Annotated in this window: 406 protein-coding genes, 41 pseudogenes, 1 CRISPR repeat array and 3 riboswitches (2 of these 451 running past the window's edge); of the genes and pseudogenes, 181 read left to right on the forward strand and 266 right to left on the reverse strand. The window is 28.8% G+C overall.

Annotation, left to right across the window (positions count from 1 at the left end):
• The 3 genes from DIC82_13010 to DIC82_13020 form a co-directional block, all read left to right on the forward strand.
• Positions 1 to 611, forward strand: partial view of a cobalamin biosynthesis protein gene (locus DIC82_13010; GenBank protein ID AWK51880.1) — the 3' portion only. The gene continues 28 nt to the left of window position 1, outside the view; 611 of the gene's 639 nt are visible here — the last part of the coding sequence; the start codon falls outside the window, past its left edge; its stop codon occupies positions 609 to 611.
• Complete coding sequence (locus tag DIC82_13015; GenBank protein ID AWK51881.1) at positions 608 to 1,606, forward strand: permease; 999 nt, start codon at positions 608 to 610, stop codon at positions 1,604 to 1,606. Before DIC82_13010 ends, DIC82_13015 begins: the two co-directional genes overlap by 4 nt.
• 76 nt (positions 1,607 to 1,682) lie before the next feature.
• The gene (locus tag DIC82_13020) at positions 1,683 to 2,420 is read left to right on the forward strand and encodes a TIGR03943 family protein (GenBank protein ID AWK51882.1); all 738 of its coding nucleotides are present in this window, start codon (positions 1,683 to 1,685) and stop codon (positions 2,418 to 2,420) included.
• Between the two features lie 265 nt (positions 2,421 to 2,685).
• Here the strand turns inward: DIC82_13020 and DIC82_13025 are convergent, their stop codons facing one another.
• From DIC82_13025 to DIC82_13035, 3 genes are all read right to left on the reverse strand, one after another.
• Positions 2,686 to 4,455, reverse strand: a complete 1,770-nt coding sequence (locus DIC82_13025) for a multidrug ABC transporter ATP-binding protein (GenBank protein AWK51883.1) — start codon at positions 4,453 to 4,455, stop codon at positions 2,686 to 2,688.
• Position 4,456: 1 nt separating this feature from the next.
• The gene (locus DIC82_13030; protein AWK51884.1) at positions 4,457 to 6,190 is read right to left on the reverse strand and encodes an ABC transporter; all 1,734 of its coding nucleotides are present in this window, start codon (positions 6,188 to 6,190) and stop codon (positions 4,457 to 4,459) included.
• 695 nt (positions 6,191 to 6,885) lie between these two features.
• Positions 6,886 to 7,821, reverse strand: coding sequence for an EamA family transporter (locus tag DIC82_13035; GenBank protein AWK51885.1), 936 nt, complete (start codon positions 7,819 to 7,821; stop codon positions 6,886 to 6,888).
• A gap of 184 nt (positions 7,822 to 8,005) precedes the next feature.
• On the opposite strand from DIC82_13035, the gene DIC82_13040 reads away from it, so the two are divergent.
• The gene (locus DIC82_13040) at positions 8,006 to 8,821 is read left to right on the forward strand and encodes a Cof-type HAD-IIB family hydrolase (protein ID AWK51886.1); all 816 of its coding nucleotides are present in this window, start codon (positions 8,006 to 8,008) and stop codon (positions 8,819 to 8,821) included.
• A gap of 307 nt (positions 8,822 to 9,128) precedes the next feature.
• Here the strand turns inward: DIC82_13040 and DIC82_13045 are convergent, their stop codons facing one another.
• Positions 9,129 to 10,352, reverse strand: a complete 1,224-nt coding sequence (locus tag DIC82_13045) for an ATP-dependent helicase (protein ID AWK51887.1) — start codon at positions 10,350 to 10,352, stop codon at positions 9,129 to 9,131.
• Between the two features lie 324 nt (positions 10,353 to 10,676).
• Between DIC82_13045 and DIC82_13050 the strand changes: the two genes are divergently transcribed.
• The 4 genes from DIC82_13050 to DIC82_13065 all read left to right on the forward strand — a co-directional run bounded on the left by DIC82_13050 (position 10,677) and on the right by DIC82_13065 (position 14,044).
• A complete protein-coding gene (locus DIC82_13050) occupies positions 10,677 to 11,000 on the forward strand; it encodes a hypothetical protein (GenBank protein ID AWK51888.1) in 324 nt (107 codons plus the stop codon).
• Positions 10,993 to 11,343: an IS66 family insertion sequence hypothetical protein gene (locus DIC82_13055; GenBank protein ID AWK51889.1), complete on the forward strand. Its 351-nt coding sequence runs from the start codon at positions 10,993 to 10,995 to the stop codon at positions 11,341 to 11,343. Before DIC82_13050 ends, DIC82_13055 begins: the two co-directional genes overlap by 8 nt.
• Positions 11,344 to 11,442: 99 nt before the next feature.
• Positions 11,443 to 13,053, forward strand: a complete 1,611-nt coding sequence (locus DIC82_13060; GenBank protein ID AWK51890.1) for an IS66 family transposase — start codon at positions 11,443 to 11,445, stop codon at positions 13,051 to 13,053.
• Between the two features lie 271 nt (positions 13,054 to 13,324).
• Positions 13,325 to 14,044 carry a hypothetical protein gene (locus DIC82_13065; protein AWK51891.1) on the forward strand — a complete coding sequence of 240 codons (720 nt, stop codon included), beginning with the start codon at positions 13,325 to 13,327 and terminating at the stop codon, positions 14,042 to 14,044.
• 55 nt (positions 14,045 to 14,099) lie between these two features.
• Here the strand turns inward: DIC82_13065 and nrdJ are convergent, their stop codons facing one another.
• On the reverse strand, positions 14,100 to 16,193 hold the full coding sequence (nrdJ, locus tag DIC82_13070; protein ID AWK51892.1) for a ribonucleoside-triphosphate reductase, adenosylcobalamin-dependent: 2,094 nt from the start codon (positions 16,191 to 16,193) through the stop codon (positions 14,100 to 14,102).
• Between the two features lie 527 nt (positions 16,194 to 16,720).
• Between nrdJ and DIC82_13075 the strand changes: the two genes are divergently transcribed.
• From DIC82_13075 to DIC82_13245, 35 genes and pseudogenes are all read left to right on the forward strand, one after another.
• Positions 16,721 to 18,163: an RNA helicase gene (locus DIC82_13075; protein ID AWK51893.1), complete on the forward strand. Its 1,443-nt coding sequence runs from the start codon at positions 16,721 to 16,723 to the stop codon at positions 18,161 to 18,163.
• A 198-nt stretch (positions 18,164 to 18,361) separates the two neighbouring features.
• Complete coding sequence (locus tag DIC82_13080; protein AWK51894.1) at positions 18,362 to 19,231, forward strand: methionine aminopeptidase; 870 nt, start codon at positions 18,362 to 18,364, stop codon at positions 19,229 to 19,231.
• A 466-nt stretch (positions 19,232 to 19,697) separates the two neighbouring features.
• Complete coding sequence (locus DIC82_13085; protein ID AWK51895.1) at positions 19,698 to 20,735, forward strand: ABC transporter substrate-binding protein; 1,038 nt, start codon at positions 19,698 to 19,700, stop codon at positions 20,733 to 20,735.
• Positions 20,736 to 21,028: 293 nt separating this feature from the next.
• Complete coding sequence (locus tag DIC82_13090) at positions 21,029 to 22,120, forward strand: polyamine ABC transporter ATP-binding protein (protein ID AWK51896.1); 1,092 nt, start codon at positions 21,029 to 21,031, stop codon at positions 22,118 to 22,120.
• Positions 22,121 to 22,123: 3 nt separating this feature from the next.
• Positions 22,124 to 23,788 (forward strand): iron ABC transporter permease, encoded by a 1,665-nt coding sequence (locus DIC82_13095; protein ID AWK51897.1) that lies wholly within the window; start codon positions 22,124 to 22,126, stop codon positions 23,786 to 23,788.
• Positions 23,789 to 23,941: 153 nt separating this feature from the next.
• On the forward strand, positions 23,942 to 25,615 hold the full coding sequence (locus DIC82_13100) for a two-component sensor histidine kinase (protein AWK51898.1): 1,674 nt from the start codon (positions 23,942 to 23,944) through the stop codon (positions 25,613 to 25,615).
• Between the two features lie 11 nt (positions 25,616 to 25,626).
• Complete coding sequence (locus tag DIC82_13105) at positions 25,627 to 26,418, forward strand: DNA-binding response regulator (protein ID AWK51899.1); 792 nt, start codon at positions 25,627 to 25,629, stop codon at positions 26,416 to 26,418.
• A gap of 421 nt (positions 26,419 to 26,839) precedes the next feature.
• Entirely contained in the window at positions 26,840 to 29,290 is a 2,451-nt protein-coding gene (gene recQ / locus DIC82_13110) for a DNA helicase RecQ (protein AWK51900.1), read from the forward strand.
• Between the two features lie 128 nt (positions 29,291 to 29,418).
• On the forward strand, positions 29,419 to 29,922 hold the full coding sequence (locus DIC82_13115; GenBank protein AWK51901.1) for a molecular chaperone DnaJ: 504 nt from the start codon (positions 29,419 to 29,421) through the stop codon (positions 29,920 to 29,922).
• A 216-nt stretch (positions 29,923 to 30,138) separates the two neighbouring features.
• Positions 30,139 to 33,360 (forward strand): ATP-dependent helicase, encoded by a 3,222-nt coding sequence (locus tag DIC82_13120; GenBank protein ID AWK51902.1) that lies wholly within the window; start codon positions 30,139 to 30,141, stop codon positions 33,358 to 33,360.
• 323 nt (positions 33,361 to 33,683) lie between these two features.
• Entirely contained in the window at positions 33,684 to 34,349 is a 666-nt protein-coding gene (locus DIC82_13125; protein ID AWK51903.1) for an RNA polymerase subunit sigma, read from the forward strand.
• Between the two features lie 9 nt (positions 34,350 to 34,358).
• Positions 34,359 to 35,507 carry an anti-sigma factor gene (locus DIC82_13130; GenBank protein AWK51904.1) on the forward strand — a complete coding sequence of 383 codons (1,149 nt, stop codon included), beginning with the start codon at positions 34,359 to 34,361 and terminating at the stop codon, positions 35,505 to 35,507.
• 358 nt (positions 35,508 to 35,865) lie between these two features.
• Positions 35,866 to 37,647, forward strand: a complete 1,782-nt coding sequence (locus tag DIC82_13135) for a bifunctional homocysteine S-methyltransferase/methylenetetrahydrofolate reductase (GenBank protein AWK51905.1) — start codon at positions 35,866 to 35,868, stop codon at positions 37,645 to 37,647.
• A gap of 31 nt (positions 37,648 to 37,678) precedes the next feature.
• Positions 37,679 to 38,227, forward strand: a complete 549-nt coding sequence (locus DIC82_13140) for a phosphoglycerate mutase (protein AWK51906.1) — start codon at positions 37,679 to 37,681, stop codon at positions 38,225 to 38,227.
• 195 nt (positions 38,228 to 38,422) lie between these two features.
• Complete coding sequence (locus tag DIC82_13145; protein AWK51907.1) at positions 38,423 to 39,658, forward strand: dihydropyrimidine dehydrogenase; 1,236 nt, start codon at positions 38,423 to 38,425, stop codon at positions 39,656 to 39,658.
• A gap of 204 nt (positions 39,659 to 39,862) precedes the next feature.
• Positions 39,863 to 40,864: a LacI family transcriptional regulator gene (locus tag DIC82_13150; protein AWK51908.1), complete on the forward strand. Its 1,002-nt coding sequence runs from the start codon at positions 39,863 to 39,865 to the stop codon at positions 40,862 to 40,864.
• 285 nt (positions 40,865 to 41,149) lie between these two features.
• A complete protein-coding gene (locus DIC82_13155; protein ID AWK51909.1) occupies positions 41,150 to 42,550 on the forward strand; it encodes a glucuronate isomerase in 1,401 nt (466 codons plus the stop codon).
• A 93-nt stretch (positions 42,551 to 42,643) separates the two neighbouring features.
• Positions 42,644 to 44,092, forward strand: a complete 1,449-nt coding sequence (locus tag DIC82_13160; GenBank protein AWK51910.1) for a tagaturonate reductase — start codon at positions 42,644 to 42,646, stop codon at positions 44,090 to 44,092.
• Between the two features lie 161 nt (positions 44,093 to 44,253).
• Positions 44,254 to 44,676 carry an HIT family protein gene (locus DIC82_13165; protein AWK51911.1) on the forward strand — a complete coding sequence of 141 codons (423 nt, stop codon included), beginning with the start codon at positions 44,254 to 44,256 and terminating at the stop codon, positions 44,674 to 44,676.
• A 117-nt stretch (positions 44,677 to 44,793) separates the two neighbouring features.
• Positions 44,794 to 46,215: an MFS transporter gene (locus DIC82_13170; GenBank protein ID AWK51912.1), complete on the forward strand. Its 1,422-nt coding sequence runs from the start codon at positions 44,794 to 44,796 to the stop codon at positions 46,213 to 46,215.
• 143 nt (positions 46,216 to 46,358) lie between these two features.
• Positions 46,359 to 46,451, forward strand: a pseudogene (locus DIC82_13175) (HIT family protein).
• 375 nt (positions 46,452 to 46,826) lie between these two features.
• The gene (locus DIC82_13180; GenBank protein AWK51913.1) at positions 46,827 to 47,474 is read left to right on the forward strand and encodes a bifunctional 2-keto-4-hydroxyglutarate aldolase/2-keto-3-deoxy-6-phosphogluconate aldolase; all 648 of its coding nucleotides are present in this window, start codon (positions 46,827 to 46,829) and stop codon (positions 47,472 to 47,474) included.
• Between the two features lie 46 nt (positions 47,475 to 47,520).
• A pseudogene (locus tag DIC82_13185) lies at positions 47,521 to 47,628 on the forward strand (sugar kinase).
• A gap of 359 nt (positions 47,629 to 47,987) precedes the next feature.
• Positions 47,988 to 48,203 (forward strand): annotated as a pseudogene (locus DIC82_13190) (tagaturonate reductase).
• Positions 48,172 to 48,420: a hypothetical protein gene (locus DIC82_13195; protein ID AWK51914.1), complete on the forward strand. Its 249-nt coding sequence runs from the start codon at positions 48,172 to 48,174 to the stop codon at positions 48,418 to 48,420. The pseudogene DIC82_13190 and the gene DIC82_13195 overlap by 32 nt, the downstream one beginning before the upstream one ends.
• Before the next feature lie 146 nt (positions 48,421 to 48,566).
• Positions 48,567 to 50,054 carry an altronate hydrolase gene (locus tag DIC82_13200; GenBank protein AWK51915.1) on the forward strand — a complete coding sequence of 496 codons (1,488 nt, stop codon included), beginning with the start codon at positions 48,567 to 48,569 and terminating at the stop codon, positions 50,052 to 50,054.
• A 503-nt stretch (positions 50,055 to 50,557) separates the two neighbouring features.
• A complete protein-coding gene (locus DIC82_13205) occupies positions 50,558 to 51,397 on the forward strand; it encodes a pyridoxamine kinase (protein ID AWK51916.1) in 840 nt (279 codons plus the stop codon).
• A gap of 137 nt (positions 51,398 to 51,534) precedes the next feature.
• Positions 51,535 to 52,290: a DeoR family transcriptional regulator gene (locus DIC82_13210; protein AWK51917.1), complete on the forward strand. Its 756-nt coding sequence runs from the start codon at positions 51,535 to 51,537 to the stop codon at positions 52,288 to 52,290.
• On the forward strand, positions 52,283 to 53,185 hold the full coding sequence (gene pfkB / locus DIC82_13215) for a 1-phosphofructokinase (protein AWK51918.1): 903 nt from the start codon (positions 52,283 to 52,285) through the stop codon (positions 53,183 to 53,185). The genes DIC82_13210 and pfkB overlap by 8 nt, the downstream gene beginning before the upstream one ends.
• A gap of 239 nt (positions 53,186 to 53,424) precedes the next feature.
• Positions 53,425 to 55,356 (forward strand): PTS fructose transporter subunit IIC, encoded by a 1,932-nt coding sequence (locus tag DIC82_13220; GenBank protein AWK51919.1) that lies wholly within the window; start codon positions 53,425 to 53,427, stop codon positions 55,354 to 55,356.
• 412 nt (positions 55,357 to 55,768) lie between these two features.
• Positions 55,769 to 56,029 carry a hypothetical protein gene (locus DIC82_13225; GenBank protein AWK51920.1) on the forward strand — a complete coding sequence of 87 codons (261 nt, stop codon included), beginning with the start codon at positions 55,769 to 55,771 and terminating at the stop codon, positions 56,027 to 56,029.
• A gap of 1,113 nt (positions 56,030 to 57,142) precedes the next feature.
• Positions 57,143 to 57,781 (forward strand): hypothetical protein, encoded by a 639-nt coding sequence (locus DIC82_13230; GenBank protein AWK51921.1) that lies wholly within the window; start codon positions 57,143 to 57,145, stop codon positions 57,779 to 57,781.
• A 106-nt stretch (positions 57,782 to 57,887) separates the two neighbouring features.
• The gene (locus DIC82_13235) at positions 57,888 to 58,436 is read left to right on the forward strand and encodes a hemerythrin (protein AWK51922.1); all 549 of its coding nucleotides are present in this window, start codon (positions 57,888 to 57,890) and stop codon (positions 58,434 to 58,436) included.
• A 321-nt stretch (positions 58,437 to 58,757) separates the two neighbouring features.
• Positions 58,758 to 62,273 (forward strand): pyruvate:ferredoxin (flavodoxin) oxidoreductase, encoded by a 3,516-nt coding sequence (gene nifJ / locus DIC82_13240; GenBank protein AWK53089.1) that lies wholly within the window; start codon positions 58,758 to 58,760, stop codon positions 62,271 to 62,273.
• Between the two features lie 235 nt (positions 62,274 to 62,508).
• A complete protein-coding gene (locus DIC82_13245; protein AWK51923.1) occupies positions 62,509 to 62,811 on the forward strand; it encodes a hypothetical protein in 303 nt (100 codons plus the stop codon).
• 191 nt (positions 62,812 to 63,002) lie between these two features.
• Here the strand turns inward: DIC82_13245 and DIC82_13250 are convergent, their stop codons facing one another.
• Positions 63,003 to 63,752: a hypothetical protein gene (locus DIC82_13250; protein ID AWK51924.1), complete on the reverse strand. Its 750-nt coding sequence runs from the start codon at positions 63,750 to 63,752 to the stop codon at positions 63,003 to 63,005.
• A gap of 90 nt (positions 63,753 to 63,842) precedes the next feature.
• Between DIC82_13250 and DIC82_13255 the strand changes: the two genes are divergently transcribed.
• Entirely contained in the window at positions 63,843 to 64,277 is a 435-nt protein-coding gene (locus DIC82_13255) for a hypothetical protein (protein ID AWK51925.1), read from the forward strand.
• Positions 64,278 to 64,423: 146 nt separating this feature from the next.
• Here DIC82_13255 and DIC82_13260 read toward each other — a convergent pair whose 3' ends face one another.
• Together DIC82_13260 and DIC82_13265 are read right to left on the reverse strand one after the other, a co-directional pair.
• Positions 64,424 to 64,930, reverse strand: a complete 507-nt coding sequence (locus DIC82_13260; GenBank protein AWK51926.1) for a flavin reductase — start codon at positions 64,928 to 64,930, stop codon at positions 64,424 to 64,426.
• A 178-nt stretch (positions 64,931 to 65,108) separates the two neighbouring features.
• A pseudogene (locus DIC82_13265) lies at positions 65,109 to 65,270 on the reverse strand (LysR family transcriptional regulator).
• On the opposite strand from DIC82_13265, the pseudogene DIC82_13270 reads away from it, so the two are divergent.
• The 6 genes and pseudogenes from DIC82_13270 (at position 65,267) to DIC82_13295 (ending at position 71,027) form a co-directional block, all read left to right on the forward strand.
• Positions 65,267 to 65,470: pseudogene (locus DIC82_13270) on the forward strand (2-dehydropantoate 2-reductase). The pseudogenes DIC82_13265 and DIC82_13270 overlap by 4 nt on opposite strands.
• A 313-nt stretch (positions 65,471 to 65,783) precedes the next feature.
• Positions 65,784 to 66,578: a short-chain dehydrogenase gene (locus DIC82_13275; protein AWK51927.1), complete on the forward strand. Its 795-nt coding sequence runs from the start codon at positions 65,784 to 65,786 to the stop codon at positions 66,576 to 66,578.
• A 158-nt stretch (positions 66,579 to 66,736) separates the two neighbouring features.
• Complete coding sequence (locus DIC82_13280; GenBank protein ID AWK51928.1) at positions 66,737 to 67,510, forward strand: hypothetical protein; 774 nt, start codon at positions 66,737 to 66,739, stop codon at positions 67,508 to 67,510.
• Between the two features lie 248 nt (positions 67,511 to 67,758).
• On the forward strand, positions 67,759 to 68,133 hold the full coding sequence (locus DIC82_13285; GenBank protein ID AWK51929.1) for a CopY/TcrY family copper transport repressor: 375 nt from the start codon (positions 67,759 to 67,761) through the stop codon (positions 68,131 to 68,133).
• 67 nt (positions 68,134 to 68,200) lie between these two features.
• Positions 68,201 to 69,691, forward strand: coding sequence for a hypothetical protein (locus tag DIC82_13290; GenBank protein AWK51930.1), 1,491 nt, complete (start codon positions 68,201 to 68,203; stop codon positions 69,689 to 69,691).
• Positions 69,692 to 69,927: 236 nt separating this feature from the next.
• Positions 69,928 to 71,027: pseudogene (locus DIC82_13295) on the forward strand (glucose sorbosone dehydrogenase).
• A gap of 160 nt (positions 71,028 to 71,187) precedes the next feature.
• Here DIC82_13295 and DIC82_13300 read toward each other — a convergent pair.
• On the reverse strand, positions 71,188 to 71,466 hold the full coding sequence (locus tag DIC82_13300; GenBank protein AWK51931.1) for a hypothetical protein: 279 nt from the start codon (positions 71,464 to 71,466) through the stop codon (positions 71,188 to 71,190).
• Positions 71,467 to 71,794: 328 nt separating this feature from the next.
• On the opposite strand from DIC82_13300, the gene DIC82_13305 reads away from it, so the two are divergent.
• From DIC82_13305 to DIC82_13315, 3 genes are all read left to right on the forward strand, one after another.
• On the forward strand, positions 71,795 to 72,478 hold the full coding sequence (locus DIC82_13305; protein AWK51932.1) for a hypothetical protein: 684 nt from the start codon (positions 71,795 to 71,797) through the stop codon (positions 72,476 to 72,478).
• Between the two features lie 88 nt (positions 72,479 to 72,566).
• Positions 72,567 to 72,956: a hypothetical protein gene (locus DIC82_13310; GenBank protein ID AWK51933.1), complete on the forward strand. Its 390-nt coding sequence runs from the start codon at positions 72,567 to 72,569 to the stop codon at positions 72,954 to 72,956.
• Between the two features lie 89 nt (positions 72,957 to 73,045).
• Positions 73,046 to 73,831 carry an rRNA pseudouridine synthase gene (locus DIC82_13315; protein ID AWK51934.1) on the forward strand — a complete coding sequence of 262 codons (786 nt, stop codon included), beginning with the start codon at positions 73,046 to 73,048 and terminating at the stop codon, positions 73,829 to 73,831.
• Between the two features lie 200 nt (positions 73,832 to 74,031).
• Here DIC82_13315 and DIC82_13320 read toward each other — a convergent pair whose 3' ends face one another.
• Positions 74,032 to 74,460 carry a CBS domain-containing protein gene (locus tag DIC82_13320; GenBank protein AWK51935.1) on the reverse strand — a complete coding sequence of 143 codons (429 nt, stop codon included), beginning with the start codon at positions 74,458 to 74,460 and terminating at the stop codon, positions 74,032 to 74,034.
• Between the two features lie 181 nt (positions 74,461 to 74,641).
• Here DIC82_13320 and DIC82_13325 point away from each other — a divergent pair, with 181 nt between their 5' ends.
• The 3 genes from DIC82_13325 (at position 74,642) to DIC82_13335 (ending at position 79,869) form a co-directional block, all read left to right on the forward strand.
• The gene (locus DIC82_13325) at positions 74,642 to 76,915 is read left to right on the forward strand and encodes an AAA family ATPase (protein AWK51936.1); all 2,274 of its coding nucleotides are present in this window, start codon (positions 74,642 to 74,644) and stop codon (positions 76,913 to 76,915) included.
• A 272-nt stretch (positions 76,916 to 77,187) separates the two neighbouring features.
• The gene (locus DIC82_13330; protein ID AWK53090.1) at positions 77,188 to 78,660 is read left to right on the forward strand and encodes a chemotaxis protein; all 1,473 of its coding nucleotides are present in this window, start codon (positions 77,188 to 77,190) and stop codon (positions 78,658 to 78,660) included.
• Positions 78,661 to 78,948: 288 nt separating this feature from the next.
• Positions 78,949 to 79,869, forward strand: coding sequence for a magnesium transporter (locus tag DIC82_13335; protein AWK51937.1), 921 nt, complete (start codon positions 78,949 to 78,951; stop codon positions 79,867 to 79,869).
• Positions 79,870 to 80,100: 231 nt separating this feature from the next.
• On the opposite strand, the gene cax is transcribed toward DIC82_13335, so the two are convergent.
• Positions 80,101 to 81,147, reverse strand: coding sequence for a calcium/proton exchanger (cax, locus tag DIC82_13340; protein ID AWK51938.1), 1,047 nt, complete (start codon positions 81,145 to 81,147; stop codon positions 80,101 to 80,103).
• A gap of 344 nt (positions 81,148 to 81,491) precedes the next feature.
• Between cax and DIC82_13345 the strand changes: the two genes are divergently transcribed.
• Both DIC82_13345 and DIC82_13350 read left to right on the forward strand, forming a co-directional pair.
• Positions 81,492 to 81,872 (forward strand): lactoylglutathione lyase, encoded by a 381-nt coding sequence (locus DIC82_13345; GenBank protein AWK51939.1) that lies wholly within the window; start codon positions 81,492 to 81,494, stop codon positions 81,870 to 81,872.
• 254 nt (positions 81,873 to 82,126) lie between these two features.
• Positions 82,127 to 84,160 (forward strand): hypothetical protein, encoded by a 2,034-nt coding sequence (locus DIC82_13350; GenBank protein ID AWK51940.1) that lies wholly within the window; start codon positions 82,127 to 82,129, stop codon positions 84,158 to 84,160.
• Positions 84,161 to 84,508: 348 nt separating this feature from the next.
• Here the strand turns inward: DIC82_13350 and DIC82_13355 are convergent, their stop codons facing one another.
• Positions 84,509 to 85,858 carry an iron hydrogenase gene (locus tag DIC82_13355; protein ID AWK51941.1) on the reverse strand — a complete coding sequence of 450 codons (1,350 nt, stop codon included), beginning with the start codon at positions 85,856 to 85,858 and terminating at the stop codon, positions 84,509 to 84,511.
• Positions 85,859 to 86,231: 373 nt separating this feature from the next.
• Positions 86,232 to 87,098: a fructose-1,6-bisphosphate aldolase, class II gene (gene fba, locus DIC82_13360; protein AWK51942.1), complete on the reverse strand. Its 867-nt coding sequence runs from the start codon at positions 87,096 to 87,098 to the stop codon at positions 86,232 to 86,234.
• 330 nt (positions 87,099 to 87,428) lie between these two features.
• Here fba and DIC82_13365 point away from each other — a divergent pair, with 330 nt between their 5' ends.
• Both DIC82_13365 and DIC82_13370 read left to right on the forward strand, forming a co-directional pair.
• Positions 87,429 to 87,926 (forward strand): CarD family transcriptional regulator, encoded by a 498-nt coding sequence (locus tag DIC82_13365; GenBank protein ID AWK51943.1) that lies wholly within the window; start codon positions 87,429 to 87,431, stop codon positions 87,924 to 87,926.
• A gap of 161 nt (positions 87,927 to 88,087) precedes the next feature.
• Entirely contained in the window at positions 88,088 to 88,243 is a 156-nt protein-coding gene (locus DIC82_13370) for a cytochrome C551 (protein AWK51944.1), read from the forward strand.
• Between the two features lie 175 nt (positions 88,244 to 88,418).
• On the opposite strand, the gene DIC82_13375 is transcribed toward DIC82_13370, so the two are convergent.
• On the reverse strand, positions 88,419 to 89,909 hold the full coding sequence (locus DIC82_13375; protein AWK51945.1) for a phytoene desaturase: 1,491 nt from the start codon (positions 89,907 to 89,909) through the stop codon (positions 88,419 to 88,421).
• 260 nt (positions 89,910 to 90,169) lie between these two features.
• Here DIC82_13375 and DIC82_13380 point away from each other — a divergent pair, with 260 nt between their 5' ends.
• Positions 90,170 to 91,678 (forward strand): hypothetical protein, encoded by a 1,509-nt coding sequence (locus DIC82_13380; GenBank protein AWK51946.1) that lies wholly within the window; start codon positions 90,170 to 90,172, stop codon positions 91,676 to 91,678.
• A gap of 253 nt (positions 91,679 to 91,931) precedes the next feature.
• A complete protein-coding gene (locus DIC82_13385) occupies positions 91,932 to 92,390 on the forward strand; it encodes a YhcH/YjgK/YiaL family protein (protein AWK51947.1) in 459 nt (152 codons plus the stop codon).
• A gap of 172 nt (positions 92,391 to 92,562) precedes the next feature.
• On the opposite strand, the gene DIC82_13390 is transcribed toward DIC82_13385, so the two are convergent.
• Both DIC82_13390 and DIC82_13395 read right to left on the reverse strand, forming a co-directional pair.
• The gene (locus DIC82_13390) at positions 92,563 to 94,176 is read right to left on the reverse strand and encodes an IS1182 family transposase (GenBank protein ID AWK51948.1); all 1,614 of its coding nucleotides are present in this window, start codon (positions 94,174 to 94,176) and stop codon (positions 92,563 to 92,565) included.
• Positions 94,177 to 94,290: 114 nt separating this feature from the next.
• Positions 94,291 to 94,500 carry a cold-shock protein gene (locus tag DIC82_13395; GenBank protein AWK51949.1) on the reverse strand — a complete coding sequence of 70 codons (210 nt, stop codon included), beginning with the start codon at positions 94,498 to 94,500 and terminating at the stop codon, positions 94,291 to 94,293.
• A 683-nt stretch (positions 94,501 to 95,183) separates the two neighbouring features.
• Between DIC82_13395 and DIC82_13400 the strand changes: the two genes are divergently transcribed.
• The 24 genes and pseudogenes from DIC82_13400 to DIC82_13515 all read left to right on the forward strand — a co-directional run bounded on the left by DIC82_13400 (position 95,184) and on the right by DIC82_13515 (position 120,115).
• On the forward strand, positions 95,184 to 97,664 hold the full coding sequence (locus DIC82_13400; GenBank protein ID AWK51950.1) for a CoA-disulfide reductase: 2,481 nt from the start codon (positions 95,184 to 95,186) through the stop codon (positions 97,662 to 97,664).
• A 293-nt stretch (positions 97,665 to 97,957) separates the two neighbouring features.
• Complete coding sequence (gene gldA / locus DIC82_13405) at positions 97,958 to 99,046, forward strand: glycerol dehydrogenase (protein AWK51951.1); 1,089 nt, start codon at positions 97,958 to 97,960, stop codon at positions 99,044 to 99,046.
• Positions 99,047 to 99,258: 212 nt separating this feature from the next.
• The gene (locus DIC82_13410) at positions 99,259 to 100,338 is read left to right on the forward strand and encodes a dipeptide epimerase (protein AWK51952.1); all 1,080 of its coding nucleotides are present in this window, start codon (positions 99,259 to 99,261) and stop codon (positions 100,336 to 100,338) included.
• Positions 100,339 to 101,009: 671 nt separating this feature from the next.
• Complete coding sequence (locus DIC82_13415) at positions 101,010 to 101,924, forward strand: LD-carboxypeptidase (protein AWK51953.1); 915 nt, start codon at positions 101,010 to 101,012, stop codon at positions 101,922 to 101,924.
• A gap of 27 nt (positions 101,925 to 101,951) precedes the next feature.
• Positions 101,952 to 102,773: a glycoside hydrolase gene (locus DIC82_13420; protein ID AWK51954.1), complete on the forward strand. Its 822-nt coding sequence runs from the start codon at positions 101,952 to 101,954 to the stop codon at positions 102,771 to 102,773.
• A pseudogene (locus DIC82_13425) lies at positions 102,769 to 102,888 on the forward strand (hydrolase). The gene DIC82_13420 and the pseudogene DIC82_13425 overlap by 5 nt, the downstream one beginning before the upstream one ends.
• Positions 102,875 to 103,411 (forward strand): annotated as a pseudogene (locus DIC82_13430) (hypothetical protein). Before DIC82_13425 ends, DIC82_13430 begins: the two co-directional pseudogenes overlap by 14 nt.
• Before the next feature lie 209 nt (positions 103,412 to 103,620).
• Entirely contained in the window at positions 103,621 to 104,823 is a 1,203-nt protein-coding gene (gene nhaA / locus DIC82_13435; GenBank protein AWK51955.1) for a Na+/H+ antiporter NhaA, read from the forward strand.
• Between the two features lie 152 nt (positions 104,824 to 104,975).
• Positions 104,976 to 106,439, forward strand: a complete 1,464-nt coding sequence (locus tag DIC82_13440) for a sodium-independent anion transporter (GenBank protein AWK51956.1) — start codon at positions 104,976 to 104,978, stop codon at positions 106,437 to 106,439.
• A gap of 441 nt (positions 106,440 to 106,880) precedes the next feature.
• A complete protein-coding gene (locus DIC82_13445; protein ID AWK51957.1) occupies positions 106,881 to 108,575 on the forward strand; it encodes a DDE transposase in 1,695 nt (564 codons plus the stop codon).
• Positions 108,576 to 108,886: 311 nt separating this feature from the next.
• Positions 108,887 to 109,207, forward strand: a complete 321-nt coding sequence (locus DIC82_13450) for a hypothetical protein (GenBank protein AWK53091.1) — start codon at positions 108,887 to 108,889, stop codon at positions 109,205 to 109,207.
• A 566-nt stretch (positions 109,208 to 109,773) separates the two neighbouring features.
• Positions 109,774 to 110,010 (forward strand): annotated as a pseudogene (locus DIC82_13455) (hypothetical protein).
• 80 nt (positions 110,011 to 110,090) lie between these two features.
• On the forward strand, positions 110,091 to 110,972 hold the full coding sequence (locus DIC82_13460; GenBank protein ID AWK51958.1) for a Ni/Fe hydrogenase: 882 nt from the start codon (positions 110,091 to 110,093) through the stop codon (positions 110,970 to 110,972).
• A complete protein-coding gene (locus tag DIC82_13465) occupies positions 110,969 to 112,360 on the forward strand; it encodes a Ni/Fe hydrogenase (protein ID AWK51959.1) in 1,392 nt (463 codons plus the stop codon). The genes DIC82_13460 and DIC82_13465 overlap by 4 nt, the downstream gene beginning before the upstream one ends.
• 107 nt (positions 112,361 to 112,467) lie before the next feature.
• A complete protein-coding gene (locus DIC82_13470; protein ID AWK51960.1) occupies positions 112,468 to 112,959 on the forward strand; it encodes a hydrogenase maturation protease in 492 nt (163 codons plus the stop codon).
• 138 nt (positions 112,960 to 113,097) lie between these two features.
• A complete protein-coding gene (locus DIC82_13475) occupies positions 113,098 to 113,358 on the forward strand; it encodes a hypothetical protein (protein AWK51961.1) in 261 nt (86 codons plus the stop codon).
• 27 nt (positions 113,359 to 113,385) lie between these two features.
• Complete coding sequence (gene hypF, locus DIC82_13480; protein ID AWK51962.1) at positions 113,386 to 115,671, forward strand: carbamoyltransferase HypF; 2,286 nt, start codon at positions 113,386 to 113,388, stop codon at positions 115,669 to 115,671.
• Positions 115,672 to 115,731: 60 nt separating this feature from the next.
• Positions 115,732 to 115,962: a HypC/HybG/HupF family hydrogenase formation chaperone gene (locus tag DIC82_13485; protein AWK51963.1), complete on the forward strand. Its 231-nt coding sequence runs from the start codon at positions 115,732 to 115,734 to the stop codon at positions 115,960 to 115,962.
• Positions 115,955 to 117,034: a hydrogenase formation protein HypD gene (locus tag DIC82_13490; GenBank protein AWK51964.1), complete on the forward strand. Its 1,080-nt coding sequence runs from the start codon at positions 115,955 to 115,957 to the stop codon at positions 117,032 to 117,034. Before DIC82_13485 ends, DIC82_13490 begins: the two co-directional genes overlap by 8 nt.
• Positions 117,035 to 118,036 (forward strand): hydrogenase expression/formation protein HypE, encoded by a 1,002-nt coding sequence (hypE, locus tag DIC82_13495; protein AWK51965.1) that lies wholly within the window; start codon positions 117,035 to 117,037, stop codon positions 118,034 to 118,036.
• A 256-nt stretch (positions 118,037 to 118,292) separates the two neighbouring features.
• Positions 118,293 to 118,688 (forward strand): annotated as a pseudogene (locus DIC82_13500) (sugar kinase).
• Between the two features lie 87 nt (positions 118,689 to 118,775).
• Positions 118,776 to 119,224, forward strand: a pseudogene (locus tag DIC82_13505) (hypothetical protein).
• Between the two features lie 5 nt (positions 119,225 to 119,229).
• Entirely contained in the window at positions 119,230 to 119,592 is a 363-nt protein-coding gene (locus tag DIC82_13510; GenBank protein AWK51966.1) for a permease, read from the forward strand.
• A gap of 214 nt (positions 119,593 to 119,806) precedes the next feature.
• Positions 119,807 to 120,115 (forward strand): annotated as a pseudogene (locus DIC82_13515) (4Fe-4S binding protein).
• Between the two features lie 75 nt (positions 120,116 to 120,190).
• On the opposite strand, the gene DIC82_13520 reads toward DIC82_13515, so the two are convergent.
• On the reverse strand, positions 120,191 to 120,553 hold the full coding sequence (locus DIC82_13520) for a dinitrogenase iron-molybdenum cofactor biosynthesis protein (GenBank protein AWK51967.1): 363 nt from the start codon (positions 120,551 to 120,553) through the stop codon (positions 120,191 to 120,193).
• Positions 120,554 to 120,686: 133 nt separating this feature from the next.
• Between DIC82_13520 and DIC82_13525 the strand changes: the two genes are divergently transcribed.
• The 6 genes and pseudogenes from DIC82_13525 to DIC82_13550 all read left to right on the forward strand — a co-directional run bounded on the left by DIC82_13525 (position 120,687) and on the right by DIC82_13550 (position 123,682).
• Complete coding sequence (locus tag DIC82_13525; GenBank protein ID AWK51968.1) at positions 120,687 to 121,055, forward strand: hypothetical protein; 369 nt, start codon at positions 120,687 to 120,689, stop codon at positions 121,053 to 121,055.
• A 164-nt stretch (positions 121,056 to 121,219) separates the two neighbouring features.
• Positions 121,220 to 121,402 (forward strand): annotated as a pseudogene (locus DIC82_13530) (pyridine nucleotide-disulfide oxidoreductase).
• Between the two features lie 135 nt (positions 121,403 to 121,537).
• Positions 121,538 to 121,855, forward strand: a complete 318-nt coding sequence (gene trxA, locus DIC82_13535; GenBank protein ID AWK51969.1) for a thioredoxin — start codon at positions 121,538 to 121,540, stop codon at positions 121,853 to 121,855.
• 150 nt (positions 121,856 to 122,005) lie between these two features.
• Entirely contained in the window at positions 122,006 to 122,275 is a 270-nt protein-coding gene (locus DIC82_13540; GenBank protein AWK51970.1) for a hypothetical protein, read from the forward strand.
• 99 nt (positions 122,276 to 122,374) lie between these two features.
• Positions 122,375 to 123,052 carry a cytochrome C biogenesis protein ResB gene (locus DIC82_13545; protein AWK51971.1) on the forward strand — a complete coding sequence of 226 codons (678 nt, stop codon included), beginning with the start codon at positions 122,375 to 122,377 and terminating at the stop codon, positions 123,050 to 123,052.
• Positions 123,053 to 123,061: 9 nt separating this feature from the next.
• The gene (locus DIC82_13550; GenBank protein ID AWK51972.1) at positions 123,062 to 123,682 is read left to right on the forward strand and encodes a TlpA family protein disulfide reductase; all 621 of its coding nucleotides are present in this window, start codon (positions 123,062 to 123,064) and stop codon (positions 123,680 to 123,682) included.
• 358 nt (positions 123,683 to 124,040) lie between these two features.
• Here the strand turns inward: DIC82_13550 and DIC82_13555 are convergent, their stop codons facing one another.
• From DIC82_13555 to DIC82_13565, 3 genes and pseudogenes are all read right to left on the reverse strand, one after another.
• On the reverse strand, positions 124,041 to 124,676 hold the full coding sequence (locus DIC82_13555; protein AWK51973.1) for a DUF3793 domain-containing protein: 636 nt from the start codon (positions 124,674 to 124,676) through the stop codon (positions 124,041 to 124,043).
• A 23-nt stretch (positions 124,677 to 124,699) separates the two neighbouring features.
• Entirely contained in the window at positions 124,700 to 125,116 is a 417-nt protein-coding gene (locus DIC82_13560; protein AWK51974.1) for a flavodoxin, read from the reverse strand.
• Between the two features lie 205 nt (positions 125,117 to 125,321).
• Positions 125,322 to 125,405: pseudogene (locus DIC82_13565) on the reverse strand (phosphohydrolase).
• Between the two features lie 135 nt (positions 125,406 to 125,540).
• Positions 125,541 to 125,721, forward strand: a riboswitch (cobalamin riboswitch).
• A 200-nt stretch (positions 125,722 to 125,921) separates the two neighbouring features.
• Between DIC82_13565 and DIC82_13570 the strand changes: the two are divergent.
• From DIC82_13570 to DIC82_13580, 3 genes are all read left to right on the forward strand, one after another.
• On the forward strand, positions 125,922 to 126,833 hold the full coding sequence (locus DIC82_13570) for an ABC transporter substrate-binding protein (protein ID AWK51975.1): 912 nt from the start codon (positions 125,922 to 125,924) through the stop codon (positions 126,831 to 126,833).
• A gap of 72 nt (positions 126,834 to 126,905) precedes the next feature.
• The gene (gene btuC / locus DIC82_13575) at positions 126,906 to 127,982 is read left to right on the forward strand and encodes an ABC transporter permease (protein AWK51976.1); all 1,077 of its coding nucleotides are present in this window, start codon (positions 126,906 to 126,908) and stop codon (positions 127,980 to 127,982) included.
• An 8-nt stretch (positions 127,983 to 127,990) separates the two neighbouring features.
• Positions 127,991 to 128,746 carry an ABC transporter ATP-binding protein gene (locus tag DIC82_13580; protein AWK51977.1) on the forward strand — a complete coding sequence of 252 codons (756 nt, stop codon included), beginning with the start codon at positions 127,991 to 127,993 and terminating at the stop codon, positions 128,744 to 128,746.
• A gap of 61 nt (positions 128,747 to 128,807) precedes the next feature.
• On the opposite strand, the gene DIC82_13585 is transcribed toward DIC82_13580, so the two are convergent.
• Positions 128,808 to 129,014 (reverse strand): acid-soluble spore protein, encoded by a 207-nt coding sequence (locus DIC82_13585; GenBank protein AWK51978.1) that lies wholly within the window; start codon positions 129,012 to 129,014, stop codon positions 128,808 to 128,810.
• A 150-nt stretch (positions 129,015 to 129,164) separates the two neighbouring features.
• On the opposite strand from DIC82_13585, the gene DIC82_13590 reads away from it, so the two are divergent.
• The 10 genes and pseudogenes from DIC82_13590 (at position 129,165) to DIC82_13635 (ending at position 139,541) form a co-directional block, all read left to right on the forward strand.
• Complete coding sequence (locus DIC82_13590) at positions 129,165 to 129,620, forward strand: hypothetical protein (protein AWK51979.1); 456 nt, start codon at positions 129,165 to 129,167, stop codon at positions 129,618 to 129,620.
• Between the two features lie 313 nt (positions 129,621 to 129,933).
• Positions 129,934 to 131,031 (forward strand): PrsW family intramembrane metalloprotease, encoded by a 1,098-nt coding sequence (locus DIC82_13595; protein ID AWK51980.1) that lies wholly within the window; start codon positions 129,934 to 129,936, stop codon positions 131,029 to 131,031.
• Between the two features lie 183 nt (positions 131,032 to 131,214).
• The gene (locus DIC82_13600) at positions 131,215 to 131,514 is read left to right on the forward strand and encodes a rhodanese-like domain-containing protein (GenBank protein AWK51981.1); all 300 of its coding nucleotides are present in this window, start codon (positions 131,215 to 131,217) and stop codon (positions 131,512 to 131,514) included.
• Between the two features lie 270 nt (positions 131,515 to 131,784).
• Positions 131,785 to 132,193, forward strand: a pseudogene (locus DIC82_13605) (pyridine nucleotide-disulfide oxidoreductase).
• 504 nt (positions 132,194 to 132,697) lie between these two features.
• Positions 132,698 to 134,533: a glutamate synthase gene (locus tag DIC82_13610; GenBank protein ID AWK51982.1), complete on the forward strand. Its 1,836-nt coding sequence runs from the start codon at positions 132,698 to 132,700 to the stop codon at positions 134,531 to 134,533.
• Positions 134,527 to 136,287, forward strand: a complete 1,761-nt coding sequence (locus DIC82_13615; protein AWK51983.1) for a hydrogenase — start codon at positions 134,527 to 134,529, stop codon at positions 136,285 to 136,287. The genes DIC82_13610 and DIC82_13615 overlap by 7 nt, the downstream gene beginning before the upstream one ends.
• A 164-nt stretch (positions 136,288 to 136,451) precedes the next feature.
• A complete protein-coding gene (locus tag DIC82_13620) occupies positions 136,452 to 136,673 on the forward strand; it encodes a ferrous iron transport protein A (GenBank protein ID AWK51984.1) in 222 nt (73 codons plus the stop codon).
• Positions 136,674 to 136,767: 94 nt separating this feature from the next.
• Entirely contained in the window at positions 136,768 to 138,534 is a 1,767-nt protein-coding gene (gene feoB, locus DIC82_13625; protein ID AWK51985.1) for a ferrous iron transport protein B, read from the forward strand.
• 80 nt (positions 138,535 to 138,614) lie between these two features.
• Entirely contained in the window at positions 138,615 to 138,770 is a 156-nt protein-coding gene (locus DIC82_13630; GenBank protein AWK53092.1) for a FeoB-associated Cys-rich membrane protein, read from the forward strand.
• Positions 138,771 to 139,019: 249 nt separating this feature from the next.
• A complete protein-coding gene (locus tag DIC82_13635) occupies positions 139,020 to 139,541 on the forward strand; it encodes a metal-dependent hydrolase (GenBank protein ID AWK51986.1) in 522 nt (173 codons plus the stop codon).
• A 111-nt stretch (positions 139,542 to 139,652) separates the two neighbouring features.
• On the opposite strand, the gene DIC82_13640 is transcribed toward DIC82_13635, so the two are convergent.
• Entirely contained in the window at positions 139,653 to 140,450 is a 798-nt protein-coding gene (locus DIC82_13640; GenBank protein AWK51987.1) for a DUF1189 domain-containing protein, read from the reverse strand.
• A 549-nt stretch (positions 140,451 to 140,999) separates the two neighbouring features.
• Here DIC82_13640 and DIC82_13645 point away from each other — a divergent pair.
• From DIC82_13645 to DIC82_13690, 10 genes are all read left to right on the forward strand, one after another.
• Positions 141,000 to 141,428, forward strand: a complete 429-nt coding sequence (locus DIC82_13645; protein ID AWK51988.1) for a 6-carboxytetrahydropterin synthase QueD — start codon at positions 141,000 to 141,002, stop codon at positions 141,426 to 141,428.
• 14 nt (positions 141,429 to 141,442) lie between these two features.
• Positions 141,443 to 142,111: a putative 7-carboxy-7-deazaguanine synthase QueE gene (locus DIC82_13650; protein ID AWK51989.1), complete on the forward strand. Its 669-nt coding sequence runs from the start codon at positions 141,443 to 141,445 to the stop codon at positions 142,109 to 142,111.
• A 57-nt stretch (positions 142,112 to 142,168) separates the two neighbouring features.
• A complete protein-coding gene (gene folE / locus DIC82_13655) occupies positions 142,169 to 142,762 on the forward strand; it encodes a GTP cyclohydrolase I FolE (protein ID AWK51990.1) in 594 nt (197 codons plus the stop codon).
• A 43-nt stretch (positions 142,763 to 142,805) separates the two neighbouring features.
• Positions 142,806 to 143,465, forward strand: coding sequence for a 7-cyano-7-deazaguanine synthase QueC (queC, locus tag DIC82_13660; protein AWK51991.1), 660 nt, complete (start codon positions 142,806 to 142,808; stop codon positions 143,463 to 143,465).
• A 163-nt stretch (positions 143,466 to 143,628) separates the two neighbouring features.
• Entirely contained in the window at positions 143,629 to 144,132 is a 504-nt protein-coding gene (locus tag DIC82_13665) for an NADPH-dependent 7-cyano-7-deazaguanine reductase QueF (GenBank protein AWK51992.1), read from the forward strand.
• Positions 144,133 to 144,270: 138 nt separating this feature from the next.
• Positions 144,271 to 145,488, forward strand: a complete 1,218-nt coding sequence (locus DIC82_13670) for an aminoacetone oxidase family FAD-binding enzyme (protein AWK51993.1) — start codon at positions 144,271 to 144,273, stop codon at positions 145,486 to 145,488.
• A gap of 117 nt (positions 145,489 to 145,605) precedes the next feature.
• Complete coding sequence (locus DIC82_13675; GenBank protein AWK51994.1) at positions 145,606 to 146,259, forward strand: (d)CMP kinase; 654 nt, start codon at positions 145,606 to 145,608, stop codon at positions 146,257 to 146,259.
• 48 nt (positions 146,260 to 146,307) lie between these two features.
• A complete protein-coding gene (locus tag DIC82_13680; GenBank protein ID AWK51995.1) occupies positions 146,308 to 148,212 on the forward strand; it encodes a bifunctional 4-hydroxy-3-methylbut-2-enyl diphosphate reductase/30S ribosomal protein S1 in 1,905 nt (634 codons plus the stop codon).
• 340 nt (positions 148,213 to 148,552) lie between these two features.
• Complete coding sequence (locus tag DIC82_13685) at positions 148,553 to 149,164, forward strand: DNA mismatch repair protein MutT (GenBank protein AWK51996.1); 612 nt, start codon at positions 148,553 to 148,555, stop codon at positions 149,162 to 149,164.
• Between the two features lie 312 nt (positions 149,165 to 149,476).
• Positions 149,477 to 150,802, forward strand: coding sequence for an ATP/GTP-binding protein (locus DIC82_13690; protein AWK51997.1), 1,326 nt, complete (start codon positions 149,477 to 149,479; stop codon positions 150,800 to 150,802).
• Positions 150,803 to 150,900: 98 nt separating this feature from the next.
• Here DIC82_13690 and DIC82_13695 read toward each other — a convergent pair whose 3' ends face one another.
• Positions 150,901 to 151,416: a ferritin gene (locus tag DIC82_13695; GenBank protein ID AWK51998.1), complete on the reverse strand. Its 516-nt coding sequence runs from the start codon at positions 151,414 to 151,416 to the stop codon at positions 150,901 to 150,903.
• A gap of 693 nt (positions 151,417 to 152,109) precedes the next feature.
• On the opposite strand from DIC82_13695, the gene DIC82_13700 reads away from it, so the two are divergent.
• The 7 genes from DIC82_13700 to DIC82_13730 all read left to right on the forward strand — a co-directional run bounded on the left by DIC82_13700 (position 152,110) and on the right by DIC82_13730 (position 158,693).
• Complete coding sequence (locus DIC82_13700) at positions 152,110 to 152,757, forward strand: hypothetical protein (protein AWK51999.1); 648 nt, start codon at positions 152,110 to 152,112, stop codon at positions 152,755 to 152,757.
• A gap of 328 nt (positions 152,758 to 153,085) precedes the next feature.
• The gene (locus DIC82_13705; protein AWK52000.1) at positions 153,086 to 153,316 is read left to right on the forward strand and encodes a hypothetical protein; all 231 of its coding nucleotides are present in this window, start codon (positions 153,086 to 153,088) and stop codon (positions 153,314 to 153,316) included.
• A 502-nt stretch (positions 153,317 to 153,818) separates the two neighbouring features.
• Positions 153,819 to 154,688: a GNAT family N-acetyltransferase gene (locus tag DIC82_13710; GenBank protein AWK52001.1), complete on the forward strand. Its 870-nt coding sequence runs from the start codon at positions 153,819 to 153,821 to the stop codon at positions 154,686 to 154,688.
• Positions 154,689 to 154,761: 73 nt separating this feature from the next.
• Positions 154,762 to 156,129: a tRNA (N6-isopentenyl adenosine(37)-C2)-methylthiotransferase MiaB gene (gene miaB / locus DIC82_13715; protein ID AWK52002.1), complete on the forward strand. Its 1,368-nt coding sequence runs from the start codon at positions 154,762 to 154,764 to the stop codon at positions 156,127 to 156,129.
• 187 nt (positions 156,130 to 156,316) lie between these two features.
• Positions 156,317 to 156,640, forward strand: a complete 324-nt coding sequence (locus DIC82_13720) for a hypothetical protein (GenBank protein AWK52003.1) — start codon at positions 156,317 to 156,319, stop codon at positions 156,638 to 156,640.
• A complete protein-coding gene (locus tag DIC82_13725) occupies positions 156,633 to 156,983 on the forward strand; it encodes an IS66 family insertion sequence hypothetical protein (protein ID AWK52004.1) in 351 nt (116 codons plus the stop codon). Before DIC82_13720 ends, DIC82_13725 begins: the two co-directional genes overlap by 8 nt.
• 99 nt (positions 156,984 to 157,082) lie before the next feature.
• The gene (locus tag DIC82_13730) at positions 157,083 to 158,693 is read left to right on the forward strand and encodes an IS66 family transposase (GenBank protein AWK52005.1); all 1,611 of its coding nucleotides are present in this window, start codon (positions 157,083 to 157,085) and stop codon (positions 158,691 to 158,693) included.
• 108 nt (positions 158,694 to 158,801) lie between these two features.
• Here DIC82_13730 and DIC82_13735 read toward each other — a convergent pair whose 3' ends face one another.
• The 3 genes from DIC82_13735 to ybaK form a co-directional block, all read right to left on the reverse strand.
• A complete protein-coding gene (locus DIC82_13735; GenBank protein ID AWK52006.1) occupies positions 158,802 to 162,284 on the reverse strand; it encodes a hypothetical protein in 3,483 nt (1,160 codons plus the stop codon).
• 46 nt (positions 162,285 to 162,330) lie between these two features.
• The gene (locus DIC82_13740) at positions 162,331 to 163,608 is read right to left on the reverse strand and encodes a hypothetical protein (GenBank protein AWK52007.1); all 1,278 of its coding nucleotides are present in this window, start codon (positions 163,606 to 163,608) and stop codon (positions 162,331 to 162,333) included.
• Between the two features lie 156 nt (positions 163,609 to 163,764).
• A complete protein-coding gene (gene ybaK / locus DIC82_13745) occupies positions 163,765 to 164,247 on the reverse strand; it encodes a Cys-tRNA(Pro) deacylase (GenBank protein ID AWK52008.1) in 483 nt (160 codons plus the stop codon).
• Between the two features lie 786 nt (positions 164,248 to 165,033).
• On the opposite strand from ybaK, the gene DIC82_13750 reads away from it, so the two are divergent.
• A complete protein-coding gene (locus tag DIC82_13750) occupies positions 165,034 to 166,023 on the forward strand; it encodes a recombinase XerC (GenBank protein AWK52009.1) in 990 nt (329 codons plus the stop codon).
• A gap of 108 nt (positions 166,024 to 166,131) precedes the next feature.
• Here the strand turns inward: DIC82_13750 and DIC82_13755 are convergent, their stop codons facing one another.
• The gene (locus tag DIC82_13755; protein AWK52010.1) at positions 166,132 to 166,677 is read right to left on the reverse strand and encodes a hypothetical protein; all 546 of its coding nucleotides are present in this window, start codon (positions 166,675 to 166,677) and stop codon (positions 166,132 to 166,134) included.
• A gap of 85 nt (positions 166,678 to 166,762) precedes the next feature.
• The gene (locus DIC82_13760; protein AWK52011.1) at positions 166,763 to 167,176 is read right to left on the reverse strand and encodes a hypothetical protein; all 414 of its coding nucleotides are present in this window, start codon (positions 167,174 to 167,176) and stop codon (positions 166,763 to 166,765) included.
• Positions 167,177 to 167,398: 222 nt separating this feature from the next.
• Here DIC82_13760 and DIC82_13765 point away from each other — a divergent pair, with 222 nt between their 5' ends.
• On the forward strand, positions 167,399 to 168,007 hold the full coding sequence (locus DIC82_13765) for a repressor LexA (protein ID AWK52012.1): 609 nt from the start codon (positions 167,399 to 167,401) through the stop codon (positions 168,005 to 168,007).
• Between the two features lie 283 nt (positions 168,008 to 168,290).
• Here DIC82_13765 and DIC82_13770 read toward each other — a convergent pair whose 3' ends face one another.
• The 8 genes from DIC82_13770 to DIC82_13805 form a co-directional block, all read right to left on the reverse strand.
• Positions 168,291 to 169,580, reverse strand: a complete 1,290-nt coding sequence (locus tag DIC82_13770; protein ID AWK52013.1) for a hypothetical protein — start codon at positions 169,578 to 169,580, stop codon at positions 168,291 to 168,293.
• A gap of 267 nt (positions 169,581 to 169,847) precedes the next feature.
• The gene (gene hfq / locus DIC82_13775; GenBank protein ID AWK52014.1) at positions 169,848 to 170,093 is read right to left on the reverse strand and encodes an RNA chaperone Hfq; all 246 of its coding nucleotides are present in this window, start codon (positions 170,091 to 170,093) and stop codon (positions 169,848 to 169,850) included.
• A 208-nt stretch (positions 170,094 to 170,301) separates the two neighbouring features.
• Positions 170,302 to 171,231 carry a tRNA (adenosine(37)-N6)-dimethylallyltransferase MiaA gene (locus tag DIC82_13780; GenBank protein ID AWK52015.1) on the reverse strand — a complete coding sequence of 310 codons (930 nt, stop codon included), beginning with the start codon at positions 171,229 to 171,231 and terminating at the stop codon, positions 170,302 to 170,304.
• Between the two features lie 34 nt (positions 171,232 to 171,265).
• Positions 171,266 to 173,371: a DNA mismatch repair endonuclease MutL gene (mutL, locus tag DIC82_13785; protein AWK52016.1), complete on the reverse strand. Its 2,106-nt coding sequence runs from the start codon at positions 173,369 to 173,371 to the stop codon at positions 171,266 to 171,268.
• 675 nt (positions 173,372 to 174,046) lie between these two features.
• Positions 174,047 to 174,529 carry a MarR family transcriptional regulator gene (locus DIC82_13790; GenBank protein ID AWK52017.1) on the reverse strand — a complete coding sequence of 161 codons (483 nt, stop codon included), beginning with the start codon at positions 174,527 to 174,529 and terminating at the stop codon, positions 174,047 to 174,049.
• 31 nt (positions 174,530 to 174,560) lie between these two features.
• Positions 174,561 to 176,087, reverse strand: coding sequence for an MFS transporter (locus tag DIC82_13795; protein ID AWK52018.1), 1,527 nt, complete (start codon positions 176,085 to 176,087; stop codon positions 174,561 to 174,563).
• Between the two features lie 11 nt (positions 176,088 to 176,098).
• Entirely contained in the window at positions 176,099 to 176,755 is a 657-nt protein-coding gene (locus tag DIC82_13800; protein ID AWK52019.1) for a hemolysin D, read from the reverse strand.
• Between the two features lie 19 nt (positions 176,756 to 176,774).
• Positions 176,775 to 177,800, reverse strand: a complete 1,026-nt coding sequence (locus DIC82_13805; protein AWK52020.1) for an efflux transporter periplasmic adaptor subunit — start codon at positions 177,798 to 177,800, stop codon at positions 176,775 to 176,777.
• A gap of 284 nt (positions 177,801 to 178,084) precedes the next feature.
• Between DIC82_13805 and DIC82_13810 the strand changes: the two genes are divergently transcribed.
• On the forward strand, positions 178,085 to 179,857 hold the full coding sequence (locus tag DIC82_13810; protein ID AWK52021.1) for a hypothetical protein: 1,773 nt from the start codon (positions 178,085 to 178,087) through the stop codon (positions 179,855 to 179,857).
• A 100-nt stretch (positions 179,858 to 179,957) separates the two neighbouring features.
• On the opposite strand, the gene DIC82_13815 is transcribed toward DIC82_13810, so the two are convergent.
• The 14 genes from DIC82_13815 to lexA all read right to left on the reverse strand — a co-directional run bounded on the left by DIC82_13815 (position 179,958) and on the right by lexA (position 197,982).
• Positions 179,958 to 180,509 carry a hypothetical protein gene (locus DIC82_13815; GenBank protein ID AWK52022.1) on the reverse strand — a complete coding sequence of 184 codons (552 nt, stop codon included), beginning with the start codon at positions 180,507 to 180,509 and terminating at the stop codon, positions 179,958 to 179,960.
• 76 nt (positions 180,510 to 180,585) lie between these two features.
• Positions 180,586 to 181,182: a hypothetical protein gene (locus DIC82_13820; protein ID AWK52023.1), complete on the reverse strand. Its 597-nt coding sequence runs from the start codon at positions 181,180 to 181,182 to the stop codon at positions 180,586 to 180,588.
• Between the two features lie 26 nt (positions 181,183 to 181,208).
• Complete coding sequence (locus DIC82_13825) at positions 181,209 to 181,784, reverse strand: hypothetical protein (protein AWK52024.1); 576 nt, start codon at positions 181,782 to 181,784, stop codon at positions 181,209 to 181,211.
• A gap of 63 nt (positions 181,785 to 181,847) precedes the next feature.
• Positions 181,848 to 182,654 carry a hypothetical protein gene (locus tag DIC82_13830; GenBank protein AWK52025.1) on the reverse strand — a complete coding sequence of 269 codons (807 nt, stop codon included), beginning with the start codon at positions 182,652 to 182,654 and terminating at the stop codon, positions 181,848 to 181,850.
• 172 nt (positions 182,655 to 182,826) lie between these two features.
• Complete coding sequence (locus tag DIC82_13835) at positions 182,827 to 183,990, reverse strand: SAM-dependent methyltransferase (GenBank protein AWK52026.1); 1,164 nt, start codon at positions 183,988 to 183,990, stop codon at positions 182,827 to 182,829.
• A gap of 89 nt (positions 183,991 to 184,079) precedes the next feature.
• Positions 184,080 to 184,763 carry a leucyl/phenylalanyl-tRNA--protein transferase gene (locus DIC82_13840; GenBank protein ID AWK52027.1) on the reverse strand — a complete coding sequence of 228 codons (684 nt, stop codon included), beginning with the start codon at positions 184,761 to 184,763 and terminating at the stop codon, positions 184,080 to 184,082.
• Positions 184,764 to 184,985: 222 nt separating this feature from the next.
• The gene (locus tag DIC82_13845; GenBank protein AWK52028.1) at positions 184,986 to 186,395 is read right to left on the reverse strand and encodes a glycosyl transferase; all 1,410 of its coding nucleotides are present in this window, start codon (positions 186,393 to 186,395) and stop codon (positions 184,986 to 184,988) included.
• Positions 186,392 to 187,552, reverse strand: coding sequence for a hypothetical protein (locus DIC82_13850; GenBank protein ID AWK52029.1), 1,161 nt, complete (start codon positions 187,550 to 187,552; stop codon positions 186,392 to 186,394). The genes DIC82_13845 and DIC82_13850 overlap by 4 nt, the downstream gene beginning before the upstream one ends.
• Positions 187,553 to 187,622: 70 nt before the next feature.
• Positions 187,623 to 189,758, reverse strand: a complete 2,136-nt coding sequence (locus DIC82_13855) for a family 2 glycosyl transferase (protein AWK52030.1) — start codon at positions 189,756 to 189,758, stop codon at positions 187,623 to 187,625.
• A 269-nt stretch (positions 189,759 to 190,027) separates the two neighbouring features.
• Positions 190,028 to 192,793 carry a DNA mismatch repair protein MutS gene (locus DIC82_13860; protein ID AWK52031.1) on the reverse strand — a complete coding sequence of 922 codons (2,766 nt, stop codon included), beginning with the start codon at positions 192,791 to 192,793 and terminating at the stop codon, positions 190,028 to 190,030.
• A 331-nt stretch (positions 192,794 to 193,124) separates the two neighbouring features.
• Positions 193,125 to 194,588: an NADP-dependent glyceraldehyde-3-phosphate dehydrogenase gene (locus DIC82_13865; GenBank protein ID AWK52032.1), complete on the reverse strand. Its 1,464-nt coding sequence runs from the start codon at positions 194,586 to 194,588 to the stop codon at positions 193,125 to 193,127.
• A 203-nt stretch (positions 194,589 to 194,791) separates the two neighbouring features.
• Positions 194,792 to 195,571: an iron export ABC transporter permease subunit FetB gene (locus tag DIC82_13870; GenBank protein AWK52033.1), complete on the reverse strand. Its 780-nt coding sequence runs from the start codon at positions 195,569 to 195,571 to the stop codon at positions 194,792 to 194,794.
• Positions 195,564 to 196,199 (reverse strand): ABC transporter ATP-binding protein, encoded by a 636-nt coding sequence (locus DIC82_13875; protein ID AWK52034.1) that lies wholly within the window; start codon positions 196,197 to 196,199, stop codon positions 195,564 to 195,566. Before DIC82_13875 ends, DIC82_13870 begins: the two co-directional genes overlap by 8 nt.
• 148 nt (positions 196,200 to 196,347) lie before the next feature.
• Positions 196,348 to 197,982, reverse strand: coding sequence for a repressor LexA (gene lexA / locus DIC82_13880; GenBank protein AWK52035.1), 1,635 nt, complete (start codon positions 197,980 to 197,982; stop codon positions 196,348 to 196,350).
• Positions 197,983 to 198,243: 261 nt separating this feature from the next.
• Between lexA and DIC82_13885 the strand changes: the two genes are divergently transcribed.
• Positions 198,244 to 199,032 (forward strand): Cof-type HAD-IIB family hydrolase, encoded by a 789-nt coding sequence (locus tag DIC82_13885; protein ID AWK52036.1) that lies wholly within the window; start codon positions 198,244 to 198,246, stop codon positions 199,030 to 199,032.
• Between the two features lie 292 nt (positions 199,033 to 199,324).
• The gene (locus DIC82_13890; protein ID AWK52037.1) at positions 199,325 to 201,508 is read left to right on the forward strand and encodes a collagen-like protein; all 2,184 of its coding nucleotides are present in this window, start codon (positions 199,325 to 199,327) and stop codon (positions 201,506 to 201,508) included.
• Between the two features lie 346 nt (positions 201,509 to 201,854).
• Here the strand turns inward: DIC82_13890 and DIC82_13895 are convergent, their stop codons facing one another.
• The 4 genes and pseudogenes from DIC82_13895 to DIC82_13910 all read right to left on the reverse strand — a co-directional run bounded on the left by DIC82_13895 (position 201,855) and on the right by DIC82_13910 (position 208,318).
• Positions 201,855 to 203,387, reverse strand: coding sequence for a glycosyl transferase family 2 (locus DIC82_13895; protein AWK52038.1), 1,533 nt, complete (start codon positions 203,385 to 203,387; stop codon positions 201,855 to 201,857).
• Between the two features lie 136 nt (positions 203,388 to 203,523).
• Positions 203,524 to 203,859: pseudogene (locus DIC82_13900) on the reverse strand (glucose-1-phosphate thymidylyltransferase).
• Between the two features lie 874 nt (positions 203,860 to 204,733).
• Positions 204,734 to 205,269 (reverse strand): annotated as a pseudogene (locus DIC82_13905) (glucose-1-phosphate thymidylyltransferase).
• Positions 205,270 to 205,684: 415 nt separating this feature from the next.
• Positions 205,685 to 208,318: a hypothetical protein gene (locus tag DIC82_13910; protein AWK52039.1), complete on the reverse strand. Its 2,634-nt coding sequence runs from the start codon at positions 208,316 to 208,318 to the stop codon at positions 205,685 to 205,687.
• A gap of 426 nt (positions 208,319 to 208,744) precedes the next feature.
• Here DIC82_13910 and DIC82_13915 point away from each other — a divergent pair, with 426 nt between their 5' ends.
• Positions 208,745 to 210,343: a glycosyl transferase gene (locus DIC82_13915; protein ID AWK52040.1), complete on the forward strand. Its 1,599-nt coding sequence runs from the start codon at positions 208,745 to 208,747 to the stop codon at positions 210,341 to 210,343.
• A gap of 111 nt (positions 210,344 to 210,454) precedes the next feature.
• On the opposite strand, the gene DIC82_13920 is transcribed toward DIC82_13915, so the two are convergent.
• From DIC82_13920 to DIC82_14010, 19 genes and pseudogenes are all read right to left on the reverse strand, one after another.
• Positions 210,455 to 211,105: a transferase gene (locus tag DIC82_13920; GenBank protein ID AWK52041.1), complete on the reverse strand. Its 651-nt coding sequence runs from the start codon at positions 211,103 to 211,105 to the stop codon at positions 210,455 to 210,457.
• 22 nt (positions 211,106 to 211,127) lie between these two features.
• On the reverse strand, positions 211,128 to 212,201 hold the full coding sequence (locus tag DIC82_13925; protein ID AWK52042.1) for an aminotransferase DegT: 1,074 nt from the start codon (positions 212,199 to 212,201) through the stop codon (positions 211,128 to 211,130).
• 277 nt (positions 212,202 to 212,478) lie between these two features.
• Complete coding sequence (rfbB, locus tag DIC82_13930) at positions 212,479 to 213,552, reverse strand: dTDP-glucose 4,6-dehydratase (protein ID AWK52043.1); 1,074 nt, start codon at positions 213,550 to 213,552, stop codon at positions 212,479 to 212,481.
• A 20-nt stretch (positions 213,553 to 213,572) separates the two neighbouring features.
• Positions 213,573 to 214,454 carry a dTDP-4-dehydrorhamnose reductase gene (rfbD, locus tag DIC82_13935; GenBank protein ID AWK52044.1) on the reverse strand — a complete coding sequence of 294 codons (882 nt, stop codon included), beginning with the start codon at positions 214,452 to 214,454 and terminating at the stop codon, positions 213,573 to 213,575.
• A gap of 52 nt (positions 214,455 to 214,506) precedes the next feature.
• Complete coding sequence (gene rfbC / locus DIC82_13940; GenBank protein ID AWK52045.1) at positions 214,507 to 215,085, reverse strand: dTDP-4-dehydrorhamnose 3,5-epimerase; 579 nt, start codon at positions 215,083 to 215,085, stop codon at positions 214,507 to 214,509.
• A 292-nt stretch (positions 215,086 to 215,377) separates the two neighbouring features.
• Positions 215,378 to 215,752: an aspartate 1-decarboxylase gene (locus DIC82_13945; protein AWK52046.1), complete on the reverse strand. Its 375-nt coding sequence runs from the start codon at positions 215,750 to 215,752 to the stop codon at positions 215,378 to 215,380.
• Between the two features lie 179 nt (positions 215,753 to 215,931).
• A complete protein-coding gene (locus tag DIC82_13950; GenBank protein AWK52047.1) occupies positions 215,932 to 216,783 on the reverse strand; it encodes a pantoate--beta-alanine ligase in 852 nt (283 codons plus the stop codon).
• Positions 216,784 to 216,893: 110 nt separating this feature from the next.
• The gene (panB, locus tag DIC82_13955; GenBank protein ID AWK52048.1) at positions 216,894 to 217,721 is read right to left on the reverse strand and encodes a 3-methyl-2-oxobutanoate hydroxymethyltransferase; all 828 of its coding nucleotides are present in this window, start codon (positions 217,719 to 217,721) and stop codon (positions 216,894 to 216,896) included.
• A pseudogene (locus DIC82_13960) lies at positions 217,721 to 218,709 on the reverse strand (DUF2520 domain-containing protein). Before DIC82_13960 ends, panB begins: the two are co-directional and overlap by 1 nt.
• Positions 218,710 to 218,978: 269 nt before the next feature.
• Entirely contained in the window at positions 218,979 to 219,851 is an 873-nt protein-coding gene (locus DIC82_13965) for an amino acid ABC transporter substrate-binding protein (GenBank protein AWK52049.1), read from the reverse strand.
• A 24-nt stretch (positions 219,852 to 219,875) separates the two neighbouring features.
• Positions 219,876 to 220,625 (reverse strand): glutamine ABC transporter ATP-binding protein, encoded by a 750-nt coding sequence (locus tag DIC82_13970; GenBank protein AWK52050.1) that lies wholly within the window; start codon positions 220,623 to 220,625, stop codon positions 219,876 to 219,878.
• Between the two features lie 10 nt (positions 220,626 to 220,635).
• Positions 220,636 to 221,313, reverse strand: coding sequence for an amino acid ABC transporter permease (locus DIC82_13975; GenBank protein ID AWK52051.1), 678 nt, complete (start codon positions 221,311 to 221,313; stop codon positions 220,636 to 220,638).
• The gene (locus tag DIC82_13980) at positions 221,294 to 221,959 is read right to left on the reverse strand and encodes a polar amino acid ABC transporter permease (protein AWK52052.1); all 666 of its coding nucleotides are present in this window, start codon (positions 221,957 to 221,959) and stop codon (positions 221,294 to 221,296) included. Before DIC82_13980 ends, DIC82_13975 begins: the two co-directional genes overlap by 20 nt.
• Positions 221,960 to 222,231: 272 nt before the next feature.
• Positions 222,232 to 222,555 carry a cobalt ABC transporter gene (locus DIC82_13985; GenBank protein ID AWK52053.1) on the reverse strand — a complete coding sequence of 108 codons (324 nt, stop codon included), beginning with the start codon at positions 222,553 to 222,555 and terminating at the stop codon, positions 222,232 to 222,234.
• Positions 222,555 to 223,307 (reverse strand): cobalamin biosynthesis protein CbiM, encoded by a 753-nt coding sequence (locus tag DIC82_13990; GenBank protein AWK52054.1) that lies wholly within the window; start codon positions 223,305 to 223,307, stop codon positions 222,555 to 222,557. Before DIC82_13990 ends, DIC82_13985 begins: the two co-directional genes overlap by 1 nt.
• 153 nt (positions 223,308 to 223,460) lie before the next feature.
• Positions 223,461 to 223,602: riboswitch (cobalamin riboswitch) on the reverse strand.
• A 43-nt stretch (positions 223,603 to 223,645) separates the two neighbouring features.
• A complete protein-coding gene (locus DIC82_13995) occupies positions 223,646 to 224,473 on the reverse strand; it encodes an ATP-binding protein (GenBank protein ID AWK52055.1) in 828 nt (275 codons plus the stop codon).
• A 12-nt stretch (positions 224,474 to 224,485) separates the two neighbouring features.
• Entirely contained in the window at positions 224,486 to 225,388 is a 903-nt protein-coding gene (gene cbiQ, locus DIC82_14000; GenBank protein ID AWK52056.1) for a cobalt ECF transporter T component CbiQ, read from the reverse strand.
• 154 nt (positions 225,389 to 225,542) lie between these two features.
• Positions 225,543 to 225,737, reverse strand: a riboswitch (cobalamin riboswitch).
• 134 nt (positions 225,738 to 225,871) lie between these two features.
• Positions 225,872 to 226,084: a hypothetical protein gene (locus tag DIC82_14005; GenBank protein AWK52057.1), complete on the reverse strand. Its 213-nt coding sequence runs from the start codon at positions 226,082 to 226,084 to the stop codon at positions 225,872 to 225,874.
• A 354-nt stretch (positions 226,085 to 226,438) separates the two neighbouring features.
• Entirely contained in the window at positions 226,439 to 227,005 is a 567-nt protein-coding gene (locus DIC82_14010) for a cytochrome b5 (GenBank protein AWK52058.1), read from the reverse strand.
• 168 nt (positions 227,006 to 227,173) lie between these two features.
• On the opposite strand from DIC82_14010, the gene DIC82_14015 reads away from it, so the two are divergent.
• On the forward strand, positions 227,174 to 228,868 hold the full coding sequence (locus tag DIC82_14015; GenBank protein AWK52059.1) for a DDE transposase: 1,695 nt from the start codon (positions 227,174 to 227,176) through the stop codon (positions 228,866 to 228,868).
• A gap of 166 nt (positions 228,869 to 229,034) precedes the next feature.
• Here DIC82_14015 and DIC82_14020 read toward each other — a convergent pair whose 3' ends face one another.
• The 5 genes and pseudogenes from DIC82_14020 to DIC82_14040 form a co-directional block, all read right to left on the reverse strand.
• Positions 229,035 to 232,289: a helicase gene (locus DIC82_14020; GenBank protein AWK52060.1), complete on the reverse strand. Its 3,255-nt coding sequence runs from the start codon at positions 232,287 to 232,289 to the stop codon at positions 229,035 to 229,037.
• Between the two features lie 53 nt (positions 232,290 to 232,342).
• Entirely contained in the window at positions 232,343 to 232,528 is a 186-nt protein-coding gene (locus tag DIC82_14025) for a hypothetical protein (GenBank protein AWK52061.1), read from the reverse strand.
• A 76-nt stretch (positions 232,529 to 232,604) separates the two neighbouring features.
• Positions 232,605 to 234,539 (reverse strand): ABC transporter, encoded by a 1,935-nt coding sequence (locus DIC82_14030; GenBank protein AWK52062.1) that lies wholly within the window; start codon positions 234,537 to 234,539, stop codon positions 232,605 to 232,607.
• Between the two features lie 491 nt (positions 234,540 to 235,030).
• Entirely contained in the window at positions 235,031 to 235,837 is an 807-nt protein-coding gene (locus tag DIC82_14035; protein AWK52063.1) for a hypothetical protein, read from the reverse strand.
• Between the two features lie 47 nt (positions 235,838 to 235,884).
• A pseudogene (locus DIC82_14040) lies at positions 235,885 to 236,043 on the reverse strand (N-acetyltransferase).
• Positions 236,044 to 236,759: 716 nt separating this feature from the next.
• On the opposite strand from DIC82_14040, the gene ilvB reads away from it, so the two are divergent.
• The gene (gene ilvB / locus DIC82_14045) at positions 236,760 to 238,442 is read left to right on the forward strand and encodes a biosynthetic-type acetolactate synthase large subunit (GenBank protein AWK52064.1); all 1,683 of its coding nucleotides are present in this window, start codon (positions 236,760 to 236,762) and stop codon (positions 238,440 to 238,442) included.
• Complete coding sequence (gene ilvN, locus DIC82_14050; protein AWK52065.1) at positions 238,435 to 238,728, forward strand: acetolactate synthase small subunit; 294 nt, start codon at positions 238,435 to 238,437, stop codon at positions 238,726 to 238,728. The genes ilvB and ilvN overlap by 8 nt, the downstream gene beginning before the upstream one ends.
• A 117-nt stretch (positions 238,729 to 238,845) precedes the next feature.
• Here the strand turns inward: ilvN and DIC82_14055 are convergent, their stop codons facing one another.
• The 23 genes and pseudogenes from DIC82_14055 to DIC82_14165 all read right to left on the reverse strand — a co-directional run bounded on the left by DIC82_14055 (position 238,846) and on the right by DIC82_14165 (position 264,045).
• The gene (locus DIC82_14055; GenBank protein AWK52066.1) at positions 238,846 to 239,136 is read right to left on the reverse strand and encodes a hypothetical protein; all 291 of its coding nucleotides are present in this window, start codon (positions 239,134 to 239,136) and stop codon (positions 238,846 to 238,848) included.
• 322 nt (positions 239,137 to 239,458) lie between these two features.
• On the reverse strand, positions 239,459 to 240,571 hold the full coding sequence (locus tag DIC82_14060; GenBank protein AWK52067.1) for an amidase domain-containing protein: 1,113 nt from the start codon (positions 240,569 to 240,571) through the stop codon (positions 239,459 to 239,461).
• A 31-nt stretch (positions 240,572 to 240,602) separates the two neighbouring features.
• Positions 240,603 to 241,511, reverse strand: a complete 909-nt coding sequence (locus DIC82_14065) for a glycoside hydrolase (protein ID AWK52068.1) — start codon at positions 241,509 to 241,511, stop codon at positions 240,603 to 240,605.
• Positions 241,512 to 241,700: 189 nt separating this feature from the next.
• A complete protein-coding gene (locus DIC82_14070) occupies positions 241,701 to 242,042 on the reverse strand; it encodes a hypothetical protein (GenBank protein ID AWK52069.1) in 342 nt (113 codons plus the stop codon).
• Positions 242,043 to 242,065: 23 nt separating this feature from the next.
• On the reverse strand, positions 242,066 to 242,245 hold the full coding sequence (locus DIC82_14075) for a hypothetical protein (protein ID AWK52070.1): 180 nt from the start codon (positions 242,243 to 242,245) through the stop codon (positions 242,066 to 242,068).
• 265 nt (positions 242,246 to 242,510) lie between these two features.
• The gene (locus DIC82_14080; GenBank protein AWK53093.1) at positions 242,511 to 244,661 is read right to left on the reverse strand and encodes a sensor histidine kinase; all 2,151 of its coding nucleotides are present in this window, start codon (positions 244,659 to 244,661) and stop codon (positions 242,511 to 242,513) included.
• On the reverse strand, positions 244,648 to 245,352 hold the full coding sequence (locus DIC82_14085) for a DNA-binding response regulator (protein ID AWK52071.1): 705 nt from the start codon (positions 245,350 to 245,352) through the stop codon (positions 244,648 to 244,650). The genes DIC82_14080 and DIC82_14085 overlap by 14 nt, the downstream gene beginning before the upstream one ends.
• Before the next feature lie 296 nt (positions 245,353 to 245,648).
• On the reverse strand, positions 245,649 to 246,902 hold the full coding sequence (locus DIC82_14090) for a phosphohydrolase (protein ID AWK53094.1): 1,254 nt from the start codon (positions 246,900 to 246,902) through the stop codon (positions 245,649 to 245,651).
• A 158-nt stretch (positions 246,903 to 247,060) separates the two neighbouring features.
• A complete protein-coding gene (locus DIC82_14095; protein AWK52072.1) occupies positions 247,061 to 248,947 on the reverse strand; it encodes a mannonate oxidoreductase in 1,887 nt (628 codons plus the stop codon).
• 493 nt (positions 248,948 to 249,440) lie between these two features.
• Positions 249,441 to 250,949 carry an IMP dehydrogenase gene (locus DIC82_14100; protein AWK52073.1) on the reverse strand — a complete coding sequence of 503 codons (1,509 nt, stop codon included), beginning with the start codon at positions 250,947 to 250,949 and terminating at the stop codon, positions 249,441 to 249,443.
• Between the two features lie 89 nt (positions 250,950 to 251,038).
• Entirely contained in the window at positions 251,039 to 251,533 is a 495-nt protein-coding gene (locus tag DIC82_14105) for an N-acetyltransferase (GenBank protein ID AWK52074.1), read from the reverse strand.
• A 101-nt stretch (positions 251,534 to 251,634) separates the two neighbouring features.
• The gene (locus tag DIC82_14110) at positions 251,635 to 252,435 is read right to left on the reverse strand and encodes a histidinol-phosphatase (GenBank protein ID AWK52075.1); all 801 of its coding nucleotides are present in this window, start codon (positions 252,433 to 252,435) and stop codon (positions 251,635 to 251,637) included.
• Positions 252,436 to 252,520: 85 nt separating this feature from the next.
• Positions 252,521 to 252,658: pseudogene (locus tag DIC82_14115) on the reverse strand (glyoxalase).
• Positions 252,649 to 253,134 carry an N-acetyltransferase gene (locus DIC82_14120; protein ID AWK52076.1) on the reverse strand — a complete coding sequence of 162 codons (486 nt, stop codon included), beginning with the start codon at positions 253,132 to 253,134 and terminating at the stop codon, positions 252,649 to 252,651. The pseudogene DIC82_14115 and the gene DIC82_14120 overlap by 10 nt, the downstream one beginning before the upstream one ends.
• 270 nt (positions 253,135 to 253,404) lie before the next feature.
• On the reverse strand, positions 253,405 to 255,336 hold the full coding sequence (locus DIC82_14125) for an ABC transporter (GenBank protein ID AWK52077.1): 1,932 nt from the start codon (positions 255,334 to 255,336) through the stop codon (positions 253,405 to 253,407).
• On the reverse strand, positions 255,333 to 257,108 hold the full coding sequence (locus DIC82_14130; GenBank protein AWK52078.1) for a multidrug ABC transporter ATP-binding protein: 1,776 nt from the start codon (positions 257,106 to 257,108) through the stop codon (positions 255,333 to 255,335). Before DIC82_14130 ends, DIC82_14125 begins: the two co-directional genes overlap by 4 nt.
• A 21-nt stretch (positions 257,109 to 257,129) precedes the next feature.
• A complete protein-coding gene (locus DIC82_14135) occupies positions 257,130 to 257,573 on the reverse strand; it encodes a MarR family transcriptional regulator (GenBank protein ID AWK52079.1) in 444 nt (147 codons plus the stop codon).
• 298 nt (positions 257,574 to 257,871) lie between these two features.
• A complete protein-coding gene (locus DIC82_14140; protein ID AWK52080.1) occupies positions 257,872 to 258,228 on the reverse strand; it encodes a hypothetical protein in 357 nt (118 codons plus the stop codon).
• A gap of 115 nt (positions 258,229 to 258,343) precedes the next feature.
• Positions 258,344 to 260,185 carry a multidrug ABC transporter ATP-binding protein gene (locus DIC82_14145; protein AWK52081.1) on the reverse strand — a complete coding sequence of 614 codons (1,842 nt, stop codon included), beginning with the start codon at positions 260,183 to 260,185 and terminating at the stop codon, positions 258,344 to 258,346.
• Positions 260,186 to 260,188: 3 nt separating this feature from the next.
• Positions 260,189 to 261,907, reverse strand: coding sequence for an ABC transporter (locus tag DIC82_14150; protein AWK52082.1), 1,719 nt, complete (start codon positions 261,905 to 261,907; stop codon positions 260,189 to 260,191).
• Between the two features lie 208 nt (positions 261,908 to 262,115).
• A complete protein-coding gene (locus DIC82_14155) occupies positions 262,116 to 262,709 on the reverse strand; it encodes a hydrolase (protein AWK52083.1) in 594 nt (197 codons plus the stop codon).
• Positions 262,710 to 262,781: 72 nt separating this feature from the next.
• Positions 262,782 to 262,850, reverse strand: a pseudogene (locus tag DIC82_14160) (MBL fold metallo-hydrolase).
• Positions 262,849 to 264,045, reverse strand: a complete 1,197-nt coding sequence (locus tag DIC82_14165; protein ID AWK52084.1) for an MFS transporter — start codon at positions 264,043 to 264,045, stop codon at positions 262,849 to 262,851. Before DIC82_14165 ends, DIC82_14160 begins: the two are co-directional and overlap by 2 nt.
• 274 nt (positions 264,046 to 264,319) lie before the next feature.
• On the opposite strand from DIC82_14165, the gene DIC82_14170 reads away from it, so the two are divergent.
• On the forward strand, positions 264,320 to 264,880 hold the full coding sequence (locus DIC82_14170) for a TetR/AcrR family transcriptional regulator (protein ID AWK52085.1): 561 nt from the start codon (positions 264,320 to 264,322) through the stop codon (positions 264,878 to 264,880).
• Between the two features lie 165 nt (positions 264,881 to 265,045).
• On the opposite strand, the gene DIC82_14175 is transcribed toward DIC82_14170, so the two are convergent.
• The 5 genes and pseudogenes from DIC82_14175 to DIC82_14195 all read right to left on the reverse strand — a co-directional run bounded on the left by DIC82_14175 (position 265,046) and on the right by DIC82_14195 (position 270,697).
• Positions 265,046 to 265,486: a MarR family transcriptional regulator gene (locus DIC82_14175; protein AWK52086.1), complete on the reverse strand. Its 441-nt coding sequence runs from the start codon at positions 265,484 to 265,486 to the stop codon at positions 265,046 to 265,048.
• Between the two features lie 159 nt (positions 265,487 to 265,645).
• Positions 265,646 to 265,750: pseudogene (locus DIC82_14180) on the reverse strand (4Fe-4S ferredoxin).
• A 333-nt stretch (positions 265,751 to 266,083) separates the two neighbouring features.
• Positions 266,084 to 266,419, reverse strand: coding sequence for a cupin (locus DIC82_14185; GenBank protein AWK52087.1), 336 nt, complete (start codon positions 266,417 to 266,419; stop codon positions 266,084 to 266,086).
• Positions 266,420 to 266,423: 4 nt separating this feature from the next.
• The gene (locus DIC82_14190) at positions 266,424 to 266,762 is read right to left on the reverse strand and encodes a cupin domain-containing protein (GenBank protein ID AWK52088.1); all 339 of its coding nucleotides are present in this window, start codon (positions 266,760 to 266,762) and stop codon (positions 266,424 to 266,426) included.
• A gap of 20 nt (positions 266,763 to 266,782) precedes the next feature.
• Positions 266,783 to 270,697 (reverse strand): CoA activase, encoded by a 3,915-nt coding sequence (locus tag DIC82_14195; GenBank protein AWK52089.1) that lies wholly within the window; start codon positions 270,695 to 270,697, stop codon positions 266,783 to 266,785.
• A 262-nt stretch (positions 270,698 to 270,959) separates the two neighbouring features.
• Here DIC82_14195 and DIC82_14200 point away from each other — a divergent pair, with 262 nt between their 5' ends.
• On the forward strand, positions 270,960 to 272,015 hold the full coding sequence (locus tag DIC82_14200; protein ID AWK52090.1) for a galactose ABC transporter substrate-binding protein: 1,056 nt from the start codon (positions 270,960 to 270,962) through the stop codon (positions 272,013 to 272,015).
• A 245-nt stretch (positions 272,016 to 272,260) separates the two neighbouring features.
• Here the strand turns inward: DIC82_14200 and DIC82_14205 are convergent, their stop codons facing one another.
• Positions 272,261 to 273,148: a DUF1002 domain-containing protein gene (locus DIC82_14205; protein ID AWK52091.1), complete on the reverse strand. Its 888-nt coding sequence runs from the start codon at positions 273,146 to 273,148 to the stop codon at positions 272,261 to 272,263.
• A 370-nt stretch (positions 273,149 to 273,518) separates the two neighbouring features.
• Between DIC82_14205 and DIC82_14210 the strand changes: the two genes are divergently transcribed.
• Positions 273,519 to 274,115: a hypothetical protein gene (locus DIC82_14210; protein ID AWK52092.1), complete on the forward strand. Its 597-nt coding sequence runs from the start codon at positions 273,519 to 273,521 to the stop codon at positions 274,113 to 274,115.
• Positions 274,116 to 274,464: 349 nt separating this feature from the next.
• A complete protein-coding gene (locus DIC82_14215; protein ID AWK52093.1) occupies positions 274,465 to 275,190 on the forward strand; it encodes a hypothetical protein in 726 nt (241 codons plus the stop codon).
• Positions 275,191 to 275,351: 161 nt separating this feature from the next.
• Here the strand turns inward: DIC82_14215 and DIC82_14220 are convergent, their stop codons facing one another.
• The 3 genes from DIC82_14220 to DIC82_14230 form a co-directional block, all read right to left on the reverse strand.
• On the reverse strand, positions 275,352 to 275,876 hold the full coding sequence (locus tag DIC82_14220) for a diguanylate cyclase (protein AWK52094.1): 525 nt from the start codon (positions 275,874 to 275,876) through the stop codon (positions 275,352 to 275,354).
• A 192-nt stretch (positions 275,877 to 276,068) separates the two neighbouring features.
• Positions 276,069 to 276,497 carry a transcriptional regulator gene (locus DIC82_14225; GenBank protein AWK52095.1) on the reverse strand — a complete coding sequence of 143 codons (429 nt, stop codon included), beginning with the start codon at positions 276,495 to 276,497 and terminating at the stop codon, positions 276,069 to 276,071.
• A gap of 59 nt (positions 276,498 to 276,556) precedes the next feature.
• The gene (locus DIC82_14230; GenBank protein AWK52096.1) at positions 276,557 to 277,300 is read right to left on the reverse strand and encodes a 4Fe-4S ferredoxin; all 744 of its coding nucleotides are present in this window, start codon (positions 277,298 to 277,300) and stop codon (positions 276,557 to 276,559) included.
• A 315-nt stretch (positions 277,301 to 277,615) separates the two neighbouring features.
• On the opposite strand from DIC82_14230, the gene sspH reads away from it, so the two are divergent.
• On the forward strand, positions 277,616 to 277,795 hold the full coding sequence (gene sspH / locus DIC82_14235; GenBank protein ID AWK52097.1) for an H-type small acid-soluble spore protein: 180 nt from the start codon (positions 277,616 to 277,618) through the stop codon (positions 277,793 to 277,795).
• Between the two features lie 52 nt (positions 277,796 to 277,847).
• Here the strand turns inward: sspH and DIC82_14240 are convergent, their stop codons facing one another.
• Together DIC82_14240 and DIC82_14245 are read right to left on the reverse strand one after the other, a co-directional pair.
• Complete coding sequence (locus DIC82_14240; GenBank protein AWK52098.1) at positions 277,848 to 278,378, reverse strand: CDP-alcohol phosphatidyltransferase; 531 nt, start codon at positions 278,376 to 278,378, stop codon at positions 277,848 to 277,850.
• 33 nt (positions 278,379 to 278,411) lie between these two features.
• Positions 278,412 to 279,380, reverse strand: coding sequence for a LuxR family transcriptional regulator (locus DIC82_14245; protein AWK52099.1), 969 nt, complete (start codon positions 279,378 to 279,380; stop codon positions 278,412 to 278,414).
• A 456-nt stretch (positions 279,381 to 279,836) separates the two neighbouring features.
• Here DIC82_14245 and DIC82_14250 point away from each other — a divergent pair, with 456 nt between their 5' ends.
• The 3 genes from DIC82_14250 to DIC82_14260 are packed head-to-tail and all read left to right on the forward strand — an operon-like array spanning position 279,837 to position 280,733.
• Positions 279,837 to 280,028 (forward strand): hypothetical protein, encoded by a 192-nt coding sequence (locus tag DIC82_14250; protein AWK53095.1) that lies wholly within the window; start codon positions 279,837 to 279,839, stop codon positions 280,026 to 280,028.
• 15 nt (positions 280,029 to 280,043) lie between these two features.
• Entirely contained in the window at positions 280,044 to 280,286 is a 243-nt protein-coding gene (locus DIC82_14255; protein ID AWK53096.1) for a spore coat protein CotJB, read from the forward strand.
• An 18-nt stretch (positions 280,287 to 280,304) separates the two neighbouring features.
• Positions 280,305 to 280,733, forward strand: coding sequence for a spore coat protein CotJC (locus DIC82_14260; protein AWK52100.1), 429 nt, complete (start codon positions 280,305 to 280,307; stop codon positions 280,731 to 280,733).
• 193 nt (positions 280,734 to 280,926) lie between these two features.
• Here DIC82_14260 and DIC82_14265 read toward each other — a convergent pair whose 3' ends face one another.
• Positions 280,927 to 281,106 carry a (2Fe-2S)-binding protein gene (locus tag DIC82_14265; GenBank protein AWK52101.1) on the reverse strand — a complete coding sequence of 60 codons (180 nt, stop codon included), beginning with the start codon at positions 281,104 to 281,106 and terminating at the stop codon, positions 280,927 to 280,929.
• A gap of 333 nt (positions 281,107 to 281,439) precedes the next feature.
• On the opposite strand from DIC82_14265, the gene DIC82_14270 reads away from it, so the two are divergent.
• On the forward strand, positions 281,440 to 282,834 hold the full coding sequence (locus DIC82_14270; protein ID AWK52102.1) for a hypothetical protein: 1,395 nt from the start codon (positions 281,440 to 281,442) through the stop codon (positions 282,832 to 282,834).
• Between the two features lie 72 nt (positions 282,835 to 282,906).
• Here the strand turns inward: DIC82_14270 and DIC82_14275 are convergent, their stop codons facing one another.
• The 4 genes from DIC82_14275 to DIC82_14290 form a co-directional block, all read right to left on the reverse strand.
• On the reverse strand, positions 282,907 to 283,707 hold the full coding sequence (locus DIC82_14275; protein ID AWK52103.1) for a protein-L-IsoD: 801 nt from the start codon (positions 283,705 to 283,707) through the stop codon (positions 282,907 to 282,909).
• Positions 283,708 to 284,029: 322 nt separating this feature from the next.
• Positions 284,030 to 285,604, reverse strand: a complete 1,575-nt coding sequence (locus DIC82_14280; protein ID AWK52104.1) for an ABC transporter permease — start codon at positions 285,602 to 285,604, stop codon at positions 284,030 to 284,032.
• 1 nt (position 285,605) lies between these two features.
• A complete protein-coding gene (locus DIC82_14285; protein AWK52105.1) occupies positions 285,606 to 286,733 on the reverse strand; it encodes a proline/glycine betaine ABC transporter ATP-binding protein in 1,128 nt (375 codons plus the stop codon).
• A 243-nt stretch (positions 286,734 to 286,976) separates the two neighbouring features.
• The gene (locus tag DIC82_14290; GenBank protein ID AWK52106.1) at positions 286,977 to 287,603 is read right to left on the reverse strand and encodes a GntR family transcriptional regulator; all 627 of its coding nucleotides are present in this window, start codon (positions 287,601 to 287,603) and stop codon (positions 286,977 to 286,979) included.
• A gap of 542 nt (positions 287,604 to 288,145) precedes the next feature.
• Between DIC82_14290 and DIC82_14295 the strand changes: the two genes are divergently transcribed.
• On the forward strand, positions 288,146 to 288,325 hold the full coding sequence (locus DIC82_14295; GenBank protein AWK52107.1) for a hypothetical protein: 180 nt from the start codon (positions 288,146 to 288,148) through the stop codon (positions 288,323 to 288,325).
• A gap of 164 nt (positions 288,326 to 288,489) precedes the next feature.
• Here the strand turns inward: DIC82_14295 and DIC82_14300 are convergent, their stop codons facing one another.
• From DIC82_14300 to DIC82_14310, 3 genes and pseudogenes are all read right to left on the reverse strand, one after another.
• The gene (locus DIC82_14300; protein AWK52108.1) at positions 288,490 to 288,900 is read right to left on the reverse strand and encodes a universal stress protein; all 411 of its coding nucleotides are present in this window, start codon (positions 288,898 to 288,900) and stop codon (positions 288,490 to 288,492) included.
• A 126-nt stretch (positions 288,901 to 289,026) separates the two neighbouring features.
• Positions 289,027 to 289,395, reverse strand: a pseudogene (locus tag DIC82_14305) (DUF523 domain-containing protein).
• A gap of 108 nt (positions 289,396 to 289,503) precedes the next feature.
• Entirely contained in the window at positions 289,504 to 291,078 is a 1,575-nt protein-coding gene (locus tag DIC82_14310) for a hypothetical protein (GenBank protein ID AWK52109.1), read from the reverse strand.
• Between the two features lie 324 nt (positions 291,079 to 291,402).
• Between DIC82_14310 and DIC82_14315 the strand changes: the two genes are divergently transcribed.
• The 3 genes from DIC82_14315 (at position 291,403) to DIC82_14325 (ending at position 294,233) form a co-directional block, all read left to right on the forward strand.
• Complete coding sequence (locus DIC82_14315; protein ID AWK52110.1) at positions 291,403 to 292,143, forward strand: peroxide stress protein YaaA; 741 nt, start codon at positions 291,403 to 291,405, stop codon at positions 292,141 to 292,143.
• 224 nt (positions 292,144 to 292,367) lie between these two features.
• Positions 292,368 to 293,444 carry a DNA helicase UvrC gene (locus tag DIC82_14320; GenBank protein AWK52111.1) on the forward strand — a complete coding sequence of 359 codons (1,077 nt, stop codon included), beginning with the start codon at positions 292,368 to 292,370 and terminating at the stop codon, positions 293,442 to 293,444.
• Positions 293,445 to 293,810: 366 nt separating this feature from the next.
• The gene (locus DIC82_14325) at positions 293,811 to 294,233 is read left to right on the forward strand and encodes a hypothetical protein (GenBank protein ID AWK52112.1); all 423 of its coding nucleotides are present in this window, start codon (positions 293,811 to 293,813) and stop codon (positions 294,231 to 294,233) included.
• Positions 294,234 to 294,367: 134 nt separating this feature from the next.
• On the opposite strand, the gene DIC82_14330 is transcribed toward DIC82_14325, so the two are convergent.
• Both DIC82_14330 and DIC82_14335 read right to left on the reverse strand, forming a co-directional pair.
• On the reverse strand, positions 294,368 to 294,634 hold the full coding sequence (locus DIC82_14330) for a hypothetical protein (GenBank protein AWK52113.1): 267 nt from the start codon (positions 294,632 to 294,634) through the stop codon (positions 294,368 to 294,370).
• 30 nt (positions 294,635 to 294,664) lie between these two features.
• Positions 294,665 to 296,362, reverse strand: a complete 1,698-nt coding sequence (locus DIC82_14335; GenBank protein ID AWK52114.1) for a methyl-accepting chemotaxis protein — start codon at positions 296,360 to 296,362, stop codon at positions 294,665 to 294,667.
• Between the two features lie 410 nt (positions 296,363 to 296,772).
• Between DIC82_14335 and DIC82_14340 the strand changes: the two are divergent.
• Positions 296,773 to 297,630 (forward strand): annotated as a pseudogene (locus tag DIC82_14340) (DNA helicase UvrC).
• Positions 297,631 to 297,643: 13 nt separating this feature from the next.
• Here the strand turns inward: DIC82_14340 and DIC82_14345 are convergent.
• Positions 297,644 to 299,338 (reverse strand): DDE transposase, encoded by a 1,695-nt coding sequence (locus DIC82_14345; GenBank protein AWK52115.1) that lies wholly within the window; start codon positions 299,336 to 299,338, stop codon positions 297,644 to 297,646.
• Positions 299,339 to 299,412: 74 nt separating this feature from the next.
• On the opposite strand from DIC82_14345, the pseudogene DIC82_14350 reads away from it, so the two are divergent.
• Positions 299,413 to 299,658, forward strand: a pseudogene (locus tag DIC82_14350) (DNA helicase UvrC).
• A gap of 666 nt (positions 299,659 to 300,324) precedes the next feature.
• The gene (locus DIC82_14355; GenBank protein ID AWK52116.1) at positions 300,325 to 301,845 is read left to right on the forward strand and encodes an IS1182 family transposase; all 1,521 of its coding nucleotides are present in this window, start codon (positions 300,325 to 300,327) and stop codon (positions 301,843 to 301,845) included.
• 64 nt (positions 301,846 to 301,909) lie between these two features.
• Positions 301,910 to 304,749: a CRISPR direct-repeat array (repeat unit 32 nt; unit sequence ATTTCAATCCACGCACCCGTGAAGGATGCGAC).
• Between the two features lie 177 nt (positions 304,750 to 304,926).
• On the opposite strand, the gene cas2 is transcribed toward DIC82_14355, so the two are convergent.
• Genes cas2 through cas5c form a run of 6 tightly spaced genes read right to left on the reverse strand, consistent with a single transcriptional unit; the run spans position 304,927 to position 310,172 of the window.
• A complete protein-coding gene (gene cas2, locus DIC82_14360; GenBank protein AWK52117.1) occupies positions 304,927 to 305,220 on the reverse strand; it encodes a CRISPR-associated endonuclease Cas2 in 294 nt (97 codons plus the stop codon).
• A gap of 15 nt (positions 305,221 to 305,235) precedes the next feature.
• Positions 305,236 to 306,267 (reverse strand): subtype I-C CRISPR-associated endonuclease Cas1, encoded by a 1,032-nt coding sequence (locus DIC82_14365; GenBank protein ID AWK52118.1) that lies wholly within the window; start codon positions 306,265 to 306,267, stop codon positions 305,236 to 305,238.
• The gene (cas4, locus tag DIC82_14370) at positions 306,264 to 306,938 is read right to left on the reverse strand and encodes a CRISPR-associated protein Cas4 (protein AWK52119.1); all 675 of its coding nucleotides are present in this window, start codon (positions 306,936 to 306,938) and stop codon (positions 306,264 to 306,266) included. The genes DIC82_14365 and cas4 overlap by 4 nt, the downstream gene beginning before the upstream one ends.
• The gene (gene cas7c / locus DIC82_14375; protein ID AWK52120.1) at positions 306,935 to 307,804 is read right to left on the reverse strand and encodes a type I-C CRISPR-associated protein Cas7/Csd2; all 870 of its coding nucleotides are present in this window, start codon (positions 307,802 to 307,804) and stop codon (positions 306,935 to 306,937) included. Before cas7c ends, cas4 begins: the two co-directional genes overlap by 4 nt.
• A 2-nt stretch (positions 307,805 to 307,806) precedes the next feature.
• Positions 307,807 to 309,519: a type I-C CRISPR-associated protein Cas8c/Csd1 gene (gene cas8c / locus DIC82_14380; protein ID AWK52121.1), complete on the reverse strand. Its 1,713-nt coding sequence runs from the start codon at positions 309,517 to 309,519 to the stop codon at positions 307,807 to 307,809.
• Complete coding sequence (gene cas5c / locus DIC82_14385; protein AWK52122.1) at positions 309,516 to 310,172, reverse strand: type I-C CRISPR-associated protein Cas5; 657 nt, start codon at positions 310,170 to 310,172, stop codon at positions 309,516 to 309,518. Before cas5c ends, cas8c begins: the two co-directional genes overlap by 4 nt.
• 156 nt (positions 310,173 to 310,328) lie before the next feature.
• Between cas5c and DIC82_14390 the strand changes: the two genes are divergently transcribed.
• Positions 310,329 to 311,807, forward strand: coding sequence for an ISNCY family transposase (locus DIC82_14390; GenBank protein ID AWK52123.1), 1,479 nt, complete (start codon positions 310,329 to 310,331; stop codon positions 311,805 to 311,807).
• Between the two features lie 212 nt (positions 311,808 to 312,019).
• On the opposite strand, the gene DIC82_14395 is transcribed toward DIC82_14390, so the two are convergent.
• Entirely contained in the window at positions 312,020 to 314,194 is a 2,175-nt protein-coding gene (locus DIC82_14395; protein ID AWK52124.1) for a CRISPR-associated helicase/endonuclease Cas3, read from the reverse strand.
• A gap of 577 nt (positions 314,195 to 314,771) precedes the next feature.
• Positions 314,772 to 315,632, reverse strand: a pseudogene (locus tag DIC82_14400) (IS5/IS1182 family transposase).
• Between the two features lie 572 nt (positions 315,633 to 316,204).
• On the opposite strand from DIC82_14400, the gene DIC82_14405 reads away from it, so the two are divergent.
• Entirely contained in the window at positions 316,205 to 316,405 is a 201-nt protein-coding gene (locus DIC82_14405; GenBank protein AWK52125.1) for a hypothetical protein, read from the forward strand.
• A 121-nt stretch (positions 316,406 to 316,526) separates the two neighbouring features.
• Here DIC82_14405 and DIC82_14410 read toward each other — a convergent pair whose 3' ends face one another.
• From DIC82_14410 to DIC82_14420, 3 genes are all read right to left on the reverse strand, one after another.
• Positions 316,527 to 317,225: a hypothetical protein gene (locus tag DIC82_14410; protein ID AWK52126.1), complete on the reverse strand. Its 699-nt coding sequence runs from the start codon at positions 317,223 to 317,225 to the stop codon at positions 316,527 to 316,529.
• A gap of 168 nt (positions 317,226 to 317,393) precedes the next feature.
• Entirely contained in the window at positions 317,394 to 319,706 is a 2,313-nt protein-coding gene (locus DIC82_14415) for a histidine kinase (GenBank protein ID AWK52127.1), read from the reverse strand.
• 349 nt (positions 319,707 to 320,055) lie between these two features.
• On the reverse strand, positions 320,056 to 321,780 hold the full coding sequence (locus DIC82_14420) for a methyl-accepting chemotaxis protein (GenBank protein ID AWK52128.1): 1,725 nt from the start codon (positions 321,778 to 321,780) through the stop codon (positions 320,056 to 320,058).
• 395 nt (positions 321,781 to 322,175) lie between these two features.
• Here DIC82_14420 and DIC82_14425 point away from each other — a divergent pair, with 395 nt between their 5' ends.
• On the forward strand, positions 322,176 to 322,493 hold the full coding sequence (locus tag DIC82_14425) for a hypothetical protein (protein ID AWK52129.1): 318 nt from the start codon (positions 322,176 to 322,178) through the stop codon (positions 322,491 to 322,493).
• 111 nt (positions 322,494 to 322,604) lie between these two features.
• On the opposite strand, the gene DIC82_14430 is transcribed toward DIC82_14425, so the two are convergent.
• Positions 322,605 to 322,787 (reverse strand): hypothetical protein, encoded by a 183-nt coding sequence (locus DIC82_14430; protein AWK52130.1) that lies wholly within the window; start codon positions 322,785 to 322,787, stop codon positions 322,605 to 322,607.
• Positions 322,788 to 323,181: 394 nt separating this feature from the next.
• On the opposite strand from DIC82_14430, the gene DIC82_14435 reads away from it, so the two are divergent.
• Both DIC82_14435 and DIC82_14440 read left to right on the forward strand, forming a co-directional pair.
• A complete protein-coding gene (locus tag DIC82_14435) occupies positions 323,182 to 323,400 on the forward strand; it encodes a DUF2922 domain-containing protein (GenBank protein AWK52131.1) in 219 nt (72 codons plus the stop codon).
• 177 nt (positions 323,401 to 323,577) lie between these two features.
• A complete protein-coding gene (locus DIC82_14440) occupies positions 323,578 to 324,171 on the forward strand; it encodes a hypothetical protein (GenBank protein ID AWK52132.1) in 594 nt (197 codons plus the stop codon).
• 226 nt (positions 324,172 to 324,397) lie between these two features.
• Here the strand turns inward: DIC82_14440 and DIC82_14445 are convergent, their stop codons facing one another.
• Positions 324,398 to 325,693, reverse strand: a complete 1,296-nt coding sequence (locus DIC82_14445) for a hypothetical protein (protein ID AWK52133.1) — start codon at positions 325,691 to 325,693, stop codon at positions 324,398 to 324,400.
• Positions 325,694 to 326,616: 923 nt separating this feature from the next.
• On the opposite strand from DIC82_14445, the gene DIC82_14450 reads away from it, so the two are divergent.
• Positions 326,617 to 327,039 (forward strand): hypothetical protein, encoded by a 423-nt coding sequence (locus tag DIC82_14450; protein AWK52134.1) that lies wholly within the window; start codon positions 326,617 to 326,619, stop codon positions 327,037 to 327,039.
• Between the two features lie 182 nt (positions 327,040 to 327,221).
• Here DIC82_14450 and DIC82_14455 read toward each other — a convergent pair whose 3' ends face one another.
• The 4 genes from DIC82_14455 to DIC82_14470 form a co-directional block, all read right to left on the reverse strand.
• Complete coding sequence (locus DIC82_14455) at positions 327,222 to 327,809, reverse strand: sugar O-acetyltransferase (GenBank protein ID AWK52135.1); 588 nt, start codon at positions 327,807 to 327,809, stop codon at positions 327,222 to 327,224.
• 295 nt (positions 327,810 to 328,104) lie between these two features.
• Positions 328,105 to 328,662, reverse strand: coding sequence for a cupin domain-containing protein (locus tag DIC82_14460; protein AWK52136.1), 558 nt, complete (start codon positions 328,660 to 328,662; stop codon positions 328,105 to 328,107).
• 941 nt (positions 328,663 to 329,603) lie between these two features.
• Positions 329,604 to 330,692, reverse strand: coding sequence for a hypothetical protein (locus DIC82_14465; GenBank protein AWK52137.1), 1,089 nt, complete (start codon positions 330,690 to 330,692; stop codon positions 329,604 to 329,606).
• Between the two features lie 95 nt (positions 330,693 to 330,787).
• Positions 330,788 to 331,165, reverse strand: a complete 378-nt coding sequence (locus DIC82_14470) for a hypothetical protein (protein AWK52138.1) — start codon at positions 331,163 to 331,165, stop codon at positions 330,788 to 330,790.
• A gap of 310 nt (positions 331,166 to 331,475) precedes the next feature.
• On the opposite strand from DIC82_14470, the gene DIC82_14475 reads away from it, so the two are divergent.
• Together DIC82_14475 and DIC82_14480 are read left to right on the forward strand one after the other, a co-directional pair.
• Positions 331,476 to 331,793, forward strand: a complete 318-nt coding sequence (locus DIC82_14475) for a hypothetical protein (protein ID AWK53097.1) — start codon at positions 331,476 to 331,478, stop codon at positions 331,791 to 331,793.
• Positions 331,794 to 331,829: 36 nt separating this feature from the next.
• Positions 331,830 to 332,150: pseudogene (locus DIC82_14480) on the forward strand (hypothetical protein).
• 114 nt (positions 332,151 to 332,264) lie between these two features.
• Here the strand turns inward: DIC82_14480 and DIC82_14485 are convergent.
• Positions 332,265 to 332,582: a hypothetical protein gene (locus DIC82_14485; protein ID AWK52139.1), complete on the reverse strand. Its 318-nt coding sequence runs from the start codon at positions 332,580 to 332,582 to the stop codon at positions 332,265 to 332,267.
• Positions 332,583 to 332,794: 212 nt separating this feature from the next.
• Between DIC82_14485 and DIC82_14490 the strand changes: the two genes are divergently transcribed.
• Positions 332,795 to 333,403, forward strand: coding sequence for a DUF421 domain-containing protein (locus DIC82_14490; GenBank protein AWK52140.1), 609 nt, complete (start codon positions 332,795 to 332,797; stop codon positions 333,401 to 333,403).
• A 155-nt stretch (positions 333,404 to 333,558) separates the two neighbouring features.
• Here the strand turns inward: DIC82_14490 and DIC82_14495 are convergent, their stop codons facing one another.
• The 5 genes from DIC82_14495 to DIC82_14515 all read right to left on the reverse strand — a co-directional run bounded on the left by DIC82_14495 (position 333,559) and on the right by DIC82_14515 (position 338,923).
• Positions 333,559 to 335,145, reverse strand: a complete 1,587-nt coding sequence (locus DIC82_14495; protein AWK52141.1) for a H(+)/Cl(-) exchange transporter ClcA — start codon at positions 335,143 to 335,145, stop codon at positions 333,559 to 333,561.
• 279 nt (positions 335,146 to 335,424) lie between these two features.
• Positions 335,425 to 336,288, reverse strand: a complete 864-nt coding sequence (ablB, locus tag DIC82_14500; protein ID AWK52142.1) for a putative beta-lysine N-acetyltransferase — start codon at positions 336,286 to 336,288, stop codon at positions 335,425 to 335,427.
• Complete coding sequence (gene ablA / locus DIC82_14505; protein ID AWK52143.1) at positions 336,275 to 337,546, reverse strand: lysine 2,3-aminomutase; 1,272 nt, start codon at positions 337,544 to 337,546, stop codon at positions 336,275 to 336,277. The genes ablB and ablA overlap by 14 nt, the downstream gene beginning before the upstream one ends.
• A gap of 29 nt (positions 337,547 to 337,575) precedes the next feature.
• Positions 337,576 to 338,424, reverse strand: a complete 849-nt coding sequence (dapB, locus tag DIC82_14510; GenBank protein ID AWK52144.1) for a 4-hydroxy-tetrahydrodipicolinate reductase — start codon at positions 338,422 to 338,424, stop codon at positions 337,576 to 337,578.
• A gap of 256 nt (positions 338,425 to 338,680) precedes the next feature.
• Entirely contained in the window at positions 338,681 to 338,923 is a 243-nt protein-coding gene (locus DIC82_14515) for a hypothetical protein (GenBank protein AWK52145.1), read from the reverse strand.
• Positions 338,924 to 340,031: 1,108 nt separating this feature from the next.
• Between DIC82_14515 and DIC82_14520 the strand changes: the two genes are divergently transcribed.
• A complete protein-coding gene (locus DIC82_14520; protein ID AWK52146.1) occupies positions 340,032 to 340,649 on the forward strand; it encodes a GGDEF domain-containing protein in 618 nt (205 codons plus the stop codon).
• A 54-nt stretch (positions 340,650 to 340,703) separates the two neighbouring features.
• Here DIC82_14520 and nhaA (DIC82_14525) read toward each other — a convergent pair whose 3' ends face one another.
• The 5 genes and pseudogenes from nhaA (DIC82_14525) to DIC82_14545 form a co-directional block, all read right to left on the reverse strand.
• Positions 340,704 to 341,900 (reverse strand): Na+/H+ antiporter NhaA, encoded by a 1,197-nt coding sequence (gene nhaA / locus DIC82_14525; protein ID AWK52147.1) that lies wholly within the window; start codon positions 341,898 to 341,900, stop codon positions 340,704 to 340,706.
• 908 nt (positions 341,901 to 342,808) lie between these two features.
• The gene (locus DIC82_14530; protein ID AWK52148.1) at positions 342,809 to 343,981 is read right to left on the reverse strand and encodes a serine/threonine protein phosphatase; all 1,173 of its coding nucleotides are present in this window, start codon (positions 343,979 to 343,981) and stop codon (positions 342,809 to 342,811) included.
• 7 nt (positions 343,982 to 343,988) lie between these two features.
• A complete protein-coding gene (locus DIC82_14535; protein AWK52149.1) occupies positions 343,989 to 345,677 on the reverse strand; it encodes a histidine kinase in 1,689 nt (562 codons plus the stop codon).
• A gap of 307 nt (positions 345,678 to 345,984) precedes the next feature.
• Positions 345,985 to 346,932, reverse strand: coding sequence for a serine protease (locus DIC82_14540; GenBank protein ID AWK52150.1), 948 nt, complete (start codon positions 346,930 to 346,932; stop codon positions 345,985 to 345,987).
• Positions 346,933 to 347,249: 317 nt separating this feature from the next.
• Positions 347,250 to 347,345: pseudogene (locus tag DIC82_14545) on the reverse strand (SAM-dependent methyltransferase).
• Between the two features lie 449 nt (positions 347,346 to 347,794).
• Between DIC82_14545 and DIC82_14550 the strand changes: the two are divergent.
• A complete protein-coding gene (locus DIC82_14550; protein ID AWK52151.1) occupies positions 347,795 to 348,604 on the forward strand; it encodes an alpha/beta hydrolase in 810 nt (269 codons plus the stop codon).
• 142 nt (positions 348,605 to 348,746) lie between these two features.
• Here the strand turns inward: DIC82_14550 and DIC82_14555 are convergent.
• From DIC82_14555 to DIC82_14570, 4 genes and pseudogenes are all read right to left on the reverse strand, one after another.
• A pseudogene (locus DIC82_14555) lies at positions 348,747 to 348,881 on the reverse strand (AAA family ATPase).
• An 8-nt stretch (positions 348,882 to 348,889) separates the two neighbouring features.
• Positions 348,890 to 349,045: pseudogene (locus tag DIC82_14560) on the reverse strand (phage replisome organizer).
• A gap of 10 nt (positions 349,046 to 349,055) precedes the next feature.
• Positions 349,056 to 349,253 (reverse strand): excisionase, encoded by a 198-nt coding sequence (locus DIC82_14565; GenBank protein AWK52152.1) that lies wholly within the window; start codon positions 349,251 to 349,253, stop codon positions 349,056 to 349,058.
• Positions 349,228 to 349,449 (reverse strand): XRE family transcriptional regulator, encoded by a 222-nt coding sequence (locus DIC82_14570; protein ID AWK52153.1) that lies wholly within the window; start codon positions 349,447 to 349,449, stop codon positions 349,228 to 349,230. Before DIC82_14570 ends, DIC82_14565 begins: the two co-directional genes overlap by 26 nt.
• 491 nt (positions 349,450 to 349,940) lie before the next feature.
• Here DIC82_14570 and DIC82_14575 point away from each other — a divergent pair, with 491 nt between their 5' ends.
• Both DIC82_14575 and DIC82_14580 read left to right on the forward strand, forming a co-directional pair.
• Positions 349,941 to 350,333, forward strand: a complete 393-nt coding sequence (locus DIC82_14575) for an XRE family transcriptional regulator (GenBank protein ID AWK52154.1) — start codon at positions 349,941 to 349,943, stop codon at positions 350,331 to 350,333.
• Positions 350,334 to 350,813: 480 nt separating this feature from the next.
• Positions 350,814 to 351,023 (forward strand): KTSC domain-containing protein, encoded by a 210-nt coding sequence (locus tag DIC82_14580; GenBank protein ID AWK52155.1) that lies wholly within the window; start codon positions 350,814 to 350,816, stop codon positions 351,021 to 351,023.
• 78 nt (positions 351,024 to 351,101) lie between these two features.
• Here DIC82_14580 and DIC82_14585 read toward each other — a convergent pair.
• The 4 genes and pseudogenes from DIC82_14585 to DIC82_14600 form a co-directional block, all read right to left on the reverse strand.
• A pseudogene (locus DIC82_14585) lies at positions 351,102 to 351,272 on the reverse strand (DNA cytosine methyltransferase).
• 212 nt (positions 351,273 to 351,484) lie between these two features.
• Positions 351,485 to 351,826 carry a hypothetical protein gene (locus DIC82_14590; GenBank protein ID AWK52156.1) on the reverse strand — a complete coding sequence of 114 codons (342 nt, stop codon included), beginning with the start codon at positions 351,824 to 351,826 and terminating at the stop codon, positions 351,485 to 351,487.
• Positions 351,827 to 352,071: 245 nt separating this feature from the next.
• Positions 352,072 to 353,607 (reverse strand): caspase, encoded by a 1,536-nt coding sequence (locus DIC82_14595; GenBank protein AWK52157.1) that lies wholly within the window; start codon positions 353,605 to 353,607, stop codon positions 352,072 to 352,074.
• A gap of 154 nt (positions 353,608 to 353,761) precedes the next feature.
• A complete protein-coding gene (locus DIC82_14600) occupies positions 353,762 to 354,589 on the reverse strand; it encodes a serine protease (protein ID AWK52158.1) in 828 nt (275 codons plus the stop codon).
• A gap of 249 nt (positions 354,590 to 354,838) precedes the next feature.
• Between DIC82_14600 and DIC82_14605 the strand changes: the two genes are divergently transcribed.
• Positions 354,839 to 355,774 (forward strand): integrase, encoded by a 936-nt coding sequence (locus tag DIC82_14605; GenBank protein ID AWK52159.1) that lies wholly within the window; start codon positions 354,839 to 354,841, stop codon positions 355,772 to 355,774.
• Between the two features lie 122 nt (positions 355,775 to 355,896).
• On the opposite strand, the gene DIC82_14610 is transcribed toward DIC82_14605, so the two are convergent.
• Positions 355,897 to 358,620 carry a hypothetical protein gene (locus DIC82_14610; protein AWK52160.1) on the reverse strand — a complete coding sequence of 908 codons (2,724 nt, stop codon included), beginning with the start codon at positions 358,618 to 358,620 and terminating at the stop codon, positions 355,897 to 355,899.
• Positions 358,621 to 358,625: 5 nt separating this feature from the next.
• Positions 358,626 to 358,937, reverse strand: a complete 312-nt coding sequence (locus DIC82_14615) for a hypothetical protein (protein ID AWK52161.1) — start codon at positions 358,935 to 358,937, stop codon at positions 358,626 to 358,628.
• Between the two features lie 946 nt (positions 358,938 to 359,883).
• Here DIC82_14615 and DIC82_14620 point away from each other — a divergent pair.
• Positions 359,884 to 360,447 carry a sigma-70 family RNA polymerase sigma factor gene (locus tag DIC82_14620; GenBank protein AWK52162.1) on the forward strand — a complete coding sequence of 188 codons (564 nt, stop codon included), beginning with the start codon at positions 359,884 to 359,886 and terminating at the stop codon, positions 360,445 to 360,447.
• Positions 360,448 to 360,588: 141 nt separating this feature from the next.
• Here the strand turns inward: DIC82_14620 and DIC82_14625 are convergent, their stop codons facing one another.
• Positions 360,589 to 360,771, reverse strand: a complete 183-nt coding sequence (locus DIC82_14625; GenBank protein ID AWK53098.1) for a hypothetical protein — start codon at positions 360,769 to 360,771, stop codon at positions 360,589 to 360,591.
• A 229-nt stretch (positions 360,772 to 361,000) separates the two neighbouring features.
• On the opposite strand from DIC82_14625, the gene DIC82_14630 reads away from it, so the two are divergent.
• The 5 genes from DIC82_14630 to DIC82_14650 all read left to right on the forward strand — a co-directional run bounded on the left by DIC82_14630 (position 361,001) and on the right by DIC82_14650 (position 365,234).
• The gene (locus tag DIC82_14630; protein AWK53099.1) at positions 361,001 to 361,489 is read left to right on the forward strand and encodes a hypothetical protein; all 489 of its coding nucleotides are present in this window, start codon (positions 361,001 to 361,003) and stop codon (positions 361,487 to 361,489) included.
• Positions 361,490 to 362,513: 1,024 nt separating this feature from the next.
• Positions 362,514 to 364,268: a group II intron reverse transcriptase/maturase gene (ltrA, locus tag DIC82_14635; protein AWK53100.1), complete on the forward strand. Its 1,755-nt coding sequence runs from the start codon at positions 362,514 to 362,516 to the stop codon at positions 364,266 to 364,268.
• Between the two features lie 78 nt (positions 364,269 to 364,346).
• Positions 364,347 to 364,526, forward strand: coding sequence for a hypothetical protein (locus DIC82_14640; GenBank protein ID AWK53101.1), 180 nt, complete (start codon positions 364,347 to 364,349; stop codon positions 364,524 to 364,526).
• A 30-nt stretch (positions 364,527 to 364,556) separates the two neighbouring features.
• The gene (locus DIC82_14645; GenBank protein AWK52163.1) at positions 364,557 to 364,775 is read left to right on the forward strand and encodes a DUF2922 domain-containing protein; all 219 of its coding nucleotides are present in this window, start codon (positions 364,557 to 364,559) and stop codon (positions 364,773 to 364,775) included.
• 147 nt (positions 364,776 to 364,922) lie between these two features.
• Complete coding sequence (locus tag DIC82_14650; GenBank protein ID AWK52164.1) at positions 364,923 to 365,234, forward strand: hypothetical protein; 312 nt, start codon at positions 364,923 to 364,925, stop codon at positions 365,232 to 365,234.
• Positions 365,235 to 365,248: 14 nt separating this feature from the next.
• Here the strand turns inward: DIC82_14650 and DIC82_14655 are convergent.
• The 3 genes and pseudogenes from DIC82_14655 to DIC82_14665 form a co-directional block, all read right to left on the reverse strand.
• Positions 365,249 to 365,470: pseudogene (locus DIC82_14655) on the reverse strand (nitroreductase).
• A gap of 42 nt (positions 365,471 to 365,512) precedes the next feature.
• A complete protein-coding gene (locus DIC82_14660; GenBank protein ID AWK52165.1) occupies positions 365,513 to 365,734 on the reverse strand; it encodes a hypothetical protein in 222 nt (73 codons plus the stop codon).
• A gap of 203 nt (positions 365,735 to 365,937) precedes the next feature.
• Entirely contained in the window at positions 365,938 to 366,162 is a 225-nt protein-coding gene (locus DIC82_14665; protein AWK52166.1) for a hypothetical protein, read from the reverse strand.
• Positions 366,163 to 366,662: 500 nt separating this feature from the next.
• On the opposite strand from DIC82_14665, the gene DIC82_14670 reads away from it, so the two are divergent.
• Positions 366,663 to 367,001: a hypothetical protein gene (locus DIC82_14670; GenBank protein ID AWK52167.1), complete on the forward strand. Its 339-nt coding sequence runs from the start codon at positions 366,663 to 366,665 to the stop codon at positions 366,999 to 367,001.
• A 26-nt stretch (positions 367,002 to 367,027) separates the two neighbouring features.
• Here DIC82_14670 and DIC82_14675 read toward each other — a convergent pair.
• The 11 genes and pseudogenes from DIC82_14675 to DIC82_14725 all read right to left on the reverse strand — a co-directional run bounded on the left by DIC82_14675 (position 367,028) and on the right by DIC82_14725 (position 376,891).
• A pseudogene (locus DIC82_14675) lies at positions 367,028 to 367,250 on the reverse strand (hypothetical protein).
• A gap of 45 nt (positions 367,251 to 367,295) precedes the next feature.
• Positions 367,296 to 367,508: pseudogene (locus tag DIC82_14680) on the reverse strand (nitroreductase).
• 60 nt (positions 367,509 to 367,568) lie between these two features.
• Positions 367,569 to 367,673 (reverse strand): annotated as a pseudogene (locus DIC82_14685) (amidohydrolase).
• 122 nt (positions 367,674 to 367,795) lie between these two features.
• Positions 367,796 to 368,182: a hypothetical protein gene (locus DIC82_14690; GenBank protein ID AWK52168.1), complete on the reverse strand. Its 387-nt coding sequence runs from the start codon at positions 368,180 to 368,182 to the stop codon at positions 367,796 to 367,798.
• A gap of 102 nt (positions 368,183 to 368,284) precedes the next feature.
• Complete coding sequence (locus DIC82_14695; protein AWK52169.1) at positions 368,285 to 370,348, reverse strand: DNA helicase UvrD; 2,064 nt, start codon at positions 370,346 to 370,348, stop codon at positions 368,285 to 368,287.
• 9 nt (positions 370,349 to 370,357) lie between these two features.
• On the reverse strand, positions 370,358 to 373,027 hold the full coding sequence (locus tag DIC82_14700; protein AWK52170.1) for a DEAD/DEAH box helicase: 2,670 nt from the start codon (positions 373,025 to 373,027) through the stop codon (positions 370,358 to 370,360).
• A gap of 154 nt (positions 373,028 to 373,181) precedes the next feature.
• Positions 373,182 to 373,531 (reverse strand): annotated as a pseudogene (locus tag DIC82_14705) (hypothetical protein).
• A gap of 75 nt (positions 373,532 to 373,606) precedes the next feature.
• Complete coding sequence (locus DIC82_14710) at positions 373,607 to 374,575, reverse strand: hypothetical protein (GenBank protein ID AWK52171.1); 969 nt, start codon at positions 374,573 to 374,575, stop codon at positions 373,607 to 373,609.
• 205 nt (positions 374,576 to 374,780) lie between these two features.
• A complete protein-coding gene (locus DIC82_14715; GenBank protein AWK52172.1) occupies positions 374,781 to 376,127 on the reverse strand; it encodes a B12-binding domain-containing radical SAM protein in 1,347 nt (448 codons plus the stop codon).
• A gap of 45 nt (positions 376,128 to 376,172) precedes the next feature.
• A complete protein-coding gene (locus DIC82_14720) occupies positions 376,173 to 376,382 on the reverse strand; it encodes a transcriptional regulator (GenBank protein AWK52173.1) in 210 nt (69 codons plus the stop codon).
• 56 nt (positions 376,383 to 376,438) lie between these two features.
• Positions 376,439 to 376,891: a DUF2975 domain-containing protein gene (locus DIC82_14725; protein ID AWK52174.1), complete on the reverse strand. Its 453-nt coding sequence runs from the start codon at positions 376,889 to 376,891 to the stop codon at positions 376,439 to 376,441.
• A 252-nt stretch (positions 376,892 to 377,143) separates the two neighbouring features.
• Between DIC82_14725 and DIC82_14730 the strand changes: the two genes are divergently transcribed.
• Positions 377,144 to 377,791 carry a flavodoxin gene (locus DIC82_14730; GenBank protein ID AWK52175.1) on the forward strand — a complete coding sequence of 216 codons (648 nt, stop codon included), beginning with the start codon at positions 377,144 to 377,146 and terminating at the stop codon, positions 377,789 to 377,791.
• Positions 377,792 to 378,073: 282 nt separating this feature from the next.
• Positions 378,074 to 378,340 carry a hypothetical protein gene (locus tag DIC82_14735; GenBank protein ID AWK52176.1) on the forward strand — a complete coding sequence of 89 codons (267 nt, stop codon included), beginning with the start codon at positions 378,074 to 378,076 and terminating at the stop codon, positions 378,338 to 378,340.
• Positions 378,341 to 378,536: 196 nt separating this feature from the next.
• On the opposite strand, the gene DIC82_14740 is transcribed toward DIC82_14735, so the two are convergent.
• The 5 genes from DIC82_14740 to DIC82_14760 all read right to left on the reverse strand — a co-directional run bounded on the left by DIC82_14740 (position 378,537) and on the right by DIC82_14760 (position 382,852).
• Positions 378,537 to 379,799 carry a two-component sensor histidine kinase gene (locus DIC82_14740; protein AWK52177.1) on the reverse strand — a complete coding sequence of 421 codons (1,263 nt, stop codon included), beginning with the start codon at positions 379,797 to 379,799 and terminating at the stop codon, positions 378,537 to 378,539.
• Positions 379,792 to 380,472 (reverse strand): DNA-binding response regulator, encoded by a 681-nt coding sequence (locus tag DIC82_14745; protein ID AWK52178.1) that lies wholly within the window; start codon positions 380,470 to 380,472, stop codon positions 379,792 to 379,794. The genes DIC82_14740 and DIC82_14745 overlap by 8 nt, the downstream gene beginning before the upstream one ends.
• Positions 380,465 to 381,019 carry a ubiquitin gene (locus DIC82_14750; protein ID AWK52179.1) on the reverse strand — a complete coding sequence of 185 codons (555 nt, stop codon included), beginning with the start codon at positions 381,017 to 381,019 and terminating at the stop codon, positions 380,465 to 380,467. Before DIC82_14750 ends, DIC82_14745 begins: the two co-directional genes overlap by 8 nt.
• A 126-nt stretch (positions 381,020 to 381,145) precedes the next feature.
• Positions 381,146 to 381,691, reverse strand: coding sequence for a DUF4342 domain-containing protein (locus DIC82_14755; protein ID AWK52180.1), 546 nt, complete (start codon positions 381,689 to 381,691; stop codon positions 381,146 to 381,148).
• Positions 381,692 to 381,976: 285 nt separating this feature from the next.
• Complete coding sequence (locus tag DIC82_14760; GenBank protein ID AWK52181.1) at positions 381,977 to 382,852, reverse strand: AraC family transcriptional regulator; 876 nt, start codon at positions 382,850 to 382,852, stop codon at positions 381,977 to 381,979.
• Between the two features lie 462 nt (positions 382,853 to 383,314).
• On the opposite strand from DIC82_14760, the gene DIC82_14765 reads away from it, so the two are divergent.
• A complete protein-coding gene (locus DIC82_14765; GenBank protein ID AWK52182.1) occupies positions 383,315 to 383,806 on the forward strand; it encodes a hypothetical protein in 492 nt (163 codons plus the stop codon).
• A gap of 47 nt (positions 383,807 to 383,853) precedes the next feature.
• On the opposite strand, the gene DIC82_14770 is transcribed toward DIC82_14765, so the two are convergent.
• From DIC82_14770 to DIC82_14780, 3 genes are all read right to left on the reverse strand, one after another.
• Positions 383,854 to 384,114, reverse strand: a complete 261-nt coding sequence (locus DIC82_14770; GenBank protein AWK52183.1) for a competence protein TfoX — start codon at positions 384,112 to 384,114, stop codon at positions 383,854 to 383,856.
• A gap of 19 nt (positions 384,115 to 384,133) precedes the next feature.
• A complete protein-coding gene (locus tag DIC82_14775) occupies positions 384,134 to 384,343 on the reverse strand; it encodes a hypothetical protein (protein ID AWK52184.1) in 210 nt (69 codons plus the stop codon).
• Between the two features lie 168 nt (positions 384,344 to 384,511).
• Complete coding sequence (locus DIC82_14780; GenBank protein ID AWK52185.1) at positions 384,512 to 385,660, reverse strand: hypothetical protein; 1,149 nt, start codon at positions 385,658 to 385,660, stop codon at positions 384,512 to 384,514.
• Between the two features lie 252 nt (positions 385,661 to 385,912).
• Here DIC82_14780 and DIC82_14785 point away from each other — a divergent pair, with 252 nt between their 5' ends.
• Both DIC82_14785 and DIC82_14790 read left to right on the forward strand, forming a co-directional pair.
• The gene (locus tag DIC82_14785; protein AWK52186.1) at positions 385,913 to 387,541 is read left to right on the forward strand and encodes a recombinase family protein; all 1,629 of its coding nucleotides are present in this window, start codon (positions 385,913 to 385,915) and stop codon (positions 387,539 to 387,541) included.
• A 36-nt stretch (positions 387,542 to 387,577) separates the two neighbouring features.
• Positions 387,578 to 387,826 (forward strand): hypothetical protein, encoded by a 249-nt coding sequence (locus tag DIC82_14790; protein ID AWK52187.1) that lies wholly within the window; start codon positions 387,578 to 387,580, stop codon positions 387,824 to 387,826.
• Positions 387,827 to 388,359: 533 nt separating this feature from the next.
• Here DIC82_14790 and DIC82_14795 read toward each other — a convergent pair.
• The 56 genes and pseudogenes from DIC82_14795 to DIC82_15070 all read right to left on the reverse strand — a co-directional run bounded on the left by DIC82_14795 (position 388,360) and on the right by DIC82_15070 (position 431,418).
• A complete protein-coding gene (locus tag DIC82_14795) occupies positions 388,360 to 391,290 on the reverse strand; it encodes an exonuclease (protein AWK52188.1) in 2,931 nt (976 codons plus the stop codon).
• Positions 391,291 to 391,363: 73 nt separating this feature from the next.
• Positions 391,364 to 391,792 carry a hypothetical protein gene (locus DIC82_14800; protein ID AWK52189.1) on the reverse strand — a complete coding sequence of 143 codons (429 nt, stop codon included), beginning with the start codon at positions 391,790 to 391,792 and terminating at the stop codon, positions 391,364 to 391,366.
• Complete coding sequence (locus DIC82_14805; GenBank protein AWK52190.1) at positions 391,789 to 392,208, reverse strand: hypothetical protein; 420 nt, start codon at positions 392,206 to 392,208, stop codon at positions 391,789 to 391,791. The genes DIC82_14800 and DIC82_14805 overlap by 4 nt, the downstream gene beginning before the upstream one ends.
• Positions 392,209 to 392,996: 788 nt before the next feature.
• On the reverse strand, positions 392,997 to 393,605 hold the full coding sequence (locus DIC82_14810; GenBank protein AWK52191.1) for a repressor LexA: 609 nt from the start codon (positions 393,603 to 393,605) through the stop codon (positions 392,997 to 392,999).
• A 34-nt stretch (positions 393,606 to 393,639) separates the two neighbouring features.
• Positions 393,640 to 393,900 carry a hypothetical protein gene (locus tag DIC82_14815; GenBank protein ID AWK52192.1) on the reverse strand — a complete coding sequence of 87 codons (261 nt, stop codon included), beginning with the start codon at positions 393,898 to 393,900 and terminating at the stop codon, positions 393,640 to 393,642.
• Positions 393,901 to 393,914: 14 nt separating this feature from the next.
• Positions 393,915 to 395,171 (reverse strand): DNA polymerase IV, encoded by a 1,257-nt coding sequence (locus tag DIC82_14820; GenBank protein ID AWK52193.1) that lies wholly within the window; start codon positions 395,169 to 395,171, stop codon positions 393,915 to 393,917.
• 1,044 nt (positions 395,172 to 396,215) lie between these two features.
• Positions 396,216 to 396,983, reverse strand: a complete 768-nt coding sequence (locus DIC82_14825; GenBank protein ID AWK52194.1) for a hypothetical protein — start codon at positions 396,981 to 396,983, stop codon at positions 396,216 to 396,218.
• A gap of 26 nt (positions 396,984 to 397,009) precedes the next feature.
• Positions 397,010 to 398,062, reverse strand: coding sequence for a hypothetical protein (locus DIC82_14830; GenBank protein AWK52195.1), 1,053 nt, complete (start codon positions 398,060 to 398,062; stop codon positions 397,010 to 397,012).
• 531 nt (positions 398,063 to 398,593) lie between these two features.
• A complete protein-coding gene (locus tag DIC82_14835) occupies positions 398,594 to 398,734 on the reverse strand; it encodes a sporulation protein Spo0E (protein AWK52196.1) in 141 nt (46 codons plus the stop codon).
• 668 nt (positions 398,735 to 399,402) lie between these two features.
• Positions 399,403 to 400,191 (reverse strand): cell wall-binding protein, encoded by a 789-nt coding sequence (locus DIC82_14840; GenBank protein ID AWK52197.1) that lies wholly within the window; start codon positions 400,189 to 400,191, stop codon positions 399,403 to 399,405.
• Between the two features lie 81 nt (positions 400,192 to 400,272).
• Positions 400,273 to 400,608: a hypothetical protein gene (locus DIC82_14845; GenBank protein AWK52198.1), complete on the reverse strand. Its 336-nt coding sequence runs from the start codon at positions 400,606 to 400,608 to the stop codon at positions 400,273 to 400,275.
• A 16-nt stretch (positions 400,609 to 400,624) separates the two neighbouring features.
• On the reverse strand, positions 400,625 to 400,855 hold the full coding sequence (locus DIC82_14850; GenBank protein AWK52199.1) for a hypothetical protein: 231 nt from the start codon (positions 400,853 to 400,855) through the stop codon (positions 400,625 to 400,627).
• Positions 400,856 to 401,113: 258 nt separating this feature from the next.
• Positions 401,114 to 401,926, reverse strand: a complete 813-nt coding sequence (locus DIC82_14855) for a hypothetical protein (GenBank protein ID AWK52200.1) — start codon at positions 401,924 to 401,926, stop codon at positions 401,114 to 401,116.
• Positions 401,927 to 402,174: 248 nt separating this feature from the next.
• On the reverse strand, positions 402,175 to 402,441 hold the full coding sequence (locus DIC82_14860; protein AWK52201.1) for a hypothetical protein: 267 nt from the start codon (positions 402,439 to 402,441) through the stop codon (positions 402,175 to 402,177).
• A gap of 550 nt (positions 402,442 to 402,991) precedes the next feature.
• Positions 402,992 to 403,420 (reverse strand): annotated as a pseudogene (locus DIC82_14865) (hypothetical protein).
• A 66-nt stretch (positions 403,421 to 403,486) separates the two neighbouring features.
• A pseudogene (locus DIC82_14870) lies at positions 403,487 to 403,972 on the reverse strand (phage tail protein).
• On the reverse strand, positions 403,972 to 404,631 hold the full coding sequence (locus tag DIC82_14875; GenBank protein AWK52202.1) for a phage tail protein I: 660 nt from the start codon (positions 404,629 to 404,631) through the stop codon (positions 403,972 to 403,974). The pseudogene DIC82_14870 and the gene DIC82_14875 overlap by 1 nt, the downstream one beginning before the upstream one ends.
• On the reverse strand, positions 404,631 to 405,782 hold the full coding sequence (locus DIC82_14880) for a hypothetical protein (GenBank protein AWK52203.1): 1,152 nt from the start codon (positions 405,780 to 405,782) through the stop codon (positions 404,631 to 404,633). The genes DIC82_14875 and DIC82_14880 overlap by 1 nt, the downstream gene beginning before the upstream one ends.
• Positions 405,775 to 406,098, reverse strand: coding sequence for a hypothetical protein (locus tag DIC82_14885; protein AWK52204.1), 324 nt, complete (start codon positions 406,096 to 406,098; stop codon positions 405,775 to 405,777). The genes DIC82_14880 and DIC82_14885 overlap by 8 nt, the downstream gene beginning before the upstream one ends.
• A 2-nt stretch (positions 406,099 to 406,100) precedes the next feature.
• Complete coding sequence (locus DIC82_14890; protein AWK52205.1) at positions 406,101 to 406,640, reverse strand: hypothetical protein; 540 nt, start codon at positions 406,638 to 406,640, stop codon at positions 406,101 to 406,103.
• A 4-nt stretch (positions 406,641 to 406,644) separates the two neighbouring features.
• Entirely contained in the window at positions 406,645 to 406,845 is a 201-nt protein-coding gene (locus DIC82_14895; GenBank protein AWK52206.1) for a hypothetical protein, read from the reverse strand.
• Entirely contained in the window at positions 406,845 to 407,693 is an 849-nt protein-coding gene (locus DIC82_14900) for a hypothetical protein (protein AWK53102.1), read from the reverse strand. The genes DIC82_14895 and DIC82_14900 overlap by 1 nt, the downstream gene beginning before the upstream one ends.
• Positions 407,694 to 407,768: 75 nt before the next feature.
• The gene (locus DIC82_14905; protein ID AWK52207.1) at positions 407,769 to 407,999 is read right to left on the reverse strand and encodes a hypothetical protein; all 231 of its coding nucleotides are present in this window, start codon (positions 407,997 to 407,999) and stop codon (positions 407,769 to 407,771) included.
• Positions 407,974 to 410,046 carry a hypothetical protein gene (locus DIC82_14910; protein AWK52208.1) on the reverse strand — a complete coding sequence of 691 codons (2,073 nt, stop codon included), beginning with the start codon at positions 410,044 to 410,046 and terminating at the stop codon, positions 407,974 to 407,976. Before DIC82_14910 ends, DIC82_14905 begins: the two co-directional genes overlap by 26 nt.
• A 165-nt stretch (positions 410,047 to 410,211) precedes the next feature.
• A complete protein-coding gene (locus DIC82_14915) occupies positions 410,212 to 410,529 on the reverse strand; it encodes a hypothetical protein (protein ID AWK53103.1) in 318 nt (105 codons plus the stop codon).
• A 103-nt stretch (positions 410,530 to 410,632) separates the two neighbouring features.
• Positions 410,633 to 411,145, reverse strand: coding sequence for a phage tail protein (locus DIC82_14920; GenBank protein ID AWK52209.1), 513 nt, complete (start codon positions 411,143 to 411,145; stop codon positions 410,633 to 410,635).
• The gene (locus DIC82_14925) at positions 411,145 to 412,569 is read right to left on the reverse strand and encodes a hypothetical protein (GenBank protein AWK52210.1); all 1,425 of its coding nucleotides are present in this window, start codon (positions 412,567 to 412,569) and stop codon (positions 411,145 to 411,147) included. Before DIC82_14925 ends, DIC82_14920 begins: the two co-directional genes overlap by 1 nt.
• 15 nt (positions 412,570 to 412,584) lie before the next feature.
• Positions 412,585 to 413,109, reverse strand: coding sequence for a hypothetical protein (locus tag DIC82_14930; protein ID AWK52211.1), 525 nt, complete (start codon positions 413,107 to 413,109; stop codon positions 412,585 to 412,587).
• Between the two features lies 1 nt (position 413,110).
• A complete protein-coding gene (locus DIC82_14935; protein AWK52212.1) occupies positions 413,111 to 413,734 on the reverse strand; it encodes a hypothetical protein in 624 nt (207 codons plus the stop codon).
• Position 413,735: 1 nt separating this feature from the next.
• Entirely contained in the window at positions 413,736 to 414,047 is a 312-nt protein-coding gene (locus DIC82_14940) for a hypothetical protein (GenBank protein ID AWK52213.1), read from the reverse strand.
• On the reverse strand, positions 414,037 to 414,315 hold the full coding sequence (locus DIC82_14945; protein ID AWK52214.1) for a hypothetical protein: 279 nt from the start codon (positions 414,313 to 414,315) through the stop codon (positions 414,037 to 414,039). Before DIC82_14945 ends, DIC82_14940 begins: the two co-directional genes overlap by 11 nt.
• The gene (locus DIC82_14950) at positions 414,291 to 415,313 is read right to left on the reverse strand and encodes a major capsid protein (protein ID AWK52215.1); all 1,023 of its coding nucleotides are present in this window, start codon (positions 415,311 to 415,313) and stop codon (positions 414,291 to 414,293) included. Before DIC82_14950 ends, DIC82_14945 begins: the two co-directional genes overlap by 25 nt.
• Positions 415,314 to 415,328: 15 nt before the next feature.
• The gene (locus DIC82_14955) at positions 415,329 to 415,691 is read right to left on the reverse strand and encodes a head decoration protein (GenBank protein AWK52216.1); all 363 of its coding nucleotides are present in this window, start codon (positions 415,689 to 415,691) and stop codon (positions 415,329 to 415,331) included.
• Complete coding sequence (locus tag DIC82_14960) at positions 415,691 to 416,767, reverse strand: hypothetical protein (GenBank protein ID AWK52217.1); 1,077 nt, start codon at positions 416,765 to 416,767, stop codon at positions 415,691 to 415,693. The genes DIC82_14955 and DIC82_14960 overlap by 1 nt, the downstream gene beginning before the upstream one ends.
• Positions 416,754 to 418,301: a phage portal protein gene (locus DIC82_14965; GenBank protein AWK52218.1), complete on the reverse strand. Its 1,548-nt coding sequence runs from the start codon at positions 418,299 to 418,301 to the stop codon at positions 416,754 to 416,756. The genes DIC82_14960 and DIC82_14965 overlap by 14 nt, the downstream gene beginning before the upstream one ends.
• Before the next feature lie 27 nt (positions 418,302 to 418,328).
• Positions 418,329 to 418,565 carry a hypothetical protein gene (locus tag DIC82_14970; GenBank protein AWK52219.1) on the reverse strand — a complete coding sequence of 79 codons (237 nt, stop codon included), beginning with the start codon at positions 418,563 to 418,565 and terminating at the stop codon, positions 418,329 to 418,331.
• A gap of 10 nt (positions 418,566 to 418,575) precedes the next feature.
• Positions 418,576 to 420,399, reverse strand: a complete 1,824-nt coding sequence (locus tag DIC82_14975) for a terminase (protein ID AWK52220.1) — start codon at positions 420,397 to 420,399, stop codon at positions 418,576 to 418,578.
• Positions 420,374 to 420,970, reverse strand: coding sequence for a hypothetical protein (locus DIC82_14980; protein AWK52221.1), 597 nt, complete (start codon positions 420,968 to 420,970; stop codon positions 420,374 to 420,376). The genes DIC82_14975 and DIC82_14980 overlap by 26 nt, the downstream gene beginning before the upstream one ends.
• Before the next feature lie 335 nt (positions 420,971 to 421,305).
• The gene (locus DIC82_14985) at positions 421,306 to 421,668 is read right to left on the reverse strand and encodes a hypothetical protein (GenBank protein ID AWK52222.1); all 363 of its coding nucleotides are present in this window, start codon (positions 421,666 to 421,668) and stop codon (positions 421,306 to 421,308) included.
• Between the two features lie 151 nt (positions 421,669 to 421,819).
• On the reverse strand, positions 421,820 to 422,434 hold the full coding sequence (locus tag DIC82_14990; protein AWK52223.1) for a site-specific integrase: 615 nt from the start codon (positions 422,432 to 422,434) through the stop codon (positions 421,820 to 421,822).
• Positions 422,431 to 422,658 carry a hypothetical protein gene (locus tag DIC82_14995; protein ID AWK52224.1) on the reverse strand — a complete coding sequence of 76 codons (228 nt, stop codon included), beginning with the start codon at positions 422,656 to 422,658 and terminating at the stop codon, positions 422,431 to 422,433. The genes DIC82_14990 and DIC82_14995 overlap by 4 nt, the downstream gene beginning before the upstream one ends.
• 196 nt (positions 422,659 to 422,854) lie before the next feature.
• Complete coding sequence (locus DIC82_15000; GenBank protein ID AWK52225.1) at positions 422,855 to 423,247, reverse strand: nitroreductase; 393 nt, start codon at positions 423,245 to 423,247, stop codon at positions 422,855 to 422,857.
• A 114-nt stretch (positions 423,248 to 423,361) separates the two neighbouring features.
• Complete coding sequence (locus DIC82_15005) at positions 423,362 to 423,562, reverse strand: hypothetical protein (GenBank protein AWK52226.1); 201 nt, start codon at positions 423,560 to 423,562, stop codon at positions 423,362 to 423,364.
• A gap of 38 nt (positions 423,563 to 423,600) precedes the next feature.
• A complete protein-coding gene (locus DIC82_15010; GenBank protein AWK52227.1) occupies positions 423,601 to 423,831 on the reverse strand; it encodes a hypothetical protein in 231 nt (76 codons plus the stop codon).
• Positions 423,832 to 423,862: 31 nt separating this feature from the next.
• Positions 423,863 to 424,072, reverse strand: a complete 210-nt coding sequence (locus tag DIC82_15015) for a hypothetical protein (GenBank protein AWK52228.1) — start codon at positions 424,070 to 424,072, stop codon at positions 423,863 to 423,865.
• 196 nt (positions 424,073 to 424,268) lie between these two features.
• Positions 424,269 to 424,916, reverse strand: coding sequence for a hypothetical protein (locus DIC82_15020; GenBank protein AWK53104.1), 648 nt, complete (start codon positions 424,914 to 424,916; stop codon positions 424,269 to 424,271).
• A 327-nt stretch (positions 424,917 to 425,243) separates the two neighbouring features.
• Positions 425,244 to 425,474, reverse strand: coding sequence for a hypothetical protein (locus DIC82_15025; GenBank protein ID AWK52229.1), 231 nt, complete (start codon positions 425,472 to 425,474; stop codon positions 425,244 to 425,246).
• Positions 425,475 to 425,490: 16 nt separating this feature from the next.
• Complete coding sequence (locus tag DIC82_15030) at positions 425,491 to 425,646, reverse strand: MarR family transcriptional regulator (protein AWK53105.1); 156 nt, start codon at positions 425,644 to 425,646, stop codon at positions 425,491 to 425,493.
• Between the two features lie 165 nt (positions 425,647 to 425,811).
• Positions 425,812 to 427,131, reverse strand: coding sequence for a replicative DNA helicase (gene dnaB / locus DIC82_15035; GenBank protein AWK52230.1), 1,320 nt, complete (start codon positions 427,129 to 427,131; stop codon positions 425,812 to 425,814).
• 1 nt (position 427,132) lies between these two features.
• Positions 427,133 to 427,981 carry a hypothetical protein gene (locus DIC82_15040; GenBank protein AWK52231.1) on the reverse strand — a complete coding sequence of 283 codons (849 nt, stop codon included), beginning with the start codon at positions 427,979 to 427,981 and terminating at the stop codon, positions 427,133 to 427,135.
• Between the two features lie 17 nt (positions 427,982 to 427,998).
• Positions 427,999 to 428,886 (reverse strand): chromosome partitioning protein ParB, encoded by an 888-nt coding sequence (locus DIC82_15045; protein AWK52232.1) that lies wholly within the window; start codon positions 428,884 to 428,886, stop codon positions 427,999 to 428,001.
• Complete coding sequence (locus tag DIC82_15050) at positions 428,871 to 429,623, reverse strand: ParA family protein (protein AWK52233.1); 753 nt, start codon at positions 429,621 to 429,623, stop codon at positions 428,871 to 428,873. The genes DIC82_15045 and DIC82_15050 overlap by 16 nt, the downstream gene beginning before the upstream one ends.
• 204 nt (positions 429,624 to 429,827) lie before the next feature.
• On the reverse strand, positions 429,828 to 430,322 hold the full coding sequence (locus tag DIC82_15055) for a hypothetical protein (protein AWK52234.1): 495 nt from the start codon (positions 430,320 to 430,322) through the stop codon (positions 429,828 to 429,830).
• A gap of 134 nt (positions 430,323 to 430,456) precedes the next feature.
• Entirely contained in the window at positions 430,457 to 430,705 is a 249-nt protein-coding gene (locus DIC82_15060; protein ID AWK52235.1) for a transcriptional regulator, read from the reverse strand.
• 15 nt (positions 430,706 to 430,720) lie between these two features.
• Positions 430,721 to 431,155: a transcriptional regulator gene (locus DIC82_15065; protein AWK52236.1), complete on the reverse strand. Its 435-nt coding sequence runs from the start codon at positions 431,153 to 431,155 to the stop codon at positions 430,721 to 430,723.
• Positions 431,156 to 431,211: 56 nt separating this feature from the next.
• On the reverse strand, positions 431,212 to 431,418 hold the full coding sequence (locus DIC82_15070) for an XRE family transcriptional regulator (protein ID AWK52237.1): 207 nt from the start codon (positions 431,416 to 431,418) through the stop codon (positions 431,212 to 431,214).
• A gap of 194 nt (positions 431,419 to 431,612) precedes the next feature.
• Between DIC82_15070 and DIC82_15075 the strand changes: the two genes are divergently transcribed.
• Positions 431,613 to 431,957, forward strand: coding sequence for an XRE family transcriptional regulator (locus DIC82_15075; GenBank protein ID AWK52238.1), 345 nt, complete (start codon positions 431,613 to 431,615; stop codon positions 431,955 to 431,957).
• Positions 431,958 to 431,993: 36 nt separating this feature from the next.
• Here the strand turns inward: DIC82_15075 and DIC82_15080 are convergent, their stop codons facing one another.
• Positions 431,994 to 434,342, reverse strand: coding sequence for a hypothetical protein (locus tag DIC82_15080; GenBank protein ID AWK52239.1), 2,349 nt, complete (start codon positions 434,340 to 434,342; stop codon positions 431,994 to 431,996).
• Between the two features lie 16 nt (positions 434,343 to 434,358).
• Positions 434,359 to 435,450 carry an ATPase gene (locus DIC82_15085; protein ID AWK52240.1) on the reverse strand — a complete coding sequence of 364 codons (1,092 nt, stop codon included), beginning with the start codon at positions 435,448 to 435,450 and terminating at the stop codon, positions 434,359 to 434,361.
• 216 nt (positions 435,451 to 435,666) lie between these two features.
• On the opposite strand from DIC82_15085, the gene DIC82_15090 reads away from it, so the two are divergent.
• Entirely contained in the window at positions 435,667 to 436,164 is a 498-nt protein-coding gene (locus DIC82_15090) for a Zn peptidase (protein AWK52241.1), read from the forward strand.
• Positions 436,165 to 436,271: 107 nt separating this feature from the next.
• Complete coding sequence (locus DIC82_15095) at positions 436,272 to 437,423, forward strand: site-specific integrase (protein AWK52242.1); 1,152 nt, start codon at positions 436,272 to 436,274, stop codon at positions 437,421 to 437,423.
• A gap of 71 nt (positions 437,424 to 437,494) precedes the next feature.
• On the opposite strand, the gene DIC82_15100 is transcribed toward DIC82_15095, so the two are convergent.
• From DIC82_15100 to DIC82_15125, 6 genes are all read right to left on the reverse strand, one after another.
• Positions 437,495 to 438,373 (reverse strand): recombinase XerD, encoded by an 879-nt coding sequence (locus tag DIC82_15100; GenBank protein AWK52243.1) that lies wholly within the window; start codon positions 438,371 to 438,373, stop codon positions 437,495 to 437,497.
• Between the two features lie 93 nt (positions 438,374 to 438,466).
• Positions 438,467 to 439,099, reverse strand: a complete 633-nt coding sequence (spoIIM, locus tag DIC82_15105) for a stage II sporulation protein M (protein ID AWK52244.1) — start codon at positions 439,097 to 439,099, stop codon at positions 438,467 to 438,469.
• Between the two features lie 276 nt (positions 439,100 to 439,375).
• Positions 439,376 to 440,146 (reverse strand): polysaccharide deacetylase, encoded by a 771-nt coding sequence (locus DIC82_15110; GenBank protein ID AWK52245.1) that lies wholly within the window; start codon positions 440,144 to 440,146, stop codon positions 439,376 to 439,378.
• A 144-nt stretch (positions 440,147 to 440,290) separates the two neighbouring features.
• Entirely contained in the window at positions 440,291 to 441,130 is an 840-nt protein-coding gene (locus tag DIC82_15115) for an amino acid ABC transporter substrate-binding protein (protein ID AWK52246.1), read from the reverse strand.
• A gap of 262 nt (positions 441,131 to 441,392) precedes the next feature.
• On the reverse strand, positions 441,393 to 442,295 hold the full coding sequence (locus tag DIC82_15120; GenBank protein ID AWK52247.1) for a cation transporter: 903 nt from the start codon (positions 442,293 to 442,295) through the stop codon (positions 441,393 to 441,395).
• Positions 442,296 to 442,591: 296 nt separating this feature from the next.
• The gene (locus tag DIC82_15125; GenBank protein ID AWK52248.1) at positions 442,592 to 442,777 is read right to left on the reverse strand and encodes a hypothetical protein; all 186 of its coding nucleotides are present in this window, start codon (positions 442,775 to 442,777) and stop codon (positions 442,592 to 442,594) included.
• A 390-nt stretch (positions 442,778 to 443,167) separates the two neighbouring features.
• On the opposite strand from DIC82_15125, the gene DIC82_15130 reads away from it, so the two are divergent.
• Positions 443,168 to 443,365, forward strand: coding sequence for a DUF378 domain-containing protein (locus DIC82_15130; GenBank protein ID AWK52249.1), 198 nt, complete (start codon positions 443,168 to 443,170; stop codon positions 443,363 to 443,365).
• Positions 443,366 to 443,610: 245 nt separating this feature from the next.
• On the opposite strand, the gene DIC82_15135 is transcribed toward DIC82_15130, so the two are convergent.
• The 3 genes from DIC82_15135 to DIC82_15145 form a co-directional block, all read right to left on the reverse strand.
• Positions 443,611 to 444,540 carry a hypothetical protein gene (locus DIC82_15135; protein AWK52250.1) on the reverse strand — a complete coding sequence of 310 codons (930 nt, stop codon included), beginning with the start codon at positions 444,538 to 444,540 and terminating at the stop codon, positions 443,611 to 443,613.
• A gap of 293 nt (positions 444,541 to 444,833) precedes the next feature.
• Positions 444,834 to 445,184, reverse strand: coding sequence for a hypothetical protein (locus DIC82_15140; protein AWK52251.1), 351 nt, complete (start codon positions 445,182 to 445,184; stop codon positions 444,834 to 444,836).
• A 752-nt stretch (positions 445,185 to 445,936) separates the two neighbouring features.
• The gene (locus tag DIC82_15145) at positions 445,937 to 446,398 is read right to left on the reverse strand and encodes a hypothetical protein (GenBank protein AWK52252.1); all 462 of its coding nucleotides are present in this window, start codon (positions 446,396 to 446,398) and stop codon (positions 445,937 to 445,939) included.
• A 46-nt stretch (positions 446,399 to 446,444) separates the two neighbouring features.
• Here DIC82_15145 and DIC82_15150 point away from each other — a divergent pair.
• A pseudogene (locus DIC82_15150) lies at positions 446,445 to 446,837 on the forward strand (cytochrome b5).
• A gap of 371 nt (positions 446,838 to 447,208) precedes the next feature.
• Here DIC82_15150 and DIC82_15155 read toward each other — a convergent pair.
• Positions 447,209 to 447,457, reverse strand: a complete 249-nt coding sequence (locus tag DIC82_15155) for a hypothetical protein (GenBank protein AWK52253.1) — start codon at positions 447,455 to 447,457, stop codon at positions 447,209 to 447,211.
• Positions 447,458 to 447,672: 215 nt separating this feature from the next.
• On the opposite strand from DIC82_15155, the gene DIC82_15160 reads away from it, so the two are divergent.
• A complete protein-coding gene (locus DIC82_15160) occupies positions 447,673 to 448,512 on the forward strand; it encodes a murein L,D-transpeptidase (protein AWK52254.1) in 840 nt (279 codons plus the stop codon).
• Between the two features lie 320 nt (positions 448,513 to 448,832).
• Here DIC82_15160 and DIC82_15165 read toward each other — a convergent pair whose 3' ends face one another.
• The 4 genes and pseudogenes from DIC82_15165 to DIC82_15180 form a co-directional block, all read right to left on the reverse strand.
• Positions 448,833 to 450,080, reverse strand: a complete 1,248-nt coding sequence (locus DIC82_15165; protein AWK52255.1) for a hypothetical protein — start codon at positions 450,078 to 450,080, stop codon at positions 448,833 to 448,835.
• A pseudogene (locus tag DIC82_15170) lies at positions 450,081 to 450,762 on the reverse strand (glycosyl transferase family 2).
• A 441-nt stretch (positions 450,763 to 451,203) separates the two neighbouring features.
• Positions 451,204 to 451,623, reverse strand: a complete 420-nt coding sequence (locus DIC82_15175; GenBank protein AWK52256.1) for a hypothetical protein — start codon at positions 451,621 to 451,623, stop codon at positions 451,204 to 451,206.
• Between the two features lie 470 nt (positions 451,624 to 452,093).
• Positions 452,094 to 452,180, reverse strand: a pseudogene (locus DIC82_15180) (nitroreductase family protein).
• A gap of 199 nt (positions 452,181 to 452,379) precedes the next feature.
• Between DIC82_15180 and DIC82_15185 the strand changes: the two are divergent.
• On the forward strand, positions 452,380 to 452,946 hold the full coding sequence (locus DIC82_15185) for a LemA family protein (protein ID AWK52257.1): 567 nt from the start codon (positions 452,380 to 452,382) through the stop codon (positions 452,944 to 452,946).
• Positions 452,943 to 453,731 carry a beta-propeller domain-containing protein, methanol dehydrogenase gene (locus DIC82_15190; protein ID AWK52258.1) on the forward strand — a complete coding sequence of 263 codons (789 nt, stop codon included), beginning with the start codon at positions 452,943 to 452,945 and terminating at the stop codon, positions 453,729 to 453,731. The genes DIC82_15185 and DIC82_15190 overlap by 4 nt, the downstream gene beginning before the upstream one ends.
• 79 nt (positions 453,732 to 453,810) lie before the next feature.
• Here DIC82_15190 and DIC82_15195 read toward each other — a convergent pair whose 3' ends face one another.
• The 10 genes from DIC82_15195 to DIC82_15240 all read right to left on the reverse strand — a co-directional run.
• A complete protein-coding gene (locus DIC82_15195) occupies positions 453,811 to 454,080 on the reverse strand; it encodes a competence protein (GenBank protein ID AWK52259.1) in 270 nt (89 codons plus the stop codon).
• A 123-nt stretch (positions 454,081 to 454,203) separates the two neighbouring features.
• The gene (locus DIC82_15200; protein ID AWK52260.1) at positions 454,204 to 455,541 is read right to left on the reverse strand and encodes a CCA tRNA nucleotidyltransferase; all 1,338 of its coding nucleotides are present in this window, start codon (positions 455,539 to 455,541) and stop codon (positions 454,204 to 454,206) included.
• Between the two features lie 177 nt (positions 455,542 to 455,718).
• Positions 455,719 to 456,615, reverse strand: a complete 897-nt coding sequence (locus tag DIC82_15205; GenBank protein ID AWK52261.1) for an N-acetylmannosamine kinase — start codon at positions 456,613 to 456,615, stop codon at positions 455,719 to 455,721.
• Between the two features lie 174 nt (positions 456,616 to 456,789).
• Complete coding sequence (locus DIC82_15210) at positions 456,790 to 457,500, reverse strand: rRNA pseudouridine synthase (protein ID AWK52262.1); 711 nt, start codon at positions 457,498 to 457,500, stop codon at positions 456,790 to 456,792.
• 290 nt (positions 457,501 to 457,790) lie between these two features.
• Positions 457,791 to 458,030, reverse strand: a complete 240-nt coding sequence (locus DIC82_15215; protein AWK52263.1) for a ground-like protein — start codon at positions 458,028 to 458,030, stop codon at positions 457,791 to 457,793.
• 162 nt (positions 458,031 to 458,192) lie between these two features.
• Positions 458,193 to 459,260: a hypothetical protein gene (locus tag DIC82_15220; GenBank protein ID AWK52264.1), complete on the reverse strand. Its 1,068-nt coding sequence runs from the start codon at positions 459,258 to 459,260 to the stop codon at positions 458,193 to 458,195.
• Complete coding sequence (locus tag DIC82_15225; protein ID AWK52265.1) at positions 459,241 to 460,137, reverse strand: ABC transporter; 897 nt, start codon at positions 460,135 to 460,137, stop codon at positions 459,241 to 459,243. Before DIC82_15225 ends, DIC82_15220 begins: the two co-directional genes overlap by 20 nt.
• Complete coding sequence (locus DIC82_15230; GenBank protein ID AWK52266.1) at positions 460,121 to 460,519, reverse strand: GntR family transcriptional regulator; 399 nt, start codon at positions 460,517 to 460,519, stop codon at positions 460,121 to 460,123. Before DIC82_15230 ends, DIC82_15225 begins: the two co-directional genes overlap by 17 nt.
• Positions 460,512 to 461,057 carry a hypothetical protein gene (locus tag DIC82_15235; GenBank protein AWK52267.1) on the reverse strand — a complete coding sequence of 182 codons (546 nt, stop codon included), beginning with the start codon at positions 461,055 to 461,057 and terminating at the stop codon, positions 460,512 to 460,514. The genes DIC82_15230 and DIC82_15235 overlap by 8 nt, the downstream gene beginning before the upstream one ends.
• Positions 461,058 to 461,289: 232 nt before the next feature.
• Positions 461,290 to 461,373, reverse strand: the 3' portion of a protein-coding gene (locus tag DIC82_15240) for a glutamate/gamma-aminobutyrate family transporter YjeM (protein ID AWK52268.1). 1,404 nt of this gene lie beyond the right edge of the window; the window shows 84 of its 1,488 coding nt (coding positions 1,405-1,488); the start codon falls outside the window, past its right edge; its stop codon occupies positions 461,290 to 461,292.

The following is a 461,373-nucleotide window of genomic DNA, read 5'->3' on the forward strand; positions in this document are numbered from 1 at the left end:
GTTTTTTAGGGGCTGGAAAAACTTCTTTTATTAACTCTTTATTAAGTGAAACCCAGGTTAAAGGGGAAAAAGTTATAATTTTTCAATTGGAACATGGAGAAAAGAATGTTCTACAATCAACTAATGTAAATTATTTTGTTAAAGTCAAAAAATTAAATGAAGTTAAAGAACTTAAAGAAGAAATAATATATTCAATAAAAAAATACAATCCTAATAGGATAATTATTGAATATAATGGAACTTCTGATTTAAGGGAATTAATTGATATATTAAATGAAAAAGTTTATAGAGAATATAGTAAAATCACTACAATATTTTTCGTAGCAGATGGAAAGAGCTTAAAAAAGTATATTGATAATGTAGGAAGTTTCATAATTCCATTTATACAACATTCAAATATGATAGTTGTAAATAACATTGATTATTGTAATAAAGAAATTTTAGATGAAGGGTTTAAAAAAGTAAGAAATATTAATCCTAAAGCCTATATTCTAAAAGTTAATAATAAGTATATTTTGAAGTCAGCTCTTAGAGAATCTAAAGTTCTAGACAACGGATACTTTAAGAAATTGAAAATCAAATTTGCAAATAAAAATGGGGATGGAATATGAAAAATTATAATAGCAGAATTTTAGCTTTTTTTACGCTGAGTGTAATAATATTACTACTTTTTATTTATAAAAAATATGGAATAATTATAAATATAGAAGAAGTAGGGGATTTTGCAAGTATATTTACGAGTATAGTTCTTGAGGCAATTCCATTTATTATTCTAGGTTCTTTTATATCGGCAATAATTCAAATTTGCATATCAGAAGAATTTTTAACTAAGTTAATACCGCGTGCAAGTATATTAGGGTACATTGGAGCGGCTTTAATAGGACTTATTTTTCCAGTTTGTGAATGTGCTATTGTTCCTATAACAAGAAGACTTATGAAAAAGGGGTTACCAGTTGGAGTTGGGGTAACTTTTATGCTTGCAGTACCAATAATTAATCCAGTGGTAATAATGTCTACTTATTATGCATTTTATGATAAACAAGCTATGGTAGTTCTAAGGACAGTTGGTGGATTTGTAGCAGCAATTTTAATAGGTATAATAGTAAATGCTCTTGAAGAAAACAAACATAGTATAATCTTGGACACTATAGAAAATGATAATTATTGTAATTGTGGTTGTAATGCTTCTTTTGAAAATCAAAGCAAATTTAAAGCAATATTTGAGCATACTAATAGAGAATTTTTAGATATTATTGGATATTTAGTATTTGGTGCTTTTATATCAAGTGGATTCCAAGTTGTAGCATCCCATGGAGGGTTTGATTTTATTTCTGATAATAAAGTATTGGTTATAATTTTTATGATGTTTCTTGGCTTTTTTCTATCCCTTTGCTCAGAAGCAGATGCCTTTGTTGGTAAGAGTTTCTTAGATAATTACTCATTTAGTGGAGTAGCAGCCTTCTTAATTTTAGGTCCTATGCTTGATATAAAGAACCTAATGATGCTATCTGGAGCTTTCAAAAAGAGTTTTGTATTTAAATTAGTTATAACTACAATAAGTGTTGTATTTGTAATTGCTTGTTTATTCATGTTATGTGGAATATAAGCGTATTTGACTTATTATTTTCTTCCATATGATTAGAATAAGAATGTTATTTGAATACAATAAGGGGGAAGAATAATTGAAAAGATTTAATTTTGATGAATTTCTATGGTTTACAGTTCTAATTTTATTAGATTTATATATAATTTATTTGGTTTTTACAGGTAAAATGGAGTTCTATATAGGCGCTAAAATGATTAAATATAGCTATATTACTATAATAATGATAAGTATAATTTCAATTTTTCAATTTAAAAATGTATTTACATCAAGAGGGAATAGTAATATTAAAATAAAATTACTCCCAATTGTACTAACTTTATTACTAGGAGTAATTTCAATTAATAAACAAGAAATGTTTAAACATATTGAATTAAATAATGAACTTAAAGATAGTAAGGTAAGCAATATAGATATGAAATATTTATATGAGCATGAACTAGATTATAGCTCAATTCAAAATGAAAACAATAAACAGGAACTTCTAACAGTTAATGAAGATAATCCAATGTTACTAGAAGATATAAGAGTAAATCCTGAAAAATATATAGGCAGAAACATAGAAATTCATGGTTTCGTATGTAGAGAAAGTTATTTAAATAAAAATCAATTTATTGTAGGGAGAATTGTAATAACTTGCTGTGCGGCTGATTCTAAAATTGTAGGAATAATAGGGGAATATAATAAAAGTAATGACTTACATGAAAATGAAAAGATCATCGCTAGAGGGACTATTGTCAGGTCAACAATAAAAGATGATAATAATGTAAGTCATAGGGTACCGATAATAAAAATAGAAAAATTAGAACTTGAATAAAGCTAATACTTATAGATACAGAATGTAAAAAATAAACTTATAATTTTATTTTTCATAATAATATTCCTCCAAGTTATATTTTACAGTATCATTTTATTAACTATAGATAAAATGATACTATATTTAATAATTATCAATTATAGAATTATTTATACTAGCAATTATTTTCCAAATAAAATCGTAACAAAGAAATAGTAGAATAAAAATGAGATAACTGAAAATGTGCTATAAGAGTTAATTTCTTATAGCACATTACTATTTATTTTTATGCATCTTGTTTAAGAAAACTATATTGTGCTGAATATAAATTATAGTAATATCCATGATTTAAAAGTAATTCATCATGAGTGCCATCTTCAACTATTTTACCATGAGAAAGAACAAAGATTCTGTCACAATCTCTAATAGTTGAAAGCCTATGAGCTATTACTATAGAAGTTCTTCCTTTCATGAGTTTTTTTATTCCGTCCTGAACTAATAGTTCAGTTTCTGTATCAATATTAGCAGTTGCTTCATCTAATATTAATATTCTAGGATTTGCAATTAATGCTCTTGCAAAGGCTATTAATTGCCTTTGTCCAAGAGAAAGTCTTGAACCCCTCTCATTTACATTTGTATCATATCCATCTTCTAGCTTTTCAATAAATTCATGCGCATTAACAGCCTTTGCAGCTTGAATTACTTCATCGTCAGTTGCATTTAATTTACCATAACGTATATTTTCTTTAATTGAAGTTGAAAATAAAAATGAATCTTGAAGCATTATTCCCATTTGGTTTCTTAGTGTTTCAATATTAACTTCTTTAATATCAGTCCCATCAATTCTTATAGAACCAAAAGTAGGGTCATAAAATCTGCTAATTAAATTAGTTATTGTGGTTTTTCCTGCACCAGTTTCTCCAACTAAAGCAATTTTTTCTCCAGCATTTAATTTAAAACACGTGTCTTTAAGGACTGCACCTTCTCCTTTAGAATAGGAAAAGGTAACATGATCAAATTCAATATCCCCTTTAATAGGTGGAAGAGCTTTACTAGAATTTTCATCTAGCATATCACTTTTAGTATCTAGAATATCAAATATTCTTTCTCCTGCAGACATACTAGTAACAAATGCATTATAGAAGGAAGATAGATTTATTATAGGTCTCCAAAGCATGTCAATATACATGAAAAAAGCCATTAAAGTACCTAAAGTTAAATTTCCTTGCTTAATTAATGCATATCCAGAAATAAGTAATATAACCATGCTTAAGCCACGAAATAAATCCAAAAATGGCCAAAAGAAATCTTGAGTATAAACAGCGGTCATAAAACCATTAGCATGTTTTCCTATATGATTATCAAATTTATCTTTAGCATAATATTTTTTACTAAAACCTTGAATTACTTTCATACCTGACAATGATTCATGAGTATATCCGATTAAGGAAGAACGATGTTCTCTAAAGACTTTCCATTTTTTATTTGATTTAATTTCAATAAAGAACATAGCAAATATCAAAAATGGTATTGTAATAAGGCAGACTAACCCCAAAACAGGATTTAATATAAGCATCATACATACAACCAATATAATAGTAAAGATATTTGGAATTAAATTCACAATACTATTATTTAATAAATTTTGTAGCGCATTTACATCTCCAACAACTCTAGAAATAATTTTTCCAACAGGTCTATTATCAAAGAAATTAAAACTTAAAGTTTGAATATGAGTATATAAACTGTGTCTAATGTCCACTAATATTTGGTTTGTGATTTTAGACATAGCTATAGTTCTAATTCCAGATAAAATCATAGAAACTACATTAACAAGTATTAAGGCACCACCAAGAAATAATAGGGATTTAACATTTTTTTCTTCAACAAAAGTATCAATTGATAATTTCATTAAATAAGGAGTTAAAGTACTACAAGCCATTACAATAAGTAAAAGAAATATTACAAATATTACTTTCATTTTATAAGGTTTAACATATTCCAATAATCTTTTGACTATTGAAACTTTAGAAGATTCATTTATTATATCGTTCAAATTAATTCGCCTCCAATGCAAGTGATTCAAAATCTTGGAATTGATGAGAATAAACATTATAATAGAAGCCCTTAGACTTAACTAAGCTTTGATGATTACCTTTTTCTACAATCCTACCATCTTTCATGAATAGAATAATATCTGCATCTTTTACCCCAGATATTCTATGTGCAATTATAAAGGTCGTAGTTTTTCTCTTATTATTTTTTAGATTTTGAAGTACGTTAAATTCAGTTTCCATATCTAGAGCAGAAGTTGAATCATCAAGAATTAATATAGGGGATTTTCTAATTATTGCTCTTGAAATAGCAAGTCTTTGTTTTTGCCCACCAGACAATCCAAGTCCTCTTTCACCAATAATTGTATCAAAACCATCAGGCATTTCTTTAATAAAGACGTACGCAGCACTATCTTTAACTGCTTTTATTAAGGTGCCTTCAGATCTATTACTACCAAAATCAATATTATTTTTTATTGTATCTGAGAATAGGAAGGTATCTTGAAAAACAATAGACATATTAGCTCTTAAAGTTTCTAAGTTCCAATCCTTAACATTAATATTATCAACTAAAATTTCGCCTTTAGTTACATCGTAGTATCTTCCGATTAATGAAAGTAAAGTACTTTTACCACACCCAGTAGTTCCCATTATAGCAACACTACTACCTGATGGAATATTTAAATTTATATCATGTAATACTTCTACATTATTATAAGAGAAACTTACATTTTTAAATACAATATCGCCTTTAACAATAGTTGGATTGTAACTATTTTCTTTAGAAGAAATTTCAGGTTTTCGATCTAGTATATTTTTTATTTTACACATAGAAGCTTTATTTTGAGAAAGTAAGTTAATAAGTGATCCTAAATTTCTAACACACCAAGAAAGATTAAAGATATAGCTAGTAAAAGCAACTAAACTACCTAAACTCAAATTTCCTTGAATACATAAATATCCACCGTATACTATCATTATAATTGGTGCACTATTTGTTAAAAATTCAATTAAGGGTCCAAAAGTACCAACTATTTTTGCTTGTTCAACATTTAGATCAAAAAATTTTTGATTTACTTTTAAAAATTTTGATATTTCATGTTTTTCACGAGCAAAGGCTTTTACAAGTCTAATTCCAGAAACATCTTGTTGAACTATAGAATTAATTTCGGCAGTTTGATCGCTGATTTGTGAGTATACAGTCCAAAACTTCTTGTCCATAATTGTGCCAATGTAAGCTACAGGGAGCAGTACAACTAAACATATAATTGTGAGTGATGGATTTAAGCTAAACATTATAATAGCAGATACTGAAAAAAGTATTATTGCTTCAATGAATACTCTCATTCCAAATGCTAAAGTATCCCAAACAATATCGACATCTTCAATAATTCTTGATAATAGTTCTCCGGTATTATTATTATCAAAGAATGAAAATTCAAATGATTGGAATTTAGAATATAAATCTTGTCTTAATTCTTTGCAAACAATGACAGCAAATTTATCAAATAAATATTCCTTTAAATATCCTAGTATGCCTTGGATTAAAGCAAATGAGACGATAGCTATTAAGAAAATGAATAAATAACTTTCCATATCACCTATAATGCTATTATCTATAAATATTTTTTGAAAATATGGATAAGCACTGTCAATGCAAATACATCCTATCATAGAAGCAATAGGGATAATTAAGAATTTCCATTGTTTTGCAATGTAAGTTTTAAATAAAGTCATAAAAAGTCCTCCTTTTAGGATAGTTGATGTTTAAAATGAATTGATGCTAAAACATGTATAAAATTAATATCCATTAGGCGCCTAATAGAAGAATAATCAAATATAAATAATTTTTAACACAAAAAAAACACAGCTATTCAGAGCTGTGTTAAACACAAAATGCAATGTGATTAGTTAAAGGCTGTAAGCCAAGCTAATAAATCACATAGTTTCTCTATTTTGAGGTTTCACAGATGAAGAAATATCAATGTTAAATTGTATTGAAACAGTAAATATTTTATTAGTATTCATAGTTAAACCTCCTTTAAATTTATTTTTTAAACATCATCTATATAATATACCACAAATTTACATAAAAAGCAATAGCAATATGAAAGAGCAAAATATAACTATAAAAGCAGATAACTTCTTAATTAATTAAGAAGTTATCTATAACAGAAATATAGAATATTAATCTTTTTTATGTGTCTTTTTATTATGTTTAATTGCACAATTATTTTCTTTCTTTTCTTTTTCTTGTTGGCTTGCACAAGAAGAATCTTTTTTTTCACTCATATCATTTATCCCTCCTACCTCAAGAATTTAGTTCTAATATTACAATACTATTTTCTTCAATATACAAATTATAATACTATGAAATTAATAGTAAAAATATAGACTTTAGCGACATCTAAAGAGATGAGAGATAAAAACCGTTAGATATCAGATAAAGTTTCTTCTTGAGTAGAATTTGTAGTGTTTGAAACAATATTAAATTTAAGTCCATTTTCTGAAACATAAACTCCAAGAAATATTAATAATGCTCCTAGACTTGAAAATAATGTGATTTTCTCATGTAATACTAATACAGAGAGTATAAGAGTAATTGCTGGGATAAGATAGATATAGTTGTTAGTTTTTACTACTCCTAATTTATCTACAGTAAAATTCCAAACAACATAACAAAGACTAGAAGCTACAATTCCTAAAAATAATAGGTTAGATATTACGCTAAAGGTTAAGAGCTTGGAGATATCAAAATTAAATTCTGATGTAAATAAAAATGGAATCATAGTAAGTAAAGCATAGAAAAATATTTTTCTTGTTAGATATAGATAATTATATTTGCTGCCAAATTTCTTTGTTGTTATTGAATAAATAGACCAAGATAAAGCAGCACATAAAGCAAGAATATCACCTGTTGGATTTAACTTTAACATAAAATTACCATTAAACATAACTAAAAAGACCCCTGAAATTGCAATTAAAAATCCAAAAAAGAGATTTTTATTAAGTTTTTCACCTTTAGTAAAAAAATGAGCAAGTAGTGCTGTAATAATTGGCGCTGTTGCAACTATTAATCCTACATTTGAAACTTGTGAAATTTTCACTGCAGAATTTTCAGCTAAAAAGTAAAGTGATCCACCGGTTATTCCTGAGAGCAAAAACATGGCTTCTTCTTTCAATGAATCAATTTTATGAAATTTCGGATGTATTATAAGTAATAAAAAATAGGCTATTACAAACCTATAAAACATAACTTCAAGTGGAGTAAATGTATTTAATAGTATCTTGCTAGAAATAAAGGTAGTTGCCCAAATAACTACAGTTATTAAAGCCAATAAATTTAATAAAATTTTTTTGTCTTTCATGAATTTTGTCTCCTTTGTGATTTGATATGCCTAATATAGTATACAATAACTTATATTTTTAATAAATACTATATTCATCAAATTTAAAAAAGTACCATTCAACTATGTCTAAAATAGTTGAATAGTGTTAAAATTAATTATAATAATGAATTTAAAAATGTTATAAATGAGATGAGGGCAAGTTATGAAAAAGAAATTTGATGGATATGTTATAGTATCAGATTTAGATGGAACTTTATTAGATGACAATAAAAATGTTTCAAATGAAAATATGGATGCTATAAATTATTTCACTGAAAATGGAGGGAAATTTTCAGTTGCTACAGGAAGAGTTGTAGAAGCTACTGAAGAATATATTTCAAAAATTAAAATTAATATTCCTATAATAGTTTATAATGGTGGAGTTATATATGATTATAATAATAAAAAAATTATTAGTGAAAAATTTGTGGATGAAAATCAAAAGCAAATTACAAATAGGATTAAAGAAGATTATGAGGGCATAGGAATGGAGATATATGCAAACCGAAAACTTTATGTTCTTAAAGATTCAGGTAACTCTATTAGATCTGCTACACAAATGTTAGATATAATATATGAGATCACTGAAGAAGTATTTTCCATGGATTGGCATAAGATATTAATCGTTGGAAAGAGTGAAGTTATAGATTATGTAGAGAAAACATTTGAAGATAAATATAAGATGAAGGGTACTAGAAGTGGAAAAACATCCTATGAATTATTGCCAGCAAATGAATCTAAAGGGCAAGCATTAAAAAACATAATACAAATGTATAATTTAGATAAGAGTAAAGTTATATGTGTTGGGGATAATATGAATGATTTAGAGTTATTACAAGAAGCAGCTTTTTCTTTTTGCCCTGAAAATGGGTCAGAACAATTAAAGAAATATAGTGATTTTATAGCTCCAAGTAATGAAGAACATGTAATAAAACATATAGTTAAATGGCTTGAAAATAAATTGATAAGAGCAGAATAATCTCAGCTAATTATGAAAAAATTAAAAGCAGTAAGTATCAGGAATGTGATACTTACTGCTTTTTACTATACTTCTATAAATTATTTATATTTTACAAATCAATGTTTCAAACATTATTTTACATTATTTAACAATTTATGTGGTAGCAACTTTAATAGCTTTTATTATTACAAAAGTTAAATTTAGAAAGAAAGTTTTTAATAAAAAGTAGTCCTTTGCATTAAATCAATCTTGAAAATAATGAAAAAAGACTGTAGTAGATTTGCTTTTACATAAATCTATATACAGTCTACTTTTGTCATTGCCTTTATTTAATGAATTTTGAATTATTTGTTTTGTTATCATAAGATTTACTTTTAGCTCTATCTTGTTTTGCTTCAGAAGCATAGTGACTATCTTCTAAAACACCACCAAATACTTTCTTTTCAATGAATTTTACATTAAAGGCCCTTTCATATTGCTTTATTATATTAAGTTGTTTAATTGTAGCTATACATATTGATGTGCCGTGTGCATCCCCTCTAGCAGTTCTTCCAGATCTATGTAAATATTCATTTAATTTCAGTGGTAAATCTAGATGGAATACATGAGTTATACCTTCAACATCAAGGCCTCTAGCAGTAATGTCTGATGAAACTAATATTTTAATTTTTCCATTTCTAAAGCTTTCAATAGCTAGTTTTCTATCTTCTTTAGAAATTTTTCCGTTCATAGCAAAACAATCTTTACTATGATAATTAAGCTTTACTGTAGTTAACTCAATATCCTCATTATCATTAACAAAAATAATTGCCTTTTCTGGTTTTACAGCTACAAGAATTTTTCTTAGAGTTTCAAATTTATCACGTCTATCACACACTACAAACATATGCTCAATGTTAGGATTTATAACTGGTTTATCTTCAGATTTTATAACGACAGGATCTTTCATTAAATCCGTAGCAGCCGCAAGGGTGTCAATTTTTATAGAAGCTGAAAACAACATAAGCTGTCTATCTCTCATAGTAGTTTTTATAATATCTTTAACTACATCGGCTCTCTTAGGATCTAATAAGTTATCACCTTCATCTATAACAATTGTTTTTATAGTATGAGCAGCTATCTTTTTCTTTTTGATAAGATCAAGAATTCTACCTGTTGTTCCTACAATTATATGTGGCTTATTATCCTTAAGCTTTTTAATTTGATTATTTATATTTACTTCTCCAATAATTGACATAGAGGTTACAGGAACTTTAGAATTTTCAGCAAGAAGCTTAATTTGATCTTCTATTTGTATAGCAAGCTCATGAGTTGGTGCTAAAATTATTCCTTGCATTTCTCTTTTTGAGGTATCTATTTTATGAAACATAGGGATAAGATAAGCCAAGGTTTTACCGCTTCCAGTAAAGGCTTCTCCAATTATATCTTTGTTTTCAAGAGCTGGTAAAATAGATGAAGCTTGAATTGCAGTTGGAACAGTAATGCCTTGCATTTTTAGCCCCTCTATTATATTTGAATTTACGTTTAAGTCAGTAAAAGAATTATTCATTAATTTCTCCTTCATAGTTTAATTTTTTGGACATAATACATAGCTCGTAATAATTATAAGATTATTTATATATTAAAATTTAATCATTTAAAACTGTTTTAAGATGATGTCCTTACACATTGTTAATTAATTATATCCTTATTATGTTCATTTTTCTAGCTAAAGTTACAGGATTCTTCAAGAATAAGTAGTTATTAATTATATTTTTTAAATATAACATATATTGAATGGAGAAATTGTAAGCGTAAAAAAATTAACGGATAGATAAATATAAACCTTCATTGTTAAAATTAACATAGATTTTAACAATGGAGGTTTATTTACATGAATAATAATGAAAAGATAAATTGGAGAGAAATTGTTGCTACCTTTTCTTCTTACGAAGGAACGTTAGGAACTTTCTGCAATGCAAATCACATTACTAAAAGTCAATTTCATTACTATAAAAAGAAATTTAAGAATGAAGATAATAATTTACAGTTTCATGCAATTTCAATGAGAGAAGAAAAAGTAACAACTGAAATCACCGTAGTTCCAGCTGATAGACCTAATATAATAATAGAAATAGGAGCCACTAAAATATACGTACCGGCTAATGAAATAGCTGTTTTGAGCACTTTACTTAAGGATTTGATTACAAATGTTTAATCTTAATAAAGTTAATACAGTTTATCTTGCGTGTGGAATAACTGATTTGAGAAAAAGTATTGATGGACTAATCGTGATTGTGCAAACGCAGCTAAAACTGGATCCGTTTGAAAAATCCTTGTTTGTTTTTTGCAATAGGCAAATGAATAGAATTAAGATACTTCACTTTGATGAAGGATTCTGGCTGTACTATTTTCGACTTGAAAATAATAAATTGAAATGGCCGATGACTCCAGACGAAGCTCTTAAAATTAACAAAGAAGAATTGAAATGGCTGCTTATGGGATATGAAGTTAGAACTAAGTCTAAATTTAAGCCAATTGAAGTAAGAAATAGCTTTTAAAACAAATATCGCTGTAAACCCTTAATTTTGAACTTTTACAAGTTTCGGAATTGAGGGTTTTGTGGTAATATATGCCTATATTTGTTGTGAGGTATAGGGATGGATATTTTAGATTTAGAAAATCAACTTGATGAAAAAACAAAATTATTGATTTCTAAAATGGAAAAAGACATTGAATCAAAAGATAAAGAAATTGATGATTTAAAAAAGGAATTGGCTTTTCTTAAAGGACAGATCCTTAATAAAAACAGAAAAATTTTTGGACAATCTAGTGAACAAGTTGATTCGAGACAGCTCTCACTTTTTAATGATGCTGAAAAAAACAGTGATATTAAAATAGATGAGCCTTCCGTTGAAGAAATTACATATACAAGAAAAAAATCATCTTCTCATTTAGGAAAGAAAGATAATTTATCCGGCCTAGATAGAGTTACAATTGAGCATAAACTTACTGACTCTGAAACATTTTGCGATAAATGCGGGAATGTTCTAGTTATAATAGGTAAAAAATCAAAAGAAATTTTAAAATATAAGCCAGCAGAACTTTACATAGAAGAACATGTTTCATATACATATGCTTGCAAAAATTGCGAAGCGGATGCTGATAAAGCCAATATAATTTCTGCAAAAATGCCAAATACTTTCTTATATAAAAGTATGGCTTCAAATGAATTATTAGCTCATGTTGTTAGCATGAAATATCAATATGCAATGCCATTATATAGAATGGAATCATATTTTAAGATGATGAATGTTAATCTTTCAAGACAGACATTATCCAACTGGATAATAAGTTGTGCAAATGAACTTCAGCCTGTTTTTGATTATATGAAAGTGGAACTCTTAAGAAGAAATTATATCCATGCCGATGAAACCTATGTGAAGGTTATTGAAGAAAACGGAAAAGACTCCAACTCAAAAAGGTTCATGTGGCTATATCGCTCCGGAGGCATAGAGAACCACATAATTTTATATGATTATCAGAAAACAAGATCTGGCTCTTGTGCTGAAGAATTTCTTGAAGGTTTTTCTGGATATCTTCAAACAGATGGATATGATGGCTATAATAAAGTTAAGAATATAAAAAGACTATATTGTATGGCCCATATTCGAAGAAAATTCTTTGATATAATATCAACCTTAAACCCTGAAGCTCTAAAGCAGTCTCACGCATTAGAAGGGTTTAATTATTGTGAGCAACTTTATGAAGTTGAAAAGGATCTAAGGGAACAATATATATGTAGTGATGATTATTATGGTGATCGACATGCAATAAGGCTCAAGAGATCTTCACCCATTCTTAGTAAATTTCAAGAATATGCAGATAATGAAATTGTTAATGCGCTTCCTAAAAGTCCTTTAGGTAAAGCTCTTGCATATGCTCAAAAGTTGTTGCCATATATGAGAACTTTCTTGACAAATGGATGTCTTGAAATTGATAATAATGCAGCTGAAAGAGCTATAAAACCATTTGTAATTGGCAGAAAAAACTGGATGTTTTCCAAGACAGTAAAAGGCGCAAAATCAAGTGCAGTACTTTATAGTATTACCGAAACGGCTAAAGCCAATGGCTTAGCAGTGGAAAAGTATTTAGTATATTTATTCGAAATGTTTGCAAATTCAGAAGTTAAGGAAAAGGACATACTAGAAAAATGTATGCCATGGTCTGAAAGCATTCCAGATGAACTGCGCGTTAAGACTACCAAATAATTATTTCTATATAAAATTGTACCCAACAGAGAATATAAGTTTTTCTGTTGGGTTTATTTTATCACTTAAATTATGCTACCGCTACGCGTCGATTCATTGACGCTTACGAGAAATTGATGATAAACTAACATTGAAAAAACTAGAAAAAGTAGTTATCTCCATTAGTTATAATGAAGCTAACTACTAATAAATTAAAAACTTGCAATAGTATAAAAATAGATTAATGGGGATAATTATAATTAGGAAAATGAACTAAAATGAGGAGATTTAAATGAATAATACACAAAGAATTTTATTGGTTATTTATATTCCTATTACCGTTTTAATACTTATTCTCGATAATATTTATCCTAAAGAAGATATAGTTTTTTATCTTAAATATACAATTATGATTACACTCTTTTTATCAGCTATCACAATGCAAAAGAAATTTTATGAGCAAAAAACTATGGACTTATCCTTATTTTTTCTTGTAGTTGCAGACTTCTTTTTGGTATTCATAAATACTATAGATAATTTGAAACTGAATTTTTCGGAATTTGGAGTTATTGGTTTTCTTTTTGCATACATTTGTTTGATTGTTGCTTATCAGAAAAATTTTAAAGTAGGGAAAGAGGAAATTATAATCGCCATACTTATAGGGATTATTTTTCTATATGTAGTTATTTCTTTACAGCCATATGTGAAGGGGTTAATGCTCATAGGAACACTAATATTTTGGAGTGTGCTATGCTATATGACTTGGACGTCAATTTGCACGATTTTTAGAAGGTATTTTAACCTAAAATCAGCGTGGTTAATTGCCATTTCTAGCAGCCTTATGTTTATCTGTGATATAGGAGTCGCATTTTCTAGGTTTCATCCTCTTTATTCAAAAATTTATGTGCCTTGGCTTTCTAATGTGATTTGGGCTACATATATTCCAGGATGGACTCTTTTGGTTGTAATTATAAGTGAAAAAAACTTAATTTCAATAACCAATGCTCAATGATTAATAATTGAGCATTGGCCATTAGTATTTTGAAATTGTTAATTTAATAGATGTTTTATCGTATAGGGCAAACTCCATTTGCACACTCTTTATCAATGATTTCGTGTTCTTCGTCGTCATCAAGTTCTGCCAATAAATCATAGTCTATTGGTTTAAGATTTTTCATACGTTCTTCATAATCTTCTTTTGTTGTAGATTCATAAGGAAGAAGGGGATAAGTTTCATCCATTAATGGTAAAAACGTTATTCCAACCACATATTCAAAATTTGCATATAACCACTCAGCAACATCATTCCATTCTTCATCTTTTACATGTACAGTAATTGAAGTATTATGATCTGTCCAGTTTAGCATAGACATTTTATAAAGTTCAAGTTGTTCAATAGCGCTAACATCATATTTTGTTTTTCCCTCAGGTGCTTTTACAGGAAACTCTATGACTTTTGTTGTACAATTTTCATCTGTTTGACCATTTTCGTTATATATAGGATAACATTTAAGTTTTTCTATCATTTTATATAATGGATCAGATGTAGAAATTCTAACTCTTCTAATGTAATAATTAGAATGTGAGTAATGTATTCCTGAACTTACACATGGCAGAGTTGAAAGTGATCCTTCTGGTTTAATGGTAGTCATAAGTTCAGGCACTGAAATTCCAAGTTCGTTGCAATATTTTGTACCTTCATTTCTAACAACTTTCCTTAAATGACTTAATAATTTAGCTAAATCTTCATAACTCATATTTGTTTTATTTATCATATCCATCATGCCAGTCAAAGAAATTCCAATTATTCTATCTTCTTTCATAACCTCATCCCAGTCTGGAAGTTCAACATTTACTAAGGTCATTCTAATTGCTACTCTTGTAGATAATTTTAAAACTTCATCTAAACGTTCAATATCTAATTTGTTATTTTCATTTACAAAAGCTACTAAATTATTTGTAGATAAATTACAACATTCATGAGATTTAAGTAAAATTTCTCCGCATGGATTACAACCCTTAAAAGAATCTTTCCTTTTTGTTGCTTCAGTTCCATTAATAAATCCTGGTTCACCATTTATTTTTATGGAATTTAATATTCCCTTTATTTTATCCAAAGATGGTCTTTCTTTATATAATACAGAATTATTACTCATTTTTCGATGGGAAACATCTAGATTTTCTATCCAATTTCCATCCACTATCTTATAGAGATTACTTTTTGAATTAATAACATCTTTATCGTCCTCATCACAAAGCACCATCATAGCACTACGTCTTACTCCACCAGATACAACATTTTCACTTATTATAGTTGCAATATCAAGAACATCTATTGATCTTAAGTTACCATCTATAAGATTATTACAAACATTATTAATCTTTTCAAACATTCTCTTTAATGATTTGTGTCCAGAGGCTCTTCCACCAAATCTTTGTAGTCTTTCACCTTCTGGTCTAACATAACTATAATCAATTATTACTCTTTTTATATTAATATGCTCAGGATGTGTAATTAATTTGAAGTAAGTTTCGAGTGCTTCGCACCAACCTTCTTTACTATCGCCAACTTTGATTGTAGCTATAGATAAATCTTTTTTATCTATAGTAAGTTTTGTATTTTCCATATATTCTTTTGGCATATATTTATGAACACCTTCAATATATTCTCCATTTAAAGATATTTTTCTAACTTTAGGCATATTGGATATTAATTCTTTATCAATTCTAACTCCAACACCAGAACCAACCATAAGAAGATAAAATACATCTACAAAATCATGAAATTTCTCAATCATAGTAAAACAACAATTAAAGTTTGAAAGAGGGTATTCCTTTACTATATTTGTCCCACCCATATAAAGAGTTCTTCCAGATGTAAAAGTTCTTAAATTAAATAAGTTGTCAAATAAGCATTCAGCTTCTTTTATCTCATCCTTCATGTTTATGAATAATCCATGTTTCCTTTTAAAATCTATACCGAGTTCAATATTATATTCGGTTGTTCTAAGAACAGTTTCAAACCAATTTTCCCTTCTTTTTTTATCATTCAAATACCTTGAATAAGTTCTTAAATAAACAAATTCACCAATATTGCTTAAGGGCGTATTCTTAACCCCTATATATTCATTTAAAAATTTTTCTGATAATATTTTATTCATTTTATATTCCTCCAAGCTTGCTTTCAAGTAATTTAATAATCAATACATTTCTTTTATTATTTTCTAACATTATAGAACTTTTAATTAAAATTATAAATATTATTTTAAACTATTCCATAGAAATATACAATATATTGTGCATAATAAAAAATACAAAACACTATATATAGATTTTATTCAAATGTTAGATTTTCATTTTTATATGTAATTGGTTAGCAAATTTATTTAATTATACCTAAGGAAAGCATAAAAGTTATTCAAGAAGAATTTTTAGGAGAGTTCTTAAAAGAATCATTAGCTTTAGTCCTAGAAGAATATCCATATATGTGGTAAACCACATTAGATGCAGTATTTAAACATATATCTTAATCAATCATTACTTACACTTAGTATAAGTGTATTAAAAAAACTAGCACAAGGTGGTAAATTATTATGTTTTAAAAATAAATAAGAATGGTATAATAAGAAGGATTGATATAATTACTAATGAAGACGTTAGTAATTTGAGTGAGGAGATAAGTTAACATATGAATAGTGAATTTAGTAAATTTAAAATAGGGGAAGAACTTTTAAAATCCATAGAAGGTCTTGGATATAGTTCGCCTTCAGAAGTTCAAGAAAAAGTAATACCAGAGATTCTGAAAGATAACGATGTTATAGTTAAATCACAAACAGGAAGTGGAAAGACAGCAGCTTTTGGTATTCCTTTATGTGAAAAAATAGATTGGGATGAAAATAGCCCACAAGTATTAGTTTTAACGCCAACAAGAGAGCTTGCAGTTCAAGTAAGTGAAGATATATCTAATATAGGAAGATTTAAAAGAATTAAAGCTGTTGCAGTCTTTGGTAAAGAGCCTATATCAGATCAAATAAGAAAATTGAAACAAAAGACTCATATAGTAGTTGGAACTCCGGGAAGAGTTTTTGATCATATTGATAAAGGAAGCCTTGACTTATCAAAAATAAAATATTTTGTTATAGATGAAGCTGATGAAATGCTCAATATGGGATTTATAGAGCAAGTTGAATCGATAATTAAAAGACTTCCAAGGAAAAAAGTTACTATGCTATTTTCAGCAACAATGCCAGATGAAATAAAAGGTTTATCTCAGAAGCATATGAATAAACCAGTAGATATTAGTATTGAAAGTCAAAAGCTAATTACAGATAACATAGAGCACAGTTTATATTATGTGAATTATGAAAAAAAATTAGAAAACTTAAATAGCATATTAATACATGAGAAACCTGAAACAGCTATTATATTTGCTAGAACTCAAGAAAATGTAGATAAAATATTTGACAATTTAAAGAACAGACATTATTCAGTAAATAAAATTCATGGTGGAATGCTTCAAAAGGAAAGGCTTAGTACTATGGAAAGCTATAAACGTGGAGATTTTAGATTGCTAGTTGCAACAGATGTAGCAGCAAGAGGAATTGATATTGATGGTATAACTCATGTAATAAATTTTGAGCTTCCAGTAGAAAAAGAAGCTTATGTACATAGAATAGGAAGAACTGGTAGAGCTGGAGCAAAAGGGAAAGCTATAAGTTTTTGTGTTAAGGAAAAAGATAATCTTTTAAGCCAAATTGAAGAGCTTATAGGTTTTAAAATTCCAATCTGCTATATTCCAGGTAAAGAGCAAATAGAAAAGGAAAGTATAGAAAGCATAGAAATACTTCAAAGTAAACCGAAAATAAAAAAAGAAAAAGCTAAAATTATAAATACGAATATAACTAAAATTTACTTAAATGGTGGAAAGAAAAAGAAACTTCGTGCAGGAGATATTGTTGGTGCTATTTGTAAAATAGATGGAGTCAGCGCAGATGATATTGGAATAATTGATGTACAAGATTCAGTTTCTTATGTAGATATACTAAATGGAAAAGGCAAAAAAGTTATAGAAGAATTAAAAAATATGACTATAAAAGGTAAGAAAATTAACATAGAAAAAGCATATAAATAAAATATCTATATAGATGAACTGTACTTATACATACAAACTTAATTATAAAAGTTTAATGATTAATACTAAATCGATGAAAATTGAGCATTGATAATCGACAATTAAGTACATTTAGATTAATTTAGGTGTATAATAATTAATAAGAGTAATAAGAATATGATGCTCTATAATATAATTTTAAAGAGGTGTTATTGAAAAATGTTTTCAGATAGAAATGCAAAATGTTGGTGTGGCAGTGGATTAAAGTATAAAAAATGTCACTTGGAATTTGATGAAAAAATAGAAAGTTACAAACGTAAGGGACATATAGTTCCATCAAGGGAACTTATAAAAAGTCCACAAGATATAGAAGGAATTAAAAAAAGTGGAATAATAAATAATGGAGTATTAGATTTAGTTGCAAGTAAAATTAAAGCTGGTATGACTACATTAGAAATAGATAAATTAGTATATGATTATACTACAGAACATGGAGCAATTCCGGCTCCGTTAAATTTTGAAGGATTCCCAAAGAGTGTATGTACATCAATTAATAATCAAGTTTGTCATGGAATACCTGAGGAAGGTGTGATTCTAGAAGATGGAGACATTGTAAATGTAGATGTTTCTACAATTTTAGATGGATATTATTCGGATGCATCTAGAATGTTTATGATAGGACAGGTTAGTGAAGATGCCGAAAAGCTTGTAAAAGTAGCTAGAGAATGTATGGTAAAGGGAATTGAAGCTATAAAGCCATGGGGGTTCTTGGGAGATATAGGAGCAGCCTGCGAAGAACATGCTCATAAAAATGGATATACAATAGTTAGAGTACTTGGAGGTCATGGTGTCGGTAATGAATTTCATGAAGATCCATTTGTACCACATATAGGTGAAAAAGGAACGGGAATGCTATTGGTTCCAGGAATGGTCATTACTGTAGAGCCTATGGTAAATGAAGGTGTTTATGATGTGTTTGTTGATGAAGAAAATGAATGGACGATTTATACAGAAGATGATAAATTATCAGCTCAATGGGAGCATACAATATTAATAACTGAAACTGGAGTTGAAATCTTAGCTAAATAAAAATTAGATAGCTGATTTAAAATGATGCAACTAGAAGGTATTTTTAGTTGCATCATTTTGTGTACTCAAATATGTCTATAGCATGTCGAAAAAATGTAATTAAGGATAAAGTTTTAAAATATAAATAGTAGCAAAGCATACGATAGAAAATAATGAGGTGAAGATGTCTAATTGTATTCTGAAACTGTAAGGATATATCTTCAAAGAGGAACTATGAAGAGAAATGGAAATAAGTATCCTAACTCAGAATAGTGATATGTAATGTTAAACTACCAAGGCTTAATTTTAAATTACTAAAAATAGAAAATTGAGTCTTAGTATTAAAAATGAGTTCATTTTTAAGGATATTTTTGCACGTTTTTCGGATTTTTTTTAAAACGTTTTCATTGTATTATATAAATAACAAATGAAACAAAACATATTTAACTTTAAAAAGTTAAAAAATTATTTTAAGGGGGAACTAAAAATGAAAAAGAAAATAATAGCTTTAATGTTGTCAGTAATGACAATGACAACCTTTGTTGGTTGCGGTGGAACATCAACATCAGGAAGTGGTGAACAAACTACTAAGGAAGCTTCTAAGGAATTAGTTGTATATTCTCCACATCCAGTAGATTTTATTGATCCAATTGTAAAGGAATACGAAACTAAAACAGGTATAAAGGTGGATGTAGTTACTGCTGGTGCTGGTGAACTGATAAAACGTATTGAATCAGAAGGTGAGAATCCTCTTGGAGATGTTATGTGGGGAGGTTCACTTTCAACAATGCAACCTAAGGCAGACCTATTTGAAGATTATAAATCAGAAAATGAAAAAGATATCATAAAAGATTATCAAAATACAGATGGAAAGTTTACAAGATTTTCTGTAATACCAAGTGTAATAATGGTAAATACAAATTTAATTGGAAACATAAAAGTTGAAGGGTTTGAAGATTTATTAAATCCAGAATTAAAAGGTAAAATAGCTAATGCAGATCCAACAAAATCATCATCAGCATTTGAACATTTAATAAATCAATTATATGCAATGGGCAATGGAAAGCCAGATGATGGATGGGATTATGTAACAAAACTTGCTAAAAATCTTGATGGAAAATTATTAAGTGGTTCTTCAGCAGTTTATAAAGGAGTTGCTGATGGTGAATATACTATAGGATTAACATTTGAAGAAGCAGCTGCAAAGTATGTTAAAGATGGAGCTCCAGTTAAAGTTGTATATCCAAAAGAAGGAACAATTGCAAAACCTGATACTGTTTCAATAATTAAAGGTGCGAAAAACATGGATAATGCAAAAGATTTTATCAATTTTGTAACTGGCAAAGATGCACAAACTTTAGTAACTACACAACTTAATAGACGTTCAGTTAGAACTGATATTAAAGGTGCAGCTGGGCTTGAAGAATATGATAAATTAAAACTAATTACTGATGATGAAATTTGGGTAAATACTAATAAACAAAATATGTTAGATAAATACAAAGAAATAATTACAGCTAATTAGTTTACTATAGAAGCTCTAGTATTAGAGTTAACAATTAATTTCAAGCTAGAGCTTCTAATAACCATATTGAAAATCATATATACACATGAAAATTTAATTATCAATGTTCAATTATTAAGGCTCATAATTAATAATTGAGCATAGATAATTGAAAATTAAGCATAGATATAAGTACAGAAGATTAACGTTACATAATATTAATAAAATTTTTTACGGATGAGAATTCTACTAATATTATATAAAATTTTTGTAGACGAGAAGTCTACGTTTTAAAATACTTGGAGGTGGATGTTTTGAGTAAAGCAATATTTATAAAAGACGTTATAAAAAAATATGGAGAAAACACAGTAATACCGGACTTATCTGTAAACATAGAAAATGGAGAATTATTTACATTACTTGGTCCTTCAGGATGTGGTAAAACTACTTTATTAAGAATGATAGCAGGATTTAACTCAATTGAAGGTGGAAAGATTTCCTTTGATGAAAAAGTTATAAATGATATTCCGCCACATAAGAGAAATATAGGTATGGTTTTTCAAAATTATGCTATATTCCCACACATGACCGTTGAGGAAAATGTAAAATATGGATTAAAACTTAGAAAACTTACAAAACAGGAAATGGATGAAAGACTAAAAGATATATTAGATGTTGTTAAAATAACAGAATATAAGGATAGACTTCCAGCGAACCTTTCTGGAGGGCAACAACAAAGAGTTGCATTAGCTAGATCAATAGTAATTCATCCAGATGTACTTTTAATGGACGAACCATTATCAAATCTTGATGCTAAACTTAGAATTGAAATGAGAAGTGCTATTCGTAGCATTCAAAAGCAAGTTGGAATAACAACAGTTTATGTAACACATGACCAAGAAGAAGCTTTAGCTATTTCTGATAGAATAGCTATTATGAACGGGGGAGTTATACAACAAGTTGCATCGCCTCATGAAATTTATACAAGACCAAGCAACGTTTTTGTTGCAACCTTTATAGGAAGATCAAATATATTTGATGCATCATTAATTAACGTAGAAGGCAAAAATTTTGTGGAATTTAAAAATGGGTATAAAGAAGAAATCAATTTAAAGCATAAAGTAGCTTATTCATCTATAAAAGTAACTGTAAGACCAGAAGAATTTATTATAAGTAATGACAATGCAGGATTAGAAGGAGTTGTTGAATCTTCAACATTCTTAGGAAAATATATGGATTATGTTGTAAAATTAAATGAAGGAAATACTGTAGAATTATCACAAGATTTATGTACTAATGATTTAATTTTTAAAGAAGGTGATAAGATATACTTGAAAGTAAATTCTAAAAAGATTAATATTTTTGATCAAGAAGGTTCAAAAAATCTTATAACAAAAGAGGTGTAAGATATGGAAATGACAAAAAAGAAAAAAATTAACTTGGATTTTTGGAATATTGTTACCATAGGTATATTTGCTGTTTTCCTTGTAGTTTTAATATATCCCTTATTTTCACTATTTTTAAGTAGTTTAAAAGATTCAGCTACAGGATCATATACTTTAAGCAACTTTTCGAAGTTCTTTACAAAAAAATATTATTATGGAAGTTTGGTAAATAGTTTTTCAGTTACAATTTGTACAACAATACTTACAATTATAATTGGAGTACCTTTAGCTTACATTATGACAACATTTAAAATTAAATTTAAAGGGATAATTGAAGTATTAATTATAATATCAGTATTATCACCACCATTTATAGGTGCATATTCTTGGATACTTTTACTTGGAAGAAACGGAGTAATTACAAAGTTTTTATCAAGTACATTTGGAATAACTACACCTAGCATATATGGGTTTGCCGGAATACTTTTGGTATTTACTCTTAAATTGTTTCCATTCATATATATGTATACATCAGGAGCATTAAAAAAATTAGATGTTTCATTATTAGAAGCTGCTGAGAACTTAGGATGCACTGGTCTTAAAAAAGTGTTTACAATAGTTATACCTTTAATAATGCCAACAGTTTTAGCAGGTAGCTTATTAGTATTTATGAATGCCTTTGCTGATTTTGGTACACCAATGCTTATTGGTGAAGGATTTCAAGTAATGCCAGTACTAGTTTATTCAGAGTTTATCAGTGAAGTTGGAGGACAAGCCAATTTTGCAGCGGCATTAAGTGCAATAATGGTAGTTTTAACAACAGCAATATTTTTAGCACAAAAACATGTAGTTAATAAAAAGTCATTTGTAATGAGTTCACTAAAACCAGTAGAAGCTAAAAAAGCAACTGGAATTAAAAATATAGGAGCACATGCTTTTGTATATATAGTAGTTGGACTTGCAATAATACCTCAAGTTACTGTAATTTTCACATCATTCTTAAAAACAAAGGGATCTATGTTTGTACGAGAATTTTCATTAGATTCTTATACTAGTGTTATAGACAAATTAGGATCATCAATAGGTAATACTTTCAAGTATGGAATTATAGCTATAGTTTGTATAGTTATACTTGGTATGTTTGTATCTTATGTATCAGTTAGACGTAAAAATGTATTAACTTCAACTTTAGATACAATAACAATGTTCCCTTACATTATTCCAGGCTCAGTTCTAGGTATAACTTTATTGCTTGCATATAATAAGAAACCATTATTATTAAGTGGAACATTTATGATAATTGTTATAGCCTATATAATTAGAAGATTACCATATACTATAAGATCAAGTGCAGCAATTTTGTATCAACTTAGTCCTAGTATGGAAGAAGCGTCAATTAGTTTAGGATATTCACAATTTAAAACATTCCTACATGTAACTTCAAAAATGATGATGCCAGGAGTAATTTCAGGAGCAATCTTAAGCTGGATTACAGTTATTAATGAATTAAGTGCATCAATAATATTATATACAGGAAAAACTAAAACAATGTCAGTTGCAATATATTGCGAAGTAATTAGAGCAAGCTACGGTACAGCAGCAGCACTTTCAGCAATATTGACATTAACCACTGTAATTTCCTTATTAATATTCTTTAAATTATCAGGAAGTAAAGAAATAAGTTTATAGATTTAAAGATAAAGGAAAAGTTTATTCATTAAGGTGGAGTCCAATAAAAGGACTGCACCTTCTTTATTTTACATTAATCGCTTTTATTATTGTAAAAATTAATACTTTGAATTGTTTATAAAAAATAGTAAAATGAATAAAAGGAGAGATTATATGAAAGAAGTAAAAAGAAAATCCTTTAAGAATGAAATTAAAAAAGCTTTCATTTTATATTCATTAACTCCGATTATGATTATTTCTTTGATATTTTATAATGGACTTTTTATATATTTTATAAAGTTTGTAGATTATGAGAATGAAAAAATAAATAATAACATTGGAGCTGTTATCGAAGAAGAATTTAAATCTTATGAAGATGCTTGTATTAAAATAGCAAATGATAAAAAAATACATGATATTCTATTGCAAAAGGCTACAATAGATACTAATATTTATGAGAATTTTTATAATATTGTAAATGCGCGAAGAATAAAAAGTATATTCCATATATACAATACTAAAGGCGAAAACATATTATCGAATGTAATAAATAAAACAAATAATGACTCAGATGAATATTTGTATACGTGGGGTCTATTTAAAAAAATGAATACAAATCCGAGTGATACAGTTATGTTATTAAATAGAGTACAATTGAATGTTAACACAAGAACTGTGTTTTCAATTGGGAAACCTATAATGGAGAATAATAAAATAATTGGATTTGTAGTATTTGATATATTGGAAAATGAATTAAATGATATTATACATTCAAATTCAAATGACAACGTTGTAATAACAGATAAATATAATAATAATATTGTAAGTACAAACAATGCGCTATTAGATAGAATAGGAAAACTTCGAAAAATTGAAGATAATGAGAATTTAAAGGTTATCAAGACAGAAAGATTAAATGGAAATGTATACATACATACGTTTAAATCAGTTGCATTTATAAATAATACATATTTTCTTGGTGAAATATTTTTAATATCTCTATTTATTTTACTTTTTTCAGTGTTGATTTATTTTGCAAATAAAATAGCTATTAATAAAACTAAATCAGTAGATAAGCTATTAAAAGCAATTACTAGTGTTCAAAAAGGGGATTTAAGTAATAAGGTTTCTATTAATTCCGACGATGAATTCCAGCTTATTGGAGAATATTATAATGAAATGGTTATAAAAATAGAAGAACTTATTGAAAAAAATAAAGAGGAAACAATGCAAGCGACATTATCTCAAATTAAATTATTAGAATCACAATTTAATCCCCATTTTATATTTAATACATTAGAAATGTTAAAATATATGATAAAAGCAAATGATAGTTCTGCTGAAAAGGTTATATTATCAATGTCTAGAATACTTAGATATAGTATTGACAATGCTATAAGAACAACAATGCTTGGAGAAGATATTAAGTATATTCAGGATTATTTAATGATACAAAAATTTAGATTTGGAAGTAAATTTGATTATAGTATTAATATGAATGATGAATGCAAAATGCATATAATACCTAAATTGATAATTCAACCTATAGTTGAAAACAGCATTAAATATGGATTTGAAAGCAAAGATTATTTGATTATTAATGTAGATGTAAAAATAGAAGAAGAAGATTTTATGATTTATATAACTGATAATGGTGATGGTATAAGTCCAGAAAGATTATTAGAAATAAATGAAATATTAAATGGAAAAGATAATTCAAGTTCACATATTGGACTTTATAACGTGAAAAAAAGGATAAGTTTGTTATATGGAGAAGACTATGGTTTAAAAATAGAAAGTGATAATGGAAAAGGAACCAAGGTTACTATCAAGTTACCATTAAATTAGGGGGGCAACTAATGATAAAAGTTTTAATAGTGGAAGATGAGGACTTTATAAGAAAAGGACTTATTGGCACTTTTGATTGGGTTTCTTCAGATTGTGTTGTTGTTGGAGAAGCAGAAAATGGATTAGAAGGACTAAAAAAAATAGAAGAAGTCAAACCTAATGTTGTAATTACAGATATTAAAATGCCTAAAATGAATGGCATTGAAATGGTTAGGAAAGCTAAGGAAATTTGTGATTTCGAAACTTTAATTTTATCAAGTTACAATGATTTTGACTATGCAAAACAAGCAATAGACTTAAGAGTATTTGATTATATTGTAAAACCAATTGATGATGAATATTTAAAGAACTCATTATTAAAGGTTAAAAAGTTAGTAGATGAAAAACAATTATTCTATAAACTAAGAGAAAACATAAAAGACGTTAAATCTATTTCACTAATTAATTTGGAAAATTATACAAGCGGTGCATTAAGTGATAAATATACAGAAAAAATTATTGAATATATATTGCAGAATTACAGTAAAAAAATTAGTATCGAAGAATTTGCAGAAAAATATAATATAAGCACAAGCTATTTAAGTAGACAATTTAAATTACAAACTTCACATACATTTCATGATTTCTTAAATAAATATAGGATTCAAAAATCCATAGAAATTTTAGATACTGGAGAATATAAAGTTTATGAAGTATCTTATATGGTTGGATTTAGCGAATATAAACATTTTAGTTCTGTATTTAAAAAGTATATGAAGTATTCACCAAGTGAGTTCTTGAAAAAATGTACAAATAGGACATAGAAATTGCAATTAAGTCTTAGTTTAGTTTGATCCGTTATAGACGCTAACTCTAATATAAAAAAGTTCTTTGATATTAGCTCCAATATGAGGATTGTTTCTATCACCAATAGGGATACACCATTAGGACCCAAATTTATGCAAGTCTTATATAAGTAAGTGGGACATGTACATAAGTACAATTTTTATTAGATGTACATATAGATTAATAGCTATCAATTTTGTTTCATATGATTTTTTTAGTATAATTAAGTCAACAATGAAAAGGTGGTATAATAAGATATACGTCACAATTAATATGGATGTTGTAATTGAAAATTGAAGAACGTATTCGTAAATGGTTTGATAAGATTTACATTTTAAAAATATGAATAAATAGGTTATCTATTTATTCTAAATGAATTGACTTAAGGAGCAGGATTTAATGGAGAACACAGCGTTAAATATTTTAGAAAAATATTATGGATATAGGGCTTTTAGAAGAGGTCAAGAAGATATAATTGATAAAATTATAAAAGGTCAAGATGTACTTGCTATAATGCCAACTGGGGGCGGTAAATCTATTTGTTATCAGATTCCAGCACTTATGCTTGAAGGAATCACAATAGTAATTTCCCCACTTATATCACTTATGAAGGATCAAGTAGATACTTTAAAGGATATGGGAATTAAAGGTGCATTAATTAATAGTACATTAAGTGCTATAGAAGAAAATGAAGTTATAAATAATCTTATAAATGGTGAAATTAAAATTCTTTATATAGCCCCCGAAAGGCTCGAATCTTTTGATTTTATAAATGTAATTTCAAGATGTAATATATCTCAAATAGCAGTAGATGAAGCTCATTGTATATCTCAATGGGGACATGATTTTAGAGTAAGTTATAGAAAGGTATCACATTTTATAAATTTACTTCAAAACAAACCTATAATAACAGCATTTACAGCAACTGCTTCAGAAGAAGTAAGAGAAGATATAATAAAGCAACTTAATTTAAATAATCCTAAGGTTTTTGTAACAGGATTTGATAGAGAAAATTTACTTATAAATGTAATTAAAGGTGGCAGCAAGAAAGAATATTTAAATAGTTACATAGAAAATAATAAAGAAGTTTCTGGAATTATATATGCTGCAACCAGAAAAGAAGTTGATAATATATATGAGCACTTGGAATCCAAAGGATATAATGTAACTCATTATCATGCAGGATTGTCTGAACAGGTTAGAAAAGAAAATCAGGAAAATTTTATATATGATAGAGCAAGCATAATGGTTGCAACTAATGCCTTTGGCATGGGTATAGATAAGCCTAATATAAGATATGTAGTACATTATAATATGCCAAGGAATATAGAAAGTTATTATCAAGAGATTGGTAGAGCAGGAAGAGACGGAGAGAAAAGTGAGTGTATACTGCTCTTTGCACCTCAGGATGTTCAAGTTCAAAAGTATTTGATAGAAAATTCAATAGAAAATATTGAAAGAAAAAACAATCAATATAGAAAACTTCAACAAATGATGGATTTTGTATATAGTAATGATTGTTATAGAAAATATATTTTGGAGTATTTTGGAGAAGAATATGATAAACAATGTGATAACTGTAGTAATTGTTTAAGTGAAGGTGAATTTGTAGATAAAACTATAGAAGCACAAAAAGTACTTTCATGCATATATAGAATGAACCAAAAATTTGGAACTGGAATGATTGTAGATGTACTTAGAGGATCTAAAAATAAAAAAGTTCTTCAATTTCATTTTGATGAACTTTCAACTTATGGATTGATGAAAGAATATTCAACAGAAGATCTTAAAAACTTTATTAATACATTGATTTCTCAGGGATATATAGGTGTAGTTGAAGGTACTTATCCAATTTTAAATTTAAATGAAAGATCTAGAAGAATATTAAAATCAATGGAAAAAGTACAATTAAAAGAATTTAAGGTAGAAAAGAAAGTACATGAAGATAATGAATTATTTGAAATTCTAAGAGCTATACGCCAAGACTTAGCAAGAGAAAATAATGTTCCACCGTATGTTATATTTGGTGATGTTACATTAAAAGAAATGACTGCAAATTATCCAACATGTAAAGAAGCGATGCTTAAAATTTCTGGAGTTGGAGAAGTTAAATATAGCAAATATGGGGAAGCATTTGAAGATGCAATAAAAATGTTTGCAGAAGAACATAATATTCAAGTGCCTAATTATGTAGAGGCCGAACAAGAAGCTAAAAGTAATGAGACTAAAGATAATGATTTGAAGTTAGAAGTAACTACTGATTTAGAATTATATAATAGACTACAAACAGCAAGAAGCGAATTCGCTAAAAAAGAAAAGGCGGCACCACAAGCAATTATAACTATGAATAGTTTAAAAGAGATAAGTGGACGATATCCAATTACTTTAGATAAATTAAAAGATATAAGTGGTATGGGACCTAAAAAAATAAGTTCATATGGAGATACAATAATAAAAATAGTAAATGATTATTTATCAGAAACTAATAAAGAGATAAGTTGGACTGATAGGAAAAGAAAAAAAGTTGTAATTGATGGAGAAACTAGAGAGAATAATCAAATTGCAATAGATATGCTTAAAGAAAATATTGATATTCATGAGATATCAGAAAAGATAGAACTATCAATTTCAACCGTTTTAGGTTATGTAACAGATTATATTAAAGAATTTGGCGAGAATATATTTGATATAAATTTGGAGGAATTTTATAATGAAGAAGAAGAAAAATTAATTGTAAATGCTTGCGAGAAAAATGGATATAATCAAATAAACGTACTAAAAAAGGAGCTTCCATCTTATATCAAATATGAGAGTATAAGATCTGTAATTTTAAAAAAATATTTTATATAGATTGCTAAAATAGATTAGCATACTGACGTGCTATTTTTTTGATAGTGTCTTAAGCCTAAGAATATTAATAACTTTTATAAATATACTTGATAGTAGAAATAAAAGTTATTAAAGAGGTGTTATTAAAATTGAATCCATATGAGGTTTTAGATATTGACCAAACTACTTCTGAAGAAGAAATTAAGAATAAATTTAAAGCGATGATTGAAGAATACACACAAAACCAAGATGAAACTACAAAACAAAAAGTTCTAACTCTTAGTGCAGCATATGATTTGGTAATTAATGGTGAATTGTATAAAGAAATCAGAGAATTAATTGATAATTATAATTTTTTAGAAGCTGAAGCAAAGCTTAACTTAATCAATAATAATAATTCTGCAGAATATAATTATCTTCAAGGTTTTATATCTGTTCAAAAAGGATGGTTTGATAGTGGTCTTAATTATTTAAAAAAATCTGTTGAACTTGCACCTAATAATATTGAGTATTTAGATAGTTTAAACAAATTACAAGCAAAAGTAATTGATTATGTTACAAAGTATGCAAGTAAAAATGTAAAACCTAATTCAAATAATGTTAATGCTTGTGGTGGAGGTAGTAATAGTAGTAATAACGGAGGAATGTGTTAAAATAGCTATAAATAAGATAAATATTAAAAAATTATTATTTTAGTTGATATTATATAATAATTATGTTATTATAAATGAGCAGTTGGTACGTAAAGTGCTAGCGTGGAGCTTAGAGTGTCCTTCGCCGGTCTCTAAGCTCCTTTTTGTTCGTTAAAAAATAATTACTTGTTTTTGGAAGATGCTTAGAAACTATATAATTAGGTGGGTGAAAAGTAATTGAAAATATCTGAATTAGAAAAAATTATATTAGATAATTCATCTAAACTCAATTTAAATAGAGGAAAAGAAATATTAAAAAGCGGAAATCTAACTAAAGTTAGCATAAATAAGATAGATGACAATTATAATATATATGGTAACTTTAAAGGTGAAAATAAAATACAAAATTGCAATTCTCATTTAAAAATAAATATTATAAATAAAAGACTCACATTTGTTAAATGTGAGTGTAATATGTTTGTAGAATTTAATTCTACAAGTAATATTTATTTATGTGAACATTTAGTTGCAATCGGATTAGGTTTTGTAGAGCAAATAAAAAAGAAACTTAATAAAACAAGTGAAAACAAAGTAGTTATAAGGAAAGATAAAGATTTGTTGTTTAAATTATCTAATATGAATAACTTTAGGTTAAGCGATGAAATAAATTCGGATAAAGTTAATTTAAACAACACAAAAGAGAGGTTAGAATTAAGTATTTCTTTAAAAGAAGTGTTCGAGGGGAATGGTAATTATTTTGATGTTAGTTTATTTGTAGGTACTAATAATAAGTATCCAATTGTTAATATTAATGAATTCATTATAAGTTTGAATAAATCAAAAGAATATTATATTGGAAAAGGATTAATATACGATGCAGATAAATATTGTTTTTCAAAAGAAGACAAAGAGATTTTAGAATATATATATGAATATATATTAATTTCTAACCATAGCAACAATGGTAATAATATTAGAATTAATAAAGAAATTTTAAGAAGATTACTTGAAATTCTTTTATCTAAGAAAATAAAATTCAATTATAATTATCAAACTTATATTTGTGAAATAAAAGACGAAGATGTACCTATTTCTTTTACATTAAAAACAGTAAAAGAAGATTATGTTTTAACCACTAAGAAAGTCTTTCCAATACCATTAAATGATAAAATGGATGTTTTCTTTTTTGATAGAAAAATATATCTTCCATCTTTGGATCAAATTAAAGTGTATAAGATATTTTATAATACTCTTAAAGAAGATAATAAAATTACATTTTATAAAGACATAAGTGTTGATGAGCTTAGCAACTTAATTTCACATATAAATGTAATGTCTAAAAACTTATCAGTAGATGATATTATTATTGACAAATTAGGTGATAATATAAAAGTTGATTTTCAGTTTGAAAAAAAAGAAGAATATTTTTATTGTAATGTAACTCTAATCAATAATGAAAATAAACTTTCATATAATGAACTTTTAAGTGCCAGCAATTCAATTATAAAAAACTCTAAAAAGATAAGGCTTATAGAAAGTGTACTGAATAAAAATAGATTTTTTTATAAAAACGGTACTTTTATATTTTATGGAAATGATGATGATTACTATCTTTTCTTAAAAGAGAAGTTTAAATACCTTAAGGCACTAGGGGAAATACGAGTTTTAAAAGACAGTAATAAATATTTTAAACTTTACAAAGGTGACATATCAGAAATAAATATAAATGAACATGAAGATAATGATTTTAATTTTTCATTTAAATTAGATGGAATTGATAATAAGGAATTAAATTCTGTTATTAATGCCTATAAAAACAAAAAAAGTTATATTAAACTTAAAGATGATACTTTTGTTGATTTAGAAGATGAGGAGTTAAGAGAATTTATAAGAATTATAGAAACTTTAAATATAGATGTGACAGAAGGTAAGGATGAATATAAACTTGAACTAAATAAAATTTATTATTTAAATAGTAAATTAGATAATAAATCAATAAATTTAATTAATGGAAAAGAAAAATTAGAGGAATCATTAAAGAGATTGGATAAATTAAATGAAAATAATTTTGAGATTCCTAAAAATCTTAAAGGTTATCTTAGAGAATACCAAGTTAGAGGATATAATTGGCTTAAAAGCCTAAGTTATTTAGGCCTTGGTGGGATATTAGCAGATGAAATGGGTCTTGGAAAAACAATTCAGACGATAGCATTTTTATTATCTGAAGAAAATAAACATTCTTTAGTAGTTACACCAACATCTCTTATATACAATTGGAAACAGGAATTTGATAAATTTGCTCCAATTCTAAGAATTGGAATTATTCATGGTAATAAAAAAGAGAGAACAACAGTCTTAAATAATATTTATGATTATGATATTATATTGACTACATATGGAACGTTGAAAAATGATATTCTAGAATATGAAAATATAAAATTTGATTATTTAATATTAGATGAGGGACAAAATATAAATAACCCAGAATCACAAAATGCAAAATTAATGAAAAATATTAATGCTAAGAGTAGATTTGTTTTAACAGGGACACCAATGGAAAATAATTTAATAGAGCTTTGGGCTTTATTTGATTTTATAATGCCAGGATATCTTTATACTAAACAAGAATTTACTTATAAATTTATTAAGCAAGAAGAAAAGTATCTTGAAGAACTTAAAATACTTATTAGCCCTTATATTTTAAGAAGAATTAAAAAAGATGTAATTAAGGAAATGCCAGAAAAAATTGAAACTAAATTTTTAGTTGAAATGACAACATCTCAAAAGAAAATATATAAAGCATTTCTTAAGGAGATTCAAGATAACATTAAAAATCCTAAGATAAATAAAAATAATATAACTATATTCTCTTATTTAACCAAATTACGACAAATTTGTTTGGATCCATCTGTTATAATTGATGGATATTCTGGTGGAAGTGGTAAAATAAATATTGCTAAAGAACTGATATTAGAAAATATAAAAGAACATAAGATTTTATTATTTTCTCAATTTACATCTGTTTTATCTAGAATTTCATATGAACTGAAATTGCAAAATATAAAATATAGTTATTTGGATGGAAATATTTCTTCAAAAAATAGAGTTAAGCTTGTAGATGAATTCAACGAAAATAAAGATATAAGAATATTTTTAATATCATTAAAGGCAGGGGGAACAGGACTTAATTTAACAAGTGCAGACATTGTGATTCATTTTGATCCTTGGTGGAATTTATCAGTAGAAGATCAAGCCACAGATAGAGCTCATAGAATAGGTCAAAAGAATATTGTAGAGGTAATTAAATTAATAGCAAAAGATACAATTGAAGAAAAGATATTGCTTCTTCAAAATGATAAGAAAGAACTTATAAATGATGTTATAACTGGAGAGCTGAAAGATGGAAATATAGTAAATAAACTAAAAAGCAATGAAATATTATCTTTGTTTTTAGACTAATTAGTTTAAAAACAAAGATAATATATGATATAATGAATATACGTAACTACTAAGTTATACTTTAAAATAAACAATTGTAAATATTCGATTTCTAATTATGAACTATTAAAAATTAAACAGTGATAATTAAATTTCCGAATATAAATAGAATGTGATAATTTATATATATATGATATAAAAATGAAAAAATAGGTATATACAGATATATTTATGTGATGTTAAATTAAAACTTTAAATAAAAAAATTTCATTTATGCCATAAAAAGTACCAAAATTAATAAATTATTTTGTATATAATAATGACCGGAGAAGGGAGCGTATGGTATGCTCGAATGTGTTTTAATAGATTTAGATGTTAATGAGAACACAAATGTAAATGAACTTATTGATAAACATATGCCTTTTATAATAAAAAGTATTTCAGATGTTACAGGAAGATATGTGTCATGTGAAAATGATGAGGAACTAAGTGTTGGATTACTCGGTTTTCATGAGGCTATTGAAAGATATGATAATGAAAAAGGTCATTTCTTGTCTTTTGCAAAGCTTGTTATAGGAAGTAGAATCAAAAATTATTTAAAAGGTGAAAATAAACATCAACATTCATCCCTTGAAGAATTATTGGACAAGGGGTTAGAAATTAAAGATGAATATTTAGAGCAAAAAGAAGATAATAGTATATTGGTTGAAGAAATAAATATGCTAAAAACCGAGATAAGTTCTTTTGGGTTTACTTTAGAAGACTTAGTAAATGAAGCTCCTAAACAGCAAGCAACGAGAATAAATGCAATTAATTTATCAGAAGAAATAAGTAAAGATGAAGAGTTTACCTCTTTTATGTATGTAAAGAAAAGATTACCTATTAAAAGAATTGTTTTAAAATATTCTGTTACAGAAAAGGTGATTAAAAGAAGTAAGAAATTTATAATTTCTGTGGTAATAATAATTGATAAAAATTTCAGCGTTTTAAAGAATTGGATCAGAAAGTAGGTGATAAAAATGAATAAAGGAATGATAATGGAAGTAAAAAAGAATTATGCTATAGCTTTAAATGATGAAGGAATAATGGATAAAATACTATTTAAACAAAATATGGAAGTTGGTCAAAAAATATTTTATTTTGAAGATGATGTTGTAAAAGCAACTACCAATAAAGCTCATAGATATAATAATTTTATAAAATCATTTGGATCTATTGCTGCATTATTTTTACTTGTATTCACCTTCTTTAATACGATGAGGTACGAGCAGGCATATGCCATTGTTAGTTTGGATATTAATCCGAGTATACAAATAGAAGCAGATAGTAATCAGCAGATTATTAAAGTTGAAGGCGTAAATATTGATGGCAAGAATATAGATTTTAGTGATATTAAAGATATTTCGCTTAATGATGGAATAGATAAAATAAAAGAAAAACTAATAGCGAAAAATTATTTAGATACTAATAGGGAAGTATTAGTTGGTTATGCATTTATAGAAAATGGAGATAATAGTGCTTATTTAGATGATTTAAAAGATGCTATCCAATCAACTTTTAAAACAGAAAAGGTTACTTATGTTAAAGGGGATAAAGAAGATGTTAATGAGGCAAAGACCAAAGGCATAAGTTTAGGTAGATATGAAGCATCCCTTGTAGCTGATGAAGAAACAAAGAGTAAAATAGATAAAGCACCAGTTAAGGATATTACTTCAAGTATAAAAGACAAAGAGAATGTTGTTCAATGGCAAGCAGAGGATGAAAAAATAGCTGATGAAAAAGCAAAACTTAACGATGCGCCAGTGACAAATATAAATCCTGAAGTAAAGACTGAGACTCCATTAAACGAGAAACCAGAATTTAGTGTTCCAAATCAAAATGCAGAATCTGATATTAATAATCCTGTTATTGAAAATGGTAAAGATAATAATGTTAAGCCTGAAAATAATGAAGTATTAGAATTAGAGCCAGAAGTTCCACCGACACAAAATGGAAAAGATGAGACTTCAACTTCAAATCCATCAAAGGATACCAGTATTATCATAGAGCCTAATGGATCTATTGAGAATAATACAACTTCAGGAAAGATTGAAGAAGATCCTAATAAAACATCAGGAATGCCAGCAAAAACTGATGAGACCCTGGTGAATAGGAATACTAAAAATTAAAGAGATTTTTAAAAGTTACAAAGTAGGTTTATCTATTAAAAAGATGAACCTACTTTTTTTAGAAAAATTTATAGATATGCAAGGTACAATTTTTGAATATAAAAATAAGGACTATAAGAATAATTTATAGTATACTTACTAATAAGGCATATTTAAAAGATAATTAGTCAATATTCTAGTCTATTTTATATTAAGACGAGGTACCCACGTTGAGGGTACATTGACCCTTGTGGTTACTAGGTGCCTCTGAGGGGATAAGTTCAATTAAATTTAGCTGAAGTATTAAAATTCCAGCTGAAAAATTTCACTTTATGTCATATGCTTTAGTATTAATAATAAGAATTTGGGGAGATTGAAAATGATAAAAGAATATTTGAAAAATAACGTATTAATAAGCGATGGGGCAATGGGTACATATTATTCACAGTTAACAGAAAGTGATGTATCATACTGTGAATTTGGTAATTTAAATGATAAAGATACGATAAAAAAAATACATAATGAGTATATTGAAGCCGGTGCTAAGTTAATTAGGACTAATACTTTTTCAGCTAATACATATAATCTTGGAGTTTCTTTAGAAATATTAAGTGATATAATTAAATCAGGAATAGATATAGCAAAGGAAGCTACCCAAAACACATCTGTTTTCATAGGAGCAAGTATTGGGCCTATAAAAGAAGATAATATAGATGAATCTCATAATGAAATTTTAAAAGAATATAAATTTATAGTAGATTGTTTTTTAGTGAGTGGAATTGATATTTTTGTATTTGAAACTTTTAGTAATTACAACTATTTAGAAGAAATATGTGAGTACATAAAAATTAAAAATCCAGATAGCTTTATATTAACTCAGTTTGCAGTTAAACCTGATGGATTTACAAGAGATGGATTAAGTGTAACTAAATTAGTTAAAGAAGTTAAAGATATAAAATACATAGATGCATATGGATTTAATTGTGGATCAGGACCAACTCATGTATCTGAAATAATAAAAAAGATTAATATAGGTAATGATATTGTTTCAGCACTTCCTAATGCAGGATATCCAGAAATAATTCATGAAAGAACAATTTACCCTAATAATCCAATATATTTTGCAAAGAAAGTTAATGAAATCAAAAACCTTGGCGTTTCAATTGTTGGAGGATGTTGTGGAACAAATCCTAATTATATTAAACAATTAGCTTCTTTAATTCATGAAAATTCTAAAGTAGCTAATACTGTTATTAGACATGAAGAAAAAGTCAAAGAATATGAAAACAAGACAAAAAATACTTTTAAAGATAAATTAGATAATAATGAATTTGTAGTTGCAATAGAATTATCTGCACCTATAGATACAGATATATCAAAGCTTATTAATGGAGCTAAAGTATGCAAAGAAAATAATATTGATTTGGTGACCATACCTGATTCACCAATGTCAAAAGTGAGAGCTGACTCAACAATTATAGCGTCTAAAATCAAAAGAGAAATAGGTATTGATGCCATGCCGCATATATGTTGTAGAGATAAAAATACAAATGCAATAAGATCAAGTTTGATAGGATCTCATATTGAAGATATTAGAAATGTACTTGCAATTACAGGAGATCCTATATCAGATGCTAGTAAGATTGAAACAAAGAGTGTATTTAATTTAAATTCATTTAGATTGATGGAACTTATAGAAGATATGAATTCAGAGTTTTTTAAACAAGATAACATTTTTATAGGCGGAGCGTTAAATTTAAATGTTTTAAACAAGGAAGTAGAATTTAATCGTATGCTAAAAAAGATTGAAAAAGGTGCACAATTCTTTCTAACTCAACCTATATATGATGATGATGCCATAGAATTTTTAAAGAAGATTAAGGAAAGAACAAATGTGAAGATTTTAGCCGGATTACTTCCGGTTGTTAGCTATAGAAATGCAGTATTTTTAAATAATGAGCTTCCTGGAGTTACAATACCTGAGAAATACGTAAAAATGTTTTCGAAAAATATGAGTAAAGAAGAAGCACAAGAAGTTGGAATAAAGATTAGTGTAGAGATTGGAAAAAAAATAAAAGGAATTTGTGATGGATTATATTTTATAACTCCGTTTAATAGAGTTAATATGCTGATTGAAATAATAAAACAAATTAAAGCTTAATCTTAATTCTTAAAATACTGGAGGAATTCTAATGAGAGTAGGTATTATAAGACATTTTAAAGTTAATTGCCATAAAAGTCTTTTTATGACATCTAAAGAATTTAAAGAATGGGAAGCGAATTATAACAAAAGTGATGTTATTAGAAATAATGTAGAACTTATGGGGATAAAATGGGATAAATGTTATTCTAGCACACTCATAAGAGCAATAGTAACAGCGCAACATGTATATAAAGGAAATATAGTTAAGAATGATTTAATTAGAGAAACTATAATCGATCCTATATTTAAAAGCAATTTTAAATTTCCATATTGGTTTTGGGCAGTTAGTGGAAGATTTGCTTGGTATTTTAATCATAAATCCCAAGAAGAAAATAAAATTTTAACTAAAGATAAAGCTAAAAAATTTATTGAAACACTTCTATATGAAGCAAAAATAGAAGGTACAGAAAATATATTAATAGTTACACATGGATTTTTTATGTATAGTCTTCAAAAAGAGCTTAAGAAAAGAGGATTTATAGGTAAACTGATAACTAGTCCTAAAAATGGAGTTTTATATTTATATAAAAAAGAATAAAAAATATAGCAATTTAATATGCAAGTTATTAACAAATTAAAAATAATTTACAAGAATAATATAAATTTAAGATAAAGGACTATGTCAAAATTGATAAATTTAATTTTGAGACAGTCCTTTTTCTATGAAAATGTTGAAATGTAAATTTAAATAAGTTACTATACTAAGTATACAAAAAAAAGGAGGAATTTTATCATGAATAATATATTATTAGATGAAGCAAATAGATGTTTAGTATGTAAAAATCCTAGATGCAAAGTAAACTGTCCTATTGATACACCGATACCTGATATAATAACTCTTTATAAAGAAGGTAAACTTAAGGAAGCTGGAGAAATCTTATTTAATAATAATCCGCTTTCAGCGGTGTGTTCATTAGTTTGCATTCATGAAGATCAATGCAAAGGAAATTGTGTGAAAGGAATAAAGGGAGAACCAATAAATTTTCATGATATAGAACAAGAAATATCAGAAAAATATATAGAAGATGTTAAATTTGAAAATATACCAAAAGATAAGGATAGGATTGCAATAATTGGCGGAGGACCTGCAGGAATTACAATTGCATTTATATTAGCACGAAAAGGATATAATATAACTATCTTTGATGCACACGTGAAAATAGGTGGAGTATTAAGATATGGTATACCAGAATATAGATTACCTAAAAAGTTAATAGATACAATTGAAGATAAACTTATTGAGCTTGGAGTAAAAATTAGACCTAATACTCTTATAGGTCCAGTCATAACTTTAGATAGATTATTTGAAGATGGATACAAGGCTGCATTCATTGGAACTGGAGTATGGAACCCTAAGACATTAAATATTAAGGGCGAAACTCTTGGAAATGCACATTTTGCTATAGATTACTTAAAATCACCAGAGTATTATAAACTAGGTGAAAAGGTGGCTGTTATAGGAGCAGGAAATGTAGCAATGGATGCAGCAAGAAGTGCTAAAAGAAATGGAGCTAAAGAGGTAACTATACTTTATAGAAAAGGCTTTGAAGATATGAGTGCTACTAAACAAGAAATAAGAGAAGCTAAAGAAGATGGAATTATATTTAATTTATTTAAATCTCCAATTGAAATTACAGAAGACGGTATTAAATTGGCTCTTACAGAAAATGTAACTGATGAAGACGGAAAAGTGATAACTAAAATCATAGAAGGAAAAACTGAATTCTTTGAATGTGAGTCTACAATTATAGCTGTAAGTCAAACACCTAGAACAAATATAGTATCTAATACAACAGAGCTTAATACAAATAGATGGGGACTATTAATCACCGATGAAAAAGGTAACACAACTAAAAAAGGAACATTTGCATCAGGAGATGTAGTTACAGGTGCAAAAACTGTAGTTGAAGCAGTATTCCGGGCTAAAGTAGTTGCAGAAACTATAGAAGAATATTGTAAAAACAATTAAAGTTAGAATAAGATGGAGAATATGTTAAGGAGTAGAGGTAAAAATTATTTAGTCTATATTATTTTTATGTAATAAACTTTTAACTATAAATATATAGCAAATTATATGTTTATAGTTAAAAGATTTATAAATATAAATTTTAGGCTTATTTAAATTAATATGTTAAAATGTATGTATATAATTAATGGGGAGTGTATATAAAAAATGGGTATTACAATAAAAGATATTGCAAAAATTGCCAATGTTTCTCATACAACAGTATCGAGAGCACTTAATAATAGTCCTTATATAAATGAAGAAACAAAGGTGAAAATTAAAGCTTTAGCAAAAGAATTAAAATATGTACCAAATTACAATGCGAAAAGTTTAGTTTTATTAAAATCATATGTTATTGGAGTTTTCTTTACGTCTATTAGTGAAGGTACATCTGACACGTTCTTTCATGAGATTATAAAGGGAATAAATAAAGTAATAGATAAAGAATATAATTTAGTTATTAGAGGAATAGATAAATATGAATATTCTCACCCAATAGATAAAAAGAATTTTGATGGAATAATAGTAGTTAGTCAAAGTAAAAATGATGATGAATTCATAAATGACATAATAGAAAAGGGAATACCAATTGTAGTAATCAATAGACATATAGAAACTGAGGGGATTGTAAATATCATGTCTAATGACACTAAGGGTTCTTATGATGCAGTTAATTATTTAATAAAAAATAATCATAAGAAGATAGCGTTGATAGAAGGAAATAAAGAATTTGAATCAAGTTTATATAGAAAAAAGGGATATCTTAAAGCGTTAGAAGACAATAATATCCCATTAAATCAAGAATATATTATAAGTGGAAAATATAATTTAGAAAGTGGATATGAAAATATGAACAAATTAATAGAATTAAAAAACAGACCAACAGCAGTTTTTTGTTTAAATGATGATATAGCTGTTGGAGCTATGAAAGCAACTATTGAATCAGGATTAAATGTTCCAAATGATATTTCCATTATAGGATTTGATGATAGTAATTTCTGTAATTATGTAACTCCACCTTTAACAAGTGTAAAAAAAGACTCACTAACTATGAGTGAATATGGTGGAATAAATTTATTGAATATAATAAAAAATGATGAGGTAAATAAAGACAAATTTTATATCGAATCAAAACTTGTAGTAAGAAGCTCTGTAAAAAAGTTAGAATAGAATTATTAATCTAAAAATAATAATATATTTATAAATTTATGTAGTATAAAAAATAATTCATATAAAAGGAGTAATATACTTGATTTTATATGAATTTTTAGTTCTCATATAAGTAAATTATTTTAAAAAAATTGTTAACGTTAACAAAAAAGTGTTGCATTATTTTATAAGAGGTATTATAATAATGTTAAGCAATTGATATTTATTTATCAAACTATGTTCACGTTAACAATTAAATTTAACTTAAATTGTTAACGTGAACAAACTAAGAAAGAAGGATTTAGTATGAAAAAATTTATGGATGAAAATTTTTTATTAAGTAATGAGACAGCAGAAAAGTTATATCATGAGTATTCTGAAAAAATGCCAATTATAGATTATCACTGTCACATTAATCAAAAAGAGATTTTAGAAAATAAACAATTTGCTAATATAACTCAAGTATGGCTTTATGGTGACCATTACAAATGGAGACAAATGAGAACTTATGGAATAGATGAAAAGTATATTACTGGAGATGGAAGTGATTATGAAAAGTTTTTAGCTTGGGCAAAAACAATTTCAGTTGCTATAGGAAATCCTTTATATCACTGGACACATTTAGAACTAAAAAGATTTTTTGGTGTAAATGAAGTCTTAAATGAAAAGACTGCTCCAGCTATATGGGAAAAAGTAAATAAAATGCTTAACACTGACGGATTTAAAGTAAGAGAACTTATTAAAAAGTCTAATGTTAAAGTTATTTGTACAACTGATGATCCAGTTGATTCTCTTGAAGATCACATAGCAATTAAAGAAGATAAGAGTTTTGATGTAAAAGTTTTACCAACTTTTAGACCTGATAAAGCTTTAGGAGTAAATAAAGAAACTTATAAAGAATGGTTCAATAAATTAGAAAAAACTGTTGATGGAAAAATAAATACTTATGATGAGTATTTAGATGCATTAAAGAAAAGAGTTGAGTTCTTCCATGAAGTCGGGTGCAGAGTTTCAGACAATGCATTAGATTTTGTACCAGTTGGAAATACTACAATTGAAGAAGTTAGAAAAATATTTAATAAAGTATTAATAGATGGACAAGTATCATTTGAAGATGAGAACAAATTCAGAGTATTTACATTAAAATATTTAGGTAAATTATATAATGATTTAAATTGGACAATGCAATTACACATGAATTGTGTAAGAGATAACAATAGTAAAAGGTTTGAAACTTTAGGACCTGATACTGGATTTGATTCTCTTAATGATACAGAAGTCGCGATTCCACTTTCAAGATTACTAGATGCCTTAAATGTAGAAGACGCTCTTCCAAAAACTATTATTTATAGCTTAAATGCAAATGATAATGCAACTATTGGAACATTAATAGGATGTTTCCAAGGAGATAATATAAAAGGTAAAATTCAATTTGGATCAGCTTGGTGGTTTAATGATCATAAGCTTGGAATGGAAGAACAAATTAAATCATTAGCTAACTTAGGTCTTTTAAGTGCATTTGTAGGAATGCTTACAGATTCAAGAAGTTTCTTATCTTATACAAGACATGAATATTTTAGAAGAATTCTATGTAATGTAATTGGAGAATGGGTTGAAAATGGTGAATTACCTAATGATACTGAAGCACTAGGACAAATTGTATCAGATATAAGCTATAACAATGCAGAAAAATATTTTCAATTTTAATAAATATTTTATGAAATAGCGGCATTGTTAATAGTATATTGGGAAATAAAACAAAATAATTTTAAAGAAATATAAAATTTGGAGGAATAATTAATGAAACTAACTAAAGAATTATACAAAGAATTTAAGACTTATCCTGAAAAAGTTATTCAATTTGGAGAAGGAAATTTTTTAAGAGCATTTGTGGATTGGCAAATAGATAAGATGAATGATGAAGCAGATTTTAATGGAAGTGTTGTTATTGTTCAACCATTAGAAAATGGACTAGTTGACATGTTAAATGAACAAGATGGACTTTATACTCTTTATCTTCAAGGAATACAAAACGGAGAAGCTGTAAAAACTCACAAAATTATTAATAGCGTAAGCAGAGGAGTTAATCCTTATAGAGATTATAGTGAATATTTAAAACTTGGAGAAAATCCTGAAATAAGATTTATAGTTTCAAATACTACTGAAGCTGGAATTGCTTTTGATGAAAATGATAAATTAAACGAAGGATGCCAAAAGAGTTATCCAGGAAAATTAACAGCTCTTTTATATCACAGATTCGTAACGTTTAGTGGAGCTAGTGATAAAGGAGTAATAATAATACCTTGTGAACTTATAGATAGAAATGGTGAAAAACTTAAAGAAATAGTATTGAAGTATGCAGAAATATGGAATTTAGGACAAGACTTTGTCAATTGGCTTAATAAAGATAATATATTCTGTTGTAGTTTAGTAGATAGAATAGTTCCAGGATATCCAAGAGACACAATTGATGAAGTTAGAGCCGAACTTGGTTACGATGATAACTTAGTAGACGTAGGCGAAGTATTCCACTTATGGGTAATTGAAGGACCACAATCAATAAAGAATGAATTACCAATAGAAAAAGCAGGTCTTAATGTAAAAGTTGTTAATGATATGACACCTTACAGAACAAATAAAGTTAGAATATTAAATGGACCTCATACAGCAATGGTACCAGTAGCATATCTTTATGGATTAGAAACTGTAGGAGAATCTGTAGACCATGAAGTTATAGGAAAATATGTTCATGATGTAATCTATGATGAAATTATAGAAACACTAGACCTTCCTCATAAAGAATTAGTTGAATTTGCTGATGCAATTATTGAAAGATTTCAAAATCCATATGTTACTCATTACTTAATGAGTATTGCATTAAACTCAATGTCTAAGTATAAGACAAGAGATTTACCAAGTTTAACAGAATATTTAAAGAGAAAAGGAGAACTTCCTAAGAAATTAGTATTCTCACTTGCAGCTTTAATTGAATTTTATAAAGGTAAACGAGGAACTGAGAATATAGAATTATCTGATGATGAAGATATATTAGAGTTATATAAAAGTCTATGGTCTAATTTTGATGGAACTAAAGACGGATTAAATAAGATTGTAATTTCAGTTCTTGGATACGAAAAAAATTGGGGTATGAATTTAAATGATATTCCAAACTTAACAAATGAAGTAACTAAGTATTTACAAGAAATTGAAAGCTTGGGAATGAAAGAAGCTGTTAAAATAGTTCTTTAGTAACATAAAGTGAAGCCTAGATTTCAGAGGGAGTTTTTAGCTCCCGCTGAAGCTAGACATCAGATAGAACACATACTAATGAATTACTTAATATATATACGCAAACTATAAAATATAACTTAAATGTATGAGTTTAAGTTAATAATTAGGAGGAAAAGCAAATGAATTTTGATGAAAATTGTTTTTATTGTGCAAAGAGTGAAAATCTTGATTCTCAAATGATTAAAATTTGTGATTTGAACGTATCAACAGTATATTTATTTAAAGAACAAACTTATAAAGGTAGATGTAATGTAGTTTTTAAGGAACATAAAAGTCAAATTACAGATTTAACAGAAGGGGAAGCATCAGCCTTTATAAATGATATTAGAAAAGTAGCAAAAGCAATACAAAAAGCTTTTAATCCAGGTAAGATAAATTATGGAGCATATGCAGATACAATGAAACATCTTCATTTTCATGTAGTACCTAAATATGAAGGTGGTCCATCTTGGGGAACAACTTTTGAAATGAATCCAGGTAAAGTTTTATTAAATGACGAAGAATACAGTGAATTAATAGCTAAGATAAACAACAATTTATAATGCTTAAGTTTTCTCTAGTAAATAGTTAACTTAAATATTAAGAAAATTTTATATTAGAGAAATTTTAATATACAAAACAGATAAAAGATGTAAATTATATAAACAGGAGGAATAAAAATGAAAGATTCAATCAAAAAGGTTGAAAGTAATGAGGCGTCAACGACTGATACTTCTAAAAATGTTAAATTAACCCTAAAAGAAAAGGTATCATATGGTTTTGGTGATTTTGGTAATGGATTTATGTTTGACTTAGGGCAAGCATATCTCACAAAATTCTTTATTGATGTATGTGGAATAGGTGCAGCGGCAGTTGGAGGTATTTTTGCATTCACAAAAATATTTGACGCTTTTATGGACCCAATTGCTGGATCAACAATAGATGGTAGAAAGAACATTGGTAAAGCTGGTAAGTTTAGACCAGTCATGATGATTGCAAGTATAATTCTTGCTATACTTACAGTTGTTACATTTACCATGACTGATGTGGCAATGTCAACTAAGATTATATATGCATATGCTACATATATGTGTTGGGGCCTTGTATATTCATTCACTAATATTCCTTATGGATCATTAGCATCTGTTATGACAAGAGATGTTGAAGATAGAAGTCAATTAGCAACATTTAGACAAGCCGGTTCTTTAGGTGCACAATTAATTACAGGTGTAGCTTTTGTTCCATTACTTATGTGTTTTTCAAACCCTAGAGTAGGTTATCCAATAGCTGCTGGAGTTATGGCTATTATTGGAGTTATTTCATTCTACATATGTTTTAGAAATACTAAAGAACATGTAAAAGTTAACAGAACAGGAAAATCAGAAAAAGCAAGTTTTAAAGATTATGGAAAAGTTGTATTCACAAACAGACCGCTATTATGTTTAATTCTTATGACTGTATTTACAATATCTGCAATGAATACAAATAATCAAATGATGATATTCTTTTGCCAATATAACTTAGGAAGTATTGGATTCCAACCTATTATAAATTTCATAATGATTGGTTGTTCTGTTGTAGGAATTTCTTTAATACCAAAGCTTGTTAAAAAGTTTGGTAAAAAGAGAACTGCAATGGGTGGATTCATAGTAGGTGCTATTGCTAATGGATTGAACTTTATAATACCAACAAACTTTTATTCATTTGTAGTACTTGTTACTATTGGATATGTAGCTTTAGCTATTCCAAATGGAGTTACTTGGGCATTCGTTTCAGATGCTATAGATTATGGTGAATGGCATACTGGAATAAGAAAAGAAGGAATTACTTATGCTGCATTTAATTTTTCAAGAAAGATTGCTCAATCTCTAGCTGCTATTGTTAGTGCAGGAGTATTGGGATTAACAGGATATGTAGCAAATTCACAACAAAGTGCAACAACTCTACTTGGAATAAAAGGTGCGATGACAATATACCCAGCATTCGCATTAGCTGTTGCAGCTATCGTAGTTGGCTTATTATATAACTTACCAGATGATAAGTACAGAAAGATAGCAAAAGATCTAGAAGAAGGAAAATGGGAAAAAGGTATAATAGAATAGAAAATAATATGAGATAGAAGATTGTTTTCATATTAAAATGGAAATAAAGCACTATTAGCTTATCAGATAAGTTAATAATGCTTTATTTCTATTTATGGATATATATATATTCATAGTACAAGGTACAACTTCTATAGATATTCATGGTACCTAAATATGAAGGCGGTTAATCTTGGGGAACACCCTTTGAAATGAATTCAGGTAAGATTTTATTAAATGATGAAGAGTACAATTAATTAATAGCTAAGATAAGTAGTAATTTATAATATTTAAAATTTTCACTAATAAAAGTTAATTTATAAAATAAAAAATTCTTAGTAAAAAATGTAGAATAGAAAAATAATGTTACATAAATATTTATATAGCATTATCAGTTTATAAAAGAAGTTAAAACGGCTATAATTTTAAATTAACTTTGAAAATAAAAATGAAATTTATAGAAAAGAGTCTGACAACGTTAACAAAAGGTATTGCAATATTTAAAAAAGGGTATTATAATAAAAACTAATAAAGAATAACTAAAATTTTTACGGAAAGATATAATTATCTCCTATTGTTAACGTGAACAATAGTTAACTATTAACTTATTAAATTAAAAATGAGGTGCAAACATGAGAAGAGAAGAAGTATTGAAAAGTATAAAAGAAGCTGGAGTTGTTGCAGTAATTAGAGGAGAATCTAAAGAAGAAGCTATAAAAACAGTAGAAGCTGTTAAAAATGGTGGAATAAAAATAATGGAACTTACAATGACAGTTCCAAATCCAGTAGAAGTAATAAGAGAAGTTTCTGAAAAATATAAAGGAACTGATATAGTAGTTGGAGCTGGAACAGTTTTAGATCCAGAAACAGCTAGAGCATGTATATTAGCAGGAGCTCAATTTATAGTAAGTCCATACTTAGATATCGAAACAATAAAACTTTGTAATAGATATAAAGTTGCAGTTATGCCAGGAATAATGTCAGTTAAAGATGCGGTAACAGCATTTGAATATGGTGTTGATATTGCTAAAATATTCCCAGCTAATCTTTATGGACCATCAGTAATTAAATCATTTATGGGACCTCTTCCACAAGGAGAATTTATGCCAACAGGCGGAGTTACAATTGCAAACTTACATGAATGGATCGAAGCTGGAGCTGTTGCTGTTGGAACAGGTGGTGATTTAACTAAGGGCGTTGCAACTGGAGACTATGCGTTAGTAGAAAAAACTGCTAAAGAATTTGTTGAAGCATTTAGAAAAGTGAAGGAGAAGAAGTAGGATAGATGTTGTAACATATTAAAATTGCTAAGAAAAATGGAATCTTAGTGTCTTTTTATCTGGATATTTAGAAAGTTTACCATTAAAAGAAATTGGAGAATATGCAAATGGTGTTGGAGTCATGGCGACATTAGTTAAAGGTGATATGGAATAATATCTATATTATGATTAATTAATGGAATTTATAGAAAAGCAAGGAACAAAAAGATAGTTAAAGGCATTTGTTTGAAAAATTAAAATTAAGTTGAGTATATTCTATCTCTAAATTGAATGCAAAACAAAATATAAATATTTTAAATCAATGTACTAACTATCTTATTATTCCAAAGTTTATTATAAATCAAATAACTAAAAACTAAGGTTTAATTGTTTTAAAAATTGTTCACGTGTGCAGAGGTCGATAAACACTTGACGATGTAAGATAAATAGTTATGAAATATGGTGCATCGCGAATTGTATATTGAAATAACACAAAATAATTTTAAAGAAATATAAAATTTGGAGGAATAATTAATGAAACTAACTAAAGAATTTAAGACTTATCCTGAAAAAGTTATTCAATTTGGAGAAGGAAATTTTTTGAGAGCATTTGTTGATTGGCAAATAGATAAGATGAATGATGAAGCAGATTTTAATGGAAGTGTTGTTATTGTTCAACCATTAGAAAATGGACTAGTTCATATGTTAAATGAACAAGATGGACTTTATACTCTTTATCTTCAAGGAATATGATGATGAAGATATATTAGAGTTATATAAAAGTCTATGGTCTAATTTTGGTGGAACTAAAGACGGATTAAATAAGATTGTAATTTCAATTCTTGGATACGAAAAAAATTGGGATATGAACTTAAATGATATTCCAAACTTAACAGATGAAGTAACTAAATATTTAGAACAAATTGAAAGCTTAGGAATGAAAGAAGCTATTAAAATAGTTCTTTAATATAAAAAAATAATGCTCATAATTAAAATCCATATAAAATTTCTATGTGATTTTTCGAAGATTCTAATGTTAAAAAATCACATAGAAACTCTAAATTAAGTAGTTAACAAAAAAACAATAATTTAATGGAAGTAGGGAAGAACTCAATGAAAGAGATTCTAAAAATAAATGAAAAAGATAATGTGGTAGTAGCACTTAAGGATTTGTCAAAAAATGAAATAATAGAAATAGATAATAAAAAAATAGAAATCACAGAAGATGTAAAAAGAGGACATAAAATTGCTATAAATAGCATCGCAATTAACGAAAATATAATTAAATATGGATATCCAATAGGTCATGCTACAAAGGACATTAAATTAGGTGAGTGGGTTCATACTCATAATATTAAAACTAATTTAGATGGAATAAAAGACTATACATTTAGTCAAGAACTACTAGAGTGTCCTTCAGAGAATAAGAATATAACATTTCAAGGATATGAAAGAGAAAATGGTAATGTAGGTATAAGAAATGAACTATGGATAGTTCCAACTGTAGGCTGTGTTAATGGAATTGGTGACAACATTATAGAGAAATTTAAAGAAGAAGTTAAACCAGTAGGTTTAGATGGAATTGAAGTGTTTAAACATAATTATGGTTGCTCACAACTTGGAGACGATCACGCTAACACAAGAACAATACTTGGAAATTTAGTAAAGCATCCTAATGCTGGAGGCGTATTAGTACTTGGACTTGGATGTGAAAATAATACAATGGTTGATTTTATAAAATCATTAGGAGATTATGATAAAACAAGAATTAAATTCTTAGTTTCACAAGAAGTTTCAGATGAAGTACAAGAAGGCGTTAACATCTTGAAAGAGCTTTATGAGAATATGAAAGATGATAAAAGAGTAGCTGTTCCTTTATCAAAATTAAAAGTTGGATTAAAATGTGGTGGTTCTGACGGGCTTTCAGGAATAACTGCAAATCCACTTGTAGGTAGTTTTTCTGATTTTCTAGTAGCTCAAGGGGGTACTACAATTCTTACTGAAGTGCCAGAAATGTTTGGAGCAGAAACAATACTTATGAATAGAGCACAAGATAAAGAGACTTTTGATAAAACTGTACATTTGATTAATGATTTTAAAGAATATTTTATGGCATATGATCAACCAATATATGAAAATCCATCACCAGGAAATAAAGCTGGTGGGATAACAACTCTTGAAGATAAGTCACTAGGATGTACACAGAAATCAGGAAATGCAACTGTTATAGATGTACTTGAGTATGGAGAAACTTTAAAGACTAGTGGATTAAATTTATTAAGTGGACCAGGTAATGACTTGGTAGCGGCATCTGCACTTGCAGCAGCAGGATGCCATATGGTATTATTCACAACAGGAAGAGGAACTCCATTTGGTACTTTTGTTCCTACAATTAAAATATCAACGAATACAGCACTTTATAAATTAAAACCTCATTGGATGGATTTTAATGCAGGATGCTTAGTTGAAGATAAAAGTTTAGAAAAAGTAACAGAAAACTTGTTAGAATATATACTTGAAGTTTCAAATGGGAAGTTTGTAAACAATGAAATTAATAAATTTAAAGAACTTGCAATTCTTAAAAAAGGTGTTACATTATAAAAATTATACTTATTGATATGTCCAGCTGAAATGAAGGTATATTTTCATAATATAAGTATAACTTAGATAGTGTACATTTATATAATAAAACACTCACAAGATACTACTAAAATCAATAAAAGTTGATTTTAGTAGTATTTTTCTGAATAAGGCTAAAATAATACCTTTAGTGTCTATATTTTTTAACAATTATAAATAGTGATATTACAAGTCACTGTTATATTATACCTTGTATATATATCCCACAATAGAAATAAGGAGGCTTGCTTTGTGAAGTGTTACATCAAAATCTTCAGTAACGGTCACAAATGCATGCTTCCTTATTTCGGCAGGTTATACCAATAAGTACGGTATTTATATGTAAAATTAATTTGCTTGATAGGGTTGTTAATATTATAATCTTTATGTACATGACATATATTAACTAAAAAATCAAAATAAATCAATAATTGAATGGAAATGAGTTAATTGCCAGAGAATATGACATGAGAGAGGAAAAAGTTATGAAAAAACCTATAAAGAGAGTAGCAACTATACACGATTTATGTGGGGTTGGAAAAGCAGCTTTAACAAATGTGATTCCAGTTTTATCTACATTAGGAATAGAAGTGTGCCCTATACCAACTATGATTTTAACTACACATACTGGAGGATTTAAGCCAAATGTAATCAAACTAGATGGATATATAGGCAATGCGTTTAACCATTATAGAGATATAGAAATAAATTTCGAAGGAATATTTATTGGATATTTAGGAAGTAGTACGAATATAGAAGAAACTTTAAATTTATTACAATCTGCAAAAAAAAATTGTTCACTAGTTGTGTTGGACCCGATTTTTGCGGATCATGGCAAGTACTACAGTAATTTTGATAAGAATTACTCAGATAGTTTAAAGGAATTAATAAGATATTCTCATATAATAACACCAAATTTTACAGAAGCATGCATTTTAGCAGAAGAAAAAATTATAAGTGAAGCAAGTGAAGAAGAATTATTGATAATTTCTAGAAAGCTATATAATTTAGGCTGTAAAGATGTTGTTATTACAAGTGTTCCACTTACAGATAAAAATAGAATTGGAACAACTATATATGATGGAGAAAAAGATTCTATTGAAATTATTATTTGTGATAGACTTGAAAAATCTTACCCGGGAACAGGAGACATATTTACATCTGTATTAATTGGAATGATGCTCAATGAAAATTCATTGAGTGAAAGTGTAAAAAAATCATGCGAGTTTGCAGAAATATGTATGCTAGAAAGTAATAAATATGATTACCCAACAAAGGAGGGCGTTCTTCTTGAAAGGGTATTGAAACATTTAAATAAGTTATAAACAACCAAAAGAAATGAAAAACAAGCATATATAATCTAAAAAAAATTAAAATAAATTAAAATAATGAATTATTTTGAATGAAAATGGTTGATTTTTTTTGGAAGATAAGTTATTATAATATCATAGGAGTGGTGATAATGTTTACAGAAGAAAGATTTAATATCATTCTTCAAGAATTGAAGAAAAAAGGAATAGTATCAGTTACTGACTTAGTTAAAATGTTAGATTCTTCAGAATCTACAATTAGAAGAGATTTAAATTCACTAGATAAGAAAGGTCTTTTAAAGAAAATTCATGGAGGTGCAATTTCAATTGACGAAAGTTCATCTAAACATGACTATATGGTTGATGTTAGACAATCTCTAAATGTAGATGAAAAGTATGAGACAGCAAAACACGCAGCTTCATTAATTGAAGATGGAGATGTAATCTACATAGATGCAGGTACAACTACTGAAGTGTTAATAGAGTTTATAAAAGCTGAAGATATAATAGCTGTTACAAATGGAATAGTTCATGCTAAAAAACTATTAGAAAAAGGTTTTAGAACTTTTATCTTAGGTGGAGAAGTGAAAGTTTCTACTGAAGCAATTATTGGAAGTAATACAGTTGAAGAACTTAAAAAATACAATTTTTCAAAAGGTTTTTTTGGGGTTAATGGAGTAAGCAACAAAAATGGTTACACGACTCCAGATGTAAATGAAGCTATGGTAAAATCTCAAGCAATGAAAATGTGCAAGCAATCATTTGTATTAGCAGATACGTCAAAATTAGAAAAGGTTAGTTTTGCAACTTTTGGAGCAATAGCAGATGCAACGCTCATAACAACTAAAATAGATGATAAAAATATTAGTTATGATACTAATGTAATAGAGGTGGTAAAAAATGATTAATACGATAACCCTTAATCCTTCTTTAGATTATATTGTTAAGGTTGATTCTTTTAAAGTTGATTCTTTAAATAGAACTGAAGAAGAACGAATTTATGCAGGTGGAAAAGGCATAAATGTATCTATAGTTCTTAAAAACTTGGGTGTACATAACACCGCACTTGGTTATGTTGCTGGATTCACTGGAGATGAAATATTAAGACAAATTGAAAATCATGGAGTAAATTGTGATTTTGTAAAATTAGAAAATGGATTTTCTAGGATAAACGTAAAACTTAAAAGTGATGGGGAAACAGAAATTAATGGCTCTGGTCCTGAAATTACAGAAGAAGATTTGAAAATATTATATAAAAAGCTTTCTCGTTTGACGAAAGGCGATTACTTAATATTATCAGGAAGTATACCAGGAAGCGTTCCAGATGATATCTATGAAAGTATTATGAATAGTTTATTAGATATGGGCGTGGAATTTATAGTTGATGCAACTAAAGAATTGTTAATGAAGGTACTAAAATACAAACCATTTTTAATAAAACCAAATCATCATGAACTTGCAGAGATGTTCGATGTTGAATTAAAAGATGATGAAGACATAATTAAATATGGTAAAAAGCTTCAGGAAATGGGAGCAAAAAATGTTCTTATTTCAATGGCTGGGGATGGAGCTATTCTCTTACCACAAAATGGTGAGGCTATAAAAAGAGAAGTTCCAAAAGGGATTCTTAAAAATTCTGTCGGTGCTGGAGATTCAATGGTAGCAGGTTTCTTATGTGGATATCTTAAAAATAAAGATATAGATGAAGCATTTAAGATGGGAATTGCGACTGGTAGTGCAAGTGCATTTTCAGACGAACTAGCAACAAAACAAGAGGTATATGAGTTATTAAAACAAATTTAAATATAGTTTTGCATAGAATTTAAATTATGAATTAATATTTAGTATATTCAAATTATATTTAACATTAAATAAAATGAAAATTAACTTCAGAGGGAGTTTTTATCTTCCTTTGAAGATTAGAATAAATTTATTATATATATCTTAACATCTAATGTAAACGTTAATAATGAAAAGACAATAAAATCTTTTCAATTAAATTATAATGAAATTATATTTTTAAATTTTGAGGAGGGCCAAAAATGAAAATTGTAGATTTATTACAAAAACAGGGTATCAATTTAAATTTTAATCCTAGTACAAAAGAACAATGCATTAATGAATTAGTGGACTTGATGGATAAGACAGGAAACTTAAATGATAAAGAACAATATAAAAAGGCAATATTAGCTAGAGAAGAATTAAGTACAACAGGTATTGGTGATGGTATAGCAATTCCTCATGGAAAAACTAGTGCAGTTAAAAAACCAGCGCTTGCAGCAGCAATTTGCAAGGATGGTGTTGATTATGACTCATTAGATGGTGCACCTGCAAAGCTTTTCTTTATGATTGCAGTACCAGATAATAACGATAATTTACATTTAGAGGTTTTAGCAAGATTATCTACTATATTAATGGATGAAAAATTTAGGACAAGTTTAATTAATTGTTCCGATAAAGATCAATTTTTAAAATTAATAGATAAGAAGGAAATTGAAAAATTTCCAGAAGAAGTTAAGGAGGGTATTGAAATGAGTAATAATGGGTACAAAGTATTAGCAGTAACTGCCTGTCCTACAGGAATCGCACATACTTATATGGCAGCAGAGAGCCTTGAAATTAAGGGCAAGGAACTGGGTGTTTCAATAAAGGTTGAAACTAATGGTTCTGGAGGAGCTAAAAATGTTTTAACTAGAGAAGAAATTGCAAATGCTGAATGTATAATTATAGCAGCAGATAAAAATGTTGAAATGGCTAGATTTGATGGGAAAAGAGTTATTAAGACTAAGGTTGCAGATGGAATTCATAAGGCTACTGAACTAATAGAGAAGGCAACAAGTGGAAATGTTCCTATTTATAATCATGAAGGTAGTCGTGATAATTCAAGTTCAGATATGGAAGGTGAAGGAATAGGTCGTCAAATTTATAAACATCTTATGAATGGTGTATCTCATATGTTACCATTCGTTATAGGTGGAGGTATACTTATAGCTTTAGCATTCTTATTTGATGATTATAGCATTAAGCCATCAAACTTTGGTATGAATACACCATTTGCAGCATTCTTAAAAACAATTGGAGGCGCTGCTTTTGGATTTATGTTACCTATATTAGCAGGTTATATTGCTATGAGTATAGCTGATAGACCAGGACTCGCAGTTGGTTTTGTTGGTGGAGCTATTGCAAGCGCAGGTACAACTTATGCAAGTTGTTTTGATTCTAAGATAGCAGTAGTTAGTGGCGGTTTCTTAGGTGCTTTATTTGCTGGTTTTCTTGCAGGTTATATAGTTTTAGGGTTAAAGAAACTTTGTAATGCACTGCCAGATAGTTTAGAAGGAATAAAACCAACATTAATCTATCCGTTATTCGGAATATTAATAATCGGTGGCGTAATGGTAATTGTTAATCCATTCTTTGGAGCAATAAACAATGGACTTACAGGTGCTCTTAATTCAATGGGTGGAACTAGTAAGGTTCTTCTTGGAATAGTTGTTGCAGGTATGATGGCAATAGATATGGGTGGTCCATTCAACAAGGCTGCTTATGTATTTGGTACAGCATCACTTGCTACTGGAAATGAAAGTGGTTTTGCAATAATGGCAGCAGTAATGGCTGGTGGTATGGTTCCACCACTTGCAATTGCATTATGTACAACATTCTTTGGTAATAGATTTACTGAAAATGAAAGAAAATCAGGTATAACAAATTATATAATGGGATTATCATTCATAACTGAAGGTGCAATACCTTTCGCAGCAGCAGATCCAATAAGAGTAATACCTTCATGCATAGTTGGTTCAGCTACAGCAGGAGCTCTTTCAATGTTATTTAATTCTACATTAATGGCACCACATGGTGGAATATTTGTTGTTCCAGTTATAGGAAATCCATTTGGTTATCTTGTTGCATTAGCTGTAGGTTCTGTAGTTGGTATGTTGCTTATGGCTATATTAAAGAAACCATTAAAAAAATAATATTTTTTAAAGTTGAACAAGCTAAGGTATGATTAAATACTTTAGGAGAAGTCATTACAGAAGTAACTAATTAAGAATATTAACATTATTCCATGTGGACTAAATGAGTTAAAAACAAATATACTATAAATAAAGATGTACAAGTTTCCTCCACCAAAGGCATCATTTACTGGTGCAAAACAAATATACTATAAATAAAGATGTACCCTAAGATGATTTTAAGTCATTTAGAGGTGCATCTTTATTATATGTGGCTGAATTGCATATTAATTAAATAGTTTAGAGGGGATGGAATTAACTTCCTGTACACGTTATTTTTTTTATGATAATATATTAAGTAAAGGTTATCATAATTGACATACAAATGACAAAACTCAATGATAGTATATTAATTAAAGAGGTGTTTAATATCATGGTAAAAGAAAATGAAGAATTAGAAGTTGTAAAAAAAATTACAAAAAAAGATAAAAAAATATTAAACAGAGCCGTAGATGGTATAAAAGGATGGAAATTTAATGCTATAGAAGTATTTACTAATGGCATGGGAGATTATTATTTTATATGTAAAGTAAAAACAATAATAGAAAATCTGCAAATGAAAATGGCTAGAGTATACATTAAAATTCAAGAAGATAACAAACCAAGATTATTAAGTATAGAAGAGATAGCATAAGAAAAATTATATAGATATACTAGAATTTATGTTTAATTTTATTTTATTTTAGATTAGAAATGATAATTAATGTCCATAATATTGATTAAGAAATAAATTTAGTAAACACAAAAATGATAAGGTTTACTATAGTCATAAAATTGTAATTTTTTTAGTACTAAAATCACAAGAACTCAATTGTATTATATTAAAGTAAAAGGAAGTGAGAATAATGGGAAATATAATTAAAATTAACATGTATGTAGAAATGAAAAGAAAAAACAACAATAAATTAAAATTAGAAACTGTAGAAGAAGCTATTTTAAAATACAATGATTGGATAAAAAAGACCAACAGAGAGGATAAAATAGAGAACTATGAGAGATTTTTGCAGGCTCAATAATTATTTTTAGAGGTAGGTTACACTTTAATGTATAATCTACCTCATTTTTTATTTCTTTTAAAATCATTAGATAATTATAATAATGATTATCTTTTTTACAATTTAAAATTCTGATACATAGTTATAAATAGGTAGTCCACTAGTATAGATATCTTTATTTATGATGATAATAATGTCAAATAAAAAAAGAGGATGAAAATTTATAATGAAGATATTAAGAAAAATATTAATAATAATAATTACTATTATATAAATACTTAGAAATGAAAAGGTTGATCGTTTGTTATTAAATATAGTGGATGTAAGACATGCACAAGAAGTCATTAATTTATATAAATAATTATAGGTAGTAATTTAATACTACCTATTTTCTTAAATATTGGGAATAAGGGGAACTTATTCATTAAATATTATTGACGAGAACTTAATATATTATACAAATAAATAAAAAAAGATTTATTTGTATAAAAAAGTATTTAAAAAGCGAGAATTAATTTTAATTACATCTTATATTTATGTAACATATGATACATAAATATAAGAATAAGTATAGTATGATTTTAGTATAGAAATAAGATACTAAGAAGAAAGCTTAAATATTCTATTCGCCAGAAAAACGTCAAAAAGATTTAGAATATTTTAAAGTATTTTATATAACATAAATAATAGTTATTTTTAATAAATGGTTTAACAACAATATTTTAATAGATTTTAAATTAGGAGGAGATACAATGAGTTTATATTTAGGAAAAGTACATTATTGGTTATTTAATAAAATTTTATGGTTTGAAGGATTAGAAAATGAAATAATTGCTCTAGGAAAAAATGAAGGATTAGATATAGATAATTTGTCAAAGGAGATTAATGATAAATATGGAGAACAAACTCCAAAACTTCCATTAGAGGAAATGATTGATACAACTAATATTCATGGATGGCTACAAGAAAAAATAAATTCTGCTGAAGGAAGAATGGCTGCATGGACAACTAAAGTTCTTAACAACAATAGTAAAGCTACTTTAAAAATGGAGAATGTTTACACTAATCAAGGAATAAAAGCAGCTCAAGAAGTAAAACAAAATGGTAATGAAATTACAACAGCTGTAGATATATTTAATAGTATAAATGATTATATATTAGATGGAATGCCATGCGATAGAGTTAATGAAGTCATTACATCAGAAGAAAATATAGTAGAGTGGAAGAGACGAGTTTGTGTTCATGAACATATATGGAATAAGGAACAAGGAGATGTTGGTTACTTTTATAAATTAAGAGACTTATGGATAAAATCTTTTGTAAGTGAAATTAATTCAAATTTCGAATACATTGAAAGAGAAGACAGTATAAAAGCAATAATAAGAAAATGAAAAAATATAAATATAAAAATTGAATAAATAATAAGAAAAGTGCATAAAAATATGTTGGTTTAATGGAATTTATTTATAAAATACTTTTATAAGTAGGAGGAAAAATATGAATACTATAGATTTAATGATGGAAGAACATAAGTATATTAAGCGTATGTTAGTTGTTGTAAGAAAAGCATGTTTTAAAGTAGTTGAAGGTGAAGATATAAATTATGAAGATTTTAATTCAATGATAGGTTTTATTAGAAACTTTGCAGATTCACATCATCATAAAAAGGAAGAAGTAATGCTTTTTAATAAAATGGTAGATGAAATAGGAGAAACAGCAGAAAAAGTTATAAAACATGGGATGCTCGTAGAACATGACCTTGGAAGATTTTATATAAAGAGCCTTGAAGAAGCCTTGGAAAATTATCAAAGTGGCAACAAAGAAGCTATATTAGATGTAATTTCAAATGCTATTTCTTATACACATTTATTAGAAAGGCATATTGACAAAGAGGATAAAGTTATATATAAATTCGCACAGAGGGAATTAAATGAAGATAGTTTAAAAAATATAGACAATGAATGTTTTGAATTTGAAAATACCAATTCTAATGTAAAAGAAGAAAACATATATATATTAGAGAGATTAGAAACAAAATATAATTAAATAAAATGTTAGAAAGATGAACGTAATGTTTGTTCTATTTATTTAGAATAAATATTACGTTCATTTTTATTCTCTAAATTAGTTAAATAGATAATATTAGAAATAAAATTGTAAATAAACTAGTAGAAAGACATTACTTTAAAAATATAGAAAGTTGATTAAATTAAAAAAGTGAAAAAATACATATGAATGATATTTTAAGATAATATATCTTAGTTATTTAGGAAGAGATGAATAACTAAGATACATATAGTGAATAATATTAATGCAAAAATAATAAGCCAAAATATTTTAGATAAGAAAGATAATGAGGTAAATATGATGAGAAAAATGAAAACTATGGATGGTAATACGGCTGCTGCATATATATCTTATGCATTCACAGAAGTAGCAGTGATTTTCCCAATAACCCCTTCATCTCCAATGGCAGAACACGTTGATGAATGGGTTTCACAAGGTAAGAAAAACATTTTTGGTCAACCAGTAAAAGTTGTTGAAATGCAATCAGAAGCTGGAGCTGCAGGTGCACTTCATGGATCCCTTCAAGCAGGTGCACTTACAAGTACTTATACGGCATCACAAGGATTATTACTTATGATACCTAACATGTATAAGATAGCAGGAGAACTACTTCCATGTGTTATACATGTGGCAGCTCGTGCACTTACAACGTCATCATTAAATATATTTGGAGACCATCAAGATGTTATGGCTGCAAGGCAAACTGGATTTGCAATACTTGCAGAAGCATCTGTTCAAGAAGTCATGGATTTAAGTGGAGTTGCACATTTAGCAACATTAAAATCAAGAATGCCATTTATGAATTTCTTCGATGGATTTAGAACTTCACATGAAATACAAAAAATAGAAGTAATTGAACAAGAAGAACTTGCTAAACTAGTAGATTACAAAGCTATTGATGATTTTAGAAAAAGAGCATTAAATCCAGATCATCCTGTTACAAGGGGAACTGCACAAAACCCAGATATTTATTTCCAAACAAGGGAAGCTGTAAATAAATATTATGATGATATTCCAGAAATTGTTGAAGAATATATGAGTAAAATCACAAAGCTAACAGGTAGAGAATATCATTGTTTTGATTATTATGGAGCACCTGATGCAGATAGAATTATTATTTCTATGGGTTCTGTAAATGATGTTGTAGAAGAAACTGTTGACTACTTAAATGGAAATAAGCAAAAAGTAGGCCTAGTTAAAGTAAGACTGTATAGACCTTTTTCTATGGAAAAATTATTAAAGGTTATTCCTAAAACTGTACAAAAAATTGCTGTTTTAGATAAAACAAAAGAACCAGGCTCCATTGGAGAACCATTATACTTAGACATAGTAAGATCTTTCTTTGGAAAACAAAATGCACCTGTTATTGTGGGAGGAAGATTTGGCCTTGGTTCAAAAGACCCAACTCCAGTTCATATAGCTGCTGTTTTTGATAATTTAATATTAGCTGAGCCAAAGAATAATTTCACAATAGGAATAATTGATGATGTCACAAATACTTCACTTAGACCACTTGATGATATTGATGCAACACCAAAAGGAATTACATCATGTAAGTTCTGGGGACTTGGATCAGATGGTACTGTTGGAGCAAATAAAAGTGCCATTAAGATTATTGGAGATCACACAGATATGTATGCTCAAGGATACTTTGATTATGATTCAAAAAAATCTGGTGGTATAACAGTTTCACATTTAAGATTTGGTACTACATTAATAAAATCACGTTATTTAATTGACAGAGCAGATTTTATTGCATGTCATAATCAATCATATGTTTACAAGTATCATGTACTTAGAGGCTTAAAAAAGAATTCTAAGTTCTTATTAAATACAATTTGGACACCGGAAGAGTTAACTGAAAGGTTGCCAGCATCAATGAAGAGATATATTGCAGTAAATGATATAGAATTTTATACAATAAATGCTGTTAAAATAGCTCAAGATGTTGGACTTGGTGGAAGAATAAATATGATAATGCAAGCTGCATTCTTTAAGATAGCCAATATAATTCCAGTAGAAGATGCTGTTAAGTATTTAAAAGAAGCAGTTGTTTCATCATATGGTAAAAAAGGTGAAAAGATTGTTAATATGAATCATCAAGCCATAGATTCAGGCACACAAGGAATAGTTAAAATTAAAGTTCCAGTTGATTGGAGTACTGCTGAAGATGATAAGCTTGAACACAACGAAGATTATCCAGAGTTTGTAAAAGAAATTGTAAAACCAATGAATAGGCTAGAAGGAGATTCTATGCCAGTTTCAACATTTATTAATGCAGGAATGCAAGACGGTACATTTATGCATGGAACTACAGCATATGAAAAGAGAGGAATAGCTGTAAATGTTCCAGAATGGATACCAGAAAATTGTATACAATGTAATCAATGTGCATTTGTATGTCCACATGCTACAATTAGAGCATTTTTATTAAACGATGAAGAAAAAGCTAAAGCTCCAGAAAGTGTAAAGACACTTGCGCCTAAAGGTCTTAAGAGTGATGAAAATTTATATTTTTCAATTGGAGTTACTCCACTTGATTGTACTGGATGTGGAAATTGTGCACAAATATGTCCAGCACCAGGTAAAGCGTTAGTTATGAAATCACAAGATAGTCAACACGAACAAATAGAAGCTTGGAATTATACAATTGAAAAGGTAATGGCTAAAAATCCATTAAATAAAAATACTCTTAAAGGAAGTCAATTTGAAAGACCATTACTTGAATATAATGGTGCTTGTGCAGGGTGTGGTGAAACACCATATGCAAGACTTGTAACTCAGTTATTTGGAGATAGAATGATGATTGCAAATGCTACAGGATGTTCTTCAATTTGGGCTGCGAGTACACCAGCAAGTGCATACACAATTAATCAACAAGGTCATGGACCAGCATGGGCTAATTCATTATTTGAAGATAATGCTGAATTTGGATATGGAATGTATTTAGGCGTAAAAACTATAAGAGAAAGAGTAGCTCATAATATTTCACTTGCCATTGAAAACGATATTCCGGAAAATACCAAGGAGGTTCTAAAAGATTGGTTAGATCATAAAGATAGTGGAGATGGTACTAGAGATAGAGCAAAGAGATTAATAGAAGTTCTTGAAAATGATAATAGTGAATGGGCTAAAGAGATTTTAAAAGATAAAGAATTCTTTGTTAAGAGATCACAATGGATATTTGGTGGTGATGGTTGGGCTTATGATATTGGATATGGCGGTCTTGATCATGTACTTGCAAGTAATGAAAATGTAAATATATTAGTATTTGATACAGAAATTTATTCCAATACAGGTGGTCAATCTTCAAAATCTACTCCAACAGCTGCAATAGCAAAATTTGCTGCATCTGGTAAGAGAACTAAGAAAAAGGATCTAGGGAGAATGGCAATGACTTATGGATATGTGTATGTTGCTCAAATTTCCATGGGAGCAGATAAAAATCAAACTCTTAAGGCTATAGCAGAAGCAGAAGCATATGATGGACCATCACTAATAATAGCTTACTCTACATGTATCAGCCATGGAATTAAAGTAGGGATGTCTAATTCTCAAGAAGAAGAGAAAAAGGCTGTTGAATGTGGATATTGGCAACTTTATAGATATAATCCTGCACTAAAAGGACAAAAAAATCCATTTACATTGGATTCTAAAGAACCAAAGAGCAATTTCAAAGACTTCTTAATGGGAGAAGTACGATATGCATCACTTGCTAAAGCATTCCCAGAAGAAGCAGATGCATTATTTGAAAAAACTGAAAAAGATGCAATGGAGAGATTAGATATTTATAAAGGATTAGCTAGTCAAGAATAAAATATATAAATTATTTATAAATAGTATATCAACTATATGTTACATAATTGATATACTATTTCTTATTTCTTTTAATAAAAAGTATCTCTTTTAAATCTGTGGATTAGGCTTAGAGGTACAGCATCTATGTTGTACAACTTTTGTGAGGTTTATTAATAAACGCTTCATAAATTAGGCTTTTAAAACATATAATTTTTGTGATATAATCGTCTTTGAAATGAGGTGTTTAAAACTTATGGCAAAGAAAACCAGTAGAAATACAGATATACTAAAAGAAACTAAGAACACAACTCATCCTAAAGTATATTATTTATTAGTAAAACTAGTAAATGAAAATAGGGGAGATTTAGCAGAAGATGTTTTGAAAATAGATTATTTATTGACGTATGCAAATACCTGCATTAAAGATAAGGATTTTAGACAGGCAAAAGATACAATGGAAATGATAAAGAGTAGAATGGATAAGTTAATAGATAATGATGTTAATGTTGAATATTTAATGTGTCTTTATGATGGACTTAAATTTAAGATGAAGTAAAAAACAAAATGTTATATTAAATTATAAAAATACTTAAAATAATTGATTATTTTAAGTATTTTTATAATTTCAAGGAGTATATGTAGGATAAAATATGCTAAATGAAATTTAAAAATTTAGATTATATATATGAAAGTGAAGGACTAATAATTTAATATCATAATATATTTTACCATCAATAATAGCTTGAGCTATATTAATGGTAAAAATATTGATTCTCCTAAAGATAAATCATTGTTTGGTAAGTCATTAATATATACTAAAATTTTAGTTATAGAATTTACATCATATGTATTATAATATTTTTGACATATACTATACCAAGTATCACCAGTTGTTACAAGGTGCATAGTTCCAGTTGTAATAATAGATTCAGGAATGAAAAGCGTAAAGCCACTATTTATATTATCTACATCATTTATTTTATTAATAGATTTTATAAGTTTAAGGCTAGTATTCAAATTACATGTATTTTCATATTTTCTAGCAACTTGAGTTAACGTTTCGCCTGATTTTAATATATAATTAGTACATTTCAAATTATTTAAAAAAATTGATATAGTGATAGTTTTCTTCTCTGTATTTATAGCATTAGAAATATTATTAGATATAGCATAGGTATCACTATTTTTAGTATTATTGTCTATGACATTAGATGAATTTTCTTTAATTATATAGGGCTTCTGCCTAGTTTGCGTGTTATCTAAAAAAATACTACCATTTTTAGATGAATTATCATTTATTTCTGGTATGTTGAAAAATAGAGAGTATGTTAAATATGATGTGATTATAATAAGTAATGATATTAGCAATTTATTTTTCATTTTTCCTTTCCTTTCAATTACATTTTTGTTATTTATGATTGTCATAAAACACGAATAATATTCAAAAAATAGGATTTTTAAACAGCATATAAATTTTACGTGATGATTTTCATACATTTATAGCAGTATAGTCAAAATAGTGCTATAATAAATTAATATTCATTAAGTAATTAATGACTAAATAAATATGTAAAGTGAGAACCATAAATGAGATTTGAAGGTTTAGAAAAAACAATAAATAAGTTAGATAATGATATTGAAGCTTTAAGAAGAGTTAAACAATACTTATCCAATAAAGATGAAATTAACGAAGTTAGTGATTTATTAAATAAGGAAAGACAAGTATATGCAGATGAGCTATATCTAGGTGATGCAGCAGTTTATCCAGAATGTATAGAACTTATAACTGGATTATTAGATAAGGAATTAGGTAAAGAAGATCAATTAGACTTATTAGAAAAGATAAAAGAAATACACGGAAGAAAATCACCAAATGTATCTAAAAAAAGTCATGGACTTAATGCATGGCTTAAATTTCTTGATGTTCAATGTGATTGGGTAGAAAATTCAAACACTGATTGGTCAACATTGATTATAAAAGGATACACACCAAGAATTAACAATCAAAACAAAAATATATAGTATTACAGATGAGTTTTTGTGTTATGCAAACACTCATTTTTTTATGTCTAGGAAAGTGTGGAATTTTATAAAACAACAAAATAGGTTAAATAAAAGCTTATCTTAAATAAATTACTATTAAGATAAGCATTAAAAAATTATTATAATTATTCTTTTACTAATACTTTTAATATTTCACTGATATAAATTGTATGATAATCTTTATCAGGATACATCGTTGCATCATACTCAGGGGTATCAAAATTTTCCGATTTAACATCGGTATGGTACATCTTTTTGCATACAAAAACCATTTTTGCTTCATCAAAATAAGTATTCTCTTCATTGAAAATAGGAGTTAGGTTTGCTTTCTCCACTTTATTTACATCTCTTCCGGAAACACTTCCACAAATACCTAAAGATTTTTTATAATCTTCTTTAAAAAATGATAATGTAAATGTGTCATTTGAATCTATAAATTGTTTTGTATAGCGACTTGGTCTAATGTATATTGTAGCTGAGTTTTTGCCCCAAAAGACTCCCAACCCACCCCAACTTGCAGTCATAGTATTAAATTTCCCTTCAGTACCAGCAGTGATTAACAACCATTCATCACCAATAAGTGTGAATGGATTCATATTCAAATTTTTAATTTCAATCTCTTTAAATGACATGTATATACCTCCTTGTAGTAATTTATATTTATTTTAAGTTTATTACAATAAACGTGCAATTATACAGTATTTTTAAAAGACACAAAGAATAACATATTAATAGATATCACGTCTTTGACTCAATATTTTTGGCAAATCTAAATTTAGGAATATTCAAAAAATAATAAGTTAGTATACATTATTCCCTTAAAAAATCTATAAGGGTTTTTGTTGCTATAGATAGATTGGATGAGTTTTTATAAATAACACCAATATATCTAGGAGGAATAGGAAATTCTAAAGGAATCTCTATAAGAGTTTTATTTTCTAAATCAGTATGTAAAAAATCTTTTATGATGGAATAAGTATGTGTTTAATTGTGCATTTAATGTAACAGACTCCTATTATGATGTTAAAGTAAAGGGAATTCTGGAAGATAAAATGAAATTTGAGCTTGAGTTATTCTGTGGAGATCTATGCCGCATGGGAATAGATGTTGGAGTACCAATACCTTATACTCAAAAAGCTTATGAAAAGCTTAAAATTTTGCAACCTATGTAAGAAACTTATAATGCAATAATAACTTAACCTCCACTATGTAATATTAATGAATAGAAGCTTCGAATTTTTTATGTTTAAAAATTCTTAATTCTGATTAATAAGTTTTTGATTGCGCTTCGTGCCTTTTTCATAGGTGCGTACTTTTTTTAGTGCATATTCTGAAGAATATATATGGAGAAGAATATATATGGTAAAATTCTATAGAATAAATATGATTTAGAATTTTACCATATTAGAATATAGAGAGGCAGGTGAACTTTAGTGTGAGTTTGATACTTGTGATTTATAATATACTCTTACACTAAAGATAAGTATGAATTTTAATAATAAAGTTTGTGTAATTACAGGTGGGGCATTAGGTATTGGCAGATGCTTGACACGTGAATATGCAAAAAGTGGTGCAAAAGTTATTTTTATTGATAATGATAAAAAAGCAGGAGAGGAAAATTTAGAATATATTAAAGAAACCGGTGGAGAAGCTTTATTTTTCTTGGGAGATATTTCTGAAGAAAAGACTTTATATGATTTTTCAAACATGGTAATAAGGGAATATGGAAAAATCGATTATCTTATTAATAATGCGTGCATAAGTAAAAAAGGAATTCTTTCCAAATGTTCTTATGAAGATTTTAATTACGTTCTCAAAGTTGGAGTCACTGCACCGTATATGTTAACTCAATTATTTATTAGTAATTTTAATGATAATGGTTCTATTGTAAACATTTCATCTACTAGAGCTCATATGTCTCAAGCTGATACGGAAAGTTATACAGCAGCCAAAGGTGGAATCTTAGCTCTCACACATGGTCTTTCAGTAAGTCTTTCTAATAAGGTGAGGGTAAATTCAATAAGCCCAGGATGGATTGATACAGGTGCCTATTATGATGAAAAGTATGTACCCATTTATAGCAAAGGTGATATATTTCAACATTCATCAGGAAGAGTAGGAGATCCAAGAGATATCGCAAGAGTGGCTATGTTTTTATGTGATGAGGAGAATAGTTTTATGAATGGAGAAAACATTAATGTTGATGGTGGTATGACAAAGCTCATGATTTATCATGATGATAATGGGTGGAAGTATGATGGTAAGGATGAGGACTGTTAAATAATTTTAAACTTAAATAAGCTTACTGATAAAAATGACAGTAATTTCTTATTTGAAATTTTAGGATTTTAGTGGAGATAAACTACAGACATATGATACACATATTAAAAATGCCTACATATACTAATTTCAGAATAAAAATAAAGAGAGGCTATAATATGTGGTCTGACAATGATTTATTGGATACAATAAAAATGTTTTTACCACCTACATCTAAAATTGTCTTATTTGGGACAGAATTAAAAAAAACAGCAGTAGAGCTTATAGACCTTGATGGAGATAACATATTAGAATTAGTTGGTGCTTATTACTGGCAAGGTGAAATTTATATTATTATGTTAAAATACTATGGCAATGCTTGGCATGTGCTAGATACAGTCAAAGGAAAGGGTTATAATATAACCGACTTTGAAGTTGCTCCAATTACTAGTAAATACAAAAATAACTTAGTAGTAGGTTGGCAAGTTGGAGCAATATGGTCAGATCTTAGTGTTTACGAATTAATAGATTCAAAATTAATAGATTTAATTAATGGAAATAAGTACTTTAGCGTGATAGATGTTGATGATATTGAAAGTACACAAGAGAAAAATGGAACATATGAATTAGCTCTTTGGATTCATAATACAGGAGAAGCTTATAGGCTAGAAATATATAGATGGTCAGATAACAAGCTTGAGTTATCATTAGATGTATATCCTTATTATTTTGAAAAAGTAGCCGATTATTATAAAAAGGTATTAGAAGAAAAGGATTCAACTATTTATTGGTATTATCTAGCAGATGCACAAATAAAAACATGTAATATTAAGGAAGCATGCGAGTCTATTGACAAAGCTTTATCCTTTGAATATCCATATCCATCAATAGAAAAACTAATTCAGTTAAAAAACAAATATGTAAATATAGACCATTCTCTAATAAGTATGTAATAGATTTTTCATCAATAGAGTACATTCCTTCTAAAACAGAAAAGGATATTCACAATAAAAGATAGATTATTTGTATTAGTGCAGTTGAATGAAACAAGTTATTCTTAATTAGCTAGTATATCAGAAAACTATAGAATAATATATGTTCAAATTCTGGATTATATTTTTATGAATAAACTCCTTGACAACTCCTTCCTACAAATGTAGTCTATATATATAGACTACATTTGTAGGAAGGAGTTGTAATTTTGAAAAGAAACAATTGTAAAATATCAGATGCTGAGTGGATTGTAATGAGGGTACTGTGGGCACAATCTCCATTAACTACTACTAAGATAATTGAAGCTTTAAATACTGACATTAATTGGAGCCCTAAAACTATTCATTCCCTTATTAGCAGATTAGTTAAAAAGGAGGTACTTGGCGTTGATAAAAGTTTTGGTCAGCATCAGTTTTATCCATTAGTGGTAAAGGAGGAATGTGTGAAGGAAGAGACAGTGTCCTTTATCCAAAAAATATATGAAGGATCTTTTTACAATATGGTTGTGAATTTTATAAATGACGATAAAATCTCACAAAAAGAAATCGAAGAATTAAAAAAGATGTTAGATGAAAAAAGTTAAAAAAAGAGGCAGGTGACTATATATTAATATATTAAAACTATTTGAACACATTATATTAGTATCTATAATGGGTAGTATATTAGCTATAGGGATATTGTTAGTAAAAAGCATTTTAAGGCAAAAGCTCAGCGCAAAGTTTCATTATTATATCTGGTTTTTACTTGTACTTAGACTTTTAATTCCCTTAAGTGTGGAAAGTCCATTAAGCTTGCTTAATTTTATCCCAAAATATCAACAGAGTAATATACTTTATATAGCAGAGCAAAACTTATCAAGCATTCAAATATCAAATACAAATAGCACTAATACCAATTTAAATTTAGAAGATAGTAATAATAATTCAGCATATAAAATTAAAGAATTCGGATTTAATTTTGAAACATTGACTTTGGTGTGGCTAATAGGCACTTCTGGAATTCTGTTATATATTATTTCCATCAATATATTATTGTTGTTGAGATTAAAAAAGTATCCTAAATGTGATGAACAGGATATTATTAGAATTCTCGAACAATGTAAATCAAGACTTAAAATCAATTTTAAAGTATCAATTGTGTATTATGGACTTCTTAAATCACCTATGTTGTACGGAGTAATACAACCGAAAATATTGATTTCTCCAGAAATTATAAAGAGCCTGTCAGAAGAAGAAATTAAGTATGTATTTATGCATGAATTAGCGCATATCAAGAGAAGGGACTTGATAGTAAATGTTGTTTGTATGCTAATACAAGCGGTTTATTGGTTTAATCCTATAATATGGTATTCAATTTATAAAATGAAACAGGATTGTGAAATTTCTTGTGATGCAACTGTGTTAACTGTATTAAGTTCTGAAGAGAACAAAAAATATGGACATACTATTATCAACATGATGAAAGTGATTTCAGAACGACATTGGATTTCTGGAACTGTTGGTTTTGCAAGTAAGTATAATAAAAGGAGAATAATTATGATAACTATATTTAAAAAAACATCAATTAAATGGATGAGTGTAGCAGCCTTATTTATAGCTATTTTGGCAGTAGGATGTTTAAGCCTAAATGTTACTAGTACTAGAAAAGATGAAATTATTGAAAAACAGCTTATAAGTAGTAATACCTCAAATATATCAGAACAAGATACTACAAAAATATCAGGCACAGAAAACAACGAAAATTTAAATGAATCAAAAGATAATAATAAGAAGAACAGTTATTTGCAATATATAAGTTTATTAGGGTTAAGTAAAGAAAAACTTCTAAGCAACTTGAATGAGGAACCAACTTCTGTGGACGAAGGTGGATTAGAGTTTAAAAAAGCTGGTATAAGAGTTTGGTTTGATCAAGAACAAAATGCATCGGTAAGTCAGATATTTACTCAAAGAACAGATATTGATTTGAATGGTGTAAAAATTGGAGATAACGTTGATAAATTCAAAAAAGTGTTTGGAAATCCTGTAAGCGATGAAAATGGGGATATACATTTTAAATATAAAGAAGATGCATTCATATCTGTAATTTATGACTCAAAGACAGAAGAAACAAAGGCTGTGTATTTTTTAAAAGAGAATTTTTAAAGACGGAGGATAATTTATATATACTATTGTATTTAAAGTGGGGGCTTAGAGCGAGTAATGAAAGATAAATAAGAATGAGGCCTTGGGTTTATGCAACTGAAATTCCAAGGTTCTTTCATTGATAGTAAAGCTGAATAATTAAACTCTTATACGAATAATATTGTAATTAGATAAATAATAAGATAAAAAGTGAAAAAATTTATAAGTGTATTCAATTAAGTTTGGAGGATAACAGTATGAAAAAAATAACTTTCAATATTTTATCTAATATGATATTTCGTGGCCGTGATTTAGGAAAGAACAAAGTAAAAGCAATAACATCAAGGCAATTTCCTTACGAAATTAAAGTTATCGCTGAAAATCTATATGTACCTTGGGCCATAGATATGAGTGATGAAGGTAAACTGTATTTTACAGAACGATCTGGAGTAATTAGAATTATTGAAGATGGTAAACTTAATCCACAGCCATTAATCACATTATCTGCACCCTTTGTAAGTCAGGGGAAGGAGGACTTATGGGTATTGCTCTAGATCAAAATTATTTACAAAACCATTATATATATGTTATGAATTCATATGGAGAAGGTAATCAAATTTATAACCGTGTTGTAAGATTAGTTGAAAACAATAATAAGGCATCCATTGATCGAATTATTTTGGATAAAATCCCTGGTGGACGAATTCATAATGGTGGAAGGTTAAAGATAGGCCCGGATCAGAAATTATATATAACAACGGGAGATGCAGGTAATTCTGTATTAGCACAAGACCCAACAAGTACTGCTGGAAAAATACTCCGAATAGAATTAGATGGAAAGGTTCCTAAAGACAATCCAATTACTAATTCACTTGTTTATAGCTTAGGTCACAGAAATCCTCAAGGCTTAACGTGGAATTCAAAAAACGTATTGTATGAATCAGAGCATGGACAATCAGCACATGATGAGATAAACATAATTAAGCCTGGAGGCAATTATGGCTGGCCTTTAGTTCAAGGAAATGAAGAATCTACGGAAGTTATGGTACAAAAGCCATTGATACACAGTAGAGAAGAAACATGGGCGCCCTCTGGTATAACCTTCGCAAAACAAGGACCATGGCAAGGAAAATTACTCGTTACTAATTTACGTGGACAGCAATTACTTGTTATCTCGCTTAATGGAAATGGAACGGTAGTTAAGAATGTAGAATCATATCTTAAGAATGAGTATGGACGTTTGCGTGAGGTTATTCAGGGGAAAGATGGATCACTCTATCTGACAACAAGTAATAGGGATGGCAGAGGGAACCCTGATATAACTGATGATAAAATTATCAGTCTCATTCCGAAATAAAGTACTAGAGCACTTCTTCTCATTGGCTGTTTTAACATTCACCTTAAATATTACAGAGAGAACTAATCGTAGACTATTTAAAACTAAAGATTTCACTGCGGTAAAGTCTTTGTTTTAAATAGCCTTTTATTTTAATTATTACATTTAAAATTTTCTGATTTTATATTTCCCCTTTCTTTTCAAATTCATCATCTTCTTTATTCATATCAGAATATTTTATTAGTGTAGGTATTCTTTCAGTAGTATCTGAACTATTTTCATTTTTAATGCTTATGTCACTTAAATTATAACTATCTTTTGAAGTTGAAACATTACTAGTAGCCTGACTTATATTTCTAGCATAAGAAGAAGGGTCTGATTTTGATGAATGGATATCAGTTAATTTATCTGTGTCATAATCTCCTGGAGTTGAATTATAAGGCATTTTTTCTTTATTCATAGCAATCACTCCTAACATAATAATTTTAATTTTTAAATTTATTCATAGTATTTAATATCCTAAGTAAGAACATAATTAAATTAAAAGAAATAAAATTTAATTACAGAAGTATTATTTGAAAAAATAGGTTTATTAATGCGTGAAATATTTAGATAATTATTAATTTTAATGGATTATGCTATCTGAGAATTAAATAATACGGTACTCACTAAATATCATGATATAATAAGACTATATTTATGGAGTCAAGTCACAAGGAAAAATAGTAAAGAAAGGAAGTAAGTATTTGGAGTGAGGTATGTAGATATGCTCTCTCTAAAGAAAGAATATGAGTTTATTAACTAATAAGAAATCAATTATAATCATTTTTATAGCTTTATTTCTAACTGTAATAGTAGGATGTTCAAGTACAACTAAACCTTCAAGTGATACATCAAATAACAGTGAAAGTAAGAATGAAGTCAATGATGAGCAAGATTCATCTACTAATAACTCTTCACCAACTAAAGATAATGGAATAACAAGTTCTGAAAATAATTCACAAAAAATAATTATTGATAATATTAAGCATTTAGCAGGAGAAGGGAAAATTATTAATTGCGATTTTCCAGTTAAGTCTACAAACTTACAAGATATAGAGAAAAAGTGGGGGAAAGCAGATAAATCAGATTGGATATCAAATGCTAAGGGGAATTATGTCACTTATTCAAAGTATAATGTAGTTTTTGGCTCTAACAAAGGTGATCAAATTTTCGAAGTTAGATCATTTGATAGTCAATTAAAACAAATTTCTCTTTCTATGATAAAAGATTATTTTGGAACTCCTGCTCATGATGTAAAATACAACGGTGAAGAAATCATAGGCTATGCATCAGGAAATGAATATAAACTTTTATTTGTATTTAAAGAACCTACAAAAAGTAATAGCAATCCTCAATTAGATCACTATTCTGTTTTATACCCTAAAGGCACTATTAATAATATGGCTGACGATCCAGGTAGAGAATGGTGAATAATCAATGTCCCACGGCAAAACTATTTACTTAATTTCCGAATATTGGTTATTAAGGTTGCTAAAAGGGCTTATGAAAGGAGAAATTATGGAAGAAAACAAAGTTACTTCAAAGTCAATTGATGAATATATTTTTAAATTTTCTCTCGACGTTCAAGAAATACTTGAAATGTTAAGAAAAGTTATAAAAGAGTCTGCACCAGATGCAGAAGAAAAAATAAGTTATCAAATGCCTACTTTTGTGTTGCATGGGAATTTGGTTCATTTTGCTGCTTATAAAAATCATATAGGATTTTATCCAACTCCTAGTGGAATTGATGCATTTAAAGATGAATTGTCGGAATTTAAAGGAGCAAAAGGATCAGTACAATTTCCTATAGAAAAACCAATCCCTTATGAATTAATTAGTAAGATAGTTAAATTTAGAGTTGATGAAAATATAAAAAAAGCGGAATATAAATTGAAAAATAAGAAATAACTCCAATTTATTTAAATGTTTCAGTTTTTAATTATTAGATATTAAATCTTAAAGAAATCTGTTTACCAAAGAAAGAGAAGTGATAAGATATGAGATTAGATAAATTTTTAGCAGAATCATCTGTTGGAACAAGAAAAAAGGTTAGGACTTATATTGAAGAAGGTATGGTAAAGGTAAATGGAGACATGATAACAGAACCGGCAATAGAAATTAATGAAAGTTCTGATGTTATTGAGTATCTTGGTAAACCAGTTGTTTATACTGGAAAAGTATATTATATGTTTAATAAACCTGCTGGTTACATTACTGCAAGAAAAGATAAAGCTCATAAAACAGTATTTGATTTTTTTGATGATATTAAAATGAATGGAGTATTTCATGTTGGAAGACTAGACAAGGATACAGAAGGATTATTGCTTTTTACCAACGATGGTGAATTTGAACACCAATTAATGTACCCACAAAAGCATGTTGAAAAAACTTACTTTTTTTGGGCTTTGGGTTCTTTGGACGAAGATGATAGGAAGCAATTAGAGCAAGGAATTTACATTGGAAAAGGTGAAATACTAACGAAACCTGCAAAAATAGAAGTGCAAAGATGTGGGATGTATAAAGAGTTTAAACATGAAATTGATATTGAGAATTTGAACAATATAGATTCAAATCATTATAACCAGCCCGTTGTATCTGGATATCTTACTATTTCAGAGGGACGTAAGCACCAAGTGAAGCGTATGTTAAAGGCAGTAGGCTGTTATGTTGTATATTTAAAGAGGATTTCCATTGGAGGATTAATGTTAGATGAATCACTTAAAAAAGGTCAGTATAGATTCTTGACAGAAGTGGAAATTCAAAAGTTATTGGGAAAAGTATAAGTATTTTTTAGATATGATTTTATAATGCAATATCACATAGGGATTACTAAAATACATTATAGATTAAGTCTTATAATACTTATAATTTAGGAATTTAATATTAGAGAATAGGCGTAACCACATAACTTAAAAGGAGCTGTTGCAAAATAGAAATTTAATCTCTATTTTGAACAGCTCACTTTTTTATATTGATATGATAACTATATGTGGCTTTTTCCAGGTTCTGAAATGTTTTTAAGAGCTTCTTCTGCATTATCTTGAAGGTTAGGTTCTAATGAAATATCTCCAAGAGAAACTATTCCAACAAGATTATTATTTTGAATAATAGGCAGTCTTCTTATTTGTTGTTCGCTCATTATTTTTGCTGCATCATGAATATCCATATCAGGGCTTCCAGTAACAGGATTTGAAGTCATGATATCCCTTATTTTTTGTTGATTTGTATTCACACCTGCTGCTACGGATTTTAATGTAATATCTCTGTCTGTAACTATTCCAACTAATTTTTCCTGATTGCATACAGGTATTGAACCTATATCAAACTGATTCATCAACTGAGCTGCCCTCTCAATAGAATCCTCTGAGTTTAGACTTACTATATCTTTTGACATTATATCTTTTACTATCATAGCATTCACCTCCTTAAATATATTTCCCAATGAATATGTTTTTTATTATAAAAGAAATGAAAATGTTTTAAATGTCTATATTGTGGTATAATAAGGGCTTTAAGTAAGTAAAATTGTAAGTGATTTTTAGGAGAGGAGCGTATAATGAAATTTTCTAAATGTTCATTATATAAATATTAATATGGATGAGAATTTGAAACAAGAAAGAAAAATATTAGCAGAAAAGAAAAAAGTAATAGAAACAGAATTATATGAAAAAAAGAAAAGCATTGAGGAAATAGAAAAAAAGGTTAGACTTTTAAGCAAAGAAGCAAAAGGAAGTTATAGCGAAGAAAAGCAAACCATTGAAAATATATTTAAGTATGTATCTCAAGATATTGAGAAATATGAGGAGTCATTAAATGAGCCTTATTTTGGTAGAGTAGATTTTAGAGAGCGCACAAGATTTACTGAGAGTATATACATTGGTAAAAAAGGCATAAGTAATAGTAAGGATGGAGAGGAAATAGTTGTTGATTGGAGAGCACCTGTTGCTGATCTTTACTATAGCGGAACAGGCGGAGATTCATATTACACGGCACCAGCTGGAATAATTGAAGGAAAACTAGAATTAAAAAGAAAATTTCTATATAAGGATGGAGATATAGAACGGTTATTTGATGAAGGAATAAACGATATTATTATAAATCAAGAAGAGGGAAATAATTTAGTTGATGAATTTCTAAAAATAAACCTTGAAGAAAATAGAGGGAAAAAATTAAAAGAAGTTGTTGCCACAATTCAAAAGGAACAAAATGAGATAATAAGATGGCCTAAAAATTTACCTATAATAGTGCAAGGCTCAGCAGGTTCGGGAAAAACTACAATAGCATTACATAGATTGGCATATCTCATATATGTATATAAGGAAACAATGAGTGGAGATGAAATTTTAGTTTTGGCTCCTAATAAATTATTTTTAAATTATATTTCAGATATTTTACCTAGTCTTGGAGCTGAAGAAGTTAATCAAAGTACTTTTGAAGAAATGGTATTGTCAAAGCTAAAATTAAAAGGGAAAATATATAATAAAGATGAAAAATTATTAAAAATAATAGAAGAGAAAGATGAACATAAGAAAAAATTAATAGTAAATTCTAGTAAGGTTAAAGGAACAATATTATTTAAAATAATGATTGATAGGTATATTTCATTAGTTGAAATGAAAAACCTTGATATAAAAGATATTAAAGTTTGTAATCAAATATTATTTGGTAAAAATGAAATAAAGAGATTATATCTTAAAGACTTAAAATCTTATCCTATTAATAAGAGAAAAAATGAGATAAAGAAGTATTTCAATTTAAAAATAAAAGGAAGCATTGAAACTTTATTATTACAAATAGATAAAGAATGGGAAAAGCAAATAAGTGAAATTAGAAATAAATATGAAGATTGTGAGGAAAGAAGAAAATCTCTTATAAAGCTATATGAGGAAAGAGACAAAATAAAGGATGAGGTAAAGAAGAATAGTAAAAAAGAATTTAATGCTTATTTCAAAGACTGGAAAGAAGTAAACTCAAGAGATATTTATTATAATTTCTATAATGATGAGGATTTATTTGATTTAGCTACTAACAACAAAATACCGAAAGTTTTAGCACAATATATGAAGGAAGAATTTAATAGTAACTATGAAAGTAATATAATTGATGAGGATGATTTAGCAGCTCTTGCATACATAAGAATTTTACTTGATGGAGTAGATGAAAAAGAAGAGTTTAAATATATTATAGTAGATGAGGCTCAAGATTACAGCCCATTTCAAGTTTATTTGGTTAATAGATTTGCTAAAGGTAATGCATTAACATTAGTAGGAGATTTAGCTCAGGGAATTTATTATTATAAAGGACTAAAAACGTGGGAAGATATAACAGAACAAGTTTTTGGAGGTAATGCAACTTATATTCAATTGACCCAAAGTTATAGATCTACTGTTGAAATAATAGATTTTGCTAAAAAGACATTAAATTCTCAAAATTTAGGACTTAAGGATGCTAAACCAGTTCTAAGACATGGCACAAAACCTCAAATAATGAAAATCAAAGATGATGAAGAATATTGTGCTACAATAGAAGAAATCATAAGTAATGTAAAAGAAGATGGAAAACGTACTATAGCCGTAATAACAAAGGATAGCTCAGAAGCATCAAAAATACATAAAATTCTAAAGAAGAAAAGCATGTATGCTTTTGAATTAATAGAAGGTAAAGAGAACAAATTAGATGAAGAGTTAATAGTAATCCCTTCATATTTAACAAAAGGATTAGAATTTGATTGCACTATAATACTAAATCCAAGTGAAGAAAATTATAAAGAGAATACATTAGATCAAAGATTATTATATGTTTCATTAACTAGAGCTCTACATTTAGAATATATAATTGAAAAAGATAAGATTACAAAGTTGATTTGATGATGTTTATATGCAAAGAAGCTATATAAGTAAAAATCGTATCTATAATTAAGGTAACTAAATTTATATTTAACTAAAGGTTTCTTTCTTAAATTGTCAGTAGGATATCCAATAGTAGGTAATGCAAAAGTTGTAGCCTACATATCCAATTAGTATTTATAAATATTGAATTATAATGCTAATATTTATATACTTAAATAGAAATAGTATAAATTTTAAAATTGAATATTTCTAAATATATTTATCGTATTAAAACAGGAGGAATAGTTATGATGAAATTTTTTAAAAAAGCCCCTTGTCATGAAGCAGTTTGTATAATTAAAAATGTTGAAGATAGACTTAATGGGAAAATAGTTGAAAACCCTAAGGTAGATTATCCTATTCATAAAACATTGTTTAAACACTTTGATAGACTTTTAGAAAGTGAAAAGAAAATGTCAATGGATTCTAAAAGAATGTTGAATACTACTGCTTCATTAAGTGACTTTGATGTTAAAACAACATATTCGGCTAATAAACTAATTGATTTTGCAAAGGATATGTCAATGGTAAGTGAATCTAATCTTGCCATAGTAGAAGAAATTACTGCAAGTATGGATCAAGTAAATAATTCGATAAGTCATACTTCAGAAACAATGAATCAGCTAGCTCTAGACTCAAAGGCTTTAGTTGAAAAAAATGATGAAAGTATATTTCAATTAAATGAGGTTAAGATATTAAAAGGAAATGTTATAGAAGATATAACTACAATGAATGTACAAATAAAACAGCTAGTTGATATGGCTGTTAAAGTAAATGAAATAGTAAATGGAGTTGAAGAAATAGCAGAGCAAACAAATTTGTTAGCTTTAAATGCATCTATTGAAGCTGCACGGGCAGGTGAGTTCGGTAAGGGTTTTGCGGTTGTGGCTGATGAAATTAGAAAATTAGCAGATAGTACTAAAACAAACTTAGATGATATGAGAGTTTTTGTGAACAATATACATAAAGCGGCCACCGGTGGGAGAGAAAGTATGGAGAATACAATTAAATCCACTAACAATATGAATTCAAAGTTGGATTCAATAAATGATACAATCGAAGAAAATGTATCACTTTTGAAAGAGACAATTAAAGACGTTGATGAAATGTCAGAGTCAATGGGAGATATAAAAGAAGCAACAAAACAAATAAATTTAGCTATGGAGTCATCTGCTAAAGATGCAGAAAAGTTAAACTATATGACACAAGAAATTCATGCTGATGCTACTCAAAGTGCTAAAAATGCAAAACAAATATCCCAAATTGATGATGAGCTTAGTGATATTGTAAGAGAGATGATATCATCTCTAAATGGTGGAATTAATGCCATAACTAATGAGGAGTTGTTAAGCAATCTCTCAAAGGCTAAAGAAAGCCATAACAATTGGATGATAAATTTAAAGCGAATTGTAGATGAAATGAAAACTTATCCTATTCAAACCAATTCAAAAAAATGTGTTTTTGGGCATTTTTATCATTCTATTAATATAACTCATCCTGATGTAGTTAAGGAGTGGACAACCATTGATAAAGTGCATCATGAATTACATAGTATTGGTATAAAGATGATTGATGCAGTTAATGTAAATAATCAAGCAAAAGCAAAAGACTTATATTTACAAGCTGAGAAATTATCAAAAGAGATATTTATCCATATAGATAACACTATTAAAGCTATTGAAACAAACTCTAAGCTGGGAGTAGAAGTATTACAAGTTATTTAATTAAGATTGTAGTTAGAACTAAAAGTTTAGAAAAATTTAAAGAAAAAATAATATTAATCACATAGATATAAGACAGCAAAATCTAAATAAAAATTTATCCTTAAGAAGTATTAGTTGGAATTTTATACTATGTGAACAGGAGATTTAAATTAACATGTGAATTTAGCAGAGAGTTAAAAACTCTCTGTTTTTGCTTTTTTAGATAATAATAAGAATTAGAACTACATTGTTAATAATCAATCATTTATGATAAAATATAGTAAAATAATGAAAAACAGGTGAGCATTAATGATATATTCTTTAAATAATGATACTTTAATGGAAGACTCTATTGATAATATAAATTTAAATAATAGTAAACAATTTGTTTGTGTTATTACATTTGAACAATTGGAATCATTAGCTGAAAAGCTTAATATAAATGAAAAGATATTTTATGAATGCTTGAATGGAAGATCATCTAAGTTTGAAAGTTATGAGGGATTTGACTATATATCTCTAAAAATCCCAATGATTAATGATGTATTAAAACATTCAAAGAAAGTATGTATATTTTTCACAAAAAATCTTCTCGTGTTTATATGTGACAAAGAACCGGTTTTAGATGATATAATCTCAAAAACTAAGTCTGGAGAGATTAAATTCACAAATCTTGGTAAGATGCTTTATATATTCTTTGATAGACTTACATCGGAGGATACATATTTCATTGAAAATATTGAACAAGAAATTGCAGAGCTTGAAGAAGGATTGATAACATCAAAAAAAGACAATTATTTAAACAAAATAATTATTCTTAGAAAAAAATTGTTAAAGTTAAAACGTTACTATGAACGATTCTTAAATATTGCAGAATGTATTGAAGAAAATGATAATAATCTTATAGATAAAAAAACAATTAAATATTTTAGAATGTTTACTAATCGAATTAATAGATTGTATCAAGGCGTAAATAATTTAAGAGATTATGTTACACAAGTTAGGGAAGCATATCAAGCTCAGGTAGATATAAATCAAAATACTTTAATGAAGCTTTTTACAGTTGTTACAACAATATTTTTACCACTTACTCTTATAGTAGGATGGTATGGAATGAATTTTAATATGCCAGAATATAACTTAAACTATGGTTATCCAATTGTTATAGCAATATGTATTACCGTAGTTATTATATGTGTTGTTTGGTTTAAGAAAAATGAATGGTTTTAATAATAAATGAAATTCAATATACGATTTCAATCAGTTTCATAATTTAAATATTGTTCATCTTTTTTATTAGTGAAATTTCCATTAGATAATAAAGTTAAAGAAGTAAATTGAAATTTAGATATCTATATTGGAATTTATTTTATAAAGAGGGTATATACTAAACAAATTTTAATATATACCCTCAATTAAATTATATTTAAATACTATTTTTAGTTGTGAACCATATAATACCTATAAAATAAAGAAGGAAGCTGCAATTATCAAATATACAGCAAGGAGTTGAACGCCTTCTAACCAGTTAGATTCTGCATCATTTGATACTCTATTAGCTATTAGAACTGCAACTATAAGTGCTATTAATTCAAATTCATTAAATTTAATACTCATAGGAGTAAATAATAAACTTATAAATATTAATACAGGAGTAACAAATAATATTATTTGTAAACTAGAGCCTAGAGCAATTTCTAAAGCTACATCCATTTTATTTTTCATTGCCATAACAATAGCTGTACTATGCTCAGCAGCATTTCCTATTATAGGAATTAATATTATACCTACAAAAAATTCACTAAGGCCTAAACTTTCAGTTATAGGTTCTATACCACTAACTAAAAATTCACTTTCTATAGCTATTAATACAGTAGCAACAACTAATACTGTTATTGCTTTATTTAAAGTCCACTTAGCTGTGCTACCTTCTTCTTCAGAACTAACTGTATATATATGTTTATGTGTGAAGAATGAAAAAATTAAGCTTAATATGTATATGATAATCATTATTACTGCAACAAATATACTTAAGCCCTCATATCTTGTATTTAATAGAGTTGGGTCTACAGTATGGGTAAATAATGCAGGGATGCACAAACCAACAACTGCAAATAATAACATACTTGAAGAAACTTCAACAACTTTTTTGTTAAAAGTTTGAGTTTTAAATTTTAATCCTCCAGCAAGCATACTGGCGCCAAGAACCAATAAAACATTTCCTATTACAGAACCAGCTATGGAAGATTTAACTACTTCAAAAAGTCCTTCCTTAAGAGCAAAAAATGATATTATAAGTTCTGTAGCATTTCCAAATGTACCATTTAAAAATCCACCTATTTTAGGACCAGAATAAAATGAAATTTCCTCAGTTCCTTCCCCCATAAGTCCCGCCAAAGGGATTATGGATAACGCTGCGAGTATAAACATTATTGATGGGGATGCATGCATAAATTCAGCTATAAAACTTATTGGAACAAATACAAGCATATACTTTAATATCTTCATGAATTGTACCTCCTTGTTTAATTATTATAAACTAGAATATTAACTATATTCAAATTTTATAAAAAGAAATATTAATTAATAAATTATAAGTGTGCATACATATAGTATTATAATGCATTAATTCATATTATACTATATTTTACTATTTACCAGAGTAATTTAAGCACTTAAAAACACATATTTGTAATTTAAAAGTATTTTTAGATTGCAATTTATATGTTATATTAAGATAGTTAATATATTGTATTTATGAAAAAACAATATTAAAGCTGAAAAAACTAACATTTTTTTAAAATGAAATGTTATAACTTGCATAACATTATTATAATCAAGGAGGTACTGATATGTCAGTAAAAATGTTACATACGTGTATAAGAGTTAAAAATTTAGAGGAATCTTTAAAATTTTATAGAGATGGATTAGGTCTTATAGAAACTAGGAAAAAAGATTTTCCAGAATATAAGTTTACTCTTGTTTATTTATCAAATGAAATTGGTGGATATGAAATTGAACTTACATATAATTATGATGTAGAAAAGCCTTATGAAGTTGGAAATGGATTTAGCCATACTGCTATTGGAGTGGAAAATTTAGAAGAATTCAGGGAAAACCATATAGCACTAGGATATGAAGTTACTGATTTAAAAGGATTACCAGGTGAAAAACCGGGTTATTATTTCGTAACTGATCCAGATGGATATAAAGTTGAAGTTATAAGAATATAAGGCATATTAAAGTGACAAATCAGCATACTAATCTATTTTTAGCATGAATTTGTTATTTTCTTTTATAATAGTAAATAAAAGAGCTGTTTCAAAAATTAGTTAGTTTAAATTAAATTTTGTATTTTAATTTTATGACTTAAACTTGTGAAACAGCTCTTTTTCTTATTGACATAATGTGGAATATAAATGTGTTTTTATATAAACTCATATGATATAATTCATTTAGAAACTAAAGTAGAGGAGGGTATAGTTATATGGATAAAAAGAAAAATATTTATTTATTTATTGGTGTGGGAATTGTAATTATTCCACTTATAGCATGTGGAATTGCATTATTTATGTATAATAAATCACATAAACCTGAATATAAATTGACCGAATATATGAATTTAATAAATGCAAAAGAATACGATAAAATGTATGAATTAACTGATAGTGAGACAAAGCAAAAACTTTCTAAAGATGACTTTATTGCAAGAAATAAAAATATATATGAAGGTATTCAAGCAAGTGATATTAAGGTCGAAATTAAAAATGTTGAAAATAAGAGCAATGTAGCAATGATTAATTACGAAACAACTATGAATACTTTATGTGGAGAATTGGAATTTTTAAATACTGTAACTATGACAAGGGATATAGGCAAAGATTATACAGTTAAGTGGAATTCAAAAGTTATATTTCCAGAGTTAACAGATAACGACAAGCTTAGAGTAAAATCTATAAAATCTAAAAGAGGAGATATTATAGATAGAAATGGAGCAATGATTGCAACAGATTCAGTTTCTTCTAACGTAGGCATTGTCCCAGGAAACTTAGGTGATAATAAAGAGAACTCTATTAATGAAATTGCTAAATTATTAGAAACCTCTGTTGAATATATAAATAGTCAATTAGGTGCAGCATATGTAAAGCCAGATATGTTCATTCCTATAAAGGCAATACCATATGGTGATGAAAGAATTCCAAGTTTACTTAAGATTTCAGGGGTTCAGATTAATGACAAGGATGCAAGAATATATCCATTAGGTGCTCAAGCTGCTCATTTGACAGGATATGTCCAATCTATAAATGCTGATGAATTAGAAAAACACAAGGATGAAGAATATACTGAAAATTCTTTGATTGGTAAATCTGGACTTGAAAAAGCATATGAAGAAAGTCTTAGAGGAATAGATGGAGCAGAAATATATATTCAAAATAAAGAAGGAGAGAAAAAAATATCTCTTATAACTAAAGAAGTTAAAAATGGTTCTGATTTAAAATTAACTATTGATAATAATATGCAAAGTTTGTTATATAATCAACTAGAGAAAGATAAGGGATCTTCAGTTGCTATGAATCCTAATAATGGTGAAATTTTAGCACTTGTAAGTACTCCATCATATGATCCTAATGATTTTATTTTGGGTATGTCTAATGATAAGTGGAATAACTTAAATAATGATCCGAGTAAGCCTTTATATAATAGATTCCAAGCAACAGCAGCGCCTGGTTCATCTTTTAAACCAATTACTGCAGTTATTGGAGTTGATACTAAAAAACTTGATCCAAATGTTAATAAAAATATAAGTGGTCTTAGTTGGCAAAAAGATAAGAGTTGGGGAAATTATTCTGTTACAAGAGTAAGTAATTACGGTGGGAATTCTAATCTTTTAAATGCTCTTGTTTATTCAGATAACATTTATTTTGCACAGGCAGCATTAGACATAGGAAAGGACACGTTTAAAGACAAGCTAAATAGTTTTGGATTTTCAGAAAAAATTCCATTTGAATATCCATTATATAATTCACAATTTTCAAGTGATAAAAATTTTAAAACAGAAGTTCAATTAGCTGATAGCGGATATGGACAAGGCGAAGTATTAGTAAATCCAGTTCATTTAGCGTCCCTATATACAATGTTCCAAAACGAAGGTAACATATTGACTCCGTATCTTGTATACAATAAAAATGCAGAAAATAAAACTTGGAAATCAAATGCTGTATCTAAGGATTCTGCAAATATAGTTCTACAAGATTTAATACAAGTAGTAGAAAATCCAAGTGGTACAGGTCATGCTGCATTTACTAGCGGATTAACTATAGCGGGAAAAACAGGAACAGCAGAAAAAAAGGCTACACAAGATGATACTACTGGAACAGAGCTTGGATGGTTTGTAGGTATGACTACAAATAAAGCGCCAAATAATTTATTAGTGGTTATGATGGCTGAAGATGTTAAAGACAAAGGAGGTAGTCACTATGTAGTTCCTAAGGTAAAAAAAGCATTAGAGACAGTAAAATAATATATTTTCTCTAAGTACATTTCTGCTGAAATAATGAGTAAAGTATTTTTCCAGTTACTGAAGATTTCCACAAAAGCATGCCCCTTATTTCTAGTTGGGTATATATTTATAGTGTAAGTATAGTAAATATTGAATATAGTACTAATTATAAAGTTATTTTAAAGTGTCAATGTTTAATTCTCATATAATCACTAAAGCTAAAAGGTCCCATTCTAGTATCCTAATATAATTGGATACTAGAACGGGACCTCTTAGTTTTCTAATTTGCATATTTTTCAAAATACCCAGGGATTGTTTGTTAATTGACAATTAAATATTGTTAATTCTCAATAGAATTCCAGGGCATAATTAAAATTTACGTTCAAAAATCCTGATTTTTTCACTATCATGAAAATCATCTATGGAATTTATATCAAGTTTTTCTAAGACGTTATCAATGATGTTACTATGAACAGGTACTTTAATAGGAGAGGCGTAAGCAAAATCCTCAGCAGCTATTTTACCTTGTTCAGGAGGTATAATAGCTTTTGGACCACCTACGCATCCACCAACACAACCCATACCTTCAATAAAGTTTGCATCGATATTACCTTTTAGAGCATCTCCAAGAAGTTCTTTACATTCTTTAACACCAGAGGCTTTAATTGCTTTAAAAAATTTGTATTTATCAGGATAAAGTTCTTCTATGGTTTCAGAAACAGCAATTGAAACACCTCCACTACGAGCATATAATCTTCCACCTCTTGAAGCATACTCAAGAGAAGGAATACCTTCTAATTTTCCTGGATCAATATTTAAAGTTTTAAATATTTCATAGAGTTCTTGAAATGTAAGTACAAAATCAACATCACCAATTAAATCTCTATCCTTAGCTTCTGCTTTTTTTGCAATACATGGTCCAATAAAAACTACTTTTGCATCTTTATTAAGTTTTTTTATAATACGTGCAGCAGCAATCATAGGGGAGACAGAAGGTGATAAATCAGGAATAAGCTCATTATAAACTTTTTTTAACATTCCAATCCAGATTGGGCAACAACATGAAGTTATCATTAAGTCATTAGGACCATGTACATGTTTATCAAATTCAACTGATTCTTTTATGGTTAATATATCAGCAGCAAATGCAACTTCTATCATATCAGTAAAACCAATTTTCATAAACGCTGCTCTCAATTTATCCATAGTTACATTGTCACCAAATTGACCACTAATAGCAGGAGCAACAGCAGCAATAACTGTTTTATTATTCTTTATTAAATCTACAATAGGAAGAAACTCAACTTTATCTAAAAAAAGTCCATTTTTACAAGAATCTACGCATAGTCCACAACTAAGACAACGATCAGTATCTATGTAAGTAGATTTTTCTTGTTCATTATAAAGGATTGCATCAAAGGGACAAGACGCTTGGCAATCAAATTTACCATTTTTATCTTTAGTACATGATGCAGAGCAATCTTTAAGTTTTTCAATTAATCTTTTATTAATGGTATATTCTGTTATTGCTTTTTTCAAATTATATACATAATTATTGTCAAATTTAATATTAACTCCACATAAAGATGAAATAATAGCGAAAGTTTCTTGTGGAGATTTTTCGTGACATACCATAATACGTGTAAGAGCTTCATCAAAATTACCTTCATAATAGGATTTAACTAATTCATCAAATAAATCATTATACTTGTTATTCATTAAGACACCTCCAAATTACAAGAGAAGAATACTATATATAGTATGCATTTATTTTCTAATAAAAATACATAATTTAAAAGAAGTCAAAACATGTAGAGTATTTTAAAATATAAATAGATAATAAGAAAATATTTAATAATAGAAGGAAAAGGTTATATACATGTAGAAGTAAATTTGATAAAAATAAGATTACCTTATTTATTAAAGAAGGAATGTTTATTTAATAATATGATTTTAATAAGGAGATGTTGAGTGTTTATATATATTTAAAAACAGGTCATTTGAAATAATTCAAAATGTTGGATAGGAGAATGACATAAAAGGTAAATACAAAAAGGAGCATCTAACAGATGCTCCTTTTATATAAATACAATTATGCTTGGTTTATTGAACCAAATAATTGCATTTTTTCCTTAACACAAGTTTTGATAGCTTCGAATCCAGGATTTAATAATTTTCTTGGGTCAAATCCTTTTCCTTCTAAGTCTTTTCCAGCTTCGATATATTTTCTAGTAGCTTCTTGGAATACTAATTGACATTCAGTGTTAACGTTGATCTTAGCAACTCCTAAAGATATAGCCTTTTTAATCATATCTTCTGGAATTCCAGTACCACCATGTAATACTAATGGCATAGAAGTTCCAACTGCTGCTTCGATTTTAGCTAATGCTTCAAAATCTAATCCAGCCCAATTAGAAGGATATTTTCCATGGATGTTTCCGATTCCAGCAGCTAACATAGTAACTCCTAAATCAGCGATTTGCTTACATTCATTTTCATCAGCAACTTCACCTTTTCCTACAACTCCATCTTCTTCTCCACCGATTGAACCAACTTCTGCTTCTAAAGAAAGTCCTTTAGCATTAGTTATAGCAACTAATTCTTTAGTTTTTTCTATATTTTCAGCTATTGGATAGTGTGATCCATCAAACATGATTGATGAGAATCCAGCTTCTATACAAGCTTTAGCTCCTTCATAGCTACCGTGATCTAAGTGTAATGCAACTGGTACAGTGATTTTTAATTCTTCAATCATAGCTGAAACCATAGCAGATACAGTCTTGTATCCAGTCATATACTTTCCAGCACCTTCAGATACACCTAAGATAACTGGTGAATTATTTTCTTGTGCAGTTAGAAGTACAGCTTTAGTCCATTCTAAGTTGTTTATGTTGAATTGACCAACTGCATATTTTCCTTCTCTAGCTTTGTTTAACATTTCTTTAGCTGATGTTAACATTTTACGACCTCCGTATAATTTGTATTTATTATAATAATTATAATATCTTAAGGAAACTTATTATTAAATTTATATATCAAATTTCCTTTTTCAAACTCATTATACTCTAAAATTCATCATATGAAAACACAAAAAAAGAAAATTCTTCTATTGTACTATTGATGTTTGTTATGTAGTATGGTTTTTAAAAAATATAATTAAATATGCTAAGTGGTAAATTTTTCATGAAGCATATTGACATGCTATTATATTAATGATAAAATAAAATTTTGCAAAAATTAGTTAGTATGTTATACTTTATATAAGAATACTAATACAGGAGGTAATTATTTGTTTAATATAGGAGATAAAATTGTCTATCCAAATCAAGGTATTGGGGTAATTGACATAATAGAAGAAAAAGAATTTAAAGGTGAAAAAGAAAAGTATTATACTATACATTTATTTAATAATACTATGAAATTAACGCTACCATTTAGTAGAGTGGAACCATCAAATATGAGATTAATAAGTGATTCTAAAACCTTAGATAATAGTTTGAATAATATTGATCAGTTTTTAGATGATACAGGAGAATTTTCTAAAGTGAATTTTAAAGAAAGAAAAGCCATTAATGAAGTAAAAATAAAATCAGGAACTTTAGAGGATTATCTTGAAGTAATATGTAATCTTACTCAACTTAAGATGGAACATACTTTAAATTCAAGTGAAAAACAAATGTTAAATAGTACAAAAAAAATAGTGATAGAAGAAATATCTCAATCAAAAAACTTATCAAATGATGAAGCAACAAGTTTATTGGATTTTTCTATGGTATTTGAAAATTAACAAGGAGTCCTAAAACAAAAAAAGTCTTGCTATTTCATTGAAACCTGTTATAATTAAGAATGTAAGTCAAAAAAAAAGGTTTTTTATAGATATGTAAACTTCTCCTTTTGAGAATTATATAAATCAATATATTAATCTTTACTAAAAAGGAGGAACTTTATATGAACGATAAAACTTTAGTATGCAGAGATTGTGGAAATGAATTTGTTTTCACAACAGGAGAACAAGAATTCTACCAAGAAAAAGGATTCACTAATGAACCTACAAGATGTATAGATTGTAGAAGAATTAAAAAAGAACAAAATAACAGAAGATAATTCTGTTTTATTTTAAGAGTCATAAGATTTTCTTATGACTCTTTTTGATGTATAAAAATATAAAATTTTCGTAAAATTAAAAAAACAATACAAAACTAAATTTATGATGAAATAATATGTTTACTCGTAAATATTTTTTTACTTGGAGACGCCTAATAAATATGTATTAATAATTTCAAAGAACTTTCAGAATATTATCCATGCAAATTTTTGAAGATTTGATTACCATAGAAACACCATTTCCAGGATGAATTGAAGCACCAGTAAAAAATAGATTTTTAATATGTGGAATTTCACACTGAGGTCTAAAGATATTCGTCTGTTTTAATGTGTGGCTTAGAGCAAATGCAGAACCACCATAAGTATTAAAGTTATCTTTTAGGACTACTGGGGTTAAATAATCTTGAAATAATATATGTTCTCTAATATCTTCAACACCTTTTATAGATGATAAAATATTTAAAAGTTTTTCACTCATGTTTTTAATCGTTTCTACATTCCAAATAATATTACCTTCTAATAAATTTGGAACTCTAACAATTACATTAATAGTTTCACATCCACTAGGGCAAACAGTAGAGTCTATGGCACTAGGACAATAAATGTAAAGGGAAGGATCTATTGATAGTTCACCTTTAAAACACGAATTAATATTATTTTTAAAGTTTTTATTTATATAAATATTATTGACTTCGAGAGTGGGATACTTTTTATTTAGAGCTAAGTATAAAATAAAAGTTGAGCAAGAATAGTCCATATCTTTTACGGGTTTAATGAATTTTTTTATTTCTTTATCTTTAATAAGATTATCTATAGTATAAGAATAATCACTACTACAAATAACTATATCGCAATCAATTTTTTTACCATTAACTACAACACCAACTGCTTTATTATTATCAAATAGTATTTCATCAACAGGAGATGAAGTATAAATTGTTCCATCTTGTTCTAAGATGAGTTTCTCTAAAGCTTTTATATATGAGTACATTCCACCTTCTATATGATATAATCCTTCTATTTGAGATACAGCCGGTATTGCATTATATATATTTGATGATTCATAAGGTGATACTCCAATATACATAGTTTGAAACATAAGGTAATGTAGTAATTTTTTGTTATAAATATATTTCCTACAACATTTATAAGCAGAAGGGAGTGGGTGTAATTCAAGTCCTTTACATAATGTTAATGGATTAAAGAAATTAATTTGTTTTATAAAGCTTTTATTTAAAAAATACTTGTTAGAAAGATTGTATTTCTCATAGCTATAAGATAAAAAATTAAAATAACCAGAGATTTGTTTAACATCATTATTTGTAATTTCACTTAGAGTTAATGATAAAGAGGATAAATCATTTGGAAATTTATATACGCTTTGATCATTAAAGAATACTTTATATAACGGATTGAGTGGAATAAGAGAAAAGTAGTTTTTATAATTTTTATTACAATAATCAAAAATTTCAATATAATCTTTATAAAACATTAAAAGTGAAGCAGTTAAATCAAATTTAAAATCATCATGACTTAGTAAATTAGTTTTTCCACCAATAATCAAATTCTTCTCAAAAATTTTAACTTTAAAACCTTTAGATAAGAGACGCGCAGATATAGAAAGCCCTCCAAGTCCAGAACCTATTACAATTGCTTTTTTATTCATATTGTACTCACTCCTATGTTTATATAAAATATTTTTTTATAATAGATGTATACGAATGAAATGCCAATCTATCTTAAGTATAATCAAAATTAGAAAATTAATACTACAAATTTATTGAAGAAAAGTCATAGATTACGTTAATGGTTTTTCTGAAAATAAATATTTTAGTATTTATCATAAATCTAAATTTACAATGTAAAATATTTATGTAATAATATAATAATGAATTTTTATAATATAAGAGTGAAGTGAGGAAGCATATGAACATAGGATTTGATCATGTAAAATATTTAGAAGAACAATCAAAGTATATTTTAGAAAGAGTTAATAATTATGATAAGCTTTATTTAGAGTTTGGAGGAAAGCTTTTTAATGACAGACATGCCATGAGAGTACTCCCAGGATTTGATGAAAATGCAAAAGTTAAATTATTACATAAATTAAGAGATAAAGTAGAAGTTATAATATGTGTTTATGCAGGAGACATAGAAAGAAATAAAATAAGAGGAGACTTTGGAATTACATATGACATGGATGTCTTAAGACTTATTGATGATTTAAGACAATATGACCTTCAAGTAAATAGTGTAGTTATTACTAGATATACTGGACAACCAGCAACAACAGTATTTATAAATAAGCTTGAAAGACGTGGTATAAAGGTATATACTCATGAACCAACTGAGGGATACCCAACAGAAGTAGACACTATAGTTAGTGAAAATGGATATGGTAAGAATCCATATATAGAAACAACTAAGCCAATAGTTGTAGTTACAGCACCAGGTCCTGGTAGTGGAAAACTTGCTACATGTTTAAGTCAGTTATATCATGAGCATAAAAGAGGAAATGCTGCAGGATATTCAAAATTTGAAACTTTTCCTGTTTGGAATGTTCCATTAAAGCATCCCTTAAACATTGCTTATGAAGCTGCAACTGTGGATTTAAAGGATATTAATTTAATAGATTCTTTCCATATGGATGCATACAACAAAGTTACTGTTAATTATAATAGAGATATAGAAACATTCCCTGTCTTAAAGAGAATGATAGAAAAGATAACTCAAAAAGAATCAATTTATAAATCACCAACAGATATGGGTGTTAATAGAGTTGGCTTCGGAATAATTAATGATAATGTTGTAAAAGAAGCATCTAAGCAAGAAATAATAAGAAGATATTTTAAAACTGGATGTGAATATAAAAAAGGCTATGCAGATAAAGAAACATTTAATAGAGCAAAGCTTATAATGGAAGAAGTAGATCTTAAGGAAACAGATAGAAAAGTAGTCACTCCTGCTAGAGAAAAGAGTGCAAAGCTTAGGGAAAATACAAATGATAATGATGTATGCCCAGTAGTTGCATTGGAACTAGAAGATGGAACAATACTGACTGGAAAAAATTCAGAATTAATGAATGGAACAGCAGCTGTAGTTATAAATGCAATAAAACATTTAGCTAATATTAATGATGAGATATTTTTAATATCACCGGCAATACTTGAACCAATAATAAATCTAAAATCTAAAACCTTTAAGGAAAGAAATTTATCACTTAGCTTAGAAGAAGTGCTTATAGCATTAAGTATTTCAGGTGCAACCAATCCCGTAGCAGCAGTGGCTATGGAAAAATTAAGCTTATTAAAGGGTTGTCAAGCACATTCAACAACTATTCTTTCAAGAACAGATGAACTAACATTCGGAAAAATGGGGATAGAAGTGACTTCTGATCCAAATTATCCAACAGAAAGTTTATATTATAACAATTAGTAATTTTATTTTCAGTATTAAAAAAGGTTGTTTAAACCAACAACTTTTTTTGTTTTGTAAAAGTAAAATAATATTTTTGTTTTATAGATAAAATGTAAGAATTTAAAAGATTTATAATAGAAGACATAAATATATTTGATTTTTGTCATAATTTAAGTAATTACATTATTGAATTATTAGATTATCATAACAATGAAATATTTTTAGTTAACAGAAATAGCAATAGTACTAAATTATTTGGAGGAATTAAATTATGATTTGTGAAAACATGAGAAGTAGAAATAACTATTCAAGTATTAACAATAATTTTGAGAAGGCTTTTGAATTTTTAAAAAGCAATGATTTAAAAGCGTTAGCAGTAGGGAAATATGAAATACAAGGAGAAGAAATATTTGCACTTGTACAAGAATATACTACACAAAATCAAGAAGAAAAAAAATGGGAGTCTCATGAAAAATATATAGACATTCAATTAATAGTTGAAGGACAAGAAATTATGGGATATACGTCAGTAGAAGGATTAGAAGTTGAAGAAGACTTAAGACCAGAAAGTGATATGATATTTTATAAGGAAACTTTAAATGGTTCTAATATTAAATTTACTAATGGTGATTACGCAATTTTCTTTCCAGAAGATGCACATAAACCAGGTTGTGCAGTAGGAGAATGTTCTAAAATAAGAAAAGTAGTAGTAAAAGTTGCATGTAAATAAAAATTGTAATATGAAAAGGGCGTGTCGCAAAATGATTAATTTTTAATCAGAAGCGACACTTCTTTTCGTTTTAAATTAAAAAATCTCTTAATAATTAAAATTGAATAATAATTATTGAGAGATTTTTATGTTTTAAGCGCACTTTAATAAGCCTACTTAAATTATTCCATAATTAGGCAGATTGTTTTAATTCATGAAGATGTTTTTGAGTTCTTCCGTTTTGGATTTTTGAATGCAATTTGTTAATGTTATAACCAAAACAAAGCAAAATAAATTCAGTTTTTACACTATTTTTTCCACGTGTTAAAAATCTATTGAATTCATAGTCACTTTTTAGAACTCCAAATGCTCCTTCGACCTGAATAGATCTGTTCATTCTTAATTTAGCTCCAATTTCAGTTGTAATATTTCTATAAGATATTTCACGCTTTTCTACAAAAGTTTTCGAAACCTGCATCTTTCTATTTCCTTTTGCTTTTGTACATTTTTCTTTATGAACACAATTATCACAGCTTTCACACTCATAAACAGTAACTTCTGATTTGTATCCACTGGCGGATTTTCTATGAATAATAGAGGTCGGAATCAACTTTCTACCATTATTGCAAACATAAAAATCTGATTCAGCATCATATTGCATATTTTCTCGCTTACTTATATCATTTTTGAAACTTCTTTTTTTCCACTTTTCATAAGTTTGCGGCTTTATGTATGGGGTCTGATTATTGTATTCTAAAAATAAATAATTTTCTTCGCTTTCATAACCCGAATCTGCAATCACATTAAGATATTTACGACCAATTTTTTCTTGCATATTATTAAGCATAGGTATTAGTGTTGCTATGTCATTTCTATCATCAAATATTCCGACACCGGTCACGTATTCGCTTTCAACTGCAATTTGTACATTATATGCTGGCTTTAATTGACCATTTCTCATATGATCATCTTTCATATGCATGAAAGTTGCGTCTGGATCAGTTTTAGAATAACTATTTCTATTTGAGAATATGGTTTTACTGAAATTATATTTTTCTTGTCTCTCTTTATATTCAAATAGTTGCTCTATCCATTTCTGAATTGTAGTTTTTCTCTTACCAATTCCATGAACAAATTCTATGTTTCTCTTCTCTTTTTCATATAAAAGCCATTCGAGAATTTTATCGAGATCATTTATCAATGTTTCTTTTTGAATACTAAATTCTTTCAATTCTTCAAGATTGACATTTTCAACAAGAGTAAGAATTTTATTAAACATTTTCTCTTCATTTTTGTAAATGGCTTTCTTCCAAACAAAAGTATATCGATTGGCATTCGCCTCGATTTTAGTACCATCAATAAATACATTTTCAAATAATACTTCATTTTGATCAGCTAAATAATTAACTTGCTGATAAAATAATTCTTCAATTACTTCATTTGAAAGATAATCTTTTCGAAATCTACTAATTGTAGCATGATCAGGGGCTTTGCATCCTTGAAGCAGCCATCTAAAATTTATATCTCTTTTACATGCTTTTTCTATTTTTCTACTTGAATAAACATTTTGAGAATACGCATACGATATTATTTTGAACATGATTTTAGGTTCCACTGCCGGTTTTCTTCCAACGGAAGAGTACGCCTTATACAACTTTCTGTAATCTAATCCCTCCAATACGTGGCTTAGCAAGCGAACAGAATCATCTTCTGGTATTAAATTTTCCAAATTTAATGGTAATATAAGTTGAAAATTATCATTAAATTCATTATAATCTTTAGTGTATGATTTCTTTATTTTGTACATAACTTAATTATACAATAAATGTGATTTCTTCGGAATTCACATTTTTTTATTTCTTAAAAAAAATGAGCTGCTACAAAACTAACTATGTTAGTTTTGCAACAGCCCCTTTTCATATTACAATTTTTGAACGTTTATAGCCATAGGTCCTTTTTCACTATTTTCAATATCAAAGGTCACACTTTCATCTTCATGTAAATATTTATCAGTACCTTTTTCTTTGACTTGTTGATGATGTACAAAAACATCCTCTCCTTCATTACAAGATATAAATCCATATCCTCTTTCTGTATCATACCACTTAACTACACCAGTTATTTTAGGCATATAAAATTCCTCCTTATGTATTGTGATTATCAGCTATAGTATTTGTTGAAAAATAGATTTTAAACATTAATAGATATATTGTAAGAATAATCATTCAGTATAAATTTAATAAATCCTGTAAGCCAACCACAACTTTGTATTGATAATTGAAACATATATACTAAAATATTTATAAAAATAGGCTTATTTAACGCAGAATAAAAAATTATAACAATAATAATAAAAGGGAGGGATATATATGTTTTAACATTAAAGTACTCATATAACATATATAGGGCATATATGTTAGTATAACCTAACAATTATTATGTAAACTAAACTTTGCTAAAATTAAATAAGTGCGGAAATATATTTTAGCAAAGCTTTACATTCTAAACAAGATCAAACTCATGGAAATTATTTCTTTGAAAATAATTATAAAATTAAATTTTTAGTATTTAGAAAATTTAGATGTGATCGCCTTAGCAAAATGGGCCCCAAGTATAAGTGTGTGATAAAGTCACAGACAATAATAATCATATTAACTAAAATTAAAGTAAGATATATTGCAATTAATGAAATAAGACATTGAATATATATTAGAAATGTTTGAAAGAATAGTAATTTCATATTTTTGGAACACTAATTGGTAAATTAAGAGCATTAAAGTTAATTGCAAAAATATATAAGAAGGAGAGATTCTTATGAGGAAAAAGATTATTATTGTTGGTGGGGTTGCAGGTGGTGCATCGACAGCAGCTAGGCTTAGAAGATTAGATGAAAATGCTGAAATAATCATGGTGGAAAAAGGTGAATATATATCTTTTGCTAACTGTGGACTTCCGTATTATATAGGGGAAACTATTGATGAAAGAGGAAAATTAATAGTCCAAACAGTAGAGGAAATGAGTGAAAAGTTTAATTTAGATATAAGAAATTTAAATGAAGTTTTAAGTATAGATAAAGAAAATAAAAAAGTTAAAATAAAAAATTACAAAACAGATGAGGAATATGAAGAAAATTATGATGTTTTAGTTTTATCACCAGGAGCAGCTCCATTAAAACCACAAATACCTGGAATAAATGAATGTGATAATTTATTTACTCTTAGAAATATACCGGATACAGATAAAATTAAATATTATGTAGATAATTATAAGCCTAAACACGCAACTGTAATAGGAGGAGGATTTATAGGTCTTGAAATGGCTGAAAACCTTCATGCTAGAGGAATTGAAATTACACTTGTAGAAGCAAGTGAGCAAGTAATGGCTCCTCTTGATATAGAAATGGCAAGTATAATACATGAACATTTAATTGATAAAAATGTTGAATTAATATTAAAAGATGGTGTAACTGGCTTTGAAAACAATGGGAAAAAGATAATATTAAGTAGTGGAAAAGAATTAGTAACTGATATGATAATTTTATCAATTGGTGTTAAACCAGAAACAAAAATTGCAAAGGAAGCTAATCTTAACTTAAATCAAAGAGGAGCTATTGTAGTTGATAAACTTATGAAAACTTCTGATACTAGCATTTATGCTTTAGGAGATGCAGTAGAAGTTATGGATTTTGTAAATAAAAAGCCTACAATGATTCCACTTGCATGGCCTGCTAATAGACAAGGAAGAATAGTTGCAGATAACATATGTGGAAAAAATGTTGAATATAAAGGTACCCTTGGTTCATCAGTAGCTAAGGTCTTTGATTATACAGTAGCTACAACTGGCAATAATGAAAAGACATTAAAGAGATTAGGAATAGAATATGAAGCTATTCATATTCATCCAGGCTCTCATGCAGGATATTATCCAGGCTCGTTCCCTATAGATTTTAAGATGTTATTTGATCCAAAGTCAGGAAAAATATTTGGGGCTCAAGGTGTAGGTCTTGATGGAGTTGAAAAGCGTATAGATGTACTTGCTACAGCTATAAAAGGTAATCTTACAGTTTTGGATTTGCAAGATGTGGAACCTTGCTATGCACCTCCATATAATTCAGCTAAAGATCCAGTTAATATGCTTGGATATTATGCATCAAATATTATAGAAGGACTTACGAAGACAATTCAGTGGCATGAAATAGATAAATTGGACAAAGATAATTCTCTAATAATTGATGTAAGAGAAGAATTTGAGTTAGTTACAAGCGGTTTAGATAATTCTGTTCATATTCCATTAGGAAAACTTCGAGATAGATTAAGTGAAATACCACGAGATAAGAAAATATATGCTACATGCCAGGTTGGACTTAGAGGATATATTGCTTGTAGAATCCTTGAGCAAAATGGAATCAAATGCACTAATATAGATGGCGGCATAAAGACATATATTAATGTAAAGAGGGCAGAAGAAAGTATTAAAAACCAATATAGAAACAGTAAAAAAATAAAAGATGAGGTAGCAGTAATGAAATTAGATGATTTAGATATAACAGAAATAAATGCTAATATTACTTTAAATGCATGTGGACTTCAATGTCCAGGACCAATAAAAAGAGTATTTGAAGAAATTAATAAAATGGAAGATGGGAATGTTCTACAAGTTAAGGCAAGCGATCCTGGGTTTAGTAAGGATATAAAATCATGGTGTAGTTCAACTGGAAACACTTTATTAAAATCGGAATTTGATAATAAGGAAAAAGCCTTTGTAGCTTATATACAAAAAGGAACAGGAGCAATTGAAAAAGTCCCTTCACCAAAAGCTGTAGAAAAAAATGGAGCAACATTAGTAGTATTTAGTGGAGATTTAGATAAGGCAATAGCTTCATTTATAATAGCTACAGGAGCAGCATCTATGGGTAAAGAAGTGACTATGTTCTTCACCTTCTGGGGACTTAATATATTAAAGAGCAAAGATAAGCCAAGTGTTGCGAAAGATACTATGGAAAGAATGTTTGATGTTATGTTACCAGCACATCCAGGAAAATTACCATTATCACAAATGAACATGATGGGAATGGGTCCTGCAATGATAAAACAAATAATGAAAAAGCATAATGTTGATGATTTAGAAACTCTAATAAAAAATGCTATAGATATGGGTGTTAAAGTAGTTGCGTGTGCAATGAGTATGGATTTAATGGGAATAAAAAAAGAAGAATTTATAGATGGAGTTGAAATAGGTGGAGTTGCTTCCTATTTAGGATCAACAGAAGGCTCTGGATTAAACTTATTTATTTAATCAATTAAATGAGTAAGTTTAATATGGATAAAGGCTTGATATTTTCAGCCTTTATTTTTTGCAGCTTTTTAGTTTAGACATAAAAAATAATGATTTAATACTTAAATAATATTAAAATAAGAAACAGGATTACCAATAAATAGATAAATCAGTGTTCAATGCTTTTTGAAAATAGATATTTTAGAAATTATATTATTTGTGACATTATTATATAATAACCATTTTAATTGATAAAAAGATCTAAAAAGTGTATATTAGTAAATGAAGAATATTTTATATATGGAGGGATATTTATGCTAAAATTAATGAGAGCACCATCAAAATATGTTCAAGGTAAGGATGCATTTTTAGAAGTATATGAAAACATTAAGGATTTAGGATCTTCAGTCCTATTCATATGCAGTAACAGTGGGTATAAAGCATCTAAAGATAAAATTGAAAAGAGCTTTGAAGGAACAAATACTAAGATTATATTTGAAATTTTTAGTGGAATAAGTTCTACTGGAGAAATTGAAAGAATGCGTAAAATTGCTAAAGATAATAGTATTGAAATTATTGCAGCAATAGGTGGTGGTAGTGCTATTGATACTGCAAAGGCAACTGCATATTATGAAAAACTTCCAGTTGTTATTATGCCAACAGTTGTTGCTACAGATGCACCATGTACAGGATTATCAGTTATTTACAATGATGATGGAACATTTTCGAATTACATATTTTACCCTAAAAATCCAGACGTGGTAATTGTTGATACATCAATTATCGTAAAAGCTCCTGTAAGATTTTTAGTTGCAGGGATGGGAGACGCACTTGGAACTTATTTTGAAGCTAGAGCTTGTGTTAAGACAAATTCACCAAGTCTAGAAAATGGAGGAATTACTAAATCAGCAATGGCTTTATGCTCACTTTGCTATGACACATTATTAGAAGATGGTTATATAGCTAAATTATCAGCTGAAAAAGGACTTTTAACTCCAGCAGTAGAAAACATTATTGAAGCTAATACTTACTTAAGTGGAGTTGGTGCAGATAATGGTGGACTAGCGGTAGCACACTCTGTTTACAATGGTTTTACAGCACTTGAAGAATGTGAGAAGACAATGCATGGTGAATTAGTTGCATTTGGTACTATAGCGCAACTTATTATAGAAAATGCACCTCAAGAGGAACTTGATAAAGTTATAGAATTTTGTATTTCAGTAGGACTTCCTATAACACTTGCAGAGGTGGGAGTAACAGACACTGAAAGAGTTAAGATTGCATGTGAAAAAGCATGTATGGAAGGTGAATCTATTCATAATATGCTTGGTGATGTTACACCAGAAGAGTTATATAATGCACTTCTTACTGCAGATGCTATTGGTAAAACAATATTAAATTAGGTAATATCAAAAAAATATAAATTAGATTATTGAAATTAACAATACCTATAATAACTTCTACAGATGTTATTATAAATTATAAATATATTGGTAATGGAGTCACTACATTTTGCAAAATAAAATGTGGTGGCCTTTTTATTAAATTTAAGGGCATCTCTTTAAAATATTAATATATATTAACTTATTTTTTAGATGCCATAAGGAGGATAAAAATGATTATAAAAAGTATTGAGATATCTGAAATTTTGGTGCCTTTAGTTACACCATTTAAAACAGCTCTTAGAACAGTTGAAGCTGTTAATGATATAGTGGTAAAAGTTATATCGGATAAAGGTGAAATAGGATATGGTGAAGCAGCACCTACAGCAGTAATAACAGGGGAAACAAAAGAATCAATTAAATCTGCAATTTTAAATTATATAAAGCCTTCTATTTTAGGCATGGAAATAGATAATTTAGAAAGTATAATGGAAAAAATAAATAGTTGTATTTTAAAAAATACAAGTGCAAAGGCTGCAGTTGATATGGCTATTTATGATTTATATGCTAAAAAACTTAATTCACCGTTATATAAAATTCTTGGTGGATATAGAAATGAAATTACTACAGACATTACTATTAGTGTAAATGAAATAGATGTAATGGTGAAAGATAGTATAAAAGCTGTGAATGAAGGCTTTAATATTTTAAAGATAAAGGTAGGAAAAGAAGGTGAAAAAGATATACAGAGAATTGCTGAAATAAGAAAAGCAGTTGGATCAAATGTAAGTATTCGTGTTGATGCAAACCAAGGTTGGACAAGCAAACAAGCTGTTAAAATCATAAGTGCTTTTGAAGATAAAGATTTAAATATTGATTTAGTAGAACAACCAGTTAAATATTGGGACTTAGAGGGAATGAAGTATGTAACTCAAAATACGTATACAAAAATTTTAGCAGACGAAAGTGTCTTTTCTCCACATGATGCAGCAAAGATAATTCAAGAAAGAGCAGCAGATTTAATTAATATAAAGCTTATGAAAACAGGCGGAATATATAATGCTTTAAAAATTTGTGATATAGCAGAAGTTTATGGAGTAGAGTGTATGATTGGGTGTATGCTTGAAAGTAAAATAAGTGTGAGTGCGGCAGCAAATCTGGGTGCTGCTAGAAAGATAATAACAATGGTAGATTTAGATGGACCAGCACTTTGCAAAATTGACCCAATAAGTGGAGGACCTATTTTTAGCGGAAGTAGTATAAAAATGAGCGGAAAAGTTGGAATAGGTTTTGACGATATAGTAGAAATTTAATTGAATATAGATGTCGCAAAAAAAACTACATGATGCCATTGATCTAATCAAACCATTAGTCGATGGCGAAACGATTGAGATCAAAGACATCTACATAGGTTCCCAAAAAGGAACTTAAAAGCAGATTAATTATAACTAAATTATTTAAAGATAACAAGCGGAAAAGAAATCTAAAACAAGAAAAAGCTTTAAAACAAGAAAAAAGAAAATTTAATAATAGAGCCTCTTTATCAAGGTACTTACTGTAACATATAACATATATTACAGTAATGATAGTACCTTTTATTAAGTATGCTCAAATTTAATAACACAATTAAAATTATTACAATATAAACCCAAATGTTCTAATTTATGTTTTTAATTTTATTCGCGACTTGCTTTAAACTTATTAGTAATATTATGGATAAATAAGCTTGATGGCTATGAAGACAAGCTTTGAACAAGCATTTTGGAACAACTTATAATCAATAAGCACAGCCATCAAAATCTTCTAATGTAACTTCCACAAAGCAAGCCCCCTTATTTCTAGTTTTGGACATATATTCATAGGCACAAAACTTGATATTATCTAAGTATTTCTTTGAAATAAATAAAGTATATTCTTAAAAAATGAATTTGCAGAAAGCCCAAAGGTATTTCATATCTAAATTAAATTAAGGAGCGTGAATTAAATGATAAGACCAAAACCTTTAAAAAAGGGAGATAAGATAGGATTAATTGGGGCTTCAAGTCCAATACCACAAGATAGAATAGAACCTTCTATTAAAGCTATGGAAGCTCTAAGCCTCGAAGTTGTACTTGGGGAAAGTTGCAGAGGATATCATGGATTTTTATCTGGAAGTGATGAACTTAGAGCAAAAGACATAAATGACATGTTTGAGGATAAAAGCATTAAAGGTATTTTTGCAATTAGAGGTGGGTATGGTGCAGCTAGACTTTTAGATATGTTAGATTATAATATGATTAAGAAAAATCCTAAGGTATTTGCAGGATATAGTGATGTAACTGCCCTTCATAATGTACTTAATGAAAAATGCAAACTAATAACTTTTCATACACCAATGGCATCAACAGAATTTTATAAAGGTGTAGATGATTATACAATGAATTATTTTAGAAAAAACATATTTAGTGATGAACCACTGGGAACACTTAAAAATCCAGAGGGCCAAGAAATTAAAACTTTAGTTAGTGGAAAGGCAAAAGGAAAATTAGTTGGAGGAAATCTTTCTTTAGTAGTTTCTTCGATGGGAACTACACATGAGATTGATACAAAGGATAAAATATTATTTTTAGAAGATGTAGATGAATATCCATATAAAATAGATAGAATGCTATTACAATTAAAGCAATGTGGAAAATTTAAAGATGCCGCAGGAATTATTTTGGGTGCATGGACAGATTGTAAAGCAAATGAAGGGGATAATAGCTTAACTTTAATGGAAGTCTTTGAAGAACTTATAAAAACAGAAAACAAACCTACAATTTATAACTTGGCTTGCGGACATTGTATGCCTACGATGAGTCTTCCTTTAGGTGCAATGGTGAAAATTAATGGGGATAAGGGTGAGATTACCATACTTTAGAAATATACATTGTAGGGGGTTATTCAAATGAAGTATGCAATAGTAAATAAGGCTGTTGGAGTATTAAAAAGTGAACCTAAGGGAGCTTCTGAAAATGCTGATGAAGTTTTATTTGGAATGAATGTTGAAATACTTAAAGAGCTAGATAACAATTGGTTTTATGTAAGAACTCATTATAATTATGAAGGTTATATAAATGGAGATAATTTAATAATTAATGATGAGCTTTCAAAGAAATGGGAAAAAGATAAAAATATTATGGTAATTAATTCGTTTGCAGATGTACTTAATAAACCAGAAGCATCTGGATATGAAATTGCAAGTGTAACAAGAGGAGCTAATTTAATTTCATGTGATGAAATAAGTGAAAATAAAAGATTTCTAAAGGTGAAATTACCAAGTGGAGAAAAAGGATGGATAAGAAAGAGTTTCACATCAGATTTAATAATAGATTGTGAAATAAAAGATGAAGAAAAGCTTAGAGAAAATCTAGCAAAATGTGCTCTAAGCTATATTGGAACTCAATATAGATGGGGCGGAAAGTCACCTCTTGGAATAGATTGTTCTGGACTTTGCTCTATGGCATATATGCTAAATGGAATATTGATTTATAGAGATGCAGATATAAAAGAAGACTTTCCCATAAAGGAAATAACTTTTGATAAGCTAAAAAAAGGAGATCTAATATTCTTTCCAGGACATGCAGCAATGTATTTAGAAGCTGGGAATTATATTCATTCATCAACAAGTAATGATGTGGTGAAAATAAACAGTTTAAATGAAAAGGCAGAAAATTATAATGAATATTTAGGAACATGTGCTAAGCGGTTTGGAAGCATATTTAAATGAGCCTTGGAATCTGGGGCTCTCAATATTCGCTATAGGTGAAACAAGCGTTGAAAAGAGGTATTATCCAAGTGAAGAAAGCAGTAAGATTATAAAAAAGTGGTATACAAAAGATTAATTCAAATGGTGAAGAAACTAATTTGTACAATATAAGACAAGGAGAGTTTTGTCATGAAGCTTTAAGTTGTTTATCAAACTTTGAATCTTTAAATATAACAGGTAAAGCAATTCAAGATTCAGAGGTATGCATAATACCTGTAGATATAGTAAGACTGCATTTCATGAAAGACAATGAATTTTTGCTATATATATATATATATATATATATATATATATATGAAGATTTGCACAAAAAATTTAATTCTGTCTTAGATAATAAAGAAGAAATAATGCATGAATCACTAGAAACAAGACTTGTAAAATTGCTTATTAATAAAAATAGTAACATAATTTATACGACGCATGGAGAGTTAACTTTTGAAATTGATTCAGATAGAGAAGTTGTAAGTAGGAAACTTAAAAGCATTGAAAAACGAGGATATATAAAATTAGAAAGAGGCAAAATAATAATAATTAAGAATTTAAAAAAATTTTTTAAAAAATTGAAAATTGCGAAATTTGATTATTATATTGAATTATAATATAATTAACATTGTAATAATAATTGAATATAAATAGGTACGGTTGGACAAATTTTATAATTTGTTTTCAAGCAATTTTAGTTTCTGGGGTGGGAAACTCTATTAGAGTGTTCCACCTCTTTTTGCTTTAATTTTTAATAACTCAATTATAATTATTTATTTAAACTAAACGTCTAGGATATCCATAATAATATTAAGGAGATTAACTTATGAAGAAAAATGTTTACAACAAAACTTTCAATCAATTTTTAAGCTTTTTTAAAAATGAATCTGCTAGTGGTATAATACTCTTGATTTTTGCAATTGCTGCCATAATAATTGCAAATTCCAATTTTGCTACAACATACAATAATATACTCCATACCTACATAACTATTGGATATAAAAACTTTTCGTTATCAATGTCACTACTTCACTGGATTAATGATGGATTAATGGCTATATTTTTCTTAGTAGTTGGCATGGAAATAAAACGAGAAGTGGTATTTGGAGAGCTTAAATCTTTAAAAAAGACAATACTGCCAGTATCTGCTGCCGTAGGAGGTATGATTGTACCAGCAATAATTTATGCATTACTTAATTATAATGAACCTACGGCAACAGGATGGGGAATTCCAATGGCAACAGATATTGCATTTGCGTTAGGAATACTTTCTTTGGTAGGCAGAAAAGCACCTAAAGGAATAATAGTATTTCTTACAGCGTTAGCTATAGTTGATGATTTAGGAGCTATTATTGTAATTGCAATATTCTATACTAGCCAAATTTCTTGGATTGCTCTTATTATGGGATTAATTATTTTTATAGTTTTAATATTAGCTAATAGATTTAATGTAAAATATACAGCTATTTTTATTATTGGAGGTTTAGTTCTATGGGTTTGTTTGTTAAAATCAGGAATACATGCAACAATTGCTGGAGTATTACTTGGAATGGCCTTACCTATTGGAAAAACTGTTGATGAATTTGAAACATCAATTTTGTACAGGGTTGATAAAACTCTATCTCCGTGGTCTTCTTTTTTAGTTATGCCAATATTCGCTTTAGCTAATTCAGGTATAACTATTGATATTAGTAGTATTGGAACAATAGTAAAAACACCAATCAGTTTAGGAATTATATTTGGTTTGGTTATTGGTAAGCAAATAGGGATATTTGGAGTTTCATACATTTTAGTAAAATTAAAAGTGGCTAAACTTCCATCTAAAGTAACTAAAAGACATTTATATGGTGCAAGTGTCCTTGGGGGTATTGGATTTACTATGTCAATCTTTGTTTCATCTTTATCGTTTGCAGATGAAACTGCGTTAACCACAGCCAAAATAAGCATTATGATTGCTTCAATTTTAGCGGCAATATTAGGTGGAATAACTTTTTCATTTATAAAACTTAAAAGTGAGAAAGTGAATTAATCGCAAATTGACGATATTTAATATTAATGATAATATATATGAGGCTTTGATTTAGTTAAAGTATACTAAGTCAAAGCCTGTATTTTGTAAAAAATTATTAATATAGATTTAAAAAAAATTCGCAATAATTAAAAGAAGAAAGAAGGAATTAGATGAAAGAAATTAAACAAGAATGGTTTGGAAATATTAAAGGAGATTTACTGGCAGGGATAGTTGTTTGTATGGCATTGATACCAGAGGCTATAGGATTTGCTATAGTAGCTGGAGTTGATCCTATGGTTGGAGTATATGCATCTTTTTGTATGTCTTTAATTATATCAATTTTTGGTGGAAGAACAGGAATGATTTCGGCTGCAGCTGGCGCAATGGCATTGGTTTTAGCAAGTTTAGTAAAGGAACATGGAATAGAGTATATGCTTGTAGCAACAATACTTACAGGAGTATTCCAAGTTGTTTTAGGATTTTTTAAGATAGGAAATTTATTAAAGTTTATACCTAGGCCAGTTATGATAGGATTTGTAAATGCACTAGGAATAATGATGTTTAAGTCACAACTACCTTATTTTAAAGGGTCATTTATTTTAATAATTTTAGGCGCAATAGGTATTTCAATAATTTATTTATTACCTAAATTAACAAGAGTAGTACCATCTCCAATAGTCGCAATAATAGTTGTTACATTAATAGTAGTTATATTTAAGATTGATATAACTACATTAGGGGATATGGGGAAAATAAATAGTGACTTGCCAAACTTTTTAATACCTAATATACCATTTAATATGGAAACTCTTAAAATAATATTACCGTATTCTATATCACTTTCATTAGTTGGGCTTGTAGAATCTCTATTAACAGCTCAGTTAATTGATGATTTAACAGATACTCCAAGCAATAAGAATAGAGAATGCGTAGGTCAAGGATTGGCTAATGTAGTATGTGGATTTTTTGGAGGAATAGCAGGGTGCGGAATGATTGGGCAAACCCTTATAAATCATAATTATGGTGGAAGAGGTAGATTATCAACACTTACATCAGGAACAGTAATGTTGATTTCAGTAATAGTATTAAATAAATTTGTTGTGCAAATTCCAGTAGTTGCTTTAGGTGCGGTTATGGTAGTTGTATCAATAACAACATTTAATTGGGGTTCAATTAAGAGAATTACAAAAGTACCCAAAACAGATACATTTGTAATGATTTCAACAGTTATAGTAGTTGTATTAACTCATAACTTAGCTTATGGAGTTATTCTTGGAATAATATTAAGTGCATTATTTTTTGCATCTAAAATATCTGAAATACAGGTTAAAAAAATCAAAGAGGATACAAAAACTATATATATAGTTAACGGTCAGTTATTCTTTGCATCAACATTAAAGTTTATTGACAGTTTTGATTTTACAGAAAAGATTCAATTTGTGGACATAGATTTATCTATGGTGAAAATTTGGGATGAATCAGCAGTTGATTCTATAGATAAAGTGGTGCTTAAATTTCATAAAAACGGAGTTAAAGCTAACTTAATAGGAATGAGTAATCAATGTTTAGAATTAGTTGATAGAATAGCTGTCCATAATAAACCAGGTGGATTAGGGGCATCCAGTAGTCATTAAATTATGATCTATATTATCATCACATGGTATGTAATGAGCTATAGTTTAGTTTCATATGAAGATTTGCCAAAGTATGATTTATTTATATCTCAAGTTAATGAATATTAATGTAATTAGTATTTAAGTAAAATTAAAATCAAAGAAAAGAGCATATCCGGTGAAGTATTAAATCTTCACTGGATATGCTCTTAAATTTTTTATCTATTATACTTTTTAAATAAATTATTGAGAGCTTGTTTGAGAATAAATGCTTCAGTTCTAGCATTTATCTTGAAAAGTCTATCAAGTTGAGTTTTAGTGAGGTAGTTGAATATTAAATTTTATTCATAAGTTTATCCTAATACATATTATTTCAACATATATTGTGATTAGACCACAAAAAGCTGACAAATATCATCCAATTAGAATTTAATGATATAATAGCATTATAAAATTAAACGTATGAGGAGAATTACTATGTTTTGCAAAAATGACCTTCAACAAACTTCATTATTTGAACCAATCAACCAAATGCCAAAATACCTTCAAGATATTTTAAATAAAAGTTGGGCTAAGGCATTTAAGGATCATATTTTTCCGCGAATAAATGAGGAGCGTTTTTCGGTTTTATATAGCAATAAAGCCTCAAGGACTAATTCACCTATTAATGTTATTCTTGGCTTACTAATTATAAAAGAAATATTTCAGCAGACTGATGAAGAGCTTATCGGCTCTATTCATTTCGATGTAAGATATCAATATGCTTTAAATACAACTAATTATGAAACACAACCAGTATCTATAAATACTCTAACAAATTTTAGAAACAGACTTGTTGAATATGAAGCGTCAACTAATGAAGACTTAATAAAAGCTGAAGTTGAAGCTTTATCCGAAAGCATTGCTAAGTATTTATCTGTTGATAATAAAAAAGTTAGAGTGGATTCGTTAATGGTTAGTTCATCATGCAAAAAATTAAGTAGAATTGAGCTAGTATATTCTATAAATAGCAGACTTATTAAAGCTCTAAATATAATAAATCCACCTATTATAAGTGATGAACTAAAACCGTACCTTGAAAAGGGGCATAAAAATGACACTATATATAGAACTCAAGATTTAAAGGCTGATTCAAAACTTTCAATTTTAATCGAACATTCTAAAATTCTATACAATATCGCTCTGAAAGCTGGAGATATAGTTACTTCAACAGAAGAGTTTCAACTTTTAAATAGAGTTATTCAGGACCAAACTACAGAAGATGCTGCAAAAAATTTAGTTATTAAAGATTCAAAAGATATAACTTCAACTAGTTTACAAAATCCAACTGACAAAGATGCAACCTACAGAAAAAAATATGGTGGTAACGTTGGTTATGTTGTTAATATACAAGAATCATTTAATGATAAAAACAGTGTTATAACAGGCTATGACCTTAAGCAAAATATTCACAGCGATTCAAAATTTGCTGATGATGTTATTGCTAATTTAGCTTCACAAAATAAAAATTCAAACTGTAAACTACTAGTTGATGGTGCTTACTATGAACAAGAAAAAGCCAAAAATGCTTTAAAACAAGGAATTGAAATGATTCCAAGTCAACTAGTTGGCAGAAAAGTATCTACTGATAAACTGAGTTATTCAAAATTCATTGTAGATGACGAAAAAAATGTAATAAGTTGTTGTCCTAACGGAGTCGAACCTGTAGAGTCTTATTATAGTTCAAAATCTTATACAGCCAAATTTGACTCCAGTACATGTGAAAAATGTCCTTTAAATTCACAATGTCCAAAGAAAATATCAAAGAAATTTAATACCATAAGAGTTAGCGAAAAAGCTTATAATACAGCTACTCAAAGAGAAAAAATGCACGAGAGTGAGTATATAAAGCTTGCAAATAAAAGGGCTGGTATAGAAGGTATTCCTTCTGTTTTGAGGAGAAGATATAAAATTGATACCATGCCTATCCGGGGATTATTGCGCTCAAAATTATGGGTTGGATTTAAAATCGCAGCCTATAACTTCAAGAAACTGTTAAAACAGTTTCTTGAAAGTGGCATAGAGTGTTTTCTCAATATAATTGCATGTATAGTTGCTGTAATAATTAACTGTTTTAAATTATATTTTTTAGAATTTGAAGCAAAGCTGTCAAACTAATCACGATACTTTATAGTTTTTGTGGTTTAATCATAATATAAATTATAATAAAATATTAATGACTCTGAATCAATTTGAGCGGGAGAACAAATTTTTTTGTGAATATTATAATTGGTGGGATAAGTATGGTCAATTTCTTTAATCAGAATCCGTCAGCTAATCTCGTAAGCGCTGAATTATGGTTAAGTTATGTAAAATTAGAAAATAAAAATCCAAATATGCTGATATACTGATATACTTAAATATGAAATCAAAAGTATGGATTCATATATAAAATATATGTTAGAGGAGTGATAAGCATGAATGAATTTATGAAAATCGGAATATTCAATGGAACAATTGCTACAACAAATGGTGTATATAAAATAAGTGATATAGATGTAGATGATGCTAAAAAGCTTATAGATGAAAATGGATTTATATCTGCAATAGGACATAAATCAACTGCTGAAGCTATTTCAGATTCATTTAATATGAATATACCTATGAGCCGTATAAATTTCAAACAAAAGGTAGGACAAAAGGCAGTGGTGTTTAAATTAAATAAAAGACCACCAGAAGGAAGTATATTATGTAGAGAAGAAATAGAAGCAATAGGATATTCATTTAAATTAATGGAAAGATTAGAATAAAAACGATCTATAGATGAAGCAATAACTAAACATTTATCAACAATATTTAGCCAAAAAAGAATGAAACACTAAGTCTCATTCTTTAATCCTATTATTTTACAGTATCATTGATATGACAATTATCTGAACTACTAAATCCACCAACAGACATAGATCATTTCCCACGTCCATCTCCATTTCTGCCTAATATTTGACTAGGAGTTCAATTGCAACTCTCAAGATTATTTTTTAGAGCTTCCTTTAATGCCCCCTTCTTCAGTTGTTATAGTTCTATTGAAACTAACTTATCAACAGTTTTATTTCTCTCTTTAAGTAGATTAACTTTAATGTAAATCAAACCGTCATAGATCTTCTTTCACATGAGATTATAGGTGGTGTTATTCTTAGTCAAGATATAAGTAAAAAAGAAAAACTTGAACAAATGCATAAAGACTTTATTTCAAATGTTTCTCTCTGCTTAATGTGTTAATTGTCAAATTAAATAGAATTTTAAGAAAAATATAATAAAGCATTTTTAGAATATTATAATCATAAACTAGAGACATAGAGACATTTGAGGGGTGTTTATGTCTATTTATTTTGACTTCAAAACTATTAAAGAACTTATAGGTGATAATTATTATAGAGAACAAAAAGAATTTACTTTAGAAGAATTATCACAGTATGATGAAAGTAACGGAAAACCTGCTTATGTAGCAATTGAAGTTATAGTTTATGATCTGAGCAAAGAATCAGCTTAGGCTGGAGGAACGCATTTTGGTATTACAGCTGGTAAAGATTTAACAGAGGAATTTAATTCTTGACATGGATTGAATAAAATTCTTAGTAATATACCTAATGTTGGAATACTTAAAGTAAAGTAATATCTATTGGAGGAATTAAGTTGACTAGTGAGGAAGGATGTCCACTTACAAAAGTTAAAATTCAGACCTCAAAGAGAATTGCGGATGATGTTGTGGGAATGGTTAAAAATACTAAAAAGATGAATGCTATTTGGTTAGAAGTAACAGGCTGCTCAGGAAATATAATTTCTTTGCTTAATAGTGAAAATCCAGGACTTTATAATATCTTAACTGATATTGTGAATTTTACTTTTAATAATACACTTATGGCTGCAGAAGGAAATTTTGCTTTTGAAAAGTTTTTAGATACATTAGATACAGAATTTATATTACTTATTGATGGTGCAGTTTCAACAAAGGAAAATGGACGTTATAACATTGTAGCTAATTATAAAGGGAAAATAATTACGGCTTTAGAAGCAGTACAATTGGCTGGAGGAAAAGCAAAATATGTGGTTTCAGTAGGAACTTGTGCTTCTCATGGTGGGATTTCAGCAGCAAAGCCAAACCCATCAGAATGTAAGAGTGTCCAAGAAGTATTAAATAGGCAAGTGATTAAATTGCCTGGGTGTCCTTGTCATCCAGATTGGGTAGTTGGTACTTTAGCACATTTGGTAGGTTATGGCATTCCGGAATTAGATGAGGAAGGAAGACCTCTTCTATTTTATGGAGTTACAATTCATGACAATTGTACAAGAAGAGGATTTTTTGATAAAGGTATTTTTGCACAAAAGTTTGGAGAAGAAGGGTGTATGTTTAAAATAGGTTGTAGAGGGCCAGTTACCAAAACTGATTGTCCTAGACGAAAGTGGAATGGCTATGTGAATTGGCCTATTGGAGATAATACTAACTGTATTGGTTGTGCACAATCACAATTTCCTGATGGAATGGAACCTTTTGTAAGGTACAAGGAGGAGTCATGAGTAAAACAATTACTATTGATCCAGTTACAAGAATCAGTGGGTTTTTAGAAATAAAAGCAAAAGTGAAGAAAAATACAATTGTAGAAGCAAATGCAAGTGGATTACTTTTTAGAGGATTTGAAAAAATGTTAAAAGGAAGGTCACCTTTAGATGCTGTATATTTTACAGAGAGAATTTGCGGAATATGCTCTACAGCTCATGCTATGGCTTCAACCTTAGCACTAGAAGATGCATTAAAAATAACCGTTAGTTTAAATGATAATTACATTCGAGATATTATGCATGGTTTTGAATTCGTACAAAACCACTTAAGGCACTTTTATCTACTTTCCATTCCTAGCTATGTAAAAATTTCTAGTGTGAACTTGCTAGAATCAGAGCAGTATAGTGATTATAGACTTCCTGAAAAAATAAATAAAAAAATAGAAGAACATTATGTTAAAAGTATTGAGCTTAGTAGATTAGCTCATGAAGGACTTGCAATTCTTGGTGGGAAAGCTCCTCATAGTCATGGAATTTTTGTAGGTGGAGTTACGGTAAATATAGATGCATATAAATTAGAAAAGGTAAAAAGCATCATTAAAAATATACAATCATTTGTGATAACTACAATGAAAGAAGATGTAGAAATTATTTCTAAGTATTATCCTGATTATTTTAAGAAGGGAATATCTTATCCATATTTCATGAGCTATGGTGTTTTTAATAAATATGAAGATCCAGAAATTACTTATGTTAAACCAGGAGTAATGAAAGATAATGTTAAATATCCTTTAGAACCAGATGAAATTACAGAACAAATTCATTATTCATGGTATAAGAAAGATGAAAATTTAGAGGAAGTGGATTTATCTAAATTAGATGCATACACTTTTATAAAAGCTCCTCGATATTTAGGTCTGCCTATGGAGGTTGGTCCATTAGCACGGTTAATCATCAGTGGAGAATACACAAATGGACATTCATGTATGGATAGAAATATTGCAAGGGTTTTAGAAACAGGAAAGATATTAGCAATAATGAAGAAGCTTGCTGAAAGGGTAGAGCTGAAACCAAATAATCAAAAGATTTATGATATTCCAGAAAAGGCTTATGGTATAGGTCTCACAGATACTACTAGAGGTGCCCTTGGACATTGGATTGCAATTGAAAATAAGGTTATTAATCATTACAATATCATAACGCCTACTGTATGGAATTTATCACCTAAAGATCCATCAAATCTTCCTGGAACCATAGAAAGAGCTTTGATTAGAACTAAATTAAATAATATTAAAGAACCTATAGAAATTGGACGGATTGTAAGATCATTTGATCCTTGTGTATCTTGTGCAACTCATTTAATTGGAGATACAGGAGATACAGAAATAATAGAGGTTTTAGTTTGAAAAGCATACTTATGTGATAACTCGCCGAAAGAAGGAATGGTATATATTTCGAAGTATAAATTAAACTTATAATTGGTGTATCTATAGAAAGTGGAGAAATAGATATTATGATAAATAGAAAGTCTAATATTAAAGTTATAGCTATGGGAAATGTTTTAATGAAAGATGATGCTATTGGCATTGAAGTTGGAAAAGAAATAGAAGAAAGACTTTTAGAAAAAGGCATCAAAGTTATTTATGGAGAAACTGATGCTCAATATAGTATTTCTAGTGTACAAAGAGATGATTTTATTTTTATTTTGGATGCAGCATATTATGGAAAGGAACCGGGTGAAATTACTTGCTTGCCCATAAATACTTTTATTTCTAAGAAAAAAGGATATTCCCAACATAATTATAGTTTTTTAGATTTATTAAAACTTTATTATCCTAGTGTTAAAGGAGAAATTTATGCAATTGAGGTTAAAGACGTTGAATTTGGTTTTGGATTAAGTTCTGTGTTACAAGAAAAATTAGAAGTCATCTCTAAAAATATTTTAGATAAAATAGAAAAATCTATAATAAAAAATCAAGTGAAACTTGATTCAGGTAGGGTTTGATTCCCCGCTGAATCTTAGTTGAACTTATACACTCAGGGGGCACAATGTCTAGGGGCTAGCCACTGTTATCTCCCACTTAAAGAAGTGGAAGTGTTACAGTGGCTAGACATCAGATAAATGAAGGGATAGTGAAAAAATATGCATGATACTATTTTATTAAGTAAGATTTCTGAGGAATTAAGGGAAATATGTAAAGCTAATAATATTAATAAAGTTAATTCATTTACTGTTATTGTAAATCATAGAAGTCACGTACATTCGGACAATCTTTATGACCATCTTAAATATGCTCATGGAAATTTAGTTGGAGAATGGACAAAAATTAATGTACAGAGGGAAGATATACAGGATCAAACTGCTATTCTTAAAAGCATTGAAGGAGAACAAAGTGAAAATTAAAACAACATAGAAGAAGGTCTTCAAAATATGAGATATATAGTAAAAATTTACGGGATTGTACAAGGGGTTGGATTTCGCCCTTTTATATATAAAAAAGCAAATGATTTCAAAATCTATGGATATGTTAAAAATATAGGTGGTGCTGTATTAATTGATTGTTCAGGTAAGAGGGAGAATATAAAACATTTTATATTGGATGTTATAAAAAAGCCACCTAACCTTGCAAAGATTGAAAAGGTTCAGTGTAGTCCTATTAAAAATAATTTGCTCATTTCTAAATATACTAATAAAGACAAATTTGTGATTAAGGAAAGTATTAATCAGAAAAATGCAATAAAATTTATTTCACCTGATATAGCTACTTGCCCTAAGTGTTTAGAGGATATAAAAAAGAAAGGAAATTCTCGCTTTCGATATGCTTTTACAAATTGTACTCAGTGTGGTCCTAGGTATTCAATTATTAAAGCTTTGCCATATGATAGAAAAAATACCACTATGGAAGACTTCTCTATGTGTGAAGACTGTAAAAAAGAATATGATAATCCCCTCAGCAGGAGATTGCACGCTCAGCCAAATTGCTGTGAAAAATGTGGTCCTAAACTTTTTCTAACAAATAATCAAGGAAAGCAAATTCATTGCGAAGATCCAATTAAAGAAACTATTAAACTTATTGAAGAAGGAAAAATATTAGGAATTAAGGGGATTGGGGGATTTCATTTAGTTTGTGATGGAAGGAATGAACAAGCTATTAATCTCCTTAGAAGTAGAAAATATAGAAAAGATAAGCCATTAGCTTTGATGGCAAAGGATATTGGAATTGTTAAAGAAATTTGCTATATATCTGATAGAGAAGAGGAAGTATTAAGTAGTAATAAGAGACCTATTTTAATATTAAAAAAGAAATATCCTTCTTCAGTGCCAGAGATTATAGCACCGAAGCAAAAGAATTTAGGTGTCATGTTGCCTTATACACCTCTACATCATTTGTTATTAAGTGAAAACCTAAATCTTTTAATTATGACTAGTGGAAATATAAGTGGAATGATAATGGAATATAAAAATGAAGAAGCAGTAAAACATTTAAATAAAGTTGCAGATTATTTTTTAATTCATGATAGAGAAATTTATGTTACAGAAGATGACTCTGTCGTAAAGGTTATAAATGAAACAGAAAGGGTTATTAGAAGAGGTAGAGGCTATACTCCCTATACAATGAAAATTAATCTAAATAGACAAATTATAGCTGTTGGAGGTCAACAGAAGAATACAATATGCATTTCTAAAAATGGATATACATATTCAAGTCAGTATTTAGGTGATTTAGGAGAACTTGATTGTTATGAAAATTTTAAATATATGCTGAGACATTTCAATAATTTATTTGATATTAACGCAGAATTAATTGTACATGATATGCATCCATCATATTTAAGTACTAACTATGCAAAGGAACAGAAAGTAAGAAAAGTGGAAGTTCAGCATCATCATGCTCATATGGTTAGTTGCATGGCTGAACATTCTATTTATGATAATGTAATTGGAATTATATTTGATGGTACTGGATTTGGACTTGATGAAGCAGTATGGGGTGGAGAATTTTTTGTTGGAAATAGAAGCTTTTTTAAAAGAGTAGGACAACTAGAATACGTAAAGATTCAAGGAGGAGAGCAAGCCATAAAAGAACCTTGGAGATGTGCTGCAAGTTATTTATATGCTTTGGGTTATGATTTACTTGAAATAATTCAAGATGTGGAAAATGAAAAAATTGAAGTAGTTAAACAAGCCTTAAATTCAAACATAAATTGCTTCTTATCTTCTAGTGTCGGAAGATTGTTTGATGCAGTAGCAGCACTATGTGGAATTAGAAATAATATAACTTATGATGGGCAAGCTGCAATAGAATTAGAAAATGCTATTGACGATGAAGCTTATGAAAGTTATTTCTGGAATATCAAAGAGGATAATGGTATTTTTAATATTCAATATAAAGGTATTATAGAAGGAATATTGAAAGACGTTGAAAAAAAAGAGTTAATTTCTAAAATATCCTCAAGATTTCATAACTCACTTATTGAAGCTTCATGCGCTTTAGTATGTAAATTAAGAGAAAAAGAACATATAAATAAAGTTGTTCTTAGCGGTGGTGTTTTTGAAAATCAATATCTTTTGAAAAGAATATATAAAAATCTAATTAAGCAAGGATTTAAAGTCTTTTATAATCAACAAATTCCTACCAATGATGGAGGAATTTCTTTTGGACAACTTCATGTTGCAAGTGCAATTATGGAAAACAATGAACAATTTAAAGTGTAAGAATGATGGACTTGCTATTTTTTTTGAATGTGCCTAATTATAGAGAAGGAAGGGAGATATATGTGCCTTGCAGTGCCAGCTCAGGTTATAGAGATAGATAATTATAGTGCAATAATAGATATTATGGGATTAGAGAGTAAAGTTAATGTTCAGCTTATTGAAGACCTAAAGGTAGGAGAATATGTTTTAGTTCATGCAGGATGTGCTATTCAAAAGATTGATAAGGATTATTTTGAAGAATTACAGAAAATATTTCAATCAATACTAGATAGTGAGGATAAAGATGGATAAACAAACCTTGATTAAAGGTATGATAAAAAAAATTCAACAGTCTTCAATTGGGAAGTTCAATGTTATGGAGGTTTGCGGAACTCATACTCAAGCTCTTTCAAAATTTGGAATTAGACAATTAGTTGAACCAAATATACACTTACTATCTGGTCCAGGATGTCCAGTTTGTGTTACTTCAGAAAGTTATATAGATGCAGCTATAGAGCTTTCTAAACATCCAAATGTTATTTTGAGCACATTTGGAGACATGATGAAAGTAAATGGAAGTAGAGAAAATTTAATTGAGCAAAGAGAAAAGGGAAAAGACATTAAAGTGTTATATTCTCCTTTAAATTCAATAACACTTGCAGAAGAAAATAAAGACAAAGAGATAATTTTTCTTGGGGTAGGATTTGAAACTACAACTCCTCTAATTGCTCTAACCATAAAGATGGCACAGGAAAAAGGTATAAAAAATATTTCCTTTTTAATAGGAATGAAGAGAATGGAGCCAATCTTGCATCATATACTTAAAGATCCTAATCACAATATACAGGGATTAATTTGTCCAGGACATGTCGCGGCAGTAAAAGGGTCAGACTATTTTAAATTTATTGCAAATAAATATAATATTCCAGCAGTAGTAGCAGGTTTTGAAGCTTTGGAGATTACAGGAGCTTTATATTTTTTAATGAAACAACAATGTGAAGATAAAAAGAATTTTGAAAATTTATATAAAACTTGTGTAACCCTAGAAGGAAACAAAAGAGCAAATAAACTAATGGAAGAAGTATTCACATATTGTGATGAAGAATGGAGGGGAATAGGAATTATTAACGATTCGGGATTTTCCTTGAGAGAAAAATATAGAAGTTATGATGCTACCAAAAAATTTGGAATAAATTTAGAAAAAACTTTAAGCAAAAATAAAATTAAAACTTGTATATGCAGTGAAATTTTATTGGGAAAGAAATTGCCAAATAAATGTGAACTTTTTGGGAAAAATTGTACACCAGAGCATCCAATAGGACCTTGTATGGTATCCTCTGAGGGATCATGCTCTATTTTTCATAAGTATAAGGGAGTGGAATAGATGAATGAAGTGATTAAGCTTATTCATGGTGATGGGGGAAAACATACAAAAATATTAATTGAGCAACTTTTCTACAAACATTTTAATAATAATATTCTTTTGCAAGAGCAGGATTCAGCAACATTTACAGCAATACAAGGGAAAATGGCTTTTACCACAGATTCTTTTGTGGTAAAGCCACTGTTTTTTTCAGGGGGAAACATAGGTAAGATTGCAGTTTGCGGAACTGTTAATGATTTAGCTGTATCTGGAGCAAAACCACTTTATTTAAGTGCGAGTTTTATAATTGAAGAAGGATTTTCAATGCAAATTCTTGAAAAAATTGTGAAATCTATGGGGCATACCTGCCTAGAATGTGGAGCTAAGATTGTAACCGGGGACACAAAGGTAGTGGAAAAAGGGAGTGTAGATGGAATCTTTATTAATACTAGTGGAATTGGGTATATAACAAATGGATATGAGGTAAAACCCATTGAAGCAAACGATAGGATTATAGTAACAGGGGGAATTGGTGAACATGGAACAACAATTGCTGTAGAGAGATATAACATCAAAGTAAAAGGTGATTTTAAAAGTGATTGTGCAGCATTATATCCTTTTATAGAAAAACTTAAAGAACATTTTACTTCTATAAAGATAATGAGAGATCCGACTCGTGGGGGATTAGCTACTGTATTGCATGAATTTTCTTTACTTTGCAAACACGGAATACACTTGATTGAAGAAGATATTCCTATTAGTGAAAGTGTTAAGTCTATAAATAAGCTTTTAGGATTGGATCCATTATACATGGCATGTGAAGGAAGAATGGTACTAGTTGTTAAAGAGTTCGAAGCTCAAAATGTACTAAAGATAATTCAATCAATTGATCAAGGGAAAGGTGCAAGAATTATAGGCAAATTTGTTGAGGAGTTTACTCAGAATATATTTATAGAAAATAGCTTTGGTGGAAAGAGAATATTAGGACCTTTAGAGGGTAATATGTTACCTAGAATATGTTAAGGTATGTAGAGACTAAAAAGTTAAATGATCATAATAATGATTTAAGTTAAAAAATTTAATAAGGATAAGTAAGGCGATAAACATTTATATATGAATGCTTATTGCTTTTATTAATTATTTATAAATTTATAAAAACCAAGATAATAAAAAATATCTACATTAAACTTAATTTATAATTACGTTAAATCATCAAAACTTATTTCTAAAATGGTTAAAACATAATATCCTTAATATAATGAAAGAAAAGTGAAATTTTTTGGAAGACTATAAAAGTTTTGAATCATTAAATGAGAGATGTAAATACATATTTGATATTATACAAAAAAAAGGTCCTATAACTAAAAGTGAATTGATAGATAAGACTAAAATAAAATTAACTACACTAAATAGAGAGATTCGGATTTTATTGTATAATAAAATAACGGATATTGGAGAATCTACAGGTGGAAGGAAACCTAGTTTATATGATGTGAATCCAAGGGACTTTTACATTATTGGAATTGATATATAGCGAACTTATACTAAAATAGTTATAAAAAATCTTAAATTAAAAATAATAGAAGAAGAATTATTAAGCTATGAATATAACATTGAAAATATAAGTGGTATTATTACTACTTTTATAAAAAATATATGTATGAAATTGCACATACAAAAATCAGCGTTTGTTGGTATAGCAATGGGAGAATATGCTATGGTTATACAAAAATTACAAAATTAAAAGATAGGACGTGAAGTTATGAATCCAACAGCATTTTCAGTAATGGGATTTGATATAAGATGGTATGGAATAATAATTGCAACTGGAATGACACTAGGAATATTAATAGCAAATTATAATTGTAAATGGAGAAAAGTTGATTTAAACATTTTCCTATGTTTATTCAAAAAGGTATGCACATAAATGGAATCTTCTATAATCCTACTTTTTTATATAAATCCACTTGGAACATAATAGTATTTATAATATTAATGGGCATGCTAAGGAAAAACAAAAAAAATGGAATCGTATTTTTTACATACATTGGATTGTATTCTATAGGTCGATTTATAATCGAAGGAATGAGAACCGATAGTTTAATGCTAGGAAATATAAGAATTGCTCAATTAATGAGTTTAAGTGGAATTTTAGTTTGGATAATATTTATATTTTTAAGCAATTATAAAAGTAGAGTAAAAGGAAGATGATATTAATGACAAACATAATATTATTTATAGCAATTGGCCTAATGGCTGGAATTCTGAGTGGAATGTTTGGGATTGGTGGAGGCATAATAATTGTACCTGCATTAATGTACTTATGTGGATTTAGTCAGTTAAAAGCACAGGGAACATCTCTTGCAATTTTGCTTCCTCCTGTTGGAATTTTAGCTTTTATTAGTTACTACAAAAGAGGACAGGTAAATGTGCAAGCAGGGATTTTGATATGTATATTTTTAGTTATTGGTTCAGTATTTGGAGCCAAAATAGCTAATAATATACCATTATCCATTTTAAAAAAAGCATTTGGAATATTAATGATTTTGATATCTTTAAAAATGATTTTTTCTAAATAATAAAGTGATTCTTAGCTTCAGATGGAGTTTTATTAATAGAGGAATACTTCTCAACCTGAAGCTTAGAAGAACTTATAACCTCAAGGGTCACAATGTCCAGGAGCGTGCAGCCGTTATCTCTCACTTGAATAGGTGGGAGAGTTACGGATTCTAGCTATCGGATAAAATAAATTATAACAATTTTTTATAGATGGTAAGCTGTTAGTTTAAATTAATAATAGTTGTAACAACTATAACGGGTATTTTATTATCTTTAAGATATAATCATAGAACATGGTGTAATTTTTGCCCAATGGGAACTATGGCATCAGTTATATCAAAATTTAGAAAAAGTAAAAAAGTATTAAATGTATCATCATCATGTGTTTCATGTAAAATATGTGAAAAGAAATGTCCATTAGGACTAGTTCCTTATGATTACAAAGGTGATATATTAAGTCATCCAGATTGTATACAATGTATTCAATCTGTAACTGCTTGCCCTAAGAAAGCTATAGGATATAATAAAATAACTATAAAATAATTTTTCAGAGTTAAAAGAGAGGATACTAGAAAATAGTTTATCCTCTCTTTTTTACTATTGTTTTATTATATATTTTTAGTTGTGGCATCCATGCTCATGCTCATCGCATAATTCACCGGAGTCAGAAACTGAGCCATTAAGCCAATTAAGAGCTACTGTTTTCACATCTCCAGAGCATCCTCGTAATACTTCGATACCTGCATTCTTTAAAACGTTAACTGCTCCTTGGCCCATATTGCCTGCAAGCATGATTTCCACTCCAATTTCAGAAAGAGTTGTAGCAATGTTTGATTTACATCCACAGCCAGCTGGGGATGCAAGGGTTTCTTCATTAACTATTTCTTTAGTATTGTTATCAACTGTGAAAATTGTGTAATATTCACAATGCCCAAAGTGACTATCGATTATGTTTTGACGTGTTGGTAATGCAATTTTCATATAATTATTCCTCCAATAAAAATTTATTAAAGTAGCAGATGTATCAAGATGTTATTGACATATGCCCTTTATATATTATAATAAGGTTATAAAGAACATATGTCAATAATTATAAAGTCAGAGGTGAAAAGGAATGCCAAGACCTAGAAAATGCAGAAAGGTATGTTTCTTACCTGAAATAGACTCATTTGGACCGCGGAACAGCACAAATATAAGAACAGAGATTATTTTAATGACCGTAGATGAATATGAAACAATACGACTTATTGATTTAGAAGAAATGACACAGGAAGAGTGTGCAGAGAAAATGGATGTTGCACGAACAACTATACAAAGAATTTATAACGATGCACGAAAAAAACTGGCAAAGTCATTGGTAGAAGGAAAAACATTAAAAATTCAAGGTGGAGATTATATACTTTGCGATAAGGGTGAACCTTTATGCAGGTGTAAAAAATGCTGTAAACGAAAAGTTTCACCTGAAAATTCTGAAAAGATTTAAGAAGAAAACTGATTTATAAGATATAATAAAATAGTTTGTCTGAGCTAGAATAGAGGAAACTAGAAAATGGGTTATCCTCTCTTTTGTTATATTGTATATGTGTGTGACTAAATCACATATATTAGTGAAAGACTAATATATAATAAAGATAAGGAGGGGCATAAATGAATAATTATGCTGGATATGTTGGTTAAAATCTTTTAAATGGTGATTTTAAGCAAGTAAATGTAGATAAAGTTAGAGAACTTGTAGAAAACAATGCATATATTGTAGATGTTAGAGAATGTGGAGAATATGCTAATGGATACAATAAAGGTTCAAAAAATGTTGCTTTAAGTGAACTTAGATAAAGTATTGTTACTGAATATAATTTTAGATAAATTAATTAAGTGATTAAGTCACAGAAATAGTAAAAAGATAAAGTTATAATTAAAGTATAAGAAGTAATAAAAATTTTAAAATATAAATTGGGGGAGTTAAGTGTGGTTAAAGCAATAAATGGTAATGAATTTGTTGAAAGTGTTGAAAATACTAAAGGCGTAGTAGTTGTTGATTTCTCGGCAACTTGGTGTGGCCCATGTAAGATGTTAGGTCCAGTGTTTGAAGGAGTTAGTAATAAAATGGGAGACAAAGCTAAATTCTTTAAGGTAGATGTAGATGAAAGCAGAAATATAGCTCAAAAGTATAGAATAGCTGCAGTTCCAACTATGATTATATTTAAGGATGGAGTTCCTGTAGAAAATTTAGCAGGTTTTATGCCAGAACAAAATATAACAAATAAGGTGAATGCATATTTATAGAAAGTAAAAGTATAATTGATCTTACATGAAAAACAGATAGTCTAAGTTAAAGTTAGAGTATCTGTTTTTCACGTATATATCAATGATTTAATTTAAGATTATTATATCTTTAAACATAAGTAATATTTCTAATTTAGAGAAGATAAACTATTGAACATTTCAGCTCAGTTCAAGTCTTGTCACGGAATAACTCAAATTATTAGTAAATTACCTAAAGTAGGAATATTTAGAGTAAATAATGGCATGAATGCGAGAACTATGAATAGAAGTGCAATGGAAGATAAATCTAAATTTACTTCTGACAATTGGGTTGAGTGTATTACTCCATTAATTAATCGTGCATTAGCAGAAGCTAGGAGGGAATTAATCCGTAATACCTATATAGAGAATTTATTCTTAATATGTGACTTAACCATATAAATATATATATAAATACTTTATAATATATGTTAGAAAAAGAATCAGATTACAAACTTGCAAATGAAATTATTAAACACATTTTAGGGAGACTGATAAAGTATGGAATATTTTCTGTTATTTTTAGAGGGAATTATAACCTTTATATCACCTTGTATTTTGCCACTATTACCTTTATATGTATCATATTTTGCAGGTGGAAATGAAGAATATGATAAAAATAAATATAATGCATTAGTAAATTCTTTAGGGTTTGTATTAGGATTTACGATAATATTTACATTATTAGGCACACTCGCTGGAACCTTTGGAAGCTTTATAAAAGAACAAAGTGCTATTATAAATATGTTAGGTGGATTTATAGTAGTTTTGTTCGGTACAAATTATATGGGAATATTTAAAATTCCATTTTTAGAAAGAAATCTAAAGATTAATGCTGAAATAAAGACATTTAAGTTTTTATCTTCTATTTTGTTTGGAATGATTTTTGCAATAGGATGGACACCATGTGTTGGTACATTTTTAGGAACTGCCTTGATGATTGCAGTTAACTCACAAGATATTTTAAAAGGTACTATGATGCTTTTAATTTATAGTATAGGACTTGGTATACCTTTTGTAATATGTGCTATTTTAATAGATAAGCTAAAGGAAGCATTTAATTTTATAAAAAGCAATTATAAAGTTATAAATAGGATATCTGGAATAATTCTTGTGATTATAGGTATTTCAATTATGACTGGTTATTTAAATAAAGTACTTTCATTTTTAACATTTTAGGAGGAATCTATGAATAATAATAAAAAATCAATTTTACTAGTAATGGGATTTTTTTGCTTTGTAGTATTTTTAGTAAGTACATATTTTGGCTATGGTTTCTTAGCTTCAAAATATAATAATAAAAATATAAGCAATGAAACTGGGAAAAGTGGAAATATAAAGATTCAAAATAAAGTTTCTACAAAAGGATCAGATAAGAATAAAGTTATGGCAAAAGACTTTGTTGTTTATGATGAAGATCTAAAGGAAGTAAAGTTATCAGATTATAAAGGAACTCCCGTAGTATTGAATTTTTGGGCTAGTTGGTGTCCACCTTGCAAGTCAGAGATGCCTTCATTTGATGAAATGTCAAAGAAGTATAGCGAAGATAAAATAGCTATTTTAATGATAGACTTAACTGATGGTCAAAGAGAAACTATAAGCATTGCTAAGCAATTTATAAAAGACAATAATTATAATATGAAGGTTTTATTTGATAATAAAATGGATGCATCAAATATATATAATATTTCAGCTATACCAAGAACTATTTTTATTGATAAAGATGGATATATTGTTGAAGATAATTCAGGGGCAATAACAAAAGAACACTTAGAAAGTCAAATAAAATTGTTGCTTAAGGGATTATGAAACATAAAGGATTAGAAATGCAAAGTGACAATTATAATATATAAATTAAAATATGGGCTGTTGAACTACTAATTTTTTAGTTGTTCAACAGCCCTTTTATATAAATTTTATGGAATATATTTATATATTATATTTAGGATAATAATTAATAGTAGTTTGTACTCATTGTTTAAAATTCTCAGTGTGTGTAAACTGAAAATTTTTATGGTGGTTAATTACATACATTCATGGTAGTGTGTGAATATAATGAACATATTTCTGTTAAAAAATAAGATAAAGCGTTCACTTATTATATAGTTAATATAATAGTTTTAATTATCTATTTCTATTTGAACTAAATATATATAATTTGGAGGAGCTATATATATTTAGCATTTTCATAAAAGGAGTTCTTTATACTTAAAACGAGGTCACGCGATGAATTCCCTTTAAGCATATTTTTTATAGTGTATTCTTTTACTTTATCATATTTATTAAAAATTGCCTTTGCTTTATTACTGTCATTGTATACCTTCCAATATCCACATAATAAACATTTTTTTGTAGTACATTCCATAAAATCTTTAACATCTTTAAAGGGTATTCCAAGGAATAATCCAAGCTCATGAGGGCAGTGATATTTTTCATATCTGATTTTTAATACATTTATATAATCATTAATACATACATTAGAAGGATATCCTATATTAAATAAAAATTTCATATGAGACTTTTTATTTAAATCTTTTTCTAATATAAATTCATCATAGATCATAACTATAATTGAGTCACAGCTTTCTCTTAATTCTATAAACTTAAAATTTATAGTCTCTATAAAATCACTTCCAAAATCATTCCAACTATTATATAACTTTTGATTATTCTTTTTTATTGTAATTGTAACAGCTGGTTTGATTCCTGCAATTACTAATGATAAATTGTATACTAAAAAAGTTTCTATATATTCTTTATTATGCATTGAATCTAATTTATTATAAAAATCTAGATATATCATTTCATATCACCGCCAAACTTATTTTATGCAAGAGCTATTTTCTTACCAAAATCTATACACTCTTGTTTGTTATCATCAGGTTCATTTTGGATTATTAATGGAGTATCTATGATAGTACAACCATAGCCTATCATTCTTTCTTCAAAATCTCTCATCCATTGCCCATCTCCCCAACCATAAGAGCCAAATAGTGCAACTTTTTTACCAGAAAGCTTAGTTGAAATTTCATCAATAAGTGGTTCGAATTCTGACTCTTCTAGTACTTCGTCTCCCATTGCAGAGCAACCTAAAACAATTACTTCTTCGTCTAGTAATTCGTCTACATTTACATCTGAGACAACTACTGTTTCAGCATTTTTACCTGCTTCTACAAGTCCTTCTCTAATCAATTCTGCCATTTTTTCTGTATTACCCGTTCCTGACCAATATACTATTTTCATTTACTACCACTCCCTACAACTTTTCAATAAGTTTGAAAATCATTCTCAATTAGAGAATATAATATAAGACCAATTTTGTCAAGTTTTATTTTAAAATTAAAGAACAATTTTACATTATTGAGTTATTTTCATAGGTTTATAAGATAATAATATTAATGGGAGAGTAATAACATCTGAAAAGAATGAAAAATAAAATTCATTTTATTTATTCTGAATAATAAGAAACTACAATATTGCTCCAGTTTTCAATTATGCAGTCAGTAATTTTAGGATCATACATTATCATCTTCTTAAAAACATTCATAGAAATACATACGTTGATGAGATTAAATCTCTTCATATATATTTTAACCACCTTTTTTGTGTGTCAAGTTGACAGTATGTGAGTTATTGAATATAATCTAAAAAATAGAGTATAACATGCAATAGGGAATGAAGTGAAAATCTTCGACTACCCCAGTAACCGTAAAACTGACGAAATCTAGGGCATATAAAAGAAAACGACAATGAAACGATAATGAATTGTTGTTAATTTAATATGCTTAAAATGCCACTGAGAAATTGGGAAGGCTTTGAGAGTAGGCTGAAGTTAAGTCGGGATACCTTAGTGTTATACGAAATTAATATCCTCTGAGGGTGGGATATTAGAAAAGAAAGTATATTTCTATTTATTAAAGCTTTAGTCATTTACTTTAGTTTTATTATTCTTGGACTTATACAGTTATGCATTTTTAGGCATACTCTCAAAAGGGTATGCCTTTGTTTAATTTGCCCTTAAATCTAAAAATAATTTTAGGAGGACATTATGAAATTTAGAAACAAACTTTTATCGTTAGTTTTCATATTTACACTGATTATGACTATGTTAATTGGATGCACAGAAAAAACTGCAGCAATGACAGATAGAGCAGGTAATCAATTTAAATTACCTAAAAAATTAAATACAATAATATCTACGGCACCGTCAAATACAGAAATATTAGTTGAGCTCGGACTTGCAGATAAACTAGTTGCAATAGATAAGTACTCAATAGGCATTGAGGGTGTACCTAAAGACTTACCTAAAATTGATTTTAGAAATCCAGATGCTGAAACTCTTGTTGGTTTAAAGCCAGATATAATAATAGCTTCAGGTCATAATAAATCAGGAAATCAAGATCCATTTGCAGCTGTAAAAGAAGCTGGAATAGAGGTTGTGTACATACCAGTTAGCTCTAGTATAGAAGGTATTTATGAAGATATAAATTTTATGGCTGAAATTACAGGTACTGATAAAAAAGGTACAGAAATAGTAGATAATATGAAAAATGAACTAAATACTATTAAAAAAATAGGAGAGACAATCACTGATAAAAAAAGTGTTTATTTTGAAATAGGATCGACTCCATCTTTATATAGCTTTGGAAATAGTACTTTTTTAAATGAAATGATAGAACTAATTGGCGCAAAAAATATATTATCAAATGAAAATTCATGGATATCACCAAGTGAGGAATCTATATTAAAAGCTAATCCAGATGTGATAATTACTAGTGAACCAACAGAAAATATTGTTGAAGCTATTAAAACTCGTGATGGGTGGAAAGATATTACTGCGGTTAAGGAAAATAATATATTTGTTATTGATAAAGACTCGTCATCTAGACCATCTCAAAACATATTAAAAGCACTTAAAGAAATGGCTAAAGCAATTTATCCAGAAAAATATACACATTAATAAAAGTGCGAAGCACAACCAAGAACAATTTGTTATAGAAGTTACATACTGAAAAAAGAGGGTATAAATAAGATGTACAATTATAAAGAAACACCACAAACTACATATAACAATAAAAATGAACCAAGAATTAATCAAAATAATAAAGCAATTTTATTATTAATTTTGCTAACATTTTTAATTTTATGCATTGGAACCTCTATTGGAGGTGCTAATACCAGTATTAAAGATATTTTATCTATAATTGTATATAAAATATTTGGAATTCCACTATCTAAAGGTATTTATAATAATGATGTAGCAATAATTTGGAATTTGAGATTACCAAGAGTTTTATTAGCATTTATAGTAGGAGGTTCACTATCGGTAAGCGGTGCTGTAGTTCAATCTGTACTTAAAAATCCATTAGCATCCCCATATACTTTAGGAGTATCTTCAGGTGCCTCTCTTGGAATTGGATTACTTATAGTATCTGGATTTTCAATACCATTTATCGGGAAACTAACAATGCCCATAGTAGGATTTTTGTGTGGAATTGTAACTGTATTTTCTATTGTGAAATTTGCATCTATAGTTGATAAGGGCATGTCAAATACAACTATAATTTTATCTGGAATGGTGTTTTCTTTGTTTTTCAATGCAATTCTCACAACTATAACAGCATTATATAGTGAGGATATAAAAAGCATAGTACTTTGGCAAATGGGATCTTTTTCTATGAAAGGATGGTCATATGTAAAAATAGGAACACCATTTTTTATAATGGGAATTACAGGAGTTATATTTTACTGTAGGGAAATGGATATATTATCTTTTGGAGAAGAACAAGCAAAATCGGTTGGTGTAGATACACGCAGAATAAAGAGAAATTTGCTTGTTTTTTCAGCAATATTAACAGGGAGTGCAGTAGCATTAAGTGGAACGATTGGCTTTGTGGATTTAATTATTCCTCACCTTGTACGAAGAATGTTTGGTGCAAAACATAGGATTGTAATTCCAACTTGCATAATTTTTGGAGGATGCTTTATGGTGATTACTGATTTAGTTGCAAGAACTATAATAGTACCATCAGAACTACCCGTTGGAGCGATAACAGCACTAATTGGAGCTCCATTCTTTGCATACATATATTTTAAAAAATCGAAGTAGGTGATTTTATGTTAGAGCTTAAAAATGTAAGCTGTGGGTATGATAAGGTAGATGTTGTAAGAGATATCACATTTAAAGCTAAAAGAGGAGAAATACTTTGTATAGTTGGTCCAAATGGATGTGGCAAAAGTACACTTTTGAAAGCTATAGGTAAGCTCATTGAATATAGTGGAAATATATTATTAGACTCTATTAATATAGAAAATTTAAATAGAAAAGAGTTAGCCAAAAATATTGCATTAATGACTCAAACAAACAATATATATTTTCCATATACTGTGTATGAAACCGTATCTTTAGGCAGGTATGCTTATTTAAAAGGAGTTTTATCTTCTTTAAGCAAAGATGATAGAAATATTGTAATTGAAGCTATAAAAAGTGTTGGTCTTTTTGAATTAAAGGATAAGCTAATAAGTGAATTATCTGGTGGACAGCTACAAAGGGTATTCCTAGCAAGAGCCTTTGCTCAAAATCCTGAGGTTATTTTACTAGATGAACCTACAAATCATTTAGATTTAAAATGCCAAGTTGAAATATTAGAATATTTGAGTTGCTGGGCAAAAGAGAATAATAAAATTGTAATAGGTGTATTGCATGATTTAAATTTAGTTAATTTATTTAGTGAAAAGATTGTAATGCTCAGTGAGGGAGAAATCATTGGAAAAGGAACACCTAAAGAAGTATTTTCAGAAGAAGATCTAGAGAAAGTTTATAATATAAATGTAAAAAGTTTTATGATTAAGGCATTAAAGAAATGGAAATAAAATAAGAAAAAAATCATACTAAATTTAGTGTGATTTTTTCTTATTTTATAACGTGACAAAATTATTTATCAATTAAATTCTTTTCAAATGTTTCTACCATCTTTTTAGTCATTAACCCACCAATTGAGCCACCAACATGCCCATTTAACCTTGCGGTTTTATTTCCCTCATAGCTATTGTTAAATTCTATGCCAATATCATTTGCAAATTCATTTTTCAACTTTTCAAGTTCTTTTTTTGATTCTGGAACTAAAGGTCTTCTACTCATACATTAACACCTCCAATCAGTATTAGTTTTATTAGTTTGTGTAAAAATATACTTAGTAAATTATTAAAAACAAGTATATTTGAGAATATTAATTGATGAATAGTGAAAAAATACTTTTAAACTAATCAACTAAAGAAGGAGATATATTTTATGAAGATAGAAAGTTACTTTAGTGGAATTAAAGCTGCAAATGAAGCAGTAGAAGCATTAAAAAAAGTAGGCATAAACGATGCAGTAGTAGATATAAATGATCATTACACAGGTATCAATAATCCAGGAACTAATTTACCAACTACTGCCAGCAGTACAAATAGTCTAGCAAGTTATGTACTTACAAGTGATGATCCATTAGGTGATCCAATGCTTGGACCATTGGCTGCTGCAAGTCCCATGGTAAGTGGTATGGGTGGATTTGAAGAAATTGCAGATATAAACTATAAGGTTATTGTAAATGCGGATACTAAAAATGAAGAAAAGGCGAAGCAAGTTATTACAAAAATGGGTGGAGATTTAAATGATCCTAATTTCAAAATGCCAAAAGGTTTAGAAAACATATCCATGGATGATTTAGTTAGTAATATGATAAATAGTATGTATAGGACATAGTTTTAGTTGAACTATTTCTAAATAAATATATTTTAGCAGATGAAAATAAAAGGAGATGATCTCATAAGTGTTTAGATAGAGATAGACAATTATGAGATTATCTTCTTTTGCAATATTTACATAGTTAGAGGTTATTTTTATTTTGAAATAATTTTTTTAATAAAATTAGGCATGTTTTTATAATGTAATCCGAGCAGATAATAAAAAAGTTGAATTTTATTATTAGGGACTGGGTTAGCAAATGGAAAATTTGAATTACAAAGAGATAATTGGGTAAAAATAGTTAAATAGAAAAATAAGGAGGAGTAATAATATGGAGGAAAATATAAAGAACTGTCCCAATTGTAGAGAAAAAGTTTTGAACAATTCAAAATTTTGTAGTTCATGTGGTTTTAATTTGTGTGATAGTCAAAATTACGCTGAAACAGATAAAGGAACTAAGAATGGAGTAAGTGACCAAGTAGATTTAAGATTAATGGATTTAATAATTAATGTATTTAAGAAACATACTTTAGAGGAAAGGGAAAATACTTTTATTTGTGGAACCGCAAAAACAGCACCAATAGAGGGAGATATTTGTTCTAAATGGCCTAAGCCTTGGTTATACTCAAGAGTATTTTTCTTATTTGCAATCACTTTTCTTGGATTGGTAGTTTTATTAAGAATTTTTCGAAATATATTAGCATATCCAGGAATTATATTTATAGGTGCCTTAGCAGTTCCATTTTCATTACTTGTTTTTTTTTGGGAATTAAATGCCCCAAGAAATATTAACATTTTCGATGTAATTAAAATATTCTTTTTTGGAGGTGTATCTTCTTTACTTTTAACAATGATATTTAGCCGTATAATTGTTGTGGGAGACGTAGATTATTATGGTGCAATTATGATAGGAGTTATTGAAGAATCTGCAAAGTTTGTTGTGGTTGCATATTTTCTAAGGGGAAGTAAGAGAAAGTTTATTTTAAACGGGCTTCTACTTGGAGCAGCAGTTGGAGCAGGATTTGCAGTATTTGAAACTGCTGGATATGAATTTGCTTATGGATTACAAATACCAATAATGATGAGAATAATATATACTAGAGGTGTTTTAGCATTTGGAGGTCATATTGTTTGGGCAGCTATGTCTGGCGCAGCATTGGTAATGGTAAAAGAAGATGATAGATTAGAAATGAAACATATTATTAATATCAAATTTATTAAATATTTTATTATTACAATTGGATTGCATGCAATTTGGGATATGCCTATAAGCACTAGTCAATTTCCTTTTATTCAAATAATACTTACAATAGCTGCATGGATTATTGTGATAATATTTATTAGTGCAGGTTTAAAGCAAATTTCAAGTTTAAACTATGGTGCAAAAAAAATTAGAGAAAAAACAATAGTAAAACAAACTATAAGATGAGATGTTTTAAGATAAATAAATATGAAAGCAAATTATTTAATTTAATAAAAAATTTGTTTTTTTATTAAATATGTGTGACCAAATCACATATGTTTGTAAAATATAAGTATATAATAAAGTTAAGAAACGGAGTAAATGCATAATTACGGCGAAATATTAATATAAATTTAGGAGGAGATAAAAATGTTTGGATTTTCAAAAGGAAATGATGGAAAAGTTATTAATATAAATGATATTGATAATTTAATTGGAAAAGTTGAATTAATTGATATTAGGGAAGATTATGAATATAAAGGTGGAAGCATAAAGAGTTCAAAAAATATCCCAATGGGTGAACTTTTAAATGAACCAGATAAGTATTACATAATGTGTCAATCTGGTGGAAGAAGCGCAAGAGCATGCAGTAGTCTTACAAGTGAAGGCTTTAAGGTTATTAATGTTTCTGGTGGAATGGGATCATATGTAGGAACACAAAGAAAGTAACTTGTTTTTATATCAAAAAAATATATAAATTTATCATAGAACAAATATAAGTTTGAATGTGAATTCTTATGAGGCATATCCAAAAAATAATAAATTAGTGTTTCTGATTAAATTATTGGTGGGAGGAAATATTATGAAAAAGAAGATATTAATAGTGGGCGGAGTTGCTGGAGGTGCGTCAGCGGCTGCTAGACTTAGAAGAAATAGTGAAGAAGATGAAATAATAATGTTTGAAAAAGGGCCACATGTGTCTTTTTCAAATTGTTCACTAAAGGATATATAGGTTCCTCATCTATAAAAGTCTTTAATTATAATAGAGCAGCAACTGGTTTAAATGAAGCACTTATAGATGTTCTTAATATGAAGATTAATTACGATATAGTACGTGTAATACTTACAGATAAAGTAGGAATTATGCCTAATTCCTCTCCTGTACATTTAAAATTATTATATGAAGTGCCAACGGGAAAGAACAAACGAAATTCCAAAAGATAAACCAGTGTATATTCATTGCAGAACTGATCAAAGAAGTTATAATGTTGTTTTAGCACTTCAAAATTTAGGTTTTAATAATGTTTATAATATAACAGGAAGCTTTTTAGAATTATCATTTTATGAATATTTTAATGATAAAACTCAGAATAGGGAAAGTATAGTTACAGAATATAATTTTAGATAAATTTAATATAAAGAAAAAAGTCACTCAAGAAATTTAAATTTTTGAGTGATTTTTAGTGCGTAATAAGAGTAGGCATATTCTTCTGAAAAAGAAAAAAATGATTGATGATGAAATTTATAGTATACAGTATGTACATTCCTTACGTAAGAGAACCAAGAAAAATTTTAATGAAAAAATCTTATATTTTTAAGAGGTCCGTAGAATCTATACAATATATAGATTTGATGAATTAACTTAATCTCTGAAAGTAGATGATTAATATATAATAGATTTGACATTGAATTTTGGGAATTTTCTGAAAACGGTGTATAATAATAATTAGAACATTTAGTAATCTTCTAAAATGCATTAATTATCTAATACTAAAGAATAACACTACTCTAGACGAGGTTCCATTTGTGGAATAGGTGAAATTAAATTCAGTTAGAGTGTAAAAAACTTCACTAAAAAAGTTTCAATTTTATTATTTGGTAAGCATGAGAATTCATGCAGAGAGGAGCAAAAATGAGTAGACTTGATATTACAACACCCAATAGAGCACAAACTGTAGTAGAAGGACTTTATAAAGATTTAGAGCGTAGAATAATTGCCAGCCCTCCGGGACTATGTCCAGTTGATATGGCAGCTTCCTTTTTAAAACTGTGCCATGCACAAACTTGTGGAAAATGTGTTCCATGCAGAGTTGGACTAGCACAATTAGAAAATTTGCTTAATGATGTTCTAGATGGTAACGCAACACTAGATACAATTGATTTAATTGAAAAGACAGCAAGAGTAATTTCAAATTCTGCTGATTGTGCAATTGGATACGAAGCAGCTAATATGGTACTAAAAGGTGTTATAGGTTTTAAAAATGATTATGTGGAACATATTATAAATGACAGATGTATTTGTAATTTGGATCAACCAGTTCCGTGTGTTGCATTGTGTCCTGCTGGAGTAGATATTCCAGGTTATATTGCACTAATATCTGAAGGAAGAAATGCTGATGCAGTTCGCCTTATTAGAAAGGACAATCCCTTCCCAACTACTTGTGCGCTTATTTGCGAACATCCTTGTGAGGCTAGATGTAGACGTAATATGATAGATGATTCAGTAAATATTCGTGGTCTTAAGCGTTATGCTGTTGATCATGCAGGAAAAGTTCCAGTGCCAGTCTGTGCTCAGTCTACAGGTAAGAATGTTGCCGTAGTTGGTGGAGGTCCTGGAGGATTAAGTGCAGCATATTTCCTTTCTCTTATGGGTCATCACGTTGTAATTTATGAAGAACGTTCTAAATTAGGGGGTATGCTTCGCTATGGAATTCCTAGTTATCGTCTCCCAAGAGAACGATTAGATGAAGATATTGAAGCTATTATTTCTACTGGTGTGGAAATAAAGACAGGTATTACTATTGGTAGGGATGTTTCGTTGATAGATGTTAAAAATAAATATGATGCACTTTATATTGCTATTGGTGCTCATATTGACAAAAAAATAGGTATTAAGGGAGAGGAAAGTAAAGGTGTCATTTCAGCAGTAGAGATGTTACGGGCTATTGGTGATAATACCCCCCCTGATTTTACTGGAAAAACTGTTATAGTAATTGGTGGCGGAAATGTTGCAATGGACGTTACAAGATCTTCAATGCGACTTGGTGCAAAAAAAGTATGTAATGTATATAGGCGTAGAAAAGTTGATATGACAGCATTGCCTGATGAAGTAGAAGGTGCTATTGCTGAAGGCTGTGAAATATTAACACTTCAAGCACCAGTAAGAATTGAAAATGATAAGGATGGCAAAGTTAATGCACTCTGGATAAAGCCTCAAATAATCGGGAAAATTGATGCTGTTGGACGCCCTTCAATAGTAGATTCAGAAGAAGAAGAGAAGAAAATTCCTTGTGATGTGCTCATTATAGCAATTGGACAAGGCATAGAATCTCGACACTTTGCTGAATATGGTGTGCCTGTTAAAAGAGGTGTAATTGAAGCATTGAGTTCAAGTGGCATTGAAAATAGTCCTGGAATATTTGCAGGTGGTGATTGCGTAACTGGTCCTGCAACTGTTATTCGCGCAATTGCAGCAGGTAAAGTAGCTGCTGCAAATATTGATAATTATTTAGGATATAATCATATTATTAGTACGGATGTCGAAATTCCAACTGCAAGATTAGATGATAGACCAGCTTGTGGAAGAGTTAATATGATAGAGCGAGATGCTATGGAGCGTAAAGAGGATTTTGAACTTATAGAATGTGGAATGACATGTGCAGAGGCACTTCAAGAATCATCAAGATGTCTAAGATGTGATCACTTTGGCTATGGAGTATTTAAGGGAGGGAGGATAAAAAAATGGTAAATTTAAAAATCGACAATATTAAAGTAGATGTTAAAGACGGTACTACCATTTTAGATGCAGCAGCATTTGCCGGTATTCCTATCCCAAGTCTTTGCTATTTGCGAGGAATAAATGAAATAGGTGCATGTCGTGTGTGTGTTGTTGAAGTAAAAGGAAAAGATAAATTGCTTCCTGCTTGTAATAACATGGTAGAAGATGGCATGGAGGTATTTACCAATAGCCCTAGAGTTCGTGAAACTCGCAGAACCAATGTTGAACTTATTCTTTCTCAACACGACTGTAATTGCGCATTCTGTGTAAGAAGTGGTAATTGTAATCTGCAAAAGATTGCTAATGATCTAGGTATAATAAAATTAAATTACGATAAAAATGTTGAGCCATATATATGGAATGAAAGCTTTCCATTAATACGTGATGCTGGAAAATGTATTAAGTGTATGCGTTGCATTCAAGTTTGTGATAAAATACAAAGTCTTAATATTTGGGATGTTGCAAATACTGGTTCTAGAACAACAGTAGATGTTTCATATAATAGAAAAATTAAAAATTCTGATTGTTCTTTATGTGGACAATGTATTACTCACTGCCCTGTAGGGGCGCTTCGAGAAAGAGATGATACTGAAAAGGCTTTTGCAGCACTTGCAAATCCAGATAAGATTACAGTAGTACAAATAGCACCTGCTGTTAGAGCCGCCTGGGGAGAATCTCTTGGACTTTCACGTGAGGAGGCTACTGTAGAACGTCTTGTTGCAGCATTACGGAGAATGGGTTTTAACTATATTTTTGATACAAATTTTAGTGCAGATCTTACTATTATGGAAGAGGGAAGTGAGTTTTTAGAAAAACTAAAAAACAGAGAAAACAACGTATTTCCAATGTTTACATCGTGTTGTCCAGGTTGGGTACGTTTCTTAAAATCACAATATCCTGATATGGTAAGTCAGCTTTCAACAGCAAAATCACCACAGCAGATGTTTGGTGCAGTAGCAAAGAGTTATTATGCTAAGCTTTTAAATGTAGATCCATCAAATATTTATTGTATTTCAATTATGCCGTGTATTGCTAAAAAGCATGAAAGTGAAATTCCTATAATGAATGATGCAGGGGCAGGCCCAGACGTTGATTTAGTTCTTACAACACGTGAAGTTGATAGGATGATAAGAGCAGAACATATTATTCCTAAAGATTTAAAAGGAGAAGCATTTGATATCCCTCTTGGTGTTGGTTCAGGTGCAGGCGTGATTTTTGGGGCTACAGGTGGAGTTATGGAAGCAGCTCTTAGATCAGCTTATTTCTTGGTTACAGGTGAAAATCCAGATCCAGATGCATTTGAAGAAATAAGAGGCATGGATGGCTGGAAAGAAAAAACTTTTGAAATCACAGGAATACCTATTAAAGTTGCAATAGTAAGTGGGCTTGGAAATACTAGAAAGTTAATTAAAGCAATAAGACGAGGAAAGGTTAAATATGATTTTGTAGAAGTCATGGCTTGTCCTGGTGGATGCTCAGGTGGTGGTGGACAACCAATTTCAGATGGCTTAGAACTAGCGAAGGTGCGTGGAGAGAACTTATATGATCTTGATAAAAAGTCTACACTAAGATTTTCTCATGAAAATCCTTCTGTTATAAAACTTTATGCTGATTATATGGAAAAACCACTATCACATAAAGCCTATAAATTGCTTCATACTGAACACAGTGCATGGAACATGCCTCTTTCTCCAAGAAGAGAAATGGATGATGAAGAAGAATAGCATAATAAAAAATGTGATCAGAGGATAGAAACACAAAAATAAATATTATATTTTTAGGTACCAAAAAAATGATGTTTAAAAGACATCATTTTTTTCTTGCAAAATCCACCCAATAATGATATTCTTAATTATATGATAAGTATTTTCAATTAGGAGGTGTAATTATGAGTATTTGTAATTTAAAACAAGGAGAACGAGGAATAATTTCATCTATTAAAGGAGATTCAAAATTAATAAAGCGATTATTTGCATTAGGATGCATTGAGGGGACGGAAGTCGAACTTAGAAGAACAGCCCCACTTGGAGATCCAATAATCATAAATTTTAGAGGATTCGATTTGGCTATTAGAAAAAATGATGCCAAGTATATATTATTAGAAAAATAAGTGAATAAAAATCTAATTTAATAAGATATAAATACAACGTATGAAAAATTAACTAAAGCGAGAATTATTAGCCGGATAGGGGAGACTTAAATTTATGATAAATGTAGCTTTACTTGGTAATCCTAACGTAGGAAAAACCACATTATATAACGCCCTTACTGGGTCAAATCAATATGTTGGTAATTGGCCAGGTGTAACTGTAGATAAAAAAGAAGGCTTTATTTCTGACAATGTTAAAATTGTAGATTTACCAGGAATATATGCTATGGATACTTTCTCAAATGAAGAAAAGGTATCTAAAAAGTTTTTACAAGACGGAGATGTAGATCTAATATTAAATATTGTAGATGCATCAAATCTTAATAGAAATTTATACCTTACAACTCAACTTAAAAAATTTAATAAACCAATAATATTAGCTTTAAATATGATTGACGTTTCTGACAGAAAAGGAATAGTTATAGATTATGAGAGATTATCTAAAGAATTAAATGTAGAAGTTATTCCTATTGTTGCAGGCAAAAATAAAGGTATTGATACAATTGAAGAGAGGCTAAAAAAAGGAGATTTTTATACAGCTTCAGATGCAGAAAAATACAACTTTTCTTCTGAAAAAGAAGCCTATGAATTTATTGAAGATTTATTGAAGATATGTGTTACAACACAGACTAAAAATGAGCCGACTATAACTGAGAAAATTGATAAATGGGTATTACATCCAATACTTGCATATCCAATTTTTATATTGTTAATGGCTTTAATGTTTGAATTAACATTTTCTTGGGTTGGACAACCCCTTTCAGACTTATTAGATGGATTTTTAAATGATACCTTAATACCAAATGTAGGGAATCTACTTGCATCAACATCACCTTGGTTTAATTCTCTTATTGTTAATGGGATTATTTCTGGAGTTGGAGGAATAATAGTATTATTACCAATAATTTTAGTATTGTTTATATGTATAACTATATTAGAAGATAGTGGATACATGGCACGGGTAGCCTTTATGATGGACAAGTTAATGAGAAAGATGGGCCTTTCAGGTAAAGCATTTATACCGATGATAATAGGCTTTGGATGTACAGTTCCTGCAATAATGACTGCTAGAACTCTAGAAAGTGAAAAAGATAGGAAACTTACAGCACTACTTGTACCGTTTATGTCTTGTAATGCAAGATTACCTGTTTATACGGTTTTTGCAGCAGTATTTTTTGAAACACATAGAGGACTTATTGTATCATCACTATATTTACTTGGAATAATGGTTGCATTTTTGCTAGGAATATTATTTAAAAATACATATTTTAAAAAAGATGAAGAACCTTTTATAATTGAAATTCCTGAATACAAAAGGCCAAAGCTTTCTTCAATATATAAACAAACAAAAGATAAAGCCATGAGCTTTTTAAAGAAAGCTGCAACTATTATATTTGCAATGAGTGTCGTAGTGTGGTTTTTATCAAACTTTAATACTCACGGAATGGTAAATGAAGTTAACGATAGTATATTAGCATCTATTGGTAATATAATTGCTCCATTATTTGCACCACTCGGTTTTGGTAATTGGCAATCAGCAGTATCACTTCTTTCTGGCCTACTTGCTAAAGAATCAGTGTTAGCATCAATGCAAGTAATTTTTGCTGGAGATCTATCAGTTATTTTACCAGATCATTTCACAACTATTTCTGCGTATGCTTTCTTAGTATTCATATTACTTTATACTCCATGTATATCTGTAATTGGAACTATGAAAAAAGAATATGGAACAAAGTTAACTTTATTTTCAATATTTTTTCAATTAGTAATTGCATGGATTGCTGCATTCTTAGTATTTAATATAGGTAGCTTAATATTCTAATCATTAATTTAAGTACAAATAACTCGATTTTTAGTATTTGCCTTAAAAATTCAATATTATAGGTAGGTGAAGCTTAAATGATAGAAATAATAATTACAACTCTAATAGTATTTTTTGCTGGATTTATAATAGTTAAGTCTTTAAAAAATTCTTCAAAAGGAAAATGCAATTGTGGATGTAATGGTTGCAAATCTGAAAAAATGTGTTCTGATAAGAATCATATTAAGATACAATAACATTTAAACAAAAAGATTATTAGATATTAAAATTATTAAATATTTATAATTTTAGAATTTGTTTATGAAATAAAGATTAAAGTAAACTCCACTAAAAACACAGTTTTTAGTGGAGTTTTTTTCAATAATATATATATTCAAATATAATAATAGTAAGGAAAACGATACCTATTGATATCTGATAAATATATAGTATAATACAATGAAGAAATTCATACGAAAGATAAAATAAAAATAGGAGTACATAAGATGAATTACAAAACACATATAAATGGAGGAATATTAGTAGGATTATATGTAAATTTACAAACAACAAATCTACCTATATTATATAAAGGAATACTTTTAGGTGGTGCACTTGTTGGAAGTATATTTCCTGATATTGATCATAAAAATAGCTATATTGGACATAAAACTAAAACCGTATCTAAAGTAATCAATAAGCTTGCAGGACATAGAAAATTTTTTCATGCACCACTTATTTACTTACTTTTATACTCAATAAGTCTTGGCATGGTTACCGATAAATTACTTGTAGTTGGTATAAAAGGATTATTTATAGGAGCATTATCCCATTTAATTTTAGATAGTTTCACTATTGGGGGATTACCTTGGTTTTATCCTTTAAGTAAGAAGAAATTTTCTTTAAGCAATGTAAAAACAAATAGTAAGGTAGAAGATGTATTATGCGGAGTTTTAACTTGCATAAACGTAATTATAGTGCTTGATGTACTTCATATTACTTCAGTATTCACATTTACTCAGAAATAGAAAACAAGATAACCAGAAAATAAATTTTAAATATACTAAAAGAGAGTAGCACTTATTTATAAAGTACTACTCTCTCATTAATTAACGTCTAGCCAAATAATAAATTTAAGTTTATTTCATAATATTTAAAGTTGATTTATCAATATTTTTTATTTTTTTAATAGCTAATCCACAGTAAATTAAAGAAATTACATAGAAAATACCGAAGAATTCAGGGAAAGCTATTCCTGATATATCTAATAAAGATTCTAGTAACAGTGGTAGAGTCATTGCATAAAAGCTTAAAGTACACGCTTTGGAATAATTCAATTTAACACCTATCATAGAACTAATAGATAAACATAATGGACCTAATACTAAAAATCCTGAAATTAAATTCAATAAGAATGCAAGTAAAGGATTAAAAAATAGTAGTATTAGTGGAAAAGCAATTTTTAAAATAGACATAGTATCAAGTATAGTTTCGTTTGTTAAATTTAATTCATTGAAATTTGAAAGTTTTAGAGTTTGTAGTGTATTATAATTCTGTCTAATAATAAGTTCATCTGAATTTATATAGATACACTCACTATAATAATCTAAAATTGATTTATCCGTTTTGCCAGTAGTATCAACAACAAGTTGTTGCCCATCATGTTTATAGTAAATAGGCTCATCTGAATCAATAGAAAATACACCATTTTTGAGCTCAAAGTTTGGCGCACTATGTATAAATGTTGATTGTATACTAGATATTTCAGAATTAAATTTATCTATTGTATTTAGATTGGATAAAGTAGAAAATATCAAAGTGACTAGGAAAATATATAGAATTGATTTCCTAAGTCCTTGGACTAAAAATTCTTTATAGGCTGCAAAATCGAAAAAACTATATGCAAATTTATGCCTAAATCTCATTTGGATATTCAAAGAAAGACCTCCTCAGTGTCAATATATAATTATTTGATTCATGTTAATTATAACACATTGAGTTAGAATACGACAGAAGGATTGCATATTTAAATGAAATATGTTATTATTACCAGTATCAATTTAATAATGGACAGTTCGTTAGACCATCCTGTCCTTAAACAAAACTAGGCAATTTAATTTTAAATTATTTAAGAATTTAAAGTTAATTTTGTTGTGCTAGTTTTAGTTATACCAAAATTAACTTTTTTTGCGTATAAAAATATACACATATAAATAAAGCGCGCAGCGCAACCAAGAACTTTTCGCATATATAAAAAAGTGCGAAGCGCATATACAAGCTTTTCACATATGAAAAAGTATGAAGCGTAACCAGGAACTTATTAATCACATATATGAGTAATTCACATATTGGAAAAGTGAGATGTACAATCAAATATTTATAATAAAAAACAATATAAACTGTCAATTAAAATGTGGGGCAGTCACTTTTGTTCTGTCCAACAAAGTAAAAATAGACTATTATAGTAATTATGTAAGGAGAAGAATATGTTTAAAATAAAAAGCGAAGTACAATTTGATATGGCACATTATCTGAGTGGATATAAAGGAAAATGTTCTAATATTCATGGACACAGATATAGGTTAATTGCAAAAATAAAAGCAGAAACTTTACATACAGAAGGACAGCTTAGAGGAATGGTTGATGATTTTTCAAATTTTAAATATACTTTAAAAGAAATTGCAAATATTTTTGATCATAAGTTAATTATAGAAGATAATAAAGAAGGAAAAGCTTTAGCAAAGAAATTAGAAGAACTTCCAAATAATTTTGATATATATTTTGTAAATTATAGGCCGACTGCTGAGGAGATGTCGAGAGATATTTTTAATAGATTAAAAATTAATGGATTGCCAGTATGTGAAGTGGAACTATTTGAAACACCTAATAATAGTTGCATATATACAGAAGACTAATTGGAGGATTATAGATGTTTAATATAGTAGAAAAATTTTTATCAATAGATGGAGAAGGTCCTAGTTCAGGTGAACTTGCAACTTTTATAAGGTTTCAAGGTTGTAATTTAAGATGTTCTTGGTGTGATACTACTTATTCCTGGGAAAAAGAAAGTACATGTGAAGTGTTAAATGCTAAAGAAATTTATAGTTACATAAAAGAAAATAAAGCAACGAATGTTACTTTGACAGGTGGAGAACCATTAATTCAAGAAAATATAGACGAACTTTTAGAACTTTTAGATAGTGATGACAATTTACAGATTCATATAGAAACTAATGGATCTGTAGATATAGAACCATTTAAGAAAAAATATACACATAGTAATCTTCATTACATAGTTGATTTTAAGTTACCAAGTAGCAATATGACTAATAAGATGAATTTGAGTAATTTAAATATTGTGGAACCTAATGATGTTTATAAATTTGTTTTAGGAAGTAATGAAGATTTACAAATTGCTTATGATGTAATAAAGAAATATAATCTAACTTCTAAATGCTTAGTTTATTTAAGTCCTGTCTCGGGAACTATAAATATGGAAGAAATTGTAGAATTCATGAAAGATAAAAATTTAAACAAAGTTAGATTACAAATACAACTACATAAAGTTATTTGGGATAAGAACGCAAGAGGTGTTTAAGAAATATTATTAGATTTTAGAGTTAGAAGCGGCTTAAAAATGTTAGGAGGATTGGATATGTCAAAGAAGATAGATACTAAAAAGATAGAAGAATGTATAAGAGAAATTTTAATTGCACTAGGTGATGACCCAAATAGAGAAGGATTGTTAGATACACCTAAAAGAGTCTCTAAAATGTATGAAGAAGTTTTTGAAGGAATGACTCTTTCAAATGAAGAAATTGCAAAAATGTTTGGGACTACATTTGAAAATGAAGAATTTATGTCTGAAGCCCATAAAAATATGGTTGTTGTTAGAGATATACCAATTCATAGTTACTGTGAACATCATTTAGCACTTATGTACAATATGAAAGTTACAGTTGTATATATACCAAAGGAAAAAATAATAGGACTTAGTAAAATTTCAAGAATAGCAGATATGGTAGGAAGAAGACTTCAACTTCAAGAGAGAATTGGTAGTGATATTGCAGAAATAGTTTCTATGGTTACTGGAAGTAGTGATGTTGGTGTTCTTATTACTGGAGAACATGGATGTATGACTTCAAGAGGTATAAAAAAACCTGGAACACTTACGACAACAACCACTTTTTCTGGAGAATTTCAAGAAAATGATATGTTAAGACAAGAAGCTTTATTAATCATGAAGTAATTAATTCAGTTAAGAATTAAAAAAATCATTGGAGGATTTAGATATGAATAAAAAAGCAGTAGTAGTATTTAGTGGTGGTCAGGATTCCACTACATGTTTATTTTGGGCACTTAAAGAATTTGATGAGGTTATAGCAGTTACCTTTGATTATAACCAAAAACATAGACAAGAAATAGACTGTGCAACTGATATAGCTAAGGAATTAGGTGTAGAACACCATATATTAGATATGGCCTTACTTAATCAATTAGCACCTAATGCACTTACAAGAGATGATATAGAAATTGAAGTTGGAGAAAATGGAGCACCTCCGTCAACATTTGTAGAGGGAAGAAACATGTTGTTTTTAACTTTTGCAGGAGTACTAGCTAAGGTTAAAGGTGCAAAACATATTGTAACAGGAGTATGTGAAACAGACTTCAGTGGATACCCTGATTGTAGAGACATATTTATAAAATCTCTTAATGTTACTTTAAACTTAGCTATGGATTATGACTTTGTAGTTCACACTCCATTAATGTGGATAGATAAAGAACAAACATGGAAAATGGCAGATAACTTTGGAAAATTAGATTACATAAGAGAAAAGACTTTAACTTGTTACAATGGAATAATTGGAGATGGCTGTGGCGAATGTCCAGCTTGTAAACTTAGAAAAAGAGGATTGGAAAAGTATTTGTGCACAAAGAGGAATGATCAATGATCGTAGTTTATTATCTAAATTTGAATAATCAGAACGAAGATGTCTATGAACACTTTAGCTTTTTTCAAATCCCTTCAGGCATTCGTTTCTTAATTGATAATTGAAAATTACCATTAAACTCTAGTCACAAATTTTACATAATGTATTTTAAAGGAGAAAAACAATGAGCGAAAGTGGAAGAAAGTCAAAAGAACTTGAAGGAATTACATTACTTGGAAATCAAGGAACTAAGTATGATTATGGATATACTCCTGACGTATTAGAAGTTTTTGATAATAAGCATCCTGATAATGATTATTTTGTTAAATTTAACTGTCCAGAATTTACTAGTCTTTGTCCAATTACAGGTCAACCTGACTTTGCTACAATTTATATAAGTTACATTCCAAATATAAAAATGGTAGAGAGCAAATCTTTAAAGTTATATTTATTTAGCTTTAGAAATCATGGGGATTTCCATGAAGATTGTATGAATATAATAATGAAAGATTTAATAAAACTTATGGATCCAAAATATATAGAAGTATGGGGAAAGTTCACCCCAAGAGGTGGAATAAGCATAGATCCATATTGTAACTATGGAATGAAGAACTCAAAGTTCGAAGAAATGGCAAATTACAGAATGATGAATCATGACATGTATCCGGAAAAAGTAGATAATAGATAATGATATAGCTAAATGGCTTGGATATAGTGTTTAAAATATATTCAAGCTATTTTTATATCTAATACATGTATGATATAATTTATTAAATACATCTACTTATTAATAAAGTAGATAACAGATTGGAGCTGATTTTAAAAATTGAGTAAAGTTATTGTTATTGGCGCAGGTCCGGCAGGTATGATGGCGGCTCTGCAAGCAACAAAAAAACATGAGGTAATATTATTAGATGGTAATGAAAGAATTGGAAAGAAACTTTTTATTACTGGTAAGGGAAGATGTAATGTTACTAATGCAAAGGAAATATCTGAGTTTTTTGAGTACATACCAGGTAACCCACATTTTTTATATAGTTCATTATATAGTTTCACTAATGATGATACTATGAATTTTTTTGAAGGTGAAGGAATTAAACTAAAGGTTGAAAGGGGAGATAGAGTTTTCCCTGAATCTGATAAATCTTCAGATATAATACGAGGTTTATCAAATGCCCTAAGTAGAACTAAAGTAAAAATAAGATTAAATTCTAAAGTTACTGATATTAAATTTAAAGATAAAAAAATAATAGCTCTTGAAATAAATAAGGATGAAATCCTAAGTGGTGATTATTTTATTATAGCAACTGGTGGAGCAACATATCCTCTTACTGGTTCAAGGGGTGAAGGTCAAAAATTTGCCAATATGCTAGGTCATAATATAATTCCGTTAACTCCTGCACTTGTTCCAATTGAAGTTAAAGATGCAAAAACAAAAGAACTTATGGGCTTATCTTTAAAAAATGTAGAAGTAACAATTAAAGAAAATGATAAAAAAGTTGTTTATAAGAATTTTGGTGAAATGTTGTTTACGCATTTTGGAGTTTCAGGACCACTTATATTAAGCGGGAGTAGGTTTATAAAAAAAGGTAAAAACTATAGATTGCATATAGATTTAAAACCTGCATTGAATATAGGTGAATTAGATAAACGGATTCAAAAAGATTTTAGCAAGTACTTAAATAAGGATTTTAAAAATTCTTTAGATGAGTTATTGCCACAAAAGTTAATTCCAATGATTATTGAAATGTCGGGAATTTCAGAAACTAAAAAGGTAAATGAAATAACAAAAGAAGAAAGAAAAACTTTAGTTAACTTAATTAAAAGTTTAACATTTGATATTAAGGGCTTAAGACCAATAGACGAAGGTATCGTGACAGCGGGTGGAGTAGATATAAAAGAAATTGATCCTTCTACCATGAAGTCTAGAATAATAGATAATCTTTCATTTGCAGGAGAGGTAATGGACGTTGATGCCTTTACAGGAGGCTATAATGTACAAATTGCATTTTCAACAGGATTTATAGCTGGAAGCAATATTTAATAAAGTACACGAACGAAAAGACTATTTAATAATTATACTCTTGTTTGAATTTATAAAAAATTATATAATTTTAATATAAGCCATAAGTTCATGGGGCTAAGAAATGAGGAGAAAATTTTGAGGATTTCAGTAGCAATAGATGGACCTGCAGGAGCAGGTAAAAGTACTATAGCAAAATTGGTTGGAGAAAAATATGACCTTATGTACATAAATACAGGGGCAATGTATAGAGCAGTAGCGCTTCAAGCTACAGAAAATAATTTATCACCAGAAAAAATTAATGAGATTTGTGATCTAATATGTAATATGGAAATGCATTTCGAAAATGATGATTTAATTTTAAATGGCGAAAATATTCAAGAAAAAATAACCATGCCTAATATAAGCAGTATTGTATCTGGCTATGCGAGTATTCCTGAAGTTAGATCTATACTTGTAAAACTTCAAAGAGATATGTCGAGTAAGTTTGATGTTATTATGGATGGTAGAGATATCGGAACTGTTGTTCTTAAAGATGCAAAATTTAAATTTTTCTTAACAGCGAGTCCAGAAGAAAGGGCTAAAAGAAGGTTTAAAGAATTGCAAGAAAGAAATTTAGAATGCTCATATGATCAAATATTAAAAGATATCATAGATAGAGACTACAAAGATACTCATAGAGCCACAGATCCATTAAGAAAGGCAGCTGACGCCATTGAAATCGATACTACTTCTTTAGATATTAATGGAGTAGTAAATACAATTAATGAGCATATAGAAAAATTTAAATAAGGCATAATTACTTGTTATTTTTTGAATATGTTTAGCAAGGAGATAATAATGAGTGAAGTTATTTTAGCAAAAAATGCAGGGTTTTGTTTTGGGGTTCAAAGAGCTGTGAACGAAGCTCTTAAAATTCAAAGAGAGAATAACACAAAAATTTATACTTTAGGACCTCTAATTCATAATAATGATGTTGTGAAATTTTTAGAAGAAAACAATATATTTTCTATAGAATTAAAAGATATAGATATATTAAACAAGGGTGACGTTATAGTTATACGATCTCATGGCGTTTCTGAAGAAGTTTTAAATATACTTGAAAAAAAGCAATTAACAGTTTTAAATGCAACATGTCCTTTTGTAACTAATATTCAAAAGAAGGTTAAGAAATATTCAAAAGAAGGTTATCATATAATAATATTAGGAGATGAAACTCACCCGGAGGTTAGAGGAATTAATGGCTGGTGTGAAGATAAGGCGATTATCACTAAAGATGGTACTTTTGAAAATGGAATACCACAAAAGGTATGTGTGGTAGCACAAACAACTGAAAAGATGAAAAATTGGGAAAATACATTGAAGAATTTGAGCTCTGTAAAAGAAGTGTTAGCTTTTAATACAATTTGTTCAGCTACTGAGGCTAGACAAAGAAGTACTAATAAAATATCTAAAGAAGCAGATTCTATGATAGTTATTGGTGGAAAAAATAGTTCAAATACTACAAAGTTATATGAAATTGCTAAGGAAAATTGCATTAATACAATTCATATAGAAAATATTTCAGAACTGCCAGTTGATTTTATTAATAGAAAAGATATGAAAAAAATAGGAGTTACTGCTGGTGCATCTACACCAGATTGGATTATTAAGGAGGTACTTGATATTATGAATACAGAAAATAATAATTTTGAAGATCAATTATCATTAATGGACGAACTAGATAAAAGGTTTGCTATTGGTGATGAAGTAGAAGGAGAAATACTTTCAAAAACAAGAGATTCTATTTTAGTTTCACTTGTAGGATATAAAGCTGATGGAATAATTCCTCATGCAGAATTATCTGCTAAAGAAGATCCAATAACATTTTCAGAAAAACTTAATATAGGAGATTCTATTAAAGCTAAGGTTATAAAATTACAAAATAGCGATGGATATGTAGTTTTATCAAGATTAGAATATGAAAAAAAAGAAGCATTTAAAGAACTTGAAGAGCTTTTCACTGAAGGAAAGACTTTTGAGATAAATATTAAAGGTGCTACTGAAAAAGGTTTAATTGCAGATTATAAAGGTGTTAGAGTTTTTATACCAGGCTCACAAATTGATATTAAATTCACTAATGATAAAAGTGGTTTTGTTGGGAAAAATATAGAAGTGAAATTAATAGATTTCTCTTTAAAAAATCCAGTGAGAATTGTAGCATCAAGAAGAATATTATTAGAAGAAGTTAAAAACGTAGAAGATGCAAAGGCATGGGAAAGCTTTAACCTTGGAGATGTTGTAAAAGGTCAGGTAAAGAGATTTACAAGTTTTGGTGCTTTTATTGAGATTAATGGTATAGATGGATTATTACATTTATCACAAATTTCATGGAATCATGTTAAAAATGCAGGAGATATATTAAAAGAAGGCCAAACTATTGATGTCAAAATTATAGGTCTAGATAAGGAAGCGAAAAAACTTTCCTTAAGTATAAAAGAACTTACGGCTAAACCTTGGGATAATGCTAAGGAAAAATATCCAGAAGAATCTATAGTTCTTGGAACTGTAGTGCGACTTAATGATTTTGGTGCTTTTATTGAATTAGAGCCGGGCGTTGATGGATTGGTTCATATTTCAAAGATATCACATAATAGAATAGAACACCCATCAGAAGTTTTAAAAGTTGGAGACGAAATTAAAGCAAAAATTTTAAGTGTAGATGAAGAAAATAAAAGAATAAGCTTGAGTATAAAAGATATCTAATGAACCACCGAAATAAAGGGTACTCTGTTGTTGCGGTTACTGGAGAATTAGTCTGTGAATTTCTAACATCAAAAGTTGCACCATTTCTGCATGTTCCTGAGGCAAGCTCAGGACAAACAAAAATGGAACAACTTCTAATTAAGAAATGCCTGCAACCTGATTCTCTATTGTAACACTAAACAAAAGAATACCCTTTATTTCTAGTTTTAGAGATTTTTTATATAATGCATAAAATATAAATTTGAAGTATAATTTTACTAGAAATAAATACGATTTAAGATTTAGATCAAATAAATTTTTATTTACTAATTTCAATATATGTTAGGAGGAATACAGATATATGAAACAAAATAAAGTCACTAGATTAAATGCTTTGGTAGAAACTAAGTATTTAAGTTTATATGAAGCAGAGTATGAAAATAAAGTTGGAAACATGAGAACATGGACGATAGCATCTAGAAAGGACAATGATACTCTTCAAAAGCAATTCTTTGAAAATAAAGAAGATGCTACTGATGGCGTAATAATTGCTGCATATCATAAAGATGAAAAGAAGCTTGTTATAATAAAACAATTTAGAATTCCACTTAATGATTATGTGTATGAATTAACAGCAGGTCTTATTGATCCAGGTGAAGATATTAAGAGAACAATAGGAAGAGAATTAATGGAGGAAACAGGACTTAAAATAATAGATGTCATAAAAAATAGAGGAACTGATAAAGTATATGTTTCAGCAGGTATGACAGATGAATCTTTGGCTTTGGTATATTGCACTTGTGAAGGCGAAATAAGTGGTGAATATCTTGAAGATGATGAATGTATCGAGGCAATGTTAGTATCTCAAGAAGAAGCTAAAGAACTTATACAAAGCAATGATAAGTTTGATATAAAATGTTTTCTAGTTCTTCAAAGCTTTGCATTAATTGGAGAAAAGTTATTTGAACAATAATTCTATATTAAACAATAAACTAGCATAATAAGAATATTATGTTAGTTTATTTTAATTATAAAATAAATTAAATTAATATAAGGTGATAAACAATCATAAAGGCATATTCTGAATATTACTAATTCATGAGTGAATTTGTTATAAAATATAGCAAGGAAATAAATGATGTAATATACATTAGAATAGATACTTCATTTCCTTTTTTTATGACACAATTTACAAATTAGATAAAGTATAAATCCAAAAGCTATTCAATCATGAAAAATAGTAGTAAAATATTATTAAATGTAATATTTATAGGGGGCAATATATATGTATATAGAATCTGAACCAATGAAAAAAGCAAGCGTAATGATAAATTCATTATGTATTTTTACTAACATAAAAGAGGACAATGTATTAAAAAAATATAAAATATTGTTAAAATACTTAAATAAAAAAGAAATTTCTATAGAAAAGAGCATTAGTCTTTATAATGATTTTGCTTATGAACTTATAAACAAGGCTGATGAAACTTCTTTTAAAAGATATATTATTGATATGGTCTTTTTAGATAATAATTCTTTTACAAGTATGATAGACTATGAAAGTTTAAGCAATAAGCATATTATAAAGCAAGTAAAGTATGAACTTAATGCACTTGAATACATAGCAAGTATAACATCTGAGGAAATCAAAGAAACAATAATACATAAAGGAAAAGCAAAGAATTTTGAAGTAGAGGTAATAAATGCTCTTATAGACTTTGAAGTTGATTCTGATGAAGATTATGATTCATATAAAGCTATAGATAAATTAAAATCAAATATCTTAAGTTATGATAATTGGGGTAACTCTTTAGATAATATTATAGAGTTCTATAAACAATATGGTACTGGAATATTTGGAGAATATAGAGCATTTGTTTGGGAACACCTTGAAGAGAAAACATATCTTAGAGGTATTGAGGAACCAGATCCAGTTATGCTAAAGGATCTAGTTGGATATGAGGATCAAAAGGAAACAATTATTGATAATACAAAGCAATTTTTGAGTGGACATCCAGCTAATAATCTTTTATTATATGGTTCAAGAGGAACTGGAAAGTCTTCAACTGTTAAAGCTATTATAAATGAATATTATACCGAAGGATTAAGACTTATTGAAGTTGATAAGGATAAACTTGTAGATTTTACAAAAATAATAAGAATTCTTAAAAATAAGAATTTAAAATTTATAATATTTGTTGATGATTTGGTTTTTGAAGAAGGAGAAGCTAGTTATTCTGCCTTAAAGACGATTTTAGAAGGTGGAGTAGAAAGTAACTCAAACAATATGCTAATTTATGCAACAACAAATAGAAGACATTTAGTTAAGGAAACATTTAGTGAAAGATCTGGAGATGATGTACATGCTAGTGATTCAATAGAAGAAAAATTATCCTTATCAGATAGATTTGGAATAACAGTATCATTCTATTCACCAGATCAAAAAGAATATTTGAAGATAATTGATGGAATAGTTGAATCTCGAGGTCTCGAGGTTAATATAGAATATCTTCATGCAGAAGCATTAAAATGGGTAAGATGGAACAATGCACGTTCACCAAGAACTGCAAAACAATTTATAAATTGGCTTGAGGGAAATTTAAAAAAATAACTATTGATAACAGATTGTACCTAATATATCAACTAAAAAAGAAATAGAACGGATATATAATCCACTTCTATTTCTTTTTTATACATTAATTTATATTCTTAAGCATTAGTTGTTGTAGGTGGAGTATACACTCTTGCTGCAAGCTCATCATCTAACATATATAAAGCTGCTGGGTTATTTTCAGCTCTCTTAATTTTCTTTAGAATAGTATTAAATGTATTTTCTTCTTCAACTTGCTCATTAATAAACCAATTTAACAAACTAATAGTTGCATGTTCTTTTTCTTCAGTTGCTATATCAGCAATTTTATATAATCTACTTGTAACTAGTTGTTCGTGTTCATATCCTGTTTCAAAAACATCTGAGATACTTTCAAATTTACTGTTTGGTTTTTCAATTTGTTCTAATATTACAACACCATTTTTTTGAAATATGTAGTCATAAAATTTCATTGCATGAAATAGTTCTTCTTGACATTGAACTTTAAAAAAGTTAGCAAATCCAATTAAATCAACTGATTCACAATAGGCTGCCATAGATAAATAAGCATATGATGAGTATATTTCAAAATTCACTTGAGCATTAAGATAATTAAGTAATTTTTCGCTTAACATATTGACATCTCCTTTATAATAAAAAATTTAGATGAGTATAATAATTTTTGTTTTTTAATCAATAACTAATATTATTTAATATTATTTTACATCTTTTTCTATAATTTATCAAATTATATGTAAAAATACTACACATAAGTTTTAATAAAATTCTAATAATATTAAGGAGAAGTCTTTTAGATAAATTAGATAGGAGATGATCTAAGTGTCAAAAAATAAAAAGGAAAAAACTATTCTAGAAACCGGAAGCATGTCACAATCAAAAGTTAAGGCTTTTGTGGAAAGAGAAGATATTGAAAATAAAGTTGTCTCAAGAGGTCGAGATATGACAATTAATCAAAAGCACTAAAATCAATAATAAGGATATCTCAAAATAGTAAATACTAAGTAATTTGAGATATTCTTATTTTGTCTTTGTATAGAGTTTAATTTATTATGATATGGCAAAATAGATATTTAGATTCATAATAATATTAGAAACTAAATAGTTGATTTATAATATTATATAATAGATTGTAATTACATTCTTTTGTGTGCCTAAAGATAGCTCTAGAAAATATAAAAGTATATAATTATTGATAAATGTGATAAAATGTAGAAATAACGATTAAACTAAGATGAGATAATAAAATTATCGAATCAAAGTTTTTGGACGTTAAAAATTGATATTAAAGAATAGGAAGGATACTAGTTATGGCTATAAATAGAAGTGCACCAGAAAATTTTTATTATGATAATGCAGAAAAAACTAATAAAAATTTTATTTATAAAAATCTTAATAGAAGTAAATGTTACAATTGCAATTTTTCAAATTCAAATTTTGATTATGCAAGTTTAAGAGGAGCTCACTTTAAAAAATGTAATTTTTTTAGATGTAGCTTTAAAGGAGCGGAATTAATAGGATCAAATTTAAAAGGATGTAAATTTAAAGAAGCTAAATTTGAAGATACAGTATTTGAAGGTGCAAACTTAGATTCTGTAGATTTTCTTGATGCAAAATTTAAAAATACAATATTCGTAGGCTGCGATATGACTAAAGCTAAAAATCTAAAAGAAAATCATCCTGGTATAAGGGTTTTTGATGCAATGCCTGAGTTTGAAATTAATGAAAAATTAAAACAATTAGTTTTAAGTGTAATGGAAAATCAATTTATCAAAAAATCAAGAGTTTTTGATACAAAGGATGGAACTATAAATAAACTAACATTAATGATTTTAAGTGAAAAATTCGAAGAAGAAACTTTACTAGAAGGGCTTAATTATATTAAGTTGGAAGTAGATAGAGATTTTCATACATTGAGTTATATTATTAGACTTATGCAAAATATGCCCGTAGTATAATCTATGGAATGTTACATAAAATATTTATTATAAAAATAGAGCTACTAAAAAAGTTCATCTTTATGTTGAATTTTTTGTAGCTTTATTTTTTTATATGGACAGATATATGAAAAAGCTTTGTTTACTTTTGAAAATATATTCCATATAATTATATGTTTTTAAGTTAAAATTCTTTCTAATCAAAATAACAAGGTAGAAATGTATAATATTTTTTTAGAAGTATTAAATAACCTAGAGAATCATAAAAATGATAAATGAGGATAATTAAAATACGGATAAAACTCTGCTCTAGTGCACAATCTATACTTGTAGAAAGGAAGTGTTTATTATGAATAATAAATTTAAAAAAAATGATATACTTGAAAGTTCCTCACAGATAACTTCTGAAGAAAATAAAAAAGAAAAAAGCTCAAGTACTTCTTATGGTGAATATAATGATGGAAAAAGTGAAGGTTGTAATAATTGGACTTCAGTACCGAGGACTTATGACAAAGAAGAATCTTGTCATAAGCATGAAAAAACTGCTACAAATAATCAATGGTGTTCTACTAATAAATAAAGAATTTACTATAATATAATACTACTATACACTATAATAAGTGAAGAAGGGGTGGTTATTATGAGTAAAAAAGATAAGTCTTATTCTAATGAAAATAACATGAATGATGGTTATTATAATTATCAAAATGGATATATTTCATATGATCCATCAATATTAACAGAGTATTATACAGTTAAGGGATTTGAGGGGAAAATTAAAAATCCACAAGTAACAAAAAGTAAATGGAGTTAATGAATAAAATTATAAAAAAAAGTATATATTACTATTAGGATCTGAAATATCTTGTGTTTCCTTCATGAGATGAGATAAAAATTATCGAAATGAAGGAAACATTTTTTTATAACAAGTTAATATAATCTTATATAATTATTAAAAGTTGACTATAATATTAAGAAGAATTATAATTTATCAGATAGATATCATATATAACACTATTAAATCAATTTTGGGATTAAAATAAGAATAAGTTTATTTATTAATGGGGAAACGGGGAATTTTTATGGTTTTTTTGGAAAAACTATCACTATTTAATATTAATTATTTTGAAAAATTATATAATAAAAATGAAAATGCCTATATTTGCGATAAGAGTTTCTTTGAAATTTATAATGAAGAATCTTTTATAGTAAAATATATTATAAGAAAGCAAATCAAATTATTTAGAGTAAAAAATGAATATGTGGGTTATATCTGGTACGAATACCCATCGGATGAAGGCTTTAGCAATATATATGCAATATGTTTGAAAGATGAGTATATTGAATTACTTAATTCAAAAATATTATCTTTTTTAAATATTAGTACATTTAGATTTGATATGGTTGCTACTTCAAAAGCTTCAAATATTATGAAGAAGCTAAATTTTAAAGTTAATTCTAAAAATGTATTAATGAAGATGGAAGCAATTACATTTAATAATCATCGTTATGAAAACGAAGTGATTTTTAAACATTTTAAAGAGGAAAAAGATGAAGAGTTAAGATGTAAAATTCAAAATTCAGTATTTGATGAAAAGAATAGAATTCCATTAACAATAGGAGATATTCGTTGTGAAGAAGATGAAGAATATTATATAAAAAACTTTGGGGTTTTTATATGCAAAGATGATGGACAGGCTGTTGGCTATGGACAGATTATATGTAATAAAGGACTCTATACAATAGTTAACCTTGGAATACTTGATAAATATCGAAAACAAGGTTATGGAGAAATGTTAGTTAAATATTTGATTGAACTTTGTCATAAACATTCTATACGTAATATTTATATAAGAGTTGAAAAAAGTAATCACAAAGCGTTATCTTTATATAATAAAATTGGATTTAAGGAATATGAATCTTTTGTTACTTGGTATAAAAATATAGAGTAGTTATAGTCTTTTATTTATAAGTATTATTTGTTATAATACTATATGAATTGTATTTAAAAACGGAGGAAAAATAATGAATTTTGATATAGAGAAATTAGATAATGAAAAGATTGATGGAGAAAATAAACTGTTCTGTATTTCCACATTTGGCTGTCAAATGAATGAAGAAGATTCTGAAAAACTTTCAGGTATGCTTAAGAGAATAGGATATGAACGTACTGAAAATAAGGAAGAAGCTTCTATAATAATATTTAATACTTGTTGTGTTAGAGAAAATGCAGAAAATAAAGTTTACGGTAACCTTGGAAGGTTAAAAAAACAAAAAGAAAAAAATCCAAATTTAATAATAGCAATATGTGGATGTATGATGCAACAAAAAGGGAAGGCAGACGAAATGTTGAAAAGATTCCCTTATGTGGACATAATATTTGGTACACATAATTCATATAAGTTTCCTGAATACTTAAACAGAGTTAAAACAGATGGAGTTCAAATAAAAGAAATTATAGATAAAGAAACAGAAATAGTAGAAGGGCTTCCGATAGACAGAAAAAGTGATTCAAAAGCATTTGTAACTATAATGTATGGATGTAATAATTTTTGTACATACTGTATAGTACCTTATGTTAGAGGTAGGGAAAGAAGCAGAAAACCAGAAGATATAGAAAAGGAAATAAAAGAATTAGTAGACAAAGGCTATAAAGAGGTAACTCTTTTGGGCCAAAATGTTAATTCTTATGGAAATGGATTGGAGAAAGAGATAACTTTTGCTGATTTACTCCGAAAGCTAAATGATATTAAAGGGCTTGAAAGAATCAGATTTATGTCATCTCATCCAAAAGACTTAACTTTAGATGTAATTTACGCTATAAGAGATTGTGATAAAGTATGTGAACAAATCCATTTGCCAGTACAAAATGGATCAAACAGGCTTTTAAAAGAAATGAATAGACATTATACTAAAGAAGAATATATAGCATTAGCTAAGACAATAAGAAGTGAAATTCCAGACGTAACTTTTTCTACTGATATAATTGTAGGATTTCCTGGAGAAACTGAAGAAGATGTTAATGAAACAATAGAATTAATTAAAGAAGTTCGATTTGATGCGGCCTTTACTTATTTATATTCAAGAAGAAATTATACACCAGCAGATAAAATGGAAAATCAAATTTCAGAGGAAGTTAAACATGAAAGATTTAATAAATTGGTCAAGGTTTCAAATGAGGTCATAGCCCAAGGAAATAAAGAAGCTGAAGGAAAAATATATGAAGTTTTAGTTGAAGGGCATAGCAAAAATGACGAATCAAAATTAACAGGTAGAACTAGAAATGCAAGACTTGTAAATTTTGAAGGTGATGAAGAACTAATAGGTAAATTGGTTAATGCAAAAATTGTTAAGGCAAATTCGTTCTCTTTAATTGGAGAAGTTGTTAAATAATTATACAATTAAAAAATCTAAAGTAATTAGAATTATTCTTATTACTTTAGATTTTTTTGTTTATAAACAATAATTATTTGTTTCAGATAATCAGTTATTTCGTAAGCGTAAAAAAATTAACGGATAGATAAATATAAACCTTCATTGTTAAAATTAACATAGATTTTAACAATGGAGGTTTATTTACATGAATAATAATGAAAAGATAAATTGGAGAGAAATTGTTGCTACCTTTTCTTCTTACGAAGGAACGTTAGGAACTTTCTGCAATGCAAATCACATTACTAAAAGTCAATTTCATTACTATAAAAAGAAATTTAAGAATGAAGATAATAATTTACAGTTTCATGCAATTTCAATGAGAGAAGAAAAAGTAACAACTGAAATCACCGTAGTTCCAGCTGATAGACCTAATATAATAATAGAAATAGGAGCCACTAAAATATACGTACCGGCTAATGAAATAGCTGTTTTGAGCACTTTACTTAAGGATTTGATTACAAATGTTTAATCTTAATAAAGTTAATACAGTTTATCTTGCGTGTGGAATAACTGATTTGAGAAAAAGTATTGATGGACTAATCGTGATTGTGCAAACGCAGCTAAAACTGGATCCGTTTGAAAAATCCTTGTTTGTTTTTTGCAATAGGCAAATGAATAGAATTAAGATACTTCACTTTGATGAAGGATTCTGGCTGTACTATTTTCGACTTGAAAATAATAAATTGAAATGGCCGATGACTCCAGACGAAGCTCTTAAAATTAACAAAGAAGAATTGAAATGGCTGCTTATGGGATATGAAGTTAGAACTAAGTCTAAATTTAAGCCAATTGAAGTAAGAAATAGCTTTTAAAACAAATATCGCTGTAAACCCTTAATTTTGAACTTTTACAAGTTTCGGAATTGAGGGTTTTGTGGTAATATATGCCTATATTTGTTGTGAGGTATAGGGATGGATATTTTAGATTTAGAAAATCAACTTGATGAAAAAACAAAATTATTGATTTCTAAAATGGAAAAAGACATTGAATCAAAAGATAAAGAAATTGATGATTTAAAAAAGGAATTGGCTTTTCTTAAAGGACAGATCCTTAATAAAAACAGAAAAATTTTTGGACAATCTAGTGAACAAGTTGATTCGAGACAGCTCTCACTTTTTAATGATGCTGAAAAAAACAGTGATATTAAAATAGATGAGCCTTCCGTTGAAGAAATTACATATACAAGAAAAAAATCATCTTCTCATTTAGGAAAGAAAGATAATTTATCCGGCCTAGATAGAGTTACAATTGAGCATAAACTTACTGACTCTGAAACATTTTGCGATAAATGCGGGAATGTTCTAGTTATAATAGGTAAAAAATCAAAAGAAATTTTAAAATATAAGCCAGCAGAACTTTACATAGAAGAACATGTTTCATATACATATGCTTGCAAAAATTGCGAAGCGGATGCTGATAAAGCCAATATAATTTCTGCAAAAATGCCAAATACTTTCTTATATAAAAGTATGGCTTCAAATGAATTATTAGCTCATGTTGTTAGCATGAAATATCAATATGCAATGCCATTATATAGAATGGAATCATATTTTAAGATGATGAATGTTAATCTTTCAAGACAGACATTATCCAACTGGATAATAAGTTGTGCAAATGAACTTCAGCCTGTTTTTGATTATATGAAAGTGGAACTCTTAAGAAGAAATTATATCCATGCCGATGAAACCTATGTGAAGGTTATTGAAGAAAACGGAAAAGACTCCAACTCAAAAAGGTTCATGTGGCTATATCGCTCCGGAGGCATAGAGAACCACATAATTTTATATGATTATCAGAAAACAAGATCTGGCTCTTGTGCTGAAGAATTTCTTGAAGGTTTTTCTGGATATCTTCAAACAGATGGATATGATGGCTATAATAAAGTTAAGAATATGAAAAGACTATATTGTATGGCCCATATTCGAAGAAAATTCTTTGATATAATATCAACCTTAAACCCTGAAGCTCTAAAGCAGTCTCACGCATTAGAAGGGTTTAATTATTGTGAGCAACTTTATGAAGTTGAAAAGGATCTAAGGGAACAATATATATGTAGTGATGATTATTATGGTGATCGACATGCAATAAGGCTCAAGAGATCTTCACCCATTCTTAGTAAATTTCAAGAATATGTAGATAATGAAATTGTTAATGCGCTTCCTAAAAGTCCTTTAGGTAAAGCTCTTGCATATGCTCAAAAGTTGTTGCCATATATGAGAACTTTCTTGACAAATGGATGTCTTGAAATTGATAATAATGCAGCTGAAAGAGCTATAAAACCATTTGTAATTGGCAGAAAAAACTGGATGTTTTCCAAGACAGTAAAAGGCGCAAAATCAAGTGCAGTACTTTATAGTATTACCGAAACGGCTAAAGCCAATGGCTTAGCAGTGGAAAAGTATTTAGTATATTTATTCGAAATGTTTGCAAATTCAGAAGTTAAGGAAAAGGACATACTAGAAAAATGTATGCCATGGTCTGAAAGCATTCCAGATGAACTGCGCGTTAAGACTACCAAATAATTATTTCTATATAAATTTGTACCCAACAGAGAATATAAGTTTTTCTGTTGGGTTTATTTTATCACTTAAATTATGCTACCGCTACGCGTCGATTCATTGACGCTTACGTTATTTCAAAGTAGCATTAGCATTGTAATCTAGACTTGTGTTTACATATAAGGATTTGGTTGTATCCATGAATACAAGTGATTCACCAGTATATTCTATATAAGCTAAATTGCTTATATTAAGAGTTGAATCATCTGTATCTGTAAATTTTGTAAAGGTTAGTATTAGCTCAGAATTTGTATTTCCTTGTTTAATATTTATATTTAATGCTGTATTTGTTGCACTATTAAATATTTCTTTATTTGGATCAACCTTAGTCAAAGTAATTCTACCCAATTTATCAGTACCACTTACTAAATCAATATATGGTTTCGTCAATTTACCGTTAGAATCTACAATTGTGAAGCTTATACCATTATCTCCACCTATTATAAGACCGGTTGCTCCAGCGTTTTTAACTGCAAGTAATGAACCACTAGTAAAATCTAATTCTCTATTAAATACACAATTTAAAGATGATGCATTTAGATCATTAGCTGTTACGAAATTCATACTAGAATTTGAAACGGATAAATTCATAACAGGTGTATAATTAAATGGTTTAATTGTATTGTTATTTATATCTTTAGTAGAAATGAATGGGCTATCAGCACTAGTTCTTATACTAATAATATTATCTAATTCATCAATTGCAACTGATGGAATTGAAGCGGTGATGATTATTGTATCATTATAAGCTATAGCACTATTTATAGGAATATTTATTTGATTATTAAATGTCATTAAGAAATCACTTGGATTTGTATTTTTAATTATATTAGAGAATTTCAATGCAATTGTAACTGGATATCCTGTTCCTTCCATTGTACGTCTAATGTCAGTTAAACTTATACCAACTAATGTTGAAGGAACACTGTTTATAACATTGCCATTGAAGTTACTTCCTGCAACTATACCTTTTCCGAATATATCTTGGATTGCGTTATTAGCACTTCCACCAACATATGCAAACTTATAAGCTGAAGTGAAAGTATTTTGATCAAACGTAAAGGTGATAGCAGTACCGTCTTGTGATAAAGAAATTCCTTTAATAGATAATGGATCATTAATTGGAGTTGTTATAGCACTATTACTTACCCCGATTAGGAAGTCTGATTTAGCTATATTATTAAATTGATTATGGTAAAACTTATTATTAACTGTAGATCCATCAGTGTAAGTGAATTTAAGTTCAGAATCAGAAGTTATTTCAACTTTACCTTTGCTTAAATCGATTAGAGGAACGGTTGCATCTATTTTCTCAACTTCACAAAGAGGATATATATTTCCGGAAGTGTTACAAACATAATTAATAGTATAAAGTCCGGTATATCCGATATATATATTATAGTTAGTATTAGGATTTCCATTAAGAGTATCTGAATTTTCAAACACTGGGTAACTACTTGAAACAGGTAATATAAATCTAATCCAGCTATTATTGTTTAGTGGTGTGGTTAAAGTTCCTATTGGTAGTGGAGCATTAGTTGCAGGAAGATTTGATTCTTCGAATTTATAATTATCAGGTCTATCAGCTGCACGAGCATTGTCTATGCTACCGCCAATTACATTCATAGGAGTTTTATATTTTATAATAAGAGCATTAGATTTATCTGTTATAACACTATTGTTTTCTGAATTTAATCCAATAATTTCTATGACAGAAGGCTTAGTTGTATCCTCAATTGACACAGGATAATTTGTATAATATATATTTTCTCCAATAATATCTGTTATAGCGTTAGCATTAATTATTAAATTATATAATCCAGCTCCTAATAAATTTTTAAATATTATTTTAACACTGGAATTATTAGTTCCTGCTATAAATGCTGCTGATTGTATAGTTTGAGAAATACCTTTTGAATCAACAAACATATAGTTTGCAAGGTTATTTGCACCTGTACCTGATACATCATCATTCATTTGAGCTGAGAAAGTTAAATTTATAACAGTATTATCTGTATAAGTTGGATCCTGATCCTGAATTGCAGATACTAACTTAGGAGGTATACTTCCAACATTTACAGATAAAGTTGTAAGTGGTACAATATATCCACACGCATCTACTAAATCACCAGATCCAATATTAGGAGAACCAATACCAAGTGTAATAGGGCCAGAAGGTAAAGCATTTGAACTATCTAAAGTGAAAATTAAATCTTTAAAACTACCTGAAACTCTTGTAACTGAACTTAATTTTAATGCAGTTCCATTAATAAATAATATATTAGCATTAGAAATAGGATTAGAAGTAGTATCAAATGGTTTCATAACTGCATCACTAAAAGTTACAGTAACTTGATTTCTAACAGGAGCAATAGCACTTATAGGAAGTGCAGGTGTAGCTGATATTCTTACATCAAACCCAATTTCCATCATTGGAACAATTCTTTGTTCTTCACTATAATCTGTTAGTACTTTAGTTTTATCAGTTTGGCTTAAATGATATTTTCCTTTATTAATAGCTAATATATGAGATACATTTTCTGTTAAAGGAAGTGAAAGAATATTATCTTGGAGTATTAAAGTTTTTCCATCTGAAGATAAATTTGCAGAAAATGATTTTCTATCTATATTGAAAGCACCAGACCATTTACCTTGCGTAGGGTTGATTGATCTATTAGTTTCTCTATTATAATATAGAGCATAAAAATTAGATAATATATTAGCTGCAGGTGTACCAGTTGTTATCGGTTCTCCATTAGCATCTACAGGAACACTATCGAATGCATTTCTAATAGGATTAATAAATGAAATTTGTGCAATTCTATCACCTGTAATAAATATCTTTACATCTGTTTTTGGATCAGAAATAGCTTTATATGGAATTAATTTAATATCTTTAGAAGTACTATCATTTGTTACATTATTCTTGTATATAGTTATTCTGTAAGTTTGATTAGTTGGAACTATTAAATCTATTAAACTTTTATCTGTAATTATAGGATTTAAATAATCAATTTTTCCTATTATTAATGTCTTTTTTAATGAATCATTAGGGAATAATGAATTGGTAACAAGCGAACAAGGATATTGTATCTTAGTATCTAAAGATTCTATTGAAGCTGTAAATTCACTACTAAATGGTTCACTTAAAGTTAAGTCAAAACTTTTGTTATTAGCATTGTCTATATTAACAATACTAAATACAGCAGGGTCTGCCATATATAATCCTCCTTTAATTGTATTTGCAATGAAAAGATCGTCAGAATTATTTATACAGTTTATATTACTATATTCATTAAAATCTACTAAAGGAATTTCAATTTTTAAAGAATAACTTTTTCGAACTGATAACTTTTTTGTACATATAATCTTATTATCTAATAAAATTGCAAATCTGTCACTTTCATTTAAATTTGATAGTTCTATAAATAATTTGAGAAAGCATTGTCCACAAGCATCTATAAAATTTAAATTTTTATTTAATTTATAATTTTGTAAATCAAAATTTACTTCATTATTAAGATTAAATATTTCAAGAGATTTTATAGTATACATAGGACATCTCCTTCATAATATTTTATGTAAGCTAGTATCAATGTGTTCAAGTATTCCTTAACATAACTAGATTTTCTACAAAATTATACCTATTATTTGCTTGATTAATCTTATTAAATGAAGGATTTTCAACTAATAAACAACAGTATATATTTTCAAATACATTATTTTGAAAATTAACGGTGCCATCAGCTGTACAATCGATAGCAATTTTAAGATTTTGAAAATAGCAGTTATATATATATATATCTTTAAAAACATAAATAGCACTTTGCTCTTTAATATAAGAAAATTTACAATTTTCAACTAAGCAGTTACTAGTCTTTTTGCCAAAAAGGGATATGCCTCGTCTTGATATTCGTGAGATTTCCACATTCTTAATCTTAACATTTGCTCCACCATTTTCCTCAAAATGTATTCCATCTCTAAGTAAATATCTTTCACTTCCATCTATTTTTAAATTTTCTATTCGCACATTGGGAGAATTAATAGTTATAGCATAGTCTATGGAGTTTTCTTTAGTTTTTATAAAAGTAGGAGAGTTTATACCGATTAAATTTACAGGGTGGTTAATGAGAATTCCAAAGTTTTCAGTGTTATTTTCTAAATTGTAAACACCATCATCTAAAAAAATAGTAGTACAATTAGAGTGAGTATCCAATATATAATTTAACTCCTTAAGATTTTTTACATGAAATGAAATAGTATCAAATATTAATGAATTATTTTTTCCGAAGATTCTAGTATAATTATTATTTATACAAAGTTCAAAGGAGAAATTATAATAATCATCTGTAGAAAATGACTTATCAAATTTTAGAAATATATGTTCTTTAGAATTAAACATCAAATTATCTTTAATAGCAGGAGTATTAACAAATGAACCGGCAACAATATTATCTATTGCCACAGTACAAAATTGAAATAGGCAATTTTTCAATAAATTGAGTGAGTTATTTTCATTTATAGAAAGGGCAGTCACAAAATTTGAAAATTTGCAATCGATTAATGAAATAGAGGAATTGGACTGAGATTCTAGGCTTATTGCAATATTTCTATCATTTCCAATAAAAGTACATGCAATAAATTTTACTTTAGAACCACATCTTATATTTATTATATGTTCCAAACTTAAAAAGGTGACATTGATTATAGTAACATCATTGCAAATTAATATAGGTCCAATTAATTTGCAACCATTTCCTATAATTTTAGAAGTGTTTCCTATTATAAGGGGAGAAGTGAATTCATAATTTTTAGGAGTTAAAATAATATTATCTTCATTATTAATATTTTTCACTAAATCATCAATGTTTTCTATCACAATAAATTCATCAACCTTACATATAACTATAATGAAATATATTCAAATTTTATTATAGTTATGAGATTAATTTCATTTTATATAGAAATGACAGTATTGTGAATTTATTCACAATACTGTAAAATAATATTTATCATTTTTAGAGACAAATTAATTCTATTGTTTTATTATATCAACAAATGAGCACTCTATAACTTTTTTTAGATCATTTGGATTCATTTCAATTTGAGCTCCTATTTTTCCACCGCTAAATACTATTGTATCAAATAATAAAGCGTCTTCTTGAATAAAAGTATTAAAAACTTTTTTCATTCCAAGTGGGGAACAACCGCCTCTAATATATCCTGTAATTTTATTTATATCTTTAACATGGATCAACTCTACATTTTTTTCATTGGCAACTTTGCTTGCTTTTTTCATATCTAATTCTTGAGCTACTGGAATTACAAAAACATAAAATTCCTTAGAGTGACCTTGAGTTACTAAAGTCTTAAAAACAGAGTTAACATCTTTATTTATTTTATGTGCAACAGCTATACCGTCAATTTTACCATCTTTATTTTCATAACTATGAGTTGCATATTCGATTTTGTTACTATCTAAAATCCTCATAGCATTTGTTTTGCTTTCTTTTGCCATAATTTTTTAATCCCCCTTAAAATTTTAAAAAGTAAATGGATAATGTTCATTATTATATATTTCATTATACCATAAACTTATATGGCTATTTTTAAGAAAAGTTTAAAAATAGTGTTATATAGGAACAAATAATTAACGAATAAGTCTTTATTTTAACTATAACTTGAGTTTGCTTTTTACGGATTTAAGTTTTAACAATATGTAACTTTGGTTGGATTTAAATGCGTTCGAATTCAAAAATCTGTCACAATCTAAATAGGAAATAATTCAAAATAAGTATAACTTTAACTTGTAGTAACGGTGGATAAAGTAATATTGATAACAATTATCATTTTATGAAAATTAAAAAATTAGAAGCATAGGTACATATTAATTAATATTTAATGAAATTAAACTATTTAATTTCAATTTAAATTTCTATGTAAAGATTAATATTGATATTTAAATGTTTGTAGAATCAAAATTCAATTTTACAAATATAAGTATAAAAAAATAAACAAATTAACATTTGTAAAGTTAAATATATAATCTAAAATAAGCTTATTATAACAAATTAAACATGTAAAATTGGAATAATAAATTGTATAAATGCGTTAATTATATTAATAAGTAAATGAATGAAAAATATTATAAATAACAATTAAATAACGTTAAATACTATAAAAACGCCTATCAATTATTTCGGGAAATATACATTTCCCGAAATAATTGATTAAAAATATAAATTTTGGTATAATTATATAAGATCTTAAACAAGATTTAATATGATATATGGAGCTTATGAACATGAATTATGATTTTGATATATTTAATAATAGCAAATTGCCGGATTCGGTGGTAGATTTTTTAACTTATTTACAAACTATTAAAAATAAATCTGAAAATACAATTGACGCATATAAAAAAGATTTAATAATATTTTTTAGATTTATGAGGAAATATAAAGGACTTGTAAAGGATGATACAATAGCATTTGAGGAAATAGAAATAGTATCTATTGATGATGAATTTATAAAATCAATTAAATTAAGAGATCTTTACGCATTTATGTCATTTATAGAAAAATACAGAGGAAATAGTTCTTATGCAAGAGCCAGAAAAGTTGCCACCTTAAAATCTTACTTTAAGTTCTTACAAGGAAAAGCCAAGATAATAGTTGATAATCCAACCATAGAACTAGAATCTCCTAAGGTTAACAAAAGACACCCCATTTACCTTACGTTAAATCAAAGTTTACATTTATTAGAATCATTAGATAAAAAAAATAAAAATTATCAAAGAGATTATTGTATTTTAACTTTATTTTTAAACTGTGGAATGAGACTTTCGGAATTATGCAATATTCAAATTAATAAGTTTAAAAATGATACTTTAACTATAATAGGCAAAGGCGATAAAGAAAGGACTGTGTATTTAAATGAAGCATCCCTCAAAGCTATAGCTAACTACTTGAAAGTTAGAAATGATTCTAAGGCTTTATCTGAAGACAAAAAATTCTTATTTTTATCTTCTAGAAATTCTCCTATAAATCAAAGAACAGTTGAAATAATGATAAAGAAACATATAACGAATGCAGGATTAACTGATGAAAAATATACACCGCATAAATTACGGCATACTGCTGCTACTCTTATGTATAAATACGGAAATGTAGATATAAGAAGTCTACAAAGTATACTGGGACATGAAAATATATCTACTACTCAAATATATACCCATGTAGATGACGATTCTTTAAGAAAGGCAGTAGAATCGAATCCACTTTCGAAACTATAATCCTACTCTCTCCTACTAAATAAAAAGGCTACTAGTTATAATTTTGTATACTAGTAACCTTTTGTTGATTTGAATAAATTTTTGGCATATGTACTTTCGTTCTTATATTTAAGGTATCAACGTATTTCCATACATTGTTTTAAAGTGGTCGGTATATGCTGGTTCATTACCTTCATACATTATAAGTGAATTACCCTTTCTATAGTAATAAGGCTTTCTAGCGTAATTTGCATCTGTCCCACTTATACTTAACCCATTTTGTGAAATTCTGTTTACATCTGTTTGTAAGTCGTTTGCAGAATTATATTCATAAACTCTAACCGTGTCATTTCCTATTAAATAATCCGTTTCATTTCCACTAAAGTAATTTTTCTTAGTATCAGCTGAATCTTTAATATTATAGCCAGCATTTGTAACATCATCTCTAAAATTCGCAGCAGTATAGTTTAAAGCATTGTTAATAGACCCTGGAGAATTAGTTATATTATTATCTGTGTTTCCAGTAGCATTTCTTGTTGAATCTGTATTGCCAGCAGCATTATTCGCTGTATTAGGATTGCCAGTAGCATTATTCCCTGTTTTTGAATTTCCAGCACAACCAACTAATGATATTGCAACTATAATAATTGCAGCTAAAATAGATTTTCTTTTCACAATAAATCACCCTTTCTTTTAAAGTGTATTACGATATTATTATGTGAACTATAACGAAAATCTATGCACAATTCTTAATTACATACTATTGTTTTTTTAATTTTCTGATTCCAGGATAAACTTCCTCTGTCATTTCATCAATATCCGAATCGTCATTTATACCTACTTCATCTAAATATTCTATATGTTCAAAAGCATCCTCATAATCTTCATCAGAATTATGAATTTCATTTGTTGCTTTTCCGAATTTACTATATATATCTTTTAAATCAAGACTTTCTTCATCTATTTCTTGTAGTTCATCTTCAGTTAGAGAAGTTTTTAAATCATTTAGAAATTCTTCTTCTAACAATTCATTCTCTTCTTTGGTTTTTGCAATATCTTCTATTTTAATGGCCTTTGTATCTATACCTTCTAGCTCCAAACACTTGCCACAATTATCGCAAATCTTATTTTCATAGATATCACAATAATCATCATCAGTATACTTATATGTCATCTAAAACACCTCATTTTTCTATTATGGAATATCATTAAATTATATCAAAAATAATTAATTAAAGCAAATTCAGATTATATTACCCCAACTGATATGTTTATTAAAATTTATAAATAACAATTTATTTTATAATCAAAATTTATGTTTCTAAATTTAGAACATAAGTTTGCTATATAATATAGTGTATGCTATACTATATAGAAGAATAGTGAGGTGTTAATAATGTTAGACGTAAAAGATAAGCAATCAGAAATATATGAATTTTTAAAAACTTATACAGAAGCTAAAGGTTATCCACCTTCAGTAAGAGAGATTTGTGAAGCCGTATCTTTGAGATCAACTTCAACTGTTCATGGCCATTTAAAAAGGTTAGAAAAAAAAGGCATGATCAAAAGAGATCCATCTAAGCCAAGAGCTTTAGAAATAGCAGAACTTTCAGCTTCAAAAAAAGAAATGATTAATATTCCCATTATAGGTAAGATTACAGCAGGTCTTCCAATACTTGCAACTGAGAATATAGAGGATACATTTCCAATACCCTTAGATTATATAAAACATGACAAGGAACTTTTTATGCTTCGCGTTTCTGGCCAAAGCATGATTAATGTAGGTATTAGAGATAATGATTTAGCTATTATAGAAAATTCACAAGATGCAATAAATGGTGATATAGTAGTTGCTTTGATAGATGATAGTGCTACAATAAAGAGGTTTTTTAAAGAAAAGAATCATATTAGACTTCAACCTGAAAATGATACCATGGACCCTATAATAGTAAATGATTGTAAAATTTTAGGTAAGCTTGTTGGAATATTTAGATCTTTTAAGTAGAGAACTAAAAGTGAGAATCGAAATTTTACATTTCGTTCTTCGAACTTTCACACAGTGCAATCTTTGATTTTGTGTGAATCACTTACTCAACGAATGCATGTGAGTCGAGTTTCCTTTAAATAATATTTTAGGTTCAAAAAAATGCATGATTAATAAAAAACAGACTATTTAAAATTGTCAACGCCCTTTTATTCTGGGAATTGATAATTTAAATAGTCTATTTTTTAGCACTTTAATCTATGATAACAGATAAAATATTAACTCTTTAAAAGCATAACATTTGCTATTCTACTTCTAATACTTTACTTAATCCAATAAGTATTCCTATTTTACCATGATCAAAGTTTAGTCCACCTTGAATATAAGCTATATACGGTTCTCTTACAGGTCCATCTGCAGATAATTCAATAGTTGATCCAGAAATAAATGCGCCTGCTGCCATAACAATTTCACTATCATATCCTGGCATAGCCCATGGTTCACATACTGCAAACGCATCTATTGGTGATCCTGCTTGTATTCCACTACAGAAGTTAATTAATTTTCTAGGATCTCCAAATTCTATCGCTTGAATTATGTCTGTCCTCTTATCTGTTGATGCTGGGAATACTTTAAATCCAACGATTTCCATTACACGTGCACAAAAAATCGCAGTTTTTACAGCTTCTATAGCTACATGAGGAGCTGAGAATAATCCTTGATAAAAACTTCTCATAAGTCCATAAGTGGCACCATACTCCCCTCCTACACCTGGCACGGTCATTCTATTAGCAGCTGAATCTACATATTCTTTTTTTCCTACAACATATCCGCCACCTGGTGCAATTCCACCACCTATGTTTTTCATAAGTGAGCCAGCCATAATATCAGCACCAAATTCTGTAGGCTCAACAGTTTCAATAAATTCTCCATAACAGTTATCTACAAATATGATTACATCTGAGCGAACTTCTCTTATATGATTAATAACTTCTGCTATTTCTGATACTAAAAATGATTTCCTTGATGCATATCCTGTGCTTCTTTGTATATGTACAAGCTTTATATTAAGGTCAGCTTTTAGAGCTTCTTTGATCTTATCAAATTGGAATTTACCATCATTATCTAAGTCTACTATATCAGTTTTTATTCCATATTCATCTAAAGAACCAGAATTTTTCTTTTTTGATAACCCAAGAACACCAAGTAAGGTATCATAAGGAAGTCCGGAAACACAAAGTATTTTATCACCTGGTTTTACGTTACCAGCAATAGCACACCCAATGGCATGAGTCCCGCTAACAAAATGTGGACGAACAAGTCCAGCTTCAGTATTGAAAATCCTAGCATATACCTTGTCTAAAGCATCCCTTCCTAAATCATCAAGTCCATATCCTGTAGTATTAGTAAAGTGAGAATCACTTATTTTTTCAGCTTGAAAAGCTCTTAGAACTTTCAGTTGATTAAATTCTCTGATTTCATCATATTCTTTAAATTGATCTTCCGTATCGGATATAGCCTGTCTGTATATTTTAAATGTTTTTTCACTTATGTTGTAATTATTAATTAAAAGTTCTTCTGTTTTTTTTAGCATATCTAATTTCTCCTCAGTATATATAAATTAAGAAACCCAACTCACATTCGTTAGCTTGGGAAATTCCACCAAACATATAAAAAAGTTATGTTTGAAAATTAAAGTGTCAAATTAAAAGGAAACTCGAGAATTTGAATATAAGAAACATGTCTTACACTCGCTATCAGTGGAAGTTCAAGTAACCAAATATAAAATTTGGAGCATCAAAACGTTCACTCCAAATTAGAGACTCACACAAAATAAATAGGCAAAATTAATGCCTATTTACTAATTACTTTCGTATTCATTATCTGTAAATAAAATTGGTTGAATTGGCGTTATAGTTGATATTGAATGCTTATATATAAGCATTTGTTTATTATCGCAGTCTAAAATAACAGTAAAATTATCAAAACCTTTTACAATACCCTTTAATTGAAATCCATTTAATAAATGAACAGTTAATTGTAACTTATTTTTTCTTGCGTTGTTTAAAAAAATATCTTGTAGATTGCTTTGTTGTTTATTTACCAAAATATAACACCTCCATAAATAATTTTATCCGATAACTAGCATCCATAACCCTCCGCCTTTTTTAAGTATGAGGTAACGGTTGCACGTTTCTGGACATTGTGACCCTTGTGGTTACGTGGTCCTCCTTGTGGGGATAAGTTCAGCTAAGATTCAGATGGTAATTAAACCACACCTGAATCAAATTTCACTTGATATTAATATTATAACCCTAGTTGTTTCTTATGTCATTAATAACTTTATCTAAAATTTCATCATCACTCATTTTATCTTTATCTAAAAATACACATCGAGTGTCGCGTCTAAACCAGGTTAATTGTCTTTTAGCATAGTTTCTTGATCCTTGCTTTATCATATTAATTGCTTCCTTTAAAGAAATTTTACCTTCCAAATGATATAAAATTTCTTTATATCCTATGCCTTGCATTGATTGAATATCTGAAGTATATCCCATTTCTTTTAATCTTATACATTCATCTAATAGTCCTTTTTCCATCATGATATCTACTCTTTTATTTATTCTTTCATATAACTTTTCCCTATCCATAGTTAATACATAATAGTATATATCATAATTACTACTATAAAAATCTTCTCCAGCATTATAAGAACTAAATGGTTTATTTGTAAGTTTAAACACTTCTAATGCTCTAATAACTCTTTTTCTGTTATTAGGATGTATTTCTTCGTAGCTTATAGGATCGCATTCTTTTAACATTTCATGTATGTATATATTACCTTTTTCTAGGGCTAAACTTTCTAAGTATTTTCTATAGTTTTCATCTTTTTCTGCTTCTGTAAAAGTCATATTGCAAGTTAACGAATTAATATACAGCCCTGTTCCACCAGATATTATTGGTAATTTCCCTTTCGAAACAATCTCATTTAACGCTTTATCACCATATTCTTTAAAATCAGCCACTGAAAATAGAACATCAGGAGTTATAGTATTAATTAGATAATGCTTAATTCCATCCATCTCATCTTTTGTTACTTTCGCAGAACCAATATCCATATATTTATAAATTTGCATAGAGTCAGCTGAAATAATTTCTCCATTTAATTTCTTTGCGAGTTTTATAGAAAGATCAGTCTTCCCCACTGCGGTTGGACCTCCAATTACTAATAATTTTTGTTTCATTATTTCTTCCTTTCATGTGCTTGTCACTACTTAATTATATTATTCTTCTAAATTTCTTATCAATATCTACGCTTGTAAACTTTATTATTACAGGTCTACCATGTGGACAGTGAAAAGGATCATCAATATATCTTAAATCTTCAACAAGTTTCATCAGTTCATTCATTTCCAACTTATCATTCCCCTTAATAGCTGCCTTACAAGCTTTGCTGGCTATTGCATTATGTTTAACTTCACTAGTCTTTCCATTACCTAAATTTTTTAGATTATCAAGTATATCTAAAAACAAATTTTTAGGATTAAGCTTTCCTAGAAAATATGGAACTTCTTTTAATGATAATGAATTCCCCCCAAACTCTTGAAGTAAAAATCCTGCATCTTTAAATACCTCTTTATTATCCTCAAAATAAGAATAATCATCTATACTTAAATCAATTACACTTGGAATCATAAGAGGTTGAATTATAATATCTCCTGTTTCAATTTCCTTTAAATATCTTTCAAATAAAATCTTCTCATGAGCCGCATGCTGATCAATCATATACAATGTTCCGTCATGCTCCCCTAATACATAAGTCTTGTTATATTGACCAATTATAGTAATTGGTGGAAACTTAGCTATTGGTTTTGAAATATTATTTTCTTTGGAATCTTGTAAATTTATATTATGGGAATTATTAACAGAACTAGTAATAGCCTCATCGAATGAGGTTTTTACTATAACAGAACATTTGTTCGAACATGCAGTTTCATTCATATTCTCATTTGTAATTTCTGAATTTAAATTATTACTTAAACCTATTGAGTTTTTATTTTCTAAATTTATTGAAGTATCCCTTTCTGTTACTTTGAGATCTATAGGAATATCAATTATGCTCTTATTAAATTCATCATTATTATCACTTTTAATTATTGATGAATTATTATCATATTCTAAATTTGAAACATATGTAGTTGCTGTTTTATCTTGATTTGAGTAAACATTATGTGCTTTTAGATCTTTACCTTCTTCAATCATAGTCTTAACTACTGTATTTGCAAATTTAACTTTTTCCTCTTCTTCTTTTATTGCAAATGTTATTTCTTCAAAACTTGGAATTGTAGCACTCTTAATATTTTCTTCATCTTCTTTTATCGCAAAGGTTTCAAAAACCTCATTTTTTAAGGCCGTATGAACTGCTCCAAAAATCTTTTTAAAGATTATTCTCTCATCATTAAATTTTACTTCTGCTTTAGTTGGATGAATATTAACATCTACGTATTCTGGATATACTTCTATAAATAATATAAAGAAAGGAAACTTACTTACTGTTGAAAAAGATTTAAATGCTTGTTCAACAGCTACGCCTAGTGATCTATTTTTAATATATCTTTTATTTACAAAAATACTTTGATTATTTCTAGAGCCTCTAGCTATTTCTTCTTTTCCTATATAACCATAAACAGTTATAAGATCAGAAGCATCGTCATAATAAAGGATATTATCAGTTATAGACTTTCCATATATAGTTCTTATTACATCTTTAAGGTCTCCATTACCAAAAGTATGAAGAATTTTCTTATTGTTATTGTATAATTTAAAACTAACTTTTGGATTAGCTAAGGCAAGTCTAGTTATTATATCATTTATTAAAGAGCCTTCTTTAGATACAGACTTTAAGAATTTTTTTCTAGCAGGTACATTAAAAAACAAATCACGAACTTCTATTATTGTACCTTTATTTACTCCGCATTCTGTAACACAAGACTGTCTTCCACCTTCAATAGATATTTCGCAACCGAATTCTTGATTTTCTTGTTTAGATTTCAAATTAACCTTAGCTACAGATGCTATGGATGGAAGTGCTTCTCCTCTAAAACCTAAAGTATGTATATTGTAGATGTCTTCCGATTTATTAATCTTACTAGTAGCATGAGGAAGAAAAGCCTTATCTATGTCATCTTTATAAATTCCATCACCGTCATCAATAATTCTAATAAGTGATGTTCCACCTTCCTCTATTTCAATTACTATGTTTTTAGAATTGGCGTCTATAGAATTCTCAACTAATTCTTTAACTACTGAAGAGGGTCTTTCAACAACTTCTCCTGCTGCAATCTTATTAGCTGTATCTTCATTTAAAATATTAATTCTTTTCAATGTATGCCCTCCCTTCCTACTTTCATTTTATACATAACTTTATTTTATGTAAAGTTTAAAAATTTATAATTTTATCTTCATTCAAATGTATTATAACTAATCTAAATAAGAATAACAATTCAAACCATATATATTCTAACTCTTATTTATTCTGAAGAATATGCACATTTTAAAAAAGTGCCATTGCACAATTAAGAACTTATATACTGAAAAAGTGCTAGCTAAGACAGTGTCGCTTATTTAAAAGATAATTATTCAAAAAACTAATACAGAATAAATAATATTTTCTAATATTCTGGATAAGCTAATATAGAAATCAACTTATTCTTGAGGAGGATTTAATATGAATAATAACAGTTCTGATAATTCACACACAAAAAGTACATCTGATCCAACATCTCGAAATTATGCTAAAGAAGTTAAAAATAAAGCAAATGAAAAAAGTCCTAGTGGAGAAGATGAACCTTCATTCCGTACTAATTATAAATAGCTTATAACTTTAAATAGAATTAATGCCAAATAAATTAACCACTCATAAATGAGTGGTTAATTTATTTATTATATAATTTTAATTATACAATCATCTAAAATATACTATTTGATTTTTAAATTTTAAAAGCAATTTAAATTAATATAAAAGTCATCTACTATATCCATTATAATAAGAAATTAATATTAATCATTGTTGTTTAATAATAAATAAAATTGTCTTAATCCATATATTATTTTTTCAACTTCGTTAGCATCTGTATTTTTTATAATATTGTATATTAAATCAGAGCTAAAATGCTTATTCATATTACATATATCATTATTATTTCTAAACTCTTTAGAAATTGATAGATTTACGATCCTTCTATTATCTTTAGGTATTTCTCTAATTACAACACCTTGGTTTTCCAAACGGTCTATTATTCCGGAAACTGTACTTTTTGTTAATCCCATATAATCACTTAATTCATTAAGCGTTATTGATGGAGTTTTATACAATTGAAATATGACTGCAAGTTGCTGAGGAGTAAATCCATATTGTTTTGCAAGTTTTTTAAATTTACAACTAAGAGTCTTTTTTATATTTTTAAATATGTCAATAATTTCATCTGCCTGTTTTGTTACTAATTCATTATCACATCCTGATAAATCCGACTCTGGATTCAATATATTCACCTTCCTAACTTAATTTTAGATATTATTTTCTAGTTCTCATAAAGAAAGTTAAAATTATAGCTACAACTACTATAGCAACACTTACCATAACAGCATATTGCATTCCATCTAAAGTGGCTTGACCTTGTATCATTTTTGCCAATTGAGATACAGCAGAAACTTTAGCAGCACTTTGTGATTGACCGTCACGCATAAATGCTTTTGTCAGTGTACTTATAGTGTCCATAGCTGTTTTATTATAAACTGTTACCTGTTCTGCTAATTTTGCATAGCTTTCATTACTTCTTCCTGTCATAAGTGTAGACATTATAGTTACACTAAGTGCACTTGCTATTTGTCTTACAGTATTATTTAGAGCTGATGCCCCTCCAACTAGTTCTTTTGATACAGCATTCATTCCTGCTGTACTAATTGGCATCATAGCAAGTCCTAAACCAACTGATCTAATACAAGTAATCAAAACTATGTTTGATTGGCTTGAATCCATACTTATAGCATTTGCAAGTTGAAAAGAACCTATACCTAATATTAAAAGCCCAGGTATTACAAGTGGTTTTGCTCCAACTTTATCAAATAAATTACCACTTATCGGCATAAAAAGTCCGGTTACCAATGCAGACGGAAGCATAATCATTCCTGTCTGCATTGCTGTATAGCCTCTTACACTTTGTAAGAATAACGGTAAGATATAAGAACCACCCATTAGTGCCAATGTTAATACACTGCTTATAATTAAACTTATAGTAAAATCGAAAAGTTTAAGAATTCGTAAATCTAATAAAGGATTTGGATGAGTAAGTTCATTTACTATAAATAGTACAAGACTTAAGCAACCAAGAGTCATTAATATTGGATTTTTTATATCGCCCCAGTCAATTGAAGAACCTTCACCAAGAACATATAATATACTTACTATTGCAATTGTACAAGATAAAAAACCTATTACATCAAAAGACTCAAATGGCTTTCTTTCCTCGCCTTTTAATATTATACCAGCCATTACTACCCCTACTATACCAATAGGAACATTAATATAAAAAATAAGTCTCCAGTCCATACTTTGGATAATAAATCCACCCAGTGTTGGTCCTATGGTAGGTGCTGCCATAGCTGCTATTCCCCAATAACCTAAAGCTAACCCTATCTTTTCTCTAGGAAATACTTGATATATAATTGACATTCCTATGGGCATTATCATACCACCGCCAAGAGCTTGAATTACACGAAATGCGATCATAGTTCCACCACTCCATGCAAATCCACATAGGAATGAACCTATTGTAAATGTAGCTAATGAAAAGATATATATTCTCTTAGAACCAAAAATATTCTGAAGATATCCTGTTAACGGTATAATAGCTCCAAGGGTTAGTGTATAACATGTTAATATCCATTTTGCATCATCCACAGGCATACCAAAAACAGACATCATTTTAGGAAGAGCTATATTAACTATACTACTGTCTAGTACAGACATAAATGTTCCTATTATAACTACAAATAATGCTAACCACGCGGTTAATAATGAGGGAGTTTTATTCTCTTCCATTACCTATCACCTCATTCTTTAACATGAATCTTAATTACCGCATTAGTTCCTGGAAGTATTTTATTATCAAATTCATCAATTTCAATCTTTACAGGTATTCTTTGAACTACTTTTGTAAATGTACCACTAGTTGATGATGAGAACATTGATAAAGCAGAATTGGTTAATTCTCCTACTGATTTAATCTTTCCAGTAAATTTTTCAGAATCATATTGATCTATATTAATATCAACAGTTTGTCCAACTTTTATCTTTCCAATTTTTGTTTCTTCTATATTAGTAATTATGTATAGTTTATCAGGATCTATCAAAGTAAATAATGTTGAGCCTGCTGAATAAAGTTCCCCTACTGTACCTTGTTTTTTAACAACTATACCGTTGATAGGTGCTCTTACCAAAGACTGTTCTACACTTGAATCAGCAAGATTATTCATTTGCTGACAAGCTAATATTTGATTTTTTACAACTTTATCGCCTTCCTCTACATTCATCTCTAATAATTTTCCTGAAATTTGTGGAGTTACGCTAATAAAATCTGCAGCAACCTTGGCATCCTCAGTTGAAACATAATAAGTATTTTCATACCAATAATAAGATATTATTCCACCTAATGCCACTATAATTGCAATTACAATTCCAATAATTAATATTTTACGTTTTTCATTCATATTAAAATCACCTCTTTCCTTATTTCTTTAGTCCGACTTCTGCAAACATACCAGGTTTTAATTTTGCATCTGGATCTGACAAAGTTATCTTAACTAAAATACTACTACTTTGAGAATTTAATGTTGAATTTATAACTGTTATTTTTCCTTCAAATTCTTTATCTTCTACTTCAGATACTTTAATAACTACGTCTTGTCCTTCTTCAAGTTCATTTACAATATCTAATGGTGCATAAGCATTTACACATAAAGCATTAGGATTAGATATTGAAACAAGAGCTACACCTGGCGAAGCCATTTCACCTACATTAATCTTTTTAGCATTTACTACCCCTGAAATAGGTGCTGTAATAGTTCCGTTGCTTAAATCGGTCTGTGCAGTTTTTAAAGATGTTTCTGCAGTTTTTAAAGCTGCTTCCGCTTGTTCTACCTGAGCCTGGTAAACAGCAATGCTGGTTTCAGTTGCACCATTATTCAACATATTTAACTGTTCCTGTGCAGATTTCTGTTGTGATTCTGCTGCAACAAGCTGTTGATTTGCAGAGTCAAGTTCCTGCTGAGTTTTTGCATCAGCTTCTACTAAAGTTTTTGTACGTTCATAATTCTTTTTAGTAACTTCATAGCTTTCAGTCGCACTATCTAAAGCTGCTTGTGCCTGTGCTATTTGCTCAGGGCGTGTGCTGTTATTAGCATTAGCTAAACTTGCTTTTGCAGTATTTACTGCTGCCTGTGCCTGGTCAACCTGTGACTGTGCCTGGTTAACTTTTGACTGTAAATCCTGTGGATCTAATGTAATAATTGTATCTCCTTGATTTACATTTGAGCCAATATCAACTGATAGTCCAGTAACTTTTGCTGAAATCTTTGAAGATATATTCGCCTCATCATTTGCTGCAATTTTTCCAGCCATTATGTATTGGTTTTTAGTGATTTCCGAAGTCGATTCGGTGGTTTGTAAATTATTGTTTATACTTGTTCCAGTTGTAGAACTACAGCCACTTAAAACCATTGCTAGTAATAAACAAATCAAAGTAGTTTTTTTCATTTTAACCCTCCATGTACGAAATTATTTTCACACGTATTGTTCGTGTACCAACAATTTATTATTATACATACATATATTTTTAAATTCAAGTAATAATTTCCCATAAATCTATTTGAAAACGTTATTGTATAATATTTAATTTTATAGAGTACTTAAAGCAACTTGTATTATATATATTACAGGAACATGCCTGTATATAAAATATTACCATATTAAAAAATTATTAATATCATTGTCAAATAACAATGAATATATTAACATTGAGAACCTTTGGAGGTGATTTAATGAATTATTCTTTATTAAAAAAAGTTTCTTATAGATTTAATGTCTTAGTTATTGAATTTAATGAAAATATGATTCAGGAAAATGAGCATAGTTATAAAGAATATTATAACTTTGCTTTTAAAATAAATGATAAATTAATTGTATTTCCACTTGATGTAATTATAAAAGAAATTTCCTATGCAGATACCTTGTCTTTTACTTTTTCAGATGAATATTCACAATACTTATCTGATAATAATGAAGTCTCTATTGGTTACGCTACTCTTCATGAAATTTATTATGTTCAAAGTAATAGTGGATATATTCATCCTTTATGCAATGCACCAAAACTTGGACAGCCAGCTACAGAATTGAGCATACTTAATGGAACTGCTGAAGTTATGGATTATAAAACACTAAAATTTATTTATAATGGCGATAATGCCTTTTTTACTGTATCTAAAGATGATTTCTATATAGAAATTAATAATATTAAAAGTTCCCCGTTAGCGTTAGTTGGATTTAATAAAAATGGATTTGTACTAAGTTTTCCTGATAATACCTTTAATAATTATAATGGTGAAGGATATTTAAAAGTTAATGATGTAACTTCAACAAAAGATATATATGGTTATAACCTTAAAGAAAGCGAATCATTAAGCCTTGGGACTTATATATCATCACTAAGCGTAGTCAATTCAACGATTAATGCTACTTTTCTTAAAGTTGTTTTTAGTCTTTCTTTAAAATATCTGTTTGTTGAGGATTTTACTATAGAATATAATGGCATAACTGAGAAGTTTGATTTAATTTTTTTAAGTGATGATGGCAATACAATGTATCTTACTCTCTATAAACCTAATGCCTTACTTGAAGATATAAATTTATATACAAATGTAAATTATTATGAAGTTAGAACTCTAAATTACTTAGGAAATAAAGTTTATATTCCTAATAGTAAAATAACTGTTCCATTTTTAGTAAATTCAATTATATGGAATACATTGAGTGATTCCTTAAACAGCGATTCCTTAAAATCAAGTATTTTATCTATAACTTTTAATTTTAAACCTGATCCTAGTACAATTATCACAAATTCTAAATTCAATGAAACCGATAGTCCATGGGATGGTAATAATTTAGAAATTCCTATAGGATCACTAAAATTTACTGAAGAATCTAATTATGATGAAATAAGTATAGAAAATAACACTTCATTTGGCACACTAAGAATCTATTCTCTAAAAGATCAAAATTTTATAACTAGTACAACCTCAAATACTAAACCTTGTATATTAACTTTAAGTGGTAATGTTTTATCATTTTCATTTAATATTGATGAAGGAGTACCAGCAAAGCCTTTATCTATAGAATTATTTGAATATTACCCTACACAAAATATAAAAGATTTAAGAGGTAAAGAAATTTTAACTTCTCATATAGTAAAGGGATATTTATATTACACTCATAATAATGAAATTACAATTTTTTATCCTCCTTTAGATGAGGCAGGTGAAAATCCATTTACAGGCCAAACTTTAGATAATAATATAACGTTATATCTTGCTGACAATCATAATATGAGAACTTATGGTTCTAGTGACTCTTCCTTGGTTACAACAATAAATGGGAATATGACAATTATAAGCGAATTAAGTGATGAATTAATTGATTATACTTATATAGAACTTCAAATGTTTAATATTAAGGGAGATTTATATATTCCTTCAATTATTTATAATAATCTTAGGACAAATAACGTAAACGTTAATGGTAATATTTATATCTATTAATAAATGTCTTAAGACACAAATAAAATTTTGTTTGAAAATAAAAATAACAATTAATTACGATGAAACTTAATTAATTGTTATTTTGAATGTTTTTAAGTTTTTATAATATCTCTTCAATATTAACGTAAATAAAATATTTTCCATTAGGTGCCTTTTTATTATCTTTATCAAAAATATTAATTTTCAAATTTATATTTTCATCGATACTATAATTTTGCTTTTCAGTACTAATATAGCTTTGATCACTAACTCCATTACAAATAATTTGATCATGAACTTCTATTTTAAAATTGGTATCATTTAAGCTTTCTAAATTAAAAGTATAATTTCCACTTTTAGTTGTAGGAACTTCATAAACAAATAATCCTTTATTTTCCTTATATTCTTTACATAAATGCACTTTGATGTAATTTGAATTAATATTTTCTCCCTTTATACATAAACCTACTTCATCATATATAGTGAAATTTTTTTTAGGAATAATCTTATATATTGAATCCATCTCATCCAGACTTTGTATTGTAAAATCTTCATAGTTTCTACAATTTAGAAAGCACTTAAGAAGTGAAGAGGATAGTAACTTTATAGCTGGAGTAATTTCTATTATTATATAATTTATTTCTATTTCTATAAGCTTAATAACATATTTCATTTTCTATCTCTCCTAAAAAAGCCTAGGCTTTATACCTAGGCTTAAATTTCTATTAAGAATTTATACTACGGTTTATTTAGCTAGATTGTTTATTAGCACTAAATTCTATTTGGTAATTGCCATTAGCTGTGACATCAGTTAATACATTAGTTACTAAGCATATTTGACCAGCAAATCTTGTAAGATAACTTTTATTTATGGTTATCGTACTATCATTACCAGGTGTCGAACATAAGTCAAATTTTTCTGATTCTATATTATTAAGATATATATCATTTATACTTAATAACTTTAATTTATAGCCACCAACTTGTTCTGGCATTTCATATTTAGTAGTTGCAGAACTTTGAAGTTTAAACTGTTCTTTAAAATCCAATGAAATTCTATCAGATATCTCCCCATTAGTATCTATTATTTGTATTAATAATAAATCATCTTGAGAAAAATCAGTATATTTTCCATCATTTGTTATAGACACAATGGTAGCATTGGTTGTTGTAGCATCGCTTTTTATTTCATAATCAGCATCATTAAAGTTAAGATTATCTTCATAGTATTTTCTAACCTTAACAATTTCTTTTGTTAAAATATCAGGACTTGTTCTATTCTTAACGTTAATTTTAATACCTAATAAATTTACATCTATAAGAATTAATTCTAAAGAATTAATCATAAAATCATCCTTTATAAGAGTTGTTATTATTGTTGATCAGCACTAAATACAACTTGGTAAGTTCCGGTCACAGAAGCTCCAAAATCAACAGCTACAGTAGCTACTTGACCTATTACTGGAGTTAAATAAGATTTATAAACAGGTACTAATATAGTTGCTAATTTTGGATCTATTAATGTGAATGCAGGTGAAGTATCACCAGCTGTCTCATCATTTACAGTTAATAAATCCATTTTATATTCTCCTGCTTGACTAGGCATTTGAGAATAGTATTGGTAGGTTTGAGTTGCACTTAAAACTTCAGATAAATCTACTGAAACTCTATTTGATACTTGACTTTCATCTGATTCTGTTACTTGTATTAGTAATAAATCTGTCGCTAAAAAGCTTGCTGGCGAAGCAGAAGAACCACCTTTTATAGTTGCTGATGAAGGTCCAGTAGTTGAAAGATAATAAGTCGCAGCTGCAAAACTAGTGCCATCTAATTTCAGTACTTTTACTTCAGTGTCTGTTAAATCAGAAGTAAGGGTTCTACCTGCAAGGTTAATAACAATTCCATCATCTTTATTTACTGTTTCCAATGTTAATATCATATTAGCCATAAAAATCATCTCCTAAAATTTTTTAAAACTATAAAAAATATAGTTTTAAGTATTTATCATTTGTCATTGGCTTATATCAATATTAATTGGATTTCCTAAATTAACTTTTTCATTATCAATTTGAATATAAACACTAATTTTATATTTTCCAACTTTATTTAATAAAAAACCTACGCTACCCTCTCCATTATTAATGGTAATTATATAGGCTTTATCTTGCTTAATTACATAATTTGTTCCACTAACTACACTATTTTTAAAGTTATCCATATCTTCATCTTGTCCTGATATATAAATCATAGAACCTACCGTTCCTGAAGCTATTTTACTACCTGGATTCAGCCAAACATTAGTATCTTTTGCTGAATCATTAACACTTAAATTATTTATCTTTCCATCTAGCTTCATAAAACACTTAGATTCTATGTAAAAATTACAGCCTGAAAAATCGCCTATTATTCCTACATTTTTATCTTCAAAGTCTTCTATATTAATAAATATATTTAAGTCTTCTATTGTTTTAACCTCTGTAGTAACAATATTACAAGGAGAAGTTATGACTATTCCTGTTATTCTATTAAAATCACCCAAGGGATTTAGTATTATCGGATTAGATGAATGCACATTAATTTTATTATCATTATTTAATGAAAATTCTTCACCACTTTCTAAAATACATGAGGATGTTATTTGTACTTGTGAATCTTTAAAGTCTCCTGTAAGCTTTACCCTATTGCCATCAAAATTAGTAGCTACAGGATTTAAATTCAAAAAATTTATAGTACTTCCTTCTAATATAATCTCAGTTGGTATTGATGTTAATACTTTCACATTATTAAATTTAGAATTATTAAAATACATTTTTCTCATACTATTATCACCACACTAATAATATATTCATTACCTTATTTAAGTGTACATAATTTTTTGATTTGAATTTAAATTAAAAAAAGTTTCAATATTTATTAAAAAATATTGAAACTCTTTATTATCTTTCACTACATATGCTAAAAAATGTAGAATGCTTTCAGCAAATTAAATTTTAAATTAAATTATCTTCTTTTAGTAAATTAAATAGTGTTGGACTAACGTTAAATTGATTCATTAAATTTCTAACTTCATCTAAAGCCTTTTCCTTTTGGTCTTTAGATATATTAGACTTTGTTGCCCTAATCAATATATTTTTAGGGGAATGTGCTATATCTATAAATTCTAGAAGTTGAGTTTTATATCCTACACTTTCTAATAGATTTGCACGTACTGAATCTGTCATAAGCGCAGCAATTCGTTCTTGTACTATTCCATACTTTGTTAATATAGATAATGATTCTGCTTTCATTTGATGATTGAATTCATGTTGGCAACAAGGGACAGAGAAAATCATTTTAGTATTCCACTTTATTGCATTGTATAAAGCATAATCAGTAGCAGTATCACATGCATGTAATGATATTACCATATCAACTTTATTATTGTATTTAAACCCATTTATATCTCCAAGCTCAAAATGTAAATTCTCATAATTATAACGTTTAGCTATATCATTACACTTTTTAATTACATCAGCTTTAAGATCTAATCCTATCATTTTTACATTAATTTTTTTAATTTCTACAAAGTAATAATATAATACAAATGTTAAATAAGACTTTCCACATCCAAAATCTAAAATAGTAAGTTCCTTAAAATCATTCTTTTTAATTTCATCATCAATAATTTCCACAAACTTATTTATTTGCTTATACTTATCATACTTTGAATTAATTACTTTACCCTCTTTCGTAAAAATTCCCAAATCTATAAGAGGCTGAATAATCATACCTTCTTTTAAAATATAATTTTTTTCTTTATTATGCTCTTTATTAACGAGCTTTACATTATCACTTTTTTTCTTGCTTAATAAAAACTTACCTTTTTTAGATATTTTCAATTCGAAAGTAGTGGTACTTGACCAAGCTGAAATTTGTTTATAGCTTGATGGTACATACTCTAAAACTTTTTCTTCTAAAATATCCAGATCAATATTTTCATGAAATACCTGCTTATCAGTGTATTTTTCAATTTGATAATATTGTTTATTATTACTTTCTTTAAATATAAATGTTATTTTATTATATTCTGAATTTTTACTAATTTTATTGCTAATAACTAATTTTATAATATCTTCTTTTATTATTTCATTAATTGCTTTTTTAAAATCTTCCATTTTTCAACACACCTTATTCATTTATTTATTTAAAGATTAATTGGGCATATACAATAATACCTTATATATACCCAATTAACAAATCTAAACTATTTTTTTGATTGTGCCTTAATAACTTTATTGAATTCTATCCCTTTGTTGAGTAAATCCTTATAAATACTCCACTCTACAAACTTTCCACCCATACTTTCTAAATGATTTGTATGCATTTGGCAATCTATAAATATGAAATCTTCTTTATTTAGTTTTTCTGAGAGCTTTATTAATGCTATTTTAGATGCATTGCTTACTTTAGAAAACATACTCTCTCCAAAAAAGCATTTTCCTATTTTAACTCCGTATAATCCTCCAACTAATTCTTCATCAATATATGTTTCAACACTCATTGCATAACCATTATTAAAGAGATTTACATATGCATCTTTCATATCATCAGTAATCCAAGTTCCTTCATCATTAATTTCTCTCATTGATTTACAATTACTTATTACTCCTGTAAAGTCATTATTAAAGGTTACCTTGAAGTCTTCTTTTATAATAAGTTTCTTCATTGATTTAGAAATTTTCACATCTTTAGGTATTATTATAAATCTAGGTTTCGGACACCACCAAAGAATTGGTTCACCCTCGTTATACCATGGAAATATACCATTACAATAAGCTAATATTAATCTTTCTAAAGATAAATCTCCTCCAATTGCCAAAAGTCCATCTTCTTCAGAAAACTCTGGATTTGGAAAGACAATTTCTTTTGTCAATTTAAATATAGGCATAATTTTCACTTCCTTACACTCAAACTGTACTTAATGACTATTTTAACATAATATGAGCAAAAAAAGATATATTAACACCATCAAGGTTAATATATCTTTCGTAAGTTTTATGTTTAAAGCGAAGCACTGTAAGATATCCACAAAACCTCATATGGGCCGTTAGTACTCAATTTTATAATTTAGACTTTTTCATTTATATTTTTCATACTTCCAATATTACTGCTATTCATTGAAACTCTCTCTTTTTATTTCCCCCCAACTATTTCTAAGTTTTTTAAATCTTATAATTGCTTCTATTTTAAAGAGTGTTGTCATTTGTCTGTATCCAAAATTTTCTATAATACCATACCATGAAAGTTTTAGCAACTGTTTTATTGATGGATATTTACCAAAAGTATATTGTTCTAGCAAAATTGCACCTAAAGATAATATTACACCATAAAATATAGATGCAACTGAAAACAATATAAAATACGAAGTATTGAGTAACCCCAAAACATAAGATAATGGAATAAGAATATAACCTAAAGCTTCAATTACCGGACCTATCATTTCAAAAATCCAGAAATAAGGAACTCCCAACATTCCTATTATCCCAGCCTTAGGATTTAATAGTAATTCTTTATGTCGAAATAAGCTATCCATTAAACCAATTTGCCATCTTCTCCTTTGCCCTCTTAAATCCTTTATATTTTCAGGTACCTGTGTCCAGCAAACAGGATCAGGTACAAATTTCACTTTATATTGTGAATTATTTTGTCTTAAATACTTGTGAATTTTAATTATTAATTCCATATCTTCTCCAATAGTATTACAACTATATCCACTTACTTGCACGACTACATCTTTCTTAAATGCTCCAAAGGCACCAGAAATAATTAATAAACACCCTATTGCATCCCAACCCATTCTTCCTGTAAGAAATGCCCTTAAATATTCAACAATCTGAAACATTGCTAAACTATTACTTGGCAGTCCAATGGATTCTAATTTTCCATCCTTAACCTTACTACCATTAATGATTCTAACAATTCCACCAACAGCTAGTGTTAGTTTATCTTCAATGAATGGCATTATTACTCTAACTAATGAATCACTTTCAAGTATTGAATCAGCATCTATAGATATAAATATTGGGTATTTCGATACGTTTATTCCTACATTAAGAGCATCTGCCTTTCCACCATTTTCTTTATCTATTAAAGTAAGCTTTGGAATATTTATATTTTTGTATATACCTCTAACTTTTTTTGTTTTTATTAAATATCTTATTGGTTGATTTACTTCTTTTAAATTGTAAGCTTCAATTACCTTTTTTAAAGTGTTGTCTTTTGATCCATCATTAATAACTATAACTTCATGGGATGGGTAATGCAAAGATAATAGAGATTTTATGTTGTCTACTATGGTACTTTCCTCATTGTAAGCAGGTACAAGCATTGAAATGGGTATCATGTTTGTAGAAACCGTATATTTTTTATAATCAGAATAATGCATTTTATTAACATAATCATATAAACCAAAGGCAGCTAAAATCAACTGCATAAAATATATAAAATTAACAATTAATATATAATAAAGTATACTATTATCAAAAGCTATAAATATTTGTTTGACAAACATTATATTCATATGCAAGTCTCCTTGTTTTTTTCATTAATATATTGCTTTATCTGTATGGCTAATGCTACTTTATTTGGATCATTTGAAGATTCATACAAATAAAGATCATTATTAGATGAATTTTCTATTGCTGATATAATTATATCTTTAGAAAATTTATCCTCACCTTTAAAAACAGAAGAGATTACACTCATTCCTTTTTCATGGCACAATATAGATGTGGCAGCGTTATATCTAACGTACCATTGTACATCTGAAAGTGCTTTCGCTAATGGAATTAGTATTTTATCATGTGCAAAGTTTCCCAGCGCCTTTGCAGTTATAGCCCTTACCTCCCATTCACTATCATCTAAAAGTTTTAAAATATCATCCAAATATGTTTCATCACCTATGTTTCCAATAGCTTTTACGCATGCAATCCTTAGTTCTTTATTTTCGTTAAATAAATATTTTGATATATCATGGCTTAATGATATATCTTTATAGTTGCCTGCTGACTTAATAAATACACTAGCAATAAAACTATTCTCGCAATTTATCATATATTTATAGATTTTATTTTTGTCACCTTCAAAACTATCAACTATTTCTATTAAACTTCTTTCACTAAGAATTACTTCTGAATCAATATTTTTAAATGCGCAAAGAAAAGAGTTTTCTTCTCCTATCTTTGCAAGAGCTAAAAGAATAGCGTATTTTACGTCACTGTTTGACTTGCTTAGTTCATATAGTAATTTATCAACACATGTTTTGTTTCTAAATTCCCCTAGCTTTTTAGCAGCTAAAGCCTTTTTGAAAAAATCGCCATTTTCTAGTTGTTTTATTTCATATTGAATAATTCCAATATCTTGGCACAAATATGTAAGCTTTGATAAAAATTCACCTTTATAATTTTCAAAATAATATATTAATCTTTCTTCAATAATTTCTCTTTTATATTTATTTTTACATGCTTTTTTAATGTTTTCTAGTGTAGAATAATCTACATCTTTGCCATGTATAACTTCACTCACAATAGAATTAATACAAGGCACTAAACTTCCAGAGTATTTATGTATTTTTCTACTCTTGTAATCTCCTATGAATTTTTCGTATATAAGATAAAGATGTAAGAAAAATATTATTATCGAAAAAAATATTATTGATAAATAAACGTATTGCTCCATATTTGCCTCTTCATTCTAAGAAATTATGTATTCTTGAATCTAATTTAAATATTGAAAATAAACTACAGTATCACGATCCAATTGACTCGAAAGCTTTTTTTAAGATGTCATAAGAAGGTTTTAGTCTTTCGTGATAAGTTGGATTTTCCCATTCGTCCCAAGTGTAATACTCCATGTTGCTATTTTGTGATACAACATTATTTTTTATTAGAATTCCACCTACATATAGATTTTCTATTTTTAATGGTGTTATTTCCTTCTTTTCATAGAAATCATTCATAACTATTTTTGTAGAGGGATCCATAACATTTAAAAGTTGCCAAGGTATTCTAATTTCTACTTTATCTTCATTTACAGCATAATCAGTTAATGAATTAAAATTCTTATGTTCTGGATTAGCATCCCCTAAAACTAACTTCCCAGTTTCATATTTTTCAAAGGGAATTGTTTTTTCATCTTCAGGTAAATATAATGATTTATTTAAACATAAATACATAGGATTAAAAATCCCACTGTTCTTTTTTTCATAAGCTTCATTTTCATCTATCATTTTTAATTGTTTGGCATATATATAGTAAAAAACATCATAATAAGAATCTGTAACTATTCTTGAATCATCTTTATTATCCAATATAATAATCATATCTGTTTGCCTTTTAAAGGTTAAATTATAATAATCATATTTTAAATTTCCAGAGTTTGGAGTTACATCAATAGGAAAAAATAATTTATCCTTTTCAAAATCAAATCCTTTTATATCTCCCATAATATATAAATATTTTTCATCGCTTTTAACATATATTTTCATATTATCAATGTCTATCAAAGGCTTATCTTTTTTCCAATCAGAAATATCTCCATCAACATAGCATATACTTTTATCTTTTCCAGGGTCAAATGCTAAAACTCCAAACTCCTGCTCATTAGTTTGAGGATTAGACCAATATGATCTTCTATCTGCTAAATCTAAATCCATAGTATTCCATGTTCTTTTAAACCATTCATCTTGCCATGTAAAAACTAGTCCTCCAGCATAACCTTCATCATAAATATCCTGAAGCATTGCTGCATTCATTTCACCTTGACTTTTTTCATCTACATTTCCCTGATTATACCCTATATGAATATTATTATGAGCCTTTCCTCTTGATGCCGGTATACCAAATTCTGCTATTAATACTGGTACTGTATGTTCTTTTATTAAATCCTTTAAATAAGCTTTATAAGTATTTATCTTGTTATCCTTATCTGTATATGTTGCATAATCATGTTGATAATTCATAAACTCTGGATAGTAAGGATATACGTGATATGATGCAAAAAGCCCTGGTTTAAAGGAATCACTTTTCTTTATATGCTCTGTGTTTACTTCAACCATATCTTCCTTTTTTAGAGGTTCATTAGGATGTTTTAGCGTATCTGTAGTGACCCAATTAGTAAAACTTAAAGGTCTTTGCATTTTGTAATTTTCAGTTTCGTAGTCTATAGCATAATCTCCTGACTGTGCTAAAAATACTTCAAAAGGTGAGGCTTTTTCTGTATATAAGTACTTCCCATCAAAACTATTAAGGTTTTCATTAATTTTATTTGTGTTTTCTACAAAGTTTGGATCCCATTCAAGTCCTAATATCCATCCCATTACATAAAGTGATACATCTTTTGTATAAACTCCACTAGCATGCCCTCTTTGTGGTTTAAGCTCAGCATTTCCATGAATTATATCAATAATTGTTCTTATATCTTCTTTAAAACCATCCTTGATTATTGGGTTATGGGCATCTTCAAAATTTGATATATTATCTTCATTAACCCATACTCCCTGAAAAATATATAAAGGCTTCAAGGAGGTTTTATTATACTCATATAATGCATCATAAAAATCAGGTTTAAGTATGGTATATGCTCTTATTGTGTCCGCATTCATGTCAGATATTTGCTTAAACCATCTCAAATACTCTTCTTTTGTTATGGCTAATTCTCCTGGAAAATTACCTGGTTTTGCTGCCCCAATATTTAAACCTTTAACAAAGGACTTCTCCCATTTTCCATACCTGTAAATATAAAATGACTTATTATCAACTTTAGAAATATAGTATATTCCATCGCTATTATATACTGAGGCTTCATTTCTAATTAAGTATATATACTTAAAACTTAGAAATGCTGATAAAAATATAATTATTAAAAACATTATAAATTTCTTCAATGGTATACTCCTTTATCCTAAATAATAAGTAGATAATTTAATAATATTAGTGTAGTTATAATATTGACATACATTACAATATATTCATTACTAATATTATGAGTAAAAAATTATAAATTAATTCATATATACACTCAATATTATAGTGGTTATAAATATCAAGTCTTTTCCTAAATAGCTATAAACTAAAAAATCCACGATAATATATATATTATCGTAGATATCATGATGAAGGCTAGTGTATACAGCCCCCATATACCATACTCTCTTTAATTATTCAATTTCTTAGCCTCTGCTACCAACTTATATAAAGTATTCATAGCTTCCATAGGATTTAAGCTTAATATATCAACTTCACTTATTTCTTTAAGAAATGCTTGCTTTTCCATGAAAGTAAAATCTAATTGCATATTATTAGAAGTATCTTTATTCTTATGTTTTTTATTTGTATTTTCTTCTATATATTCAACTTTATTAGAAAATTCATTTTCACATTTAACTTCTTCTACATACTCACTGTTAATTTCTGAAACTATTTCAGTGACAGTAACTTCCTCGTTAGATATATTAAAATCTACAGCTACTTCACTTTCTCTAATTTCACTGTTTGTCACCTTATGTATATCAAAGCTATTTTCACCTTCTATTCCTAAAAGGATTTCGCGAGCACGGTTTATTACATCATCTGGAAGACCGGCAAGCTTTGCAACTTCTATACCATAAGACTCATCTGCGCCACCTTCAACTATCTTTCTAAGGAAGATTACAGAATCTTTTGTTTTCTTAACTGCTACAGAATAATTCTTAACACCAGGTAAGATTCCCTCAAGCTTTACTAATTCATGATAGTGAGTTGCAAACAATGTTTTACATCTTAATTTTTCATTTGCTGTTATATACTCAATAACTGACCAAGCTATAGAAAGACCATCATATGTTGAAGTCCCTCTTCCTACTTCATCTAATAACACTAAGCTCTTAGATGTTGCATTTTTTAGTATGTTAGATACTTCCCACATTTCAACCATGAATGTTGATTTACCACCTGCTAAATCATCGGAGGCTCCAATTCTAGTAAATATCTTATCACAAATTGAAATATTTGCACTAGATGCTGGTACGAATGAACCTATTTGAGCCATTAAAGTAATAAGTGCTACCTGTCTCATATATGTAGATTTACCTGCCATGTTAGGTCCTGTTATTAGTAATAATTCTTTATCTGTTTGATTTAACGTAGTATTATTAGAAACAAATTCTCCAAGGCCTATTACTTTTTCAACAACTGGGTGTCTTCCATCAATTACTTCAATTAAACCTTCTTCATTAATTTCCGGTTTAACATAATCATTTTCAAGAGCGACTAAAGCTAATGTCGATATCCCATCTAAATTTGAAATTATTTTAGCACTTTTCTTAAGTCTAGAAATTTCTTTTTCTATAGTGTCACGTGCTTCAGTAAATAAAGCATATTCTAAATTAATAAGCTTTTCCTCTGAACCTAAGATTTTATCTTCCATTACCTTAAGCTCTTCTGTTATATATCTTTCAGCATTAGCTAAAGTTTGTTTTCTTACATATCTTCCTTCTGGAATAGAGTTATAATTTGATTTGGTAATTTCAATGTAATATCCAAAAACCTTATTGTAACCAACCTTTAAAGATTTAATTCCAGTAAATTCTCTTTCTTGATTTTCTAGAGCTGCAATCCATTCCTTGCCATGAATTTTTGATTGTCTTAATTCGTCAACTTCTGCATTATAGCCATCCTTTATTATGTTTCCCTCTTTTATACTTAAAGATGGCTCTTCTTTAATTGCTGAGTCTAATAATCTTCTTACATCATCTAATTCATCTAAGTTTTCGTAGTATTCTTTTAAAAGATCAGAATTTGCATATTTTAAAAGTTCCTTGATTGCTGGAATTTTATCTAAGGAAGCTTTAAGAGATAACATATCCTTAGCATTTACATTTTTATTAGAAATTTTACCTACAATTCTTTCTATATCATAGATTTCTTTTAAAGAAGTTCGTAGATCTTCATTAAAACTTATAGAGTTAAATGCTTCATTAACCCCACTCAACCTTTTTTCAATTTCTGATTTAATAATTAAAGGTTCTTCTATCCATTTTCTTAAGGTTCTTCCTCCCATAGATGTTGCACTTTTATCAAGTACCCATAAAAGTGAGCCTTTTTTATTCTTTTCTCTTATACTTTCTGTAAGTTCTAAGTTTCTTCTTGAATTTCCATCTATGGTCATGTAATTTATGATTTCATATTGCTCTAATAAATTTATATTAGTTAAACTCATTTTTTGAGTTTCATATATGTACTTAAGTAATACTGAGCTTGCAAGTTCTCTTTCTTTAGTCAATCCTACAACTTCCATATCTGAAAATTGATTTACAAGTTCTTCTTTTGTAACAAAAAATTCATTGAAATTCTTTTTAGATATAAGTGCAGAGGTCACTCCTTTAATATCATCTATAAGAACTTCACTTAAATTTTCGTCAATTAAAATTTCTTTAGGTGATACTTTTGAAATTTCATCGAGTAGGCTTATTCTTATATTATCAAAAGAAGTTGTTTTAAATTCACCAGTACTTATATCTGAAATTGCTATACCTATTTTTTCATCATTTTCATATATAGCCATTAAATAAGTATTATCATTTTCAATAGCGCTATTAGAATCAACAAAAGTTCCAGGTGTAATTATTTTTACAACACCTCTTTTTACAATTCCCTTAGCCTCTTTTGGATCTTCAAGTTGTTCACAAATTGCAACTTTATATCCTTTGTTAACAAGCCTTGGTACATAAGCTGCTGCTGCATGATGTGGAATTCCACACATAGGAGCTCTCTCCTCAAGTCCGCAGCTTTTACCTGTGAGTACTAGCTCAAGCTCACGAGATACAGTAAGTGCATCATCAAAAAACATCTCGTAAAAATCACCTAATCTATAAAATAGAATACAATCACTGTATTCTTCCTTAGTCTTCATGTATTCAACCATCATTGGCGTTAAAGCCATAATAAATATCCTCCTTCAAATGTCCTTTTAATTCCTATAGGAAAGTAACATTTTTATAAATTTAATAACATATCTAAAAAATCCTTAGAACAATTATACCAATTATTTTAGGGATTTTCATTAATATTTATTTTACTTTATAATAAACAGTATTTTTATATAAAAATAAGTAGTTATTTGTAATGTATGATTTGCTTTTATATTGTGTATGAGATACATGATTGTATAGATGTTTGCTTTAAAATTAAAAATAACAGGAGTCTGAAATCAAACTCCTGCCAAAATATGATACTTTCATATTTAAATATTTTTTTTAATATTCTCGTTAATACTATTCCCTTTTTAAATTTATTACTGTTGCTTTAGGTCTAGACATAGATTCAATAGAATATTTTATTCCTTGTGTTCCTATTCCAGAAGCCTTTACTCCAAGGAAAGGGAAATGATCTGGTCCTCGTTCAGTTTTATTATTTATTTGAACTGTTCCAACTTCTAGTTTATCAGCTATATAAAAGGCATCATTTATATTTTCTGTAAATACAGCACTTTGGAGGCCATATTGTGATTTATTAGCTATTTCTATAGCTTCATCTTTATCTTTAACTCTTATAATTGGAAGTACTGGACCAAATGGTTCTTCCCATGCAAGTCTCATATCTGTAGTTACTTTATCAAAAAGAGTTGGATAGATTAGGTTTTTTTCTCTTATTCCACCTATAACTAAATGTGCACCTTTATTTCTTGCATCTTCGATTAGTTCCGAAACAAAATCTGCTGCTTTAGAATTAATAAGAGGTACTATATCAACATCCTTTTCTAGAGGATTGCCTATAATTAGCTTTTCCATTTTTTCTTTTACTTTTTTAACTAATTTATCTGCTACTTTATCTACTACTAAAATTCTCTTTACAGCTGTACATCTTTGACCAGAATATGAGTATCCACCTGAAACAATATTGCTTGCGGTAAGTTCTAAGTCAGCATCTTCCAGAACTATAGCAGCATCTTTTCCGCCAAGTTCCATCAAAAGTGGAACCATACTAGTTATTTTAGATATTCTAATTCCCACATCTGTACTTCCAGTAAAATTAATGAAATCTACGCTAGGGTGAGTAACAATATAGTCCCCTATCTCACTACCTTTACCTGTAATTGTATTTAATACACCCTTTGGCACTCCAGCTTCTTGAAAAACTCTTGCTAGATATAATCCACATAAACTTCCTTGAGTTGCTGGTTTTAATACAACAGAATTTCCTGCAACAATTGCTGGTGCTATTTTTGAAGCTGATAAGTTTACAGGATAATTAAATGGTGATATGGCAAGAACTACGCCTAGAGGTTCTCTGGTAACAACAGAAATTTTATTTCTATTAAACCCAGGGAAAGAATCTCCTGGAATACTTTCTCCTGACATATTCTTAGCTGTATCTGCTGTAAATCTTATAAAATCAGCAGTTCTAGAAATTTCTGATTTACAGCTCTTTTTATCTTTAGCAATTTCTCTAATCATAATTTCTGCAAGCTCATCACTATGATCAAGTAATATATTTGCAGCTTTATATAGTATTTCAGCTCTTTCATTTGTAGGAATCTTCTTCCATTCTATTTGTGCTTCCCTAGAAGTTTTTAGAACAAAATCCACTTCCTCTTTTGTCATTGCAGGTACTTTACCAACGATTGAGTCATCAATAGGAGAACTTATCTCTATATAATTTCCATTCCTACTACTAATCCATTCACCATTTATTAAATTTTTAAATATATTATTTCCGCCATTTATACAGTTAAACATCGTCTCCACCCCTTGCAAATAATTTATAACAATTAACAATTATTATAGTTTATTCATATTAATCCTAAAAATGTTAACTTTTATATTAAATTCAAAATATACTTATAATTAATTTAATTTTAATATTATATATAACCGAAATCTCTAAAGAAGAAAAAGCAATTTAATTTTAAAAATTAAACTGCTTCTATTTAAATAAAAACTTATTTTAATCTATTATCTTTAGTGAAAAAAGTTCTATAACCAAGGGTTACAAACAAAACAGTAACAATAGAAGTACTACCTAAAATAGCAAGCATAATCCCAATTTGATATTTAATTGCAGTAATTGGAAAAGTACCAGAAAGAATTTGTCCAGTCATCATGCCAGGTAACGAAACTATTCCCATAGTTAGCATATTATTCATTGTTGGCAAAATTGCACTATCAAAAGCATTATTTACAATTTCTTTAGTAGCTGAAGTAGGGCTTGCTCCAAGCATCAAAGAATTTTCAATTTCTGCATGTTTATCTTCAATATCACTACATAACTTATTGGCTCCTAAAGCAATACCTGTCATACTATTACCAACAATCATTCCAGAAATAGGTATAAAATATTGTGGATTAAACCATGGCCGCACATTTAATACCACTATTATAAAAAATGTAGCAGTTAAAAGTGCACCACACACCATAGAAAAAGCAATAATAATCTTTAATTCTTTTGACATTGTGACTTTTACCCTCTTAATAGAATTATAAATTGCAAAAGAAATCATAATTATGATCATTAAAGAAGTAAGCCACCAACTTGGATTATTAAAAACAAACATCAATACATAACCCATTATTGTAAGTTGCACAGTCATTCTGGTTGAGGCAATTAAGATTTGCTTTTCACGTTTAATTCCTCTTGACTTAAAAATAACCAGCATAATAAGCACAAAAATATAAGCAATTGAAAGTTGCAAAATAGAAAGGTTCATTACTGTATTATTCATGATATTCCTCCATAACTTTTCCTTTTTCAATTCTTATAATTGAATCAGGAAATTTTTGAGCAATTTGTTCTGAGTGGGTAACCATGATGAGCTGCTTTTTGTTTTCCAAAACAAACTTCGAGAAATTTTCTATGATAAATTGTTCTGTTTCTTTATCTAATGCTGCTGATGGTTCATCCAATAAATATGTATCTGAATCCATAAGCATCACTCTAGCAAGACATAACCGTTGCTTTTCACCGCCTGAAAGATTTCCACATCTATCAGTTAGCTGTTTATTGAGCTCAACTCTTGCAAGGGTTTCTTTCATGGCAGTCTTAGATGCAGGCGGCTTCTTAGAAAATACCAATCCAATTTGCAAATTATCTTCTATTGAACCACTATAAATTACAGGTGTTTGTCCTAACATAACAACTTGCCGCCGAAGTTGTACAGTATCCATTTTAGAAACATCTCTACCGTTATAATGAATTGTACCTACATCAGGTATATTTAAACAATTTAGCATGCGTAGTAATGTTGTCTTCCCGCTTCCAGAAGATCCTATAATACATGTAATGGGTTTATTAATACATAATAATGGTATATCTAAGATATCTTTAAATTTTACATTACTTACTTCAAACATTTAATCTCACTTCCTATATATATTTAATGCTTTTATCATTATTTAATTTAAGTAAATTTCTTTAAGAAAACTTTTAATAATTATATAATGTATTGTAAAATTATATAAATCCTTATAGAATTTATATCAATTACTATAAGGATTATCATTAGTTATATGAATTTTTAATAAGCCCAATAGCTACTCCAAGAAAGCTAAATTCTTGATCATCTATAATAATAGGTTCATAATTCTCATTCTCTGGCATTAGAACAATTTTCCCATTCTTAATTCTATATGTTTTTAAAGTAGCTTCTCCTTCAATGTCAACTGCAACTATATCTCTAACATTTGGAGTATTTTGCTTACTTATTACTACATAATCACCATCATAAATATTTTTGTTTATCATAGAATTACCTTTTACTTTAAGCATAAAAATATCCTTAGAATTTCTTATCCATTCTTTTGGCAAATAATAATTATCCTCAATAGAATCATTTATAAGAATTGGACTACCTGCTGCAATTTCATTGAATACCGGAATACTTAGTACATCTTCTACTTTTTCCTGTGTTCCATTGTATTCTAAATAAATTTCATCTACGGCTCCAGAGTCTTTTATAAATCTATGAGATACATTTCTTTTTAAGTCTATATATTCAATAACATCTAAAATCAACGCTGAATTAGTTAAATCATCTTTTTTAATATTTTTAGTTTGAGTTAGTCCACTTTTCTTAATAAAATTATAATTTGACTCAGTAATTTTATTTAATTCTTTATCCATATTAATATTCTGTACATCCTTAACATAAATTAAGTTTTCTTCTTTATTTGTTTTTTCAATCTCACTAGTTATTTCTTCAGTATAACTCTTTCTCAAAGAAACACTTTTACCCTTCATATCATATCCTAAGCTAACAAAAGATTGTCCCTTTGTCAGCCAAGCATAAGGGTTATTATATTGAATACTATCGACTGTAAATGTTATGCTGGAATAAGTTTTTTCATTATATAATGCTTTCAAGAATTCTAATTGGACCTTGGTTAAATCTTGGCTATTATCTATAAAAATATGAGTATAATTCTTACTCGGATTCTTTTGTGCTTCTTCTAAAGCTACAAGCGCCAAATCTTGAATATCTATTTTATTTTTATTTTTTAAGTTATTATTATACTCAACTAAAATTTCATATACAGCTTGCCTTTGTTTTGAATTCTTTCTAAGGAGTTTAGATATGCAGCCACTTGTTTTACTTAATCTACCCTGTCTGTTAGCAGTTTGATATTCTTCAAGATTTATATAATTACAAGCTTTTATCCACATAAGTTCTTCTTGTATAAATTTAGTAAACTCAAGATTTAATATATTTATTTTTTCCTTTTCATGTTTTTTAGCTATAATATTAATAGCTTTTTTAAGTTCATTTTCGCACTGTGAAATAGATGCAATATCTATTTTTTTTCTATGATATGTATTATATTGATTAAAATAATAAAACATTAAAGAATCTATTGTAATTATGTCTAATTTATCACTTTTGTCTTCATCAAAAAAACTATTTTGATGATATTTTTCATTATCTATGTTTTTATAAATAAACGATACTTTACTCGAATGTTCTTCATTGCAGGTTGCTATAAGTATGCTATCATCTTTAGATATGCAATAGTGATTAAGTAATGCTGGAATTTTATTTATAAATGCAGTGGTCTTTCCAGTTCCTTTTGTACCCTTTATAAGCATATGACCATTTGGTTTACCATTAATTATTTTTTTTTGTCCTCTATTAAATTCCACGTTTCTCCTCCTTTCTTCTACTTTTTAATTTTCATTTATATAACGTTCAGAAGGTTTAAATTATTGTTGTAATTATACTATATTATTTTATTGTATGTAAAGTTTTAAGTACTTATGATTCATATAATAAAAGACCATCTTTTATTTTGAAAAATATACAAACATTGTGTTGATTCTATAAAATAGGTATAATTAACAAAGTGAAACTATGATACTAAAGTAAAAAACTCAAATTATAGACAAGTACGAGAGGAGAATAAAATGAAACCTAATATAATATTTTTTGACATTGATGGAACATTACTTAGTGAAAAGACTTTCACAGTTCCAGATAGTGCTAAGGAAGCTATAAGAAAAACTCAAGAAAATGGACATCTTGTATTTATTAATACAGGTAGACCAATTTTAGAAATTGATAATTGTATTCAAGAGCTTAATTTTGATGGATATGTATGTGGATGCGGTACATATATAGAATTTAAAAATAAAGAATTATTCCATAGAAGTCTTGGTGTAAGCTTATGCAAAGAAATTGTTAGTAAGTTACGTAGATATCATATAGATGCAATATTAGAAGGTAAAAATGGTGTTTACTATGATATGGATATATGCTCTGAAGAGGTACTTAGAATTAAAGCTCGCCATACGAAAGAAGGTTTCTACAAAGGACAAACCTTTGATGATTCTGATATTGATTTTGATAAATTAGTTATTTGGACTAATGAAGCTAGTGATTTTGATGCTTTTCATAATAAATTCAAAAGTACCCTTGAATTTATACACCGTGGTGAAAACTTCTATGAATTAGTTCCATTAGAATTTTCAAAAGCATCTGGTATAAAATATTTAATACAGCACTTAGATATACCTCATGAAAATACTTATGCAATTGGTGATAGTACTAATGATTTGTCTATGCTTGAATATGTAAAAAATAGTATTGCTATGGGCAATAGTCATACTTCACTATTTGATTTAGTTTCATTTGTTACTAAAGATGTTGAAGAAGATGGAATTAAATATGCGTTAAAACACTACAATATAATATAAAATCTAATAGTTAAACCTCGGAATAATCTTTCGAGGTTTTTCCTTTTTTTAGCAAACATATAAAATATTCAACAGTCTCTTCATCTATTTTGGGAAGCTCATGTGCTTTTTTTTACAAGTTTAAATGTTTCTATAATATTTTTGATTATTATAATTTAAGTCTTGTATTTTTATCAATCTTCTATGAAGATGATTTTGGACAATTTGTAACATATTATGACACCAACCATAGTATGTAATAAGACGGTATGTAATAATATACTGTTAGTTTTAAAGGAGGGTACGATATATTGTGGGACAGCATGGTTATTTTCATGATAATATAGATGATAAAAGAAAAGTTTGTTTTAACGAAGCATGTGATAATATAAAATGTTGCAAAGGACCTCAAGGACCACAAGGGCCTCAAGGACCAAGTGGAGGCCCACAAGGACCTCAAGGACCTCAAGGTACTCAAGGCACTCAAGGTACTCAAGGACCACAAGGACCTCAAGGACCTCAAGGACCTCAAGGACCTCAAGGACCTCAAGGACCACAAGGGCCTCAAGGCACTCAAGGTACTCAAGGCACTCAAGGACCACAAGGACCTCAAGGTACTCAAGGAACACAAGGCACTCAAGGTACTCAAGGACCACAAGGACCTCAAGGACCTCAAGGACCACAAGGGCCTCAAGGCACTCAAGGTACTCAAGGCACTCAAGGTACTCAAGGTACTCAAGGCACTCAAGGACCACAAGGACCTCAAGGTACTCAAGGAACTCAAGGTACTCAAGGCACTCAAGGTACTCAAGGACCTCAAGGTACTCAAGGTACTCAAGGTACTCAAGGTACTCAAGGACCTCAAGGACCACAAGGACCTCAAGGCACTCAAGGTACTCAAGGAACACAAGGTACTCAAGGCACTCAAGGACCACAAGGACCACAAGGACCTCAAGGCACTCAAGGTACTCAAGGTACTCAAGGTACTCAAGGTACTCAAGGTACTCAAGGTACTCAAGGTACTCAAGGACCACAAGGACCTCAAGGCACTCAAGGTACTCAAGGAACACAAGGTACTCAAGGCACTCAAGGTACTCAAGGACCTCAAGGACCACAAGGACCACAAGGACCTCAAGGCACTCAAGGTACTCAAGGTACTCAAGGTACTCAAGGCACTCAAGGGCCACAAGGGCCACAAGGGCCACAAGGACCTCAAGGTACTCAAGGAACACAAGGACCTCAAGGACCTCAAGGACCTCAAGGACCTCAAGGACCTCAAGGACCACAAGGACCACAAGGACCTCAAGGACCACAAGGACCACAAGGACCTCAAGGACCACAAGGACCACAAGGACCACAAGGACCTCAAGGACCACAAGGGCCTCAAGGACCACAAGGACCACAAGGACCACAAGGACCTCAAGGACCACAAGGACCACAAGGACCTCAAGGACCACAAGGACCTCAAGGACCTCAAGGACCACAAGGACCTCAAGGACCTCAAGGACCACAAGGTACTCAAGGAACACAAGGCACTCAAGGACCACAAGGACCTCAAGGACCACAAGGACCTCAAGGTACTCAAGGAACACAAGGACCTCAAGGACCTCAAGGACCACAAGGACCACAAGGACCTCAAGGACCACAAGGACCACAAGGACCTCAAGGACCACAAGGACCACAAGGACCTCAAGGACCACAAGGACCACAAGGGCCTCAAGGACCACAAGGACCTCAAGGACCTCAAGGACCTCAAGGACCTCAAGGACCACAAGGACCTCAAGGACCACAAGGACCTCAAGGACCACAAGGACCTCAAGGACCACAAGGACCTCAAGGACCTCAAGGACCACAAGGACCTCAAGGTACTCAAGGACCACAAGGACCTCAAGGACCTCAAGGACCACAAGGACCACAAGGACCTCAAGGACCACAAGGACCTCAAGGACCACAAGGACCTCAAGGACCTCAAGGGCCTCAAGGACCACAAGGACCTCAAGGACCACAAGGACCTCAAGGACCACAAGGACCACAAGGACCTCAAGGACCTCAAGGACCACAAGGACCTCAAGGACCACAAGGACCTCAAGGACCTCAAGGAGGCGAATTCGAGGATTTTGAATATGATCAACCTGCTAGTTTTTCAGGTGAAGAAACAATAGCTATTTCAACAACACCTGTTTTACTAGCAACAGTGACTCAAGTTACCGTACAAAACACTGGAGATTTAGTGTGGCTAACTGGAATTGTAGGATGGTTACTAGATAATGGTAACACAACTTTTACTTTTATTATTTATAGAGATAATACTAGCAATTCTATATTTACTACAAGTGATACTGCTAACGGTAATTCAAATTACACTACTCCAATAAATCATGTAGATACACCGACTGCAGGTACGCACACTTATTATCTATATGTCGTTGGTTCACAAATTAATAAAGGAACTGTAGTTGGACCAATTTTGTTGACAGCATGTGTAATACCTGATTAGTTTAAAATATAAATTTAGGAGCTGAAATTTAATTTATTAGATTTCAGTTCCTTTACTTAATTGGACAATTAAACCATAAGGTCTAAATAATAACTCTACTACTATAGTTGGGGGATCTTTAGATGCAATTTTTTACAGTGCATATTTATACTATCCATTAAGCAATTTTCATGGAGTGATACCCCTTTTCGATTTAAAGATATAAATCTCCAAACAATTGAAATGTCATATCAATTATTTGGAGATTTCTGAATTTATTGAATCATATTATAATTGAGGAAAAGCATAATGGATTATATTGATTAAAATATAATTATAAATTTTTCAGATATATTATTATTTCATCTTAAATCTCGGGTAGAATAACAACTTTATCCTTACATGAAGAGCAAAACTTAGCATATTTAATGCATGTGTCCAATGAATCCTTTGACTCCATAGGCCACCAGCGGATTGTTCCCATTGGTGCCCTGGAAGCAAAAGTCTCAATTTCTTGAGGAATACGTCCAACAACCACTATTTCCATATCTTTGAAGTTAGTTTCTATACCCTTTTCAAGAGTCTTAAATAATTGTTCATTCGTACTTATAGGACATGAGTATGGAATGGGAAATAACATTGAAAATCTGGATGAATCTTCATCAATGATATGAGCTGATTTAAGAGCAGGGTCATCAGTAGCTCTTTCCCATACGCGACTATATAACACATCTTCTTGTAATCCCAGCTCTTTAACTCTTGTATGGATTCTTTCGCCATAATACTTATATAGTTCATTTACGAGAATTTGAATCTGCTTATTTCTAGTAAACGTAGAATTATCCCCATTTTCATTTCTATATTGTATATAAAGTAAATTGGGGATGGATGCATACTTAGTACAAAGAAACGAACGAACTAGCATGTCGTAATCATCTGCAACCAATAGTTCTTCGCGGTGGCCTCCAAGCAGATGGTAGCACTCTTTCGTCCATGCACGAGGATGATTTGGTAAACCAACTAAATGTAGAATGGTATTTCCATTTATTATGGTATTTCTTAATACATTTTGCCATCGATTCATTTCTTGCACCCAGACTCTATAATATACACCATATCCAAATCCACAATCCCATCCATACCAATGTGAATCATTGCTTCCCCTATATGCCTCTGCACAATCCCCATATGCAAAACCACATTCAGGATGCTGTTGAAATATTTTTACAATTTTTTCTAGACAGTCAGTCGTTAGTTCATCATCATGGTCTACTTCTACTAAAATTTCTCCAGTGCATAGACCTGCTGCATATCGTTTAGTTGCTCCTATATAGCCATTGCGACAATCTTGGCGATATCTTCTAACACGTGGATCACCTAGAGGCAATAAGTCTTTGTTGTATGTGGCATCATCATCATCGGAATCATCTACAATCACCCATTCCCAATTTGAATAAGTTTGATTTAATAGAGAGCGATAAGGATACTGAATTTTTTCTTTTGACCTATAGGCAGCTGTGAATACTGATACTAAAGGGGTATCAGAAGAAAAATGAGTGTCAGGTATAATTTTATTTTCCGGAAGAGGATCCGTACGATTCAGCCAACAGTAAAATAAATAAGCTGGTTGAATATCTGCTGGAGACTTGTAATGTAACCAACGTTTTCTCTCATGATAGGGTAAGGTATGCAGTGTTGTAAATTGCTCTACCTTATCTCCTAATGAAACATAGACACGTGGATTTCTAGGATTTATAAATAATTCATCATCAGGTTCATACACTTTTATCGTTATTCCACTTTCATTAAGCTTTTTGAACATTTCCTCAAGTCCATCCCATGAACTATTTTTTGAAATAAATAGATGGGCTGTTAATAGTGGAGTATTACTTGATTGCATATTTATCCTCCTTTTCGTCACCAGAAACTTTAGATTCCATTATATAAGCCACATCTATTTTGGTTTTATTAGAATTTCTCATATTTACACCTCTTACTATCTCTTATTGCTATAACTTGACTTTAAGCTTTCTAAGTCAAATGTCTTCTACTATATCAATTAGATATTTCCCATATCCATTTTTCATTAATGGTTTAGCAAGTTCAATAACTTGCTCAGTAGTTATCCATTCTTTCCTATATGCAATTTCTTCAAGACATGCTATATATGCTCCTTGAGTATTTTGAACTGCTTCGACAAAATTAGAAGCTTGAAGCATAGATGCATGAGTTCCTGTATCAAGCCAAGCCATTCCTCTACCTAGTAATTGTACCCTTAATGTTTTTTCTTCCATATAAACTTTGTTTAAATCTGTAATTTCTAGCTCTCCTCTTTTAGAAGGCTTTAATGCCTTAGCCTTTGCAACTACAGAATATAGGAATAGGTAAGACTTTGAAGTTATCTCTGCCTTTTCCCCTCCTCCACACAGTGCTTGCGACTTTCACCGCACACTGCGTTCCATCAATGAAGTTTTACTATATTTTATCCATACAACTGAAAATATTATTATTCATAATATCCCATACAGTCAGCGTCTTTCATTGGAATTTTTCCAACGTTCTGCTTCTCTTATTCTTACTCGAACCTGATTGTATTGTATAATAAAATGTTTCCCATTTCATTGACTTGTGGCTATCCCTCCATTATGTTTCCATAACTTCACTGGTACTATGCCACTACTTTCACTGATATTAAAGCAAGTTATAACATTCTGTCTTTCCTTGCTACCGCTTCGTTGGATATAAGTCCTCTGCGTTATCAGCTTACCACGTTCCAATAATTTTATCCTTTCATATACCCTTAGGTAGTTCCTATAATCCTGTCTGCACAATACTGCCTGTAACAGTATAAGGATTTTCATAACGACAAATTTTACTCACCCTCACAGACCCTACAACTTCGGTAGGTGACGCATTTCTGCTCCATTTTTTTTTAGAACCTTACATTCGGAACTTTGTCAGTCTTTTATAATTTAGACATTCTTACCATAGGTCTTTTATGGACTCCCGACCTATCATACACTCGACCACCTCTGGTTCGCTTTTCCACAATCTCTTTCAAAATTGTTAGGGTGTATTCTCAGCCGACTTCACCGAGCTTATAACAAATTTATTCTTATAAATAAAAATGCTATTCGGAGTATCAGAGAAAGCCCTTCAAGGCGTTACCCTCTCATTTGACTTTTCAAATTATTAGTTCTTAAATAGCTTCGCTATTTAGGCAATACTTTTCATATTACAACGTGTCGCACTATCATAAAAATAGAGACCTGGAACTGCATATTTAGATTTTGGTTTTTCTGGCTTTTCCTCTAAAGAAATAACCTTGCCATTATCATCAAATTCAACTACACCAAAAGACTTTGGATTTTGAACATAATAGCCAAATATATATGCACCACTTTCCAAGCTAGCAGCCTCTTTTAAATGGTCTGAAAAGCTTTGACCATAGAAAATATTGTCGCCAAGTACCATTGCAACATTATCATTACCAATAAATTCTTCTCCAATTATAAATGCCTCTGCAAGTCCATTAGGCTTTTCTTGAACTGCATATTTAATATTTAATCCTAGCTGTTGTCCATCTTTAAACAATTCTTCGAAATTAACTATATCTCTTGGTGTTGATATAATTAAAATATCTCTTATTCCAGCAAGCATCAAAACTGACATTGGGTAATAAATCATTGGCTTATCATATATGGGAACCATTTGTTTTGACATTGCTTTTGTCACTGGATATAAACGAGTTCCAGAACCCCCGCTAAAACAATCCCTTTCATAATATCCCTTCTTTAAACTATAATAAAAAGTTAAATTTATTTCATATTGAATCACTTATATAATATTTAAATCACTATCAAAAAGTGACATAAATGAATCAGATTAAACAAATAAAATTATAAATAAACACAAATATGTATGTTGGATATTTTGAAAGGTGGGATGAATATGTCATCAAATAATACTCAATTATTAACAACGCATATATTTGCTTCAAAGAATGATTTATGGTATAGATTTGAAGAAATGTTAAAAAAATTTGATGAAGCTGATATCATAGTTTTTGATACTTTTCGATATCAGCCATAATAATCTAATTTTTATTATTCGTATAAATGAATATAACAATATATATTTCAGTGAAATTAAAAATTTCATCACTTTCATTATATGGAACTACAAAAGACAAATTGTTTATAAGAGTGGTTTACTAATTTCTTCTTTTAATAATTTAATACGTGGTTTTATTTGTGCATCAAAATTATATAATTCAATAATCTTTTTTTGCCCCTTTTCAGCTATGCTTTGCAATAGTTTAGGCTTATCCATAAATGTCTCTATTCTTTCAATAATCTTTTTACTATCATGTGGAATGATGACTATTTCTTTGCTATCTATAAATATTCCTTTATTAAGTCCTAATTCATCCGAACATAAAATAGCAACTTTTCGCAATCCTGCATCTATACATGAATCTGGTGGGAATCCATCAAAGGAGCCTTTACACATTTTACCTTGAGTGTTAGGAGATAAAATAATGTCCTTGTCATTAAAAAAATTGTTAATCCATTCTTCATCCTTCTGTCCATAAAATATTATTTTATCTCCAATTTCGCTTATGTTTATCATGTTTTCATCAGCTAATCCTACTACATGAAAGTATATATTTTGATATTTCTTTACTAGTTCCTTAGCTACTTCAACAAAAACATCATATCCTTTGTCCTTATCATAACTTATATACTCATATGTCACAAAACATATATCTAGAGTATCTTTATTAATTCCATAATGTTTTTTCTGACATTTTTCAGCTAGTTCTATTTTCTCTAAAGGCACAACAACACCAAATATAAATTCTATTTTTTCCTTTGAGCAAAACTTATTTTTAACTAAATAATCATAAGTAATTTGCTGCGTCACAATAACTTTCCTAAAGCATGAAGATGCGCAAACTCTTTTCAATAATGTGTTTGACTCTTCATTATCTAGAGTAAATCCACCACCTGGATATAGAGTGAAAACAAATGGTATTCTATTCTCTTCTACAAACTTTAAGCATAAGTATGCATTATTTAAAAAAGTAAAATATAGTATTTTACATTCTACAGGCCGCCAAACCCAATCGAAATTAAATACTTTACCTCCAAATTCAGGATACTTTCTCTTATAATTTATTAAAATCTCTGACAAACTTGTTTCAGCTAATTCGGGTAATGTCATTCCTGTAGTTAATATTTTTGTTCCTTCAATATATTCTAAATAACTTGTAAACTCTTGATATCTAAATCCACTACGTTTAGATGGAAATACATCATCTACAACAATAAGATTTAGACTTTCTACATATTGATTATTTTCCTTTATTAAATGTATATTTCTCATTTGTGTAAAATACTGATCATAATTAAAATCAGTGAACTTATTATATTTATCAACATAACCTATTATTTGTTTTGCACCATTAATCCTTGATAATCCACTCCAAACCCCCTGACTATGTATTCTATATACAGTCATTGGTTGTTTTATATATCCAATTTCACTCATAGTTGCACAGTAAATATTAAACATCCAATCCACTGTAAACATATCAAATAATTCATCAGGAATTTTACTCATTAGAGATCCATCATAAAAACAACATGAAAAGTTACCTATATAATTCCATGAAGCAAGACTTTCACAACTATATATACCTTCATCCATTACCTTTTGATGATAACAATCATACATAGTTTGAATATCATTATAGTATAATTTTATCTCATTAAAGGATACACCAACCTCAGGATGACTTTTCAAATAATTAATATGTGTTTCAATTCTGTTTGCTGTTAACCAATAATCATCTCCCTCACAAAAAGTTAAATAATCATAATCTCTTGCTAAGTGAATAATAGTTTTTAAATTTTCTATCAAACCCTTATTTTTTCTATAATGAATATATTCAATTTCTATATTTTCATTACTATTACTTTCAATAGCGCTACTAATAACTTTATGATTATTATCAGTAGAACAATCATTAATAATAATAATTTTTAATTTAAAGTTACCTACTTGCATTAAAATACCATCTATACACGCTTTTATATACTTTTCGTGATTATACGTAAGTACCCCTACTAAGACCCTCGGGATTTCTGTTTTAATTTTATGTTCATTGTTATATAACTTGTAACTTAGATTTTCTAATTTCTTTTTTATAGTATTAACGAAGTTTAGCTGCATTGTAGATTGATTTGTTTTTATATATATTTCAATATCATTAATGCTCATAATAAGCATCATTTTTTTTACTTGCAAATTATTATTTTCTTCATAATTAATAATTTGCTCTCTATTGATTTGTTTCAAATTAGAGCAAGCTATATATGCATTATCATTCAATAACTGTAAGTACCGATCTATATTATTATCTAAAATCCCATAACCGTAATTGAAGTCAATGTATAGCATATCTATTGATGTAACTTGATTACTGATTTCTTGTATTATTTCATTTTGAGAATTATTTATTATATTAGAATATGGCGATAACCCTAATTTTTCTTTGCACAAAACTATATCATTATATTTAGTTTCACAGATATTACTTGCAACCCCAAAAGAGAACCCATTATTTTGAGCAAAAGCATATGCCATAGGTAAGAAATTTTCTCCATTATTAATTCCTATTTGTACATAATTTTTAAGATTGTATTGCCTAGCAAGGTAAGCCATTGGATAAATGTAATGGATATTATTCTTTATCTCATCAGTTGATATTTTACTACAAAAATTTAAAAATTCCTCATAAAACTCATTCTTTCCTGTTTTTGACACTAATTACCTCCTCCTCATATTTTAATAATCTTCCACTTCTATTTTTGTTTTTAGCTAGAAGACCTGCATACATTTCCTATTCTTAAGTTGATTTATCAACTAAGCTCATTTCACCAATCGTAGTTACTTCTTTAAACTATAACGGGAAATTAAACTTAATTCATATTCAATCATTTATATAATATTTTAATTACAATCAAAAAGTGACTTATAAATCGTAATAAATAAAATTAAAACTTTTTACTGGTCTATCATATTTTATGATATGAACAAGGTGTTATCATCATCTTAAATTTATGTCCATATGCATGGTAGGTACAATTTTTTCTATTATTCATAAAATACAATTGAATCATTATACTATTTTTTAGTATTGCTTAATTACAAGAAATGGCAGCAACAATAAATTATTAGAGGTGAGATAAAATGAAAGAAAATAAAATAGCATTTATTACCTGCGTAACTGATCAAAATTTGTATCAAAAAAGTTTATCATATATTAATAAACTACAAGTCCCTGAAGGCATTGAAATGGAAATAATACCAATAATAGATGCTAAAAGTATAGCTTCTGCATATAACGAGGCTATGCAAAAAAGTGATTCAAAATACAAAGTTTATCTTCGTGAAGATGTTTATATACAAAATACAAAGTTCATTATCGATATAATCAATATTTTCAAACGTGATGAAAATATAGGCCTTATAGGTGTAGCTGGAGCAAAGATTATCCCAGTATCAGGAATATGGCAAGAAGATCATAGAAAGGTTGGAAAAGTATTTCGTAATGATAAAGGATGTATGGAATTACTAAACTATAATGAAGTTACGGATCTTTATACTGAAGTAAAAGGAATAGATGGACTTATAATGATAACACAATATGATTTATTGTGGAGAGATGATATTTTTGATGGATGGCATTTTTACGATCTTTCAGAAAGTGTTGAATTTCTGAGAAAAGGACTTAAGGTAGTAGTTCCTAATCAGGAAAATGCATGGTGTATTCATGATCATGGCAATATAAATACTTCTAGTGAATTTGAAATATATCGAAATAAATTTCTAGATAATTATTCTAAAGATATATTACCATTAGTTAGTATATTAATACCTACTTATAACCAAACAAAATATCTAAAGCTTGCACTTGATTCTGCATTAAATCAAAGCTATAGAAATACTGAAATCATTATATGTGATGATAGTTCAACAAATGATGTAGAAAAACTAGTTGAACGATATATGCTAAAAACAAATAAGATTAAATATTTTTATAACGGTGGCCCATCTGGTGATTGGGGTAAAATAAATATGGAAAAGTGCTTTCAAAAATCATCAGGTGAGTTTGTAAACTATTTGTTTCATGATGATCTCTTTAATCCAAATAAAATAGATAAAATGGTTAATTATTTTCTTTATGATGACACACTTTCTCTAATAACAAGTTACAGGAAATTAATCAATGAAAAAGGTGAATATTTAAATGATACTTTAAGAACTGTTCAGCAATATCCTTACGATATTCGTTTAACTGGAGAAGAGGCTGGAAGAAAACTTCTTTTTTCATTAAATAATTATATTGGCGAACCAACTACTGCTATGTTTAGAAAAAGTGCTATAAATTCCATTACAAGTGGCTATGATAGTTATGAAATAAATTGCCTACTTGATGCAGCATTATGGTTGAAATTATTAAGACAAGGAAACATGATATATATATCAGATCCATTAAGTAATTTTAGAATTCATTCATCACAAAATAGTAATGATGGCATTCTAGCATTTTGGTTTCCAATTGAGTATTTTAAACTTATTATTTCTTCATATGAAAATGGTGTATTTATAAAAAATAGAAAAGAACTGTTAGAAGCTCTTACATTATGGTATACACATTATGCCTCAAGTCTCCTTGTGTTTGCTAATGAATATAACAATAATTCCAAGGATAATGAAGAAATAATAAAACTTCGAGATGAATATAAAAGTTGTTATAAGAGATTTATAAATATATTATTAGAGTAACAATATAACTTTTAGAAGCAAACATGAATTTAAAATATAAACTATTTATATAGAAGAGGAAGGATATATGAAAACAATTATCTATCATATATCCTCCATTATCAAATTCTATTATATTAAGTGAAATTTTATAGGCTTTGCTGGTGTTCCTACAGCAGTGCAGTTATCTGGCAAATCTTTTGTTACAGTTGCACCTGCTCCAACAATTGTGTTACAACCTATATTAATTTTGTTTATTATTGCTGCTGTAGTACCTATATAACACCCTGTTCCAATTTTTACGTTTCCAGATATCGTTACACTTGGTAGTATAGTTGAAAAATCGCTAATGATTGAATCATGAGAAATTACACTGTTAACACTGATCACAACATGTTTTCCAATTGTTACATTTGTAGTTATAATTGCTCCATAACATATTATAGTACCCTCACCGATAATATTATAGTTTGAAATTTTAGCATTTGGATGAATTAAGGTAGCAGGTTTTATATTTAGCTTTTCAGCTTTCTCATTAAATCTAATTCTTAGCTTTGGATCTCCTACTGCACAAATATAAAATAAATTATCATGTCCACTATTTATAATCCATTCAAAATCACCAAGTATCTTATGATTATTTAAAATTGAACCTATCTGTTTATTACCTTCTTCAATAAAACCAAGCAAGTCCCACTCTAGATTTTTATTATTTATTTCCTCTATTAACCAAGCAACTTCCCTTGCAAAGCCTCCAGCTCCTATAATGACTATTTTTTTCATAATTCTCTCCAAGATTAAAATACTATAAATTACTATTAATTATTTCAACAATTTGTTCTAGTTCACATTCTTCTAAAGAATCATAAATTGGCAAACATAATATTCTACTTGAAATATTATTTGATATTTGCATATATTTAGAATCAGTTAAGTAGCCTAAAGTATCTAAGGAAGGATAAAAATATCTTCTTGGGAATATATATTTTTTATTTAGTTCTTCTACTACTCTCAGTAAATCTTTTTCAGTTTTAAATACTACTGGAAAATATGCATAATTATTTGTACAATCTTCATTATGCTTTTGTAATTGCAATTCTTTTGATAAATTATTTGTATAAAAATCATGGACTTTTTCTCTTCCTTCTAATATTTTATCTATATCATCTAATACACATAATCCCATGGCAGCTTGAAATTCATTCATTTTAGCATTAATACCCAAATCATCAATTTTTTCTGGACCACTAATTCCAAAATTAATCATAAGCTTTACTTTTTTATATAATTCATCATCCTTAATTACAAGGCCACCACCCTCGATAGTATGAAATAATTTAGTGCTATGAAAACTCATTATGGATATATCGCCATACGAAAAAATACTCTTATTTTTATATTTCACTCCAAATGTATGAGCTCCATCATATATAACTTTTAAATTATTTTTACTTGCTATTTTTTGAATTTCGTCTATATCACATGCATTTCCAAAAACATGAACTGGAATTATTGCTTTACTTTTGTTAGTTATTAAATTTTCTATTTTTTTGTAATCAATGCAAAAAGTTTCTGGATTTATATCTGCAAATACAGGAGTAAGCCCTTCCCACACTTGACTACTTACGGTTGCAGCAAATGTGAACGGAGTTGTAATAACTTCATCACTTAATTCTAATGCTTTATATGCTACTTGAAGAGCCAAAGTTCCATTTGAAACTAAAATTAAATTTCGGATATTTAAATACTCTTCAAGCCTTTTTTCAAGTTCTTGGACAAACTGACCATTATTCGTAAGAAATCCAGACTTGAAAATTTTATCTATATAACTTTTATACATACTAATATTGGGCAAGTATGTTTTTGTTACATTAATCATATAACTTCCCTCTCAAAATTAGTTGCTTAAATTTTTGAATTTTATAAATATTAGTTCAAAAATAATAGCTTTTGTACTATTATATAATTTAAAAATTTAAATGTTCTGTCATTATGCTTACTTTTATCTAAATAATCTCAATACAGTCTGACTTAGGTTTTTTATCTGTTAAAAGATCTTGATTGTGCTTAATAAGTTATTCATTATGCTTCGCACTCTTTTTAAAGGTGAAAAGTTCTTGGTTGCGCTTTGCGCTTTTTTTATATGTGAAAAGATCTTAATTGTGCTGCGCACTTTTTTTATCTGTGTACATCTTTTTATAATATTTTTGATAATCTCCAGAAGTTACATTTTTCATCCAAGCATGATTATCTAGGTACCATTTAATAGTTTTCTTAATTCCAACTTCAAAGGTTGTTTCAGGATACCACCCTAACTCCGTTTTTATCTTATCAGGTGATATTCCATATCTTCTATCGTGTCCTTTTCTGTCCTCAACGTATTTAATTAAATTGTCAGTAACACTCTTATCAACATTTTCATTTATATAAGCAATAACTGTTTTTATAATTTCTATATTTGTTCTTTCGTTATGTCCACCCACATTATAAACTTCTCCAAGTCTCCCACCGTTAATAACCATATCTATTGCTTTTGCATGATCATTAACAAAAAGCCAATCTCTTATATTCATACCATCGCCATAAACAGGTATTTCTTTATGATTTAAGCAGTTATTAATTAATAGTGGAATTAGTTTTTCAGGAAATTGAAATGGGCCATAGTTATTTGAACATCTAGTTATATTTATAGGCATTTTATAGGTATCATAATATGCTTTAACCATTAAATCTGAGCCAGCTTTACTTGATGAATATGGACTATGAGGATCAAGTGGTGTTGTTTCCATAAAAAAGCCTTCTGTACCTAAGGATCCATAAACTTCATCTGTTGAAACATGAAGAAATTTAACTCCTTCTTTAAATCCTTTTTCTGTTTCCCATGCATTTTTGGCACAATTCAACATATTAACTGTTCCAAGTACATTAGTCTTAGCAAATATTTCTGGTTCTCTTATACTTCTATCAACATGTGATTCTGCTGCAAAATGAACAACACAATTTACATTATAATTTTTAAAAAGACTTGAAACTAATTCTTTATCACAAATATCCCCTTGAACAAATATATGTCTTTTATCATTCTCAATTGACTTAAGATTTTCTAAATTGCCTGCATAGGTTAACTTATCTAAGTTAATTATTTTAATATCTTGATACTTATTCAACATGTATAAAATAAAATTAGAACCTATAAATCCAGCTCCACCAGTAACTAAGTATGTTTTCATCTATCTATAACTCCTTTACTTTACTTATTTAATTTTTCAATAAATGATCTTAATGCTTCCTGCCACTCTCGCATTTCATCGCCAACCGTATTTCTAAGCATCATATTATCAAGGGATGAATATTTTGGTCTTTTTGTTGGATTCTTATATTCTTCTGATGTACAAGGTTTAACTTCACATTTTTCTCCAGAGAATTTAATTATATTTTTAGCGAATTCATACCAAGTGCATTCACCTTTTCCTGTGCAATGATACACTCCATATTCTTCTGTTTCTATCAACTTCAATATGTGATAAGTTAAGTCATTTGCATTTGTTGGATTACCTCTTTGATCATTTACAACATTTATGCAATTTTTTTCTTTCCCAATCTCTCTAATAGTATAAACAAAATTATGACCTACAGATCCATAAAGCCAAGCTGTCCTCACTATAAAATATTTAGTAGAGAATTCCCTTACATAATTTTCTCCTAAAAGCTTGGTTTTCCCATAAACTGTATAAGGAGAGGTTAAATCATATTCAGTTAACGGTCTATCCCCTGCTCCGCTAAATACATAATCAGTTGATATTTGTACAATTTTAGCACCTATCTCTTCACATGCTATTGCTAAATTCCTAGGTCCAATTGAGTTAACCATAAATGCAAAATTTTCGTTACTTTCACAGCCATCAACATTTGTAGCTGCTGCACAATTAATTACTACATCAGGTTTTAAATAATCTATCTTCTTTTTAACTTCTATTAAACTGGTTATATCTAATTCATCTATATCCAAAGTTATAACTTCAGATTCCTTTATAGTTTTCGAAACTTGTCCTATTTCAGCACTACCCATTTTTATTATGTTTTGAAGTTCATTTCCTAACTGACCTTTAGATCCTGTTATTAATATTTTCATCTATATTTCTCCTTAAAAATTTTAGATTTTCAATAACATGTATCTCGGCAAATTATTTGTATATAAAATCTACATACCCTTTTAAATTCAAGTTTTTCAAGTTAGGATGTGTTTTATCCTTTTCAGATAAAATTACATTTCCTATTTTTTCTAAAGGCCAAGTAATATTAATATCTGGATCATTCCACATAACCCCTCCATCATATTGCGGAGCATAAAAATCTGTACACTTATAATTAAATACTGCCTCGTTAGAAAGTACTAAAAATCCATGCGCAAAACCTTTAGGAATATAAAATTGCTTTTTGTTTTCCCCACTTAAAATAACTCCTTCCCATTGTCTATACGTAGGAGAGCCACTTCTTAAATCAACAGCCACATCAAAAACTTCACCTCTAGTTACTCTAATGAGTTTTCCTTGACTATGTCTTTTTTGAAAATGCAGTCCTCTTAAAACACCTTTACTTGATTTTGATTCATTATCTTGAACAAAAGTCATGTTAAGTCCAGCATCTGAAAACTGTTCTTTATTGTATATTTCTATGAAATAACCTCGCTCATCCCAAAAAACTTTAGGTTCTATTATATAAACCCCATCTAGTTTTGTTTTATTAAAATTGAATTTCCCCATTATTACACCTCATATTTTCTTGTTCATTTTTTAATTATATAGAAAATTACATTTATTCTGCATTTAATCACTTATATAATATTATTATTACTATGAATAAGTGCCTTAATGAATAATAATATTATTTAATAAACGTAGGTATATATGGAAAAAATAAAGTCAAGTTTTTATTAATATTAGTATTGCATATAAATAGAGAGTGAGATTTTAAGTAAATCTCACTCTCTTAAGGTAATTAAGATATTTTCAAAAATATTATTTATTAATATAATTACTAATTCCAGACTAAATTTTATTCATTAGATTCATAATTAGTAATTTCCTTTATTGTATTGTCATCATTCATAAATACAACTGCTGGTTTATATCTTTTAGCTTCAGCTTCTTCCATTTGTGCATAAGCAATAATTATTACATTATCGCCAGGTTCTACAAGTCTTGCAGCTGCACCATTTACACAAATAACTCCCGAGTCTCTCTTTCCTGGAATTACATATGTTTCAAATCTTGCGCCATTATTTACATCAACTATTTGAACTTTTTCATTTTCTATTATTCTTGAAGCTTCCATCAATGTTTTATCTATAGTAATGCTTCCCATATAACTTAATTCTGCTTGTGTTATTGTAGCTCTATGTATCTTTCCTTTTAACATTGTAAGTATCATTTTTGTTCCTCCTAAATGTGCTTAATTAATATAATTTTTACTATTCATTATTACTTCTTATCTAAATTAAATTCCGTATTGTAGAAAAATTCCTTATTGCAGAAAAGTTTCGTATTGTAGCATAGCTACTCTTTTAATAAGTGCATAGCTGCTCTTTTTAGATGTGCATAGCTACTCTTTTAATTGGTGTATATTTTAAATGTGAAATTATCTATTAATCTTATTTTCCCTATATAAACAGCTATTGGAATTAATACATTCTTTTCTATAGTTTCAACATTTTCTAAAGAATCGCTATCGACTATTTCTATATAATCTATTTTAGATAATGGTTCTTTGCTTAATTCTGCTTTTATAACTTCTTTAAGTTTAATGGCATTTCTTTCACCATTTTTTAATGAATCTTTAGCTAGTTCTAAACTTTTACTTAATATCAAGGCTGCTTTTCTCTCATCTTTTGAAAGATAAGTATTTCTTGAACTCTTAGCTAGTCCATCTTCTTCTCGAATTATTGGGCAAGCTACTATTTCTACATCTATATTTAAATCTCTAACCATTCTTCTTAAAACAGCAACTTGTTGAGCATCTTTTTCTCCAAAATAAGCTTTATCTGGAGTTACTATATTCAAAAGCTTAGAAACAACTAAACAAACTCCATCAAAATGTCCTGGTCTTTTTGCTCCACAAAGTACATCGGTAAGATTTGATACACTTACACTAGTTGATTTATTATTAAAATACATTTCGCTTGGTTCTGGATTAAAAACTGCAGTTGCACCTGCATTTATACAAACCTCTAAATCTTTATCTATATTTCTTGGATAGCTATCATAGTCTTCATTTGGTCCAAATTGTGTTGGATTAACAAAAACACTAACAACAACCTTATCATTTTCCGCTACTGCCTTTTTTATTAAGCTTTCATGCCCTTCATGCAGCGCTCCCATTGTTGGTACAAAACCTACTGAAAGACCTTCTCTTTTCCAAGATTTTATTAAACTTCTAAGTTCTTTTATTTCTTTTAATAACATTCTTTTTTCCCTCTTTCTCTATTAAACATATTAAACTAAATAACAAACCAAAGATTAAATCTATGTTCTATGTCCAACTAGCATACTAGTTTGTTAGTTTTTAATGTGTTTTAATACAATTTTTGTAGTTCATTTTCATCAATCTTAAAAGTGTGTTTAACTTCTGGAAATGTACCTTCTTGTACTTCTTTAACATAAGACCCAATAGCTTCTTTCATAACATTACCTATATTAGCATATTGTTTAACAAACTTTGGAACAAAATCATTAAACATTCCAAGCATATCTTGATAAACTAAAATTTGTCCATCACAATGTTTACCTGCACCAATTCCTATTGTTGGAATTGAAACTGCATTTGTAATAAGTTCTGCCACTTTTTCTGGAATTCCTTCTAGTACAATTGAAAATGCACCAGATTTCTCCAAAAGAATAGCATCTTCTATTAGCTTTTTAGCTGCTAATTCATTTTTACCTTGTACCTTAAATCCGCCAAATGCATTTACAGATTGAGGAGTTAGTCCTAAATGTCCCATTACAGGAATTTGAGCATCCACTATGGCTTTAACTTGAGCTGCAACATTTGCTCCTCCCTCAAGCTTAACTGCACTTGCGCCACCTTCTTTGACTAGTCTCCCTGCATTTGAAACTGCTTGTTCTATTGATACATGATAGGACAAAAAAGGCATGTCACTCACTACAAGAGCATTTTTCGCACCTTTTTTAACAGCTTTTGTATGATAAATAATTTCATCCATTGTAACAGCTAAAGTATCTTGATCACCTTTAATAACCATTCCAAGTGAATCTCCAATTAAAATTCCATTTACTCCGCTTTCATCAATAATCTTCGCCATTGAGTAATCATAGGCTGTAAGCATACTTAATTTATTTCCTTCATTTTTAGCTTGTTTAAAAGTCAATACTGTATTTTTCACTAATCTATTCCTCCTAAAACTTTATATATTTCCAAATGTTTTTCTGAATTATTAATCACATTTTCATCTTTAATATTTAAAATATCATCTTTCGTATTTTGCAAATTCATTGTGTTATTATCTCTTATGGCAACAAATTTTAATAAATTTAAGGATAATATATTATAAATATCCTTATCTTCTTTTTCCAAGACAGACAAATGGTTTTTTATAGTAGTAACATCCCCTCTTGATACTGGACCTGTTAAAGAATTCACAAAGCCCTTTTCAAAAATACTTTCGATATTACCTTCAACTAGTGGTCTAATAGCACTTAAAGCTTCATCTTCAGTTAATCCAAGTTTTTTAAGATAACTTGTGCCTATATCCAATAAAGATAAAGTAAGGTTAGAAACAAACACATTAGCTAAATGATAAATTGAAGATGTTTCTTTACTTCTTATGAAAAATTTATTTCCTAAACTCTTAATAAGATTAATAACAGTATTGTTTTCAATTGAAGACTGCTCTTTTAAAACATCACTTTCAATTGAAAAATATATATTTTCTAATTCTTTTAAATTTGTGTTTTTGTTTGAAAATGCGAATATTGGATGTATCGAATAGATTAGTGCGCCAGAATCTTTTGCATTATATAATACATTTGATTTAATCGAACCACTTGTGTGGCAAACAGATTTGTTAGTTAGATCAAATTTTGATAATTCTCTATCTATAATTGAAATGATGTCATCAGGTGTTGTAATAAATAATATATCACTTTCTTTAATAATATCTTGAATGTTCGTATAAAATTTTGATTTAGTAATTTTAGCTGCTTCAATAGTTGTATTTATATTCTTTCCATAAAAGCCACTTAATTTTATCCCTTTTTGAGTAAAATAGCGTCCTAAATTCACGCCTACCTTCCCAGGGCCAATAAATCCAATTTTAATAGTATCACCTCCATGTGTGTGTGATACAACATCCTAATTTCAATCTCATTCATATAGATATGAGTTGTATTATAAATTTTAATGCTTAAAAATTCGGTGTAACTCTATTAAGATACTACCCATTGATATAATACCACGATGTTTGCAGTTTAACAATAATAATATGTAGAAGTTAAACCAATAATAATAGTAAAAGTAAAAACTTCTAACTATTTGTGTAATATTAAATTTCATTTTAAACAATTATTAAAATTTTAATATAATATTACACATAAAAATAAAGGATGTGGCCTGTATAAAATTCCACATCCTTTATAATAATTTATTTTACTATTCCACCTTCGACTACAAGACTATCTTCAAATTCTGCACCATATACTGATTTTAATGTTTCATCATAAGCTTTGTGTACAAAATTTTCTTTACCTAAAGTTTCAAGTTCAGTATTGACCCAATCTTTAAGTTCTGTGTTACCTTTAGTTACAGCAGGCGCGATTGTGTCTACGCTTCCAAGTGATGGTACACCAACAGTAAATCCTGGATTTTCTTTAGCCCATGCTATAACTTCTGTATTATCACTTAATATAGCATCACCACGTCCATCTTTTAAAGCTTGAAATATTTCTGAGTATTGTTCATATTTTACAAGCTCAACATCTGGATGATTTTTTGTCATATAGGTTTCAGCAGTTGTTCCTTTTGCTACTATAACTTTTTTACCTTTAAGTTGATCTTCTGAAGTAATTTTAGCACCGTCTGGTGAAACTATTCCAAGAGATACCTTCATATAAGGGTTTGTAAAATCTACCTTTTGCTTTCTTTCATCAGTAACAGTAAAGTTAGCCATTATTATATCAACTTTTTTAGATTCCAAATATGCTACTCTGCTTGCTGCATCAACTAAAACAAATTCAACTTTTGATTCATCTCCAAGAAGATCTTTTGCAAATCTCTTTGCAACATATACATCAAATCCTTGATTTTTTCCTTCTGAATCTACATATCCAAATGGAGCCTTATCGCTAAATACGCCAATTTTTATAGTTCCATTTTTCTTAATTTCGTCAATAGAACCACTAGCCGCATTAGTTGAATCACTTTTGCTTGTTGATGCTGAATTACCGCAGCCTACAAGTCCTCCAATTACTATAGTACTTACAAGTAAAGCTGTTACAATTTTTTTAATGTTTTTCATAATTCATCATCCTTTCATTTATAATTAATATTGAAATATATTTAGAAAGTGCTTAGCACGTTCAGTCTTTGGATTTGTAAAGAATTCATTTGGCTCTGATTCCTCACATATTTTTCCTTCATCCATAAATATTATCCTATCAGCCACAGACTGAGCAAATCCCATTTCGTGGGTTACAATTACCATAGTCATACCTTGCTTTGCTAGTCCTAATATAACCTCTAAAACTTCCCTTACCATTTCAGGATCAAGAGATGCTGTTACTTCATCAAAAAGAATTATTTCTGGATTCATGCATAATGCTCTAACAATAGCTATTCTCTGCTTCTGACCTCCTGAAAGTTGACGTGGATATGAATCCTTTCTGTCTAGTAAGCCAACTCTATCTAAAAGTTGTTCTGCCTGAGCCAATGCTTCAGCTTTATCTCTTTTCTGAACCTTCAAAGGACCAAGAAGTATGTTTTCTATAACTGTCATATGAGGAAATAATTCATAGTTTTGAAATACCATGCCTATTTTTTCGTGAATTTCTTGCCAATTAACTTTTTTTTCTGTAAAACTCGTATCTTTAAACTTAATATCTCCGCCTTGAATTGTTTCAAGACCATTAAGACACCTTAATAGAGTACTTTTTCCGCAACCAGAAGGTCCTAGAACAACTAAAACTTCTCCTGTGTGGAGGCTTAAGTTTATTCCCTTTAATATTTCTTTATCATCAAACTCTTTATGAACATCCTGTATTTCAAGCAAAACAGGATTGTTATTTTTATCCATTATATTCCTCCTATTTATTCCACTTATTTTCTAGATTTTTTGATATTTGGGATAGTGGATAACATATTATAAAGTACAAAAAGAATATAAAACCATAAACCCCAAAAGATGCAGTAGGAACTTCAAATCGTGAAGTCTCTATGATTTGCTGACCAATTTTAACCACATCTATAACCCCTATTAAAACTACAAGTGAAGTAGTTTTAATCATCCTAGTAGCTAAGTTGATAGTTCCAGGTATCATTCTTCTTATAGCTTGAGGTATAAGCACATACCAATATAATTGAAAATAGTTTAACCCTAGGGCCTTTCCAGATTCAATTTGATGTTTTGGTAATGATTGAAGTGCTCCTCTGACAATGTCCCCCATTTCTGCTGCTCCCCAGAGACTAAATACAATAATGGAAACAACTTCTCCACTAAGATTCATATTTAATGCTGTGGTAACTCCAAAATAAAAAATAAACAGCCAAACTAATGTTGGTATTATTCTAAAGGCTTCAAGATAAACTCTATTTATAAAAAGTACTACCTTATATTTTGTTGTTCTACTTAGCCCTATTATTATTCCTAAAATAGAGCCTATAATAATAGAAATAAAAGCAATCTCTGCAGTTACCAATAACCCTTCAAATAAGCGCTGAAAATTTTTCCCTTGAAAAATAACATTAATTCCCAAATTCTGCATATCGCACCTTCCTTTCTAGCCAAGACAGCATAAATGATAGAGGAAGAATCATAATAAGATAAACAACCACTAGCATTGCCAAAGATTCGAAGGTTCTATAATACATTCCTATTAAATCTTTCGTTAAATTCGTAACGTCTATTATTGATATAGCACCGAGTATCGAAGTCTCTTTTAATAAAAATATACAGTTTGCACTTAATGAAGGCATACTTACCGAAAACGCCTGTGGAATTATTACATATCTAACAAGTTGAATTCTTGAAAGACCAATACTGATTCCAGATTCAATCTGTGATTTGCTGACAGACTCAAGTCCACTTCTAAAAGCTTCAGCCATATAGCTTCCTCCGAGGAACGCCAATCCAATTATTGCACAGGTCCCTTCACTCATTTTTAAGCCCAATTTGGGCAACCCAAAATACAGGAAAAATATCTGTACTAATAGTGGAGTGTTTCTTGAAAGTTCTATATAAGCTTGTACAACAATATCAATAACTTTTACTTTAAAATATAATATTATGCTGCATAGTAATCCAATTACCAATGATAAAAGTATTCCAGCAAAAGCTAATTTCAATGTAAGCCATGCTGCTTTCTCATATAAAGGCAAACTAGTCACTATAAAATTCCAGTCAATACTCATTTATCCCTCACCTTTTTATCGCGTTTTATTAATCCATACAATTATTGTAGGAATACTTATATATTAGCAACATTATCCTAGCTTGTCAATCGTATTAGTATAAAAATGTTTTTTATATATAATTAGTTATTTAAATTTTCTTTGACAAATAAAAAACACTTACTATTTTTATTTAGTAAGTGCTTTTAATATATTTATAAACTTATTTATCAGTTAGATAATATATATTTTATGCAGAAGCATCATTTATATTATTTTCATATAAAAAAATATTATTTTATTTTATTCTTCTGATTTTCTATTTTATTTCTCTCTACGAACCTTCCCATGAAGAAAGCAATAACACCCACTCCAATACCTGTCTGTACACAAAAAAGCAAGCTCTCAATCTCGCCTGGTAATTCTCCACCAATCCAAGTTTCCAGAACAGGTGTAAACCAAGGCTTATAATCGCTACCTGTAATTTCGGCAACTACTTTGCTACCTGCATCATCGGAACCACCAAATTTAGCACCCTTTAATGTGAATAATGGAATCATCGCAATCAATGCAGCAATAATTAATAAACTTACAACTGTTTTTTTCGTCTTTGTCATTAATTTTCGCCTCCATTCACTAATCCAAGATCCATTAATTCAGATTTTGCATATGTTTCAAGACCAATAATGATGACAACAGTCAGAATACCTTCTATAATTGCTAGTGGAATTTGCGTCGGTGCAAATACTGCAAGGAATTTAGCTGCAGATGCTGCAATACCACCGTTATCAGACGGATATGCAAGTGCAAGCTGAAAACTAGTTACACAATAGGTGAATAGATCACCGATTGATGCTGCCAAGAAAATACCTACATATTTATTGACTTTAAGCTTCTTGCATAATTTATAGATTCCATAAGAAACGAAGGGACCTGCAATAGCCATAGAAAATGTATTGGCACCAAGAGATGTCAGTCCACCATGAGCAAGCAATATTGCTTGGAAAATAAGTACAATAATACCTAAGATGCTTACTGCGCTTGGTCCAAATAAAATTGCACCAAGTCCTGTACCAGTCATATGTGAACAACTTCCTGTTACTGACGGAATCTTTAAAGATGAAATTACAAAAATGAATGCGCCTGCCATGGCAAGAATAGTAATGGCTCTATGGTGCTTGGACAATGTTCTATTAATTGATAAGTAACCTGCTACTACGAATGGAATGCATATAACACCCCACATAATACAGAATTTTGGTGGAAGATAACCTTCCATAATGTGCATTGCGTTTGCTGTGGTCGATACTCCGAAAACTAAAGCAAATGCTGCCGCAAGAGTAACAATTCTCTTTTCTTTTTGATTCATTTTTCCTCCTCTATAGTTCTTAATGTGAACGGCATCAAAAACTAGACAATATAAATCACCTGCATTTACAAAAATAAATCAGGTGTGCGGTCCTAGGACAGGACTTTAGCGATTTTCTCGCTAACCACACTTAGTCATCGTTCGTAACTAAATATAACAACTTATCACATTTGCTGGTCTCCTGACTTGGCAGCTTATGCTTACCTTCACAGTGGCGTGACCGTATGGGATTCTCACCCATTTCCCGTTGCCCTTAGCAAATATTTGCTCTGGCACCAATGGATATTAAATTATCATAAGTATCATAACATTTTTATTCCAAATTATCTATTATATTACTACTTTTCAATAACTTTCTTAAATTCCTTTGTGCTTTTTGGATAAGCTTTTGTATCTTCCAACAGATGTTTTTCTACAAGCAATTCATAGACCTCCAATAAAGTGGGCTCTTTCAGATTCGCCTGCTTTAAAACTTCCTTGTTTTGAAAAATTTCTAATGGTGTTCCATCTGCGATAATTTTCCCCTCACAGAATACAAGAACTCTTTCAGCCCATCTGTATGCAAAATCTACATCATGGGTAGAAATCAGCATTGTCTTCCCCTCAGATCCAAGCTTGACCAAAACTTCTTCCAACATCATTGCATTTAAAGGATCCAGTGCTGCCGTCGGTTCGTCAAAGATTATTATTTCCGATTTCATAGCAATGATATCGGCAATACTGACGCGCTTCTTTTCACCACCACTCAAATAGTGAGGCGGACGATCCTTGAACTCCGAGATGTTCATGTATGCTAGCGCTTCGTCAACCCGTTTTAGTACTTCTTCTTTTGGAAGCTTTAAATTCATAGGTCCAAATGCAACTTCTGCCTTAACTGTAGATGCAATGATTTGATTGTCTGCATCCTGAAATACAATTCCAATATTTTTTCTAAGCTCGTTTAAATTCTTTTTACTTATAACTGTACCCCGATAAATGATTTTCCCATTTTCCGGTGTAAGTACACCGTCTACGTTCAAAAAAAATGTGGATTTTCCGGAGCCATTGGAACCAAGGACAGCAATTTTCTCACCTTCATAGATATCCACGTTCACTCCGTCCAATGCAGACTTCCCATTTCCATAGGTGTAGTAAAGATCTTCGACTTTTAATATTAGTTTCTTCATAATCGTTCCTTTCTATCTTGTAAAGATCCAGAGCAAAATTATAAAAATTATAAATGCTGCGGCAGTGGTAATTTGTATTGTTTCTATCTTTTTATCTTCCTCCAAAAATATAAAATCTCCATCATAGCATCTGGCCTCCATGGCATCATAATAAGCATTTGCCTTTTTAAGCGAAATAACCAGCATATTGCTTGCGATGCTTCCAAATGTATAGCAGGAAGTTTTAAAATCGCAATAGCCCTGACGAGATTCTGCAGAGTTTTTCATTTTAGTATAAATATCCATTAAAATGAATATGTAACGGTAAATAAGACTCATCAGTTCTACAATAAGCTTTGGTAAATGTGCCTTTCGAAGCACATATATAATCTCAGAAGATGGAGTCGACAGTGTCATCATCTGTAGAGCACTGATGGTTGCAAAAACTTTCAAAATCAAAAAGACCACTGTCTTAAGCTTTTCCTGTGAAGTAAACACATAGCAGAAACCAAGATACAGGTTATACTGCCCCATTGGCTGTTTTGAAAAATCAATTGCAATGGTAAAGGTGCCAATAAGGATAAATGCAATTGGGATAGCTAGTATTGACAAGTATCCATGTGCTGAAAGCCCTCCTTTTACAACGGTCAGATAGGTCATTACAATAATGACTGTAACAGATACATATGGATTGTCCAATAGAATACAAAGAATCAGTGTAAGAACGGATAAATATACTTTAAAGCTAGCATTCCAGTGTCTGATTTTGGAAGCATAAGCGTAAAAGTCAATTGAAGACCCTTCTCCATGTTTATGTCCGATTTTATGGTTATGATGATGTGTCCCATCCCTATGAGTATGATTGCTTTGATGTTTCCATATAAGGAAAAAGACAACCACAAGAAACATAGCACATAAAATAATAATTTTTTCCATATCATATCTCCCTTGAATTTTTATATGGTTTTTCTATAAAATAAAAAAGCCCTTCTAACTAAAGTGTTAAAAAGACATAATAATAAAACATACTCACTCACATAAAATCAGTAAATAAATCTTCATCAAAACGCCCCCTCTATCACTCGTAGAGTTAATGGTGCAAAATATAGGCAGGTCTTCTGACTTAAGAATCATCATTTAAGTACGTCTTCCCTAATTAAAAGTGACACAATATACTTAAACTCCTCTAATACAGCTACGGGATAGTTTAGGAATTTCACCTAATTCCCTTTTAATTAATCAAAATTCAGTTAATTTTAATTAAACCTATATTTTATTATAGCATTTTTCTAAAATGCATTTATGTTCATAACCATACCATTATTATTCAAAAAAATCAATCGATATTTTTTATATTTAAAGCTATAATAGTGTAATTTTGTACTATTATAGCTTTATCTTATAGAATGTAAAATTAAGTTAGTTATTTAATTTTAAATATTGTTTTTCTGTTATTTCAGTAAAAAAGTTAAGTGCAAACTCTTTATAATGATTAAGTGTTTGTTTTCGTTCCTCTTCTTCTTTCGCTTCTATAAAGCAATCTACAGGATCACCATTTATAGCCTTGCTCCAATAAATTCTATTTCCACTAAGTGTAATCTCTGCACTGTAAGTCATAAGATAATATTTCATATTCTCAATCTCCTTTTAAATTATTTTTAATTATATATGATTTTAGCTAACACCATACTTCCTCGATTAGATTGAGTTTTGTACTATAAGGCGCTAGAAACATCACTTCAAGTCTATCTTTAAATTCCCCTAAAATGGTTTTATCAATTTGCATGGTGAATTGTTGCATTATCTAAAATCATAATTGTTTTTCCCTTTTATTAAAACTTTATACGTTAGATATTTCATCTTTAGAGTATAAAAAATGCTTTCTTCCCAATACAAAGAAAATAACAAGTTCAAAATGCAATAAAAACAAACTACCAATTAACTAAGTAGTTTGTTCTTTCATTTATCTATATAATTTATCTTTTTCTATTTATTCATCTTGCTCTTTGCTAACAACTGAGATGTACCATCCTTTTCCCATTCCTCTACTTGATCAATAGCTTCTTGAGGATTTTTTCCCAATCCTACAAGTATGCCTGACAAAATGAATTCCTGATATAAATGTTCTGGATTAATTCCAGCTTTAGCTTCTGCTAATGCACGATCAACTAATGGAGTAATAAACTTAACCCAGTCATCAGGAGTAAATTTAGATTTGTCTTGGATTACACCTTCATTCATTGATACAGGATTTCTACTATTGTTTACTGTAAGTACACCCACTTTAGGTAAATTCTTAAGTGTTGAAGTTCCATGACAAGACTTAAATTCATCTGTTAAATTTTGACCAGCTGCATAACCAAAGTGTGTTCCACCAGCCCAAGTTGGTTCTTTACTTAAATCATAAACTATACCATCAATTGCCACATAGGCAGGTTTTCCGTTACTTCCATCATACTGTGCTAATTCTTCTAAAGTAAATTCTTTTTGTTGTCTATAATAATTATCTCCTATAAGTTCACTAATAGTTTTAAAATCAAAATAAGTAGACATGTATACCTCTTAAATATTTTTATCTATACAGTGTATGACTATAGCATTACAAAACGTTCTATAATTTGCTTTCCATTAAATTAGAAATATTATGATTAGACCACAAAAAGCTGACAAATATCATCCAATTAGAATTTAATGATATAATAGCATTATAAAATTAAACGTATGAGGAGAATTACTATGTTTTGCAAAAATGACCTTCAACAAACTTCATTATTTGAACCAATCAACCAAATGCCAAAATACCTTCAAGATATTTTAAATAAAAGTTGGGCTAAGGCATTTAAGGATCATATTTTTCCGCGAATAAATGAGGAGCGTTTTTCGGTTTTATATAGCAATAAAGCCTCAAGGCCTAATTCACCTATTAATGTTATTCTTGGCTTACTAATTATAAAAGAAATATTTCAGCAGACTGATGAAGAGCTTATCGGCTCTATTCATTTCGATGTAAGATATCAATATGCTTTAAATACAACTAATTATGAAACACAACCAGTATCTATAAATACTCTAACAAATTTTAGAAACAGACTTGTTGAATATGAAGCGTCAACTAATGAAGACTTAATAAAAGCTGAAGTTGAAGCTTTATCCGAAAGCATTGCTAAGTATTTATCTGTTGATAATAAAAAAGTTAGAGTGGATTCGTTAATGGTTAGTTCATCATGCAAAAAATTAAGTAGAATTGAGCTAGTATATTCTATAAATAGCAGACTTATTAAAGCTCTAAATATAATAAATCCACCTATTATAAGTGATGAACTAAAACCGTACCTTGAAAAGGGGCATAAAAATGACACTATATATAGAACTCAAGATTTAAAGGCTGATTCAAAACTTTCAATTTTAATCGAACATTCTAAAATTCTATACAATATCGCTCTGAAAGCTGGAGATATAGTTACTTCAACAGAAGAGTTTCAACTTTTAAATAGAGTTATTCAGGACCAAACTACAGAAGATGCTGCAAAAAATTTAGTTATTAAAGATTCAAAAGATATAACTTCAACTAGTTTACAAAATCCAACTGACAAAGATGCAACCTACAGAAAAAAATATGGTGGTAACGTTGGTTATGTTGTTAATATACAAGAATCATTTAATGATAAAAACAGTGTTATAACAGGCTATGACCTTAAGCAAAATATTCACAGCGATTCAAAATTTGCTGATGATGTTATTGCTAATTTAGCTTCACAAAATAAAAATTCAAACTGTAAACTACTAGTTGATGGTGCTTACTATGAACAAGAAAAAGCCAAAAATGCTTTAAAACAAGGAATTGAAATGATTCCAAGTCAACTAGTTGGCAGAAAAGTATCTACTGATAAACTGAGTTATTCAAAATTCATTGTAGATGACGAAAAAAATGTAATAAGTTGTTGTCCTAACGGAGTCGAACCTGTAGAGTCTTATTATAGTTCAAAATCTTATACAGCCAAATTTGACTCCAGTACATGTGAAAAATGTCCTTTAAATTCACAATGTCCAAAGAAAATATCAAAGAAATTTAATACCATAAGAGTTAGCGAAAAAGCTTATAATACAGCTACTCAAAGAGAAAAAATGCACGAGAGTGAGTATATAAAGCTTGCAAATAAAAGGGCTGGTATAGAAGGTATTCCTTCTGTTTTGAGGAGAAGATATAAAATTGATACCATGCCTATCCGGGGATTATTGCGCTCAAAATTATGGGTTGGATTTAAAATCGCAGCCTATAACTTCAAGAAACTGTTAAAACAGTTTCTTGAAAGTGGCATAGAGTGTTTTCTCAATATAATTGCATGTATAGTTGCTGTAATAATTAACTGTTTTAAATTATATTTTTTAGAATTTGAAGCAAAGCTGTCAAACTAATCACGATACTTTATAGTTTTTGTGGTTTAATCATATTATATATTATAAATATATAGTTCCATAAGATTTAATTGTTAATATATGCAAAATAGAGTATATTTTTTAAGGGAGATATAAAAATGTAACTTAACTAGTATGCTTACATTTTATTATTTTTGAATATGACTTAGTTAAACAAATCTAAAATTTCATTTTCTTTTAATGTATTGATAAATGAACCTACCGATAAATCGTCCCCTAAAATCTTATTTATTAATTCTCTCTTAGAATCTTGCAAATCTACAATCTTTTCTTCTATAGTTCCACTTGAAATTAATTTTATTACTTCAACTACATTTTTTTGACCAATTCTATGAGCTCTATCAGTAGCTTGATCTTCAACTGCCGGATTCCACCAAGGATCAAAATGTATTACTATATCAGCACTAGTTAAATTAAGTCCTGTACCTCCAGCTTTAAGAGATACTAAAAATACAGTATTTTCTCCACTATTAAATTCATCAACCATCTTCATTCTATTAAGTGATGAAACTTTACCATCTAAGTAAGAAAATAAGAAATGTTTTTCTTTTAGTATCTTACCTATATTCTTAAGTACAGATGTAAATTGAGAGAATACTAGTATTTTATGCCCTTCTTCTATGCTTTGTTCTAGGAGCTCAATAAGTGCATCTATTTTACCGCTAGTCCCTAAATAATTATCCATTGTGACAGAAGGATCTAAACATATTTGACGAAGTTTTGTTATATAAGATAAAATCTCAATTTTACTCTTACTAAACTCAGAGTCCTTAACCTTCTTTTGAATTAAATCTTTAACGTAATTTGCATAAGTTTCATATACGACTTTTTGTTCATCACTTAAAGGAACAAGTAATCTCTTTTCTATTTTGTCTGGTAATTCTTTAATTACATTTTTCTTATACCTTCTAAGAATAAACGGTTTTACAAGCCTATTTAATTCTTCTAATATTTCTGGCCCTTCCTCAAGCCTTCTATGATATCTAGTTATAAACTTTTTCTCATTATATAAATATCCAGGCATTATAAAATCAAATATTGACCAAAGTTCCATTAATGAATTTTCTATAGGAGTACCAGTTAATGCAAATCTAACTCTTGATTTTATCTCCTTAACAGATTTTGCACTTAGTGAAGATTGATTTTTAATATTTTGAGCTTCATCTAAAATACAATAATCAAATTCCATATCATATAATTCTAAATCACGTCTTAAAAGATTATAAGTAGTCAAAATTACATCATAATCTTTATAATTTTTAATCAACTCTTCTCTTTCTTCTTTAATACCATTTGAAATTCCAATTTTCATTGATGGAGCAAATTTTTTAAATTCATTTTTCCAATTGTAGATTAAAGAAGTAGGTGCAATAATAATTGTTTTAGAATTTGGTCTTGAAAGTAATAATGTTATTGCTTGAAGAGTTTTACCAAGCCCCATTTCATCACCAAGAATTCCTCCAAAGCCCAAATAATCTAAAGTTCTAAACCAATTGTATCCATCTTTTTGATACTTACGCAGTTCAGCTTGAAGCCCATAGGGTGGTTGAAATGATTTATCTTTAATATTTTTTAATTTATCTTTAATATCTTTGATTTCATCACAACTCTCTATAAATCTCAACTCTTTTTCTTCTAGATAATCTTCAAGATAAGCTCCTTTATTCATTGGAATTTGAATTAAATTATTCTTTAATTCATCCTCTAAAAGTAAGTTATCTATAAGAGTTAATGCTTCTTTAAGATCTACATCTTCTAAATCTAGAAATTCTCCATTTTCAAGTTTATAATATTTTAAATTATCTCTAAAACTTCTAAGTATCTTAGAAATTTCTTCTTCTGACATATCAGACATTTTAAATTCAAATTCAAAATAATTAAACTTACCCTTCCTAACTTCACCATTAAAATCAGATTTTTTAAAGTCTTTTATTCCTTTAAATCTCTCTGAATAAAAAACTTCACCGTATCTTTGAAGTTTTTCTATTTCGTATTTAAAAAATTTAAAAGCATCATTATCATCTCTCAAAAAGTATAATCTTCCGTCAACTTCTTCAAATCCAAGAGTACGAAGCATTCCAAAGACTTCATGTTCTTTATCAGTATCTCTATAAATAACCTTATCGTTATATTCTTCAAAATAATTAAATTCATGACCTTCATAAGATACTTTAAATAATAATGATATGTCTTTGTCTTTATCAAAGTAAAATCTAAAATTAACGGGTCCTATAATAACCTTATCCCTTATATTCTTAGATAAAGTTAACTCACTTGTAATCTTTTGTATAGATGGTATTAACTCTTTTAAAATTTTATTTTCCTGATTTTTGTTAAAACTTACTTTAGAAGTAGCATTAAAAATTTTTAAATAAGGAGACAATCTTTCACACTGTTCTATTGAAGGAATATAAATTGTAGTTCCATATAAAAATACATCTTCATTTTGTGTTAAAGCCTCTGGTATACCATTTGAAGCTTCTAAAATTATGGAATCCTTCTTATTCAATAGTGCAAATGGAATAGGCATATCTCCTTCAATTATTTCTGATTCTAATATTCGATAAAAGAAACCGTCACCTAAATATAATCTATTCTTTTTTATGATGTTTAAAAATTCCTTAAACATCACATCAGGAATAGTTAATGTTTTTCCATCTATTAGTTTATCTTGATGACGTTTAAAATTCCTATCATGTTCAGCCATATTTTTGATATTATAAATAAATTTAATTAGTCTTTTGTCTTCATAAGAAAAACATTGCTTTTTTATATCAAAAATAAAATCTTTTCCATACTTAATTGGAATTTTATTATAAAGAGATACTAAAAATTGGTTTATATCTCGTATCATATACAGTTTATTACTTTTACTTCTAAGACCTATTTTAAATTCTACTTGAAGTTTAGAAGACCAATTGTTTTTATTTATAGTAATTTCAAATTTAATCTTATCCTTTTGATTATCTCCGATAAGTAATGATAATAAATCATCATTACTATCATCTTTTGCCTTAGATTTGTTTTTAGTAGGCTTAATATTGTTTATTATCTTGGTTCTTAATTCATCATCATCATCAATATTTCGTAAAAATGTATAAAACGTAGCCACTAAGTGTTTACAGCAATAGTTATCCTTTGTAAATTCATTCTTTTCAAAATCCATACAACTACAGTAAGATCCAATAACATCTTTTGTTTCATTATCAATTTCAAGCTTACATAAATATTCACTGAGAAGACTTTCTGAAACTACAGAAGATCGTATTTTTATATTATCTTTATCTACGCTAACATTAAAATCTCTAAGTAAATCGTTTTTTAAGACACGTTCTCCTTTAATTCGTGTTGAATTTGTTATGCTTTTATTAAAGCCTTCTAGGAAAATTTGTTTTATCAATTTTATCACCTGCATTTTTATTTTGTATCCATAGTTATTTTTCCAAATGTACCCTATTTAAATGTCTTAATTTTATTTATTAAATCTATACTAATATATTGTGATTTAGAAATTCCTTTTCTAAAATATCTTATTTGTTTATACTGTTTTCCCTGAAGTTCTATATCTAAAATATCTATTCTATCGCCTTTAAATATAGTTGGCTCTGTTTTCCCTTTTAAATAAATATGTAATTCCATCATCTTAAGTGAGATTATTATATTCTATTTAATAATAATCTCATTTTCCTCCTTATTATAATTATGTTTTTTATATTTATTTGTTTTCATTATATTCTTCAATTGCTGCTGCAATCTCATTTAAATATTCCCATCTTTCATATTTATTTTCTAGTTCTTTTTGTGCCATTTCTTTTTCTTTCATTAATTCATTAAGCTTACCATAATTTGTAGAATTTTTTGCCATATCTTTTTCTAATGTTTCTATTTTCTCTTCTAATTTAGATATATCTTCATCTATAGTTTCAAATTCCTTTTGTTCTTTAAAAGTAAATTTCGGTTTATTATCTTTAGTTCTTTCTTTAGTTCCTTTACTTTTTTCTTCATTAGATTTATCTTCAATTATATTAGTCTCTTCTTGAACCTTCTCTATTTCTTTTGAAATTAAGAAATCACTATAGTTACCGTTATACTCCTTAATTAATCCATTTCCTTCATATGAAAAAATTTTATTACATATCCTATCCAAGAAGTATCTATCATGTGATACAACAATTACTACACCCATGAATTTATCTAAGAAATCTTCCAAAATCTTCAGTGTTTCAATATCCAAATCATTTGTAGGTTCATCTAATATTAAGAAATTAGGTGATTCCATTAGTACTCTAAGTAAATGTAACCTTCGTCTTTCTCCACCAGATAACTTTTCAATTGGAGTATATTGCATTGTACTATCAAATAGAAATCTTTCACTCATAGTTGATGCCGATATTTTTGTGCCATCATCTACAGGAATAAATTCTCCACCTTCTTTAACATAGTCAATTACTCTAAGCTTTGAGTCCATATTAGTATTATCTTGAGCAAAACAACTAATTTTAACAGTATCTCCAATTTCGATTGTTCCACTGTCTAAAGGAAGCTTTCCTCTAAGTAAATTTACTAAAGTTGTTTTACCAGCACCATTTTCTCCAATAATGCCAACTCTATCATTTCTCAAAAATATGTAATTAAAATCTTTAATTAATGTTTTATTTCCAAATGATTTACACACATCATATAATTCAACGACTTTTTTACCAAGTCTAGAACCAACGAGTGAAATATCAACATCATCTCGTATATTTATAGATTCAGTATTTACAAGATCATCAAATCTTTGAAGTCTAGCCTTTTGCTTAGTACTTCTAGCTTTTGCACCACGTCTAACCCACTTCAATTCATTTCTTATTAATGCATTTTTCTTTTCTTCTTGTACTTGTTCTGTTTGTAGTCTTTCAATTTTCATTTCAAGAAAAGCTGTATAGTTTCCTGGATAAGAATATATATTTCCTCTATCTAATTCAATAATTCTATTAGTAACTCTATCTAAGAAATATCTATCATGGGTAATCATTAAAAGTGCACCTTTACGTGCATTTAAAAAGTCTTCAAGCCATTCTATAGAGTCTGAATCTAAATGGTTAGTAGGTTCATCTAATATAAGAAGATCGCATGGGGTTATAAGGGATCCTGCTAGTGCAATTCTCTTTTTTTGCCCACCGGATAAATTCCCTACCTTCTCATAATAATTTGTTACTCCAAGTTTAGTTAAAATAGTCTTAGCATCACTTTCTAAAGCCCATAAATTAAGCGAATCAATTTGTCCTTGAATTTTAATCAATTCATTATTTAAGAAATCAAAGTCTTCTTTCTTACAAGAGTTAATTTTATCTAATAACTCTTCATATTTTTTGAGGAGCTTCATTTCTTTAGTATCACCTTTAAATATTTGCTCTAAAACAGTAGCATCTTCATGGAAAAGTGGATTTTGATCTAAGTATTCAATTCTAATATTCTTGCCTTTAGTTACATTTCCATCAAAGAATTCTTCACGTCCAGAAACTATTTTTAGAAATGTAGATTTACCTGCACCATTCATTCCAATTAACCCAATTTTATCTCCATCATTAATCCCAAGGGATACATTGTTTAATAATATTTTCTCACTATAGCTTTTATTTATATTATCTAACGTAATTATATTCATTTAGTTTAAACTCCTTTATTCAATTATATACTTCTATTTTAACACAGTAAGTTAATAAACAAAAATTAAAGGTTGAAAATTGATATTCATTTATTATTTCTCAGGAAATAATTACCATGTTAGAGAAGTATTTTGTTTTAAATCTTTGTTAAGATTGATCACCGCACTAATCTAATTTTGGCACAGTTTAGTTTACATAATAATTATTATATAAACTAATATAATAATATCCTATATATGTTATATGTCTTTCTTTTGTTTTTTACATATATTTTGAGTTGATAAAAAAATATATACTAACACTAAAGTTTATATAGTCTTCTGTTCTCGATATTATCTAACAGAACTAAGTTTATATTATGAAACTATAAACTGGAACAAAAGCATGCTTTTTATTTTGGCGGATTATCCGTATACGTTAGCTTTGACGTTAAAACCATATTTATAAATTTAAAAGGAGCAGCTGCTATACGCATATCTGCTCCTTAATATTAAATTAGATCTTTAATTAAAGATTTAATTTCTCTATATTCATTATCTTCTTTATAAACCTTTTCAAGTTCATATTTAGCTTTTTCTGTTTCTCCTAATTTAAAATATGTTAATCCTAAAAAGTAATTAAATTCTATTAACAAGCCTTTAAATTCATCTTTTATATTTAATACTCTATTAAATACTTTGATTGCTTGTTTATATTCTTTGTTTAGGCAATATGATTTTGCAAGAAGTACATCGCTAACATGTTTCATTAAATCGTTACTTTCATATTTAACAGAGTTTAAATATTTAATGCAATTCCCATAATCTTCAATATTGAAATAACAGGCCCCAACTAAATAATTGTATTTACTATTTTGAGCTTTAAGAACATTACTTTTTAATAAATTATCTATAGTTTCTTTATAATTCCCTACCTTATAATTAATTGATGAAAGTAATACATAAGCCAATTTATTGTCCGAGTCAACTCTTACTGATTCAGAAAGTGCATCTTTGGCCTTTTCCATTTCATCTTTATTTATACAGTCTAGTGCTAGATTAAAATATGTGGCTGAGATATTTTTAGGTGTCCGTTTATAAATAAAAAATATTATAACAGAAATAATGATTAATGCGATCCCACTATATAAATTCTTAAAACATAATATTATGCCCGATATTAGCATCCATATTACCCAACCGCCATTTAATTCTTGATATTTTCCACATTCAGATAAATCCATTTCTTGAACTGCTATGTTTTTTTTCCTTTCTTTTAAACTATTTGTAATTGATTTCATTTTATTGTTTTCTCCCATAACTTATTCTCCTGTCTTTTAAGTAAAAATTAAAATTTTACTTTATTAGTATTGTTTATATTATAGTGTTCTGTCCAAGTAAGATATTTAGTAACTTCTTTATCAGAAGCCCAATTATAATACATATCCAAAGTGTCATTTTACGTAAAAGGTCTTAATATAAATTTATTAGTTTCTAAAATGCTTGTACCTTTATGATTTAACATTAAAGTTCTCCTAAATATTATACAACTTAATTTAATTAATTGTTTACATATATTATTTTACACTATAATGAATATAATATAAATAATTTTATTATATTTACTACATTAAATCCTTCTGCATTAGCCTTTTCTATAAAATTTTTAGTATTATATGGTCAACGTGTTCTTAAGTTAAATTTATAATTTACTTAATCGTATATTCTGAATATTGTGTAATATTCAGAATATTTTCTTAATTCTTATTGACAAGTTAGCTTATTTTTTAATATAATTAGTGCAAACTTAATACTTTATAAACTATGATAAGGAAGAGTACATATATTATTGAAACACAGAGAGAGAATGTTTGCTGCAAATTCTCATGAGATGTATTTGGAATGTAGCCTTGGAGTTTTTAATCGAAATCTTTTTTAGATAGTAGAATTAAACGGATGGTCTACCGTTAAAAGGACAGTAATATCGGTGTTTTTTACCTGTATTATGATGAGTGTGTATTTGATTATACAAATTTAGGTGGTACCGCGATGATATTCTCTTCGTCCTATTATTATAGGATGAAGAGTTTTTTTATTCTTTAGGAATTTATAATTAAACTGCACTTTTTTTATTATATAAAATTTGTCCGACATCTTAGTTCCCATTAATAAATAATATTTTTTATGATTCATATATTCTTATTATACAAGTCAAAAATATTTATGTAAGGAGTGATTTTTTTGAAATATAATGGTGCTGAAATTGTTATTAAAATATTAGAAAATGAAGGTGTAGAATATATATCTGGTATTCCTGGAGGATTTAATCTTCCATTATATGATGCTCTATATAAAAGTAAAATTAAACATATTCTAGCTCGTCATGAACAAGGGGCTGGCTTTATTGCACAAGGAATTTCTAGAAGTACAAATAAAGTCGGTGTATGTTTTGCAACCTCTGGTCCTGGTGTAACTAATCTATTAACTGCTATTGCAGATGCCAAACTTGATTCTATACCACTTGTTGCAATAACAGGGCAAGTTTCTTTATCTTCTATAGGAACAGACGCTTTTCAAGAGGTAGATGCTTATGGTTTAACAATTCCTATTACTAAACATAACTTTTTGATTAGACATATAAATGAGCTTTTCACTGTTATTAAAGAAGCTTTTAAAATAGCATTAGAAGGAAGACCTGGTCCCGTACTTATTGATATACCTAAAAATATACAAATGCAAGTTATTGAATTAGAGGAGTTTCCTTCTAATACTGAAGATCATAAGAATGTGCCTGAGAAAAAAGATTTAAAGAACTCTACCCTTTACTGTATGGCTGAATTAATTAATAATTCAAAAAAACCTATAATCTATGCAGGTGGAGGCGTAGTTAACTCTAATGCTTGCACAAATTTATATAAACTTGCAAAAAAAAGCAATATTCCAGTAGCTTTAAGTCTTATGGGCCTTGGCGTTTTTCCATATAATGATGAGTTAAGCCTTAGAATGCTCGGTATGCATGGAGCACCTTTTACCAATTATTTACTTAATGAAGCGGACTTGATCTTAGCTTTAGGTGTAAGATTTGATGATAGAGCTACAGGTAATATAGAAAAATTTTGTCCTAATGCTACAATTATTCATATTGATATTGATCCTTCTGAAATAAATAAGATTAAGACAAGTAGCTTATCTATGGTTGCAGATATCTATGATTTTATTAAAGCTATTCTTCCACACATTGATGCTAAACCTAGAAGTTCTTGGGTTCAAAGAGTTAAATGTTTTAAGGAAAAATATCCACTTCCTTCTTACGAAAATATATTACATCAAGCTAATATAATTCCTTTCGTAGCAAGTGTAGTGCCAAGTGATACTATTATTACTACTGATGTTGGTCAGCATCAAATGTGGGTAGCTCAAAGATATCCCTTTAAAGATCCCAAAGAGTTCTTAACTTCTAGCGGGCTTGGAACCATGGGATTTGGACTTCCAGTAGCTATAGGCGCTGCTTTAACTAACAAGGATAAAACTATAGTTTGCTTTAGTGGAGATGGTTCCATCTTGATGAATATTCAAGAACTCGCAACTCTTGCTGATTTTAACCTCAATGTAAAAGTAATTATATTAAATAATCATTATTTAGGTTTGGTACGTCAGCAGCAAGAATTATTTTATAATCAACATTATATAGCATCTCATTTTATATCAAATCCAAATTTTAAGATTATAGCGGAAGGTTTTGGCATAAAGTCTTGCGATTTAGGTAATGAAGAAGAACCTTTAAAAAAGCTAGAAGAGCTATTATCTATAAAAGGGCCTTGCGTAATTAATATCCCTATTGAAGAAACAGAAAACGTACTTCCGATGGTTGCTCCAGGTGGATCAAATATAGAAATGATAGGTGGTGAAAACTTTAATGATTAATACTGATTTTTATCTTATTGAATTACTTGTTAGAAATCATTCTGGTGTCATGAGTCATATAACAGGACTTTTTGCACGCCGTGCCTTTAACCTTGAAGGAATATTATGTGCACAAATAGGTGATGGTTCTACAAGTAAGATGTTTCTACTCGTAAAAAATAATTCTGTTTTAAACCAAATCATAAAACAATTGGAAAAACTTTATGATGTACTTGAAGTTTCAATTCATCAAGATTATGATCAATCTGTATTCCAACATCTTGATAAGGTACTCAAACTTATGTAAATTTGCACGATTAGAAAATTAATATCTTTATTAATTATAAATTTATAAAGAGGAGCATATTCCTATAACTCCTCTTTATAAATAAAATATTATTTGTTTTTATGCGATATTTCTTTGTTAACAACAGTTACGTTTACAACATCTACGTTTGCAGCAAGTACGTTTACGACTGTTGCCTTTACAACATTTAATGCAACATTTATTTTTTTTCATGAATTCTAAAAGTTGTTTTTGTGCCTTTTCATATCCTTCTTTAGATCCTTTTTCAAAAGCTCTATCATAAACTTCTTCCATTATATCTGTAAAACAGTCTTTTTTTTCATCAAAACAATAATCCATTTCATCTATGGATTCAAATTCTTCTTCCTTATAACTTTTGCAGTCTCTTTTGTTATCTTTCTTATCCATCTTCTTATCTCCTTCGTAATTTATCACAAATTATTTATTTGCTAAAAATTGCGTTTGCTTGATTTTTTTATTTCATAAATATACCACTGATGGTGCATAAAATCTTTAACATAACCTTAAAAGAATTACAAATCGCCTAATATTATATTATGCAAATTTTTTATATTTGTTATCAATCACGTGGTGAATATATAATCTAAAATTGGTTGTCTAGAAGTTTTAATTATATAAGAAAATAGAGATTATGCCTTTTAGACTGCATAATCTCTATTTTTTAATTTTAAGTTTTTAATATATATTCTTTTCATTTTTACATTTAAAATTAATAATGTACTCTAATTAACCAAAAATTCATTTTTTTATCACTCCAACCTAAATCCCATGGTACATTATTTCTATCTGTATTATGGCAAGTTACTAAGGAATATCCTTTTGAATCAACACCAGTAACCACAGATACATGCATTATATCACCCTTCTTTTCATATGCAACGAAATCTCCAGGAAGGAGTTTATAAGAAGCCTTATATACTTTTTCATAACTTCCTTTAGCAATAACTGATGCTCTTCCACTATTTAGCATATAATAAGTAAACTTACCTGCATTTACCCAAGGACCTGTTCCATTTCCTCTATCATAGTTCCAAGCTGAATTTTCCTTAAACTTTCCTCCTTCATGTAATATCTGTGAAGCAAAATTTGCACAATCGCCTCCCTCTGGATTAAAATCTCTGTATTCTTTATTATATTTAAATCCATATTCTTCAATAGTTGCTGCTCCACAATATTTTTCTGCATATTCAATTGCACCTTTTCTTCTTTCATTAATAGTAGAAATATCTCTAGATGGTTGTGATTTTATATGTTCTTTAATTTCATCCATCTTAATGGATTCTAAGCTTAAAGAATCTGCAAAGGGATCTGTATACCATTCAGTTGTTATTATCCATTCTTCATCTCTCTTCGTTAATCTAATTGAGTGATAAGTTCCAATTCTTGAACTATTAATTTGCTCTGGCTGATCCGTATATATGTATTTATATTCTGTATTACATAATATATTAAAAAAACATTTATCTTTTTTTATATTTGATTTTCTGATTACTATTTTAGGTATTATATCTATAAATTTAACACCTTGCTTTTCTGCCCAATTATTAATGTATTTTACCTTTCTTTGTTCATATTCATAAGCCCATTGGCCATATCTTGTATCTGTAGCATATAAAGATTCTATAGAATCTAAGTCCTTACTTAATATTGCTTTGCTTTTTATTGCAAATATGTTTTCTACAAAATTTGTTGCTTCTTCATCAGTATTAATGTCTGCTAAAACTGTTTGTTCAATATTAATATTAATTAATGAAAATACTAAAGTAATTATAATCATCTTTATAATTATTGATGAATTCTTATTAATTTTAGAGAGTCCCATGTCTAATACCCCTTTCTAAATGAATATTGTTCTAATTAATTACATTATCAATTAAATCAATGTATTTTTTAGTAGCTTCGTCTAAAAGAACTCCTTCATACCAATTGTTATTATTATTCCAATTACCAAAATATTTAGTCTTTAATATTATTTCCGGTCTATATTCAAAATGTAAAATATCAAAATGACCCCACTTTCCTCCCCAAACAAAATTGTTATTTTCAAAGGCTTCAACTAATTCTTTAGGATATTCTTTCAACCTCTCTTTTCCTTGGTTTTCTGAACTCCATTTCCAATAATCTTTTTTATCACTTTTTAAATCAATTGCTATTCCATAAGAATGAGGACTTAATCTTCCTGTTCCTGATATAACTCTATAATTGTATGTTCCACTAGCAGGATAAAGAATACTTCCTATATCACCTCTAGCTTTTGCAAGTGGCATAACTTCTTTTAATGCTGCTTCTAAAGATGTATTAGCTTTATTTTTACTATTAAATTGATAATTAGTATATCCATACTTTAAATTAATCAAGTTTTTTTCTATGGATGTTTTAGAATTTCCATAAACTTCATTAAGCAATTCATAATGTCTAGCTCTTCCTGGATCAAAAGTTTTTTCCATAATCTCTGTACCTTTTTCAAGAGGATAATCTTGTTCTAACATATCCTGAAGATCTGGATTTGCTAATTTTTCTTCATGACTTTTCTGTTTTTTATCGTCATAAATAATTTTATTACCAGACTTCATAATTAAATAAACTTCATCATCATTCTTCTTATCTATACCAACTACATACTCTGGATAAGCTAACATAAGTATTAACAGATCTTGCTTCATCTCAATTTTATAGTCGTTATCTTCAGATGCTTTTGCTGTAATAGGTATATTAAGAATCATTAATAAACATATTATAAAAACATTAAATCTTTTTATCATTACATACACCACCTTATAAACCATATAAATATATACTGTCCCAAGAATTAAAATACTATGTGCTATTAAGTCTTTTTAGCAAAAAAAATAACAAGTCAATCCAACTTGTTATTTTTTCATTATAATTATTTTTTGATCTATTTTTCTTCTAATTTAAATAAAAACTTATTTTTAGAAATTATCTAATAATTATTCTAATATGGATATTACCCATTTATTACATGAAGTGCACTTATGTACTGTAATAACAAATAAATCAAACTTCTTATTGTCTGCCATTATTCCCATTTGATCTCTTTCTTCTTTAGTTACGAATTCATCATTTTCATCCAAGTAGCCAATTATCTCTACTAAATGATTTTTCTTAGTTTTATCACAACAACCATTGGCTCCTGCAATTTCTATTGTTTCATAATCTAAATCAGGACTTAGTTCTTTTATAATATCTATTATATCTTCATAATCTTTTATATCATCTACAAAATCTTCTTCATAAAAAGTTAAATCCTTAACTTGAAAAATTTTATTCATATCTTTCTCCGTTCTTATGTTTTCTATTTTTCTTGTATAAGCTTCTTTAATTTATTTTGAACTAACCATAGTTTCTTTTGTTTTCTATTATAAGCAACTATTCTATTTTTGTTATTCTTATTTTCCTCAATTAATTTTATATATTCTAGATCTGCAATTTTTAAGGCATCATCAATTACTAAAAGTTCTTCCTTCGTAAACATACTATATCCGTTACTGAAAATTATAAAAGTCTGTTATAATATTACTTATTTTTCAGTAACTTTCTCCTTTCTTTTATTATACTTAACATCTAACCTATGTTTCTTTTTCTATAACTTCTTAAGGCACAATAAAAAAATAACAAATCCATGTGCCTAATTCTTAAAGTCTTATTTAACTTATATTAGAAAAGAACATCCATACATTAATCATTATAATACGTGGATGTTCTTTTATCAATTATATAATATATACATATAGAATTTGTTATTTTTCAAGTATAATTATGACCTTAAACAAATCCCCATCTACGTCTACATTTAAGGTTCCCCCTTGTACTTCAACAAAACTTTTTGCAATGGCAAGACCAAGTCCTGACCCTTCTGTATTTCTAGATTTATCTCCTCTTTCAAATCTTTCAACTATGTCAAAAGCATTAAAGTTAATTTCCTCAGCCGACATATTTTTTATAGTAATCTCTACACTTTTTTCATCTTCTATTATATCTACATAAACTCTAGAACCTTCCATGGCATAATTAACAACATTAATTAAAAGATTCTCAAATATTCTATATGTCTTTTGACTATCTAGTTTTAAAATAACTTTATTTTCTGGGAAATTATTCCTTAGATTTAAATTAGAAGCACTTATTTTATCATTTAATTCTATCTCAATTTGTCTCATTAATTCTACAATATCAATATTCACTAAATTTAGTTTAATATCTCCGCTTGTGGCCTTACTTACCTCAAATAAATCTTCAATTAGAAACTTTAATCTTTGTGATTTTTTATCTATAGTATCGATATAAGACTTTCTTTCTTCATCAGTTATGTTGTTATTTTTTAATAAATCAACATAAGTTATTATAGATGTAAGAGGTGTCTTCAAATCATGAGAAACATTAGAAATAAGTTCTGTTTTCATTCTTTGACTTTTTACCTCTTCACTAACAGCCTTTTTAAATCCATCCTGTATTTTTTTTACTTCATCTTTAAATGGATTAAATAATCCTAAATCTTCATTTATTTCTACGTCTAAATTTCCATCTGCAATTTTATTTGTGGCATTTAAAAGTATTCCAAATTTCTCCTTTATATTATCTACATATTTTCTTATTATTATAAACAACGCTACCGTATATACTATAGATGCCAATATTCCAAAAAACCACACAATAGAAATTACTGAAATCACTAAAAAGTTAATTGCAAGAACCTTTATGATTACTTTATTTGATTTATCAGTTAAATCTATATGCTCTATATATTCGATTAAATTATTACTCCATCTTTTTAGTGATTTTATTATTTTAAATATCAATAAATTTTCCTTAAAATATTTAACTAAACCTGTTTTAAATATATGCTTTAAAAGCATATCACCTGCAAATATTAAGTAAATTGCAATTATCCATATTAGCATATTAGCTATATTGGTTAACCAAAAACCTAGTTCTGGGCTTATACTAAAACTAATATTCCCATTACTAAATAATCCTTGTATTGTTGAATAAAGAGCATAAAATGACCCAAATCCAGAAAATACAGCTCCAATTCCAAATATAATACAATTAATTTCAAACGGAATCTTTAAGAAAGTTTTAATTCCAAATACATGATTTCCCTTTCCATATGGGATCATTAATCCTAATATTAATGTTCCAAATAAAATTGTCATTATAGCTGTAATTAAAATACGGCTATTATAATTATTTTGTGACTGATATACTACTTCACTTATGTTATCTGAATACTTTAAATCTTTAGGAATTCCATAAATAAAGGTTGCATTTCTTATAGGGTTAAATTTAATATTTTTGTTATCTAACATGTTATAATCCAACGTATCTCTCATAGTAAATTCTGAAAATCTATTCCTTATTGTGTAATCATCAGCACCAAAAATATTATTTACTGAAACTCCACCATTTCCATCATAACTTATAACCATGTAAAAAGCATATTTATTATTTAAATTTTCATTTTCAGTACTGTCTACTAATGATCTTAAATCATTATCAGTATTAGTTTTGTTTATAGATGTTTCGTTATTATAAGCTAAATAATTAAGATTTAGGTAATTATGATTTAGATCTTCTTTCCAAAAATTTATATTGTTATTAAAATTAATTTTTATATCATCATATTCATTGAAATTTGTTTCATTTAATTTTATATATATTTTATCTCCTGTTAGCTCTTCACCATTTTCTTGATCTAAAATATCTTTATATAATACATAATTGCTTCTATAAATACTTCTTAAAATTTCATAATTCTCATAAGGCACTGAAGGTTCTTCTTTTGCTACTTCTTTTATCTTTGGATAAAGACTAAATATACCTATTGACATTATTATTAATATTATAAATGCTACCATATTAGTTACATATGATTTTTTACTGTTTTTCAATTTTGTATCCAACTCCCCATACCACCTTTAAATATTTTGGATTCTTCGAATCAATTTCTATTTTTTCTCTTATATTTCTTACATGTACCATTACTGTATCTGTATTTATAGCTTCCTCATTCCATACTTTTTCATATAATTCTTCTGCTGAAAATACTCTACCCGGATTTTTCATTAGTAAATGCAATATTTTAAATTCTATAGGTGTAACTTTTACATATTCTCCATCTACTGTTACTTCTTTTGTATCAATATTTAATTCTAAGCCGCCAATTGTAAAGTTATTATTCTTTTCTTCAAAAGTATTTACTACACTTAAATACTTAGAATATCTTCTAAGTTGTGAATTAACTCTAGCTAAAAGTTCCATTGGATTAAAAGGTTTTGTTACATAGTCATCTGCTCCTATATTTAGTCCCATTATTTTATCCATTTCTTCTGACTTGGCAGTTAGCATAATTACTGGGAACTCAAAGTTTTCTCTAAGCTTCATAACCATAGTAATTCCATCCATCTTCGGCATCATTATATCTACTATTGCTAGATGTAAATTTTCTTTTCCAATAATCTCTAACCCTTCAACTCCATTACAAGCCTTAAAAACATTGTATCCTTGATTATTTAAATATATTGCAATAGCATCTGCTATTTCCTTTTCATCTTCTACAATTAAAACATTATATGATTTCATAAGTATTACACCCTCACTTTTTAATTAATATATCAATTATATAATATTATGGGATGTACTACTAATTTTTATATAATCTAATTAAACTCCCAATTATTATCTAATGATTACTATTTGTTTCTTACATATACAGTCACCTCATTTCTTGAAATTATACCGGTACAGCTGATTAATTTTTACTATAATCAAAGTATACATTTCAGAAATAAAGATAATACTGATTAAAAACAAAAGAATTTCTAAAGAAAAATATAAAAAAAGCACGCTAATATTTAAATAGCATACTTTTTCATTTATTATGCAAGTTGTTCTAATAATTCATTAAACTCATTGTTAAGATTTAAGTATATATTCATTAATTCTCTACACTGAATCTCTGCTTCTTTTATGAGATAGTCATAATTGTTTATAAATAAATTTGTTATGCTACCATCAATTTTATTATTATTAACCATATCCAATAATATATTAATTGTCTTATCCTTACTAAATATGCCTTTATAGCTTCTTACTCCTATAAGTGCACTAATAATATCTGCTATTGCAATTATTCTTATTTCTGTAGATAATTGCTCCGCCTTTAATCCAAATGGATATCCTGAGCCATCTAATTTTTCATGATGAAGTGTTGCTACATTTCTTATATCATCTATGTTTAATTCACTTAATATATTATATCCGATCATAGCATGACTTTTTATTATTTCAAATTCTTCATGGCTAACCTTTCCTGGCTTCTCTAATATTTCTACAGGAATTCCTATTTTCCCTATATCATGAAGTACTGATGCTATTCTAATCCTTGTTAGTTTCTCTTCATCTAACCCACAAATTTTTGCTATTTGATAACTTATGGCTTCAACTGTTATTGTATGTTTGACAGTTGCCTCACTTCTAAAATCAATCGAATATGCTAACATTTTACTATAAGATATCACTTCTTCTCTATTTATAATCTTAGTTTCAAAGAAACTATATAATTCATCTTCAAAAGTACCATTTACTATTTTACTTACAAAATCGAATTTTCTATCTGCTTCTACAAATAAATCTATATGTTTTTTTAGATAATTGCCTTTATCATCTTCAAAATTGCCTTTATTAAAAGATTTCTTATTTAAATAAACTCTATCTATGTAATCAGCAAAGTTTAATAATAGTCCTTCTTTACACATAACATTCATGTGCTTGTCTTCAAAATACTTAAATGTAAAGTGATGAGTCAAAACTATCTTATACAAATCCGAGAGTGGTGAAAAATATTTTATAAATAATGCTCCATAAATGGCATGCTCAATTGGTTTTCTAGTATCCACCTCTACGAGTTTATCTATTTCAGTAACTTTATATGCACCTATATCATGAAAAACAGATACAGCACAGATTTCAAGTATTTCTTCATCACTATAACTGCCATCTGCTTTTAATAAATTCATCATAATGTATGCAACTTGCTCTCCATGATTTAAAAGTCTTTTGTCTACAGAATTAATTGTTCTATGTATAATAAGTATCACTTGCTTTAACGTAACTTCAAAATTTTCTTTCATTTTTTCTCCAATCATTACTCCTAATTTAATAAATATAAAAGCTAATTATATATTGATCTAATGTTTTATTCAGCTATTATATCACTATAATCTTATTTACAAAAGTTAAAAGACCCTAACATTTACAATATTTTGTAAATGTTAGGGTCTTCTATATTTTATAAATGCTCTTCTTTTCTAAACTTCTTTAATGATTTTTTAGACCCTCTTTGAATATCCCTTTCAAGTTTTCTTTCCTTAAAACTTGAAAACAATTGATTTAAATCATATCCTTCTGGATATAATTCTTCTGCTTTAAATTCTAATTTTATTCTTTTATAATTTACCTCTAAAAATTCATTGCTAAATAGAATTGTTACATTATTAAATCTGTCTATGCCTTTATAAACTATAGCACTTAAGTTTTTTTCCAGCAGTAAAACCTTATCTCCTTGCTTATAGATATATTGTTCTTCTTTAACTTCTTCTTCTTTCTTTTTAGAAATTTTTCCATCATCTAAAAGTTCATAATTGTATTCCTTAGTTTCAATATATTTTTTACTTTTCTCAATAATACTGTCACTTATGCCCATCTTTTTAGAAATATAAAGTGCATTGCTATCGCCACTTCTTCCTATATGAAGCTTATATAAGGGTTCTAATGTATCATTTTCAAATTCCATTGCTGCATTTTCAAAATGAGGATGTTTTTGCGAAAAGTTTTTAATTTCTCCATAGTGTGTAGATGCTACCGTAATACATCCCTTGTGATAAAACTCTTCTAAAATTGCAATAGCTAGTGCAGCTCCCTCATTTGGTTCTGTTCCACTTCCTATTTCATCAAAAAGTAATAATGTATTCTTATTACTTTCTTTTAATATTTCTGCTAAATTCTTAACATGAGAAGAAAAAGTACTTAAAGCATTTTCAATACTTTGATTATCTCCAATATCAACAAAAATATTATTAAATACAGCTATTTCAGTACCTTCCTTTGCACATATATGAAATCCACTTAAAGCTCCAAGTGTAATTAATCCAACACTCTTTAATACAACTGTTTTTCCCCCTGCATTAGGTCCAGTTATAATTAAACTTCTATAATCATTTCCAATTTCAAAATCCAAAGGAACACTATTTTTAATTAAAGGATATTTTCCTTTTACAATTTTTATATATCCATAATCATTTAATTTAGGCTCAATCCCATTAATATCTTTACTATATTTAGCCTTAGCTAAAATCATATCATACTCTGAAATAACATCTATATTGATTTTCAATTCTTGCACTCTTTGAAAAATCATTTCAGTTAAAGTCGCTAATATTTTATATTCCTCAATGCTTTCTTCAGTTCTTAAAGAGACTAATTCAGTTGTATATTTTGAAATAACATTAGGTTCAATAAATACAGTCGTACCCTTTGAAGATATTTCAACAATGGTTCCTTGTACAAAGTTTTTATAAGACGATTTTATAGGAACTGTATATCTTCCATTTCTTTGGCTAACAAAAAATTCTTGTATATATTCTCTATTACCAGTATTTTTTATGAATTTCTCTAATTTTTCTTTAATTTTCTCTTCACAAATATCAATATATCTTCTTATTCTTTTAAGTTCTTTTGTAGCATTAGAATCAACAATTGTTCCGCGGATTGCAATCTTTATTTCATCTTCTATATCTTTTAAATCCGTAATGTTATCTCCATAAGCGCTTAAAGTTTCTGCATATCCTTCTTTATCTTTAACAAATGCTTTTACTTTTCTACAGCCTCTAAGAAAATCTTCTATTGTAGTAAGTTCTGAAGCTTCAAGAACTCCACCTTTTTCTATTTTCTCAATTAATGGGGAAATATCAAATATTCCTTCTAAGGGCATATGATATGATGCATCAATCAATCTTCTTCCTTCTGATGTTTCTTTTAACATTCTTTGTACTTGTTTTATATTTTTACTTGGCAATAATTTATCTATTAATTTCTTTCCTAAATTGCTTACGCAATATAATTTAACAATTTCTTTCAATTCATTATAATTTAATTTTTCTATTGTGGCATTATTCATCTTCTCATTTCCTTTACTTTCATATTCAAACCACGAAAGTTTATATAGATTTTTAAATTATGCTCCCAACCATTTAAATAATAAAGACTTTTTCTATTTTTCATTCAAGTCTAAATTATAATATAACATAAAAGCACTAAAAAAGCCGTGGATACTCCACGGCTAAAAATTCAACATTAAATAGAGATAGTAATCAACTATCTTAAAAGCGAATTCGTGGCTTGTATCTTTAATAGTTTTAATTAATTCAACAACAAATAAAAGTATATTATACTTATTTTTTGAATTAATATTAATTTACTACATTTAGATACTAGACACTCACAAAATTCCCTCATTTCATTTAAAATCTATATATTAATTATAGTATGCTACTTACTATATAATGTCAATTAAAAGTTTTAACTTTATTAGGTACTATCAAAAAAATAACAAGTTAATCCGTCAACATATTTGAACTTATTATTTTTTTTTCATATACCTTATTTATTTCCTATTGTTGAGTATTATAATGATTATCCTTCAATATAACATCATGTGAACTACCCTCAACGATACTTGTTGCAGAAACTAATGTTATTTTCGCATTTTTTTGTAACTCTGGAACTGTAAGAGCACCACAATTGCACATAGTTGAACGTACTTTATTTAATGTTATTGTAACATTATCTTTTAAACTTCCTGCATATGGTACGTATGAATCAACACCTTCTTCAAAAGATAACTTCTTATCTCCTCCAAGATCATATCTTTGCCAATTTCTTGCTCTATTAGAGCCTTCACCCCAATATTCTTTCATGTAATTTCCATTTATATTTACTTTGTTAGTTGGACTTTCATCAAATCTAGAAAAATATCTACCTAACATCATGAAATCTGCCCCCATAGCTAAAGCTAAAGTTACATGATAATCATGAACAATACCACCATCAGAACATACTGGAATATAAATTCCTGTTTTATCAAAATATTCATCTCTAGCTTTAACTACATCAATAAGTGCTGTTGCTTGACCACGACCTATACCCTTTTGTTCACGAGTTATACAAATAGATCCTCCACCTATTCCAACCTTAACAAAATCGGCTCCTGCTTCTGCTAAAAATAAGAATCCATCTTTATCAACAACATTTCCAGCTCCAACTTTAATATTTTCACCAAAGTTTTTATGTATATATTCTATAGTTATTTTTTGCCATTCAGAAAAACCTTCTGAAGAATCGATACATAACACATCTGCTCCTGCTTCAATTAAGGCTGGAACTCTTTCTGCATAGTCTCTTGTATTAATACCAGCACCTACTATATATCTTTTTTGAATATCAATAAGTTCATTTGGATTTTCCTTATTAGCAGAATAATCTTTACGGAATACCATATACTTTAGTTTTTGATCTTTATCAACTAATGGCAGCATATTTAATTTATTATCCCAGATAATATTATTTGCCTCTTTTAATGAAATATCTGCATCAGCATATGTAAGTTTACTAAATGGTGTCATAAATTCTGAAACTTCAGTTTTAAAATCCATTCTAGTCACTCTATAGTCTCTACTCGTTACGATCCCAAGAAGCTTTCCATTAGCGGTTCCATCATCTGTAACTGCCATAGTAGAATAACCTGTTTTTTCTTTTAACGCTACTACTTCTTCGAGTGTTGTATCTGGCTTAACATTAGCAGCACTTGTAACAAATCCCGACTTATAGCTCTTAGCTTTTGAAACCATAGCTGCTTCACTTTCAATTGATTGAGAACCAAATATAAATGAAACTCCACCTTCTTTTGCCAAAGCAACTGCCATTTTGTCATCTGACACTGATTGCATAATTGCTGAAGTCATCGGAATATTAAGCATAATTTCCGATTCTTCACCCTTTTTAAATTTCACAAGTGGTGTTTTTAAGCTCACATTTTGTGGAATACATTGTGTTGAAGAATATCCTGGTACTAATAAATATTCACCAAAAGTATGGGATGGTTCATTAAAGTAATATGCCATTATATCTCACTCCTCAATTTTTACATTGTAACTATATTATTTTATATGATAATACCTTTTTAACGTCATTGTCAATAAAATTCCTTATATTAAACAAGGTGACTTCTACGTTCCATAAAAACTACATCATGCCATGTCTTATTATCCATCTTTGCTATTTTTTCTCTTATACCCACAATTCTAAAGCCGCACCTTTTATGTAATTCGATGCTCACTTCATTTTCTCTTATAATTCCAGATTGTAGAGTCCAGTATCCCTTTTCTTCTGACTCTTCAATTACCTTTTTAAGAAGAGCTTTACCAATGCCAAAGCCTCTATATTTTTCTCCAATATATACGCTTACTTCTGCAACTCCCATATAAACACATCTACTTGAGGTCTTGCTTAAAGCAACCCACCCTAATACAATCCCCTGTTCTGAACGTGCAACTAATCTACATGATTGAATATGTCCACTATCCCATTCTTCAAAAGTTGGAACTTCTGTTTGAAATGTTGCTTTTTTCGTATTTATGCCTTCTAAATATATATCTCCAACTTGATTCCAATCTGTATTTTTCATTTTATTAATCTCATAATCCATTCTTCTCACCCCTAGTTACATTATCTATATTATTATTTCGTAATTGTATTAAGCATATGATATATATAAATAACATATTGACTTGTTAGACTTTTAATATTTTATTCTTTATCAAAATCTCTTCCAATATCACTTGCTGTATGTGAATCTGAGCCATATACTTTTTTAACTTCATATTTTTCTACTAATTCTTTAAAAATATCAGATACATAAATTTCACCACAATATGGTTTTCTAAGACCTGCAGTGTTAACATCTACTTCATAATCTCTTTTCTTTATTTCTTTTATTATTTCCTCTAAAAGATATCTATTTTTATATTGCTCAGGATATAACTTATTAAAAATTCTTATTAAATTAGGATGTCCAATACGTTTTGGCTTAAATTCTCCCAAATCAGCTTTTATTGCTTTAAGCAATGATTCATAATATTTATCATAAACTTTTTCAGTATTCCCTAAAGCTTTTATAGCCCTTTCAAAGCCTTCTATACCATCAATATCAGTAAACTCATTTCCTATTTTTATAAAATGCACTGATAACAAGCCGTCTTCTAACTTAGGACCATATGTATTTAACATTTCTGTTGTTTCATCTTCATAGCCTTCCAGAAAATCTACTTCAAGACCTCTATTTATCTTTATTTTGCCACTAAATTTTATCTTTATTTTATCTAGATCTTCAAAATATCTTTCTATAATTTCCTTTGATGGAGCACATTCATCTAAAAACTTTATATCATCCATAAAATAAGCTGGGAATGGCATATGTTCAGTAAAAGTTATTTCTTCTAAGCCTTCTATAAGTGCCTTTTCTACATACATTTCAAAAGTATCTTTAGTTCCATGTGGGCAATATGGTGAATGCATATGCCCATCTCTTATTATTCTTTGATTCTTCATAATCTTCTTAAGCTAAAGGTAATAATTTATATTAAACCTCCACTAAATTTAACCACCTTTCCATTTATGACTAAAATATATAACTTTATTTATCCTCACGAAGTAAATATTCATTATTTTCTAAATCCTTAAAGGAAAACATTTTACCATATGGCATAATCATTAAGTTTCCTACTTCTACAGAATTATTTTTCATCTCAATATAAGCTTTATCTAAATTTGTTCATATTCATACATATGATAATTGCATTCCTGCATCCCTAATGATTTATATGTAGCTTTTGCATTGAAATTTTCTTTTTCTACATATAATCTAATTCCTATTACACCTTCACTGTCATCACAAATTTTCTTTACATGATTATATAATTCTTTAAATATACCTTTTCTTCTATACTCTGAATCTACATAAACACTTTGAACCCAAAGAAACATTCCATTTCTCCAATCGCTCCACTCATAGGTATACATGATTTGTCCCACCACTTTATCATTTATTGTATAAACGTAATATTGGCCTTTACTTCCATCTGATAATATTGCCTCCACACCTTTAGTAAGCGTTTCTATGTTCAGTTCTTTATCTTCTGTCTCCTTTGCTAAATTATAATTAAACTTAACTATAATTTCTAAATCTTCTATTTTGGCTTTTCTTATTCTGACTGAATTTGAATTTTCATAATTAGTTGTATTACTCATTTGCTTCCTCCATGTTATTTATTACCTATATTTTAGCATTTAAATCTTATGTTATATAGTATTTTTATTATTTTATACAAAAATAATAGTGCACTCCGAAAGGTTGAATAAAAAAATAATTCTACCTTTCAGGGTACACTTTCTAATTTAATTATTTTAATAACTTTTAATTGATTCAAATATTTTTTGTTTAATTTCTAAGCATTATTTATATTTAAAATTTATTATAAAAGTAATATTAATCTCTAATTTCCTTTGCAAATATTTATCTTATACTACCTCATTATCTAAATTTGCTCCAGTAAATTGACTATTATAAAGATCTGCATAAAAACCATTCTTAGCAAGAAGTTCATTATGGTTACCCATTTCAATAATACTTCCCTTATTCATAACAAGTATTAATTCTGCATCTCTAATTGTAGAAAGTCTATGGGCAATTACAAAACTTGTTCTATTTTTCATAAGCTCTGTCATAGCTCTTTGTATATAGATTTCTGTTCTTGAATCAACACTACTTGTAGCTTCATCAAGTATCATAATACTTGGATTTGCAAGTATTGCTCTTGCTATAGTAAGAAGTTGTTTTTGACCTTGTGATATATTTGAAGCTTCTTCATTTAATATTGTATTGTATCCATCCGGAAGAGTTTTAATAAAGTGATGTGCATGAGCTGCTCTAGCTGCCTGCATAACCTCTTCTTCTGTTGCACCCTTTTTACCATAAGCGATATTATCCATTATAGTACCATTAAATAACCAAGTATCTTGGAGTACCATACCAAACATATTATGTAATTCTCCACGTTTAATGTCTCTTATATCCACACCATCAATTGTAATCGAACCCTCACTTATTTCATAGAAACGCATAAGCAAGTTAACAAGAGTAGTTTTACCTGCACCTGTTGGTCCAACAATTGCAATTGTATGACCTTGTTTTACATCAATATTCATGTTCTTAATAAGAGATTCTTCTGCTTTATAGCTAAAATCAACATTTTCAAATTTAACTTCTCCCTTAGGAAACTCTATAATTTTAGCATCAACAGCATCTGGTAATTCTTCAATTTCATCTAAAAGCTCGAAAACACGTTCAGCAGATGCAACTGTAGATTGAATTATATTAGCAATATTAGCAGTTTGAACTATCGGTTGAGTAAACTGACTTGAATATTGAATAAACGCTTGAATATCACCAATACTAATTTTACCTTGTGTTGCCAAATATCCGCCAACAACAGCAACTATTACATATCCTATATTACTTACAAATCTCATCATAGGCATTATTATTCCAGATATGAACTGAGCTTTCCATCCTGCATTATAAAGTCTATCATTAATATCTTCAAACTCTTTAATTGAATCATTTTCATGCCCAAAAGCCTTAACAATTTTGTGGCCTGTATACATTTCTTCAACATGACTATTAAGTGCTCCGATTTCTTTTTGTTGAGCCGCAAAATATTTCTGAGAATGTTTTGCAACCAAAGCTGTTATACCAACATAAAGTGGCAGCGTTAAAATAACAACTAATGTCATTAATGGGCTTATTGTTAACATCATAATTATAACTCCAACAATGGTAACAATAGATGTAATAAGCTGCGTTAAGCTTTGTTGCAATGTTGTTGAAATATTATCAACATCATTTGTTACACGACTTAATATATCACCATGAGTTCTTGCGTCAAAAAATTTAAGTGGTAGACGCGAAAGCTTATCTTCAACCTCTTTCCTCAAATTATAAACAGTTTTTTGTGCAACTCCAGCCATGATATATTGTTGGAAAAATCCAAAAAGTGTACTTATTAAATATAATCCTAGTAATAATAAAATAATATTCTTTATATATGGAAAGTCTATGCTAGGTATTGGAACTCCAGCTGGTTTACCAGCCTTCAGCAAAGCAGCATTTTGAGCTATAGCTGTATATTTTCCTACCAAACCTTCAACCAATCTAGTTATTGCCTTACCAGAAATTTTAGGACCTACTATAGTAAAAATAGTACTCATTATTGCAAATACAAATACTAGTATAAACTTAACTCTTTGTGGTTTTAAATAACCTAAAAGTCTTTTTAATGTTCCTTTGAAATCTTTTGCTTTTACTTTAGGTCCGGCAAATGATCCCATTGGTCCACCACCTGAGCGTCCCATACCTCCGCCCGATTTGTTGTTTCTATTATTTTCACTCATGATAATTCCTCCTCTGAAAGCTGTGAAGATACAATTTCATGATATATCTTACAGCTAGTTAAAAGTTCCTTATGAGTTCCCATTCCTACAATTTCACCCTCATCTAAAACTATAATTCTATCTGCATCCATAACAGTTGCAACTCTTTGAGCAATAATAAGAACTGTAGCTTTTGCTGTTTCCTCTTTAAGTGCTGCACGAAGTCTTGCATCAGTTTTAAAGTCAAGAGCTGAAAAACTATCATCAAAAATATATATTTCAGGCTTTCTAACTAAGGCACGTGCTATAGATAAACGTTGTTTTTGTCCACCAGATACATTCGTTCCTCCTTGAGCAATGATATGATCATAACCCTTTTCCATTCCATTAACAAAATCTGTGGCTTGTGCAACAGTTGCTGCATGATGAATTTCTTCCATTGTTGCATCATCTCTACCATATTTAATATTTTTCGCAATTGTTCCAGAAAATAGTACAGTCTTTTGAGGAACGAAACCTATTTTAGCTCTTAAGTCTTCTTGGCTCATTTCTCTAACATCTACACCATCTACTAATACTGATCCAGTAACTGCATCATAAAAACGTGGAATCAAATTTATTAAGGTAGATTTACCTGATCCTGTACCTCCAATAATAGCTGTTACTTCACCAGGCTTAGCACTAAATGTTATATTGCTAATTGCTGGTTGTTCTGCACCTGGATAGCTAAAACTCACATCTTTAAATTCAACATATCCACTTTCTTTATCTGCCACTATAGCCATCTTCGGATCCAGTATTTCTGGCTCCATTTCTAATACTTCATTTATTCTTATTGCAGAAGCCTGAGCTCTTGGTATCATTATAAATACCATAGCAAGCATTAAGAATCCAAATAAGATTTGCATTCCATATTGCATAAATGCTATTAACGAACCAACTTCCATACTGCCCGCATCCACCCTTTTTCCACCAAACCAAATAATAGCAACTGTTGTAACATTCATAATTAACATCATCACTGGCATTAAAAATGCCATTATTTTATTTACTTTTACAGCATTATTCATAAGATCAGTATTAGCATTATCAAATCTAACTTTTTCAGTATCTATACGGTTAAAAGCACGTATTACACGAATTCCAGTAAGTCCTTCACGTAATACAAGATTTAATTTATCTATTTTCACTTGCATCAATTTAAATAGTGGCATAGCAAATTTAAGAGTTACGCCTATAATAATTCCAAGTAACGGAATTACAACTGCAAAAATCCAAGTTAAACCTGTATCCTCTCTTAAAGCCATAACAATTCCACCTAGAGCAGTTAATGGTGCAAAAAGCATAATAGAAAAAATCATTACTGTTACTGCTTGAATCTGAGTTACGTCATTTGTAGTCCTTGTTATAAGTGTCGCAGTACCTACTTTATCAAATTCATGTAGCGAAAATCCTTCAACTTTAGCAAATAATTTATTACGAATAATTCTACCGAACCCCACTGCAGTTCTTGATGATAAGAGTGTAGATAGAACTGAGCATAGAGCACTTCCTGCTGAAACAAGTAACATTATTCCACCTATTCTAAGAATATAATCTACACCACTATATTCACCACTGAACCCTAAAAATGAAATAGTTTGAACTACATCCTTTTGTACTATACCTTTGTCGACTATATCAGCCATCAATGTTGGTAAATATAGGTTTGCAAGCACTTGAGTGAAAATTAATATAACTATTAAAACTATATATATTGTATATTGCTTTAGAAACCTAAAAAGTTTAATCATTAGTATCATCTCCATTTATCATTATTTTTTTTCTTCATTACTTAAAAGCTTTTTAAGTATATCTAATCCTTCAAATATTTTTTGAAGTTCTTCTTTCGTTCCTTGATTCATTATATTCTCAATATCTTTTTCAAATCGCCTATGAAAACTTTTATGCATCTCTTCAAAGTTTGACGATATGCTTACATAAACTACCCTCTTGTCATCTTTACTTCTTTCTCTTATCACCATTTGCTGCGCCTCAAGTCTATCTATCATTCCAGATACTGTACTATTGGATAAGGAAAGATGCTTGCTAAGTTCTGTTATCTTCATCTTCTTATTTTTACTCAAAAGTCCAATTATCATACCTTGTGGAGCAGACATACCTGTATCACTACATGATTTTTTTATATTATGTTTAAATAAACGTATTACCTCTTGAAAAAGCCTTGCAACTTCTATGCTTTCATTTAATGTTTGCATTTAACCACTTCCTTCTATTTACTTCGCAAATGAAATATTCGTATACAAACATTTCGTTTACGAAGTAATTATAGTCTCATAAGTATTTTCTGTCAATGCTTATTCAGTTAATAGTTAACTATTAATTATTAGCTATTCTAGATAAAATTTCTCATAATTTATATAATCCCCCATTTCCTATAAATAAAAAGACTTCGCATAATAAATTTTATACGAAGTCTTTTATTAATAAATACTATATAACGTAAAAATACCAATCTTACGACATCAATATCATAGGATCGGCATTTTTGAAAGTTTAATTAATAGATTTTAAATATTCTTTAACACTTGGCGAAAATGCTATAACATAGATGCTTCCAGCATATACTGATATTGCAATAATAGACATTACATCGAATGAAAATTGAACTACTATAAGAATTAATAAGCATAGTACAATAGATAATATAATTATCATTATAATCTTAGCCCATTTTTTGCCTTTAAATGTAAAATATAAAAGTATTCCTTCTAATCCAGTTCTAATAATTCCTGAAATTAAATCTATACCTCCATTGATAAAATAACTAGATAAAGCTGAGATTAAACTGATTGCCAATAATATTATTGCCATTGTTAAAAATATTTTTTTCCCCTTTTCTAATTTCTCCATAATTTCCTCCATATATTATAATTTCTTATCTTAAATCCTTTATTCCTGTTTCAAATATTACCATTTACTATATAACCAATTGTAAGCATAGAAACCTCCTTAAAATATGACATTTTTATCCTTGATGTAGTTTTCCCATTTGGCTTATCACCATTTTATAATATTGTCCCTTTTTATTCATAAGACTTTTATGATTTCCACTTTCTAATATTTTTCCATCACCAATTACCATAATGTAATCTGCATCTCTAATAGTTGACAAACGATGTGCTATCAAAAAGCTTGTGCGATTCTTCATTAATCTTAACAATGCATGCTGAATGTCTTTTTCAGTTTTTGTATCAACACTACTAGTTGCTTCATCTAAAATTAAAATAGGACTGTCACATAGTACTGCTCTAGCAATAGATATGAGTTGGCGTTGCCCTTGACTTAAATTATCTGTAGCTCCAGACACCATTGTATTATACCCTTTTGGTAATTTATCAATAAAATCGTGAGCATGAGCTATTTGGGCTGCATTAATCACCTGTTCATTTGTTGCCTCCTTTTGTGAGTAACGAATATTGTCCATAATTGTACCAGTAAAAAGATTGGTGTCTTGTAGCACTACTGAAAAACATCTCCTAAGACTATTTCTTTTTAAATTTGTAATTGATTCATTATCAATTAAAATCCTTCCACTGTCTGCATCATAAAAACGAGTAAGAAGATTTACAATAGTAGTTTTCCCTGCACCAGTTTCTCCTACTAACGCAACTGTTTCTCCTGCTTTGACTCTAAAACTTACATTATTTAATATAGGAGTAGACTTGTCATATGAAAAATATACATTTTCAAAAGTAACATCTCCATTTGGATGTTCCATATCCAGAGCATTTTCCATATCAGATGGCTCCTCTTCACTATCCAAAATTTCAAAAACACGTTCTGCTCCAGCAAGTGCCGATTGAATAGTATTAAACATGCCTGCAACAGAGTTAAGTGGGTGTGAAAATTGTTTTGAATAACTCATAAAACTAACCACGGTTCCAATTGTTAAACCGTATCCTACTGATAATACACCACCAACAATAGCTACAATTGCGAAAATTAAATTGTTTATAACATTCATAAGTGGCATCATATATCCAGACCATACCTGTGCCTTATTACTGCTTTCATACAGTTTTTCATTAATCTCTTCAAACTGTTTTAAAACATCTTGTTGCTTACCAAAAGCTTTTACCATTTTTAGTCCCAGTATATTTTCCTCAATTACTCCATTAAGTGAACCAAGACTTTGCTGCTGTGATAAAAAATAAGCACGACTTTTCGTTGCAATTACACGTGTTAAAATTATCACTAGAGGAATACATAATAAAACAACGAGTGTAAGAGGTACATTTAGTGTTATCATCACTGCAAAAGATCCCACTAGTGTTAAAACACTTGATATTAATTGTGTAGTTGTTTGTGAAATAGTAGAACTAATATTATCTACATCATTAGTAATTCTACTCATTGTATCACCATGAGAGCGAGTATCATAGAATTTCAGCGGAAGTTTTTGCATCTTTTCAAAAAATTCTGTACGTATCACAAGCACAAGCTTTTGTGAAACTTTAAGCATAATAACTCCATTGAGACATGAAATAAGCCAATTTACTATATATAAGGCCACAATTATCATTAAAAGCCACATAAGCATTTGTGTGTCCACTGTTCTAGTTGCAATTTTAAAGGTATTAAATGTTTTTCCTATAAAATAAGGAATTGCAACGGAAATTACTGATGAAAAAGCTGTAAGTATCATAGCCACAAAAATGGTTTTAGCAAAGCGCATATATATTTTTATAATACGAATTAATGTACTTTTTGTATTTTTAGGTTTTGCAGTTGGTGCAAAACGGTTCCCACTTATTTTTCTACTCATAGATGGTACTTTTGCTTCCGCTTTAGAAAACTGTTGTGTCATAGATTATGCCTCCTTGCTGCTTTCTATTTGTGTTTTATAAATATCTTGATATATTTCACAATTCAGCATAAGTTCATCATGTGTTCCATATCCAACTTTCACTCCATTGTCTATAACTAAAATTTTATCTGCAAACATAGCTGTTCCACAACGTTGAGTAATTGTAATTATCGTCTGCTTCCTTGTTTTAGACTTTAGATTTTCTCGCACTTTAGCTTCAGTTACTGCGTCTAGTGCACTTGTTGCATCATCTAATATAAGTACTGAAGAATTTTTAAGTATTCCACGAGCTATTGAAATACGTTGTTTTTGCCCACCTGAAACATTAACTCCATCGCTTCCTAAAAGACTTTCGTAACTATCTTGCATTTTCTCTACAAAACCTGCTTGTGCCCTATCTGCAACCTGGTGTAGCATTTCATTTGTAGCCTTATTGTTCCCCCATCTAATATTTTCAGCAATTGAACCTGAAAAAAGCATAGGCTTTTGTGGCACAATGGCAACACTATTTCGCAGTGAATCAATATTTAGTGCTTTAATATCACAGCCGTTAACTAAAATTTTTCCGCTGTTTACATCATAAAATCGCAAAAGCAACCAAGCAATTGTGGATTTACCACTACCTGTCGGTCCAATTATTGCTAAGCTTTGACCATTTTTAATAGAAAATGATAAATCTTTTAAGGCAGGCATGCCACTGCCATTAGGGTATGCAAATGTGACATGTTCAAAATCAATTTCACCATTTAAGTCCTTTATTTCACCGCGGTGCGTAAAATCGCCATCACAATCAAGCACTTCTTTAATACGCATTGTAGAAGCCTTTGTTCGTACAAAAGTATTAAATATATTTGTTATCATAATTAAAGATGTAAGAATTTGTGCCATATAAATTGTAAATGCTGTTATATCGCCTGGGTTTGCAAGATTTAAAGAAAACAATCTGCTCCCAGTAAAAATTACAATTACTGTACCAATTCCAACAGTAAGTGTCATAAGTGGCGAAACTAAGGTAATAACCATTTGAGATGATATACCCTTTTGCATTAAATTTATATTTGCATTTTCAAACTTATCAGTTTCCTTATCATATGTTCCAAAAGCCTTAACTAAACGTACTCCTATAAGATACTCCTGAACAACCGAATTTACCTTGTCCATAGCTTTTTGTAATTTATAAAAACGTGGATAACTTAATCTCATACTAACTATAATAAGAATTGCAACTACAAAAACAACACTATAAATTATAAGACTTAGCTTGAAATTAAGCAGACTTGCAAGTATGATACTGCCAATACATGTAATAGGTGCTTTCAAAAAAATTCGCATAATTCCATTTACAAACTGTATGATTTGCGTTGTATCGTTTGTCATACGCGTAATAAGTGAACCACTTTCAATTTTATCAGCACTTACTTCTGAAAAATACACAATTTTTTCAAATAAATCATATCGTAGATCTGCTCCCATACGCTGGGATACTTTACTTGCCAAAATGTTCCTAGCAACCGCAAAGCAGGCTCCAACAGCGGTTACTATAAGCATGAGCATTCCCCAATAATAAACCTTAGAAAGTGACCCCTGTTCAATTCCTGTATTAATAATATTTGACATAAGTGTAGGGCCAAGCAAATCACAAATTGCCTCAAACGTAACGCAAAAAACAGCTACCCCAAACGGAAATTTATACTTTTTAAAGTACTTACTGTATAAGTTCATATTTGTTATCCCTTTCTTTCGTTTAAAGTCTAATTCTTATATCATTTTATATTATATTTTTTCCTATCAAAAGGCAATATATATCTTCATATATTTTCCATAATATAAATATAGGCTTACACTCATTGAGGTAAGCCATCTTAAATACTTTATTGCAAATTTGTCATTTAATAATTTTGTTTATTGATTTAAATATTCATATTTCATTTTATCTTAATGATAAAGCTATTTCTTCGCTTGTTCGAATCTTACCTATCCTTGGAAATATGTATTTACAAACATAATCGTGTTCTTCTTTTGTTGATGCTGTCATTGCATCTTCAATAAAAATTTGATTATAGCCCTGTTGAAAGGCTTCTCTGGCTGTTGTATCTACGCCAATTCCAGTAGAAATACCACAGAGTGCAATCGTATCGATTCCTCGTCGTCTTAATTGTAAGTCAAGATCAGTACCATAGAATGCTCCCCATTGTCTTTTGGTAATAATATGCGTATTTTTACTATTTGCTAATTCAGGTACAAAACTATCCCAGCCTTCTGTTAATTGCATTGGATTAACTTTCAAATCAACACTTGGTTTTAACATATCTTTACCATCTACAGAGGACACTCTTACAAGAACTACAAATGCACCCTTCTCTGTGAATGCATTAACTAATCTGCTTGCATTCTGAATAACCTCTGCAGTAGTATGAGGTGAACACTCCCTGTTCACAATTCCATTTTGTAAGTCAATAATTACAAGTGCTGTTTTTTCTGCTTTAATAGTTTCAGTTTCTTTTCCTAATTTTAAATCTTCCATTTTCTTTTCTCCTTTTTCATTAATTTTGTTTTTTATATGAAAATCTTAATCATATTTAAGGTTTCCTATTTATTCCATCTGATTGGAATTTAGAATATGTCCAAGGTCACCACAATGACAAACATTTATTCCACGTACTTTAATTTTGTAAAACATTCAATTTTTTATAAACTTTAAAATAAACCCATAATGCATTTATCAGCAACAAAGCACTTGTAATAAAAAACACATATCTGATACCAAACCAAGCTGCCACTTGCCCTCCTAAAATTGAACCTCCAAATACACCTAAATATCCTGCGGACATGTTAAAGCCAAAAACTCTCCCTGTAAGAGAATCTGGTATGATTTTTTTTATCAGGATATTAACAGATGGAATCAACCCTGCAGTAGCTAGTCCTAATAAAAAGCGAAGACCTACTAACTGCCAAGGATTCTTAACAAATGCTTGTGGTATAAAAACTAATCCTGCCACTATAAGAGCAACTAATATAACTCTATGCGCTCCAATTTTATCGGAAAGTTTTCCAAGGTTTGGAGCAGCAATTATATTTGCCAACCCTGATGCTGAGAATGCCATTCCAGCAATCAGTGCAACATGACTAGTGTTATTGGATAGCTGGGTAACATAAACTGTTACGATTGGTTCTACCGTATATAATGCAACAGTCAATATAAAAAAGGTCACAAACATGGTAATAGTCAAGCTTTTTTCAGGAACAGTATTCCATACTTCTCTCATACTAAGCGTCTTTTTATCTTCACGAGTAAAAGATTCCTTTACAAATAAAGCGGTTGTAATAAATGCAACCATCATTAGTGATCCTGTTATAAAAAACACATTTTGTAAACCAAATTTCTCTCCAATATAACCACCAATCACAGGTCCAAGTAAAGAACCTGCAATATTTGATGTTGAAAGGGTGCCTAAAGCAAATCCTGCATGTTCCTTATCTGTCTGAGTTGCAATTAATGTAGTACAAGCTGTTCCATAACCAGTTATAGCACCTTGTAATAATCTTAATCCTATAAGTACATATACATTTTGTGCAAAACCCATGCAACCTATAACTATAGACATACCAAGACTTGCCCTAAGTAGCATTGGCTTTCGCCCAAATTTATCAGCAGCATAACCCCAAATTGGTGAAAAAATAGCTGAAATAATAAATGTAATACCAAAAGCAATTCCTGAAAGTTGTGTTATTGAAGCTGTATCTTGAACTCCAAGATGTTGTATATATAGAGGTAATACCGGAGCAATTTGACTCATTCCTATACCTGTTACAAACATTCCAAACCAACAAACTATTAAATTTCTTTTCCACATTTTCATAAATATACTCCTTTTTTTGTATGACTTAGTTATTATATAAATTCACTTGAGAATAATATAATATAGATACTGCCACCACTACAGGTCGAGCTATACTAAAAATACCAATAAATAAACAAATAAGTGGCAATAAAATTCATGTTATCCTATATGATACTTTCTTATATAAGAATAAACTATAAATTATAGTTTGTAAACTATAATTATAGTTTGATAAATATGTTTTATAATGTTAAACTATTCTTATATAATGAAATTATAAGGAGTGATACGGATGCAAAAACGAAATTTAACCAAAGAAAAAATTATTCAAGTTGCTTTTTTACTAGCTGATGAAATTGGGCTTAAGCAAGTTACTTTTCCTAAGATTGCAGAAAAACTGGATATAAAATATCCATCTTTATATAATCATTTCACTAATATGGATAATCTTAAAATAGGAATGACGGTATATCTTTTAAATGAATTAAATTTAAAATTAATGCAAAGATTAATTGGTAAAAGTGGTGAAAATGCTATTCGTGAGTTTGCATATGTTTATCGAGACTTTGCTTTTGAAAATAATACTGCCTATGGGCTTTTTATGAGTATTCCAAGTACAGAAGATGAGGAAGTAAATCGTTTAGCAAAAGAAACATTCAATATTATTCATCAGGTTTTAGATTTTTATATCAAGGATAAAACCCTTTTGGTGCATAAAAGTCGAGCATTAAGGAGCTTTTTACATGGTTTCGTCTCCTTATACTCTTTTGGATATTTACATAATCCAATAAATTTAGAAGACAGCTTTGAATTCATGATAGATGATTTTATTTTGTCACTTTCCAGTAAATAGATAAAGAAGGAGAACCCCACAATTATGGAGTTCTCCTTCTTTTTTCTTTATCTGATGTCTAGCCACCGTAACACTCCTAGCCTCTGTTAAAGTTGGAGATAACAATGGTACGACCCTAGACATTGTGACCCTTGTGGCTATAAGTATCACTTAATTAAATTTTAATCAGCTCTTTTTACTTTTTATCACTGAAATAAGTTCCTCTAATGCTGAGATAATCGCATCAGCTTTTTGAGGCTCTAAATCTTTCGCAATGGAATCATTAATTTCGCTCGTAATATCACATACATCTTTATTTTTTAAAAATTCAGGAGAAATAGACAACTTAACTGTTCTCCTGTTTTCTTTAGGTATTTCTCTTATTACAATTTCTTGATTAACTAGTTGATCAACTAACCTTGAAACTGAGCTTTTAGGTAAATCGAGTCTTTCACTAAGCTCAATTAATGATATACCTTTATTATTATATATTTCAAACATAACCATAAATTGAGAAGTTGTTAATCCAAAATTCTCTGCACCTGATTGCATTTGACAGTTTAAGTTTCCTTGAATTTTTCTTAAGAGATACATTATCTTTTGAACACAATTTCTTGCTTCACACATAATTTTTCATCCTTTTTGTATTAGTTTTTCACTAAATTTTTTCTTTTAGGAATATGAAATAAAGTCGCAATATAGACTAACATGCTGACTTGTTATTTTTTTTAATAAGTCTTAACGCTTAGGGAATAATTCATTAACTTTTATTTCTGGATGGTTATACTTAGAAATTTGTACAAGTTTTGAATCTTCTAATTGATTGTTTAAATCTTTTGCAACTTTTAAAGAATTCCCTGTTCCACTAAAAAAATAAATCGTTGTACTCATAGTAACCTCCAAATTTTATTATTAAAATTCCAGTTTGAATTGTTCTATATGGAACTGTTTTATAATAAACAATATTACTACTATACTTATTAATAGTCAATAAAAAAATAAATCTAACACAAATTAGATAGATCTAGCCTTTTGCTGGATAAATAGAAAGCTGAAGGTATTTTTATCCAACCAAATCAATTTCTATTATATGAATAATTTAAATTTTTAGTACGGGTATCATAAAAGTAACCTCAATAAGCTGGGAATTAACTCCCAGCTTATTGTACTATTCAGGCAGAATGAAACTCCGGTTACGCTAATCATTCCGCAAAGTATAATAGATTATTCTCTTATTAATATGTTTAATAACTTTACATCTGTTAATGCTTCCATTCCATATTGAATATCAGCCTCTAGTGCAAAAATATCACCCTCAGTTATTACTGACTCATCATTTTCATTGTAAATAACTTTAGCTTCTCCTTCTATTACAATAAACAAGGATTCCATTTCGTAATATTCCTTATCAATACTTTCTCCTTTTGCATATGAAAAGAATCGTACTTCATGTTTCTCATTGTCTACTAAGGCCTTACTTGCTATTGTATTTCCTGAATGACTTATCATATCTTTCATTTTTATTGGCTCAAATGGTTTAATATTTCTTAAATACTTCATAAGCTTAATCCTCTTTTACTACTATTAATAGCATCTTCATATCTTCTTTAGCTGTTACTTGATGCTGAATATTTGCTGGCATAACTACCACTTGCCCTTTATGAGCTTCCATTACTTCGTCGCCTATTTTTACAGTTGCTATTCCTTCTTGAATAACGATCATTGCATCTCCTTTAGCTGCATGAGGTCCTACACCCTCACCTTTTCCAAATGCTAGTGCAGTAAGTCCTACGCCTTTCTTTTGAGCCATTGTAACAGTTTCTATTTGACCTTCTTTGCAGCTTACTAAGCTATCAAAATCTATTGCCTTTGATTTTTCTATGTTTTTAATTAATTCTTGCATCTTTACATTCTCCCTTTCATTTATAAATATGTTGTAAAAGTTTCTATTAATTCTTCGTTATTTTTATTTATATTACTATCAAAATATAAATCTAATATTGGAGTCTTCATATCCTCTTTATACTTCTCTCGTAATATTTTTAATATTGTAGCTGTATTTTCATACATTGAGCTTACAAGGATAATTCCATCAACATTTTCTGCTGTAAGTAATTTAGCAAGTCTATATCTTCCACTTCCTCCTGCATAATTTGGGAGCTTATCTTTTAGTATTTCATTAAGGCTATCAATATCCTTATTAAATGGTGATTTTTCTCCTAAAAGTAAATTAACCTTATTAATAATTTTCTTAGCTTCATCTACTAATTTTACATATTGCCTATTAGCTTTATTTCTCTTATTGCTAAAGTCTTTATATAACATATATAATTCTTCTGCAAATGGCTGCTTTACAACATCATAATCTTTCATTAGCCTTTCTATAAGGTTATTATTTAGATAATCTTTATGTACTACTAAAGCTTCTCCTATTATAAGCAGTTTTTTTCTATTTCCTCTTAATATATCATTATTTAGGTTTCCTAATTTTGCATCAAAATATGAGTCTGTCATATTATTATTTTTTATTGCTTTAATTAAATCATCTAAGGCTGTTTCTTTTTTATCTTCATTTAGTCTATTAATTAAATCTCCTATTACCAATGCTTTAAAAAATTCAAGGCCAAAATCTTTATCTCCTAAGTAATCTTCTATAAATGGCGCTTCAAGATTTAACTTTCTTCCACATTCTAATGCTTTATATTGTATAAGCTTTCCATACTGACCAAAGGTTTCACTTCCTTCATCTGTAGGGAGGTATAACGTATATTCTTTTTCACTGTGTTTAATTTTATTTATGACTTCAGCTATTAAACCAGTTAATGAGAAATATTCTTTTCCTCTTGAAAATTGCTTTCCAATTTCAATTGTACTTTCACTTACAGGTTCTAATATTGTAACCTTTCTATTTTTTCTTTCTAAGAAAGCTTTTAATATATTGCTGTATGGATACATATATGGAATTATTATTTCATTTTCAGTTTCTATTTTACTCTTAGAGTCTTCAAGTTTTTTAGCTAAATCAACTTCATTGGTTGCTTCAAGTTCTTTATCTATATTAGCTTCCTTAACTACTTTAATTTCTTTTTCCAATAAATCATTGTTTTCACAATTTTTAATTGAATTTATAAATGCTTCTACCCTTGTAATTACACCAACCTTTGATGAATGTTCATCTACTTCTATATGAAGATAAGGCTTGCTTCCCATTTCCTTTTTGAAATAATGAGTTAGTATTGTATCTGGTCCGCATCCATGATTAGTAATATATATTGGATATAAATTTTTATGTTTTCTAATAATTTTTGCTCCTGTTATTATATGTTGTCCAAAGGGCCAATACATATTTGAATATTCTTCTCCTATATTCATTTCTGAAGCTTCAAGATGAGTTAAATGAAGCACTTTATATCCACGCTTCTTTAATTCATTTTCTATACCCATATTTAATGCTGGATCTGCAATGTTATATACTCTGCTTACCATTACAAATACTTTTTCATCTTCATCTATATTCTTTAAAACATCAGTTCCGAGTGACTCAAGATTTTTCTCATAATCCATAAACTTTTTCATACCAGACATTACTGCGGCTACTGTTTCTATTTTATTTTTCCCAAGATCTTTTCCTATACTTAGTAGTGTCTTAATCATATATTGTTTACCGAAATTAAATGATAATACTGGTGATATTAGTTTTATGTTTTTTTCTTCTAAATTAAACACGCTTTCAATTATCTTTGGTGAAGTCTGCATATACACACAGGCATAATCTTCTCTTACATCTGAACCAGCGTGCTTCATAGTGTAAAGATGTGGAAGGAATATATAATCAACTTTTTTCTCTAAAAGCCAAGCTACATGGCCATTTATTAATTTAACTGGGAAACAAGTTTCTTCAAAAGAATACTCTTGGCTAAGTCCAATTATATCTTCATTAGTTGCATCTGAAAGTAAAACATTATATCCTAATTTTTTAAATATTTCATTAAACATTGGAAACATTTTATTAAGAAATAATACTCTTGGTATTCCTATTGTTTTTTTATCAGCATCTTTATCAGTTATATATCCGTCTAAGAAGAACTTTTGACCTTTATTTGAGTAATCTATACTGCTATTTTGTTTCTTATCTTTTTCGTTTTTAATACTTTCCTTTGTTAAAACTGCTGTTCCTAAAGCGCCTGTAACACTAAAAAATTCTGGAACAATAATTTCTTTTTTAAGTAAAGATCTAAAAGCATTTACTACTGCTTGATTATGAGCAATACCACCTTGAAGGAATATTTTATTTCCAATTGGTCTATTTCCAACAACTCTGTTTAAATAATTTTTTACTATAGAATAAGCGAGGCCAGCTGAAATATTTTCAATGCTTTCACCTTCTCCAATTGCTTTACCTATATTACCTTCAATAAAAACAGTACATCTGTCTCCTAAGTTATAAGGACTATCCCCTTTTAAAGCTACCTTTCCAAACTCATCAAGACTTATTCCAAGCTTCTTAATCTGCTCTTCTATAAACGCTCCCGTTCCAGCTGCACATATTTTATTCATTTCAAAGTCTTTTACTAATTTATTTTCTATGCATATATATTTTGAATCTTGACCACCAATTTCAAATATAGTATCAACATCGCTACATACATTTACAGCTCCTTCTGCCTGTGCTGTAATTTCATTTATAATTAAATCTGCATTAATTAATTTTCCGATATATTCTCTACCAGAACCTGTTGTCCCTATTCCTTTAAATTTAAAGTCTTTACCTAATCTTTCTTTTAATATATCAAAGTATTCTGTAACAACTTCTTTAGGTCTTCCATTTGTTTTTGTATAGATATAATCAATCACGTTGTTAGCTTCATCAATAACAACAAAATTTATACTTGTTGATCCAATATCAATACCTAAGTACCCTTCTTTTGTGTTATTATTTATGCGATTATGCTTATTTAAGCTATCATTTACTCCAAACTTATCTAACTTTTCAAATAATGTATTTTTAGATTTTTCAACAATTACTTTGTCAGAATAGTTAAGTTTATTTATGTCTATAGTTAGTCCTTTTTCTTCAGCTATTTTACAAGCACCAAAGCATGTGAGTAGTTCAAAGTTTTCTTCAATTATAATATCCTCTACCTCTAGCTTTAATATATCTTTTAAAGCTTTTACTACTCCTTTATTATGTATTACTCCTCCAGAAAGCATAATTGGTTTATTAAGCTTATTTTTTTGAAGAACATTTGCTTTATAATTTCTAACAAGTGCATGGCATAATCCTTGTAATATATTTTCTACTTTTACCCCGTCTTGCATATGATGTATCATATCAGTTTTTGAGAAAACACTGCATCTTCCAGCTATTCTTGGAATTTCTGTAGCTTTTTCTGTATAAAGTGATATATCTTTTATATCTATAGACAATCTTGAAGCCTGCTCTTCTAAAAAAGAACCTGTACCAGCCGCACAGCTTGTATTCATAAAAAACTTCACATTTCTATTTTCTATATCTGTAATATATTTTGTTTCTTGTGCACCTAATTCAATAATAGATTTAGTGTTACTATTTTTAAATAAAGCTCCTTCAATAAGAGAAATACTATTATTAATATGATATTTTTTATCTAAATTAATTCTTGATGATAAGCTTCCTGTTATTCCAATAATGATATTATTTTCTTTGTTAATTATTTTAATTTTTTCAATTAACTCAATATAATATTTGTTTATATTTCCTTTGTGGAATATATAATTACTATCAAGTAAGTTATTATTATTATCTAAATAAACATACTTGAATGTTGAATAACCAATATCTATTCCTAACTTGTACATAATATTCCTCCTTTGAAATTCATTCTCATTTACTTCTTACATTTATTATATTATACTTCTACTATTGATTCCGTATCATATGATACACTTTAAAAAGAAACTTATGAGAAATTTTATAACATGTAACTCTTAAGCCCAGAAATCATGTTGGCCAATTACTCCAACAGACCCTTTAAAAATCCTTTCATGTATATTGATTTAGTATAAAATTTTTCCTAAAACATATAATAAAGCTATCAAACAAATGATTGGAATGATTCAAATGAAAATACTGAAAAAGATCTTAACTCTAACTGCAATTACAATTATAGTTACTATAATGCTAAGAAATAACTACTCTATGGCTACAGATATTAACACAAACTATTGCCAGAGGCTTCCTGTTAGAGTTGCATTATTTGCAAAAGACCTTAATGATGACTATCTTATATTTCTTCGGAATAGATTTGAAGATATTCAAAAAAATAATGAAGGAAACGTTGCATTTGCTTTTTATGATGCCAAATTTAATAAATCAATACAAAACGTAGATATTGATACAAAACTTAAGGAAGGTATTGATCTTATATTATTAGATATCGTTGATATAAATAATCTAGGAGAAACAATCAACAAAATTACGCAATATAATGTCCCAGTAATAGTTTTTAATAGAGAACCCTCTACAGCAGATGTCATTAAACCTTATAAGAAAGTTTTGTTAGTAGGAACAGATTCAAAGCAAGCTGGTGTTTTGCAAGGAAAAATGATTACTGAAGCTTGGAACAGTCATAAAGAATCTATTGATAAAAATAAAGATAACGTATTACAATATATAATGCTGATTGGTGAAAAATCTAATGAAACATCTATGGATAGATCAAAATATTCCATTTCAACTATCCAACAAGCTGGTATAAAAACACAAGAACTTGCATCACCAGTTTTAAATTGGGACACAGAAACAGCTAGAAGTACAATTGATGCATTACTTTTAAGATATAGTGGCAAAATAGAAGCAATAATTTCAAATGATGATTCTATGGCAATTGGTGCCGTTCAAGCATTACAAAAATATGGTTATAACATTGGAGATAAATCAAAAGTAATCCCTGTTGTCGGGATAGATGGAATACCTGAATCTATAGACCTAATTTCAAATGGCTTTATGTTAGGTACCTCACTGCAAAATCCTAATATAGCTGACGTTATGTATGACATAGGTATGAACTTAGTTTATGACAGAAACCCTGTTGAAGGAACACCATATAAATTAGATGAAACAGGTGTTGCAGTTCGTGTTCCCTTTAAAGAATATACAGGACAGATGTTTAAATAAAAAATAAAGTAAAGAGATTGCATATATTTTCTCTTTACTTTATTTTGCTACTATTTACTTATATTATATAAATTTTAAGTGGAAAATATTTTTCTACTGATTCTTATATACGTTTTTTCTCACAAACAACTTTTTCATTAAATTTATAAAGTACCTATTATACTTGTTCGCATTTTCTAGGTCAGTGATTATGATTTTTTACAACTTAGCACTTTCCTTCTTATTTAATCCTAAATTTTAATGTGTTATTTTGAAAATGCACCTTTTACTGAATCTAAGAAATTTGAAAACAATTCTTCTAATTTAGCAAAAAATCCTTTAGCTTCATCACTATTTAATTTATCCTTTAATTGATTAGTTACATCATTTAATTGATCTTTTAGGTTATTGTAGTTAAGGTCTAAGTCGTTTATTTTACTCATTACATCTTTTATGTTAGCTATATCTTCATCAGATAAAGTAGTTTTATATTCTTTAGTAGCTTTATCTACTATTTTGTTTATTTCTTCTTTTGTTTTAGGGTTTTCTTTTATTACATCTTTTTTTATATCATTCATTAAGTTACTCGCGTCATCTTGTCCTATTTTCTCTCCAATATCTCCTGTAGTAACTAATTCTTCATTTGCAGCTTCTTTTTTATTTTCATCAATCTTTTTTCCTGCACTACTATTTTCAAATCCTTTTAATATTCCGGTAAGAGCAGCAGTTCCAGATACTTTAAAAGGTGCAGATGCTTTAACATTAGCATTTTCAATACCAGCTGTAATCAATGCGTTTTTTATCATTCCATCATTAACCCAAGTAAGATTATTTGTAGTTACATTTAATCCACCTTTTTCTGTTGGCTCAACATAAGAGCATGATATTGATTTATTACCAAGTTGAGCTTGTGATGCAACTTTTCCTAAGTATGTATGTTCTTCTTTTGACGTAATTTCTAATATATTGGCATCATTTTTAGTTACTTCAAAATATTTTAGCATTTCTTCTTTTTGATCATTGCTTAAATCAGCGCCTAGAGTAACAGACTTAAATGAATCTGCAAATGCTGGAACTCCAGGAAATGATGTTAAAAAAACACCTAAAGTTAAAGATAATATAATTCCTTTTGATATAAATGATTTAAATTTCATAATTTCTAGTCTCCTTTATTATGCTATAATTTAATGTAAAAAATTTAGTTTCATTATTTCTCGTACATTATATCATAAAAATAATTACGTTTTATTTATGATTATCTTACTTTTATATTAATATTTACTACAAGTAATACATTGCAATATATCATAAGTTCTAATTAATCCAAAAGTAAAAATTAAACCATATAAAAAACTATAGTAATACCATCTTTTTAAAAATAAACTGTCATATCTATTTTCTTAGAAACACTTTTCATATTTTTACGAAATTAGGAAAAGATATCACTATATAAATAATTAATTTCTTATTCAACTATACTTATTTCTTTATAATAAAAAATTTCTAGAAAGGGATGGATTTTTAATGAATAATAAACATAGTAAACTAACTATTGGAATCGCAGTATTATTTGAAATAATATTAATAGCTACAGCTATTTTTAAGATTATATCAGGACAATTCGAGGGTTTATTCTTATTTCCTGGGGCTATTGTATGTATTATACTTCCGTTTATAGTTACTCACATTGCTAATAAAAAGAAAATAGTGTTGCCTTCTAGCTTTGAATTCATATCATTACTGTTTATTTTACTTGCATTATACTTTGGTGAAATTATGAAAGTCTATACTACATTTTGGTGGTGGGACTTGTTTCTCCATGGTATGTTTGGTAGCTATGCAGTTATTATTGGATTGCATTTGATACAAGGGATTATTGTAAAGGAAAAAAATATAACTGAACAACGATTTACTATTTTTACTTTAATATTTTCATTTTGTTTTTCAATTACCTTAGGTACCTTGTGGGAAATGGTTGAGTTTCTAGCAGATTATTTTTTAAAAGCAGATATGGTAAATGGAGGGCTTGAAGATACAGCGACAGATCTTCTTATAAAAATTTTCTGCGCTTTTATTACTTCGATAATATGGTATTATCGTAAAATGAAGACCAAAAAATAATTTATCCAAATAACTTTTCTATCCCAATAGCCCCTTAGCCCACATTTTTTCCGCATATTCTGAAGAATATATATGGTAATATTCTTCAGAATATGTATGGTACAGAATAAATATGGTAATCCATATTTATGGTGAAGAATATTAGAATATATCTGTTTTAATCACATAAAAAAAGCTACTAATTATAAAAATCATAAAATATGTGCGATACAATAAGTAGAGCTTGCTATAACTATAGCTGAACCTATTAATGCTTAGTTTATAACTTTCTACAAAGTGTATTACTAATTGGATAGAAAAAATTTTTATGCTATAATTTGGATAACCCCAATATTAAGGAGGCCTCTTTATGACAGAGATTAATAAAATACCAACAAAAAAATTATGGAATCCTAAATCATTTATTATATTTTCCGTACTTTTCTCATTTCTTCCTGCTGGAATTATGTGTTCATTAAATTATGGGCGATGTGAAAATCAACGAAAAAAATGGACATGCCTTTTATGGACTATTTTAGGATTTATAGTTCTTATCACTTTAGCAATTATATTATCAATTAAAACTCCCATTATATTTTTGCCTATTAATATTGGTGTTGCCATATATCTTATGAATATTCAGCGCAAACTATATGAAGAACATATTCAAAATGGTGGAGAGAGAGCTTCTTATTTTCTACCAATAATTATAGGAGTTTTAATTTTTGCATTTTCTGCTGCCTCATTTATATACTCTGCTTATATTCCTGAAAAATCACTTGATTATGGTAAAAATCATGTTTACTATACTGATAATATAACAAAATCACAAGCAGAAAATCTAGGAGATTATTTGAAATCTGAAATCTTTTTTAGCAGTGACTCTGAAATAGATATTAAAATTGACAAGCAAAAAGATGTCTATGTTTTCTCAATGATTGTAGATGATAACTACTTAACTGATGAAGAATTCATCAACGCTATGAAAGCAGCCTCAAATTTGCTCTCTCTAAATGTCTTTGAAAATAATAAGGTTAGAATAGATTTGTGTAACGATAGATTTAAAGTTTTGAAATCTATAATCAGTACAGATTAAATCTTTAATAATATTTTCATTCATATCCTCACTTTTTCTCTATGGATTATCATATATAAAAAAACGCTAAGTTTCAGCATATTACTAAAATTTAGCGTTCCTATTACTTTATTTGCTTGTTCATATAAGTAATTAGTTCATGTATTCAATTACCAACTTTCTTATTTCACCATTATTAAAAAATCATTTTTTCTTGGAGCAGCTTTAGGTTGATCGCAATCTGGATACCCTAAAATGCAAGAACCTACGCCAACATATTCACCTTCAACTCCCCATTCTTTTAACAATGCCTTACCTTCTTCAGTCTCAAACATTTGTCCTGTACGGTGAATCCAACATGAACCAAGCCCAAGAGAATATGCTGCATTGTACATATTTCCTAAAGCAAGACTTGCATCCTCAACAGGTGTTACTTTGCTTTTATCTCCAAATACAAGAATTATTGTAGGTACTCCATAATATGGGTCCATCCCCTCTTTGCCAATAACAGCTGCATTCATTTTTGTTATTTTTTCAATAGCATCTTTGTTTTGAACTACTATAAATAATGCAGACTGTTGATTTCCACCACTTGGTGCAAATTTACCTGCCTCTAAAACTGCATTTAATTCTTCATCTTTTATTTGTTCTTGTTTAAATTTTCTTATACTTCTTCTGTTTAATAGAGTTTTCATTGTTTCATTCATAATCCATCTTACCTCCAAATTATTTATATTTTAATATATAAATCCATGTAACATAAATCATCTAAACTATTTATGTTCATAGTTTTAATCTATTTATTTAGTATAGTATTCCCTATAGTTATGATTATAATAACAAATTTCTATTAGTTGTAACCATTCAAGTTACAACTGTTAGAAAAAAAATTGAATATTTTATTCAATTTTTTCTAATATACTTGTGATTATATCTGCCATTGTAACCTTCTGAAGGACATCTTCCATAGCTGTTTGGGCTTTACATAAAATGTCTCCAAGAACATCCTCAATACAAGCACCTACAATGCAATGATGATCTGGATCTTCATGGATTTGAAAGAGTTTTCCATCTTTCACTACCTCTACAGCTTTGTATATGTCAAGTAATGTTATATCCTCTATTGGTTTTAGTAAATACGCTCCACCACAACCTGCGTTTACATTTACTAATTCGGCTTTTTTTAACATGCCGATAACTCTTCTAATAACTACTGGATTTGTGTTAACGCTGTGGGCAATAACTTCAGAAGTAGACAATATATCTTTTCCAATATGCAACATTGCAATTATATGAGTAGCTACAGAAAATCTACTGCTTATTTTCATGTTAAACACCTTCCTTGCAATCATTATAGTTACAACGAATTTATTTGTCAACGAGCTGATTAATTATTCGAATCTATTATTTCCTTTAATTTAACATTTTGATTTCTAAATCGAGCTCTACTTTTTTCATTTTTTAATCTTATTGCGTTTTGAGGACAATTATTAATACAAGCTAAACAGCTTTGACAATTATCATAAAAGGTGGGGCTAGTATCTACTTTTATATTATCTACAGGACATACTTTTTCACAGGTTTTACATCCATTACAATTACTTTCCACATAAAACTTCTTTACAAACTGCTTACTATTATCATTTTGATTCATAAGTTTTGTAAGACTTCTAATAATAGGATGTTTCTTAATATGATTTCTTCCAACTTTAATATCATCAATTATTTTAGCAAGATTTTCTTCTATATTTTTCTTTGGCTCCTTTTCCATCTGCTTAGTAATATCAAATCCTGGTAGAAAATTATCAACCATAAGTAATTCATTGATATAAGAAAATTTAATGTTATTTCTTTTTCCAATTTCCAACAGGTGATTAGTAACTCCTCCAGCAAAGGCACCATAAGTTGCTACCGCAAAAATATACTTACTATTTAACTTCACTTTATCTAAGAATTCTTCAACAATTTTGGGAACACCAAGACCATAAATCGGAAATACTATACCAATTTTTTCGTCTTCAAATTCAAAGTTATCTTCCTTTATCAATTTAGGAATAGAGTAATACTCCCCTCCAATTTTTTTTGCTACATATAAATTATTTCCAGTTGCCGTAAAATATAATATTTTCATAATTATCCTCCTTGTGTTTTTCACTATAATATAACACGTATATCAATGACTACAAAAAACATTTTTAATTTTCATTCTCTATGTTGTAACCATTATAGTTACAACTAAATCATTTGTCAAATTCAAAAATATAGTATAGTTATATTGCGTTCACTTCATATAGATTCTTCTAGCTTTTTAATTTTAATTTTTATAAAAATATATTAATAATTTTATTTAATATACCTTTAATACTTAGAAACAAAGAAAGAATATTTTATTAATTTAATGTAAAAGCTATGATTGAAAATTAATTAATAAAAGGAGATTATTACTATGGATAAAGACCGTGCACTGGAAATTGCTTCTTCCCCAGTTATGGCTAATGTAACTTATCATGGATCCCCAATTTACATCGATAGTGTAAATGATAATAGCAAAACTGCAAATATACATTTTCTTAACAAACAAAAAAATTTACAAGAGATATCCTTAATTAATCTACAAGAACATTAAAAATATAGCAACTATTTTATATAAAAGTAGTTGCTATATCTACATAGTCATCTCATTTTAAGAATATACTTTTCCTATTTGCTTGAAATTTATTTGATGATAAATTAATTAAGAATTCTTCAATAGCGGAAATACCTGCAAGCACACAAACTATGTACACCATAATATCTGATTGAAGATACTTAAGTGATAGAGGGAATATAAACAGCATAACCCCTGTAATTTTATTGCCATATGTATGAAGCATCCCAAAGGTTTTATACTTTATAAACACCACCGTCATTGACATAACTCTTATTATTCCAATAATAACTATCCAAATAATGATTTCAACTGTTAGATTTATTATCGGATATAACACAATTATCAGTACTATACACATTATCAAATCTGCAACTGAGTCGAGTTTTTCTCCCAATTTGCTTGTCGTGTAAGTTTTTCTTGCTATAAATCCATCCAAAATATCGCTAATTCCACAAAAAGAATAAATTACTAAAAATTCTATACTTAATGGTTTTAGCAAAGCCAATATAAGTCCAAGAAATATTCTTGAAATTGAGATATAATTTGCTATTAATTTCAATTTATTACCTCATAAAATATAAAGTTTCTATATTTATTTATATAATTTTAGACTTTCCCCTTGACTAGCAATCCACATATTTAAAAGTTCTTTTAGTTCATCAACTTTTTCTTTATCTGTAGACCCATCATTAGGTTTTAGCTTTTCTACAACTTTGAACTCAAAGGCATCTTCTCCGTAAGTAGCCCAATCTTCTTGTAATTTTTTAATTTTACTCCTACCCAAATTTAATCGGAACTTAATTGATTCAAATGGCTTATATAAATTTGTACATATATCTACAAAAGAATATCTATTAACCGTATTATATACTTGAATTATACCCATCTCTATTTCTTGCTGCTTATAATTATTTATAATTTCTTTTTTGTTCATATCTCTCATAATATTAACCTCACAATTCTTATAATATTTACTTCCGTCATTTGTTCTGCTCAAGTATCCATAGTCTACTAGGTATCGGCGTATTGTTGCATCATCTTCATAAATGGTTTTAATGACTTTCTTTACTTCAGTTTCCGTGTAGTCTCTATCAGGCTCAAATAAATCAGCAAATCTTGGCAATAATGCTTTCCTTTTCTCTTCTTTAACAGGGAAAACTCGAAGCTTTGGATTTGTTATTTTGGGCATCTTTTCTTCAGCTAATTCCATAACTGCCAAAAATGCTCTTGCTTGTCTTGCTCTTTCTCTCAATGCAAATCTCATATTTCTTACTGTGGATTCTGTACATGCAAGCTTCATTGCAATTTCCTTACCACTATATTTATTCGATACCATATCTAAAAATTCTTTTTGAATTTCAGTTAATCCAGTATATTTTTTGTCCAACATCAGCAGTCTTTCAATAGGATTTCCATGTCTTCCAGTATGAGTATTTATACAATCATCATTTTCACCAATATATTCTCCACATATCAAACAAATAAATTCTGCTTTTTTACCATCCCATACATAACCTCTTTTAAAATCTTCTATAGTTGCATTACGGATAAATTCCTCCACACCTTTCTCCCATCTATTAAATTCATAGACATAATAACATTTATTCTATTTCTTTGTCAATAACACTTTTATAGTAAATAAAATAATATGAATATTATATTTTTTAGTATATTTCATTATTGTTACATTTACACCTGGACCTACAAATATTGTTCTTAAATCTCTATTTGCTTCACTAAAGCTAAGTAACTATTGCATATATACATTATAAATTCCTATTTCATCTTTTAATTTGTTAATAATCCTTTTTAATTTTTTTAATTTAATTTATTATCACATTTTGTTGAAAAATTTCATAAACTATTTATTAAGTAAGTAACAAATAAAGGAGCAAAACTTTATATGAGTAAATCAGAAGATGGATATATGTACAAATCAAAAGACGATGATATGTACAATATGTGCAAAGCCAAAGACCATGATATGTACAATATGTGCAAAGCTAAAGATGATGATATGTACAATATGTGCAAAGCTAAAGACGATGATATGTATAAATCAAAAGAATATGCGCGTGCATATATCTTACCTCAAAAATATGAAAATTTGTTTTCATGCAAAGAAGGATTTTTAATGGGGACAATATTTAAAGATCTTTATAGACCCTATCATGATCATGACTGCAAAAAAAATAAATGTGAGAGGTGAGACATTATGTGTCCGATGAACAATGAATTAAATAATATAATGATATATAATTTTTGTGCTGTAGACCTTAACCTATACCTTGATAATTTTCCCAATGACAAAAATGCTAGTGAAGATTACAGTAAAGTATCTTGTAAATTAACTAGTTTAATTCATGAATATGAAAAAAAACATGGCCCATTAACAAACTTTGGTTCATCTTTTGTAGAAGATCCAAAAGCTTGGACAGATGAACCATGGCCTTGGGATAATTATTAATAGGAGGAAGAAAAACTTATGTGGTATTATGTAAAAACATTAGAATATCCAATAAATTTAAAATGCAAAGATCTTAATATGGCAAAATATCTAATAACACAATACGGTGGTCCTGATGGTGAATTAAGTGCAGCACTTAGATATTTAGATCAACGTTATTCAATGCCAACTGGCAAGTCTAAAGCTCTTTTAACAGATATAGGCACAGAAGAAATGGCCCATGTTGAAATGATTGCAACTATGGTACACCAACTTATGGAAAATGCTACAGTTGATGAACTTAAGAAAGCAGGTCTTGGTGGAAGTTATGCTGACCATAGAAAAGCTCTGTTTTATACTGATGCTACCGGAAACCCTTGTCCTATAAAACAGCGACATTTTGGAAAGAATACACAATTAGTATTATACCTTCCAAGCTATCTAGCTTTGAAGGCAATACAAAGTTAGAACCTCCTAGGTAATATAACTCTTATCTATTCTATATAATAAAAATTATCTAGAATAGCCTGCCATCTTCTGATTATATTTTATCATTATAAACAAAAAATCACCTACATAGAGACGTATTTACATCTCTAATAAATGATTTTATAATAGTATTCTGATTTATTTTTATGTTTTAGATATCCTCTAAAAATTATTATTTTCCTAATAATTCATTAACTAATGATTTAACACTATCTACACACTGACCGCAACGAGTGTCAACATTTATAACAGATTGTATCTCTTCAAATGACTTAGCACCATTTTCAATGGCATCCCTTAAATTCTGTATAGTAACATTAGTACATCCACACACTACTTTATCATCATCCATTATATTCACTCCTTTGAATCTTTTGAATTTTAAACATTACTTATTTTAACATTTATTAGTCTCACCATTTATTGCTTTACTATGTGTACTTTATAAATTATTATTTTACTAACTTATGAAGTATAGTCTTTTAAATTTATTTAGTTACTTGCAGAGCTATTCATTGAATACTATACTATATTATGTAGCATATTCTTTATTATGTACGTAGGCACATAATAAAATAACCTGTCAGTCTGTCTCCTTGCTTGATGAAAAACATTCATGGCAAATTTGGACTTGTTATTTTCCTTCATATGCTTAATAAAAACTCATGGAATGAGAGGGCGATTTATGAATAAAAAAGAAATATTGGAATTAAAAAGACGTTTAAAAAAGGACGACTGTACATTTACCAGAATGTGCGGTTGCTATGTAGATGGTCAAAAAAATATTGTTTTAAATATCAAAGAAACTTTTTTAACTCTACAAGAGATAGAATTTTTTAAATATTTAGAGATTGCAAGAAAAACATTATCTGGAACTGTGGGAAATAATCTTCTAGAACTTAATTTTCCCCTTGATGAAGAAAATATAGGCGGTAGACAACTTTCTCTAATGGAACTAAAAAAAAGCAAATTAAAAAATGATGCTCTACTTGATAACTTCTATAAATTAATTATAGATAGTTATGACTACACAGGTAATTTTCTAATACTTATTTTTCACGATGCATACGATGTTATGACAAAAACTACAGATAATGCAAAATTAGATGAATCCGAAGAAGTATATGAATACCTATTATGTGCAATATGTCCGGTATCACTTTCAAAACCAGGTCTTGGATATCTTGAAGATAAAAATCGAATTGGAGCACGTCTTAGAGATTGGATAGTTGGTGCCCCTGATCTTGGATTTGTATTTCCAGCTTTTACAGACCGTAGTACTGATATTCATTCTATTATGTACTATACAAAAAATGCAAAAGATCCACATCCAGAATTAATGGAACAAGCTTTAGGCTGTAGTTCAAAACAAACTGCTACTGAACAAAAAGAAGCATTCAATACTATTATTCGTAATGCCATTGGCAATTATGAAGAAAAATCTGATCATTTATTCATGGAACTTCAAGAAACTCTTAATAATATGGTAGATGATCATACTACTGTTAATGGTAAAGATGCTGAGCCTATAATTTTGACTAATGATAATATTCAAGATATTCTAATTGAAAGCGGTATTCCTGAAGAAATTACTGCAAAAATCGAAAAATCCTATAAGGAAGAATTTGGTGATACACCTCCTGCAGTAGAACATTTAATCGATACAAAAGCATTAGCAGCAAATGAGCAAAGAAAAAAGGAAGAGAGACTTGAAAAAAAAGTACGAATACTAGAAGAAAGACTTGAAAAAACAAAAATAGATGCTGAATTAGATTCAGAAAAAGAATTAGCTTTGGAATTAGAAACTGATCTCATATTGAAAACAGAGACTGATATCATGTTAGAAACAAATTCTGACATTAATTTAGAATCAGCTTCCGACTCTAAGTTAGAATCAGCTTCTGACGCAGAAATAGAATTTGAGAACAATACTAATCCAAACTATGATATTGTACTTCAAGTAAAGCCTCAAAAAGTAACTCAAATAAAATCACAAATAATTGACGGGAAAAAATGTATTGTTATTCCTATGGATGATGATGAACAAGCCAATGTAAATGGTGTTAATACATTGCTTTAATTCATAAAAGAGACTAATATCTATGATTATTATGGATATTAGCCTTTTTGTTATACATTTTAACAATGTCTCCTATACAGCATTTATATCATTTTTTTCAATAACACCATAGGCTATAGATCCAAATTTAGTATTTCCATAACATTTTTGAATTCCTAATTTCTCAAACTCACCACTACCAACTCTTTCTTTAATAACAACACGATTTTTACAAACACGTAGTGCCTGTATAAGGGTTTCTTTTTTTAATCCTCCTTGCTGTGCAAATGGCCTTAAAGAATTTATTGCTACTGATTTTTTATTTGGTCTTTTAAACATAGGGTCAAAATAAACTACATCAAAGCTATTATCTGGTTGACTTAAAATATATTCTTCATAAGATGAATTAATAACATCTATCCTATCCATAAATGTTTTAGTTTCCTCATCTATATCTTTATAATCATTTAATCCATTTTTAGTTATACAAGCAATATACTTATTAACTTCCGTGCCAACAACCTTACCCTTTTCGCCGACAATAGATGCAAATACTATAGCATCTGTAGCCATTCCTAAAGTACAATCTAATACCCTATCCCCTTCCTTTAAATTCATAGCTTCTACCATAGGTTGATTAAAACCATCTTTTATTGTATTCAACTTAAGTCCTGATGTACTTGGATGCCAAAAAAATGTATTATCGTCTCCCTTTAAAACAATTTTATCTTTCTCTACAAAGAGAAAATATTCTATTTTATTCATTTCACTAATTTTCTCTATGCTACAATTCCCTCTTTTTACATATGGTATATCTAATTCTTTAGCTATACCATATGCTTTATTTATTAAACTTTCATCTGGATTTCTTGTAGTTGTAATTGCAATCTTCATATTATTTACCACCCTATCTTTTGTTTTTTCCTGCAAAATAGCTATTGTAATTATTACATCCTATTTTGAATTTATCATATTAATACTATTGTAGCTAATATAATCGTATTATTAAACATTTTTTATAAGTTGCTTCTATTAATATCATCTTCTTTATATTTGCATTATTTAAACTAAAGTTGTTAATACAAGAAAAAAATTCCTTACGGTCGAGTATAAACGTTATCTGCAGAAAGTTCCGGAAGCTATTTCCTATATAATAAAAAAAGGAATCTCTGAAGTTTTATATACTCCAAAGGCTCCTTTTATTTTGATTAATATTCTATAACAAACCTTCTTTAGTTAGAAATTCAATAGCAACATCCTTAGGGTCTTTTTTTAATTCATCCACTTCATAGTTCAGTTCACTCATTACGTCATCATTTATTAAATCTCCTACTTCTTCAACCAGTGGTTTTATTTCTGGATATTTCTCTAATATTTCAGAACGTACAATAGGAATAGCATAATATGGTGGAAAAAAGTGCTTATCATCTTTTAAAACAGTTAAATCATATTTTTTTAATAATCCATCTGTTGAGAATGCATCTATAATATCACTTTCCTTGTTCATTAAAGCTGAATATCTTGGAGTTCCGTCTATTCCAATTTTATCTTTGAAATTCAAATTATATTTTTTAGATAATCCAATTAATCCATCTTCTCTATTTAGAAACTCTAATGTTGTAGTTGCCGTCAATCCATTGGAAACTTTAGCAACATCACTTATTGTTTTTAAATTGTATTTTTCAGCTGTTTCTTTTGTTACAGCTAAAGTATACGTATTATTAAAATTCATTTGTTTTAATACTTCTACATTAAACTTATCTTTATAATCTTTTTTTACTGTATTATAAACTTCTTCTACATCAGATATTGGTGGATACTTCAATACATCTCCATAAGCTGTACCACTATAACTTACATACATATCAACATCACCGCTTTTTAATGCTGAAAATATAACTTGAGTACCACCTAATGCAAATTTACGATTTACCGAAATATCAGTTTTAAGTTCAATAAGCTCTGATAAAATATTTCCTAGAATTTCTTGCTCGGTAAAGTCCTTACTAGCAATAGTAATTGTTTTCTCATTAGTAATCCTTTTTGACAATCCAGTAAACATAAATATTGCAACTATTACGCAAGCTGTAACAGCCAAAATTCCTTTTTGAATTTTTCTTGTTTTGATCTTTGATGCTGAACTTTTGTTATTACTTTTTTGTAAGCTAATTGGAGTAACTAATTTTTCAACTACCCCAAATAAAAAATCTACTAATAATGCTAATATACAAGATGGAATTGCTCCACCTAAAATTTGGTTGGTATTAACGGTTCTTATTCCAGAGAAGACTAAATATCCTAGTCCTCCACCGCCAATAAATGCTGCCATTGTCATAAGACCTACTGCTGTAACTGCAGAAATTCTAATTCCTGACATTATAACTGGTAATGCTAACGGAATTTGTACTTTAGTTAAAACTTGAAACTTAGTAAGACCTATACCTCTTGCTGATTCTAATGTTTGCGCATTTATACTGTTAATTCCTGTTGTTGTGTTTTTTATAATTGGTAAAAGTGAATATAAGACTACCATTACAATAGCAGGGGTTGTCCCTATTCCTAAAAATGGTATTGCAAAACCTAGTAATGCCATACTTGGAATTGCTTGAATAACACTAGCTATCCCTAAAACTGGCGTATTCAATTTTTTAATATAACTTATAAGTATTCCCAACGGAATACCAATTAGAATGGCTATTCCTACTGATAACGCAGTCAGTTTTATATGTTCAAATAATAATATAACTATTTGATCTTTTGCTCCGTATAAATAATTAAAAAATTCATTCATTCTACTCCACCTCCTCAGTATCTAAAAATTGTTCACTAAGTGTTGTAACTAAACTACTTTTTGTAATTATCCCTTGTAATAATCCATCATTATCAAGAACAGGCACTTGAGATATCTTATTTTCTTTAACAATTTCAAGAATATCTATTATTGTATTATCTTCACTTACTTTAATGAATTCCTTATTCATTATTTCCTCAACTGATATATTTCTATCCACTCTATTTTGTATTTGTTTTGCTGTAACAATTCCTAAAAGATGATTTGATTTATCAATTACCATTAAACTATCAACTTTTGAGCTTCTCATTTTCTCTACACATCTTAATAATAATGCATTTTTCAAGCAAGTAACTGGATGATCTATCATAATATCCTTGGCTTTTATAAATTCTGGTGAAGACCATATTCTATTTTTGCCAATAAACTCACTTACAAAATCATTCAATGGATTTTTAAGAATATTTTCTGGAATATCATATTGAATAATTTCACCTTGATCCATTATGCAAATCTTATCTGCTATTTTTATTGCTTCATCCATATCATGAGTTACAAATACAATAGTCTTCTTAAATTTGTCTTGTAAATCAATTAACTCATCCTGAAGTTGTATACGTGTTATTGGATCAAGTGCACTAAACGGTTCATCCATTAGAATTATCTCAGGATCTGTTGCAAATGCTCTTGCAACTCCAATTCTTTGTTGTTGTCCTCCACTTAATTCAGTTGGATAACGATCCAAAAATTCTTCACTATTTAAGCCAACCATATCCATAAGCTCATAAGTTTTCTTTGTAATAGTTTCTGCTTTCATCTTCTCTACTTTAGGTATTATTTCAATATTTTCCTTAACAGTCATATGTGGAAATAATCCAGTTTGTTGAATTACGTAACCTATATTACGTCTTAATTTAATTATATCCCTAGAAGTAATGTCATCTCCATTAATCAAAATTTGACCAGATGATGGTTTTATAAGACGATTTATCATTTTTAAAGTTGTTGTCTTTCCACATCCACTTGCCCCTATAATTGCAACTAATTCTCCTCTATTTATATTAAAAGATACATTTTTTAATACAATTTTGTTTTTAAAATCTTTCCGTACATTTCTGAATTCTATCATTAAAATCCCTCCTCATTTTATTGACAACTTATTTTTTTATACAAGTTGTTACTTTTGATAGTTTTTTAGTGACAACTTCATTTTACTATTAAGTTGTCACTTTGTCAAACTCATCTCAACGATAGTTATTCTTATATTTCTACGTTATTTAACAATATTAATGCACCTCGAAAATAGAAATATAGAGCATAATATATCTATTCCCATCTAAATAGATATATTATGCTCTATTATATTTATATATTATGGATATAAATATTTATTTACGCGATCGTAACAGCTTTCATCTCCTATAAAATAGAAAATATCGTTTTCCCGTAAGACTGCATATGGTCCTGGTGACATTTCAAGACACTCATTTCTTTTAATACATATAATTGTTGCAGATGTGTTATGCCAAAAATTAATTTCAGCTACTGTTTTATCTACGTATGGCGTTTCTTTAGATATTCGTATTTCAAATGGTATAAACGGATTTATAGATTTAAATCTTTCTGTTTTATTAATTAATTCAAGTAATTGTTCTTTCAAATAGTCATTTTCTTGTTTCTGACGTTCTAAACTATTTAATATGTTATTTCTTAAATCATTAACTGTTTTAATATTATCATATTGTTTAACAAATTTAATTGCATTTTCATTAGATTTTATAACCACGCCGCTTCCTTTAGTTATATCTACAATATCTACATCTGCTAATATGCAAATGGCTCTCCTAGCTGTTTCTGATGAAACTCCATACTGACTAGCTAGTACTGAACGTGTATATATCTTTTCCCCTACTATATAATCTCCATTTGCTATTTTTGAAGCAATATCTGCAGCAATTTGTTGATAAACTGGATGTACTATTTTTATTTTTTTTTCCATCGTAACCTTCATCCTTTTGTTTAAATTATATTTAAATATTGTCATTTAATCTTTAGATGTATTTTATCACAATTCTTTTATTCCTTCTATTAATATTTTAATTTTTCATTATCACAAAATAAATTTGATTCTCTTTTTTAATTTTCCTATATTATATATATCTAGTTATCTATATATCTAGAATATACTTATTAAGTGGATTTGACTCATTGGAAGGCAAAACTCATGTTAATAATATGATACCAGAACATGAATTCGGGTAAAATACATTTCCGAAGGCGAAAAGAAAAACTTAGCTGATATATATAAATCTAAAACCATATTCTCTTAATTTTTTGTTTGGAACCAGTCTTCCGAGTTCAGAAAAGTTTTTCTTCTAAATAATCTATTGCAGATTTTAAAAATTCTACTTTATATTTCGTCATTAATCAAAGCCTTCATTCTATTATTTGCATCAGGAATGGACTATTTTTAAAAATAGAATATTCAAAATATTCAGAGTATGATATAATATAATAAAATATATAAAGGTGGTATGCTTTATGGAGAAATATGGAGATCATGAAATAATCGTAATACAAAATAATGAAAATCAATACCCATATAAGGCAATTGCAAGAATAGGTGATAAGGAAATAAAGCATAAGGGACAGAGTGCGTCCGAAGCAATTGATTTAGTTAAACAAAGCATTAATAAGTTAAAATCAAAACACATACTTTAGCTGTAGTATATTGAAATCCCACTAAATAAAAATCAGTATATTTAAAATATCAAGCATCGAATCTACATAAAACCCCTCGACACAGTGTCGAGGGGTTTTACCTTATCAAAAATAACCAAGTAAAAATCTACTTGGTTATTTTTTATATTCAAATATTCCTTTTACTATTCAGGAAGAACTATTACAGTTGCTTTAGAATTTTTAATAACTTTGCTTGTTACAGATCCAACCATTCTAACTAGTCCTTTTTTTCTAGACTTTGTCATTATTATCATGTCATAATTGTCTTCTTCTGCCTTTTTTAATATCTGATCTGAAGCGTATCCAAAAGTAGCAAACTTTTGAACTGTATATCCTTCTAATCCCACTGATGCTTCATCTAAAGCTAAGTTACTTTCTTCTCTTATATCCCACATGTTAACTGGCATTATTAAGTCCTCAGCTACAATTATCTCTCTTACATTCATTAGTGTAATTTCAATATCATTTTTATCAAAGTATTTTTTTATCCAATTAATAGAATGGGTGCTTCTCTCAGTAGTATCTAATGGAACTAAAATCTTTATTTTTTTCATATTGAGCACATCCTTTCATAATTATGATTATAATTTATATATTCTACACTTTATAACATTTTCCTTTATTTTTTATTGTAATTTTTATATATTTCCCCATATTTTCTTCACGTACCAACTTATTTATTAGCCTCTTCCTCTAAAAAGAATTGGACTTGAACCAAATGAGTGCCCTTCTAGGTATAATTTATTTTCAAGTTTAATTAGTTCTTCAGCTAAAATTGTATTTGATCTTAAATCTGTAGGTTCTTTTACTATATCAAGTTTTATATCTTTATTTTTTCGATAATAACTATAATTTTTCCATAACCATCCTTTTATATTTTTCAACGTTGATGGCTTCCTAATAATTTCCATAGTGGTTTTTCTATATTTCTCAAATTCATCTTTTTCAACGTCATTTAATGCAGATAATTCATGTCCTAAATTTCTAGCCATTTTTTCATCTAGTTCTTGGCATAAAAATATGATTTGCTTTCTAATTAAATTAAAAAGAGGATATTGCACAACTAAAAAATTGGTTATGCAACAGTCCCTCTGGAAAAATACTAAGTTAATTATATTGCTCTAAGAGTACTTCTGAAATTCTAAGCATTAATGTTTCTATAGACCTAATTTTTTTAATATTAGTTGGTTATTTTCCTTTGATAAAAATTCGCGGATAACAGGTAAATTATCTTTTAAAACTTCAAAATGTTTTTCTATTTCTTCACTTGCGTATAAGATTCCTTTGAAATCCTTAATATGACTCTCTGCCATATTATTATCTTTTTTATCATTATAATAGCAGTAATCATCTTCTTTATTCCTACCATTCCAAACTTCACAACCTTCGAATGGGTTTGCAGTCCCAATATATAATTTATCTTCACTATCCACAAATAATATTCTTCCACCATAATTATTAGGATTATTTAAACCTGATTTTATTAGTCGCTTAAAGGTTCTACCATTTCCAGATTCATATAAATCAAAACCAATTGGATATTTAACTTCAGCTAAAATTCTAACAATTGCTGCATAAATATTAATTATTATTTCAGTAATAGGTGCAGTAATTCTAGCTTCAATAGCAGCTCTATTTCCAAGTAGAGTATCTAATATAACCTCCATATTACTTGAATCATCAAAGGTTGATATTAATAATTTACCTTCATATTCCTGTATTTGCCATGCATATACATTGAAAGGATTATTGAATCCTGATCCAAGTCCTGATATGCTTTCTCCTCTACTTCCTTTAGAAGGATTAGATGGAATTAACGGTCTACCACCAACAACTAATTCCCAATTATCTCTTTTATCAATTCGAATGATGTCGCAGCCAAAAGGAATAGCCCACGCTAATGGTAATGGCTTAGTTCCACTTACATATAGATGTTCTTTAAATACACCTATACTTAGAACAATTTCATTTGCAGAATCACCAAAACCTTTGTCTACAATAAGTGTCCATTCATTTACTTTTGGCTCTTTACCATTAGTTCTCCATACTTCTGCACCATCAGAGCCACTTGTTGCAACATAAAGTCTATTATTGAATACAGCCATATTATAAATAGCACCCTTTGGATTTTTATTAGGATCAAGACCTGGAATATTTGTATCTATTACTTTTTTCCATGGAAAATATTCTGGATCTTTGCTGCTATAAAGTAATGGATCACCTTCTCCTAAATCCTGATCATTTACAGTAGCTATATATAATTTATTATTAAAAACAACCATTGATCTTGAAGAAGTACCTTCTAAAGTTCCAAGGTTCATCTCAAACCAATTACATCCGTTAGTTGATTTTAAAACTTTAACAGCAGTTCCAAATGAAGAAGCAAAAATAGCTGAACTTCCACCAGCTGGCTCATAAGAAATCATGAATCTAAAGCCTACCATAGTTGTTGTATCTTTAGCCTTATAAACTCTATTCCATGGAAGACTTCCATCTTTCTTATATCTCCAAATTTCAGCTAGATTGACCTGTGGAATTGGTTCTAATAAAGAAGGTGGATTAATTCCAGGTGCAATAGATTGTAGCGCAGTTAGTGCAACATTACGTCCAGTACCTACATAAATATAATCATCTAATTCTGCCATAGACCATGCATAATTATTTTGTCTTGCGTTATTTAAATCATTAAAGTCGAATCCATTTGTTGGTGTAATATTTTTGAAATCATACATAAACATCACTCCTAATATCATTAGTAAAATAATTCTTGTCATAATATAATATGTTATATTTATATATATGTTGCTTAATCATACACATTATGTCCACTATAACTAAAATAAACTGTAAGCGTATAATCTGTTTTTTGTTATTACGTGTTGACTCTTTTACTATTAATGGATATTGAATATCAGGTATGATATACTACAAGAGTAATCAAATAATTGCTGAATATCATTTTTAATTAACTAGGATATCAAGCAATGGCGTGTAAAGTAATAATTGCGACTACATAAGAAATGGATGGACAAACTTATTTATTATCTGGAGGAAGTATGTTAAAAATTATTGTATCACCAGCTAAAAAAATGAATATAAATACAGAATTTGAGATACATAATATGCCATGTTTTTTAGATAAAACTAAATTTTTAATGAGCTATATGCAAGGCCTAAGTTATGAGGAAGCTAAAAATTTATGGAAATGCAATGACAAAATTGCCAATACAAGTTTTGAATACTTTTTTAATATGAGAATTACAGAAAGGCTCACGCCCGCAATATTGGCATATGAAGGAATTCAATATAATTATATGGCTCCAAATGTATTTGATATTGAACAATGGGACTATATTCAAAACCATTTATATATTCTTTCTGGCTTTTATGGATTACTTAAGCCACTTGACGGTGTAGTGCCTTACCGGCTTGAAATGCAATCTGCAGTCAAACTTTCAGGATATAGTAATTTATATGATTATTGGGGCGATAGCTTATACCAAAAATTATATGAGGATACAGATATAGTATTGAATCTTGCATCCAAAGAGTATAGTAAATGCATTGAAAAGTATCTTAACGATCAAGTACAGTTCATATCTATTACCTTTGGTGAATATAAGGACGGTAAAATTATAACCAAAGGAACCTTAGCAAAAATGGCTAGAGGTGAGATAGTCCGGTACATGGCTGAGGAAAAGATTGAGAATATATCAGATATAAAAAACTTTAACAGACTTGGTTATATATACAGCCCAAAAGCATCAGATAATAAAAATATCGTTTTTATCCGATAGCTAGAATTAGGAACAAAGTAAGAGTAAAAAAATTAACGGATAGATAAATGTAAACCTCTATTGCTGCCTTTTCTTCTTACGAAGGAACATTAAAGAATTTAATATCTTTAAGTACAGTAAAGAATGACTTTATAGACTTTTTCTTTCCTATAAGTTATCATATAAAAATAGTATTCTCATTAATGAGAATACTATTTTTGTGTTATACGAAAGAAGGAATAAACGTGGATTTAAAGGAAAAGGTACGAGTTCTCCCATCAGTTCCAGGCGTGTATCTTATGAAGGATTCCCTTGGTGGCATCATTTATGTAGGAAAATCAAAGAACTTAAAAAATAGAGTTGGTTCTTATTTTCAGAATATAAAATCGCGTACTCCAAAGGTTGAAAAACTCATAAAAAATTTAAAGGATTTTGAATATATTACTACTGACACAGAATTTGAAGCTTTTATGCTAGAATGTGCGCTAATAAGAGATCTAAAACCTAGATACAATAGGCTAATGAAAAATCCACTATCTTATACATATATAAAGATTGAATTAGGAGAAAAATATCCTAGTATAGAAACTTCTAGCACTGATAGTGAAAAGGAACATACTCTTTATTTTGGCCCATATACAAACAAGAATGCTACAGAAAAAGCTATTCAATGCATAAAGGATTTTTATAAAATAAATTGCAATTGTAATCATAACAATGGTACTTCATGTCTGAGCTACTCCTTAGACTTGTGTATTGGTATGTGCTTAAAAGCCGCAACTACAACTAAGCAGTATGAAAATATCATTCACAAAGTCATAGTCTTACTTGATGGTACTGATAATACTGTACTCAAAGAAATAGAAGAAAAGATGCTTATAGCCTCCGAAGAATTTGACTTTGAAACTGCCGCAAAATACAGAGACTATATAGCTTCAGTAACCTATCTTGCAAATAATCGAAAATTTTTAAAATTTGCAGAAGAAAATAAAAATATAGTTATGATTGAATCACTAAATGAACATTTAATAAAGCTTTTTCTTATTAATAAAAACAACGTTATTTTTTCCCAAACTTATAATATAAAAGGTATTAATGTTAAACAACTAAATGAAATTATAAAAATAAGTATTATTCACTACTTTAAAACTAGTATTAGCTCTCCTATAGAAGTTAATAAAGATGAGATAGATGAAATTCAAATAATACATAGTTATTTACAAAGTAGTAGTTGTAATTATATTACAATTTCTGAAAATTTGCTTGATCTGGAATATAATTCAGAATTAGATGCATTAATAGCCAAATTGCTAATTATTTAAGGCATTGAGAAGTTCATTATATCAAAAACAAAAGATTTGGAGCATCACTCTTTAAACGTATTTTTTAAATTGATATTTTCCTTAGGATGTTGCTGAAAAACGAAGTATTTAAGTTGCTAATCACTTCATATATTTCCACAATTTACATCTCCATTTTAATTTTTGGACCTCAGAGGTATTTGCACGCCTTAGGCGCGCTTGCTAACAAAAAACGGAACAGTTTTTATTCCTATAAATTTAAAAATAACTAAATAACTATACCCAAGTTTATATAAATGAAATATAATATAAACTTGGAGATAGTTATATAATCTTATATTATATTTAATTAATTAAGCAACAGTGTTTTAGCAAGGAGAAAATCAAATGATAAGAGATTCTTTAATGATATTACTTTTACTAACAGTAATACTTGGAGTTATATTTTTACTTTATGCAACAGGCCTTTTGAGACGTAGAATAGTAGTAACAACAATTCAGAACTTGCCACTAGGTATATTCAAAGAAAATAATATACAAGTCCAAGAAAATTCTAAAAGCGATGAAAATAAGCTAATAGAATGCAAGAACAAAAATGTAGCAAATGATTTGAAAAAAGAATTTAGTTCAGAATCTTTAAATATGATAAAAGAAAATAATATGCCAGATGAAGAAATTGTATATTGGACGCCACAAGGGCAACATTACCATAAGATGCAAAATTGCAGAACTTTACTAAGAAGCAAAGTAATTAATGGCGGTTCGATAAATGAAAGTGGTAAATTAACTGGGTGTCATAAATGCAATTAAATTTATTTTAATATATTTATATAGTTTTCATACATATTGGTTTCTACATACAGACACACAGCCTGTCTATTGTTTGAGTAGGAACCATATTAATGATTTATCACTACTTATATTCTTTTATCTATCAATTTCAATTATTCTCTATATCCATATTCCTTAAGCCTATCTCTACACATTTTTCTTTCTTCATCAGTAAAGATCTCTTTATATTTATTCTTTAACACCCAAACTTCAACTGACAAATCTAATCTATGACTTTCCCATAACCTAACAAAACCATCAGTTCCACTATTCTTACTTATAAGCTTCTTTGCAGTCTTTAAACCACCTTCTCTAAGCAACGTTTCTCTAAATATCGTAGCAAACACCCCAGATGCCCAGTGATTGTCAGGGGCAAGCACTAGCTAGATATTTCACCTATTGCAAACTTGTTATACTTTAAAATTATTAACCATTCCAACTAATTTATTTGTACTAGTGTTAACTTCTTTTATCAATTTCACCACATTATCAGATTTTTCAGATATAGCATTCAACTTTTCAGCAATATTATTTGTTCCATTTGCCGATTCGTTATTTGCATTAGTTATTTGATTTACGGATTCTACGACTGTAACCATTGAAGTCATTATTTTATTGGATTTTTCACTAAAGTCAGTTGTCATATTGTTAATCATAATTGCATCATTATTATACTGCTCTCCAGTATTAACAATCATTTCGTAATCACTTATAACTTGAGTGTTTATGAACTCAATTATATCTTCTGATGTAGCCACTAAGTTTTTTACTGTACCTACAACTACATTGTTAATATTTTTTATTTCTGATACAGTATTTTTTGAGTCTTCTGCAAGTTTTCTAATTTCTTCTGCTACCACTGAAAAACCTTTTCCAGCCTCCCCTGCTCTTGCAGCTTCTATGGCTGCATTTAATGCTAGTAAATTAGTTTGAGATGCAATTTGTAAAATAGCTTCAGATAAAACACTTATTTTCTCTACTTCTTTAGATTTTTCAATAGCTTCTAGAAGCTTGTCCTGTGTTTCGTTATTAATTTGCTTTGCTGTTTCTTTAGAATAAACAGCTTTATTTTTAAGATCATTTGCTCTATCTTTAATTTCTGATGATTTTTCAGCTTCGTTCTTTGCCTTTTCTGCAATTGATTCTATTTCTAACTCAATTTGGGAATTTGCTACACTCATTTCTTCTGTCGATGCTGCTGTTTCTTCCATGCCACTAGATAATTCTTCTGTTGTAGAGGAAACATCTTCAATTAATAAATATAACTGATTAATATTTTCATTTGTTCTCTTAACTTTATTTTCAACATTTCCAGATTCATCAATAATAACACTAATTATTTCTCTAAATGAATTTTGCATTAAGTTAAAGTTTTTTGCAAGTTCACCAATTTCATCTTTACTAACAAAATCAATATGCTTTGTTAAATCTCCTTCACTACTTGCCATATCTTTTAATTTTGACAAAATTAAAGTTATTGGATTAACAATATTCTTTGTAACATAAATCCATGCTATTATAGATAATATTATTACACCTAAAATAGATACTACTATTAAAATTATTGTATTTGTTATTGATTTTTCTATATTTCTTATAGAAAAATCAATATTTTGAGAAGCTAAAATCTTAAAGTTATCAACTTCACTGTTAATTACTTCAGCAGTACTATCAAATTCTTCCATAGATAAATTACCTTTATCAGGGCCCCCATCAATATATGCTCTAGCCATTGTTTTGCCCGTTTCATAATATGGATTAAAACTTTTTTCTATTTTTTCTATTTCCCCTGTACTTTCAGGATTTATTTGTTTAAGCTCTTCTATAACAACTTTTACATCTTGTGCATACGTTTCAGCCTTATCAAATCCATCATCAAATCCTTTTGCTGCTCTTGTTGCACTTATGTCCGTAAGCCATTGTTGAACCTCTACAACATCAAGTTTTAATTTATCAGTTTTGGAAATAGTAGAAAAATATTTTGTATTCATTTCTTTTACCAATTTCAAATTATTATTCGTGTAAATAAACTGAATTATCATAAAACCTACAAAAAATATAATCATTAAAAAAAGTGGTAATAATATTTTGATTTTTATACTTCTCATATATAACCTTCCCTTCCTCTTTATATACGTTTATTTTAACATCAATATATGTTATTTAATAAACAAAAACTGTAAAAATAAACAAACTAGCTTAATATTAATACTAAACTAGCCTTATTTTAGAACATTACGTTTTTAAGGGGACGGTATTAATTCCATTAACGGTATTACAAAAATCCTGTATTCTTTTATCAATGTTTTTTACGCCTTGAACTTCAAACTTACCTTTAATAATGTAAACCTATATTGCTACCTTTTCTTCTTACGAAGGAACATTAAAGAATTTAATATCTTTAAGTACAGTAAAGAATGACTTTATAGACTTTTTCTTTCCTATAAGTTATCATATAAAAATAGTATTCTCATTAATGAGAATACTATTTTTATGTTATACGAAAGAAGGAATAAACGTGGATTTAAAGGAAAAGGTAAGAGCTCTCCCATCAGTTCCAGGCGTGTATCTTATGAAGGATTCCCTTGGTGGCATCATTTATGTAGGAAAATCAAAGAACTTAAGAAATAGAGTTGGGTCTTATTTTCAGAATATAAAATCTCGTACTCCAAAGGTTGAAAAACTCATAAAAAATTTAAAGGATTTTGAATATATTACTACTGACACAGAATTTGAAGCTTTTATGCTAGAATGTGCGCTAATAAGAGATCTAAAACCTAGATACAATAGGCTAATGAAAAATCCACTATCTTATACATATATAAAGATTGAATTAGGAGAAAAATATCCTAGTATAGAAACTTCTAGCACTGATAGTGAAAAGGAACATACTCTTTATTTTGGCCCATATACAAACAAGAATGCTACAGAAAAAGCTATTCAATGCATAAAGGATTTTTATAAAATAAATTGCAATTGTAATCATAACAATGGTACTTCATGTCTGAGCTACTCCTTAGACTTGTGTATTGGTATGTGCTTAAAAGCCGCAACTACAACTAAGCAGTATGAAAATATCATTCACAAAGTCATAGTCTTACTTGATGGTACTGATAATACTGTACTCAAAGAAATAGAAGAAAAGATGCTTATAGCCTCCGAAGAATTTGACTTTGAAACTGCCGCAAAATATAGAGACTATATAGCTTCAGTAACCTATCTTGAAAACAATAGAAAAATTTTGAAATTTGCAGAAGAAAATAAAAATATAGCTATGATTGAATCACTAAATGAACATTTAATAAAACTTTTTCTTATTAAGAAAAACAACGTTATTTTTTCCCAAACTTATAAAATGATTAAACCACAAAAACTATAAAGTATCGTGATTAGTTTGACAGCTTTGCTTCAAATTCTAAAAAATATAATTTAAAACAGTTAATTATTACAGCAACTATACATGCAATTATATTGAGAAAACACTCTATGCCACTTTCAAGAAACTGTTTTAACAGTTTCTTGAAGTTATAGGCTGCGATTTTAAATCCAACCCATAATTTTGAGCGCAATAATCCCCGGATAGGCATGGTATCAATTTTATATCTTCTCCTCAAAACAGAAGGAATACCTTCTATACCAGCCCTTTTATTTGCAAGCTTTATATACTCACTCTCGTGCATTTTTTCTCTTTGAGTAGCTGTATTATAAGCTTTTTCGCTAACTCTTATGGTATTAAATTTCTTTGATATTTTCTTTGGACATTGTGAATTTAAAGGACATTTTTCACATGTACTGGAGTCAAATTTGGCTGTATAAGATTTTGAACTATAATAAGACTCTACAGGTTCGACTCCGTTAGGACAACAACTTATTACATTTTTTTCGTCATCTACAATGAATTTTGAATAACTCAGTTTATCAGTAGATACTTTTCTGCCAACTAGTTGACTTGGAATCATTTCAATTCCTTGTTTTAAAGCATTTTTGGCTTTTTCTTGTTCATAGTAAGCACCATCAACTAGTAGTTTACAGTTTGAATTTTTATTTTGTGAAGCTAAATTAGCAATAACATCATCAGCAAATTTTGAATCGCTGTGAATATTTTGCTTAAGGTCATAGCCTGTTATAACACTGTTTTTATCATTAAATGATTCTTGTATATTAACAACATAACCAACGTTACCACCATATTTTTTTCTGTAGGTTGCATCTTTGTCAGTTGGATTTTGTAAACTAGTTGAAGTTATATCTTTTGAATCTTTAATAACTAAATTTTTTGCAGCATCTTCTGTAGTTTGGTCCTGAATAACTCTATTTAAAAGTTGAAACTCTTCTGTTGAAGTAACTATATCTCCAGCTTTCAGAGCGATATTGTATAGAATTTTAGAATGTTCGATTAAAATTGAAAGTTTTGAATCAGCCTTTAAATCTTGAGTTCTATATATAGTGTCATTTTTATGCCCCTTTTCAAGGTACGGTTTTAGTTCATCACTTATAATAGGTGGATTTATTATATTTAGAGCTTTAATAAGTCTGCTATTTATAGAATATACTAGCTCAATTCTACTTAATTTTTTGCATGATGAACTAACCATTAACGAATCCACTCTAACTTTTTTATTATCAACAGATAAATACTTAGCAATGCTTTCGGATAAAGCTTCAACTTCAGCTTTTATTAAGTCTTCATTAGTTGACGCTTCATATTCAACAAGTCTGTTTCTAAAATTTGTTAGAGTATTTATAGATACTGGTTGTGTTTCATAATTAGTTGTATTTAAAGCATATTGATATCTTACATCGAAATGAATAGAGCCGATAAGCTCTTCATCAGTCTGCTGAAATATTTCTTTTATAATTAGTAAGCCAAGAATAACATTAATAGGTGAATTAGGCCTTGAGGCTTTATTGCTATATAAAACCGAAAAACGCTCCTCATTTATTCGCGGAAAAATATGATCCTTAAATGCCTTAGCCCAACTTTTATTTAAAATATCTTGAAGGTATTTTGGCATTTGGTTGATTGGTTCAAATAATGAAGTTTGTTGAAGGTCATTTTTGCAAAACATAGTAATTCTCCTCATACGTTTAATTTTATAATGCTATTATATCATTAAATTCTAATTGGATGATATTTGTCAGCTTTTTGTGGTCTAATCATAATATAAAAGATATTAATGTTAAACAACTAAATGAAATTATAAAGATAAATATTGTTCACTACTTTAAAACTAGTATTAGCTCTCCTATAGAAGTTAATAAAGATGAGATAGATGAAACTCAAATAATACATAGTTATTTACAAAGTAGTAACTGTAATTATATTACAATCACTGAAAATTTGCTTGATCTGGAGTATAATTCAGAATTAGACGCATTAATAACCAAATTGCTAATTATTTAAAGCATTGAGAAGTTCATTATATCAAAAACAAAAGATTTGGAGCATCACTCTTTAAACGTATTTTTTAAATTGATATTTTCCTTAGGATGTTGCGGAAAAACGAAGTATTTAAGTTGCTATAAAAAACATTAAGTAGAACTCTATTTAGATATATTTTCTACTTTAGGCTAAAATTTTTGACATTTTTTATATCTATTAAATTACGTAACTTGTACCGGTTAAATTTTCACAAGGCACTGACCCCTTTGTGAGGGAAGAATTTCCGAACTTGAAACAGATATATACTGAAGCTAAAGAAATTTAAATGAATAATACAACAATAGAAATTTAGATAAAACCAATGAAAAATAATATATGTTTTTATGATTAAATAAAAATTATATTCATCCCAAAACCACCAATTAGTTAGATTATAATTTCTAATTGGTAGTTACTACATTATTCTTACCTTTTTCAGTAATTGAAATTAAGCTTGATCTCTTATCATTTGTAATTTAAAACTCCCAGGGGATTTTGGCAAACAAACTATTTACCTTGATAAAAGTGTTTCTTTAAATCTTTTAGGTTGCTTGTACTTGGAAATTTTTGTTCTCCCTGGCAGGTTGTGCGAAAATGTAAATTATATAGTATAATTTTTATATTACTAGAAAATTAATATTAGGAGCAATGATTATGAATTACATTATTGGTGAAGATAGAACTCAAATAAAAATTGAATCGATTGATAGTTATGTAAATGAAAATAATGAAGTAAGAGTTATAGATAAAATTGTTGACGTTATGGATATAGAATCATTAGGTTTCAATATTGGAAAAAACGATACCGTAGGTCGACCTAAGTTTAACCCGAGAGATATTCTTAAATTGTATATCTATGGATATTTTAATGGGATAAGATCTTCACGTAAATTAGCTAAACAATGTGCTATTAATAAAGAAGTAATTTGGTTGGTTAAAGGACTTGCTCCTAAATATAGAGTTATTGCAGACTTTAGAAAAGATAATTCAGATGCATTTGAAGCTGTTTTTAAATCATTTGTTAACTATTGTATTGAATTGGATTTGTATGGGAGAGAGCTTATAGCTGTAGATGGTACAAAATTAGAAGCTTCCGCTTCGAAAAGAAAACATTACAGTAAAAATAAATTAGCAAAAATGAAAGAATTGGCTCAAAGTAAAATACTAGAATATCTTCATGATATAGATATAAATGATAATAATGATGATGAAATAACCTCAAAAGATATCGATAAAGATAAAATAGTTGAATCTATTAAAAGATTAGAAGAAAAAGTAGCCTATTATGATAACTTAGAAAATACTCTTATTAAAAATGATACTAATGAAATCAATCTTACAGACCCTGACGCCAAAACTGTAAAATTTGGTGCAAATCAAGGTACGGATGTAGGATATAATGTTCAATCAGTAGTAGATTCCAAGAATAAATTAATAGCTACATTTGAAGTAATAAATAATTCCGCCGACCAAGGTCAGTTATACAATATGAGCAAAAAAGCTAAAGATATATTTGAGTGTGAAACTATTGAAGTGCTTGCTGACAAAGGTTATTTTGATACTAAGGATTTTAAAAAATGTGAACAAGAAAAGATTATTTCATATGTATCTAAGCCTAGATATTCTAATAGCATTGGTGACTCTAGATATTTTTTAGATAGATTTAGATATGATAATAATAAAGATATATATATTTGTCCAGAAGGAAAAATATTAGAATGTATTAATAAAAAAACAAAAAGTAACTCAAGAAGATATTGTAATTCTGAAGCTTGTCAACACTGCAAAAATAAATCTAAATGTACAACTTCATCTATAGGAAGAACAATAACTCGTACCGAAATGGAGCAATTTGCGGAAATTGTAAATAATAGAGTTAAAAATAATCAAGTCAAATATTCGCAGCGTCAAGCATTGGTTGAACATCCTTTCGGGACATTAAAAAGAAGTATGAATTTTTACCATTTACTGTTAAGAGGTTTTAGCAAAGTAAGGGGTGAAATTAGTATTACCTTTTTTAGTTACAATTTAAAAAGAGTCATAAAGATTCTAGGAGTTAAGGGGATATTACAGTCCCTAAAGCTACTAATTTCTAATTTAATATGTTACATATATAAAATAACAACTGTAAGATTTAGTTACAATCGTTATTCTATACAAAAAGTTTGATTTATGCACAACCTGCTGGGGGTACTTATGAGACACGGAGTGTTGAAGTTGCTATTAGTATCTAATTTCAATCCACGCACCCGTGAAGGATGCGACGTATTTGGATTGGTTTTTTATGGTTTGTTCTTAAATTTCAATCCACGCACCCGTGAAGGATGCGACAGCAACTATATTTGTGCCTATTTCAGCCATTTTAATTTCAATCCACGCACCCGTGAAGGATGCGACGTTATCAGATAGTTTTAAAAGATTGGGGTATGATAAATTTCAATCCACGCACCCGTGAAGGATGCGACTAAGTTTTCAAGATTTTCCTATCGAGATATTAGGAATTTCAATCCACGCACCCGTGAAGGATGCGACTCTTCATCTTAAGCCTTCTCCCTTGGTCTATTTGATTTCAATCCACGCACCCGTGAAGGATGCGACACATTCTGTTAGTCCATTCTTTACCTCTCATTGGAATTTCAATCCACGCACCCGTGAAGGATGCGACGATGTAATTGGTATATTAGGATCTATTGCATTACAATTTCAATCCACGCACCCGTGAAGGATGCGACTGAAAATATAACTAAAGAGGTGATTTAATATGTATATTTCAATCCACGCACCCGTGAAGGATGCGACCAGAATATACAAGTATAGAGGATTTAACAAGTATTATTTCAATCCACGCACCCGTGAAGGATGCGACATTCCTATTATTGTTGGTGGTGCTGTTCTTACGGAAATTTCAATCCACGCACCCGTGAAGGATGCGACAATCTTGAGACAATATTTGTAATAACTTTGAAATATTTCAATCCACGCACCCGTGAAGGATGCGACGATAGAAATGAATACTAAAAAATTAATCGAACTAAGAATTTCAATCCACGCACCCGTGAAGGATGCGACAATCGGAAAGGCTAAGGGGTTAGACAAATAATATATTTCAATCCACGCACCCGTGAAGGATGCGACCTTCCAATAGTTCCTGTAATTCCAATCCCATTTGCAATTTCAATCCACGCACCCGTGAAGGATGCGACGAAATTTCAATTCTTGTTCCTCAAATTTAGATTTAATTTCAATCCACGCACCCGTGAAGGATGCGACATCAGCATTGATTAACATTTTTATATATCCATTAATTTCAATCCACGCACCCGTGAAGGATGCGACTTGCACGTTTACCGCTTTCGATTTGGCTTATTGTAATTTCAATCCACGCACCCGTGAAGGATGCGACCAATACCAAGCGGGAGCGATGGGGCTTAATCTACAATTTCAATCCACGCACCCGTGAAGGATGCGACTTTTTGCAACTGTTGTTAGTACTTTTGTTGCAGTATTTCAATCCACGCACCCGTGAAGGATGCGACTAAAAGATGAAAGAATTAAAAGTGGTTTAACACAAATTTCAATCCACGCACCCGTGAAGGATGCGACGAAGATAACCGCAAGCATCTTTACCATTATTTTTAATTTCAATCCACGCACCCGTGAAGGATGCGACAATAAAGGAGTTAAGAGCAATGTCGTTAAAAGATATTTCAATCCACGCACCCGTGAAGGATGCGACGTTTTATTATGGATATGGATTATTCATTTATTATTATTTCAATCCACGCACCCGTGAAGGATGCGACAATTTCCTGGTAATCTTGATATTTTAAAATCTTTAATTTCAATCCACGCACCCGTGAAGGATGCGACGTAAAAAATCCATTAAATCCAAAATACCACCAGATTTCAATCCACGCACCCGTGAAGGATGCGACCAAGTAAATTATAACAAGCAAATTATTACTTGTAAAATTTCAATCCACGCACCCGTGAAGGATGCGACTAACAGTATTGTTTAATAAGTAATGGAGATTACAATTTCAATCCACGCACCCGTGAAGGATGCGACGGAGCAACAAAAAGCAAACGATACAGATACCAATAATTTCAATCCACGCACCCGTGAAGGATGCGACCAAATTAAGTGAAGATAACATTCCAGTTAATGAAATTTCAATCCACGCACCCGTGAAGGATGCGACTGGAAAGAGATATGGAAGTACCTAATGCTAATCCTATTTCAATCCACGCACCCGTGAAGGATGCGACTTGTTTATTTTACAGTAAAAACAAAAAGATTATTAATTTCAATCCACGCACCCGTGAAGGATGCGACTACTTTTGTTGCAGTTGAATTATCGTTTTTGTCTTGATTTCAATCCACGCACCCGTGAAGGATGCGACATGTTAGATAAATATATAGCAAGTATGTCTTTGATATTTCAATCCACGCACCCGTGAAGGATGCGACATGGGAATTATGATAGGTGTTTCTTTAATACCAAATTTCAATCCACGCACCCGTGAAGGATGCGACCAGTAGAATCCAACATAACACCACCGGCAACAAGAATTTCAATCCACGCACCCGTGAAGGATGCGACAATCCTTACCTTGAAAATAAAATTTACGCATAGTTTATTTCAATCCACGCACCCGTGAAGGATGCGACGCAATATATTTACAAACATAACCATCATTAACAGTAATTTCAATCCACGCACCCGTGAAGGATGCGACATTTCCTGGTAATCTTGATATTTTAAAATCTTTAATTTCAATCCACGCACCCGTGAAGGATGCGACAGGTTTTATTGTGGGTTATTTATCTAATGTTAAAAATTTCAATCCACGCACCCGTGAAGGATGCGACTTTAGATATTCTTACTCGTGATACTGTTAGTTTTAATTTCAATCCACGCACCCGTGAAGGATGCGACCTAAAGATATTCAATTAAAAAGTAAATATGATTTTATTTCAATCCACGCACCCGTGAAGGATGCGACGGGCAACACCACACCAAGTATTAAGATATTAAGTATTTCAATCCACGCACCCGTGAAGGATGCGACTGCACTTTTTTAATAAATCATAATAAAAATCATAAAAATATTATAATATTTTTAATTCTGTTTAAAAACACTTGGAATCCTGATGTTTACTTGATAAAATTTGTAAAATTGACTATTGTTATTTAGATATTTACCTGCGAAACCTCCAGCTTTTTATGTTTGCTTATGATTCGCAAACTAAATTATTATTGCATCATCTAATGGATGATATGTGTTATTTTTACCAAGTTGCTCTACTCTATTTTCCCAATTTTTCCCTAGTAGGTAGAATCTTAAACTATCTCTATCAGAATCTATAACTTTAGTTAATGAATTTTTTAGTTCCACAAATTGAGCTGGATCAATTAAACATTCAAATACAGAATTTTGAACTCTTTGTCCATGATTAACACATATCTTAGCTACCCTTCTAAGTCTAGTTTTCCCTCCATCACTCTCAGTATTCACATCATAAGTTACTAAAACCATCATAAATATTTCACCTTCTTATCTCATGAAAAATGGCGGATAACTATCAATGTCATTTCTTAAATACCTTGCTAATAGCATTGCTTGCACATATGGAATCAATCCAATTTCTATCTTTTCATTTAAAAATGGATGTGTTATAACTTCTTGTTTTCTCTTTTGCCAAGCAGTAAGAAATATGCTCTTCGTATCTTTATCCATTATAATTCCACCACTTTCCTTTTTAATAAATCCTTTAGGTGAAATTTGTTTTTTATTAATTAATGAAATCACAAATCTTTCAGCAATATAAGGTCTAAGTTCTTCAATCATATCTAACGCTAAACTTATTCGCCCTGGCCTATCTGTATGCATAAATCCAACATAAGGATCTAATCCTACCGTTTCTAATGCACTCTCCATGTCATTCGCGAGTAGTGTATATGCAAAAGATATTAAAGCATTAAGATTATCCATAGGAGGTCTCTTGCTTCTTTCAGTAAAATAAAAGTCCTCCTTTTGTTTTAAAATAAAGTTATCAAATATTGAAAAGTAATTTCTAGCTGCTTCTCCTTCAATACCTCTTAACTCATCAATGTTAGTAGCATTTTTTACATTTTCTAATGAAACTGATAGCTTTTCTAAAACAAATCTCATTTTATCACTATCAACCACATCCTCATGATCTCTTATGGATCTACTAACTACATTTCTGCAATTAACAAGCTTTCCAGTTATACAATTTTTAGATATTTCTAACGACTTTTCGATTTCATCTGCATATCTATACTGAGTTCTCCTTAATAGGACATTTCCTTTTACTTTTCCAGATACTCTTGCCATAAACCTTCCATATTCATTTAAGAAAGATACGCCAACATTGTTATCTACACAAAGTTTCATAAGTCCTGGACTTATTCCTACATAATTAAAGCAAACAATGTTTTCTAATATGTGTATAGGTCTTCTTAATGCTTCTTTATTATCAATCTTTATTACAACATTTTCCCCATCTCGTGAAACATATGCTTCAGGATTTGTGACATATAAGGTATTTAAAAGTGTTCTCACTCATCATCATCTCCTAACTTGCAATATTTTTCAATATAATTAGCTACATTCGCTTTTTTATTTGTTAAACGTGGCATACATATATCTACTAAAGAGCAACTTTTACAATGCTTTCCACTTTCAGCTTTTGGAGTAACTTTACTTGTATATATTTCATGCATTTTTTGAGATAAATCAATAACTTCATTTCTTAATTCATCTGTTATCTTTACCTTAACTCGCCTTTTTGTTTCATTATAGAAGAAATCTGCTGAAGATATAGTACATTTTAGCATTTCCTCAAGGCACAATACTTCGAGCACTAACTGAACTATATCTCTTTTATCTTCTTTGGGTTTACCCCTTTTATATTCAACTATATTAGGTAACCATAACCCTTCCTTATCTTTTAATTCAATGCCTTTTTTAGCTTTTGTAAATTCAACTATATCTGCAATTCCATAAAACCCAAGGTTATATGAAGCTAAAGGTATAGCTCTACTTATAAATGTATCTTTTCTACTTTCAGTGAAAAATGGATTATCTGCATTTTCATGTATAAACTTTCCCTCCATAGTAGCTCTGTTTTCTGCCCATTGTTGTTCTACATGTATTAATGCCCATTGCCTTTTACAAAAATAAAAATGTTGTATCCCTGAAAGTGATAATAAGTCTTCTTCTTTAAACATTATAATTTTTCAATTATTTTAACCCCATCTATAGGGCTTTTATCAATAGTTATTTCATAATCATTAATGCTTCTAGAAGGGCTATTTATATTTTTTACTTTTACCTTATCAAATAAAATATGTGAAGGTGCATTTCCAAGTGAAGTTTCATGTTCAAATACTATTAATTTTCTAGTTGCCATTTTTCCTCTTGCTGCTGAATGATCATGCTCAAACATATTAATTAATGCTTCCCATAATAAATTCAAATCATCTTCTGTAAATCCTGTAACTCTCTTTGCAAGCTCTGCTGATACATAACCTTCTACTCTGTAAAGACCATAAGGCACGATATGTTTTCTTCCCATTCCACTTCCTTTGGAATCTCCTTCATTAGTTACAGCTACTCTAGTTATAGTTACTTCTTGTTGAAATATTGGATCAACACTCTTTGCAAAATTTATTTGAATTGGTCCTCTTACAGTTCCACAATCAACTTTAGTCGACATTACAGCTCCAAAAGTCCTTATATCAAAGAAATTATCACACATAAACTTAGTTAATTTCTTTTGTAAATCTTTATCCTTAGATGCTTCTTTTTTTTCTTTGTCATTAGTATTTTTAACGCCTAAATAATCATATGCTCTTTGATGCTTCAAATTTAAAATTGCACCATCCTTAACGTAAATTTCATATCCTTCTACTGCTTCTCTTGCGAGTTCTACATAATTTCTAATTTTACGTTTTATACAAACATCAGTAACAATTCCTTGTCCTGTTTCTGGATCTATTCTTGGCATGTTACCTGCATCTGGATCTCCATTAGGATTTCCATTCTCTACATCGAAAAATAATACAAATTCATATCTTTTATCTATTACATTACTCATAATTACTTATCCTCCTTTTTTATATAAAACGATTGTGTTTGATGATAATACCCTAATATAAATTCACCTTGTTCATCTAAAGACAAATGCTTTGGAAATTCATCTACCATCTGCAAAATAGCACCTTTCAATTTTTCAAAATATATTGTCCTATCTCCTTTAGCAGTATGGTGTAGTGATAGCTTCAAAAGCACTGGAAAAACTGATGCAGGAGTTGCAGATGCACTTGTAAAATATCTATCTTTAATAGTGTTGATACCATTTGCTTCTAGTTGTGCTTTTTCTAAAACTGCAAAAAGTCTTCCTAATTGATATGGAATACTTGAACTATTTTCATTTAAACTCACTGTTATATCCTCCTTTATTTTAGATAATTTATATTTCCTTATTAAACATGCCTTAATTATTGCAACACGTTTATAATTTATATCTCTATCTGCTCTAATTCTTGAAATAATTGCATTATATAAGGAGCTTGGATACAATCTTCCTGTAAATATAGAATTCATTAAGCTCTTACTTAATACTGGTGATATTTTCTTATCTTTTGCATTTTTTATTACTGTTTCATTTAAAATCATCCATATTGGAATTGATTTTTCATTCCCAATAATTTTCAAATTATTATAATGATCTGCTATTCTACTTGTAAAATACTCAAAAGAATTTTCCTCATAAAAAGCTATAGCTAATCTTGCATTATTAGGAGAAATTCCAAGTATGTGAACAGTAGTACTTGGATCTATATTATAATTTTCTCTATTAAGCTTAATACCTTCAGAATATTTAATTAAAATATCTTTAGCTAAATTCCTAGCATCCATATCAGAAGTCTCAGTTTCTGTTTCTTCTTTTTCAGTTGTTGGATTTAGTAATTCTGCTAATAAGTCTTCATATATACCCTTCTTTTCAGCCCAAAATACAACTGTATCTTCTCCGATAAACATACGGTTCTTAAGATTTCTTAATAAGTAATTAAGTACTGTAGTGTACTTAAACATTGCACTTTTGCTTATTGGTGCATTATAACTCGAATCTTTTCCATACGAGCAAAAACTATCATCATTAAAAGATACAATGCTAGCACCTGCTGACTGAGCATTTCTGATTCCTTTAATTGGTGTATGCGTTCTTGCGATTGGTTCAATTTTACCAGTAATAAGGCATTGCATGGTAATTTCATCATTTTCTTTTGAGCTATCTTCTCTCCATGTTTTTAATAGTTTCTCTTTATCATGTATATAACCATCTTCCCCTTCAATTTTAAATACAATGTTAGGATTTTTAACAAGTTCATTCTTATATTTTAAAAGAATTTCATTTTCAAATGCTTTTGAAGGCTCAAAACTATTAATAAATTTCAATAGTGGATTATTTCCGTCTAAATATTTATTGTGTAATTCTTTAAAACTATTAAATGCTGGTAAGCCCTCCTTATCACCTATTCCTAATACATATTTTGCATTGTCGCATAAAAAGTAGGATGGTGCATTTTTTCCACTACGTCCTTTTTGCTCTGGTACTAGCATTTCATGTGGCAATATCTTTTTACCATTAGAATCTCTTAAATCCATTATTCCTTTTAGTTCTCCATTTGAAGATATAATTAGGGCAAAAGATACATTCTGCATAGAGAAACCTTCTTTAGGAAGATCATCAGTTCCTTCATCCTCCAAAATATCATAATATTTATATAAAGCTTGTAATATCACTATCTATCACCTCTTTGCAAATCAGGAATACTAATAACTCCGTCTTTCATTGTAGGTCTAAAAAAGATTGGAAGAGAATCATTTTTAAAATCTATATCCCATAACATATAGCCTAAATCTTTTTCTGAATTTATATAAAAACTTTCCTCTTGAATTTCATCTGCTAATTGAAATTGAGCTGGAAACTCCCTACATCCTAAGTATGGTCTATGAAAACATTGACCTTTTTTAGTTCTTCTTAAAGCTATGTTATAATGTTTTTCAACTGTATCTGATTCTCCAACTTCACTTGTTAATTCAAAGTGAGCAGTAATATAATAACAAACATCCTTCAATACCATAGCACCTCTTTGTACTATATCTTTTGTGCTCTGATAAAGATTAACATCTTTGCTTCCTAAGTACGCTCTTTTTACTGTATTTGACGATATTACTCCTGATAATTCATTTCTTTTTATATTCTCAAATTTTATAGGGTTTATAATTTTAACTTCATCAATTACCCATCTTATAGCAGGTTTCCAATATATGGCTTCTAGTATTCCTCTTGCTGCTGATGGAGTTATAACATCATAACTAACTCTTTCAACCTTCATCTCTGGCCTGCTAAAGCAAGCATAATCACCCCATATTTTTAATTTAATCCCATATCCCATGCCAATCCTCCTTTAGAACTATTACCTTTAGTTGCTTGCGGAATTCCGCAAGCATTGATTTACCTAACTTTTTTCAAGTTAGGTATTTATATTTTCCTCCAGTATGTCAAAATATTAATAACAACAAAAATAAAAAACAAATGGAGGTAAAATAACATGTTTTCACTTAATAAAATTAAGCAATTAAATTTGTTTGATCAAGTTTCCGAATTAAACTATCTTTCAACTAAACAACCAGTAGGTTTTTTAAACTTACTTTCTGATAATTTCGACCTGGAAAGTTTTATTCCAGAATCCTTCTCAAATCACTATTACTCTACATTAGGCCGGGATAGAGATTATAAATTATCTTCAATATTATCTGCACTAATACTAATGCAAATATTTCATATTCCTACTAATGTTTTATTACATCTTTTTCTTATATTTTCTACTGAAATAAGAGAATTCTGCGGATTCTATGATTCTGTTCCTGCTGAATCATACTTTAGTAGATTTAAAACCGATTTTGAAAAAGATATAGCAGATTTATTTAATTCTTTAGTTCCTAATGTAATTGATATTTGTAACGAATTTAATCTTTCATTGCCGGATAATTCACCCTATAAAGACCGTAATTCTATGCTTATATATGATACTTCTGGCTTAAAGCCAAAAGTTAAAGAAAACAATCCTAAGACCCTTGTTTCTGAAATTAATAAGCAAAAATCGTACGCGAAAGCCATTAAGAAGAAAGATTACAATGCATACGCTGCGGCATATAAAAACATGCCTAAATTTTCAGAAGCTAATCCTAGTATAAAATTAGATTTTGTTAATGGTCATTTTGGATATTTTTATAAATTTGGTATTTTAACTAACGGATTAGGAATTCCACTTGGAATAAACTTCTTTGATGAAAACTTTTATTCTTCTGTAAAACAAGAATTTGAAACTCCTGAAGAACAAAAATATGCTTATGATAATGCTTCATTAAAATCAGTTGTTAAGCCATTTATAAATAATCTAAAATCAAAAACTAATTTTCAATTTAAAACTTTTTTAGGTGATTCAGAATTTGATAGTTATGAAAATTTCGGACTTTTAAAACAACTTAATTTTCAAAAAGTATTTATTCCCTTAAACTCTCGTAATCAAAAAAATACTAAAATTAATGATTTAGAATTTAATACATCGGGAATTCCATTATGTCCGCTAACCAAAGAACAATTTAAATCAGAAGGTAGTTGTGGTGGTAAAAACCGAAGCGTACGCTATAAATTCACCTGTCCTAAATCTTATAGGGATAAGAAAGGCAAATGCTATCTTACATGTGAAACTCCATGTACTGATAATAAAAGTGGTCGAATGACTTACGTCTATCCGGATAAAGATTTCAGACTTTATCCAGGTATACAAAGGAATTCCGATGAATGGGCTAAAACTTACAAAATACGTACTATTATTGAAAGAGAAATATCTTGTTTTAAGTTTAATCCTTGCATACAGTCACCCAATACAGTAAATACAACCACTATGCGCTCTGACCTTTATTTAACAGCTATATCAAAACTAATAAACGTTATATTGTCTCATTCTCTAAATAACCCCGAATATATTAGGAGCATTAGAAAACTTATTGCAATTGCAGCTTAATAACATATCCACAAATCAAAATATATTTTTATGATTTTTTAAACCTTTTATTAAAGGTTTTATTGTTATGCTCTTTTTTATGTGGATATGATCTTAATTTTAAAAAATTATCCACAGATTTTATTTTTCTATTTTGCAATCAACTAAACTATTACCTTAAGTCATATTTTTTAATAACTATTTAGCATCCTAGTTTGTCTAATCTCATATATCTAAATCATTAACATTTCCTGATTTTTTAAACATAAACCTAGATTTTCATCATAAAACCCTTCTTTGTACGCTAACACCATAAATTGATTATTAATATTTATTATTGCACCTTCAGAAGTTAATTCATTTAATTTATTTTTATGAATACTAATTGTATATTTTTGCAGTTTACGTGCAATGCTATTTGGATGTTCTGTGTATTTTAAGCTTTCAATTAGACTACTTACGTCATCATTATAAGGAATTATTAAGCTCTCCGTTTCATCTATAAGTTTATAATCTTTAGCCGTCTTTTCAAATGAAAATGCTAATTCATTAGCTCTTTCTTCAAAATTATCCATAATATTTTGTGTATCTAATCTATCTTTTTCCGTATCATATAATAACTTAAAATAGCTTGAAATAGCTTCTAGCGATAATGGATCTTCAAATTTTTCTAATATCTGTCTCCCACAATCAGCAGTTCTGCTTTGATACATAATTGCTTTTCCATAATCTTCTGTAGACTCAAAAACATAAACCTGTCCTGAATCAGCTTCCCCTTCTCTATTGCATCTGCCAGCTGCTTGTGCAATAGAATCTATTCCTGAAAGTGACCTGTATACCACTGGTAAACTTATGTCAACTCCACATTCAATTAATTGAGTTGATATTATTTTGCAAGATTCATCGTTCTTTAATTTTCTCTTTATTTCCTTCAAGAGTTCACTTCTATGTGCTGGACACATATTTGCACTTAAATGAAATAAGTTATTCTTATCTGCTTTTTCATATAACTTTTCAGCATGTTTTCTAGTATTAACTACTACCAAAACTCTTTCTAAATTATCAATCTTTTCTACTAAGTTCTCATCGCTTATCTTACCTAAATAATTAACTTTGACTCTTTTAAGTGCATCATATAACTTTTCAGGCTCTGCTATTATTTCCTTTGGTTTTTCCTTTAATATATCCTCTGGAAATTCTGGCTTTGTAGCAGTTGTTAACACTACACTTGTATTATAATTATCAACTAGCTCAGTTAATGCATTAAGGGTTGGTTTTAGAAACTTAGTAGGCATCATCTGAGCTTCATCTATTATTACAATACTATTGGACATGTTATGGATTTTTCTACATCTTGAGCTTTTATTTGCAAATAAAGATTCAAAAAATTGAACATTCGTAGTCACTATAATAGGAACATCCCAATTTTCTGAAGCATATTTCAATTTTTCTAATGTATATTTTAAATTTTTAGAACTACTACTAAAAGCAGAATCAATATCATTTTCAACTTCACTAAAATCAAAATTACTGTGATGCTCAAGTACATTTTCGGCTCCAAAAATATCTTTATATTGTTTAGCATTTTGTTCAATAATGCTAGTATAAGGAATTACACATATTATCTTTTTTAAATTGTTATGTTTAAGATGCTTTAGTGCAAATGCCATTGAAGATAAAGTTTTCCCTCCACCAGTTGGAACTGTTAAAGAAAATAAATTAATGCCTTGACTTCCTGACTTTATACAATCTTCATATATTTCCTGCCTATATGAATTTATTTTACTCTTGCTAGAATTCTTATTTTTTCCTTCCATGTATGATTCAAATAACTCATTTAATTTAGAAAATTCTTCATTGCCTTTTCTTTTATTACTCGCTTCTATATTCATAAATTCTTCAGTATCTAAAAAATCTGCATCTACTAAACAGGAATATAACATTCTTATATAAAATCCCAAAGTAAAACCCTTATGCTCTTTTATTTTTTTAGGTAATTCCATACTTAATTGCTTAAGATCAACGTTTATATTCTTCACTTCAACTTCATACTCTGGAATTTCCTTATTAAAACGTAATTTTAATCCACTTTCTTCTGAACCATAATTCATTAATCCAGAATGATGACCACAAATTATATATCCTAATAATCTCTTAAATGACTCTCCATATAACTTTCCAGCTTCTATAGCTCCTGCTGTAGAATGATCAACTTTAGGTCCATTATTTAATAGTCTATCTTGAAATTCCTTGCTGCATTTGCCAATATCATGTAGTATTCCACAAACATATGCAGTATTTTCAGCCTCAAAATCTTTCGCAAAATCCCTCGATAATTTAGCTACATTTTCTAAATGATCAGTTACTGTTTGATATTTACCATTTTCATCTACATGTGCATAATTCAAAAATTATCATCTTCTTTCAAATTATATATTTAAATACATTATATTACATATATTCTACAAAAATATTTAATTTCCTTTATTTTCACAAGTATTCTTTACATATATATATGAAACATTTAATTCCACCTAGTTTTTATGTACTCTAGTAAGTTCACTCAGTTCGCAATAGTTGACTATCACCACCCTATACATTTATAGCTTACCGTTCTAACTTACAATTATTTTCAAGCATAAAACTAATTGCTTCATTAAATTGACTGTCCTACAATTTTATTAGTTTATGACAATCATTATCTGTAATATTTTTAGAATAATGATACTATTCTTTTAAAGTACCCATATCCATTTTATAAGCTTTAAAATCTACTCCTGTTTGTTACTTTAAATGTTCCAATGTATAAAATCCACCAGCATCTATATAACCAAAATGGTAAAAAAGAATCTTTGGGTTTTGCAAGACCACTGAAAAACTATTGTTTTTCAGTGCCTACTTTTAAAATCATATCAAAATAGCACCAATAAAATTTATTTTAATTTTATTGGTGCTATTTTTAGAATATTTAAGTGAATTTGGAGTCTATTTTTGCTCTATTAGTTTCATTATTCTTTTTAAATTTACAGTAAATATAGCTACTGCCCCTTGCATTTGCATGCCAACCAGACCTGAAGATGATGCAACATCATACCCATGTCTATGTTTTAACTCACTATTTTTTGCTTCAATTTTATAAGGTTCCTTAGATTTGTCTTTAAAATATTCACTTTTTTCAAAGTTCATTTGATCTTTATGTATATCACTTTTTATTGTTACAGAATAAGTTTTACTTTTTGATCCCTCTTTATAGCAACCATCTTTATGAGAACAAAGTTTACATTTTTCTACATCAAGATAATAAGTATATGTTTGGTTTGTGCTTATATTCTTCTTTCCTTGACGTGCTTTACGAACGGCCATATGGCCTGACTTGCATACATACATTCCAGCATCCTTATTAAATTCAAATTCATCTTCTTTTTTTCGGAATCCTTGCGTTACAGAAGGATTTAATTTTGCTACAAGTTTTATTTCATTCTCATTTGCGAGCGTTATATTGCCTTTTTCAGAATATGCAGAATCTCCAATAATTGTATCAATTTCAAATCCTGTTTCTTTAGTCTTATTGACTAATGTTTCTAGCTCTTTACCATCATTTTTTTCACCAGTTGTAATAGTTGCTGCTGTAATAATTCTTTCTTCAGTCATTGCTATATGTGTTTTATATCCAAAGAATGATGAATCAGCAGTTTTATGTCCGATTTTAGCATCCGCATCGGATGAAATTTGAAGATGTTCAATATCATCCTCTAATATCTCATTTAATAAATTTAATTTTTCTTTAACCTTAGGATATCAAGCTATTTGTTCATTCTTTTCTATTACATTAATTATTTTTTTGCACCCTCTTCTAAAAGTTAAGGTCCAAAAGTGATGCTCCAAATTTCATATTTGGTCAGCAGAACTTTCTCTGTGAGCATTTTACATTTGGATACTTGAACTTCCACAAATACATTAAAGCTACACCCCTAAAAATCTTTAATAATTTTCTCTTCTAATAAAGAACATCCAAGCCTCTTATTTAAAGTAGAATTTTTAATTCAACGCCCTCTAAACCCACACTTTTGGTAAGTTGAATAAATGCTTTTGATTTTTAACTGTGCATATTCTGAAGAATATATATGGTAATATGGTTTAGAATATATATTCTAATATTCTTCAGAATATTTATGGTTAATAAGTTCTTGGTTGTGCTAACGCACTTTTTCTTATGTACATATTTATTCTGTACCATATTAGAATATATACTTTTTAATCATATATCCCCATTAAGAATACTAGTAAAGGAGATATATTTATGGCTAAGAAAAAAAACACCTAAATCAGAGTAATACTCCATTCTAAATAATTATTAATTTATAACTATGAAATAATTATCTTGAGTCCATATATCCTTAACAGGAGGTGATAAATTTATGGAAGTAAATGAATTAATTAACCTTATAGTAAATAACGGTTTTGCTGTAGCTGTTGCGGCATATTTGCTTATTCGCTTAGAGAAACAAATTAATAGTCTATCAGGTTCGATTAACAAATTAAATACCATAATATCAACAAAGCTTGGAGTTGTTATAGATGCAGATAGCTCTAGTGATGATTCTCACATGGTGGCGTGAGGAAAGGCAATAAACAGTAAAATTTGTCTAACTTTTGGAGTTAAGATCAAATTTAATGTTTATTGCCTTTAAATATTTATCCGATAGCTAGCATCAGTTTCACTTTATTATACGTAAGTTATTATTCTATAATCTGTTCATTAATAACTCTGAAATTTATTTCTGCAAAATCTCCACATATGCTTACAAACATTGTATTTAATATTGCTCTAAAATCATTTATGGATATATTTTTTAAATGTTTATTGATGAATAGTATATTATTAACTTTATACTGTCCACAACTACTATCTATATAATTGTAATCATTAAAATATTTATTAAATCTTTGATCGTTTACATTATGAGAATCTATATTTCCTAATGTTTCTAAAGCTTTAACCGTTTTGAAACGCAATGCAGCATTATTAAATCTAGCTTCTAACATAAATAAAGTTTTATATTCTTCCTTAGATTTATGAAAATTCCTACGTGCTACTAATACATTTAGATTGTTATTCAACTCTAAATCTTTTTCATGTATTATTTCCTTTTTGTCAATGTCATAATTTTCTCTTGCGCCAATTAATTGCAAAATTTTTTCTGTAAAACTTGGTCCTGTTCCTGAATATCCACAATTGGCATCAATCCAAAACTCATTTTCTTTATCATCTATTAATATTAGATGATAATATTGTTTATACTCATCTTCAATTTCAAAATATGGATCAGTATCATTACGAAATGCTTTGAATTCTTTAATATTTCCCATTTTTCCAATCATAGCTTTTACATAGTCATAAGCTTCATATGTTCCCAATGTTCCTGATTTATAGATCATAATGCTCACCTCAATATAATATATTAATAAACATAATATTTTATGATTTTAATATTATCAATTAAACAAAATAATCATTTCGTGAATTAAAATAAAAGACTATTTAAAGCTAAGACTTCAACGTGGTGAAATCTTTAGATTAATTACTTTATCTACAATTAAATCTAATCATGCTATTGAATATATATCAGAAAATTCAACATTTATCATTTCAATTTTACTGTTGATAGACTTATTTTCCTCAACAATCTTTTTGTTTTCTATAGTCCTTGTAGGAAGTTCTATTTTAAATATACTGCCTTCATATGGTTTGCTTTCTGCACTTATTTTTCCACCATGAAGCTCAACTATTGATTTTACTAAGGATAATCCAATACCACTTCCCTCAGCATTCCGCGAAAGAGACTTGTCTACTTGATGATATCTTTTGAAAATATTCTCCAAATGCTTCTTGTCCATTCCTATACCAGTATCCTTTACTGATATTTCAACGGTCTCACCTTTATCAAGTAAGTTTACATATATACAGCCACTTGCATTTGTAAATTTAATTGCGTTAGAAATAAGATTTAGAATGATCCTTTCAATCTTATCAGGGTCACAGGCTATAATCTTTTCCTCTGTATCTGTATCAAAAATAATATTTAATCCTTTTACATTAATATATCCTGATACTGATTGGACAATATCTTCCGTAATCTTAACTATATTTTCATTGGATAAATTTAATTTTAAAAATCCAGATTCTATTTTTGATATATCTATTATATTGTTTACTAACTTTGTGAACCTGTAGCAATTTTGTTTAATGATATTAATACCTTTGGAAAGTTGTTTGTTATTAGTTTCGAGTGAATCATTTTTTAAATAAAATTCCATTAATTGATTTGTGCTGAAAATTACATTTAAAGGAGTTTTAAGCTCATGTGATATATTTGAAAATATTTCATCTTGTACTTTAAGAGTTTTTTCCATTTTATTTTTTGCTTTTACTTCTTCAGTCATATCTATTGCAATAACAACTATTTCAGTAATCTGCTTATTTATATCAAACAAAGGTTGAAATATAACTTTAGAAAACTTTTCTTCTCCGTCTACAACATATTGTCTATTTAATACATATTGACGATCACCTTTCTCTATTAAACCTTTGATATTGGTTATTACTTTAGCCTTTTCATCCATACTATAATTAAAGACCTCTAAAGTATTTTTTCCTATAATAGAAAATAATGATTTTCTATTATGATTAAGTTTCTTAAAATCATCACAAGCCTTGTTGTTCATATATTTAATTTTAAAATCAGGATATGAAATTATTTTATAACCAAGATCAAGATTTTCTATTGTTCTATTTAGCAAATCATATTGGGTTTTTAATAATAAATTTCCTTCATTTTTTATTCTTTCAGTTATATCATGATAAATCATTACTCCTCCAATAAAATCACCTACTTTATCATATATTGGAGTACCTGTTACCTCTGTATAAGTAATAGACTTTTTATTCTTCGCAACTAATATAAATTCAGAAATCTTTTCCCCTCTTATTACCCTTTGTACAGGAGTATTCTCATATAAAATTAAATCTCCATTCATATCAAAGTATTCTGCTTGTTCAAAAGCAGTTTGATTATTTCTTAATGCTTCTGAATCGTATATAGGGTTACTTTTAGCCATTGTGTTCATCTTAGTATAGTCGCCATTTTTATTAATAAATATTACTTGATCAGATATGTTTTCAACAATAACTTCCAATTCTTCTTTTTGTTTTTTAACAAGTTTTTTATTTAAAACTTGTTCTGTCACATTTGTGGTAGTTTCAACTAAATATTTTCCTTTTCCATCTATAAATATTGGAACAAACGATACATCCCAATATGTAGTCTCCCTTTCAAAATGTTCATGTTTACATTCTTTTCTAAAAATTGGTTCACCAGATTTTATATTAATTAATAAAGTCTTTTCAATATTACTTCCTTTGTATTCAGGTACCATTTCTATCTTTTTTTTGCCAATAACATTTGCCTTTTTATTATATGGAGCGTCAAAAAATTCCAGGAATTTATCATTCATTTTTAGTACAGTTAAGTCTGGTAAACTGTAAATAGCAACTCCAATTTGATTAGATGAGTAAATACGTTGAACATACGGAAAATTTCTTTTAATATTAGTGTTTGGTTTCTCTTCGATAAAGTAAACTTTTTCATTATTACATTTTAAAAGCTTAAAAGATATAGTAACCTCTATCGGTTCATATTCCTTAGTAAAAATAAAACAACTATATTTATCTACAATATTTTCAAGATATATTTGAGAATCAATTTTCAATAGACAACTTATTTCAGTAAGTGATTTTCCTATTAATTCGTTATTAGAATAGCCAGTAAGATTTATAAAATCATTATTAACTTTAGTAACGATATTATTTTCGCTATGTAAAAATGGCTTTTCACCAAGCCTTTTCAATACGTATTTCATATTGGGCCCCCTGTTTCTTATCACTATATAACAATATTTCACCTAATTTTACCTTATTTATCATCATGTGTTAACTGTTTTATATAATTTTTTTCACTAATCGTATTTCATTTTTTCTTAATTTATTTAAAAAATGTGGTTATAATGACAATATCTTTAATTATTCTTTTTAAATCGCGGTTAAATACAAAACATTATCTAATTTCTTCTCTTTAACATCTAGCACCAATGCTATTATTAAAATTGGTATAATTTCAGGGAAAAAAATAAACCTCCATGTGATTAAATAGTTTTGAAGAAAAACTACTCACATGGAGGTTATTTATATGTTTAAGAATAATAATTAATCTTATATTTTAAATTTTTGAACCATTTCATTAAGCTTTTGAGCAAGTTCTGCTTGGCTTTGTGCAGTTTGTGACACTTGTTCTATTGCTTTTGTAGTTTCATCCATGCTTTCTTTTATTATTTCTGCTTCTTCACTTGATTTTTGCGAAGATAATGCCATATTTTGAACAGCTTCACTTACTTGTCCAACTGTAGCTGTTATTTCTTCAGACATAGAAGCAATTTCTTCTGACATATTACTTACAAAGTCTGAATCATTATAATACTTATTACCTGTTGCTTCATAAGCATTAAACTGTTCTTGGACATTTGTATTTATAAATTCTAATATATCACTACCTGTATCAATACTGCTTTTAAATGCTACTTGAACTTTAGAAATAGTATCTTGAATATTTATTACTGCTTCTGAAGACTCTTCTGCAAGCTTTCTAACTTCTTCTGCTACTACTGCAAAGCCTTTTCCATGCTCTCCTGCTCTTGCTGCCTCTATTGCTGCATTTAATGCAAGTAAATTAGTTTGTTCTGCTATACTTCCTATAGTATCTGCCATAACTTTTATATTAGCTACTACTTTTCCATCTTCAATAGCCTTTGTCATATTATTTTGTTTTTCAGCATATATTTTTCCAGTTTCATTTATAGCTTTTTGGCTATTTTGTTTAACTTCTGTAGCTCTTTCTTTAAATTGATTTGCATTATTACTTCCGTCCATAGCTTTAGAAGAAAGCACATTAATGCTTGAATCTACTTCTTCAATAGATGCACTTATTTCTTCTGTAGCTGCACTTGATTCTTGCATACCTGCCGCAATAGTATCTACAGCTTGATCTATAGTCATAGCTTTTGAAGCTAATTCTTGAACTGTTGCTGAAAGTTCTTCAGATGATGCACTTATGTCCTGTGAATTTTCCATAATAGTTTTTACTAAGCTACTTACATTTTCTTGTGCAGTATTTAACGCATTGCCTGTTTGTCCAAATTCATCTTTTCTTGTAATAATAATTGGAGTTGAAAAATCATAGTTTGATAGTCTTTGTGATAACTCTCTTATCTTTTTTAATGGATAAATTATACTTTTAATTAATATGTATGCCATAAAAATTATAATACCAAATTCTATAGATGAAAGAATTAACATTTTGTATTTAGCACTATTATATTCAGCTGTGTTATCTAAATTGGCTTGTGCTGCTTCTTTTTCATTTATATCAATACATTTTTCTAATTTTTCAAACATTGGATCTATTAATGTATTTACTTCTGAATTATAAATTTTAACTGCTTGATCATAATCATTAACTTTTACAAGATTAATTGTTTTTTCTTTTGCTTCGTTGTACCTGGTTAAATCTTTTTTAAAGTCCTCAAAAACATTTATTTCTTCTTTGCTTAATGAAGTATTTTTTATATCAGTATATGCTTTTATAGATTTAGCATTATTATCCCTTAAATCTTCCATAACTTTTATTTGTTCATCTAATTTAGACTTATCTCTTTCGAAAATAATTCTAAGTGTATTAGCAGTATCATAATTCATATCCCCTCTTATTTGTTTCAAATTAGTAATAGATATTAAATTATTACTATACATTTCATTTGCACTATTTTTTATTTTTTTAGAACTTTGTACACCTTCGTTTGATATTAAAACCATAAAAATGCATACTATTGAAAATACTGATATAAGCTTTTTCTTAACACTTGAATTAGTAAAAAATTTCATTTTAAATTTCTCCTTCCTTTTTCATAACGTATTTTTCAAATATCATTGTATTTCTTTAAACATTTAGTATTTTTTCTGCATACCTCTCAATATTTTCTTCTTCAACCCTGTTGTTAATCCAATATAACATTATCTTATACTTTGTTGTCTATTAAATTACTATTTTCTTTACACATATATTAATTCCTTTCTTTTTTTTAATAATACAATAATATTATACCACTATTTTTATATTGTTCCTTATACTTCCTAAATGTGTTATTTAATATTAATTATGCAAAAGGGACTGTGTATAGTTATCGCTACTATTTTCCAACAATTCTAGTATCTTATATGACTTCAAGTGTATATTTTTATTAAAACCAAACAAAATATAATAAAGTGAGGTGTACACAATGAAGTTAAAAATATTTCTAACAGTTTTTTTAATATCCACAATTGCTTTTACAGAGCCATCAAAAGCAATCTTTGTGTCAAATACTTATAAGCAAGGGGTATATGATATTACAGATATCAATGAAGTTAAGGCTAATGCTATGCTTATAACACCAAACACAGTTACAAGTTTAATAATAATTGATCCTAGTGGCAATCAAGTCTTTTATAAAAAATTTGATACCGTAAATGAAGTTATAAACTTAGGTACTATTAAAGATGAGGACCTTGTTGCAGTAATCGGTAATGGAGAAATTGCTATTATCATTGATCAATAGATAGTTATGGGATATTTTATAAAAAACATTGTCCATTTATGCAATATTCTAAACTTATATTAAAAAAATAAATGTAACAGCAATTATTTATGCCACTACATTTTAAATTATTTAAATATTTTCTTTTTTATTTATATTATTAATCTCTATTTTCTCCAGTTCTTTAATAAAGATTCTCTCCTTTTTTGTGTATTTCATTATTCCTATAATGTAAAATACACTTACCAATGTAGTAATAATACATCCATCTAATAAAGTTAAAGCTAAGTTATATAAATTATTTGTTATACCCATTTCTTGCAGTCCTCCTATAATCTTTTATTCTAATGCTTGCCTTATTTATAGATGTTTAATCATAGTTTTAATATATAATTTTATTCTACCGTTCTTAAATTCTTATACTGATATGTTTTTAAAATTCTTCTCATAATTCCTTACTTTTCATCTATTTAATTTCTTTTACAACTTCAAACGTAAAAAATTTTGAAGTATATATGTAATAATTCATTCCAATACATATATCCTCTATGAAAACAAAATAAAGGAGGTAAAAATTATGGCTGTAACAAAAATTATTAGTACAACTTCTCTTAGTATGGAGGTTCAAAGTGGGACAGATGAAGTAATCTCCGCCTTAATTGTTCATTGTTAACTCTTAATTGTAAATTGATTAAAGGGTGAGAATTAAATGGAATATTCTTTATCTATGACTTTTTTAACTGAGTTTGGTTTAAAGAGTTCTTTAAGTATCAGTGGTGTTAAACCTACTGTTACAAAAGAGCAAGCAAATGCTCTTATGGATATCATAATAGCTAAAAATATCTTTAAAACTAATTCTGGCGATCTAGTTAAGAAATCTAGTGCTCAGTTAACTCAAAGACAAGTCACTAAATATGAAGTGGCTTAGTATTTAATTAAAAAGATGGAAGCTTGTCCTAATTTTTAAGGACGAACTTCTATCTTTTTATATTTTTAATTCATGAGCAGTAATTGGTACTATTTTATTAGTTTTCTTATGTTGCTTAATAATTTCACTTCACCTTATTCTACTTTAATCATAATATGTAATGAGGGGGTGGAAAATTTGGAAAACCCGTTTAAAACTGATAAAACAAACTTTAAAGAACTCCTTATGACAAAAGATAACCAAAAGAATCCTACTGTTATTAAGAAAACTATTTACACCATTTCTAACACTGTTTTTGTTTTAGATATTACCCCTATAATTCAAGCCTGTGCTAGTGAAGGATTAAATTCACTTATTACTGTTGATTCAATTCAAGGTGTGATAAGTGAAACATCTCCAGTTCTTTTTGAGAGTATTAGTTTCTTCGGAGATGGATGTAGCGGCAATCAATCATTCATCACTCCTGACCACAAAAGCATTACAGTTTTTTTTCCATCATTTTTTACTGCAGCGCAAGGAAATATCCCTAATGTATCTTGTTCTAATTGTGAAATGTGTATTAGGATTAATCCAAATGGGTTAAAAAAGAATGAAAAATTAACAATAAATTTTAGTATTAATGGGCAAGCTATTTTAGACAATGAAAGCTGTGCGAATGTGTTCGAAGATTGTAAAAGGATTCTTACACTAAAAGGACCATATTCTAATAACTATGTGGTAAACTTCACTATAGAAGGTAAGCTCACTGATTGTGACTGTGATTGCTCCTAAGAAAATAAATTAATGAGGAGGTGTCAAAAATGATTTGCAAATCATTTTTGACACCTCCTCATTACTCATATACAATTGCTTGAAAATATCCAAGTTGGTATTAATAATTTCCTTATTTCGCATTTCCATTCAAAATTTATACTACCCAAATTTATTATACAGTTAATCCCAAAGCATTTAGAATAAACAAAATAAAAGAACAGGATTGCTCCTGCTCAAATCTAAACTATTTCTCTAATATTTTTTTAATAGATACTTTGCTTATTCTTTTTCTGTCACATTTTAATATGGTAAATTCATAATCTTCATAATTAATTTTCTCATTAACTTGTGGATATGAATCTAACTGTGAATAAATCCACCCGCCAATAGTATCAACATTTTCAGAATCAATTTCAATATCTAGAAGCTCATTAATATCTTCAATGATAACTTTTCCATTTACAATGTAATTACCATCTTCTGTTTTCTTAATTTCTTCTCCTTCTTCATCAAATTCATCTTGAAGGTCACCAACTATTTCTTCCAAAATATCCTCAATTGTTACGAGTCCTGATGTTCCACCATATTCATCAATAATTATCGCCATTTGTGATTTTTCTTTCTTAAATACCTTTAATAATTCACTTATTGACATTGATTCTGGAACAAATTTAATCTCACGAATAATGCCTTCAATATTTTGATTATTACCCTCAATTCTCTGCTTATATAAATCCTTAATATGTATAAAACCAATAACATTGTCTTTACTATCCCTACATACTGGATACCTAGTCAACTGTTTCTCTAAAGCAAATGCTATAGTCTCCTCAAAAGAATCTTCAATAAAAATACACGCCATATCAGTACGAGGCATCATTATTTCTTTTACGGTTGTCTCCGAGAAATCAAATATATTATCTACAAAAGTTAATTCAGTTTTATCTATTAAACCATGCTTATAACTATCTTGAACCAAAAGCTTTATTTCCTCATCAGTATGAGCTGCTTCATGTTCATCAACTTGTGAAATTCCAAATATCTTTAAAATTAAATTAGTACTATGATTAAAAGACCACATTATTGGATAAGTTACGTTATAAAACATTATGAGTGGTAGCGCTGTATACATTGCTATCTTTTCTGCACTTATAATTGCTAATGATTTAGGTGCTAACTCTCCAAGTACAATATGGAAACCAGTTATAATAGCAAATCCAAAAACAAATGAAATTGAGTGTATCATGCTTTCTGACAGATTAAATAGATTAAGTAGTGGCATTAGCATTTCTGCAACAGCAGGTTCTCCTACCCATCCTAAACCTAAAGATGCTAAAGTTATTCCTAGCTGACATGCAGATAAATATGAATTCAAATCTTTAACAACCTTTAAAGTATTTTTTGCATTTCTATCTCCTTCAAGTGCTAATGTTTCTATCCTAGATTTTCGTACTTTTACCATTGCAAATTCTGTAGCAACAAAGAAGCCATTCATAAATACAAGTAAAAATACAATAATAATATTTATTAGAATAATCATTTATTAATTGTTCCCCTCCAAAGTTATTATATATCTTCTGTTACTTAATGTTAATTTAAATAACAATTATTATTATAACATATATAATTAACATTATTATATTTACTTCTTAAAATGCCTCTTTTAATTCAGAAATTAATCCTATATAACTTTTATCTTTTCCATTATTTTATTCCTCTAACCCTTGAATCTTATCTTTATCAAAAAAATTTTCTTTAAATTTAAGCTAATAATATTTTTTCTGCCAAATTATCACTTTCTGTTGTGAATGTTTTTTTAAAATTTGCATATAATAAATTAGACTTCTACTTTAGCTTCACCCTATTCATTTTCCATTTTTTCATTGTTAGCCCCTTTGATTAGGGGCTTATTTTTTAATTCTCTTAGCTCCATTCCTGTTAAACATATTACTCATCATCTAAATATCCATTTCTCATAACTATGTTTCTTTCTTCAACTCTTCTAAAACTTGTTTTGCTACTTCTACTCCATATTGAGCTACTATAGAATCAGCTAAAATATGATGATATTCTCTTCTCATTTCATCAGTTATAGTTCCTTCAACTTCTACTGTTATTTTTCTATTTCTTTTCATATAATCACCTATATAGAAATTCATATTATTGTATTCATTTGTGATTAAATTTGATACAATAAATCTTTTTGCTCTACTTGTACATTATATCCTGCCTTATCTAATATACCAAGTATTGCCTTTAAATAGTCGTCCAAAATACTTCAAGCATCTTTATAACCTATACCTGAATCCTATCGTGCTAAAAGAATGAGTAATAGCAATTCCAAAATGCGATGTATATTTTGTCTTAAGATATACTTCATAAATTTATTTATCGGAGTATTTGACAAAAACATGAAACAATATACAATTATGTTATAAGGTTTAGGAAGGAATGAAATAACAAATGAAAAAAATAATTAGTGGTTTAGTATTCGGATTGATGTTATTTTCTTTAGTTGGGTACAGCAGCTTTTCAAAAGGAATTGTAAATGGGTATATTGATAGAACTAAATATGCAGGAATAAATATAAAAGAAATAAAAGAAGAAAAAATCATGAATGGTTCTGGAGACGAAATAAATAAAAGAGGAACAGTAACATATAATCCATATAAAATAACAGATGAATCTTTAAGTAATTTTTATAAAGATAAAATTAAAGATTCTCGCTATAGCCATTATACTTTAATAAATGAGAAAGATAAAACACAAGGAATAGTATCGGTTTTATGTATAAATGTATTAACATATGGTGAAATAGATGATACTGGATCTATAGTAAAAGCGTATAAAAATTTTGAAGTCAAAATAGAAGAGTTGAACAGTTAGGATATTTAATTTCCTAGCTTTTTAAAATAAGGCTATGTTTTAATATAGTGTTAAAACATAGCCATATATGCTAGATTAACAATTATAGAATCTTCATATTTTCATAGATTTTATATTTCTTAAAGTGCATTAATGTCTTCCTTTATTGATATCCCAATTTCATTAATAAATTGGAATCTGTCTTACTCAGCTGACAAGTTAATTACGTCTTCTTCTGTAATCTCTCGTAATACTTTACAAGGATTACCTACCGCAATTACCCCTGCTGGAATATCTTTATTTACCACACTTCCAGCACCAATAATGCTGCCTTTTCCTATAGTAACTCCACCACATACAGTAACATTAGCACCAATCCATACATCATCTTCTATTGTAATAGGTTTCGAAGTTCCAATTCCTTCTGCCCTTTGTATTGGAAGCACAGCATGTCCTGAGCACGCCAAACAAACTCCAGGAGCTATAAATGCATTTGCACCAATATAGACTGGCGATGTATCTAGTATCACACAATTATAGTTGATCACAGTAAGTCCATGTGTATGTATATTGAAACCATAATCACAATGAAATGAAGGTTCAATAAATGTTAGCGGATTATAAGTTCCAAGTAATTTTTTTAAAATGCTACTTCTCTTTTCTCCTTCTGATGGTGAAGTCTGATTATATTTCCAACATAATTCTTTCGCCTTTTGTTGTAATTCTGACGACATATCTGTGTGCTTTGAATAATATCCTTTATTTTGTTTCATAATTTCTGTAAAATCCATTATCTTACTCCTTTCAAATTACTATTTGTCTTTTAGTAAATTATAACATATTTACTGAATATCTCACTTCCTTATTCCAGAAGATCGCTATTTTTATTTGATACACTAAATGAATATCTTCTAAAGCTTTTTGAATTGAGAATACCGCAAATTCATTTTACTGAATAATACGGTATTTAATTATTTATTTTTTTATTGTACATATTATACATGCATCAATTGTACTTGTATTCTAACTATATTGGGTAATCTAATATTTGTTTATTCCTAATTATCCATGGTTCTTTTCAACAACTTATTCAGCAGGCTTAGTTACATTAACTACACCATGTGGATGTTGTGGTGGTGCATAGATAGCGTATACTTTAAGTGGTTCATCGCCTGTATTAATAATATTGTGCCAAGTGCCAGCAGGTATCATGATTGCAAAGTCATCATATACGTTTTCTTGAAAATCTAGGCTGTCTTTGCTTGTTCCCATTTTAACAATTCCTTGTCCCTCTTCAACACGTATGAACTGATCAATTTCAGGATGAACTTCCAAACCTATGTCATCACCAACCTCGATGCTCATCAATGTAACTTGAAGATTGTCTCCTGTCCATAAACCGGTTCGGTAATTATTGTTTTCCTTGGTGACTTCATTAATATTAACTACGAAAGGTTCTGGACCATAGTCTTCCAATACAATTGGACCATCGTCCATTAATCTCGAACTATTCTCCATTTTATCATTAATTGGAACATAATGGTCATAAGCATAAGGACACGGATAAGTTCTATAATCATTATAAATACCTTCTGGGTTATTATCACAATAAGGACATGGATGCAATCTATGAGTATTATTCATATTGTTTCTTCCTTCTATAATATTTCAAATTCATAATATGTTTTAATTTTTTAAAGTGTTCTTATATTCATTGTAAATACTGTATTATTTAATTTTTAACTAATGTCTCTTCTCCATTCATCCTAAATATACTATTTCCACTTAGTATAAGAAAAAATTCTTCTTGTTTTAAATACGAATATGGTAATTTTATTTTTTATTATACATGGATCCTTTTTTCCTATTGCACATCAAAAAAATACCGCAAATTCATTTCTGAATAATGCGATATTTGAATTTGTTATTTTTTTATTATTTCAGCATTTGTAACTAAATTACTTTTAAATTCGTTACTCTTGCTAAAGTTGGAACATCATCTTCTTCACCATCTACTACAACAACTGCACTATGATCTCCCATTAACTTAATTATAGTACCTTTCTTACCTTTGTTCTCATTTTCTAAAAATTCAACTCTATCATTTACTTCCATCAATAATTCCTCCATATTTCTACATAATAATTTTCTATAACAAATTAATTATATCATGTTTCTTTAAATATCTCATTCTTCAATTTTAGAGAATTAATACAATCTTCACCATCAAGTAGTTCCTTATATTCAATAAGGAACTACTCGTTACTTGCTTTTTTAGAAAATGTCATCTAATACTGGTAAGCATTTATAATAGACGTTTACTTTCTAATATTTATTTAAATAGATGAATAACGCAAACTTTTTCCGTTAATAATAAAAATGAAGTAAGGAGGTGATACTAATGGGTACTTCTCAATACAACAAGAACAAGAATGAAAAGAGTAACACAGACAAAAATAAGAATAAAAACAATAATGATAAAGGCAATAATAAAGTATAATATTTTAGTATTATGCAGTAAAAAATATCACAATTTCATTTCTGAATAATGTGATATTTTTTATTGTTATTTATTTTCATGTGCCTTAGTTTATTCTTGCACCATCAGAACCTATTTTATATCCATCAATTATAGTATTTGTAACCATAGCACCTTTATATCCATTAGATATTGGATTTAGATAATACCATTTTCCACTAGACGAACTCTTTAACCACCCAGTTTGCATAATTCCGATTTCATTCATATAGTACCATCTTCCATCTATTTTTTGCCATGCTGTTTGCTTAGTTCCATCTGGTGCTATAAAATACCAATTTCCACTTATTTGTTGCCATCCCTCACTTAATGATGTAGTAAGATTACTTGGAGCTGTTGTTGTTGTTGTTGAGCTTGTACCAGTTGATGATTTAGTAATATTTAGCTCATATTGTCTTTCATTATCATCATCATCTGTGATTTTAACTGTGATAGTATTTTTACCTGCTGATAATGATACTTTCTTTGTCCAATCATCATCATCATCTACACTTGTACCATTAATCTTAACAGTGTAATCATCGTCATCTGGCTCTGCACATACTTTTACATAGCTTACTTTATTATTAACATTTATATTATATGATGATGTCCCTTTAGCAAAATTAAAATTAATATCATCATTATCATATGTCAATGATAAATCCTTTAAATAAATATCATCTTCATCTTTGTCATCATCTTCCTTTTGAACTTTAAGAGAATATGATTCTTTAAGTGTTGATCCACTATATGCTTGAATTTTAAGTGTTACACTGCTTGAAATCTTAACTTCTTCATCTAAATCTATTTCTGTACTTCCTTTATAAATTTTAATGCTATCACAACCAGTTCCTAAATCAATATCAGTAACTTTGATTTTCTTTACATTGCTTTCAACCTCAGCATATAATTTTGTCGGAACTTTATCATCATCATCTAATTTACTTAACTTATACTTACTGTTATAACTGCTTTTAGTATATACATTTACGCTTTTATCTTTATTGGTTTCTAGTTTTATATCAGTAATATATCCTGAAGAACTAGCTGCATAAACAGCTGTTGTTCCTAAATTTAAAATGCTTGGCATTAGTGTAGATCCAAAATTTAATGCTAAAGCAATTGCTATTGTTTTTTTTATGTTTTTATTCATTTTTATGTCCCCCTACTTAAATCATTATATTTTTATCATTATTTACCATCATAAGTTAATTATATTCTGTAAATATTGCATTATTCAATGATATCCTATAGTTTAGTACCATCCCAATAATCGACACCATTATAACCTCCATATTCATTATTACCACATCCCCATGTACCACTAAATCCTATTTTCCCATTTTTTTTATAAAATTCAAATCTAAATCCTCCAGAAATACAAAACATTTTAGGATATATATCAGGGTTAGACACTGATGACCAGGTTCCTGTTAAATTCGAAATACCTTGATTGTAATAGCCATAAATATAAGGAAACTCCCCCTGAACTCCATTTTGAGCTATTTCTGTTAATTTCATAATACCATCTGTATATACAGTATTTATAGATGTAGTAAATGAATATTGACCTAAAATTTCTGTGAATTCTATATTATCAGGTGTATCTCCGTACGAATACTGCATTATTATCTGAATTTCACGATTATCTATCTAACATTCCTCTTGACTTTATATAAATATTCCAATTTATAATTTATTTACCATTATAAATAAATTATAGCATATTTATAAATAACATATTATTTAATTTTTTAAAAATTTCATTTTTATTAATTACTAAATCAAATCTACATCTTGAACAATATTTTAGAATTTCGTATAAAATCTTTTATCAAATTAAGTTACTTTTTAATAATATTATCTAAGACTAATCATAATAATTATAGTTTCTTTAATTACTTACCCTAAAGCAATATGGAGGTGATTATATATGATGAAAAGATTTAATATTGCATTTTTTCTTTTTTTGTTTTTTTCATTTAATATTTTTGTTGTTTCTTCCTTAGCTGACTCAAAACCTCTTTCCCAAGGTATCTATACAAACAAACAGTTAAATTTATCTCCAAATAAAGTTTATAATATAAAAAATATTTCACCCAATGAGCGTGTTGTTATACTTATCTCAGATACTAATGAAATAGTTTATTATTCTATTCAATTAGAACCTTTATCAGAAGATTTTTCTTTTCAACCTCCATTTACTAGCTATTTAGTGACTGTCATTGGTAAAGGGGAAGTTATTATATCTTAAAATATTACATAAATCTAAAGGCAGGTGAGAATATTTATGAAAAGGTTCATTTTTGCATTCTTATTTTTTTTATGTTTATTCTTTGCTAATAACACAATATCTTATGCAGAGATATCCAAAGATGTCAGCCAAGGTATATATACAATGAATGCTTTAAATTTATCTCCCGATACTGACTATGTTGTTTAAAATAACTCTTTTAACGAACGTGCTTTACTGATTATTTATGATTCTAAGCAAAATCTAATTCAACTCATACGATTGATACCTCAAGCAAAAAAGCATAATTTAATACCTCTCAAAAATGACTATACAATTATTATACTAGGTAACGGAATCTTAAATTTTTTTGAATAGGCACTTAGTTAGTGTCTTTTCATCACCTTAGTACTCCTAATATATAACTACCATAATGGAAATAACCTACAGAGTATACCTGCAAGTTATTTTCATTGTCTATTAACATTTATATCATTTTAAATAAAAACTAGAACATTTAGTTTGAGCATAAATTGTAGATTTTGTCCCGGAAATATTTATGTATTGTAGATTACAAAGTGTATTAGCGTTATTAATACAGTTTTTGACTTCACAAGTAAGATAATCACATTGGTTATCAACAATTGCATTATTAGTTAGTCCATTATGTAAAGTTTTATCTGAAAATGAATCACACCAAGTTCCACTTTTACTTGATACATTTGCACCTCCAATATTAGTTCTGCTAGAATGACAAATACCACTTTTATTATGTGAACAGTTATTTATATCACAATTAATTTGTTGCATGCAAAACACTCCCTTTAATTACATATTCACCTTAAAACTTCTTAATAAAATTATTTTTATATTTACAGTTGTAATATAACTTAATAATATCATTGCCTTTTTAAGCTAGAATATTTACAACAAAAAGCTTTTTAATGGAATAAATATTTTTCTCACTAATGCTAATAATAAATTATATAAAATCAAGTATATTTTTTAAAGGAGCTAAAAAAATGCAACTTAACTGGATTTGGCAATCAATACTTATTTTTTTTGTTGGGACATTTATTTTGAGATTAGGTGGAAGAAAATCTATTTCTCAAATGACCATATCACAGACTGTAGTTATGATAGGCTTAGGTTCGCTTCTAGTTCAGCCCATAACTGGAAATGGATTGTTAATTACTTTTCTAGCAGCTCTTTTATTATCAATCCTAATGGTGATCATGGAGCATTTAGAGGTTAAAGTAGATTTTTTAGAAACCTTATTTTCGGGTAAAGCAGTTATTGTCATTGAAAATGGTGAACCTAATATTAAAAATATGAGAAAATTAAGATTAACTATTGATAGGCTTGAGACACGTTTGAGGCAAGCTGGAATCTCTTCAATAGCTGACGTCAAATATGCAACACTAGAAGTTAGCGGTCAATTAGGATATGAATTAAAGGACAATAAGAAACCCTTAACAAAGGAAGACTTTAAAACTCTAATAACTGAAATATCACAAATGAAAAATATAATTGAATCTAATTTAAAACCTCAGAATAATAAAAGTGAAGAAAATAATATCTTTCAAGAAATAAAAAATAAAAAATTTGAAGGTAATAAAAATGAACCTTAAACCTTCATATGCAATAAATCAATTGTATTAATTTATTTATACTGAAAAATATAAAAGCTCCCTTTAATAAGGGAGCGAGGCTAAAGGTCTATTTCTTAAACCAATAAGTATTCCTGATAAAATTAATTTTCGAAAGAATTGTACAAAATCAATATTTATATTAATATCTCACAGCTTCCTGTCATTATTGTTAATGCATCATTTATTCTTGATACCCTATCCTCATTAGTGAGTACAATCAAATAATCACCTGGAAAAATAACAGTGTCTCCTTTTGGAATTATTTCATTTTCTCCTCGCTTAACAGCTACTAATAAGCAACGGGATGGCCATTTAACTTCTTTAATTTGCTTTCCATCTAAATCCGACCCCATACAAACTGCAAACTCTAATATAGACTTATTTTTCTTATTGCCAATAGATATTTTTTCTCCTTGATTATGTAAAATCTTTTCAAGTAATGCTTCATAAATAGGTTTTGATCCTAAGACATCTGCTACTATATATGCAACTATAGATACAATCGCTAAGGAAAGCAAATGACTAAATGTACCTGTCATTTCAGTAATTAGAATTGTTCCAGTTATTGGTGATCTAACTACAGCTGCAAAATATCCTGCCATTGCAAGTATTATAAAGTTATTAATATACATACTGTCAAAATGTACGAAATTCACAAGTGCTACTCCATAAATATTTCCTATTAAAGCCCCAATGGCAAGTAGTGGAAGAAATATTCCCCCTGGTGCCCCAGATCCAAAGCTTGCCATAGTGAATAGAAATTTTACAATAACTATAATCACTAAAATTGTCAATGAGAAATTGTTTGTAATTAATGAAGTTATAAGTTCATGTCCTCCACCTAAAACTTGTGGTAATAAAATTCCAATAACAACTGAAATTAACAAAGGCATTATTATTCTCATTTCTTTTGGTAGCCATTTTTGAGCTACATATAGATTTTGAGTTTTTAAAAGACTTTTATTAAAAACTACTCCTAGGATACCTAAAATACCCCCTAACAAAATTATATAAAAGTATAAATTAAGTGGTAATGTAGTTAGATTTCCAAGAGTAAAAACTGGTTTTAATCCAAAGAAACCACTAGCTATAAAATCAGCTGATAATGCTGCAGATAATGCTGAAAGTAAAACTAATGGTGAAAAGTTTTTGTGAACTTCCTCTAATGCAAACATTACTCCAGCTAAAGGCGCGTTAAAGGCAGCAGCAAGTCCTGCACTTGCACCACTTGTAATAAGGTATTTTTCTTCAATTTTAACTCTTTTAAATACTCTACTAAATCCTTGTCCAACTGCTGCACCCAATTGAACTGATGGGCCTTCTCTACCTAGTGAAAGACCTGAACCTATTGAAAGAATTCCTCCAAAAAATTTTCCCAGTATAACTCTCCACCAAGTCATATCAAGTTTTCTGAGCAGAACTCCTTCAACTTGGGGAATTCCACTTCCACTAATCATAGGCTCATGTTTAATCATCAGCCCTACAATATATCCTATAATTATTAATGCTACAATCCAAGGTAGAATAAGTATGGGTTTTATAGATATTATTTTATAAATATTACTTAATAGAATTCCTGCCTTTTCAAGTGCATATCGATACATTACGATTAATAAACCAGTAATAATACCTACACCTATTCCTTCAAACACAAGCTTTAACCTAAAGCTATGCCAGTGAAATAATGTATTATAGGTATTGTGTTTGTTTTTGACTTCCATTTTTCGCCTCCATTATTATTCCGAAACTAATCCTTAGTTAGACACAAAATATACGAGCATACTTTGCTGTTATTTTTTGTACCTTATACTTTTTCAAATTTTCTAAGGTTGTGTAATTTAATTATATTGATATATATATGTTATCATATATATATATTAATTTAAATGAAAAAGTAATTGAAACTGTCGTTAATACAAAAAGACTGTAGTAAATTTGCTTTTACACAAATCTATCTACAGTGCTTTAATGTTATATACAATCTCTATTTAAATCCTATCCTATAAGTTATCATGAATATTTTTCACCCAAATATTCATATCCTCAAATGTGCCACATATATTACAATTATTTACTAGTCTACCTGCAAAGTTATAATTATGTTTGCTTAACACAATATTAACACCAGGATTTATTGCTCTAGATAAACTATATAAAGTAATGAAACCCTTCTTTTTAAGATCTAATTCTAAAGAATAAATAATATTTGATAATATGCCCTTACCTCTATAATCTGGATAGGTTGCACAATCAGTCATTTCTGCATTTAAGTTTTCTTTATCCATATCTGCTGAAGCTACACCAATTATTTTTTCATTATAAACAGCTACCTTATATAAAACTTTTTCATTCATAGTTTCCTTCAAAAATTTTTCATCATAAACTGGAGAAGGGTATGTTGAAAATACTGCAGAAAATAGTTCTATCATTTCTTTTATATCATTTTCATTTGCATTTCTTATACAATATTTAGTATTGTCACTACCATGTATAAAGGTATTTTTTATATCCAAACAATGTTTTATTAATAACTCTTTCTTAGTAAAATTACTGCAAATTTTTCTATCGCTACTTATAAAATAAGACATGCAAAACGCATCTTTTCCTTTAAAATATCCATTAATTTTGCCTTCTAAATCAAATCCAGCTTCAACAAAAATTTCAAAGCTTTCACTATCACAGTTACAAATAATTTTACCTAAATGTTCCCTGGAAGAAAAGTGAATTATTCTTTTTAAATTTTGAACTGATATATTATTTAAATCAATTATTTTTACACGTTTATTAGTATAATCCACATATATTTCAGTACGGTCTATTTTAGTATAATAATTATTAATTAAATTACATCTATCTGTTCTCATTAAATTCCTCTCTCCTTTTCATTCTAACGTTACTTTTTGGGGTTAAACAGATTTGTTCATCTCTAAATAATTTTTCTAGGCCTTTATAATCATCTTTTTTGAATTTACCACATATTCCACACTGTTTACATTCATGGCTTTTATCAGATGGTTCAGTATAAGTACAAATTACACCTTCATAGTTTCTAAGTATTACTTTATCAGGTGATTGTGAAATTAAATACTGAGGGTTAACAGGTATTTTACCACCACCGCCTGGAGCATCAATTACAAAAGTAGGTACTGCAAATCCAGAAGTATGTCCACGTAAAAGTTCTATAATTTCTACACCAGTTGAAACAGGTGTTCTAAAATGTTCAATCCCTTCAGATAAATCGCATTGATATATATAATATGGTCTTACTCTGTTCATTACTAATTTTTGAACAAGACTTTTCATAATATATGGGCAATCATTAATATTCTTTAATAGTACAGATTGATTTCCTAGTGGAATTCCTGCATCAGCAAGCATTTTACAAGCAAGCTTTGATTCTTCTGTTATTTCCTTTGGATGATTAAAGTGTGTATTAATCCAAACCGGATGATATTTTTTTATAATATTACAGAGATTTTCAGTTATTCTTTGTGGCATAGCAACTGGTACTCTAGTTCCAATTCTTATAACTTCAACATGACTTATATCCCTTAGTTTTTGTAATATGAACTCAAGTTTTTCATCTGAAACACACAATGCATCACCACCTGATATAAGTACATCTCTTACTTCCTTATGAGCTTTGATGTATTCAATAGCTTTCAAGAGATTATTCTTTGATAAAGACCCATCTTTTTTTCCTGCAAAACGTCTTCTTGTGCAATGTCTGCAGTACATTGAGCATTGCTCAGTAATAAGAAGAAGTACTCTATCTGGATACCTATGTGTGAGTCCGGGGACAGGAGAATCATGAGTTTCATGCAAAGGATCACTACTATCACATTCCGATATTTTAGTTTCATCAATAGTTGGAATAGCTTGTCTTCTAATTGGGCAATTGTAGTCATCTGGATCTATTAGTGTTGCATAATAAGGGGTTATTGCCATTTTTAGTTTCTTAAGACTAGCCTTTACTCCATTTTTTTCTTCTTCAGTAAGATTTACAACTTGTTCTAATTGTTCTACTGTGGTAATTCTATTAAGAATTTGCCATTCCCAGTTATTCCACTGTTCTTCTGTAACATCTTTCCATAGTGATATATCTTTATAGTTTCTTTTCAATTTAAACACTCCCTTTTTAAACGTTAACACTAATGTATATTCACCTTATCTACGGCTACTATATCTTTAACATTCTCAGAATTTTGTTCATTTTTATTCATATATAAATCTTCTATAACTTTTGATAAATTTAATACATCATTCATCTCATAGAATCCTATTTTCCCTTTAATAAACTTTATTGCGCAAAGTGCACCTGATGCAAAAACTTTTCTTGAAAATGATTCATGGGAGATTGTAATTCTATCATCTTCTCCAACAATTAATACCTCGTGCTTTCCAACTACACCACCAGCACGCACTGAATTGATAGATATTCCCTCTTCCTTGATATGTTTGCCTGCATATAATAAACCACTTTCTATTTCATTAGCTATCTTTACTGCAGTACCAGATGGGATGTCTTTCTTGTTTTTGTGATGTATTTCCGAAATTTGAAAATCATAATTATTCAATAAAATAGATGCTAATTTTGTTAAAACCATCAATACATTTACTCCAAGTGTTATATTGGGTGCATAAACTATTCCCACACGATTATTATGAGCTAAAGTTTCTATTCTTTTTAAATCAAACACTGAAAAACCTGTAGTGCCAATAACCATGTTAACTCCAAGCCTTGATATTATCTCTACATTCTTCAAAGTAGCTTCAGGTTTAGAAAAATCAACTACAACATCTGGCCTATATTTTAATATGATCTCCTCTAATTTATTAGTACCTTCTATTTTAATTCCAATATCTTGAATTCCAATGACTTGTCCTAAATCCATATGTTTTTTTAAACTGCCAGGACTACACATAGCTGATACAATTCTCATATCATCTTGCTCAAATACCATTTTCCCAATTTCTTTTCCTGTCTTTCCAAGACCAATTAAACATACTTTATAGGAATAGGTAAGACTTTGAAGTTATCTCTGCCTTTTCCCCTCCTCCACACAGTGCTTGCGACTTTCACCGCACACTGCGTTCCATCAATGAAGTTTTACTATATTTTATCCATACAACTGAAAATATTATTATTCATAATATCCCATACAGTCAGCGTCTTTCATTGGAATTTTTCCAACGTTCTGCTTCTCTTATTCTTACTCGAACCTGATTGTATTGTATAATAAAATGTTTCCCATTTCATTGACTTGTGGCTATCCCTCCATTATGTTTCCATAACTTCACTGGTACTATGCCACTACTTTCACTGATATTAAAGCAAGTTATAACATTCTGTCTTTCCTTGCTACCGCTTCGTTGGATATAAGTCCTCTGCGTTATCAGCTTACCACGTTCCAATAATTTTATCCTTTCATATACCTTTAGGTAGTTCCTATAATCCTGTCTGCACAATACTGCCTGTAACAGTATAAGGATTTTCATAACGACAAATTTTACTCACCCTCACAGACCCTACAACTTCGGTAGGTGACGCATTTCTGCTCCATTTTTTTTTAGAACCTTACATTCGGAACTTTGTCAGTCTTTTATAATTTAGACATTCTTACCATAGGTCTTTTATGGACTCCCGACCTATCATACACTCGACCACCTCTGGTTCGCTTTTCCACAATCTCTTTCAAAATTGTTAGGGTGTATTCTCAGCCGACTTCACCGAGCTTATAACAAATTTATTCTTATAAATAAAAATGCTATTCGGAGTATCAGAGAAAGCCCTTCAAGGCGTTACCCTCTCATTTGACTTTTCAAATTATTAGTTCTTAAATAGCTTCGCTATTTAGGCAATACTTTTCATATTACAACGTGTCGCACTATCATAAAAACTCCTCCTTAAGTGATGTTCTAAATAATAATAAGCTTAATAAGCTGCAGAGAAGTCTCTATAGCTTATTAAGCCTTATTATTCACATATATACCAAAAAAAGTATGATATTAGTATGCCAAAAGATCTTCTCTTCAACGCTTACGAGATTAGCTGACGGATTCGGGTCGAAGAAAATTAACCCTACTTATCATATGATAAGATTCACCCCAAAAATTGGTTCTCCCGCTCAAATTGATTCAGCGTTATTAATATTTATTATTTTGTTACAATTCATATTGTCTATAATAACCATATCATTTTAACATATATATGTCAACGTATATACGTTAAGGTCATATGTATTTTAACAAACCAAAACTTTAAATATGCTTATTATTACATGAGTTATTAAATTTATTAAAAGTAAAATTTTCCGAATTTCTATATCTAAATATATATTTCTATTCATTCCAATTAGACATATTGACTTGTTATTTATTTTGATTATGCCTAAGTTTACGAATATATTATTTCGTATATATTGACGCATAAATATGTGGATGTTACTATAATTAAAGTTATATTAAATTTTACTGAAATGACCATGAAATTTAGTGATATGATGAGCTTATTACCTACTTTTGCCATTTATTATATATAATTTACAGTAATTGTGAATAACTGTAAGTTATAGTTAAAAAATTAAAAATTATATGGAGGTTACTTATGGATGAAATACTTGCTTCAAAAGAACAATTGACATCTAAAATGGATGAATTAATATCAAATAACGAAGGACCTTTTAGTGTTGTAGTTGCTGATATTGATGACTTTAAAAATTTAAATAATTTATATGGAGATTCTGTTGGTGATGAAGTACTAAAAAAACTCATTTCAATTTTAAATAATAATTTATCATCTACAGACATCATTTGTAGAGCTGGTGATGAATTTAATATACTCCTTGTAAAAAAGGGCGCTGAAAGAAGTTTTATGGAATTGGAAGAAATAAGAAGATATTTATCAGATAATACATTTAGCCTATGTGATAATAAAGCAGAAAATGTTTATTTTACTTTAAGTTTTGGAGTTGCAAGTTATCCAAGAGATGCTAAAACTGTAGTTGAACTTTTTAGGGTAGCTGATAGTGCTTTGTTTAGAGCAAAGGATTTAGGAAAAAACAGAATTTGTCTTTCAGAGGCAGAAAGCATGGTTTTAAAATCAAACTATTTTACTAAAACTCAGCTTGATAGACTTTCTAGACTTTCTAAGGCAAATGATAGAACAGAAGCATTTCTTCTTAGAGAAGCTCTTGATGATTTATTTAAAAAGTATAGTAGATAAAAAAATAGCTTGCAGAATAACTGCAAGTTATTTTCATTTACTTATTTATATGATTTATTTTTCACTTTTAAGTTTTATAAGTCCAAAAACTATCCCACCTAATATTGCTGCTAAAATTGAAGCAATCATAATACTTATTTTGGCTGTAGATAACACTGTTTCATCTACAAATGATAAAGATGAAACAAATATTGACATAGTAAATCCAATACCGCCAAGAACACTTGCACCATATAAATGTCTTTTTGTCACTTGAGCTGGAAGTTTAGCCACTTTTAATTTTATCAAAATGTATGAAACTCCAAATATACCTATTTGTTTCCCAATAATTAATCCAAATATAATTCCTAAACTAACTGGTTTCAATATGGTTAATCCGATACTGTTAATATCAATAGTTATACCTGAATTTGCTAGTGCAAATATTGGCATAATTAAAAATGAAGATACTGGAGTTAAAGTATGTTCAAGTCTGTATAAAATTGATGATTTAAATTCATTAATATTTTTTCCTGCAGGCAATGAAATTCCTAGTAATACTCCAGCAATTGTTGCATGTATACCTGACTTTAAAATACAAATCCATAGTACTATACCTAAAATAACATATACAGATATATATTTAACCTTAAATCTATTAGCTAATATAAGCGAAATAAAAACAATTAAACCCATAATAAGAGCAATCCAAGAAATTTGACTAGTATAAAATGCAGCAATTACAATAATAGCTCCTAAATCATCAACTATAGCTAACGCTGTAAGAAACACTATTATTCCTTTAGGTGCCTTTTTACCTACTAAAGAAAGTATTCCAAGTGCAAATGCAATATCTGTTGCCATTGGAATTCCCCATCCTGAAATAGTTGGTTCTTTATAATTAAATAATGCATAAATAATTGCTGGTACAATCATACCTCCTATAGCAGCAGAGATAGGGAGTATGGTTTTTTTTAAAGATTTAAGCTCTCCAAATACCACTTCTCTTTTTATTTCCATGCCAACTACCAAGAAAAATATAGCCATTAAACCATCATTAATCCAATGAAGCAATGACATTGATAACGAAAATTCCTTATATCCAATAGTTACATATGTATGAAGTATATTATTATATGTTGTAACAAAACTAGAATTTGCAATTATTATTGCAATAATAGCAAAACTTAAAAGTATTAAGCCACTCGCAGATTCACTTTTAAAAAAGTTTAAAAATGGATTGAAAACTTTGTTGTTAATTTTATTTTTCATAATTAATCTCCTCATCTTTAGATATTATTATTTATTCCCTAAAATCTTAGTTTAAATAAAAAATACAGTCGAAATCTTTATTTAATATTTCCAATTGTTAAAATTTTAAACAAAAAAAGAGATGGGAACACTCTTAATAGAGTTTCCCACCCCAGAAACTAAAATTGCTTGAAAGCAAATTATAAAATTTGCCCAACCGTGCCTAGTTATATTCATTTATTTTTATAATATTTATTATATTATATATTAATATAATAATCAAGTTTTGCAATTTTTTTAGAATTGACGTCTCTAGCTACAAAGGCTAATATAACTTCTAATACAGGAGCTGAGCAAGGTGATGAAAAGAATCCACCTAATATTAATGCTATAATAATCATTCAAAGTGATAAACTTCCTGTTATAAATGAAAGAAATAAAGATAAAATATATATGTTAGGCAAATTAATTATGTCTAAATTTTAAGTGATTAAAGATTGTGAAAAGTGAAAGGAGAATATAATTATGGTTAGAAACGCTAAAGATGTACCAGGTTTAAAGATACTAAATTCACCACCTTCAGAACGAGACTCCTCTAATAATGCTTTTGAAAGAAATACTCATAAAGCTAAGAAAGATGCATCTTCAGGAAAATGGAAAAAGTAATACATTGATTTTAATGAAATTCTTGTGATTCTAAAATAGTCCGTGTAAACTTCATTAAGATTATATAAACAATTATCAAATGAAAGATATAAGTTTATTATGAAACAAAATATCTTCTATATGCTCTGTTAGACCAAATTGTTGATATATACACTAAAACAGGTAGGCCAATTGGACTACCTGTTAATACACAAATTATGAATATTAAGTGTTATTACATATACATATTATACTGTAACTGTATTTATTTTCATTTGTTAAATTTAACAAAAACTAATCTTAACACTTTTACCCATCTTATTTAAACATTCTTCAAGTTGTTTGATTAATGCTAATTTTGTATCAAAATCAATGTCTGTTCTCTGATGCGCAACATTTTCAGACATTCCAAAATAAATATTCACATCAGTAGCTTCTTCAATCAAAAGAAGTGCAAGTAACGATGCTGGATCTTTACTTTTAGATATTTTAAGACAATACATTGGATCTTTTGAAAACTTTAGGATTAATTCCACAACTTTTTTTAGGGTAATGATACCTTCGGTTACATAATCTACGCCTTCAATTGAAGCCATATCTGGAACTTCTTCATTTCCACTGCCTTGTATTACACTCATGGGCTTGTTCAGATATTTACTTGCAACACCGGCCGTGCTTCCACCACAAATAACGCTTTTGCCATTTTTAGAAAAGAATAATTTTAGTACTTTATCATCATCTTCTTTATTTTCTGGTGTGCCAATAAGCATATTAACAACTTCCCTAGACCTAATTTTTACCACAAAAACAGTGGCATCATCATCTAGGGAATCCTCACTTAGTGTCAAACAACAATTTATAATTTGTGCAGCGATATGAGATGCTGACATTTGTTTTGTATCAATACGTTCTAAAAATTCTACAATTTCAGAATGATGCCAGCCGCTTTGAGAAAGTTTTCCAATCCCAGCATTAGTAACTCCATCAGTCATCAGCACAATAATATCATCCTTTTGGAGAATAATTCTGCTTTCATGAATTTCTTTTTCTCCAACAAAGTGAACATTATAGTTGTATGATAATTTTTTACCTTTTCTTAAGATAATTGCACTGGGATTATCATACTCTGCAAGATATGCTTGACCATTTTTGAGCTCTAATACAGTAAAAGTAGAGTAAGCCAATCTTCTCTCCTTACACATGGGAAGAGTTGTTGCAACAGTATCTATACACTCATCTAGTGGTATATTTTTAGAAAGCATGTTTCCGAGTATTGTTGATGTTAGAGTAGAAAGTATATTTGCTTTAACACCACTACCTAAACCATCTGAAAGTACAATTATTTTTTTATCTAGATTGTCAAAAATCTTAAACCAATCACCACATAGAGTTTCTGAATGTTTATTTATACTTGTATATCCTGTTTCTACGGTTAAAGATTCGTCCCTTTCATACATAACACTATTACTCCTTATCCTCAAGCATAATTATATCTTTCAAATCTCGAATAACAATCTTAGTTTCTGCGGCAGTTTCACCCAATAAGGATGCAATCTCATGTACAATTCGGAGTTGTTTATCAGCAATATCATCTGCCATAGCAGCAGCTTGTATTTTCTTTTGCCTTAATTGGTTACGTTTCTGGCGTTCTGTTGTTATATTATTCATAATGCACACTATAATACCATTACTCTTATCATACATGAATACTTGCCTAAGATATGCATTATATTCAGCTAGGAAGGCAAGCTTTTCTGTTTTTTCAATGCCACTAGTAATAATACTTACAAAATCAAATTCATCTAGTATACGAGATACAGGCTGATTAATAATATCCTTAGGTTCTAAATCGAAAATATCACTGGCTGCCTTATTAATCTGTTGGACTTTAAGATCCATATCCACTGTAAGTATTGCGTTAGGTGTTATATTTATAATTTGATTTGAAAAGGATTCTGCCCTTTCCTTCATATAGGGTAAACACATACTGATTTCTGCTTTTCCTGCATAAACAGCTGAAGCTTTTTCACGGCAAGAAAAGTAACCACACATACCACAATTTAATTCATCGGCTTCTGTATATTTACCCATTTTGTGTAAAATCGCAATAATCTGCGCCTCAGAAGGTTTTGCATAAATAATTGTTTCTCTATCTGTATAAGTTTTCTTCAATGACTTTTTACACATCACATTAAAATCCCTAGAATAATCCAAAACCTTTGATTGCTTGTTAATCTCAATATTTGAAGTCAGTAAAGAAATATTATTCTTTTGAAAGGACGGCCCACCTACGCAGCTACCCACGCAGAAACTCATTTCCACAAAACACTTTGAAACATTACCATTGCATATATCATCGATTGCCTGAACACACTTCTCATACCCACTAAGTGAAATGTACTCATGACTAATTACAGATTTCATTGAAGAAATAATGCCTCCATCTGTCGGGAATTTCCTTGATAAATATCTAGCTTCTTCATCTTTAGAATTTGACTTTGATATTTCGATATCATTATCTTTCAGCATTTCACTTAATTCTTCAAAAGAAATAACATAATCAACATAGGAATCCATATTATAACGTTCTATTTTTTTTGAAATACAAGGAGAAACAAACACAATTACTGCATCAGGGAACCTCTCTTTCAAAAGTTTTGAGTGAGCCTCCATTGGTGTTATTATAGGCGCAAGATACTCTAATGCATCTGGATAATATTTTTTAATTAATTCGTTTACAGAAGTGCAAGAAGACGATATATAAGTTTTATCTGGATTCTCTTTAAGTAATTTTTCATATTCTGTTTTTACTAAATAAGCACCTTCAGCGGTTTCAAAAACATCTGCAAATTCTAGTTTTAAAAGAGCCTCCCTAAAGTCCGTAAACTCTGAATGATAGTATGCAGAAAACGATGGAGCAACACTTGCAATCACTTGCTCTTTCTCACGAAATGCATCCTTTAATTTTTCTACATCACTGATAGCTTCTTTAGTCTTTTGTGGACATACAATGGTACAACGTCCACACAAAATACATTCATCTTCACGTATCTGAGCGCATTGATTTTTAATTTCAATAGCTTTAACTGGACAATAGCGCACACATTTATAGCAATTTTTACAGTTTACATTTTCAAATTGTAAAATTTTCATATTCTAATTCCCATACCTTTCAATACGTAGTTCTGAAAAATAACCTAAATATTTCTCATTCCTACTCCTGTTATATTAGTATCATCAATTTTTATCTATAGCTCTATATAAATCTTTCCAATATATAATCCTTTTATTACATTATATCCTAATAAATTACTAATATAAACAGTTTTTCTATTGTCTGCATAAATCTAACTCAAGAGTTGTTTATCTATATTATTAGGCACTAAAAAAACCGTATTATTTATAAGAATCTAAATAATACGGTTTTTTAAAGTAATATATTGTTTTGCCTTTTTATTTATTAATTTGAGAATTCTTGTGTTCCCATAAATTTATTGTTTCCTTGGACAACTCCTATACCAACTTTAGTATATGAAGGGTTCATCATATTTGCTTTATGACCTGGTGAATTCCACCATTGGTTAAATAATTCAACTGCATCATAAGTGTTATATGCTATATTTTCCCCAACTGTCATATATGTGTAACCTACTGATTTTAACCAATCTGTATATTTAGTTCCTTGTGGAGTCACATGGTCAAAATAGTTAAATTGTATCATATGGTCACTCTTATATCTTGCTACTTGTAGTAAAGTATTATCTAATGTTAATGGTTGTAACCCAGCTTCTACTCTTTTTGCATTCATTAATTCAAGAATTTTATTTTCAGCCGAAGCTTGTACATTTATTGCATAAGTTTTTGGTAATTGAGGTAACCCCTGTACATCCACTGAAGTTAAATCTGTAGCTGTTTTGCTTCCTGTACTAGTAGTTTTTCCTGCATTTGTTGTATCAGTTGTTCTTCCTGTGCTAGTAGTGTCTCCTGAATTAGTTAAGTTTCCAACACTTGTAATACTTACAGTATTAGTATTTGTTGTAGTTCCTGTTTTGGTAGTATCGTGATTATTATTTGAATTACTTACTATAGAATTTTTATTATTATCTTTTATTACATTATTATTTAAATCAAATACTTTATCGCTTGTTGGAATTTTAGTTCCTGCAGCTTGTCCATCTGAAGAACATTTATATGTATTATTATTTACTAAAACCTCTCCAGTTTCCATTGCACCAGCTGTATTTAAACAATAAGTTTTGTCATTTGATGCTTGATTTAAAATTAAACTATAAAAATCATTAGCCGTCGAATTATTAGTAGCTGCAGATACTCCTAATGTTGATAAACTGCCAATTGATATGGCTGTAATAGCTACTGCCATCATCTTTTGTAAAAATGCTTTCTTCATTAGTTTTTCTCCTTTATGTGTTTTATTTGGTTTCTTGCTGTTATGTATTTTTTTCTTCTGAGCAAGTCCATGTCTATATACTAACATCTTTTCGACATTATTCAACAAAGCAATCCTTTAACTAATTCCATTAAAGGATATCAACTGCTTAGTGCCTCATCATGCTCTTATTTCTTGCCTTATGCGCCACTATATGCTTCTAACCCTTATAATACAAAGGGTAAACCCCTATATTTATTTTGAAATAAGTATATTTCAACTTAAATTTTTATAAAAATAGCAACCTAACAAAAAAAGTATCCATGGTACTTCCCCTATTATATTTTCTTTACAATATAATCAACGAATCCTTGTTTGATTTTTTCACCTTTATATATTCTTTCTAATACTCTGCTTTCTTTGATTAAAATTTCAAATTAAAGCATTTATTATATTTTTAGTTATAATCAACTTTATAGGAAATAATCTTATAGGCAAATGTTTAAATTTTTATAATACTTCTAAGCACTATAATAGATTTCTACATGCAATGGGGAGCAATGTATGCATAACATGTGTGATATTTTGTAAATTATGTTATAATAAGTGCCATGTAAAACTACAATCTAATGGACAACAATAAATGAGGGCGAACTTGTGTAAGATACAAGTATAGAAACCCAAATACAGTTATAGCGGAATATTTCTGTGATATTTTGGTGGAAGTGCATACGTTAGGCACCATTTGTATACCAATATCCACTGCTACTACATTGACCTTAATTGACAAGGTCTTGAAACATCAACAATGTCTGACTATACTATATAAAAGTTCTAAACTTATAAACCTTACCCTAAATTTTACGCTTGGAGGAAATAATATATGAGTTACTGGGACACAGCGGTCTGCGAAACAAACGGAATTAATATACACTACACAAGAACCGGTGGAAATAAACCTCCTTTAATTTTGCTACATGGATTAATGACTAATGGGGAATGTTGGACAGGTTTGGCACATGTTCTGGAGAAAGAATATGACGTAATCATGCCTGATGCCAGGGGACATGGCAATTCGAGTGTACCTGACTTTGGATATCGATACGAAGACCATGCAAACGATGTTGCCGGTTTAATAAATGTCCTAAGACTGCCTCCTCCAATCCTGCTCGGACATTCCATGGGAGGGATGACTGCAGCCGTGGTGGCAAGTCGTAAACCCAATCTACTTCGTGGCCTGGTATTAGCTGATCCAACGTTCTTGAGTCCCACAGTTCAGCGCGAAGTTCGTGATAGTGATGTCGCCGACCAGCATCGACGAATGCTCAATATGTCATTGGATGAAGTGGTGGCAGACGCGCGTAATAGACACCCTAATCGGTCAGGAGATATCCTTGAGTTGTTCGCTCGGGCACGACTTCAAACAAGCATGGCCGCCTTTGACGTTCTTACGCCACCGAACCCTGATTATAAGCTGTTAGTGAGTGAAATTGACGTTCCAAGCCTCATCGTATTTGGTGATAAAGGCGTGGTTTCGTCTGTTGTTGTCGAGGAAATGCAACTTCTTAATCCAAGACTCCAGGCAGAACAAATCCAGGAAGCTGGTCACAGTGTCCACTTAGACCAGCCAGAGCGCTTTGCGACTGTCGTCGGATCTTTCATACGTTCAATTGGAACAGTCATTGATTCATGAACATGCTAAACTTGAGTACTTTGGAAGATTGATGTGCATGATTAATATGAAAAGTTACTAAGTGTGATGTGGCTTAAGTTTTAGGTAAGATTATAGAAGCATATCCGTAATTGGATAAGCTTCTATTTTTATGGATTTATATTTATTTAAGTCTATAATTATTGCTGACATTCTTCTCTATTTCAACAATAAAATCCTTGCACATTTCATAAACCCTAGAGCCAACCCCTTCATCGAAAGCTAATAATCTATCAATTGAAAATTCGCTGCTCACAACCTTAGTCTTTTCTTTTTAGCTCTAAACTTTGCAACCCTGTCATTATTTAATTGTCTTGCCCTTTCCATTCCTTCAACATTTTGATGTTTATCCCAGTTTTTAATTTTAAAAATCTTATCCTGGGTGAGTTCTATCATTTCTAATTTTCTTAGCACTTTATAAGCTGCTTTTATTTCATCTACTAATTAACACCTTATCTTCCACCTTAAAATAAGGAAAGTCAGTATTGGGTTTATTAATTAATTCACTTATTTTCTCTTTACTGACATTTATAAGTTCTGCACATTCTATAACTGTAAGTGTCATTTTATTTGAAATATTATTTTTAAAAATATCATGAAGTTGATTAAATATTATCTCTTCTTCGCCCATCTATGGTCACCTCACATGCTATTTCAATTTCCCTTATGCTTTTTCCATAAATTTCACTTAGCTTTTCTATCTTTAGCATGTCCATTTTATATTTACCCTTCTCAATATTATTAAATTGAACTCTACTTATATCCAATTTTTCTGCAACTTTATATGCTTTTATTCCACTTTCCTCTCTCAATTGCTTTAAATTCATCCTCACTCCTCCTTTACTTAATTGTAAATTTATTCCATGAATATGTAAAGTATTTTTTTTAATTTTATTTTATTTTTGAAATATATTTTTCATTTTTGAAAAGTATATTGTTCTATTTATTCCATACATTTTATAATCCCTTTCATTAAATGCTATTTATCTGGTCATTTATTATGATAAATGTCAGTATTATTGATATTATATAAAATAAATAACCTTATTACCATTATTTAGAAATATGTAATTTACAAATTTGTAAAGTTGATTTATAATAAGGCATAAGAAACAAATTAATAAAATAATAAAATGTGTTAATGTATATGGGTAGCAGAGAATAAAATGTGTTTAGATTATAGATCATTATTAGTTAAACATGCTTAAAAAGTGCATCACAGTGCTATACTTTTTAACTAAATTTATTTCATATGGAAAATAGGCTAATATGTTGACTTGTTATTTTCTTGAATATGCCTAAATAAGGAGGGATATATATGTTTAATAATCGTTTAGAAAAGTATCGAAATGAGCTCCACCTAAGAAAGAAAGAAATGGCAGATAAATTACAAATAAGTGAAAGTTACTATAGCCTAATAGAAAATGGAAAAAGAAATCCGTCAAAAAACTTTATAGAAAAACTAGTATTGATTAGTGAATTACCTGAAGAGTATTGGATATATGGAATGAATACGGAAGACTATGTAAATACTAGAGATGAGTTCAAATCTCTAAAAAAAGCTTTAAACACTGTTTTAGAACTTGGTTCTGTTAAAAATGTTAATGAATTTTTTGATCAGAATAATAATCCAAAAGATTCTCTTGGACGTTTACTGATTGCTGCTCTTAAAGCAGATATAAGTTGTATGATAGAAAAAAGGCAAAAGTAACAAGATCATGAATCCTTGTTACTTTTTTTCTATATTTAAATTAGTTACTTGTTGATGCCATAATTTCTATTATTCAATTTTCGCATTTTTCCTTTTTATATAGTTTAAGTCCGAATTCCTCCTAGTAAATGTTAAATGCGTATTATCAAATTCACATTTATAATCTGCGTGTTGTAAGACATTAATTGATACCTTGCAGCTTCTAGGATACACAAATTTATTTTGAACATAAACAGGGTCTTTCTTATTTTTAGATTTACCACTATATTCAAAATGTAGGGTATCCGAAGAAATGTCACTATTGCCGACATCTGAAACAAGATCATCATCTGAATAACTATTATCTGAAAATATATTTAATTCTTCAATAGCTTTTACACTTTATTTTTTCAAATTAAATTTTCTTGTTTATATTCCCAATTTCATTATTAAATCATAATTTTATAATAGATAGAATTAATACGAAAGGTTTTTGTTGCTATGGATTCAATACATCCCTCAAGTATATCAACCATTGTATATGACATTCGTATGTCCTTGCTATTTATACTATTTAGTACTGGCCAGATATACGAATTTACTGGTGTCCCATATAACGTTTATAGAAATTTAATATCAGCACAATCAAAATATAAATATTATGATGATTATATTAATGGAAAATACTCTTCTAAATTAATAAGCCAATAAACTAATTATACAAGCACTATTGTAGAATTTCTTATTGTTATAAGGGTCTGCAATAGTCTTCCCCCTTATTTTTCTAATGTCTACATCCCAAACACTTTCTTGATAATGTTTTGTAAATGGGTGATTAGTCTTATACATTAATATAGCAGCTGGATCATGATTAATTGCTATATAAATAGGTCTGTTTAATGCCATTTCTATTCCTGTACTAGCTCCACCACCTGCAAAATTATCCACTATTAATCCCATGCTCTTACTTTGATTTCCTTCATCAAATCTACATATTGAGTAAATTATATGAATAATCGGAAGTTTTCTTTATATTGAATAAATACTCTTACACCACTTATTCGTGCATCCTTTTTTAGAATTGTGTATAAAAAGATATCGCAAATTCATCTGAATAATGCGATATTTTACACTTATTATTTATTTTTATAATTCATAATGAAACAAAATCACTATTTAAGTTCCACCGGATTAATATATACTTCTCCTTTACCAAGTAATATAATTGTGTAATTAGGAAGAATAGGTATTGTATTATGCTTTTCTGAATTGGGTGTCAGCCGTATAGCTTGAAGTATATTTTGATCTTCATCAGTAATTATAATAGACATGGTATCTGTTGATGAAATGTTTGAAACAGAATAAATGTCATCTTTTGAATGATTAAAATCAGATAATGTATAAATACCTTGGGTAAGATTATTAGTAGTTAAAGCTGCAAATGCAGGTTTTAATCCACTTACAATAAATGTTAAACATAAAAAAGTCAAGAATAAAACAGTAAATCTTTTCATTACAACTCCACCTTTCAGTTATATTATACTCAATGAGCCTAATAATATTAGTCCTTTTTACTTTTACAATAAAATCCCTACTTTAAAACACTTTGTAAATATCCCATTATTTAATTTTCAAAGGACATTTTCCTATCTTGTTACGTCAAAGCTACACATTGCGTAGATTATATGAATAATTAGAAGTTGAGCCCTGTAAATAAAATGTGAGAAACTTATACTTTTTGTGTTTGCACAAAATAAAATTATATTTCTGCTTTTGCCTTTTTAAGTGCTTCTAAATCCTCATAGTATCTATTTATTGTCATATTCATACACGCAATCCTATTCTGAGATGTTCGGCCTGATAAATACTTTGTATTATACAACAAAGTAAAATCATGTATTGTTCCAGATAGATTTGAACAGCACTGACTCCAGACTTTAAGTTCAATTGGCGGTATAGCTAGGTCTGTTTCTGCAAAGTAGTATTTTTCAATTGATGGAATTAATACCTCTATATCATCTACAAGTGTTTCCTCTGATTTAGTTCCATTTAAAAATTCGTTGTATACTCCTATGACCTTTTCAGCCAACGTAATCAGATGTGACATTATATACTTGTTTTTTTCAATTAACATATCTTTATCCCCAATATTTTCTTCTGTGAAAATCTTTAGGTTTTCGTAATACGAATGGAAATTAAAATGAATATCATTGATAATTGCAGAGTTTTCATCTAGTCTGTACCACCATTCTTTATCTTGACTTTCATCTACCCATGTAGTATGGCAAATATAATTACTGTTCATTATATCAGATTCATCACGTCCATAATAGCAAAACACAAAGTTAGCATCTTTTCCTTGCCAATGACTCTGAGAAATTTCATTTTGATATACATCTGCCTTTTTAACTTTGTTTATAATTTCATGAGTTATTTCTGATATATCCTCGAAGGAAAATGGACTTTTCAAAATCACCTTGACAGCATATCTTTTTGATAAACCGTTATGCAATTGTTCAACAGCATATATAATGTAATCATCTGTTTCTTCATAAACTTTTGCTGTATAAAATGGGTAGTATTCCTGAATTTCAAAGAATATAGTACCTCCCAGATTTGCTCTAAAGATAGGATTTTGTTGCTTTTGGGAGTTCTTTTTATTCCATATATCCAAATAAAGAAATAGCAACTTGCTAATGTCATATAGTGATTTTTTGCCTTTTTTAATTATATAAACATCTTTTAGTGCTTCGCATAAAAAACTTGTAAATAAGCTGATAGGCTTATCAGGATGTCCATAAGATACCTGTGTAGCACTACTTGAAGCGAACACAGCATATCCTTTCCCTACAAAATCTTCAACTGTATCATTGATATTAAAAGAAGCAGTCTGATTGATATTAAAATTTCCAGACATACAACTATCTAAAAATATAATTTTGTTTTTTGCAGGTATACTTTCTAAAAGCACAATAATATCTTTAGTATTAACGAAACTGTCACTAAGCAAAAGATGGTGTCCAGTTGGCAGCGTTCCCCCGTGACCCGAGAAATAAAAAATCAAAGTATCTTCAGCATCTGTAATCGAAATTAAATTCTGTAGAGCGGCTATAAAATCTGACCCTTTAACCGTTTCATTATTTCCACAGGTGTATATATTTGTTTTCTCAACTTTTAATCCGCATACTAATGCATCACAAACAGCAGAAATATCATTTTTACAAAAGGGCAAGTCATGTTCGTTCATTGCCTTATAATTACTTACACCTATTACTAATGCCCTTAACACCGACATATTCAACCTCCTAACTCTATATTATGATATATTATATTGCTACTTCATTATTTAACGTCAATTTCACTTCCCATTATTAGCCTAATGGGTATATGTATAATGAAATACTCAAGAAAATCAAAGATATCCTATTTATTTTTCAAAACAGTTATTTCTAGAATAGATTTTCTAATTCTTTTATTCTCTCAGATTTAATAACTAATCCTAAATTATTGGGTATATTTGATATAGATATAGGCTTTTGTACCGTTGGAACATTTATAATTCGCACTTCGCCTTCTGCAGTATGCTGTGGTCCTGCGTAAAGCGTTCCTAGTAATAAAATTCTATTTTTTCCCATATACATATTTCCTTTTTTATCTCTATATCCCCCCTCATTTAGTATAAATACTGGCGAGCCACTTGATCCAGGGAAACATGCGGCATCAATCATAAATTCTTTTTTTCCATTATAGTCATAGCATGGATGGGTAGCTGTAACCCCTTTTCTAAAAATCGGCTTATTATTAACGCTATCCCAGATACCATTAGGATATCCAACCATAACTATATCCTCCATTGCCATTAAATCCTCTAATTGCGAACAACTTGGAATCAATGAAGTATCTAATGCTATATAGAATAGTTTTTGATTTTGTTGATTTGCTATATTAATAAATGGAGCAATTGGCATTGCACATAAATCAACATTATTATCAGGATGCTTCTTCCAAAAAGTTTCAAAATTATCTATTGAAATAGCAAAATGCTCTCTGTCAAGAGGTTCACCATTATCATTCATCTTTGAAAAAATAAGTTTCCCCTTTATGGCATCATTAATAACATGTTTATTAGTTATAATAACTGGAATATGGGTATTATTATCTTTATCATCTTTAAACCTAAATAAATAACCTGTTCCCGTTCCTAAACCTCCACCTTTGTATTCGCATTCTATTCTTAATGTTGCATATGATAACTGCTCAGTTATTGATAAATTCATTTTACTGCCTCCTCTATAATTTTTATATTTATCTTTACAATTCTTTTAAATAGGTATTATTTATAATTAACTTTTATATTCTTACTATTCATAGACTTAATGTTTGGTGTTCATTTTTTAACTCTTCATTATATACACAACCTGTCTAATATCACCTTATAATTATTAGCCTAATAGTTATCTGTTTACTATTGTATGCATGTTTATATTCTTGTAATTTTGTCAACAATTTTTACAGAGGTGTTAATTATGCAATCAAACAAAACTTGTCCATTAGTTGAACAATATTTAGATTATCTTATTAAAATAAAAAATCGCTCAGAAAACACAATCCTAGAGTATCGTACTGATTTACTTATGTTTTTTAGTTATATCATGAAATTACGTAATATTAATATTGTTGATATAAACTTTGAACAAGTAAATTTAGAATTTATAAAATCTATTACTCTTCAAGATATGTATTCTTTTATTTCCTATTGTCAAAAATCTTTAAATGCTTCTGCAGGTACTCGTGCAAGAAAGATAGTTTCCATACGCCAATTTTGGAAATATCTAAAAACCAAAGTACATGTTATTGATAACAATATTGCTGAGGAATTGGAGACTCCAAAATTACCAAAGAGAATACCTAAATATCTTAATTTAGAGGAATCAGTTCGCTTATTACTTGAATGCAAGAAATCTACAAGAGATCATTGTATAATTACTATTTTTCTAAATTGTGCATTAAGATTGTCCGAGCTTGCTAGCTTAAATATAAATCAAGTAGATAATGACATTCTGTCTATAGTTGGCAAAGGCAATAAAGAACGTAAAATTTTTCTTACCCCTGCAGCCAAAAAAGCTATTAATGATTGGATGCATATTAGAAATTCTATTAACATTAATAATGATGCTCTATTCATTTCTAGAAATAAACACCGCATTACTACTAAAGCTATTCAAAATATTGTAAAGAAATATGTTATTTCTTCTAGACTTGATCCAAAATCTATATCAACACATAAACTTCGTCATACCGCTACTACTCTTATGTATAAATACGGCAAGGTAGATATTCGTTCCTTGCAACAAATTCTTGGACATGAGAGTGTCGCTACAACAGAAATTTACACTCATATTGATGAGCATCAATTTCAATCTGCTGTAAACTCTAATCCATTAGCTCTGATGTTTAATTAACTATATTTATTCTAGAATAGTGTATTCAACTTCAAAATCATTCTTAGAATTCTATTTTTTAACATACTATTTCATTCTTTAATTTCACCAAACATGCATTTTTATCGTGCTTTATAATATTATTATCCAAAAACCTCCGTTATCAATCCTGCAGTATCATGCCACCTGTCACATTGATTCCTTATAACACTAAGTTCTGTACTTTTCTTAATAATCTTATTGTAATTTTCATCCTCAATGATTTTTTGTTCTTCAAGTAATTCTTTATAATATTTCAAAAATAATAGTTGCCATAATACTTTTTGAACTGATCTACTCCATTCTTCATAATTCATATCATATTTGCCAGGTTCAGTTGCAACATATAAGCTCTTATTATTTATTCCTAATTTCTTAAAGATAGTTTCAACATCATTATTCCAATATTCTAGACATGCATAAGCTGCATAATATGTTACATTATAATCGCAACTTGCGAAAAACTGTTCATTTTTATCCCATTTTTCATGCAATAAATCAATCATTTTGTTCAAAAACATATTTTTACAGTCTTTGTTAGATATCTGTTGTAAAAGCAAATTATAATTCTCATAATTAATTATCTCATTAGGTCCGTTTAACAGCTTAAATAAAATTCTACTGTCAAAAGTAACTTCTTTATTCATTAATTCAGCCTCTTCTTTTACATAATGCTTAAGTTCTTCATTAAGTTTTGATAATTTATCTAAATTACATTTGCAATTTCTTTTCACTCTATCTATTTCAAATGATATTGTTTCCACACAACTAGCATACTGATAAATAGCACTTTCATTGCAATTATTTACATATACTTGATGATCAACATATTCTCCATTTTTTATCTTCCTAATAATGATTGTATCAAAATAATAATATGCCCATTCCTTTAACCAATCAATATCTGATATAAGTAATCTATCATATATTTCAAAATCAAGATCACTATTAAATATCATTTTCTCTAATAATAATTGCATTGCTTTTGGCGAATGTGCCATTTCCATAATATTTACTAATTCTTTATGACTAATATCATATATAATCCCATATAAACATGAAAGATAGTTATTAACTTCATAATGCCCATGTATAAAACCATTACTCATTAAGTATTGTGGATTTGTTTTTATTCCTTCTTGTTTATCTTTATCTAATGCATTCCTAAAAGTATATACTTCTGACCTTTTGCAATTTAAATCATTTTTTTCATATAGTTCTTCTTCACTTTCAAGTTCCAATGCTATTTTATTACAAAGTGATAAAAATTTCTTAATATCTACTTTAGTGCTTATAAAATCTTTTAAAGTAATCATAATTTTTTTCTCATCTACATAATATAAATACCAACAAAGTCTTAAAATACTTTCCTTTGCCTTTTCTTCTGTTGAATCCCATCCATCATAAAATAATGCTTCAAATTCAAGAACTTCTTTGTTATTGTATTTAGTTAGCATATCTTGCTCCCATTTCTTGGGTGGAATAATAGTAGTAACTTCCTTTTTATATTTTTTATCAGATGTATCCCATAAAATTTCTATTTGCAACCTTTCTAACTTACTTTTCTTTGTTTGAATTTCCTCATCTTTAAGTTCATTAACATATTCTAGTACACTATATGTAACCTCTTTATCCATAGGCGCAATAACAAAACTATAATTTTGGCCTGCTGAATTCAATGAATTACTTAATAAATATCCATCCACTGTTCCGTCATCTAATAATCTTAATAAATATCTATCGTGGATAGCAGTATTTTTATTTTGTGTAATATTAATAATTCTTAAAGATTGATGTATAATAGCAGCATTTTTATTCAAGAATTCTTTTATTTCATTAAGATAATTTACATTCTTTGCATTATTTACATCTTTATCAGGATCTATATCACTTAAGCTTGTAATAACTTCCAATTCCAATTTTGGATTCTTTACTCTCCCTAAAAATTTTTCCATTGCCTTTATTGAAAAATACGGATCGACAATGATAACTTTTTTAACTCTAGATTGATTAAGATATTCTGCTATTTTGCGAAAACTATCAATCTCACATTCACCTTCACTAACTTTTTTACAAAAAGCACCCTTTGTATTTTCATGCTGATATACTTTAATCAATCTTTGACTTAAACTACCAGCTTCATTCCATGGATCATTTTTATAATTACCAGTTTTTGATACCATTGGTACACCATTATATTTCACTGTTCTAATTTCATTTAATTTTTCTATTTTTTCTTTACTACCACCAAATGTCTTTTCAAGTTTATCTGTCCATTCATCATGCAATAAATACTTAGTATTATTAACTATGTCCATTGAAAGTATCATCTGACGCATTAAACTACTAGAAGAAGTATATATTAATTCCCCATTTTCTTTATTCCAAATATCTAGATGCACTTCAGATATGTCCTCATTTGCATCGAATTCTATGAACTCATCATTAATTTTCATTTCTTTTATTTGATATAATATACATCTATCACTATTGTTTAAAACACAATTAACTACTGAATCAAATTTAATATTTCCCTTTTTATTTACTCTAATCCCTTTTGCTGAAATGTCTCTTGATCTTTCGTTTACTACCCTTTTAGTTTCCCATTCAAACTTATCTGCTAATTCATTAGAAGTATATATTTCAATATTTCCCAATCGTTCTGATGAAACACCAAAAAAGCATATTGCAGTTTCTTCAGAAACTTTATCTATTGTATCATGTATTTTTTCTCTTTGTGTTCTAGCTCCTTTATTTTTATAAATCTCTTGTAAATCTTGAAAAATTAATGTTTTATTTAAATTCCAGTACTCTTTTACCTTTGACAAAGACTTTAATATACTTTCACTATTTGCACCAGAATAACTTCGGGATACATTATTGTATCAGGTCTTTGAACAAACCCACTTTTTATACTAAACTCTTTAGTTAAAAAAATATTTTCTTTATTTATTAGACACTCCTGTAATGTTAATGAACTTTCTTTATCCATAACACATGTTAGTCTATATAAGCTCAATTTTTTATCAATTAGCCCACTACTCCACCCTCTTATTTCATTATTGTCTGACAAACCATAACCATATAATAAAATACATGTGTCTTCATTCCTTTTAACAACAAATAACTTATAATATGTATTCATAACTAATGCCTCCTGAATTTCAATTAAAATTTTCTTTGTTTTTAATTTATTAATAACATTATATATAAAATATATTTTCCATTATCTTTAATGAATTTTGTGACAAAATCTAACCTTATTATAAATCATCTTAACTTCCGATTATAGACATAACAAGCTCCTCAACACATCTCTTATTTTTATCCCAAAATAAGAAGTATAGCCCCTCTCTAAATTAATAGATAGTCCATTCTTATTATACAACAAAATTTTATTATTCTTCCTATATTTCCCTTGAAAACTTTCTATTATTTTCATACAAAATCCGAATATATTCTCCAAACATTTAAATTAACTAACCACTCTCTAAGTCCATTATTCCAAGATAATTTAATAATACTCACATTAAATTTCTAAATGGTTTTTGTTGTAATATTTTGTTATCATCTATCAAACCATTTTCAACTAGATAGTCTACAATTAGTTTTATCAAGTGAAACTTGATTCAGATGGGGTTTGATCCCCATTTGAATCTTAGTTGAACTTATCTAGGGTCGTGCCGCTGTTATCTTACACTTATAGAAGTTGGAGTGTTACAGCGGCTAGACATCAGATAAAATGTATTTGTTTAGAGTTAAATGCTTAATTGTTTAAGAATTTTGAAAAAAGTTAATTGGCTATGCTTTTATCTAATCCCACTAATTATTTTACTAGTTTATTTACTGATATATCTCCACACTCTTTTCATAATATGCCTGAGTTCCAAGTTCATTTGACATAATTTATACTAAATTTACTATAAAGTTTTTATATTAATCTTTAACACACCTCTTTTTAAAATTTCACATTGAAATATATAAGATATCTAACTTTTTATCATATATAATAATTGCAAGGGATATTTTTACATTTAACTTATAGATGGAATCAATCACCTTATTAATTCTAAACATCAGGAGGTTTGTACATGGATTTTGATTATATTGAAGAATTAGTTACTAAATCTAAAAATGGTGATAAGCTTTCAAAAGAAAAATTAATTGATGAATTTAAGCCTTTAATATTTAATCTTACTAGCAGAACATTTATAGATGGATATGAAATGCATGATCTTCAACATGAATGTTACCAATCACTCTTTAAATGCCTTTCCTTATACAATTTAGAAAAACATAGATTTGTTGCTTATGCCACTAATGCAATTAAGAATAATATGAATGATTTAATAAAAAGAATTAAAATTAGAAGTGCAACTGAAGGCAGCGATGCCATAAGTTTACATGATGATGTTGAAAAAGATTTGCCCTCACAGGATATCAGCTTAGAGGATTTATTGAGTGATGAATGTGATTATGAAGATTTAAGATTGGCTCTTAGCAATTTAGATGAAGATGAAAAGGCGCTTGTTGATTTTATATTCTACAAAAATAATACCGTTCAAACTTATGCTTACATTAAGAATATGTGTTACTCTACTGCTAATCTTAGAAAGAAGGTTGCTTTGAAAAAAATTTCTAATTATTTAAATTAATTGATGATTAAAATTAAAATGAAAATGCATCAAAAAAATCCAAGGCTAAATTGACTGCACCATATCTACTAGATAGAGTGCAATTTGAATTGCCTTAGATTTTTTTTTGCCCATATTGATCTTGTCTATTTTTATTCTGTCTTACTCAATATTAAAAGTGCTAACAACTTCTGTGGTCTCTTCTACATAAGCTTCAAGAGCATCATCAATACATTCACAAATACAGCTAAGTGTACATCCCTCGCATTCTCTAATCACCCCTTCTACTAATAAAGAGCATCTCATCATATCCCCTAAAGTAGAATTTTTAATCGCTAATGCTATTTGATTTTTAGATGATGGTCGCTTACTCTGTGAGCACTCAGCGAACGTATGTGAGTCGAGTTTCCTTTTTTTCACTTGCTATCTCCTTAACCCGCATTTTACAAGCAAATTCTAAAATTCTAAAATTTTTTAGAACTTTAGAATTTTCAATAAACTAACATATATCCTTATTAATAGGCTATCAAAATTACAGTTTTAAATAAATTTACTCAAGGAGGACATGGAATGTATAGCAAAGAAAAAAGATTTACAGCCACCAAAAAATGACTTTGAATATGATGAAGGTGAAGTATATGGATTTACTGATAAAGCTCCTATAGCTTTAGATGTAGTTTCATCCTTTTCTTTTAGTTATGATTCTGAAACTCAAGTCCATGAACTTAACACAGAAATAAAAAGTAATGATAATAATATTTCTAAGGATAACATTAAGACCGAAACTAACACCACTGAATTTGAACAAGTAAAAAACATTTATAGTTCTACCAAAGATATATTTGATAATAGACGAACTCCTCTTCCTAATCGTGCAACTCCACCAATCGATGGAGAAACTCCAACTATAAAAAGAACCTATACCCTTCGAGACTCTACAATAAGAAAAATAAATGAACTAAAAAATGTGCATCCAGACATCAATGTATGTGTTAGCAGCATAGTTGATATTGCTTTAGATCATTATCATAATTACATCTTAAATGAAGGTGGTACACAATAATCTATTTTTAATACTTGAATATTTTATATTGTGTAAATATATAAGATAAGATAATTTAACTTCTCAAAAATAAATAATTTAAAAATAATATGTAATAATTCATTACCACACATATATCCTCTATGAAAACAAAATGAAAGGAGAAAAAAACATGACTGTAACAAAATCAATCAAAACTGCGTCACTAAGCATTGAATTCCAAAGCGGGACAGATAAAGCAGGCGGTGCGACTTGTTGCTAGACAAAGGTAAGCGTGGGTTTACTACAAAACTAGCCTAGTTAAATACTTTAACTAGAACTGTTATTACAAGAGGTAGAATGATTGGGTAACGCCTTGAAATGCCTTCCCAAAGTTACGAATAGCATTTAATTAAGTACATAGTTATTTGTTATAAGCTCGTTAAAAGGCTTGAGAGCTACCGTAAGTGAATATTTATATTCACACGAAATGCGAACCAGAGGTGGTCGAGTGGTGATAGAGCTTGGGTCTATAAAATATCTATGGTTAGGATGTTCCAGCGGGAACTGACGAAATTGGGAATGTACGGGTCTAAACTTTGTATATTTAGAAATGAATATAACACATTCGTGTCGTAAGTGTGGATTAGTAAAACTCGCCTGTATGAAAATCCATATAGTGTTACAGGCACTATCAAGCTTACAGGCTCATACCAATGACCTAAGGATATATGTAAAGATAGTAATAACGGAACAAGGAAAGCTTGGAATATGGAGGTTTTACTGCCTGTGAAGTAGTGATAAGGAAAATGTAAAAACATATAACTTATCTTAATCCAAGTGAAAGTGGTGGCATGAAGCTGTAATAATTACTGTAATGGTAATTTAAGCAATAGCCACTAGACAATTGTTATTTGATAATTAAATACTGAATAATTCAAGGTTCGGGTAAGACTAAGAGATATGAAACTCACTTTGTATTTTTACAAAGGAGGAAGTAGTAGACTTGAAGGAAAGCATACAATTAGAGAAAAGACAGGTACTAAGAAATAATGAATATTACGCTATGCAAAGCGCGTTTGACGAACTTTATAAACAATCGTGTAGTAATTATAAATTTAGAAATCTAATGCAATATATAATTTCTGATAACAATATCTTATTAGCATACAGAAATATTAAGAGAAATAAAGGCTCAACTACCGTTGGGACGGATAAACTTGATATAACTCACTTTGAAGACATGGAAACAAGTAACTTTACTGAATATATACAAAGAAAATTTGCTAACTATACTCCTAAAAGTGTTCGAAGAGTTGAAATTCCTAAACAAAATGGTAAGTTAAGACCTCTTGGAATTCCTTGCATTGATGATAGAATCATTCAACAATGTATTAAGCAAGTACTAGAACCAATATGCGAAGCTAAATTCCATAAATATAGTTATGGCTTTAGACCAAATAGGTCAACTGAACATGCTATAGCTAGAAGTATGCAGCTAATAAATATGGCTCATTTACATTATGTCGTAGATATTGATATAAAAGGGTTCTTTGATAATGTAAACCATAGCAAACTTAAAAAGCAATTATGGAATTTAGGCATACAGGATAAAAACTTAATTAGTATACTAGGTAAGATTCTAAAATCTGAGGTTGAAGGTATAGGTATTCCCACCAAAGGAACTCCACAAGGTGGTATAATAAGTCCTTTACTATCTAATGTTGTCCTTAATGAATTAGATTGGTGGATAAGCTCCCAGTGGGAAACTTTCAAATCTAAGCGCACTTATAGCAATAAAAACAAAAAGCATGGGGTACTTAGAAAAACCAATTTAAAAGAAGTCTGGTTAGTAAGATACGCTGATGATTTTAAACTTTTCTGCAGAGATTATAAAACTGCACAGAAAATATATAATGCTACGAGATTATGGTTAAAAGATAGATTAGATTTAGAAATAAGTCCTGATAAATCTAAAGTAACTAATCTAAGAAAAAATTATACTGAATTTTTAGGCTTCAAACTAACTGTTAAACCTAAAAGGGGTAAGTATGTTTGTCAAAGTCGAATATGCGATAAAGCAATAAAATCTACCATTAATAATATGAAAAATCAAATAAAAGTAATTCAAAAATCAAGAAACGGCAAAGAAGTTTCAAGACTGAATTCTATAATATTAGGTAGCCATAATTATTATAGCATTGCTACTTATGTAAATATAGATTTTCATAGAGTTAATTTCTTAGTTACAAAAACCTTGGAAATACGATTAAGGAATATAATAACCAATAGACCTAATTTTACTGAAACCTATATGCGTTTATATGGTAATTATCATGGCAAAGTGCGGACCGTTTGCAACGTGTCGGTCTTCCCTATTTACGGATGTAAAACTAAACCACCTATGAATTTTAGTCAAGAGATATGCAACTACACTGAGCAAGGCAGAATTGCAATTCACAATAAACTAAAGGGATACTCTCACTTGATTAAGTATCTATTAGAAACCGTGAATAATAGTAAAACTGCTGAATTCAACGATAATCGAATATCTCTAGTTGTAGGACAAAGAGGAAAATGCTACATAACAGGTTTAGATTTAGAAACGGATAATATGGAATGTCATCATAAGATAATGAAAAGCGAAGGTGGAACTGATAAATATGAAAACCTTGTTTGGCTATGTGGCAAAGCTCATAAACTAGTACATGCTATAGAACAAGATATTATTGATAAATACCTAGGTTTATTGTCCCTTGATAACAAAGGGTTAAAACGTGTTAATTCTTTAAGAATGTTAGTAGGAAATTCAGTTATTTAGTTAAAAGATAATTATTGTTGGAGCGCCGTATGAGCTGGAAACTCTCACGTACGGTGCGAAGGAGGGGAAAAGGTAGCGATTATATCAAAGCCTTACCTATTCCTATATGCGATCTATAGTAAAAAGACTTTTTCCAATGTTAAAACAGATGCCACTACTCAAAACGTCTTTGACACAGCTGAAGCTATTAAAGGTGTTTTACAAGCTTCAACTAGAGACTATTTTGTAAATGAATCTTCAAGCTTAATCAATGCTTAATTGTAAATTGAGTGAAGGGAGGTGAATTAAATGAAATATTCTTTATCTATGACTTTTTTGACTGAGTACGGTTTAAAGACTACTTTAAGTGTTAGTGGGGTAAAACCTACTATTACTGAAGCACAAGCTATTGCTCTTATGGATGTTATTATTGCTAAGAACATCTTTAGAACAAATTCTGGTGATTTAGTTAAAAAATCTGCTGCTCAATTAACTCAAAGACAAGTTACTAAGTACGATGTAGCTTAGCTTTAGGTGAAATTATAGAAGCTTATCCATAATCGGATAAGCTTCTATTAATATTCATAAAACTATACTTACAAAAGTTAGCTGAAATTAATACAACGTATTTTTTCATCAAATTTACACAAAATATTAAAAAGTGAGGTGTACATAATGAAGTTAAGATTATTTATAATAGTTTTTTTAATATCTACATTTGCTCTTACAGAAATTCCAAAAGCTGTTTTTATATCAAATACATATAAACAAGGTATATATAATATTTCTGAACCAAAGAAATTTCTAGCTACTGCTAAACTTGCAGGAACTCCTCCTTCAACTCTGTTAATAATTGATTCAAATGGTAATCAGAAATTTTTCAAAAGATTTGATACCCTTAATGAGGTTATCAACCTGGGTTATATTAAAGATGGGGATCTTCTTATAATCGTTGGTAAAGGAGAAATATCTGTAAGTAGGTCATAGCTATTTAGTAAATGTTATTTAAATACTTTTATACGTTCTTCTAATGGAAAAAATTGCTTTTCATCTGGTTCTGCTGTTGGTTTTCCAAATGGCATTTGTCCAATAATCTTCCAGCTGTCAGGTATACTCCATTCTTTCTTTATGTCATTTTCAATAAGCTCGTTATAATGTTGCAAAGATGCTCCAAATCCTTCAATTTCAAGCGCTGTCCAAATAACAAATTGATGCATACCGCTGATATATTAAAAGAACTCTATTTCTAGAGTTCTGAATATTTACTAAGCAACATCTGCATATATTTTTATTATATATATATTTTTGCGTTCTACTTTTAATATTCTAACTAAACTATTTTCCCATATATACTCAACAGCTTTATTAAAATCTTCTGCACTCAAATTTACATCGTTACTAGATAATATTACTATTGACTTTCTACAAGATTGTATTATCGGTGATACCTTTATTTTTTCTAATATCACATTTACGTTGTTATCCATATTTTTCACTTCCTTTTATATAATTAATTATATAAAAGCTGACTTATTTTATTCCTTCTAAATATTACAAATTATATATTAAATTAGTAGATATTATATATCCCCTTGCTATGGAAATGTTATCACTTTTTCAAAATATATTTTTGGGTTTCTATTGACTTATAAGCCTAATAAAAGAACTCTAGAAATAGAGTTCTCAAAAATTACGTTGTGACATCTACATATATCTTTACTATATAGATACTTCTACGTTCTACTTTCAATATTTTAACCAAGTTATGTTCCCATATGTACTCAATAGCTTCACTAAAACTCTCAGCACTCAATTTTACGTCGTTGGTAGATAACCATACTATTGATTGCTTACCAGAACGCATTACTGGTGTTTCCTTTATTTTTTCTAATATTATATTTACGTCATTACTCATATGCTTCACCTCACATAAAATTTAATACAGTATTGCAAATAAATCAGTAGATACTATCTATTTAAATAACACAGTGCTTCATTTTCTTTTTTATCTATTATTGCATATAACGCTTGTCTCATTTTATAAACTGTTTTTTCAACATCTTCTAAATTACTCACATTGTCTTCTCCCAAATACAAATACACATTAATATAATATTGTGTTTATACTCCCATAAAATAACAACCTTTATATTAATAGATATATTTAATGCATAAATTATGAAAAACTATTACGTTTAAAATACCCCGTATCGTCTACATATTATCTTAAGAACAAGCTTAACACTTCGACTTTACAGGGCATTTTATGTAAATGGGTATAATATATTAGGAGTGTTATTCAATTTCATATTAAGGCATATATGTTAATTGGTTTTTATACACTCAATATACTATTCGTTCTTATTTTTAATTTTCTGACATGAAATATAAATTTTATTTGAATTTAAGAACTTTATGGAAGTGTGCGTTATGATAATAAAGAAGTTTTTAATGGTGTTTTTAATATCTATATTTACCTTTGCTACAATTACACAAGCACAATCAATTCCCGCCATTTCAAATACTTATAAACAAGGTATCTATGATTTCTCTAATTTCAGTGGTTATAGTAGTGCTACTGCTAAACTTATAACTCCAAACACTGTTGTTACTTTAATAGTAATTGATAATAATAGTAATCTTAAAACATTTATACAACTCAATGATGTAAATGAAATTGTAAAACTAAATTCTATTCAAAAGGAATATATTGAGGTAAATAAAGAAACTCACGACAATACTAACTTATCATGAGTTTCATTTTTAAGGAAAATACGCTACTAAAGAATTATTTTGAGTTCATTTGCATATTCAATTACACTCGGATAAAAACATTTAAAGTCATTTTCAAAACTTTCATAATTATTAATAAGCTCATCAATAGGATTTATTAAGGGATGCCTTGTATTAGAAAATTTTTTAGCAATCAAAATCCCCCAAAAAATTTCCCAACATATTTTCTTCACTATTATCTGAAAGATATATATGAGCTAAATAATTCATTTTTTCTCCTTTCAAATCCCTCTGCATTGAACAGTATACATATATAGAATTTATCTTGTCTTCAGTTTCACTAAATTTATCTGCTGGTACAATTTTTCTTAAAGCTTCTTTTGCAATATCCCACAATTTATCATGTTGATTTTCAAGTAATAAAACTACTCTTGCACTTTGTGAGTTAAATGCTGATGGAGTATGTTTCACAGCATGCTCTATAATCTCTTTTATTCTATCGTCTGAAAGCACTGGTTCCTTGCTAATTCCATAATTTTAATTTCACTTTTTTCCTTGCATAATTTTTTTATACATATTTGAATTTAGCTATTTCATTCTTTTAATTGTTTCATCCAATGAAATACATTCTGCATATCTGACATTCCACATAAATTCATTGTAATATTGATAGCTTTTCTCTGCTGACTTATATGATAAGTCATTATAATTATTATTTATCTAGATTTTGTAAAATCAGGAGTTGTTTTTAAAGGAAACTCAACTTATATTCGTTCCTGAATAATACGGTATTTTGATTAATTATTTTCTATACATCATATATAAATATCTACAACATGTACACGCCAAACATCATCGATCCATAGACCAACTACTGTAACTGGAAGTCCCCATGATTTTACTATCTGTGTTGATGCTATTATATCTTTAAAATGTTCTCTGTCACTAACAGGATTTGCAGCACAATCATAATGTCCTGATACAGCAACTACATTGGACTTATGAGCTGTTATTGAAATTATAACATTCTCTTTTAACCTTTCAATCATATCCAATTGATCTTGAGCTAATACTTTATCCATTCCAGGTTCTGTAATTAAGTCCACATAATCCACATCAAAGTTTTCTTTCAACCAATTTATTATAGGAATTTGCGTCCTACCATCAATACAATTTAGCGCTGTTCCAAATCTTTTTTTCATTGCACACCTTTAATTATTTTTTACTAATAAAATATGAAGGTATTATAGAATTTGTGAATAATTAATCCTTTTGCATAGCAAACTAAGTTGAAAATTTTCACTTTATAAAAATTCCAACTCACTAAAGGCTTTTATAAATTCTTTTATTCCATAATTATCAAATTCCACTTCAATCATCATGTCATCTTCTTTTAGAACTTTTCCTGTCCCATATTTCTTATGGCTTACCTGTTTTATAGATACCTGATCTACTACTTCAACTACTGGTTCAACAATTATAGTTTCTTCTTTCTTTCCTTCAGCCTTTGCCTCTTGAATTTGTTTCTTTAGTTCCTGCAAATTTACACTCTCACTTTTGACCTTATCATTTTGTATTAACTTTTGCGGAATCATATGAATATATCTGCTTTCTCCTGAGGCTGCTCTGTGATAATCAGGATTTGTATAATAGGAAAGTTCTAAATAATCTTTTGCTCTTGTAATTCCAACAAAAAATAATCTTTGCTCCTCTTCTTCCTCCATATCTCTTGTATGCAATGGAATTAAGCCATAATTAACGCCTGTAATAAAAACATATGAAAACTCTAATCCCTTAGATGCATGTAACGTCATCAGCTTAACTGAATCCTTATCACTATTTATATCCTTTTGCAAGATATTCACACCATATAATGCTGAGGAGTTTATAAAATCTCTTAGTCCACTTAGAAATTGCATTTGCTTTTCCTTCACATATTCCATGATTATATCTAGTAAAGTACAAATGGATTCTTTGTCTTCTTTATATGTAGCTACAGTTGGTTTGATATATTTATCAAATTCAAAATAATTATAAAGTTCATCTGATTTATTAAAATCAGCACATTCACTAAGGAATTTATGCATTTTTTCAAGCAACTCTGACTTAACTATATTCTGTTCTTTCACTATTTTCCTTGCAGCTTTTTCTGTCATCCTTTCCCCATAATACTTATTGCTAAGAACATATATTGCAGACGTGAAATCATTAGGATTTACACAAACACGAAATAGTTTAATCACCCAGTTTAAGACAGGAATATCACGTATATTTTTCTTCATGGATACTTCAAATGGAATTTTATTTTTCAAAAATACATCTTCAAAAACCTGAGATTGATTCTGTAATCTATAAAAAATTGCAATTTCCTTATATGGTACACCTGATTTATGTATTTCTTTAATCTTATCTACCAGATAACATGCTTCATTAAATGGATTATACTGATTTTTCACTACGATTTTATTTCCAGCTTCCCGTGCTCCTATCAAGCTATTTCCACTCTGCTGAAAACACCTTGCTGCTTCTAAAATAGAGCTACTAGAGCGGTAGCTTATTGGAAGAGACAGTTCCTTTGCATCATATTTATGCTTTAATGTATAAACCACATTCAATGAACTTCCACGCCAACTATATATAACCTGATTGGGATCACCTACTGCAAATAATTTGGTACTCTCACTTTTTAATTTATCAATGAAATCAAGTTGTAGTTTATCACTATCTTGAACCTCATCAATAATAATCCACTTTGGCTCTATCTTATAATAATCTAATAAAATATTTGCATTTAGCAATATATCTGAAAATGTCATCTTATTCTGTTTTATTTTTTCTTCTTTTAGTAACTGAACCAGCTTAAATATATCATCATCATATCGTGAAATCTTTTCCTCTTCTTTCTCAATAGACATTGCCTGCTCTAGCCGTTTTATTAATCGGTTTTTATATTTAATTTTCAGCTTTTCTTCCTGTATGATCTGCATAGCAATATCTAATTCCTCTTTTGGCTCTATCACTAGAAAATCTTTTACATATCCTAACTTTTCAATAGTCAATGCATTTTTCAACAAATAAAGTGCAACACTATGAAAGGTTCCAAAGCCCTCAAGCTCTTCTAATTGTATACTATCATCAGAATCAATTAATCTTTCTTTAATCTCATTTGCTGCTTTATTAGTAAAGGTCAAAACAATCATATCTTTATAGCTGATATTTTTTTCATAATGAAGATATATAATTTTTGAAATTAAGACTGTAGTTTTTCCACTCCCAACATTTGCATTTACAATACACGCATCACTTTCATTAATCACTGCTTCTCTCTGATATTCATTTAATCTCTCTAATTGTTTCTCATAATGCATGGAAGCCTCCTATTCAACAAGATCTTCATATCTTCTCTGTAATTTATTTTTTATATTTTTTCTGTCATCATCTGTCTTCGTTTCTTCTAGTCTGATACTTAATTCAATTCCTGCTGGAGCCTCTGTATGGAAAGAAATAATATTTATTATGCTTTTTTTATTACTATCTTCCATTACCCATTCTCCATAAAAAGCATTATGCATAACTAAGGTTATAGTTCGATTGTCTATCTCAACTTCAGGAATTGTACTTAAAAATTTTGCAAATGCATCTCCATTCGCCTGCATATATTCACAAAATTCTTTCCATTTTTCCTGTAGTTCATTAAATTTGAATGGCTTTTTAATAAAGGTCGATGGCGCGTATTCCACTAGCTTAATATTCTTAGGCGCCTCTAACTCTTCTAATAAATTCTTGAGTCCCCATAGAACCATAGCTTTATTTAATTGATAATCTCCAATACATGCAGCGCAGCCATTTTCGCATTTGCATCCACCGACCATCTTAATCGCATCTTCAATAATTTGTGCAGTTAAATCAAATACTTTTTCTGCATAACCGAGGCCCCCTACATACTTATCATAAATAAACATATATACTTCATCATCATAATTTTGCCTTATTTCTATTGCATTGTTAGACATTACAACACCAATATCTTCCTGCTCTGTCATTGTGGCCATCATTGCTGCATTTTTTATAGCAAAACACACACCTTCAAAATGGTTATTTCTTATAATCATTCCATTTGGGCTTTCTTGAAGCAGTCTTCTATATACCGTAACAACATTGTCGGGAATCTTTATCCAAGTGCTTTCCGTATCATAATCCTTTGATAATGGTTTTTCTAATTGTTCAAAGCCTAAGTTCTGATGATTATGAAACTGAAGCTTTTTATACATATAAACTATCTCATCAACATTTACATCTCCAAATGTAACTTTAGTGCGTTTATAATCCATACCTTTACTGCCTTGAATAATCCTTATATTTGTAATGCCTCCAGGCATTGTGTAATAATTTCCATTAAAGGCAATCGCAAATGCAGTTCTACTTTCCAAATCAAGTTTTATAACCTGATACTGAACGCCATCATGCATATAAATTGCTCCATTATGAACTTCACGGAAGGCCTGCATTTCATCCATTTCTGTAATTTCTTTATTATTTTCTTTATTAATAAGTTTGTATCTGGCTTTATCAATATTTCTTAAACTGAAATCTCCTGCTGGAAATGAATTACCACTCCATGTAAACTTTCCACCCTGATTGGTTAATTCACTTGCTCTAATTAAAACAGGAATCGTTTCTCCGAGGTCTGGAAAAATCGAAATATCATCTAAGGTTAAAGGTATTTCAGCAGCTGCTGCACGTATATGAGCAAGCTCAATTAAAAGATTATTCTTATCGATAACTGCATTTTCACTTCCACTTTCAAAAAGCCAGTCTGGATTAATTGCTATATATTGATCAAAAGGCAGATTATCTAGAATTAAATAATTTGTAGACTCTTTTCCACTTCTACCTGCTCTACCTGTTTGTTGCCAGAAAGATGCTCTCGTTCCTGGGTATCCAACAATTACTGTTGTATCAATTTTCCCAATATCTATACCTAGTTCTAATGCATTGGTAGATACTAATCCACGTAGAACTCCTGTAATCATTTTATTTTCAATTTCTTTACGCTCCAGTGGAGTATAACCTCCCCTGTATCCAGAAATCTTATCTTTCAAGGACGCTCCAAAAAAGTTTTCCATCTCTAATTTATCTCTTGATTCCTTTAATACCACTTCAACATTTCTTCTTGATTTAGCAAAAGCAATAAAACTATTATCATTTTCCACTAAATCAGGTATTAAATCAGCAGCAACTGATGTTGACTGCACCTGTCCATAATATTTTTTATCATGGCCCATAATCTTTGGAGGTTGTATAAGCATGTATTTTTTCTGTGGAGCTGGTGAACCATCCTTATTAACTTGAATGAATTTCTGCCCACAAATTTCTTCTGCCAATTCAACAGGATTTGCTATGGTTGCTGAACTACATAGATATTGTGGTGATGAATTATAATATCTACATACTCTTCCAAGTCTTCTAAATACATTTGCAAGATGTGAACCAAATGCTCCTCTATACGTATGCAACTCATCAATTACTACATATTTTAAATTAGAAAATATAAAATCGAACCCAAATTTACTGTGATTCGGTAAAAATGCAGCATTTATCATTTCCGGATTAGTTAAAATAATATTAGCATTTTTTCTAATTCTACTTCTTTCATTTACAGTCGTATCCCCATCATATACACCTGCTGAAACCCTGTTATCCCCGAAATATTCTAAGTATGGTAAGATGGCACGATACTGATCACTTGCAAGTGCCTTTGTAGGATATATAAAAATTGCTCTTGCAAGAGGATTTGATAAAATTTCTTGGATAACCGGGAGCAAAAAGCTAAGGGTTTTTCCACTTGCGGTAGATGTGGTTATCACAATATTATGACCCTTCATTGCTTTTTCAAACATTTCTGCTTGATGACAATACAGCTTCTCAATCCCTTTTTGAGAAAAGTACCCGCATAATTCTTGTGACAAATTACTCGGGTAATCTACATACGCTGCTTCTCTTTTTGGCATTGTTTTATTGTATATGATTAAATCACGTATATTCATTAATTTTACTCCCATTCTACTAAATTACATTATAATTATATACCAAATGATAAGTAATTACATATTAGTTTAGCAAGGAAAAACCTACCCATTTCAGGATGCACTCTAAGGTATAACAAAACTATTGAAAAAACGCTATAGCTTCTTTCTTTTATTCTTCAATTAAAGGCACAAAATCATCCATAAATGAAGTATTATCCTCTACTTGTTCCATACTGTTCATTCCACTTAATACGCGAAATACTCCCTTTTGGCTGGCTGCATATCGGAGAGCCCAACTTGCAGTAGAAGCAGCTGGATTATAATTTTTCATTAATTTTTCAGCCTCTTCTGGTACACTTATAAGCGTTCCACCAAAGCCTTGCGTATTCCTTATTCAGCATGATAGCCATGATATGTGTAGGCAGTATCAAAATAAGTAAATCCTTTTTCTAAATAGGTATCAAATAACTTATTAATTAGTTCGTAATCAAAAGAAACTTGATCCTTTTGATTCAATTACAAAGGCCTCTACCCCACAAGTAAAGACCTTAATCGCATAGCCAAGAGTTTACACTAGACTATATTTCAAAATCAGACTTATTCAAAATTCATTTTATAATCCACTTCATAGTCCATTTCTGGTACTTTTCTAAATATTTTTAATAAACGTAAATAATGATTTGCTTCACGCAAAGTATGGTCACCCAATAATGGTATTATTATTGATTTGATTTTACATTGAAGTAATCCTTTGGTGGCTTGTGCCTTAAACTTTCTGATTGCTTTAGTTTCTTCTAAACTTTCCTCTGTAACTTCTGAAATTGGAATGCATTTATCCATAGCTTTTTTAGCATCTCTTGTTAACTCATCAAACTCATGAGCAAAGTTATTTGCTGCATTTATTAGTTCTTCTTCAGTTGGGTCAAGAAGTACACGTATGAATTTTGAATGTTCAGCCATAATTCTGTTCCAGAAAGCTTCTTGCTCAAATGCCTCTCTTTCTAGATTAATTTCTTCACGGTTTTGAAGCCTTTTAACTAGTCTACAATAAAATTTTGCTTCTCTTAAAATATGATCAATAAGCAAAGGATAATTAACTGTAAATACTTTACAACATAAAACATCACGTAATAACGTGCTCTTAAATGCTATTAAGCCTTTAGTTAATCCAATTGCTTTATTATTAAGCAAACATACTCTTTCCTCGAGAATCTTATTGTTGCATTTCATTTGGCAGCTACCCTCTAAGCATTGCTCTGCCTTAGTAAGATTTATTGGAATTTTTACTCCTGTAAAAAATGTTGTAGCTTCTTCGGCTTTTTTTGTAAAAGGTGTAAATACTTCACCAGATTGTAATACTTTATTACTAACTACACCATTTGAAAGAGCTATAGTTTCTGCTAAAAGAATGTCAAATTGCATTCTAAAACCATCTGCAATTGCTATAAAGTTCTTGTCCCTTGGTGTAAAACCTATTTGTAAAAAAAATGAGTGTTCCTTCATAATTCTTGCAAAAAAAAGATGCAATTCTAATGATTGGCGTATAAATCTGCTACTAGATAACACAGTTTACTCCTCCTTAGTATACCTATTCGTTTCATTTATATTATATTAACTAAACGTATAAACTGTTACCTTTCATTATCATATAAATTTATTACTAGATAATAATTAAGTGAAAAAAATAGTCATTATAAATGGAGTTATGGTATCTTTCTATAACTCCATTTATAATGACTATTTATTTGGTTATATATTAAAATCCTATCACTTACTTTATTTTATAAGCAACCCATCTAGAAAATCTTCCTATAATCTCAAAAGAAACTATATTGCACAATAGCTCTGTTAGCTTTCCAAACTTCCTATACAAGAAATTGAATGTCAAAAAGGGAATCCATTGTTTTTTAGATTTTGGTAGTCTTTTCATTATATTTTTATACTTATATACTTCTTTATATATCCATAGATAGCCATTATATAATTCTTCTGCAGTCATACTTTGGGGTTTATATACAACATGGGCAGTATTATAATTAGACAAATTAAAATCTACTATTCTATTTTCCTTTAATAGTGATGAGTATAACTTTGTTCCAGGATATGGTGTCATTATATGTGAAGTTACCGTTTCTATTTTATTTTTAACTATCCAATCTAATGTATTCTTAAATATAGATGCATCATCCTCGTCTAATCCAAAAACAAAACTTGCATTTATAATTATTCCCCTTTTATGAATTTCATCCACAAGTTTCTCATATATGCTTACACTATTTTGCACTTTATGGACACTTTCTATGGACTTACTATTTATACTTTCAAAACCTATGAAAAGGCTTTGACACCCAGCTTCCTTCATTTCATCTAGTAATTCAGGCATGTCCACTATATTAGAAGTAACCGCTGCATTCCACTTCAACTTTAAAGGTTTTATTTCCTTTAAAAATTCTTTTGTCCATTTTGGATTTCCAATGAAATTATCATCAATAAACATTATATGCTTTGTTTTTAATACATTAATATCTTTAATTACATGGTCTATGGGTCTATTAATATAAGTTTTAAGTGAATTAGTGCAACTATTATAGCAAAAATCACATTTAAAAGGACATCCCCTGCTTGTACTTATTATATTAGTATATAAATATTTTTTATTATCAATAATAGAATAATCAGGTGATACTATTTCATTCCCCGCAACATTTTCCATATCATGATATATTTTTTTAAGTGAATTATTTTCTATATCCTTAAGGACTTTTGACCAAACTCTCTCAGCCATTCCTACAATTATTGAATCAAAACCCTCAATGGCTTCATCAGGAACTGCTGTTATATGTATGCCCCCTGCAATTACTGTCACACCACGCTTTTGGAACTCCTTTGATATTTCTACTGCTCTATTCATAACATCTACAGTAACAGTTATTGCTACCAAATCTACATGTTCATTAAAATCTATCTTTTCAATATTCTCATTCTCAATAATAACTTTATGTTCTTTTGGCGTAAGGTTTGCAATTGTTAATAAAGCTAATGAAGGAGACATCCTTGTTTTTAATTTTGTATCCATAGGTCTTGGTAACATTGCAGGTTGAATTAATTTAATCTTCATATATTACCTCCTCAAATAAACTTTACTCAAAACTTAACTAATCTACTATGTATCATTTCTGTATTCTAAGATATCACCTGGTTGGCAGTCCAAAGCTTTGCATATTGATTCCAAAGTTGAAAATCTAATAGCTTTTGCTTTTCCATTTTTCAATATAGAAAGATTCGCCATGGTTATTCCAACCTTCTCTGTAAGTTCTGTTACACTCATTTTCCTTTTAGCCAGCATCACATCAATATTGATTATAATTGCCATGTTATTCCCCTCCTGTATTCCTCATTATGTACACCTAGAGTATAAATCTTGATGCCTCACACTGTTAAATCATTTTCTGATTTTATATCAATAGCATCTTGTAAAAGCCTTTGAAGAACAGCAGCAAAGACTGCAATTGCAATTGATGCAAAAATAATAATGATTGGGATTCCTACGAGACCTGGGGCGTCGTCTGCATCTGCTATTGGAAATAAGAATGGTACAAGTACTGTATATATAATACTGATTGTGTTTGCACAGTATTTTATATACTTTAAAGCATTTACAGATAATTCCGAGAAAGCCTTGTTCTTGTCAATATAGCTTAAGAGTTTTAAAGCTTGATATAGAGCAAAGAAAAATGTTATAGCCGTTGCATACACGCCGATTAAAATGGCATAGTGCAAATAATTTACAAATCCAGGCAACCAAAATATACACAGGGCAAGAACTGGAATTCCAATAAGAATAACAGCTATTTTCAAAAAAATTGTTGAACATCGTTTCATAAAAAGCACCTCTCTTTTAATTTCTATATAAAGGATATCATATTTTTTATCGTTTATCAATAAATTTCTATCAATTTACATTATATATTTATTCTATTTCACAATAAAAAAGAACAGTTCTGATTTATGCAGAACTGCTCTATATAAATTTAGATGTAAATTATTTCCATTCCTGAAAAATCCATTATTCATTTTCTTGATGCTATAATCGTCTCAAAGCAAAATAAATAATTATTATCGGAGGTATCGATTATAAAAATCGTTGCAATTAATGGAAGTCCAAGAAAGAATGGAAATACTGCTACTCTATGTAAGGAGTTTTTGAGAGGATCTGAATCAGCAGGAAATAATATTGAAACTGAAATCATCAATTTGTATGACTTAAAGTATACAGGGTGCAAGAGCTGTTTTGGATGTAAGAGAATCAAAGTTGATACTTACGGAAAATGTGTTATCAAAGATGATTTACAAACTATATTAGATAAAGTAGCTAATGCAGATGGCATAGTACTGGGATCACCACTTTACTTTGGAGAGATGACATCCCAGCTAAAAGCCTTTTTAGAAAGACTTCTTTTCCCTTTTCATACTTACGAAGAAGGTTATAGAAGTATCGCACCTAAGAAAATGCCTATATCTATGATTTATACTATGAATGTAACAGAAGAACAAATGAAAACATATGAATATGATGGAAATCTTTCCAATATGCAAAACTGTATCGAACATGTATTTACAAAACCTAATATTTTGTATAGTTTTAACACTTACCAATTTAATAACTATGCTTATTATAAGGTAGAAGCTTTCTCAGAAAGCGTAAAAGCAGAACATAAGAAAACTCAATTCCCAATTGACTGTCAGAATGCCTTCGAAGCTGGTAAAGAAATGGATAAATAATTAGAATTTTAGGTAATTCTGCTTTATTTACAATAAATTAAAATTTTTACCTTATTCACTCAGCTTTTTTGTATTGTTACTTTCATTTCTACTATTTCATCATGGGAATCATAAGTCTTTAGTAATCTATCCATTGAATGCACTATCAAAGGTTTATTTATTTCCATAGATTATACCGTAAACCTTCCTGTACATTTTGACATTATGTTTCATATAATAGTGTATATAATTGCAAAAGCTAAAATAACATTTCATCACACTATTCAGGAGAAGGTGAAATATATGTTAGAAAATTTCAACGAAATATGGCTTCTGACAGCGCTGGTTTATGCTTTCGTTGAGAGCTTAGAAAAATTTGGTGTAAGCAGAAAATATGCTCATTTATTAGCAATACCAATAGGAGTAATTATAAGTTTTCTTCAATTTTCAACAAGCAATATTTTGAATAAAATTTTCTATGGGGTAATTATCGGTGTACTTTCTGTTGGAACCTGCGATATTAGCTGTAATATAGTTGACACTTTTAATGATAAATCCAATAAATCATAACAATCCTATGAAATAAATAAAAACTATAGTAAGCCTACAAACTTGCTATAGTTCTCTTAAACTCTTGAAAGACTAGCTCCTACTGCAGAAAATAGTCAAGGTATATCCTTTGTGGTAGTTGAAGCAGTTCTAAGTATGCTAAAATGAACCGCTCAAGTTCCTTTTGGATTCATCCCTATAAAGTAAAACTTTTCAGTTAAAGTTTCACTGAATTTTTAGGTAAAAATATCGTTATCCTAGTACCAATACCTTTTCTACTTAATACAGAGAAATATCCTTTGTGTCCATCAATAATCCATTTAGCTATAGAAAGCCCCAAACCAGTCCCACCATTCTTTCTAACTCTTGCTGTATCTGCTCTAAAGAATCTCTCAAATATATGTGGTATATCTTCTTCCGCCATTCCTATACCATTATCCTGAACTGAAAAATAAGGTTCCCCTTTTTCACTTATTCCTGTTTTTAGCATTATGACTTCATTTTCTTCAGTATACTTAGCTGCATTTTCAATCAATATTCTAGCTGCCTGCTTAAGCAAACCAATATCACCATGAACAATTATTTCTTCTGAATTATAATACCTATATATGTGCTTTTCATCTATCATCTTCGATTCTTCAAGCACTTCATTCATTATATCATTTAGTAAAAATTCCTTAGAATTAATCTGCGTCTTGCCATTAATCCCTCGAGCTAAAAATAATAGTTGTTCTACTAGATTTTTCATGTTTTCAGATTCGCTTTTAATGGCTGCAATAGATTCGTTTAGTACACTTTCATCATTTTTTCCCCAACGATCCAGCATATTAGCATAACCTTGGATTACTGAAATTGGAGTCCTAAGTTCATGTGATGCATCAGAAACAAACCTTGCTTGTTGTTTATAAGAATCTCTCATTCTTTCTAATAGATTATTTATTGCCTCTTCTAATCCATGTAGCTCACTGTCCCCAGTAAAAATTTTTTCATCTGAGATTACAGGGCTAATTTTAGAAATAGCATCCTCAAGATTTTGAAACTTCTCCTCATCAAAAGTCATATTACTAAGCCTACTTGCAGTTTGAGCTATTTCATCAAGTGGTTTTAGAATCCTTCTAATTTTCATTGTTCCAAAGACAATTTCCTTCAATACAGATAACCCCTGTATAATAACTATGGCTACAACTACTCTTTGAACTAAATATAAAAAACTACTTGCCTCTTTAACCATAGTTTTACCATTATCCCAAACTACTGTATAAGTTGCATTTTCTATAGGTAGGAAATTTAATATTCTTTGGGCATTCAGTACAAATTCTCCGTAGAAATTAATTTCTCTATCAATACACCAATATACAATAAGAAAGAATATTAAAAGTATATCCATCCAAAGAAATTCGGAAAATAGTTTTCTTACAAAAACAGAATTCAGTTTTATTGCAATAGATGTAACATTTTTTTCTTTATTCACCTTATTCATCTTTTATAACATATCCTACTCCACGTACTGTGGTTATTATCTTTGTTTTAAATGCCTCGTCTATTTTAGTTCTTAAAAATCTTATATAAACATCTATTACATTAGTTTCTCCAATATAATCATAGCCACAGACTTTTTCCATTAGTATATTTCTACTTAATACTATATTCTTATTTTCCATTAAAATTTTTAGTAAACTAAATTCCCTGTTTGTTAATTCTATTTCTGTATTATCATACATTACCTTATGTCTAATTTTATCTAAAGACAATAATCCACAGCTTATTATATCTGTATCTTTTTTTTCAATAACATTCCTCTTTTTAAGAGCTGTTCTTATTCTTGCTAATAACTCTTCTATTGCAAATGGTTTTGTTATATAATCATCCGCTCCCGCATCAAGTCCGGATACCTTATCCATGACAGCATCCCTTGCAGTAAGCATTATAACAGGCAAATCTGAAGTTTTTCTAATTCTACGTAATACTTCTAATCCATTTATTTGTGGAATCATTATATCAAGAAGTACTAGATCTACTTCTCCCTTCTCAACTATTTCAAGACCATCTCTTCCATTATCTGCTTTTGATATTTCATATCCTTCATGTAACAATTCTAACTCTACAAATCTTGCAAGCTTCTCATCATCTTCAACAATTAAAATTTTAACCATTTTTAAATCCCCTCTTTAATTTACCTTTTACTTTTTTTACATTTTCTGATATCACCTTAAGTACATGATTAATCTTATTTATTTGTAGCCTATTTCCTGATAGTGAAAACTCGAAATCAAAGAAAAGGCCTACTATATATAAAGGAATAACTATTCCAAAGGCGAATATTAATAACACTATAATCACTGTAACAGGAATCTTAAGAAATATCTTATTCTCTTTCTTTATTTCAAAAAAAATATTATTGCATGTGTCTATTATTCTGCATACTTTTACAAAAATTCCTTCAAATCCATTATCCTTTTTGGTATTATTATAATTATTCCCTCTATTCTTATTATTAGTTACCAAGCTATTTTTATGATTTTCCTTATATTCATTAGTATAAAAGATACTAACAGAAGGCTTTTGAACTTTACCTTTTTCTTCTAAATAAACAAATGCATCTAGAATGTCCCAGTTTGACTTCTCAAGCGCAATTTTTGCTTCTTCATAACTTACATTAGCTTCGTTTTTTAATTTTTCTACAAGCTTATAATCTTCCATAGTAACCCCCATATCCATAGTATCGGATAAATTATACCATTTAATCTAATGTTTTTATATATTTAACCTACAAAATAAGAGGCTTTGAATAATTTCAAAACCTCTAATACTCTACCTGTAAATTAATTAACAACCTTTATATCCTTCTTTAAAATCATCTTTGATGTTATCTGCTGATTCTGAAGCTTTATCCAAAATATCATTAACTTTCTTAGTATTAATATCAGGACCTGCTATTGAGTATCTATATCCTAAAAATAAACCAACTACTAACAATATTGCAACAGGCCAAAATCCAATTATTAGCAAAAGTGCTGATATTGTAAGTGATATCTTTATTGGTTTTTTATTTTCTTTTCTCGCTTCAAAATAGTTTTCATTTCCTTTGCTGATAACCTTCCCTATAAACTTAAATACTCTACCAATAATTTCTCCAATACCTCCACTTTTCTTTTTATGATTTTCCTTATTTTCTTTTTTATTTTCTTCTTTGCTTTCTACTGCCACTTCTATAACAGTATTAGCTTCATTATTTTCAACTTTTCCTTGTCTTTCTAAATAAATTATAGAATCTAGAAGATCCCAATCACATTCTTGTAATACTTTCTCTGCTTCTTCATAACTTACATTAGTCTTTTCCATTAAAACTTTAATCATTTCATTTCTTTCCATTTAAATCATCCTCCATAACTTTTTATAAACTTATCATGCTTATATAATACTTAGAGAAAATTAATCTAAAATATAAGAAAGATTAAAATTAGATTAAAATTACATGATTTTTTCTAGTTATATGAATTTCTTATTGTATGAGTAATGAGAAGTTTTCTTTGTAGTGAATAAAATGATCTTATAGCAGTTAAACACGCTTTTAGAATTAATTATAAAGAAATACCACAAAATTCATTTCTGAATAATGTGATATTTCTATTGGTTCTTTATTTTTACTTGTTTATACTAGTACTTCTTTATAACCGGTATCCATATTTCGCTTTTAAAAGTTGGTGAAGTTACATCTTTATTCTCATTCCATAAGATTTCTGGTCCTTGTTTTTGTTCATAGTTTGAAGATGGAAACCATTCAGAATAGATGCGCCCCCAGACATTTTGCAACGTATCTGGAAATGGCCCTACTGCTTCAAATACTGCCCATGTTGATGCGGCAACTTCAAGTTTTGATAAATTATCTTGGCACTCTTTTGTCGTTGCTACACCTATATAATGGTCAAGTTCTCCTTTTTCTTCCATTCGCTCTTCTGAAAAATTTAAAGATGCACTTATTAGTCCCCTTGGTTCTATATTTGATAATCCTTTCAATTCATTAATTTTTTCAATAGTTAAGCTTTGCCACATTTTAGCAATTTCTGGATTTACTCCATTAAAAATTATAGGTACCCTTTTTTTTATGCCAATTATGCAAAATGCTTCTTTCTCTTCAATTCTATAGTTCATTTCATTTCCTCCTTCAATTGATAATCGAAAGGTCATTGGTGGATAGGCTTTTAATGATTTTCCATTATATCGAGCCTCTGATGGAGTTATTCCATGCAAATTTTGAAATGCTCTTGTAAAAGAATCTGCTGACTTGTAACCATACTTAACAGCCAAGTCAATTATTCTTATATTTCTATTATTAAGTTCAAACGCTGCTAATGTAAGACGTCTCCTACGAATGTACTCAGACAGCGAAACACCTGCAAGAAAAGAAAACATTCTTTGAAAATGATATTCTGAACAAAATGCTAATCTTGCTACTTTTTTCAAATCAACTTCACCATCAAGATTTTCTTCAATATAATTTAATGCTTCATTCATTTTTTTCAACGAATCCATTTAGTAACCCTCCTTTCATCAATATAATATCAGAAATTATATTGATCTATCCGACTATTCTTGCACAATTATGTAGGATTAATTCATCACACCACTTATATAAAATGAACACCCATTAATATGCATTATCTTACAATATTATTAATCATTTATATATATTATAAATGATATATTTGATATTATTCAATTTTCAAATAACATTACTTTAATAAATGCTACACACTTTTTTATTGCTTATCAATCATTAAAATTGAAATTAAAAAAATTACTTGTTTTTCACAACTTAAATTTACAAATATTTTTTTTTAAAAAATTCTCTTGAAAAAAATCAAAAATTCCTTTATACTAATAGTATAAAAATATTTAGCGCGTATAATTGTTCAGCGTGAAATCAAGTAATTGGTTTCACGCTTTGTTTTTTGCGTAAATATTTTAAATTACTAAGAAAAGAGGATATGAAGTATGGAATATTACATGAAATTGCCAAGAAATAATAAGGAGTTTGCGTTATTTATGGCAGTTATTTCAATTATATCAGTGAATATAATTGCACCATTGATTACTTGTTTTGAAGTTGGCTTTCATATGTATGTATGGGCAGATGCAATAAAAATAATTCCTTTTATTTGGATTTGCGTGATTGCCTTAGTTTTAATCACATATAAACCTGCTGAATGGTTAACGTCTAAAATAGTAGAGAAGGACGACAGTTTTAGCTCGCATATTGTTATAAATATTTTATGTACGGTATTTTTGATGTCAATATTTTTGACTGTAATTGGTACATGGGTAGGAAGCAGGCAAGTTAGCATGGAGCCAATTCGTATGTTTTTTTATAAGTGGCCACGTAATTTTGCAATTTCCTTTGCAATAGAGTCATTAATTGCACAGCCAATAGCAAGAGCAGTTATGTTCAAAATTCATCAGCTTAAAGATACTGAAAGTATCTACTAAAAGTGATTAGACTGCTTCGGCAGTCTTTTTATTATCTATGGAAATTACTATTTACCTTTATGCCAATTATAAAAATCTTTTAGGTCTGCTTTACGTTCCTGTGGTAATGCCGTTTTCTTAACACCGTGAATTGCACCTTCTAGTGCTAATAATCTATGGATGCACGCAGAAGCATCAATTTCTTGTATTTTCAGCCACGCCTGTTCTGCACCAATATCTTTTAATTCATCATAAGTAAATATACCTACATTATTCAACTGTCTTTCAACTTCTTCTCCGATATTAGGTAGTTTTGATAATTCTCCCATAATGAAACTTCCTTTCAACTTACCATTTATACTTTTGTTTATTATAACATATTTTGTAACTATAACCCATTCTGTTTTTTGTCTCATTTGCAATTTCTTCAACAGTTGCTTGTCCTAAAGCAATTTTATGAGAGCCCATCGCTGAGTTTCCTGATATCCTTAAATTCACCACCCCAAAGGTTTCCTGTAAAGCATTTTTAATTGCAATTAGTTTTATTTTTGGAATCATATATTTTCCACCTTAATTAAGCTAATTTTATTTATAAATCTAAATTTAATAATTTCCCTTGTAGAATAGTTTTCTAAACAATATTTGAAAGTGCTCCTTGTTATCTCTATATATGTTAATTAGAGTATTTCCAGAGTCCGAAGGTCTCAGGTTGCTATAAATATCATATTAATTCCCCATTTGATTTATCATCATTTTAGCATTTGAAACGTAATTTGATTTTGGATAATTATCTGTTACTTGCTTAAAATATATAAGAGCATTTGCATTATCATTTGTTTCCTTATAACACATCCCTATCTGAAATAAAATCCATGGCATAAGGTCTAAATTAGGATCAATTTCTGAAGCTATTTTTAATTTGGGCAGTGCTTCAATATAATTCTTTTGTTTATATAGATTATTCCCTTGGTTGTATATGGTCCATAATACATTTGGTTTTAAATCTTGCCACAACTTATCAAATTTCAGTTTTGTTTCGTCATCAAAATTCATACTTTTCATACTTATTAAAGTGCTAGCAGCTTTCTCATAATTTCCATCCTTAAAGGATTTTTCAACATCATCTAACATACTTACAATATTACTTTTATAACTATCTAATTCCAACTTAGTATCTTCTGAATCCTTTTGGGCATTTTCATAATCTACATGAGCTATATTATTTTCTTTTGATGAAGTTTCATCTTCATCCAAATTTTTATCTGTTGTTTCCTCAAAATCGGCTATTTTATTATTGGCTCGAAATTTTCCCATAACATCTTGAACGTTTGAAGGAAACTTTGTTAAAACTCTCTTAATAGTTAGTGGATAGAAGTAATTTATGCTTACTCCTGCTATAACAATAATAATAATAATAATAATTAACAAGCTTATAATAATCTTTCTTTTTGAGCGTTTTACCACAATAGGTTGTTTCTTTTTATTGTTAAAAATATAATTATCTTCTATAGTATTAATATTTTTAATCATAGATTTTTCAATTATTAAACTTTGCATATATTCATTTGCTAATTCATTGTATATTAAATCTTTAGCAAGCTTTCTAAAGACTTTTTCTGCTTTTTTATATTCTTTCATATTAACATAACATAATCCTGTAAGTTTAATGGCTTCTGAAAAACCTTTATTATAGGACAAAGCTCTTTTTAAGTCATTTATAGCTAACTCTAAGTCACCTTTTTTTATCCCTCTTATGGCCATATTATATAAAACAATTGAATTTTTAATACTATCATCGATTTTATATCGGTTTAATTCCATTTCTTTTATATTGATTGGTTGTACCCTTTTCATTTCCAAATCAAAATTAATCAAATAATTCCCCCCTAAAATTCTACATATTAGCATAGTGATTTTTAATCCAATGTGTTAATTCTATTAAATAAATAATATGTGCAATTAAAGTTCAATTAACATCTACATACACATCTTAGCAAATCATGTCATAAAATTCAATAAAAAGTCCTATTACCAAAAACTAAACTTTTAGTAATCTGTATCATTTATTCTTACAATGTACAATAGAATTAAATATAGAAATGAGTATAAATGTGAGCTGATAGAATAATGAAAATAGCCATATACAGTCGTAAATCAATATTTACTGGTAAAGGTGACTCTATAGAAAATCAAATTTCAATGTGTCAGGAATACATATCTTCTAAACTCGGAAAAAATGTTGAAATTTCAGTATACGAAGATGAAGGTTTTACTGGTAAAAATACTAATAGACCAGAATTCCAAAGGCTTATGAAAGATATTAAAAATAAAAAAGTAGATAGAATAGTATGTTATAAGCTTGATAGAATTGGTAGAAGTGTAGCTCAACTTTCAAATATGTTTGAAATGCTAGATCAATATAATTGTTCATTTACAAGTATTACAGAACAGCAATTTGATACTACAACGCCTATGGGCAGAGCTATGATAAATATAGCTAGTACTTTTGCTCAACTTGAACGTGAACAGCTAGCGGAACGTGTTAGAGATAATATGCTTCAGTTAGCTAAGTCTGGAAGATGGCTTGGAGGGCAATCCCCTCTTGGATTTACTCCTGAGAAAATCATCTATATAGATGAAGAAATGAAAGAAAGAACTTTAATGAAACTTACACCAGATGAAGAAGAATTAAATATTATAAGGTTTATCTTTAAAGCTTATTTAGAAGAACATTCAATAAATGAAGTTACAAGGCAATTAAATGTCAAATGTGTTAAGGGTAAAAATGGTGGAGATTTTGATACTACACAGGTTAGAAGAATGCTCAGAAATCCACTTTACGTTAAATCTGATGAAAGTACACATAACTATTTAAATAACATTGGAACAAATGTATATGGAGAATATAATGGAAACGGGTATTTAACTTACAATAAGAAAAAACAAACTACCATTGGCAGAAATTTCGAAGAATGGATTGTTGCTGTTAGCAAACATAAAGGAGTAATAAATTCTGAAGAATGGCTAAAAGTACAAATTATATTAGATAAAAATAAATCTAAACAATCTATAAGACTCGGAACTGGGAATAGTAATAATGCATGTTTATCTGGAGTATTAAAATGCGCTAAATGTGGATCTAATATGATAGTAAAGCATGGGCACCCTTCTAAGGTTAATGCTTATACAAAATACGATTATTATGTATGTAGTAATAAGCAAAATAAATATGTAGATAGATGTGATAATCCAAATATAAGAGTAGATAAATTAGATTCAATAGTTACTTCTGAAATTAAAGCTTATAACAAAGAACTATTGATTGATGAACTTACAAAATCTTTAACCAATAATGATACAACACTTGAAAATGAACAAATTAAAGAACTTAACTCACAAATTAAAGGGAAGAAACTAGCATCTTCTAATTTAGTAAAACAACTTTCATTAGCTCCAAATGATGATGTTGCTAGTATTATTATGAATGAAATATCTTCTATTAGTTATGAAATTAAAGAACTAGAAAGTGATTTAAATAATATAGAATTTGATAAAAATGAAATTGTAAATCAAACTGTAAATTTAGAATTGATAATAAACTCGCTTAAACATTTTAATGAAAATATAGATACAGTAAATGATATTTCTAAAAAGAGAATGTTAATACAATCTATTGCTAGTAAAATTTTATGGGATGGAGATAATTATATATCCACAGTAAAAATCTTAGGTATGGATGCTTCTAAAAAGAAATAATAACTCCTTTCTTTCTAGTGCCTAATTTATCGTCATATAGTGGGACAAGGAAACCCATGGACCGCAACTTATATTCAAGCAAAAGGCGATGTAATTGCAGATTTACATGAAGATATGGCTGCTGAACAAAAAGCACGAGCAACTTATGAGAATTTAATCCACTTAACTGATGAACAAGATATTAAAGAAATATTGAAATTCTTAAGAGAAAGAGAAGTTGTTCATTATCAAAGATTTGGAGAATGCTTAGATCATGTTCAAGATGCTGTATGTATGAAGAAATAGTTCTTAATTATTTAGTATAATATATAACAATATTATATAAATAGAAGACTGCCTCAAAATGATAGATATTATCACTTTGAGGCAGTTCTTATATTTTACTATATTTAATATTATCCAATTTGTTTTTCTAATTCTTCTAAATCGCTTATGACCATATTTATAACGTCTATCTTAGATTTAGCATATTCATTTTTAGGCAACCATTTTAATCCATTTTCTAATGATTCCTTTGTACTCTTGTATTCTTTTAATAATTGCTTTATGTTTTCAATCATACCTTTAATACTTCTCCTTCTTTTTTGAATCTTTTAGAATAACTGCATTTCAATATTCCTCAATTATTTGCCATTATAAATATATTATATCCTTTACCTAAAGGAATAATACCAATTTTATTAATTTTCCCCATTCCCATATTATACCATATAATTAATCTAATCTTAATACAATTTTAAAATTTATTATAGGAAAACATATCAATGCCTTAAATTAAAATTATTAATAATAAAATTCAAAAAACGGAATATACTTTTTTAAATTCTGCCATTTAATTTGAAATCCATGTTTTCGAAATAGTATTCTTCATTTTCAACTTTTAATAGTTCCCAAAACATTTTATGTTTTTTTGCTTCATTATTAAATTCCTCTTGAATATTTTTATCATTCTTCTTTATATTATTTATGATTATATTAATATTGTTTCTTTTCCAATTATTATAATCAAATTCTATTTGTGATAGTATTTTTGTAGTTGAAGAAATTTCAATATTAGGTCCACCAAGATCTCTTTCAATATTTCTTAAGGTATATGAATTCTGACCTGGATCTAAAATTATAAAATATCCATAATCAAAGGTACTTCTAATAAGTCTACCATATATTTGTTTGATTTTTATACAAACTTGAGGGTAATTTACATCTTGATACCCTTTCTTTTGATATGTTGTAATTGCTCTTAAAATAGGATATTCAGGACTGTAATTAGGAATTTTGTCTAACATAACACAGCTTAATGCGTCTCCTGGTACATCTATTCCTTCAAAAAAGCCTTTACTTCCAAGTATTATTACCTGTCTATTTTTATCACTTAAAGCACCTATTGATTTTTTGTTAATATGCACTTCTATTTTAGTTCCCCTAGTAAGTAAATCTAATTCTTCATGTACAGCTGATCTCCTTGCATTATTGTTAAATAGTACAAGAATATGCCCATTTATTTTTTGTGCAGTATCAAATATAAATTTCGAAACATTCTTAATATAAGATGGTTCATCATATCTTCCAACATCATTTAATGCAAATATTTTTGTTCTTTTCTTTAAATCAAAGGTTGGTGGAATCACAAATTCTTTTGCCTTCTCTTGTCCTAAATGTTTCTTCATTTTATTAAATGAATTTTCTATTCTAAGTGTTGCTGATAAAAATGTTGTACTTTTAACATCCTTAAGCATGTGTTCATTAACTAATTCACCAACATTTAAAGGCACGTTTTTAAGTTTGAAATCCCTATATTCTGAATCTACTTCTAATACCTTTGCATAAAACACTGAGCTTTCTAAGAACTTATCTAATATATCAAAAGTTGATTTAATCTTTGATATATAATCAGATAACCCCTTATGATCATTATCACCATTAATTTCATCATCTAAAGTAATATTAGAAACATAATCATTTAACATTTTATATAAGGGGTATATACTTTCCTTTAAAACTGATATCTCAGAACCTAGAGCCTTTGTGATACCTTTCAAGTCTTCTCTTGGAATAAAAAATTCAGTATTAAAGTTATATTCTCCACTAACAAGCCTCATGCATCTAAAATCATTTATAAGTATATTTATATTTACTATAATTTCATTTACCAAATATGTAAGTTTATCTTTTTCTATAGTTTCTCTATACCCATAGCTAGCATTTAAACTTAATAGCATAGCTATAACACTTGGATGACCTTTTTCTATGGCATCTAATAACTCTAGAAATTCAAAAGACGAAAACTCCTCTGCAAAAAAATCATAACACTTTTCCATTAAATTATGTCCTTCATCAATTATGATATGATTTATCTTCTTTTTTTCAGCATATGGCCAGCATGCGAGTAGTGAATGATTTATTACTGTTATATTTTCCTCTGGAAGCTCATTATATCTCTGCCTTAAATAACATGGTCTTGTACATTTATCTAATTTACATTGTTCACTATCACAATTAACTTCATTTATGCATTTATCTAATTCAAAATGCTTTTGTGCTGAGTAATTTATGTTTTCTATATCTCCATAATTACCTTTTTCACATAATCTTCTAAGAAAAAGTAGTGTTAAATTTCCTTTTTCATCAAATTCTAAACTTTCACATTTATTTAATCTTTCAATGCAAAGGTAATTCCCTTTGCCCTTCATGGCACCATAATTTAATTTATCATTCAATTTTAACTTTTTAAGGATGGTTGGAATATCTCTTTCAATAAGTTGATTCTGTAATTCTTTTGTATTTGTTGATATTATAAAACTAGCATCATCTTTCATCTTTTTTTCTTTATTTAAATAGGTTCCTATAGCTGCTATTATGACATATGCAAAAGTTTTACCACTACCTGTTGGTGCTTCGATAAATATTCTCTCTGATTTTTGGAAATTCTCTCTGATTTTCTTTGAAAATTCTTTTTGATCTTTTCTATATTGATATCCAAAATCTCCACCATTATTCCATATTTCTTCATTTTCAAGTAAATCCTCGTATAGTGAATAATCTATAGGAATTTTCTTTAATTTATTTTCATCAATCTTATTTTCTTCATAACTCACATAAGGGTATTTTTCATCTGTAAAAAAAGGTGGCTTCAGTAAATACTTAGTCCATGCCCAATTTTTCAAATGAGCGTATTCATTAAGAATGCTCATATATAATGTATTGTTTTTCTTTTTACTCTTCTCATCTCTAGCCCATTGCCTTAAAATAAGGGAATTTACTACCTTTAGAGTGTCAATTGAATCTTCTAATCCTCTATGAATCTCATTTTTTTCTAAATTAGTAGTTTCTTTTATCAAAGCATTTAAATTGAATTCCTTTCTCCAAGGTTCTAAAATAGCCGCTAGTTCCATTGAATCCAACATTTTATTTTTAATTTCTGGAATGTGATAATATAAAAATTTTCTTTCAAAATTTGAATTATGACACACCAAAGGGAGGTCCTCTAAAAATTCTAGAACCTCCGGTTTTATAGTATTCAAACTTCTAGCACTTAGCAATTCCATTTCATTTAATCCAGTGCAAAGATTATAAATCCCTATGGGTACTCGTCCTCTTGGTCTAATTAGGGTATTATAAGTAGTTATAACTCCCTCTTTTACCTTAACTGCACCAATTTCTATAATCTCAGAACTATTTTCATCAAGTCCAGTTGTTTCAATATCTAAATATATTACATTATCTAAAATACTACTTAATTCTTGTATCATATCTTCTCCTAAATTGTTAGGCACATTCAAAAAATACATCGCTTCTTTAACTTGTTATTTTGTTTCGAGTGCCTTAGTCTCTCAAATGTTTCTTTGCTATTCGTATTATTCTCTTAAAATTGCTTTTGTACTTTAATATGTGTTCCATTAATTCTTCATGATTTGGTTCTTTATATCTATGTGAAATTCTATTTCTTAGTAACCTTGATTTTTCTAAGAACTCATAAAGGTCTTTATCTATTATATTTTTGTCTTTTAATACAAATAAACTATCATTTAACGTCATACCTATCTTATACTTTTTAATTTCCTTGAGCATTATAGAAGCAAATTCTTCAAGTATTGTATGAAAGCTTACAAACAATTGTCTAAGGCTTGATTTTGAAAGCTTTATCATAATTTCATTATCACAATCACTTTGTAGTATTTCAAGGCATTCTTCTATATCACCTAAACACTCTTGAAGGTCTTCTATTATTTTCACAAGTCTTTCTTGATTCATGACAACACATCCTTCCTTCTAAACCAGAAAAAATTCTCATTTTCTTTATAAATTTTATCTGTTTCATCTTTGAATACTTCAAAATTATAATTATCATCATTAGAATAAATAATTTCACCATCATTTAATACATTTATTTTCAAGAAAATATATAAGCCTTCACTTTTTAAATCTATAACATCAATTTCCTTATTGAGTAATTTTGCTAAAAATAATTCAATTTCTAATATTTCCTCTAAATCTATTTTATGTTTCCCTATTATAGCAATATCTATATCTGATTCTTTTGTAAATTCTTCATTATTAATACTTCCAAAAGTGAGCATGGTTGAAATATCATATTTATTAAGAAAATTCACCACTTCTTCACTTTTTAGTTTACCCATAATTAATTTTTTTTCATCTTCTAATTCCATTTTGCTCACCTACCTGTGAATATTTTTTTAATATGACTTACATGCTTTAGCAATCTGAAAAAGATAACACCAAATATGAATTATATTATCAATTATATCATAATTTAAATAAATAAGCTGACACAAAATAATTATTACAATTATTGTATGTCAGCTTATTTTTATTTCATATTTATTTCCGTAAATACACCTAAAATTCCTGTAAACTACAATTTCCAGATTGATTTCCAAATTTACTTAAGCTCTTGGATGTGTATGCATGTATATATAATTGATTTTATCATTATTTATTATATAATATTATTAAATAATTTATCAGATTTTATTAAAATATTTTTATATATAATAGATGCTATTTAGGGTACTTTAAAAGACTACTAAAAATATATTAAACTATAATAATCTATTCTAATATATTTTAAATTGTACACACTGGTGGTAAATGGGTGGAATCTTATATGATTGCCACCCATTATTCTCTCAAATTCATTATGTTATAAATGTCTATTCTTTGTTAAAAAATAAATGGTACAGGATTGTTACCCATATAAAAGGTGTGAAAACATGTCAACATTTAAGATAATTATATAACATTTAAACAGATTGATTTTAATTTATTGTATAAAGTTTTTTCATACTAAAGTGCTTTTATCATTCTTTTAATAAATTTGTTTTGCGTTAGGTAAAACGTTGACATAAAACAATATAAAATAACATATTAATCAAATGGTTAGGAATAATTTTGCTTACTCCTAGCCTTAATATTTCTATAAAGATTGTTGCCCTAGTTATTTAAATGATCTAAATATCCCAACAAGTTTACCCAATATCTTACAATCATCAACTAAAATCGGCTGCATAGTATCATTTTCTGGTTGGAGTCTAATATGATCCTTTTCTTTGAAGAATCTCTTTATTGTAGCACTATCATCTATTAATGCAACTACTATATCACCATTAATTGCATTTTGTACATTTTCTATGATAGCTAAATCATCGTCTCTGATACCAACATTAATCATACTTTGACCAGAAACTCTAAGCATAAAGAGCTCTTTATCATGCTTAATATAGTCTATTGGTATTGGGAATGTATCTTCGATATTCTCCGTTGCAAGTATTGGAAGTCCGGCTGTAACTTTCCCTACAATAGGAATATTAATCATTTCCTTCTTTGGAGCTGAAAGTTCTCCTATTTCTAAAGCTCTTGGTTTAGATGGATCTCTTTTGATCATGCCCTTCTTTTCTAATCTCTTCAAATGACCATGAACAGTTGAAGTTGATTTTAAAGAAACAGCTTTACAAATTTCTCTCACTGAAGGTGGATAACCTTTACTTCCTGTATAAGTCTTTAAAAATTCATATATTTCACTTTGTTTATTTTTTTCTTCTTCCATTATTTACACCTCACACGCATTTTAAAATATTCTATCAAATCTTAAAAAGAATCCATCTACATTTTTCTATATCATATTTAATTTCAAATACCTTCTCAACATCTCCTATAACTGCACTACAAGTAAAAAACCACATCTCATTGCCACACATTTTTTCTAAGTTCTTAGTTATAATCTTCTCTATTTTTATAACTTTGCATTTATCTTCTTCATCAATTTTAAATCTTATAGGATTAACTTGACCATCTTTCTTAAAATAAGCTATCATTTCTATTTCTTTAGAAACAACTTTCATTATTCACACTTCCCTTACAACATGCTACTCATCATTGGATAATACTGATCTGAACCAGTACCACCATCTAGTGGTTTTATTCCTGAGTGTAAAAATGTTGATCTCATAACGCATTCCTTACCATATTTATTCCTGAGTATATCCAAAGTCTTATCTAATTTCCTTTGTTTTTCAGTATTTTCAAAGTCAAATAAGGTTTCTTGGCAATATTCATTGCTACAAAGTTTAGTTACTCTTACACCTAACTGCCTTATTTTTTCACCCCTCCAGCCTTCATTAAAGGCTTTCTTTATTCCTTCAAAAATAACCTTAGTTGAATCTGTAAAATTCTCTAGTGGTTTTTGATGAGAATAGTGAATAAACTCATTAGTTTTGATACTTATAGCAACAAGACCACACAAACTATTACTTTCACGTAGTCTTATTGCAACACTTTCTGTAAGTGATAAAAGAACTTTTAATGCTTCTTCCATGGTTTCAATATCATAAGAAATTGTAGTTGAATTTCCTATTCCTTTAATCTCTAAATAATTAGACTTTCTTATTTCTGAATTATCAATACCATTCGCATATTCATATATAAGCTTTCCATGAGAATGTAACTTACTAATAAGAAGTCTTACATCATACTGAGCTAATTCACCTATAGTATGAACATTTAACTTATGCAGTTTAGCTTCTGATGCTCTCCCGACCATAAATAAATCTCCAACTGGTAAATCCCACATTTTTATTGGCACTTCATCTTTAAATAATGTGTGTATAGTATTTTTAGGCTTAAAATCACTAGCCATTTTTGCAAGCAACTTATTTGTTGAAATTCCGATATTAGTATTAAATCCAAGCTCTTTACTTATCCTCATTTTAATTCTCATTGCCATTCTCATATAATCCTCTTTATAATGGCTACAATCCATAAAACATTCATCAATACTGTATCTTTGAATTTTAGGGGAATATTCACTTAGTAATTCAAATAAAGCATCACTACTCTTAACATACCAATTATAATCTGGAGGATATACAATAAGATTTTTGCATTTAAGCTTCGCTGAATATATAGGCTCCCCTGTCTTAATTCCAAATTTCTTTGCAGGTATTGAAGCTGCTAAAATTATTCCATGTCTATTTTCTTCACTGCCTCCAATAACCGAAGGTATCTCTCTAATATCAAGTTCACTCCCATACTGCAAAAGCTTAACAGCAGTCCATGAAAGATATGCTGAATTTACATCAATATGAAAAATTAATTTATCATCATTATTAATCATTAAATCACCCCAAACATACGTTCTTATATTTATTATATCGAACATACATTCTGTTGTAAAGAAAAAAATAAAGGGTACAGGAATTAATTTCCATACCCTTACACATTTTTGCTATTAACTTATTTAATTATTGTATCCCTGCTCCAGTTTCATCTACTTTGTATCCATCTGGAGTAGTACAATCTACAAATAATGAATTTTAATGTTGCTTAATGTAGTTGTTGTCGTATCTGCCATTACTGGTATACTAAAAGAAAATAACATTACTAATAATAAACTAAATAGTTTTTTAAATTTCCCCATTATTATTTCCCCTTAAATATTTATACCTTAATCGTATATTATTTGTATGTTTTGTCAAATATATTAAATGTTTAAATTTAAATTTCTCTTCATAATTCGTTTTTAAAAAAAGATGCAGCCAACTTAATGACTGCATCTTTTTTATATAAATGGTATATTTATGGAAAAGATTCTTTACAATTATTATTATAATTTACTTACCTTAACATCAGCTGAATGAAATAAAAAGTATAGAATTAATCCTACACTCTCTATTTTTGCTTATACATAATTACATTCCAAGTGCTTTTAATAATGGTCCAGTAAAGATTTTTGTAATTATCTCTGAAAACAAACCTAAACCTTTTGCAGCAAAGCCTCCAATTTGTTGAGGATACATTATACACATTGCAGCTAAAAAAAATCCTAATACTGACTTCATTAAACTTGATTTTGCTCTATTCATATTCTCACCCTTTCATAATAAATTGTTTATATTGTTATATTCGCAAATATATACACTAACTTTCAATTTTTCACAACAAAAATAACGACAAAAAATGCAGCCAGTTTAATGACTGCATCTTTATATAAATTAAACTTTAAGAGAAATTTGTTTTTGGAATAGATTGGGGAGATCTTTTGTACATCTTCATAATAACATATTATTATATGATAATCTATATTATTTAATAATATTTATTTATTATTTTTCCGACAAATGAAAAGCAGTAGTGGATTGCTCCTGGCTACTGCTTGTTATTAACTAAAAGGATTTATATAACTCAAAAAATTATTTAAATGTGGTTGAATTGCTGGCCATGTAGAAGTCGCCATATTTATTGTTGAAACTATATGAGGATAAAATTTTTCAATTCCTTCTGCCCCATCTTTTAGTTTACCAATAGTTTCCGATTTACTAATAATCTTTTGACCTATGTTTCGTTTTTTAGATTCTTTAATTTCCTCATCTATTTCTTTAAAATTATTGCTAATGTCCTTTTCTCCTGAATTTGATAATACTTCTGCAATTTTTGCTACATTATAATCTATACTTTTTATATTGGGAAAATTATTATTTTCATTTTCTCCAATCACTCCCTTGATTATTGAGATCATATCTTGAGGAGTACTATCTATATTAGGATATTCTTTTTTACTATGCAAGTTTTTTACTGCAATACTTCTCTTTTTTTTTATGCTTTCTATATAGTCATTATTTAAATAATAGACTATAAAAATATTTTCTAATCCAATTAATATATCCTCATTACATTCATAACAATTAATATATGTCCCCAATACTTTATCATATGAATCAACTAATTCTAATTCAGTTAAATGTTCAGTACATCTAATTTCATATTTTAAACTAAGCAAACTACCATCAACTAAGTAATTCAATCTATTTAAAACAACACTAATCGGGAGATTTAATTTTTTAGATATACTGATTGGATAAAAACTTTTTATTTTTCCACTTGATGCAATTTCTTCGATTAGTTGATCTATTGCAAAGTTATCATTCATATCCATCACTCCCTTCTTTAAGATAATTATACTATTTTGCCTTTTATATAGTCAATAACATCTTCTGTAACACTTGAGCGGAAACTTATAGTATTAGTTTTTAATCCTACTTGTATTGTATAATTAATATCATCATTTCCTGGCAAAGAAAATGTTATAAATCCACTATAATCTGTCATATATCCTTTAAATAAATTATATAATGATTTCTTTGATAAATCATCTTTATCATTACGTTTAACAGCCATTCCTATTTTAGACATTCCTGCTAATAATAATTGAGTAAATGGAATTCCTGCTGGATCCATTTCATTTAACGAGTTAATTAATTTATCTAACTCCTTATCAATAAAGTATTCATCTAAAGCTTCTAGCGTTTCAACAACCAATTGATTTTCCTCAGATGTCAATTCTATATTTTGGTCTGGTATAGATGTAGCGTCAATAAATTTCCCATTATCTAAAGAATCTCTAAGTTTCTCTATTGAATCTCTATACTTACCTAATATTCTTTTACCTTCATGATTTATTATTCCTAGATATCCACAAATTTCATTTGCAATTTTATCTGCAAATTTGCTACTACTTCTAACTTCAAGAATACTTTTTTCTAAATCAACAATAACAGTGGTATTGCTAATTGTAGTAAATTTATTTAATGTAACACCATTATCAACTCTTTTTGTTCCTGTAGGCACATATAACCTTATTAAATATTTATTCTCATCAATATTTAAACAGGTGTATTTTCTTATAGATTCTATATGACTCGTTTCTACTTCTAATTTATCATTAAAATAATTATCTGGAGATTCTAACTTTCTTATAATATCTTCACGATTTTCTTCATCGAAATCTAATCTATACCATTTAAGGGATGTTCTTCCCGCTAATACTCTATTAACAACTATTTTTTCAAGTTCTTCATCTCGGTATATAATATTCTTCATATCATATAAATACTTTTTGATATCTTCATCTTTATCTACTTCAAATTCTAATTTTTCTGTTATATTGTCAATATCACATTTAGTTAAATTATTAAAATCAGAATATGCTATAATTTCATGTATTTTCATTCAATTCACCCTACTATGTTTATATTTAACCAATAATGTTCTATAATAGAGGTATATTAAATAGTCTCTATTACAGACTGAACTCACAAGATTGCACTCTCATATATGAGTTCTTTTTATTTGGTTATATTTACATAATACTACAATTTGGACAAGTTTTCCACAAAATAAAAAATGAGGGTATAAAACAAGATTTCTCCTGTTTGCTACCCTTAAAATATGAAAATTAATTGAAAAAATTTTTAAACATATATATTAAACCAGTACAAACTATTACAAAACGTATAATTTGAGACCCTGTTTTTGATATTGCTGCTATTAATTCCATTTTATAACTTCACCTCTTTATAAGAGATTATAATATAATTTGCAAAATAAATAAAGGGTATAGTATCCCATATCCTAAATTTAAACTTACTCTTTTATATGACTTTCCAAGGCTGTTTGGCCTATTTATCTTCTATAAAATTATATTAAATTATTATAGACACTTATTCAATATAATTCAACAATAAAATGCTCCTACAGACTTTATTCAACACCTAAATTGAAATTACTTTTATAATAATGAACAATAAGCTTGTCCAATTCTTGACTAACTAATATTGTTTTTTCATTCAACAGTCCTTTTTCATTTATAAGTTTGATTAATTTTTCTCTTAATTCCTCCATAATTTGCTCCTTATCTACTGATATGTTTTTTCACCAACGTTTTCCATTATATTGCATTAGTTATATTTTTACAATACAAAATATAAAAGTTTTTATATTAAAAATATTCAGAAATTAATTCACTACCTTAAATCTATATTATTCAATCCCCCTTATTTTTAGACAAAAAAATAAGGAGTACAGGATTAACTCCCATACCCTTAAAATTACGTAGCTAAAGTGCAATTTAGCCACACGTATTATATCATATTTCATATTTTAGGTTGCATACAAAATTCATTTATTATATAATATTAAAGAATTAAACTAAAAATTAAATATTATATATAAGGGGTGAAACTTTTATGTTTTTAAGTAATGAACCTTTAATTTATTTCATAGTTGCATTAGCTTTTGTTGTATTAGCTATTATCGCACGTACTAGGAGATAAGTTAAATACTTATAGGATTATATTATATATATATCCTATAAGGAATCATTATATACAGTTTAATAAAATATATAAAACTGTAAAAAACATAAAAATTCACTCCTTTGATTTTTGTGATGTCGCATTACAGCTTGTTTTGAACACATAAAACAAAATATATAAAATAAATATATAGAAATAAAGGGCAACATAGAAAAACTAATCTCTATACTGCCCTTAAAACTTTAATATTTAATTTTAATTATTGCCTGTGTAGTCTGCATTAAAAAACATTGCATCTTCTTTTGTTCTTCTTCTATATAATCCTTCTATTCTCATCCCTCCACCATTAGACCACGCTTGGAAATTAGAAAGTATAGTAGCTGAATCTCTAACTCCAGCAATTATATTTTTATATAATGTTGAGCCTAATAGTCCAGCGGTGCCACAATTATATGCAAAACTTACTAACGCATCAAATTCATTTTGTTTTAGTGTCATGCCCTTAGAATCCAAATCAGCCTTAATAATAGGTGCATATTTATTGTTAATCCAATCTTTCAACATAGATGTTGCTTGGATTTCTGTAACCTCTGAAATGCCTTGTATTTCTTCTCCCGTCATTCCATAACCAAGAGTCCAAACACCCACTTCATCTTTGTATGGAGTAGCTGAAAAGCCTTCCCATGACTTTATAAAATCAATGCATTGTTGAGATACCAAACTATCTTCAATCCATGCTCCAGAACTATTAAAACTATATGATTTACCACCTATAGTATAATTTCCATTACAATACATAGACCCCATATAACCAGTGCTAGAAGGCTCTAAATAGTACCATATATTCTTTAATTGTAGCCATCCTGTTTTCATATTTCCATTAGTTTCATCTAGATAATACCATCTTTTATCTTTATCTTGAAACCATCCAGTATTCATTATTCCACTATTTTCATCTAAGTGATACCATTTCCCTTTATCTTTATACCAGCCTTTAATTACTTTTCCGTTATTGTCTGTTAAACACCATTTCCATTGTGACATAATAACACTCCTTCTTCCTTGTTTTATACTACATAATATGAAAGAGTAACTTTAAAGGCTACTCCACAATTATTCTTCTATTCACTCTTTTTCGTCTTCTTCAATATAAGAATTATTAACTTTACCGTCATCAATTAGATCCATAGATTTTTGATATAAATATTTAATTATTTTCCTTAGTAATTCTTCTGATAATAATAATTTGATTCTAATAGGCAATATCATATAAACTCTACTAACTACCCAATCTTCTTGGGCCTTTCCACCATGCAAAACCTTATCTTTAGCCAAGTCTTTAGCAGCAACTATAGCATTTAATATTTTCCCTTTTACGCTGCTCCACTCTAAAATAGTATATACTCCAGAAGCCACAACTAATAATATTACATATCTGTATTCCCATATTAATTCTTTCATTTTTACATTCCTCCAATTATTTTATTAAATTTTCTATTGTATAAACAAAAAAGCCTACTAACGTTGTTGCTCCAAGTCCTATAAGACCTTTTAGCACACTTGTTAAGGCTTTTAAGTTATCACATAGACTTTTCAATTCTGCTCTAAAACTAGCATTGTCTTGTTCAATTTTATCTAATCTTTCATCATGTTTTTCTAGTTTTTTATCATGCACTAAAATCTTATCTTCCATTACCTCTGCATTCATTTTTCGCCTACCTCACTTCATACTTTGTATAAAAATAAGCAACAAAAAAAACACCTTATTGGTGCTTATCTATTGCTTATATTTTTTATTTAATTCTTTGCCCTTTCTTCCTATTGTTTAACAAAAAAATCGCAAATTCATTTCCGAATAATGCGATATTTCAGTTTAATATTTTTTTAATTTATAATATATGAAAGATGTGAGCTTCTTTTAACTACTCTAACACCTTTAGTTAATCCCTTTAGAATTTTCTTCATTTTATACTGCCTCAAACTCTACAACTACTCTTATTGCTTCCCATTCAGCTGCTCTTGCATTCCCACAAGAAAAAACTAAGAATTCATCATATTTATAAGAACTTGATGATTTGTAAGTAACCAAACTACTATTTTGAATAGCTTTTACTTTCTTGTCAGCATCTGAACCTGTATTAACAATAAAAAAAGATTGGTCAAAAAATTTAATGTCAGTAATTTTATATTTGCCATCAACAACTTTTCCAATACAATTACTTCTAGCTTCATCTATAGTTGTTTTACTTTGTGCTAAATTTATAGAAAGAATTTTCATACGTCTTAGTCCCTCAGAACTCATATCTACATTATAATTAGTCAATTGATTTGATGCAGTTACATCTCTTTGACTTTGTGAAATATCTATTCTACGGTAATGTTGTCCATCTGCATCTTGAGGTTTAAGCACATTATCTGAAGAATTAGAAACTATACTTGTTGTCCAAGCGCCACTAGAATTTACGTAATATCCACCTATTTTTGTGTTTGTAGCCATTTGTCCATTTGACCAAAGATAGTACCAATTACCATCATCTTGAATCCATCCAGTTTTCATGACTCCATCACTACCTATATAATACCAATATCCATTGTCTTGTACCCATCCAGTCCGTGCCTTGCCTGTACTGTCCATGTAGTACCAACTATTATTAATTTGTTGCCAATATGCTTGTCCTTCTGCATATGCAGTCGTTGATAGACTATTAGGTACTAAAACGCCTAAGCTTGATATAGCTAATGTTAACGCTAATGTTTTTAATAATTTATTTTTCTTCATGTTTGTATCCCCCCGGCATATTTCTACTACAGTTCGTAATTATTTACCATAATGTATAAATTATATCATATTTCTTAAATATATCATTATTCAGTTTTTTAAAAACTTTTTTATATTTAACTTCATCAAATTTTCCTATGACGTATGTTATTCAGCTAATTTTGCTATAACTAATGCGTTCCATCTCAAAGGAACTTCATCAATAGTCATTAATCCCTCATTTATTCTTCTTACATATATTGCAACCATTATACTGTACCTCCTACAAGTGAAGCTAATTCTAATATTGCAAGTTCTTGTTCAGCTACTTTTTGTTTAAGCAATTCTGTTTCAGTTAATGGAATGTCTTCATATATTGGTACACTTGGAGTTTGGATAACATCTATACTTACTACTCTTTTTCCTGTTGGGATTTCTACTTCTAAATATTGCACTCCACCTTGTGGTTTTCTATAGGTGTCATTATAAGTTAAAAGTATATACCCTGTGTTATCATAAATTATTAATGTTTTCATTTATTATCATTCCTTTCAAATTTGTTTATTCCCATGCATAATATGTCCAATTTACAACAGCATTAGGAATCCCATTCCAAATTTTAATTCCATTTGTAACTACCTCTAAACCTCCTGTATAAATAGTGTTAGTACCATATTTATAAAAATTATTTGAAAATAACTGTATATATGAATATATAACAGTTGGTGCACTATCTTGATATATAACGACTATACTGGGTGTAAATGGCAACGAAATAGTGGTATAAGAAGCTGCAGCTGCACCAACTCCCCCACTAGCATACTTTTTTCCACCTAAACTTGCTACAGTAGCAGTTCCAGCAACTCCAAATATATCTTTGCCGCTTACAATATTAGCCGCTATTAAATCAGCATCTCCTAATATTGTTTGTATACCTGTACATAAAGTATTAGCTGCTATTGTTTGATTTGATGTTGAAGGTGTAATTGTTGTTGTTGCCTTATTAGTAGCAGTACCAGTCACTAACGCTCCATCTACATAAGCTTTTTTACCAGCTAATATTTGTACTGCAGTTGCATCACCAGCGCTTGTATCTACTACATTTGTAGCTCCTGTTATTCCGTTTATAGTAATACCAGCTTTTATATTACTACTTATTAATAGAGATAAATCAAGAGTTCCAATCAATCCAGTATCAGTATCGTTGCTAAATGTTTTATCCTTTAATACTTGACTTGCTAGTACATTTCCTTCTGCACTAGCTTTGATAAAAAAACAACCATTACCATTATCTCCAGAAGTGTTATACCAAATTGTATAAGCCTTTCCTACCATGAGCGTTGGTGTATTTGTTGTTGCTGGTTTATATAACTTCTTACCATTTATTGTTGTAGCAGCTCCACCATTATTCGCACTTGCAATAAACGTTACTGGATATCCGGTTTTCAACGTTCCATTAATAGTTAATGTTAAAGCTGTTCCAGTTCCTCCGGCTACTTGGTACATCATGTCTGACGATTGCGCAACAATTTCATTAATAGAATCAACTATATTTGTCTTATTTGTAGTTTTTAAATCACTTAAATTTCCTATCTTATTATCAACCAATATAACTTCACTTTTCTTAGCAAAAAGTATTGATGGATCTATTTTCAACGTAATGCTTGAAGTATTTGAAACTGCTAGTACCATTTTCATGTTTATTTCTTTTGTGCTTCCATCTGATGGCAATGGTTTATAGGTCTCAGCACATTTTGCTATGGCTAGCATATTATTATTTGCATCAAATACAGCATATTCTCTGATCATGAATCCACCAACATCAGGTGGAATTAGTACTTCTATATTGAGCCAATTAGGATTATCTTCATCTACTGCAACATGGCCTATAGGGCCTTCCCATACTGTATGAACTAAATCTAATTGGGATTCTGTTGGATTATAGTATGTTCCATTACCGTCTCCAACTTTCATTTTTATAAAATCAACCTTTGTTCCAAGTCCTATGCCATTTGCTATTTGTGCTTTACCTATGCTAGTTAAAATAGAATAATATGTCTCTGCCATTAAATCGCCTCCTTGGGATATGTTGTTATACTCTCATTCCCCGAACTTTGAGCCATTGGAATTGTAAGATTTATTTTGGTATCAATATCTTTTGGAGTCCAGGGATAAACAATTATTTCTTCACCAACAATTGTTATAACTCCAATATTTATAGTTCCTTCTGTAGTAAAAAATATATTTAATACGTCAATCCATGAACGTTTATTTTTATATGCATTTATTAAAGTATCTAATTTTTTTAACTCTTCTGGTGATGCTCCTGTTTGTGTTACATCAACATCCAAACTAAAATAAAAAGGATCTGCATCATATTCAAACCATTCTCTTAATTTTGTTCTGCCAAATACTGTTGTTGCTGCATCAATTACTGCTTGTGGAGTACCTTTTATTCTATGGAATCTTAATGCATTCCGAACAAGCTCTTGTTTCTTCTGTAATGGTAAAGTATAATCATAAAAATCTACATGAAATTGCCAGGCTAATGAATCAACAGTTTCTTCATCCAATTCATTAACTCTTCCATAAATATATGTCAATCTTATATCTTGATCTATACTTTTAAAATAAGGACCAAGAGCTTTACATAGAGCTTTTACAAATGGATCTTGCTGAAGATATGAAGTTTGTAAACTCAATAAATCAATATTACTAAGTTCCATTACTCCATTCCCCCATAAGTCACTCTTATATTTTCAACTTTTGCAATTTCATCTTCTTCTATGACTTTGTGCACTGGTGAAGTAACTTCAATTCGCCTCACTCCTGAAATTTTTCTATCATTAACTTCATATGTTGCTGAATTTTGAATCTGATATTTTAATTCGTCTGGATTTATTGATTTACCTATTTCACTTTGCTGCCATTTAATAAATTCTCTTATAGCTCCATTACTAAAATCTAGATTATCTCCTTCAATAGCTTTTCTCCATTTACCTTCGCTAGTTACAAAGTTTTTGTCTAAGTAATACGTCAATTCAATATCATAATTACTAACTGTTGGAGTTCCTACTTCAACTTTATCTGTAAGTGGTCTTCTATCTTTAGGTGAACATTGCTCATATACCTTATCTAATATCTCTTGCGAAGGTATTTCCCCATCATCTACTACAACAAATATCTTAACCACTCCTGGAGTTGGTGATGTTACTTTGATTCCTGAAATAGAATTGTCAGCTGAATATGCAAAATATTCATAAGCTCCATCTGGGCCTGCTGTGCTTTTACTTTCCATTGATAACCTGGATCTTTCCCTGTATGATTTATCATCTTCAATATCTGAGCCTGACTTAGATACTTCAGTATTATATATTTCTGATACATAGGCTATAGGATCAACAATATGATTAATTTTACCTATTTCAAATCCATTATATTTTTCACCAGTTGATGCAGCTATAAGAATAATATTTGCTTCCAAAGTCCCTTTAAGAACAATGACATCATCCCTAATCTTAAACATTGTCATTCCATCTGGGGTTACTTTTGTTCCAGCTTTTATAAGAATATCCTCATTTTGAGCAGTAGATAACTTTACCTTTCCACTACAAAATGAATATGTTGCTTGTAATCTACTTGTACTATGATAATCTTTAGCAATGGCATCAAGCTTTTCATCTCTTGCACTCTTTAATAAATTTTGATTTGCAGTATCATTGATTTTATTTGCCATCCCTACAACTATTGGCATTAATGATCTCAAAAAAAGCTTTCTTTCATCACCATCATGTAATGTCTGTCCCAATTCTGTTTCAACAGTATTTAACATGTCATTAAATATAGTCTCAGGATTAATGTCTACAAAGTTAATCAATTGTCACCACCACCTTTATTATTGGAATTTTAATATTTTCATTATCTTCACTTTGCTTATATTCAATTTCTACGCTTTTAACATTTGCCCTTGTCTCATAGCTATTTATTAGATCATAAGTTTCTTCAATAAGAGCTGCTTTATTTTTCTCAAAAACTCCATCCAAATTTTTAGGATTCCTACCCATTAGACGATCATAAGGCACTTCATATTTGATTGTACTAAGGATATTATTAATGTTTTGGAGTATTCTTTCATCTCCTTTAGCATTCCAATTAATTAACCCTGTATTATTTGAATCCACTGTATACTCCATAGTTATCCTCCGAAAATTTCACTTTCTAAATCATCAACTTTTGCACTATCTTCATCTGACATTTCACTAGTTGAAGAACTACTTTTTTTATTTGATGTCTTAGCCTTTTTTGTTGTACTTGAAGTTCCTTCTTCTTTTTTAACGCCTGCTCTTACGTATTCTTTAAAAGTTAATTTCATTGTACTTTTAACTAGTTTTCCAGGTGACACATAATTATTATCAGTCAAACTAACACCAGTTAATAGAAATTGATTACTTGAAACAGGCTTATCTCCAAGAAAAAGCATATATGGAATTCCTGCTTCACAAATGATCTTCCAATCATTAATTTCTGTTTCAACATCAATAGTATTAGATTGTCTTAATTTAACATTGATACTTACAGGTTCAAGATTTATCCCTTTTATATAGGTTGAAGGTTTACTCCCTTCAACTTCTTGATCTTCTACATTAAGTGAAATATCTCTAGTGAATTCATCAAATGTATATATCTTATTTTGACTTACTTCAAAAAACTTATTACTAAAACTACCTAACGACATTTAATCACCTCATTCTTGCCATAATAACACCACTTTTTAAATCATTATTATAAAAACAAACTAAAACTTCTTCACCTACATTAAAATCAATCATATTTACGTGGCTTGCTATTTGTAATTCATATGAAACACTGTCATCTAATTCTGGGAACTTTACTCTTGCAGTGGTTGTGCCAATTGTAGACACAATCCCTTTTCTATTCATCAATATACCTCCGATATTTTTCTAACTGATACTCTTGATTTACCAGCTATTAAATCATGAATGATATTTTCAATAATGTACTTTCCATTAAAACTATCCAAGCTTTCAATTTTGATTACATTTCCTGCTGCAATTGATGTATTTTTATTTATAGTGAATATACCTACCGTTTCATTTTTATTCAATGAATTTATAATATTCTTTGCAAATCTATTTGCTTCACCTATAGAGCTAATAGGCATATCTGTGATTTTGATTATATCTCCATTTGATTTATCTGATATATAGCTGCCTTTTATAAGTGTTTTAGAAAATGAAATTATTTCACAACCACCATATATATTATTTGATGTACATTTAAAATCATATTTACCTATAAAAAAAGATGGATCTAATACTAAAACCTCCTTTTGTTTTTTCAAAAATTCTTCTGAAACAATTAATGCTTTTCCATTGCTAATTTTTAAATTATATCCTTCGACCATACACCTATAGTTTAAGAATTCTATATTATTTTTTTGAACTTGGTCTACTCTTAAATATTGAAATTCATTAACTCCATAGGTCTCTAATTTTATTCCCAGTTCTTCAGTAAGATCTTTTGCTAAATCTAAGAATTTTACATTTTCCCAGGTTCGTGTCTTTTTTGTTTTGAAGCTTTTCTTTATTGAAATAGCATTAACATCATAAGAACCATTGCTACATCCAAAACCATCAACATACATAATTCCTGTGCTAAATGGATCTTCTATAATTTCTATTGTATGATTTTTAGTAAAATCCCATTTTCTACATTCATTCTTTATATCTGCAAATGAAATGGCAAGACTATCAGCCTTGCCTCCCATGCTATCATTAATTCTACAACCCGATACTTGAAGATTAATTTCAGTACCTTCATAGACAACTTTAATATTGACCACCTACCTTTTCCATGGTGGAAGTGTTGAAGTATTTTTAATATTTATTTCAGGTATCTTAATTTTTACTCCATACTCAAAAATCAAAGTGCTTATTAGATCTGGGTTAAGTTGCATAATGAATACGGAATATTTCTCTTCTCCATAAAAATCAAGAGCAATACTGTCAAAAGTATCACCCTCATTTGTTGTATATATTGAATATATTCTAGCCAAAAGCAACCCTCTCTTCATCATTTAATACTTCTCGAACCATGGCTTTAAATTCTTCAAAACTTTGTTTTAATTGGTTAATTGTTTCAACATCAACACTACCTGATATTTGAGGTGAAAAAATAAATGTTGGAGAACTATTACTTTTGTTGCCATCCCATCCAATAGTGGCTGCTGTTTTCTCCAGTAACGATATACTTCTTGGATTATTCCTTTTAAGTGGAATTGCAGCTTCTGGGCCTGCTTCACCGAAAATAGAAGGAACATTTGTAAAACCACCCTTTGCAAACATTGGAATAGTAGGGATATTAACTCCAAAATGTTTTCCTCCCATTCCTGGTATCCAATCGGGAACATCAATTTGAATATTGCTATTAATTGAACTTATTGCTGCATTTATTAGACCTATAACTGCGTTAAGTGGAGCTTTCATTACAGTTCCTATTCCGTTCATTAAACCTGAGAATATTTGAATTATTCCAGACCAAGCTAATGACCAATCTCCTGCAAATACTCCACTTACAAAATCAATAACTCCACTAAATACTAATTTAATAGAATTCCATATACCACCAATAATAAAGAAGAAACTATTTAATATTGCTCCTAATGCTCCAAAAGATGTAGTCCAATCAGTTTGCATAGCTGTAGTAAGCCATATACCAAAAGATTGTATCCCTGATTTTATACTTTGCCACATATAAATAAAGAAATTTCTAAAACCTTCACATTTATTCCAAAGCAATACGAATATTGCAATTAATGCTACTATACCTATGATAAATAAAGTTATAGGATTTGCACTCATTGCGGCATTTAATGCCCATTGTGCTGCTGTCTGTGCTCCTGTAGCTACTGTAGATGCCCCTTTTACTATTGCATCTTTTGCATAGAGTGCATTAAGATATAACGTCTCAAGTTTATCCTTTGCTTTAGCAATGCTTAAAGCAGTATATCCTGATTTAAGTATAAGTAATGACTTATGAACACTGCTAATAGCTTGAATTCCTGAACTTACTGTGCTTATAACTTTCCATCCTATAAAAGCTCTCCCAATAAATTGTGCTATCTGCATTATTTGTGGCCCATTCTCTTGGACATAATTAAAAAGACTTTGTATTTTAGGCCATACAAAATCAGCACCTTCAACAACATTCTGGACAAATCCTGTGAATTTATCTGCCATAATATCAAAAGTCCCATCTGCTTGCATCTGTGTTAATTTATCTGTAAATCCAGTGAGCTTTTCTTTTAATACATCAAAAGCTGACCCATCTATTATTTCACCTGTTTCACTTATACCAGCAATTCTAGAAAGTCCACTTTTAGCAATTCCAGATACAGTCGACATCAATCCACCATACGTTTTAGATTGAATATCCATAGCTCCTGAATATCTCTCCTTCATAAGTGAAAATAAAGTAGCATTAAAAGCTTTCTGATTTGTAATTTGTCCTTTATTATTAACAATTTCTATTCCCGCTAAATTTTTTGCACCTTGGGCCACTATCATATCTTTTGTTATACCAAATTCCTTTAGTCTTTCAAGCTCTCCAGTTTGAGCATCGGCAACAGCTTCTGTTGCTTGATCTATTGATTTTCCCATGGCAGCTGCCATATCCCCAGTTAGTGGTAATACCTTCTGAGCTTCAAGTCCATAACTTGTAAGCTTAACAGTTGCATCGACTATTTCTCCTGTTTCAAAAGGAGTTTTATTAGCATACTCATTCGCCCATGCAAAAGTTTGTGCTGCTTTAGTATTGTCTTTCATTACAATATTTAAAGTATTTCTATACTGCTCTAGGCTTGAAGCCTGATCTAACATAACTCCACCTATTTTAGTTCCTGCTGCTGCAATACCACCAGTAACAAGTGCTGCTTTTATTTTTGCCTGAGTATTGCTAAATTGTTGACCAGCATAACTAGAAACGGCTGCTGTCTTAGAATTTACTTGAGCAAGCGTTGCTGATGTCTTGCTTGCGTATTGAGAAACCGATGAAAATACCTTTTGTAGGCTTGGACTTAGTATTCCACCAATTGCAATGTTAGTTTGCATGGTTGTAGCCATAACATCACCTCTTTCCCTTATCAGACATTTTCTTGTATTCTTCATTTCTTCTATCTGATTCATCAGCTAAAGCTTCATAATACTCGAATAAATCTAGTAAAGGCATTTCATAACAATCTTTTCTTGAATTAGATGTTTCAAGTGTGATTTGTGCTACAATTTCTTTTAATTGTTTTCTTCTTGGTTTCCAGCCAAGCCTTGTATAAAAAAATCTCTTGCAACCGATGCTGCTTTGCTATAATCAGACATTGTAAATCTTTTTACATCTGCATAGTCAAGATCTGCTGCTTCTGCGAACATTCTGGCTCCTATTACTGGATCTAATTCATAAGAAGCAGAAACCATATAACCACTCTTAGTTGATGCTTTGAATACATTTTCTATATTCTCCCCACTTAATTTATCAAAATCGTATGGAATTTTTGTTTTCTCTTCCCCATCGATAAATACTGGTTTCTTTAAGATTAATATATTTTCCTCTATGCTTTCTTTAACTAAAACAGTTTTTTTATCATTCATTAATTTTCCTCCTAAAATTAAAAGACCAGAAAAAGTTTTCTGATCTTCTTGTATATTCTATATTTCTCTAAAGATTTGTCGTTACATTTGCTAATTGATTTATACCATTTATTGAATAGATTCCATTTAATTTATCAATATTCAATATTTCTTTGCCTGCCACAATTCTCTTGTATGCTGTAACTTCATATGAAACACTTCCATCCTGTGCTGAACCTGATTCAAGCTTTCCTTCATCAAACTTCTTAGTAATTACTTTCAAGAAAGCTTTATGAGCAATGGTACCTACTTTCCCAGTTGAAGGATCAAGTACATCAGTAACCCACCTATATTCTAATTCATTTGTAGAAATCAAAGTACCATATTGTTCATTGGTGACTCTAAGGCTTAATTCAGTTTCCATTGAACCAATTTGCCCCAAAGTAGGTACATCTATTTCTCCAATTATCCCTGAACCCTTTATCGTATCTGTTAGCATTTCAACAGAAGGCAATGTTACTGAAGTTGTATCTCCCATTTTTGTCGCTTTACCACTATCCCTAGTATAAACACTATAATCTATAACCTTATTTGATATCATTATTCATCACCCCCGTATATATTCTCAATACCTTTTGAAGTATACTGAACCATTTGAGTAATTGACTTAGCCAATGGGGTATTAGTTACTAATGTATTAAATGTAAAATCTCCTGATATAATATCTGATATTGGATTATTTGCTTGATCAAACCTGATTTCTCCAAAAAGCAATTTACCGCTACTAACATATGCATTCAATATCATCTGTTCTGAATTTATAAGAGCATCAACGTCATGCCTTGTCATTGGCGAATCGATTATATCTCCATTTCTTAATTGAAAATCATTTAAAAGATGCTTATTCATCATTATATTAATATCAAAGATTTCTTCTGGTTTATTTGTAATTCCATATTCATAGTTACCCATATGTGGCCCCCATAAAACATATCTGCCACCAGAATATATTGAAGTTGTAACTCCTTTTTCATTTAACTCATTAGCTCTGCTTTGACTAAGTTTTATTTTGTGTCCATTTGAAACTAAACCACTTATATCAATTGTTTTGTTTGATGAAGTTTCGAAAGGAATATTTTCATTTTTAACGTCAGTCTGTAATTTGGCTACAATAGCACAAATAGATAACCATATTTCTTTTCCTGCAACAATTCCTTTTGGCCAACAAGGTTTTTCATAATTGGAATTATAGTTATTTTCTTTCTTCCACACTAAGGCCTGTTCTAATGTAGTTGCTACATCAGAATCTATGTCATTAAAACATATTGCCTCCCACTTATCAGAAATCTTACTTGTTGAAGCAACTAATGCTTGCTCTACTTTCGGAATTTGACTATAACCTGGTGAAGCTATAAGAGACGGTACTAAATTTAATTCTTCATATACATCTGCTATGGCTCTTATACCTGTCCTTTCTTCTGTTCCACTATTATAACTACCAATTATATCAGTTTCAGTTGTCCCCTCTGGGAACATACTCTTATAACTTACTGTTACGCTTTCACCTAGATCATCTCCTCTTATTTTTAAATATCCTTCATCAGTATATTCAAGAGTATAATCATCACCCAACACTTTATCTTGAATTATCACGGAATCAATAACAATGTGTTCGTCAAGAACACCTTCTCCATTTATTATAATTACAGATTGATTTGTTTTAGCTGTTCCTTTTGAAGGATCTAATACATTTATAACTACTATCGGGCCTATTGCTTTGATTTTATTTTGAAAGTGAGCATAAACCACAGCAGACAATGAAAATTCATCGAAATCATCACTATCTTTATACCCAAGTTTTGTTTCAGCTTCTTGCAGGCTTCTTATGAGTTGTGGTTTATTAACAACTCTATCTCTTACTCTGTGTACTGGAGCAACACCAACATATACTGGAACATTTTTAGTGTTCGTTATAGTTTCTGTGCTAGAAATTAGCCCACCATAAATACCATGTTTGTATCCCATGTTTTTAACACCACCTTATAAAAAATTTAAATTATTTATATTAAAAGCTAATGGAGCTATGGACACATCGAAACTCAAGTCTGCACTCCAATAAGGATAACTTTGTTCTTTGTCCATGCTCCATTTTATAGGCTTATTAATATTAACTTTTTCTAAAATTATTGGATTTTGTGATAATTCCATCCTTATTTTAGTTATCACATTTAATAAATCTACATAACCTAAAACATTAGGAATTATCTTACCATCTTCTTTTATTTCTCCTGGATCATAGGTTATTATTTTAAGTCTTATCGATATATCTGCACTTTGATTATCATCAATGCTATCATCTAAGATAACAATTATAGCTGGCACATCATAACCATACTCTTCTAAATAATTTTTGGGTGGAACCCAACCTTTATAAACTGCTGGATTTACAAGCTCATACTCACCCTCAACTTGATTATTTTCAGGTGGTTTCTTTAATTTAAAATGCGCGGCTACATTGCTTTTAAAAAATTCAACAAGTATATTTAACACTTCTATGTCATTCATATTAACCTCCTGATTTATTGAGTTTAGATAACCTGTATTCTACTTCATGTTCAATTCTTTTTTGTAGCATACTTTGTGATTCCGTTAAAACTCTTTCGCTAATGTCATTGCTAGATATCATTTGAGGTACTGAAAGAGTTCTTAATACTTTTATTGGATATCTTGCAACGCCAACTCTTTGTGCAATCAAAAATATACCTGATGTTGTTGTCTTTTTTACTCCACGTTTTTTCTTTGGCCCTGACATAGATGCTACAAATGCTCCTGGATGTGTATTAACTGTTTTAGTTCCACCTTTTTTAACTTGAACTTTAACGCCCCCACCTCTTTTAGCAGCACTTTTTAGATTTCTTTCAAAATGTGCTAGAGTATATCTTCTACCTTCACTGCTTATATATGTCGTTAAGTTTTGCGTAGTTGCTCTTTTCATTGTCAATGTTTGCTGTACTTCCCCTGACTTAATAGAGTACTTTTTAGTAACCTCTTTTTTTATTTTTGTATTAGCAAATGTAGCTGTTCTATTTAATGCAGCCACCGTAGCTTTAGGAATTTCTTTAGGAAATGCACTGAGTTTCTTAATTGTCTGCTTCAATCCCTTGTCATCAATTTTAATTCCTACACCCATATTAATTCCTTCCTGCCTGAAGAACTACTTCATATACTCCCGAATCAATTTTCACATCGAAAACTGTGTATAAAACTCCATCAAAGGTTTGGACAGCACCAGATACAGGCTTTTTTATAATATCCGTCACCTTCACATAGTAAAGAAGATCTGCTTGCAGAATTCCATCATATTCTTTTCTATTTCTCTGCTTCAAAACTTCATTATCAATAATTATATTGAGTTTTTGATTGTTGATAATATGCGCTTCTCCAAATTCATCAGGATTAAAGAATATATTTAAATCAGCTCCTAGCTGCTCCTTAAAATTCATAGCAACTCTCCAGCTCTGCAAATTTATTTCTTTTATATTTATTGGCATAGACTTTTTTTAAATCTTGCTTACTTCTCTTAAACTTATCATCAATTTTTACAGCAACTTTTAAATTGATTAATCTTTCAGCTTCTTCCTTAGTAATGTTAGTTATGATGTCACCTCTTACATATTCAGCTTCATCATTAATTATTGTTTTTAAACATTTAATACTCATAATAAAAAAAGGCCCTAAAGCCTCTACTATAACACTGTAGCAACTACCCAACTATCAACATCTTCTGGTGTTGGTAATGGTCTTGCTGTAAGTCTTAATTCATCAATTTCATTCTTATCATCATTAGTATACTTTGGCACTCTGATTCCTTCATATGTTATCCATGAACCTTTTTCTTTTTGAGTTACTGCACCATAATAACGCTTACCACTCTTTGTTGCTCCAACAATAACTTTTCCATCTGGGATAAGTTGCATTTCTGTTTCCTCTTCATCATCTGCAATGTAATACTCTGTATACGAATATATTTCTAACCCTAAAGATGGTAATTTCCCTATAAAGGTAACACCAGCACCTTGATAGCTTGGTTCAATTGCACCAACATTTAACCTTTGAATATCAAGCAACTCTTTTACTTTGGTATTGCCAATAAAAGCATCTACCACATTATCTGACATTATGCAGATATCAGGTGTTTTACCTGTTGCCTTTATTATTTTTTGTCTCCAATCTTTTAAATCAACAAGTGGATCTGTTCCAGCAGCATTCCATTTCTTACCTGCTGAAAGTATAACTTCATTAGTAAATCCAAAATCAATGCTTTGAGTTGCACCTTCAACATCAATATCAATTACTTCTCCTAATAATACTTGAGCGCACATCCACTCTTCTCTTCTTGTTATAGCATCATCTAATTCTACTAAATCATTAGCAAGCATTACTATTGCTCTCTCTTCTGGTGTCTTTGTACTATACACGCTTTCTCCTGGTGTTCTTTTTTTAATATCATCTGCTGTAATTACTCTTATTGGTGCAATCTTTGGTGTTGTGATCACAGATGTTTTGAACCCTTCTCTTTTCATTACCTTTCCACCTATTCTAGGTGCCACAAAAGGTGCAAGTTTTCTTTTCCCTTTCTTAATATCAACTTCTGCTTTCTCTGTTAAAAGAGTTTCTATATTAGGGAAAAATGTATCCCTCAAAAATGTAAATACTGGCTTCTTTTGTTCAATTGCTTGTAGCATGGTTTTAGTTTCATATATACTCATTTATAATTCCTCCTCTTATTTTAAATAAATTCCTACGTTTCTTAGTGAATGTTTATGTGTTGCTGCTGTATCTGAACCACCAAATATTAATGCATCTGAATTGAAGCATCCACTTACATATACTGTAGTCTCTAGATCTGCATCTTCTGGAACTTCTACATCATCGGTCAAAATAGCACATGCTGTTTGTGTTCCATCATCATTTTCTGAATTTACAATTTTAGCTATTCCATTGGTTGTTTCCACACCTAAAACCGTTCCCCTCGTTAATACTCCTTGCCCTTTTAAAAGCGTTATACCTTCTGTAATAACAGGAAATTGATTGCTTGCAAAAAGGTTATCTTGAATAAATTCTCCTTCATTTTTGTATAAATCCATTACTTAGTCCCTCCATTCATATGTTTTGCCATAAAATCAGCAGCTTCTTTATCTTTTATTTCTTGCGTTTTATTATCTTGTGGTGTTGCTACATTGTCTACTTCTAATAAATTGGCATTTTCAGCATCCTTCTTAACTTGATTAAAATAATCAGTTCCCTTTGTTTTTTGAGCCTTGATAATTTCAACTGCAACAGCTTCTGCTGTAATTCCAGTTTCAAATTTAGCTTTATCAATTATTTCTTCATTACCTGGAATAGCTAAGTCCTCTATGCTTTTAATCCTTGCCCTTTCAGAATTAGTTGCTTCTAATACAACTTGATCATAGATGTCTTTGTGTTCATTTTTTAATGTATTTAAGTCCATTATTTTGCCCTCCTCTTCATTTTCTTTATTATCAATTACTGAATTAACAGTATTTTGAACTTTATTATTGATTATATTTTCTTTAAATGCTTCAACACTTCCACATTTTTTTAATTCTTCAATAGCTTTAACACTAGGTGTAACCAAGCTATTATAAAAATTTGGTGTTGAATTATTAGATTGTTGTGCATTTTCAAACATTATTTCATCAATTAATCCTAAAGCTTTAGCTTCTTGAGCTGTAAGCCATGTTTCATTATCCATAATGTTTTTAAGATCTTCATCAGACATTCCAGTTTTTAATTGGTATGCATTAGCAATAGACTTATTTACAGATTGTAAAATCTCACTTGCCTTATTCATATCTCTATAATCACCTTGAGCTCCCATTGATGCATTATGTACCATCATTTGTGCTGTTGGTGACATTAAACATTTTGCTGCCATAGCTACAACTGATGCAGCACTTGCAGCCATACCAACTATATTTATAGTTAAGTTCCCTGAATAAGATTTTAAGCTTGTATATATCTCACTTCCAACATATACTGAACCGCCATTGGAATTGATGTTAACTTGTACGTCTTCACCATTAGCATCAAGTAATTGTTTGTTAACATCATTTGATGTCGTATATGGATATTCAAGCCAATCATAAATCCATTTATCTTCTTGAGATATTATTGTTCCTTTTACCTCAACTGTTTTCATTTATAACTTTTACCTCCTTCTGATTTAAAGCTAATAATTCTTGCCTCATCTTTTCTTCTTTAATTCTTTGCCTATTATTTTTAACAAAGTCCCCACCTGTAAGCTCTATAGTTTCTTTCGCTCGTGTTGAGAAGCAATTTTCTACACGAATTACTGCTGCATTAGCTTCTTTAACGGGATCTAATTGTCCTTGAGATGGGCCACTCCACTCAGCATTACAATAAGCCTTTTTAATAATTGGACTATCAAAAAAGCCAGGAGCATAAATTCTGCCCTTGGCTACGGCCTCTGAAAGCCATTCTTCATATATAGGTTGACAAAAATCATTTGAAAGCCATATTCTTCTCATTCTAAACATCTTCCAAGCTTCAAGTAATGCTGCTCTACTAGCTGAATATGAAGCATTAAATTGTTTTAATAATAAATCATGTGGTATTTCAAGAGCTGCTCCAATCTGTTTACATACTGAAGCAATAAAACCATCAAATGCAGTGTTTGGTCTTCCTGGATTCGTTTCTTTAGCAGTTTCTCCTTCTCCAAGTGCTACAATTGCACCATTACCTAATTCATAGCTATTTTCATCACCTCCATCTACTTCTTCATCGCCTGGTATCATTGAACCAAGTGGAGCTTCTTCGCTATTAGATTTACTTTCAATAAAAACTGTAAACATTCCTGATATAACTGCTGCCATTAATTCTGCTTCTGTATATCTCCCTAATTGTTTTAAAGATTCAATAACAGGTGCAAGTATTGGAACACCTCTTCGTTGCCCTATACGTTCACTTTCCATTATATGAATTACATTTCTTCTACCTGTTTTTTCTCCAAAAGCTTCAACCCTAGTCCATGTACTATTGCTCCTATACGTAGATAATGGATGAAAATTTGCTATATGATATGCTGTTACCTCTCCATTATCATTACATTCAACGCCTGCACTTATGTTTTGATATCCCTTTTTATAATAAGGATCACAAACTCTATCCGCTTCTATTAATTGAATTCTTAAATCGTAGGGCATTCCAATTCTTTGAGTATATGGAAGTAAAGCAAAGGCATCTCCACACATCAAACTACTCAAGAACACAAGTTGTTGTAACTCATAAAAATTATTTAGTCTTGCTAAATCACAATTAACACTATCCGCCCATAAAGAAAATTCTCTTTCTATGATAGTTTCTAGTTTTTCTGCCGCATCATCACTTAAACCTAATAATTCATAATCTAGTTGTGATTTTAATCTAAGTCCACCTCCAACTACATTAGTTCTTAATGTTTTTATAGCACTTGTTGCAATAGGCGTTCCCATGTATAAATCTCTTGATCGTTCCCTTAATACCTGAATGTTATCTTCTATATCCTCTTTAGGACTTCCCCCTCCAAACATCCAACCTAATAAACTCTTTTTGGTTCTACTAGCTCCATGATGCGAGTAACCGCTATTCATTATTGATAATTTTTGCCTAGCAACCTGTCTTTTTAATGCTACATTTGGTGAGATCACTCCTATTGCCTTATCTATTACATTCAATTCCATCACCTACCTTTAGTTATTATTCTATAAGTCCCTAGGAACTACCCTCATTACCCTATTTCTACCTTTGCGTTTAAGTATATTTTTAGTTTTTGCAAGTTCATTACTCCAATACTTTACTTGCTCCCTTATTTGATATAAATTCGCTCTATCTAATGATTTACTTCCAATTGAATAACTTTGTCCATTTGTTACTGCAAGTTCAGCTTCTAGCCATGCATCTAAGTGTTTTTGTGCTGTTTCAAGTGTAAATGCCATAATTTTCTCCTTCCTATAGTCCTTTTGATACTATTCGCTTTTTCTTTTTAGCTACTTTTTTAACTTGGGCAAAAACATTTCCATTGATATTCCTAGCTGCCATTGTATCTAAATCAGGATTTAATATTTCAACTGCAGCATTTGCATAATTTCTTAAATCCATAGGTTCATTTCTTATACTGCTGCTCTTCTTTACCCATTCAAAGGTTGCTACACCTTTTTTATATCTGAGAACCCTTTTTTCTGATGTTAACCCATTAAAATAATTTTCATCATATCCTCGATCTGCCTCTTTAGGAAAATGACAATAACCTGGCCCATCTTCTTTAATTTTCAATCTTGATAATATTGTCTCTTTTCCATTATCAACACCTAAAGAAAATAAGGCAGCTCTTTCTCTATTATTTCTAGTGGGTTTACTTATAAATGGTTTTCCATATCCACCTACTCCTTTAATGGCAAAGACTCTTCTATGTTCTCTTTCTTTGCAAAACTTATAAACCTCAGTTGTATAATGACCTCCACTATCTATACATACACAAGATAATACAAGTCCATCACCTTCTTCAAACCAAAAAGTTTTAAGTAAATATTCATCAAGTTGCTGCCAAATTATTTTTTGTCCTAGATCTCCATAAAAGACTTTATATTGAATTCCCCAACTTTCTTTTCCTACTCCCCACCCAACAACTTCAACTTCAAGTCTATCGTCTTGAACATCCACTCCAGCAGTGAGTAATATAACTTTTCTTGGAACATCATTAATATAAAACTCTCTTCTTGATACTAAATCGTCATTATCAGCCCCCTCACCTTCATCTGCTTCCCACACTTCACCTAGAGTTGTATTAACCCAAGTTTTTAAAGTTTCAGGGCCATTTTTCTTTGCTAATTTAAATTCTTCTATAATATTTTCCCAACGTTCCCAAGGTGAAGCCAATGCATTAAGATGAAATCCTCTCTTTTTAATCCTTTCAGGATATTTAGCAATCCACTTTCCACTTCCAGCTTTCCATTCAAATTCATTACATCTATCTCCACAGACTTTACATTCATGAGTTATATCTTCAAAATGAATTTGAGACCATTTTAAAGGTTGAAGTCTACCACAAACTGGGCAAGGCAAGCACCATTCCTCCTTTGAACTATCATCAAATTCCTTTTCAATTCTTGAAATCCCCTTTTCAGTTGGTGTTGAAACCCAAAATTTCTTTTTATTCCAGAACGTTTTTGTTCTTTTTTCTGCCAAAGATAAAGGATCACCTTCAATACCTGCACTCTTTGGAAATCTATCAACTTCATCAGCTAATAAAATCCTAATAGGTCTTGAAGATAATCCTGTTGGTGAATTTGCTCCTGTTAATGCAATATATCCTCCTGGAAATCCTTTTTCTAATAAAGTATTATCAGAATCTCTAGATTTTGCATCTTTAACTTTCCCTCTTAATACTGGAGTATCTCGAATCATCGGAGCTAGTCTTTTTTTGGAATAAGATTGTGCTAAATCTAAAGTTGGCATTAATAACATTATTGGTGAAGGGTCGTAATCAATAAAATAACCAATTATATTATTAATTAATTCTGTTTTTCCAACTTGAGCTGAAGACATAACAACTATAATTTCAGTTTCTTTATTTGAAAGTGAATCCATTATTTCACGCTGATACTCTGCTCTTGATGTTCTCCATTGTCCTGGTTCAGCAGAACTTTCTGCAGATAGTTTTCTATAGCTATCTGCCCATTTAGATACAGTTAAAAGTGGTGGTGGTGCTAATATTGAAACTAAATTCTTAAATAAATCTATTGTTTTCTTATGAATCTGTTGTTTCTTCTTCATTTATTTCTAAATCCTCATCATTAATTTCATCCTCGACAACATCAACATACTTTTCACTATAGAAATCACTAGGGTTGTACCTACTTAATTCATTAAGCACATCCAATACCTCAATCTGCAAAATTTCTTGTATATCAGCAATAGTATCTATACCCATAAGTCTTGGAGCTGTTCTTGAAGGTAAAGCTAAAATTTTTGCTCTGAAATTTGATAGCATGTCATTCATTACTCTTTCAACATCTTCACTAAAATGCATTGTGCCTCTCATTGCTGCAAGTTCTAGTTCAATCTTTTCTCTTTTTCGTCTTTCTAGTAAAGCATGTTCTTCATCATAATCTATTTTGCCTTCTTCTGTTTTGTTTTCCTTAAGATCTGCTGAAGCTTTTATAAAAGTAATATAACTTTTTATATTATCTTGTAATGAATATTTACCTCTGGCAATTTTTTTTATAATACCCTCATTTTCAAGTTGTCTTATTCTTCTTGTTGTTAATCCAAATAGGTTTGATAAAACAGTACTTGATACTGTTACCTGATCAACTGAATCAATCTTTTTACCTTCATCACTCAAAGCAGCACCTCCTTTCTTTAATGTGGTAACGGAAACACCTTTAAAAATTTTTTTATAACTAGATCTACTTTGGGCTTCGCCAGACCCTCAGGTCTAAATAAACCCCTGGGAGTACCTTTTGATTTTCTATAGATAAATAAATAATAAAAATTAAATATTTATTTATCTTTATTGTCTGAGTCTTTAGTTACTATAAACATATCACATTGCTCCGACTTTTCTTGCTTACAATAGTTGATTGATATACTATCTATATTACTTGTGTCCTTCATTACTTCTCTTAGTGCTTCAATAATATCCATGTGATCTCGTCCTTCTATCATAGCAATAGTCCATCATATCTTAATATTTATTTTACTAAATGTTTTATCTAATTCTTTCATCAATGATACACATTCTCTAAGCTCTGGATTAACTTCAGCTTTACTCTTTAATATCTGAGTAATATCATTTGTTAAATACTTTCTCTCTCCAACATAAGTATTAGTTGGTATCTTAAGTCCAAGACTATTAATATAATCAGCAACTCTTCTAACATCACTTAACTCGATATATTTTTTAAATACTATAGAGTTAATATCATCAGTTTCTTCTAAAGTATTTGTTTGTGACAACATTACAAATCTATTTATTTTAGATTCTAATGAACACACTTTGTCTTTATATTTCTTAAGTCTATCATTGTAAATACTATCCAATATCTATTCCTCCTTTTGAGTATATAAATGTAATGTTTCAAGTAATTTAATCACATTTAAGAAAAACCTTTTCTTCTTATATATGCATTTATTTTTTTATTAAAAATGTAATGTATACAAAATTAAATTACATTTAAGAAATTAGAAGAATTTATTTCCGTTTTTTATGATTTAAATGCATGTCTGTATCTTTTCTTTTTTTATGTTTTGGAAGTAGTTTTAATCCCCCAACACACTCATCTGTTTTGTCCTGATCTAAACCAATATATCTAAAAGTAACAGATATATCTGAGTGTCCAAATAAATTCTTTAAAGTTACTATATCTCCATATTGCTGATAAAAAAAATATCCAAAGGTTTTCCTCAAAGTATGACATCCTATGTTATCTAATCCAAAAGTCTTTGCTGCTTTTTTCATATCATCCCATGCACCTTTTGGTGTTAATGGTTGATTTCTGCCTTTTTGAGATTTGATTAAATACTCATAATCATTTTTATCATAAATGTAATCATCTAATTCATACTTTAGATAATCGTTTATTAGTATCTTCGTTTTCTTATCAGTTTTTTCTGCTCTTAATTCAAGATATTTTACATTTCTAACATCTCTAACTCTTAGTTTTAAAATATCTCCAATTCTCAAGCCAGTATAAATACCAATGATAAACATAATGTATCTTCGTTCTCCAAGTTTACCTGAACTCCTAAAATATTCAGCAATATCCATTACAGTGTCCATACTTTTTATTGCTTCCATTTCATTCATTCATGTATCACCTGCCTTATTGCTCCATGTTCTCTTCTGTAAGATGGATGCTTCATACATTCTCTTAAATCATCAGTAGCTTTTTCTTCTTTTAACTTTTTACATCCACAATGAGAACATGATATATATTTACCAGTCTTTAATGTGGATGAAACTTCTTCTGTAATTAAAATAACTTCATTATGACATCTTTGGCATTTATAACTTATATAATATCCCTTCATGCTCTCACCTACTTTCATGTAAAATAAAAAGCACATACTAAACCGCATGTGCTTTAAAATTCAAATCTATATATAATTTTTGACTATACATAAATTTTATATTGTAATCTGAAATTTGTATATAAAATAATCCCTATTTAATCCCTATTTAGTCATAAAATACTCCCGAAATATTACTTGTTTTTTATATTTAACTCTAAAAATATCCAAATACCATACCAAATTTGCATAATGCATCTTTCTTTAAATCATAATATTTATTTTTATTTATATTCAACTCTTCAATTACTTCATCATTACTTATAACACCATCCATAAAATATGCACATTCAACTATTCTTTTGCTGCTTTGTGGGAGCTTATCAAGTACATAATTTATTTTATTTACTAGATTTCTTTTATATTCATCGCCTATTATTGCATCTCCTACTGGATCTGATATCTTATTATTTTGGCTTAAAACTCCATTAGGTATTGCAGCCGCACCAAGACCAGGTAGTTCTATAGAAATTTGATAATACGGATATTTTTTTAAATTATCTTCAATCTTATCTTTATATTGTTTAAATTCATTTTTATTAATTTCCATATGTTAATCACCTATCCTTTATGTTATAATTTGAATAGGTTGATTAGAGAACTAACGTTCCAGAGTGTATTTCTCTAATCTTGGTAAGGTGTTCATGACGAACACCTTTTTTATTTATTTTTCAATATCGAATTGAATTCCACATATTTTATCAGTAAAACCTTCTTCAATCCCTCCATATGTGAAAGTTAAACCTTTTTTCAATAATATTCTTCCTATCTCATTTGCTATTTGTATTGATTTATTTTTTGGTATGCCATCTATATCAATACTCATTTTAGAAGTACAGTCTTTAATTAGTTCTTTATGTGACATTTATATGTCTCCTTTATTTCGCCAGATTTTAGAATTGTTTATTGATTGTTGTTGCCACTTGCATTGAATGTTAATTTTAATGTGTACTCACATGCAAACTTAAATGATTGTTCTTCATTAAAACCTTGTTTTTTCATTTCATCATACATATTTTTATTTATTTGTACTATTGAAGAAAACATTTCCACTAAGTTTTGAGTTTCTCTTTTTAATTCTCCAATATTTATAGCATTTTGAACTTGATTTAATATATTATTTTTCTTTTCCATACTCTTTTTACTCCTTCATCAAATTTAAGTATTATTTGATTCCACTACCTATGCTTGGTGGTTTTATTCTTGTTATCACTTCACCTGATGATGTATCTGGTTGCCTAGTTCCTTGATATCCTTGTAGTTTTCTTGGTTTATTATTTTTATTCCACAAACTTTTAATCATTAAGAAACCAAGAAATTGAACAATTATGATTGTCCCACATATTATTAATGTTATTTGAATCCATTGACTCATACTTTTCCACTCCTTCGCCAGATTTTAGTATTACGTATTAATTATTGCTACAATCATAACTGCTGCTTTCTGTATTCTTTTCACAATTCTCACAATCATTGTTCCAACTACAATTTTCCATTTCATATTCATATATTTCATCAACCTTGCAGTTTTTCCATTTACATATGCCATCTTTATAACTCATTGTTCTATCTCACTCTTCTCTATTTTTTTCAAACTCAATAACCCAAACATAAGGATTAGCATTCCAACCGTACATATCAATTTCACTTTTGTTTACTGTACTATCCCAAAGGTTTTCAAATGCCTTCCTTGGAGTCCTTGGCATATCTCTCCAACTAAACTGATCTTCACTTGCTGCATATTTAAATACTTGATTATCCTTTGTATATTCTCTAATTCCTTCTGATAAGAAATCTTTATGTTCCATATCATGTAGGCGTTCAATTCTTATATCTGTTACTTTTAAAAATATCCTTGCTGCTTCTTTGGGCATATGAATTGATGGTTTCCATTTATCAATGAATGATTGTGGATAGTCTCCACCAACTTTATATGCATATCCGCCAGTCCATTCCTGCCACGTCTCTCTTACATAAAGAACATCTCCAACATGATATTTACTATATTTGCTTATATACTCTTCTAATGTCCACCATACTGGTGCATGTGTATAATCCTTAATGTACCATCTACCATCACTGTTATTAAATTCTTTCCAAAAACCATATCCGCTTGGTTCATCATTGGATGGTGTCCTTTTTATATTTCTTCTTGTAGTTGTTTTTTTACTATCTAAAAGGGCCTGTACCATTGCTGTATTAAATAATATTGGTTTTATCAAATCTCTCACTCCTTTACTACGTCAAATCTACATATTCAGCATTACTTATTTAACTTCTTTACTCATATTCTCAGATTTATTTGCAATATACCCGATTTCTTTAAGTTCTATATATAAAGCATCTTTTATACTTATCCCTTCATCCTCTATTCTTCTTTGTGCTTTAGGGACTATTATATTTACAATATCCGTAATAACTCCCATACCTTTAATCTCCTAATTTTTAAGAAGAGAGCCCTTAACTACTCTCTTCTATTTATAATTTGCAGTAACCTTAATTAGCAATTTGAAATCCCTGCTAACGCCTTATAGTCCTGCAAGATCTTAGATGATTTTGCTATCTTTCAATTTCATAATATCTTTAGCTTTTATCCAACAATCTTTACAACAACCGCTACTTATACAATCATCTAATGTAAAATTAAATCCTAAATCATGAGGGCAATGATAATTTTTCCCGGTTATTTTATCTTGTACATAGCTACCTAACATTTCAAATCTTTTTTCTAATTCCTTTAGAGTCATCAACTTAGCTACTTGTTTAATTGCTATCATTCGTACCAATCTCCTTTTAATTAATTATTGCTTTTAAATTATTAAAGAATTTTTCTTTTTCTTCTTGTGTAAGATCCTCTGTATATTCTCCAAAAACTTCTTCTAATGTTTTCTCTGGTTGTTCAAAGTAAGCATTAACTATTTTATCTATAACCTCAGCTTTTTTATCCATATGTTTTATATCCCTCACTTCTTTTTCAGCTTCTTGCAGCAATCTAGAATAATTTGCACTATTTACTTCACCAGTCTTATATCCTGTTGCCATCCTCATACATGAAGCATAATTCATTAATTTTCTACTTTCTTGAATAAGATTCTGCATATGCTTCATGACACATTACCTCCTTATAACATCCAAAGAACCGAATCTTTGATATTGTCCAAGCCATGCAAGCTTTGTAGTTCCTGTTTTTCCATTTCTATTTTTAGCTGTAATGACTTCTGCTATATTCCTATCTTCTGATTCTTTATTGTAATATTCATCCCTATATAGAAAGTGAATTACATCTGCATCCTGTTCTATTGAACCTGATTCTCTTAAATCTGATAATATAGGTCTATGATCTGCTCTTTGTTCTGGTGCTCTAGATAGTTGTGCTAATGCAATAATGTTAATTCCTAATTCTTTAGCTAATCCTTTAATTTCTCTTGATATATAGGCTACTTCTTGTTCTCTATTTGTTGTATTTAAAGTAGTTCTTATAAGCTGTATATAGTCTATTAAGACAAGATCTAATCCACTTTGTATTTTTAATTTTCTACATTTAGCTTTTATATCAGTCAGCAGTGATGATGTATCATCTATAAATAACTTTCTTTTCGTTAAGTCATTTGCTCCCAAAGATATTTTTTCGAATTCTTTATCATTCAATTGTCCAGTTGATACATTTGAAAAATCAACTAAACATTTAGCAGCTAATAATCTATCCATAAGTTGGTCTTTAGGCATTTCTAACGAAAATATTGCTACATTGGCATTTTTAGAAACTGCTTGTCCTATATTTAATGCTAATGCTGTTTTACCCATAGAAGGCCTTGCTGCTATTACTACAAAATCAGATTTTTTAAGTCCAGATGTTACTTTATCTAAATCATTAAATCCAGTGCTTAATCCTACTAATTGCCCTCCATTCCTATATCTTTCTTCTAAGTTTATAAGGGTTTGCTCAACTGCATCAGCAATTGGTACTATATCATTTGTACTTTGACTTGATGAAACTTTATATAATTCATTTTCTGTATCATCAATTATGCTTTTTATGTTTTCTTCTTCATGAGCTTTTTGTAATAATCTTTTGCTCGTTTTAATTAATCTACGTCTATTTGCTTTTTCCTTAACTATTTCTGCATAAGCTATAACATTACTACTCTCAAAGTATGATGTAGCTAATTCAGTTAAATAAGTGACTCCACCACATCTATCAAGTAAACCCTTCTTCCTAATTTCCTCAATAACTGTAACAAGATCTATCCCAATTCTACGATTAGCAAGTGACATTACTACTTCATAAATTTTTTTATGTTTATCTACATAAAAATCATCTGCTATTACTATTGGCTCAACTTCAATTAACTTATCTAAACTGCTTATTATACACCCAAGTACTGCCTGCTCTGCTTGTAAGTTACTTGGTAATGGTCCTTCTAAATAATCCATACTACAAATCTCCTAACAATTCTTTATTTATTTCTATTTCTGAAGCTTCATGAGTTTCTTTAGCTTTTGAGGTTATTGGTATTACATTGCCTCGCTGCCTGTTGTAATTGCCTTCTAGTACCTTGATGTAATTGCTCTCTTTAATAATCCAATCAAATCCACAATTAGGCCATTTACCACTTCTGCCTGAAAGATAATCACTACTCTCAGTCATTATGAATAACTCTTTAATCTTGTTTATGCCTAATGATCTAAATATTGTTTTAATATGCTTGTCTCTAGTCTTGTTCCTAGCTTTAACTCGTGGTAAAGACTTACAGGTGCTATTAAACATATTAATAATTAATTCATATGGCACTGTGGAATCAGGTTGACCTGTTCCACAAGATATAATATTTTTAGTAGATGGGTTTTTAGTAGATGGGTTTTTTGCTCCGACTTTTGAGTCGTACCCCTCCGACTTTTGGGTCGTACCCCCTCCGACTTTTGAGTCGTATTCCTCCGACTTTTGAGTCGTATCAGTTGTTATAAGCTTATGATAACTTTCTCCAACTGCATAAAATGAATAACTTCCACCTTTTAAAACATGCTCATGTTCTAAAACTTTACATTCAATTAATTTATTCAGCCTTCTTTTCAATACATCATTACTCTTTATCTTTAGAATAGGTAAGTCTTTTAATAATGCTGCTGATTTAAGCCAGTAAAAGGGCTTATCATCTATTATCTTTATTGTCATATTCCCACTATCTTTAAAGTCTATAAAATACCTTAAAATAAGAGCATCTTTTTCGTCTAAATTAAAATCTATCAATGTTTGTTGAGAAAAACCTTCTATCGTGTATTTCATCCTGTGCCTCCTTTACTTTAGTTTTCACTTGATAAATAAGTATTAAAGGTAATTTTAAATGCTGCCTTTGTTTCTATTGGCATACTCGCATAATAATCATTAATTAATTTCTTTAATTCTTCTAACTTTGATTCAAAAGATTCTGGTTTATTTTCAATTTTCTTTTTAGCCTTAGTTAAATACATTTCAGCGAATGTCTTTCTATCATTTTCGCTTTCAACAGGTTGCTTAATTCCATTAATCAAAATCTCAACCTCTTCTTTAGATTCTTTAGGATCTAAGGCTTTAATTTCTTCATGAATTATCTTTTGTTCATCTTTTGTTAAATTACTAAGCGTATGAGCTTGGGTTAGTGTTATCTCTTCCTTATCTAATTTTTCTTTAAGTGGTTTAATCAAATCTTTATCTACCTTTTGATATCTTCCAACTTGTACCCCAGAAAGCTTCATATCAGCTCCTATTAAATCCCTGGTCTTTCCTTTAGGTAAATCCTCACCATTAGCTTTCTTCTGCTCATAGATAGCCTTAAGCCTTTTAATACCTTCCATCTTTTCACTAGGTAATAATTCTCTTTGTTCCACATTAGCTTGTATTAACATTATCTCTGCATCTAAATCAATAATTTCTTTAACCTGACACGGTACTTTTATATAATTCAAACTCTTTAAAGCATGATATCTTCTTTCACCTGAAATAATTTCATAAGTTCCATTATCCTTTTTTCTAACTACTAGATTATGCATAAGACCATTTTCTTTAATTGATGATGCAAGATCTTCTATTTCCCTAATACCATAAAAATTTCTTGAGGAAGGAACTAGGTTACTTATATCTAGCTCCTGAATAAAACTTTGCTTTTCTACTCCGTTTATTTTAGCTGCTAAACCCTTTAAATAATCCGACATAACAATTCCTCCACCAATGCTTTATAATCCTTAGATGCATTAGCTCTGTTATTAAAGTAAATTACTGGAGTAGATTCAAAGGTACTTTTAACGACATCAATGTTGTCTCTTATTGTTTGGTTAAACATCAAATCACCTAATTCTCCTTTAAGTTCTTCCTTTACCTCTCTATTTATCCTGGTAGCCCTGTCCATAGTTATAAATACGCCAAGTAAATTTAAATTTTCATTAAATTCCTCTTTAACAGAATTAACGCTGCTAATCAAATATTCAAACCCATCTAGTGAGAATTTATCAATTTTAAGTGGTACCAAAACATAATCACTTGCAACTAATGCATTTATTGAAATCATCCCTAATGATGGTGGACAGTCTATAAGAACATAATCAAATGGTGCTTCTGATTTATCTAACCACTTTTTAAGCCTTGTTTCCCTAGCTTTTTTAGTATCTGCAAGTATCTCAGATTCACTAGCAATAAGATTTATATTTGCAGGTATAAGCCATACATTCTCATATTCAGTCATAGTTACTGAAACATCCTCACCTTTGAGAAGATTATAAGAACCTAATGAATTTGGATAATACATACCTACATACTTAGTCGCATTACTTTGTGGATCAAGGTCTATAATCAAAACCTTATTACCTAATCTACCTAATTCAGCTGCAACATTAACACATGATGTTGTTTTAGCAACCCCACCTTTTATATTTAAAAAACTTATAATTTTCATCTCTTTACATTTCCTCCATTCTATTTTATAATGGAGATACGGAAGGCAATCCGTATCTCAAATAATATTAAATTAAGCTTATAATTGAACCTTTACCAAAGGTTCTTTTTTCATTTCCAGTAATATTCTTGCAAGCTTATCTTTTAAGTCTTTAGCCTTACAAGCTATAGAGAAATTCCCCATTATCCCTACCTCCCTTCACAATTAATACCATTGTTTACCCTCATGTGTTACATGCAGCCAAATCTTCCTTTTACCCTCCAAAAATGCAAAACGTAAATATTCTTTTCTATACTCTTCTGTTGGTTGCAAATTTTCATAATCTTCATCTGAATATTTATGAAGTTGCTTTTTAGTTCCATCAGCTTTTAATATATTTATTTTATTTACTACACTTACAAAACAATTTTTGTAATCTTCGTCAGTTTCACGATTTGGATGAGGTGCTACATAATCTATATCCTCAACATAGTTAATTGCCTTTGGAACTGTAATCATTCTATTGTCCATACCTTGACCATTAAAATAGTTAATAATGAAGTTCCTGAAAATTTCTTTATTTTCTTCTGTTAGATCCTCATACCCTTTTACTTTTTCTGCATCAATCCTATGACAACTTTTCAAATCTTCTAAACAAGTAAGCTTATAATTATTCAAACCATTTTTTTGATAAATTTTTTCAATATCATATCTATTCATAATTTAATCCTCCCTACATAATTTGCATTTAGCATAATTTCCACAACAAACTTTAAGCAAATGCTCTTTTCTAAACTTTTTATCTAAAATGCTGCTGCGTAATTTGTGACTATTATTTATAAATTTTGGGCACTTTATTGAACACATTTAAATTGCTCCCTTCTTCCTTGAGTTACATAATCTAAATCCTTTATGTTATCAAGGTCATTTAAATCTTTATCTTCTGCCCAAAGTAAAAACCTTTCAATTTCTAATTTTCTTACTTTAAGTCTTCCAAGTTTTAAAGCTTTAAGTAATCCTTTATCAATAAGCTTTCTTATAGTTGGTTTGTCTGTTTTTAAAAGCTTTGATGCTTCATCAACTGTAAATAAAATATCTTCCATAAATATCATCTCCTTCTATTTTGCAAATTTTAAAGTCATAATAGCCTCAGCCACGTCATCAAGCTCTTTCATTATTAAATCCCATTGTGGACGCTCTTGATCATCAATAATTCCATCACATGTAATTTCTATCATCAAATCTTTACACTTAAGGAAATCTGACACTTCCTTTTGAAGCTTCAATATGGCAACTGGAAGTTCTCTAATCTCAATGTTAGGTAAATATTTTTGTCCTATCTCAGCACTTGTCTTTAAATGTTGATAAGCTAAATACTGTGTATCATAAATTTCAATCATCTTAATAACCACTTTATCTGGTGGAATTCTCTTCCCTCCCTCATAAGCTCTTAAGCTATCAACAGATATGTCCATTAGCTCTGATGCCTTTTCTTGAGTTAAACCTGTTGACTCTCTCGCTATTTGGTAAATATTTCTGTATTCTTGTACCATTCATTTCACCTCCTATATGTACTAAAATAGAATTGATAAGTTTGAGTTTCTAGAACTTAAATATTAAAAAAAATAGCTAGTATTTCTTTTTGATTTAATTCTAATATTTTAATTATTTTATTAGCTAAATCAATATGAACTTTAGTTTTTCCACATTCTATTAAACAGTAGCTGGCTTTATTTTTATAACCTAACATTTTAGCCATTTGCTCTTGAGAATATTGTTTTCGTTCTCTAAACTTTATAAGCAATTTAGTATTCATAAAAATTCTCCTATTCTAATTATTTAAGGTTTGATTTTCTCAAACTTTATATTTTTATTATAGTTTTAGTTTCTCAAACTGTCAATACTATTTTATTGAAAAAGTTTAATTTTTTCAAACTTGTTTTTCTGTATTTTATATTATGTTAAAATATAATTAGTTTAAATAATTTAAACCTCAAAGGAAGGTATGCTATGGAATTAAACATATTAGGTAATAGAATAAAAATATTGAGATTAGAAGCTAATTTAACTCAAGAAGAATTCGGGAAACCATATTCTTTAAAAAAGTCTACTGTATCACAATATGAATCTGGAAGTAGTAGACCTGATGATGAATTAAAGAAAAGAATTGCTCTAGATTATAATGTTTCACTTGATTGGCTCATGGGCCTTACTGATATAAGAAATTATGATAATAAAGAAATAACTATAGCTCTTCATAGTGATGTTGATTATGATGATCTTCCTGAAGAAGCTAAAAATGAAATTTATAATTTTATAGATTATGTTAGAAATAAATATAAAGATAAAAAATAAGGTGTTCTTCACGAACACCTTATTTTTTTAATAACTTTAATTATTTATAGTTATGTCTATATCTTGGCGAAGTTTAATATTATTATGCCAAAAATTATTTATATCTAGTAGTCTTGTCACTTCATCATAAACTTGACATTTTTTTGCTGGATCTTTTATTGTAATAATGACACAAAATTCTTGACTTAATTCAAATGATTCTGCCATTGATCTCTTTTCTATAAAGTCTCTATATAACCCTTCCATTTTGAGAAACCACTGTTTATCACCTTTTAAATGTTTTTCTTTGTTGGTTGGAGTCATTTCTGATAAATCTACTGCATATTTTTTTACTGGATAAAACTTATCTCCATATTCAATTAACATTCTTTCAGATAGTCCAAAATGCTCTGTTGATGATTTTATAGCTGTTTTACTATAACTGCTCGATAATAGAACATTTTTAGAATTCTCTTTTCCAATTGCATTTAATATATTATTTTTACTTATATCTCGGTCTGTCTTTTCATCATAACTTCCAAAATACATATCAATATTTGATTGACAATATTCAGCCCCTTGTGTTGAATCAAGAATTGGATCATATACTAATGTAACAATAACTTGTCCCTCATAAAATCCATCTCTTTTCAAGCCAGCTGGATATGGGAAATCTAAGATTTCTATAAATTGTCTTTTAGTTAAAGAATCTCTTAAAATAAGTGTTATCTCATTTGGGTTATTGTATAGTATTTCTTTAATTTTCTTAGGCTTTCCAAATCCCATTTGATTTAATTTTTCATTGGCAGATAAAGTAACATTTTCTCCATAATTAGCAGAATGAATCAGTAACGATTTTAATAATAAAGGATCAAATTCTTCATCTATCTCCTCTTGTAACCCTGCTAATATTGATGTTATTCTTGGTGTTGAGAAACTTGTCCCAATGTTTTTAGTTATCTTCCCATTTATATCAAAAGAATTTACTCCATTTATTATTAATTTACCGTTTTTATCAATTCCAGCATTCCCACCATAATGTACTACATCAGGTTTAACTATACAAGCTGGTCCTCTCCCTATTCTGGTAAATGGAGATGGAAAATCCACATCAATGCCACTTTCTAAATTTTTTTCTTGTGCAATTGATCCAACGACTACCGATCTAACTGAGTCCGCTGATTTTGGTATTTTAGATTTAGGCTTCCCTTGCATAAAATTACTGCAATTACCTGCTGATTTACATATTATTACTCCATACTTATCTTGTATTTCATCAATAGCTTTAGCAAAGTCTGAGAATTCATTTTCATCTATTTCTTCCTGTAATCCGCCAGAAAGATTCCAAATTTTTATCTTCTTATGATTTGCACTGATTACTTCTCGAATATTATTTACCAATTCATCTTCCTTTATAGATTCCTTTGATAAATCAGGGAATACATTGCCATCGAAAATCTTGCATCCTTTTAATCCTGTATATTCTTTATCTTCTAACATATCACCATATAAAATTATACCTGCTACAAAAGTTCCATGAGATGGATCTATTAACGATTCAGGATATGGCGTTGATCTGGTTCCTTCTAACCATGGTTCCAGACTTTTTATTTTATTAACTCCACTATCTAATATTCCAACAGTGACATAATTTCTACCATCCTTTGGCGTGTGCACTATGGGTGTGTCATTAATATTAAAAAAATCCAAGTCAACTGAATACTTTGGCATTGGCTCAATTGATAATATAGCACTATAATTTTGAAGTTCACCTATTCTGTCTAAATTTGCATTTTTCAAACTATAAACTATTAAATCATCTGAATATTTAGCTTCAATAACATCTAAATTTAGTTCATTACATTTTCTAGCAAAGTTTAATTTTACCATTCTATTAATTTCATAATCATTATAGTTTATTAATTTAATTTTATAGTCATCTTCTATTTCTTTATTGACTATTATTTTAGGTTGTAAAGGTTCAATTTTATTAATACAAGATATTGCATAAGCATTCTCTGCATAATTAGAAATATTTTTTCTTATTTTATTTAAATCATTTTTATTTGATATTTTAATCAGTAATTCATTTTCACCCATAAGTCCAATAATATTATAACTAGAATTTATTTTAAATACTCTCCCTACCTCTGCTCTATGACCTTTCGCCTTAGCATAATCTTGAATTTTAGTTTTTATTATAGCAGGTATAAAATCCTCACCCTCAGGACGCCTTTCAAGAATATCTTCTATTTCACTTAAATTATCATCTAATTCAATACTATGTTTAACTAAAGTTTCACCTTCTAAAATCCATTTAGGTAGTTTTCCACTACCACCACCTTCTGTCCTACTATTGTCTATTTCCCTTTTTGCAAAAAATTTTATAGGTGCATTATTATCCATATTGCCATCTCCATTATTATTTATTATTTATTGTTTCTCGAACTCTTCTAATAGGTAAATCAAAAAAATCTACAATTTCTTTTTGGGTGACTCCATATAAATTCAAATATTTGATTAACTCATCTTCATTACTTACATTATGGTTTTTAAATAAGAAAATCTCATATATTATTTGAATGAATTCTATAATATCCTTTTCTTTCATTATAGATTTCTTGATTGATGTATACATAATACTTTTTATATCGGCTGGACTTAGGTCCTTTACTGCATCTAATAAATATTCTAATTTTTTCTCATTAGATATAAAATCTATTTTGAAATCACTTGAGTATTTTTTAACTAATTTTCTTATCTGTTCTTTTTGTGGTCTTTCTAACTCAATAATCTTATTAAATCGCCTCCAAATTGCTGGATCTAATAACTCATGATGATTAGTTGCTGCTATTAATATACTATTTTCACTAAATTCATCTATATTCTGTAGCAAGCTATTTACTACCCTTTTTAATTCTCCTAGTTCATTTTTATCATCTCTTACTTTAGCTATAACATCAAACTCATCCAAAAATAATATACATGGCCTCTTCGATGCGTATTCAAATATCTTTCTTATATTCTTGGCTGTATTACCCAACAATGAAGATAACAATGAATCAAATCGTGCTGTTACCAATGGTAAATTAGTTTTACAACTTATATATCTAGCTAAAGATGTTTTTCCACATCCAGGAGGTCCATATAATAATAAAGTGTTATTAACATCAATCCCTTTCCTTTTCAATATATCTCTATATTCAAAAGTTTTTGTGAAATCCTCTATTTCTGAATTTATAAATTTATCAAATACCAATTCTTCAAAATTTGAAGTTGGCATTTTTATATCAACTATATCCATTCTACTCTCTTGGTCTACTGGTTTTGTAGAAAACGAATCTAACGCAACCATTCTTGTATTATTAGATTCTACAGTATTTAATATTTTTTTTGATAGATTTTCTTCGCCTTCTTTTCTTAAGTTCTCTGCAAGTACCTTTGAATAATTAATTACTTTTTCTTTATCTCCTTTAAGGGCACCTTCGATTATTTTTATCAACTCTGTATACATAATTAATCTCTCCTTATGTTTTATATAATACGCTTTATTAACTTTAAAGTCAATATTTTGTTATTTATTTATTCATTATTGTAATATTCTATTCAGTTTTTGTTATTTTATTCATAAAATAATTATATTAAAGTTTAAATTCTACAATACTGCTATTGAACATGTGTTCGTATTATATTATAATGATATCATAAATTATATGGTGGTGATATACATATGAATAAATTAAATGATATTTTTGAAATAATTAAAAAAGAGAATATAATTCTTGAAGAAACCCATATTCAGCACAAAGATACAAAAGGAATATATTTTAATGTTCCTGGTATTCCTCCGACTATAGGTATATCAAAATCTATTATTAATGATAGGTGCATGTACTTATCTATTCTTGCCGAAGAGCTAGGACATCATTTTACTACATTAGGTGATTTAACTGTTAAGTCTAGCAATTATTCTGAAAAACTCCAAAAAAATAAAAAAGAAAACACAGCTAAATTATGGGCTGCTGACTTTTTAATAAGTGATGAAGATTTTGTACAAGCACTATATAATTGCATATCAACACCTTGTGATATGTGTGATCATTTCAATGTCACCGATGAAATATTAAACTATAAAATACTTTCTATAATTTATGATGAAGTTAAGTATACTAACATAAAAAATAATTTAAAATTGAGAGAAATACCCTATAATTGTTGTACTATTTAATATTAATTGTACAACAACGACTAATATATATTGATTTAAACTCAATGTATTTTCATAATAACATTGATTAAAATCAATATATACATTAAAAAGGAGGACAAATGATAATGGAAGGTGGAGTAAGAAAAAGAGGTAATACATGGTATTACTACTTTGAAGCTGGCAAAGTTGATGGAAAAAGAAAAAAAATAGAACGTAAAGGAGGCACAACAAAGAAAGAAGCACAAGCTGCTTTAAGAAGTGCTCTAAATGAGTTTAATGATACTGGTAGTTTTTTAGATGAAACTAATATGTCATTTGCTGATTATCTAGATTATTGGTTTAATGAGTATGTTATGAACAATTGCAAATATAATACTCAACAAACATATAAATCTCTTATTAATATTAATTTAAAACCACAATTAGGTTTATATAAAATCAAACAATTAAATTATAATTCATTACAAGAATTTTTAAACAAACAATATGCTAAAGGATATTCAAAAAATACTTTAGCAAGATTGAAAAACGTAATTTCACATTCATTGCAAATGGCTATTTTCCCATATAAGTTATTGAAAACTAATCCAGCTGATAGTTTGAAAGTTCCAAAATTTGATAATGTTGCTACAAATAAAAATATAATCATCACACTTGATGATTATAATAAAATTTTAGAAAGATTCCCTCTTGGTAGCAGTTTTTATGTTCCACTACAAATTGCTTTTAACACAGGAATGCGTGCAGGTGAAATATGCGGATTGACATGGGATTGCATAGATCTTGATAAAAAGAAAATATCAGTTGAAAAGATTTTAATTTTTAAAACTAAGCAAGGTTATGACTTTAGTACTCCAAAGACATCAAATTCAATTAGAACAATTGATATTGGAGATACATTGGTAAACATTCTTACAGAACATAAAAAATGGCAAGAACAAAACAAAAAAGATTATGGTGAATATTATAATGATAATGATTTTGTTTCTACAAAAGAAAATGGTACTTTTGTAACTATGACTTCACTAAGATATTTATCTAAAATTGTTAATATGGAACTACAAATAAAATTTAATTTTCATGCATTAAGACATACACATGCAACAATGCTTTTAGAAGCTGGTGCTAATCTTAAAGAAATACAAAATAGATTAGGCCACTCAAAATTTTCTACAACAATGGATATATATTCTCATGTAACTCCTAAAATGAAAGATAATACTGTTGCAATTTTAGAAAATATATTAAACACCAATTTAAATTTGCCACCAGCTTAAAAAGTCGGTGGCAAATGGGTGGAAACACCCAAAATTTTATTTATGATATTCTTTATAATATTTAGCAAACATCAAGCTCTTGGATGTGTATGCATGTATATATAATTGATTTTATCATTATTTATTATTTCATAATATGTGTCCATATAAGTTAAAACCTGATTTCCTAGTAATTTTTGGACAGCTCTAACATTTGCTCCATTTTGAAGTAAATGCACTGCAAACGAATGTCTAAAAGTGTTTAAATTAACATCCTTATCAATACCAGCTTTTCTAGCATATTCTTTTACAATTCTCCAGATTCCTTGTCTTGTAAGTTTATTGCCATTTAAATTTACAAAAAGATTAGATACTCCGCATTGTGCAATCTTATATCTTATAGCTAAATACTCTGTTATTGCCCTAGAAGCACTTCTTCCTATAGGTATAAGTCTTTCAAAATGTCTATTATCTGTGCATCGTACGAAATTCAAATCAAGATTAACATCCTCTACATTCAATGAAATCATTTCAGAAACCTTCATTCCAGTAGCATACATTAATTCTAATAATGCATTATCACGTACTCCTTTTGAACAATCCTTTTCGACTATTCTAATTATTTTATCTACTTCTTCAATGGTTAAAATTTGTGGTAATTTTCTATTATTTTTGGAACTCTTGTATTCTATTTTGGGAACTTCCTTAATTAAAGTTTCACCTTTTAAGTATGAGTAAAAATTTCTAAGACTTATGACTATTCTATTTATGGATCTTTCGGATTTTCCTAGAGCTGTGAGATTTTGTATATACGACATAATTGTTAATTTGTCAGTTTTATATAAATCTATGTCTTTTCTGTTTAAAAATTTAAGATATATACTTACATCAGTTACATATGCGTATATAGTGTTTTCACTTTTGCCACTCTCTGACAAATACTCCTTATAATTACTTATGCTATTTATCATTGCTATCTCCTATACCATTGATTATGATTAGTATTCGACAAAATTGTCAATTTTCCTTTTTTTAAATTTTCATATGTGTATATATCTTTTGCATTACAAATAGAACCGTTTAGCCACAAATTTTATTAGAGATGGCGATACATAAGTTTCAACCAATATTCCTATTAAAAATAATATTATAATTATAATTAACTTATTTAATGCACCATCAAACAAAGAATCTTTATTTTTTCCACGTTTGAAAAATCTTTCTTTAAATTTTTCTGTAGACATAGATAAACTAATAACACTTAATGCTATAAAACATGGAATATATATTAAATTTTGAGGAATAACAGATACTAAAGCTAGTCCAATTCCCTTGCCTTCAAAAGTAGTTACCATAAAAGAAAAAGTATACCCTAATGTAAACCCCTTTAATAAATCTAAAATCAATATTATAGGAGCTCCAAAAAAAGTTAAACCTAATATAAATATTGGTATAATTAATAGTATATTTTTCTTAATAACCTCAAACAATAAATTTCCATAATTAATGGGTTCGTTTCCTACAGAATTTGTGAAACTAAAAAAATAATTCGTCAAATCATTTTTATCTGCTGATCCCATGTATTTTACAGTATAAAGTCCAAAGGATATTCCTAAGCAAAACATTATTAGTACAATGAAGAAATAGGTTTTTTTAGCCATAAAAGTATCATTCAGTCTAGTAAGTAAATAATTCATCTCTTATTCCTCCTTTAGTTACTCTACTTTATACTATGTTTAACATTTGAAGTTTATTCACCCACCTAATTATAAATATGTAAAACCATCATAAATAATTTTGTATTGTATATATCATATTTTAATTTTATATATAAAAAACATCTTATGTATATTGAAAAATCCTAAATTAACTGTAATCGAAATAGTTAATTTAGGATTTTATTAGTCAGAACATATAAATTATTAATTTCTATTATTAATTTTTCGATTACATGCAATATCTTTCTAGAGAACTTAACGTTTTTTTGTTATTGGGAAATATAATTCTGGTGTATCTTCTGTAATGGTTTTAAATTCATACCCCTGTGATTTATAGTATTCTATTATTTGTGGCAATGCTTTACAAGTGTTTTGGTGTATATCTGTACAATGCATAAGTAGTATTATAGTTTGAAGATCATTACTTCCCTTTATGGCTTTTCTATATAATTTATATGTCGAGAGTTTAGGCTTTAAACCATCTGCAGTATCTAAATTCCAATCATATATTTTAAAATTATTCTCATGTAATTTTTCTAAATAATTCTTGTTTAAATGTTTATAACTACCTCCTGGAAATCTAATTATATTGGGTGAAACTCCAATTATATCATTTATTTCATTACGGCAAGCAATCATTTCATTTATAAATGTATTTTCATTATCATAAATACTCTTATATTTGTGGCTATACGTATGAAGTCCTATACTATGCCCTTCATCATTAATTCTTTTTACCACATCTTCTGACCCTTCAATTTGACTACCAATTAGGAAAAAGGTTGCTTTTACATCATTTTCTTTTAGGGTGTCCAACACATTGTTTGTGATATCATTACTAGGACCATCATCAAAAGTTAAATAAAGCACTTTTTTTCTATCAATAGGGATTTTTTTGCTTACATTTAAATCTTCTATAGTTGTTGTGTTACCGTCTGCAGACATGCTATTTACATTTTCTTCAAAGAGGAAAATAACAAAAAGTATATTTACAAAAAATAAAAAAACTCTTAATTTATTTTTCAAATTTTTATCCTCCAAATGCAATTTAAATAATTTATTAATCTAGAACACTTCTTATCATTCACATTTTTCAGATTTTTATTTATGGTAATTTTGAACATATACTATCCTATTATTCAGTTTTCAAAGAACATTGTTTATTTTACTTCATATCATATTATTTTTATCTAGTCCATACTTTTCAAGAATAGCATTAAGTGTACCATCTGCTTTCATATCATCAATTATTTTATTTAATTCGTTTAATAAAGAAATATCATTTTTTTTAACTGCTATTCCTATAATTTCTTGTAATTCAGGAGTATAGTCTTTTAAGCTTCTTAATAAAGTGTCTTTTTCCTCCATTAAATGATAGTTTATAATAATAGAATCAGCTAAACCCGCATCAATTTTTCCATTTCTTATAGCATCAAATAATTCAGTTGTACTTTCTAAAATTACTACCTCTTTTATTACGTTATTTTCCTTCCACTTTTTCGCTAAATCTTCAAATATTGTTCCTTTCTCCACTCCAACTACTGCATTTTTTAAATCGTTCATAAAATTAATTTTTGAAAATTTTGGTACAATAACAGCTTCTGATTCTTTATACAATGGTTTAGTAAATGCTGCTAACTTTTCATTTTCAGGAGTTATAAATATTCCACCGACTGCTATATCTATGTTATAGTCAGTATTAAATTTTTCTAACAGACTTGCAAATGTTGCTTCCTTAATTTCAATTTTATTAATTTCAAGCCGTCTTACAATTTCAGTTATGATATCGAAATCAATTCCACTTATCTGATTTGTTTCAGGATTTATAAAAAAAAATGGGGATTCCTTTGGTGGCCCAGTAACAGTTATTATTCCTTTTTCTTTTATTATTTCCAATCTATCTTTTTCTATTGAGTTATTTACCATTGTAGTTTCACTATTACCTGTCCCGCATCCAATTATTATTCCAATAAGATTTATAATAACAATTAAAGTAAATATTTTTTTCATAAATACAAATCTCCTCCAAAACTATAAACATTTTTATAGTTATTATTTGGAATTTGAATTTAAATTATTCGTGTTTGAAAAAAATTCAAACTTTAAAGCTATATATCCTTACAACACAAAACTAATAACTCTAAAACTTAAGATAATGTTTTAGAGTTATTAGATTGTTATTTTATTAGAAATGAATACTTAGTCTTGCGATGATGAGGTATTCTTTTCGTTTGTTTTGAGACTTTATATATTAATTTCAAGATTAAATCTTTTATATATTTGAATGTGAAACCTTATTTACGGTATCATTTTTATATGGTTCTAGATGTACAATGACATCTACATTATCATTTAATTCTTTCCTTAGAGAATCTTGAATTTCATGAGCAAGTCTATGCGCTTCTTCAAGATTCAACCTAGAATCAGCTAGTATGTGCATATCTATGTGCATATCATCAACGTTTCCTCTACTTCTTATCTTATGAACTCCCTTTACTCCTTCTTTGACTATTACAATTTTCTCGATTTTTTCTGTGTCAACGGCTTTACTATATACTAAAATACTGCTGGCTGCTTCGAATATTTCATAAGCTGCGTGAAATATAAAAATAGCTACTATAAGAGATGTTATACCATCAACAATTGGAGGTGCTCCCAATTTGATTGCAATAAGTGTAGTAATTACACCAATTGTTACATATATGTCACTTCGTGTATGCATTGAATCAGAAATAAGAATTGTACTATTTAACGCAGAACCCTTTTTATGCTCATACTTTGTAATAAATATATTGATACAAAGTGTAATCATCATTACTATCAAGCTTTCTATAGTAACTTCTGGTTTAACTGGATTTATTAATTTAGTCACTGCACTAGTCATAATTTTAACCCCTAAAAAGACCAACATCCCTACAATAAATAGTCCTGTAAGTGTTTCAAATTTTTTGTGACCATATGGGTGATCATCATCAATAGGTTTTGCAGCTACCCCTATGCCTATGAGTCCAATAATATTTGAAGAACCATCTGTTATTGAGTGAAATCCGTCTGCTGTCATACTTGAGCTGTTTATAATAATACCCATAATTATTTTTGCGACAGCCACTACTATATTTGCAAACATGATAATCCATAATACTTTTTTTATTTCCTTAAAGTTGCCTCTTATCAAAATAACACCTGCTTTTAATTAATAAAATTTATTCAAATTAATCTTATAATGCACCCATTAATTATCAATTGGAAATGCATTTTATATTTTATACTATGCTATAAATTGATATCTGTAACCATCTTTTAAAATATTTTTTCATAAAAATGGTTATCAATTGATAATTAAATATAATTGATAACCCTTTATAATTAGATTTAAATAAATTAATATGAATGAGATGCATTATGTTTCTATTAATTATTTTATATTGCTCATAAAATCACCATTTAATATTATATTACAATTAAAACTAGTTATTGTTTTATAATCTTTGAAGAACTTATGTTGATATCTTTCGTATTTCCTTGATCTTTATTGATTTTTTCATCATCTGTCTTTTCTATTTCTTCCCCTGCATAATGAAAATTTTGAATGCATGTAGTTAAATCGCTTCCAAGACTACCAATACTATTCTTTTTGTCATATGGTTTATTTTTCATAATTTCATATCTCCTTTATTTAATTACTCACAGGTTTTGCTAATGTATACAATAAGCATGACTTTTTAATACTTTATGTAAATTTCAATGTTGTAACTCTTGTTCCATAGTTTAACCTCCTATTCTTTTCTAATTAATTATATTTATCTTTTTCTAAATCATATAAAACACCATTTTTTAGTAAAATTCTAATTTATAGTTACATTAAATAATATACTTAATATAAACATATTTACAGGAAACATACATTTATATAATTATTATTTAGCGTCAAACAATGCTTAATCTTGAATAATAGATAGGAATATATTTAAAAAAATTTAATATAACAGAATAAAAAAATTTTTTTAATACATACTATTGATATATTTAAATAAGGAGTGTGTTTTTATGAAAACATTAGATACAATTGCACTTATATTAGTAGTTATAGGAGGAATTAATTGGGGATTAATTGGTTTTTTTCAATTTAACTTAGTTGGATCTCTTTTTGGTGATGTTTCAATGATAACTAGAATTATTTATTCTTTAGTTGGTATTGCAAGTATATATTCTATTTCATTCTTTGCTAAAGAAAGAGCTCGATAGTTTGATTTTAATATATTATAAAGTAAATGCTGTTATAAAATATTTTTCAAAATTCATTTTGTGACAGACTTTTTCTTTTATTTATAATCAACTATTATTAAAGTTCAAGGCTGCATAAAGAATCATAGGTGGACAATTCAACCTATGATTCTTTATAATATAAATACGTCCCAAGCTATTAAAAATAAAAAACTGAACAAGATTTTAAAACTAATCATTTTTTGCATATAAATTAAATTTAAACTTTACATCTCTTTTCTAAATATCTTTAATAAACGTAAATAATGATTTGCTTCACGTAAAGTATGATCACCTAGTAGTGGTATTATTATAGACTTGATTTTACATTCTACCAATCCTTGTGTACCCTGTGCCTTAAATTCACTTATTTCTGCAGTTGCTTTAAGACTGTCGTCTGTAACTTGAGAAATTGGCATTGACTTATCCATTGCTTCTTTTGCTTCTATTGTCAACTTATCAAACTCATTTCCAAAGTTATTTGCTGCATTTATTAATTCATCTTCTGTTGGATCAAGAAGTCCACGAATAAATTTTGAATGTTCAGCCATAATTCTGTTCCAAAAAATTTCTTGTTCATAAGCCTCTTCCTCTAAGTTTATTTCTTCACGGCTTTGCAACCTTTGAACTAACTGAAAATAGAACTTTGCTTCTCTTAATATATGGTCTAGAAGTAAAGTAAAATTATTTGTGAATATCTTACAAGACAAGACATCTGATAATAGCATAGTCTTAAACTGTGCTAAACCTCTAATTAATTCCATGGCCCTATTATTGAGCATATATACTTTTTGTTCGAGACGCGTATTATTGCTCATATTTAAAGTATCACCCTTTAATCCAACCTCTGCTTTCGTAACATTAATTGGAATTTTAACTCCTGTAAAATATGCTGAAGCCATTTCAGCTTTTAATGTAAAGGGTGTTATTATTTCACCAGACTCTAATACATCATTGCCAACAACTCCATTAGAAAGAGCTATTGTATCAGCTAAAAGTATGTCGAACCCCATTCTAAACGCATTTGCTTCATCTATATAATTTGAATCCTTTGGCGTAAAACCTACTTGTAAAAAGAATGAATGTTCCTTCATAATTCTCGCAAAAAAAAGATGTAATTCCAATGATTGTCGTATAAATTCACTGCTAGATGTCATAATTAGTTTCTCCTAATATAAATTAATTACCAAGTTCATTGTATTCACTAAATATATAAAAGATTACTTTTTATTATGGTATTTTAAGATTAAACATCTAACGACTTTTTAAGTTAAGTAATATGTAGTGCTTAAAACGTACTATTTTTCTATTTAAAGTTTAATGTATTCACTAAGGTATTTATTCTCACTTATACTTTGTAAATTCAAGACCTCGGAAGTTTCCGGGGTCTTAAAATGTGGTTACTAATACAAATCAGTTATACTGTTGTCCCTTTATTTTTAGGTATCCCTTAATAAAAAGGATAATATGGATAGTATGGAGGAGCAATGTAAGGTAATAAGGCTATCTCAACTAGCCTATTCATTGGAAAAGATCGACGTCTAAAGCGCCTAAATCTTCTTCTAGGACGGCCGTAATCATGATATTGCCGTTGATTATCAGATTGATCTTCGTTTTCTTTCTCCATAACATCCTCACCAACTAACATAGTAATGGAATCTGTATCTACATTTTCAATAATTCCATCAAGTTTACTTCCATCTGTCATAGTTAAAATAATATGATAGTTTAAGTATTTTTTACATACATCTTCTACAGCACGTAAATCTCTGTAATAGCCATCTTCTCTGTCTAACGCCATTTTTTAACCATCTCCTTTCAAATACCATGATATTCATTTATAAATAAAATAGTTACATTTCAATTAATAAATCTTTATGATTATTTAATAAAAAGCAAATTATTAAAGCACTTTTCCATTACTTAAAGCATACATTTTATAATGATAAATATATTAGGAGGATTTATGTCCATTTATTTTGATTTTAAAACTATTAATGAACTTATTGGAGATAATTATTATAGACAAGTACAAGTAAAGCAAGACACATCTAAGTTTACTCCTGATGATTGGATTAGGTATATTGCTCCACTAGTTACTTACTCTTTAGGAGAAACTACTCAAGGAATGAATACACAACGTGCATATCAAAAATTTATTTTATTAGGTGTACTTGTAGGATTAGGAAAAACACCTCAAGAAGCCATTAGTCAAGTTCAGGAATGGCAGAATACTGGTGCATCTCAATTATTAAAGAGTGATACAAATACAGGGACAAGTAGTAATATAGGTGCACAAGGAAGTACAGGCATAAGTGGTGGTACTATGCCTAGCAATAGACAAATATCCCAAGACAAATCTAAGTTTACTCCTGATGATTGGATTAGATATATTACTCCTCTAGTTATTTACGCCTTAAGAGAAACTACGCAAGGAATGAATACACAACGTGCATATGAGAAATTTATTTTATTAGGTGTACTTGTAGGATTAGGAAGAACCCCTCAAGAGGCCATTAATCAAGTTCGAGACTGGGAAAATACTGGTGCATCTCAATTATTAAAGAGTGGTACAAGTACAGGAACCAGCGGTAACATCGGTACAAGTGGCACAGGCGGAAGTGGTGGTATTGGTACAGGAAGTACAGGCACAGGCGGCAGTATGGGTACAGGAGGCATAGGAAGTACAGGCACCAGCGGCAGTATAGGTACAGGAAGCATGGGAAGTACAGGCACTAGCGGTAGTACAGGTACAGGAAGCATGGGAAGTACAGGCACTAGCGGTAGTACAGGTACAGGAATCATGGGAAGTACAGGCACTAGCGGCAGTATAGGTACAGGAAGCATGGGAAGTACAGGCACCAGCGGCAGTATAGGTACAGGAAGCATGGGAAGTACAGGCATCAGCGGTAGTACAGGTACAGGAAGCATGGGAAGTACAGGCACTAGCGGTAGTACAGGTACAGGAATCATGGGAAGTACAGGCACTAGCGGTAGTACAGGTACAGGAATCATGGGAAGTACAGGCACTAGCGGTAGTAATACTATGCCTCCTACCAGTCAAGTAAAGCAAGACACATCTAGGTTTACTCCTGATGATTGGATTAGGTATATTACTCCCCTAGTTACTTACAGTTTAAGAGAAACTACTCAAGGAATGAATACACAAAATGCATATCAAAAATTTATTTTATTAGGTGTACTTGTAGGATTGGGGAAAACGCCTCAAGAAGCTATTAATCAAGTTCAGGAATGGCAAAATACTGGTGCATCTCAATTATTAAAGAGTGGTACAAGTGTAGGAACCAGCGGTGGTATAGGAAATACAGGAACCAGTGGTAACATTGCTACAGGTGGAATCGGTGGTGGCATGGGTACAGGAGTCACAGGAACAGGTGGAAGTACAGGAACAAGTGGTGATACTATTAAAAGGAATAGACTTTATTTCGACTAAATTTTAAAATAAGGCTATGTCTTAATATAGTGTTGAAATATGATAAAGAATCATAGGTGGGATTGTCCACCTATGATTCTCAATATGAGAAACGTGTAGATTTCCCTATTTTTCTGATATCGCTTTTCTTAATGCATTGCAAATCGTATTTCCAAAAACAATTTTTTATTAGTTGTTCTATCTACATGTTGAGCATGTTATATAGATAATGATAAGTTTTCTTGTTAAAGATTAAAGTAAGATTATTTCTTCATTATACATAGTTCTTTTAGACACAAAAATACTCCCCTTTCTAGTAAGAGATTTTTTAATCTGTCTACTTTAAGGAGAGTATATCATTCAATAGTAGTTATATGTTTCTAATTTTTTGATTATAAATGTATATATTTTACTTTAACACCATCAACATCAAGTAATTCATTTTCAAGTATTTTTATTTCATCTAAACTAGAATGAATATGTAAAATTATCAATCCCTCCTCGGAACAAGAATTTTGACTAACTTCGTGAAGACCAAGTCTAGTTTTTATAATGCAGCCATGCTTAGTTAAAATAGTTTGAACTTGTGGAGCATGAGCACTTCTAGGATCAATAGTTACTGCCATAATTGTAGTTTCCATAAATTACATCTCCTTGTTTTTATGTTTTAAATTATTATCTCCAAATAAGTCGAATTAATACAATTTTAATTTATTATTTATTCTGTCAGATTTTTAAGTAAAATTACGAATTATATAAATGTGCATCCTTCTTATATATTGCAAATATATAAGGTTTAGTAACTTAAAAGAGGATGAAAAGTAAAAAATAACAAAAGAGAAAAGGAAATAATAAAATGAAAAAAACTATTTTAAGTGTAGCTGTTGCAGAAATTATAATAAGTTGTGGCATTCAAACTAATGTTCATGCTTCAACTATAAATAATACAAATGATGCTAATAAGAATACAGCTACAATATCTACATTACAGAAAAGTGAAAAATTGCTTTCAATAGGTTCGAAAGGTGACGTTGTGAAGAGTATACAACGATTGTTGAATTCCCTGGAAGGTTATAATATTCAGGAGGATGGATTATATGGATCAGAAACTTATAATGCCATAATTAAATATCAATCTAAAAATGGCTTGATACAAGATGGTATTATAGGTAAACAGACAGTAGCTAAATTATTGAGTATTGATACCAGCCCTAAATCAAATATTACAAATTCAAATATTGAAAACGGAAAGAAAGTAAACAATGTAAAGAACGTAAATGAAATGATACAATCCGAATTAAATTCAAAAAAAATAACTTCTGATACAAATTACTTCGTAGCTGTAAGTAAATCACAAAGAAAAGTGTATATTTATCATAAGGAGTATGATTCTTGGGTAAATATACAAGTATTCACTTGTAATATAGGAGCACCTGATAGCCCAACTATAGAAGGGAATTTTTATAGTGGATTAAAAGGTAAAGATCTAAGGATAAATGAAACATGTGTAAAATATTTCACACAAATAAGTGGAAATTATCTATTTCATAGTGTACCTTATAATGATATTGGAGAAGTTATGGATGGTCGCTTAGGTGAAGCAATATCCCATGGATGTGTTAGACTTTCTTTAGATGATGCTAAATATATCTACGATACTATTCCAGCAAAAACTGGAATTAAAATCATTAAATAAAAAATTAATAATATATGTTTTTTATTCCTATAAATAAATCATATTAAGACAAAAATCTTAATATGATTTATTTTTTACTTTATTATTTTGTAAATTTAATAATTGTTTCCTTATAAAATTTAGTGAATAATTCAGATTAAAACACTTAATTTTTATTAACAAACCTCCTTATGTCTATGTGATTTAATATGTATATGTTTCCATTATAACACATTATAAACTCTAAAATTCAAATATATCTATTCAAAAATTAACCTTTAATTTATATACAAAATTCCATCCTACTTAACAATATTTTAATACTATTGCATTTTTATAATTTAATTAATCTTTAAAAAATTCATTATTTTTTCCCAAGCCAATTTGGTATCTTCAAAATCTTTATAATGCTCTTTTACATGGATATCATAAAATTCCAGTTCATTTAATATATTTCTAAATTCTTCATTTCCAAAATAATTGCAAATCTTCGGAATTACATTTGATAAATTTTCTTTCATTTTTATAATTTCTGTTTCGTAATCATCTCTTTGAGTGATATAAAGTAAGAGTGGCTTGTACCTAATCCAACCGATGCAAGCTTTTAAAAACCTTTTAGTAATTACGCTTGAATCAGCCTTTATAGTTTTTAATTTATTAGGAAGCACTCCAAGAAGCAAATGCTCATAATTAGAGAAACCATCATGGAATGTATAGCAAGGAACTTTCCTTATATTATATTCCCTAATACAAGTGCTTAAGAAAGTGTCTTCTCCCCTTGCTCCTGGTGGGTTATAAAAAGGAAATAATTTATCGATATGCTTAAGATTAAAGCCTAAATTAGAACCAGAAATAAATTTCATTCCATTTATTTCTTTAACATCTTCAATAATTTCACTATTAATTATATCAAGGTCAGCATATGTAACACCACCTTCATTCATTTTTGCTTTTATTGAATCCCAGTTAATAATATCATTACTTATAGATTCTATAAAAATTCTAAACTCATCTTCAGAAAGTTTATCGTTGAAATCCAAATATGGTATTGGAGAAATGTAACCACAATGATGGCCATGTGTCATATCAACATTTTTAATATTACTAATATGTGTTGACAAAACCTCTTGACCTTTCCAAACAATACTATCATTTATCTTTATAGTTGCTATGGGATATTCATCATCATCAAGGAAAATAAGATAATCCATTTTATTTTTCAATGCAAAATACAAAACTGCATTTCTTTTCATAGCATAGCCTTCACCAAATATAAGTTTAGCCTCTTTTAAATTAATAACCTTTTTTTCTACTAAATATTGTGCCTCAGTTGTTATTGAAGAATTTCCTAAGTAGTAAGCTGAATCCACCCCATCCAATATTTCTTCGTCTGTAATTTTGTAATCACTTATTTTTGTACTTTTATACTTCAAATCGTAAGCAACAAACAGATGTAGTGCATATTTTTTATTATCCACAAATCCAGATTCGTTCCAATTATCTACATAGGTTTTTACTACATTTTTAAAATTCTTTCTTCCTGTTACAAATCCAACACCCACATTTATTTTCTTTCTTTCAATTTTCATCTATTTTTCACCCACTTCCCATTTTATTAAATTAGGATTGGCATCCATAATAGAATCATATTGTTCTCTGATTCCATATATAGCCTCTGGGTCTAAAAGTTCATATCTATTAAGTTTTTCTATTCTATCTTCTTGTGTTGCCCATCCAAGATGTTTAACTCTAAATTCAGATGTAGACTTAGGAAAAGAGAAAGTATTTATAGGAAATCTTCCACAGTGTTGAGGTGTTTCATTCCATGTATAACTAAAATTAGGTTGGTATCTCATTAAAAATGGTCTATAGATACTATGTGCATTCCAATATTTATCCTCACGATAGTGAGTATCATTCCACATATCATATAACCTAAAACAATAAAAATCGTAATTCTTGTCATCAATAAGCTTTTGTGAATTTTCAAAAAAACTCTTCTAATATTTCATCTGCGTCAAGATTTAAAATCCAATCAGGATTTGTTTTTATAGTTTCACTCCATTGCTTTTTCCTAAGCTCGACTTCACTTCCAAACATTGATTTCTCATTTTGTATAATATGCAAAGGTATACCTTCAAGTATTTCCTTACACATATTTACTGTATTGTCAGTGCTTCCGTCATCAATAATAACAACTTCATCAATATGTTCTTTTAAACTATTTAACATCTGCCTTAGATAACGTCCTTCCTCATTTTTGACTATCATAGAAAGAGTAATTTTATTCCCATTTTCTTTATATTGTCGTACAAAGTCGAGATCCGTTTTGCAATAATTTACATAATCTTTAACACCCTTTAAGTCTTCTTCTCTGTAAATGTGATATGCTGGATAATGAGTATCAACATAAAGGTCAAGCCCAAGGACAGCTGCCCGTATGCAGAAAAATCTGTCTTCCCCATGTATAGTTAAGTTTTTAATTGACTTAAAGTTAACACCTTTTACAAGTGCAGCTCTACTAATCAGTGTACATGCTCCGAGTCCACCCACTTCATATAATCCGGGTATTCTAAGCTGATTCAAAAACTTAATTTGCCTTAAATCCATCTCTTTTTTGCTTAAGTTTTCACCTAATTTTTTTGGTACCAAATCATATTCATCAAAAAGCCAAACATTTGGTTCTAACGGCCTGTCCTTATGCCACTGGCTCTAAAATATTTCAGAGATAATATCCTTATTTGTAGTTTTTAGATGCTCAATCAAATTAGGATGTAAAACTAAATCAGAGTCCACAAAAAACAAATAATCATAATCATTTTCTATTGCATAATCAATTATAGAATTTTTGTAATTTGCTACCTTTAACATTAGGTTATCATCCCAATAATGAGATTCCTCGTTGCAAATATATACTCCAAGTTCTTTACCCTGCCTTACAATAACCTTTGATTCTTCTCTTTTAAACTCTGCTAACAATCTATTAGATTTTTCATCTTTATTATCATCAATAAACATATAATCTATTGTAATCGTATCCCTATTAAGGTTTTTTAATGAATTTAAAAAGGCATCCAATATTTCTGGTTTTTGATATACTGGACTACCAACTAATACTCTTTTTTTATTCAATTATATAAGCTCCTTCGTAAACCTATTTTAGATATTTAATGGTTGCAAAAAAGTCTATCACATTTTTTTCCAAAATAGGTTGTCTTAAATCTATTATTTTTTCTTAGTTTTTTTTGCTGAAACTGTTTCAGTTGCAATTATTGGTTGTGTCGTAACTTTCTCAACTATTTTCTTCTTTTTTTTTAATTTATTTGGATTTTTATCTCCCATTTATTTCACCTCATTCCTTTTTTATATGGCAATTATTATAATATTTGTATATATCTATATAAAAAAGCAATCAAAAAAGCCACTTTATAAAAAAGTGACTTATAATATTCGTATCCATTTTCAGTTAGTTAGCACTCTTCACTGATGAGTGCTAATATATTTATCCTATCACTAAGTTAACATAATGTCAATTTTCTGTCTAAATGAAATATTGGTATCCATATAAGTATAATTTTTGCTATGTATATCTATATCATTTTTTAATACCAAAATTTTATGAATTCATCAATAGGCTTTCTATAACCTCTTATTTTATTACTATCCAGGTCTTTTTTACCCATTAGAATATTATATATTTCTTTTATAGATGTGTCGAAATCTTTTATAATATTTAGCATAAACAAATCTTATTTTTTAATACGTTGAATTATAATATTAATACTTTATAACTAGTATTAATAAAGTATTCTCTTTTTCAGCAAATCTATATATATATTTAATATTTCTGCATATACTAAACATGTTATAGAAAGGAGAGTTAGTTGTATGAATAAAAGTATGAAAATAATATTAATCATAGTAGGAATTTTAATAATTTTAGCTATTCCTATTAGTGGATACAATAGTTTAGTTTCCCTTGAACAAAATGTTAATTCAGCCTCATCAAATATTGATACTCAATTACAAAGAAGATCTGATTTAATTCCTAATTTAGTTAGTACTGTTAAAGGATATGCAACGCAAGAAAAAGCTATTTTTACAGATATAGCAAATGCAAGAAGTAAATTAGCTGGTGCTACCAATGTATCAGACAAAGCTAATGCAGATAGCGAATTATCTGGCTCTCTATCAAGGCTACTTGCCATTGTTGAAAATTATCCTGATTTAAAATCAAATCAAAATTTTAGAGATTTATCAGTCCAATTAGAGGGAACAGAAAATAGAATTGCAGTGTCTAGACAAGATTATAATACTGCTGTAACTAATTATAATACTAAAAGAAGAAGATTCCCTAGTAATATAATATCCTCATTATTTGGTTTTCAAGAAAAACCGCTTTATAAAGCAAGTGAGGGTGCAAAAGAAGTTCCTTCGGTAGATTTTACTAAGTGAAAATAATTACTAAAAACAGATTTTTCAGTTTATTTATATGTTTTCTTCTTTTAGCAATATCAATTTTATCTTTTCCTGTAAGTGCTGATATTAAAATACCTTCTCCAACAACTTATAAATATTTAAATGATTATGCTAATGTAATAGATAAAACAAAATTAAATAACATAATTTCTATTGGAAAAGAATTAGAAGATAAAACTGGTGCTCAAGCAGTTGTAGTTGTAATAGACTCAACCAATAATGTTCCTATTGAGGAATATGCTATTAATCTCTTTAGAACCTGGGGCATTGGTCAAAAGAATAAGGATAATGGGTTATTAATACTTTTAGCCATAAATGATAGAGCTTGGAGAGTAGAAGTTGGTCGTGGGCTTGAAGGTCCTATTCCTGATGCATTAAGTAACAGGGTTATGGAGTCAATTGCAAAACCAAGCTTTATAGACGGTAACTATGGTGAAGGATTGCTTAACTCTTATAGTGCACTTTGTGATTACATCGCCAAAGAATATAACGTTACCTTAGATAAGTCCTTAAACATCTCTGTAACCAATAATAATACTATTTCTAATACTAATCTTATAATTTTTGGTGGTATATTCATAGGATTGTTGCTATTAGATTTGGTGTTCAATAGAGGAAGGATTTCTTATACTCTTTTACAAATTTTCTTTTTAAACAGTTTATTTAGAGGAAATGGTCCTAGAGGTGGATCTTCTGGTGGTGGCTTTGGAGGATTTGGTGGCGGTTCTTCTGGAGGTGGCGGTTCCTCCGGAAATTGGTAAAATAAATCAACACAAAAGGGGCTGTTACACAATGAATAAAAATTCATTATGCACAGTCCCTTTTGCATAATTAATATTTTTATCTATTATGATTAGGATTAATATTAACTTGATTAATTGCTTTCGTAACTTGAACTATAATATCAGTCTCAACTTGTTGCTTAGTACTTTCTATTTTAGCCATTATCTTGCCTAAAGGTGTAGATACATAATATGGTTTCAAATTATTAAGAGAAAGTGTATAAATATCTCTTTTACATTTATCACATTTACAGCCATCTGATTTTTTCAATAAAGCTCCCATATATTCATCTACCCATATTTCCATACAATTAATAATATTATTCATTAAATTATTTCCTCTCTTGTTTAGACTTTACTTCTTTAAGTAGTAGTATTATTCCATTATTTTCAACAAAATAATTATAATATTAATTTTACAATAGTTTTACAATAATGAACAGTACTTTTATTATTTATCGAATTTTATTTTTTTAGCTATATTTATAAGTTCTTCTTTTTCATTCAGTTTTGGCTTTTGTATAACTAATTCTAATAGATAGTTTAAAGTCTCTCCAATTTCTTTTCCTTTGTTAAAGCCCAAATTTATCAAATCTCCACCATTAATACTTAAATCTTTTAAATTAAAACATTCATTTTGAGTTATTATTAAGTCTAATTTGCTTTCAATACTAATTAAATTTAACAATCGCTCTTTTGCATAGATTGGATTCTGAGCCAATATATCTGCTCTTTTAACCTTGATTAAATCTTTTAAAAGATCCTCTCCTATTTTGTTTAACATTCTTTTAACTGATAACTTACTTTTTAATGTAGCATCATGATATTTTATCAAAATCAAGACTTTATTTATAGTATCATTATCATACTTTAACCATCTAAGAATACTCTGTGCTATCTCTACAGATTCTCTAGCATGAGCATAGTAATGAGAAATTCCGCTTTCATCTGTAGTTTTTGTTTTTACCTTTCCAAAATCATGTAACATCATAGTTAGTCTTAAGTGAAGAAGTGGTTCTATGGCTTCTGTAGCTACAAGTGTATAACTGTACAAATCATAAATATGATAAGAATTATTTTGTTCAAAGTTATAAAGCTTATTTATCCCTGGCATAATATACTCTAATATTTCGCATTCTTTTAAAATTTCTATTTTTCTAGGATTGCTAAGCAATGTTTTATTAAATTCTTCCCTTATTCTTTCTTTAGATATATTTTTTATATTATCCTTAAGTACTTTTATTGTAACTAATACATTTTCATCAATTTTAAAATCCAATTGTGCTGAAAATCTAATTGCTCTAAGCATTCTTAAAGCATCTTCATTAAATCTTTTTTTCGGTTCACCTACAGTTTTTATGATTTTATTATTTAAATCTTGGATACCACCAAAATAATCTACTAAACCATCTTTTTCATTATATGCCATAGCATTGATTGTGAAATCCCTTCTTGCTAAATCTTCTTTTAAAAAGCTTACAAACTTAACCTCTTTAGGATGCCTATTATCTTCATATTCTCCATCAGTTCTATAAGTTGTAACTTCATATCCTTCTTTATTTATCATAACTGTAACAGTTCCGTGCTTAAGCCCTGTTAATACAACTTTATTAAATAATTTTATTACTTCTTCTGGATTAGCTTTAGTTGTTATATCCCAATCCTTAGGGTGTTTTTGTAAAATGCTATCCCTAACACATCCTCCAACTATATAAGCCTCATATCCATTATTTATTAATGTGTTAATTATAAACTTAACATCTTCAGGTATATCAATCCTCACATTCATTCTCTCATCTCCCACTCTATCACATTATTTTTATGTAAAATGAGCTGTTCTCAAAATTCTTCTGAGAACAGCTCATTTTAGATATTTCTTGTCCTTATTCAATGATTAGTGCCTTTGACTTTTTATCCTATACCTAGAATCTGAAGCTAAAAATCACTTTATTTTCTTTCATATACTTTAATCATCTGATACATTTCTATTGTTAATTGAATATACATTATATGTTTGCCATATTTTTTCCAAGTTTCCGAATATATCAGATATATTTTCTTTTTCCCTCATTCCAACAGCAATAATTAATGCATTTATTACTGATAATGGTGCAACTAAAGAGTCCACAAATGATGCCATGTTACTTTGAGCTATTAGCGTAAAATCTGCTTTAGATGCTAAAGGTGATAATAAACTATCTGTAATCGCAACTACTTTTGCACCTCTATCTTGAGCGAATGCCAAAGCATCAATTGTCTTAGCTGCATATCTTGGGAATCCAATTCCAATAACTAAATCCCCTTCACCTATATTTATCATTTGTTCAAAAACATCTGAAATACCATAACTTACAGTTCTTACATTTTGCAGTATTATATTTAGATAAAATCCTAAAAATTCGGCAAGAGCTGTTGAACTTCTAAGTCCTACTATATATATACCCTGTGCTTCAAATATATTTTTTACAACTTCTTCAAAAGTATTTTGATTTATTTTTTCTAAAGTAGCTCTAATATTTTCCATATCTGCTTTAAGTACACCCTTTAAAGCATCTCCATCAGAAAAATAATCATTTCTAAGTTCTAACCTTTGAACTGTAGTAAGTTTATTCTTGATAAGCTCTTGCAAAGATTTTTGCAATTTAGGGTATCCTGAAAACCCAAGTTCATTTGCAAATCTTACCACTGTTGATTCTGATACTCCTACAGATATTCCAAGCTTCGCTGCTGTCATAAATGCAGCTTTGTCATAGTATTTTAATATGTATTCAGCTATTAATTTTTGGCCTTTACTTAATCTTATAAATTTTCCTTGAATTAATCTCATTAAATCTTTGCTATTTTCATTGTTCATTTCATCCATATTTTGCCTTCCCATTATCAAATTGAATAATATCAATTTAATTCTATCATCTTAATTCTAAATATTCAATAAATAACTGATTTTTCAAAGCAATTATTGAAAATTTGCAATATTTTTTTCACTAACCTTCAGTATAGTTTATTAATATTCTTGCATATTATAGGAATCTAATTTTTATAAACTATTTATATAATTTATTTCATCTTTGTTTAAATCTCTATATTCTCCTCTTTTTAAATATCCAAGCTTTATTCCACCAATGGATATTCTCTTTAGTGATAATACTTCATGATCTAATGATGCAAACATTTTTCTTATTTGTCTGTTCTTTCCTTCATGAATTGCAACTTCTACAGTTGATATCGCTTTATCATTACTTATAACTTTAACTTCTGCTGGTGCAGTTATATATCCACCAATATCTATTCCTATTTCAAACTTTTTAATATCATTATCACTTATTTCACCATCAACTACTGCTATATATTTTTTTACAATTTCTACTCTTGGATGAATTATTTTATTATATATTTCTCCATCATTTGTTAGTAATAATAAGCCTGAACTATCATAATCTAGTCTACCAATTGGATATATTCTTTCTTTTACCTTAACTATATCTAAAATAGTATCTCTTCCCTTTTCATCCTTTACAGAACTTATGTAACCTTCAGGTTTATTAAGCATTATATATACTTTATTTTCTTCTTTATTTATTATCTTTCCTTCATATTCTACTATATCTTCTAATGGATTTACTTTAGTTCCAAGCTCATTAACTAAAACTCCATTAACTTTAATTTTTCCAGCAAGTATTATTTCTTCACATTTTCTTCTTGAAGCCACTCCGCAACTTGCCATGTATTTTTGTAATCTTTCTTCCATAATTTTAATCACTCCATAATTTTTGTATTTGTCTTCAATACTTTTTCATATTTTGATATTTAAATTATATCTTTTTCAGCTGCATAATACAACTTTTCTATATATAAACCTTATAAATTGTACGTTTATTCAAAACTGAACATTCTTTCATTCATAAATATAATGTAGTTTACACATTTATAATGTTGTAATTTTATATTATAAAGGTAATAGAAACGCTAAAAGTAGCGTTTCTATTAGCTAATGCTAAGGATACTTTATAGTTATCTTCCTTAGGATTAATGAAGTTACTAGAAAATTCCTCCGCAGCCTCTTCCACCGCCGAGAAATAAAATAAATAAAATCCAAATCCAACTGCCACCACCGCAGCCACCAAATCCGCCGCCAAATCCGCCACCAAATCCACCATTATTACCGCAACAACTATTATTATTACAACAACAATTATTATCACAGCAAGAAGATTGACATGGGCAGCAAGAATTACATCTGCAGCAACAATCTCTAGAATTGCTAGAATGTTTAGACATGTTTACCATCTCCTATTCTTTTGTTAATATATCTTATTCCATTTTTACATTTTTTGTTCTTTATTACTTAAAAATAAATATAAAAACCATATGTGAAAAATAACTATAGTTCACATACGGTTTTTGTTAAAGTTAAATAAAATATTTTTCTTTATAAGATTCTTATACTATGTTTTTTAATATCCTCTTCATTATTTTATATGATATAAATCCAACTATTCCAACACATAATAGATCAGTGCTTAAGCCTTTAACTAAATCTAATCCAACTAGAGGTAAATATTGATCATTTTTACGTTGCATATTATTTATAAAATCAGATGCAAAAAACAGTGATGCAAACGAACCAAGTGCTAAAGATATTAATATAACTATAATATCTTCATTAATTCTAGATGAGAATATTTTATTACAACACTCTAATTTATATCTTTTTTGAGCTATATTAAAAATAATAATCATAATTGTAATAATGCATAAGGCAATGATTATTTCAATTGATAATTCTCTAGCTGTTACATCTTTAATAGATGCACGCTCAAGTAAAACTCTTACAGTATATTTTTCAAATTCACCATTTGAATTTGAGCCATTAATTTTATCTGCTAAACTATAGTTATTACCTACTCCAAAGTATTCTGATATGGAATATAATTTTACAAAAATGAAATAAACTGATATTGGTATTACGAAAATCATACTAATAAATCCTATTACCGAATTAGAAAATAGTAAATCTACAATAAGCATAAATACAATTCCTATTATTCCAATTAAAATTATTCTGATAATTTCTATGAAAGTAATAATTTGATATCCCTCAACAATATTTAAAAACTCCATATTTCTTACATAGGCCATAAAAGCTATATAAGCATATGTTATAACAAAAAATACTAGGGTTATTAAAATGCTTATTAATTCATTATATTTAATTTGTTTTTTAGTATACGGTCCACTGGATAAAAACATAATTGTATTTCTCTTATTAATTCCTTGAGCTATGAAAGATATAGCTATGAATATTACTCCTAACATAAAATAACTATCCAAATTTGTTGTATAAAAGCCATTTGAAAAGTTATATGCCATATTCGATTTTAAATTAGATAAATTATTTTCTATAATCCTATTTGCTATAATTCCCCAAACAAATATTCCAATGATTATAGGTACTTTAGCTGAATTAAACCATGTATAAAGTAATCCTTTATTTAAATATTTCTTCATTGTTATCCTCCTTATCAACCTTATAGACAAAGATATCTTCTAAACTAAGATCAATTTCTTCAACAAATAATGGGTTGAATTTCTTTAAATTCCTCATAAATTCTTCATCATATTCATCAGTTATAATCGTAAATACTCTACCAACTTTACTTATTTTAAATATTCCTTTTAAGTCTAAATCCTCTTCATAAACTGGCGCATCAAATGCAACTTGTACTTTTTTTATCTTGTTTTTCATATTTTCTACTGAATTTTCATAAGCAACTGCACCTTCATTTAAAATAGCTACATCATCACATATTCTCTCAAGTTCGCTTAAATGGTGAGAACTTATTATTATAGTTGTATCATTTTCAAAAACTTCATCTACGAATATCTTAAGGAGTTTATTTTTGAGTATTGCATCTAATCCTGATGTTGGTTCATCTAATATTAAATACTTAGCATGAATAGAAAATGCAAGCATTATAGAAAGTCTCATCTTCATTCCTTTGGATAGTTGAAATATAAATTTGTTTATAGGAATATTAAAGATTTTATTTAGTTCATTAAATTTTTCTTCATCGAAATTTTCATAAGAATATTTATAGTACTTTAATATATCCTGAACTCTAAAATTAGTTTGCATTATATTTTCATCAGCTACATATCCTATTTTATTTTTAACAACTGGATTATCATAAACTATTTCTCCATCATAAATTACTTTTCCAGATGTTCCATTGTATATTCCTGTTAAGCATCTAAGTAGCGTAGTTTTTCCAACACCATTTGGTCCTATTATTCCAAATATCTTACCCTTATTTATTTTTAAATTTATATCCTTTAAAATTTGTTTTCCATCCATTACAAAGGATAAATTATTTACTTCTATCATTATCATTCACCCCTAATTCAGAAAATATCTGAAGCGTTAATTCCATAAATTTTTCCTTACTGATTCCACTATAATTAGCTTCAAGTATAAGTTTTTTTAATTCTTCTGAAATATACTCCATCATCTTCACATCCACTTTCCCCTTATAATTATCGGTTATAAAAGTTCCCTTTCCCCTTAAAGTTTCAATTATTCCGTCTCTTTCTAGTTCTCCATATGCCTTACTTATTGTATTTGGATTTATTGTAAGTATTGATGCCATTTCTCTAACTGAAGGTAACTTTTCTCCACATTTTAATGCGCCTTTTAGTATAAGCTCCTTAACCCCAAGCTCTATTTGTTCATAAATAGGAGTACTGCTCCTAGGATCAATCCTAAGCATCTTTATTATCCTCTTCACTATATTTATCATAACTATTTTCCATTATATAATCTATTACCAGCCCTTCACCTTCATCAATAATTACTAAATCAATCTTACGTTTATTTGGATCACTATATATTATTTTCCCTTGATTTATATTAGCATAATATAATTTAGCATCCAATCTTACAACTTCTTCCTTTGTTATTGCACGTCTCTTAGAAAAATTATTTCTAAGTTCATTATAATCTTTTAAAATTGATTGTTTTTGATTTTCATCAAGTTCTTCTACCTTCTCTATTTCTATTTTTCCATAATCAAAGTGTGACTCTGTTAACCTTTTTCTTTCAGAGAAACATTCTTTTAAATCCTTAGTCTCTGTAAATCTTCCTTTTTCATCAATTGCCTTTAATGTTTTATTATCTAATTGTTGAATAACTTGACTAATTGTTTCAAACTTTTTTTCTTTTTGATACATTTTTTCATTATTAATGCCAAGTAAAGCTGTAACTACAATGAATAATCCAAGTGTAATTATTATAGTTGATTTTTTCATATTTTTACCTCCTATTTGTATTAGGTGTACTATTTCATCTAGTACACCTAAATTATATAAATAAACATGTTTATAATCAAGTGAATAATCCTTTATTATTTCTTAATATTTTCTTATAAATATTATTCCACTCTACTACTACCGACATTGATATAAAATATATTGACACAAAAAGGCTATCTGAAATACTTAATATATATAAGTATTTTAGATAGCCTAAATTGTTTATAATTTATTTCTTTTTACCGTTAGAATAAATTATGGACGCAGCTATAATAAATATTAAAGGTCCTGCTATCATAGCAATTGAAGATGT

This window comes from Clostridium beijerinckii (assembly GCA_003129525.1).
In the GTDB taxonomy this organism is placed as follows: Bacteria; Bacillota; Clostridia; order Clostridiales; family Clostridiaceae; genus Clostridium; species Clostridium beijerinckii_D.

Coding starts and splice junctions, on each gene's coding strand:
- DIC82_13015 (AWK51881.1), top strand. CDS start 608: ATGAAAAATTATAATAGCAGAATTTTAGCTTTTTTTACGCTGAGTGTA.
- DIC82_13030 (AWK51884.1), bottom strand. CDS start 6,190: ATGACTTTATTTAAAACTTACATTGCAAAACAATGGAAATTCTTAATT.
- DIC82_13035 (AWK51885.1), bottom strand. CDS start 7,821: ATGAAAGACAAAAAAATTTTATTAAATTTATTGGCTTTAATAACTGTA.
- DIC82_13040 (AWK51886.1), top strand. CDS start 8,006: ATGAAAAAGAAATTTGATGGATATGTTATAGTATCAGATTTAGATGGA.
- DIC82_13045 (AWK51887.1), bottom strand. CDS start 10,352: ATGAATAATTCTTTTACTGACTTAAACGTAAATTCAAATATAATAGAG.
- DIC82_13050 (AWK51888.1), top strand. CDS start 10,677: ATGAATAATAATGAAAAGATAAATTGGAGAGAAATTGTTGCTACCTTT.
- DIC82_13055 (AWK51889.1), top strand. CDS start 10,993: ATGTTTAATCTTAATAAAGTTAATACAGTTTATCTTGCGTGTGGAATA.
- DIC82_13060 (AWK51890.1), top strand. CDS start 11,443: ATGGATATTTTAGATTTAGAAAATCAACTTGATGAAAAAACAAAATTA.
- DIC82_13065 (AWK51891.1), top strand. CDS start 13,325: ATGAATAATACACAAAGAATTTTATTGGTTATTTATATTCCTATTACC.
- nrdJ (AWK51892.1), bottom strand. CDS start 16,193: ATGAATAAAATATTATCAGAAAAATTTTTAAATGAATATATAGGGGTT.
- DIC82_13075 (AWK51893.1), top strand. CDS start 16,721: ATGAATAGTGAATTTAGTAAATTTAAAATAGGGGAAGAACTTTTAAAA.
- DIC82_13080 (AWK51894.1), top strand. CDS start 18,362: ATGTTTTCAGATAGAAATGCAAAATGTTGGTGTGGCAGTGGATTAAAG.
- DIC82_13085 (AWK51895.1), top strand. CDS start 19,698: ATGAAAAAGAAAATAATAGCTTTAATGTTGTCAGTAATGACAATGACA.
- DIC82_13095 (AWK51897.1), top strand. CDS start 22,124: ATGGAAATGACAAAAAAGAAAAAAATTAACTTGGATTTTTGGAATATT.
- DIC82_13100 (AWK51898.1), top strand. CDS start 23,942: ATGAAAGAAGTAAAAAGAAAATCCTTTAAGAATGAAATTAAAAAAGCT.
- DIC82_13105 (AWK51899.1), top strand. CDS start 25,627: ATGATAAAAGTTTTAATAGTGGAAGATGAGGACTTTATAAGAAAAGGA.
- recQ (AWK51900.1), top strand. CDS start 26,840: ATGGAGAACACAGCGTTAAATATTTTAGAAAAATATTATGGATATAGG.
- DIC82_13125 (AWK51903.1), top strand. CDS start 33,684: ATGCTCGAATGTGTTTTAATAGATTTAGATGTTAATGAGAACACAAAT.
- DIC82_13130 (AWK51904.1), top strand. CDS start 34,359: ATGAATAAAGGAATGATAATGGAAGTAAAAAAGAATTATGCTATAGCT.
- DIC82_13135 (AWK51905.1), top strand. CDS start 35,866: ATGATAAAAGAATATTTGAAAAATAACGTATTAATAAGCGATGGGGCA.
- DIC82_13140 (AWK51906.1), top strand. CDS start 37,679: ATGAGAGTAGGTATTATAAGACATTTTAAAGTTAATTGCCATAAAAGT.
- DIC82_13145 (AWK51907.1), top strand. CDS start 38,423: ATGAATAATATATTATTAGATGAAGCAAATAGATGTTTAGTATGTAAA.
- DIC82_13150 (AWK51908.1), top strand. CDS start 39,863: ATGGGTATTACAATAAAAGATATTGCAAAAATTGCCAATGTTTCTCAT.
- DIC82_13155 (AWK51909.1), top strand. CDS start 41,150: ATGAAAAAATTTATGGATGAAAATTTTTTATTAAGTAATGAGACAGCA.
- DIC82_13160 (AWK51910.1), top strand. CDS start 42,644: ATGAAACTAACTAAAGAATTATACAAAGAATTTAAGACTTATCCTGAA.
- DIC82_13165 (AWK51911.1), top strand. CDS start 44,254: ATGAATTTTGATGAAAATTGTTTTTATTGTGCAAAGAGTGAAAATCTT.
- DIC82_13170 (AWK51912.1), top strand. CDS start 44,794: ATGAAAGATTCAATCAAAAAGGTTGAAAGTAATGAGGCGTCAACGACT.
- DIC82_13180 (AWK51913.1), top strand. CDS start 46,827: ATGAGAAGAGAAGAAGTATTGAAAAGTATAAAAGAAGCTGGAGTTGTT.
- DIC82_13195 (AWK51914.1), top strand. CDS start 48,172: ATGGACTTTATACTCTTTATCTTCAAGGAATATGATGATGAAGATATA.
- DIC82_13200 (AWK51915.1), top strand. CDS start 48,567: ATGAAAGAGATTCTAAAAATAAATGAAAAAGATAATGTGGTAGTAGCA.
- DIC82_13205 (AWK51916.1), top strand. CDS start 50,558: ATGAAAAAACCTATAAAGAGAGTAGCAACTATACACGATTTATGTGGG.
- DIC82_13210 (AWK51917.1), top strand. CDS start 51,535: ATGTTTACAGAAGAAAGATTTAATATCATTCTTCAAGAATTGAAGAAA.
- pfkB (AWK51918.1), top strand. CDS start 52,283: ATGATTAATACGATAACCCTTAATCCTTCTTTAGATTATATTGTTAAG.
- DIC82_13220 (AWK51919.1), top strand. CDS start 53,425: ATGAAAATTGTAGATTTATTACAAAAACAGGGTATCAATTTAAATTTT.
- DIC82_13225 (AWK51920.1), top strand. CDS start 55,769: ATGGTAAAAGAAAATGAAGAATTAGAAGTTGTAAAAAAAATTACAAAA.
- DIC82_13230 (AWK51921.1), top strand. CDS start 57,143: ATGAGTTTATATTTAGGAAAAGTACATTATTGGTTATTTAATAAAATT.
- DIC82_13235 (AWK51922.1), top strand. CDS start 57,888: ATGAATACTATAGATTTAATGATGGAAGAACATAAGTATATTAAGCGT.
- nifJ (AWK53089.1), top strand. CDS start 58,758: ATGAGAAAAATGAAAACTATGGATGGTAATACGGCTGCTGCATATATA.
- DIC82_13245 (AWK51923.1), top strand. CDS start 62,509: ATGGCAAAGAAAACCAGTAGAAATACAGATATACTAAAAGAAACTAAG.
- DIC82_13250 (AWK51924.1), bottom strand. CDS start 63,752: ATGTATGAAAATCATCACGTAAAATTTATATGCTGTTTAAAAATCCTA.
- DIC82_13255 (AWK51925.1), top strand. CDS start 63,843: ATGAGATTTGAAGGTTTAGAAAAAACAATAAATAAGTTAGATAATGAT.
- DIC82_13260 (AWK51926.1), bottom strand. CDS start 64,930: ATGTCATTTAAAGAGATTGAAATTAAAAATTTGAATATGAATCCATTC.
- DIC82_13275 (AWK51927.1), top strand. CDS start 65,784: ATGAATTTTAATAATAAAGTTTGTGTAATTACAGGTGGGGCATTAGGT.
- DIC82_13280 (AWK51928.1), top strand. CDS start 66,737: ATGTGGTCTGACAATGATTTATTGGATACAATAAAAATGTTTTTACCA.
- DIC82_13290 (AWK51930.1), top strand. CDS start 68,201: ATGGGTAGTATATTAGCTATAGGGATATTGTTAGTAAAAAGCATTTTA.
- DIC82_13300 (AWK51931.1), bottom strand. CDS start 71,466: ATGAATAAAGAAAAAATGCCTTATAATTCAACTCCAGGAGATTATGAC.
- DIC82_13305 (AWK51932.1), top strand. CDS start 71,795: ATGAGTTTATTAACTAATAAGAAATCAATTATAATCATTTTTATAGCT.
- DIC82_13310 (AWK51933.1), top strand. CDS start 72,567: ATGGAAGAAAACAAAGTTACTTCAAAGTCAATTGATGAATATATTTTT.
- DIC82_13315 (AWK51934.1), top strand. CDS start 73,046: ATGAGATTAGATAAATTTTTAGCAGAATCATCTGTTGGAACAAGAAAA.
- DIC82_13320 (AWK51935.1), bottom strand. CDS start 74,460: ATGATAGTAAAAGATATAATGTCAAAAGATATAGTAAGTCTAAACTCA.
- DIC82_13325 (AWK51936.1), top strand. CDS start 74,642: ATGGATGAGAATTTGAAACAAGAAAGAAAAATATTAGCAGAAAAGAAA.
- DIC82_13330 (AWK53090.1), top strand. CDS start 77,188: ATGAAATTTTTTAAAAAAGCCCCTTGTCATGAAGCAGTTTGTATAATT.
- DIC82_13335 (AWK51937.1), top strand. CDS start 78,949: ATGATATATTCTTTAAATAATGATACTTTAATGGAAGACTCTATTGAT.
- cax (AWK51938.1), bottom strand. CDS start 81,147: ATGAAGATATTAAAGTATATGCTTGTATTTGTTCCAATAAGTTTTATA.
- DIC82_13345 (AWK51939.1), top strand. CDS start 81,492: ATGTCAGTAAAAATGTTACATACGTGTATAAGAGTTAAAAATTTAGAG.
- DIC82_13350 (AWK51940.1), top strand. CDS start 82,127: ATGGATAAAAAGAAAAATATTTATTTATTTATTGGTGTGGGAATTGTA.
- DIC82_13355 (AWK51941.1), bottom strand. CDS start 85,858: ATGAATAACAAGTATAATGATTTATTTGATGAATTAGTTAAATCCTAT.
- fba (AWK51942.1), bottom strand. CDS start 87,098: ATGTTAACATCAGCTAAAGAAATGTTAAACAAAGCTAGAGAAGGAAAA.
- DIC82_13370 (AWK51944.1), top strand. CDS start 88,088: ATGAACGATAAAACTTTAGTATGCAGAGATTGTGGAAATGAATTTGTT.
- DIC82_13375 (AWK51945.1), bottom strand. CDS start 89,909: ATGAATAAAAAAGCAATTGTAATAGGTTCTGGACTTGGAGGGCTTTCT.
- DIC82_13380 (AWK51946.1), top strand. CDS start 90,170: ATGAACATAGGATTTGATCATGTAAAATATTTAGAAGAACAATCAAAG.
- DIC82_13385 (AWK51947.1), top strand. CDS start 91,932: ATGATTTGTGAAAACATGAGAAGTAGAAATAACTATTCAAGTATTAAC.
- DIC82_13390 (AWK51948.1), bottom strand. CDS start 94,176: ATGTACAAAATAAAGAAATCATACACTAAAGATTATAATGAATTTAAT.
- DIC82_13395 (AWK51949.1), bottom strand. CDS start 94,500: ATGCCTAAAATAACTGGTGTAGTTAAGTGGTATGATACAGAAAGAGGA.
- DIC82_13400 (AWK51950.1), top strand. CDS start 95,184: ATGAGGAAAAAGATTATTATTGTTGGTGGGGTTGCAGGTGGTGCATCG.
- gldA (AWK51951.1), top strand. CDS start 97,958: ATGCTAAAATTAATGAGAGCACCATCAAAATATGTTCAAGGTAAGGAT.
- DIC82_13410 (AWK51952.1), top strand. CDS start 99,259: ATGATTATAAAAAGTATTGAGATATCTGAAATTTTGGTGCCTTTAGTT.
- DIC82_13415 (AWK51953.1), top strand. CDS start 101,010: ATGATAAGACCAAAACCTTTAAAAAAGGGAGATAAGATAGGATTAATT.
- DIC82_13420 (AWK51954.1), top strand. CDS start 101,952: ATGAAGTATGCAATAGTAAATAAGGCTGTTGGAGTATTAAAAAGTGAA.
- nhaA (AWK51955.1), top strand. CDS start 103,621: ATGAAGAAAAATGTTTACAACAAAACTTTCAATCAATTTTTAAGCTTT.
- DIC82_13440 (AWK51956.1), top strand. CDS start 104,976: ATGAAAGAAATTAAACAAGAATGGTTTGGAAATATTAAAGGAGATTTA.
- DIC82_13445 (AWK51957.1), top strand. CDS start 106,881: ATGAGGAGAATTACTATGTTTTGCAAAAATGACCTTCAACAAACTTCA.
- DIC82_13450 (AWK53091.1), top strand. CDS start 108,887: ATGAAAATCGGAATATTCAATGGAACAATTGCTACAACAAATGGTGTA.
- DIC82_13465 (AWK51959.1), top strand. CDS start 110,969: ATGAGTAAAACAATTACTATTGATCCAGTTACAAGAATCAGTGGGTTT.
- DIC82_13470 (AWK51960.1), top strand. CDS start 112,468: ATGATAAATAGAAAGTCTAATATTAAAGTTATAGCTATGGGAAATGTT.
- DIC82_13475 (AWK51961.1), top strand. CDS start 113,098: ATGCATGATACTATTTTATTAAGTAAGATTTCTGAGGAATTAAGGGAA.
- hypF (AWK51962.1), top strand. CDS start 113,386: ATGAGATATATAGTAAAAATTTACGGGATTGTACAAGGGGTTGGATTT.
- DIC82_13485 (AWK51963.1), top strand. CDS start 115,732: ATGTGCCTTGCAGTGCCAGCTCAGGTTATAGAGATAGATAATTATAGT.
- DIC82_13490 (AWK51964.1), top strand. CDS start 115,955: ATGGATAAACAAACCTTGATTAAAGGTATGATAAAAAAAATTCAACAG.
- hypE (AWK51965.1), top strand. CDS start 117,035: ATGAATGAAGTGATTAAGCTTATTCATGGTGATGGGGGAAAACATACA.
- DIC82_13510 (AWK51966.1), top strand. CDS start 119,230: ATGACAAACATAATATTATTTATAGCAATTGGCCTAATGGCTGGAATT.
- DIC82_13520 (AWK51967.1), bottom strand. CDS start 120,553: ATGAAAATTGCATTACCAACACGTCAAAACATAATCGATAGTCACTTT.
- DIC82_13525 (AWK51968.1), top strand. CDS start 120,687: ATGCCAAGACCTAGAAAATGCAGAAAGGTATGTTTCTTACCTGAAATA.
- DIC82_13545 (AWK51971.1), top strand. CDS start 122,375: ATGGAATATTTTCTGTTATTTTTAGAGGGAATTATAACCTTTATATCA.
- DIC82_13550 (AWK51972.1), top strand. CDS start 123,062: ATGAATAATAATAAAAAATCAATTTTACTAGTAATGGGATTTTTTTGC.
- DIC82_13555 (AWK51973.1), bottom strand. CDS start 124,676: ATGATATATCTAGATTTTTATAATAAATTAGATTCAATGCATAATAAA.
- DIC82_13560 (AWK51974.1), bottom strand. CDS start 125,116: ATGAAAATAGTATATTGGTCAGGAACGGGTAATACAGAAAAAATGGCA.
- DIC82_13570 (AWK51975.1), top strand. CDS start 125,922: ATGAAATTTAGAAACAAACTTTTATCGTTAGTTTTCATATTTACACTG.
- btuC (AWK51976.1), top strand. CDS start 126,906: ATGTACAATTATAAAGAAACACCACAAACTACATATAACAATAAAAAT.
- DIC82_13580 (AWK51977.1), top strand. CDS start 127,991: ATGTTAGAGCTTAAAAATGTAAGCTGTGGGTATGATAAGGTAGATGTT.
- DIC82_13585 (AWK51978.1), bottom strand. CDS start 129,014: ATGAGTAGAAGACCTTTAGTTCCAGAATCAAAAAAAGAACTTGAAAAG.
- DIC82_13590 (AWK51979.1), top strand. CDS start 129,165: ATGAAGATAGAAAGTTACTTTAGTGGAATTAAAGCTGCAAATGAAGCA.
- DIC82_13595 (AWK51980.1), top strand. CDS start 129,934: ATGGAGGAAAATATAAAGAACTGTCCCAATTGTAGAGAAAAAGTTTTG.
- DIC82_13600 (AWK51981.1), top strand. CDS start 131,215: ATGTTTGGATTTTCAAAAGGAAATGATGGAAAAGTTATTAATATAAAT.
- DIC82_13610 (AWK51982.1), top strand. CDS start 132,698: ATGAGTAGACTTGATATTACAACACCCAATAGAGCACAAACTGTAGTA.
- DIC82_13615 (AWK51983.1), top strand. CDS start 134,527: ATGGTAAATTTAAAAATCGACAATATTAAAGTAGATGTTAAAGACGGT.
- DIC82_13620 (AWK51984.1), top strand. CDS start 136,452: ATGAGTATTTGTAATTTAAAACAAGGAGAACGAGGAATAATTTCATCT.
- feoB (AWK51985.1), top strand. CDS start 136,768: ATGATAAATGTAGCTTTACTTGGTAATCCTAACGTAGGAAAAACCACA.
- DIC82_13635 (AWK51986.1), top strand. CDS start 139,020: ATGAATTACAAAACACATATAAATGGAGGAATATTAGTAGGATTATAT.
- DIC82_13645 (AWK51988.1), top strand. CDS start 141,000: ATGTTTAAAATAAAAAGCGAAGTACAATTTGATATGGCACATTATCTG.
- DIC82_13650 (AWK51989.1), top strand. CDS start 141,443: ATGTTTAATATAGTAGAAAAATTTTTATCAATAGATGGAGAAGGTCCT.
- folE (AWK51990.1), top strand. CDS start 142,169: ATGTCAAAGAAGATAGATACTAAAAAGATAGAAGAATGTATAAGAGAA.
- queC (AWK51991.1), top strand. CDS start 142,806: ATGAATAAAAAAGCAGTAGTAGTATTTAGTGGTGGTCAGGATTCCACT.
- DIC82_13665 (AWK51992.1), top strand. CDS start 143,629: ATGAGCGAAAGTGGAAGAAAGTCAAAAGAACTTGAAGGAATTACATTA.
- DIC82_13680 (AWK51995.1), top strand. CDS start 146,308: ATGAGTGAAGTTATTTTAGCAAAAAATGCAGGGTTTTGTTTTGGGGTT.
- DIC82_13685 (AWK51996.1), top strand. CDS start 148,553: ATGAAACAAAATAAAGTCACTAGATTAAATGCTTTGGTAGAAACTAAG.
- DIC82_13690 (AWK51997.1), top strand. CDS start 149,477: ATGTATATAGAATCTGAACCAATGAAAAAAGCAAGCGTAATGATAAAT.
- DIC82_13695 (AWK51998.1), bottom strand. CDS start 151,416: ATGTTAAGCGAAAAATTACTTAATTATCTTAATGCTCAAGTGAATTTT.
- DIC82_13700 (AWK51999.1), top strand. CDS start 152,110: ATGGCTATAAATAGAAGTGCACCAGAAAATTTTTATTATGATAATGCA.
- DIC82_13705 (AWK52000.1), top strand. CDS start 153,086: ATGAATAATAAATTTAAAAAAAATGATATACTTGAAAGTTCCTCACAG.
- DIC82_13710 (AWK52001.1), top strand. CDS start 153,819: ATGGTTTTTTTGGAAAAACTATCACTATTTAATATTAATTATTTTGAA.
- miaB (AWK52002.1), top strand. CDS start 154,762: ATGAATTTTGATATAGAGAAATTAGATAATGAAAAGATTGATGGAGAA.
- DIC82_13720 (AWK52003.1), top strand. CDS start 156,317: ATGAATAATAATGAAAAGATAAATTGGAGAGAAATTGTTGCTACCTTT.
- DIC82_13725 (AWK52004.1), top strand. CDS start 156,633: ATGTTTAATCTTAATAAAGTTAATACAGTTTATCTTGCGTGTGGAATA.
- DIC82_13730 (AWK52005.1), top strand. CDS start 157,083: ATGGATATTTTAGATTTAGAAAATCAACTTGATGAAAAAACAAAATTA.
- DIC82_13735 (AWK52006.1), bottom strand. CDS start 162,284: ATGTATACTATAAAATCTCTTGAAATATTTAATCTTAATAATGAAGTA.
- ybaK (AWK52008.1), bottom strand. CDS start 164,247: ATGGCAAAAGAAAGCAAAACAAATGCTATGAGGATTTTAGATAGTAAC.
- DIC82_13750 (AWK52009.1), top strand. CDS start 165,034: ATGAATTATGATTTTGATATATTTAATAATAGCAAATTGCCGGATTCG.
- DIC82_13760 (AWK52011.1), bottom strand. CDS start 167,176: ATGACATATAAGTATACTGATGATGATTATTGTGATATCTATGAAAAT.
- DIC82_13765 (AWK52012.1), top strand. CDS start 167,399: ATGTTAGACGTAAAAGATAAGCAATCAGAAATATATGAATTTTTAAAA.
- DIC82_13770 (AWK52013.1), bottom strand. CDS start 169,580: ATGCTAAAAAAAACAGAAGAACTTTTAATTAATAATTACAACATAAGT.
- DIC82_13780 (AWK52015.1), bottom strand. CDS start 171,231: ATGAAACAAAAATTATTAGTAATTGGAGGTCCAACCGCAGTGGGGAAG.
- DIC82_13795 (AWK52018.1), bottom strand. CDS start 176,087: ATGGAAGAGAATAAAACTCCCTCATTATTAACCGCGTGGTTAGCATTA.
- DIC82_13800 (AWK52019.1), bottom strand. CDS start 176,755: ATGAATGAAAAACGTAAAATATTAATTATTGGAATTGTAATTGCAATT.
- DIC82_13805 (AWK52020.1), bottom strand. CDS start 177,800: ATGAAAAAAACTACTTTGATTTGTTTATTACTAGCAATGGTTTTAAGT.
- DIC82_13810 (AWK52021.1), top strand. CDS start 178,085: ATGAATTATTCTTTATTAAAAAAAGTTTCTTATAGATTTAATGTCTTA.
- DIC82_13815 (AWK52022.1), bottom strand. CDS start 180,509: ATGAAATATGTTATTAAGCTTATAGAAATAGAAATAAATTATATAATA.
- DIC82_13820 (AWK52023.1), bottom strand. CDS start 181,182: ATGATTAATTCTTTAGAATTAATTCTTATAGATGTAAATTTATTAGGT.
- DIC82_13825 (AWK52024.1), bottom strand. CDS start 181,784: ATGGCTAATATGATATTAACATTGGAAACAGTAAATAAAGATGATGGA.
- DIC82_13830 (AWK52025.1), bottom strand. CDS start 182,654: ATGAGAAAAATGTATTTTAATAATTCTAAATTTAATAATGTGAAAGTA.
- DIC82_13835 (AWK52026.1), bottom strand. CDS start 183,990: ATGGAAGATTTTAAAAAAGCAATTAATGAAATAATAAAAGAAGATATT.
- DIC82_13840 (AWK52027.1), bottom strand. CDS start 184,763: ATGCCTATATTTAAATTGACAAAAGAAATTGTCTTTCCAAATCCAGAG.
- DIC82_13845 (AWK52028.1), bottom strand. CDS start 186,395: ATGAATATAATGTTTGTCAAACAAATATTTATAGCTTTTGATAATAGT.
- DIC82_13850 (AWK52029.1), bottom strand. CDS start 187,552: ATGGAGCAATACGTTTATTTATCAATAATATTTTTTTCGATAATAATA.
- DIC82_13860 (AWK52031.1), bottom strand. CDS start 192,793: ATGGCTTTAACGCCAATGATGGTTGAATACATGAAGACTAAGGAAGAA.
- DIC82_13865 (AWK52032.1), bottom strand. CDS start 194,588: ATGTTTAACTGTATAAATGGCGGAAATAATATATTTAAAAATTTAATA.
- DIC82_13870 (AWK52033.1), bottom strand. CDS start 195,571: ATGAATAATACAGTAATGAACCTTTCTATTTTGCAACTTTCAATTGCT.
- DIC82_13875 (AWK52034.1), bottom strand. CDS start 196,199: ATGTTTGAAGTAAGTAATGTAAAATTTAAAGATATCTTAGATATACCA.
- DIC82_13885 (AWK52036.1), top strand. CDS start 198,244: ATGAAACCTAATATAATATTTTTTGACATTGATGGAACATTACTTAGT.
- DIC82_13895 (AWK52038.1), bottom strand. CDS start 203,387: ATGCAATCAAGTAATACTCCACTATTAACAGCCCATCTATTTATTTCA.
- DIC82_13915 (AWK52040.1), top strand. CDS start 208,745: ATGAAAGAAAATAAAATAGCATTTATTACCTGCGTAACTGATCAAAAT.
- DIC82_13920 (AWK52041.1), bottom strand. CDS start 211,105: ATGAAAAAAATAGTCATTATAGGAGCTGGAGGCTTTGCAAGGGAAGTT.
- DIC82_13925 (AWK52042.1), bottom strand. CDS start 212,201: ATGATTAATGTAACAAAAACATACTTGCCCAATATTAGTATGTATAAA.
- rfbB (AWK52043.1), bottom strand. CDS start 213,552: ATGAAAACATACTTAGTTACTGGTGGAGCTGGATTTATAGGTTCTAAT.
- rfbD (AWK52044.1), bottom strand. CDS start 214,454: ATGAAAATATTAATAACAGGATCTAAAGGTCAGTTAGGAAATGAACTT.
- rfbC (AWK52045.1), bottom strand. CDS start 215,085: ATGGGGAAATTCAATTTTAATAAAACAAAACTAGATGGGGTTTATATA.
- DIC82_13945 (AWK52046.1), bottom strand. CDS start 215,752: ATGATACTTACAATGTTAAAAGGAAAGATACATAGAGCTACAATAACA.
- DIC82_13950 (AWK52047.1), bottom strand. CDS start 216,783: ATGTTATTAAAAGAAATAAAAGAACTTAGAAGTTTAATAAAATCTTGG.
- DIC82_13965 (AWK52049.1), bottom strand. CDS start 219,851: ATGAAAAACATTAAAAAAATTGTAACAGCTTTACTTGTAAGTACTATA.
- DIC82_13970 (AWK52050.1), bottom strand. CDS start 220,625: ATGGATAAAAATAACAATCCTGTTTTGCTTGAAATACAGGATGTTCAT.
- DIC82_13975 (AWK52051.1), bottom strand. CDS start 221,313: ATGCAGAATTTGGGAATTAATGTTATTTTTCAAGGGAAAAATTTTCAG.
- DIC82_13980 (AWK52052.1), bottom strand. CDS start 221,959: ATGAGTATTGACTGGAATTTTATAGTGACTAGTTTGCCTTTATATGAG.
- DIC82_13985 (AWK52053.1), bottom strand. CDS start 222,555: ATGACAAAGACGAAAAAAACAGTTGTAAGTTTATTAATTATTGCTGCA.
- DIC82_13990 (AWK52054.1), bottom strand. CDS start 223,307: ATGAATCAAAAAGAAAAGAGAATTGTTACTCTTGCGGCAGCATTTGCT.
- DIC82_13995 (AWK52055.1), bottom strand. CDS start 224,473: ATGAAGAAACTAATATTAAAAGTCGAAGATCTTTACTACACCTATGGA.
- cbiQ (AWK52056.1), bottom strand. CDS start 225,388: ATGGAAAAAATTATTATTTTATGTGCTATGTTTCTTGTGGTTGTCTTT.
- DIC82_14005 (AWK52057.1), bottom strand. CDS start 226,084: ATGAAATATTATCTTATGACTTACAGTGCAGAGATTACACTTAGTGGA.
- DIC82_14010 (AWK52058.1), bottom strand. CDS start 227,005: ATGTCTACTTATTTTGATTTTAAAACTATTAGTGAACTTATAGGAGAT.
- DIC82_14015 (AWK52059.1), top strand. CDS start 227,174: ATGAGGAGAATTACTATGTTTTGCAAAAATGACCTTCAACAAACTTCA.
- DIC82_14025 (AWK52061.1), bottom strand. CDS start 232,528: ATGGAATTACATATTTATTTAAAAGGGAAAACAGAGCCAACTATATTT.
- DIC82_14030 (AWK52062.1), bottom strand. CDS start 234,539: ATGAATATAATTACGTTAGATAATATAAATAAAAGCTATAGTGAGAAA.
- DIC82_14035 (AWK52063.1), bottom strand. CDS start 235,837: ATGGGAGAAAACAATAAAATGAAATCAATTACAAATAGTTTAAAAGAA.
- ilvN (AWK52065.1), top strand. CDS start 238,435: ATGATTAATACTGATTTTTATCTTATTGAATTACTTGTTAGAAATCAT.
- DIC82_14055 (AWK52066.1), bottom strand. CDS start 239,136: ATGGATAAGAAAGATAACAAAAGAGACTGCAAAAGTTATAAGGAAGAA.
- DIC82_14060 (AWK52067.1), bottom strand. CDS start 240,571: ATGGGACTCTCTAAAATTAATAAGAATTCATCAATAATTATAAAGATG.
- DIC82_14065 (AWK52068.1), bottom strand. CDS start 241,511: ATGATAAAAAGATTTAATGTTTTTATAATATGTTTATTAATGATTCTT.
- DIC82_14070 (AWK52069.1), bottom strand. CDS start 242,042: ATGAATAAAATTTTTCAAGTTAAGGATTTAACTTTTTATGAAGAAGAT.
- DIC82_14075 (AWK52070.1), bottom strand. CDS start 242,245: ATGTTTACGAAGGAAGAACTTTTAGTAATTGATGATGCCTTAAAAATT.
- DIC82_14085 (AWK52071.1), bottom strand. CDS start 245,352: ATGAAATCATATAATGTTTTAATTGTAGAAGATGAAAAGGAAATAGCA.
- DIC82_14090 (AWK53094.1), bottom strand. CDS start 246,902: ATGAAAGAAAATTTTGAAGTTACGTTAAAGCAAGTGATACTTATTATA.
- DIC82_14095 (AWK52072.1), bottom strand. CDS start 248,947: ATGAATAATGCCACAATAGAAAAATTAAATTATAATGAATTGAAAGAA.
- DIC82_14100 (AWK52073.1), bottom strand. CDS start 250,949: ATGGCATATTACTTTAATGAACCATCCCATACTTTTGGTGAATATTTA.
- DIC82_14105 (AWK52074.1), bottom strand. CDS start 251,533: ATGGATTATGAGATTAATAAAATGAAAAATACAGATTGGAATCAAGTT.
- DIC82_14110 (AWK52075.1), bottom strand. CDS start 252,435: ATGAAGAATCAAAGAATAATAAGAGATGGGCATATGCATTCACCATAT.
- DIC82_14120 (AWK52076.1), bottom strand. CDS start 253,134: ATGAGTAATACAACTAATTATGAAAATTCAAATTCAGTCAGAATAAGA.
- DIC82_14125 (AWK52077.1), bottom strand. CDS start 255,336: ATGAGTGAAAATAATAGAAACAACAAATCGGGCGGAGGTATGGGACGC.
- DIC82_14130 (AWK52078.1), bottom strand. CDS start 257,108: ATGATTAAACTTTTTAGGTTTCTAAAGCAATATACAATATATATAGTT.
- DIC82_14135 (AWK52079.1), bottom strand. CDS start 257,573: ATGCAAACATTAAATGAAAGCATAGAAGTTGCAAGGCTTTTTCAAGAG.
- DIC82_14140 (AWK52080.1), bottom strand. CDS start 258,228: ATGGAGAAATTAGAAAAGGGGAAAAAAATATTTTTAACAATGGCAATA.
- DIC82_14145 (AWK52081.1), bottom strand. CDS start 260,185: ATGACACAACAGTTTTCTAAAGCGGAAGCAAAAGTACCATCTATGAGT.
- DIC82_14150 (AWK52082.1), bottom strand. CDS start 261,907: ATGAACTTATACAGTAAGTACTTTAAAAAGTATAAATTTCCGTTTGGG.
- DIC82_14155 (AWK52083.1), bottom strand. CDS start 262,709: ATGGAAGATTTAAAATTAGGAAAAGAAACTGAAACTATTAAAGCAGAA.
- DIC82_14165 (AWK52084.1), bottom strand. CDS start 264,045: ATGAAAATGTGGAAAAGAAATTTAATAGTTTGTTGGTTTGGAATGTTT.
- DIC82_14170 (AWK52085.1), top strand. CDS start 264,320: ATGCAAAAACGAAATTTAACCAAAGAAAAAATTATTCAAGTTGCTTTT.
- DIC82_14175 (AWK52086.1), bottom strand. CDS start 265,486: ATGTGTGAAGCAAGAAATTGTGTTCAAAAGATAATGTATCTCTTAAGA.
- DIC82_14185 (AWK52087.1), bottom strand. CDS start 266,419: ATGAAGTATTTAAGAAATATTAAACCATTTGAGCCAATAAAAATGAAA.
- DIC82_14190 (AWK52088.1), bottom strand. CDS start 266,762: ATGCAAGAATTAATTAAAAACATAGAAAAATCAAAGGCAATAGATTTT.
- DIC82_14195 (AWK52089.1), bottom strand. CDS start 270,697: ATGTACAAGTTAGGAATAGATATTGGTTATTCAACATTCAAGTATGTT.
- DIC82_14200 (AWK52090.1), top strand. CDS start 270,960: ATGAAAATACTGAAAAAGATCTTAACTCTAACTGCAATTACAATTATA.
- DIC82_14205 (AWK52091.1), bottom strand. CDS start 273,148: ATGAAATTTAAATCATTTATATCAAAAGGAATTATATTATCTTTAACT.
- DIC82_14210 (AWK52092.1), top strand. CDS start 273,519: ATGAATAATAAACATAGTAAACTAACTATTGGAATCGCAGTATTATTT.
- DIC82_14215 (AWK52093.1), top strand. CDS start 274,465: ATGACAGAGATTAATAAAATACCAACAAAAAAATTATGGAATCCTAAA.
- DIC82_14220 (AWK52094.1), bottom strand. CDS start 275,876: ATGAATGAAACAATGAAAACTCTATTAAACAGAAGAAGTATAAGAAAA.
- DIC82_14225 (AWK52095.1), bottom strand. CDS start 276,497: ATGAAAATAAGCAGTAGATTTTCTGTAGCTACTCATATAATTGCAATG.
- DIC82_14230 (AWK52096.1), bottom strand. CDS start 277,300: ATGAAAATATTATATTTTACGGCAACTGGAAATAATTTATATGTAGCA.
- sspH (AWK52097.1), top strand. CDS start 277,616: ATGGATAAAGACCGTGCACTGGAAATTGCTTCTTCCCCAGTTATGGCT.
- DIC82_14250 (AWK53095.1), top strand. CDS start 279,837: ATGTACAATATGTGCAAAGCTAAAGACGATGATATGTATAAATCAAAA.
- DIC82_14255 (AWK53096.1), top strand. CDS start 280,044: ATGAACAATGAATTAAATAATATAATGATATATAATTTTTGTGCTGTA.
- DIC82_14260 (AWK52100.1), top strand. CDS start 280,305: ATGTGGTATTATGTAAAAACATTAGAATATCCAATAAATTTAAAATGC.
- DIC82_14265 (AWK52101.1), bottom strand. CDS start 281,106: ATGGATGATGATAAAGTAGTGTGTGGATGTACTAATGTTACTATACAG.
- DIC82_14270 (AWK52102.1), top strand. CDS start 281,440: ATGAATAAAAAAGAAATATTGGAATTAAAAAGACGTTTAAAAAAGGAC.
- DIC82_14275 (AWK52103.1), bottom strand. CDS start 283,707: ATGAAGATTGCAATTACAACTACAAGAAATCCAGATGAAAGTTTAATA.
- DIC82_14280 (AWK52104.1), bottom strand. CDS start 285,604: ATGAATGAATTTTTTAATTATTTATACGGAGCAAAAGATCAAATAGTT.
- DIC82_14285 (AWK52105.1), bottom strand. CDS start 286,733: ATGATAGAATTCAGAAATGTACGGAAAGATTTTAAAAACAAAATTGTA.
- DIC82_14290 (AWK52106.1), bottom strand. CDS start 287,603: ATGGAAAAAAAAATAAAAATAGTACATCCAGTTTATCAACAAATTGCT.
- DIC82_14295 (AWK52107.1), top strand. CDS start 288,146: ATGGAGAAATATGGAGATCATGAAATAATCGTAATACAAAATAATGAA.
- DIC82_14300 (AWK52108.1), bottom strand. CDS start 288,900: ATGAAAAAAATAAAGATTTTAGTTCCATTAGATACTACTGAGAGAAGC.
- DIC82_14310 (AWK52109.1), bottom strand. CDS start 291,078: ATGTATGATTTCAAAAATATTACACCAACAAATGGATTCGACTTTAAT.
- DIC82_14315 (AWK52110.1), top strand. CDS start 291,403: ATGTTAAAAATTATTGTATCACCAGCTAAAAAAATGAATATAAATACA.
- DIC82_14325 (AWK52112.1), top strand. CDS start 293,811: ATGATAAGAGATTCTTTAATGATATTACTTTTACTAACAGTAATACTT.
- DIC82_14335 (AWK52114.1), bottom strand. CDS start 296,362: ATGAGAAGTATAAAAATCAAAATATTATTACCACTTTTTTTAATGATT.
- DIC82_14345 (AWK52115.1), bottom strand. CDS start 299,338: ATGAGGAGAATTACTATGTTTTGCAAAAATGACCTTCAACAAACTTCA.
- DIC82_14355 (AWK52116.1), top strand. CDS start 300,325: ATGATTATGAATTACATTATTGGTGAAGATAGAACTCAAATAAAAATT.
- cas2 (AWK52117.1), bottom strand. CDS start 305,220: ATGATGGTTTTAGTAACTTATGATGTGAATACTGAGAGTGATGGAGGG.
- cas7c (AWK52120.1), bottom strand. CDS start 307,804: ATGAGTAATGTAATAGATAAAAGATATGAATTTGTATTATTTTTCGAT.
- cas5c (AWK52122.1), bottom strand. CDS start 310,172: ATGGGATATGGGATTAAATTAAAAATATGGGGTGATTATGCTTGCTTT.
- DIC82_14390 (AWK52123.1), top strand. CDS start 310,329: ATGTTTTCACTTAATAAAATTAAGCAATTAAATTTGTTTGATCAAGTT.
- DIC82_14405 (AWK52125.1), top strand. CDS start 316,205: ATGGAAGTAAATGAATTAATTAACCTTATAGTAAATAACGGTTTTGCT.
- DIC82_14410 (AWK52126.1), bottom strand. CDS start 317,225: ATGATCTATAAATCAGGAACATTGGGAACATATGAAGCTTATGACTAT.
- DIC82_14415 (AWK52127.1), bottom strand. CDS start 319,706: ATGAAATACGTATTGAAAAGGCTTGGTGAAAAGCCATTTTTACATAGC.
- DIC82_14420 (AWK52128.1), bottom strand. CDS start 321,780: ATGAAATTTTTTACTAATTCAAGTGTTAAGAAAAAGCTTATATCAGTA.
- DIC82_14425 (AWK52129.1), top strand. CDS start 322,176: ATGAAGTTAAAAATATTTCTAACAGTTTTTTTAATATCCACAATTGCT.
- DIC82_14430 (AWK52130.1), bottom strand. CDS start 322,787: ATGGGTATAACAAATAATTTATATAACTTAGCTTTAACTTTATTAGAT.
- DIC82_14435 (AWK52131.1), top strand. CDS start 323,182: ATGGAATATTCTTTATCTATGACTTTTTTAACTGAGTTTGGTTTAAAG.
- DIC82_14445 (AWK52133.1), bottom strand. CDS start 325,693: ATGATTATTCTAATAAATATTATTATTGTATTTTTACTTGTATTTATG.
- DIC82_14450 (AWK52134.1), top strand. CDS start 326,617: ATGAAAAAAATAATTAGTGGTTTAGTATTCGGATTGATGTTATTTTCT.
- DIC82_14455 (AWK52135.1), bottom strand. CDS start 327,809: ATGGATTTTACAGAAATTATGAAACAAAATAAAGGATATTATTCAAAG.
- DIC82_14460 (AWK52136.1), bottom strand. CDS start 328,662: ATGAATAATACTCATAGATTGCATCCATGTCCTTATTGTGATAATAAC.
- DIC82_14465 (AWK52137.1), bottom strand. CDS start 330,692: ATGAATAAAAACATAAAAAAAACAATAGCAATTGCTTTAGCATTAAAT.
- DIC82_14470 (AWK52138.1), bottom strand. CDS start 331,165: ATGCAGTATTCGTACGGAGATACACCTGATAATATAGAATTCACAGAA.
- DIC82_14475 (AWK53097.1), top strand. CDS start 331,476: ATGAAAAGATTTAATATTGCATTTTTTCTTTTTTTGTTTTTTTCATTT.
- DIC82_14485 (AWK52139.1), bottom strand. CDS start 332,582: ATGCAACAAATTAATTGTGATATAAATAACTGTTCACATAATAAAAGT.
- DIC82_14490 (AWK52140.1), top strand. CDS start 332,795: ATGCAACTTAACTGGATTTGGCAATCAATACTTATTTTTTTTGTTGGG.
- DIC82_14495 (AWK52141.1), bottom strand. CDS start 335,145: ATGGAAGTCAAAAACAAACACAATACCTATAATACATTATTTCACTGG.
- ablB (AWK52142.1), bottom strand. CDS start 336,288: ATGAGAACAGATAGATGTAATTTAATTAATAATTATTATACTAAAATA.
- DIC82_14515 (AWK52145.1), bottom strand. CDS start 338,923: ATGAAAATCCTTATACTGTTACAGGCAGTATTGTGCAGACAGGATTAT.
- DIC82_14520 (AWK52146.1), top strand. CDS start 340,032: ATGGATGAAATACTTGCTTCAAAAGAACAATTGACATCTAAAATGGAT.
- nhaA (AWK52147.1), bottom strand. CDS start 341,900: ATGAAAAATAAAATTAACAACAAAGTTTTCAATCCATTTTTAAACTTT.
- DIC82_14530 (AWK52148.1), bottom strand. CDS start 343,981: ATGTATGAAAGGGACGAATCTTTAACCGTAGAAACAGGATATACAAGT.
- DIC82_14535 (AWK52149.1), bottom strand. CDS start 345,677: ATGAAAATTTTACAATTTGAAAATGTAAACTGTAAAAATTGCTATAAA.
- DIC82_14540 (AWK52150.1), bottom strand. CDS start 346,932: ATGAAGAAAGCATTTTTACAAAAGATGATGGCAGTAGCTATTACAGCC.
- DIC82_14550 (AWK52151.1), top strand. CDS start 347,795: ATGAGTTACTGGGACACAGCGGTCTGCGAAACAAACGGAATTAATATA.
- DIC82_14565 (AWK52152.1), bottom strand. CDS start 349,253: ATGGGCGAAGAAGAGATAATATTTAATCAACTTCATGATATTTTTAAA.
- DIC82_14570 (AWK52153.1), bottom strand. CDS start 349,449: ATGAATTTAAAGCAATTGAGAGAGGAAAGTGGAATAAAAGCATATAAA.
- DIC82_14575 (AWK52154.1), top strand. CDS start 349,941: ATGTTTAATAATCGTTTAGAAAAGTATCGAAATGAGCTCCACCTAAGA.
- DIC82_14580 (AWK52155.1), top strand. CDS start 350,814: ATGGATTCAATACATCCCTCAAGTATATCAACCATTGTATATGACATT.
- DIC82_14590 (AWK52156.1), bottom strand. CDS start 351,826: ATGAAAAGATTTACTGTTTTATTCTTGACTTTTTTATGTTTAACATTT.
- DIC82_14595 (AWK52157.1), bottom strand. CDS start 353,607: ATGTCGGTGTTAAGGGCATTAGTAATAGGTGTAAGTAATTATAAGGCA.
- DIC82_14600 (AWK52158.1), bottom strand. CDS start 354,589: ATGAATTTATCAATAACTGAGCAGTTATCATATGCAACATTAAGAATA.
- DIC82_14605 (AWK52159.1), top strand. CDS start 354,839: ATGCAATCAAACAAAACTTGTCCATTAGTTGAACAATATTTAGATTAT.
- DIC82_14615 (AWK52161.1), bottom strand. CDS start 358,937: ATGAATACATATTATAAGTTATTTGTTGTTAAAAGGAATGAAGACACA.
- DIC82_14620 (AWK52162.1), top strand. CDS start 359,884: ATGGATTTTGATTATATTGAAGAATTAGTTACTAAATCTAAAAATGGT.
- ltrA (AWK53100.1), top strand. CDS start 362,514: ATGCAAAGCGCGTTTGACGAACTTTATAAACAATCGTGTAGTAATTAT.
- DIC82_14645 (AWK52163.1), top strand. CDS start 364,557: ATGAAATATTCTTTATCTATGACTTTTTTGACTGAGTACGGTTTAAAG.
- DIC82_14650 (AWK52164.1), top strand. CDS start 364,923: ATGAAGTTAAGATTATTTATAATAGTTTTTTTAATATCTACATTTGCT.
- DIC82_14660 (AWK52165.1), bottom strand. CDS start 365,734: ATGGATAACAACGTAAATGTGATATTAGAAAAAATAAAGGTATCACCG.
- DIC82_14665 (AWK52166.1), bottom strand. CDS start 366,162: ATGAGTAATGACGTAAATATAATATTAGAAAAAATAAAGGAAACACCA.
- DIC82_14670 (AWK52167.1), top strand. CDS start 366,663: ATGGAAGTGTGCGTTATGATAATAAAGAAGTTTTTAATGGTGTTTTTA.
- DIC82_14690 (AWK52168.1), bottom strand. CDS start 368,182: ATGAAAAAAAGATTTGGAACAGCGCTAAATTGTATTGATGGTAGGACG.
- DIC82_14695 (AWK52169.1), bottom strand. CDS start 370,348: ATGCATTATGAGAAACAATTAGAGAGATTAAATGAATATCAGAGAGAA.
- DIC82_14700 (AWK52170.1), bottom strand. CDS start 373,027: ATGAATATACGTGATTTAATCATATACAATAAAACAATGCCAAAAAGA.
- DIC82_14715 (AWK52172.1), bottom strand. CDS start 376,127: ATGAAGATTAAATTAATTCAACCTGCAATGTTACCAAGACCTATGGAT.
- DIC82_14720 (AWK52173.1), bottom strand. CDS start 376,382: ATGGCAATTATAATCAATATTGATGTGATGCTGGCTAAAAGGAAAATG.
- DIC82_14725 (AWK52174.1), bottom strand. CDS start 376,891: ATGAAACGATGTTCAACAATTTTTTTGAAAATAGCTGTTATTCTTATT.
- DIC82_14735 (AWK52176.1), top strand. CDS start 378,074: ATGTTAGAAAATTTCAACGAAATATGGCTTCTGACAGCGCTGGTTTAT.
- DIC82_14740 (AWK52177.1), bottom strand. CDS start 379,799: ATGAATAAGGTGAATAAAGAAAAAAATGTTACATCTATTGCAATAAAA.
- DIC82_14745 (AWK52178.1), bottom strand. CDS start 380,472: ATGGTTAAAATTTTAATTGTTGAAGATGATGAGAAGCTTGCAAGATTT.
- DIC82_14750 (AWK52179.1), bottom strand. CDS start 381,019: ATGGAAGATTATAAGCTTGTAGAAAAATTAAAAAACGAAGCTAATGTA.
- DIC82_14755 (AWK52180.1), bottom strand. CDS start 381,691: ATGGAAAGAAATGAAATGATTAAAGTTTTAATGGAAAAGACTAATGTA.
- DIC82_14760 (AWK52181.1), bottom strand. CDS start 382,852: ATGGATTCGTTGAAAAAAATGAATGAAGCATTAAATTATATTGAAGAA.
- DIC82_14765 (AWK52182.1), top strand. CDS start 383,315: ATGGAATATTACATGAAATTGCCAAGAAATAATAAGGAGTTTGCGTTA.
- DIC82_14770 (AWK52183.1), bottom strand. CDS start 384,114: ATGGGAGAATTATCAAAACTACCTAATATCGGAGAAGAAGTTGAAAGA.
- DIC82_14775 (AWK52184.1), bottom strand. CDS start 384,343: ATGATTCCAAAAATAAAACTAATTGCAATTAAAAATGCTTTACAGGAA.
- DIC82_14785 (AWK52186.1), top strand. CDS start 385,913: ATGAAAATAGCCATATACAGTCGTAAATCAATATTTACTGGTAAAGGT.
- DIC82_14795 (AWK52188.1), bottom strand. CDS start 391,290: ATGATACAAGAATTAAGTAGTATTTTAGATAATGTAATATATTTAGAT.
- DIC82_14800 (AWK52189.1), bottom strand. CDS start 391,792: ATGAATCAAGAAAGACTTGTGAAAATAATAGAAGACCTTCAAGAGTGT.
- DIC82_14805 (AWK52190.1), bottom strand. CDS start 392,208: ATGGAATTAGAAGATGAAAAAAAATTAATTATGGGTAAACTAAAAAGT.
- DIC82_14810 (AWK52191.1), bottom strand. CDS start 393,605: ATGGAAGAAGAAAAAAATAAACAAAGTGAAATATATGAATTTTTAAAG.
- DIC82_14815 (AWK52192.1), bottom strand. CDS start 393,900: ATGAAAGTTGTTTCTAAAGAAATAGAAATGATAGCTTATTTTAAGAAA.
- DIC82_14820 (AWK52193.1), bottom strand. CDS start 395,171: ATGATTAATAATGATGATAAATTAATTTTTCATATTGATGTAAATTCA.
- DIC82_14825 (AWK52194.1), bottom strand. CDS start 396,983: ATGAATGATAACTTTGCAATAGATCAACTAATCGAAGAAATTGCATCA.
- DIC82_14830 (AWK52195.1), bottom strand. CDS start 398,062: ATGAAAATACATGAAATTATAGCATATTCTGATTTTAATAATTTAACT.
- DIC82_14835 (AWK52196.1), bottom strand. CDS start 398,734: ATGGAGGAATTAAGAGAAAAATTAATCAAACTTATAAATGAAAAAGGA.
- DIC82_14840 (AWK52197.1), bottom strand. CDS start 400,191: ATGTCACAATGGAAATGGTGTTTAACAGACAATAACGGAAAAGTAATT.
- DIC82_14845 (AWK52198.1), bottom strand. CDS start 400,608: ATGAAAGAATTAATATGGGAATACAGATATGTAATATTATTAGTTGTG.
- DIC82_14850 (AWK52199.1), bottom strand. CDS start 400,855: ATGAATGCAGAGGTAATGGAAGATAAGATTTTAGTGCATGATAAAAAA.
- DIC82_14855 (AWK52200.1), bottom strand. CDS start 401,926: ATGAAGAAAAATAAATTATTAAAAACATTAGCGTTAACATTAGCTATA.
- DIC82_14860 (AWK52201.1), bottom strand. CDS start 402,441: ATGAAAACATTAATAATTTATGATAACACAGGGTATATACTTTTAACT.
- DIC82_14875 (AWK52202.1), bottom strand. CDS start 404,631: ATGGAACTTAGTAATATTGATTTATTGAGTTTACAAACTTCATATCTT.
- DIC82_14885 (AWK52204.1), bottom strand. CDS start 406,098: ATGGAGTATACAGTGGATTCAAATAATACAGGGTTAATTAATTGGAAT.
- DIC82_14890 (AWK52205.1), bottom strand. CDS start 406,640: ATGTCGTTAGGTAGTTTTAGTAATAAGTTTTTTGAAGTAAGTCAAAAT.
- DIC82_14895 (AWK52206.1), bottom strand. CDS start 406,845: ATGAATAGAAAAGGGATTGTGTCTACAATTGGCACAACCACTGCAAGA.
- DIC82_14900 (AWK53102.1), bottom strand. CDS start 407,693: ATGGGAGGCAAGGCTGATAGTCTTGCCATTTCATTTGCAGATATAAAG.
- DIC82_14905 (AWK52207.1), bottom strand. CDS start 407,999: ATGAAGAGAGGGTTGCTTTTGGCTAGAATATATTCAATATATACAACA.
- DIC82_14910 (AWK52208.1), bottom strand. CDS start 410,046: ATGGCTACAACCATGCAAACTAACATTGCAATTGGTGGAATACTAAGT.
- DIC82_14920 (AWK52209.1), bottom strand. CDS start 411,145: ATGATATCAAATAAGGTTATAGATTATAGTGTTTATACTAGGGATAGT.
- DIC82_14925 (AWK52210.1), bottom strand. CDS start 412,569: ATGGGATACAAACATGGTATTTATGGTGGGCTAATTTCTAGCACAGAA.
- DIC82_14930 (AWK52211.1), bottom strand. CDS start 413,109: ATGAATGACATAGAAGTGTTAAATATACTTGTTGAATTTTTTAAAAGC.
- DIC82_14935 (AWK52212.1), bottom strand. CDS start 413,734: ATGGGTGTAGGAATTAAAATTGATGACAAGGGATTGAAGCAGACAATT.
- DIC82_14940 (AWK52213.1), bottom strand. CDS start 414,047: ATGAATTTTAAGGAGCAGCTAGGAGCTGATTTAAATATATTCTTTAAT.
- DIC82_14950 (AWK52215.1), bottom strand. CDS start 415,313: ATGAGTATATATGAAACTAAAACCATGCTACAAGCAATTGAACAAAAG.
- DIC82_14955 (AWK52216.1), bottom strand. CDS start 415,691: ATGGATTTATACAAAAATGAAGGAGAATTTATTCAAGATAACCTTTTT.
- DIC82_14960 (AWK52217.1), bottom strand. CDS start 416,767: ATGAAAACAGTTGAGGTAAAAGGAACAATAATATCTCAAGAAGATAAA.
- DIC82_14975 (AWK52220.1), bottom strand. CDS start 420,399: ATGAAGAAGAAACAACAGATTCATAAGAAAACAATAGATTTATTTAAG.
- DIC82_14990 (AWK52223.1), bottom strand. CDS start 422,434: ATGAATGAAATGGAAGCAATAAAAAGTATGGACACTGTAATGGATATT.
- DIC82_14995 (AWK52224.1), bottom strand. CDS start 422,658: ATGAAGGGATATTATATAAGTTATAAATGCCAAAGATGTCATAATGAA.
- DIC82_15000 (AWK52225.1), bottom strand. CDS start 423,247: ATGGAAATTAATAAAAATGAATTTAAACAATATAAAGATAAGATTGAA.
- DIC82_15005 (AWK52226.1), bottom strand. CDS start 423,562: ATGTCACATAAAGAACTAATTAAAGACTGTACTTCTAAAATGAGTATT.
- DIC82_15010 (AWK52227.1), bottom strand. CDS start 423,831: ATGGAAAAGAAAAATAATATATTAAATCAAGTTCAAAATGCTATAAAT.
- DIC82_15015 (AWK52228.1), bottom strand. CDS start 424,072: ATGAGTCAATGGATTCAAATAACATTAATAATATGTGGGACAATCATA.
- DIC82_15025 (AWK52229.1), bottom strand. CDS start 425,474: ATGATAGCAATTAAACAAGTAGCTAAGTTGATGACTCTAAAGGAATTA.
- DIC82_15030 (AWK53105.1), bottom strand. CDS start 425,646: ATGGATAAAAAAGCTGAGGTTATAGATAAAATAGTTAATGCTTACTTT.
- dnaB (AWK52230.1), bottom strand. CDS start 427,131: ATGGATTATTTAGAAGGACCATTACCAAGTAACTTACAAGCAGAGCAG.
- DIC82_15040 (AWK52231.1), bottom strand. CDS start 427,981: ATGAAATACACGATAGAAGGTTTTTCTCAACAAACATTGATAGATTTT.
- DIC82_15045 (AWK52232.1), bottom strand. CDS start 428,886: ATGTCGGATTATTTAAAGGGTTTAGCAGCTAAAATAAACGGAGTAGAA.
- DIC82_15050 (AWK52233.1), bottom strand. CDS start 429,623: ATGAAAATTATAAGTTTTTTAAATATAAAAGGTGGGGTTGCTAAAACA.
- DIC82_15055 (AWK52234.1), bottom strand. CDS start 430,322: ATGAATAGATATGATATTGAAAAAATTTATCAAAAAAATGGTTTGAAT.
- DIC82_15060 (AWK52235.1), bottom strand. CDS start 430,705: ATGGAAGATATTTTATTTACAGTTGATGAAGCATCAAAGCTTTTAAAA.
- DIC82_15065 (AWK52236.1), bottom strand. CDS start 431,155: ATGGTACAAGAATACAGAAATATTTACCAAATAGCGAGAGAGTCAACA.
- DIC82_15070 (AWK52237.1), bottom strand. CDS start 431,418: ATGAATACTAAATTGCTTATAAAGTTTAGAGAACGAAAACAATATTCT.
- DIC82_15075 (AWK52238.1), top strand. CDS start 431,613: ATGGAATTAAACATATTAGGTAATAGAATAAAAATATTGAGATTAGAA.
- DIC82_15080 (AWK52239.1), bottom strand. CDS start 434,342: ATGGATAATAATGCACCTATAAAATTTTTTGCAAAAAGGGAAATAGAC.
- DIC82_15085 (AWK52240.1), bottom strand. CDS start 435,450: ATGTATACAGAGTTGATAAAAATAATCGAAGGTGCCCTTAAAGGAGAT.
- DIC82_15090 (AWK52241.1), top strand. CDS start 435,667: ATGAATAAATTAAATGATATTTTTGAAATAATTAAAAAAGAGAATATA.
- DIC82_15095 (AWK52242.1), top strand. CDS start 436,272: ATGGAAGGTGGAGTAAGAAAAAGAGGTAATACATGGTATTACTACTTT.
- DIC82_15100 (AWK52243.1), bottom strand. CDS start 438,373: ATGATAAATAGCATAAGTAATTATAAGGAGTATTTGTCAGAGAGTGGC.
- spoIIM (AWK52244.1), bottom strand. CDS start 439,099: ATGAATTATTTACTTACTAGACTGAATGATACTTTTATGGCTAAAAAA.
- DIC82_15115 (AWK52246.1), bottom strand. CDS start 441,130: ATGAAAAAAATATTTACTTTAATTGTTATTATAAATCTTATTGGAATA.
- DIC82_15125 (AWK52248.1), bottom strand. CDS start 442,777: ATGAAAAATAAACCATATGACAAAAAGAATAGTATTGGTAGTCTTGGA.
- DIC82_15130 (AWK52249.1), top strand. CDS start 443,168: ATGAAAACATTAGATACAATTGCACTTATATTAGTAGTTATAGGAGGA.
- DIC82_15135 (AWK52250.1), bottom strand. CDS start 444,540: ATGACATCTAGCAGTGAATTTATACGACAATCATTGGAATTACATCTT.
- DIC82_15140 (AWK52251.1), bottom strand. CDS start 445,184: ATGGCGTTAGACAGAGAAGATGGCTATTACAGAGATTTACGTGCTGTA.
- DIC82_15145 (AWK52252.1), bottom strand. CDS start 446,398: ATGATTCCTGTACCTGTACTACCGCTAGTGCCTGTACTTCCCATGATT.
- DIC82_15155 (AWK52253.1), bottom strand. CDS start 447,457: ATGGAAACTACAATTATGGCAGTAACTATTGATCCTAGAAGTGCTCAT.
- DIC82_15160 (AWK52254.1), top strand. CDS start 447,673: ATGAAAAAAACTATTTTAAGTGTAGCTGTTGCAGAAATTATAATAAGT.
- DIC82_15165 (AWK52255.1), bottom strand. CDS start 450,080: ATGAAAATTGAAAGAAAGAAAATAAATGTGGGTGTTGGATTTGTAACA.
- DIC82_15185 (AWK52257.1), top strand. CDS start 452,380: ATGAATAAAAGTATGAAAATAATATTAATCATAGTAGGAATTTTAATA.
- DIC82_15195 (AWK52259.1), bottom strand. CDS start 454,080: ATGAATAATATTATTAATTGTATGGAAATATGGGTAGATGAATATATG.
- DIC82_15200 (AWK52260.1), bottom strand. CDS start 455,541: ATGAATGTGAGGATTGATATACCTGAAGATGTTAAGTTTATAATTAAC.
- DIC82_15205 (AWK52261.1), bottom strand. CDS start 456,615: ATGGATGAAATGAACAATGAAAATAGCAAAGATTTAATGAGATTAATT.
- DIC82_15210 (AWK52262.1), bottom strand. CDS start 457,500: ATGGAAGAAAGATTACAAAAATACATGGCAAGTTGCGGAGTGGCTTCA.
- DIC82_15215 (AWK52263.1), bottom strand. CDS start 458,030: ATGTCTAAACATTCTAGCAATTCTAGAGATTGTTGCTGCAGATGTAAT.
- DIC82_15220 (AWK52264.1), bottom strand. CDS start 459,260: ATGAAGAAATATTTAAATAAAGGATTACTTTATACATGGTTTAATTCA.
- DIC82_15225 (AWK52265.1), bottom strand. CDS start 460,137: ATGATAGAAGTAAATAATTTATCCTTTGTAATGGATGGAAAACAAATT.
- DIC82_15230 (AWK52266.1), bottom strand. CDS start 460,519: ATGCTTAGGATTGATCCTAGGAGCAGTACTCCTATTTATGAACAAATA.
- DIC82_15235 (AWK52267.1), bottom strand. CDS start 461,057: ATGAAAAAATCAACTATAATAATTACACTTGGATTATTCATTGTAGTT.